The organism is Endozoicomonas sp. ALD040, from assembly GCF_049275945.1.
Lineage (GTDB): Bacteria > Pseudomonadota > Gammaproteobacteria > Pseudomonadales > Endozoicomonadaceae > Endozoicomonas_A.
On record NZ_CP184829.1, the window covers coordinates 3,432,501 to 3,893,873 of the forward strand.

Consider the following 461,373-nt stretch of genomic DNA (forward strand, 5'->3'; position numbering starts at 1 on the left):
ATGCAGTGTATCCGCGGCTAGACGGAAAGACCCCGTGAACCTTTACTACAGCTTCACAGTGGATCTTGATGTTGCTTGTGTAGGATAGGTGGGAGGCTTTGAAGTGTGGACGCCAGTCTGCATGGAGCCAACCTTGAAATACCACCCTGGCAATATTGAGGTTCTAACCCAGGTCCTTTAGCAGGATCGGGGACATTGTGTGGTGGGTAGTTTGACTGGGGCGGTCTCCTCCCAAAGAGTAACGGAGGAGCACGAAGGTTGGCTAAGCACGGTCGGACATCGTGCGGTTAGTGTAATGGTACAAGCCAGCTTGACTGCGAGAGGTACATCTCGAGCAGGTACGAAAGTAGGTCATAGTGATCCGGTGGTTCTGAATGGAAGGGCCATCGCTCAACGGATAAAAGGTACTCCGGGGATAACAGGCTGATACCGCCCAAGAGTTCACATCGACGGCGGTGTTTGGCACCTCGATGTCGGCTCATCACATCCTGGGGCTGAAGCCGGTCCCAAGGGTATGGCTGTTCGCCATTTAAAGTGGTACGCGAGCTGGGTTTAGAACGTCGTGAGACAGTTCGGTCCCTATCTGCCGTGGACGTTGGAAGTTTGAGGAGAGCTGCTCCTAGTACGAGAGGACCGGAGTGGACGAACCACTGGTGTTCGGGTTGTGTCGCCAGACGCATTGCCCGGTAGCTAAGTTCGGACGGGATAACCGCTGAAAGCATCTAAGCGGGAAGCCCCCTTCAAGATGAGACTTCCCTGGCCGCAAGGCCCATAAGAGACGTTAAAGACTATGACGTTGATAGGCGGGGTGTGTAAGCGTTGTGAGGCGTTGAGCTAACCCGTACTAATGACTCGAGAGGCTTGACCATATAACGCCAAAGCGATTTGCGCAGCGAAGCTCCCAGCAAAAGCTGGAAGCCTGAAGCTGGAAGCTTGAAGCCGTACACAGTGAACGAGAGTGTTGAGCAAGAATAGACGACACAGCTTAAAAGAGATTTGGATTCCAGAGCCTTAGTTTTCGAGAAACAGCTTCAAGCCTCCAGCTTAAAGCTTCCAGCTCGAGAGCCAACGGCTCGACCAGTTTTGCCTGGTGACCATAGAGTGTTGGAACCACCCGATCCCATCCCGAACTCGGAAGTGAAACGACACATCGCCGATGGTAGTGTGGGGCTTCCCCATGTGAGAGTAGGTCATCGCCAGGCATTGAATAAAGCAAAACCCCGGTTGAGAGATTGACCGGGGTTTTTGCTGTGTGTCGAGCATGTTGCACAGCTTGGGGGTGAAAGTCCCCTGCTCAGCCAGATGAGGGCGAAGGGTTAGCGAAATACAAGGTTTGTATCGCGAGGTGCAGGCTGAAGGCAGTGTGGAGCAAAACTGCGAGCTGACGAACAGAAATCGGATATGAGGCTGTCTGCGTCGGGACGAGTTAGCAATTGATAACGAAGTCCCATACTCATCCGGACATTCAGGCAGTAGATCCGGCAGTTGTCCAGTGAAGGCGGTGTGACTTACCTCGGGAGGTCTGTGTAGTGTCTGACATTTCAGACTGAGGTCATCGTAAGGTGTCCTGATCGCTACACAGAAGTCAGCAGACGGCATAGTAGCTGGCGTATGTCAGTAAAGGCCCGAACGGTAAAGAGTGGTGAGTAGTTTTTGTCATTCGATATACCGGACGCAGACAAGTCCAGCAAACACTGGAACTCATACCAAGTGGTCACGGCGGAAACGGAGGCTGCGAGGCTATGAGAGCTGAGGTCGTGTCGGTATCACAGGATTACGAAAGCCCGGCGGGTGGTACGAGCCTGATGGAACGTATCACCAACCCCAATAATTTAACAAGAGTCTTACAGCGAGTTAAACGCAATAAGGCCGGATCTTAATCAACCTAAGCTGTGTGCTGCGCTTGACTTTGCCAGTGAGTGTGACGTTGGTTGCCACACAACTGTAAAGGTTGAATATTTGCAATCGCCAAACGCAAAGGAGTTTCAAAAGATTCCTGATAATGACTCAATATATCTTCAGCAGTATGGAAAAAAATATTCCCGTCCCCCAGTTTACCTATGCAAACATTATCTCCAATGTGAATAAATGTATGAACGGGATCGTTGTTTTTTAAAATTGCAATAGGAGTGAATTGATTGTTTGTATCTAAAGTTTTTAAGTTTGTATACTCGTTGCGGAATTTATCTAGAAATGAAGTTGAATTAAACTCCATAAAGTTCACAAACTGATAGCAAGTTGCTGGGATTTTTTTACCTTTATAAATCTCAGCAACTGTCTTATTTCCTAAGAAAGGGACTAATCTATCTGGAGGGCAATCATCGAAATAAATCTGCAATCCTGAGTTTACACATTTTAAGAATTGCTTTTGCCATAGATGTGAAGGTGCATAGTCGTGATTGCCATTTTGTGTTTTGATATTAAAAGTGAAAGAGCTTTTTGGCCTGTCGTCACTAATGTCAATCATTTTTTTTGCCAGCTCATCATCTCTTTTATTGCCATCGATATAATTAAACACAGTGCCGTCTATTTCAAAAGGGATATGCTTTAATACCACTCTATTCTTCAAGCCTCTCTCATGAAACCCAACGAAAGCAGTCTCTCTTTTTTTGGATCTATCAATTTTTATAGATACTGATGGCTCTAAACACTCCACAGACCTGTTATAACACGTTGCTCCAGATGTTTGTGAATTGTACGGGTTTTGTGTTGAAGCCATATCTGTTGTTGAGAGCAATCTTTTATTTGAAATATTGCTGACCGGTGTCGTCATGATGCAACTCCTTTTCTTTTATTGATTGATGTTGTTCGGAGTCACAACCCTATATAAAGTTCATAACAAAATGGTCAGCCAATATAACAATGAGTGGCAGTATTACCCTATAGTCTGGCAGTCTGCCGATGCACCAGATGCTACTAGGTGTGCCAAGTGGTATCACGACCATGGTAATAATACTTGAGTAATTGTATTCCAACGAGACTATGCTCTGGTGTCAATGGGAGAAAAGTCCGAAGCGTTATGCGGAGCTGAGAAGGCGGGGAGTCAGTGATGAACTGACGAGACAGACGGTAGGATCTAGCAAAGGGCAGTTGCGAGTATGCCGGAGTCCTGCGCTGCACTTAACATTGCCGAATAGTTGGTTCGATGAATTAGGTTTGATTAGATTATTGGCTGCTTAACTGACCGAAACGCCCAGTACGGACCCGTAAACTGGGTGTTGTGGGAGGAGCGTAGCTGTGAGGCTTCGCCCTATCCCGGTTATCCAATGCTTTGTTCCTGAGAGAAATTGAGTCCTGGATAATAAACCCGGCATCTCAGCGGGTCATCACCCCAAAAACGCCTGATAAGCCTTGTTATCCGTTTCTTCACAGTAGTAATAGTCCAGCTCAGCCAGAAATTTTGCGATGTGTGGTCTCTCCATTTCTGGTACTTCCAGACCGACAGCAACACGGCCATAGGCAGCGCCGTGATTCCGGTAGTGGAACATACTGATGTTCCATTGGTCACCCAATTTGTTCAGGAAGTTGAGCAAGGCACCCGGACGTTCCGGGAATTCAAAACAATAAACCACCTCATCCTTCACAGCTTTACTATGGCCGCCTACCATGTGACGAACATGCAACTTAGCCATCTCGTTGTCGGTCAGGTTCTCTACCGGATAACCTTTCTCTTGCAACTCATGGATCAGATTATCAATGGGCATTTGATCAGGATGAACCTGGACACCTACAAAGATTCGGGCATTTTTGGGGTCGTGGAAGCGATAGTTGAATTCGGTGATATTCCTTTTACCAAGGGTTTCACAGAATTTTTTGAAACTGCCGGGTTGTTCAGGGATGGTGACAGCGATGATCGCTTCTCGCTTCTCACCTAATTCCGCACGTTCGGAAACATAACGCAGACGATCAAAGTTGATATTGGCGCCACTGGCTATAGCCATCAGTTTCTGATTGCAGGCACCTGTCTCGCTGACATATTTTTTCAGGCCAGCCACACTTGCCGCACCGGCAGGCTCACAAACCGAACGGGTATCATCAAAGATATCCTTGATGGATGCGCATATTTCATCAGAGCTGACCGTGATCACTTCATCAATGTATTTCCGGCAGAGCTTGAAGGTTTCTTCGCCGATCTGAGCCACAGCAATGCCGTCAGCAAAAAGACCCACATGGGGCAAGGTCACTCGCTCATCAGCTTCCAGAGCTGCTTTCAGACAGGCAGATTCTTCATACTCAACGCCGATGATCTTGATATCAGGGCGCAGGTACTTGATATAGGTCGCTATGCCTGCGGCCAAACCACCTCCGCCGACGGGTACAAAAACCGCATCGAGCTGACCGGAATGCTGACGCAGAATTTCCATGCCGATCGTGCCCTGACCGGCGATAGTGTAGGGATCATCATAAGGATGAATAAAGGTATAGCCCTGTTCTTCAACGAGTTTCATGGAGTAAGCCAGTGCCTGATCAAAGGTATCACCATGAAGGATGACCTTTGCCCCTCTGGCCTCGCAGGCTTTGTACTTTATTTCAGGGGTGGTGCCGGGCATCACGATAACGGCTTCGATTCCCATGGTCTTGGCTGCCATGGCCACGCCCTGGGCATGATTGCCGGCAGAAGCACAGGTCACTCCGCAGGCTTTTTCTTCAGCGGTTAACTGGGCCATCTTGTTATAAGCGCCCCGGATTTTAAATGAGAATACGGGTTGCAGGTCTTCACGCTTCAGAAAAACCTGATTATTCAAACGCTTGCTGAGAAAAGGAGCCTCATGAATAGGAGTCTCGATTGCCACATCATAAACTTTGGCTTCGAGAATCATTCTTATGTACTGATGAGGCATGGGACTTCACTTTCGTAATAATTTATCTTGGTTGGACTGATTCTAAACAGGCATGTGTACAAGAAACAATCTTTTATCGTTTTCAAGTAACAAAAGGTTATACGGAATTTGAAGTATTTAGTTCAGCGGGGGATCGTTTCCGGGGGTATAATCCCTGGCTTCATTGTACATGACCGCAAGGTAGAGACATGACCCAGGACGAGCTGAAGAAGGCGACTGCCGAGGCTGCATTGCAGCGGATCCTCCCTCATCTGGAAGAAGATATGATTATCGGTATTGGCACTGGTTCCACGGCCAATTTCTTTATTGATGCTCTGGCAGAACACAGAAACAGTTTTGATGGTTGCGTAGCCAGTTCAGAGGCTTCTGCTGATCGTCTGAAACAGCACGGGATTCCGGTTTATGACCTGAACAGTATCAGTGAACTGCGCTTTTATATTGACGGGGCTGACGAGTCTAACAATCGCCTGCACCTGATCAAAGGCGGTGGAGCAGCCCTGACAAGGGAAAAGATTGTGGCTGCAGTGGCGAAAGAGTTTATCTGTATTGCAGACGAGAGCAAGCTGGTAGACGTGCTGGGTGAATTCCCGCTTCCTGTCGAGGTTATTCCCATGGCTCGCAGTCATGTTGCCCGTGAATTGGTTAAATTGGGTGGTGACCCCGCTTACCGTGAAGGGGTTATGACTGATAATGGTAATATCATTCTGGATGTATGGAATCTGGAGATCACTGACGCCATGGGTCTTGAAGAAAAGATCAACCAGATTGTGGGAGTCGTAACCAATGGATTGTTTGCGGCGCGACCTGCTGATGTGTTGCTTCTGGGCACTGCGGAAGGGGTTAAAACCATCAGGGCTTAAATAACCCGGGCCGGGTGTAAACCCGGCCATTTCCCCTGACCTCTATTATGAAATATTATTTGTCACCAATATGGGACAACAAAGATTTCCTGAATCCATGGTTGTCAGAAAATGGTGTTCAAAAAGAAGTGAAGCGAAGCCAGAACGCTCCCTAAAGAAAGTGACAATATAATCAGTTCGCCGGTTTTCAGTTCATTATCCTGAGTATTATGTTGATTCGTATCCATACTGCTTCTCCTTACATCCTTGTTTAGAGTATTCCCTTAATGCTTTCACTCTAGGTCTGTGATAGCTCTGCCGCCTTAAGACGTTCGTATAGATTTAGACAAAAGTCGAAGAAAAAAGTTTGGAAAAAAAGCTGTTATGACTGAAAAAAATCTTTAATATAACTTTTCGAGAGAAAGAAGGATTTAGATAATGAGAAAATGGAATTAATTCCATTCCAAGAGAACTACAGCATGATAAGAAAAATGAACAAAACTCTGGCCGCTCTGGCGGTATCTGCAGCCGTAACAGGGGCTTCCGGTCTGGCTCAGGCCGCCGACACGATAAAAATTGCTCTGGCTGGCCCGGTAACAGGTCCTGTAGCCCAGTATGGTGATATGCAATTCACCGGTGCGAAGATGGCCGTAGAGCAAATTAACCAACAGGGGGGCGTCAATGGTAAGCAGCTGGAAGCGGTAGTCTATGACGATGCCTGTGATCCCAAACAGGCCGTAGCGGTTGCCAACAAAATCGTAAATGACGATATCCGTTTTGTAGTAGGGCATCTGTGTTCTGCTTCTACCCAGCCTACCACCGACATCTATGAAGATGAAGGTATCCTGATGATCACCCCCGCTTCCACCAGTCCGGAGATCACCAGTCGTGGATATGAGCTGATATTCCGCACAATCGGACTCGATAGCCTGCAAGGACCTACTGCGGGTAACTACATCGTAGAGAGCATAAAGCCTGAGCGTATGGCAGTTATCCATGACAAGCAACAGTATGGTGAAGGCATTGCTACAGCCGTTAAGAATACGGTTGAAAAAGCCGGTATTGATGTGGCTGTTTTTGAAGGTGTTACTTCAGGTGACAAAGACTTTTCAGCGCTCATTGCCAAATTGAAGAAGGAAGATGTCGATTTTGTTTACTACGGTGGCTACCACCCTGAGCTGGGCCTGATTCTGCGTCAAAGCGCAGAAAAGGGTTTGAAGGCTAAATTCATGGGGCCTGAAGGTGTGGGCAACAAGGATATTTCAGCCATTGCCGGTCAGGCTTCAGAAGGTTTGCTCGTGACACTGCCGAAGAGTTTTGATCAGGACCCTGCCAACGCCAAACTGGTAGCCGCCTTCGAGGCAAAAGGTGAAGATTCATCCGGTCCTTTCGTATTCCCTTCCTATTCTGCTGTTCAGGTTATGGCTGAAGGCATGGAACTGACCAAGAGTGAAAGCCCTGAAGAAGTAGCCGACGTTCTGCGTTCAAGCACCTTCAGTACGCCAACAGGCAACCTGGCCTTCGATGGCAAGGGAGACTTGAAAGACTTCAGTTTTGTCGTTTACGAATGGCACGCTGACGGTACCAAGTCTGAGGCTTCAAAATAAGAGTCCGATCGGGAAATACCGTCGACTGTAACTGTGATGGTATTTTCATTACAGGGAATAGCTTGCATAGGCCGACGCTGAAATGTTCAGTTGTCGGTCTGCTTCTGTCTCATCTTTTAGTTCCCAATCCCTGTTCAATGTCTTCCACGCTGGGTAGTTGCGATTGCAAGTTTTCCGGCAGTGATTGAGTGAGCTGGTATTCCGAGACGCCAATAGGCTTTTGCATATCACTGAGAGAGTACTCTGCCACGAGTTTGTCCTTGTTCTTGCACAGCAGAATGCCAATGGTGGGCGTATCGCCCTCTTTACGCAGTTGTTCGTCCACGGCCCTGATATAAAAATTCAGTTTGCCTGCATGTTCCGGTTCAAAATCTACCGTCTTCAGCTCAACCACCACATAACAATGTAACCGGACATGGTAAAACAGCAGGTCAATATAAAAATCCCGTTGTCCCACCTGTATATGAAATTGTTTGCCCATATAAGAAAATCCAGCCCCTAATTCCAGCAAAAACTGGGTGATATGCTCGGTCAAACCTTTCTCAAGCTCACGTTCGTTGTAGTTTTGGGTCAGGGCGAGAAAATCAAATACATAAGGGTCTTTCAGAGTTTCTTGCGCCATGTCAGATTGTACGGCTGGCAGGGTGGCACTAAAGTTACTGACGGCTTGTCCATCTCGCTGCCAGAGGTCGCTTTCTATCTGGTGAGTGAGTACGCTTCGGCTCCAACCGTGCTCAATGGTACTTCTCACGTAATACAGGGCTTCTGGAACACTTTTACACTTGCTGATAATTTGCAAATTATGTCCCCAGGGTACCTGTGTTAATTGGGCAACAAGCTGTTGCCCAATTGCCTGCTCCCCGGAGTAATAAAGAAACCATTGGCGAATATATTTAAGATTTCGCTCCGAAAACCCCTTAATTTCAGGGAAATCCGACATTAAGTCCTTACTGAGTTGTTTCAGGAAGCCTTCACCCCAGTTAGCCTGAGCCTGTCGACGAACAATGTCTTCCCCCAGTTCCCAGTAAAAAGCCAGTAAGGTCGAATTCACCTGAACAGCGGCTTTAAGCTGAGTTGACAGTACCTTCTGCTTCAAGGTTTTCAGCCAGTTTTTGTACTCGCCGTTCAGGCTTAGGTTGACGGTGTTTTTTTGTTTGCTCATGCACGAACCTCTTTTGGCATCGCTGAAACCTAGGAGGCTGACCGAGAATAGACTGCCCTACTGCGGCGGCAGCAAATTGGTCTGAAAATCCGCTTTTGTTCGTCAAATAGCTCGCTATTCTCCTCACAAAACCGAATTTTCATCCTCAATTTTCTGCCGTCCTCGCTACGGGCGCTATTCTCGGTCAGCCTCCTAGTCGAGATATTGCCCGAATTCAATGTCAGCATTCTGCTGCCTATTTTTGCTCCTTCCCTAACAAGAGCCGTTGTCGTATGAAAGAGTCAGCCTGGCATTAGGGGTTTTCACAAGAATAAAAACGAGGTCGTAGAATGGGGGATGCAGGTACAACTCGTTCTCACGCTCTGAGGGTGTCGCAAAACTCCAACAGCTCGTTCCCATGCTCTTAGGTCGTCATTCCCGCGAAGGCGGGAATCCAGCGCCAACGGTGGATCTCTGCCTTCTCGGGGATGACAAGGCCAGGAGGGCACCGGGCAGTATGGTTCTGGTGGTGAGTCAGTTTGGATTCCCGCCTTCGCGGGAATGACGGGAATGAAGCTGGGAATGACGGGAATGAAGCTGGGAATGATGGGAATGAAGCTGGGAATGATGGGAGTCAAATCGTTCCCACAGAGTTTTGCGACACAGAGTTTTGCGACACCCACGCTCTGCGTGGGAATGCATACCTCCCCTGAAAAGGGGACTCTGCAGCGCGAGATGGGTATGGGTTCCCACGCTGGAGCATGGGAACCAGAGTTTTGCGACAGCCTCTTCACTGCGGGGAGGATGTCAATTTCAGAAATCGAGAAAATCAGAAAGTGGGTTGGTGCGGCTAACAGTCCAGAAGAATCTATCAAAACACAGATCGCGCTAGCTGGTGGATTTATTCCTGGTGCTGAAGTCCTTTGAGTCAGAACAAATATAGAAATCTTACCCTGCACTTCAGCAATGAAGCCCAGTGCAGGGCACTCACTCACCCCTTCAACATATCAAACACAACCCGAGCAAAGCCCCGAGCCAATTCCGGGTTGGAAAGATACTGCAACATCATCTCCTGTTGAGCCTCGTTGCTGTCCATCACGGCATCATCAATGGCTTGTGGGAAGTCACCAAGCAGTGCTTGTTCAGCCGTATTGTTCTCAATCTGCTTCATCACCGTTTCGTTTTCGGCCAGTTTGTCCCGCACGGTAAAAGCGTAGTTGATCAAGTCAGCATCGGTGAGGTTGTCGGTAATAAACAGCTCATTCAGTCGTGCCACAATCTGGGATAAGAACTCTTCTTTCTTGTCCTTTGGTTTGGCTGAACCGACATCGCTGGAGGGTTCCAGTTCATAGCCCTCGGCGTCTTCCTTCAGTTCAATGTCTTGCTGGCGAATCCTGGACAACCGGTAATGGCTCATCACCACGTTATCCAGGTCAATATCATCTTCTTCAATGACCTTTTCACGGAGCAGTGGGCGCAGGTAGCGAGCATAAAGGCTGAGCTTTTCCAGATCTTTGTTGTCGTAGTCCACAATCTGGGACATAAACTCGTAGAAACGGGTAAAGGTGCCTAAGTCCTTCTTGAAGATTTCCAGCCGGTCTTTTTCCAGCTTGCACTCTTTGAAACTGTTTTCAGCATTAGCGATTAACACGGCATCTTTGGTCTTCCTGGTTCGTTCGAACATCTCCCTGGCACGCACATAAGCATCAATGGCAGAACTGTATCGCTTCTGCCAGCGATCCACAGCGGGCTTGCAGATGTTGCTCACCGCTGCATTGCTTTTGCTCTTGGAAAGAAAAGCCTCGCAGAACTGTTCTACTTCGTTCCAGGTAAAGATACCGCTGGCACGGAGTTTTTCGTAAAGGTCGAATACCTTATCCGGGTCTGTCACATCCGCCAGTTCAGCGATTTGGTAATACGGCTGGAATGCGGCCAGAATCTCTTCCGGCTCATTGACAAAATCCAATACAAAAGTGCCGCACTCGGCTTTGCCGGGATAGGTACGGTTCAGACGGGACAAGGTTTGCACACATTCCACACCACCTAAGGGCCTGTCTACATACATGGCGCAGAGTTTCGGCTGATCAAAGCCAGTCTGGAATTTGTTGGCAACCAGTATGATCTGGTAGTCGTCGCTATCGAATGCTTTGCGCATGTCCCGGCCTTTTAGAGCTGGGTTCATATTGGTTTCGGTGAACTTTTGGTCCAGCAGGGCAGAGCTGTCCGGATCGTCCTTATGAAATTCCACTTCGCCGGAGAAGGCAATCATGACCTCGATAGAACTTTTGTGCTCTGAAAGATATTTATCAAACGCCAGCTTGTAACGCACGGCTTCCTTGCGGGAACTGGTAACTACCATGGCCTTTGCCTGACCAGCGAGCAAGCCCATAACATGCTCTTTGTAGTGCTCGATGATGACTTTCACCTTCTGGGAAATATTGTATTCATGGAGCCGCACCCAGCGGTTCAGTTTTACCTTGGTTTTTTTGCTGTCTACCTCTTTGTCATCGGCCTCTATTTTTTGGGCCAGTTGATAGGCCACCTTGTAGTTGGTGTAGTTTTTCAGCACGTCGAGAATAAAGCCTTCCTCAATGGCCTGGCGCATGGAATACACATGGAAGGCTTCAGGCAGGTTCTTCTCGGAAGCAGGCTCATCAGGTTTGGGCAGGCGACCAAACAGCTCTAGTGTCTTCGCCTTGGGTGTTGCCGTGAACGCATAGTAGTTCAGATTGCTGCTGCCCCGGCGTGAGGCAATGGTGGCATCCAGCATATCTTCAGAAGACAGCTCTTTGTCCTCATCTCCGTCATTAGTACCATCCACCATCAACACTTCTTTCAGTTTGCGGGCGGTGGAGCCGGTTTGTGACGAATGAGCTTCGTCGGCAATCACGGCGTACCGGCGTTCCTTCAGTCTGGTACTGTTCTCAATGGCCGCCAATACATAAGGGAAGGTTTGAATGGTGACAATAATAATCGGTTGAGCACTCTCCAGGGCCGCTGCCAGTTTCTCCGACTTGGAGCCATCACCTTCTTTTTTGTTGATGCGCCCCACCACACCGTCGGCGTGTTCAAACTGGTAGATGGTGTCTTGTAGCTGATCGTCCAGCACGGTTCTGTCGGTAATCACAATCACCGAATGGAACTGCTTGTTGCCTTCGCCATCGTACAGGGTAGAAAGCTGATGGGCGGTCCAGGCAATGGAGTTGGATTTACCGGAACCGGCACTGTGCTGCACCAGGTACTTGTTGCCCGTGCCTTCCGCCTTGGCCGCCGCAATCAGTTTGGTCACCACATCCCATTGGTGATAACGGGGAAAGATCAGGGTTTCCTTTTTCGACTTGCGGCCTTCCCAGTCTTCCTTTTCTTCGATCTGCAAATGCACAAATCGACCAATAATGTTCAGCAGGTTATCGGGCAGCAGCACTTCGTTCCACAGGTATTCGGTGGCGTACTCATCCTTGTTTTCGGGAATATCATTGCCTGCACCGCCTTCCGCCGTGCCTTTGTTAAACGGCAGAAAGAAGGTATCGCTGCCCGCCAGTTTAGTCGCCATATACACTTCGTACTGACTCACGGCAAAATGCACCAGCGCCCCCCGTTTAAAGGTCAGCAGCGGTTCTGGCTTGCCGGTTTCCGGGTCTTTGGGCAGGCGGGTCTTTTGATATTGTCGTTTAGCGTTTTCAATAGCTTGTTTGAATTCCGATTTCAGCTCCAGCGTTGCCACGGGCAGACCGTTGATAAACAGCACCAGGTCAATGCGCCATGCCTTGGATTTTTTACCGGTTTCTGCCAGATGTGCGTCGACGCCTTCCCCCTCGGGGGAAGGTTGGGATGGGGGGACAAGATTGACATAAGGACTGTAAACCAGCTCTGGCACCACACGACAACGGTTTTCTTTATAGCGGGCAAGCGTATCCGGATTCAGGGTATGTTCCGGCATAAACTGGCAGAGGGAGAACCGGGCATTGCGAATCTTCAAGCCATGACGCAACACGCCCAGGGTGCCAAAGCTGCGAAGTTCCTTATCAATGGCATTGGGATCGGCTTTTTTTAACTGGTTGACCAGATGGCTGATAAAATGCTGCTCCGAATCCACCGGAAAGCTTTTGCAGAACTTTTGCCATTCCTTCGGCTGGGTGTTCTTGACAAAATCCAGTACATCGCTGGTATACAACGCCGTTTCCCGGTCGTACTGGTCACCACTGCCCAGCAGCCAGCCTTTGGCTTGCAGGCGGGCGATCATATCATTCTGGAAGGTGGATTCGCTGGTACTGTCCATATTTCAAGGTCTCAAAATGGTACCTGAAGGTCTCTATCTGGGACTTTTCAGGGATTATGCAGACAGTGTTTGCACAATGTATCAATCTGGCTGAATTGTCTCCACACTGCGGAGACAATTCGAGGATTCCACTATTCAGTTTTATCGAATTTTGCGTAAAACCCCTCGCTTCAGCGGGGGGATGTAAGCAACGAATCCGCCAAGATTCGCTATGCACAATGTTCGAAGTCGATCAGGGTTGTGCTTCTGGCGCTTAACCTTTTACAGCCCTTCTTAATTGTTGTGCTGGTTATTGTAGTTTTACCTTCTATATCCATCAATACAGCATATCCTGTAGACATTCTACCCTTGATAAATCCTTTACCCTTTTGGGTATTTACATAGTCGAACTTTTTAATGCCAAACAACTTGCCAACAGGAATTTTCTTTTCTGATCTCTGCCCTTTGTGTAACTGATAGTCACCTTTAGAGACATGAACCTTCTTATACACAATTGGACTCGGTTCAACCAACTCCCCATGTTCACTGCAAATAGCTACAGCATCATTGAAATGGGTTTTGGGTAATTTTAAAATCGTTTCACGCTTGAATTTTGTCTCATACCCAAAGGTTTCTTTGAATGACCAGTTTTTCTTTAACACTTCCTTGATGGTGCTGACTTGGGTGGCGTGTTTAGTCTTGCTTTTCTGGCTCTTAATCTCAAATTTCCCATCGTGTAAATCCTTGTGGCACCTTTCACATAGGGTTATTAGGTTACCAGGCTCATCTGTTCCACCATTTGATCGAAATACAATATGATGAACGTGTAATTTTTCACTATGCTTAACCTTCTGTTTTGAATGACATTTGTATCCATCACGATCAAGGACATAGGCTTTGACGTTGTAATAATCCTTCTGTTTTCCTTCCTGATAGCCCCTTCCCGACACTTCAGGGTTGGTTATCTTGTGAATGTCAAAACTGGCCGTTTCTACATTCCATCGGGTAACAGGTAAAATCATTTCAACCTGTTTCTTTTCCCTGAAATGGGACTGAACCTTAGACCTTACAGAAGGTGGAAGCCTTCCAAACATGGTTGAGTTTTTCCTGTTCAAAAATCTGGGCTTTCTATATCGGGTTTTTCTGTTACGTCTATTGCTCCGATACATTCTCCTTTGATCCATTTTTTTCTTAATATCGGTTCTAAGCTTGACTTGAGACTGATATACAACCTTGCCGTTAGATATAGCAGCACAGCCGATAACCTTAGAGCCGGTATCCATACCAGCCACTACAGTTTGCTTATAGCCTGTAGAGCCAAACTGTAGCTGTATAGTGAATGGTGTCCTTGAAACAACCCTAGCCTTACCCTCTTTCAAGAGCTTTCTGGCCCGTTGGGGCTTGCATGGCATTAATGGTTCACCATTCTTGTTGAGTACGTAAACTAGCATTCAGTCTACCTCCTTCGAGTTGTGCTTACGCTGGTTTGTAGGATCAAACCAGTTTCAGACTTCCTTTCGACCAGTTATAACGGCTTCGCAATGTGGTTGACTGTCTATAACCCAATAAGACTGTTTACAGAGCCACGATAGAGCAAGGAACTAAGGCGACATTCCAAGGTATCTACATCCGAAATAACGTCTACTATTTTTTGCCTCTCCTAAATAGTGGTCTAGTCAACAAGGGCTTTTACAAGCCCGTTCCTTTAGGGACGGGTAGTTGACCCAGTTCAAGTAATTCAATTTGCTTTTGCTTCTTACCTGCACAAAGAATGATGCCGATAGGGGGGTCTTCTCCATGCTGACGGTCATATCTATTCAGCCAGCGTAGATATAACTCCATCTGTCCTTTGTACTCAGCTTTAAACTTGCCTGTTTTCAGTTCAATAGCAACCAGTCGCTTCAGTTTTCGGTTATAGAACAAGAGATCAATATAAAAATCATCTTCATCAATTTGAACTCGGTGCTGGCGTGCGACAAAAGTGAAGCCCATACCCATTTCTAACAGAAAATGCTCCATTTCCCGCAAAATAGCATCCTCAAGATCTTTTTCCACGTAGGTATCATTAAGCTCAAGAAAATCCAGAATGTAAGGGTCTTTCAGAACGATATCCTGATCGGCTTTCCCTTGATCCCTCAGCATTTTCAGATCGTGAACAATGGTTTCTTCCGGCTTTCGGGATAAGGCAGTACGCTCAAACAGCATGGAATCCATACGCTCGCTGAAGGTGCGGACAGACCATCGCTCCTGAATCGCCATGGTCATATAGAACTCGCGTTTTAGTGGGTCATCAATGTAAATCAACAGTTTCAGGTGTGACCAGCTCAATTGTCTCCACACTGTAGAGACAATTTCATCAGCCTCACAGATTTCGGCAAACTTAATACAATGTCTCAATTGCTGAGGGCTCCAGCCCTTACCAAACTGCCCGGAGAGCTGGCGGGACAAGTCGGAAATAACCTGTTTGCCGTAGTCTGCCCGCTTACCCTTCAGGATTTCCTGCTGAATACGCTGACCGACCTTCCAATAGAGTGTGGTTATCTCGGCATTGAGTGCCACCGCTGCCCGTTGTTTGGCTCTTTGTATCAGGTCTTTGATTTCGCCGAACAGGTTGTCTGGCTCTTTTGATGAAGCGGGTGTTTTGCTCATGCGGTGGCCTCTGTGGGGTGTTCTTTTTGTTCTGTTGCTGGTTGCCAGTCACGGACGTCCTAACCCGGATATTTCATAAACGTGCTCCCGATCTCGCTTGTCCTTTGCCGCTCTAAGGGAGTTTTGCTCAGTCGACCGTACTCCCCGGTACGGCGCTCCCTCGCAAAATCCCTTAGAGCGACAAAGTCCTCGGCTTTGGCATCCTGCGTCGCCCTACCTCCCACATCCATGTGGTCGTGCGCGAGATTCGGGGCAGTTTATGAAATATCCGGGCTAAGAGATTTCAGGGAGTGATTTAACCAGATTTAACAGCTCATGGGTTAGCAGAATCAGTTCTTTCAACAGTTGCGGGTTAATATCCAGATGCCCTTCGTATTCCGCCAGGTTACGATGGTTGTGGCATTGATCAAGAACCCGCCATTTTGCACGACTCAAGTCTAATGTATGCTGCAAACACTGGAACACCAGATAACGGCTTTCAGAGCGGTAGCCGTGCCAGCGTAATGCAGCAAGTGACAAAGCATGGGCCGCACTATAGGCCAGAGAAAACTGGCTGTCGACGGATAAACCACTGATGGCAGCATCTTTGAGTTTGGTTTCAGCCGCCCGAACCATCCCTGTAAATTCCTGTGCATCGGGGGGTTCTTGTTTGAGCTTGTTGATTTTGACCAGATTATCCAGCTCTTTCACGATGGCTTGTCTCCGGTTAAGGGTTGATCGGTCAGCCAGAGTTTGGGCTGTTCCATAAGTCGTGTGACAAAACTTTGCTGACTGTCTACTCTTTGCTGGAATTCTTCAGGCGTCAGCAGTGTAGGATTAATGATTCGCCCCAGCTGATTTTCTGCTGGTTCCAGATGCTCCATAATCTCGCCATAACTTAAATCATGCCCCACCAGCAAAACGTCTATATCACTGCCCGCGTGTTCCTGTCCTTTTGCTACCGAGCCATAAATAAATGCCATGTCACATTGACTTAAAACGGGCGACAGTGCCCCTTTAATCACGCTCTGTACGCCAAAGGTTTTGCGGGTAATGGCTTTCAGCTCTTCAAACACGGGGTTATCGGGGTTGGCTTGATAATGCTGCTGGTTACCCTGCTGGTGAGTGGTGAGCAATCCGGCTGCGGTCATTTTCTTGAGTTCCCGAACCACAGCGCCCTTGCCGACCCCGGCCAGCCTTGCCACCTCGTTCAGATAAAAAGAGCAGTCCGGCTTGCCGTAGAGCACAGCCAGCAGACGTTGCTGAGTTTTGGTGAACAGTACGGAGGCAATGGATGACACAGTGACGAAGTTCCTATAGAGGTATCAATATGGGAACTATAGGTCTCATATTGGGACTTTTCAAGGTCCCAAAAAAAGACCTTTTAGTCTCAAATTGGGACTTTTTTCAAATTGTCTCCAAAGTGCGGAGACAATCGCAGGCTCAGATATTATGGCGGAGCGACCCAGTCACGGACGTCGATTTTGCCGGTGACGGCGGCGGAGATTAGGGCGGTGCGGCGTTCTTTCAAAAACTCAATCTGCTCAATCGCTAGCTGAAGAAGTAAATCAAATTTCTCTAATTTGTTTGAAATGTACTCGACAATTTCTAACTGCTCATCAATCGATGGAATGGGCAATGGATAGGACACAATGTCACCACAAGTAATTGCTCCTTTCGTACTACCTGCTCCGGAAGATTCATACCTGATCCTTTCGTACTGGCTAGTCAGATAGTAAAAAAGGAACTCATGATTAAGGTTCGGGTTAGTAATCGATATTGCAGCCAAATGCTGATTTATCGTCGCATTGGTTAGGCAAATTGCTACCCGCCCCCTTGTTTGCCCTTCTCCAGTAATTGCAATAACAAGGTCCTTTTCTACTACTTCCTGGACACTTGTCTGGCTGAGAGCTAATGGGGTGATGAATTGATCAGCTTTATCAATATATACATCATTAACTTTTGAGCTATTCAGCCAGCCAATGGTTCCATCTTTCCAATAGGCACTGTTCTCCCTAGATGGAGTGGCACCATTTGTGATTTTAGAGAAGTAACCAAGCTTGCCTGCTTTCCAGTGACCAGGAAGCTCTGTGAACCACTCCGCACCGGAATCCTTCATCGGTGCATCCGGGTTCAGCCCCTTGGTGACGGCATGACTGATCACCGCCTGTCGTTTTTCTTTCAACAGGCGGATCAGGGATTGCTGCTCTTCGATCAGGGTGTCGATTTTGGCGGTTTCGTGGTCGAGGAAAGTAACAATCTGATTGAGCTCCTCATTTGTTGTGCAACCAATTTTGATTCCACCTACAGTGTCAGTATTGAGGTTTAACTGTGTACCAAACTTGCCCAGTCCCTTGTAAGCCTGCTCACCAGCGAACACATAAAACAGAAACTTACTCGGGATTTTTAATTCTGGAAAGTAAACAAAGCCATCATGGATACAGGCTTTCATGCCAGTAATACATGGTTTCCCAACGGTTCCTGCAATGCTCAAAAAGAGCGACTCAGGCTCCAGTTTTACACTCAATGAACTGCCAAGGTCGGATAGTCGTTGTGGTGCTTTAGTCAAATAAACATCAGATGCAGTGACATCCGCAATGCGAGTCCAAGCATATTCTCCAACCTCATCGAAATACTTTGGATCATCTATTGGTCTTGGAGAAGCACCACGCTTAACCGGGCTTAAACGTTTAATTTGGATTACTTCCCAATGCTCTGGCACTTTCCCCAACCATTCTTCAGTAGAATCCTTATATTCCGGATAAGCCACATATTTTTTGCGCTCAAGGCTGTTTCCACCCATCACAATTCACCCCCCAGCCCCTGCTCAATTTCTTCAATACTGGGCAGTTGCGATTGCAGATTTTCTGGCAGTGATTGGGTCAGTTGGTATTCCGAAACACCAATAGGCTTTTGAATATCGCTGAGGGCGTATTCCGCCACGAGTTTGTCCTTGTTCTTACACAGCAGAATGCCGATAGTCGGCGCATCGCCCTCCCTGCGTACCAGTTCATCTACTGCTTTGATATAAAAATTCAGTTTGCCTGCGTGTTCCGGCCTGAAGTCACCCGCTTTCAGTTCAATGACTACGTAGCAATGCAGGTGTGCATGATAAAATAAGAGGTCAATATAAAAATCCTGCTGCCCTACCTGTATATGAAACTGCTTGCCCATGTAGGCAAAACCTGATCCCAATTCCAGTAGAAACTGAGTGATATGCTTAATCAATCCCTGCTCCAGCTCTCGCTCTGTGTAATGATCAGTGAAGGCAAGAAAGTCAAACATATAGGGGTCTTTCAGGGTTTGCTTTGCAAGGTCGGACTGGACGGCAGGCAGTGTTGCATTGAAGTTGTTGGGCGCTTGTCCCTTCCGCAGCCAAAGTCCACTTTCAATCTGGTGAGTGAGGACGTTTCGGCTCCAGCCATGTTCTATGGTTTTGCCCACGTAATACAGAGCTTCAGCCGTTGTTTGGCACTTGCTGATTATCTTCAGGTTATGTCCCCAGGGAATCGACGTTAATTGGCCAACAAGCTGTTGGCTTTTTTCAACCTCATCTCGGTAGAACAGGTGCCACTGACGGATGTATTTGATGTTGCTGAGGGAAAAGCCTTTAATATCAGGGAATTCGCTGCTTAAATCCTTATTCAGCTGCTTTAAAAAACCATCACCCCAATTTGCTTCAACCTGCCGCCGAACAATGTCTTCCCCCAGTTCCCAGTAAAAATTCAGCAGAGTGGAGTTCACCTGAACGGCTGCCTTGAGTTGGGTTGCCAGCACCTTCTGTTTAAGGTTTTTCAGCCAGCTTTTGTATTCCTTATTCAGGCTCAGGTTAATGTTGTTTTTTGGCTTGCTCATGAGTGAACCTCTTTTAACAGACTCATGATTCTAGCACTCACCGCATCCAGATCAGCATCAATGGCTTCCAGCGCACGGGGCGGCTGATACACATAGAAGTGTCGGTTAAAAGGAATCTCGTAACCCACAATTCCAATCTCACCATCCTGGGCATCGCATTTATCAGCATTGACCCAGGCATCGGGTACATGGGGAGCCACTTCCCGGTTGAAGTAGGTTTCGATCAGGATATGAGTGGGCATTGATGGGTCAAGAGGAATGTTCTCGTTATCCCGCAGGTCACCATCGGTCTGGAATTCGACGACTTTGCCTTGGTATTCAAATGCGCCGTAGAGCGATTGGACTTCTTCATTCAGCACCTTTTTGATAACAGGTTCGGCTTCGGGGTTCTTGCAGGTGACGGCATCGAGGAACTGCTTTTTCTCTCTGGTATCCAACTTCAAATTAGCGGCTTTAAGGGCGGCTTTCAGGTCTTTATCGAACTGGTTAAAGTCGTTGGACAGTATCGTTCCGACTGTATTTTGCAGAGTTTGGGCTTTCTCCATCAGCCCCCGCTGGAACAGCCAGAGTTTGTCGTTCAGTACCTCTTTGATCTGCTTCTCTTTCAGTTCTTTGAAGTCTTTTTTGATTTTGGTGCGGATGGCTTCTTCATTGTCTGCCAGGATTGTATGACATTCTGTGCCGAATTCCTCAACCATCCAGCGCATAACGGCGTTATACGGCCTGGGTGCATAGCGTAGACCCGTTACCGCGTCATCAGTAATCTGGGCGGACAGGCGAAGTGGGCGTTCCACGGTAATACGACGGTAGCCGAATTCATGACTGTCGAAAATTTTGGCGGCAAAGTTTTCTTCGGATGCTTCTGCAAAGGCTCCAAAGTTTTGGGTAATGATGCGACGGTCTGTCTCGCTCATTATGTTCCGCTTGGAGCCCAGGGACTTACGCATCTTGCCGCACAGGTTTACGCCGTTAATCAGCTGCACTTTACCTTTGCGTTCATCGGACTTTTTATTGGTCAGCACCCACACATAGGTAGCGATACCGGTGTTGTAGAACATGTCTGTGGGCAGGGCGACAATGGCTTCGAGCAGGTCGGCTTCGAGAATATAACGGCGAATCTCGCTTTCACCACTGCCTGCACTGCCGGTAAATAGCGGTGAACCGTTGAGGATAATGCCGATGCGGCTGGGGTTCTGGTTCTCTGGTGTGATGTCCCTGAACTTGCTGATCAGGTGCATCAGGAACAGCAGCGAACCATCGGACACTCTTGGCAGGCCGGGGCCAAAGCGACCGTCGTAGCCTTTGTGTTCATGCTCATCTTTAATGGTGCCTTCGATCTTCTTCCAGTCCACCCCGAATGGCGGATTAGACAGCATGTAGTCAAACTGGTCGCCACTGAGGTGATCGTTCGACAGAGTGTTGCCCAGTTTGATGCGACTGACATCCTGACCCTTGATCAGCATATCGGCTTTACAGATGGCGTAGGACTCCGGGTTCAGCTCTTGGCCAAAGGCCGTCATACGAGCTTTTGTATTATGCTTGTATACGTACTCCATTCCCGCAGAGAGAAAGCCGCCTGTACCCGCCGTTGGATCATAAATACTGCGAACGATCCCTTCTTTGGTTAAAGCATCATCATCTTCCATAAACACCAGTGAGGTGGTGAGCTCGACAATATCCCTTGGGGTAAAGTGTTCACCGGCGGTTTCGTTGGAAGATTCGGCAAAGCGACGGATCAGTTCTTCAAACACCAAGCCCATATCGTGGTTGCTGATCGCCTTGGGGCTGAGGTCGATGGTGGCAAACTTCCGCAGTACCTTGAACAGCAGGTTGGCTTCGTTCAGGCTGCCTACAAACTCATCAAACTTGAAATGCTCAAAGATTTCACGGGCATCTTTGGAGAAGGAGAGGACATAGTTTTCAAGGTTGTCCTTGATATCGCCCTGACCCATCTTCGACAGGTTCATGGGTGAAGTATTGAAAAACGACAATCCAGAAGCACGCAGCAGCATCTTCTCCATGCCTTCTTCAGGCAGGTTCATGGCCTTTACTTTTTCGTGCTGGGCAACCACTGCTTCCTTGGTGGGCTCCAGAACGCATTCCAGGCGTCGCAGCAGGGTAAACGGTAAGATGATGCGCCCGTACTGGGATTGCTTGAAATCGCCTCGCAGGAGGTCGGCTACGGACCAGATGAAGGCGGCAAGGTTGTTAGAGGTTTGGGTGTTGGGCATATCTTGACCAGATTGAACTTTTGGCTGGCAGGTGAGTCAGCAAAAGTGACCAATTGATTGACTTTGATGCTGCTAGAGTACATCAAAAGTTCAGTATTAACGAATAGCGAAATATGTTTACCCAAGCTCTGGCGTTCAGGGTTGCACATTCGAAAACTATAAAAATAGAAGTCTCTGAATCGTAAGGGCATATTGTTATTGTCGTCTAATAGGTAATGGCAATAGCAGAAGCTTTTGCAGGTATTCAGCGAGGGTTGGGTTACTGCCTTTTGGCTTGGGCGGGCGGCCCTCTGTGTCAGGATAGTGGGTGTAACTTCTACAGGCACTACTTTTGCTCTTTCCCTACCAAGAGCCGTTGTCGTATGAGAGAATCAGCCTGGCATTAGGGGTTTTCACAAGAATAAAAACGAGGTCGTGGAATGGGGGATTCAAGTTTTTACCTTATTCAGCAACTGCTTAACGGGCTGACGATAGGCAGTACGTACGCACTGATCGCTATCGGTTATACCATGGTTTACGGCATCATTGGCATGATCAATTTTGCTCATGGTGAGATCTACATGATTGGCAGTTACATCGCTTTTGCGGTACTGGCCGCGTTAGCAATGATGGGAATAGACAGTGTTTCTCTGATGCTGGTTTCCGCCTTTGTCATCAGCATCATTATCACCAGTACCTATGGCTTTGCTGTTGAAAGGGTTGCCTATCGGCCTTTGAGGAACAGCAACCGGCTGATTGCCCTGATTTCTGCCATTGGTATGTCCATTTTCCTTCAGAACTATGTCCGCCTGGCCCAGGGGTCAAGGGATATAGCCATGCCCAGCATGATCAGTGGTGGCTGGACCTTTGGTCCTGAAGACGGTTTTAATGTCACTGTGTCGTACATGCAGTTAATTATATTTGTGGTGACGTTTATTGCCATGACGGCCCTGACTCTGTTTATCTCCAGATCAAAAATGGGACGGGCCTGCAGAGCTTGCGCTGAAGATCTTGGCATGACCGGGCTGCTGGGTATCAACACGCATCAGATTATTTCGATCACTTTTGTGATCGGGGCCGCTCTTGCTGCGGTAGCCGGTGTATTGCTTGGCATGTATTACGGAGTAATCAATCCCCACATTGGCTTTATGGCAGGTCTTAAAGCGTTCACTGCTGCGGTGCTGGGAGGAATCGGAAGTATACCCGGAGCTGTGCTGGGTGGTTTGATTCTGGGGGTCACGGAAGCCTTCACCGCAGGTTACTTTAGTGCGGAATATAAAGACGTTGTCGCCTTCAGTCTCCTCGTTCTGATTCTTCTGTTCAGGCCGACCGGCCTTCTGGGCAAGCCGGAGGTTGAAAAAGTATGAAGTCATTACGCTTTACTCCGGCAATACTCTCGGCAGTTGTTTTGCTGATACTAACCAGCCTGATGATGGGGGTTCGTCTTGAGCCCTCGGGCGTTGGACTTGAGGTGACATTAGCCGATCCTTCTTCCCTCTCCTGGATAGCTGCCGGTGTGGTTGCTGTCTTCTTCTTCCAGCTGTTCAGAGCCCTCATCGATCAGAGGCTTTCCGGAATAAAACAACAGTTACCATCTATTAATGCAGAAAAGCTGACCAAAGCAACCAGGAACAAAGAGACCAGGACCTTTTTAATCTGCTTTGCAGTAGCAGGATTGATGATCTGGCCATTCTTTGTTTCCAGGGGGGCTGTGGATCTCGCCACTCTGGCCCTGATTTACGTCATGCTGGGGCTGGGTCTGAACATTGTGGTGGGCCTGGCCGGTCTTCTTGATTTGGGCTATGTCGGCTTTTATGCCGTGGGTGCCTACAGTTATGCCTTATTGAATCAATATTTGGGGCTCGACTTCTGGAGCAGTCTGGTGCTGGGTGGTATTCTGGCGGCTTTCTTTGGTTTTATTCTTGGTTTTCCGGTGCTCAGGCTTCGGGGCGATTATCTGGCCATCGTAACTCTGGGTTTTGGTGAAATCATTCGAATCTTGCTCAACAACTGGACGACATTTACCGGTGGTCCCAATGGTATTAGCCAGATTCCTAAACCGACTCTGTTTGGCCTTGAATTTGGACGCAGGGCGCAGGAAGAAGGGAATGTTCCTTTCCACGAATATTTTGGTATTGATTACAGCAGTGAGTACAAGGTGATTTTTCTGTACATACTGGCAGTGTTGCTGGTGATTGCCACGCTGTTTGTGATCAATCGACTGCTTCGAATGCCTATTGGCAGAGCCTGGGAAGCGTTGCGTGAAGACGATATTGCCTGTCGTTCACTGGGCCTGAACCCTACGGCCATCAAACTGTCTGCATTTACTATAGGGGCTGCATTTGCTGGCTTTGCTGGTACCTTCTTTGCCGCCCGTCAGGGTTTTATCAGTCCGGAGTCGTTCACCTTTATTGAGTCCGCCATCATTCTGGCCATTGTTGTGCTTGGTGGAATGGGGTCTCAGGTCGGTGTCATTCTTGCCGCTGTGATTATGACCGTTTTGCCTGAGTTTGCCCGTGAGTTCCAGGAATACCGAATGCTGATGTTCGGGTTGATGATGGTTTGCATGATGGTCTGGCGTCCTGAAGGTCTGATGCCCATGAAGCGTCCTCATATCAAGATTAAATCAGGCAAGTCTGAGTCGGCCAGCCCGGTCAAGACGGCATCATTGGCTGAAAGCGTGTAAATGGAGGAATCAGAATGAGTGAATGTTTACTGGACGTTTCTGATCTGAGTATGCGCTTTGGCGGACTGCTGGCTGTAGATCAGATGGCGCTGAAAATCTGTCCAGGTGAAATTGTTTCCATGATCGGGCCCAATGGTGCCGGAAAAACGACCGTTTTTAACTGTCTTACGGGCTTTTATAAGGCGACTGGTGGCTCTGTTCAATACAAAGGTCAGGCTATCGAAAAGATGCCGGGTTATAAAATAGCCCGGCTCGGTGTTGTGAGAACCTTTCAGAATGTGCGTCTGTTTAAGGGCATGAGCGTGCTGGAAAATCTTTTGGTTGCCCAGCACCGACATCTGAATACAGGGTTGTTGGCAGGGTTGTTTAAGACCTCGGATTATCGGCGTAGTGAAGAACAAGCGATGGCAAGGGCTGAGTTCTGGCTGGATAAAGTCGGTCTGACCGGGTTTGCCAATCGTGAAGCGGGTAATCTGGCTTATGGACAGCAACGCAGACTGGAAATTGCCCGTTGTATGGTGACTCAGCCTGAGTTATTGATGCTGGATGAACCAGCCGCTGGTCTCAACCCCAATGAGACAGCAGAGCTGGATGAGCTGATTTCTGATTTGCGACAGGATCATGGTGTTACTGTGCTACTGATTGAACATGATATGAAGCTGGTTATGGATATTTCTGACCGGATTTATGTCATTAACCAGGGGCGTCCTCTGGCTTCAGGTTCACCACAGGATATTCGCAACAACCCTGAGGTGATCAAGGCTTATCTGGGTGAAGGATAGTCACAAATTTTTGGGGACTTCCAGTAGTAATAGTCCCGGAGTCTTCGGGCTGTCTTGCGGACGTATTTCCGATCTTCGATGACTCATCAAGACAGTCAGAATAGATAACAATCAGAATAAATAAAGGGCAGTAGCAGTATGTCAGCACCTGAACCACTTCTCAGCATTCGAAATGTGTCAACCTTCTATGGAAAGATCCAGGCTCTGGATGCCGTCAGTGTAGATATCTCGGCAGGTGAGATTGTCACTCTGATAGGCGCCAATGGTGCTGGCAAGTCTTCATTGCTGATGACCATTTGTGGTGAGCCCAGGGCCGAATCTGGCTCCATACTCTACAAAGGGAAAGAGTTAGTGGGTCGTCCTACCTCCGAAATCATGCGCTCAGGCATTGCAGTTGTGCCAGAAGGGCGGAGAATTTTTTCCAGACTGACCGTCGAAGAAAATCTGACTATGGGCGGTTTTTTTGTGGATGGCGAGCCTTTTCGAAAAAACTATGAATTTGTACTGGAGCTTTTCCCTCGTCTGAAGGAGAGGCTGTACCAGAGAGGTGGCACCATGTCCGGAGGAGAGCAGCAGATGCTGGCGATCGCCAGAGCCTTGATGAGCAGCCCGGATTTGCTGTTACTGGATGAGCCCAGCCTGGGGCTGGCTCCGATTGTTATCCAGCAAATTTTTGAAATTATTGAACGCCTCCGGGAAAAAGGCGTTACGGTTTTTCTGGTGGAGCAGAATGCTAATCAGGCTCTGAGACTGGCAGACCGGGGTTATGTTCTGGAAAACGGTCGTATCGTGCTGCAGGGTGACAGTGATGAACTGTTGGCGGACGACGCTGTCCAGAAGGCTTATCTGGGAGCCTGACACTTTTCTGGCGAAAAACAGCCAGTCAGTTTGTCTGGACTATCAAAAGACCGTTCATCTATTCCTGCTTATGGAGACTAACAGGATCGAAACAGACTGGACACCTGTTAGCATCAGGCTTCTGAAGTTTTGCTGGCCATTTGGGCGCCGATTCTGATCGCTACACTGAGAAGTGTAATGTTGAATAGCGATTATGAAGTACGAGGTAAGCATTATGGAAGTTTCGAATGATCGGCTGTCCCTTCAGGAAGTTGCTTTGTTAACCTGCTCTTTTTACAGCCTGGCCAGCATCATGGTCTGGCTGGTCAAGACAATTTATTGATTGGACAAGAAGCTTCAGGGTGACTTGGGAGGGAAGTCCTGAAGCACACGCTCATCAGTTATTCCGAGATCGTGCCGGGCATCCTGAAGGCTGTAAATGGTGCTGTCAGGTTCAAAATCAAAGCCTTGTCGAATGGTTTTTTCTGCTTCAGCTGTTTTGCCCAGAAAAACCTGAATGGCTGCCAGAGTATTAAACAGGTCAGAGGCAATGACACCGTGTCGAGGTGATCGCTTGCTGACTAAATCCTCTCTATGATTTACCTGAATGAGCGGAAAGCCCCGTACTTTTAGAGGATGTCGTAAAAGCCAAAATTCAAATCCAGTAAAGCCCTTCCCTTAGCAAAGTATAATGCTTTACTGGGTTTCTTTCCCGACTGATCCATTTTCAATCCTGTTCATCAAGAAGACTAGCGACAGTGAATGGTGCTTTCTGGTCGGTTAACTCAAGATGCTCTTTTAAGCTTGTATTGCCAGGGTAATGGAGTTTACGTCTGGAGCAATAAAACGTCTTGTTTGAGCTTGGTCATCTGAGTTGCAAGACTCCTTGAAAGAGCTTTGATCAGAGTTGCGAGCTGCTGTTGAGAAAATATCCAGCTGAGGGTCGTTATTAATCTTAATTTGGCGTCTTGTTGTCATGAGGTAGCCGGTAAAACTGCTTTATCTAAGATTACCGGCTTTTGCGGGGTTTTGCGACACCCTCGATTGGGCGAGGGTTTATGACGATTTTGCTAAATATACACCTCCGGGCACCACTCCTTATTCATGGCTATCTGTAGAAGTGATTAACACTGTTGGCTGGCTTTTAACAGGCCCCCCCCAATCCACTGGCTCTTTCAGCAACCCCTTTTATATTGACTCTGGCGGCAGTGACGGTGGCCCTCAGCAACAACTGCATACTTTGGGTTTAAACTGTTTCGTTTATCCCTGTAATGGGATTTGCAGGTTCCGATCATCATTCAACAGCAGCGAGTCCGCTGAATGGCCTCTTAATTCAGCAGACAGGCCGACAACTCCATCATAATGTGCCAACAGCCGGGGATTTGCCAATCAGTGCTGATGATTTGGTTATAGTCAATGCTTTACTCAAGGAGGGCCACCCCAATGGGATCAGTACCTGCCTCATCTTTCCCTGGCAGATGCAATACAGACCACAGACGAAAGCGCGAAACCAACCTGTGACTTGACCATGGCCGGGAAGAATGGCCAGCCACAGCCGTGCGGAAGCGCCTGTATCAGTGCCAGAGCCCTGACGGATCACAAAAGGGTACATCGAAAACGCAAGCCTGTTGATGTGGAATCGGGACGATGATTGAATTTGAATGCAAGGGCAGAGTGATTAAACTCTTTATCTTTGCTGTACCGCTGTCGCTACTTCTGTCTTTGTCTTTCATCTGCAAGGCCGAACCGTCGACAAGACGTTTTGTTGTCGAGCTTGATAAGAATACAGGTTCTCCAAAGCAGAGCTTTTCAGTAAAACCTGACCGGCGCACTCTGCCCTGCAAACCATCTGATATGGCCAACACAGAATCCGATTCACTAACTTATGAGAAACCACACAGACTTAGCGGCTTCGCCGTAAGAACAACCCTTATTGGGTCGATTACGTGGCAATGGCTTTATGTTACTAACCTGCTGGTTGGTTATGAACTGATCCTGACCATCAAAGACGCTCCTCTAAGCTCTACCTATTCATGGATACCTGTAGAAGTGGTTAGCGCTGTCGGTTGGCTTTTAAAAAGCTGCTGGACACCTGGTTTAACGCCGTTTAACCCGAATGAAAAGCAAGAGCTGCTTCAGGATCAGTCCTTTACGGCCACCAATATGATGTTTGGCTCTGGACATAACCAACCGGAATGCCAGCCATCAAAATCATCCGGACAGAAATCCCCAAAGACAACTAACCAGTTCGCAGGCTCTTACACCAGCCCACTGAATACCGACTATGGCAGCGGCAGCAGAAGACCTCAACAACACTTACATACATTGGGTTTAAATTGTTTCGTCTATCCCTGTTATGGCGCGTGTAAATTACGACAGTCATCCGGCAACAGAGGACCCAAAGAATGTCCACACAATTTCGTAGAAAATTCGACAGGGCACACAGAAGCAAAATTAAAACCAGGCTCGTGCCCCCATTTGACTGATGGATACTGTTTTAGTTGTGTAGACTATTCTGATCCTGTAAACGCTGCAGGTTCCGACCATAATCTGCCTTTCGAAACAGATCCGCCTGACATTCAAGTCCAGTGCCATGCTGGCCCGTTACTTGAACGACAAACTGAACATAAAATTGATAGCAACTCAGTCAATATCCGTAATTCTGTTGACGGGGTCGCCTTAGACGGGGTCGCCTTAGACGAGGTCGCCTCAAACTGGATCGCCACAAACCCATTGAATGTAGTAGCAGCCTGTACAACTGGACCTGACGGGCAATTAAGCTGCGTCGAAACTGTGTTCGGGAAAGATGGCCAGCCGAAACCATGCGGGATGGTCTGCAAGAGTGCTCAGGCCTTGTCGAAACACAAAAGAGGCATCCATAGCGGACAAAAAACCTGTGACTTGACAGTGGCTGGCAAGGATGGCCAGACGCGACCTTGCGGAAAAGTCTGCAAGAACACTCAATCTCTGTCGTCTCATAAAAGCAGAGTCCACAGCGGGCAAAAAACCTGTAACGTAATAATGGTCGGTGAGAATGGCCAGCTTCGAGCATGCGAAACAGTCTGCAAGAATGCTCAATCCATATCATCACACAAAATCATATACCACTCCGGGCAGCAAGTCTGTGACATAACTGTGATCGGAGACGGTAGCTATAAGCGGCCATGCGGCTCGGTCTGGAAAAGTTCTCATGCCCTGAAAGAACACAAAAGAAGAGAACATACCAGGCAAATAATCTGCGAGATGCCCCTGGTCGGGGAGGATGGCCTGCCAAGACCATGCAGAACGATCTGCAACAACCAGAAAGCCCTCACGGATCATAAAAGATGCGCCCACAGCGGACAAAAGATTTGCGACTTCACCATGGTCGGGGATGATGGCCAGCCAAGGCCATGTGGAATGGTCTGCAAGAGTGCCAAAGCATTGTCTGATCACAAAAGAAGAAACCACAGCGGGCAACAAATATGTGACGTAACTCTGGTCGGAGAGGATGGCCTGCCGCAGCTATGCGGGAATGTCTGCACGAGCTCGAGAACTCTGGGAGATCACAAAAGAAGAGAGCACTCAGGGCGACAAATTTGTAACATAATCGCAGTCGGCAAGGATGGCCAAAAGCGACCATGCGGAAAGTTTTGCAAGAGTACTCAGCACCTGACTGAGCACAAAAGAAGAGAGCACTCAGGGCAACAAACTTGCAACATATCCGTGACCGGAGAAGATGGCCAGCTGCAACCATGCTGGATGATCTGCAAGAGTGCTGCATCTCTGTCAGATCACAAAAAAACACATCGAAAACGCAAGCCTGTTGATATGAACAAGAACGATAAACTTAGCTCTAAAAAAATGCAAATTGAATAAAAAACAGGCTTTTTCACTGCCCCTTTTTATTCTGACTCTGGCAAGACCTTGATCGGAGTGGATGGACGGCCACTTCGGCGCACAAAGGTCTCCTCAGTGCGAACTTTGACTATTAACAAAAGGCTTTTATCAGACAAACACACTTAATTTTTTGATCTATCCTTTCTCCCTGAAGACAACAACGCAGGGACAGATTTATTAAATACTCACTCCTTTTAGCAGCTCTGTTGCTGCTACCGTTTTTGTCTCTCATCTGTCAGGCCGAGACATGGACAAATTCTTTTGTTGTCGCGCTTGAGCAGGAAAAAGGTTCTCCAAACCTGAGCTTCTCTATAAAGCATGACCCGAGTGCATTGCCCGGCAATCTGCCAGAGACTGTCGACACAAATGACCATAGAGGGCCATTCCTTCTGACTAGCAATAAACGACATTTATCGCTCAGCTACAGGTTAGCAACGACCCTTGTTGAGTCGATCTCATGGCAGTTGCCTTACGTCACTAACCTGCTGGTTGCTTACGAACTGACCCTGACCACCAAAGTAGCCCCTATAAGCGCTACCTCCTATTCATGGCTTCCTGCAGAAATGGTGGTCGTTGTTGGTTGGCTTTTGAAAAGCTATTGGAACCCTGATTCGCTGCTGTTCAATCCGACTAAACAACAGGAGACGAGTCAGGATAGGCCGTTTTCGAGCATTATTATGATGGTTGTTCCTGTTCCTGAACAAGGCCAACAACAACGCTATTCATCGGGATCATCCGGTCACAGAGCTTCAGGGACAAGCCAATACAATATAGGCTCTTCCCTTGGCCCACCGCCTTCTGGCTCTGGTGATGACGATGGCAACGGAGGTTATCAGCAAAACCAACATACACTGGGATTAAATTGTTTGGTCTGTAACGGCATTTGCCGCTTGCGACCATCATCCGATATCAGGATGCCAGCTGAATGGACAATGGGTTCACCAGAACGATCGACAGGCAACACTGTATTGAGTGACCTGTCTGACGTTCAACTTCAAGATACTTCTGAGCAGCCGTTTCAGGAGCCTTACATTGATTCCCTCTCTTTTGGCGGGGTCGCCTTAGACGGGGTCGCCTTAGACGGGGTCGCCTCAGACGGGGTCGCCTCAGACGGGGTCGCCTCAGGCTCAGTGATTGCAGAGGCAGCCTATAACGGGAACCCCAATCCTGATGTACCGGCGCCCTGGAATTTGCCTTCCACCAATGATTTTACGGTCTTTGACAGGATAATTGACCATCAGAATCCTCACGAACAAGACGAGTTTTTCTTAACCCCTGCCCATTCAGAGACACAACAAACAACCACTGAATCACTCCACTCGAATCACAATCAACCCAATGTTACCCGGACAGGCGCAACACAACATATAAGCGTCAAAGGTCTTTCAATTTGTAACCTGATAGTGGTCGGGGAGGATTGTCAGACGCGGTCATGCGGTGAGGTCTGTCATAGTGCCAAGGCCCTGTCGCTTCACAAAAACAGATACCACACCGGGGAACAAACCTGTGACGTAAACGTGGTCGAAGAGGGTGGTCGGCCACGGCCATGCGGAAAAGTCTTCAAGAGTGCCGAATCATTGTTGTCTCACAAAAGCAGATCCCACATCGGACATAAAACCTGTAACGTGATCGTGGTTAGTAATGGCCGGTCTCAACCATGCGGGAAGATCTGCAAGAGTGACCAAACGCTGTTTGATCACCAAAGAGAGCACCGAAAACGTACGCATGACGATGCGGATAATAACAATGACTCTCCCTGAACTGACACCCGTTCTTGATGAGGTTTTGTCCGGTGCAACCTTTGGTTTTAACACTAGGAGCCTGACCGAGAATAGCGCCCGTAGCGAGGACGGCAGAAAATTGAGGATGAAAATTCGGTTTTGTGAGGAGAATAGCGAGCTATTTGACGAACAAAAGCGGATTTTCAGACCAATTTGCTGCCGCCGCAGTAGGGCAGTCTATTCTCGGTCAGGCTCCTAGCAGCCTTTCGGACTTAAGTGTCCGTAGCGAGGATTGCAAGAAATTGAGGATAAAAATCTCTGTTTCTGAGGAGAATAGCGAGCTATTTGACGAAGAAACAGGGATTTTTAGACCAATTTATTGCAACCGCACGACTGCATGGATGCAGGAGCTAGAGAAACGCAGGAGCAGTTGCCGAGTAGGACAGTCTTAAGTCCGACAGGCTGCTAGAATGCAAGGGTGGAATTATTAAACACTCTCTCTTTGCGATACTGCTGTTGCTGTCAGGCAACCCGTCAGATATCAGCGATACAGATGACTATAAAGAATCAGCTGTGCCGCTTGATTAAAAACGACACAAGCCTGTTGATTTGGAAAAGGTCGATGACCCCAGGCCTTAGATCTATAGAGCCACCCGGGTCTGTTCAGGTGTCGTTTAGTTGCCCTGTTCTGCCCGTTCCCTCTCTTCACTGTCCAGCTCAGACGCCAGCCGATAATCATCCCGCCCGCTTTTCTTGGCCACGTACATGGCCTGATCGGCAGCCTTAAGCAAAGCTTCGGCGTCGGAGCCGGTATCTTCAGACGTTGCAATTCCGATGCTGGTGCCTACGTGTCTGGCTTCGCCATCAAGATCATGGGGCTCCCGGATTGAGGTGAGAATTTTCTCTGCAATCAGTTTGGCATCCGAAGCCTCCGCCACATCATCCAGAATAATGGCAAATTCATCCCCACCTAATCTGGCCACCAGATCACCTTCACGGACGCACTCCTGCAACCTTTGTGAAACACTTTTCAGCAAAAGATCTCCAGCATCGTGTCCGAGGGTATCGTTGATTTCCTTGAAGTGATCCAGATCAAGATACATGACAGCGGTGCTCTTATTACGCCTCTGACTCCTGGCCAGTGAAGTACCCAAAAATTCTCTGAACAGTGTCCTGTTGGCCAGCCCTGTCAAACTGTCGTATTTCGCCATCAGCAACAACTGATTTTCCAGCTTTTTACGCTCGGTAATGTCCTGAAATAATAGAACGCAACCCTGCACTTTCTGTCTGTCATTAACAATAGCCGCCATATTGTATTCTGCGGCGAAGCTGTTTCCGGAAAGCGTCCAGAGTTGTCTCTCGGATGTTTGAAAGACGCCTCCACCGACCATGGTATTCTCACGAATCTCTGACTCTTGCCACTTTTCCAGAGCCTCTTCTCCTTGAGTGTCGTAGATAAACTGACTGATGTGTTTTCCCAGCAGATTTTCTTCTGTTCCCTCAAGCATGGCGCAGGCGGTTGGATTAATGAAGGAGATCCTGCCATCGGGATCAAGACCGGCAATTCCTTCACCGGCATTATCCAACAGCAGCTTGTTCTTGCGACTGATCCAGCGAAGTTTCCTGGAGACCTGCTCAAGTTCAATTCGCTGTTCTTCCAATTGCAGAAACACCTTAACCTTGCCCAACAGGATATCCGGATTGATTGGTTTTGGCAGATAATCAACCGCACCCGCCTGATAACCTTTATTGATATAGGCCTGATCCTTGTTAAGGGCGGTCACAAAAATGATAGGAATACTGGCTGTCTGCTTATTGCTGTGAAGCAAAGTTGCCGTCTCAAAACCATCCATGCCCGGCATCTGCACATCCAGAAGGATCACCGCAAAATGATGATGAAGAACTTCTGACAAAGCCGCTTCACCAGAGTCCACTTTATGGATCTCGGCCCCCAACGGCTTGAGAAGCTTGTTCATGGCCAGCAGATTCTCGGGACGATCATCCACGACCAGAATTTTAACTCTTGGCTTGTCATCCATGACAGCCCTCCTGACTCAGTCAAGTCCCAGGTTTAAAATTCTCGGCTTTTAAACAGATAGCAATATCACTCAAGTCCAGCACATGGTCTACACAACCGGTTGCAATAGCTGAATTGGGCATGACTGGCATATCGGCTGTTTCCGGATTCTGGGCAATGGTTATTCCACCGGCCTGTTTAACTGCCCTGATACCCTCTGCACCATCTCTATTGGCGCCGGTTAAGACGACACCCACCACCTGTGTGGCAAAAACATCGGCAGCGGATTGAAAGAGAACATCCACCGACGGTATCGAATGACAGACGGGTTCATCCATGCTCAAACTCAGGGTTTCCCTGTCCTCAATCTGCAAGTGGTAACCACCGGGAGCCAGATAAACATGGTTGTCGGTCATCTTCTGCTTGTCATAAGCAATACTGACCGCCAGTGGTGATGTTTTGTCCAGAACGTTTAATAAACCCTCTTCATCACCTGATGCCAGGTGTTTGGCAATAACAACGGGGCAAGCAAAATGACTTCCCAGCTTCTGGAGCAGGAATTCCAGTGCCGCAAGCCCTCCGGCAGAGACTCCGATCACCACAACCCCGTCGTTCATCAGAGACTCTTCCTGTAGATACGCTGGTCCCGATCCGTTACTTCCAGCTGATTACTGATGGTACTGAAGAGAATATTTTCCCGCTTGCCAACACAGAGCACGCCTCTGGAACACAGGCTGTCAAACAGCAGTTGCAGTACCCGATCCTGAAGCTCCTGATTGAAATAAATGAGTACATTTCGACAGAGAATCAGGTTCATTTCTCCGAATACACCATCTGTGACCAGATTATGATTAGCAAAGGTAATATGCTCGGTCAGTCGTCCATTGAACTTCACAGAGTCATACCCTCTGTGACAGTAATCTGATAACTCTTTCTTGCCCCCTGCTTTTTGGTAGTTCTCTTCGTAGAGGGCCATCTCTTTTTCGGGATAGATACCGGTTTTGGCATGACGCAATGCCTGATCGTTAAAGTCTGTGGCATAGATCTGACTGCGATCCAGCAGACCCTCTTCATCGAGGAGAATAGCCATGGAGTATGCTTCCTGCCCACTGGCGCAACCTGCATGCCAGACTTTGATAAACGGGTAGGTTTTCAGAATCGGGACTATGTTTTCCCTCAGAGACTTGAAGAAATCAGGGTTCCGGAACATCTCTGTCACGACCACTGACATATCTTTAACAAAAGCGGCGAAAGCAGATTCATCATGAAGAAACAATGGAATCAAGTCACTGATGTGCTGAACACCCGACATTTTCATGTGCCTTCTGACACGGCGCATTAAGGATGCCCTGGCATAGCTGCCAAACTGATAACCATACTTTTCCTGAACAGCCCTTAGCAGTAGTTTCAGTTCAAAATCCTGATCCGAATCCACGGGTTCTGTCATTTAAATAACCAGACTTTCATCATTTCAGTCAGTTTGTCGATATTCACTGGCTTGGTCATATAATCATTGGCTCCTGCTTCTATGCACTTCGCCTTGTCATCGGACATGGCTTTGGCTGTCAATGCAATGACTGGCATGCTCTTAAACCGTTCAATTTCACGCATTTTGGTCATGGCTTCATAGCCATCCATCACCGGCATCATGATGTCCATCAGCACCAGCTCAATACCGTCTTCTTCATCAAGCTTATCGAGGGCATTTTGTCCATTGTCAGCAATGACCACTTCCAGCCCCAGCCCCTGCAAGCCCTTCGACAATGCAAAGGTATTACGAAGATCATCATCCACCAGCAGGATTTTATGACCTTCCAGCGATTTGTTACTCAGGGTCTCTGCTGCTGGCTTGAATTCAGCGGGAGCCGACTTTTCAACCGAATGGATGAACAGACTGACCTCATCCATCACCCTCTCAGAAGCGTAATCTCCTTTCATAACCAGAGCACGGGTATATTTCTGCAGCTCTTTCTGGTCTTCAGTCGACAACTTCTTATCGGTATGAATGACGATTGATGGCATATTGTCGCCCATCTTTTCCTGCAGTTTCTGTAAAAACTCCAGACCACTGCTGTCGGGTAAATCAACATCCATCACCAGACACTGCCACTGATTCTCTGCCATCGACTTTTCGGCTTCTTCAGCGGATGAGACCCCGGCGATGTTCATCCCCTTTTCTGTCAGCATTTTCGCCAGGTGCGATCGACTCTCTGCATCACTGTCCAATAGCAGGGCATGTTGGATATCTTCTGACAGAACCGTTTCAAGCGTGCTGAAAACCATTTCCAGATCATCTATAGACACCGGCTTGACGAGGTACCCAACCGCGCCCTGTCGCTCTGACTCATCAGGATCACGACCCGACACGATATGCACCGGTATATTTTTTGTCGCTTCATTCTTCTGCAACTGCCTGAGCACCTCTTCACCATCCATATCTGGCAGGCCCAGATCAAGGATAATAGCCATAGGCTGTTCTTCGATCGCTGTCTGAATCCCTTCTTTACCACTGGCCTCCACCAGACATTGATAACCATGGCTGCCGGAAAGCTGTTTGACGATATCCGAAAAGTGCTGGTCATCTTCAATGATCAAAATATTCTTGCCAGCCTCTGACGTCTTCTTTTTGGTCGCAATTTTTTCAGCTTCAGGAGCGGGTTGAGCTTTGGCTTTTTTTTCAGCAGCAGAGGCTATTTTTTGATAACCGTCACTGGTAGCGGATGAATGACTGTCAGCCATCACTTCTCCGCCATCAAGTGAGCAGACGGCATTATCAGGCAGATACACAGTAAACGTTGTCCCTTCTCCTTCAACGCTCTCTATGCCGATATAACCACCCAACATAGAAGACAGCTCACGTGAGATAGCCAAGCCCAACCCGGTTCCGCCGTACTTTCTGCTGGTGGAGCCATCCGCTTGCTGGAATGCTTCAAACACGGCGTCCTGCTTTTCTTTCGGGATCCCTATCCCGGTATCCCTGACCGCAAAACCGACATAGGTTTCATTGCCATGGTCTGTCTTGCGGATTGAATTAAAGACCCGAATATAGACACCACCCTGCTCCGTAAACTTGAAGGCATTTGACAGGAAGTTTTTGAGAACCTGCATAACTCTCTGGCTATCGGAGAGAATCACCCTGGTCGTGCCCGGATCAATATCCACAGCAAAATCCAGCCCCTTGTTATCAGCCAGAGGTTTGAACAGAGTCCGCATACTGGAGCACAACTCTTCGATATCCATATCCTCAAGGTTGATACTCATCTTACCGGCTTCAACCTTGGATAAATCGAGAATGTCGTTGATCAGATCCAGAAGTTCCTTACCACCGCTGTAAATCACCTGCGCGGATTCAATCTGGTCTTCATTCAGGTTACCTTCGTCATTATCTGCGAGCATCTGCGCCAGAAGGAGCAGTGAGTTGAGAGGCGTGCGTAATTCATGGGACATATTGGCCAGGAACTCAGACTTGTATTTACTGGCCTGTTCCAGCTCTTTTGCCTTGTCTTCCAGGGTTTTTCTTGAAAGCTCAATATCCAGGTTTTTGCGTTCAATCTCGGCTTTCTGTTGTTGAAGCAGCTCGGTTTTCTCCTCCAGCTCAGCGTTAGACTTCTGCATTTCCTCACTTTGGGCTTTCAGTTCTTCCTGAGATTCTTCCAGCACTCTGGCACGGCTTTCCAGCTCATCATTCACAGAACGCAACTCTTCTTGTTGCTCTTTCATGGCTTCCGATTGCCGTGTGGTCTTTTCGAGCAGCTGATTGACACGAGTTCGATACTGGGCAGAATTGATGCCAATAGCGACACTCTCAAGGGCATCTTCCAGAAAGCCTCTCTGCTCATCCGTCAGCTCCCTTATAAGGGCAAACTCCAGAACACCCTTAACTTCTCCTTCATAGACAAGTGGTACGGTAATAATCACTTTTGGAGATGTACTGCCCAACCCCGATTCAATTTTGATGTAATTTTCGGGAATGCTGGTCAGTTCAATGGCCTGTTTCTCCATAGCTGCCTGACCCACCAGACCTTCCCCAATCTCAAAACTGTTTTTGCTTTGCTGGCGTTTTTTCCAGGCGTAGGATGCCATCAGCTGCAACCGCTTCTCATCATCCATGACATACATGGCACCCGTCTGCATATCAAGATAACGGGCAAGGTAGGAAACGATGTTTTTACAGACCTCTGATAACTCCTGCTCTCCCCTCATACAGTTATTCAAGCCTGCCTGACCTTCCTGTTGCCAGCTCTTGCGATCGTTATCACTGATGACATTTCTCAACTTCTCCGTCATCTCAGAGAAGCTGCGACTCAGGTCACTGATTTCATTGTGGCCACTGAGCACAGCTCCCTGGGCATAATCTCCCGACGCAACCCGGTTGACCCAGGCCGTGATGGCTCTGATAGGTCTGACCAACCTTCGGGTAATGACCAGTGCAATCAGAATAACAATCAGGGCTGTAATGGCTGTGATATAGATCAGGCGGTTTCTGAACTGAACAACTGAGTCGAAGGCATCCTTCTGGCTTACTTCAGAGATAAGTGCCATAGGTGTGCCGGCTACCTCAATGGCATAAAAGGTTCCCAGAACCCTCTCGCCGTAAACATTGGTGTAGCTCTTGATATGAAAATGCTGATCGACCTTATGACTGTCGGAGGCTTCCGAGTGAAGATCAAGCTCTCCGCCAAAAAGCTCATTCAACTCTGCATCGCTATCAAGACCGTGACTTTCATCCTCCGTGTCATGGTCATGGATTTCATGGAATACACCTTCGACATCAATATGAGCTATCCAGTCCTGCGTCAGGATGTTATCTGCTTTCAATATCATGGACTGGCTTGAATCCAGGTCTGTACCGTAGCGAATGTAGCCATCCTCACCAATAAGATAAGATTTCAGAGCATCACTAAACTGGTTTTCACTCTCAAAAATGTCCTGAACGTTGTGAGCCAGAATCTGAACCGCCAAAAAACCAATGGCTTTCTCTCTCTCGTCCACCAGCGGCAAAATAAAAAAACTGACTTTCTGGTCTCCAATGGGTGGATACGCAGTCACATCAGCGTACTTAGGTACCAAATCTTCAAGACTCTCGCGTGCAGCTTTTGCAAATGAGGTGTTGGCAAGAGTTCCATTGAAAATGTTCTTGCCCAGATCGTCGTAGGCATTCACGGTGAAGAGAATATTACCTTCCGTATCCCCCAAAATCAGGTCGGAGTAATCGTAGTAACGTAAAAAGTCCACAAACTCACTGGAGTACTGGTCCAGAATCTGGTTGTAACCGTCAGAATTAATGAACGTTTCCGTTGATTTCCTGAGATCGCTGTGACTTTTGATCAGGTGCGACAGAAAATCCCGGGCCACCCCGGCCTTGATAAACAGGTTGGTCACTACTGAGTCAAAATAATCATTAATTTGCTGACTCAATAACTGGTTGACGGTACTCAACTGCTCATAACGAGTCTGAACTATTGTTTGCTTACCCTGGCGGTATTCGTTGAAACCAATCACCGTAATAGGTCCCAGCGAGAGAATCATGAACCAGACAAAGAGTGTTACTGATAGACCATGCCTGAATTTTCTTTCAGTTGATTGTTGTGCATCCTGCATTTATCTGGCCATCCCTGCCACTTAAATCCCAACTATGTACGGTGTAATGCTTACAGCCTGAGTTGCCAGACTTCAGTAGTTTATCTCTTATTGCATCGCCTCTTTAAGGTAAAGTTTTAGAGCCGATAAGCTGGGAAATACTACCGGTTATCCAATAGAAAATGGGTCAGTCGGGAAAGAAACCCAGCAAAGCATCATACTTTGCTAAGGGAAGGGCTTTACTGGATTTGAATTTTGGCTTTTACGACATCCTCGACAAGGCGGGGAGTGTCACAAATAAAAGGCTGCAAAACGTAAAACCTGATGAAAGGCAGGAGACGGGTCGTTACTTACTCACTTTACCTTCTTTATGACCGAGGCCATCGTCCAGGCCCCGATCAGCAGGTTTGTGTTTACGATGTATTCTTTTGTGATCTGACAGTGCTTTAGCGTTCTTGCAGAGCTTTGCACATAGCCGCGGCTGACCATTCAACCCGACCACGGTTAAGTTACAGGTTTGTTGGCCTGTGTGTTCTTTTCTTTTGTGATGCGACAGAGCTGAAGCATCTTTGAAGACCTTCCCGCATGGTCGCCGCTGACCATTTGCCCCGACTACTGTTATGTTGCAGATTCGTTGCCTGCCGTGTTGTCTTCTTTTGTGATCCGTCAGGGCTTTAGCACTCTTGCTAACTGCCCCACAGGGCTGCGGCTGGCCATCCTGGCCGAAGACAGCTACGTCACAGGTTTGTTGCCTGCTGTGGTGCCTTCTTTTGTGATCGTTCAGGGCTTGGGCATTGTTGCAGACCGTCCCGCATGGCCTCTGCTGACCATCCTGCCGGATCACTGATACGTCGCAGGTTTGTTGTCCTGTGTGTTCTTTTCTCTTGTGATAATCTAAGGCTCGAGCATTTTTCCAGACCGTCCAACATGGCCGATGCTGACCATCCTCCGCGACCACTTTTAAATGACAGGTTTGTTGCCCTCTGTGGAGGCCACTTTTGTGAGACGAAAGGGTTTTAGCACTCTTGCAAACTGTCCCGCAGGGCTGAGGCTGACCATCCTGGCCGACGACAGTTACGTCACAGATTCGTTGCCCACTGCTGTTTTTGCTTTGTACTTTGTCTGTCCGGAAAAGATGAGGTGGGCTTTGACTCTTACCCAGATTGAGTAGCCCGCTGATTATAATCAAATCATCAGAGGTGGCAGACACATTCCCGGGCAATTGCATATCGCCTGGCTGATGAGTTCGGGGCTGAGAATCTCTAGCGGTTACAGAATCAAAATCACTGATGCAACCGGCTGATGCTTCTGTGTTGTCTGTCGAATTTTTTTCAGAATTCAGCGTCGATTCAGAGGGCCCGCTGCTATCCGATGCTGGTCGTAATTGACAAACGCCGTGACAAGAGTTGACGAAACAGTTTAAACCTAAAGTGTGTGAGTCTTGTTTGGGGTCTTCGTTACCATTGCCAGAGTCAGAACACAGAAGATGAGTGAAATAGCCCGTGGGGTTGTTAGTGGCTTGTGGGGCTTGTTGGCCTGTTGATTCTGGTGATGGGTATTGTGGTGAGTTATGTCCGAAGCCGAACATTGTGGTGATGATCGCAAATGGCTGATCCTCCTGTGTCAAAAGAGATGCCGATTGTAGTTCAATCGGTTTAAACACGGGTGAATCGGGGCTCCAGTAGTTTATTAAAACCCAGCTGACAATCACTTCTAAAGGTAACCATGAATAATCATTGGAATTTAAGGGCGTGTCTTTGATGGTCAGGATCAGTTCGTAAGCAATCAACAGATTCGTGGCGTAGAGTCTTTGCCATGAAATCGACTCAATGAGGGGTGTTTTTACCCCATAATTGCAGGGTTTATGATTATGCAGAAAGTCTTGTCCTGCATAGCCGTTTTTTTCGATAATTTCTGACGGGTTGCCCGAAAATGTACGACGGTCATTCTTTATAAAGAAGTTTTGCTTTTTAAACCCTGTACTCTGCTCAAGGTCCACAGTAAAACGACCTGTCCAAGGTTCGGCCTGAGATGGCACAGACAATGGCAGCAGCAGAAACAGCAGTACAGTAAAGAGTAAGTGTCTAATAATTCTATCCTTGCATTCTGGTTTACAGAGAGGAAGGATAGATCAAGACAACTAGCGTGTTTTTCTATCAAAAACCTTCTGTCAGAAACTAGAGGCTGAACTGGACAAATCTTCATGAAAGGGTTGGGGTCAGATGGTTACTTACTCACTTTACCTTCTTGGAGACTGAGGTCATCGTGCAGATCCTCATCAGCAGGTTTGCGTTTTCGATGTATTCTTTTGTGATTCGCCAGAGCTTTAGAATTCTTAAAGAGCTTTCCGCATGGCTGCTGCTGACCATGCTCGCCGACCACGGTTTTGTCGCAGGTTTGTTGCCCTGTGTGGTTTCTTCTTTTGTGTTTCGCCAGATCTTCAGCATTCTTACAGGGCTTTTCGCATGGCCGCTGCTGACCATGCTCGCCGACCACGGTTTTGTCGCAGGTTTGTTGCCTGCCGTGATATCTTCTTCTGTGTTCTGAAAGAGCTCTGGCAGTCTTGAAGAGCTTCCCGCATAGCTGCGGCTGTCCATCCTCGATCACTGTTAAGTGACAGGTCTTTTGTGTCCTGTGCATACTGCTTTTGTGAGACGACAGGGCTCTGGCATTCTTGCAGACTGATCCGCAAGGTCGAAGCTGGCCATCCTGCCCGACCAAGGTTACTTCACAGATTTTTTGCCCGCTGTGGTGTCTTCGTTTGTGATCGCAGAGTGCTTGAGCATTGTTGAGAACCGTACCGCATCGCCACTGCTGGCCATTATTCCCGACCACGGTCAGGTCACAGGTTTGTTGTCCAGTGTGAACTATTCTTTTGTGAGTTGAGAGAGCTTGAACGCTCTTGCAGATCTTCCCGCATGGCTGTTGCTGGCCACTTTCTGCGACCACGGTCATGCTACAGGTTTGTTGCCCTGTGTGTTCTTTTCTTCTGTGATACTTCAGAGCTCGAGCATTTTTACAGACTTTCCCGCATGGTCGCTGCTGACCATCCTCTCCGACCACTGTGAGTTGACAGGCTCGTTGCCCCATATGCATAGTGCTTTTGTGAGCCGACAGGGTTGCAGCATTCTTGCAGATTACTCCGCAGGGCTTCAGCTGGCCATCCTGCCCGACGACGTTTAAGTCACAGGTTTGTCGTCTGCTGTGGTATCTTTTTTTGTGATCCGCCAGGGCTTGAGCTTCGTTACAGATTGTCCCGCATGGCCGTTGTTGGCCATCCTGCCCGAAGACGATTTTGTTACAGGTTCTTAGTACGTTGTGGCTTTTTCTTTTGTGTGCTATCAGGGCTTGAGTGTTCATACAGATCTTCCCGCATGGTCGATCCTGATCGTCCTCCCCGATCACCATCATGTCACAGGCTTTTTGCCCGCTGTGGTATCTGCTTTTGTGAGACGACAGGGAATGAGCATTCATGCTAGCCTTCCCGCACGGACGCTGTTGGCCATTCTCCCCGACTATGGTCACGTCACAGGTTCGTTGCTTGCTGTGATCTCTGGCTTGTTTTGTGCCTGTTTGGGAAAGGCGAGTTCGGCTCAGTTGGGATGATCCTCTTGTTTGTTGTGTTTCTGAAGTCGCCATTGGAGAGGGCAAATGCTTAATCGTAAAAGAAGTGATGGTTTCTCCGGGGGGGCGGTGCCTGCGTAGATTGAGTAACCCGTTGATTATGATCAAGTCATCAGCAGTGGCAGATAGATTTCCGGGCATTCCTGCGTCATCAGGTTGATGAGTCTCAGGCTGAAAGGGTTGCCATGAAGCAAAACCACTTACGCAGCTCAAGCAGTGTCCATCCGTCAAATGAGGGTGTGAGCTTTGCCCGGGTGCTGTTTTTGTGGGGTCTGTCGAATTTTCTCTGGAATTCAGCGGCCATTCATTAGGTTCTGTGCTATCGGTTGATGTTCGCAATCGACAAAAGCCACGACAGGGATGAACGAAACAATTTAAACCTAAAGTGTGTGAATCTTGTTCAGGGTCTTCGTTACCATTGCCAGAATCAGAGTACACTGGATGGATGGAATAGCCTGAAGGATGGGTCGTGGCTTTTGGGGCTTGTTGGCCGGATGGTTCTGATGACGGGTACTGTGGAGGGTTATGTCCGGAGCCAAACATTGTAGTGATGGTCACAAACGGCTTATCCCCCTGCCTCAGCATAGATGCCGACTGTAGTTCAATCAGTTTAAACAATGGTGAATCAGGGGTCCAATAGCTTCCTAGAAGCCAGCCAACAATCACTTTTAAAGGTAACCATAAATAAGGATTGTAACTTAAGGGCTTGTCTTTGATGGTAGGGATCAGTTCGTAAGCAAGCGCCAGATTCGTGGCATAGAGCCATTGCCATGAAAACGACTCAATGGTAGTGATTTTTACCCCGTAAACGCAGGGATTATGTCGATTATCATCAGGTGGAAAATCTGATCCTGAGTAGGCCTTTGTTTCGCTGATGTCTGACGGGTTTTCCGAAAACCTACGGCGGCCACTTTTCATGACAAAGTTTTTCTGTTGAGATCCTGCACCCTGCTCATGGTCGATTTTTAGATGCCCTGTCGAGGGTTCTGCCTGACAGAGGACAGACAATGGCACTAGCAGGCAAAGCAGTGCAGAAAAGAGTGAGTGTTGAATAATTCTATCCTTGCGTTCTGGTTTACAGAGAGGAAGGATAGATCAAGAAAATCAGCGTGTTTTTCTATTAAAAAACTTCTGCCAGAAACCAGGAGGCTATAGCTGTACAGGGCAAGCCTCACGAAAGGGTTGCAGTCAGACGGTTACTTACTCACTTTGCCGCCTTGCTGAGGTCGTTGTCCGGGTCCCTGTTAGCAGGTCTGCGTTTTCGATGTATTCTTTTGTGATCCGACAGCGCTTTAGCAGTCTTACAGAGCTTTCCGCATGGTCGCTGTTGGCCATCCTTCCCGACCACGGTCAAGTGACAGGCATGTTGCCCCGTGTGTTCTTTTCTTTTGTGATACATCAGGGCTCGAGCATTTCTGCAGACCTTCCCGCATGGCTGCTGCTGACCATCCTCCCCGACTTCTGTGAAGTGACAGGTTTGTTGCACCCTGTGGATGCCACTTTTGTGACACGACAGGTTTTTAGCATTCTTGCAAACTACCCCGCACGGTCGCAGTTGGCCATCCGGCCCGACCAGGGTAACGTCACAGGTTTGTTGCCCGCTGTGGTCTTTCCTTTTGTGATCCGACAGGTTTTTAGCATGCTTGCAAACTTTTCCGCAAGGTTGCGGCTGGCCATCCTGCCCGTCCACGATGACGTCACAGGTTTTTTGTCCGCAGTGGATGTTGCTTTTGTGAGATGACAGGGCTTGAGCATTCTCGCAAACTTCTCCGCAAGGCTGCAGCTGGCCATCCTGCCCGACCATGGTTACGTCACAGAATTGTTCTCCGGTGTGGCTTTTTCTTTTGTGAGCTGACAGGGCTTGGGCGTTTGTGCAGATCTTCCCGCATGATCGCTGCTGACCATCCTCTCCGAGCACTGTTAAGTGACAGGTTTGTTGCACCCTGTGGATGCCACTTTTGTGAGACGACAGGGCTCTGGCATTCTTGCAGACTGAACCACAAAGCTGCGGTTGGCCATCCTGCCCAATGGTGGTTAAGCCACACGTTTGTTGCCCGCTGCGGTCTGAGGTCTGCTTCGTGGCTGTGCGGGAGAGAGGCAGGTTCTGACCTGGTTGGGATGATCCTGTTGTTTGTTGTATTTCTGAAGTCCCTATTGGAGTGGAAGAATTGTTGATGGTCAGTGAGTTTCTGGCATCTTCGAGAGGAGGCTGCTTACGTAGATTGAGTAACCCGTCGATTATAATCATGTCAGCAGAGGTGGCAGGTAAATTCTCAGGCATTCCCGCTTCATCAGGCTGAAAGGGTTGGCAGGAAGCCCGTTGGTACTGACTAGAAGAGAGATCATTCAATGTATCGACAGGCGGGATTTGTCTCGAATCTGTAGCCTTTAAAGAATCAAAATCACTTTTGCAACTCAAGCAGTGACTGTTTGAAAAATGAGGGCGTGAGCTTTGTCCGGGTGCTGCTTCTATGTGGTCTGTCGATTTTTTTTCGGAATTCAGGGGGCATTCAGCGGGCTCACTGCTATGGAACGCTGGTCGGAATCGACAAACGCCATGGCAGGGATGAGTGAAACAATTTAAACCTAAAGTGTGTGAGTTTTGTTCAGGATCTTCATTACCGTTGCCTGAGTCAGAATACAGACGATGAGTGAAATAGCCTGTAGGGTTGTTAGTAGCTTGTGGGGCTTGCTGGCCAGTTGCTTCTGATGACGGGTATTGTGGAGGGTTATGTGCGGAGCCATACATTGTAGTGATGGTCGCAAATGGTTGATTCCTCTGTTTCAACATGGATGTCGCCTGCTGTTCAATCGGGTTATACAGCTGTAAATCAGGTTTCCAAGAGCTTTTTAAAAGCCAGCCGACAATCACTTCTGCGGGTAGCCACGAGTAAGGATTGGAATTTAAGGGCGTGTCTTTGATGGTCAGGATCAGTTCGTAAGCAATTACCAGATTCGCGGCGTTGAACCATTGCCATGAAATCGGTTCAATAATGGTTGTTTTTACCCCGTAATTGCAGGCGTTATGTTGTTTATCGTCAGGCGGTGAGTCTGATCTTGTATAGACATTTGTTTTGGTGATTTCTGACGGGGTGCCCGACGATATATTGGGTTCAGGATGTATAAAAAAGTTTTGCTTTTGAGATCCTGTACCCTGTTCAAGATCGACAGTATAATATCTTGTCCACGGTTCTGCCTGACAGACGACAGAAAACGTAAGTGGCAGAAAAAGCAGCGAAGTAATGAGTAAGTGTTTAATAATTCTATCCTTGAGTTCTGGTTTACAGAGAGGAAGGATAGATCAAGACAATTCGCGTGTTTTTCTATTCAAAAACTTCTGTCAGAAACTAAAGGCTTTACAGGGCAAAACTTCACGAAAAGATTGGAGTCAGATGGTTACTTACTCACTTTACCTTCTTGATGACTGAGTTCATTGTCCAGGTTCCCGTCAGCAGGTTTGCGTTTTCGATGCATTCTTTTGTGATCCGACAGCGCTTGAGCATCCTTGAAAACCTTTCCGCATGGTCGCTGCTTACCATCCTCCCCAATCACTGTCAAGTGACAGGTCCGTTGCTGTCTGTGAAGCCTGGTTTTGTGAGCTGACAGGGTTCTGGCGTTCTTGCAGACTCGCCCGCAAGGCCGTAGCTGGCGATTCTTACCGACGACGGTTTCGTTACAGGTTTGCCGCCCGGTGTGGTGTCTTCTTTTGTGATCCACCAAGGCCTGAGCATTTTTGCAGACCTTCCCGCATGGCTGCGGCTGCTCATTCTCCCCGGCCACAGTTAAGTTACAGATAAGTTTTTCTGTGTGGCATGCTTTCTTGTGATTCAAGAGGGCTTGAAAATTGTTGCAGGTCTTCCCGCACGGCAGTTGCTGGCCAGCTTCCCCAACCACAGTCACGTCACAGGTTTGTGGTCCTGTATGTTCTTTTCTTTTGTGATACGACAGCGTTTTAGCATTGCCAAAGGCTTTTCTGCATGGCAGCTGCTGACCATCCTCTGTGAACACCATCATATCGCAGGTTTTTTTCCTGCCGTGTTCTTTTCCTTTGTGATACAACAGAGTTTGAGCATTTTTGTAAACCTTTTTACATGGCCGCTGCTGACCATCCTCCCCTAACACTATAAAGTCACAGGTTTTTTTCCCGCTGTGGTATCTGCGCTTGTGTCCTGCCAGAGCTTTAGCTGTCCTGCAGAGCTCCCCGCATGGCTCCGGCTGGCCATTCCTGATCACTGTTGTGCGACAGATTTGTTGCACCCTGTGGATGCCGCTTTTGTGAGACGACAGGGCTTTAGCATTCTTACAGACTGCCCCACAAGGGCGCTTCTGGCCATCCTGCCCGACTACGGTTACGCCACAGGTTTGTTGCCCGGTGTGGTATCTTCTTTTGTGATCGGTGAGGGCTTGAGCATTTTTGCAGACAATCCCGCATGGTCGCTGCTGGTTATTCTCCCCGACCACAGTTAAGTCACAGGTATGTTGTCCTGTATGGCTAAACCTTTTGTGAGCTGACAAGGCTTGAGTGCCCTTGAAGATTTTCCCGCTGGGTTGCTGTTGGCCATTCTTCTCGTCTATGGTCACGTCACAGCTTCGTTGCCGAGTGTGGTCTGTGCTCTGTGCTGTGCCTGTCTTGGAAAAGCGAGGTGGGCTCTGACTCAATTGAGATGATTCTGTTGTTTGTTGTGTTTCTGATGTCTCCAATGGAGAGGGCAAATGAGTGAGTGCAGAGGAAGTTGAGGTTTCTTCGAGAGAACTACTTTTACGTAGATTGAGTAACCCGGTGATTATAATCACATCATCGGTAGTGGCTGGTGCCACCTGGGACATTGGCTCATCATCAGGCTGATGAGCCTGAGACTGAAAGGTTTGGCTTTGACTTATGCAATTTAAGCAGTGTCCTTCCAGTAAATGAGGGTGTGAGCTTTGTCCGGGTGCTGCTTCTGTGTAGTTTGTCGAATTTTCTTCGGAATTAAGCATCCATTCAACGGGCCAGCTGTTATCGGATGCTGGTTGGAATTGACAAACGCCATGACAGGGATGGACGAAACAATTTAAACCTAAAGTGTGTGAGTTTTGTTCAGGGCCATCATTACCGTCGCCAGAGTCAGAATACAGAAGATGAGTTGAATAGCCTGTAGGTATGTTATTGGCTTGTGGGGCTTGTTGGACGGATGATTCTGATGACGGGTGTTGTGACGATTTATGTCCGGAGCCAAACATTGTAGTGATGGGCGCAAATGGCTGACCCCCGTGTCTCAATATAGATGCTGCTTGTTGGTCAATCGGGTTAAACAGCAGTAAATCGGGTTTCCAGTAGCTTTTTAACAGCCAGCCGACAATCACTTCTACAGGTAACCATGAATAAGGATTGGAATTTAAGGGCATGTCTTTGATAGTCAGGATCAGTTTATAAGCAATCAGCAGACTAGAAGCGTAGAGCCATTGCCATGAAATCGATTCAATGATAGTGGCTTTTACTTCGTAATCGATGTGTTTATGTCGTTTATAATCAGGCGAAAAATATGATCCTTCATGGACGTTTATTTCGGTGCTGCCTGACGGGATGCCCGACAAAGTACGGCGATCACTCTCTATAAAAAAGTTTTGCTTTTGAGAGCCTTTGCTCTGCTCAAATTTGACAGTAAAACGCACTGTCCATGGCTCGGCCTGACAGACCAAAGACAACGGTAGCAAAAGCAGTGCAGTAAAGAGTAAGTGTTGAATAATTCTATCCTTGCATTCTGGTTTACAGAGAGGAAGGATAGATCAAGAAATAAGTATGTATCTGTGCTTCCCTTATGAGTTTTGGGTGTCAGATCAAAGACTGAAGCTATCGACTTGTCTTAGATCATCAAGCTTGCGTTTACGATGCTTTCTTTTGTGCTTCCTCAGGGCTTTACTATTATTGCAGATCTTTTCGCATGGCCCTTCCAGGCCATCCTCCCTGATCACGGTATAGCCACAGATTTTTTGTCTGGAGTAGTCTTTTTTTATTTTCTGATCCGACAGGGTTTGGCCATCATTTCCGACTATGGCCATGTCACAGACTTTTTGCCTTCGGTATTTTCTTCTGTGATCCAACAGGGCTGACTGACAAGTCGAAGTTAATTCCCGGGGAGCGTAATCATTCCTGAGCATTGATGCGTCATCATTGAGTGTTCCGCCTGTGTCATCTTTAAAGCCAGCCTCGGCACTCATTGGGTCTATAAAGTTGAAGTTGGCTGGGTCGTTATCAATGTCATAGGCCTTTATATCAAACATATTTCCAGAGTCGTATGGATGTTCAATGTCAAAAAGATCACAGGATGTTTCTACAGGTGAGTTTTTTCGGGAATCTTTGTCGTTTACAGGATCAAGATAGCCGATACAGCCTAAGTAGGATTCATGGGGTACATCAGGGCATGAGCTCTGTCTGGTAGATGCTTCTGCCTGACCTGTCTCCAGGGAATTCTGCAAACTTTCATCAGACCCTCTGTTATCGGATAGTGATCGGAATTGACAAACGCCATGACAAGGATCGACGAAACAATTTAAACTCAGCGTATGACGGTGTTGTTGAGGGTCTCCGTTACCTTTGCCTGAGTTAGAATGTAAGGTATGAGAGAAATAGCTTACTGATTGGCTGGTGGCTTGAGGGGGCCGCTGGCTGGAAGATTGTGATGGCTGGTAGTTTGATGGTTTATATCCGGAGTTTAACATCATAACAGTAATCGCAGGCAGGTGGTTCTGACTCGCCTGTTGTGCGATCAGATCAGGTTGTTGTATTCGGTTAAAGAGCGGTGAATCAGCCCTCCAATAGCTATTTAAAAGCCAGCCGACTGTGACAATTATTTCGGCAGGTAACTTTGAATAAAGGGCTAAGCTTAGTGGGTCGTCTCTGGCAATCAGGGTCACTTCGTTAGCAACCAGCAGCTGAGTAGCGCAAAGCAAATGCCAGGAAATTGACTCAATGATGCTTCTGTTTAATTTATAAATAAACGATATATGTCGTGAACTATAGAGCGGCGAATCCGATCCTGAATAGTCGTTTATGTCGGTAGTGACATACGGCTTGCCCGACAATGTGTTCAGGTTATGCTTCATAGAAAAGCCCTGGTTTGGAAAACCTGAATTTTGTTCAGGTTCGACAGTAAAGCGTCCTGTCCAGTGTTTGTCCTGACAGGCGAAAGACATCGAAATTAGCAGCAACAGCGGTGCCGCAAAGAGTGAGCCTTTAATAATTCTGTCCTTGGATTCCTGAATACAGAGAGGAAGGATAGATCAAGAACATAAGCGTGTTTGTTGTGTCTTTAGTGGTCAGGATCAGTTCGTAAGCGATCAACGGGTATGTGGTGTAAAACCATTGCCACGACATCGAATCAATCAGAGGCGACAGGTAACGACAGCAGCAAAAGTGACGCCATAAAGCATGGGTGCTTAATCATTCTATCTTGCATTCTGATTTAGTCATCGTCCTGGTTCGCATCAACAGGCTTGCGTTTTCGATGTTTTCTTTTGTGGTCCGACAGGGTTTCAGCAGGGCGGCGGACCCTCCCGCGTGGCCGCTGCCGGTCATTATTCCGGACCACTATCTCACCCAAGGCTTTTGGCCTGGTGTGGTATTTGCTTTTGTGAGATGACAGGGCATGAGCATTCTTACAGGCCTTCCCGCATGGCTGCTGTTGGCCATCTTCCCCGACTATGGTCACGTCACAGATTTGTTGCCCAGTGTGGATTAAACTTTTGTGATAGGACAGGATCTGAGTATTCTTGCAGACCAACCCGCATGGCTGCGGCTGACCATCCTCCCCGACCAGTATTCCATCACAGGTTTGTTGTCCGCTGTGCACGTCTCTTCTGTGATTAGAAAGGGTTAAAAAATTTTTGCAGATCGTCCCGCATGGTCGCGGTTGACCATCTTCCCCGACTATTTTCAAGTCACAGGTTTTTCGACCACTGTGGAAGTTTCTTTTGTGATCCGAGAAGCTTTTGGTACTCTTGCATACTGTTCCACATGGCTGCAGCAGGCCATCCTCACCAACCACTGTTGCAGCACAGGTTTTTTGTCCGCTGTGGGCATTGCTTTTGTGATTGTACAGGGATGAAAGATTTTTGCAGATCTTACCGCACGGCCGCTGCTGACTATCCTTTCCGGCCACTGTTGCATTACAGGTTTCTTGCCCGCTGTGGTGCATTCTTCTGTGAAGCGACAAGGCCTGAGCATTCTTGCAGACCTTCCCGCATGGCCAGAGTTGGCCATCCTTTCCAATGACTGTTGCGTTGCAGGCTTTCTGTCCGCTGTGGGCTGTGGCTTGATTTGACCCCGTCCGGGAAAGACGAGGCAGATTCTGATCCAATTGGGATGATCTTGGTTGCGTTTCTGAATGTTTAAGCGTAATAAAAAAACCGTCTTCTTGAATAGGAGGCTGTAGATCGGATGCTTTTTGAATGGCCGCAAAACCATGGGTGGTAGTAGGAAAACTCGCGAGTACTGGTGCATCATCATTGAGTGAACCCGCAGCGCCGGTCGTATCGGCGACCCCGTCCAGGGCGACCCCGTCTAAGGCGACCCCGTCTAAGGCGACCCCGTCAATAAAGTTGTCATCAAATAGTCGGTCAGAATCAAAAGGAAGTTGAACATCAGAAAGATCATTCGAAGCTCCAAGGAACAATTTTTCTTGTGAATCTGCCGTGTATAAAAAATCAAAATGACTTACACAATTTAAGCAGTGTCCAATAACTAAGTGGGGACATGAGCTTGCTACGGAATTCGGCGACCATTCAGCGGGTTCTCTGCTATCTGATGATGGTTGCAATTGACAAACGCCATGACAGGGAGAGACGTAACAATTTAATTCCAAGGTATGTGAATGTTGTTGAGGGCCTCTGTTGCCGCCATAGTCATTATTCAGTTGGCTGATGAAAGAGGCTTTAGGGTGAGGGAGAGGCTTTGGGGCTTGCTGCCCGGATGACTTTGATGACTGATATTGTTGCTGGTTATGATCAGAGCCAAACATCACAGTGATGGTAGCAAACGGGTGTGCTCCCACAGATGCTGCTTTTTGTTCAACTGGGCTAAACAGCGGAAAACCGGGGTTCCAATAGCTTTTCAAAAGCCACTCGGCAATGATAGCCACTTCTACAGGTAGCCATGAATAAGGAGTAGAGTAAAGTGTAACATCTCTGGTGGTCAGGGTTAGTTCATAAGCAAACAGCAGGTGAGTGGCGCGAAGCAACTGCCACGAAATCGACTCAACAAGGGGCGTTTTTGTTTCGTAACTGTTTTGTTTATGACGTTTGTTATCAAGCGATGAGCCGGACCTCGCACAGCCGTCGTTGTCGGCAATGTCTGATGGGTTGTCCGGCAATGCAGGTATGACAGGTTTTATAGAAAAGTTCTTTTTTAGAGAGCCTGAATCCTGTCCAGGCTCGACAAAAAAACGTCGTGTCAACGGCTCTTCCTGACAGGTGACAGATAACGAAAGTATCAGCAACAACACTGCTGAAAAGAATATATGCTTAACCATTCTATCCTTGCATTGTCTTTTACAGAGAGGAAGAATAGATCAACTCTTGAAAATGCGAGTGTCAGATCAGGGACTGAACTTGTCATTCTGTTTGACATCAACAGGCTTGCGTTTTTGATGTATCCTTTTGTGATCCGAAAGGGCGAGGGCACTCTTGCAGATCGTCCAGCACGGCCGCTGTTGACCATTTTGCCCGACCACGATCGCATCACAGAATTTTATCTCGCCGTGGTTTCTTCTTGTGTGAATTGATAGGGCGGGAGCACTCTTGCAGACTCTTCCGCATGGCTGATGTTGACCATCCTCCCCGACCACGATCACGTCACAGACTTGCTGTCCGGAGTGGAAGTTTCTTTTGTGATGTGACAAGACTTTGGGATTCTTACAGACCGTTCCGCATGGTCGCTGTTGACCGTCCTTACCGATCACCGTCGCATCACAGGTTCGAATAACACCGTGGACTCTGTCTTTGTGAGATGACAGACATAGATGGTTTTTACAGATCTTTCCGCATGGCTGTAGCCGACCATCCTCTGTGACCACCGTCACCTCGCAGGTTTGTTCCCCTCTGTGGACTCTGCTTTTATGGGTTGCCAGAGACTGAGCACTCCTAAAGACTTTCCCGCATGGCCGTTGCTGACCATCTCCCCTGACCATGGAGAAGACACAAGTCTTTGGCTCGCTGTGATGGCTTTTTTTGTGAGAATACATAGATTGAGCATTCTTGAAGACTTTCCCGCATGGCTGCAGCTGGCCGTCCTCTCTGACTTCGGGCACGCCACAGGTTCGTTGCCCGCTGTGGAATGTGCTTTTATGAGTTGACAGGGCGCTGCTATTCTTGCAGGTCCTCCCGCACGACTGCGGCTGGCCATTTTGCCAAACTACGGTCACGTTGCAGGTTTTTGGTCCGTCGTGATATTTGCATTTGTGTTCAGGCAGATCCTGAGCCCTTTTGCAGACCTTTCCGCATGGCTTTTGCTGCCCATCTCTACCAACCACGGTCACGTCACAGGTTCGTTGCCTGGTGCGGTGTTTGCGTTTGTGACCCGAAAGGGCTCGTTGGAAATGTTTAATTTCATTCACTGGCTTTGACACATCATCATTGACTGGCCCTTTAGGGTCATTGGTGCAGGCGGTCCCTGCAACTGTTGACTCTCTGTAGTTGCAGATATTTGCAGGTGTTTCATTAATGTCATGAGCCTGAAGTAATTGGCCAGAAGTAGATTGGAGTTGAATGGCAGCGAGATTGTTCAATTTTCCTGACGGCGAGAGTTGCTGGGAGCTGGAAGGGTTTGTCGGGTCAAAATGAACTCTGCAACCAAGGCAGTGGCCATCAGCCAAATGAGAGCATGGGCTTTGTCCTGATATTGCTGTGAGGCTTGTCGAACTTTCTTCGAAGTTCGGCAAACATTTAGCGGGCTCTCTGACATCGGATGAGAGTCGGAATTGACAAATGCCATGACAGGGATAAATGTAGCAATTCAAGCCCAGAGTGTGCACGTTTTGTTGAGGGTCCCGGTCACCGCCTCCGGAGCCAGAATTCAAAGAGCCGATTAAAGAGCCTGTAAGTTGCGCAGTGTCATGTGGGACTTGCTGGGCGGAGGATTCTGATGGCTGATGGTGTGGTGACGCACGTCTGGAGCCAAACATCGCAGTGATGATTGCAAACGGGTGGTCCCCCGTTGTTGACATGGAGGCCACCCGTCGTTCAATGGCTTTAAACAGCAGTGAATCGGGACTGCAATAACTTTCTGAAAGCCAACTGATAACGACAACCAGGTCTAAAGGCAACCATGAATAGGGGAGTGAGTCCGGAGGGGCATCTTTGGTAGTCAGGATCAGTTCGTAAGCAACCAGAAGGTGAGTGGCGTAAAGCATAGGCAATAAAATCGATGTAACAAGGGGCGTTTTTATCCCGTAAACGTAAGGTCTGTGTCGTTTGCCATCAGGCGGTAAATCGGAACCTGTGCAGCCGTTGTTGTCGGCAGTGCCTGAAGCTTTGTCCGGTAATGTAGGACGTTCACATTTTATAGAAAAGTTCTGTTTTGGAGAATCAGCATCCTGCTCGAGCTCGACAATAAAACGTCGTGTCAATGGTTCGGCCTTAAAGGCGACTGACAAAGACAATAGCAGTATTAGTGGTGCCGCTAAGAGTGAGTGTTTAATAATCCTATCCTTGCATTCTGGTTTACAGAGATGAAGGATAGATCACCTTATGAGAAGGTGCGGGTGTCAGATTATGGACTGAAGCCGAAGTCTATGAAGCTATTTGCCAGGAGCCTGTCGGACTTGAGCATCCTCTCTACGGGCGCTGTCCTCTGTCAGCCTCCTGGTCAACATCAACAGGCTTGTGCTTTCGATGTACCCTTTTGTGATTGTTCAGGGCTTGAGCAGTGTTGCAGACCTTCCCGCATGGCTGCGGCTGACCATCCTCCCCGACTACGGTCACTTCACAGGTTTTTCGCCCGGTATGGTATTTGCTTTTGTGAGATGACATAGCCTTGGCATTCCTACAGGCCTTCCCGCATGGCTGCTGCAGGCCATTTTTTCCGACCACGGTCAGGTTACAGATTTGTTGTTCACAGTGATCTCTTCGATTGTGACTCATAAGGGTTCTGGTATTACTGAAGACTTTTCCGCATGGTTGCTGCTGGCCATCCTCCCCAACCATGGTCACGTCACAGGTTTGTTGCCCGCTGTGGTATTTTGTTTTGTGAGCCGACATGGCTTGAAGACTCTTGCAAACTCTTGCACATGGCTGCGACTGGCCACTCTTCACAACCACTGTTGCCCGACAGGCATATTCTTTGGCGTGGGCTCTTCTTTTGTGATCCCTCAGGGCAATGACATTATTGCAGACCTTCCCGCAGAGTCGCAGCTGGCCATCCTTCCCAAACACGCTTATGTCACAGCTTTGTTGTCCGGTGTGGTCTCTTTGTTTGTGTCTCGACAGGGTTTGAGCATTCTTGCAGACGGCCCCACATCGGCGCGACTGGCCATCCTCCGCGACCAGAATCTCGTTGCAGGTTTTTTGCCCGCTATGGTAACTGCTTTTGTGAGCCGACAGAGATTGAGCATTCTTGAGGACGAGCCCACATGGCCGTGACTGGCCATCTTTTCCGATCAGAATCTTGGTGCAGGTTTTTTGCCCGGTATGGTAACTGTATCTGTGAGCCGATAGAGATTGAGCATTCTTGAAGATGGCCCCACATGGCCGCAACTGGCCATCTTTTCCCACTGTTGTTACGTCACAGGTTGGTTGTCTTCTGTCGTTTTTGGCATTTATTGCGCCTACCGGGGAAAGATGAGGTTGGTCATCATCCGGTTGGGATGATTCAGTAGTTGATCCAGGTATTTCTGAATAATCAGGCGTTGAGGAAAAAACGGACTCTCTGAGAAGATCATATAGATCGCTTGAGCCATTAATGTCCATTAAATGGTCAGCGGTGTAAGGCCAATTCCCGGGCATTGGCAATTCATCATTAAATGGTTCGGCAGCATTTGTTGTAGAAGCGATTCCATTTAATGTGATCCCGTCTACAGAGTTGCCAGCAAATACTGGGTGTGAATTGAATAGGGGTTGTATATCAGAAAAATCATTCAGTATTTCAGGAAGCGGGTCTTCCCGGGAGTCTTCAGCAGTCTCCGGATGACAAAGATCTATGTAATCCAGGCAGTGTCCATTAGCCAGATGAGGTGAGCTTCCTCTGTAATCCAGTGGCTGTTCAGATAACTCGCAACTATCGAATGATGGTCGGAATATGCAAACGTTATTACAGGGATAGACGTAGCAATTTAAATTCAGCGTGTGTTGGTGTTGTTCAGGGCCCTCGTCACCATTGTCAGAGTCAGGATACAGGAGGTTGCTGAAATAGCCTTTAGTGAAGGTGAGTTTTTCCCTGGTGTTTTGGCCGGATGATTCTGATGACTGGTATTGTGCTGAGTTCTTTCCAGAGTCAAGTGCTGAAGTGATGACCGCAAACAGACGATCCTCCCATGTCAGAATAAATGAACAATGTCGTACAATAGGGCTAAACAATGGTGAATCGGGATTCCAGTCACTTTTCAAAAGCCAACCGATAGCGACAACCAATTTTACAGGCAGGCATAAATATGGTTTGGAGATCATTAGGGTGTCTCTGGCAGTCAGGATCAGTTCACAGGCAACCAGCAGCTGGGTGGCATAAAGCCATTGCCACGAAATCGACTCGGGAATGGTCGATTTTATTTCGAAACTGAGAAATATTTGTCGTTTATTCTCGGGTAGCGAAAAGGAGCCTGTACAGATGGTATTGCAGTCCGTGCCTGACAGGCTGCCCGGCAATGTATGACAGTCACACTTGGAAAAGCTCTGTATTGGAGAGCCTGAATTCTGTTCAAGCTTAACAGAAAAACGTTCTGTCGACGGTTCGGCCGGACAGAAGACAGACCGCAACAGAAGCAACAACACCTGTGCTGCGAAGAGTGTATGTTTAATAATTCTATCCTTGCCTTCTGGTTTAAAAAGCGAAGGATAGATCAAGAAAATAAGCGTGTTTTTCTGCTGAAGTTCTTCTGTTAAAAAAACTCTGTCAAAAGCCAAAGGTTTTAGGAGGCAAAACCTCATTAAAGAGTGTTTCAGATCAAGGATTGGGGCTATCCTCCAGACCATCAAACTTGAGTTTTCCATGTGAACATTTGTGAATTGCCAGGGAAAGAACACTTTTGTAGACTTTTCCACATGGCCGTTGCTGGCCATCCTTGGCGACCACTATAAAGTTACAGGTCTTTTTCTTGGCGTGGCATCCTCTTATGTGTTCAAGCAGGGTCAGGGCACTCTTGCAGACCTTCCCGCACGGCCTGGGCTGACCATCCTCTGCGATCACTATTGTTTCACAGGTTTTTTGCTCGCTGTGATTTCTTCTTTTATGATCCGACAGGGCCCTGGCATTGCTGAGGATCTTCCCGCATGACTGCAGCTGGCCATCCTCCCTGACCACTCTGAAGTCACAAGTTTTTTGCCCGGTGTGTTTTCTTCTTTTATGATCGGAAAGAGCTTTAGCGCTCTTGCAAACCTTTCCGCATGGCTGCGGCTGGCCATCCTCTCCGGTTACGGTCGTGTTACAGGTTTGTTGCCGACTATGCCCTCTTCTTTCGTGATCCAACAGGGATTTATAAGACCTGCAGACCTTACCGCATGGTCGTTTCTGACCATCCTCCCTGACCACGGTCATGCTACAGGTTTGTTCTCCGGTGTGTTGGCTTATTTTGTGATACGACAGGGCTTTAATATTCCTAAAGACCATCCCACATGCTCGCTGCTTGCCATTCTTACCGACCACGGTCAGATAACAGATTTTTTGCCCCCTGTGGATTCTGTTTTTATGAGATGACAGATATTTAGCATTCGTGAAAACTTTTCCGCATGGCTGTGGCATATTATCCTGACCGATTACTGTCAAGTCACATATTTCCTGCCTGGTGCGGATGTTGCCTCTGTAATTCAACAGGTTGTATTGGCAATGTTCAGCCAATGACGGGGTGAACCAGTTAGTAACCGAAGCAGTGGCTCCTTCGAGAAGATTATTTGGGTCGAGTGACCTGCTAATGATTGCAAAACCGTCAGCGCCGGAAGACAAATTCCCTGCCATATCATCATGGAGTGGTGCGGGAGTCTTGGTTGCACAGATTGCTCCAGCAACCATTGACTCTGAGGTGACTCCGATTAAGGCGACTTCGTTTGTATAGTTGCTGCTATTGTCGGGCTTGCCACTAATGTCGTGGAGCAGTGGCTCTGATAGTGGGGCAGAATCGAATGGGAGTTGGATGTCAGGGAGATAGTTTGACGTGTAGAAAAGCGAGTTTTGTTCGGGATGTATAGCGTCTTCAGAATATGAATAGTCTATGCAACCAAGACAGTTTCCATCAGCTAAATGAGGGCATGAGCTTTGTCCTGGTATTGCTCCTGTTTGGCCTGCTGCACTCTCTTTGGAATTCATCATCCATTCAGCGGGCCATCTGCTATCGGATGGTAGTCGCAATCGACAAACACCGAGGCAGGGATAAACGAAACAATTAAAATCCAAAGTATGCAGCTGTTGGTCAGGACCTCCGTTATCGCCGCCATACTTGTTATTCAGTGGGGGGGTCGAATAGCCCGCAGGGTGGCTAGTGGCTTGCGGGGCATGCTGCCTCGATGATTCTGATGGTTGGCATTTTTGTAGGTCATGTCTGGAGCCAAACGTCATCATGGCTGAAAACGGCTGTCCCCACTGTGTCAACATAGAAGTCGACTGTAGTTCAATCGGGTTAAGCAGTGGTGAATCGGGGTGCCAATAGTTTTTTATAATCCAGATCGCCGCTATAGTCGCCTCTGCGGGTATCCATGAATAAGGTGTGGTGCTCAGGGGGGTGTTTTTAGTAGTCAGCATCAGTTTGTAGGCAGCCAGCAGCTCGTTGGCAGAAAGCAACTGCCAGAAAACCGACTCAATAAGTGTTGTTTTCAGACTGTAACTGTAGTTATTGTATCGTTTAATTTCGGGTGGCAGATCTGGTTCTGCATAGTGGTTTCTGACGGCAACATTTGAAGGTTCATTTGGTAATATATGCCAGACCTGTCCGATAGAAAAGCTCTCATTTGGAGAACCTGAATCTTGTACAAACTCGACAACGAGAGGTCCTGACCACGGGCTAGTCTGGCTGATGACGGGCAACGACAATAGCAGCAACAGCGTTGCCGCAAGGAGTGAGAGATTAATAATCCTATCCTTGCATCATGGTTTTTCAGAAAGGAAGAATAGATCAAGAAAATAAACGTGTTCATCTGTCAAAATCTTTCCGTCAGAAAAACTCTGTCAAAAACCAAAGGTTGTAACGGGAAACACCACTCTTGCAGACTTTCCCCCATGGACTCTGCCCCCATCCTGCCCAACTTCAGTCAAGTCACGGATTTATTGTTGGGAGTGATATTTTTTTGTGATACGACAGGGCTCTGGAGTTCTTACAGACAGTCCCGAATGACTTCGGTTGTTCATCCCCTCTGACCAGGAGCACGTCACAGATTTTTTTCCTGATGTGGGGTCTTCTTCTGTGATCAAACAGGGCTCTGGCATTGTTGAAGACTCTGCCGCATGGCTGCTGTTGACCGTCCTCTCTCAACAAGATTAAGTCACAGATTTGTTGTCCGCTGTGGGTGCTTCTTTTGTGATCCGTCAGGACGCGAGCATTCTTGCAAAATGGGAGCATGAGTCTTGTCCGGGTGTTGCTCCTGACTGAGAGGACTGCATTGAAGCCATTACTAATCCAGATCAAAAGGCTTGTGTTTTAGATGTATTCTTTTGTGATCCGACAGGGCACCTTTGCTTTCGAAAGCCATTCCGCATGGTCGCTGCTCTCCATCCTCCCCAACTATGGTTATTTCACAGGTTTGTTGCCCTCTGTGGTATCTTCTTTTGTGAACCGTTAGAGATCTGAGATTGCTGCTTATTTTGCCGCATGGCTGCCGTTGACCATCCTTTCCCACCAAGCTTAGGTTACAGGTTTGTTGCCCGCTGTGGTCTTTTGCTTTGTGATAGTACAGGGTTCTCGCATTTTTGCAGACCATTCCGCACAGTCTTTGTTGGCCATCCTCCCCGACCATGTCCAGGTCACAGGTTTTTTGTCCGCTGTGATAACCGCTTTTGTGAGCCGACAGGGCATGAGCACTCCTGCAAACCAATCCGCATTGCCTTGGCTGGCCATCCTTCCCAGTCACTATTACCTCACAGGTTCGTTGCCCGCTGTGGGTGCTTCTTTTGTGAGTCGACAGGCTATTAGGGTTCTTGAAGACCTTCCTGCATTGCTGTGGCTGGCCATCTTCTCCGACTATTTTTACGTAGCAGATTTGCTGCCCGCTGTGCTCTCTTCTTTTGTGTTCTAAAAGGAACTGATAGTTCTTGCAGACTAGCCCACATGGCTGCCGCTGGTTATTTGCACCAAGCATTGTTGCCGAGCAGGTTTTTTTCCCTGAGTGGACTCTTTTTCTGTGATTCGACAAGGTTTTGGCATTCTTGAAGACCTTCGCGCATGGTTTCTGCTGGCCATCCTCCTTGACCACGTTCACATCACAGACTTTTTGTCCGGTGTGGCCTTTGCTTTTTGGATCTGAAGGGGCCTGTTCAGTGTCTGTCGAGGTAAGATGAGGTTGGCGTTGACTCAATGGGGAAGATTCAGCATTGGTTTGTTGTGTTTCTGAAGTTTCCACTGGAGGTGGCAGGTGCGGGAGCATAGAGGAAAACCCGGCTTCTTCGGGAAGACTCTGCAGATAAGATCCACTAACAACCGCAGAATGATGAGCGTTGGATGGCCAGTAGCCGGGTATTGGCACATCATCATTGAGTGGCCCGGTCACATTAGTTGTTGAGTCTGGCCCTGCATTCATTAAGTCTATAGAGTTGAAGCTATGGGTCGGGCTGCTATCAATGTCATAGGCCTGTAAGTCAAACTGTCGACCAGAATCGAATGGGCATTCAATGTCAGAAAGATCGTCTAATGTTACGAAAGTCGAGTTTTGTTGGGTATCTATAGCATTTACAGGAACAAAATAACAGGTGCAAGTCAGACAGTATCTATTAGCGAAATGAGGGCATGAACTCTGTTTGGATATTGCTTTTGAGTGACCTGTGGAACTTTCTCCGGAATTCAGCGGCCATTCAGCGGGACCGCTGTTATCGGAAGAGGGACGGAATTGACAAACGCCATTACAGGGATAAACGAGACAATTTACACCAAAAGTGTGTAAGTGTTGTTGAGGGTCTTCGTTACCGTCGCCAGAGTCAGAGGACAGTGGATCAGTAAAATAGCTCGCAGGTTGGGTGGTGGCTTTTGGGGTCTGCTGCCCCGGTGATTCTGATGGCTGGTACTGTGGTGGGTTACGTTCGGAGCCAAACATCGTAGTGATGGTTGCAAAGGGCTGATCCTGACTCGACTCATGTTGTTCAATCGGGTTAAACATTGGTGAATCAGGGTTCCGGGTGCTTTTTAGAAGCCAAGCGACAACAATAGTCGTTTCTAAAGGTGGCCATGAATAAGGCTCTGACTTAAGAAGAGCGTCCTGAACGGTCAAGATCAGTTCGAAAGCAACCAGCAGGTCAGCAGCGTAAAGCCATTGCCATGAAATTAATTCAATAATGCTCGAATCGCCATGCCTGTGTCGTTTGTCATCTGGTGGTGAAGCTGCTCCGGTATAGCCGTCTATGTCGACAGTGTCTGACGGGTTTCCCGCTAGTGTTAGTCGGTTACGCTTTATGGAAAAGCCCTGTTTTGCCGAACCTGAATTCTTTTCAAGTTCAACAGCAAAGCATCCTGTCCACAGTTTAGCCTGACAGGCGAGAGACAGCGACAGTAGAAGCAACAAAGGTGCCGCAAAGAGTGAGTGTTTAATAATTCTATTCTTGCATTCTGACTACAGATAGGAAGGATAGATCAATAAAATAAGTGCGCTTTCCTGTCAAAGTTTTTTTACAAAAAAAAACAAAGGTTGCACCGGTTAAAATCTCATGAAAGGGCGGGTGTCAGACTAAGGACAGCCATCGTCCCGATCGACATCAACATGTTTGCGTTTTAGATGCTCTCTTTTGATTTTCTCCAGAAATTTGGCGTTCTTGCAGAGTCTGTCTCAGGAACTCTGCAGGTTACCCTTGCGGACCAGGCTTGTGTTACAGGCTTTTTGCTTTCTATGTTTTCTTCTTTTGTGATCCGACAGGGCTTGAACACTTTTGCAGATTTTACCGCATGGCCGTCGCTGGCCATCAGCATCGATCAGGATCACGTCACAGATTTTTTGCTCGCTATGGCTTCTTCTTTTGTGATTCCAAAGAGCTCGAGCATTTTTGCAGACTCGATCGCATCGCCGATGCTTGCCATCCGCCCCTAACACGATCACGTCACAGGTTTGTCGCTCGCCATGTGTTTTTCTTTTGTGATCCGACAGGGCTCGAGCATGCTTGCAGATCTTCCCGCATGGCCTTGGCTGGCCATCTTCTCCGGTCACAGTCACGTTACAGGTTCTTTGCCCGCTGTGGACTCTGCTTTTGTGATCTGAAAAAGCTTGTGCAACACCTGTTTGGGAATGACGAGCTGTGCTTTGACTCAATTGTGACGATTCAGTGGTGTTTGGTTGTGTTTCTGAATTTCCCATTGGAGGAGGCAGTTGGGTGAATGTCAGGGAGCCCCCTGCTTCTTGAGAAAGACCGTGTGAATCGGGTGACCGATTAATGACCGGAAACTCAAGCGCGTTGGACGACAAACTTCTGTGGGATAGCACTTCATCATTGAGTAGCCTGTTAGTATTCTTTGTAAAGGCCACTCCTGCATTCATTAAGTCTGAAAAGCTGAAGCTATTGATCGGGTCGTTATCAAAGTTATACGCCTCCAGATCAAATAGAGGCCTGGAATCGAACGGAAATTCAATGTCAGAAAGATCGTCCAATGTTCCGACAGCCGAGTTTGGTTGGGAACCTTTAGCGCTCAAAAGATCAAAGTGACCTATGCAACTAAAGCAGCGCCCGTCAGCCAAATGGGGGCATGAGTTTTGTTCGGGTGTTGCTTTTATGTGAGCTCGCAAGTTTTCTATAGAATGCGACGGCCATTCATCAGGATCACTGCTATCGGATGATGGTCGGAATTCACAAGCGCCACGACAGGGATAGATGAAACAATTTAAACCTAGAGTGTGTGAATGTTGTTGTGGATCTTCGTTACCGTCGGCAGATTCAGAATACTGGAGATGAGTAAAATAGCCTGTAGGCTGGCTGGTGGCCTGTGGAGTACGCTGCCTTGATGATTCAGCTGGCTGATTTTGGGGTGGATTATGTCCGGAGCCAAGTGTCATAGTGATGGTCGCAAACAGTTGATCTCTCTGTGTCAAAATAGATGTCGACTGTAGTCTAATTGGTTTAAATAACTGTGAATCATGATTCCAAAAGCTTTTTAAAAGCCAGCAGGCAGTGACAACCGCTTCCAAAGGTAGCCAAGAATAAGGGGTGGAGCTATGGGAGTCGTCTTGGGTGGTCAGGATGAGTTCGTAAGCAACCAGCAGGTTCGAGACGTAAAGCCATTGCCGCGAAATCGACTCAATGATAGACGAACAGACACGACTTTGTCGCTTTCTATCCGATGGCGAATCTGATCCTGTATAACCGTTTGTGTCGGCAATGTCTGAGGAGGGCGGCAGTGTACCTCGGCTACGCTTTATAAAAAAGCTCTGTTTTTGAGAACCCGAATTCTGTTCAATCTCAATAGTAAAAGGTCCTGTCCAGGTTTTGGCCTGACAGACGACAGAAAACGACAGAAGCGGCAAAAGCAGTGCCAAAGAGAGAGTATGTTTAATAATTCTATCCCTGGAATCTAGTTCACTGGCAAGAAGAATAGATCACCTAACGAAAGAGCGGAGGTCAGATCATTACTTATTTACTCAATCTTTTTAAGGGCTGAGGTCATCTTCCTGCTCCTCAGCAGTGTGCTTGCGTTTTCGATCTATTCTTTTATGTTGCAACTGGGTTTCAGCATTACTGCAGCCCCTGGCGCCCGGTTGCGACTGGCTGTTCCCTCTGTCTATGGTTGAGTCACAGATTTGTTGCCCTGTATGCTCTTTTCTTCTGTGAGTCGACAGAGACTGAGGTCTCCTGTAGACCTTCCCGCATGGTTGCAGCTGGCCATTCTCCCCGACTATTGTCACATCACAGATCCATTGCCGGTTATGAAATTGGCTTTTGTGAGTCGATAGACTTAGAGCACTCTTAAAAATCTTTTTGCATGGCTGAAGCTGTCCATTCTCCCCGACTATTGTCACGCGACAGGTTCTTTGCCCGCTATGATATTGGCTTTTATGAGTCGATAGTGACTGAGCATTCTTACAGATCTTCCCACATGGATGCGATTGACCATCCTCGCCGATTGTTATCATATCACAGGTCTTTTGCCCAGAATGATATTGGCATTTATGACTTGCCAGAGATTGAGCACTCTTAAAAATCTTTGCGCATGGCTTAAGCTGTCCATTATTCCCGACTACTGTCACATGACAGGTCTTTTGCATGCTGTGAGCTTTGCTTTTGTGAGATGACAGGGCGACAACACTCGTTGAGACCTTTCCGCACGGTTGTGGCTGGCCATCCTTCCCGACCACCTTCACGTGACAGACTTGTTGCCTGGGGTGGATTCTGCTCTTGTGACATGACAGGACTCGAGCATTCTTGCAGACTTTTCCGCATGGCCGTTGCTCACCATCCTCTCCGATCACTGTTGAATCACAGGTTTTTTCACCGCTATGTTCTCTGCTTTTGTGTTCCGACAGACTTTGAATACGCTTGTAGCTCTTTCCACAAAGTTGTTGCTGGCCATCCTCCCCGATCACTATTAAGTTACAGGTAGTTTGCCCGGTGACGATTATGCGATCTGAAAGGGCTGATGCTGCGGCTGTAGGGGGACGATCAGCCTGGCTTTGACTCAATTGGAATGATTCATGGGTTGTTTGTTGTGTTTCTGAAATTCCCGTCGGAAGAGGGGATTGGTTAAGTGTCAAGGAAAATCTGGCATTTTCGGCAAAACTCTGAAGATCAAGTGACCCATTAGTGGCCGGAAATTCATAGTCGTTGAAAGAAAAATTCCTGAACGTCAGCTCTTCATCATTGGGTGCTCCTATAGCATCCGATCTATAGGCTGCTCCTGCATTCAGTAAGTCAATAGAGTTGAAGTTATTGGCCGGGTTGCTACCAAAGTCGTTCACCTCTCGATCAAATAGTGGGCCAGAATCGAATGGCAATTGAATTTCAAAAAGCTCATCCAATGTTTTCAAAGTTGAGTATGCCTGGGAGGCTGAGGCGCATGCAGGATCAAGATAGCGCATACAACTGAGGCAGTGTCCATGGGGCAGATGAGGACATGTTTGTTGAGGTGTTACTGCGTTGTCTATCGAACTGTTTGGAGAATTCAGCGGCCTTTCAACTGAATCGCTGCTATCGGATGGTGGTCGGAATTGACAAACGCCATTGCAGGGATAGACGAAACAATTTAAACCTAACGTGTGTTGGTGTTGTTGAGAGCCTCCGTTGCCATCGGCAGAGCCGGAGTAAAAGATGCTGGTGAAAAAGTCTGTAGCCTGATTACTGGTCGCAGGGGTGGGTTGACCGGATGATTCTGATGCCTGATAGGGAGGTGGGTTATGTCCAGAGCCAAACATCGTGGTGATGGTTGCAAATCGGTGATCCCCCTCTGTCAACATAAGTGCCGCCTGTTGTTCAATTGATTTAAACAGCGGTGAATCGGGATGCCAAAAACTTTTTAAAAGCCAGCTGACAGCTATAATCGCCTCCAAAGGTAGCGATGAATAAGGAGCGCAGCTCACAAGAGCGTCTTGAGTGGTCAGGATCAGCTCAAAAGCCATCAGCAGATTCGTGGCGTAAAACCATCGCCACGAGATCGACTCAATAATGGTCGAACCAGCATGTCTGTGTTGTTTGTCATCGGTTGACAAAGCTGATCCTGGGTAGCTTTTTGTGTCGGTAGTGTCTAGCGGGTTTCCCGACAGTGTTGGCCGGTCAGACTTTATGGAAAAGCTCTGTTTTGAACTTGCATTCAGTTCAAGCTCAACACTAAAGCGTCCTTTCCACGGATTGGCCTGACAGACGGCAGACAGCCACAGTAGCAGCAACAACGGTGCCGCAAAGAGAAAGTGTTTAATAATTCTGTCTCTGGATCCTGATATACAGAGAGGAAGGATAGATCAAGAAAATAAACATGTTTTTCTGTCAAAAACATTCTCTTTAAAGCCGATGGTTGCTGCCGGAAAAAAAGCATGGAAGGTTGGGTAAATCAAAGGCCGAGGTCAGAGTCCAGACTAACAGGCTTGTGTTTTCGATGTCTTCCTTTGTGGTCCCACAGGGTTTTAGCATTCTTGCAGATCATACCGCATGGTTGTTGTTGGCCATCTTCCCCAACTACCATCACATCACAGGTTTGTTGTCCGGTGTGCACTCTGTTTTTGTGATTCGACAGGGCATTAGCATTTTTGCAGACCCTCCCGCATGGCCACTGTTTGCCATCCTTCCTGACCACTGTTTTGTCACAGGTTTTTTGCCCGCTGTGGCATTTGCTTTTATGCTCCGCCAGAGAGCGGGCATTCTTGCAGACCATACCACATGGCCACTGCTGGCCATCTTTCCCGACCAGATTCACATCACAGGTTTGACGTCTGCTGTGGTATCTTCTTTTGTGATCCGACAGGGCTTGAGCATTTTTGCAGAATTTCCCGCACAGCCGTGGCTGGCCATCTGCTCCGATCAGGGTCACGTCACAGATTTTTTGCCCGGTATGGTATCTGCTTTTGTGAACCGAAAGGGCTTTAGTATTTTTGCAAACCCTTCCGCATAGCTGCGGCTGATCATACTCCCCGCCCCGCAGCTCGTTGCATACCAGGTTCCCAACGTAGCATTTGCTTTTGTGATTTGTCATGAGTTCTTGTGTCTCAGTCAATTGGTCAAAATCGAATGGGCGGTGAATTTCAGGGAGTTCATTCAATGTTTCAAGAGCTGAGTGTTGTTCGGAATATGCTTCGTTTGCCGGATCAAAACCTATGCAACTAAGGCAGTATCCATTAGTCAAATGAGGGCATGAGCTTTCAATGAAACTCAGCGGCCATTCGGCGGGTGCTCTGCTATCGTGTGATGATCGGAATTGACAAACCCCAATGCAGGGATAGACGAAACAATTTAAACCCAGAGTGTGCAGGTGTTGTTGAGGATCTCCTTTACCGTCGCCAGAGCCAGAATACACAGGGTTGGTTAATGAACCAGCCATGCGGGTGATGGGTTGTGGGGCTTTCTGGCTGGACGATACAGATGGCTGGTATTCTTGCTGGTTACTTCCAGAGCCAAACATCGCTGCGATGATCGCAAAAATCGCTTTTACAGATAGCCATGAAGAAAAGTTCGAATTTAGAGGGAAGGGGTCGGTTGTCAGGGTCAGCTCGTAAGCAAGCAGTAGCTTTGTGACATGAAGCCATTGCCACGAAGTTGACTCAAAGGTGGTCGTTTTCACTTCGTAACGGCAAAGTTTTTGGCGTTTGTCATCGTGGGGCGAAGCTGATCCTGAACAGCCGTTTGTGTCGGCAATATCTGACGGGTTGTCTGGTAATGTCTGACGGTCATGCTTTATGAAAAAGCACCGGTTTGAAGAACCAGCATCCTGTTCATACTCGATCATAAAACGTCCTGTCCACGGTTCGGCCCAGACGACAGATAGTGACTGAAGCAGCAAAAGCAGTCCCGCAAAGAGTAAGTATCTAATAATACTGTCCTTGCTTTCTGGCTACAGAGAGGAAAGATAGATCAAGAAAATAAGTGTGTTTTTGTGCCTCCTTCATAAATGATGGGTATCATATCCATACCACTTATTCATTTACCTTTTTGTGGAGTGGAGTCATCCTCCCGGCGTTCATCAACAGGCTTGTGCTTTCGATGTATTCTTCTGTGATTCGAGGGGTCCATAGAAAGCTGGCAGACCTCCCTGCATGGACGCAGCTGACCATCCTCTGCGAGTATTTTTACGTCACAGGTTTATTGCTTGCTGTGAGCTGTTTTCTTGTGATACGTCAGGGTACAAATATTCTTGCAGACTTTCCCGCATGGCCATTGCTGGCCATCTTCCCCAATCAGGGCTGTGTCACAGGTTTGTTGTCCGCTATGGTATCTTTTTTTGTGATCAGACAGAGCTTTGGAGCCCTTGCAGATCGCCTCGCATGGCTGCAGTCGGCCATCCTCCCTGATCATTATTTCGTCGCAGATTTGTTGCCTGCCGTGAGCTGCTCTTTTGTGATCTGACAGGGTCTTAAGACTCTTGCAGATCTTCCCACATAGCCGCTGCTGACCATCTTCCCCGACCATTCTCACGTCACAGGTTTGTTGCCCGCTGTGGTATCTTATTTTGTGATCCGACAGGGCTCCAGCATTCTTACAGACCCTCCCGCAGAGGTGCTTCTGGCCATTCACTCCGATGACTCTTGCGTCACAGGTCTTTTGCCCGGAGTGTACTTTGCTTTCGTGAACGGATAGCGATAGAGCATTCTTGCAGACTTGCCCGCATGGTTGCCGCTGGCCATCCTCTCCAACCAGGGTCATATAACAGGCTTTTGGCCCGGTGTGGGCTCTTCTTTTGTGATTCACCAGGGCTTGAATATTCTTGCAGACCATCCCGCATGGCCGCTGCTGACCATCCTCACGGACCACTGTAACTTTGCAGGTTGGTTGCTCGCTGTGATATTCGCTTTTGTAGTCCGGGGCCATTCCTTCTGAGGCAACCCCGTCTGAGGCAACCCCGTCTATAACGTTGTCGTACACGTTATGCGGCTTAAGCTCAACTGGTTGGCCAGAATTATATTGGAGATGAATGGCAGTGGGATCAATCCATGTTTCGATAGGTGGTTTTTGTTGGAAATATGTTGCGCCTGCAAGATCAAAATCACCTATACAATTAAAACGGCATTCATTCACCAAATGGGTGCATGAGCTTTGTCCTTTCGAACTTTCTTCGGTACTCAATGTCCATTCAGTGGGCTCACTGCTGAAAGATAATGGTCGAAATCTGCAAACGCCACGACAGGGATAGATGAAACAATTTAAACCCAGGGTGTGTGACTGTTCTTGAGGGCCTCCGTTACCGCCGCGATAGTCAATATTCACGAGACTGTTGAAAGAGCCTGTAAGGTGATTGGAGGCTTTCTGGAATTGCTGACCGGATGATGCTGATGGCTGGCATTGTTGTTGGTTATTTCCGTAGCCAAACATTGCATTGATGGTCGCAAACGGTTGATTCTGATTCGCCTCTTGCTGAGCCACTTTTGGTTCAATCGGGTTAAACATCGGTGAATTGGGGTTCCAGTAGCTTTTTAAAAGCCAACAGAAAACTATAATTGCTTCTGGAGGTAACCATGAATAAGGATTGGAGAACAGAGGAGCGTCTCTGGTGGTCAGGATAAGTTGGTTAACCGCCAGCAGATGAGTGGTATAAAGCCATTGCCACGAAATCACATTAATGATGGTTGTTTTAACTCCATAACTGCAAGATTTTTGAGGTATATCATCAGGGGGCGAATCAAATCCTGAATGGTCTGAAGTACAGATAATGTCTGACGGGTTTTCTGACAATGTGTGCTGGTCTTGTTTTATGTAAAAGCCCTGATCTGGAGAACCAGTATCCTGTTCAAACTCGACAATAAAACATCTTGTCCGGAGTTCAGCCTGACAGGGGAGAGACAACGTCAGAAGTAAAAACATCACTACCGCAAAAGGTGAGTGTTTGATAATTCTATCCTTGCTTTCTGGTTTACAGAGAGGAAGGATAGATCAAGAGAATCAGCATGCTTTTCTGCCAAAGATATTCTGTTCATAAACCCTTTACTAAAACCAAAGGCTACACCGGGCAAAAAGTCGCTGCGTATTGGTCAGACCTTTGCCGAACATATTAAGGATCGAGGTTATTGTCCAGATCCACATCAACAGGCTTGCGTTTTCCATGAATTCTTCTGTGAACACTGTCACCTTACAGGTTTTTTCTCCGCTGTGGAGTTTGTTTTTGTGAGTACACAGAGATTGAACATTCTTGCAGACTGCACCACTTAGCTGCTTCTGGCGATCCCTTCTGGTCACGGTGATATTGCATATTATTAGATTTTTGTCGTGTATTATTTCTTGCCCGGACAAGGTTTGTTGGCAGTGAGTAGCTCCTTTAGCTGGTGTTCCTTCGGGAACAAGGCAATCATTCCCGGGTATTGACGCATCATCGCTGAGTAACCCGATAAGAGCTTCTGTAAAGGCTGTCCCTGAACTCATTAAAAGCCAACTGAAAAATGCAACCGCTTCTGCTGCTAGCCATGAATATTGAGTGGTGCCTGAAGAGGCGTCTTTGTTGATCAGGATTAGCTGGTAAACAATCAGAAGATGAAAGTTGTAAAGTAATTGCCAAAAAGTAGAATCAATAAGGGGCGTCTTCAGTGTGTAAATGCAATGTTTTCGTCGTTTTTTATCAGGTAGAAAACCTGATTCATTGTGGTCGTTGGTGACGCTAATATCTGAAGGGTTGCCCGACAATGTGCCCCGGTCAAATTTTATAGAGAAAGTGTCGCTTGGAGAACCTGCACCCTGTTCAAGCTCGACATTAAAGCGTCCTGTCCACGGTTTGGCCTGACAGACGACAGTCAGCGACAGTAGCACTCGGAAAAAACCATGAAAGGGTGCCAGACAAGGGATTAATCGCCCTGTTTCACATTCACAGGCTTGCGTTTTCGGTGTACTCTTTTGTGATTCGAAAGTTCCAGAGCATTGTTGCAGATCTTCCCGCATGATTGCTGCTGGCCATTCTCACTGATCACGATCACTTCACAGGTTCTTTGCCCGGTGTGGTATTTTCTTCTGTGATCTGACAGGGCTTTGGAACTTTTGCAAACCGCCCCGCATGGCTGCTGGCCATTTTCTCCGATCACTGACAGGTTACAGATTTTTTGCTCGCTGTGGTCTCCTCTTTTGTGATCCGACAAGGCTTGAGCACTCTTGCAGACCTTCCCGCATGGGCGCGGCTGTCCATCCTTCCCGACTATGGTCTCTGCACAGGTTTGTTGCCCTGTATGGTATCTGCTTTTGTGAGATGACAGGACTCGAGCATTCTTGCAGATTCTTCCGCATGGTCGTTGCTGACCATCCTTGTCGATCACTTTTTTGTCACAGGTTTGTTTGCCGGTGTGGAATCTGCCTTTGTGATTCATCAGGACTTGAGCATTCTTGCAGACCTTTCCACATGGTTGCTGATGGCCGTCTTCAAGGACCAGGGTCGCGTCACAGGTCTTTTCGCCGGTGTGGTATTTGCTTTTGTGAGATGACAGGGCTTGAGCATTTTTACAGACATGCCCGCATGGCCGCTGCAGGCCATCTTCCATGACCAGGGTCACGTCACAGGTTGGTAGTCTGCTCTGGTCTCTGGCTCGTATTTTACGACGCATACTGAGTAACCCATCGATTATAACAATGTCATCAGCGGTGACAGGCAAATGCCCCGACATTGGTACATTAGAATTGACTGGTCCGGCAGGGTCATTATTTGCTGCCCCTGCATTCATTAAATGTCTGGCGATTATAGAATGAACATGACTTCTGCAGCTCAAGCTGGGACCATTAGCCAAACAGGCGTGTGAGTTTTGTCCTGTTTGACCTGTCGAATGGTCTAAGGGATTTGGCGGCCATTCAGCGTGTTCATTGCTATCGAATGATGGTCGAAATTGACAAACGCCATGGCAAGGATGGAGGAAACAATTCAAACCTAACGTGTGTGAGTGTTGCTGAGGATCTCCTTTACCCTCGCCAGAGTGTAGGAAACTCGTGAAAGAGCCTTTAGGGTGGGTGGTAACTTGTGGGGCTTGCTCACCAGAAGATTCTGATGACTGATGCTGATATTGTGCCGGGTTATGTTCAGGGCCAGACATAATAATGGTGATCGCAAACGGGCGATTTTGGCTCGCTTCCCTTTGTACAATCGGGTTAAACAGCGGTGAATCAGAGTTCCAAAGGCTTTTTAAGAGCCAACCGACAGCGATAGTTGCTTCCAGAGGTATCCAGGAATAAGAAGGTGTCGCAAAACTCCAGTAACCCTTTCTCAACCCGGAGCAGATGAGTATTTTTGTGACAGCCTGATAAAGGGTCGGGCCCAGGGGCTTGTCTTTGTTGGTCAAGATCAGTTCATAAGCAACCAACAGCTTTGTTGCGTATAGCCATTGCCACGAAATCAACTCAATAAGAGTCTTTTGTATCTCGTAACTATAAATCTTTTGTCGTTTGTTATCAGGTGGCATACCCGCTTCTGCGCAGCCGTCAGTGTTGCCAATATCTGAGGGGGTGAGCGACAATCTGCGCCGGTCAAGTTTTATAGAAAAATTATGGTTTGGAGAAGCTGCATCCTGTTCAGGCTTAACAATAAAACGTCCTGCCCAGGGTCTGGCCTGGCAGACGACAGACAACGACAGCAATAGCAGTGCAGCCGGGACTATGTGTTTGATAATTCTATCCTTGCATTCTGGTTTACAGAGAAAAAGGATAGAACATGAAAATAAGGGTGTTTTTCTGGCAAAAAGCCTCTCTTGAAAAGCAAAAGTCGCATCTGGAAAAATCTCATGAAAGCTTGCCAGACTAGTCGTTCAGGCCCGTATCCATACGCTTGCGTTTTCGATGAAGTCTTTTGTGCACCGACAAGGCGTGAGCATTCAGGCAGATCTTTCCGCATCGCCGCTGCTGATCATACATCACGGCCACGGTCTCATCACAGGCTTGTTGCCCTGTGTGGTCTCTTCTTTTGTGAGATGACAGGTCTTGGGCATTCTTGAAGAACTCTCCGCATGGCCGCAGCTTGGTGTCCTCCCCGACCACGATCGCGTCACAGGTTTTTTGCCCGCTGTGGACCTTGCTTTTATGAGACGACATAGATGGAGCATTCTTAAAGATGATTCCGCATGGTCGCAGCTGGCCATCTTCCCCAACTACGGTTACGTCACAGATTTTTTGCCCGGAGTGGAATCTACTTTTATGAGTCGACAGGGCCTGAGCATTTTTGCAGAGCTTCCCGCATGGCCGAGGCTGGCCATCATCCCCGATTACAGTCCGGTCACAGGTTTTTTGCCCGCTATGCCCTCTGCTTTTGTGACATGACAGGGCTTTGGCATTCTTGCAAATCATTCCGCATGGCTGCTGCTGGCCATCCTGCCCGGGCTCTATTACCTCACAGACTTGCTGCCCGCTGTGGTCTCTGCTTTTGTGATCACCCAGGGCACGGTTATTCTTGCAAACCTTCCCGCATGATTGCTGCTGGCCATTCTCATTGATCACGTTCACTTTGCAGGTTTGTTGTCCCTTGTGGTATCTGTTTTTGTGAGATGACAGAGCGTTGGCGTTTTTGCAGACAGTTCTACATGGTCGCTGCTGGCCAGATTTCCCGGGCACAGTCTCTTGACAGATTCGTTGTCTCGTGTCGTCTGTTCTTTTGTGATCCGTCTGGGCCTGATCACTTTTGCAGGACTTCCGGCATGATCGCATTCGGTCATTCTTTCCGATCATGGTCACATGACAGATGTTTTGCCCGCTGTTGTCTGTGGCTTGTATTGCTTCTGTCTGGAAAAGATCAGGTTGGCTCTGAGCCGATTGGGATGATTCAGTGGTTATGTGTTGTGTTTCTGAATGGGTAGACGTGAAGGAAATCCCGGTTTCTCCGAGAAGATTCTGGCCACGTAGCTTGAGTAAACCGTTAACTATAACCAAATCATCAGCAGTGATAGGTAAATGTCTGCGCATTGGGATATCATCATTGACTGGCTCCATAGGGGCAGTATTTGCCACTTCAGCACTCATTGAACATCCAGGGTTGCAGCCATTCAGGTTGCCATCAAGACCATGGAGCTGATGCTGATCAGCCTGTTGCTCAGAAGGTTGGCCAGAATCACACTGGAGATGAATGTCAGGGGGATTAATCCGTATTTCGAAAGGTCGGATTTCTTGGAAATCTTTAGCGTTTACAAAACCAGAATGATCCGAATAACCAGGGCTGTATCCATTGGCAGAATGGGGAGGTGTTTTTTGACCGGGCTTAACTCCTGCGTGATCTGACGAACCGTCCTCGGAATTCGGTGGCCATTCACTGGGCTCTGTGCTGTTGGGTGAGGGTCGGAATCCGCAAACACCATGACAGGGGTAGACAAAACAATTTAAATCCAAAGTATGAAAGTATTGCTGAGGGCTCCGGTTACCCCGGCCAGAGGCAGAGTACAGAGGGCGAATTATAGAACTTGCAAGAGAGGGGGTGGCTTGTGAGGCCTGTAGGCCGGATGGTTCTGATGGTGGGTGTTGTTGTTGGTTACGCTCGGAGCCAAACAGCGCAGTGATGATCGCAAACGGGTTATTTTGACTCGCTTCTTGCGGTGCCTCTTTTAGTTCAATCAGGTTAAACAGTGTTGAGTGGGGACGGCAATAGCTTTTTAAAAGCCAGCTGAAAGCGATAACCACTTCGACAGGTATCCATGAACACGGGGTGGAGCGCGCAGAGGCGCCTCTGATAGTCAGGATCAGTTCGTAACCAGACAGCAGATGATTGGCGTAAAATAGTTGCCAGGAACTCGACTCAACAGGGGTCGTATCTACCCCGTAACCAGGGGGTCTGTGTTGATTGTCAGCAGTGTCTGACGGATTGTCGGACAATGTATGCTGGGCACGCTTTATAGAACAGCTCCGGCTTTGAGGACCTGCATCCTGCTCAAACTCAACAATAAAAGGTCCTGTCAAAGGCTCGGCCTGACAGACGACAAACAACGACAGCACCAACAGTGGTAACGAAAAGAATGAGTGTCTAATAATTCTATCCTTGTGTTCTGGTTTACAGAGAGGAAGGATAGGTCAAGAAAGTAAGCGTGTTTTTCTGTTAAAAACCTTCTGTTAAAAAACCAAAGCTGCACCGGAAAAAAACTCATGAAGGGACAGGTGCCAGATCAGGGGACACCTTGGTCCAAACTAACAAGCTTGCGTTTTCGATGTACTCTTTTGTGCTCCGACAAGGCTTGAGCACTCTTGCAGACCTTCCCGCATGGGCGCGGCTGACCGTCCTTCCCGACTGTGGTCTCTGCACAGGTTTTTTGCCTGGCATGGTCCCTTTTTTTGTGATCCGACAGGGCACTGGCATTCTTGCAGGTCTTCCCGCATTGTTGCTGCTGACCATCCCCCCCGACCATGATTATGCTACAGGTTTTTTGTCCGGTATGGTTTCTGCTTTTGTGATCCGAAAGGGATCTGATATTTTTGCAGACTTGCCCGCATGGCAGCGTCTGACCATCTTCTCCGACCACGGTTGCGTCGCAGACTTGTTGCCCGGTATGGTGTCTTCTTCTATGATCCGACAGAGCACTGGGATTTTTGCAGATCTTCCCGCATGGTTGCTCCTGGCCATTCTCTCCAAACACTGTTTCGTCACAGGCTGGTTGCTTGAGATGGTGTTTGATTTTGTGAGATGACAGGGCTTTAGCACTTTTGCAAACCGCCCCACATGGTTGCTGTTGGCCATCCTCTTTGACCACCGAAACCTCGCAGGTTTTCTGCCCAGAGTGGTTTCTGCTTTTGTGATATGACAGGGCTTTGGCATTCTTGCAGACTATCCCGCATGGCTGCGGCTGGCCATCTTCCTCGACCACGGTCACGTCACAGGCTTGTTGCCCGCTGTGTTGTCTGATTTTGTGATCTGAAAGGGATTGAGAGCTCTTGCAGACCTTCCCGCATGGCCGCTGATGACCATACTCCTCGACTACTGTTATGTCACAAATCTGTTGCCCGCGGTGGTTTTTGCTTTTGTGAGATGACAGGGCTCGAGAATGTTTGCAGAGCTTCCCGCATGGCCGTTGCTGACCATCCTGTCCATACACGGTCACATCACAAGTTTGTTGCCCGCTGTGGTATTTGCTTTTGTGAGACGAAAAAACTTGAGAGTTTTTACAGACTCTGCCGCATAGCTGCTGCTGGCCATCCTCCCCGACCACGGTCAGGTCACAGACTTGTTCCCTGGAGTGGATTTTGCTCTTGTGAGACGACAGGGCTCGAGCATTGCTACAGACTGATCCGCATGGTCGCTGCTGGCCATCCTCCCCGACCACGGTCAGGTCACAGACTTGTTCACCGGAGTGGATTTTGCTCTTGTGACATGACAGGGCTCGAGCATTCCTGCAGACTGATCCGCATGGTCGCTGCTGACCATCCTCACCAATCACGGTCACTTGACAGGTCTTTTTTAGGGTGTGGTATCTGCTTTTGTGAGCCGAAAAAATTTGAGAGTTTTTACAGACTCTGCCGCATAGCTGCTGCTGGCCATCCACCCCGACCACGGTCAGGTCACAGACTTGTTCCCCGGAGTGGATTTTGCTCTTGTGACATGACAGGGCTCGAGCATTCCTGCAGACTGATCCGCATGGTCGCTGCTGACCATCCTCACCAATCACCGTCACTGGACAGGTTTTTTGTCCTGTATGGTATTTGCTTTTGTGAGACGAGAGGGCTCTGGCATTCTTGCAGATTGCTCCGCATGGCCGTTGTTGGTCTTCTTTCCCAGCTAGGCTCAGGTTACAGGTTCTTTGTTTGCTGTGATCTGTAGTTTGCGCCTGATCTGTCCGGGAATGGCGAGGTGGGCTTTGACCCAATTGGTATGATTCTGTTGTCGTTTGTTGTGTTTCTGAAGTCCCCATTGGGGGAGGGGTAAGTGTAAATGGAATTTCGTTTCTTTCGAGAAGAATGCGCTTGCCCAGATTCAGCAGAGCGTTGACTATCACCCAATCATCAGTGTTGATAGGCAAATGCTCATGCATTGACACATCATCATTGAGTGTATCGGTATGGTCAATATAGGTAGTCCCTGTACTCGAGTTTGCATGGTTGCAGCTGTCGGTCGGGTTGCTGCTCATGCCCTGGGAGTCTGGCTGGTGCGCCTGTGGCTGAAGGAGTTGGCCAGAAATGCATTGCAGTGGTATGCCAGGGGTGGGAGCCCATGTTTCGACAGGCGGATTTTGTTGGCAATTGGTAGCGTATACAGAATCAGAATTACCCACACAATCAAGGCAGTAAGCATTGGTACATTGAGGGCGTGAGTTTTGTTCGGGTGTCGCTCCTCCTTGATCTGTAAAGCTGTTTTTGTAATTCAGCGGCGATTCATCGGATACCCTGCTATCGAGTGATGGCCTGAGCCTGCAAACGCCATTGCAGGGATAGACGAAACAATTTAAATCGAAACTATGTGAGTCTTGATGAGGGCTCTGGTCACCACCGCCAGAGTCAGAATACAGGCAATTAGTGAAATAGTTTTTAGTGTCTGTGATGGGTTGTGGGGCTTGCTGCCCCGATGACTTTGATGGCTGGTATTGCGATTGGTCATGTCCAGAGCCAAGCAGCATAGTGATGGCCGCAAGAGGGTGATTCTGACTCGCTTCCTGTTGCTCAATCGAGCTGAACAGTGGCGAATCGTCGCTCCAATAGTTTTGTAAAAGCCAACCGGCGGCGACAACCGCTTGTATCGGTAGCCATGAATAAGGGGTAGAACCCGGAGGGGCTTCTCTGGTGGTCAGGTTGAGTTCGAAGGCTACCAGCAGATAAGTGGCGTAAAGCAACTGCAAGGAAATTGACTCTATGTTGGTCCTTTTTAACCCGTAACTGAATGAACTGTGTCGTTTGTTATAAGACGGTAATTCTGATTCTGCATAGCCTTTTGTTCCGGCAATGTCTGACAGCTTGCCCGGCAGTACATGCAGGTTATGCTTTATAGAAAAGCACTTGCCTGTATAAGCTGAATCCTGTTCAAGCCCGATAATAAAATGTTTTGTTATCAGTTCAGCCTGACAGGCGACGGATAACGACAGTAGTAGCAACAGTGGTGCCCAAAAGAGTGAGTGTTTAATAATTCTATCCCTGTATTCTGGTATACAGGGAGGAAGGATAGATCAATAAAGTAAGGGGGTTTTTCTGTTAATAAACTTCTGTTGAAAGCCAGAGGTTGCAACGGGCAAAAAGTTGCTGCGAAATGGCCTGCCTTGTAAGGGGTGTATTAAAGATCCTGATCGGGATTCTACTGTGCCATTCAATAGTTCAAGAAGCGATTTTTCTTGGGAAGCTGGAGCATCTTCAGATTCAAAATACCTCATGCAACCATAGCAGTATTGGTTAGCCGAAAGAGGGTATGAGCTTTGTCCCGGCGTGACTCCTGCGAGGCCTGTCGAATTTTCGCTAAAAAGAGTGAGTGTTTAATAATTCTATCCTCGCGTTCAGATACACAGAGAGGAAGGATAGATCAAGAAAATAAGTGTGTTTTTCTTTTGAAAATTTTCTGTTAAAAACCCAAGGCATCACCGGTCAAAAAATCGCTGCAAATAGCTCTGTCTTCTTGAGGAGTGAAGTCATCATCCCGGTTTATATCAACAGGCTTACGTTTTCGATGTATTCTTTTGTGGCTTGACAGGGCGTGAGCATTCTTGCAGATCTTTTCGCATGGCTGCGGCAGGCCATCTTTCCCGATCACTGTTTTGTCACAGATTTGCTGACCGCTGTGTTCTTTTCTTTTGTGTGTCGAAAGGGCTTGAGCATTCAGAAAGACTATTCCACATGGCTTCGGCAGGCCACCTTCCCCAAACAGACTCTCGCCACAGGTTTTTTGCCCGGTGTGGACCCTGCTTTTGTGAGACGACAGGACACGAGTATTCTTGCAGACTTTGCCGCATGGTTGCTTCTGGTTATTCTCCCCGATCACGGTTACGTTGCAGGTTGCTTGCTTGCAGTGATTTCTGTTTTTGTGATCCGAAAGGGCTTGTATACTCTTGCAGAGCTTGCCACATGGCTGCGGTTGACCATCCTCCCCGATCACGGTTGCGTCACAGGTTTGTTGTCCGCTGTGAGTGCTTCTTTTGTGAACCAACAGAGTTTTGGCATTCCTGCAGACTTTACCGCATGGCTGCGGTTTGCCATCTTTGCTGACCACAACTTCGTCACAGGTTTGTTGTCCACTATGAATGCATTTTTTGTGAATCTGCAAATATTGATTATTCTTGCAGATCTTCCCGCATGGCCGTAGCTGGCCATTCTTGCCGACCACAGTCAGGTCACAGATTTTTTTTTCGCAGTGTGAGTCTCTCTTGTGATACGACAGATTTCTGGCACTATTGCAGACTTTCCCGCAGGGTCTTGGCTGGTTATCCTCTCCGACCACTATCATGGCACAGGTCTTTTGCCCGGTATGGAGGTTGCCTTTGTGGTCCCACAGGGCTCGCTTATTTTTGCAGACTTTCCCACATGGTCGCAGCTGGCCATTCTTTCCGACTACGGTCACCTCACAAGTTCTTTGCCCGCTGTGGATGCTGCTTTTATGAGATGACAGTGATCGAGAGTTCTTGCAGATCGTCCCACATGGCTGCAGCTGTCCATCCTTCTTTACCACGGCCACATCACAGGTGAGTTGCCCGACAGCGTCAGTGGTATCGACAGGTTCTGAACTCATTGAGTTTGAGGCGACCCCACCTGCAGGGTTGCAGTTATTGGCCGGGTTGCCACCCATGCCATGGGCCTGGAGTAGAGGATCAAGTTGGCTCATGTAACTTAATCTGTATCTATTTGCCAAATGATGGAGTGCGTTTCGTTCGGCTGTTTCTCCTGTGTAATTCAGAGAACTTTCACCGTCATTCAGAGACCTTTCAGCGTAACCTCTGCTATCGGATGATTGTCGTAACAGACAAACGCCAAAACAGGGAAAGATGTAGCAATTTAAGCCCATAGAGTGTAAATGCCGTAGGGGGTCTTTGTTACCGTCGCCATAGTCAGTATTCAGGGTGCTGGTGAAAGAATGTATGCGGTGGCTGGTTGTCTGCGGGGCTGTCTGGGTGGATGATTTTGATGACTGGTCTTGTGGTTGGTCATGTCTGGAGCCAAACATCATGGTGATGGTTGCAAACAGGTAATCCACCTGTGTTAATATATATGCCGAATGTCGTACAACTGGTTTAAACAGCGTTGAGGCTGGGTTCCAGTAGCTTTTTATAAGCCAAACGGCAGTGATAGCTGCTTCTGTAATGGGTATCCATGAATAAGGACTGGAGTACAGAGGTGCACTTCTGGTTTTCAGTTTCAGTTCGCAATCAACGAGCAGGTGAGTGGCGTAAAGAAATTGCCACGAAATCGACCCGGTGAGGGTAGTTTTCACTCTGAAATAGAAAGGCTTGTGTCGTTTTATTTCGAATAGCCAATCCTGTTCTGTATAGCCGTTTATGTCGGCAATGTTTGAAAGATCGTCCGACAATGTAGGCTGTTCAAGCCTTATAGAAAAGTTCTGTTTTAGAAAACTTGCATCCTGTTCAAACTCAACTACGTGACGTCTCGTCAAAGTTTTGGCCTGACCGATGACAGAAAACGACTGTAGCAGCAACAGAAGTACCGTAAAGAATGAGTGTTTAATAACTCTATCCCTGCATTCTGGTTTACAGAGAGGAAGAATAGATCAAGAAAACAGGCGTGTTTTTCTGTTATGGTGTTGTGTCATAAAACGGTTATTAATGACCAAAGTCTGCATCGGGTAAACCTCATGAAATGGTGTTTGCCAGGTCAGGGTTTGAAAACATCGTCCTGTTCAGGATTAACAGGCTTGCGCTTTCGATGTATTCCCTTGTGATCCGACAGGACTTGAGCATTCTCACAGACCTTTCCGCATCGTCGTATCTTTCCATCCTCTTTGATCACTCTCGCTACACAGGTTTTTTGCCTGGAGTGTTCTTTTTTTTTGTGAGTCATCAGCGATCCATTGTTCTTGCAAACTGCCCCGCACAACTTTGGTCGACCATCTTCCCCGGTCATGGACACATCACAGGTTTTTTGCTCGCTGTGCACTCTGCTTTTGTGAGACGAAAAGGCTTGAGCGTTATTGTAGACTTTACCGCATGGCCGCTGCTGGTTATCCTTGCCGAGTACCGGCATGTTACAGGTTTTTTGCACGCTGTGTTCCCTGTTTTTGTGGACCCAAAGGGCCTGGTTATTCTTGTAGACCCTTCCGCATGGTTGCTGCTGACCATTCGCATTGACCATGGTTATGTCACAGGTTTTTTGCCCGGTATGATATTTGCTTCTATGAGATAACAGGGCCTTAGCATTTTTGAAGATCCTCCCGCATGTTTGCAGCTGGCCATCTTCAGCGACCAAGGTTTCTCCACAGGTTTGTTGCCCGGTGTGGGTTCTTAGTTTGTGATCCGCCAGGGCTTGAGCATTCCTGCAGACTGTCCCGCATGGCTGCTGGCCATCCTCAGAGAACAGAGTTACATCACAAACTTCTTGTCCGCCGTGGTTTCTTCTTCTGTGACCGGTCAGGGAGTGAAGACTCTTGAAGATCCTCCCGCATTGTCGCTGCTGGCCGTCGTCCTCTACTATGGTTGCGTCACAGATTTCCAGTCCACTGTAGTCTTCGGCTTGTGCTGCTCCTGTTTGGGAAAGGTGGGGTGGGTTTTGATCTGCCTGGGTTAGTCTTGTTGGTTGTTGTGTTTCTGAAGTCGCCACTGGAGATGTTAAATGGTTGAGCGTAAAGGAAATCCTTGTTGCTTCTGAAAGACTATGACCACGTAAATTGAGCAACCCGTTGATTATGATCAAGTCATCATCGGTGACGGACATATTCCGAGGCATTCGTAAATGAACATTAAGTGCCCCGCTGTGGCCAGTATATGCTGCCCCTGTGGTCATTGTGAGTGAATGGTTGCAGCACTTTGTCGGGTTGTCATCCGTGCCGTGATGCTGAGGTTGCTGTGCCCGCGGCTGAAAGGGTTGATCAGAAGCGCATTGGAGTTGGATGGCAGGGGAATCATTCAATGTTTCCAGCATCCATTCAGCGGGCTCCTTGCTATCGGATGATGATCGGAATCTACAAACGCCATTACAGGGACGGACGAAACAATGTAAACCCAGAGTGTGTAACTCTTTTTGAGGATTTCCGTTACCGCCGCCACCGTTAGTATTCTGGAGTCTGGTAAGAGAGTGCTTAAGGCGGGTAGTTGTCGTTGGGGCTTGCTGGCTGGATGATTTTGATGGCTGGTATCCTCGTTGGTTACGTCCGGAGCCAAACATCAGAGTGATAGCCATAAATGGGTAATCCTGACTCATCTGCTGTTGTTCAATCGTGTTAAACAGCTGGGAATCGGGGTTCCAATAACATTTTAAAAGCCAGCCGACAGCGACAGCCGCTTCTAAAGGTATCCATGAATAAAAGCCTGAGCCCAAAGGCACTACTTTGGTCGTCAGGATCAGTTCGTAAGCAACCAGCAGATGAGTGGCGTAAAATAATTGCCACGAAATCGGCTCTATAAGGAAAGTTTTTAGTCTTTGATTGCAAGGCTTTTGTCGTATTATATCAGGAGGCCAATCTGGCCCTGCGTAGCCGTCTGTGTCGGCAATGTTTGGCGGGTTTTTCAGCAATATATGCTGGTCATGCTTTACAGAAAAGCTCTGTTTTAGAAAGTCTGCATCCTGCTCAAACTCGACTGTAAAACGTCTTGTCAGAGGTTTGGCTGGACAGATGACATTCAACGACAGTAACAGCAAGAGAATTGCCATAAGGAGTGGGTGTTTAATAGTTCTATCCCTGCATTTTGGCTTACAGAGAGGAAGGATAGATCAAGAAAATAAGTGTGTTTTTCGATCAGAGACCTTGATTAAAAAAACTCTGCCATAGACCCGAGGCACACAGCGCAGAACTTGATGAAAGGAGTGTCAGATCAAGGACCGGGAGCATTGTCCCGCTCGACATCAACAAGCTTGCGTTTTTGATGTTTTCTTTTGTGATCCGACAGGGCGCTGAGACTCTTGTAGGTCTTTCCGCATTGCTGTGGTTGGCCATTCACCCCAACCACTGTCACGTCACAGATTTTTGGACTGCCATGCACATTCCTTTTGTGACCCGACAAAACTTGAGAATTCTTGCAGACTGCTCCGCATGGTCGCGGCTGGCCATCCCCCGCAGTCACGGTTACGTCACAGGTTTTTTGCCCTGTGTGGATTCTGTATTTGTGATCCCAAAAGGCTCGAATATTCTTGCAGACAGTCCCGCATGGCCGCAGTTGACCATTCTTTTCGAGGATTGTCGCGTCACAGATTTTTTGTTTGGAGTGGGCTTTACTTTTGTGATCCCAAAATGCCCGAGCATTCTTGCAGACAGCCCCGCATGGCCTCTGCTGCCCATCCTCCCCGATGATTGTTAAGTGACAGTTTTTTTGCCCGCTGCGGATTCTGCTTCTGTTATCCAACAGGGTGTGAACATTCCTGTAGACCTTTCCGCATGGTCGCTGCTGGAAATCCTCTTTGTCTATGCTAGCGACACTATCTGTATTTCCAACAGGATCTATTTCATAAGCTCTTCCTTCACCTATTGAGTCTGAGGCGATCCAGTCTGAGGCGACCCTATCTATAGGTTTGGCCGGGACACAGTCAATGCTATAAACCTCTGGCTTAAATAATGGCTCAGAATTGTATTGGAGCTGAATCAATGTTTCAAAAGGCGAGTTTTGTTGGATATCTGCAGTGTTTAAAGGATCAGTTTGAACCAGGCAACTAAAGCAATATCCACTGGCCAAATGAGGACACGAGCTTTGTCCGGGTATTAATTCTGTGTCGCCTGATAAATTTTTTTCAGAATTCAGCAGCGGTTCAGCAGTCCCTCTGCTACTGGATGATGGTCGGAATTGACAAACGCCACGACAGTGATGGACGAAACAATTGAAACCCAAAGTATGCAGATTGCCTTTGGGGTAGTCTCTACCGTCACGATAATCAGTATTCAGGAGAAGGGTGAAAGAGTTTGTAATGAGGGAAGTGGTTTGTGAGGCTTGCTGCCCCGATGATCCTGATGGCTGATATTGTTGTGCGTGATGTTCGGAGCCAAACATGGTAAAGATGGCAGCAAACAGGTGAACTATCCGTGTCAGGGGTGGTGACGTGTCTTGTGTCTCGATAATGGTCGTTTTAACTCTGTAACCGTAAGAAATATGTCGTGTATCATCAGGCTGAGAATCTGATCCTGGGTAGCCATTGGTGTCGACAATCTCTGACCGGCGATCCGGCAATATATGCCGGGCAGACGTTATAGAAAAGTTCTGTCCTGGAAAACCTGTATCCTGTTGAAGCTCAACAATAAAGCGTCTTGTCAACGTTTCGGGCTGACAGACGATAGGCACCGATAGTAGCAGTGCGACAAAGCATGAGTGTTTAATAAATCTGTCCTTGCATTCTGGGTTACAGAAGAGGAAGGATAGATCAAGAAAATAAGCACATTATTCTTTTAAAAAATTTCTGTTAAAAGTTGAGTTGCACTGGGATTTCGCTACTTTTGTGCAGCCCCGCTACCGGTTGGCCATTCTCTGCGACCAAGCTCCTGGTCGAAGGTTTTCTCCTTCCTGTGGTATCTGCTTTTGTGGATAATCAGAGCTTGAACATTCTTGCACACCGTTCCGCATGGCCGCAGCTGGTCGTCCTCCCTGGCCACAGTCACTTCACAGATTTGTTGTCCGGTGTGAGCTCTTCTTTTGTGATCGGTTAATTTTTTAGCACTCTTGCAGAGCTGCCCGCATGGTTGCAGCCGACCGTTCTTCCCGGCTACGGGCACGTCACAGTTTCTTTGTCGGGTGTGTGCGCTTCTTTTGTGTTCCGAGAGGGCTTGAACATTCTTACAGATTTTCCCGCATGGCCGTGGCTGGCCATATTCTCCATCCACTTTGATATCACATTTCTGTTGCGCAGTGTGGATGTTTCTTTTGTGATGCCAAAGGCTATCAGCATTCATATAAATCTTTCCGCATGGCTGCAGCTGGCCATTTTCCGCAATCACTGTTACGTCACAGGTTTGTTGCCCGGTGTGTTCCCTTCTTTTATGATACGACAGGGCTTGGATATGCGTGCAGACCTTCCCGCATGGACGACGCTGGCCATCTTCCCCGACCACTATCACGTCACAGGTTTTTTGCCCGCTGTGGCATCTCTTTTTGTGAGCCGACAGGGTCTGTGCATTCTTGCAAACCTTCCCGCATGGCCGATTCTGGCCATCCTCGCCGGTTTCGTTTATGTCACAGGTTTGTCGCCCTCTGTGGTATTTGCCTCTGTGATTCCAAAGAGCCGCGACGTTCTCGCAGATCATTCCGCATAGCTTCAGCTGGCCATCCTCTCCGACCACTTTGACGTCACAAATGTGTTGCTCAGTATGGGCCTTGTTTTTGTGAGTTGAGAGATGTTGGGTACTTTTGCAGACTATCCCGCAAGGATATGACTGGCCATCTCTTGCGATCACTCTGACATTACAGGTTTTTTGGTTATCTGACGGGGAGTGTTGGAAATGTGCAGTTCCAGAGGGAGGCATTCCTATGGGAGGAAAAAAACCATACCCGGGCAATGATTCAACATAGTTGAGTGGTCCGGTAGCTTCAGCTACGTGAGCTGCCATTGCATTCAGTGAGCCCGGGGCGGTCCCTTGTATGACGACTTCTTCTATGGCGACTCTTTCTAAAGGGTTGTCGCCATTAGCTGGATTACCATTAACCTCATGCGTCTGTAGGTCAAATAGTTGACCAGAATTAGAATGATCTATGCAACTGAAGCAGTATCCGCTAGCCAAATGGAGGCATGAGCTTTGCCCGGGTGTTGCTTCAGTCTGACCTGTTGAACTTTCCATAGTATTTAGCAGCCATTCAGCTTGCACTGTGCTACACGGTGTTGTTCGGAGTCTGCAAGCGCCATGACAGGGATAGACGAAACAATTTAAACCTAAAGTATGGGAGTTTTGTTGAGGGCCTCGGTTGCCGTCGCCAGAGCCAGGGTACAGCTGGTTGGTGAAATAGCCCGTAATATGGGGGCTCGCTGCCGGGACTTGCTGGCCGGATGATTCTGATGGCGGGTACTGTTGTGGATTGTCTCCAGAGCCAAACATCGCAGTGATGATCGCAAACGTAAAATTTTCTTGTTTCAATATCGATGCTGCCTGTTGTTCAATTGGGTTAAACAGGAAGAGGAAGGAAGCGGGGTTCCAATAGCTTTTTAAAAGCCAGCCGACAGCAACAACCGCCTCTACCGGAAGCCATGAATCAGGGCTGGAGTTTAGAGGATTGTCTTTGATAATCAGGGTCAGTTGGTAAGCAACCAGCAGGTTCGTGAAATAAAGCCATTGCCACGAAATCGACTCACTAATGGTCGTTTTAACTCTGTGACCATAAGGTCTGTGTCGTTTTTCATCTGATCCTGTATAGCTGTCTGTATCGGCAATATCTGAAGGGTTGTCCGGCAATGAATTCAGTTCGCATTTTATAGAAAAACCATGATTCGAGTAGCCTGCAATCTTTTCAAACTCAGCAGTAAAATGTTCTGTCCACAGTTCTGCCTGACAGTCGAGAGACAGCAAAAGTAGAAGTAACACTGATACCGAAGAGAGTGAGCGTCTAATGATTCTGTCCTTACAGTCAGGTTTAAAGAGAGCGGGATAGATCAATAAAATAAGCGTGTTATTCTTTTAACAGAGGACGGATATCAGAACATATCATTACTTATTCACTTTGTTTTTTTGAAGACCGGGGCCATCGTTCTGCTCTGAATCAATATGCTTGCTTTTTCGATGTCTTCTTTTATGAGCCGTGAGAGCCTGGGCATTCCGGCAGATCTTTCCGCATGGCTGTGGCTGACCATCCTTACCGACCACGATTACGTCACATTTTTTTTGACCCGTGTGAGCAATTCTTCTGTGAGTCGATAAAGCCCGTATATTATCGCAGATCTTTCCGCATGGTTGCTGCTGGCCATCCTCTGTGACCACTGTCTGTTTACAGGTTTGCTGCCCGGTGTGGTATCTGTTTTTGTGATCTGACAGGACTCGGGAATTCTTGCAGATCTTTCCGCATGGTTGTTGTTGGCCATCTTCTCCGGTCATTTTTAAGTAACAGATTTTTTGCTCGGAGTGGCATCTGCTTTTGTGGTAAGACAGGGCTTTAGAATTCATGCAGACCCTTAAGCATGGTCGTTGCTGGCCATCCTCCCCAATCATTGTTACTTCACAGATTTTTTGTTTAGTGTGGGCTCTGTTTTTGTGATCCGACAGGGCTTGAGCATTCTTGCAGATTTTCCCGCATGGTCCTGGCAGGCCATCTCCTCCGATCACGTTTACGTCACAGGTTTTTTGACCGGTGTGGAAGATTCTTCTGTGAGACGCCAGGCTCAGAGGACTCTTGCAGATTTTCCCGCATGGTCGCTGCAGTCCGTCTTTCCCGATTATTGACAGAGTGCAGGTTTGTTCCCCGATATGTTCTCTTCTTTTGTGTTGCGACAGGGCTTGAGCATTCTTGCAGACTGCGCCACATGAACGCTGCTGGCCATCCTCCCCGACCAGTGTCAATCCGCAGGTTTGTTGCCCGGAGTGGTATCTGCTTTTGTGAGAAGACAGGACCCGAACATTCTTGCAGACTTTTCCGCATAATCGTTGCTGACCATCCTCCCCGGTCATGGTTACATAACAGGTTTGTTGCCTGGAGTGGTATCTGCTTTTGTGATCCGACAAGGCTTCAGAATTCTTGCAGAGCTTTCCGCATGGCTGTGGCTGACCATCCTTCTCTGTCACGGGTAAGTTACAGATTTGTGGTCCTGTGTGGGCAGCTCTTTTGTGAGACATCAGAGCCTGAATATTTTTGCAGATTTTCCCGCATGTCCGCTGCAGGCCATCCATCCCGACTACTGGCAGACCACAGGATTGTTGCCCGCTATGGTCTCTTCTTTTGTGATCCGTCAGGGCTTGAGCATTCTTGCAGACTGTCCCGCATGGTCGCTGCAAGCCATCCTCTGAGACCAATTTGACGCCACAGATTCGTTGATGATCTGAGAGGGATTTTTGACGATGTATCGTTCTTGCGAAAGGAAGATAGCTATTCCTGGTTATTGATCCATCATGATTGGGTGGTCCGGTAGCGTCAGCTGTATGAGTTGCCCATGGACTCATTTGGCCTGAGGCGACCCCGTCTGCAGGGTTGCTGCTATTAGCTGGATGGCGATAACTGTCATGCACCTTTAGCTCAAATAGTTGACCAGAATCAAGATGATCTATGCAACTGAAACAGTGTCCATCAGCCAAATGAGGGCATGAGCTTTGCGTGGGTGTTGCCTGTTTGTGACCCATTGAACATTCCAAGGTATTCAGCAGCCATTCAGGTGGCTCTGTGTTATCGGGTGAGGGTCGGAATCTACAAATGCCACGACAAGGATGGACGAAACAATTTAAACTCAAAGTGTGTGAGTGGTGATGAGGGCCTTCGTTACCGTCGCCAGAGCGAGAATACAGTGGGTTGCAGAAAGAGCTTGTAAATTGGGTGATTGCTGCATGGGCTCGACGGCCGGATGATTTTGATGGCGGGTGCAGTTTTTGATTGTCGCCAGAGCCAAACATCGTAGTGATGGTCGCAAAAGGCAGATCCCCCTGTGTCAACATAGGTGTTACCTGTTGTTCAATCGGGTTTAACGCTGAGGAATCGGGGTTCCAATACTTTTTTAGAAGCCAGTCGATAGCGACCACTTCCACCGATAGCCATAAATCAGGATTCGAGATCAAAAGATTGCCTTTGGTGATAAGGATCAGTTCGTAAGCAGCCATTAAATTGGTCGCATAAAGCCATTGCCACGAAATCGACTCAATGGCAGTGGTTCTGACTCTGTAACCGTAATGTCTATGTCGTTTTTCATCTGATCCTGCGTAGCCGTCTGTGTCGACAATATCTGATGCGGTGCCCGGTAATGTATTCGGTTCGTGCTTTATAGAAAAGCTATGGCTTGGGTAGCCTGCATTCTTTTCAAACTCCACAGTAAAACCTTCTGTCCACGGTTCTGCCAGACAGACGACAGATATCAATAGTAGAAGTAACAGCGGTGCCTCAGAGAGTGATCGTTTAATAATTCTATCCTTGCATTCTGGTTTACAGAGAGGAAGGTTAAATCAATAAAGAAAGCGTGTTTCTGTGCTAAAAGCCAAAGGTTACACTGGCAAAAACCTCATGAAAGGACGGATATATGAAAGTATCATTACTTATTCACTTTATTTTTTGAAGGCTGAGATCATCACTCTCGTCCACATTGACGGGCTTGCGCTTTTGATGTCTTCCTTTGTGCCTGGAGAAGGCATAAGCGTTCTTACAGATCTTCCCGCATGGCCTTTGTTGGCCATCTTTCCCGACCACTGTCGCGTCACAGGTTTTTTTTCCGCTGTGATGCCCACTTTTGTGAGATGACAGAGCTCCGGCATTCTTGCATATCACCCCGCATGGTTGCAGTTGGCCATCCTCTCCGATCAGAGTCGCGTCACAGGTTCTTTGGCCGCTGTGGGCTTTGCTTTTGTGAATCGAGAGATATTGAGCATTTATGCAAATCTTCCCGCATAACCGCAGTTTGCCATTTTTTTCGATCACTTTGACGTCGCAGGTTCCTTGTCTGGTATGGGCTCTTCTTTTGTGATTTGACAGGGATCTGGCATTTTTGAAGATATTCCCGCATACCCGCTCTTGGCTACCTTCTTTGATTATTATTGCGTCACAGGCTGTTAAAAATCTTCTGCTAAAAACCAAAGCTTGCACCGGGCAAAACCTTATGAATGGAAGAATATCAGACCGGATCATTAGTTGTACGGTTTTCTTTTTTTGTGGGCTGAGTCATCGTCCTGTTCCACATTAACAGGCTTGCGTTTTCGATGTTTTTTTTTGTGAATCAACAGGGCTTGAGGGTTTTCGCAGATCATCCCGCATGATCGCGCCAGGCCATCTTCCCCGGTCACGTTCACATCGCAGGTTTGTTGCCTGGTGTGGTATCTTCTTTTGTGACTCCACAGGGCTCGAGAATTTGTGCAGATCATCCCGCATGGCTGCGGCTGGTCATCCTTCCCGATCAGGATCACGTCACAGATTTTTTTCGCGGTGTGGTAGTAACTTCTATGAGTCGTCAGGGCTTGTAGATTCATCGTGACCATCCCACATGGCCGCTCCTGGCCATCCTGCCCTAAAACGGTCATGTTACAGGTTTGTTGACTGCTGTGGACGGTTCTTTTGTGATCCGAGCGGGCTTTAGTGCTCTTGCAGACTGCTCCACATGGACGCAGCTGGCCATCCTCCCCAATTACGTTTACGGTACAGACTCGTTGCCCGCTGTGGACTCTGGTTTTGTGATTCGTCAGGGAATTAGCATTCTTCCAGACCGCTCCGCATGGTCGCTGCAGGCCATCCTCCCCAACCACGATCACTTTACAGGTTTTTTGTCCTGAGTGCTGGCCGCTTTTGTGTGTTGCCAGGGATTGAATATTCTGGAAGAGCCTTCCGCATGGCCGCAGTTGGCCATCCTCTCCAACCACGATCAGGTCACAGGTTTGTTGTCCGCTGTGTTTTTTTCTTTTGTGATTTCGCAGGGCTTGAGTATCCTTGCAGATAATTCCGCATGGCCGCTCTTTGTGATCCTTCCCGACCACAATCGCATCACAGGTTTTTTGCCTGTTGCAGTATTCAGGTTGTATTGCCGCTGTCTGTATGTGATGAGGTTGGTACTGATCCCATTTGAATGATTCAGTGGTTGTTGTTTGTGTTTCTGAATGGGCAAGTGTAAATATAATCTTATCTTCTCCGGGATGGCTCTGCATATCGAGTGAGCCGTGAAGCGCAGAATTATTATCGGCTGTAGTCCGTTCTTCCGGTATTGGTGCGTCATAGTTGACTTGCACGATGGCGTTAGATGTACAGGCGCCCCCGTCTATGGCGACCCCGTCAGAGTTGCTATCAATGCCAACGGGTTGTGGGTCGTAATTGTATGAGGGTTCAGTCTTTGAAAGATCATTCGGTGTTTTGAAAGGTGAGCTTTTCTGGAAGTCTGTAATGTGTAGAGGATCCAGATGACCTATACAGCTCAGGCAGTGCCCATTGGCCAAGTGGGGGCATGAGTTTTCTTCGCAATCCATTGTCCACAGAGGGGGCTCGGTGCTATCGGATGATGATCGGAATCGACAAACGCCATTACAGGGATAAACGTAACAATTTAAATCCAAACTGTGTGAGGGTTGCTGAGGATCTCCGTTGCCGTCGGCATAGTCTGTATTGAGCGAGGGCGCGAAAGAGGCTGTATGGCGAGTGGTTGTCGGCGGAGCTTGCTGGCAAGAGGATTTTGATGGCGAATATTGTTCCTGGTTTTGTCCAGAACCAGACATTATAGTGATGGACGCAAACGGGAGTCCCTGACTCGCCTGTTGTTCAATCGGGTTAAACAGCCATGAATCGGGATTCCAGTAGCTTTTCAAAAGCCAACTGACAACCACTTCTAACGGTAGCCATGCGTAAGGGTTGGAATTCAGAGGTGGGCCTTTGGTGGTCAGGATAAGTTCGTAAGCAACCAGCAGATTTGTGGCGTAAATCAGTTGCCATGAAATCATCTCAGTGATGTTTTTTTTTACTCGAATAGCGTCAGGCTTGCGGCATTTTTTTTCAGGTGGCAGATCTGATCCTGAATAGCCTTTTGTGTCGGCAATATTTGACGGGTTGCACGGTGATGCACGACGGTGGATATTTATAGTAAAGTTCTTTATTGGAGCGTCTGCATTCTGTTCAAGCTCAACAATAAAACGACTTGTCGATTCGGTCTGACCGATAACAGACAACGACACTAGCATTAATAGCAGTGCCGCGAAGAGTGAGAGTTTAATCATTCTATCCTTGTATTCGGTCTACAGAAAGACAAGGATAGATCAGGTCATGCAACGGTGTGGCCGACCGATTAGTGGATGAGGTCGCCGTCAAGGTCGACATCAACAGGTTTTCGCTTTTGATGTATTCTTGTGTGATTCGACAGATAGCAGTCTTGCAGAGCGTCTCGCACGAATAAGCGTGTTTTTCTGTCTAAAATCTTTTGAAAAAGAACCAATATTTAAAGCTAAAGATTGCTCCTGATTAATTTTGTGGAAGGCTGGGTGTCAGATCATGAGTGAAGTTATTGTCCTGATCCGCATCAACATGCTTTCGCCTTCGATGTCTCCTTTTGTGTTCCGTCAAGGCATGTGAACTATTGCAGACCTTTCCGCATGCCCTTAGTTGACCATTCTCCCCGACCACTTTCAGGTCACAGGCTTGTTGCCCGGAGTGGTATCTTCTTTTGTGATCCGACAGGATTTTAGTACTCTTGCAGATCCTACTGCACGGCTGCGACAGTCCATCCTCCCCGACTACTTGCACGTCACAGGTTCTTTGCCCGGAGTGGTGTCCGCTTTTGTGATCCGACAGGGCACCAGCATTTCTGCAGACCCTTCCGCATGGCTGTAGCCGACCATTCTTCCTGAACACTAACACATCACAGGCTTTTTGCTCGGTATGGTTTCTGCTTTTGTGAGCCGACAGGGCTTTGGCACTCCTGCAAACTTTCCCGCATGGTCGCAGCTGGCCATGACCCTCGACTACGCTTACCTCACAGGTTTGTGGCCCTGTGTGGTTTTTTCTTCTGTGATCCGACAGGGTTCTGGCACTGTTGCAAACCTTTCCGCATCGCCTTTCCAGGTCATCTTCCCCGACAAGGGTCATTTCACAGGTTGGTTGCACACTCTGGTCTGTCGCTTTTATTGAGGTTATCCGGGAAAGATGAGTTGTGCCTGAGGCCGGTCGGGATGGTTCTGTTTTTGTTTCTTGTGTTTCTGACGTTCCCATTGAGGGGTTGGAATGGAAAGGCGTAAAGGAAATACCGGCTTGTTCTGGAAGACTGTGACCACCCAGACTGAGTAACCCTTTGATTATAACCCAATCATCAGCGGTGACAGTCGAACCCTGGAGCGTTGGTGCATCATCACTGATTGGCCCAGAAGGATTAGTAATTGCTGCCTCTGCAATCATTGAATGTGTATTATCGGGTGATGGTCGTAATCTACAAACGCCATGACAGGGATGGATGAAACAATTTAAACCCAAAGTATGTGAGTGTTGTCGAGGATCACGGTAACCATCGGCAGAGCCAAAATACAGAGACTGAATGAAAGAGCTTGTAAAATAGGCGGTGGTTTTTGGGGCTTGCTGGTCGGATGTTTCTGTTGGTTGGCCTTGCTGTTGGTAATGTCCAGCGCCAGGCGTCATAGTGGTGATCGCAAATGGGTGATCGCCCTGTGTCAAAATAGATGCCGTAATCTGTCCGTTCGGGTTAAACAGAGGCGATTTGAGGTTCCAATAGCTTTTTAAAAACCAACCAGCAGCGATAGTCATTTCCACAGATAGCCATGAATAAAGGGGGAAGTACAGGGAAGGGTCTCTGGTATTCAGGATCAGTTCGTAAGCAATCATCAGGTTTGTGGCGTAAAGCCATTGCCACGAAATCGACTCAGTATCGGTCGTCTTTACTCCGTATGTAATAAGTCTGTGTCGTTTGTCATAGGGTGGCAGGTCAGGCTCTGTATAGCCGTCTGTGTCGGTAATGTTTGACGGGTCTTCCGAAAATGTATGCCACCCGGGCTTTATAGCAAAGTTCTGTTTTGGAGAACCAGCATCCTGTGCAAGCTCAACAACAAAATGACTGGTCAAAGGTTCAGCCCGACAGGTGACAGACAATGACGGTAGCAGCAAAAGCGATGTAGCATAGATTAAGTGTTTAATAATTCTATCCTTGCATACTGGTATTCAGAGAGGAAGGATAGAACAGGAAAATAAGTGTGTTTTTCTGTTAAAAATCAAAGGCTGCACTGGGCAAAACTTCTTGAAAGCTCAGATAAGCGTAGCTACTTATTTCAGTTTATCTGACTGAAGGCTGAGGTCATCTTTCTGGTTCACATCATCAGGTTTGCGTTTTCGATGTATTCTTTTGTGATTCGACAGGTCTGGAGAATTTTTGCAGACCTTCCCGCATGGCTTTGGCTGGCCATCCTCCGCTAGCACGGATACGTTGCAGGTTTTTTGCCCGCTGTGCTCTCTGTTTTTGTGAGATGACAGGGCTTTTGTATTCTTGCAAACCTTCCCGCATGGCTGCTGTTGACCGTCGTCACCGATCAGGTTTACGTCACAGGCTCGCTGTCTGCTATGGTATCTGCTTCTGTGATCCGACAGGGCCTGAGCGTTCTTGCAGAGAGCCCCGCATAACCGCTGCTGGCCATCCTTTTCTATGACTGTCTGGGCGCAGGTTCGTTGCCCGGTGTGGACTCTGCTTTTGTGAACCGACAGAGCTTGTGCATTTTTGCAGAACCTTCCGCATGGCCGCTGCAGGCCATTTACTCCGACCACTGTTATGTCACAGGTTTGTTGTCTGGTGTGGTACCTTCTTATGTGATTCGACAGGCTTTTCGCATTCTTGCAGACAGCCCCGCATGGCTGCAGCTGGCCATCTTTCCACATCACAGTTGCATCACAGATTTGTTGGCCGGTGTGATCTCGTTTTTTGTGCTCTGACAAGGCTTTTCCATGCTTACAGACTGTCCCGCATAGCTGCTCCTGACCATCCTCTTTGATCACTATCACGGTACAGGTTTTTTGCCCGGTGTGGTATCTGCTTTTGTGAACCGACAGGGCGTGAGCATTCTTGCAGGTCTTCCCACATGGTCGATGTTGGCCATCTTCCCCGATCAGGGTCACCTTACAGGATTGTTGCCCGCTGTGGACTGTTGCCCGGTTTGTGCCTGTCCTGGAAAGATAAGGTGGGCTTTGATCCAATTGGGTTGATGCCGTTGCTGTTGGTAGTATTTCTGAAGTCCTGATTGGGGGGGTGAAATGGCTAAGTGTAAAGGGAATTCCGGTTTCTCCGAGAGGACTACGATTACGCAGATTGAGTAACCCGCTGATTATAACCAAATCATCAGAAGTGACAGACGCATTCCCTGGCATTCGCACATGACCAGGTAACGATTGAGTCGGCTCTCTGTTATCGGATGATACACGGAATCGACAAACGCCCTGACAGGGATCGACGAAACAATTTAAACCTAAAGTGTGTGAGTGTTGTTCAGGCGCTTCGTCACCGTCACCAGAGTCAGAATGCAAGAGATAAGTGAAATAAACTACAGTCTGGGTGGTAGCTTGCGGAGCATGCTGGGCGGAAGAGTCTGGCGGTGGGTATTCTGGTGAGTTATGTCCAGAGTCAAGCATTGTCGTGATGGTCACAAACGGGTGGTTTCCATGTGTCAACATAGACTTTGCCTGTTGTTCAATCGGATTAAACAGCAGTGAATCCTGGTTCCAATAGCTTCTTAAAAGCGAGTCGGCAGCAAACAATACTTCTACAGGCAGCCATGAATCAGAATTTAAGTCTGGGTTAGCTTTTCTGTTGGTCAGGAGCAGTTCGTAAGCAAGCAGCAGGTTCGCGGCGTAAAGCAATTGCCATGAGACAGACTTGATGATGGTTGTTTTTGCCTCGTAATAACCGGACCTGTGTGGTTTGTTATCAGACTGTGAGCATGGTCCTGAGTTGCCGTTTGTGTCAGTAATGTCTGATGGATGGCCTGACGATGTATCTGACAATGTATCGCCTGAAAATGTATCCGGGTCACGATCTATTGAGAAGGAATGTTTTGGAGAACCTGCATTCTGTTCAAGCTCGACTATTAAACTTCTTGTCAACACTTCGGCCTGACAGAAGACGGATAACGAAATTATCGGCAGCAGCAGTGCCGCAAAGAGTGAGTGTTTAATAATTCTATCCTTGCTTTCTGGTATACAGAGAGCAAGGATAGATCAAGAAAATAAGCGTGTTTTTGTGTCTTTCTTATGAAAGGACAGGTGTCAGATCAAGGGGGGCAGTCATTGTCCCGGCCTGCATCAACAGGTTTGCGTTTTTGATGTACTCTTTTATGCTCCGCAAGGGTTTGAGTATTCTGACAGACCGTTCCGCATGATCGTTTCAGACCATCCTTACCAACTACTGGAACGTCGCAGGTTTGTCGACTGTTATGCTCTCTGAATTTGTGAGATGACAGGGCTTTAACATTCTTGCAAACCTTCCCGCATGGCCGCTGCTGGCCATTTTTACCAGTTATGTTTATGTCACAGGTTTTTGGCCCGGTGTGGTGTCTTCTTTTATGATCCGACAGGGCTTGAGCACTTTTGCAGAACGCCCCACATGGTCGCCGCTGACCATCCTTTGCGACTAAGGTCAGGTTACAGACTCTTTGCCCGGTATGATGTCTTTTTTTGTGATCGGTCAAGGCGCTAGCATTCTTACAGAGTATTCCGCATGGCTGCGGGAGACCATCCTCCCTGACCACGGTTACGTCACAGGTTTGCCGCTCGTTGTGGTGATTGTGTTTGTGATTAATCAGGGCTTTAGCATTCCTGCAGATTTTCCCGCATGGCCGCCACTGACCATTCTCCCTGATCATTCTGACTTCACAGATTTTTTGTGCGGTGTGGAAGCCGCTTTTGTGAGACCACAGTGAATCTCTGTTCTTGAAGACCTTCCCACATGGCCGCTGCTGGCCATCTTTCCCGACCAGGGCCAGGTTACAAACTCGTTGCCTGCTGTGGACTGTGGCTTGCTTTGGGCGTAAATGGACAAGAGGACTCAGGCTTTGACCTAATCGTGATGACCCTGTTGTTTGTTGTGTTTCTGAAGTCTCTATTGGCGGTGTTGAAAGGGCAGGCGTGAAAGAAGTTCCGGTTTCCTCGAGAGGCTCAGTGTTACTTAAATTGATTAACCCATTGATTATGCTGAAATCATCTGAGAAGGCAGACTCATTCCAGGGCGTCTGCGCATCATCAAGTGGCCATTCAGCTGCCGTTCCGCTAACTGCTCTGAATTGGCAAACACCATGACAGGGATCAACAAAACAATTTAAAGCTAAAGTGTGTGAGTGTTGTTCAGGGTCCTCGCCACCGTCGTCTGAATCAGAAAAAAGGAGGCGGGTGAAATAGCCGATAGTCTGAGTGGTGGCTTCTGGCGCTTGCTGGTCGGATGATTCTGGCGGCGGCTGTTGTGGTGGGTTGCACCCTGAGCCAAACATTGTTGTGACGGTCGTAAACGGGCGATTCTCATGCGTTAAAATAGAAGTCGACTGTTGATCAATCGGGTTAAACAGAAATGAATCCTGGTTCCAATAGCTTTTTAAAAGGCAGCCGACAGCCGCAGCCACTTCTGCAGGTAGCCATGAATAAGGGTTGGAGTTCAGGGGAATGTCTTTGGTGGTAAGGCTCAGTTCGTAGGCAATCAGTAGAGTCGTGATATAAAGCCATTGCCGTGAAATTGACTTAATGAGGTTCGTTTTAACGTAGTAACCGCAGGTTATGTCTAGTTTGTTATCAGGCTGCGTGTCTGATCTCTCATAGCCGTTTGTTTCAGCAATGTCTGAATGGCAACCCGGCAATGTATTCAGGTCAGGCTTTATAGTGAAGTTCTCTTTTGGAGAGTCGGCATTTTGTTCAAGCTCAATTATGAAATTTCTTGTCAATAATTCCGCCTGACAGACGACAGATGACAAAAGTAGCTGTAAGAGCAGTACAACAAAGAGTGAGTGTTTAATAATTCTATCCTTGCTTTCTGGTTTAAAGAGAGGAAGGATAGATCAAGAAAATAATCGTGTTTTGCTATCAAAACTTTCTGTCAGAAATTAAAGGCCGTGAAGGGCAAAATCATTATGAATGGACTGGAGTCAGATCTTTACTTATTCATTTTACCTTCTTGATGACTGAGGTCATTATTCTGGTCAATATCAGCAGGTTTGTGTTTTGGAGTTTTGTGCATCATCAGGTTGATAAGTCCGAGGCTGAAAGTGTTGGCAATAAGCACATTGGCGTTGAGTCGCTGCTGACCATCTCCCCCGACCACGCTTATGTCACAGGTCTGTTGTCCGGAGAAAAGTTTTGTTTTTGAAAACCATGACTCTGTTCAAACTCGACAGTAAAATGCCTCGTCCATCGTTCTGCATGATAGACGACAGAGAACAAAAGTAGTAACAACGGTGCTGCCACAAAGAGTGAGCGTTTAATGGTTCTATCCTTGTTTTCTGGCATACGAAGAATAGATCAAGTAAATAAGTCTCTTTTTATGTCTTTCTTATGAAAGGGCAGGCATCAGATCAAGGGCTGGGGTCATTGTTGAGGCCTGCATCAAAAGGCTTGCGTTTTCGATGTATTCTTTTATGTTTTGACAGGGTTTGAAAATTCTGACAAACCGTTCCACATAGCCGCTGCTGACCGTCTTCCCCGACCACTTTTTGGTTACAGGTTCTTTGCCCGCCGTGCTCTCTTCTTTTGTGATCCTGCAGGCTGCCAAGATTCTTGTATAATTTTCCGCATGGCTGCTGCTGGCCATTCTTCCCGACCGCAATCACGTCACAGGTTTGTTGTCCGGTATGGACTCTGTTTTTGTGATTCGACAGCACTTTGACACCTTTGCAGACACTCCCGCATGGTCGCAGTTGGCCATCATTACCGACTATGATCACGTCACAGATTTGTTGTCCACTATGGATTTTGCTTTTGTGATCCGACAGGGCTTTGACACTATTGCAAACACTTCCGCACGGTCGCTGCTGGCCATCATTACCGACTATGATCAGGTCACAGGTTCGTTGTCCACTATGGATTCTGTTTTTGTGATCCGACAGGGCTTTGGCACTTTTGCAAATAGTTCCGCATGGTCGCTGCTGGCCATCCTCCTCGACTATGATCATGCTACAGGTTTGCAGTCCGGTGTGGGCACTTCTTCTGTGTTCCATGAGGCATACAGCACTCTTGCAGACTCTCCCGCATGGTTGCTGATGACCATCCTCCCCGACTATGGTCACGTTGCAGGTTTTTCGCCCGCTGTGAACTCTGCTTTTGTGATCGGACAGGGCTTTGGCATTTTTGTAAACTCTTCCGCATGGTCGCTGCTGGTCGTCATTCCCGACTACGGTAATGCTACAGGTTTGTGGTCCGGTGTGGGCGCTTCTTCTGTGTTCAAAGAGGTGTCTGGCATTCTTGCAGACTGCCCCGCATGGCTGCTGCTGACCATCCTTCCCGACGATGAGCACTCTGCAGGTTTGTTTTTGTTGTCTGGCGTGGGCGCTTCTTTTGTGCTCCAGGAGACTTAGCGTATTCTTGCAGACTTTTCCGCACGGCCGCTTAAGACCATTCCCCAAAAACAGGGTCAAATCACAGACTTTTTGTCCTGTGTGGGTTCTGCTTTTGTGATCCGACAGCGCTTGAGCATTCCTGCAGATCTTTCCGCATGTCTGCTGCTGGCCATCCTCCCCGGGCACTGCCACGTCACAGGTTTTTTGCCCGGAGTGGTATTTGCTTTTGTGAACCGACAGGGCTTGAGCGTTCTTGAAGATCTTTGCGCATGGTTGCCGCTGGCCATTCTTCCCGACTATGGCCATGCTACAGGTTTGAAGTCCGGTGTGGTCCTTTCTTCTGTGCTTCTGGAGGTATAGAGCATTCTTGCAGGCTGTCCCGCATGGCCGCTGCTGGTCATCCCCCATGGTCACGTCACAGGTTTTTTCCCCCGCCTGCCGTTTACTTTTGTGATTCGTCAGGGCTCGTCGGCAGTGGGTATCTCCTTTAAAAGGAAAACAACCCGAAGGTGAAGTTCCAGCTAATTCAAGCGTTTCCGAAGCTTGTAATTTGCCTGTCTGGGAAAGATGAGGTGGACTTTGCCCCGATTGGAATGATTGTCTTGTTGGTTGTGCTACCGAAGTCTCTGTTGAAGGGATAGGTATACAGGAAATACCGGTTTCTTCAGGAAGACTATGACCACGTAGATTGAGTAACCCTCTAACCATAGCCCAGTCATCAGAGGAGATAGGCAAATGTCCTGACATTGGCGCATCATCATTGAGTGGCCACTTATTGGCCCCTCTGTTTTCGGGTGATGATCGGAATTGACAAATGCCATGACAGGGGTAGACGAAACAATTTAAACCTAAAGTATGCAGGATTTGTTCAGGATCCCCGTTACCGTCGCCAGTGCCAGAATATAGCGGATTAGTGAGAGAGCCTATAGGCAGAGGAGTGGTTTGTGGGGGTTGCTGGCCGGATGACTCTGGAGGCTGATATTGCGGTGGGGTATATCCAGAGCCGTAGACAGTGATGATGGACGCAAACGGATGGTCCTGCTGTTTCAACAAAGATGTCGTCTCTTGTTGTTCGCTCAGACTGAGTTGTTCCAACGGGTTAAACAGGGCTGAATCGAGGTTCCAGTAACTTTTCAAAAGCCAGCCGACAGCAACAACCACCTCTACAGGTACCCAAGAATAATTGCTGGAGCTCAGTGGGGAAGTTTTGGTTGTCAGGATCAGCTCGTAAGCAACCAGCAGATTCGTGGTGTAAAGCCAGTGCCACGAAATTGACGCAACGATGGTTGTTTTTACCCGGTAACCACTCGAATTGTGTTGTTTTTTATCGGGCCGTGTATACGATCCTCCATAGCCGCGTGTGTCAGTGACGTCTGACGGGTTGCCCGGCAATGCCGACAATGTGGGCCGGTCAGGTTTTATAGAAAATTTTTGTTTTTTAAACCCCGTATTCTGTTCAAACTCAACAGTAAAGCACCCTGTCCATGCTTTGGCCTGACTGGCGAAAGACAGCAACGGTAGCAACAGCAGTGCCGCAAAGAGTGAGAGTTTAATAATTCTATCCTTGCGTTCCGGGATATAGAGAGGAAGGATAGATCAAGAAAATAAGCGTGTTTTTTTGTCTTCCTCATGAAATGGCTGCTGTCAGATCAAGGGTTGAGGTCTTTGTCCCTGTCTGCATCAACAGGCTTGCGTTTTCGATGTATTCTTTTATGATCCGAAAGGGCTTTTGCATTATTCAAGAGCTTCCCGCATGAATACATCTGGCCATTCTCACCGACCAGGGTCGCGTCACAGATTTGTTGTCCGGTGTGGTATCTTTTTTTGTGGTTAGTCAGGGAATTGGCATTCTTCCAGGCCATTCCGCATTGCCGGGGGAGACTATCCTCTCCGACCACGTTCATATGACAGGTGTGGTACCCGCTGTGATATTTGTATTTGTGATCCGCCAGCGAGCTTGCATTCTTGCAGACCTTCCCGCATCGCCGCTGCCGACCATCCTTCCCGATCACTGTCACGTAACAGGTCTGTTCTGAGGTGTGTTGTCTTCTTTTGTGATTCATCAGGGAGTTAGGATTCTTCCAGACAGTCCCGCAATATCGTCGAAGGCCATCCTCTCCGACCACGGTCATATAACAGGTTTGCTGCCCGCTGTGGTGTTTGTATTTGTGACCCGCCAGCTTACTCTTATTGCTGCAGACTTTTCCGCATGGCTGCGGCTGGGCACCGTCTTCGGTTACTGGCAGCATACAGGTTTGTCGTCTGGTATCGCAGGCGCTTTTGTGAGTCGACAGATCTTTGGCATTCATGAAGACCTTCCCACACTTCTGTTGGCCGTTCTCGCCGATCACGTTCAGGTCACAGGTTTGTTGTCCGGTATGATATCTTCTTTTGTGATTCATCAGTGAATAAGTATTCATACAGACCGTCCCGCACGGCCGCGAGAGACCATCCTCTCCAACCATGGACATAGAACAGGTTTGTTGGCCGCGGTGATATTTGTATTTGTGATCCGCCAGCGTGCAGGCATTCTTGAAAACCTTTCCGCATGGCTGCTGCTGACCATCCCTCCCGACAACGGTCGCGTTACAGGTTTGTTGACCGGTTTTGTGTCTTCTTTTGTGAGTAGACAGGGTATCGGCATTCTTACACACCGTCCCGCATAGTCGTGTCCGGCCATCTTCCAGGACCACCGTTACGCCACAGATTTGTTTTCCGGTGTGTTCTCTTCTTTTGTGATTTGCCAGTGCACTGGCATTCTTGCAGATCTTTCCGCATTGCTGTTGCTGGCCACTTTCCCCGACCACCATCACGTAGCAGGCTCTTTGTCCGGTATGGTATTTGCTTTTATGAACCGACAAGGCATTAACATTCTTGCAGATTGTCCTGCACGGCTGCGGCTGGCCATTCTCGCCAACTATTGTTAAGCCACAGGCTGGTTGTTCGTTATTGTTTATGGCTTGTACTCTGTTTGTCCGGGAAATATGGGATGAGCTTTGATCCAATTGGGATGAGTGAGTGACTGTTTGTTCTGTTTTTGAAATCCCCGCACGGGATGTGAGATGGCTAAGCGTGAAGGAGATTTCGGATTCTTCGGGACAACTTTGATTACGTAGATTGAGCAATCCGCTGATTATAACCAAATCATCAGTGTTGACAGGTAAATGCTTGAGCGTTGTTGCATCATCAGGCTGATGCGCTTGTCGTTGGGAGGGGTTATGTCCATTGGCAAAATGAGGGTATAAGCCTTGTCCGGGGTGCGTTTCTGTGCAGTTTGACGAGATTTCCTGGTAATTCAGCGTCCATTCAGCGGGCCTTTTGCCATCGGTTGATGGTCTGAATCGACAAACGCCGTTACAGGGGTGAGCGAAACAATTTAAACTTAAAGTATGTGAGAGTTGTTCAGAGCCCCCGTTACCGCCGCCAGTGTCAGAATAAAGCGGGTTAGTGAGAGAGTCTTTTGGGAGATTAGTGGTTTGTGGGGTTTGTTTACCGGATGCTTCTGATGGCTGATGTTGTGTTGGATTTTGTCCATAGCCATACATGGTAATGAGGATCTGAGACAGATAATCCTCCTGTGTCAACATGGATGTCGTCTGTTGTTCGATTGGGTCAAATAAAGGTGAATCGGGATTCCAATAGTTTTTTAAAAGCCAACCGACAACGACAACCACTTCTGAAGGTACCCACGAATAAGGGCTGGAGTTTAGAGGGTTGTTTTTGGTGGTCAGGAGCAGTTCGTAAGCAACCAACAGATGAACCGCACAAAACCATTGCCACGAAACTGACTCAATGATGGTCGATTTAATCTCGTATCTGCCCGATCTTTGTCGTTTTTCACCAGACGGCGAAGCTGATCTTGTGCAGCCGTTTTTGTGAGCAATATCGGATGGATTGCCTGACGATGTATGTTGATTATGCTTTATAGAAAAGCTCTGGCCCGGAGAATCTGTATCCTGTTCAAGCTCGACAGTAAACCGTCCTGTCCAGGGTTCGGCCTGACAGACTGCAAACAACGAAAGCAGCAATAACAGCGGTGTCGCAAAGAGTAAGTGTTTAACAATTCTATCCTTGTCTTTTGGTTTACAAAGAGGAAGGATAGATCAAAAAATAAGTGAATTTTTCTGTCAGAGACCTGAGTTATCGTCAGGCACTGGTTTGCGTTTTCGATGTGTTCTTTTTTGACTGTAAAGGACCTGGGTCGTCTTGTCGGCCATCGCGCATGGCCGCCGCTGACTATCCTTCCACACCACTGTTACGTCGCGGGTTTTTTGCCCATTGTGGTTTTTTCTTTTGTGATCCGACAGGGCTCTGGTACTTCTGCAGACTCTCCCGCATAGTCGCTGCTGTCGATTCTTTCCGATCACTATCCAGTCACAGGTTTTTTGCCTGGTGTGGTGTCTACTTCTATGATCCGCCAGGGCGCGAGCATTCGCCACTGTCAACCCACATTGCCGTTGTTTGCCATCCTCTGTGACCACGGTCAGGTTACAAGTTTTGCGACCGGTGTGGTATCTGCTTTTATGGCATGAAAGCGCCTGAATATTCTTGCAAATCTTCCCGCATAGTCGCTTCTGGCCATCCTCTGTGACAACGATCTTGTCGCAGGCCTGTTGCCCGGAGTGGTCTTTTCTTTTGTGATCCGACAGGGCTTTAGGATTCTTGCAGACCATCCCACATCTCTGCTGCTGACCATCCTTTCCGACTCTGGTCAGGTAACAGATTTTTTGTTCGCCGTGCTCTCTTCTTTTGTGTTCCTGCAAGGCTTTCGCATTCACGCAGAGCACCCCACATAGTTGCTTCTGACCCTCCTTCCTGACCAGGACCACTTCACAGCTTCGCTGCCTGGAAGGGTCTACTCTACAGGTTAACCTGGGACCTATTGTGGCTGGGTCAACTTTTTCTACGTCGATTTCGTCTGAGTCAACCTTTTCTACGTCGATTTCGTCTGAGTCGATCTTTTCTACGTCGATTTCGTCTGAGTCGGCCTCCTCTATATTGACCTCACCTGAATCAACCTCTTCTTTATAGTTGCAGCTTCTGGTTGGGTTGCTAACAATGCTATGCGCCTGAAATAGTTGGACAGATGTACATTGGAGTTGAATGTCAGAAAAAAACTCCATGCTCTCGAAAGGCAAACCTTGTCGGAAGTCTGTAGCGTTTAGAAAATCAAAATGACCTATACAACTAAAGCAGTATCCATTAGCCAAATGAGGGCATGAACTTTGTTCAGGTAACGCCCCTGTGTGGTCTGTCGAGCTTCCAACTGAACCCAGAGGCCACCCGGCGGATGCTCTGCTATCGAATGATGATCGGAATCGACAAACGCCATAACAGGGATAGATGAAACAATTTAAGCCCAAAGTATGTGAGTGCTTTTGCGGGCCTCCTTTACCGCCGCCAGAACCAAAATACAGAGGGCTAATGAAAGAGCCTGCAGGTTGTTTGTTAGCTTGTGATGCTTGATGGCCAGATGATTTTGATTGTTGGTATTGTGCTGGGTTTTGCCCGGAGCTAAACATCGCAGTGATAGTCGCAAGCGAGTAATCTCCCTGTGTCAGCATAGAGGTCGCCTCCATTTGTTCAATAGGGTTAAGCAGGGCTGAGTCCGGATTCCAATAGCTTTTTAAAAGCTGGCCGACATCAACAAAGGCTGCTATTGGTACCCATGAATAGGGCCTGGAGCTCAAAGGGAACGTTTTCACGCCATAACTGGTGGCTCTGTATGGTTTCTTATCAGGTGGAAAGTCTGTATTCTGTTCAAGCTCGATAATAAAATGTATTGTTAACGACTCAGCCCGGGAGATGAAAGGGAAGGACAGGAGCAACAACAACGCTGCTGAAAAGAGTGAGTGTTTAATAATTCTATCCTTGCATTCTGGTCTACAGAGAGGAAGGATAGATCAAAAATAAGTGTGCTTTTCTGTCAAAAAACTTCTTGTAAAAAACCTCTGCCATAAATCAGAGGTTGCGCTGGGTAAAACCTCATTGAAGTCGTCTAATGGTCGTTACTTTTTCTTCTTACTTTCAGTTGCACTGAGGTCACCGGTCTGGTTCACATTCACAGGCTTGCGTTTTCGATGTATGCCTTTGTGATACATTAGAGCTGCATTATTCTTGCAGGCCTTACCGCATGGCCGCTGCTGGCCGTCCTCCCGGACGACGGGTTCGTCACAGGTTCTTTGCCCACTATGGATCCGGAGTTTGTGAGATTTCAGGGATTGAAGATTCTTGAAAACTCCCCCGCATTGCCCCGTTTGGCCATCCCTCCCGACGACTGTTAAGTTACAGGTCTGTTGTCCGGTGTGGGCAATTCTTTTGTGATTCTGCAGGGCTCCGGGATTCCTGCAGACCTTCCCACATGGCCTCCGCTGACCATCCATGCTGACCAGGATCACACCACAGGTTTGTTGCCTGGCATGTTTGCTTCTTTTGTGATTCAACAGAGCTATAGCATTTTTGCAGACCTTCCCGCATTGTCGCTCCTGACGATCCTCCCCGACGACGGTCAAGACACAGGTCTGTTGCCCGCTGTGGCATAGGCTTCTGTGAGTGTAGAGGGATTTTGCATTCTCGCAGATCTTCCCGCATGGACGCCGCTGGCCACCCTCCTCAACCACTGTCGCGGCACAGGTTTGTTGCCCACTATGGATTTTGCTTTTGTGAGAGATCAGGCTTTCTTTGTTCTTGCAGACCGTTCCGCATGGTCGTGGCTGGCCATCCTCTCCGACCACGATCACGATACAGGTTTGTTGTCCGGTGTGGGCAATTCTTTTGTGAGTCCGCAGGGCTTCAGGATTCCTGCAGACTGTCCCACATGACTTCTCCTGGCCACCCTCCCCGACCACTGTCATGTCACAGGTTTTTTGCCCACCGTGGCATTTGCTTTTATGACTTGACAATGACCGGACATTCTTAAAAAGCCTCCCACATGGTTGTTGCTGGCCATCCTTTCCAACTGTGGTTACAGCACAGGTTTGTTGTCCGCTGTGGGCTGCTTTTTTGTGTTCTGTCATGGCTTTAGAACTCTCACTGACCATTCCGTAGCGCCAATGTTGATCATTATTCATGGTCCCTATTTCGTTGCAGGCTTCTTGTTTGACCAGGGCTGTGGCTGTCCTTACACCCATTGAGACCGGGGCGAGCCCGTCTAAGGCAGCCCCGTCCAGGGCGACCCCGTCAAAGGCGACCCCGTCAAAGGCGACCTCGTCTAAGGCGACCCCGTCTAAGGCGACCCCGTCTAAGGCGACCCCGTCTAAGGCGACCCCGTCAAAAGAGCTGCGATTATAGGGTCGGTTGCCATCAGTGTCGTGTGTCCGAATGAGTTGTCCAGAAGTATATTGCAGTTGAATGGCGGGGGGATTATTCAATGCTTCCAAAAGTGAGTTTTGCTGGTGATGTCCAGTGCTTTCAGTCTGAGAATGACTGAGGCAACCATAGGAAGGTCTATTGGCCAATTGTAGGTATGAGCTTTGTCCGTATGTCAATTCTGTGTCGTCTGTCCAACTGTTCAGGAAATCCAGCATTCCGCTTTCGGATGATGGTCGAAATTTGCAAATGCCATTACAGGGGTAGACGAAACAGTCTAAATCCAACGTATGTTGGTATTGCTGAGGGTCTCCGTTCCCTTCCTCAGAAGAGGAAAACAGTATGCTGGTGAAATGGCCTGGAGGGCACATGTGAGTGGCGGGGGTTTGCTGAACAGATGATTCTGATGGTTGTCCTTTTTGTTGGTCATGTTCACAGCCTGCCATCACAGTGGTGATCGAAAATGGTTGATACCGCTTTTTCAATATAACTGCCGATTGTCTTTCAATTGTGTTTAACAGCAGTGAATTGGGGGTCCAATAGCTTTTTAAAAGCCAGCCGATAGCGACAACCACGTCCACAGGCAGCCGTGTAAAAGGGGGGTAGCTTAGAGGAACGTCTCTGGTCGACAGGGTCAGTTCGTAAGCAATCAGCAGATTAGTGGCATGAAGCCACTGCCAGGAAATCAACTCATTGAGGGACATTTGAACTCCATAGCCATCTTCTCTTTGTCGTTTGTCTTCGGCTAGAGAGTCAGATCCTGCATAGTTGTTTGTGTCAGCAATGTCGGACGGGTTTCCCGGTAATCCAGGTTGGTCGCGCTTGATGGAAAAACTCAGATTTGGACAACTTGCATTCAGTTCAAGCGCGACAATAAAATGACCTTTCCAAAATTCAGCCTGACCAACGACAGAAAACGACAGTGTCATCAATATAGGTATTGCAAAGAGTGAGTGTTTAATAATTCCATCCTTGCATTCTGGTCTACAGAAAGGAAGGATAGATCAAGAAAATTAGCTTGCTTTTCTGTCAAAGAACTTTTTTTTAAAAAACGCTGTTAAAAATCAAAGGTTGCACGTGGTAAAACCACATTGAAGCCATACTGGTCGTTACTTTCTCTTCTTACCTTTCGGAGGACAGAGGTCATCCTCCTGTTCAAAGTTAACAGGCTCGCGTTTTCGATGTTTTCTTTTGTGATTCGCCAGGACTCCGGCATTTTTGCAGACCTTCCTGCATAGTCGCCGCTCGCCATCCTTCCCGACCACGGTCACATCACAGATTTGTTGCCCTCTGTGGATTCTGGATTTGTGAGATGACAGAGATTGAAGATTTTTGAGTACTACCCCGCATAGCCTCTGTTGGCCATTTTTCCCGACCACTGTTACGTTACAGGTTTGTTGACCAGTGTGAGCACCTCTTTTGTGAACCCTCAGGCTGGCAGGATTCGCGAAGACCTTCCCGCATGGCCGCTGTTGGCCATTTGTTGAGACCAGGGTCATATCACAGGTTTGTTGCCCGGCGTGGTCTCTTGTTTTGTGATCCGAAAGGGTTTTAGCATTCCTGCGGATCATCCCGCATTGCTGCAGCGGGTCATCCTGCTTGATCACCATCATGTTGCAGAATGCATTCCCGGCAGAGGCGTTTGTATGGGTTGCCACTGCACCCATTGATTTTATGGCGACTCCGTCTGAGGTAGCCCCGTCTAAGGCGACCCCGTCTGAGGCGACCCCATCCATTAAATTGCAACGATAGCAGTTTTTATTGGCAAAATGAGGGCATGGCCCTTGTCTGAGTGCTGATTCTATTTGGCAAATCAAACTCTCCACGGAATTCAGCGCTCCGCTGTCCGATGGAGGTCGGAATCTGCATAGACCATAACACGGATGAACGAAACAATTTAAATCCAACGTATGTTGGTGTTGTCGAGGACTTTCGTCACCGTCGCCATAATCAGAAGACAGATGACTGGAGAAATAACCTGAAGGGCGGGCAGGTGTTTCGGGAGCTTGCTGGTCAGATGATTCAGATGGTTGACCTTGCTGTTCATGTTTATAGCCAGGCATCGTAATGGTGATTGCAAGCGGGAGCTCATCCTGTTTCAACATAGATACCGCTTGCAGTTTAATTGGATTAAACAGCGGTGAACAGGGGGGGCAGTAGCTTTTTAAAAGCCAGCCGACAGCGACAACCACTTCTACAGGTAGCCGTTTTGAGCCTGGAGGAGCGTCTCTGGTAGTCAGGATCAGTTCGTAGGCAATCAGCAGCTTGGCAGCGTGGAGCCATTGCCAGAAGATCGACTCAATGAGGGTCGTTTTTACCTGATAATCGTCAGGTATGTGTCGTTTGTCATCAGGCGGCGAATCGGATTTTGCATAGTCGTTTGTGTCGGTGATGTCTGGCGGGTTTCCAGATAATGTGAGTTGATCGCGCTTGATAGAAAAACTCGGGTTTGGAAAACCTGAATTCTGTTCAAGCTCGATAATAAAATGTCCTGTCCATGGTTCAGCCTGACAGACGAAAGAAACCGGTAATACCATCAATAGTGTCAGAGCAAAGAGCGAGCGTTTAATAATTCTATCCCTGCATTTTGGTTTACAGAGAGGAAGGATAGCCCAAGAAAATAAGCTTGCACCCGGTAAACCTAATTGAAGCCATGTACTGGTCGTTACTTTTTCTTTTTACTTTCTGGATGACTGAGGTCATCGCCCTGGTCCACATCAACAGGCTTGCGTTTTCGATGTCTTCTTTTGTGATCCGACAGGGATCCTGCATTCTTGCAGACCTTCCTGCATGGGCGCTGCAGGCCATTCTTCCCGACGACGGTCATGTCACAGGTTTTTTCCTGAGTGTGGTATCTGTTTTTGTGAGATAAAAGAGATTGAAGATTTTTGAAATTTACCCCGCAGGGTCTTGCTTGGCCATCCTTTCCGATTAGTGTAGTGTCGCAGGTTTGTAGACCGGTGTGGGCTCTTCTTTTGTGAGCCTGCAGGGCTCCAAAATTCCTGCAGACCTTTGCACATGGTCGCTGTTGGCCATCTTCTGAGACCAGGGTTTTATCACAGGTTTGTTGTCCTGTATGGTCTCTTCTTTTGTGATTCGAGAGGGCTTTAGCATTCCTGCAGACCTTGCTGCATTGTTGCTCCCGCCCATCCTCCCCGACCACGGTCAGGCAACAGGTTTGCTGCTCGCTGTGGTAATTGTTTTTGTGAGTGTAGAGGGTTTGTGCATTCTTGAAGGTCTTCCCGCATCGCTGCTGTTGGCCATTCTTTCCGACTACTGTTTCGTCACAGGCTCTTTGCCCGCTGTGGTATTTGCTCTTGTGAGAGTAGAGGGTTTCTATATTCTTGAAAGTCTTCCCGCATGGCCGCTGCTGGCCATCCTCCCCGACCATGATCGCGACACAGGTTTGTTGCATGCTGTGGTCTCTTCTTTTGTGTTCTTTCAGGGTTTTAGAATTAATGCAGGCCTTCCCGCATGGCTGCAACTGGCCATTCTCACCGACCAGATTCACATCACAGGTTTTTTGCCCGCAGTGGTATCTGTTTTTATGACATGACAGGGCGTGAGCATTCTTACAGAGCTTCCCGCATGGTCGCTGCCTGCCATCCTCTCCGATCAGGGGCATGTCACAGTTTTTTTTCCCGGTATGGTATCCGCTTTTGTGAGACATGAGGGCTTTGGCATTCTTAACGGCCGTCCCGCATTGCCTTAGCTGGCCATCCTGCCTGACCATAATCACATTGCAGACTACTTTCCCGGCAGAGGCGGTTGTATCGGCAAAATGCGGGCATGAGTCTTGTCTGGGTGTTGCCTCTGTGTGCCCAGTCGAACTCTTTAAGGAGTTCAGAGTTCCGTTGTTGGACGAATCGGACAATGGTCGGAATCTGCATAGGCCATGACAGGGATGGATGAAACAATTCGAATCCAACGTATGTTGGTGTTGTTGAGGGCCCTGGTTACCATCGCCAAAGTTGGAAAACAAAAGACTGGTCAGATGGACTAAAGGATGAGTATATGTTTGGGGGGCTTGCTGGTCAGATGATCCTGATGGTTGACCTTGTTGTTGGTTACGTCCATAGCCAGGCATCATGGTGATGATCGCCAAACATTGATCCTCCTGTGTCAATATAGATAACACTTGTCGTGCAAAAGGATAAAACGGCGATGAATCCGGTTTCCAATAGCTTTTTAAAAGCCAGCCGCCAGCGACAATCACTTCTACAGGTAGCCATGAGTAACAAATGAAGCTTGAAGGAGCATATCTGGTGCTCAGGGTCAGCCCATAAGCAACCATCAGGTGAGTGGCGTAAAGCCATTGCCACGAAATGAACTTGATGAAGGTCGTTTTTTCTCTGCAAATGTAAGTTTGCTGTCGTTTGATATCAGAAAGCGAATCGGATTCCGTATAGTCTTTTTTTTCGGCGATGTCTGATGGGTTGACCGGTAATCTGTGTTGGTCAGAAAAGCTGCGGTTTGGAAAACCTGAATTTAGTTCAAACTCGATAATAAATCGTCCTGTCCATGGATCAGCCTGACAGACAACAAAAAACGACAGTGATATCAAAAGAGTCATTGCAAACAGTGAGCATTTAATAATTCTATCCTTGCATTCTGGTCTTCAGAGAGGAAGGATAGATCAAGAAAATGAGCGTGCTTTTCTGTCAAAGAATTTCCTTTAAAGACCCACTGTTAAATAAACTTTGTTAAAAACCAAAGGTTGTAACGGGTGAAACTTCATTGAAACGCTTTACTGGTCGTTACTTTTTCTCTTTACCTGATGGATGATCGGGGTCATTGTCCTGGTCCATATCAACAGGCTTGCGTTTTCGATGTTTTATTTTGTGATTCGACAGGACGCCAGCATTCTTGCAGATCTTCCCGCATGGTCCCGGCCGACCATCCTTGCCGACGACGGTCACGTCACAGGTTTGATGCCCGCTGTGGATTCTCGATTTGTGAGATGACAAAGAATTGAAATTCTTGAAGATGATCCCACATAGCCTTGGTTGGCCATTTTTCCCGACTACTTTTGCATCACAGCTTTGTTGCCCGGTGTGGGCAATTCTTTTGTGAACCGCAAGGGCATGAGGATTCTTGCAGACTATCCCGCATGGCCGCTGTTGGCCATCTTCTGAGACCGCCGTCAAGCCACAGGCTTGCTGCCCGCCATGGTAATTGCTTTTGTGAATGTAGAAGGCCTTTACATTCTTGCAGGTCTTCCCGCATGATCGCTGTTGGCCGTCTTTCCCGGTCACTATTGCGTGACAGATTTGTTGCCCGGTGTGGTCTCTTTTTTTGTGATTCGCCAGAGCATTTGCATTTTTTAAGACCACCCCGCATGGCTGTGACTGGCCGTCTTCCCTGACCAGGGTCAGGCCGCAAGTTTGTTGCCCACTGTGGACTCTATTTTTGTGATCCAACAGGCTTCCAGTATTTTTGCAGATCTTCCCACATGGCTGTTTCTGCCCCTTCTTACTGATTACAGTCAAGTTACAAATTCTTTGCTCGGTGTGGTATCTGTGCTTGTGAGATGACAGCGATTTAGCATTCTTGAAGACTGATCCACAAGGCCTCTGCTTGCCATCCTCCCCGACCACGTTCACGTTGCAGGTTTTTTGCCCGGTGTTGATTTTGCTTTTGTTATCGGCCCCTTCTACGCCTGTCCAGGAAAGATGAGGTTGGCTCTGAACCGAATGAGATGATTCAGTGGTGTTTTGTTGTGTTTCTGAAGCTCCTTTCAGGGGGGAGAACTTGATAAATGTAGGGGGTAAAATGTTTTCTTCGAGAAAACGATCTGGTCCAAATGGACTGTCAATGACCGAAAATTCATTAGTGATGGAAGACCAATTTCCGGATATTGACATTTCATGGTTGAGTGACCCGGCGGGGAATGTGCTAAAAGCAGCCACAGTACCCATTGAGTCTATGGATACCTCGTCGAAGGAGGCTCCTTCCAGGGCGGCTTCGTCTGAGGTGAACTCGTCTAAGACGACCCCGTCTGAGGCGACCCCGTCTGAGGCGACCCCGTCTGAGGCGACCCCGTCTGAGGCGACCCCGTCTAAAGAGTTAATGCTATTGGCCAGATGACCATTAATATCATGCGGCTGTGGCTCAAATAATTGGTCACTATAAAATGGCGGGTAAATGTCAGAAAAATCATTCCATAGTTTGAACAGTGATTTTTGTTCGGAATGTGTAGCTTTTACAGAATCAGAATGGCCTATGCAACTGAGGTAGTGTCTATTCTCCAAATGAGTAAACAGTCTTTGTCCGGGTATTGCTTCTGGTTCAGCGGCTTGTTTTTCTGTCATTGCATCCGAAGTCTTTATCGGGGCAGAGGTCTCCCCAAAGTGTAATTCAGCTCGCTCCTTGCTATCGGTTGATTGTTGGAGTTTACATACGCCACGACAGGGATGAACAAAACAATTTAAACCCAAGCTATGCAGGTTTTGTTCCGGACTTTTGTTACCGTCGCCAGAGTTAGAGTACTGGAGACTGTTTAAATCGCCTGTAGACTGGTGGCTGGCTTGCGAAGCTGGCTGTTCCGATGATTCTGATAGCTGATATTGTTGTTGATTATCTCTGGAGCCAAACGTCATAGTGATGGCTGAAAACGGTTGGTACCTCTGTGTCAACATACATGTCGCCTCCTGTTGTTCAAACGGGTTAAGCAGCGGTGAGTCCCGGTTCCAATAGCTTTTTAGAAGCCAATCGATAGCGACAACCACTTCTGCAGGTAGCCATGAATAAGAGATGGAGTCTGAAGGTGTGTTTTTGTTAGTCAGGATCAGCTGATAACCGACCAGAAGATGACTGGCGTGAAGACATTGCCATGAAATCGACTCAATGATGGCCTTTTTTACTCCATAATCACCAGGTCTTTGTCGTTTTTCATCAGGCAGAGAATCTGATTCTGTAAAGCCATTTGTGTGGGCAATGTCTGAGGGACTTCCCGGCAATGTTTGACGGTCAAGCTTTATAGAAAAGTTCCGTAGTGGAGAACCTTTATTTTGTTCAAACCTGATAATAAACGGTTCTGTCCATGGATCAGCCTGACAGACAACAAAACACGAGAGTATCATCAACAGAGGTATTGCAAAAAGTGAGTGTTTAATAATTCCATCCCTGCATTCTGGTCTACAGAGTGGAAGGATAGATCAAGAAAATAGGTGTGCTTTTTTGTCAGGGAACTACCGTAAAAAAACCTGGACCAAAGATGGCACCGGGTAAAACCTTATGAAATGGCGGGTAGCAGATCAATCGTCCTGATCTACATCAACAGGTTTGCGTTTTCGATGTTCTCTTTTATGGTTCGATAGAGCGCTGGTACTCCAGCAGACTTTTCCGCATGGCTGCTTCACTCCATTCAACCCGACCACGGTAAAGTCACAGATTTTTTGTCCGGTGTGGTCTCTTCTCTTGTGATCCTTCAGTGCTTGAGCATTCTTGCAGACTTTTCCGCATTGTCGTTGCTGACCATTCTCTCCGAGCAGAGTCAGCTCACAGTTTTGTTGTCCGGTGTGATCTCTTCTCTTGTGATCCATCAGGACTTGAGTATTCTTGCAGATCTTCCCGCATTGTCGTTGCTGACCATCCTCTCCGACTAATAACACGACACAGGTTTTTTGCCCGCTGTGCACTCTGCTTTTGTGAACCGTCAGGGCTCGGGCATTCTTGCATACCGCCCTGCATGGCCGCTGCTGACCATCCTCCTCAACCAGGGGCACGTAACAGGTCTGTTGCCCGGTGTGGTGTCTTATTTTGTGATCCGACAGGGTTTTAACATTTTTACAGGCTATACCACATGGCTGTTGCTGACCATCCTCCCCGACCACGGTTACCTCACAGGTTTTTTGCCCGGTGTGAACCCTTCTTTTGTGGTCCGTCATAGCGCGAGCATTCTTGCAGGCTTTCCCGCATGGCCGCTGCTGACCATCCTCACCGACCACTGTCAAGATACAGGTTTGTTGCTCTGTGTGGCTTCTTTTTTTGTGATCATACAGGGCTTGAGCATTGTTGAAGGCCTTCCCGCATGGATGCGGCTGACCGTCATCTCCGACCAATGTCATGACACAGATTCGTTGCCCGCAGGGGTCTCTTCTTTTGTGATTCGACAGGGTTTGTTGGCAATGTCTAGTTTCTTCGGAGGGAAGACAATCCGAAGGTGAAATTCCTGTCAATCCAAGCGTTGTTTTTGAGGTTCTTTGGTTTGATGTCGTGAATATAGCTACTGCTGTTGGGGGTGACTGGGAAAGATGAGGTGTGCTCTGATCCCATTGGGATGATTCTGTTGTTGTCTGGTTTGTTTCTGAAGTCTCCATCGGAGGGAAAGAGCGGGTAAGCATACAGGAAATCCCGGTCGCTCCGGGAAGGCTCCGACTTTGCAGTTTGAGTAGCCCGTTGATTATAACCACGTCATCAACGTTGACAAACATTTGCCCGGGCCTAGTCACATCATCATTGAGTGATCCTGTTTGGTCTGTCGAACTGCCTTCAGAGTTCAGCGGCCATTCGGCGGGCTCGCTGCTAAAGGATGATGACAGGAATATGCAAACACCATGACATGGATAGGCGAAACAATTTAAACCCAAAGTATGTTGATGATGTTGAGAGCCTCCGTTACTGCCACCAGAGCCATAATACAGAGGGCTAATGAAAGAGCCTGTAGGGTGATTAATTGCTTGTTGGGCTGGCTGGCCAGATGATTTTGATGGCGGGTATCGTTGTTGGTTATGTCCAGGGCCAGGCATCATAAGGGTGATCACAAACGGGGGATTTTGACTCATCTTTTTTTGTTCAATGAGGTTAAACAGTCGTAAATCGGAGTTCCAATAGCTTTTTAAAAGCCAGCAGACAGCAACAACCATTTTTACAGGTAGCCATGAATAAGGGGTTGAGCGAAGAGAAGCGTCGTTGGTGGTCAGGATCAGACCATAAGCAATCGGCAGGTCACTGGCGTAAAGCCATTGCCAGGAAGCCGACTCAATGATCGTGGCTTTTGCCTGATAACCCGCTCCGTAGCGTTCGTAATCAGGCGGCTGATCCGGTTCTGTAAAACGTCCTGTCCATGGTCTTGCCTGACAAACGACAGACAGCGACAGTAGCAGAAAAAGCGATGCCGAAAAGAGTGAGTGTTTAATAATTCTATCCCTGCGTTCAGGTCTACAGATAGGAAGGATAGATCAAGAAAATAAGCACGTTTTTCCGTCAAAGGCCTCCTCTTGAAAAGCTTCTGACAGGACTGGAGTCAGATCGTTACTTGTTCACTTTAGTTTCTTGACGACTCAAGTCATTGTCCGGTTTAACATCAACAGGCTTGCGTTTTCTATGTGCTCTTTTGTGTTCATTCAGCGCACCAGCATTCTTGCAGGCTTTTCCGCATGGTTGCAGCTGTCCATCCTCTGCGACTATTTTCACTTCACAGGTTTTTTTCCCGCTGTGGGTTCTGAGTTTATGGATCGACAAGGCTTGAGCATTGTTGCAGATCTTCCCGCATGGCTGCGGCTGACCATCCTTCCCGACCACGGGTAAGTCACAGGTTTTCGGCCCGCTGTGGGCGAATCTTTTGTGATCATAATAGCTTTTGGCGTTTTTGCAGATGACCCCGCAGGGTTTTGGCGAACCATCTTCACGGATCACTGTCATGACACAGGTTTTTTGCTTGCTGTGGTCTTTTATTTTGTGATCTGTCAGCCCTCGAGCGCTCATTAAGACCCTTCCACATGGCCGCAACTGGCCATCCTCCCCGGTGACTGTCACGTAACAGGTTTTTTGCCCGGAGTGGTCTCTGCTTTTGTGAGATGACAGGGCTTTAGTATTCTTGCTGACTTTCCCGCATGGCCTTGGCTGGCCGTCTTCCCCGATGACTGTCACACCACAGGTTTGTTGTCCGCTGTGGTCTTTTCTTTTGTGTTTCGACAGGGCTTGATTATCTTTGCAGACCTTCCCGCATGGCCAATGTTGGCCATCCTCCCCGATCACGTTTACTTTGCAGGTTGATTGTCTGGTACGGTTGTTGCCTTTTTGATCCAACAGGCTTGTTAATGTTGCTGTCTGGTAAAGATGAGGTTGGCGCTGATCCAAAAGGGATGATTCAGTGGTTGTCTGCTGTGTTTCTGAATGGCCCATTGTAAGGAAAACCTCGTGCTGTTCGAGAAGGCACTGTGCAGAGGGTGAACCATTGATGACTAAAAAATCATTATCCGTGGAAGGCAAATTCCCGGATATTTGCACGTCATCGTTCAGTGACACACTGGCGTCAGTTGTATAGTTAACCCCGTCTGAGGCAGCCCACTCTGAGAGACTGAAGCTATTGAATAGTTTGTCATCCATGTTCTGAGTCTGTAGCTGAGATGATTGCCCGTAGCCCAGGATTTCAGTGTCAAAGAGATTATTCAATGTTTCGAAAATCGGCTCAACTTGAGAATCTGTAGCGCTCACAGAATTAAAATGACCTATGCAACTATGGCAGTGTCTATTCAACAAATCAGATAAAAAGCTTTGTTGGAGCATATCTCCTGTGTGGCCAATTGAAATCTCCGTAAAATTCAGCGGCGATTCAGCGAACTCTGTGCTGTCGAATGAGGGTCGGTGCTGACAAACGCCATGACAGAAATTGAAGTAACAATTTAAATCTAAAGTATGTTGATGTTGTTCGGGGTCTTCGTCACCGCCACCAGAGCCAGAGTAAAGAGTGCCACTGATAGAGCCTGCAGAGTGGGTAGATATCAGTGGGGCTTGCTGGCCATAGGATTCTGATGATTGATATTGTTGGTGCTGCTGTTGCTGCTGTTGGTTATCCCCGGAGCTGAACGTAATTGTGATGGCAGTATACGGGGGATTCCCCCGTGTCAACATAGACGTTGACTGCCGTGCGATCGGGTTAAACAGCGGTAAATCCGGGTTCCAATAGCTTTGTAAAAGCCAACCGACACTGACAACGGCTTCTACAGGTAACCATGAACAGGGGGGGGCGATTAGAGGGGCATCTCTGCTGCCCAGGGTCAGTTCGTAAGCGACCAGCAGATTCGTGGCGTAAAGAAACTGCCAGGAAATCGACACAAAGAGGGCCGTGTTTATCCTGTAAACGTCAGGTCTGTATCGTTTGTTATCCGGTGGTGAACCTGATTCGGCATAGTCGTGTGTTTGGTCACTGTCTGACAAGTTGACCGATAATGTGTGTCGATCTGGTGTCATGGAAAAGTCGTAACTTGGAGAGCCTGAGCTTTGTTGAAACTCCACAATATAAGGTTCTGACAATGGTCCGGTCTGGCCAGTGTCAGGCAATGAAAGTGGCAGCAACAGAAGTAACGTAAAGAGTGAGTGTTCAATAATTTTATCCCTGCTTTCTGGCTTACAGAGAGGAAGGATAGATCAAGAAAATAAGGGTGTTTTTCTGTTAAAGGCCTTTTGTTAAAAATCAAAGTTTGACCAGGTAAACGTCATAAAGCGGCTCTGTCGTTACTTATTCATTTTACTTTCTCGAAGTCTGAGGCGTTTCCCCTTGTCTGCATCAACAGGCTCCTAGGAGGCCGACCGAGAATAGACTGCCCTACTGCGGCGGCAGCAAATTGGTCTAAAAATCCGCTTTTGTTCGTCAAATAGCTCGCTATTCTCCTCACAAAACCGAATTTTCATCCTCAATTTTCTGCCGTCCTCGCTACGGGCGCTATTCTCGGTCGGCCTCCTAGTACTTTCGATGTATTCTTTTGTGATTCGTCAGGGCTTCAGCATTCTTGCAGGTCTTTCCGCATGGTTGCAGCTGGCCATCCTCTGTGATCACTGTTTCGTCACAGATTTGCTGTCCGGTATGATCCCTTCTTTTGTGTTCTGAGAGGGCTTGAGCACTCTTGCAGATTTTCCCGCATAGGTGCAGCTGGCCATTTTCCCTGATCACGGTTACCTGACAGATTTTCTGCCCGGTGTGGTCTCTTCTTTTGTGATCCGTCAGGCTTCTTTGACTCTTGCAGACTCTTCCGCATGGCTGCCGCTGGCCGTCCTTCCCGACCGTGGTCGCGTCACAGGTTTTTTGCCCGGAGTGATCTCTTCTTTTGTGATCCAAAAGGACTCTAATAGTCTTAAAGGCCTTGCCGCATGGCTGCTGCTGATCTTCCTTTCCGACCACTGTCACATCACAAATTTGTTGCCTTTCGCGCTCTCTGTTTTTGTGATCCCTCAGGATTCTGACATTCTTGAAGGTCTTCTTGCGTGGACGCAGCTGGCCATTCTCCCCGATCATGGTCATTTCAAAGTTTTTTTGCCTTCCATGGGTTTTGTATTTGTGAGTCGCCAGAATTGCAGCATTCTTGCAGACTTTCCTGCATGGACCCGGCTGGCCATTCTCACCGACCACGGTCGCATCACAGATTTTTTGCCCACTGTGGATTTTACTTTTGTGAGACCAGAGAGATGGGGCATTTTTGCAGAGTTTCCCGCACGGCTGTGGTCGGCCATCCTTTCCGACCACAGTCACCTCACAGGTTATTTCACCGGAGAGGGCTCTTTTTTTATGATACGTCAGGGATTGAACTTTGTTGTAAACTCTTCCGTTAGGTCTCAGTTGGTCAACCACCCCAGCCAGTGCCAGGTTGCAGGTTGGTCGCCCGGCAGGATCGTTTGCACAGGCTGCCTCAGCGCTTATTGAGTCTATGGTCAATCCTCCCAGAGGGCTGCCATCAATATCATATGGCTGAAATAGTTCATCAGAATCGCACAGGAGCTGAATATCATCAGGGAAATTATTCAATATTTCTGTAAGCTGGTTTTGTTCGCGAAGTATAGCTTCTGAAGAATCAGACTCAATCATGCAATGAAAACAGTATCCTTGAGTCAAATGTGGGCATAAGCCTTGTTCGGGTGATGCTTCTGTTTGAGAGATTTGCATTCCTGTTATTGTCTCTGGAATCTGTATTGGCATGAAGGGCCGCTCACAGTGTAACTCAGCGGTCCCGGTATTATCGGGTGACAGTCGGAATTGACAAATTCCATTACAGGGATAAACAAAACAATTTAAACCTAAAGTGTGCAAATGTTGTTGAGGGCCTTCACCACCGCCGCCAGAGCCAGGTTGCAGAGGGCTAATGACAGAGCCTTCAGAGTGCCTGGTGGCTTCCGGGGCGTGCTGCTCCGATGATTTTGATGGCTGGTAGGGTTGTTGGTGATGCTCGGAGCCAAAAAACATTTTCATGATCGCAAACGGTTGACTCCTCTGTGCCAACATAGATGTCACCTGTTGTTCAATCGGATTAAACAGCGGTGAATCGGGGTTCCAACTGCTTTTCAAAAGCCAATTGACAATCACAATGGCGTCCAGAGATAGCCACAAATGAGACATGGTGCATGCGGGAGAGTACTTGGAGATCAGGATCAGTTGGTATGCAATCAGCAGATTCGTGGCATAGCGCAATTGCCACGAAATCGACTCAATAATGGTTGTTTTCACCTCGTAATCATACGTTCTCTGTGACGGGTTCCCCGACGATGTATTCAGGTCTCGCCTCATAGAAAAGTTCTGGTTTGGATAACCTGTGCTTTGTTGAAGCTCAACTATAAAACGACTTGTCAACGGTTTGGCCTGACAGACGACAGACAATGAAAGCAATAGCAGGGTCAGATAGAGAGAGTGTTTAATGATTCTATCCTTACTTTCTCGTATACAGATAGGAAAGTAGGTCAAAAGAATGACAGGGTAGGGATAAGATGGAGATATTTACTTGTCCCCATCATCAGGCTTGCGTTTTCGATGTACTCTTTTGTGATAAGACAGGGCCATAGCATTCTTACAGACCTTTCCACATGGACTCGGCTGACCATCCTCCCCGTGTACTGCTATTTTGCAGGTTTGTTCTCCGGAATGTTCTTTCATTCGGTGATTCGACAGGCCTTTAGAATTTTTTAATGTCTTTCCGCATGGTCGCGGCTGGCCATCCTCTCCGACCACTGTCGAGTAACAGATTTTTTGCGTGCCGTGGAATCTGCTTTTGTGCACCGAAAGGTTTTGAATATTATTGAAGGTCCTTCCGCATAGCCGCTGCTGGCCATCCTTGCCAACTATATTTGCGTCACATATCGCCTGCCCACTGTGGGCTGTTCTTTTGTGATTTACAAGGTCTATAGCACTTTTGCAAACCCTCCCGCATGACTGGCGCTGACTCTGTTCGTCAACGACTTCATAGAAACAAACTTTTGGTTTGGTGTGGTCGCTTCTATGGTGATTTCGCAGGGCTTGAGCGTTCTTGCAGACCTTTCCACATGGCCGTTTCTGACCATCTTCTGCGAACACTATTGCACTGCAGGTTTGTTGCCCTGTGTGGTCTCTGTATTTGTGATACCGAAGGGCTTGAGTATTCTTACAGACAAATCCACATGACCGCTGCTGGCCATCCTTTGTGAACACGCCAACCTTACATATTTGTTGCCCGCTATGGTCTTTTTTATTGTGGTATTTCAGGGCTAGAAGATTCTTGCAAACCATTTCGCAGGGCCGCAGCTGGCCATCCTGCCCGATAACGGTTTCGTCACAGATTTGTTGATTGCTGTGAACGTTTCTCTTGTGACTCTTCAGGGCTTTACTATTTTTGAAGAATTTTTCGCATGGTCGCTGCTGGCCGTCTTCGTCGGACACTGTAAAGTCACAGTTGTGCTCAGTGCTATGGAATCTGGTTTTGTGATTTGCAAAAGCTTTGGCATTTTTGCAGGGAAACGCACATGGCTGCGGTTGGCCATCCTCACTGATCAGAGTCAGATTACAGATTTTTTCACCGCTGTGCTCTTTTCTTTTGTGATCTGACAGGGCTCTCAAACATTTGAAGACCAACCCGCATGGCCGCAGCTGGCTGTCGTCCCCGATCACCATGACCTGACAGGCTTTTTGCCCTGAGTGGTTTTTGCTTTTGTGATCTGACATAGACTTGGCATTCTTACAAATGGCCCCACATGTCCGCAGCAGACCATCCACACCGATCACGGTGACATAACAGGTTTGTTGCAGGGTGTGCTCTCTTCTTTTGTGATCCGAGAGGTCTTCAGCATGCTTGCAGAGCCTCCCGCATGGCCGCCGACGGCCATCCTCCCCAACCAGGGTCACGTCACAGGCTTTTTGCCCGGAGTGGTATTTGCTTTTGTGAACTGACAGTGCCTTTTTCCTCTTGGAGATGACTCCACATGTCACCGGCTGGCCATCCTTCCCGGTTATGGTTACGTCACAGATTAGTTGCCTGTCGGCGGGGGGGATATTGGTCGTCACGATAGTTACTGAGTCTGAGGTAAGTTCGTCTGTAAAGTTGTAGCTATTGGCAGGGCTGCTATCAGCGCCATGCATCTGTGACTGATTTGTATCTGGCTTAACCAGTTGACCATAGTCGTTTTGAGGTTCAATGGCAGGGGAATCATTCGCTGTTATGAATAGTGAACTTTGTAGGGGATTTATAGTATCTAAAGGAGCCAATTGACTGATGCAAATAAAGCAGTATCCATCAGCCAAATGGGGGCATGCACTTTGTCCGGGTGCTACTCTTGCGTATCTTGTCGGGCTTTCGTCGGGGTTGGGCCACCATTCAGCAGGCCCGAGGTTATCAGATGATGATCGAAATTCACAAACGCCATGACAGGGAGAGAGAAAACAATTCAAACTCAGAGTATGATGGAGTTGTTGAGGGTCTCCGTTGCCGTCAAAAGAGCCAGAATGCAGGAGTTCAGTTAAATTGCCTGTAGGTTGGGTGGAGGTTTGTGGGGCTCGCTGACCAGATGATTCTGACGGCTGGTATTGTGGAGGGTTATGTCCAGAGCCAAACATAATAGTGATGTTTGCCAACGGGTAGTCGCCCTGTGTCAAAATAACTGCCGCCTGTTGTTCGAACGGGTTAAACAGCTGTGAATAGGGGCTCCAATAGTTTTTTAAAAGCCAGCCGACAACGACAGCTAATTCTAGAGGTAGCCATGAATATAGTTTGGAGCTCAAAGGGGTGGTGGTCAGGATCAGTTTGTAAGCAACTGTTAGATGAGAAACGTAAAGGTACTGCCATGAAATTAACTCAATGATGGTCGTTTTTACCTCGTAACCACCTGCTACTTGTCGTTTGTCATCAGGCGGCGAATCGGGTCCTGTATAGCCGTTTGTATCAGAAATATATAACGGGTTGTCCGGCAATGTTTGCAGGTCACTTTTAATGGAAAAACTCCAGTTTGGCGAAATTGCATCCTGTTCAAACTCAGCAATATAGCTTCCTGACCATGGTTCGGCCTGACAGACAAAAGAGGACAATATTAGCAGTATTAGCAGTATTAGCAGTGCTGCAAAGAGTGAGAGTTTAATAATTCTATCCTTGCATTCCAATATACAGAGAGGAAAGATAGATCAAGAATATAAGTATGTTTTTCTGTCGAAGACACTTTGTTAAAAAACACAGTTAAAAACCAGAGGCCGCACCGGACGATATCTTATCGAATGAGCGTAAAACCCCGTACTTTGAGAGGGTGTCGCAAAAGGTCAATTAAAACGCTTCAAGCTTCAAACCGTCATCTCCGCGAAGGCGGAGATCCACTGTTCGTGGTGGGTTCCCGCCTGCGCGGGAACGACGATCTTGATATATCCTGCTGACCATACCCTTTTGCGACACCCTCTTGAGGACGGGGATGTAAGCTCGGCTTGCAAAGCAAGCCCCTTGTGCTACTTCGCTATCCGTCAGGTGTTTTTTGCGATTACGCTACCTGACAGGAGAAGTAAAATACCTTCCGCTTTCTGCCCGTGTTTGTTAACGGGGTCGCCTAGGAGCCTGACCGAGAATAGCGCCCGTAGCGAGGACGGCAGAAAATTGAGGATGAAAATTCGGTTTTGTGAGGATTGCGCCTTGCAAGCGCGTAAAATCTTGTGACCTGAAATGGTCATCGCGGTAAAGCTGTGGTCGGCAGCCGTGTACCGAGTCTTGCGTGGTAGAAGGTAACGACTACTGCGAAGCGTAGACAGGGTGATAACAGGCCGTAACGTCTGCTAAGGGATAATTAGCCCCGAAATTGAACGTGGTTGAAGTAGCTGACCTTCTTTCTCAATGGGGAAAGCGGAAGTCGGGAGCTCCGCTAATGACAAGGCATCCCGACTGCTTCCGGGGTTCGTACCCACGGCATGTTATCGAATGATTTTACGTGAACAAGGGAGATCCTGAACGTTCAGGCGGAGCCTGTAGGGTCCGACGAGCCTGTAAAGCAAGAACGACTTGATGACGTTCAGGAAGTCAGACCAGCTGATAGTACTCCGAGGCGGGGAGAGCCCGTCACATGGGGAAGCGGCTGGCGGTATTTGAGCCTTTCCAGGGAAACATGGGCTCCACATCTGAGGGAGTTACGGTCTTTTACGCAGTGAGAAGGTAAACCAGCCATGGCAACGGGACTGGAGAGGGTAGCAGCGAAAGCCCGGAGTTATCCGAAACTTCGCTTTACAAGTCTGGCACATCATATTACCCCGGCGAGCCTGTGTATGAATCTGAACAAGATTCCACACAACACATCGCCCGGAGTCGATGGGCTGACTGTCGAAGAGACAAAGAAAGACTTTAAGCGGTGGTTGGAACAGACACTGACGTCTATCCATCGGCAAGGCTACAAGGCACCGCCGGTCAAAAGGGCATGGATACCCAAGCCGGGAAAAAAGGAAAAGCGCCCTCTGGGTGTTCCCTGCATCAATGACCGGGCTTTGCAGCGAAGTGTTGCTGATGTGCTGAATGCTATTTATGAGCAGGACTTTTTGCCCTGTTCCATGGGTGGCAGGCCACGACTGGGAGCGCACCATGCCCTGTCCACTTTTAACGAGGTGGTTTCAGGCCGAAAGGTCAGCTGGGTGCTGGAAGCGGACTTGAAGAACTTCTTTGGGAGTCTTGACCATGGATGGCTGCTTCGTTTTGTGGAACACCGGGTCGGTGATCCCAGAATCCTGAACCTTATACGGCGCTGGTTGAAAGCCGGGGTGATGGAGGCCGGGGAGTTGCAAGAGTGTGAAGAAGGTACGCCTCAGGGTGGGCCGATCAGCGTAGTTCTGAGCAACCTGTACCTGCATTATGTACTTGACCTCTGGTTCGAGTGCATGGTCAAGCCTCGGCTAAAAGGCGAGGCATGGCTGATCAGGTACATTGATGACTTTGTGGTGTGTTTTCAGTATCGCAGTGATGCGGAGCGGTTCATGAATGTGCTGCCACAGCGACTGGAGAAGTTTGCGTTGAAACTGGAGCGGGATAAAACCCGGTTAGTCAGGTTCGGACGTTTTGCCAGTCGTGGGGGAAGACGACCGGAAACGGTTTACTTCCTTGGCTTTACGCACTACTGCACAAGGAATCTGAAAGGAAACTTCATGGTGGGAAGGAGAACGGAAAAATCCCGCCTAAGACGCAGCATAGCCAAACTGAAGGAACTGCTGAGACGAATACGCCATGAACCGCTGCACGAACAAGTGACAGCGATCAATCGACGGTTGAGAGGGCATTATGCGTATTACGGTCTGGGAGGAAACTTCCGAAGTATGGAGAAGCTTTACCGGTTTGTTGACCGCTACTGGTACAAGATGCTGTGTAGCCGATGCCGGAAAGGCAAGATTCCATGGGAAAAGTACCATAACCTCAAGCAGCTTCTGCCGCTACAGAAACCGAGGATAATGCTGCCTTTTATGGCAATGAAATCCATGGCTGTGCTGTGAGTCAAATATCGAAGAGCCCGGTGCGGGAAATCCGCACGCCGGGATCTGAGGGGGTTGGAGCTACAATTGGTAGCTCCTTCTACCCGGTGAATAGCGAGCTATTTGACGAACAAAAGCGGATTTTCAGACCAATTTGCTGCCGCCGCAGTAGGGCAGACTATTCTCGGTCAGGCTCCTAGACAATCCGAAAGGTAGAGCAGATTGTCGAATAAGGTGTATGCCGCTACTGGGTAAGGTATACACTGCGGTCGGGCATGACCGTCTGGTGGTAGGAATCCCCGTCCTTTAGAGGGTGTCGCAAAACTCTCTCCGGCGTGGGAACGCGTTGACTCCCGTCATTGTCGGCTTCATTCTCGTCATTGCCGGCTTCATTCTCGTCATTGCCGGCTTCATTCTCGTCATTCCCGGCTTCATTCTCGTCATTCCCGGCTTCATTCTCGTCATTCCCGCGAAGGCGGGAATCCACACTGACTCTCCACCAGAACCATACTGCCCGGTGTCCCCCTGGCCTTGTCATCCCCGAGAAGGCAGAGATCCACGGATTCCCGCCTTCGCGGGAATGACGACTTCAGAGCGTGAGAACGAGCTGTTGAAGTTTTGCGACACCCTCTTTAGGGCGGGGAGGATGTCAATACCTGTTGGTTTTAGTTCTTGGAGCACTGAGGTCATCATCCTGGTTCACATCATCATGCTTGCGTTTTCGATGTCTTTTTTTGTGACTCGAGAGAGCATCAGCGTTTTTGCAGACCCTCCCGCATAGCTTTGGCTGGCTATCCTCTGAGATCAGGGCCACGTTGCAGGTTTGCTGCCCGGTGTGGTCTCTTCTTTTGTGATATGACAGGGCCAGGGCATTATTACAGGTCGTCCCACATGGCTGCAGCTGGCCATCCTCCGTGACCAGAATCGCGTTGCAGGTCTGTTGCCCGGTGTGGTCTCTTCTTTTGTGATATGACAGGGCCAGGGCATTATTACAGGTCGTCCCACATGGCCGCTTCAGACCATCCTCCGTGACCAGATTCACGTTGCAGGTTTGTTGCCGGGTGTGGTTTTTGATTTTGTGATAATACAGGGCTTGGGCATTTTTACAGGTCGTCCCGCATGGCTGTGGCTGGCCATCCTCCCCGACAAGGGTCAGTTCACAGGTTTGTTGCCCGCTGTGCTCTTTTCTTTTGTGATATGACAGGCTATAGGCATTTTTACAGATTTTCCCGCATGGCCTCTGCTGGCCATCCTCTCCGACCATAATTAGCTTACAGGTTTGTTGACCGCGATGCTCTCTGACTTTGTGATAAGACAAGGCTTGAGTATTATTGCAGACCAATCCGCATAGCCGCAGCTGGCTATCTTCACCGGCAACAGTCAGGTCACAGGATTTTTGCCCGCTGTGGATGTTTCTTTTGTGTTCCGACAGAGCTATTACGTTCTTGCAGACCTTCCCGCAAGGTCGCTGCCGACCATCCTTCCTGACCACTGATGTGTCACAGATTTGTTGCCCGGAGTGATCTTTTCGTTTGTGCTTCGTCAGGGCGTTAGCATTGTTGCAGACTTTTCCGCATGATCGCTCTTTACCATCCTCCCCGACCACAGTCACGGCACAGGTTCTGTGCCCGCTGTGGTATCTGCTTTTGTGAAGCGACAGGGCATGAGAAGTCTTGCAGACCTTTCCGCATCGTCGCTGTTGAGCATTCTCACCGGACAGGGTCAGGTCACAGATTAGTTTCTCGCTTTGTTCAGTGGCCTGCCCGGTGACTGTCCGGGAAAGACCAGGTGGCCTTTGACCCCATTGAGGTGTTTCTGTAGCGGTTTGTTGTGTTTCTGAAGTCACCATTAAGGGGGTAAAGTGAGCAGGTGTAGAGGAAATTTCGTTTTCATTGTCAGTTCCGTGCTGACCCAGAATGAGAAGCCCCTGGATTATAATCCAGTCATTAGCGCTGGCAGGCAAATTCCCGGGTATTGTTGCTTTATTACCGGGTGGTCCGATAGGGTCAGCACAAGCAGTCCATGCACTCATTGAATAGGTATGATCCGATAATGATCGGAACTTGCAAACGCCATGACAGGGATGGACGAAACAATTTAAACCCAAAGTATGTGACTGTTGTTGAGAGTTTCCGTTACCGTCGGCAGAGCCAGAATACAGGGGACTGTTGAAAGCGCTTGCAGGTTGGCTGCTGGCTTGTGGGGCCTGTTTGCCAGTTGATTGTGATAGCTGGCCTTGTTGTTGCTGTTGTTCAGAGCCAGGCACCATGGTGGTGATCACAAACCTGTGATCTTCCAATGTCAATATAAACGACATATGTATACCAAATGGTTTAAACAGCAATGAATCGGGGTTCCAATAACTTTGTAAAAACCAGCCGACAGCGACAGCCATTTCTATCAGTAGCCATGAATAAGCAGTGGGGCTCAGTGCTGTACCTCTGGTGGCCCGGGTCAGTTCGTAGGTAACCAGCAGATCAGTGGCGTAAAGCCATTGCCAGAAAATGGACTCGATAAGGGGTGTTTTTACCCTGTTACTGTTAGGTCTTTGTCGTTTGTCATAAGGTGGAAAATCTGATCCTGAATAGCTTTTGGTGATGACTGACGGTTTGCCCGACAATATAAGCGGGTCTGAGTTTATAAAAAAACTCTGGTTTGGAGAGCCAGGATCCTGTTGAAGCTCGAGGACAAAACCCCTTGTTAACGGTTCGGCCTGACCGATGACAGATAACAACAGTAGCAGCAACATTGGTGCTGCAAAGAGTGAATGTTTAATAATTCTATCCCTGCGTTCTGGTATTCAGAGAGGAAGGATAGATCAAGAAAATCAAGGTGTTTCCTTACCAAATACCTCCTGTTAAGGATCTTTACCTGTTGGCTTTGCCTTTTGGAGCAATGATTTCAACATCCTGGTTTCCACCAACAGGTTTGCGTTTTCTATGTGTTCTTTTGTGATTTGAGAGAGCTTTAGCACTTATGCAGACCTTCCCGCATTGCTGCGGCTGGCCATCCTCTGGAACCAGGATCACGTTGCAGGTTAGTTTTCCGGTGTGGTCTCTTCTTTTGTGATCCGAAAGTGCTCCAATACCCTTGCAGAGCGTCGCGCATGGTCGTGACTGACCATCCTCCCCGACTATTTTTACCTGACAGGTCCTTTGCCTGGTATGGAATCTGCTTTTATGTATTAATAGGGCTTGAGTACTACTACAGACCTTTCCACATGGCTGCGGCTGGTGATGCTCGCCGATCACAGTCAGGTCACAGGTTTGTTGCCCGGTGTGGAGGCTTCTTTTGTGATACAAAAGTAATTGACCATTCTTGCAGACCTTTGCGCATGGCCGCTGCTGACCATCCTCCCCGATCACGGTCAGGTCACAGGTTTTTTGCTCGCTATGGTTGTTTATTTTGTGAGCCAACAGGGCTTGTACATTCTTGCAGACCTTCCCGCATGGCTGCTGTTGCCCGTTCTCCCTGACTACTTTTATGACACAGGTTCTTTGTCCGCTGTGGATGTGTCTTTTGTGTTTCGACAGAGCTATGGCGTTCTTGCAGACCTTCCCGCAAGGTCGCTGCCGACCATCCTTCCTGACCACTGTTGTGTCACAGATTTGTTGCCCGGAGTGCTCTTTTTGTTTGTGCCTCGTCAGGGCAGCAGCATTGTTGCAGAATGTTCCGCATGATCGTTCCTTACCATCTTCCCCGACCACAGTCACGTCACAGGTTCTATGCCCAGTGTGGTATCCGTTTTTGTGAAGTGACAGGGCATGAGCATTCCTGTAGAACTTTCCACATGATCGCTGCTGACCATTCTCAACGCACAGGGTCAGGTCACAGATTAGTTTCTCGCTTTGTTCAGTGGCCTGCCCGGTGACTGTCCGGGAAAGACCAGGTGGCCTTTGACCCCATTGAGGTGTTTCTGTAGCGGTTTGTTGTGTTTCTGAAGTCACCATTAAGGGGGTAAAGTGAGCAGGTGTAGAGGAAATTTCGTTTTCATTGTCAGTTCCGTGCTGACCCAGAATGAGAAGCCCCTGGATTATAATCCAGTCATTAGCGCTGGCAGGCAAATTCCCGGGTATTGTTGCTTTATTACCGGGTGGTCCGATAGGGTCAGCACAAGCAGTCCATGCACTCATTGAATAGGTATGATCCGATAATGATCGGAACTTGCAAACACCATGACAGGGATGGACGAAACAATTTAAACCCAAAGTATGTGACTGTTGTTGAGAGTCTCCGTTACCGTCGGCAGAGCCAGAATACAGGGGACTGTTGAAAGCGCTTGCAGGTTGGCTGCTGGCTTGTGGGGCCTGTTTGCCAGTTGATTGTGATAGCTGGCCTTGTTGTTGCTGTTGTTCAGAGCCAGGCACCATGGTGGTGATCACAAACCTGTGATCTTCCAATGTCAATATAAACGACATATGTATACCAAATGGTTTAAACAGCAATGAATCGGGGTTCCAATAACTTTGTAAAAACCAGCCGACAGCGACAGCCATTTCTATCAGTAGCCATGAATAAGGAGTGGGGCTCAGTGCTGTACCTCTGGTGGCCCGGGTCAGTTCGTAGGTAACCAGCAGATCAGTGGCGTAAAGCCATTGCCAGAAAATGGACTCGATAAGGGGTGTTTTTACCCTGTTACTGTCAGGTCTTTGTCGTTTGTCATAAGGTGGAAAATCTGATCCTGAATAGCTTTTGGTGATGACTGACGGTTTGCCCGACAATGTAAGCGGGTCTGAGTTTATAAAAAAACTCTGGTTTGGAGAGCCAGGATCCTGTTGAAGCTCGACGACAAAACCCCTTGTTAACGATTCGGCCTGAGCGATGACAGATAACAACAGTAGCAGCAACATTGATGCCGCAAAGAGTGAGTGTTTAATAATTCTATCCTTGTGTTCTGGTTTACAGAAAGCAAGGATAGATCAGGAAAATAAAGATATTTTTTTGTAAAAAAATTCTTGTAGTGATCATTACCTTTTGGTTTTACCTCCTGGAGCACTGAGGTCATCATCCTGGTTCACATCATCAGGCTTGCGTTTTCGATGTATTCTTTCAGGATTCGAGAGAGCTTTAGCACTTATGCAGACCTTCCCGCATGGCTGTGACTGGCCATCTTCCCCAACCACGGTCGAGTCGCAGCTCTTTCGCCCGCTGTGGAATCTGCTTTTGTGAGTTGACAGGGCCTGGGAACTCTTAAAGATTTTTCCGCATTGCTGCGGCGGGCCATCCTGTCCTACCACTGTTAAGTCGCAGGTTTTTGGCCCGCTGTGGGTGTTTCTTTTGTGATCCAGAAGGGTGCGAGCATTCTGGCAGACCTTCCCGCATAGTCGCTGCTGGCCATCCATTTTGACCACTCTTGAGTCACAGCTTTGTCGCCCGGTATGGTCTCTTTTTTTGTGATCCGTGAGGGCTTGAAGATTGTTGCAGACCTTTCCGCATGACCGCTGCTGGCCATCCTCCCTGACTATTGTCAACTGACAGGTTCTTTGCCCGGTATGGTATCTGCTTTTGTGTATCGACAGGGTAGGAACATTCTTGTAGATCTTCCCGCATGGTCCCTGCTTGCCATCCTTTTTGACCACTGTTACGTCACAGATTTGTCGCTCGCTGTGGTCTCTTTTTTTGTGCTCCCACAGTGCTTGAGCATTGATGCAGATCTTTCCGCATTGTCGCTTTCCACCATCCTCTCCAACCACGGCCGTGTAACAGCTTCTTTTCCCGCTATGGTATCTGCTTTTGTGAACCTTCAGGGCCGAAGTACTTTTGCAGATTTTACCACATGGTCGCTGCTGACCATTATCCCCCGACAGGGTCTCGTAACAGGTTCGATTCCCGCTGTGGTCAGTGACTTGTCTGGTGCCTGTCCGGGAAAGACGAGGCGGGCTTTGGCCCCATTGGGGTGATCCTGTTGTTTGTCGGGTTGCTGAAATCGCCATTGGGAATGTGATATGGACAGGTGTAAAGGAAATTTCGGTTTCTTCGTGAGGTTTGTATTTACTCAGACTGAGTAACCCCTCGACTATAATCAGATCTTCAGTGCTGGCAGGCAAATTCCCGGGCGTTGGAACTTCATCTCTCAGTGACACTACAGGGTCAGCACATGCAGTCCCTGTAGTCATTGAATGTGTAGGATCGGACGAAGTTCGTAGCCTGCAAACGCCATGACAGGGATGGACGAAACAATCTAAACCCAGAGTATGTGAGTGTTGTTTAGAGTCTCCATTACCATCGCCGGGGCAGGAATAGAGGGCGTGGCTCATAGCGCTTGCAGTTTGGCGGGTTGGCTGTTTGGTCTGTTGGTCAGCTAATTGTGATAGCTGGCCTTGTTGTTGCCCTTGTCCAGAGCCTGGCTCCACAGTGGTGATCGCAAATATGTGCCCCCCCTGTGTCAATATAGATGACGGCTGTAGTTCAATTGGTTTAAACAGAGGTGAATCGGGGTTCCAAACAGTTTTTAACATCCAGTCGACAGCGAGAACCGTTTCTATCAGTAACCATGAATAAGCGGTGGGGGCCAGCGGTGTGCATCTGGTGGTCAGGGTCAGTTCGTAAGCAACCAGCAGGTTAGTGGCATAAAGCCGTTGCCAGGAAATCGACTCAATGATTGTTGTTTTTACTCTGTAACTGTTATTTTTGTGTCGTATACTATCCGTTGATAAATCTGGTCTTGCATAGCTGCTTGTTTCAGCAAAGTCTGACGGGTTATCCGACCATGTACTTTTGTCTGGTTCTATAAAAAAGCTCTGGCTTGGAAGGCCTTTAATCTGTTGAAATTCGACAGTAAAACATTTTTTCAACGATTCGGCCTGGCCGATGACAGGCAGCAACGCTAACAGCAACATCGATGCCGCAAATGAGTGTTTAATAATACTATCACTGCGTTCTGGTTTACAGAGAAGAAGAATAGATCAAGAAAATAAGGACGTATTCTGTCAAAGTCTCTCTGTTAAAGATCATTACTGATTCGTTTTAGCTTCTGGATGAGTGAGGTTATTGTCCTACTTATCAACAGGCTTGCGTTTTCGATGTACTCTTTTGTGACTTGAGAGATCTTGAGCATTTTTGCAGGCCATCCCGCATAGCTCTGACTGGCCATCCTCTGTGATCAGGATTTCGTTGCAGGTTTGTTGTCCGCTGTGCTCTTTTCTTTTGTGATACGACAGAGCTCCAGAGTTCCTGCATATCATCCCGCATGGCTGCGGCTGGCCATCCTTCGCAATCACGGTCGAGTCACAGGCTCTTTGCCCGCTGTGGAATTTGCTTTTGTGAGTTGACAGGGCTTGAGCACTCTTGCAGACCTTAGCGCACAAACGCGGTTGGTGATCCTCGCCAACCATGGTCACGTCACAGGTTTTTTGCCTGGTGTGTTGGCATCTTTTGTGATCCCACAGTGCTCTGCGGTTGTTGCAGACCTTCCCGCATGGTCGCGGCTGGCCGCCTTTCCCAACGACGGTAAAGTCACAGGTTTTTTGCCCACTGTGCGATTTGCTTTTGTGAATTGACAGGGCTTGAGCATTCTTGCAGACCTCTCCACATGGCCGCGATTGATGATCCTCATCAACCAGGGGAAAGTCACAGGTTTGTTGTCCGCTGTGGTATCTGCTTATGTGAACGGAGAAGTCAAAGGCACTCTTGAGGACTCTACCGCACGGCTGCTGCCGACCATCCTTTTCGACCACAGTTAGTTCACATACCTTTTGCCCGGTGTGGAGTCTTCTTTTGTGATTCGAAAAATCTTTAGCATTCTTGCAGACTGTCCTGCATGGTAGTAGCTGGCCATCTTCACCAATCACTGTCGTATAACAGGTTCTTTGCCCACTGTGGAGTCTGCTTTTGTGACTTGACAGGGCTTGAGGACTTTTGAAGACCTTTCCGCACAGCCGCAGTTGTTGATCTTCGTCTACCACGGTCAATTGACAGATTTGTTGCTCGGCGTGGAAGTTTCTTTTGTGATCCGACAGAGTTTCGTAATTCTTGCAGACCATCCCGCATGGCCTCGGCTGGCCATCCTTACCTACCACAGCTGAGTCACAGGTTTTTTTCCCGCTGTGCGATCTCTTTTTGTGACTTGCCAGGGCTTGAGCATTCTTGCAGACCTTTCCGCATGGCTGCGGTCTTTGATCCTCGCCAAAGAAGGTAAAGTCACAGGTTTTTTGTCCGGTGTGGTATCCGCTTTTGTGAACGGAGAGGGCACAGGCACTTTTGCAGACTTTCCCGCATGGCTTCTGCTGACCATCCTTCCCGACCAAGGTCACGTCACAGGTTTGTTGCCCGCTATGCAATCTTCTTTTGTGATCCGAAAAAGCTTTAGCGTTTTTACAGATTGCCCTGCATGGCAGCAACTGGCCATTTTTTCCGATCACTGTAACGTCACAGATTTGTTGTTTGCCGTGGACTCTGTTTTTGTGAAGCGACACTGCATAAGCATTCTTGAAGACCTTCCCACATGGCCGTGGCCTGCCATCTTCCCCGACAATTTTCTCTATACAGGTTGTTTGCCCGTTGTGGAATTTGCTTTTGTGAATTGACAGGGCTTGAGCACTCTTGCAGATCTTTCCGCATGACAGCTGCTGGCCATTCCCCCTGGTCACGGTAACATCACAGGTTTGTTGCCCGGTGTGGAAGCTTCTTTTGTGAGACGACAGAGAATTAGCATTTTGGTAAGCCTTTCCACAGGGGCGCAGCTGGCCATCCTTCCTGAATACGATCACTTCACAGATGTTTTGCCTGGTATGGACTCTTCTTTGGTGATTCGACAGGGCTTTGGCACTCTTTAAGACTCTCTTGCATTGTCGAAGCAGACCATCTTTCCCGACCAGCATCACGTTGCAGGTTGATTGCCCGGCAGGGGCTGGTGTATCGGTTGCCCCTGCAGCTATTGAGTTCTGGGCGACCCCGTCTGAGGCGACCCCGTCTTCACAATTCAGAGACCGTTCAACTGGTTCCATGCTTTTGGGAGATGGTCGGAATTTACAGACGCCACAACAGGTTTGGACAAAACAATTTAAACCCAAAGTATGCTGCTGTTGTTGAGGGTCTTCGTTACCGTCAACCGAGCGAAAATACAGGACGCTGGTGGAGTAGCCTGTGGCCAGCGTGGCATGCTGGCCGGAAGATTCTGTTGTCTGGTCTCGTTGCTGACAAGGTTGTTGGTTATGGTCGGAGCCAAACATTATAACGATGTTGGTAAATGGTTGATCCCCTTGTCTCAGGATGGATGTCGCCTCTTGATGCTTCATCAGGTCAGACAGCAGTATGCCGGGGCTCCAATAGTCTTTTAAAATCCAACCGAAAGCTATAGCCGCTTCCACCGGTAGCCATGAACAAGATGTTGAACTCAGAGGAGAGACTCTGGTGATAAAGATGAGTTCGAAGGCAGCCAGAAGATTCGTGGCGTAAAGCCATCGCCAGGAAATCGACTCAATAATGGTTGTTTTTACTTCGTAATTGTTAGTTATCTGTCGTCTATTGTCGGGTGGTAAATCTGATCTTGCATAACCGTTTGTGTCGGCAAGGCCTGAAGGGTTATCTGACCATTTACTCTGGTATGGCTTTATTGAAAAGCTCTGGTTTGGAAGACCTGCACTCTTTTGAAACTCGACAATAAAATGCTTTGTCAACAGTTCGGCCTGACTGAAGACAGATAACAACGGTAGCAGCAACAGTGCTGCAGAGAGTGAGAGTTTAATAATTTTATCCTTGGCGATCGGGTTTACAGAAAGGAAGGATAGATCAAGAAAATAAGGGTGTTACTCCATCAAAAACCTTCAATTAAAGATCATTACCTGTTGGCTTTACCTTCTGAAGCACTGAGGTCAGCGTTCTGGCTCACATCAACAGGCTTGCGTTTTCGATGTGTTCCTTTGTGATTCGAGAGATCTTGAGCACTTTTGCAGACCTTCCCGCATCGCCGCTGCTGGCCGTTTACCCCAAGCATGGTCGTGTTACAGGTTTGTTGCCCGCTGTGGTATCTGCTTTTGTGAACGGAGAGAGCACTGGCATTCTTGCAAATTTTCCCACATGGCTGCTGCTGACCCTCCTTTCCGACCAGGATCTCGTCACAGGTTTTTGGCCCGGTGTGGTCCCTTCTTTTGTGATTCGACAGAGTTCCATAACTCCTGCAGACCATCCCGCATGGCCGCAGCTGGCCATCCTCCCCAATCACGCTAGAATTACAGGTTCTTTCTCCACTGTGGAATGAGCTTTTGTGAGTTGAAAGGGCTTTAGCATTCTTGTAGATATTTCCGCATGGCCGCAGTTGGCCATCCTCCCCAATCACTTTAGAGTTACAGGTTTTTTGCCCGGTGTGGTGTCTTCTTTTGTGATCCGAAAGAGCCCGAGAATCCCTGCAGACTAACCCACATGGTCGTGGCAGGTTATTCTCCCCAATCACGATCGAGTTGCAGGTTTTCTGGCCGCTGTGGAATTTGTATTTGTGATTTGACAGGGTTTGGGCACTCCGGAAGACCCTTCCGCATGGCCATGATTGCTGATCCTCGCTAACCACGGTCACGCTACAGATTTTTTGCCCTCCGTGGAATTTGTCTTTGTGATACGTCAGGCTAGCGCTCCTGCAGACAGTTCCGCATGGCTGCTGCTGGCCATTCACCCCGATCACAGTGACGTCACAGATTTGTCTCCCGGGGTGGAAGTTTCTTTTATGAGACCATAGAGAATGAGCATTTTTGCAGACTGTTCCGCATGGCCGCAGTTGGTTGTCCTCGCCAACCAGGGGAAAGTCACAGATTTTTTGCCCGCTATGGTATCCGCTTTTGTGAACGGACAGGGCAAGGGCATTCTTGCAGACTTTCCCGCATGGCCGCTGCTGACCATACTCCCCGACTGTGGTTAAATCACAGGTTTGTTGCCCGGTATGGTATCCGCTTTTGTGAACGGAGAGGGCAAGGGCATTTTTGTAGACTTTCCCACATGGTTGCGACTTACCATTTTCCCCGATAATGGCCAAGTCACAGGTTTTTTGCCCGCTGTGTAATTTACTTTTGTGAATCAACAGGGCTTTAGCATTCTTGAAGACTCTCCCGCATTGCTGAAGCTGGCCACCCTCCCCAACTACTACTTCTACATTGCAGGTTATCTGCCCGGCAGAGGCTCTTGTCTCGGTTGTTCCTGCACACATTGAGTTCGGGGCGACCCCGTCTAAGGCGACCCCGTCTAAGGCGACCCCGTCAAAGACGAACTCGTCTAGGGCGAACTCGTCTAGGGCGAACTCGTCCAGGGCGAACTCGTCTAGGGCGAACTCGTCCAGGGCGAACTCGTCTAGGGCGAACTCGTCCAGGGCGAACTCGTCTAGGGCGAACTCGTCTAGGGCGACCCCGTCTAAGGCGACCCCGTCTAAGGCGACCCCGTCTTCACAATTCAACAACCATTCAGCTGGCCCCGTGCTTTCGGAAGATGGTCGGAATATACAAACGCCATAACAGGGCTGGACGAGGCAATTTAAACCCAATGTGTGCTGCTGCTGTTGAGGATCTTCATTACCGTCCCCCGAGCGAGAATACAGGACGCTGGTAAAATAGCTTACGGCCATCGGGGTCTGCTGCCCGGTTGATTCTGATCGCTGGTCCTGTTGCTGACAAGGTTGTTGGTTATTTCCAGAGCCAAACATTATAGCGATGTTGCTAAATGGCTGATTCTCCTGTTTCAGGATGGATGTCGCCTCTTGTTGTTCCTCTTGATGTTCTATCGGGTTAAACATCAGTGAATTGAGATTCCAATAACTTTTTAAAAACCAACCGACAGTTACAGCCGCTTCTACCGGTAGCCATGAACAGGGTGTGGAGCCCAGAGGTGTGAGGTCTCTGGTAATTAGGGGCGGGTCGAAGGCAGCCAGCAGATTCGTGGCGTAAAGCCATTGCCAGGAAATCGACTCAATGATAGTTTTTTTTACTCCATAATTGGGGGTTATTTGTCGTGTGTTATCGGTGGCTAAATCTGGCCTTGCATAGCCGTTTTGGCAGGCAGGGCCAGACGGGATATACGACCATGTACGCTGTTCTGGGTTTATTGAAAAGCTCTGTTTTGGAAGGCCTGCACTCTGTTGAAGCTCGACAATAAAATGGCTTGTCAACGGTTCGGCCTGGCCGATGACGGGCAATAAAGCTGACAGCAACTGCAGTGCCGCATGGAGTGAGAGTTCAATAATTCTACCCTTGCGTTCTGGTTTACAGAAAGGAAGGATAGACCAGAAAAATAAGGGTGTTACTCTGTCAATAACCTTCAGTTGAAGAGCGTTATCTGTCGGCTCTACCTTTTGGACCACTGACATCATCATCCTGTTTCACATCAACAGGCTTGCGTTTTCGATGTGTTCTTTTGTGATTTGAGAGATCTTTATTATTTTTGCAGACCTTCCCGCATGGCTGCGGCTGGCCTTCCACCCCAATCACGGTCGTGTTACAGGTTTTTTGTCCGCTGTGGCAATTGCTTTTGTGATTTGACAGGGCTCGAGCACACTTGAAGACTTTTGCGCATGGTCGCGGTTGCTGATTCTCACCAATCACGGTCACGTCACATTTTTTTTGCCCTGTGTGGTATCCGCTTTTGTGAATGGAGAGGGCACTGGCATTCTTGCAGACTTTCCCGCATGGACGTGGCTGGCCATCCTCCCAGACCAGTGTCACGTCACAGATTTTTAGCTTGGTGTGGTTTCTTCTTTTGTGATCCGACAGAGCTCCATAATTCCTGCAGACCATCCCGCATGGCCGCGGCTGGCCATTATCCCCAACCACGGTTGAGTTACAGGTTCTTGGTCCACTGTGGAATGTGCTTTTGTGAGTAGACAGGGCTTTAGCATTCTTGCAGATATTTCCGCATGGCCTCATTTGGCCATCCTCCCCAATCACGTTAGAGCTACAGATTTTTTGCCCGGTGTGGTCTCTTCTTTTGTGATCCGAAAGAGTTTGAGAATCCTTGCAGACTACCCCGCATCGCTGCGGCAGGTCATTCTCGCCAATCAGGGTCGAGTTACAGGCTTTTTGGCCGCTGTGGAATTTGCGTTTGTGATTTGACAGGCTTTGAGCACTCTCGCAGACCCTTCCGCACGGCCATGATTGGTAATCCTCGCCAACCACGGTCACGTCACAGGTTTGTTGCCCTCTGTGGTATCTGCTTTTGTGAGCCGACAGGGCAGGAGGATTTTTGCAGACCTTCCTGCATTGTCGAAACTTGCCACCTTCCCCAACGACTATCATGTCACAGATTTGTTGCTTGCCGTGGAATCTGTATTTGTGGGACAACAGGGTGTGGGCATTCTTGCAGACCGTCCCGCATGGTTGCGGCTTGCCGTCTTCCGCGATCATTGTCACGTCGCAGGTTTTTTGCTCGCTATGGAATATTTTTTTGTGATACGACAGTTCTTGATTATTCCTGCAGGCTCTTCCACATGGCTGCTGCTGGCCATTCTCCCCGATCACTTTGACGTCACAGATTTGTTTCCCGGTGTGGAAGTTTCTTTTGTGAGACAACAGAGAGTTAACATTTTTGCAGACCTTTCCACATAGCTGCAGCTGGCCATCCTCCCTGAACACGGTCACGTCACAGGTTTTTTGCCTGGAATGGACTGTTCTTTTGTGATTCGACAAGGTTTGAGCACTCTTGAAGACTTTCTCGCATTGCCGAAGCTGGCCATCCTTTCCGACCACTATCATGTTGCATGCCTGCCAGGCAGGGGCCGATGTATTGGTTGCCCCTGAACCCATTGACTCCGTGTTGGCTCGATCCAAGGCGACCCCGTCTAAGGCGACCCCGTCTAAGGCGACCCCGTCTTCACAATTCAACGACCATTCAGCTGGCCCCGTGCTTTCGGAAGAGGGTTGGAATTTACAGACACCGTAACAGGGTTGGACGAAGCAATTTAAACCCAGAGTATGTTGCTGTTGTTGAGGGTCTTCGTTACCGTCACCCGAGCGAGAAGACAGGACGCTGGTAAAATAACTTATGGCCACCGAGGTCTGCTGGCCGGTTGATTCTGAGGGTTGGTCCTGTTGCACACAGGGTTGTTGATTATTTCCAGAGCCAAAGGTTATAGCGAGGTTGCTAAATGGCTGATCCCCCCGTCTCAGGATGGATGTCGCCTCTTGATGTTTCTCTTGACGTCCCAGAGGGTTAAACAGCAGTAAATCGATACTCCAATAACTTTTTAAAAACCAACCGACAGCTATAGCCGCTTCTACCGGTAGCCATGAACAAGGTATGGAGCTCAGAGGCTTGGTGTCCCTGGTAGTAAAGGTCAGTTCGAAGGCAACCAGCAGACTCGTGGCATAGAGGCATTGCCAGGAAATCAACTCTATGATGGTTTTTTTTACTCCGTGATTGTTGGATATTTGTCGTTTTTTATCGGGCGGTAAATCTTGTCTTGCATGGCCATGTTTGTTGGCAGGGCCTGCACTCTCTTGAAGTTCGACAATAAAATGCTTTGTCAACGGTTCGCCGTGGCCGATGACGGGCAACAACGGTAGCAGCAACAGCAGTGCCGCAGAGAGTGAGAACTTAATAATTCTATCCTTGCGTTCTGTTTTACAGAAAGGAAGGATAGACCAGGAGAATAAGGATGTTACTTTATCGTTACTTTATCGAATGAGCGTAAAACCCCGTACTTTTAGAGGGTGTCGCAAAACTTCAACAGCTCGTTCTCGCGCTCTGAAGTCGTCATTCCCGCGAAGGCGGGAATCCAGCGCCAACGGTGGATCTCTGCCTTCTCGGGGATGACAAGGCCAGGGGGACACCGGGCAGTATGGTTCTGGTGGAGAGTCAGTGTGGATTCCCGCCTTCGCGGGAATGACGAGAATGAAGCCGGGAATGACGAGAATGAAGTCGGGAATGACGAGAATGAAGCCGGGAATGACGAGAATGAAGTCGGCAATGACGGGAGTCAACGCGTTCCCACGCCGGAGAGAGTTTTGCGATACCCTCTTTAGGGTGGGGAGGATGTCAAGAAAACCTACAGTCGAAGACCATTACCTGTCGGCTTCGCCTTTTGGATTACTGAGATCATCATCCTGTTTCACATCAACAGGCTTGCGTTTTCGATGTGTTCCTTTGTGACTCAAGAGATCTTTAGCACTTTTGCAGACCTTCCCGCATGGCTGCGGCTGGCCGTCCAACCCAACTACGATCGTGTTACAGGTTTGTTGCCCGTTGTGGTATCTGCTTCTGTGAACGGAGAGAGCACTGGCATTCTTGCAGACTTTCCCGCATGGCTGCGGCAGGCCATCTTCCCCGACCACGGACACGTCACAGTTTTGTTGCCCTCTGTGGTATTTGCTTTTGTGAACCGACAGTGCCAGAGCATTTTTGCAGACCTTCTTGCATTGTCGCTGCTTGCCATCTTCCCCTACTGTTATCGCGTCACAGATTTTTTGCTCGCCGTGGACTCTGTATCTGTGGTACAACAGGGTATAAGTATTTTTGCAGATCCTCCCGCAGGGTTGCGGCTGGCCATCTTCCCCGATAATGGCCTCGTCACAGGTTTTTTGCTCGCCGTGGAATTTGTTTTTGTGTTCCGACAGGTTTTGAGCACTCCTGCAGACTGTTCCGCATGGCTGCTGCTGACCATTCCCCCCGATCACATTGACGGCACAGATTTGTTTCCCGGTGTGGAAGTTTCTTTTGTGAGACGACAGAGAATGAGTATTTTTGCAGACCTTTCCACATGGCTGCAGCTGGCCATTCTCCCCAACCACGGTTGAGTCACAGGTTTTTTGCCTGCTGTGGAATATGCTTTTGTGTCGTGACAGGGCTGCAGCATTCTTGCAGACTTTCCCACATGGTCGCGACTGGCCATTATCCCCAACCACGGTTGAGTCACAGGTTTTTTGCCCGCTGTGGAGTGTGCTTTTGTGTTGTGACAGGGTTGCAGCATTCTTGCAGACTTTCCCACATGGTCGCGGCTGGCCATTATCCCCAACCACGGTTGAGTCACAGGTTTTTTGCTCGCTGTGGAATGTGCTTTTGTGATGTTTCAGGGCTGCAGCATTCTTGCAGACTTTCCCGCACGGCTGATGACCATCCTCCCCGACCACGGTCACGTCACAGGTTTGTTGCCTGGTGTGGTAGAGTCTTTTGTGAGACGACAGAGAATCAGCATTTTTGTAGACTCTTCCGCATGGCTGCGGCTGGCCATCTTCCCTGAACACGGGCGCGTCACAGATTTTTTGCCTGGAATGGACTCTTTTTTTGTGATTACGCAGGGCTTGAGCAGTTTTGAAGATTCTCTTGCATTGCAGCAGCTGCCCGACCTCCCCAACCACTACCACGTTGCAGGTTGCCTGCCCGGTAGAGGCTCCCCTATCGGTTGTCTTTGTAGCCATTGAGTTCGGGGCGACCCCGTCTGAGGCGACCCCGTCTTCACAGTTCAGCGACCATTCAGCTGGCTCCGTGCTTTCGGAAGATGGTTGGAATTTACAGACACCATAACAGGGTTGGACGAAGCAATTTAAATCCAGAGTATGTTGCTGTTGTTGAGGGTCTTCGTTACCGTCACTCGAGCGAGAAGACAGGACGCTGGTGAAATAACTTATGGCCAGCGAGGTCTGCTGGCCGGTTGATTCTGAGGGTTGGTCCTGTTGCACACAGGGTTGTTGATTATTTCCAGAGCCAAAGGTTATAGCGAGGTTGCTAAATGGCTGATCCCCCCGTCTCAGGATGGATGTCGCCTCTTGATGTTTCTCTTGACGTCCCAGAGGGTTAAACAGCAGTAAATCGATACTCCAATAACTTTTTAAAAACCAACCGACAGCTATAGCCGCTTCTACCGGTAGCCATGAACAAGGTATGGAGCTCAGAGGCTTGGCGTCCCTGGTAGTAAAGGTCAGTTCGAAGGCAACCAGCAGACTCGTGGCATAGAGGCATTGCCAGGAAATCAACTCTATGATGGTTTTTTTTACTCCGTGATTGTTGGATATTTGTCGTTTTTTATCGGGCGGTAAATCTTGTCTTGCATGGCCATGTTTGTTGGCAGGGCCTGCACTCTCTTGAAGTTCGACAATAAAATGCTTTGTCAACGGTTCGCCGTGGCCGATGACGGGCAACAACGGTAGCAGCAACAGCAGTGCCGCAGAGAGTGAGAACTTAATAATTCTATCCTTGCGTTCTGTTTTACAGAAAGGAAGGATAGACCAGGAGAATAAGGATGTTACTTTATCGTTACTTTATCGAATGAGCGTAAAACCCCGTACTTTTAGAGGGTGTCGCAAAACTTCAACCGCTCGTTCTCACGCTCTGAAGTCGTCATTCCCGCGAAGGCGGGAATCCAGCGCCAACGGTGGATCTCTGCCTTCTCGGGGATGACAAGGCCAGGGGGACACCGGGCAGTAGGGTTCTGGTGGAGAGTCAGTGTGGATTCCCGCCTTCGCGGGAATGACGAGAATGAAGCCGGGAATGACGAGAATGAAGCCGGCAATGACGGGAGTCAACGCGTTCCCACGCCGGAGAGAGTTTTGCGATACCCTCTTTAGGGTGGGGAGGATGTCAAGAAAACCTACAGTCGAAGACCATTACCTGTCGGCTTCGCCTTTTGGATTACTGAGATCATCATCCTGTTTCACATCAACAGGCTTGCGTTTTCGATGTGTTCCTTTGTGACTCAGGAGATCTTCAGCACTTTTGCAGACCTTCCCGCATGGTCGCGGCTGGCCGTCCACCCCAATCACGGTCGTGCTACAGGTTTGTTGTCCGCTGTGGTATCTGCTTTTATGATTTGACAGGGCTCGAGCACACTTGAAGACCTTTGCGCATGGTCGTGGTTGCTGATTCTCACCAAACACGGTCACGTCACAGTTTTTTTGCCCTGTGTGGTATCCGCTTTTGTGAACGGAGAGGGCACAGGCATTCTTGCTGACTTTCCCGCATGGCCTCGACTGGCCATCCTCCAAGACCACGATTACGTCACAGATTTTTAGCTTGGTGTGGTGTCTTCTTTTGTGATCCGACAGGGCACGAGCATTCTTGTAGACCTTCCCGCATGGCTGCTGCTGACCATCCTCCCCAACCAGGGTCAAATGACAGGTTTGTTGTCCGGTATGATAGTTGCTTTTGTGAGCCGACAGGGCAGCAGCATTTTTGCAGACCTTCTTGCATTGTTGCTGCTTGCCACCTTCCCCGACGACTGTCGCGTCACAGATTTGTTGCTTGCCGTGGACTCTGTATTTGTGGAACAACAGGTTATAAGTATTCTTGCAGATCCTCCCGCAGGGTTGCGACTGGCCATCTTCCCCGATAATGGCCACGTTACAGGTTTTTTGCCCACCGTGGACTTTGATTTTGTGTTCCGACAGGTTTTGAGCACTCTTGCAGACTGTTCCGCATGGCTGCTGCTGGCCATTCCCCCCGATCACATTGACCTCACAGATTTGTTTCCCGGTGTGGGAGTTTCTTTTGTGAGACGACAGAGAATGAGCATTTTTGTAGACCTTTCCACATGGCCGCAGCTGGCCATTCTCCCCAACCACGGTTGAGTCACAGGTTTTTTGCTGACTGTGGAAGCGTCTTTTGTGAGATGACAGAGAATCAGCATTTTTGTAGAGCTTTCCACATGGCCGTAGCTGGCCATTCGCCCCAACCACAGTTGAATCACAGGTTTTTTGCCCGCTGTGGAATTTGCTTCTGTGATTTGACAGGGCTAGAGCATTCTTGCAGACTTTCCCGCATGGCCGCAGCGGGCCATTCTCCCCAATCACGGTCGAGTCACAGGTTTTTTGCCCGCTGTGGAATTTGCTTTTGTGATGTGACAGGGCTACAGCATTCTTGCAGACTTGCCCGCATTGCTGCTGACCATCTTCCCCGATCACGGAGACGTCACAGGTTTTTTGCCCGGTGTGGAAGCGTCTTTTGTGAGACGACAGAGAATCAGCATTTTTGTAGACTTTTCCGCATTGCAGCAGCTGCCCAACCTCCCCAACCACTACCAGGTTACAGGTTGCCTGCCCGGCAGAGGCCCCTCTATCGGTTGCCCTTATAGCCATTGAGTCCGGGGCGACCCCGTCTTCACAATTCAGCGACCATTCAGCTGGTCCCGTGCTTTCGGAAGATGGTTGGAATTTACAGACACCATAACAGGGCTGGACGAAGCAATTTAAACCCAGAGTATGCTGCTGCTGTTGTTGAGGACCTTCTTCACCGTCCCCCGTGCGAGAATACTGGACGCTGGTGGAATAGCCTTTGGCTGCCGGAGCTTGCCGATCGGGTGATGCTGATGGCTGGTCCTGTTGCTGACAGGGTTGTTGATTATTTCCAGAGCCAAACGTTATAGCGATGTTGCTAAATAGCTGATCTCCCTGTCTCAGGATGGGTGTCGCCTCTTGCTGTTCCACCAAGTTAAACAACAATGAATTGATACTCCAATAACTTTTTAAAAACCAACCGACAGTCAGAGCCGCTTCTACCGGTAGCCATGAACAAGGTGTGGAGCTCAGAGTCGTGGCGTCTCTGGTGGTGAGGGTCAGTTCGAAGGCAACCAGCAGATTCGTGGCATAAAGCCATTGCCGGGAAATCGACTCAATGATAGCTTTTTTTACTCTATAATTGGTGAATATTTGTCGTTTGTTATCGAGCGGTAAGTCTTGTCTTGCATGGCCATTTTTGTTGGCATGACCTGCACTCTCTTGAAGCTCGACAATAAAATGCTTTGTCAACGGTTCGCCGAGGCCGATGACGGGCAACAACGTTAGCAGCAACAGCAGTGTCGCAGAGAGTGAGAACTTAATAATTCTATCCTTGCGTTCTGGTTTACAGAAAGAAAGGATAGACCAGGAGAATAAGGATGTTATTCTGTGAAAACCTTCAGTCGAAGACCGTTACCTGTCGGCTTTGCCTTTTGGATTACTGAGATCATCATCCTGTTTTACATCAACAGGCTTGCGTTTTCGATGGTCACATTTTTGTTGCCCTCTGTGGTATTTGCTTTTGTGAACCGACAGTGAAAGAGCATTTTTGCAGACCTTCTTGCATTGTCGCTGCCTGCCACCTCCCCCGAAGACTATCGCGTCACAGATTTGTTGCTTGCCGTGGACTCTGTACTTGTGGAACAACAGGTTATAAGTATTCTTGCAGATCCTCCCGCATGGCTGCGGCTGGCCATCTTCCCCGATAATGACCTCCTCACAGGTTTTTTGCTCGCCGTGGAATTTGTTTTTGTGTTCTGACAGGTTTTGAGCACTCCTGCAGACTGTTCCGCATGGCTGCTGCTGGCCATTCCCCCCGATCACATTGACGTCACAGATTTGTTTCCCGGTGTGGAAGTTTCTTTTGTGAGACGACAGAGAATGAGCACTTTTGCAGAGCTTTCCACATGGCCGCAGCTGGCCATTCTCCCCAGCCACGGTTGAGTCACAGGTTTGTTGCCCGGTGTGGAAGTTTCTTTTGTGAGACGACAGAGAATCAGCATTTTTGCAGAGCTTTCCACATGGCCGCAGCTGGCCATTCTCGTCAACCACGGATGAATTACAGGTTTTTTGTCCGCTGTGGAAGTTTCTTTTGTGAGACGACAGAGAATCAACATTTTTGTAGACTTTTCCGCATGGCCGCAGCTGGCCATCTTCCCTGAACACGGCCACATCACAGATTTTTTGCCCGGTATGGACTCTTTTTTTGTGATTACGCAGGGCTTGAGCAGTTTTGAAGATTCTCTGGCATTGCTTCAGCTGCCCGACGTCCCCAAACACTACCACGTTGCAGGTTGCCTGCCCGGCAGAGGCCACCCTATCGGTTGCCCTTTTACCCATTGATTTCGAGGCGACCCCGTCTAAGGCGACCCCGTCTTCATAATTCAGCGACGATTCAGCTGGCCCCGTGCTTTCGGAAGAGGGTCGGAATTTACAAACACCATAACAGGGCTGGACGAAGCATTTTAAACCTAAGGTATGTTGCTGTTGTTGAGGGTCTTCGTTACCGTCACACGAGCGAGAATACAGGACACTGGTAGAATAGCCCGTGGCTACCGGAGCGTGCTGGCCGGATGATTCTGATGACTGGTCTTGTTGTTGACAGGGTTGTTGGTTATTTCCAGAGCCAAGCATTATAGCGATGTTGGTAAATGGTAGATCTCCATGTCTCAAAATGGATGTCGCCTCTTGTTGCTCCTCTTGATGCTCCATCGGATTAAACTGCAGTGAACTGGGGCTCCAATAGCTTTTTAAAAACCAACTGACAGCAATAGCGGCTTCTACAGGTAGCCATAAACAGGGCGTAGAGTTCAGATTGGAGACTCTGGCGGTAAAGATCAGTTCGACGGCAGTCAGCAAATTCGAGGCGTAAAGCCATCGCCAGGAAATTGACTCAATGATAGTTGTTTTTACTTCGTAATTGTTAGATATCTGACGTACATTACAGGATGGTAAATCTAGTCTTGAGTAAATGTCGATGTCGGCAACGCCTGACGGTTTATCCGACCATTTACTCCGGTATGACTCGATTGAAAAGCTCTGTTTTGGAAGACCTGAATTCTGTTGAAGCTCGACAATAAAACGACCTGTCAACGGTTCGGCCTTGCCGATGGCAGATAAGAACAGTAGCAGAAAAAGTGGTGTCGAAAAAAGTGAGTTTTTAATAATCCTGTCCTTGCGTTCCGATATACAGAAAGGAAGGATAGATCAAGAAAGTAAGCGTGTTTCCCTGTCAAAAACCTGCTATTGAAGATCGTTACTTATTTGCGTTATCTTTTGGGGGCTGAAGTCACCGTCCCGGTCAACATTTTCAGGCTTGCGTTTTCGATGTGTTCTTTTGTGATTCGACAGGGCGATAGCATTCTGGCAGACCTCTCCACACGATCGCCACTGGCCATCCTTCCCGACCACTCTAGCGTCACAGATTTGTTGCCCGGTATGGTCTTTTTTTTTGTGATCCGAGAGGGCTTGAATATTGTTGCAGACCTTTTCGCATGGTCGTTTTTTACCATCATTGCCGACCACTATCACATCACAGGTTCTTTGCCCGGTATGGTATTTGCACTTGTGATCAGAGAGGGCTCTGGCACTATTGTAGACCTTACCGCATGGCCGCTGCTGGTTATCCTCTCCGACCACGGTTGCTTCACAGGTTTTTTGTTCACTGTGGTTTCTGATTTTATGAGTCAACAGGGCCGCAAAATTTTTGCAGATCTTCCCGCATGTTCGCTGCTGGCTATCTTCTCCGACCAGTTTTATGTCACAGATTTGTTGTCCGGTGTGGTACCTTCTATTGTGATCCCGCAGGGTTTGAAGATTCCTGCAGACCTTTCTGCATGGCTGCTCCTTGCCGTCATTCCCGAGCAATGTCGCGTCACAGATTTGTTGTCCGGTGTGGTACCTTCTATTGTGATCCCGCAGGGCTTGAATATTCCTGCAGACCTTTCCACATGGCTGCTCCTTGCCGTCATCCCCGAGCAATGTCGCGTCACAGGTTTTTTGCCCGGTATGGTATTTGCCTTTGTGATCAGACAGGGCTCTGGCGCTACTGTAGCTCTTCCCGCATGTTCGCTGCAGGCCATCTTTTCCGATCACCATCAGATCACAGGTTTGTTGTCCGCCGTGGATTTTTCTTTTGTGATTCGTCAGGGCGCGAGCATTCAGGCAGACCTTTCTGCATGGTCGCCGCAGGCCATTTTCTCCGGTCACCATCAGAGTACAGGTTCTTTGTCCGCTGTGGGCTTTTCTTTTGTGATCCGTCAGGACGCGAGCGTTCTTGCAGACCTTTCCGCAAGGTCGCCGCAGGCCATCCTTCCTGACCACTCTTGCGTCGCAAGTTCTTTGCCCGGTGTGGTATCTGCTTTTGTGATTCGTCAGGACGGTAGCATTCTTGCAGACCTTTCCGCAAGGTCGCTGCAGGCCATCCTTCCCGACCACTTCTGCGTCGCAAGTTTTTTGCCCGCTGTGGTATCTGCTTTTGTGGGCCGACAGGGAGTGAATATTGTTGAAGACCTTCCCGCATGGTCGCCGTTGGCCATTCTCCTCGGCCAGCATCCAGTCACAAGTTCGTTTCCCGCTGTGGCTTCTGGCTTCACTTGTGCCTTTCTGAGAGAGATGGGGTGGGCTTTTCCCCCATTGGGATGGTTCTGTCGTTTGTTCTGTTACTAAAGTTTCCATTGACGGGGTGAAATGCACAGGCGCACAGGAAATTACGGTTTCTTTAAGAGGGCCTTGATTACGAAGACTGAGTAATCCGTTGATTATAATCAAATCATCAGAAGTGACAGACACACCCCCGGGCATTCGCAGATTATCAGGTTGATGTGTCTGAGGCTGAAAGGTTTGGCCAGAAGCCCATTGGCGCTGAAGACTATTCATTGATCGAAATCTGCAAACGCCATGACAAGGATAGATGAAACAGTTTAAATCTAATGTGTGTTGGTGTTGTTGAGGGGCTTCGTCACCATTACCAGAGCTCGAATACTGAACGCTGATGAAATAGCCTTTAGAGCGTTTAGGTGTTTCGGGTGCTTGCTGGTCAGATGATTCTGATGGTTGGCCTTGTTGTTCATCTCCGGAATCTGGCTCCATAGCAGTGACCACAAACGGGAGTCCCTCCTGTGTCAATATAGATTCAGACTGTCGTTCAATCGGTTTAAACAGCAGTGAATTGGGGTTCCAATAGCTTTTTAAAAGCCAGCCGACGGTGACAACCGTTTCTATCTGTAGCCATGGATAAGGGGTGGGACTCAGAGGGATGTCTTTGGTGGTCAGGATCAGCTCGTAAGCAAGCAGCAGGTTAGTGGCGTAGAGCCATTGCCAGGAAATTGACTCAATGAAGGTCATTTTTATGTCATAATTATACGTCATTTGACGTTCTAAATTTGTGTCAGCAACGTCTGACGGGTTACTCGCCAATTTAAGCCCGTCCGGCTTCATAGTAAAATTCTGGTTTAGAGTACTTGTATCCTGTTGCAGCTCAACTATAAAACGCTTTGTCAAGGGTTCGGCCTGACTGATGACAGACAACCATAGCAGTAACAGCGCTGCCGCAAATAGTGAGTGTTTAATAATTCTATCCTTGCCTTCTGGTATACAGAGAGGAAGGATAGATCAAGAAAATAAGCGTGCTTTTCTGTCAAATAACATTTCCTAATCCTGATCCACAACAACAGGCTTTCGTTTTCGATGTATTCTTTTGTGATTCGACAACGCAATGGCATTCTTGCAGACCATTCTACATGGCCGTAGCTCTCCATCATCCCCGATCAGGATCTCTTCACAGGTTTTTTGTCCTGTGTGGTATTTGCTTTTATGATCTGACATTGCTCTGGCATTCTTGCAGAGAATTCCGCATGCTTGCGGCTGGCCATCCTCTCTAACCACTGTCGCGTCACAGGTTTTTTGTTCGGTGTGGTCTCTGATTTTATGATTCGATAGAGCCCCGGCATTCTTGTACAGGGCACCGCATAGCCGCTGACGACCATCCTCCCCGACCAGTTTTTTGTTACAGGTTCGCTGTCCGGTGTGAACTCTACTTTTATGAGACGACAGAGATTTAGTATTCTTAGAGGCCTTCCCGCATGGCCGCTGTAGGCCATCTTCTCCAATCACTGACGCATCACAGGTTAGTTTCCTGCTGTGATCACTGGCATGCCTGATACCTGTTGAAAGATGACGTGGTTTTTTAACCCATTGGTATGATCCTGTTGTCGTTTTTTGTGTTACTTTAAAAGAGCTTTGATTTCGAAGATTGAGTAACCCGTTGATGATAATCAAATCTTCAGTGGTGGCAGATTCATTCCCGGGCATTTGCGCATTATGGTGTTGAATGTCAGGTAGACTGTTCAATGTTTCAAAAAGTGGGTTTTGTCGGAAATCCGGAGCGCTTAAAGCATCAAAATCATTGATGGATCTCGAGCAGTGTCCTTCAATCAAGTTGCAGTGTGGGTCCGGTCCGGCTGCTGATCGAAATCTACAAACGCCATTGCAGGAATAGACAAAACAGTTTAAATCCAACGTGTGTTGTTGGTGGGGGGCTTTGTCACCACCACCAGAGCCGGAATACTGAAGTCTGGTGAAATAGCTTATAGGATGTGTGGTTGTAACGGGGGTTTGTTGGTCAGAGCATCCTGATGGTTGGCCCTTTTGTTGTTCATTTTCAGAGCCAGGCATCATAATAGTGACCGAAAAAGGATGCATCCCCAGTGCCGAAATAAAAGCCGACTGTAGTTTAATTGGTTTGAACAGTGGTGAACAGAGGTTCCAGTAGCTTTTTAAAAGCCAGCCGACAGCGACAACTGTTTCTAAAGGAAGCCATGAATAAAAGCTGGGGCTCAGAGGAGTACCTTTTGTGGTCAGTATCAGTTCGTAAGTAACCAGCAGGTTGGTGGCGTATAGCAATTGCCAGGAAATCGACTCGATGATGAACGTTTTTATGCGATAACCATACGATCTTTGTCGTTTGAAATAATGTAGAGAAGGCTCTGAATATCTTTTTAAGCCATTAATGTCTGGCGGCTTACCCGCCAATTTACGTCGGTCAGGCTTTACAGAAAAACCCTGGTTTGGAGAACCTGGATCCTGTTGGAACTCGACAACAAAACGTTTTGTCAACGGTTCGGCCTGACTAACGACAGACAACGATAGCAGCAGTGGTGTCACAAAGAGAGAGTGTTTAATAATTCTATACCTGCTTTCTGGTATACAGATAGGAAGGATAGATCAAGAAAATAAGCTTGTTTTTCTGACAAAAACCTTTTGCTAATTCTGGTCCACATCAACAGGCTTGCGTTGTTGATGTGTTTTTTTGTGACTTGAAAGAGTTTGTGCACTCTTGCAGAGCGTCCCGCACGGCCGCTGCCGACCATCCTTACCATCCACTGCTATGTCACAGGATTGTTGCCTGTTGTGAGTGTATCTTTTGTGATCTCGCAGAGCGCCGACACTCTTGCAGACCTTCCCGCATGACCGCTGCTGACCATCATCATCGGCCACGATTGCAACACAGGTTCTTTGCCCGTTGTGGTTTCTTTTTTTGTGAAGTGACAGGATGTAGGCATTATTGCAGACCTTCCCGCATGGTTGCGGTTTACCGTCCTTGCCGACCACGATTACTTCACAGGTTTTATTTTCATTGTGGTATCTAAGCTTGTGATACGACAAAGCTCTGACGCTCTTGCAGACCTTTCCGCAAGGCCGCTGCTGGCCATCCTCTCGGACCAGTCGCACCTTACAGATTCTTAGTCCGATGTGGGCGTTTCTTTTGTGATTCGACAGAGCTTTGATATTTCTGAAGACCTTCCCGCATAGCCGCTGCAGACCATCCTCTCCGTCCATGGTCAGGCCACAGGTTCTCTGTTCGATGTGAGTGTTTTTTTTGTGATCCGACAGGGCGATGGCATTCTTGCAGACCTTCCCGCATGGCCGTCGCAGACCATCCTCCCCGAGCAAGGCAAGATTACAGGTTCTTTGGCCGGTGTGGGCGTTTCTTTTGTGATCCGACAGGGCCATGGCATGCCTGCAGACCTTCCCGCATGGCCTTTCCATGCCATCCTCTGTGACCAATGTTACGTCACAGGTTTTTTTCCCGGAGTGCGACCTTCTTTTGTGATCCGACAGGGTCTTGGCATTCTTGCAGAGCTTACCGCATGGTCGCTGTTGGCCATCCTTCCCGACCACGGGCACGACACAGGCTTTTTCACCGGAATGGACTTTTCTTTGGTGATCCAAAAGGGATTTAGCGTTCTTGTAGACTCCCTTGCAATTCCATAGCTGGCCATACTGATCGACCGTTGTCAGGTTACAGTAGACTGGCGCTGCAGGAGCGGTTGTATTGACCGGGTTGTCATTAATGCCATGTGCCTGAAGTTGAATGGCAAAGGGATCATTTGACCTTTCGTTTGCCGAATCAGAATGTAATCGGAATTTACAAACGCCATGACAGGGGTGGACGAAACAATCTAAATCCAAAGTGTGTGAGTGTTGTTGAGGGTCTTCGTAGCCGTCACCGGAGCCGGAAGACAGAGAGCTGGTGAAAACGCTTGTTGGCTGGCGGCTGGCTTGCAGGGCCTGTTGGCCAGATGACTCTGGTAGCTGGCTTTGTTGTTGTGGTTGTTGTTGGTCATATCCGGAGCCTTGAATCATAGTAGCGATTACAAAGGGCTGACTCCCCTGTGTCAAGCTCATTTCTGATTGTTCATCCGGTTTAAACAGTGGTGAGTCGGGGTTCCAATAGCTTTTCAAAAGCCAGCCGACCGTGGCAATCCCTTCTATCGGTAGCCATGAATAAGAGGTAGCACCCAGAGGAGAGGCTTTGCTGGTCAAGGTTTCAGCCTGACAGGCGACAGTCAGCGAAAGTAGTAGCAGATGTGCCGCAAAGAGTGAGTATTTAATGATTTTATCCTTGTCTTCGGATATACAGAGAGGAAGGATAGATCAAGAAAGTAAGCGTGGTTTTCTGTCGAAAACTTTTTGCCAAAGGTGGTTACTTATTCACATTACCTTATGGAGGACTGAGACTGTCTTTATGGTCCGCATCAACAGGCTTGCGTTTTCGATGTGTTCTCTTGTGCTCAGACAGGGTTTTGGCATTCTTGTAAACTTTTCTACATGGCCGCTGTTGACCATCCTCCCCGACTATCATAACGTCACAGGTTTGTTGCCCGGTGTGGCCGTTTTTTTTGTGATCCGCAAGGATCGACTTATTTTTATAGATCTTCCCGCATGGTCGTCGCTGGCCATCTTCCCCGACTATCATTACGTCACAGGTTTGTTGCCCTGCGTGGGTATTTCTTTTGTGATTACAAAGGGCTCGGCGATTCTTGCAAACTCTTCCGCATGGCCGTCGCATGCCATCCTTACCGACCATCATAACGTCACAGGTTTGTTGCCCGGAGTGAGTGTCTCTTTTGTGCTCCTGTAGAACGCAGGCACTCTTGCAGGCTTTCCCGCATGGCCGCTCCTGGCCATCCTCATCGGTCACGATCACATCACAGGTTTTTTGCTCGCTGTGATTTCTTTTTTTGTGATCTGACAGGGCACAGGCATTCTTGCAAACCTTTCCGCATGGCCGTCGCTGGCCATCCTCCCGGACCATCATAACGTCGCAGGTTTGTTGTCCGGTGTGGGTGCTTCTTTTGTGATACTGCAGAGCGCCGACATTCTTGCAGACCGTTCCGCAAGGTCGCAGCTGGCCATCTTCTGCGACCATGGTTACGTCACAGGTTTTTTTCCCGGTGTGTTGTTTGAATTTATGACATGAGAGGGAGTCAGCACTATTGCAGAGTTTCCCGCATGGCTGCGGCTGACCATCCTCCCCGACCACGATTACATCACAGATTCTTTGCCCGGTGTGGGCGCTTTTTTTGTGAGTCAACAGGGCGCTGGCATTCATGCAGACCTTTCCGCATGGCCGCTCCTGACCATCCTCTGTGACCATTATGACTGCACAGATTTGTTGCCCGGTATGGGCCTTTTTTTTGTGACCCGACAGGGCATCGGCATTTTTCCAGACCTCCCCGCATGGTCGCAGTCGGCCATCCTCCGCGATCACGGGTGCGAGACAGGTTTTTTTGCCGGTGTGGAATTTTTTTTGGTGATTCAAAAGGGATTGAGCACTCTTGTAGACTTTCTCGCAATTCCGTAGCTGACCATCCTCATCAAGTATTGTCAGGTTACAGGGGACTGGCACCGGAGCGGTTGTATTGACCGAATTGCGGTCAATGTCATGTACTTGAAAAATTTGGCCAGAAGCGCATTGGAGTTGAATGACAAAGAGATTATTTGATGTTTCATTTGCAGAATCAGAATGCCAGTTGCAACGATAGCAGAGACAATTATGGGGGCAGGGGTTTTGTCCGGGTGTTGCTCCTGTTGGGTTTGCCAGACTTTCTTCAGAATTCAGCGACCTTTCAGCTGGCCCCATGTTTTCGGAAGATGGTCGGAATTTACAAACGCCATGACAGGGGTGAACGAAACAATCTAAACCTAAAGTATGTGCGTGTTGTTGAGGGTCTTCGTAGCCGTCACCGGAGCCAGCAGACAGAGGGCTGGTGAAAGCACTTGTTGGTCGGCCTTTGGCTTGTTGGCCTGATGACTCTGGTGACTGGCTTTGCTGTTGTGGCTGTTGCTGTGGTTGTTGTTGGTCATAGCCGGAGCCGTGCATCATAGTAGTGATCGCAAAGGGCTGATTCCCCTGTGTCAACCTGATTTCTGATTGCTCAATCGGTTTAAACAGAAGTGAGTCGGGGCTCCAATAGCTTTTCAAAAGCCAGCCGACAGTGACAATCCCTTCTACCGGTAGCCATAAATAAGAGGTAGCACTCAGAGGAGGGGCTTTGCTGGTCATGATCAGTTCGAAGACAACAAGCAAATTCGTGGCGTAAAGCAACTGCCAGGAAATCGACTCAGTGAGGGTTGTTTTTTCTTCGTAACTAAAAAAGTACTGTCGTTTATAGTCGGAGGATAAATCTGGTCTTTTAAAACCGTTTTTGTCGGTAATATCTGACGTGCTATACGGCAGTGAACGTTGGTCTTTTTTTATAGAAAAACTCTGGTTTGAAAAAACTGAATCTTGTTTAAGTTCCACAATAAAACGCCTGGTCAAGGTTTCTGGCTGACAGGCGACAGTCAGCGAAAGTAGCAGCAGAGGTGCCGCTAAGAGTGAGTATTTAATGACTTTATCCTTGCCTCCGGGTATACAGACAGGAAGGATAGATCAAGAAAGTGAGTTTTTTTTCTTTCAAAAACCTTCTGCTAAAGGTCGTTATTTATTTACTTTATCTTATGGAGGGTTGAGACTGTCTTTCTGGTTCACATCAACAGGCTTGCGTTTTCGATGTGTTCTTTTGTGCGCAGTCAGGGTTTTGGCATTCTTGTAAACCTTTCCACATGGCCGCTGTTGACCTTCCTCACCGACTATCATAGCGTCACAGGTTTGTTGCCCGGTGTGAACGTTTTTTTTGTGATCCGCAAGGACCGACTTATTCTTATAGACCTTCCCGCATGGTCGTCGCTGGCCATCCTCCCCGACTATCATAAGGTCACAGGTCTGTTGCTCGCCGTGGGCATTTCTTTTGTGATTACGAAGGACTCGGCTATTCTTGCAAACTGTTCCGCATGGCCGTCGCTCACCACCCTCCCCAACCATATTAACGACACAGGTTTGTTGCCCGGTGTGAGCGTTTTTTTTATGATACTCCAGAGCGTTAACATTCTGGAAGACTATGCCGCATGTCCGAGGTTGGCCATTTTCCCCAGTCACGGTTACTTCACAGGTTTGTTGCCCGGAGTGGTATCTTCTTTGGTGATTCATCATGGCAGGACTCTTGCAGATCGTCATGCATGGCCGTTGCTGGCCATCCTCCCCGGCCATCATAAGGTTACAGGTTTGTTGCTCGGTGTGAGCGCTTTTTTTGTGATACCGCAGAGCGTTGACATTCGTGCAGATCTTCCCGCATGGCTGCTGCTGGCCATCCTTATCGGCAATGAGCATACTGCAGGTTTTTTGCCCGCTGTGGTATCCAAGCTTGTGAGACGACAAGGACCTGGCGCTCTTGCAGACTCTTCCGCAGGGTCGCTGCAGGCCATCCTCCCCGACAACGGTTAAGACACAGGTTTTTTGTCCGCTGTGGTGATCGAATTTATGACACGAGAGAATTTGAGCAGTCTTGCAGAGTGTCCCACATGGCTGCGGTTGACCATCGTTCCCGACTATCATAACTTCACAGATTTGTTGCCCGCTGTGGGCGTTTTTTTTGTGAGCCGACAGGGCGTAGGCATTTATGCAGACCGTCCCGCATGGTTGTGGTTTATCATCCTTGCCGACCACAATGACTTCACAGGTTTTTTGCCCGCTATGATATCCAAGCTTATGAGACGACAAGGCTTTGGCGCTCTTGCAGATCGTTCCGCAAGGTCGCTGCTGGCCATCCTCTCCGACCAGGGTTGAGTCACAGGTTTTTTGCCCGCTGTGTTGATTGAACTTATGAGAAGAGAGAGAGTGATTGCTGTTGCAGAGTTTCCCGCATGGCCGCAGCTGACCATCCTTACCGACCACGGTTACATCACAGGTTCTTTGCCCGGTGTGGGCGCTGTTTTTGTGACTCGACAGAGCGCTGGCATTCTTGCAGAACTTCCCGCATGGTTGCGGTTTACCATCTTTGCCGACCACAATGACTGCACAGGTTTTTTGCCCGCTGTGGTATCCAAGCTTGTGGTCTGACAAGGCTTTGGCGCTCTTGCAGACCGTTCCGCAAGGCCTCTGTTGGCCACTCTCTCCGACTACGGTCACATCACAGGTTCTTTGCATGTCGTGAGCTCTCTTTTTGTGATTCGTCAGGGAGTTGGCGCTCATGCAGACCCTTCCGCATGGCCGTTCCTGACCATCCTTTGTGACCATTATGACTTCACAGGTTTTCTGCCCGGTGTGCGTTCTTCTTTTGTGGCTCGACAGGGCACCGGCATTTTTCCAGACCTTCCCGCATGGTCGCAGCCGACCATCCTGCCCGACCACGGGCGCGAGACAGGTTTTTTTACCGCTGTGAACTTGTTTTTTGTGATTCAAAAGGGATTGAGCACTCTTGTAGACTTTCTCGCAATTTCGTAAGTGGTCATCCTCATCGACCATTGTCAGGTTACAGGCGAATTGCTCTGCAGGGGCGGTTGTATTATCCGGGTTATCATCAATGTCATGTACCTGGAATAGTTGGCCAGAAGCGCATTGGAGTTGAATAGCAAAGGGATCCTTTGATGTTTCATTTGCAGGATCAGAATGCCTGGTGCAACGATAGCAGAGACAATTATGGGGGCACGGGTTTTGTCCGGGTGTTGCTACTGTGAGGCTTGTCAGACTTTCTTCAGAATTCAGCGACCTTTCAGTTGGCTCCATTTTTTCGGAAGATGGTCGGAGTTTACAAACACCATGACAGGGGTGGACGAAACAATCTAAACCCAAAGTATGTGCGTTTTGTTGAGGGTCTCCGAAGCCGTCACCGAAGCCAGAAGAAAGAGGGCTGGTAAAAGCACTTGTTGGCTGGCAGTTGGCTTGTGGGGCTTGTTGGCCAGATGACTCTGGTAGGTGGCTTTGTGGTTGCTGTTGGTCATAGCCGGAGCCGTGCATCATAGTAGTGATCGCAAAGGGCTGATTCCCCTGTGTCAACCTGATTTCTGATTGTTCAATCGGTTTAAACAGTGCTGAGTCGGGGTTCCAATAGCTTTTCAAAAGCCAGCCGACAGTAACAATCCCTTCTATCGGTAGCCATGAATAAGAGGTAGCACTCAGAGGAGGGGCTTTGCTGGTCATGATCAGTTCGAAGGCAACCTGCAAATTCGTGGCGTAAAGCAAATGCCAGGAAATCGACTCAATGAGGGTTGTTTTTACTTCGTAACTAAAAAAATTCTGTCGTTTATAATCAGGGTCTAAATCTGGTGTTTTAAAGCCGTTTTTGTTCGCAATATCTGACGAATTATCCGACAGTGAACGTTGGTCTGGCTTGATAGAATAACTCTGGTTTGAAAAAGCTGCATCCTGCTGAAGCTCGACAATATAATGTCTGGTCAAGGTTTCAGCCTGACAGGCGACAGTCAGCGAAAGTAGCAGCAGAGGTGCCGCAAAGAGTGAGTATTTAATGATTTTATCCTTGCCTCCACATATACAGAAAGGAAGGATAGATCAAGAAAGTAAGCGTGTTTTTCTGTTAAAAACCTTCTGCTAAAGTTGTTTACTTAATCACATTACCTTATGGAGTGCTGAGAGTGTCTTTCTGGTTTGTATCAACAGGCTTGCGTTTTCGATGGGTTCTTTTGTGCTTAGAAAAGGTGTTTACATTCTTGTAAACCTTTCCACAAGGCTGCGGCTGACCATCCTCTCCGACCATGGTCACATCACAGGTTTGTTGCCCGGTGTGGGCGCTCCTTCTGTGACCCGACAGAGTTCGTTTATTCTTGCAGACGGTTCCGCAAGGTCGTTGCTGGCCATCCTCGCTGACCAATATAGCGTTGCAGGTTTGTTGTCCGCAGTGGTATCTGCTTTTGTGACATGACAGGTCTTGAACACTCTTGCAGACTTTTCCGCATGGCCGCTGCTGGCGATCCTCATCGGCCACGATCACATCGCAGGTTTTTTGCTCGCTGTGGTGTCTTTGTTTGTGACTCGACAGGATATAGGCATTTTTGCAGACCCTCCCGCATGGTTGCTGTTTACCATCCTCGCCGATCACGATTACTTCACAGATTTTTTGCCCACTGTGGTATCCACGCTTGTGATCTGACAAGGCTTTGTTGCTCTTGCAGACCGTTCCGCATGGCCACTGCCGACCATCCTCTCTGACCAGGGGCATGTCGCAGGTTTTTTGCCCGGTGTGTCGACTGTACTTATGAGTGGAGAGAGATTGAGTACTTCTGAAGAGTTTCCCGCATGGCCGCAGCTGACCATCCTCCCCGACCACGGTCTCACCACAGGTTCTTTGCCTGCTGTGGACGTTTTTTTTGTGACTCGACATGGCGCCACCACTCTTGCAGACCTTTCCGCATAGCTGTTCCCTACCATCCTCTGTGACCATTATCACGTTACAGGTTTGCTGCCCGGTGTGGGCACTTCTTCTGTGATTCGACAGGGCAACTAAATTTTTGCAGACCTTCCCGCATGGTCGCAGAAGGCCATCCTCCCCGACCACGGGAGTGAGACAGGTTTTTTTGCCGGTGTGGACTTGTCTTTTGTGATTCAAAAGGGATTGAACACTCTTGTAGACTTTCTCGCAATTCCGTAGCTGACCATCCTCTTCAAGTATTGTCAGGTTACAGGGGACTGGCACTGGAGAGGGGGTTGTATTGGCCGGGTTGTCATCAATGTCATGTACCTGAAATGGTTGGCCAAAAGCCCATTGCAGTTGTATGGCAATGGGATTATTCGATGTTTCATTTGCGGGATCAGAATGTCGAACGCAACGATAGCAGAGACAATTGTGAGGGCAAGAGTTTTGTTCTGGTGTTGTTCCTGAATGGCTTGCCAGACTTTCTTCAGATTTCAGCGACCTTTCAGCTGGCCCCATGTTTTCGGAAGATGATCGGAATTTACAAACGCCATGACAGGGGTGAACGAAACAATCTAACCCTAAAGTATGTGCGTGTTGCTTAGGGTCTCTGAAGCCGTCACCTGAGCCAGATGACAGAGGGTTGGTGAAGGCGCTTGTTGGCTGGCGTGTGGTTTGTGGGGCTTGTTGGTCAGATGACTCTGGTAGCTGGCTTTGTGGTTGTTGTTGCTCATAGCCGGAGCCGTGCATCATAGTAGTGATTGCAAAGGGCTGATTCCCCTGTGTCAACCTGATTTCTGATTGTTCAATCAGTTTAAACAGTGCTGAGTAGGGGTTCCAATAGTTTTTCAAAAGCCAGCCGACAGTGGCAATCTCTTCTATCGGTAGCCATGAATAAGAGGTAGCACCCAGAGGAGGGGCTTTGCTGGTCATGATCAGTTCGAAGGCAACCAGCAAATTCGTGGCGTAAAGCAACTGCCAGGAAATCGACTCAATGAGAGTTGTTTTTACTTTGTAACTGAAAAAACTCTGTCGTTTATAATCAGAGGCTAAATCTGGTGTTATAAAATTGTTTTTGTCGGCAATATCTGACGGATTATCCGACAGTAAACGTTGGTCTGGCTTTATAGAAAAACACTGGTTTGAAAAAGCTGCATCCTGTTGAAGCTCGACAATATAACGTCTGGTCAAGGTTTCGGCCTGACAGGCGACAGTTAGAAAAAGTAGCAGCAGAGGAGCCGCTAAGAGTGAGTATTTAATGATTTTATCCTTGCCTCCAGATATACAGAGAGGAAGGATAGATGAAGAAAGCAAGCGTGATTTTCTGTCAAAAACCTTCTGCTAAAGGTTCTTTCTTATTCACTCTACCTTATGGAGGGCTGAGACCGTCTTTCTGGTCCGCATCAACAGGCTGGCGTTTTCGATGGGTTCTTTTGTGATTAGACAGGGTCAATGCATTCTTGTAAAGCTTTCCGCATGGCCGTCGCTGACCATTCTCCCCGACCACTGTTACATCACAGGTTTGTTGCCCGGTGTGGGCGTATTTTTTGTGACGCCACAAGACATTTTTATTCTTGTAGACCTTCCCGCATGGCCGTTTCTGGCCATCCTCTGTGACCATTATGGCGTCACAGGTTTGTTGCCCGGAGTGGGTACTTCTTTTGTGATAACAAAGGGCAAGGTTATTCTTGCAAATTGTTCCGCATGGCCGTTGCTCACCATGCTCCCCGACCATCATAAAGTCACAGGTTTGTTGCCCGGAGTGAGTGTTTCTTTTGTGCTCCTGTAGAACGCAGGCACTCTTGCAGGTCTTCCCGCATGGCCTCTCCTGGCCATCCTCATAGGTCACGATCACATCACAGGTTTTTTGCTCGCTGTGATTTCTTTTTTTGTGTTCAGACAGGGTAAAGACATTCTTGCAAACCTTTCCGCATGGTCGTCGCTGGCTATCCTCCCCGACAATCATAACGTCACAGGTTTGTTGCCCGGTGTGGGTGCTTTTTTTGTGATACCGTAGAGCGCTGACATTCTTCCAGACCGTTCCGCAAGGTCGTTCCCGGCCATCCTCATCGGTCACGATCAGAGCACAGGCTTTTTGCTCACTGTGCTGTCTTTGTTTGTGATCTGACAGTTTATAGACATTCTTGCAAACCTTTCCGCATGGTCGTTGCTGGCCATTCTCCTCAACCATCATAACGTTACAGGTTTTTTGCCCGGCGTGAGTGCTATCTTTGTGATACCGTAAAGTGTCGACATTCTTGCAGAGCGTTCCGCAAGGTCGCTGCTGGCCATCCTCTCCGACCAGGATTACGTCACAGGTTTTTTGCCCGGTGTGGCGTCTGAATTTATGACTCGCGAGAGACCTGGAACTCTTGCAGAGTGTCCCGCATGGCTGCGGCTGACCATCCTCCCCGATCACGGTCACATCACAGGTTCTTCGCATGTCGTGGGCTCTTTTTTTATGACTCGACAGGCTGCTGGCGTTCATGCAGACCTTTCCGCATTGACGTTCCTGACCATCCTCTGTGACCCTTATGAGTTCACAGGTTTGCTGCCCGGTGTGCGTCCTTCTTTTGTGGTCCGACAGGGCACCGCTACTCTTGCAGGTCTTTCCGCATGGCCGTTCCTGACCATCCTTTGTGACCATTATAACATCACAGGTTTTCTGCCCGGTGTGCATCCTTCTTTTGTGGCTCGACAGGGCATTGGTATTTTTCCAGACCTCCCCGCATGGTCGCAGCCGACCATCCTTCCCGACCACGGGCGCGAGACAGATTTTTTTACCGCTGTGGACTTGTTTTGTGTGATTCAAAAGGGATTGAACACTCTTGAAAACTTTTTCACAATTTCGTAGCTGACCATCCTCATCAAGTATTCTCAGGTTACAGGGGACTGGCACAGGAGCGCTTGTATTGAACGGGTTGTCATCAATGCCATGTCCCTGAAACAGTTGGCCAGAAGTGCATTGGAGTTGAATGGCAAAGCGATCATTTGATGTTTCATTTGCAGAATCAGAATGCCTGCTGCAACGATGGCAGAGACAATTATGGGGGCATGGGTTTTGTCCGGGTGTTACTCCTGTAGAGCTCGCCAGACTTTCTTCAGAATTCAGCGCCCTTTCAGTTGGCCCCATGTTTTCGGAAGATGCCCGGAACTTACAAACGCCATGACAGGGGTGAACGAAACAATCTAAACCCAAAGTATGTGCGTGTTGTTGAGGGTCTCCGAAGCCGTCACCGGAGCCAGAAGACAGAGGGCTGGTGAAAGCGCTTGTTGGTTGGCGTGTGGCTTGTTGGCCAGATGACTCTGGTAGCTGGCTTTGTTGTTGTTGTGGTTGTTGCTGCTCATAGCCGGAGCCTTGCATCATAGTAGTGATTGCAAAGAGCTGATTCCCCTGTGTCAACCTCATTTCTGTTTGTTCAATCGGCTTAAACACTGCTGAGTCGGTGTTCCAATAGCTTTTTAAAAGCCAGCCGACAGTGATAATCCCTTCTACCGGTAGCCATGAATAAGAGGTAGCACCCGGAGGGGGGGCTTTGCTGGTCATGATCAGTTCGAAGGCAACCAGCAAATTCGTGGCGTAAAGCAACTGCCAGGAAATCGACTCAATGAGGGTGGTTTTTATTTCGCAATTGAAAAAGCATCGTCGTTTATAATCAGAGAGTAAATCTGGTGTTACAAAACCGTTTTTGTCGGCAATATCTGACGGATCATCCGACAGTGCACCTTGGTTTGGCTTTATAGAAAAACTTTGGTTTGAAAAATCTGCATCCTGTTGTGGCTCAACAATATAACGTCTTGTCAACGTTTCGGCCTGACAGGCGACAGTCAGCAAAAGTAGCAGCAAAGGTGCCGCAAAGAGTGAGTATTTAATGATTTTATCCTTGCCTCCAGATATACAGAGAGGAAGGATAGATCAAGAAAGTAAGCCTGTTTTTCTGTCAAAAACCTTCTGCTAAAGGTTCTTACTTATTCACTTTACCTTATGGAGGGCTGAGGCCGTCTTTCTGGTTCGCAGCAACAGGCTTGCGCTTTCGGTGTATTCTTTTGTGCACAGACAGGGTTTTGGCATTCTTGTAAACCTTTCTGCATGGTCGCTGTTGGCCATCCTCACCGACTATCATAACGTCACAGGTTTTTTGTTCGGTGTGGGCATTTCTTTTGTGGTTACAAAGGGCTTGGCGATTCTTGCAAACTGTTCCGCATGGCCGTCGCTCACCATCCTTCACAACCATCATAACGTCACAGGTTTTTTTCCCGGTGTGTTGTTTGAATTTATGACACGCGAGAGAATCAGCACTACTATAGAGTTTCCCGCATGGCCGCGACTGTCCGTCCTCCCCGACCACGGTCAAATCACAGGTTCTTTGCCCGGTGTGAGCGCTTTTTTTGTGTCTCGACAGGGCGCTGCTATTCATGCAGACCCTCCCGCATGGTTGCGGTTTATCATCCTTGCCGACTACGATTACTTGACAGGTTTTTTGCCCACTGTGACATCCAAACTTATGAGACGACAAGGCTCTGGCGCTTTTGCAGACCTTTCCGCAAGGCCACTGGCGTCCATTTTCTCCGACCAGGGTCACGTCACAGGCTTTTTGCCCGGTGTGGGCGTCTCTTTTGTGATCCGACAGGGGACCGGCATTCTTGAAGACCATCCCACAAGGCTGCGGCTGACCATCCTCATCGACCACGGTCACATCACAGGTTCTTTGCCCGGAGTGGGTGCTTGTTTTGTGACTCGACAGGGCGCTGGCATTGCTGCAGACCTTTCCGCATTGACGTTCCTGACCATCCTCTGTGACCATTATGATTTCACAGGTTTGCTGCCCGGTGTGCATCCTTCTTTTGTGGCCCGACAGGGCACCGGCATTCTTGCAGACCTCTCCGCATGGCCGTTCCCGACCATCCTCTGTGACCATTATGACGTTACAGGTTTGTTGCCCGGTGTGGGCCTTTATTCTGTGATTCGACAGGGCACCGGCATTTTTCCAGACCTCTCCGCATGGTCGCAGCCGGCCATCCTTCCCGACAACGGGCACGAGACAGGTTTTTTTACCGGTGTGGTATCCTTTTCTGTGTTTCAAAAGGGATTGAGTAGTCTTGTAGACTTTCTTGCAATTCCGTAGCTGGCCATCCTTATCGACCATTGTCAGGTTGCAGGTGAATTCGGAAGATGGTCGGAATTTACAAACGCCATGACAGGGGTGAACGAAACAATCTAAACCCAAAGTATGTGCGTGTTGTTGAGGGTCTTCGTAGCCGTCACCGGAGCCAGAAGACAGAGGGTTGGTGAAAGCGCTTGTTGGCTGGGGGGTTGTTTGTGGGGCTTGTTGGCCAGATGACTCTGGTAGCTGGCTTTGTTGTTGTGGTTGTTGGTCATATCCGGAGCCGTGCATCATAGTCGTGATTGCAAAAGGCTGATTCCCCTGTGTCAACCTCATTTCTGATTGTTCAATCGGTTTAAACATCGGTGAGTCGGGGTTCCAAAAGCTTTTCAAAAGCCAGCCGACAGTGACAATCCCTTCTACCGGTGGCCATGAATAAGAGGTAGCACCCAGAGGAGGGGCTTTGCTGGTCATGATCAGTTCGAAGGCAACCAGCAAATTCGTGGCGTAAAGCAACTGCCAGGAAATCGACTCAATGAGGGTGGTTTTTATTTCGCAATTGAAAAAGCATCGTCGTTTATAATCAGAGAGTAAATCTGGTGTTACAAAACCGTTTTTGTCGGCAATATCTGACGGATCATCCGACAGTGCACCTTGGTTTGGCTTTATAGAAAAACTTTGGTTTGAAAAATCTGCATCCTGTTGTAGCTCAACAATATAACGTCTTGTCAACGTTTCGGCCTGACAGGCGACAGTCAGCAAAAGTAGCAGCAAAGGTGCCGCAAAGAGTGAGTATTTAATGATCTTATCCTTGCCTCCAAGTATACAGAGAGGAAGGATAGATCAAGAAAGTAAGCCTGTTTTTCTGTCAGAATCTTTCTGTTAAAGGTTGTTGCTTACTTCAGATTACCTTATGGAGGGCTGAGACCGTCTTTCTGGTTCGCATCAACAGGCTTGCGTTTTCGATGCATTCTTTTGTGCACAGACAGGGTTTTGGCATTCTTGTAAACCTTTCCACATGGCTGCGGCTGACCATCCTTTCCGACCACGGTCACAGCACAGGTTTTTTGCCCACTGTGCTTTCTTTTTTTGTGATCTGACAGGATATAGGCGTTCTTGAAGACCCTCCCACACAGTTGTGGCTTACCATCCTTGCTGACCACGAGTACCGCACAGGTTTTTTGCCCGCTGTGGCATCCAACCTTGTGAGATGAAAGGGTTTTGGCGCTCTTGCAGACCGTTCCGCATGGTTGCTGCTGACCACCCTCTCCGACCACGATCACGTCACAGATTTGTTGCCCGGTGTGGGCGTCTCTTTTGTGACCCGACAAGGAACCGGCATTCTTGAAGACCTTCCCGCAAGGCCGTGGCTGACCATCCTCATCGACCACGGTCACATCACAGGTTCTTTGCCCGGTGTGGGCGCTTGTTTTGTGACACGACAGGGCGCTGGCATTCTTGCAGACCTTTCCGCATTGACGTTCCTGACCATCCTCTGTGACCATTATGATTTCACAGGTTTGCTGCCCGGTGTGCTTCCTTCTTTTATGGCCCGACAGGGCACTGGCATTCTTGCAGACCTCTCCGCATGGCCGTTCCCGACCATCCTCTGTGACCATTATGACGTTACAGGTTTGTTGCCCGGTGTGGGCCTTTAGTCTGTGATTCGACAGGGCAGTGGCATTTTTCCAGACCTCTCCGCATGGTCGCAGCCGACCATCCTTCCCGACTACGGGCACGAGACAGGTTCTTTTACCGGTGTGGTATCCTTTTCTGTGGTTCAAAAGGGATTGAGTAGTCTTGTAGACTTTCTTGCAATTCCGTAGCTGGCCATCCTTATCGATCATTGTCAGGTTGCAGGTGGATTCGGAAGATGGTCGGAATTTACAAACGCCATGACAGGGGTGAACGAAACAATCTAAATCCAAAGTATGTGCCTGTTGTTGAGGGTCTCCGCAGCCGTCACCGGAGCCAGAAGACAGAGGGTTGGTGAAAGCGCTTGTTGGCTGGGGGGGTGTTTGTGGGGCTTGTTGGCCAGATGACTCTGGTAGCTGGCTTTGTTGTTGTTGTGGTTGTTGTTGGTCATATCCGGAGCCGTGCATCATAGTAGTGATCGCAAAGGGCTGATTCCCCTGTGTCAACCTCATTTCTGATTGTTCAATCGGTTTAAACAGCGGTGAGTCGCGGTTCCAATAGCTTTTCAAAAGCCAGCCGACAGTGATAATCCCTTCTACCGGTAGCCATGAATAAGAGGTAGCACCCGGAGGGGGGGCTTTGCTGGTCATGATCAGTTCGAAGGCAACCAGCAAATTCGTGGCGTAAAGCAACTGCCAGGAAATCGACTCAATGAGGGTGGTTTTTATTTCGCAATTGAAAAAGCATCGTCGTTTATAATCAGAGAGTAAATCTGGTGTTACAAAACCGTTTTTGTCGGTAATATCTGACGGATCATCCGACAGTGCACCTTGGTTTGGCTTTATAGAAAAACTTTGGTTTGAAAAATCTGCATCCTGTTGTAGCTCAACAATATAACGTCTTGTCAACGTTTCGGCCTGACAGGCGACAGTCAGCAAAAGTAGCAGCAAAGGTGCCGCAAAGAGTGAGTATTTAATGATTTTATCCTTGCCTCCTGATATACAAAGAGGAAGGATAGATCAAGAAAGTGAGCGTGTTTTTCTGTCAAAAAACTTCTGCTAAAGGTCGTTACTTATTCACATTACCTTGCGGAGGGCTGAGACCGTCTTTCCGGTTCGCATCAACAGGCTTGCGTTTTCGATGGGTCCTTTTATGCGCAGACAGGGCCATTGCATTCTGGTAAACCTTTCCGCATGGTCGCAGCTGACCATTCTCCCCGAGCACGGTCACATCACAGGTTTGTTGCCCGGTGTGGGTGCTTATTTTGTGATACCTTAGAGCGCTGACATTCTTGCAGACCGTTCCGCAGGGTCGCGGCTGACCATCCTCTGCGACCATGGTTACCTGACAGGTTTTTTTCCCGGTGTGTTGTTTGAATTTATGAGACGAGAGAGAATCTGCACTATTGCAGAGTTTCCCGCATGGCCGCAGCTGACCATCCTCCCCAACCACGGTCACATCACAGGTTCTTTGCCCGGTGTGAGCGCTTTTTTTGTGGCTCGACAGGGCGCCGGAATTCATGCAGACCTTCCCGCATGGTTGCGGTTTATCATCCTTGCCGAGCACGATTACTTCACAGGTTTTTTGCCCACTGTGACATCCAAACTTGTGAGACGACAAGGCTCTGGCGCTTTTGAAGACCTTTCCGCAAGGCCGCTGCTGGCCATTCTCTGCGATCAGGGTCACGTCACAGGTTTGTTGCCCGGTGTGGGCGTATCTTTTGTGATCGGAAAAGGCGCTGGCATTCTTGCAGACCTTCCCGCAAGGCCGCAGCTGACCAGCCTCACCGACCACGGTTACATTACAGGTTCTTGGCCCGGAGTGGACACTTGTTCTGTGACTCCACAGGGCGAAGACATTCATGCAGACCTTTCCGCATAGACGTTCCTGACCATCCTCTGTGACCATTGTGATTTGACAGGTTTGCTGCCCGGTGTGTGTCCTTCCTCTGTGGCTCGACAGGGCACTGGCATTCTTGCAGACCCTTCCGCATGGTCGTTCCCGACCATCCTCTGTGACTATTATGACGTTACAGGTTTGTTGCCCGGTGTGGGCACTTCTTCTGTGATTCGACAGGGCAACGGCATTTTTCCAGACTTCCCCGCATGGTCGCAAACGGCCATCCTCCCCGACCACGGGTGCGAGACAGGTTTTTTTACCGGAGTGGATTTTTCTCTGGTGATCAAAAAGGGATTGAACGCTTTTGTAGACTTTCTCGCAATTTCGTAGCTGACCATCCTCATCAAGCGTTGTCAGGTTACAGGGGACTGGCTCTGGAGGGGGGGTTGTATTGGCCGGGTTGTCATCCATGTCATATCCCTGAAAAAGTTGGCCAGAAGCGCATTGGAGTTGAATGGTAAAGAGATTATTTGATGTTTCATACGCAGAAGCAGAATGCCTGATGCAACAATAGCAGAGGCAATCATGGGGGCATGGGTTTTGTTCGGGTGTTGCTGCTGTAAGGCTCGCCAGACTTTCTTCAGATTTCAGCACCCTTTCAGTTGACCCTATGCTTTCGGAAGATGGTCGGAAGTTACAAACGCCACGACAGGGGTGAACGAAACAATCTATACCCAAAGTATGTACGTGTTGTTGAGGGTCTTCGAAGCCGTCACCGGAGCCAGAAGACAGAGGGTTGGTGAAAGCGTTTGTTGGCTGGCGGGTTGTTTGTGGGGCTTGTTGGCCAGATGACTCTGGTAGCTGGCTTTGTGGTTGTTGGACATATCCAGAGCCGTGTATCATAGTCGTGATTGCAAAAGGCTGGTTCCCCTGGGTCAACCTCATTTCTGATTGTTCAATCGGTTTAAACATCGGTGAGTCGGGGTTCCAATAGCTTTTCAAAAGCCAGCCGACAGTGACAATCCTTTCTACCGGTGGCCATGAATAAGAGGTAGCGCCCGGAGGGTGGGCTTTGCTGGTCATGATCAGTTCGAAGGCAACCAGCAAATTAGTGGCGTAAAGCAATTGCCAGGAAATCGACTCAATCAGGTTTTTTTTTACTTCGTAACCGAAAAAGCATCGTCGTTTATAATCATAGAGTAAATTTGGTGTTATAAAACCGTTTTTGTCGGCAATATCTGACGTATCATACGACAGTACATGCTGGTTTGGTTTTACAGAAAAACTCTGTTTTGAAAAAGTTGCATCCTGCTGTATTTCGACAATATAACGTCTTGTCAACGTTTCGGTCTGACAGGCTACAGTCAGGGAAAGTAGCAGCAAAGGTGCCGCAAAGAGTGAGTATTTAATGATTTTATCCTTGCCTCCAGATATACAGAGAGGAAGGATAGATCAAGAAAGTAAGCCTGTTTTTTTGTCAGAAACCTTCTGTTAAAGGTCGTTACTTCCCATTATCTTATGGAGGGCTGAGACTGTCTTTCTGGTTTGTATCAACAGGCTTGCGTTTTCGATGCATTCTTTTGTGCACAGACAGGGTTTTGGCATTCTTGAAAACCTTTCCACATGGCCGGGGCTGACCATCCTTTCCGACCAGGGTCACATCACAGGTTTTTTGCCCACTGTGCTTTCTTTGTTTGTGATCTGACAGGATATAGGCATTCTTGAAGACCCTCCCACACAATTGTGGTTTACCATCCTTGCTGATCACGAGTACTGCACAGGTTTTTTGCCCGCTGTGGCATCCAGTCTTGTGAGATGAAAGGGCTTTGGCGTTCTTGCAGACCCTTCCGCATGGTCGTTGCTGGTGACCCTCTCCGACCACGATCACGTCACAAGTTTCTTGCTCGGTGTGGGCGTCTCTTTTGTGACTCGACAGGAGACCGGCATTCTTTAAGACCTTCCCGCAAGGCCGCAGCTGACCATTCTCATCGACCACGGTTACATCACAGGTTCTTTGCCCGGAGTGGGCGTTTTTTTTGTGATTCGACAGGGCGTCGGCATTCTTGCAGACCTTTCTGCATGGCCGTTCCTGACCATCCTCTTCGACCACTATGACGTCACAGGTTTGTTGCCCGGTGTGCGTCTTTCTTTTGTGATACCCAAGGGTGCTGGCATTCTTGCAGACCTTCCCGCATGGTCGCAGCTGACCATCCTTCCCGACCACGAGCGCGAGACAGGTTTTTTTACCGGAGTGGTATGCTCTTTTGTGATTCAAAAGGGAAAAAGCGCTCTTGTAGACTTTCTCGCAATTTCGTAGCTGACCATCCTCATCAAGTATTGTCAGGTTACAGGGGACTGGCACTGGAGCGGTTGTATTGACCGGGTTGTCATCAATGCCATGTCCCTGAAACAGTTGGCCAGAAGTGAATTGGAGTTGAATGGCAAAGAGATTATTTGATGTTTCATTTGCAGAATCAGAATGCCTGATGCAACGATGACAGAGACTATTATGGGGGCATAGGTTTTGTCCGGCTGTTGCTCCTGCAGGGCTTGTCAGACTTTCTTCAGATTTCAGCACCCTTTCAGTTGACCCTATGCTTTCGGAAGATGGTCGGAAGTTACAAACGCCATGACAAGGGTGAACGAAACAATCTATACCCAAAGTATGTGCGTGTTGTTGAGGGTCTTCGAAGCCGTCACCGGAGCCAGAAGACAGAGGGTTGGTGAAAGCACTTGTTGGTCGGCTGTTGGCTTGTGGGGCTTGTTGGCCAGATGATTCTGGTAGCTGGCTTTGTTGATGTGGTTGTTGTTGGTTATAGCCGGAGCCGTGCATCATAATAGTGATCGCAAAGGGCTGATTCCCCTGTGTCAACCTCATTTCTGATTGTTCAAACGGTTGAAACAGCGGTGAGTCGGGGTTCCAATAGCTTTTCAAAAGCCAGCCGACAGTGACAACCCCTTCTATCGGTAGCCACGAATAAGAGGTAGCACTCAGAGGAGGGGCTTTGCTGGTCATGATCAGCTCGAAGGCAACCAGCAAATTCGTGGCGTAAAGTAACTGCCGGGAAATCGACTCAATGAGGGTTGTTTTTATTTCGTAACTGAAAAATTTTTGTCGTTTATCATCACAGGGTAAATCTGGTGTTTTAAAACAGTTTCTTTCGGAGATATTCGATATAATATACGACATTAAGCGTTTATTTGACTTTATAGAAAAGCTCTGTTTTGAAAAAATTGCATCCTGTTGAATCTCGACAATAAAGCGTCTGGTCAAGGTTTCGGCCTGGCAGGCGACAGTCAGCAAAAGTGGCAGCAGAGGAGCCGCTAAGAGTGAGTATTTAATGATTTTATCCTTGCCTCGGGGTGTACAGAGAGGAAGGATAGATCAAGAAAGCAAGCGTGTTTTTCTTTCAAAAACCTTCTGCTAAAGGTTTTTGCTTATTCACTTTACCTTATGGAGGGCTGACAGCGTCTTTCTGGTTCGCAGCAACAGGCTTGCGCTTTCGGTGTATTCTTTTGTGCACAGACAGGGCTTTGGCATTCTTGTAAACCCTTCCACATGGCCATTGCTTGCCATCCTCCCCGACCGTCATAACGTCACAGGCTTGTAGCCCGGTGTGAGGCCTTCTTTTGTGATCACATAGAGCGCTGACATTCTTGTAGACCTTCCCGCATGGCCGCTGCAGGCCATACTCATCGACCACGATCACATCACAGGTTTTTTGCTCGCTGTGGTATCCAAGTTTGTGAATCCATAAAGCTTTGGCGTTCTTGCAGACCGTTCCGCAAGGTCGCTGCTGGTCATTCTCTTCGACCACGGTCAGGTTACAGGTTTTTTTCCCGGTGTGCTGGTTAAATTTATGACACGAGAAAGATTGAGCACTCTTGCAGAGTTTTCCGCATGGCCGCGGCTGACCATCTTTCCCGACCACGATCAGGTCACAGGTTCTTTGAGCGGTGTGGGCGTTTCTTTTGTGATGCGACAGGGTGATGGAATTCTTGCATACCCTCCCGCATGGTTGTGGTTTATCATCTTTGCCGACCACGATCACTTCACAGGTTTTTTGCCCGCTGTGGTATCCACGCTTGTGAAACGACAAGGCTCTGGTGCTCTTGCAGACCGTTCCGCAAGGTCGCTGCTGGCCATCCTTTTCGACCACTGTCACGTCACAGGTTTGTTGCCCGGTGTGGGTCCTTATCTTGTGATTCGACAGGGCACCGGCATTTTTCCAGACCGTTCCGCAAGGTCGCTGCTGGCCGTCCTCTTCGACCACTGTAAAGTTGCAGGTTTGTTGCCCGCTGTGGACCCTTCTTCTGTGATTCGACAGGTTACTGGCATTTTTGCAGACTTCCCCGCATGGTCGCTGCCGACCATCCTTCTCGACTACGGTCGCGAGACAGGTTTTTTTGCCGGTGTGGATTTTTCTTTGGTGATTCAAAAGGGATGCAACACTCTTGTAGACTTTCTCGCAATTGCGAAGCTCGCCATCCTCATCGACCATTGTCAGGTGACAGCTGACTTGTTCCAAAGCGGCGGTTGTATTGACCGGTTTGTCATCAATGCCATGTACCTGAAATTGGTCGCCAGAAGCCCATTGGAGTTCAATGATAGAGGGATCACTTGATGTTTCATTTGCAGGATCAAAATTCCAGATGCAACCATAGCAGAGACAATTATGGGGGCATGAGTTTTGTCCGGGTTTTGCTTCTGTAAGTCTTGCCAGACTTTCTTCAGAATTCAGTGACCTTTCATCTGGCCCCATGTTTTCGAAAGATGATCGGAATATACAAATGCCATAACAGGGGTGGACGAAACAATCTAAACCTAAAGTATGTGCTTGTTGTTGAGGGTCTCCGAAGCCGTCACCAAAGCCAGAATACAGAGGGCTGGTGAAAGAGCCTGTTTGTTGGCTGATGGCTTGTGGTGCTTGTTGGCCAGATGACTCTGATAGCTGGCTTTGTTGTTGTGGTTGTTGTTGGTTATATCCGGAGCCGTGCATCATAGTAGTGATTGCAATGGGCTCATTCCCCCGTGCCAACCTCACTCCTGATTGTTTAATCGGTTTAAAAAACGATGAGTCGGGGTTCCAATAGTTTTTCAAAAGCCAGCCGACAGTGACAATCCCTTCTACTGGTGAGCATGAATAAGAGGTAGAACCCGGAGGGTGGGTTTTGCTGGTCATGATCAGTTCGAAGGTAACCAGTAAATTCGTGGCATAAAGCAACTGCCATGAGATCGATTCAATGAAGGTTGTTTTTACTTCGTAACTGAAAAATCTTTGTCGTTTATCATCAGAGGGTAAATCTGGTCTTTTAAAGCCGTTTTTTTCGGTAATATCTGACGGGTTATCCGACAATGCACGTTGGTCTTGCTTTAAAGAAAAACTCTGGTTTGAAAAAGCTGCATCCTGTTGAAGCTCGACAATATAGCGTCCGGTCAAGGTTTCGGCCCGACAGGCGACAGTCAGCAAAAGTAGCAACAGAGGTGCCGCGAAGAGTGAGTATTTAATGATCTTATCCTTGCCTCCGGATATAGAGCGGGTCGCAAAACTCTGGTTTCCATGCTCTCAGGCCCTGTGGGTCGCAGCGTGGGAACGATTTGTTGGAGTTTCGTGACACCTTCTATACAGAGAGGAAGGATAGATCAAGAAAAAACCTTCTGCTTAAGGTCGTTGCTTATTCACATTACCTTATGGAGGGCTGAGGCCGTCTTTCTGGTTCGTATCAACAGGCTTGCGTTTGCGATGTGTTCTTTTGTGCACAGACAGTGTTTTGGCATTCTTGTAAACCTTTCCACACAGGCGCTGTTGGCCTTCCTCATCGGCCACGGTCACATCACAGGTTTTTTGCCCGGTGTGGGCGTTTTTTTTGTGATCCCAGAGGACATGTCTATTCTTGTAGACCTTCCCGCACGGTCGTTGCTGGCCATCCTCATCGGCTACTATCACATCACAGGTTTTTTGCCCGGTGTGCTCGCTTCTTTTATGATCACCAAGAGCTTGGATATTTTTGCAAACCTTTCCGCATGGCCTTCGCTCGCCATCCTTCCCAACCATCATAACGTCACAGGTTTGTTGCCCGGTGTGGGTACCTCTTTTGTGATCATAAAGGGCTATGGTATTCTTGCAAACCTTCGCGCATGGCCGTCGCTCACCATCCTCCCCAACCATCATAAAGTCACAGGTTTGTTGCCCGGTGTGGGCGCTTTTTTTGTGATACCCCAGGGCGCTGACATTTTTGAAGACCTTGCCGCATGCTCGAGGTTGGCCATCTTCTCCTGTCTCGGTTACTTTACAGGTTTGTTGCCCGGAGTGGTATCTGTTTCTGTGATTCGTCAGGGCTCCAACATTCTTGCAGATCAGCGTGCATGGCCTTTGCTGGCCATCCTCTCCGAGCATCATAACGTTACAGGTTTGTTGCCCGGTGTGAGCGCTTCTTTCGTGATACCGTAGAGCGTGGACATTCATGCACACCTTCCCGCATAGCCGCTGCTGGCTATCCTCATCGGCAAGGATCATAGTGCAGATTCTTTGCCCCATGTGCTTTCTTTTTTTATGATCTGAGAGGATAATGGCATTCTTGCAGACTCTCCCGCATGGTTGCGTTATACCATCCTCTCCGACCACGATTACTTCACAGATTTGCTGCCCAGTGTGCATTTTTCTTTTGTGGCCCGACAGGGCACTGGCATTTTTCCAGACCTCCCCGCATGGTCGCAGTCGGCCATCCTCTCCGAACACGGGTGCGAGACAGGTTTTTTTGCCAGTGTGGATTTTTCTTTGGTGATTCAAAAGGGATTGAACACTCTTGTAGACTCTCTCGCAACACCGTAACTGGCGATCCTCATCGACCATTGTCCGGTTACAGCTGACTTGCTCTGCAGGGGCGGTTGTATTGACCGGGTTGTCATCAATACCATATACCTGAAATAGTTGGTCAGAAGCCCATTGGAGTTGAATAGCAAAGGGGTCATTTGATGTTTCATTTGCAGGATCAGAATGCCAGATGCAACGATAGCAGAGACAATTATGGGGGCATGAGTTTTGCCCAGGTACTGCTCCTGATAGGCTTGCCAGACTTTCTTCAAAATTCAGCGACCTTTCATCTGGCCCCATGTTTTCGAAAGATGGTCGGAATTTACAAATGCCATGACAGGGGTGGACGAAACAATCTAAACCCAAAGTATGTGCGTGTTGTTGAGGGTCTGCGTAGCCGTCACCGGAGCCAGAAGACAGAGGGTCGGTGAAAGAGCCTGTTTGTTGGCTGGTGGCTTGCGGGGCTTGTTGGCCAGATGACTCTGATAGCTGGCTTTGTTGTTGTGATTGTTGTTGGTCATATCCGGAGCCGTGCATCATAGTGGTGATTGCAAAAGGCTGATTCCCCTGTGTCAACCTCATTTCTGATTGTTCAATCGGTTTAAACAGTGCCGGGTCGGGGTTCCAATAGCTTTCCAAAAGCCAGCCGACAGTGACAATCCCTTCTATTGGTGGCCATGAATAAGCACGGGCACCCACAGAAGAGGCTTTGCTGGTCATGATCAGTTCGAAGACAAGCAACAAATTCGTGGCGTAAAGCAACTGCCGGGAAATCGACTCAATGAGGGTTGCTTTTACTTCGTAACTGAAAAAACTTTGTCGTTTATAATCAGAGGGTAAATCTGATCTTTTAAAGCCATTTTTATCGGTAATATCTGACGGGTTATCCGACAATGCACGTTGGTCTTGATTTATGGAAAAACTCTGCTTTGAAAAAGCTGCATCCTGTTGAAGCTCGACGACATAGCGTCTGGTCAAGGTTTCGGCCTGACAGGCGACAGTCAGCAGAAGTAGCAGCAGAGCTGTCGCAAAGAGTAAGTATTTAATGATTTTATCCTTGCTTCCGGATATACAGAGAGGAAGGATAGATCAAGAAAGCAGGCGTGTTTTTCTGTTAAAAAACCCTCTGCTAAGGGGCGTTACTTACCTTATGGAGGGCTGTGACCGTCTTTCTGGTTGGTATCAACAGGCTTGCGTTTGCGATGTGTTCTTTTGTGAATAGCCAGTGTTTTGGCATTCTTGTAAACTTTTCCACATGGCTGCTGTTGGCCATCCTCGTCGGCCACGATCACATCACAGGTTTTTTGCCCGGTGTGAGTGTTTTTTTTGTGATACCTTAGAGCACTGACATTCTTGTATACCTTTCCGCAAGGTCGCTGCTGGCCATCCTTTCCGATCAGGATTACGTCACAGGTTTTTTGCCCGGTGTGGTGACTGAATTTATGACACGAGAGGGATTGAGCACTCTTGCAGAGTTTCCCACATGTCTGCGGCTGACCATCCTCCCCGACCACGGTCATATCACAGGTTCTTTGTCCGGTGTGGGCGCATTTTTTGTGATTCGACAGGGCGCTGGCATTCATGCAGACCTTTCCGCATGGCCGTTCCTGACCATCCTCTGTGACCATTATGACTTCACAGGTTTGCTGCCCACTGTGGGCCCTTCTTTTGTGATTCGACAGGGCACCGGCATTTTTCGAGACCTCCCCGCATGGTCGCAGTCGGCCATCCTTCCCGACTACCGGCACGAGACAGGTTTTTTTACCGGAGTGGACTTTTCCTTTGTGATTCAAAAGGGTTTTGATACTCCTGTAGACTTTCTCGCAATTCCGTAGCTGGCCATCCTTACCGACTATTGTCAGGTCACAGGTGACTTGCTCTGCAGGGGCGGTTGTATTGACCGGGTTGTCATCAATGCCATCTAACTGAAATAGTTGGCCAGAAGTGCATTTGAGTTCAATGGCAAAGGGATCATTTGATCTTTCATTTTCAGGATCAAAATGCCATATGCAACGAAAGCAGAGACAGTCATGGGGGCATGGGTTTTGTCCGGGTGTTACTTCTGTATAGCTTGCCAGACTTTCTTCAAAATTCAGCCAGCTTTCATCTGGCTCTGTGTTTTCGAAAGATGGTCGGAATTCACAAACGCCATAACAGGGGTATACGAAACAATCTAAACCTAAAGTATGTGTGTCTTGTTGAGGGTCTCCGTAGCCGTCACCGGTGCCAGAAAACAGAGGGCTGGTGAAAGCGCCTGTTTGTTGGCTGGTGGCTTGCGGGGCCTGTTGGCCAGATGATTCTGATAGCTGGCTTTGTTGTTGTGGTTGTTGTTGTTGGTCATAGCCGGAGCCGTGCATCATAGTAGTGATTGCAAAAGGCTGATTCCCTTGTGACAACCTCATTTCTGATTGTTCAATCGGTTTAAACAGCAGTGAGTCGGGGTTCCAATAGCTTTTCAAAAGCCAGCCGACAGTGACAATGCCTTCTGCGGGGAGCCATGAATAAGTAGCACCCAGAGGGGGGGCTTTGCTGGTCATGATCAGTTCGAAAGCAAGCAGCAAATTCGAGGCGTAAAGCAACTGCCAGGAAATCGATTCAATGAGGGTTGTTTTTACTTCGTAATTGAGAAATCTTTGTCGTTTATTATCAGAGGGTAAATCTGGTCTTTTAAAGCCGTTTTTGCCGTCAATATCTGACGGTTTATCCGACAGTGAACGCTGGTCTGGCTTTATAGAAAAACTCTGGTTTGAAAAAGCTGTATTCTGTTGAAGCTCAACAACATAACGTCTGGTCAAGGTTTCGGCCTGACAGGCGACAGCCAGAAAAAGTAGCAGCAGAGTTGTCGCAAAGAGTGAGTATTTAATGATTTTATCCTTGCCTCCGGTTGTACAGAGAGGAAGGATAGATCAAGAAAGCAAGCGTGATTATCTTTCAAAAACCTTCTGCCAAGGGTCGTTACTTATTCACATTACCTTATGGAGGGCTGAGACCGTCTTTCTGGTTTGTATCAACGGGCTTGCGTTTTTGATGTGTTTTTTTGTGCCTGGACAGGGTAATTGCATTCTTGCAAACCTTTCCACATTGCTGCGGCTGTCCATCCTCCCGGACCAGGGTCACATCACAAGTTTGTTGCCCGGTGTGGTATTTGCTTTTGTGGCATAACAGGGCTCGAACATTCTTGCAGACTATTCCGCATGGTCGTGGTTGGCTGTCCTTCCCGAGTATTATAACCTTGCAGGTTTGGTGCCCGGAGTGGCTACTTCCCATGCTAATGAACGGCCAGGTCACCGTTAAATAACCCAAGAAAGCCAGGAAACCCGGCATGACAACACCCTATAAAATCATCGATATCAGGGAGGAGATGGACTCGCCGGAGGATCTCGGCACCAAGGAGAAATCCTGGTATACCTGGCAGAAACAGAAATGGCTGTTTAAAAAGTCACGCCCGTTAACCGGGGAGCACTGGTCGGAAAAGGTGGCAGAGCAACTTTGCGTGCAGTTGGGTATTCCCCACGCCACCTATGAGATGGCCCGCTTTCAGGGCAATATTGGTGTCACCAGCCCAAGCATTATTACTGATCGTACCCGTTGGCGGATGACTTTGGGTAACCAGCTGTTAATGTCCACTGATAACACCTATCCCGGCGATGAACAACAACGGTTTGTCCGGGTCAGAGAACATACGGTGGCACGGGTAATGGGTATTCTTGAAACCGCAAAAAGTGGTATTCTTCCGCCCTTTAAGGAGAAATTCCCCGAGTTTATGGATGCTGCTGGCGTGTTTACCGGCTACCTTATGCTGGATGCACTGATCAGCAATCAGGATCGGCACCATGAAAACTGGGCGGTTTTACTGGACGATGCCAGCGGTAAAAAGTACCTTTGCCCAACTTATGATCACGCTTCCAGCCTTGGCTGCACAGAGCGGGATGATACCCGGCAGAAACGCCTGTCCACAAAGGACCGGGGGTTTTCCGTTGCGGCATACGTCAGGAAAGCCAGTTGTGCGCTCTATAGGTCCAAAGCCGACAACAAACCATTGAAAACCATGGATGCTTTTATTATTGCCAAAGAAATGCAGCCCCGGGCTGCAGGCTTCTGGCTGAAAAAACTCAGCTTGCTGTCCGAGGCTGAAATAGGTCAGCTACTACAGCGGATACCAGAGGAGGTAACAACCCCCATAGCCATTCAATTTGCTGAACAAATGATTTTAGAAAATAGAAGGAGTCTACTATGCACACATCGTTAAACAGCGTATTTTTAGCCTGGCAGGACCCGTTAAAAAGAGAGTGGCACCCGGTGGGCAAGTTGACTCGGAATGGCGATCATTACCAGTTTCAATACACTCGGGGAGCTGGCTATAGTGAACGGTTTACACCGTTTACCGGCATGGAGGATTTAACCAAGGTTTATCGGTCTGAACGGTTGTTCCCCCTGTTTGCCAATCGCCTGTTATCAGAACGTCGGCCTGAATATAAGCTTTTATTATCCTGGCTGGGCCTGGAGGGACAAAATTGCCCACTGCTTATCCTGGCCAAAACCGGTGGTACTAAAAGTACTGATAATTTGCAGGTCTTTCCTGAAGTGCAGCAGGATACATCGGGCTCCTTTGAATTCGACTTTTTTGTTCACGGCGTACGCTACGTTACGGACTCCGCCCGAGCCCGTATCAAAACCCTGCAATCCGGCGATCCGCTTCTACTGATGCAGGATATTCAGAACCCGGCAGATCACCAGGCGATCGCTATTCGCACCAGCGAGACACCCGAGATTGTTGGTTACTGCCCACGATATCTGGCGAAGGCCATTCATCAATTGATCGGTCAGAGAGCTGATCTCACACTTGCAGTCAACCGGGTTAATGACGATGCGCCTTTGTACTATCAGCTGATGTGCACACTGACAGTGAAGACAGAAGATACAAAACAACAGTGTAAACTTTTTGATGACGAAGAGTTTAAACCCTACTCACCCGCTTTAAGATGATACCGTGAATCATCATGCCAAATATGTGAACTCGACTACTTGTGAAAAAAATGACTTTGGGGCTGCAAGTACAACCATTTACTGACCACATGTCAGGATATGACCGGTCAGCATGATAAGCTTGTTGATAGTTATAAAGCCATTTTTGTCGGCAATGTCTGACTGATTATACGACAACGAACGCTGGTCTGTTTTTATAGAAAAACTCTGGTTTGAAAAAAACTGCATCCTGTTGAAGCTCGACAATAAAACGTCTGGTCAACGCTTCGGCCTGTCAGGCGACAGTCAGCGAAAGTAGCAGCAGGGGTGTTGCAAAGAGTGAGTATTTAATGATTTTATCCTTGCCTCTAAATATACAGAGAGGAAGGATAGATCAAGAAAGCAAGCGTGTTTTTCTGTCAAAAAACCTTCTGCTAAAGGTCGTTACTTATTCACATTACCTTACGGAGGGCTGAGACCGTCTTTGTGGTCCGCATCAACAGGTTTGCGTTTTCGATGTATTCTTTTGTGCTCAGACAGAGCTCTGACATTCTTGTAAACCTTTCCACATGGCTGCTGTTGGCCATCCTCGCCGACCAATATAGCGTTGCAGGTTTGTTGTCCGCTATGGTATCTGCTTTTGTGACATGACAGGGCTTGAATACTCTTGCAGACCTTTCCGCATGGCCGGGGTTGGCCATTCATTCCGACCACGGTTACGTCACAGTTTTGTTTCACGTTGTGGACGTTTCTTTTGTGGCACAACAAAGCTTTTTTATTCTCGAAGAGAGTCGCGCATGGCCGCTGTTGGCCGTCCTGCCCGACCACCATAAGGTCACAGATTTTTTGCCTGTGGGCGTTTCTTTTGTGGTCGTGCAGGATTTTAGCATTCCAGCAGACTTTTCCGCATGGGTGTGTTTGACCATCCTCCCCGACCACCATGAAGTCACAGATTTGTTGCCCGGTGTGGGAGTATTTTTTGTGATGCCAGAGGATCCGTTTATTCTTGTAGACCTTCCCGCATGGCCGCCGCTGGCCATCCTCTGTTACCATTACGACGTCACAGGTTTGTTGCACGGTGTGCTCATTTCTTTTGTGTTCCGACAGGCTTTCGGCACTCCTGCAGATCGTTCCACATAGTCGTGGTTGGCTGTCCTCTCTGAGTATTATAAAGTCGCAGGTTTGTTGCCCGGTGTGGGTGCTTCTTTTGTGATCGCAAAGGGCTCGGCTATTCTTGCAAATCTGTCTACATGGCCGTTGTTGCCCATCCTCCCCGACCATCATAACGTTACAGGTTTGTTGCCCGGAGTGGTCCTGTCTTTTGTGATTGGACAGGGCTTTAGTATTCTTACAGACTTTCCCGCATGTCCGTGGCTGGTTATCCTCCCCGGTTACTGTCTTGTTACAGGTCATTTGCTTGCTGTGAATGCCTCTTTTGTGCTCCGACAGAGTTTTGGCATTCTTGAAGACCTTCCCGCACGGTTGCTTTTGGCCATCCTCCCCGATTAGGGTTAAGTCACAGATTTTTTTCCCGGAATGGACTCTGCCTGCGTGTCCCAACAAGGCTTGTGTACTTCTGAAGACTTTTCCGCAAAGTCGCGACTGGCCACCACGCCCGACCACTATCAGATTACAGCTATATGCAAAATTGCTATCAATGCCATTTGGTTGAAATAGTTGGCCAAAAGCCCATTGGAGTTGAATGTCAGGAGGATCATTCGATGTTTCTTTTGCATTATCAGAATGTCTGATGCAACGATAGCAGTGACTATTGGCCAAATGGGGGCATGAGTTTTCCCAGTGTGTTGCTCCTGCATGGTTTACCAGACTTTCTTCAACATTCAGCGACCTTTGAACGGGGTCCACGTTTTCATAAGATGGCCGAAATTCGCAAACGCCATGACAGGGATGGACGAAACAATCTAAACCCAGAGTGTGTAAGTATTGTTGAGGGTCTCCGGAGCCGTTGCCATAGCCAGAATATTGAGGGTCGAAAAAAGAGCTTGCAGGTTGACTGGTGGCTTGAGAGGCTTGTTGGCCAGATGACTCTGATAGCTGGCCCTGCGGTTGGTTGTTTCCAGAGCCTTGCATCATAGTGGTGATCACAATCGGCTGATCCCACCGTGCCAACATAGATGTCATCTCTTGTTGTTCAATCTGATTAAACATCGGTGAATCGGGGTTCCAATAACTTTTTAAAAGCCAACCGACAACGACAACCGCTTCTACCGGCAGCCATGAATGGGAGGTGGCGTCCACAGGCATGCCTTTGGTGGTCAGGGTCAGTTCACGGGCAGCCAGCAGGTTCGCAGCGTAGAGCAACTGCCAGGATATCGACTCAATAATTGCTGCTCTAATACCGTAACTGTAAGGTTTGTGTCGTTTGACTTCAGGTGGCAGTTTCTTTTCTGAATGGTTGGTTTTATCTGCAATGTCTGGCAGATCACCCGGCAATGTGCGCCGGTGTGTTGTTATCGAAAAGCTCTGGTTTGAAAAACTTGTATCCTGTTGAAGCTCGACAATAAAACCCAATGTCAACGGTTCGGCCTGGCAGACGTCAGAGAGCAGCAACAGCAGCCCCGCAAAGATTGAGTGTTTAATAATTCTATCCCTGCATTCTGGTTTACAGAAAAGAAGGATAGATCAAAATAATAAGTGTGTTTTTCTTTCAAAAATCTTCTCTTTAAGATCGCTAATTAATTCTAGCTTCTGGAAGGCTGAGGTTACCGTCCTGTTAAAGATCGTTACTTACTCACTTTACCATTTGGAGGACTGAGGTCATCATCCTGGTCCACATCGACAGATTTGCGTTTTAGATGATATTTTCTTTTGTGATCAGAAAGGGTCAGATTATTCTTAAAGACCTTTCCGCACGGCCTCTGCTGGGCGTCTTTTTCAGCCATGATCACGTCGCAGGTTTGCTTCCCACCGTGGACTCTGTTTTTGTGAGCCCAGATGGTATAAGAATTCTTGCAGACCATCCCGCATGGCTGAGGCTGGCCATGTTCTCCAACAATCTTCACGTCACAGGTTCTTTGTAGGCTGTGGTTTCTTTTTTTGTGATCCGACAGGGTTCCAGCACTATTGCAGATCTTCCCACATGGCCGTTGCTGACCATTCTCTCCGACCACTGTTAGGTTACAGGTTTTTTGCCCGCTATGATTCCTTATTTTGTGACTCGAAAGGGCTAAAGCATTTTTGCAGACTCTCCCGCATGGCTGTTGTCGGCCATCTTTCCCAATCACTGTTGCGCCACAGGTTTTTTCCCCGGTGTGGTATCTGGATTTATGAGTCGAAAGGGCTCTAAAATTCTGGCAAACTGCCCCGCATGGCCGCTGCTGACCATCTTCCGTGACCTCTATTTCATCACAGGTTTTTCGTCCGGTGTGGCATCTGCCTTTGTGATCCGACAGGAAAACAGGGTTCCTGCAGACTTTCCCGCATGGCCGCTGCTGACCATCATTTCCAACCACAGCGACGTTACAGGTTTTTGGCCCACAATGGTATTTGCTTTTATGAGACGTCGGAGATTTGTCGTTTTTGCAAACCACCCCGCATGGTTGTTGTTCGCCACTCTCCCCGACCGCAGTCACCTCACAGTTTTTTTGCCTTGTATGGATTCTTCTTTTCTGATTCGACAGTGCTTGAGTACTTTGAAAGGCTTTCCCGAATTGCCGCAGATGGTCATCTTCCGCGACCACTACCGCGTTGCAGGTTGCTTGCTCGGCTGGAGCCCTTATATCGGTTGTGCCTGCACCCGTTGAGTCCGGGGCGACTCCTTCAAGGTTGCAGCTATTGGCCGGGTTGCCATCAATGTGAAGTGCCTGAGATAGTTCGCCAGAAAAACATTGGAGTCGAATGTCAGGGGAATCATTCGATGTTTCTTTTACAGGATCAGAATGACTGATGCAAAGATAGTAGTGTCTATTGGCCAAATAGGTAGATGAATTTTGTTTGGGTGTTGCTTTTGTAAGGTTTGTCAAGCCTTCAACAGGCGATCGAAATTTACAAACGCCATAACAGGGATGGACGAAACAATCTAAACCAAGAGTATGTTGCTGTTGTTGAGGGTTCTCGTTATCTTCGCCAGAGTTGGAATACAGAAGGCTGGTGAAATAGCCTATCGGATGGCTGGGGGCTGCTGCGGGGGCCTGCAGACCCGATGATCCTGAAGGCTGACCTTGTTGTTGGTTATTTCCAGAGCCAGGCATCATAGTGGTAATCACAAACGGGTGATCCTGACTTATCTCTTGTTGTCGAATCAGATTAAGCAGCAATGAATCCGGGTTCCAATAGTTTTTTAAAATCCAGCCGAAAGCGACAACCGTTTCTACTGGTAGCCACGAATAAGGGGCAGAGCTCAGAAGGGCATCTCTGGAGGTCAGGATCACTTCGAGGGCAACCAGTAGATTCGTGGCGTAAAGCAACTGCCGGGAAATCGACCCAATCAAGGTTGCTTTTACCTCATAATATTTTTGTCGTTTATAATAAGATGGTAAAACTTGTCCTGTATGGCGGCTTGTTTCGGCATTGACTGACGGGTTACCCGATAATCTCTGGTCTTTGTTTAATGGAAAGCTTTGGTTTGGAAAACCTGAATCCTGTTGAAACTCGACCATAAAACGTCTTGTCAACGGATCGGCTTGAGCGGTGGCAGACAGGGAATGTAGTAGTAACAGCGATGCCACAAAAAGTGAGTGTTTAATCATTCTATCCTTGAGTTCCGGTCTACAGAGAGGAAGGATAGATCAAAAAAATAAGCGTGTTTTTCTGTCAAAAGTCTCCTGTTAAATATCGTTACTTACTTTACCTTTTGAAGGGCTGTGGTCATCGTGCTGCTCCAGATCAACAGGCTTGCGTTTTCGATGATATCTACTTTTGTGCTCAGACAGGGATTTAAGATTCCGGTAGACCTTCCCGCATCGTCGCCGCTGGCCATCCTTCGTGACCACCATCGAGTTACAGGTTTGTTCCCCGGTGTGGTCTTTTTTTTTGTGAAACCACAATGCTTGAGCGTTAAGGAAGATTTATAGTTTCTGTTAGAGATCATTGCTTTCTTGCTTTACTTTTTCGAGGGCTGAGGATCATCATCCTGATCCACATAAACAGACTTGCGCTTACGATGCGTTCTTTTGTGGTTAGCCAGGGCTCTGGCATTAATGCAAACCAATCCGCATGGCCGCTGTTGGCCATTCTCCCCGACCCATGTTAAGTGACAGGTTCGTTGTCCAGTGTGGAAGCTGCTTTTGTGGCTTGTTAGGGCTACCGCATTCTTGCAGACTGCCCCGCAAGGCTGTGGCTGGCCATTCTGCCCGATCACAGTGGCGTCACAGTTTTGTTGTTCGGTGTGGTATCTTCTTTTGTGATCCGAAAAGGCTCTGGCATTTTGGCAGACCGTTCCGCACGATCGCGGTTGGCCATCCTGACCGACCAGGGTCGCGTCACAGGTTTGTTGCCCGGTGTGGCATCTTCTTTTGTGATCCGACAAGGATTTAGCATTCTTGCAGATTATCCCGCATGGCCGCTGCTGGCCATCCTCCCCAATCACGGTTAGGTCACAGGTTTTTTGTCCGGTATGGTAATTGCTTTTGTGCTCTGAGAAGGTTTGAGCGTTTTTGCAGACCTTTCCGCATGTCCGCTGCTGGCCATCCTTCCCGATCACAGTCATTTGACAGGTTTGTTGCCCGTTGAGGTCTCTGCCCCTGCGATGCACCCGGGCCTGAGCATTTTTGCAGATGGTTCCACATGGCCGCTGTTGGCCATCCTCCCGGAACATCATTGAGTCACAGGTTTTTTGCCTGCTGTGGTATCTTCTCTTGTGAGTCGAAAGGGCTATAGCATTCTTGCAGACTTTCCTGCATGGCTGGGGCTGACCATCCTGCCCAATCACGGTTACTTCACAGGTTTGTTGTCCGGTGTGGTATCTTCTTTTGTGATCCGAGAAGGCTTTATTACTCTTGCAGACCATTCCGCATGTCCGCTGCTGACCATCCTTCCTGACCAACGTCAGGTTACAGGTTTTTTGCCCGGAGTGGTGTCTTATTCTGTGATCCGTCAGGGCTTTAGCAGTCTTGCAGACTTTCTCGCATGGCAGCTGCTGGCCATCAGTGCCGACCGATGTTAATTGACAGGTTTTTTGTCCAGTGTGGAAGCTGCTTTTGTGAGACGCCAGGGCTCCAGCATTCTTGCAGACCACCCGGCAAGGCTGCGGTTGCTCATTCTGCCCGGTCACAGTCGCGTCACAGCTTTGTTGTTCGGTGTGGTATCTTTTTTTGTGAGTCCAGAGGGCCTTGGCATTCTTGTAGAACTTCCCACATTGGCGCAGCTGGCCATCTTCATCGACTTCTATCAGGTTACAGATTACTTGCCCGGTGGGCCGGGTTTTATCTGATCTTAATCTACAGGCGCCATGACAGGGATAGACGAAACAATTTAAGCCCAAAGTATGTGTGTGTTGTTGTGGGTCTCCGTTACCGTCAGCAGATTCAGAATTCAGGAGACTGGAGACGAAGCCTGTAGCACGGGTGGTGGTTTTTGGGACTTGATGGCGGGATGATTCTGTTGGCTGACGTTGTTGCTGCTCATGTCCCGAGCCGTGCATTATAGTGGTGGCCCCGGCAGTCAGGATCAGTTCATAAACAATCAGAAGGTTCGTGGCATAAAGCCCTGGCCACGAAATCAACTCTGACGGGCCCAGTAACCTCAGCTGGTCAGGCTTTACAGAAAAGATCTGCTTTTGAGAACCTGTATTCTCCTCAAACGCGACAATAAAACGTCCTGTCAAAGGTTCGGCCATACACACTGCAGCAAACAACAATAGTAAGAACAGCGGTGCTGCAAAGGGTGAATATTTAATCATTCTATCCTTGCTTTGCGGGTTACAGATGGGAAAGGATAGATCATGAAATGAGCATTTTTTGCAATTGAAGATCTTCTGCAATAAACCAGAGATTTACTGGCAAAACTGAATAAAAGTGCTGATCTCAGATTGTTATTTATTCACTTTACCTTTTGAGGGCTGGGGCATCGTCCTGTTCTCCTGCAGCTGGTTTGCGTTTTCTGTGTATTCTTTTGTGATTATCCATAGCCTTGGCATTCTTGCAGACCTTCCTGCATGTCCGATGCTGGCCATCCTCCCCAACCAATGTTATGTCGCAGGTTTGTTGCCCGCTATGATGTCTTCTTTTGTGATCCGACAGGGCTGGAGCGCTCTTGCAGACCCTCTTGCATGGCTGCTGCTGACCACCCTCCCCGACCACTGTCGCGTCACACGTTTTTTGACTTGTGTGGAATCTGCTTTTGTGCGACGAGAGGGCTCGAGCGCTCTTGAAGACCTTTCCGCATGGCTGCTGCTGGCCATCCTCCCCTTCAATGTATACGTCACAGGTTTTCTGCCCGGTGTGGTAATTGCTTTTGTGCTCTGACAAGGTTTTAGCATTCTTGCAGACCTTTTCGCATGGCTGCTGCTGGCCATCCTCTGTGACCACAGTTGCATCGCAGACTTGTTGACCGGTGTGAGTACATCTTTTGTGCATCGAGAGGTCATGAGCACTCTTGCAGACCGTCCCACATGACCGCTGTTGGCCATCCCCTGTGACCACTCTTACATCGCAGACTTTTTGTCCGGAGTGGTATCTTCTTTTGTGAAACGTCAGGATGTGAGCATTGCGGCAGACCACTCCGCATGGGAGCTGCTGGCCATCCTCTCCAACCAATGTTATGTCGCAGGTTTGTTGCCCGCTATGATGTCTTCTTTTGTGAGTCGACAGGGCTCCGCTATTCTTGCAGAGCTTTCCGCATTGGCGCAGCTTGCCATCCTCCCCGACCAATGTTAAGTAACAGGTTTGTTGTCCAGTGTGGACGCTGCTTTTGTGAACCATCAGGGCTCCAGCATTCTTGCAGACTGCCCCGCATGGCTGCGGCTGGCCATTCTGCCCGACCACAGTCGTTTCACAGGCCTGTTGTCCGGTGTGGTATCTTCTTCTGTGAGTCGACAGTGTTCGGACATCCTTGTAGAGCTTCCCACACTGGCGCAGCTGGCCATTTTCATCGATCTCTATAACGTTACAGTTTGTCACGTTGAGCTGAGTTTTATTGGCTGTACCAGCACCCACTGACTCTGAAGGGGCCCCGATCACTAACCGGCAACGATAGCAGTGTCTATTGACCAAATGGGGGCATGAGCTTTGTTCGGCCATTTCTCTCGTGTGGACTGCCTCACGATCCGACGTTTTGCTATCGGATGAATCGGATGATGATCGTAATCTACAGGCGCCATGACAGGGATAGACGAAACAATTTAAGCCCAAAGTGTGTGAGTGTTGTTCTGGGTCTCCGTTACCGTCGCCAGATTCAGAATCCTGTAGTCTGGTGACATAGCCTGAAGGACGGTTGGTGGCTTTTGGGGCTTGATGGCGGGATGATTCTGTTGGCTGACGTTGTTGCTGGTCATGTCCCGAGCCGTGCATCATAGTGGTGATGACAAACGGGTAATCCTGATTTATCTCTTGTAGCTTAATCGGGTTAAACAGCCATGAGTCCGGGTTCCAATAGTTTTTTAAATGCCAACCGACAGCGATAGCTCCTTCGGCAGGTAGCGATGAATAAGGGGTTTCACCCGCAGTGGTGGCCCTGGTGGTCAGGATCAGTTCATAAGCAATCAGAAGGTTCGTGGCATAAAGCCCTGGCCACGAAATCAACTCTGACGGGCCCGGTAACCTGAGCTGGTCAGGCTTTACAGAAAAGATCTGATTTTGAGAACCTGTATTCTCCTCAAGCGCGACAATAAAACGTCCTGTCAAAGGTTCGGCTTTACAGACGACAGAAAACAACAATAGTAAGAACAGCGGTGCTGCAAAGGGTGAATGTTTAATAATTCTATCCTTGCTTTGCGGGTTACAGATGGGAAAGGATAGATCATGAAATAAGCATGTTTTTCAATCGCAGATCTTCTGCAATAAACCAACGGCTTAATGGCAAAACTGAATAAAAGTGCTGATCTCAGATTGATATATTTACCTTTTGAGGGCCGGGGCATCGTCCTGTACTCCTTCAGTTGGTTTGCGTTTTCTGTGTGTTCTTTTATGAACCGACACGGCTTTAGCAGTCTTGCAGACCTTCCCGCAGGACTGCGGCTGGCCATTCTCTGTGACCAATGTCAAGCGACAGGTCTTTTGAGCGGAGTGGACGCTGTTTTTGTGAGACGCCAGGGATCCGGCATTTTTGAAGATTGCCCCGCATGGCCGCAGCCGACCATTCTGTCCGGGAACGGTCACGTCACAGGTTTGTTGCCCGGTGTGCTTTCTTCTTTTGTGATTCGTCAGGGCCACGTCATTCATGCAGATCTTTCCGCATGGTCGCGGCTGACCATCCTCCCCGACCAAGGTTTCGCTACAGGTTTTTTGTATGCTGTGGTATTGCCTTTTGTGATTCTCTATGGCTCTGGTATTGGGGCAGACCACTCCGCATGGCTGCTGCTGACCATTCTCCGTAAACACTGTTTCGTTACAGGTTTTTTGCCCGCTGTGGACTTTGTTTTTGTGATTAAGCAGAGCCAGAGCATTCTTGCAGATTTTCCCACATTGCTGCGGCTGGCCATCTTCCCCGAACACAGTCTTTTGACAGGTTTGTTGCCCTGTGTGATGTCTTTTCTTGTGATGAAACAGGGCTTGAGAATCCTTGCAGATGGTTCCACATGACCGCTGTTGGTCATTCTCCCCGACTATGATCAAGTTACAGGTTTTTTGCCCGGTGTGATACTTGCATTTGTGAATCTGCAGGGCTTTGGCATTCTTGCAGATACTTCCACATGGACGTTGCAGACCATCCTTCCCGATTACAAGCAGGTGACAGGTTTTTTGCCCGCTGTGGTAGCAGCTTTTATGAACCGCCAGGGCTTGAGCATTCTTGCAGACTTTTCCACATGTCTGCCGCTGGCCATTCTTTCCGATGACATCCAGGTTACAGGTTTGTTGACCGGTGTGAGCAGTTCTTTTGTGATCCCTGAGGGCACGATTATTACTGCAGACCTTTCCGCACGGTTGCGGCTTGCCATTCTTCCCGACCACGGTCACCTTACAGGTTTGTTGTCTGTTGTGGACCCTGCTTTTGTGAGACCACAGAGATTGAGTATTTTTGAAGGCTCTCCCGCATGGTTGTTGCTGACCATCCTTCCCAACCACCGTCAGGTAACAGTTTCTTCGCCCGGTGTGGGTGTTTTTTTTGTGATTAATCAGGGCTTTAGCATTCCGGTAAACCTTCCCGCATGACAGCTGTTGACCATTTTTTCCGATCACTGTCAGGTTACAGATTGCTTGTCTGGCAGGTTCAGTTGCATCGGCTGCCTCTGAACTTATTGTGCATGCGACCCCGTCTGAGGCGACCCCGTCTGAGGCGACCCCGTCTGAGGCGACCCCGTCTGAGTCGACCCAATCTGCATAGTTGCAGCTGTTGATTGGGTTGCCATCAATGTCACGAGTCTGTGGCTGGTATGACAGTGAATGAAGCGGTTGGCCAAAATTGCATAAGAGTTGAGTATCAAGGATACCATTCAAATCTTCGAAAGATGAGTTTTGTTGAAAATCTTCAGTGTCTTCAGGATTAAATCGACCTAAGCAACTGAAACAGTGTCCATTGGCCAAATGATGGCACGCGCCCAGAAAGGGGGCTGCCCTTCTGTGGTTTATCCAACTTTCTATGGAATTGAGCGGCCATTCATTTGACTCTCTGCTATCGAATGATGATCTGAATCGACAAATGCCGCGACAGGTAGAGACGAAACAATTTAAACCCAAAGTATGCAGGTTTGGCTGAAGACCTTCGTCACCGTCTTCATTATCATTGTTCAGGTGGCCAGCAGCGGAAGAGCCTCTATAGTGGGTAGTTGTCTTTTGAGCTTTCTGGCAGGAAGATTCTGATGGCTGGTATTGTTGTTGGTCATCTCCAGAGCCAAACACCACAGTGATGGCGGCGCACGAATGTCTCTGACTCGCCTGTTGTTCAATGAGGTTAAACATCGATGAATCGAGGCGCCAATAGTTTTTTAGAAGCCAGGCAACAGCAACAACCACTTCTATGAGCAGCCATGAAGAAGTCATGGCACCGAGGGCGGGACCCTTGGTGGTGAAGATCAGTTCGTAGGCAACAAGCAGCTTGGCAGTGTGGAGCCATTGCCACGAGATCGATTCAGGAAAAGTTGTTTTGACTCCGTAATTGCCAGGTTTCTGTCGTTTGCCATTAGGCGGCAAATCTGATCCTGCATTGTCGCTTGTGTCGACAACGTTTGATGGTTTTTCTGACACTGCCTGTCTTGCACACTTTATAGAAAAGCTTCGGTTTGGAAAAGTTGCATTCTGCCCAAGCTCGACAACAAAGCACCTTGTTGACTCTTCAGCCTGACAGACGACAGGAAATGAAACGAGCAGCAATAGTGATGCTGCAAAAAGTGAGTGTTTAATAACTCTATCCTTGTACTCTGCTATACAGAGAGGAAGGATAGGTTATGAAGATAAGTTTGCTTCTTCAGGTATCTGTGAATAAGTGTCTGCACTCAGAGAGGGTGTTCTGGTGATCAGGATCACTTCATAAGCAACCAGCAGATTCGTCGCATAAAGCCATTGCCAGGAAATCGACTTAATGTTGATCGTTTTTACCCTATGTCTTTGATGTCTATGTCGTTTCTTATCCGATGGCAAATCGGGTTCTGAATAGTCTTTGGTATCGGTAATGACTGTGGAGATATCTGACAATACGCTCAGGTTTCGCTTTATAGAAAATTAATTCTGATCCGCATCAACAGGTTTGCGTTTTCGATGTTTTCTTTTATGATCCGAGAAGGCTTTAGCATTCTGGCAGATCGTCCAGCATTTCTGTCGCTTGCCATCCCTCCCGATTATGGTTTCCTCACAGATTTTTTTGCTACTGTGGTTCTTTCTTCTGTGATCCAACAGGGCTTGAAAACTGTTAAAAACGGATCCGCACGGCTGCTGTTGGTTATCCTTCCCGCGCACAGTCACGTCACAGGTCTTTTGCCCGGTGTGGTATTTGCATTTATGAGATGACAGAGATTCAGCGTTCTTGAAGATTTTCCCGCATGGTCGCGGCTGGCCATCTTCTCCAGTCACTGGCACGGGACAGGTCTTTTGCCCGCTGTGGAGAGTTCTTTTGTGATGCGTCAGGGCATAAGTATTTTTGAAGACCTTCCCGCATAACTGCGGTTGGCCATCTTCTCCAGCCACTACCACACCGCAGGTTCTTTGCTTAGTGTGCTCTCTTCTTTTGTGATCTGAAAGAGCATTAGCATGCTTGCAGACTCTTCCGCATGGCTGCAGTTGACCATCCACTCCGATTACGGTCTCGATACAGGTTTTTTGCCCGGTGTGGTATTTGCTTTTGTGAATCGAAAGGGCAGTAGTATTCATGCAAACCTTACAGCATGGTTGCTGCAGGCCATTCTTTGTGACCACTGTTGCGTTACAAATTTTCTGCCCGCTGAGGTTTGTGGCTTGTTCTCTGCCTGTCCGGGAAAGATGAAGTGGGTTATGACCCAATTGGGGTGATCCTGTTATTTGTTGTGTTTTTGACGCCCCCGCTGGAAGTCTGAAAGGTTTGCGGACATAGGAATTCCTGATTTTTTTGAGAAGACTATGATCACGCAGATTGAGTAAACCATTGACTATAACCAAATCATCATCAGTGACAGACAAATACTTATGCCTTGGCGCATTATCATGGAGTGGCTGGCCAGAGTTAGACTGTGCTTTCCCTGCATTCATCGAGAGGGTATGGTTGCAGCTGTTTGTCAGGTTGTCATTAACGTCATGGGGCTGAGCTTGATGCGTCTGAGGCAGAAAGGTTTCACCAGGAGTGCATTGGAATTGAAAGGAAAAGCGATCATTGAATACTTTTACAGGCGGTTTTTTTTGTGAGTCTGTAGTGTTTACAGAATCATAGTAGCCTGTGCAACTGAGACCGTGTTTAATTATCAAAGGAGGACATGAGCTTTGTCCGGGTATTGCTCCTGTAGGACCTGTTGAGCTTTTTTCGACATTCAGTGGTGATTCAGCAGGCCTTCTGCTGCTCGCTGATGGTCGGAATTGACAAATGCCACGACAGGAATTTACGAAGCAATTCAGACCTAAAGTGTGAGAGTCTTGCTGAGGGTTTCTTTTACCTTCGCCAGAGTCAGAATACAGGTGATTAATGAAATAGCGCTCAGGCTGAGTGGCGGCCTGTGAGGCTTGCTGGCTGGATGATTCTAAAGGCTGGCCTTGTTGTTGGTTATGTCCAGAGCCAAACATTGTAATCATACTCGCAAACGGCTGATCCCACTGTCTCAACATAGATGCCGTCTGTTGCTCAATCGGGTTAAATAACGGTGAGTTGGGGTTCCAGTAGTTTTTTAAAAGCAAACCGACAGCGAAAGCGGCTTCTACAGGTAGCCATGAATAGGGGTTAGCTCTCAGAGGAGTGCCTCTAGTGGTGAGGATCAATTCGTAAGCAATCAGCAGGTTAGTGGTGTAAACCCATTGCCACGAAATAGACTCAATGGGGTTTGGCTTTACCCCGTAAAAGCCTGATCTGTGTCGTTTTCCATCAGGCAGCGAAGCTGATCCTGTGTAGCTGTTTGTGTCAGGAATATCTGAAGGGGTGTAAGGCGTTATAGAAAAGCTCTGGTCTGGAAAACCTCCATTCTGTTCAAACTCGACAATAAAACGGCTTGTCAACGGCTCGGCCTGACAGGCGACGGAAATAGATAGTAGAAACAACGGTGTCGAGAAGAGTGAGTATTTAATAATTCTATCCTTGGATTCTGGTTTACAAAGAGGAAGGATAGATCAAGAAAATAAGTTTGTTTTTCTGCTAAAGAGCTCTTGTTAATCCAGATTCGTATCAACAGGCTTGCGTTTTCGATGTTTTCTTTTGTGCAGTCGCAAGGCTTCAACATTCTTGCAGGCTTTTCCGCATGGTCGCTGCTGACCATCCTCTCCGATCAAGGGTTCGTCGCAGGTTTGTCGTCCGGTGTGGACCCTTTTTTTGTGATTCTTCAGGTATCGAGCATTAGTGAGGACCATTCCGCATGGCCGAAGCAGGCCATCCTCACCGATCACGGTTACGTCACAGGTTTTTTTTCTGCTGTGAAAGTGTTCTTTATGATGCATCAGGGCAATAGTATTCTTGAGGATCTTCCCGCATAGCTTAGGCTGGCCATCCTCCCCAACCATGGTAGCGTTGCAGGTTCTTTGTCCGGAGTGGTACCCGCTTTTGTGATCCGTCAGGGCTTGAGCATTTTTGCAGACTTTTCCACATGGCTGCTGCTGGCCATCTTCCCCAATCACGGTGACTTCACAGGTTTTTTGACCGGTGTGGTCTCTTCTCCTGTGATCTGATAAGGCATTATTATGCTTGCAGACCTTGCCGCATTGTCGTAGCTGACCATCCTCTCCGATCACGGTCTTAAGGCAGATTTTTTCCCCACTGTGGTAAGTGCTTTTGTGAACCGATAAAGCTGCGGCACTCCAGCAGACCTTTCCGCACAATCGCTGCTGGCCATTCTTCCCGACCACCGTTGCTTTACAGATTTTTTGCCTTATGTTGTTTTTGGCTTGCACTGTGTCTTTCTGGGAAAAATGAAGTGGCTTATGACTGAAATGGGTTGATCCCTCTGTTGTTTGTTGTGTTTCTGAAGTCTCCATTGGGGGGTTGAAATGGTCACGCATAAAGGAAATTCCTGTTTTTACGCGAAAACTGTGACAACCAAGATTGAGTAATCCATTGACTATCACCCAATCTTCAGCTGTGAGAGGTAAATGCCTGTGCATTGGCACATCATGATTGACTGAGTCGGCAGGGTCCGCATGTGCTGCTTCTGCATGCCCTGATTGTTTCGGGTTACAGTTATTTGTCGTTTTGTCATTAATGCCATAAGGGCGCGGGCTTTGCCCGAATGTCATTTTTGTGCAGCCTTTCGAACTTTCTTTTAAATTCAGCAGCCATTCAGCAGCTTCTCTGCTTTCGGATGATGGTTGGAATCGACAAACACCGTGACAGGGATGGACGAAACAATTTAAACCCATAGTGTGTGAATACTGTGGTGGGTTTCCGTCACCGTCGTCAGAGTCAGAGTAGGGGCGATGAGTGAAATAGCCTGTATTCTGGATGGTAGCTTTTGGGGCTTGCTGAACGGATGATTCTGAAGGCTGGACCTGTTGTTGGTCATGTCCAGAGCCGAACAGGGTAATGATAATCGCAAACGGCTGATCCTCCTGTGGCAAGATAGATGGCGCTTGTAGTTCAATTGGGTTAAACAACGCTGAGACCGGTTTCCAATAGCTTTTTAGAAGCCAACCGACAGTGAAAACCACTTCGACGGGTGGCCATGAATGAGGGCTGCTGTCTGGAGACACTTCTTTGGTGGTGAGGATCAGTTCGTACGCAGTCATCAGATTAGTGGTGTAAATCCACTGCCACGAGATCGACTGAATTATAGAAAAGCGCTTTTTTGGAAAACTTTCATTCTGTTCAAGCTCGACAATAAATCCACTTTTCAACGGTTCAGTCTGACAGAAGACAGAAAACGAAAGCATCAACAGCGTTGTTGCAAAGAATAAGTGTTTAATAATTCTATCCTTGGATTCTGATATACAGTGAGGAAGGATAGATCAAGAAAATAAGTGTGCCTTTCTATCAAAGAGCTTCTGTTAATCCTGGTCGGCTTCAAGAGGCTTGTGTTTTCGATGCAATCTTTTGTGCTTAGACAGGGCTTTAGCATTTTTGAAGATTTTTGCGCATTGTTGCTGATGACCATCATGCCCGACCACGGTCATGCTACAGGTTTTTTTCCCACTGTGGGCAATGCTTTTGTGACTCGAAAGAGCGCCGGCATTCTTGTAGGTTCTCCCGCATCGACGCTGCTGACCATCCTCTCCGACCATGGTCAGGTTACAGATTTTTTGTCCGCCGTGGATAGTGCTTTTGTGATTCCAGAGAGACGCAGAATTCCTGCAGGTTGTCCCGCATAGCCGCTCCTGACCATCCTCCCCGAACACGGTCAGGCCACAGATTCTTTGCCCGCTGTGAATACTGCTTTTATGAGTCGAGAGAACTGCAGCGTTCTTGCAGATTACCCCGCATGGCCGCAGCTGGCGATCTTTTCCAAGCACTTTAAATTCACAGGTTTGTTGCCGACTGTGGTTCCTTTTTTTATGGTCAGTCAGGTTTCGAGAGTGCCTGCAGACCTTCCCGCATAGTCGTTGCTGGCCATCTTCCCCGACCAGGATGAAGTCACAGATCTGCTGCCCGCTGTGGTATTGACTTTTGTGGGTGCATAAAGATTGAGCATTTTTGCAGATCTTTCCGCATGGCCGCTGACGACCATCCTCCCCGACCACGGTCACGACACAGGTTTGTTGCCCGGTGTGGTCTCTTTTTTTGTGATCCGACAGTGCTTTGGTACTCTTGCAGGGTGTCCCGCATGGCCGCTTGAGGCCACCTTCTCCGATCTCGATTACGTCACAGATTTGTTGCCCGGTGTGGTTTCTCCTTTTGTGACCCAACAGAGTTTGAGCATTCTTGCAGACAGTCCCGCATGGCAGTGACTGGCCATCCTTCCCGTCCACGATCAAATCACAGATTTGTTCTCCAGTGTGGTTTCTTCTTTTGTGACTCGCCAGAGCCTGAGAATTTTTGCAGACCATCCCGCATGGCCGTTGCTGACCATCCACCCCGAGTACTCTCACGAGACAGGTTCGTTTCACGGTATGGTTTCTTTTTTCCTTAGTCGACCTGACTTGTCGGTAATGGGTCGCCCCCCCGAAAGGAAGGCAGCCCGAAGGTGAAGCCCCTGTCCATTCAGTTGTGCCCGTTTGAAAGGTGTTATGGTTTGATGCTGTGAAGTGGGAAAGGGCAGAGGCAATCCCGGTTTTTTCCACAAGGCTATGACTACCCAGATTGAGTAACCCATTGATTATGACCAAATCGTCACTGTCTTCGGTTAAATGCCCATGCATTGACACATAATGATTGAGTGGCTGGGCAGGATCAGTATAACTGGCCTCTGCACTCGGTGGATAGGCATTTTCAGACGATGGTCGGAGTCGACAAATGCCATGACAGGGATAGACGAAACAATTTAAACCCAAAGTATGTCGGTTTGGCTTAGGGTCTTCGTTACCGTCAGCAGAGCCAGAATGCAGCGGGCTGGTGAAAGAGCCTGTTCGTTGGGTGATAGCATTTGCTGCCTGCTGGCCAGATAATTCTGATGACTGATAGTGTGTTGTATGTTGTCCAGGGCCAGGCATCATAGTGGTGATCATAAACGGGTCACTTTGACTCGTCTCTTGTCGTTCAATCGGCTCAAACATGGGTGATTCGGGGTTCCAATAGCTTTTTAAAAGCCAACCGGCAGCGATAACAGCTTCTACAGGTACCCATAAACAGGATAGAGGGGGCTCTCTGGTAGTCAGAATCAGTTCGAAAGCAACCAGCAGATTTTTGGCGTAAAGCCATTGCCACGAAATCGACCCAATGAGGGATGTTTTAAACCCGTAACTGAAAGGTCTGTGTCGTTTTTTATCCGATGGGAAATGAGGTTTCGCATAGCCGTTTTTGTCGGCAATGTCTGATGGGTTTCCCGACAATGTAAGCTGGTCAGGTTTTACAAAAAAGTTCTGGTTTGGAAAGTCTGTATTCTGCTCAAACTCGACAATAAAAAGTCGTGTCAACGTTTTTGCATGACAGATGACAGACAATGACAGTAACAGCAATGCTACAAAGAGGTAATGTTTAATAATCAATACTTGCTTTCTGGTTTACGCAGAGGAAGGATAGATCACCACATCTGAGAGCGGGTATTATTTCAGTTCAAGGGCTGAGATCATCGTTCTGGTCCAGATTAACAGGCTTGCGTTTTCGATGTACTCTTTTGTGTTCATAAAGGCCTCCGGCATTACTAAAGACTTTCCCACATTGCCGCTGCTGGCCACCTTTCCCGATCAGAGTCTCGTAACAGGTTTTTTGCCCGCTGTGGATACTGCTTTTGTGAGTCGACATAGCGGCAGCATTTTTGCAGATTTTCCCGCATTGACGTTGTTGACCATCCTTCCCGACCACGGTTATATAACAGGTTTTTTTTCCACTGTGTTCTCTTCTTTTGTGTTCCGCCAGGGCTTTAGTATTCTTGCAGAGCTTCCCGCATGGCCGCTGCTCGCCATCCTGCGAGACCACTGTTTCGGCACAGACTTTTTGTCTCGTGTGATATCCGTTTTTGTGAGCTGACAGAAGTGGAGCATTCTTCAAAACCATCCCGCATGGCCGCAACTGTCCATCCTCCGCGATCACGGTCATATCACAAGTTTTTTGTCCGGTGTGGTCTCTCCTTTTGTGATATGCGAGGCCTTGAACACTCTTGCAGATCAATCCGCATTTCCGCTGCTTGTTATCCTTGTCGACCACAGACACGTCACAGGTTTTTTGACCAGTATGGTTTCTGCTTTTGTGATCCGCCAGAGTCCGAGCATTCTTGCAGAGCTTCCAACATAATCGTTGCTGGCCATCTTCCAGGATCACTGTCTCGTCACAGGTTATTTGCCCGGTGCAGTCTTCTCTTTCTTGATTCGAGCTGGCTTTTTCATAATGGCAAGCCCCACCAAAAGGAAGGTAGCCCGAAGGTGAAGCCCCTGACCATTTAACTTCGTCCGTTTTAGAGGTTTCAGGATTTGATCTCGTTAATACAACCTTACCGGGTGCTTCGACAAGGCCATGATTACCCAGATTGATCAGCCAATTAATTATGACCCAATCGTCAGACTTGACAGGCGAATGCCCGGGCATTGTCAGATCATCATTCAGTTTCCGGGCAGACTCAGTACAGTTGGCCTCTGCACTTATTGAATGTGCATTATCGGATGATGACCGGAATCTACAAATGCCGTGACACGGATAGACGAAACAATTTAAATCCAAAGTATGTCGATGTGGTTGAGGATCTTCTTTACCGTCTCCAGAGTCAGAATGCACGGGGTTGATGAAAGAGCCTGAAAGTTGGCTGTTGGCTCCTGGAGCTTGCCGGACGGGTGATTCTGTTGGCTGATATTGTGGTGGGTTATGTTCAGAGGCAGTCATCATGGTGGTGATCGCAAAGGGATGATTTTGACTCACATCTTGTTGTTCTGTCGGGTTGAACAGCAGTGAATCCGGATTCCAATAGTTTTTTAAAAGCCAACCAACAGCGATAACCACTTCAAATGGCAGCCATGAATAATGGCTTGAACTTTGTTGTATGTCTCTGGTGGTGAGGATCACTTCGTGAGTAACCAGTAGATTTGTCGTATAAAGCCATTGCCACGAAATTGACTCAATGAGGGTCGTTTTTACCTCGTAACTGTCTGGTCTATGTCGTTTGTCATCCAATGGCAAATCGTGTTCAGGGTAGCTGTTTGTGTCGGCAATGTCTGATGGTTTGCTCGACGATGCAGGCCAGTCTGGGCTTATAGAAAAGTTCAGGTTTGGAAAATCTGCATTTTGTTCAAGCTCGACAATAAGGTGTCTTGTCAACGTTTTGGCCTGGGAAATGACAGACAACGACAGCAACAGCAGTGTTGCCAAGAGAGAATGTTTAATAATTCTATCTCTGCCTTTTGGTTTAAAGAGAGGAAGGATAGATCAAGAAAATAAGTGTGTTTTTATGTTTTGCTCATTGAAGGGCGGTTGTCCGTTCAAGGAGTGATACCATCGTCTGGTTCAACATCGACGGCCTTGCGTTTTCGATGTGTTCTTCTGTGATTGTAAAGGACTCTGGCATTCTTGAAGATTTTTCCGCATTGTCGCTGCTGACCATCTTCCCTGATCACGGTTACGTCACAGGTTTTTGGCCCGCTGTGGAGATTGCTTTTGTGATAGGAAAGAATTGCAGCATTGTTGCAGGTTGTCCCGCATCGCCGCTGCTGACCATCCACCCCGATAACAGTTAGGTTACAGGTTTGTTTTCCGCTGTGGTTTATTCTTCTGTGACCGATCAGGGCTACCGCATTCTTGCAGACCTTTCCGCATCGCCATTGCCGACCATCTTCCCCGACAACGGTCAGGTCACAGGTTTTTTGCCCTGTGTGGTCTCTTCTTCTGTGATCCGAAAGGTCTTGGACACTCCTGCAGGTTTTCCCGCATGGTCGTTGCTGGCCATCTTCTCCGATTACGGTCACGCGACAGGTTTTTTGTCCGCTGTGGATTTTTCTTTTGTGATTCGTCAGGGCTTGAGCATTATTGAAGGTCTTGCCGCATGTCCGGTGCAGGCCATTGTCTCTGATTATGGCCATGCCACAGGTTTTTTGTTCGCTGTGGACTTTTCTTCTGTGTTGCGCCAGATTTCGAGAACTATTGAAGGTCTTACCGCATTGCCGCAGCTGATCATCTCCATCGAACGCGATCACACTACAGGTGTGTTGCCCATTGTGGTAACTGCTTTTGTGATATGACAGGGCTTGATAGCTATTGTAGACTGTTCCGCACGACCGCAGCATACCATCCTCCCCGACCAGGGTCAGGCTACAGGTTTTTTGCCCGCTGTGAACTTTTTTTTTGTGGTCCGACAAGGTTCTGACACTGCTAAAGACCAATCCGCATGGTCGCAGTTGATTATCTTCGCTGACCAGAGTTGCGGTACAGGTTTGTTGGCCGCTGTGGTATCTGCTTCTGTGAGATGTCAGGGCTTGAAGATTCTTGCAGCCTTTCCCGCAAGGCTGCGACTGACCATCCTCTCCGATAATGGTCTCTTCACAGGTTTTTGGACCGGAGTGGAGGCCTCTTTTGTGATTGCTCAGAACCGCAAGATTCTTGAAGATCCTCCCGCACGGCCGCTGTTGACCATCTTCTCCGACTACGGTCACGGTACAGGTTTGTTGCCCAGTGTGCTTTCTTCTTTTGTGGTCCGACAGCATAACGGCACTCTTGCAGACCTTTCCGCATAGCTGAGGCTGACCATCCTCCATATAGACTGGCTGGTCGCAGGTTTTTTTTTCGGTGTGGGCATTTCTTTTGTGATCCGATAGCGCTCTGGTACTGCTGCAGACCTTCCCGCATGGCTGTTGCCGACCATTTTCCCCGACCACAGTTATCTGGCAGCTTTGTTGCCCGGTGTGACTTTTTCTTTTGTGGTCCGTCAGGGCTTGGGCATTCTTGCAGACTGTCCCGCATGGCTGTTGCTGACCATCTTCGCCGATCACTGTGACGTGACAGACTTTTTGACCGCTGTGGATTCTTCTACGGTGGTTCGACAGGACATAACTATTCTTGCAGACTGCCCCGCAGGGCTGCGGCTGACCATCTTCTCTGATTACTATTGTTTCACAGACTTTTTGCTCGCTGTTGGTTGTGACTTGTGCTGTGGCTGTCTCGATAAAAGGAGTCTCGCAAAGAGTATGTTGGTTCAGATCAAGTGGGTATGATTCAATGGTTGTTGGTTGTGCTTCTGAATGATTAAGTTTAACGAAAATCCCTTCTTCTTCGAGAAGATATTGTGGGTCGAACAGTGCATTAATGTCGCCAAAATCACTGGTGTTCCAGGGCATGCTCCCCGGGTATGTCAAATCATTTCTGAATGACCCGGCAAAGTCATTTATATAAGCTACCTCGTCTATAGGTAGGCTTTCTTCCGGCTTTGGCGGCCATTCAGCGGACTCTCTGCTATCGGATGAGTGTCGGAGTCGACAAGTGCCATGACAGGAATTGACGAAACAATTTAACCCCAAAGTATGTCGATGTGGTTGAGAGTCTTCGTTACCGTCGCCAGAGTCAGAATGCAGGGGATTATTATAAGCTCCTGTGAGCTGGCTGGCGGCTTCTGTGGTTTGTTGGCCGGATGATTGTGAGCGCTGATATTGTGATGGGTTGTGTTCAGAACCGGACATCATAGTGATGATCGCAAGTCTGTGATTTTGACTCGCCTGTTTTTGTTTAATTGGCTTAAACAGCAGTGAATCAGAGTTCCAATAGCTTTTTAAAAGCCAGGCAGCAGCGACAACTGCTCCTGCAGGTAGCCATGAATAAGGAGTGGAGTACTGAGGAGCGTCTTTGCTAGTCAGAATCATTTCGTAAGCAGCCAGCAACTTCGTGGCGTAGAGCCATTGCCACGAAGTCGACTCAATGAGTGGCATTCTCATCCCGTAACTGTCAGGTCTGTGTCGTTTGTCATCTGATGGCAAAACAGGGTCTGCATAGCCGTATGTGTCGGCAATGTCTGACGGGTTGCCCGACGATGTTTGCCGGACAGGCTTTATAGAGAAGTTCTGGTTTGGAAAATCTGTGTTCTGTTCAAGCTCGATAATAAAATGTCTTGTCAACGATCTGGCCTGACAGATGACAAACAATGACAGTAACAGCAATAGCAGCGCTGCAAAGATTGAGTGTTTAATAATTCTGTGCCTGCCTTCTGGTATACAGAGAGGAAGAATAGATCAAGTAAACAGGCGTGTTCTTTTGTCTTTCTCATGAAAGGGCAGGTCTCTGTTCAAGGACTGAAGTCATCGTCCCGGCTGTCATTAACAGGGTTGCGTTTTCGATGTGTTCTTTTGTGATCCCGCAGAGCTTGAGCATTCTTGCAGATCTTCCTGCACAATCGCTGTCGACCATCCTTCCCGACCATGTTCAAGTCACAGGTTTTTTGTCCGCTGTGGACACTGCTTTTGTGAGTCGACAGAGCAGCGGGATTCTTGCAGATTGTCTTGCATGGCCTCTGCATTCCATCCTCCCCAACCAGGGTCAAGTTACAGGTTTGTTGCCCACCGTGTTTTCTTCTTTTGTGGTCCGACATGACTTTGGCACTCTTGCAGGGCTTCCCGCATGGCTGCTGCATGCCATCTTCCCCGACCACGAGCATGTCACAGGTTTGTTGCCTTGTGTGGTTTCTTCTTTTGTGATCCGCCAGGCTCTGAGCATTCTTGCAGAGCATCCGGCATGGTCGTTTCTGGCCACTTTTTGTGACCACGGTTACGGAACAGGTTCTTTGCCCGCTGTGGATAAAGCTTCTATGAGCCGAAAGGGCATGAGCATTCTTGAAGACCCGCCTGCACGGCTGCAGTTGGCCATCTTTCCCGATTAGGGTTGCGTCACAGGTTTTTTGCCCGCTGTGACTTATTCTTTTGTGTTCCGCCAGGATTTGACTACTTTTGCAGACCTTTCCGCATTGACAAGGTTGGCCATCCTCCCCGAGCACTGTCTCGCCACAGATTTTTTGCCCGGAGTGGTGTCTTCTTTTGTGATCTGAGAGGGCTTTAATATTGTTGCAGACCTTTCCACAGAGTTGCGGTTGGCCATCCTTCCCGAGCACTGTCTGGGCACAGGTTTGTTGTCCGGTGTGATGTCTTCTTTTGTGATCTGACAGGTTTTTGATGCTTTTACAGACTTTTCCACAGAGTTGCGGTTGGCCATCCTCGCCGAGCACCGTCTCGCAACAGGTTCGAGGCCCCGAGTGGTGTCTTCTTTTGTGATCTGACAGGGCTTTGATACTGCTGCAGACTCTTCCACATAGTCGTTGCTGACCATCTTCCCCAAGCAGTTTGTCGACACAGATATGTTGCCCGGAGTGGTCTCTTTTTTTTTGATCCAAAAGGCCTTGTTGGCAATGGTTAGCGCCTGTGTAAGGGAGACAACCCGAAGATGAAGTCTCTGCCGATTCAATGTCGTCCGTCTGAGAGTCTTTATTGTCTGATGTCGTGAATATAATCTTATCAGCTGCTGCCTGGGCTGTCCGGGAAGGATGAATCAGGTTTTGATTCCATTGGGTTGATGCTGTTGTTTGTTGTGCTTCCAAAGTTTCTGCCGGGGGAGTGCAATGGATTAGCGAAATGGAAAACGGGTTTTTTTCGGCAAGACCATGACTACCCAGATTGAGTAACCCATTGATTATGAGCAAATCATCGGTGGTGACGGGTAAATGCCAAAACATCGTCAGTGGTCGGGTTTTTACAGTACAGGCGGCCACTGCACTCAATGAATGTGCATTATCGAATGATGGTCGGAATCGACAAACACCGTTACAGGGATAGACGAAACAATTTAAACCCAAAGTATGTCGATGTGATTGAGGGTCCTCGTTATCGTCACCGAAGCCAGAATGCCAGGGGCTGGTAAAAGACCCTTCGGGATAGGGGGTGGTTCTCGGAGCCTGTTGGCCAGATGCTTGTGAAGGTTGATATTGTGATGTCTGATATTGTGATGGGTTGCGTTCAGAACCAGGCGTCATAGTGATGATCGAAAGCGGGTCATTTATACTCGCCTCCTGTTGTTCATAAGGGTTGAATAAGGATGACACAGGGTTCCGATAGTTGTTTAAAAGCCATCCGACAGCTACGACCGCTTCCAGGGGTAATGATGAATAAAGGTTGAACCCCGTCGGGGCGTCTTTGGTGGTCAGGATCAGTTCAAAAACAACCAGCAGATTTGCGGCATAAAGCCATTGCCATGAAATCGATTCAATAAGGGGCGTTTTCAGCCCGTAACTGCAAGTTTTCTGTCGTTTTTTATCTGATGACAAACTGGGTTCAATACTACCGTTTTTGTCGGCAATGTCTGACAGGGGGCCTGGCAATATATGCAAGTCGTTTTTTATCGAAAAGTGCTGTTTAGGAAAATCAGCATTCTGTTCAAGCTCGACAATAAAACGTCTTACCAATGGCTTGGCCTGGCAAATGACCGACAACGACAGCAACAGCAGTGTTGCAAAGAGAGAGTGTTTAATAATTCTATCTCTGCCTTCTGGTCTACAGAGAGGAAGGATAGATCAAGAAAATAAGTGTGTTTTTGTATCTTCCTCGAGGAAGGGGGAGTTTCTGCTATTCTCAATTTTCAAACAAAAAACCACATGGGACTGGCAGTATGAGCCTTGAGTCAAGAGTCACGGTACTGGAAGAACAACAAGACAAATGGGAGAAAGTGACCGCAAGCTTAAGCGATAGCTTATCGTTTATGCTTCGGTCATATCAGCAATTAGAGATTCACCTGAAAATACATGATCGGAAATTTGACAAGATTGACCAACGTTTTAAGGAGGTTGACCAGCGTTTTAAGGAGGTTAATCAACGTTTTAAGAAGGTTGACCAGCGTTTTGACAAGATTGAAAACTATTTAGAGGATCATGACCGTCGTTTTGACAAGATTGAAGACATGCTAATCCAGATCTTCAATAAGCTCGCGTAGCACAAACCTCACAGGACAGTCAGCACGAGTCTTGAGGCAAGAATCAGGTTACTGGGAGCATCGGGAACACTTCCGTCGTTCCCGGCTTCACTCCCGTCATTGCCTCACTTCACATCAACAGGCTTGCGTTTTCGATGTGTTTTTTTGTGATTCGACAGCTCAAAGGCATGTTTGTATACCTTCCCACAAAGTCGCTGCTGGCCATCTTCCCCGATCACGGGCAGGTTACAGGTTTTTTGCTCGGTGTGGTCTCTTCTTTTATGGTCCGACAGGGCCTGAGTATTTTTGCAGACCATTCCGCATGGCCGTTGCTGGCCATTATTCCCGGCAATGGCCAGGCTACAGGTTTTTTGCCCGCTGTGGTATCTGGTTTTGTGAGATGACAGAGAGTTACTATTACCGAAGACCTTGCCGCATGCCTGCTGCTGGCCATCTTCTCCCACCACGATACTGTCACAGGTTTGTTGTCCGCTGTGGACTCTGCTTTTGTGATCCAGAAGGGCTTGAGCACTTCTGCAGACCGAACCGCATAGTTGCTCAATGCCATCCTCTGTGAGCACTTTTACGGCACAGGTTTTTTGACCGCTGTGGGCGCTGCTTTTGTGAGACGACAGTGATTGTAAATTCTTGAAGACCTTCCCACATAGCTCTCGCTGGTTGCCCTTCCCAAGCCAGGTTAGGTCACAGATTTGTTGCCCGCTGTGAGCTACTCTTTTGTGATACAACAGGGCCTTGGCATTTTTGCGGACTTTCCCGCATGGCCGCAGCTGGCCATTTTTTCCGGCCACGGTCTGGTTGCAGGTTTGTTGTTCGCAGTGGAGTATTTTTTTGTGATTCATCAGGGCATAAGCATTCTCGCAGACTGTTCCGCATGGCTGCTTTTCGCCATCCTCCCTGACTACTGTTACGACACAGGTTTTTTGTCCGGTATGGTATTGGCTTTTGTGAGTTGAAAGTACTTTTTTATTCTTGCAGACCTTTCCGCATTGCCATCGCTGACCATCTTTCCCGGCTACGGTCATCTCGCAGGTTTTTTGCCCGGTATGGGTTCTTTTGTGGGATGACAGAGCTTTAGCGCTCCTGAAGAGCTTCCCGCATGGCCCTTGCTGGCCATCTTTCCTGATCATGATCTCGTTACAGGTTTCTTGTCCGGCGTGGTCCCTGTTTTTGTGATTAAACAAGTCTAAAGCATTTTTGAAGACCTTTTCGCATGGCCGTTGCCGGTCATCCTTCCCGGTCACAATCTCGTCACAGGTTTTTTGTCCGCAGTGGTATCTTCTTTTGTGTGACATCAGGGCCTGTAGATTCTTGCTGCGCACTCCGCATGGCCGCCGCTGGCCATCCTCCCCGATCACGGTAAGGTTACAGGTTCGTTGCCCGGTGTGAGCTTTTCTTTTGTGATCCGACAAGGCGTATTTACCCTTGTAAACCTTTCCACATAGCTGCAGTTGGCCATCCTTCCCGACCAGGGGCAGGTTACAGGTTTGTTGCCCGCAGTGGAGTGATCTTTTGTGGACCGCCAGGGCGCGAGCATTCTTGCAGACCTTCCCGCATGACGACTGTTGCTCATTCTTCCCGAACACTATCATGTTGCAGATTAATTGCCCGGCATTGCCAGTTGTATGGGCTACCCCTGTATTCTCTGAGTCTGAGGCGACGCCATTTTTAAAGTTGCAACGATAACAGTGTGCATTGGCCAAATGAGAGCATGAGCTCTGTCCGGGTGTTGATCCTGTGTGGTCTGTTGAACTTTTGGATGAATCCAAAGATTGTCGGAATTGGCAAATGTCAATACAGGGATGGACGAAACAATTCAGACCCAAAGTATGTGAGTGCTGTTGAGGGTTTTCGTTACCGTCGGCAGAATCATAATAAAGAAGTTGAGTGAAATAGCTTTTAGGGAAGGTGATGGTCTGTCGGACTGGCTGGCCGGATGATTCTGATGGTGTGGTTTGTTGTGAGACATGTTCAGAGCCAGCCATCACAGTGGTGATCGCAAACGGATGATCCTGAATCGCCTTTTTTTGTTCAATCGGGCTAAACAGCGTTGAATTGGGGTTCCAATAGCTTTTTAAGAGCCAACTGACAGTGATAGCCGCTTCTGATGGCAGCCATGAATAAGCGTTTCGCCATAGAGAGCTGTCTTTGCTGGTCAGGATCAGTTCATAAGCAATCAGTAGGTTAGTGGTGCAGAGCCATTGCCACGAAATCGAGTCAATGAAGGTGGTTTTCACTCCGTAACTGTCAGGTTTATGTCGTTTGTTATGGGATGGCAACCCGGGCTCTGCATAGCCGTGTTCGTCGACAATGCCTGACGGAGGGCCCGACAATATACGCAAGTCGTGTTTTATAGCAAAGTGCTGTTTGGGAAAATCAGCATTCTGTTCAAGCTCGACAATAAAACGTCTTACCAATGGCTTGGCCTGGCAAATGACGGACAACGACAGCAAGAGCAGCGCTGCAAAGAGAGAGTGTTTAATAATTCTATCTCTGCCTTCTGGTGTACAGAGAGGAAGGATAGATCAAGAAAATAAGTGTGTTTTTGTATATTGCTCATGGAAAGGCGAGTGTCTGTTCAAGGATTAAGGCCACTGCCCCAATTCACATCAACAGGCTTGCGTTTTCGATGTGTTCTTTTGTGATTCCTCAGCTCCATGGCATTTTTGCAGACCTTTCCACAGGGTTGTTGCTGGCCATCTTCCCCGATCACGAGCAGGCTACAGGTTTGTTGCCCGGAGTGGTTTCTTCTTTTATGATTCCAAAGGACTGAAGCATTCTTGCAGATCAGCCCGCATGGACGTTGTTGGCCATCCTTCCCGTTTATGACCACGCTACAGGTTTTTTGCCCGCTGTGGTTTCTTCTTTTGTGATCCAACAGGCTCTGAGTACTCTTGCAAACCATCCCGCATAGTCGCTGAATGCCATCCTCTCCGACCATTTTTACTTCACAGGTTCTCTGTCCGCTGTGGTATTTGCTTTTGTGATCCGACATGGCTTTAGCGCTTTTGCGGATCGCCCCGCATTGGTGAGACAGGCCATCCTCTCTAAGCAGGGTTACGTCACAGATTTGTTGCCCGGTGTGGTGGTTGCTTTTGTGAGAGGACAGTGATTTTTTACTCTTGTAGATCTTCCCACATTGCATTAGCTGGCCATCTTCCCTGAACACTATCACGTTGCAGATTGCCAGCCCGGCTGGGGGAGCTGTATTGGCTGATCCTGCAGCCATCGGATTTGAGGCGACCCCACTTACAGAGTTACAACTACAGTCGTCTATTGCCTAAATGGGGGCATGATCCCGGTTTGGGTGTGGCTCCTGTGCAGTCTTTCGAGATTTCTACTGATTTGATTGCTCTGCTATCGGATGAATCGGGAGGTTGTAGAAATTGACAAAGGCCGTTGCAGGGATGGACGAAACAATTCAAACCCAGGGTATGTGAGTGTTGTTGAGGGCTTTGGTTCCCTTCACCAGAGTCAGAATAAAGGAAATGATTGAAAGAGCCTGCACAATGGTTAGTTACTTGTGGGGCTTGCTGGCCGGATGATTCTGATGACTGGCCTTATTGTTGGTCATCTATAGAATCATGCATCATAGTGGTGATTGCAAACGTGTGGTTTTCACTCGCCTCTCTTGGTTCAATCGGATTAAACAGCAGTGAATACGAGTTCCAATAGTTTGTTAAAAGCTGACCGACAGCGATAGCCGCTTCTACAGGTACCCATGAACAATGGTGGGAGCTTTCACGGGTGTTTCTTGTGATCGGGATGAGTTCGTATGCAACCAGGAGATTTGTTGCGTAAAGCCATTGCCGTGAAATCGATCCAATAAGGAGCGTTTTACCCCGTATTCTTCAGGTCTTTGTCGTTTGTCATCTGATGACAGAACGGTCTCTGCATAGTCGTTTTTTCCGGCAATGTCTGGCAGGTTGTCTGACAAAATATGCCCGTCAGGCTTTACAGAAAAGTTCTGGTTTGGAGAATCTGTATTGTGTTCAAGCTCGACAATAAATCGTCTCGTCAATGGATTGGCCTGGCAGATGACAGACAACGACAGCAACATCAGTGCTACAAAGAGTGAGTATTTAATCATTCTGTCCTTGCCTCCTGTTACACAGAGAGGAAGGATAGATCAAGAAAATAAGTGTGTTTTTGTAACTTTCTCATGAAAAGGAAGTTGTCCATTCAAGGATTAAGGTCATTGTCTAAATTCACATCAAAAGGCTTGCGTTTTCGATGAATTCTTTTGTGATTCGACAGGGCTTGGAGATTTTCACAGACCTTCCCGCACGGCCGCTGCTGACCATCCTCCCCGATCACTGTCACTTCACAGGCTTTTGGCCCGCTGTGGTCTCTTCTATAGTGATTCGTCAGGGTTCTGGCATTCTTGCAAACCTTTCCGCATGGTCGTTGCTGTCCATCCTCAACGACCACCGTTGCGTCACAGGTTTTTTGCCCGCTGTGGATTTTGCTTTTGTGATCCCACAGGGCATGGGCACTCTTACAAACCCTCCCACATGGTCGCTGCTGACCATCTTTCTCGACCACTGCCACATCACAGGTTTTTTGCCCGCTGTGAACTTTGCTTTTGTGAACCGAGAGGATTGAAGCATTCTTACAGACCGTCCCGCATGGCCTCTGCTGGCCATCCTTCCCGACTAATGCCTCGTCACAGGTTTGTTGCCCGGAATGGAAGATGCTCCTGTGAATCCCAATGGCTACGAGATTCTTGCAGGTCATACCGCATGGCCGCGACTGGCCATCCTCACCAACCACGGTTGTGTTACAGGTTTGTATCCCGGTGTGCTCTTTTCTTCTGTGATAAAACAGAGCCTGAAAATTCTTGTAGATCTTCCCGCATGGTTGCTGCAGGCCATCCTCTGTGACCAGGGTCGCTCTACAGGTTTGTTCCCCGCCGTGGTTTTTGCTTTTGTGATTCCAAAGAGATTGAGCATTCTTGCAAACCATGGCACATACCCGCTTTCGGCCATCCTCCCTGACCACAGTAAAGTCACAGGTTTTTTGCCCGCTGTGGACGATTTTTTTGTGAGCGTAGAGGGCTTGAGCATTCTGGCAGGTCATCTTGCATGGCCGCCGTTGTCCGTTCTCCCCGGCCACGGTTAGCTCACAGGTTTTTTGCCCGGTATGGTAACTGCTTTTGTGAGATGAAAGTGCTCTTTCATTCTTGGCGACCTTCCCGCATTGCTGCAGTTGGCCATCCTTTCCGACTAATAACTCTCTGCAGATTGTTTGCTGCGGGGGATTAGTTGTATCGGCCAGAAGAGTAACCTTTGAGTTCAGGGCGATCCCGTCTAAGGCGATCCCGTCTAAGGCGACCCCGTCTAAGGCGACCCCGTCTAAGGCGACTCCGTCTGTAGAGTCGAAGCTATCAAATTGTGTATTAGTTTGATGGGGGGTTGAGCTTTGTTCGAGTGTTGCGCCTGTGTGGTCTGCCGAACTTTCTCGACATTCCAGCGCTCCGCTATCGGATGAATCTGAAGATTTTCGGAATTGACAAACATCATTACAGGGATGGACGAAACAATTTAAACCCAAAGTATGTGAGTGTTGTTGAGGGGCTTCGTTACCGTCATCAAAGTCAGAATACAGTAGACTGGTGAAATAGCCTATAGGGTAGGTTGTGATTTGTGGGGCTTGTTGGATGGATGATTCTGAGGGCTGGGCCTGTGCTTGATTAGGTTCTGAGCCAGGCATCATAGTGTTGATCGCAAACGAGAGATCCACCTCTGTCAACATAAATCTCGCTTGTTGTTCAAGAGGCATAAACAACGCTGAATCAGGGGACCGATTGCTTTTTAAAAGCCAACCAACAACGATAATCGTTTCTACAGATAGCCATGGATAAAGATTGGAGCTTAAAGAGGCGTCTTTGCTAGACAGGATCAGTTGAAGAGTAACCAGAAGGTTCGCGGCGTAAAGCCATTGCCATGAAATCGAGTCAATGAAGTTTATTTTTATTCTGTAATTGTCATTTCTGTGTCGTTTGTCATCCAATGGCAAATCAGACACTGTATGGTCGTTTGATCCGACAATAAAAGGCTCTGTCAACGGCTCGGCCTGACAGAAGACAGATAATGACAGTATCAGCAACAGCAGTGCTGCAAAGCATGAGAGTTTAATAATTCTATCCTTGCCTTCTGATTTACCAAGGGGAAGGATAGACCAGGGAAGTAAGTGTGTTTTTGTGCCTTACTCATAAAAGAGCGGGTGTCAGTTCAAGGACTGAGGTCATCTTGCTGGCCCACATCAAGAGGCTTGCGTTTTCGATGTCTTCTTTTGTGCTCCGAGAGAGCATGAGCATTCTTGCAGATCTTACCGCATTGCTGCAGCTGACCATCCTCTTTGAGTACTATTAAGTCACAGTTTTTTTTCCCGGTGTGGATTCTTCCTTTGTGATCCATTATGGCTTTGGCATTTTTGAAGGCCTTCCCACACGGTCGCGACCGACCATCCTTTCCCATTACTGGCATGTCGCAGATTTGTCGCCCGGTGTGGAATATTCTTTTGTGTTCCCGGAGGGCTCTGGCGTTGTTGCAGACCTTCTCGCATGCCCACTGCTGACCATCCCCTCCAGCCACGGTCACGTTACAGGTTTTCCGCTCGCAGTGGTTGCTGCTTTTGTGCTCCGAGAGGGCATGAGAATTCTTGCAGATTTTTCCGCATGCTCGCTGCTGGCCATTCTCAGCAACCACTATCACGTCACAGTTTTTTTGCCCGGTGTGGAAGTAGTTTTTGTGAGATGACAGTGATCGATAACTCTTGCATACTTTTCCGCACGGCTGCGGCTGGCCATCATCCCCGATCACGGTTATGCCGCAGGTTTGTTGTGTGCAGTGATCTTTTGATTTGTGGTGCATCAGGGCAGCATTATTGATGCATACCTTTGCGCATGGCCGCTCTTGGCCATCCTCACAGATAACGTTTACGTAACAGGTTTTTTGCCCGGTGTGGTATCTGCTTCTATGAACCGTCAGAGATCGAATACTCTCACAGATTTTTCCACATGGTCGCTGTTGGCCATCTTCCCCGATTATGTTTACGACACAGGTCTGTTGCCCACTGTGGACAACGCTTTTGTGATACCACAGAGTTTTGGCATTCTGGTAGGACGCTCCGCATAGCTGCGGCTCGTTATCCTCCCCAGTCACTATTGCGTCACAGGCTTTTTGCCCGGTGTGGTATCCGCTTATGTGAGACAAAAGAATTTTTTTATTCTTGTAAACCTTCCCGCATTGTCGGAGCTGGCCATCCTTCCCGAACATTATCACATTACAAGTTGCCTGCTGGGCAGGGCCGGTGGCATTACTGGCCAGTTGGGGGCATGAGCTTTGTCCGGATGTTACTTCTGCGTAGCCTGTTGAACTTTCTTCACAAACCAACCCTGCGCTACTGGATGGATCTAAACATTGTCGGAATCGACAAACACCATTACAGGGAGAGATATAACAATTTAAACCCAAAGTATGCAGTTGTCCTTCAGGGTCTTCGTTACCTTCGTCAGAATCTGAATACAGGAGGCTGGTGTGATAGCCTCTAATGTGAGTGGTGGCTTGCAGGGCACGCTGGCCAGATGGTTCTGATTGCTGATATTGAGGTTGATCCTGCTCAGAACCAGGCATCATAGTGTTGATTACAAACGGGCGATTTTGACTCGCCTCTTGTTGTTCAATCGGGTTAAACAGAGGTAAATAGCGATTCCAATAATTTTTTAGAAGCCAACCGGCAGTGGTAACCGCTTCCAAAGGTATCCATGAATAGCGGTTTGAGCGAAGAGGGGCGTCTCTGGTGGCTAGAGCCAGTTCGTTAGCAATCAGCAGATTCGCAGTGAAAAGGCATTCCCACGAAATCAACTCAGTGAGAGGCATTTTTTCTCCGTAAATATAAAAACTCTGTCGTTTTTTATCCGTTGGCAATTCGTGTTCTGCGTGGCCATTTGTGTCGGCAATCTCTGAGGATTTTTTTGGCAATGTGTAGCGGTCACCATTTATAGAAAAATTCCCGTTTGAAGAGCCTGTATTTTGTTCAGGCTCGACAATAAAATGACTTGTACATGCTTCGGCCTGATAAACGACAGGTAATAAAAGCGTCAGAAGAAGTGCCGCAAAGACTGAGTGTTTAATAATTCTATCCTTGCCTTCTGGATTACAGAGAGAAAGGATAGATCAAGAAAATAAGTGTGTTTTTGTGTCTTACTCATAAAGGCCGGGTGTCAGTTCAGGGAGTGAGGTCATCGCCCTGGTCCGAATCAACAGACTTTCGTTTTCGATGTCTTCTCTTGTGATTCGACAGGTCTTGATTACTCTTGCAGACCCTCCTGCATGGTCTCTGCTGACTATCCTCTGCGACCACTGTCATATCACAGATTTGTTGTCCTGAGTGGACTTTTTTTTTGTGATACCTCAGGGCTAGAGCATTCATACAGACCGTCCCGCATGGCCGCTGCTGACCATTCTTGCCGACTATTACCACGTCACAGGTTTGTTGCCCAGTGTGGACACTGCTTTTGTGATGCGAAAGGGCTTGAGCATTTTTGTAGACCTTCCTGCATGGCCGCTGTTGGCCATCCCCACCAACCACGGTCACATCACAGGTTTGTTGCCCGGTGTGGTATGTATATTTATGAACTGAAAGAGACTGAGCATTATTTAAGACTTTCCCGCACTCTCGCGCGTGGCCGCCTTTCCCGACCACGGTTACATGACAGGTTTGTTGCACGGTGTGGAAGGATCTCTTGTGATACGACAAGGCTTGAGCATTCCTGCAAACCTTTCCGCATGGACGTAGTTTGCCATTTTCCCCGACCACGTTCACGTTACAGGATTGTCGCCCTGAGTGGAAGTTGCTTTTGTGACATGACAGGGATAGGGCATTCTTGTAAACCTTCCCGCATGACTGCGGTTGGCCATCTTCGCCGATCACGGTTACGTTACAGGTTTCTTGAGCAGCGTGCTTTCGTGATTTGTGCTGTTTCAGGGCAAAATAACCTATGCAGATCGTCCCACATGGTCGCCGCTGGCCATCCTCATCAACCACGACTACGTCACAAGGCTTTTGCCTGGAGTGGTATTTGTATTTATGATATGTAAGGCTTCTAGTGTTTTTGTAGACCCTCCCGCATAGCCGCTCCTGATAGTCCTCCCCGACTACCGTTGCGTCACAGGTTTTTTGTCCAGTGTGATATGTGCTTTTATGAACCGACAGGACTTTTGCATTCTTGAAGGCCCTTCCGCATTGTTGCAGCAGGCCATCCTTCCCTAACACTATCACGTTGCAAGTAATTTGCCCGGCGGGGCTGGTGCTATCGGCTGCCACTTCTGCTATTGAGTTGAGGATGACCCCGTCTGAGGCAACCCCGTTTACGCTATTAGACGGATCGGAAGATTGTCGAAATCGACAAACACCGTTACAGGGATAGATAAAACAATTTAAACCCAAAGTATGCAGGTACTGTTCAGGGTCTTCATTACCGCCGCCAGAGTCAGAATACAGGTGGCTGGTGTAATAGCCTTTAAAGTGAGTATTGACTTGCGGGGGATGCTGCACTGATGATTGTGATGACTGATATTGTGGTCGGTCCTGTTCAGAGCCAGCCATCATAGTGGTGATGGCAAACGGGTGATGTTGACTCGCCTCTTGTTGTTCAATTGGGTTGAACAGCAGTGAGTCGGGGTTCCAGTAGTTTTTTAAAAGCCAGCCAAGAGTGATAATCACTTCCAGAGGCAGCAATGAATAAGGGGTTGGGGATTGAGAGGTGTCTTTGGTGGTCAGGATCAAATTATAAGTAACCAGCAGATTCGTAGCGTATAGCCAATGCCAGGAAATCGACTTAATGAGGGGCTTTTTTACCCCGTAGTTGTAAGTCTTACGTCGTATCTTGTCAGGTGATGAATAGGGTTCCGTGTAGCCGTTTGTGTCGGCAATGTCAGGCGGTTTATCTGACAAGGTTTGTTGGTCGAGCTTTATAAAAAAATTATGGTTTGAACAGTCTGCATTCTGTTCAGGCTCGATAACAAAGCATATTGTCAAGGGTTCAGCCTGACAGGCGACAGACAAAGACAGTAACAGCAGTGCTGGAAAGAGTGAGTGTTTAATAATTATATCTCTGCCTTCTGGTTTAAAGAGGAAATGATAGATCAAGAAAATTTTTCTGGAGAGTTATGTATTCCCACGCAGAGCGAAGGTGCGGGTTTTTGGAGTTTTGCGACACTCCCTTAAAGTGCGGGTATCAGCTCAAGGAGTGAGGTTATTGAGCTGGTTCACATAAACAGGCTTGCGTTTTCGATGTCTTTTTTTGTGCTCCGAGAGGGCATGAGCATTCTCGCAGACCTTCCTGCATTGCCACAGCAGACCGTCGTCCCCGACCAGGGTTATGCCACAGGTTTGTTGCCTAGTGTGGACGCTGCTTTTATGAGCCGACAGATATTGATCGTTTCTGAAGGCCTTTCCACACGGCTGCTGCAGGCCATTCTTTCCAACCACTGTCATAGTGCAGGTTTGTGGCTCACTGTGGTCTCTTCTTTTGTGATTCGACAAGGCTTTAGCATTCTGGCAGACCTTTCCGCATGGCTGTGGTTGGCTATCCGCACCAATTATTGATAGGTCGCAGGTTAGTCGCCCTCTGTGGATGCTGCTTTTATGACACGATAGAGATTGAGCACTCCTAAAAACCTTCCCGCATGGCCGCTGCTGGCCATCCTCCCTGATCACGGTTACTTCACAGGTTTGTTGCCCGGTGTGGTGATTGTTTTTGTGATTCGACAAGGCTTTAGCATTCTTGCAGATCGTTCCGCACGGCCGCAGCTGGCCATCCTCCTCGATAACGGTCATATCACAGGTTTGTTGACCGGTGTGGAAATTACTTTTGTGATTCAACAAGGCTTTAGCATTCCGGCAGACCGTTCCGCATGGCCGTGGTTGGCTATCCGCACCGATTACTGATAGGTCACAGGTTTGTTGCCTGGTGTGGATGCTGCTTTTATGAGCGGACAGAGATTGAGCACTCCCTAAAACCTTCCCGCACGGCCGCAGCTGGCCATCCTTGCCGACCACGGTTATTTCACAGGTTTTTTGCCCGGTGTGGTAATTGTTTTTGTGATTCGACAAAGCTTTAGCACTCTGACATACCGTTCCGCATGGCCGCAGCTGGCCATCCTCCCCGACAACGATCGCATCACAGGTTTGTTGCTTGCTGTGGAAATTTCTTTTGTGATTAGACAAGGCTTTAGGATTCTGGCAGACCCTTCCGCATGGCTGTGTCTGGCCATTCTCCCTGACAACGGGCTCATAACAGGTTTTTTGCCCGTAGTGAGTGCTGATTTTATGAATTGACAGATCGACAGCATTCTTGAAGACCTTCCCGCACGGCCGTTTCTGGCCATCTTCCCCGATTACGATCAAGTTGCAGGTTTTTTGCCCGCTATGGTATCTGTGTTTGTGACTCGACAGGGCTTGAGTATTTTTGCAGACCTTCCCACAGGGTCTTGGCCGGCCATCCTCTCCGACTGATGTCAGGACACAGGCTTTTTGCCCGGTATGGTATCTGCTTCTGTGAAACAACAGATATTTTTTATTCTTGAATACTTTCTTGCATTGCCGCACCTGACCATCATCTCCGACCTGGATCACGCTACAAGTTGCCTGTCCGGCAGGGAGCCATGAGTCGGCTGCCCCTGCAACCATAGAGTTTGACGCGACACCGTCTACAGACGTACAACCAAAGCAGTGTGTATCAGCGAAATGGGGGTATGAGTCTGATACAGGGGGTGATCCAGTGTTGTCTGTCGAACTTTTTTCACAAACCAGCGCTCCGCTATTGGATGGGTCGTAAGATTGTCGAAATCGACAAACACCGTTGCATGGATAGATAAAACAATTTAAACCCAAAGTATGCAGGTATTGTCCAGGGTCTTCATTACCGCTGCCAGAGTCTGAATACAGAAGGCTGGTGTAATAGCCTGTAATATAACTAGCCGCATGTGGGGTATGCTGACCCGATGATTGTGATGGCTGAAATTGTGGTTGGTCCTGTTCAGAGCCAGGCATCAGAGTGGTGATGGCAAACGGGTGATTAGGACTCGCCTCTTGTTGTTTGATGGGATAAAACAACTGTGAGCCCGGGTTCCAATAATTTTTTAAAAGCCAGCCGACAGTGATAACTGCTTCCAGAGGTAGCCAGGAAATCGACTCAATCAGGGTCGTTTTCATCTCGTTATTGTAAAGTTTGTGTCGTTTTTCATCAGGCGGTGAATCGGGTTCTGTATAACCGTTTGTGTTGGCAATATCAGACGGGCTGTCTGACAAAGTTCTTCGGTCAAGCTTTATAAAAAAATACTGGTTTGAAGAATCTGCACTTTGTTCAGGCTCGATAACAAAGCATTTTGTCAAGGGGTTAGCCTGACAGGTGACAGACAACGACAGTAACAGCAGTACAGCAAAGAGTGAGTGTTTAATAATTCTATCCCTGTCTTCTGGCTTACAGAGAGGAAGGATAGATCAAGAAAATAAGAGTGTTTTTGTGTCTTTCGTATGAAAGGGCGGGAGTCAGATCAAGGGAGGCCGTTCAGATTCATATTAACAGATTTGCGTTTCCGATGTGTTTTTTTGTGGTCCGAGAAGGCTTGAGCATTTTTGCAGACCTTTCCGCATGGTTGCGGCTGGCCATCCTTATCAATCAGGGGCAGTTCACAGGTTTTTTGGCCTGAGTGGTAATTGCTTTTGTGAGACGACAGTGATGCTAAATTTTTGAAGACCTTTCCGCATGCCCGCTGCTGACCATCCTTATCAACCAGAGTCAGTTCACAGGCTTTTTGCCGTGAGTGGCAGTTGCTTTTGTGAGATGAGAGGGCTTTGGCACTATTGCAGACTTTTCCACATGGTTGCGGCTGGCCATCCTGATCAATCAGGTTCAGTTCACAGGTTTTTTGCCCGGTGTGGGTGCCTCTTTTGTGAGACGACAGTAATGCTAAATTTTTGAAGACCCTCCCGCATGCCCGCTGCTGGCCATCCTCCCCGAGGACAGTCATGCCACAGGTTTTTTTCCCGCTGTGGTAACTGTTTTTGTGACTCCAGTGGGCTTCAGCATTCTTGCACACAGTTCCGCATGGTCGCGGCTGGCCATTATCTCCAATCACTGTAAATTCGCAGATTTTTTTCTCGCTGTGAGCGCTGTTTTTGTGAAACGACAGTGATCGTGAAGTCTTGAAAACCTGACCGCATAGTCGCAGCTGGCCATCTTTCCAGAGCACGGTCAAATTACAGATTTTTTGCCCGGTATGGTATGCGCTTTTGTGAGATGACAGGGCTTGAGCATTCTTGCTGACTTTCCCGCATGGTCGCTGCTGGCCATCCTCCCCGACCACAGTCACACCACAGGTTTTTTGTCCGATATGATCGGTGTTTTTGTGATTGTACAGGGCTCTGTTATTCTGGCAGAGCAATCCGCATGGCTGAGGTCGGCCATCCTCGCCGGTTACCGTATAGTCACAGGCTTTTTTTCCGCTATGGTACTTGCTTCTGTGAGATGACAGAGCTCTGGCATTTTTGCAGACTTTCCCGCATTGTCGCTGCTGGCCATCCTCCCCTGATACTATTTCATTGCACTTTGTTTGCCCTGCAAGGTGAGTTGGATCAGCTGATCCTGCTCCCATTAGGTTAAGGAAAACCCCGTCTGAGGCGACCCCGTCTGAGGCGACCCCGTCTTCAAATTTATAAAGATAGTAGTGTGTATTTGCCGAATAGGGACATGAGTCTGGTTCTGGGTTTGTCTCTGTGTGGTCTGTCGAACTTTCTTCAAAAGCCAACGCACCGCTATTGTATGGATTGGAAGATTGTCGGAATTGACAAATGCCATGACAGGGATAGATATAACAGTTTAAACCTAAAGTATGCGAGTGTTGTTCAGGGTCTTCGTTACCGTCGTTAGAGTCAGAATAAAGGAGGCTGTAGAAATAGCCTTTAATATGAGCGGGGGGCTGTTGGCCGGGTGATTCTGATGGTTGGCCTTGTTGCGGAGCATGTTCAGAGCCAGCCATCATAGCGGAAATTGCAAACGGGGGGGGCTGACTCGCTTCTTGTGGTTCAATCGGGTTATACAGGGATGAATAGGGATTCCAATCGACTTTTAAAAGCCAACCCAAAGCGATAACTGTTTCTTCAGGTATCCATGAATAAGGGCTTGAGCTTAAAGGGATGTCATTGGTGGTCAGAAACAGTCCATAAGCAACCAGCAGATTCGTAGCATAAAACCACTGCCACGAAATTGACTGAATGAAGAACGTTTTCAACCTGTAGCTGTCAGGTCTGTGTCGTTTGTCATCAAGCTGTGAATAGGGTTCTGCATAGCCGTTTGTGTCGACAATGTCCGTTGTGTTGCCTGGCAATACCCTTCGGTCAAGCTTTATAAAAAAGTTCTGGTTTGGAAAATTTGCATTCTGTTCAAGCCCGACAATATAACGTCTTGTCAAAGGTTTAGCCTGGCAGGTGACAGACAGCGACAGTATCAGCAGTGCTGCAAAGAGTGAGTATTTAATGATTCTATTCTTGTATTCAAGTCTACAGAGAGCAAGGATAGATCAAGCAAGCAAGTAAGTATGTTTTTGTGTTTTCCCAATGAAAGGGCCGGTTTCAGTTCAAAGTGTCAGGTAATCGTTCCGGTCCGCATCAAGAGACTTGCGTTTTCGATGTGTTCTTTTGTGCTTCGACAGGGCTTGAGTATTCTTGCAGCCCTTCTCGCATGGTCGCAACAGACCATTTTTGTCGAGCACGTTTAAGTCACAGGTTTCTTGTCTGGTGTGATATTTGCTTTTGTGAGCCGACAGAGACGCAATACTGCGGAAGATCCTACCGCACGGCCGCTGCTGGTTATCCTCCCCGACTGTGATGAATTCACAGGTTTGTTGCCCGGTGTGATGATTGCTTTTGTGATTCGACAGGGCTTTGGCATTCTTGCAGACTGTCCCGCATGGCAGAGGCTGGCCATTCTTCCCAATCACAGTAGCTTCGCAAGTTTGCTGCTCGGTGTGGACGCTGCTTTTGTGAGACGACAGTGATGATACATTTTTGAAGACCTTCCCGCATCTTCGCAGCTGACCACCCTCTCCGAGCACAGTGATGCCACAGGTTTTTTTCCCGGTATGGTAATTGCCTTTGTGATTCGACAGAGCTTTGGCATTATTGCAGACTACTCCGCATGGCCGCGACTGGCCATTATCTCCAATCACTGTAAATTCACAGGCTTTTTGTTCGGTGTGGGCGCTTCTTTTATGATTCGAGAGGGCCATAGCATGCTTGAAGAGCTTCCCGCATGGTTGCGGCTTACCATCCTTTCCGACCACATTTTCTTCACAGTTTTTTTGCCCGGAGTGCACTCTGCTTTTGTGATCCCATAGGGCTTTAGCATTCTTGCATATCATTCCGCAGGTTCGTGGCTGTCCATTCTCCCCGACTTCTGTCACGGGACAGTTTTGTTGCCCGCTGTGATATCTGCTTTTGTGATCCAAGAGGGCTTTTGCACTCTTGAAGGTCATCCCGCACGGCCGCGGCTGGCCATCCTCACAGAGTATGGTCAAGTCACAGCTTTGTTGTCTGGTGTGGTATTTGCCTTTGTGATACGACAGGGCTGGAATATTCTTGCAGACTGTCCCGCATGGCCGTGACTGGCCATCCTCCCCGACGACTCTTACGTCACAGGCTTTTTGCCCGGTATGATATTGGCTTTTGTGATTCGACAGGGAATGAGTATTCTTGCAGACCTTCCCGCATGGATGCAGCTGGCCATCCTCCCCAAGCACGTTTATATCACAGGCTTGTTGCCCGGTATGGGTGCCGCTTCTGTGAGATGACAGTGATCGTGCATTCTTGAAGACCTTCCCGCAAGGCTGCAGCTGGCTATTCCCCCCGAGCACAGTCAAGTCACAGGTTTTTTGTCTCGTGTGAGCTATTCTTTTGTGATCTCGCGGGGCCTGAGCACTCTTGCAGTGAATCCCCCATGGTTGTGGCTGTTCATCCTCCCAGAGTACGACCATTTTACAGGTTTTTCGCTCATTGTGGGTGCTGCTTTTATGAACCGAGAGAGATTCAGCATTCCTGAAGATCTTCCCACATTGTCGCAGCTGGCCATCATCTGCGATCAGGATCACGTTACAGGTTGCTTGTCCGACCGGGGGAGTTGTATCGGCTGCCCATGCAACCATTGAGTCTAAGGCGACTCCGTCTGAGGCGACCCCGTCTACCCTATTGGAAGGGTCGGAAGATTGTCGAAATCGACAAACACCTTTACAGGGATAGATAAAACAATTTAAACCCAAAGTATGCAGGTGTTCTTGAGGGTCTTCATTACCGCTGCCAGAGTCAGAATACAGAGGGCTGGTGTAATAGCTTGTAATATGAGTAGCGGCCTGTGGGGTATGCTGACCCGATGATTGTGATGGCTGATATTGAGGCTGGTTCTGTTCAGAACCGTTCATTATAGTGGTAATGGAAAACGGGTGATTTTTTAAAAACCAGCCGACAGTGATAACCGTTTCCAGAGGTAACCATGAATAAAGGGTTGGGCATAGAGAGATGTTTTTGGTGCTCAGGATCAGTTCATAAGCAACGAGCAGATTCGTAGCGTATAGGCAGTGCCAGAAAATCGACTCAATAAGGGTGGTTTTCATCCCGTAATTGGATGGTTTGTGTCGTTTTTTATCAGGTGGTGAATCAGGTTCCGTATGACCGTTTGTATCGGCAATGTCAGACGGGGTGCCTGACAATGTTCGTCGGTCAAGCTGTATAAAAAAATTCTGGTTTGAAAAATCTGCATTCTGTTCAAGCTCGATAAGAAAGCATCTTGTCAAGGGTTTAGCCAGGCAGACGACAGACAGCGACAGCAAAAAGAGTGCCACAAAAAGTGAGTGTTTAATAAATCTATCCTTGCTTTCTGGTTTACAGAGAGGAAGGATAGATCAAGAAAATAAGTGTGTTTTTTTGTCTCTGACACCAGAGGTGGTTATCAGCTCAAGGAGTGGGGTCATTGTCCTGATTCGCATTAGCAGGTTTGCGTTTTCGATGCATTCTTTTGTGATCCGTCAGGGCTTTGAGACTCTTGCAGATCTTCCCGCACGACCGCAGTTGGCCATCCATCCCGACCAAGGCCTCCTTACAGGTTTTTTTCCCGGAGTGGCATTGGGCTTTGTGATCAGACAGGGCTCTAGCATTCTTGCAGGCCTTCCCGCACTGGCATGGCTGTCCATCCACCCCGATCACGATTTCCATACAGATTTTTTGCCCGCTGTGATACTTGTGTTTGTGATCCAGGAGGCTTTTTGCACTCTTGTAGCTCTTCCCGCACGGCCTCGGCTGGCCATCCTCACAGAGCATGGGCAAGTCACAGCTTTGTTGTCCGGTGTGAGCTCTTCTTTTGTGATCCGACAGGGCCTGGGCATTCTTGCAGATCGTCCCGCATGGTTGTGGTTTCTCGTCCTCCCCGGGTACGGTCAAGTGACAGGTTTTTTGCCCGCTGTGGATGCTGCTTTTATGGGCCGACAGAGATTGAACATTCCTGAAGACCTTCCCACATGGTCGCAGCTGGCCGTCCTGCCCAGGCACGTTCACATCACAGCTACTACGTTGCCCCTTGTGGAAGTTGCTTTTGTGAGTCGACAGGACTCCGGCATTCTGGCAAATCATCCCGCATGGCCGTGGCTGGCCATACTCCCCGACGACTCTCAGGTTACAGATTTTTTGCCCGCTGTGGTATTTGTATTTGTGACTCGACAGGGCTTGAGCATTCTTGCAGACCTTCCCGCATGGATGCAGCAGGCCATACTCCCCAATCAGGTTGGCATCACAGGTTTTTTGCCTGGTGTGAGCGCACCTTTTGTGACTTGACAGGGCTCTGGAATTTTTGAAGACCAATCCGCATGGCCCAGGCTGGCAATCCTCACCGATTTTTGTTACATCACAGGTTTTTTTTCCACTGTGGACTTTGCTTTTATGTCCAGACAAGGCTTGACCGCTTTTGAAGACCTTACCACAGGGTCGTAGCTGGCCATCTTTTCCGAATAATGTTTCGACACAGGTTTTTTGCCCGGTATGGTATTTGCCTTTGTGAAGCGACAGCTTGTGTTTATTCTGAAATACCTTGCTGCATTGCCGCACCTGACCATCATCTCCGACCTGGATCACGCTGCAGGTTGCCTCTCCGGTAGGGGCCGTTGTATCGGCCCAATGAGGGTATGAGTCTGATACGGGGGGTGATCCAGTGTTGTCTGTTGAACTTTTTTCACAAACAGGCGTTCCGCTATTGGATGAATCTGAAGATTGTCGAAATCGACAGACACCGTTACAGGGATGGATAAAACAATTTAAATTCAAAGTATGCAGTTGTTGTTCAGGGTCTTCATTACCGCTGCCAGAGTCAGAATACAGGAGGCTGGTGAAATAGCCTGTAATATGAGTAGTAGCCTGCGGGGGAAGCTGACCCGATGATTGTGTTGGCTGATATTGTGTTGGCTGATATTGCGTTTGGTCCTGTTCAGAGCCGGGCCTCAGAGAGGTGATGGCAAACGGGTGGTCAGGATTCGCCTCTTGTTGTTTACCGGGATTAAATAACTGTGAGTAGGTGTTGCGATAGTTTTTTAAAAGCCAGCTGACAGTGAGAACTGCTTCCAGAGGTAGCCATGAATAAGGGGTTGGGTATTGAAAGGTGGTTTTCATCCCGTAATTGTCAGGTATATGTCGTATTTTATCCGGAGGTAAATCGGGTTCCTTATAGCCGTTTGTACCGGAAATGTCAGACGGGTTGCCTGACAATGTTCCTTGGTCAAGCTTTATAAAAAAGTTCTGGTTTGAAAAATCTGCATTCTGTTCAAGCTCGATAACAAAGCATCTTGTCAAGGGTTTAGCTTGGCAGATGACAGACAACGATAGTAACAGAAGTGCCGCAAAGAGTGAGTGTTTAATAATTCTATCCCTGTCTTCTGATTTACAGAGAGGAAGGATAGATCAAGAAAATAAGTGTGCTTTTGTGGCTTCCTCATGAAAGGGGGGCAGTTCAAGGAGTGAGGTCACCGTTCCGGTCCCAATCAACAGGCTTGCGTTTTCGATGTATTCTTTTGTGATTCGAAAGGGCCCTGGCATTCTGGCAGACCACTCCGCATGGCCGTGGCTGTCGATCCTCCCCGACTAGTGTCAGGTTACAGATTTTCTGTCCGGTGTGAACTGTGCTTTTGTGCACGTACAGGTCTTGAGTGCTTTTGCAGACCTTCCTGCATGAACGCAGCTCGCCATCTTCTCCTACCATGGTCGTATAACAGATTTGTTGCCCGCTGTGGACTCTGCTTTTATGAGAGGACAATTTTTTGGCGTTATTGCAGACCACTCCACATGGCCGCAGCTGTCCATCCTCCCCGACGATTGTCACGTTACAAGTTTTTTGCCCGCTGTGGTATTGGTTTCTGTGAGTCGACAGGGCTTGAGTATTCTTGCAGAGCTTCCCGCATGGGTACAGCTGGCCATCTTCCCCAACCACGTTGGCATAACAGGTTTGTGGTCTGGTGTGAACGAGCCTTTTGTGATCCCGAAGGGCCTGAGCATTCTTGCAGAGCGTCCCGCATGGTTGTGGTTGCTCATCCTCCCCAAATACGGTCAAGTCACAGGTTTTTTGCCCGCTGTGGATACACCTTCTGTGAGATGACAGTGATTGTGGATTCTTGAAGACCTTCCCGCAAGGCTTTAGCTGACCATCCTCGCCGATCACCGCCGCATCACAGGTTTTATGCTCAGCATGAACGCTGTTTTTGTGATTGAGCAGGGCTCCGGAATTCTTGCAGATCAATCCGCATGGCCTTGGCTGACCATCTTCCCCGAAGACTCTTACGCGACAGGTTTTTTGCCCGCTGTGGTATCTGTATTTGTGACACGACAGGGCTTGTGCACTCTTGCAGACCTTCCCACATGGGTAAAGCTGGTCATCCTCACCAACCAGGTTGGCATCGCAGGTTTTTAAGCTGCAGTGGACGCTCCTTTTATGACTCGACAGGGCTGCGGCATTCATGAAGACCATTCCGCATGGCCTTGACTGACCATCCTCCCCGAACACAATCACGACACAGGTTTTTTGCCCGGAGTGGCAAGAGATTTTGTGATTCGACAGGGCTTGAGCGTTCTCGCAGACCTTCCCACAGAGGCGCGGCTGGCCATTCTTGATGACTAATGTTATGTCGCAGGTTTTTTGCCCGGTATGGTATTTGCTTTTGTGAGACCAAAGTACTTTTTTATTCTTGAAGACCTTTCCACATTGTCGCAGCTGGCCATCATCTGCGATCAGGATCACGTTACAGGTTGCTTGTCCGACCGGGGGAGTTGTATTGGCTGCCCCTGCAGCCATTGGTTCTGAGGCGACCTCATTTACCTCATTGGATGGATCGGAAGATTGTCGAAATCGACAGACACCGTTACAGGGATGGACAAAACAATTTAAATTCAAAGTATGCAGGTCTTGTTCAGGGTCTTGATTACCGCTGCCAGAGTCGGGATGCAGAGGGCTAGTGTAATAGCCTGTAACACAGGTAGTGGCCTGTGGGGCATGCTGACCCGATGATTGTGTTGGCTGATATTGAGGTTGGTTCTGTTCAGAGCCGGGCATCAGAGTGGTGATTGCAAACGGGTGATTTTGATTCGCCTCCTGGTGTTCAATTGGATTAAACAACGGTGAGAAGGGGTTCCAATAGTTTTTTAAAAGCCAGCCGACAGTGATAACCGCTTCCAGAGGTAGCCATGAATAAAGGGTTGGGCATTGAAAGGTGTCTTTGGTGGTCAGGATCAGCTCATAAGCAACCAGCAGATTGGTAATGTCTAGCCATTGCCGGGAAATAGACTCAATCAGGGTTGTTTTGATCCCGTATATGTCAGTTTTGTGGCGTTTGTTATGAGGCGGTGAACCGGATTTTGTATAGCCGTTTGTATTGTCAAAGTCAGAGGGGTTGTCTGACAATATTTGTCGGTCAGGCTTTATAAAAAAGTTCTGGTTTGAAAAATCTGCATTCTGTTCAAACTCGATAACAAAGCGTCTCGTTAACGGTTTAGCCTGGCAGACGACAGACAACGACAGTAACAGCAGTGCCGCAAAGAGTGAGTGTTTAATGATTCTATCCCTGTCTTCTGATTTACAGAGAGGAAGGATAGATCAAGAAATAACTGTATTTTTTGCTTTTCTCACTGAGAGGGCGGTTATCAGTTCAAGGAGTGAGGTCATTGTCCCGGTTCACATTAACAGGCTTGCGTTTACGGTGTTTTCTTTTGTGGTCCGACAGGGCTTTGACATCTTTGCAGACCTCCCCGCAGTGCTGCGGCTGGCCGTCCTCGGCGACTGCGGTTTCATTACAGACTTGTTGCTTGCTGTGCACGCTTCTTCTGTGATACGACAGGGCTTGAATATTCTTGCAGACTTTCCCGCATAGCCTTGACTGACCATCCTCACTGATCATGGTTATTTCACAGGTTTTTCGCCCGGAATGGATGGTGATTCTGTGAGATGACAGTGATTGTGCATTCTTGAAGACCTTCCCACAAGACTGCAGCTGGCCATTCTTCCCCGGCATAGCCAGGTCACAGGTTTGTTGGCTAGTGTGAGCCATTTTTTTGTGCTTCAACAGGACCTGAGCAGTCTTACAGATAGCCCCGCATGGTTGTGGCAGTCCATCTTCCCCGAGCACGGTTAAGTGGCAGGTTTTTTGCCCGGTGTGGTTGTTGCTTTTATGAACCGACAGAGATTGAGCACTTCTGAAGACCTTCCCGCATCGCCGCTGCTTGCCGTCCTCTCCAAACACGCTCGCTTCACAAATTCGTTGACTGGTGTGGAAGTTGCCTTTGTGATTCGACAGGACTTTAGCATTCTGACAAACCATTCCACATGGCCGTGGCTGGCCGTCTTCCCCGATGACTTTTACGTTACAGGTTTTTTGCCCGGTGTGGTATGCGTTTTTGTGATTCGACAGGCTCTGCACACTCTTGCAGACCCTTCCGCATCGGTGCAGCTGGCCATCCTCCCCAACTACGTTGGCATCACAGGTTTGCTCTCTGGTGTGGATGTACCTTCTGTGAGTCCAAAGGGCTTGAGCATTCTTGCAGACCAATCCACATGGCCATAACTGGCCATCCTCCCCGACGACTTTAAAGACACAGGTTTTTTGCCCTGTGTGGTATTTGCCTTTGTGATTTAACAGGCTCTGCGCACTCTTGTAGATTTTCCCACACGGTCGCTGCTCGCCATCTTCCCCGGTAATGGTCGCAGCACAGGTTCGTTGCCCACCGTGGGTTCTTTTTTTGTGTCTCAAGAGGGTTATAGCATTCGGGCAGACCATTCCGCAGGGTCGTGACTGGCCATCTTCTCCTGTCTCTGTCACGTTACAGGTTCTTTGTCCACTGTGGAACTTGCTTTTGTGCTCTGACAGGGCTTTAGGACTCTTGCAGATTTTCCCACATGTTCGCGGCTGGCCATCCTCACTGATCACGGTCGTATTGCAGGTTTGTTCCCCGCTGTGGACTCTTTTTTTGTGAGATGCCAATTTTTTTGCATTACTGCAGACCTTCCCGCACGGCTGCGGCTGGCCATCTTTCCCGACCACGGTTACTTCACAGGTTTTTTGCCCGGTGTGGTATTTGGTTTGGTGAATTGAGAGGGCTTGTGCACCGTTGTAGGTCTTCCCGCATGTTCGCGGCTGGCCATCCTCCCCTACTTCTGTTAAGTCACAGGTTTTTTTTCTGGCGTGGACTTTGCTTTTATGTTCAGACAAAGCCTGAGCACTTTTGTAGACCTTCCCACAGGGGCGTCGCTGGTCATCTTCTCCTGATAATGTCACGTCACAGGTTTTTTGCCCAGTGTGGTATTTGCTTTTGTGAGACCTAAGTATTTTTTTATTCTTTAAAGCTTTCCCACATTGTCGCAGCTGGCCATCATCTCCGATCAGGATCACGTTACAGATTACCTGTCCGACAGGGGGAGTTGTATAGGCTGCCCCTGTGACCATTGACTCTGAGGCGACCCCGTCTGAGGCGACCCCGTTCACGTTATCGGATGGATCGGAAAATTGTCGAAATCGACAAACACCGTTACAGGGATAGATAAAACAATTTAAACCCAAAGTATGCAGGTCTGGTTCAGGGTCTTCATCTCTTCTGCCAGAGTTAGAATGCAGAAGCCTGGTGTAATAGCCTGTAATAGGATGAGTGGCCTGTGAGGTATGCTGCCCCGATGATTGTGATGGCTGATATTGAGGTTGGCTCTGTTCAGAGCCAGGCATCATAGTGGTAATGGCAAACGGGTAATCTTGATTCGCCTCTTGTTGTTCAATTGGGTCAAATAGCGGTGATTCGAGGCTCCAGTAGCTTTTTAAAAGCCAGCCGACAGTGATGGCCGCTTCCAGAGGTAGCCATGAATAAAGGGTTGGGTATTGAAAGGTGGTTTTCATCCCGTCATTGTCAGGTTTGTGTCGTTTTTTATCAGGCGCTGAATCAGGTTCCGCATAGCTGTTTGTATCGGCAATATCAGACGGGTTGCCTGACAATGTTATTCGGTCAAGCTGTATAAAAAAGTTCTGGTTTGAAAAATCTGCATTCTGTTCAAGTTCAATAACAAAGCGTCTTGTTAACGGTTTAGCCAGGCAAATGACAGACAACGATAGTAACAGAAGTGCTGCAAAGAGTGAGTGTTTAATAATTCTGTCCCTGTCTTCTGGTTTACAGAGAGGAAGGATAGATCAAGAAAATAAGTGTGTTTTTGTGGCTTCCTCATGAAAGGCGGCACAGTTCAGGGAGTGAGGACATTGTCTCGGTTCACATTAACAGCCTTGCGTTTTCGGTGTTTTCTTTTGTGGTCCGACAGGGCTCTGCCACTCTTGCAGATCTGCCCGCACGACCGCAGTTGACCATCTAACCCGACCACGGTCTCCTTGCAGGTTTTTTCCTCGCTGTGGTATCTGGCTTTGTGATTCGACAGAGTTTTAGCATTCTGACAGAACACTCCACATGGCCGTGGCTGGCCATCCTCCCCGACGACTCTTACATCACAGGTTTTTTGCCCGGTATGATATTGGTTTTTGTGATTCGACAGGGCTTGAGCATTCTTGCAGATCTTCCCGCAGGGCCACGGCTGGCTGCCCTCGTCGACCACGGTCTCATTACAGGCTTGATGCTCGCTGTGCACGCTTCTTCTGTGATACGACAGGGCTGGAATATTCTTGCAGACTTTCCCGCATGGCCGTGGCTGGCCATCCTCTCTGATCATGGTTATTTCACAGGTTCTTTGCCCGTTATGGATCGCGCTTCTGTGAGATGACAGTGAATTTGCATTCTTGAAGACCTTCCCGCATGGCCGCAGTTGGCCGCCCTCGCCGACCACGGTTTCATTACAGACTTGTTGTTCGCTGTGCACGCTTCTTTTGTGATACGACAGGGCTGGAATATTCTTGCAGACTTTCCCGCATGGCCTTGGCTGGCCATCCTCTCCGGTCATGGTTATTTCACAGGTTCGTTGCCCGGAATGGTAGGCGCTTTTGTGAGATGGCAGTGAATCTGCGTTCTTGAAGATCTTTCCGCAAGGCTGCAGCTGGCCATCCTTCCCAACCACCATGACATCACAGGTTTTCTGTGTGTTATGGACATACCTTTTGTGAGTCCAGAGGGTTTGAATATTCTTGCAAACCAATCCGCATAGCCTTAGCTGGCCATCCTCACTGATTATTGTCAGGTCACAGGTTTTTTGCCCGGTGTGGTATTTGCCTCTGTGATACGACAGGCTCCGCGCATTCTTGCAGATCTCCCCACACGGTCGCTGCTGGCCATCTTCCCCGATAACGGTCGCAGTACAGGTTCGTTGCCCACTGTGGAATTTGCTTTTGTGCTCCAACATGGCTTTAGGATTTTTGCAGATTCTCCCACATGGTCGCGGCTGGCCATCCTTTCTGATCACTGTCGCATTACAAATCTGTTGCACGATATGGACTCTCTTTTTGTGAGAGGCCAATTTTTTGGCATTACTGCAGACCATCCCGCATGGCCGCAGCTGGTCATCCTCGCCGACTACTGCCACGTCACAGGCTTTTTGCCTGGTGTGGTATTTGGTTTTGTGAGTCGAGAGGAGTTGTGCACTTTTGTAGATCTTGCCGCATGGTCGCAGCTGGCCATCCTCCGCTACTTCTATTAAGTCACAGGTTTTTTTCCCACTGTGGACTTTGCTTTTATGTTCAGACAAGGCTTGAGCACTTTTGCAGACTTTCCCACAGCGGCGCGGCTGGTCATCTTCTCCTAATAATGTTAAACCACAGGTTTTTCGCCCGGTATGGTATTTGTATTTGTGAGACCAAAATACTTTTTTATTCTTTACCACCTTCCCACATTGGCGCGGCTGACCATCATCTCCGATCAGGATCACGTTGCAGGTTACTTGTTCGACAGGGGGAGTTGTATCGGCTGCCCATGCAACCATTGGGTCTGAGGCGACCCCGTGTGAGGCGACCCCGTTTACGCTATTGGATGGATCAGAAGATTGTCGAAATCGACAAACACCGTTACAAGGATAGATAAAACAATATAAACCCAAAGTGTGCAGGTGTTGTTCAGGGTCTTCATTACCGCTGCCAGAGTCAGAATACAGGAGGCTGGTGAAATAGCCTGTAATATGAGCAGTCGCCTGTGGGGTATGCTGATCCAATGATTGTGATGGCCGATATTGGGGTTGGTTCTGTTCAGAGCCAGGCATCATAGTGGCAATGGCAAACGGGTGATTTTGATTCTCCTCTTGTTGTTCAATTGAGTTAAACAGCGGTGAGTCGGGGTTCCAATAGTTTTTTAAAAGCCAGCCAACAGCGATAACCGCTTCCGGAGGTAGCCATGAACAAAGGGTTGGGCATTGAAAGGTGTCTTTGGTGGTCAGGGTCAGTTCATGAGCAATCAGCATAATCGTAGCCTGTAGCCATTGCCACGAAATCGACTCAATCAGGGTCGTTTTCATACCGTAAATGTAAAGTTTGTGTCGTTTTTTATCAGGTGGTGAACCGGGTTCTTTAAAGCCGTTTGTATTGGTAATGTCAGACGGGTTGCCTGACAATGTCCCTCGGTCAATCTTTATAAAAAAGTTCTGGTTTGAAACATCTGCATTCTGTTCAAGCTCGATAACAAAGCACCTTGTTAACGGTTTAGCCTGGCAGATGACAGACAACGACAGTAACAGAAGTGCCGCAAAGAGTGAGTGTTTAATAATTCTGTCTCTGTCTTCTGGTTTACAGAGAGGAAGGATAGATCAAGAAAATAAGTGTGTTTGTTTGTCTTTCCCATTAAGGGGGCGGTTATCAGTTCAAGGACTGAGGTCATTGTCCCGGTTCACTCTAACAGGCTTGCGTTTACGGTGTTGTCTTTTGTGGTCCGACAGGGCTTTGACATTCTTGCAGGCTTTCCCGCACGGCCGCGGTTGACTATCTAACCCGAACACGGTCTCCTTGCAGGTTTTTTCCTTGCTGTGATATCTGGCTTTGTGATTCGACAGGGCTTTAAGATTCTTGCAGACCAATCCGCACGGCCCTGGCTGGCCATCCTCACCAATTACTGTTACGGCACAGGTTTTTTGTCCGGTGTGGCTGTTGCTTTTATGAACCGACAGAGATCGAACACTCCCGTAGACCCTCCCGCAGAGCCGTTGCTGGCCGTCGTCCCCAACCACGCTCGCATCACAACTTTGTTGACTGGTGTGGAAGCTGTTTTTGTGATCCGACAGAACTTTAGCATTCTGACAGACCATTCCACATGGCTGAGGCTGACCATCGTCTCCGACGACTTTTACGTCACAGGTTTTTTGCCCGGTGTGATATTGGTTTCTGTGATTCGACAGGGTTTTAGCATTCTTGCAGAGCTTCCCGCATGGGTATAGCTGGCCATCCTCCCCAACCAGGTTGGCATCACAGGTTTGTTGTCCCGAGTGAGCTATTCTTTTGTGATTCGACAGGGCTGTGGAATTTTTGCAGACCTTACCGCATGGTCGATGCTGACCATCCTTCGACACTTCTGTCACATCACAGGTTTTTTTTCCACTGTGGATTCTGCTTTTATGTTCAGAAAAGGCTTGAGCACTTTTGTAGACCTTCCCGCAGCGGCGCGGCTGGCCATCTTCGCCGAATAATGTTAGGTCACAGGTTTTTTGCCCAGTATGGTATTTGCTTCTGTGAGACCAAAGTACTTTTTTATTCTTTAATAACTTTCCACATTGTCGCAGCTGGCCATCATCTCCGATCAGGATTATGTTGCAGGTTGTTTGTCCGACCAGGGGAGTCGTATCGACTGCCCCTGCAGCCATCGAGTCTGAGGCGACCCCGTCTGAGGCGACCCCGTCTGAGGCGACCTCGTCTGAGGCGACCTCGTCTGAGGCGACCTCGTTTACGCTATTGGACGGATCGGAAGATTGTCGCAATCGACAAACACCGTTACAGGGATAGATAAAACAATTTAAACCCAGAGTATGCTGGTATTGTCGAGGGTCTTCATTACCGCCGCCAGAGTCAGAATACAGAAGGCTGGTGAAATAGCCTGTAATATGAGTACTGGCCTGTGGGGTATGCTGACTGGATGATTGTGATGGCTGAAATTGAGGTTGATTATGTTCAGCGCCAGCCATCATAGTGGTGATCGCAACCGGGTGATTTTGATTCGCCTCTTGTTGTTCAATTGGGTTAAACAGCGATGAGCCGAGGTTCCTATAGCTTGTTAAAAGCCAGCCGACGGTGACGGCCGCTTCCAGAGGTAGCAATGAATAAAGGGTTGGGCATTGAAAGGTGTCTTTGGTGATCAAGATCAGTTCATAAGCAACCAGCAGATTCATAGCGTATAGCCATTGCCAGGAAATCGGCTCAATCAGGACCGTTTTTATACCGTAAATGTCAGGTTTTTGTCGTTTTTTATCAGGCGGTGAACCGGGTTCTATACAGCCACTAGTAACGGCATTGTCAGACGGGTTGTCTGACAATGCTCGTCGGTCAAGTTTTATACAAAAGTTCTGGTTTGAAAAATCTGAATTCTGCTCAAGCTCGATAACAAAGCACCTTGTTAACGTCTTAGCTTGGCAGATGACAGACAACAACAGCAACAGCAACAGCAATACCGAAAAGAGTGAACGTTTAATAATTCTATCCCTGTCTTCTGATTTACAGAGAGGAAGGATAGATCAAGAAAATAAGTGTGTTGATTTCCTCATCAAAGAGGGGGCAGTTCAATGAGTGGGGTCATTGTTCCGGTAATTAGCAACGGGCTTGCGTTTTCGATGTATTCTTTTGTGATCCGACAGTGCTCTGACGCTCTTGCAGATTTTCCCGCACGACCATGTTTGGCCATCCACCCCGATCACGGCCTCATTACAGGTTTTTTGCCCGGTGTGGTATCTGGCTTTGTGATCCGACAGAGCTTGAGCACTCTTGCAGGTCTTCCCGCACGGCCATGGCTGGCGATCCTCCCCGACAACGCTTTTATTACAGATGAGTTGCCCGCTGTGCATGCTTCTTTTGTGATACGACAGGGCTTGAATATTCTTGTAGACTTTCCCGCAAGGCCGTGGCTTGCCATCATCCCCGACCATGGTTATTCCACAAGTTTGTCGCCCGGAATGGTGGCATCTTCTGTGAGATGACAGTGATTGTGTATTCTTGAAGACCTTCCCGCAAGGCTGCAGCTGGTCATTCTCCCCGAGCACGGTCAAGTCACAGGTTTGTTGTCCGGTGTGAGCTTTTCTTTTGTGATCCCGAAGGGCCTGAGCATTCTTGCAGGGCGTCCCGCATGGTTGTGGTCGGTCATTTTCCCCGGGCACGGTCAAGTCACAGGTTTTTTGCCCGCTGTGGATGCACCTTCTGTGACATGACAGTGATCGTCCATTCTTGAAGACCTTCCCGCAAGGCTGTAGCTGGCCATTCACCCCGACCACGGCCACGTTACAGGTTTTTTGCCCGGTGTGGGATCTGGCTTTGTGATTCGACAGGGCTTGAGCACTCTTGCAGATCTCCCCGCACGGCCATGGCTGGCCATCCTTCCCGACAACCTTTTCATTACAGATGTGTTGCCCGCTGTGTATGCTTCTTTTATGATACGACAGGGCTTGAATATTCTTGTAGACTTTCCCGCAAGGCTGTGGCTGGCCATCCTCCCCGACCATGGTTATTTCACAAGTTTGTCGCCCGGAATGGATGTTCCTTCTGTGAGATAAGAGTGTTTGTGTATTCTTGAAGACCCTCCCGCAAGGCTGCAGCTGGTCATTCTCCCCGAGCACGGTCAAGTTACAGGTTTGTTGCCCACTATGGAATCTCTTTTTGTGAGATGCCAATTTTTTGGCATTACTGCAGACCATTCCACAGGGGCGCGGCTGGTCATCTTCTCCTGATAATGTTACGTCACAGGTTTCTTGCCCGGTATGGCATTTTTTTTTGTGAGTCCAAAGTGATTTTTTATTCTTTAAAAACTTCCCACATTGTCGCAACTGGCCATCGTTTCCGATCAGGATCACATTGCAGGTTGTCTTTCTGACGGGGGGAGTTGTATCGGCTGCGCCTGCAACCATTGATTCTGAGGCGACCCCGTTTACGCTATTGGACGGATCGGAAGATTGTCGGAATCGACAAACACCGTTACAGGGATAGATAAAACAATTTAAACCCAGAGTGTGCAGGTATTGTTGAGGGTCTTCATTACCACTGCCAGAGTCAGAATACAGAAGGCTGGTGAAATAGCCTGTAATATGAGTACTGGCCTTTGGGGTATGCTGACCGGATAATTGTGATGGCTGATATTGAGGTTGATTCTGTTTAGAGCCAGCCATCATAGTGGTAATGGCAAACGGGTGATTTTGATTCGCCTCTTGTTGTTCAATTGGGTTAAACCGCAGTGAGTCGAGGTTCCAATAGTTTTTTAAAAGCCAGCCGACAGTGATGGCCGCTTCCAGAGGTAGCGATGAATACAGGGTTGGGCATTGAAAGGTGTCTTTGGTGTTCAGGATCAGTTCATAAACAACCAGCAGATTCGTAGCGTATAGCCATTGCCAGGAAATCGACTCAATCAGGGGCGTCTTTATACCGTAAATGTCAGGTTTGTGTCGTTTTTTATCAGGCGGTGAACCGGGTTCTATACAGCCATTAGTCTCGGCAATGTCAGACGGGTTGTCTGACAATGTTCGTCGGTCAAGCTTTATAAAAAAGTTCTGGTTTGAAAAATCTGCATTCTGTTCAAGTTCGATAACAAAGCACCTTGTTAACGGCTTAGCCTGGCAGATGACAGACAACGACAGCAATAGCAGTACCAAAAAAAGTGAGTGTTTAATAATTCTATCCCTGTCTTCTGATTTACAGAGAGGAAGGATAGATCAAGAAATAAGTTTATTGTTTTGTCTTTCCCTCTAAGAGGGGGGTTATCAGTTCAAGGAATGAGGTCATTGTCCAGGTTCACATTAACAGGCATGCGTTTACGGTGTATTCTTTTGTGATTCGAAAGGGTTCGAGCATTCTTGAATACCTTCCCGCATGGTCGCTGCCGACCATCCTCTCCGACCACGGTCGCGTAACAGGTTTGTTGCCCTGTGTGCTTGTCTCTTTTGTGATCTGACAGGGCTCTGGAACTCTTGCAGACCTCTCCGCACGGGCGTGGACGAGCATCTTCACCGATCACGGTCCGGTCACAGGTTCGTTGCCCGCTGTGGGCTCTGGTTTTGTGAGCTGACAGGGCCTGAGAACTCTTGCAGATCTTCCCGCATGCCCGAGGTCGGCTGTGCTCTGGGAAAATGGTTACGCCACAGATTTTTTGCCTGCTGTGTTGTTTGCTTTTGTGATCCGACAGGGCTTTAGCATTCTTGCATAGCTTCCCGCATGAACGCGGCTGGCCATCCTCCCCGACCCATGTCAAGTCGCAGGTTTTTTGTCCAGTGTGCTCTTTTCTTTTGTGATCAAGCAGGACTCTGGTATTCTTGCAGATCTTCCCGCATGGCTGTGGCTGGCCATCCTCTGCGAACACAGTGAAGTCACAGCTTTTTTGCTCTGAGTGGTATCTGTTTTTGTGATCCAACAGGACTCTGGAATTTCTGAAGGTCATCAGGCACAGTTTCTGCTGACCATCCTCCCCGATCAATTTAGAGTTACAGGTTTTTTGCCCGGAGTGGTATTTTCCTTTGTGATCCCAGAGGGCCTTAGCATTCTTGCAGAGTTTTCCACAGGGTCGCGGCTGCTTGTTCGCCTCAAACACGGTGAACCTACAGATTTTTTGGCCGCTGTGGTATCTGCTTTTGTGTACAGACAGTGATTGAGCATTTTTTAGGACAACCCCGCATGGCCGCTTCTGACTGTCCTTCCCGACAATGATCGCTTTACAGATTTTCTGTCCGGAGTGATATCTGCTTTTGTGTGATGATAAAGATTTAGCATTCTTGAAGACTGACCCGCATGGCTGCTTCTGACCATCCTTCCCGGTCACTGTAAAGTTACAGATTTTATTCCCGGAGTGGTATATGCTTTTGTGAGACGACAGGGATCGAGTATTCTCACAGACTTTCCTGCATAGCTTCTGTCGGCCGTCCTCCCCAACCACTATCAGGTTGCAGATGACCTGCCCGGCAGGGCCAATTTTATCGTTCTTCTCTGCATCTACTGACTGTGATGCGACCCCGTCCATATAGTTGCAATTATATTCTGCGTGCCCTGTCGAACTTTCTTCGGAATTCAGCTCTTCGCTATCGGATAAGTCAGATGAATCGGATGAGTCAGATGAGTCAGATGAGTCAGATGAGTCAGATGAGTCAGATGAGTCAGATGAGTCAGATGAATCGGATGAGTCAGATGAGTCAGATGAGTCAGATGAGTCAGATGAATCGGATAAACCAAAAAAACCGTATAAAGAATATAAGTGGTGAAAGGGTAATGATCGCAAGTGACAAACGCCACGACATGGATGGACGAAACAATTTAGATCAAAGGTGTGTGAGTATAGTCCAGAGCCCCCCCTGCCTCCGCTTGAGTCAAAATACATGAGACCTGTGAAATAGTCTGTAGGCAGGGTGGAGAAATGTGAAGCTTGCTGGACAGATGATTCTGATGACTGGCCTTGTTGTTGATGTCCAGAGCCAGACATCATGGTGGTGATCGCAAACGACTGATCCCCCTGTGTCAGCACAGATGTCGCCTCCTGTTGTTCAATTGGTTTAAATAGCGGTGAACCGTGGTTCCAATAGCTTTTTAAAAGCCAACCAACCGTGAAAAACGCTTCTACAGGTACCCATGAATAACTGTGAGAGCTTAGAGGGATGTTTCTGTTGGTCTGGATCAGTTCGAAAGCAACCAGCAGATGAGTGACGTAATACCATTGCCACGAAGTCGACTCAATGATTATCGTTTTTACTCTATAACCGCCAGGTTCGTGTCGTTTTTGATCTTGCGGCGAATCAGATCCTGCGTAGCTGGGTGTGTCGTCAATGTCTGATGGGCTGCCTGACAAAGTACGCCGGTTATTTTTCATAGAAAAGTTCTGATTTGGAAAACCTGTATCCTGTTCAGGCAAGGCAATAAAACGTCTTGTCAATGTTTCAGCCTGACAGAAGACAGATAAGAAAAATACCAGCAAGTGCAGGGTTACAAGGGATGCGTGTTTAATAATTTTATCCTAGTGTTACGGGTTACAGAGAGGAAGGATAGATCAAGAAAATAAGAGTGTTTATCTGTCAAAGACCTTATGTTAAAAAACTCTATTAAAAAACTAAGGCTGTAAGGGGCACAACTTTATGGAATGGGGAGTGTCAGATCAGGGGCTGAGTTACTTGTCGTCACTGATATTAAAAGTGCTGCGTTTTCGATGTGTTTTTTTGTGATATGACAGGGCCAGAGCACTGCTGCAGACCAACCCGCATCTCTGCGACAGGCCATCCTGCCCGAATACTTTCACGTAACAGGTTTTTTGCCTGGGGTGATATTTTCTTTTGTGAGCCGACAGAGCATAAGGATTGTTGTAGATTTTGCCGCATATATTCCACTGGCCATTGTCCCCAACCATTATTATGCCACAGGCTTTTTGCCTGCTATGGTCTCTTCTTTTGTGATCCGACAGGGTTTGAGCATTCTTGCAGATCATCGCGCATGGCCACTGTTGGCCATCCCCCCCGACCACGGCTGCATCACAAATTTGTTGCCCGGTATGGTATCTGCTTTTGTGAACCGCCAGAGACGGCGCATTTTTGCAGACTCTCCCGCATGGCCGTGTCAGACCATCCTCCCCAATCACGCCCATTTCACAGGTTTGTTTTTGCTGGTTGTGGGCTCTCCTTTTATGAGACGACAAGGATTGAGCATTCTTGCAGACCGTCCCGCAATGCCGCTTCAGGCCATCCTGCCCAACCTCTGTTATGTCACAGGTTTTTTGCCCGGTGTGGTACTTGCTTTTGTGACATCTCAGAGCTTTGACATTCTTGCAGACTACACCGCATGGTCGCGGCTGGTTACCCTCCTCAACCACGGTCACGTTACAAGCTATCTGCCTGGTGTGGTCGTTAATTGCTGGCTGCAACTGGATTGCGTCTGTCTGAGAAAGATGAGGATGGTTCTGATCCGATTGGGATGATTCGGTGGTTTTTTGTTGTGTTTCTGAATGGTTAACCCTAACGGGAATACTTATACCTTTGAGAAAACTATTTACACAGAATGGCCGATTATTGTTTGCGAAATTATCGATGCCGGAGAGCAGACTCCCGGGCATTGGTAATTCGTGGTCGGGTGGTTCGGTCGGGTTGACATCAATGTCATGCAGATTTGGCTCGGATAGTTGGTCAAAATCGAATAGGGGCTGAATGTAAGAATGATCATTCCATAGTTCGAAAAGCGATTCTTGTTCGATATTTGTAGCGTTAACAGGTTTAACATGACTTACGCAACTATAGCAGTATTCACTGGTCAGATGAGGGCATGAGCTTTGTTCGAGTGTCGTTGCGTAAGATGGATTGTATTTACAAACACCATGACAAGGATAGACGTAGCAACTGAAAGCCATAGTATGCAGTTGTTGTTTTGGGTCTCCGTTACCGTCGGCAGAGCCAAAATATAGCAGTCTATTGAAATAGCCTTTGGCGTGGGTAGCTGCCTTTGAGGGCTTCCGGCAGGACGATTCTGATTGTTGAGTTTGTGATGGATTGTGTCCTGGGCTAAACATCGCAGTGATGGCTGCAGACGTCGCTGGGTGTTTAATCGGCTTAAACTGCAATAAGTCGCGATTCCAATAGTTCTTTAGAAGCCAGTTGACAGTGATGACCACTTCTACAAGTAGCCATGAATAAGGGGTGGCGCATGGAGGGGCGTCTTTGGTGGTAAGGATCGGTTCGAACGCAACCAGAAGGTGAGTAGCGTAAAGCAACTGCCAGGAACTCAAGTTAATGATGGCCGTTTTTATTTCGTAACCGAACGATTCTTGTCGATTATTATCAGGCGGCGAATCTGGTCTTTCATAGCTGTTATTGTCAGCAATGACTGAAGGGCTACCCGGCAACGTGTTCAGCTTAAGCTTTATAGAAAAGCTCTGGTTTGGAAAGTCTGCATCTTGTCCAAGCTCGACAACAGTACGTCTTGTCAACGGTTTTGCCTGACAGACGATAGATAGCGAAAGTAACAACAGCAGTGTTTTAAAGAGTGAGTGTTTAATAATTCTATCATTGTATTATGGTTCACAGAGATGAAGGATAGATCAAGAAAATAAATGTGTTTGAGAGGATGAGTATCAGATCGTTATTTAATTCATTTTGCTTTGTTTACTTTGCCTTCTTGAGAATCGGAGTCATTGTCCTGATTCGCATCAACAGACTGGCGCTTTCGATGTGTTTTTTTGTGATCCCGGAGGACACCAGCATTCTTGCAGAATTTCCCGTATGGTCGCAGCTGGCCATTTTTCCCGACCACGATTTCGTTACAGGTTTGTTGTCTGCGATGATATTTGCTTTTGTGTACTGATAGAGATGGAGCATTTTTGCAGACTAACCCGCATTGTCGTTGCAGTCCATTTTCCCCGACCAGGGTCGCGTCACAAATTTTTTTTTGCTTACTGTGGGCTCTGCCTTTATGAGACGACAGAGATTGAGCATTCTTGAAGATCATCCCACACGGTTGCTGTAGGCCATTCTTTCCAATCATGGTCACGTCACAGGTTTTTTGCCCGGTGTGGTATCTACTTTTGTGAACTGACAGGGATAGAGTATTTTTGCAGACTATCCCGCATGGCCGCTGCAGGCCACCCTCTCCGACCACGATCACGTCACAGGCTTGTTGCCCGGTATGGTATCTATTTTTGTGAACCGACAGAGATTGAACATTCTTGAAGAGCATCCCGCACGGCCGCTGCAGGCCATCTTCTGAAACCAGGGCCACATTACAGGTATTTCTTTTCCTTTCGACTCTTCTTTTGTGAATCGAAATGGCGTGGGCAGTTGGGTAGAGCTTGCCGCATAGCTGGTGCTGGCCATCCTCCCCGATCACAGTAACAATACTGGTTTGCTTCGTGTTGTGGTATCTGTTTTTGTGACATGCCAGGGCGCCGGCATTCTTAAAGACCTTCCCACATGGTTGTGTTTGGCCATCTTTATTGACCACGGCCATGTAACAGTTTTTTTGCCCGGTGTGGATTCTGCTTTTGTGAGATGCCAGAGACTTGTAATTCTTGTAGGCCCTCCCGCATAGTCGCTGCTGGCCATCCTCCTCGAACACGATCTCGTCACAAGTTGTCTGCCCAGTGCAGTCGTTCTCTGCTACCTGGACTCGTAATGCATCTGTCTGAGAAAGGTGAGGTTGGTTCTGACTCAATTGGGGTGATCCGGTGTTTTTTTGTTCTGTTGCCGAATGGTTAAGCGTAATGGACATTCCGGCTTCTTCAAGAAAACTATCTGTCTCGGGAAGTCTGTCAATGGCCGCATAATTATCAACGCTGGAGAGCAAATTCCTGTGCATTGGTACTTCATTATTCAGTGACCCGTCTGGGTTGAAACCAATGCCATGCGAATTAGACTCAAATGGTTGGCCAGAATAGAGGGTGGGTTGAACGTCAGAAAAATCATTCCATAGTTCGATAAGCGATCTTTGTGCGGAATCTTTAGCGTTAACAGGGTTAAAATGGCTTACACAGTGATGGCAGTAGCCACTGGGCAAATGAGGACATGAGCTCTGTCGGGGAGTTGCCCACATGTGGCCTGTCGCACTTACATCAGAATTCGGCAGCCATTCAATTGACTCTCTGCTATCAGCAGAGAGTCGGTAGCTACAAACACCATGACAAGGATAAACGTAACAATTTAAACCCATGGTATGCAGGTGTTGTTGAGGGCCGTCGTTACCGCTGCCAGAGCCAGAATATAAGAGACTTGTGGAATAATCTGTGTCCTGGCGAGCAGCCTTTGAGGCTCTCTGGCCAGATGATCCTGATGGCTGGTATTGCGGTGTGTTATGTCCAGAGCCAAACATTGCAGTGATGATTGTCAAAGACGCCATGTGCTCAATCGGTTTAAACAGTGATGAGTCGGAGTTCCAATAGCTTTTTAAAAGCCAATCGACAGCGACAATCACTTCTACAGAAAACCGTGAATAAGAGGGTGAGTATTGTGGAGCTTCTTTGATGGTCAGGATCAGTTTGCATGCAGCCAGCAGGTTTGTGGTGTATATGTGTCGTTTTTCATCAGGTGGCGAACTTGAGGTTGAATAGCCGTTGAAATCGACTAAGTCTGACATATAATACGACAGTGTACTGGTAACAGAGTTTATAGAAAAGCCCTGATTTGGAGAACTTGCATGCTGTTGAAGTTCAACACTATAACGGTCTGTCAACATTTCGGTCTGGGAAGTGACAGACAACATTAGCAGCAAAATCGGCGCCGCAGAGAGTGAGTGTCTGATAACTCCGTCCTTGTCTTCTGGTTTAAAGAGAGGAAGGATAGGTCAGGAAAATAAGTATTTTTTTGTGTCTTCCTCATGAAGGTGCGGTGGTCAGACCAGGGATTAAAGCTACCACCCCGGACCACGAGGGTTCTTACCGATCGTCCCCCATGGCCGCAGCCTGCCATCCTCTCCAATTACTGTCACCTATCGAAACCTTTAATGCTTCAGCCCAAGAAAGATGAGGTTGGCTCTGACCCAAATGTGACGATTCGGTTGTGCTTCTGAATGGTTAAGCGTAATGGAAATCCAGATTTCTTCAAGAAGACTATTTAAATCGTGCAGCTGATTAACGTCTGCAAAATCATCTATGCTGGAGAGCAAACTCCCGGACATTAGCAATAAACCCATTGCATGCAGGAGTTCCTGAGGACCTCCATTACTGCCACCAGAGCCAGAGTACAGAGGGTTTAAAACAACTGCCGAGAAATCGACTCATTAGACAGAGAGGATAAATCATTTTACGAAAATATGGGTATCAGTTCGGGGATCGAGTTTATCCTCCTGATCGACATCAGCACGTTTGCGTTTACGGTGTCTTCTTTTGTGATCCGTCAGAGCTTTGGCATTTTTGCAGACTTTTCCGCATGGCTGCGGCTCACCGTTCTCCCCAACTACCTTTACTTCACAGGTTTGTTGGCTGGTGTGGGCGCTTAATTTGTGATATCTGAGGACACGAGCATTCTTGCAGATCTTCCCACATGGATGAGCTTGACCATCTTTCCCGATCACTTTTGTGGCACAGGTTTGTTGCCCGCTGTGGCCTCTGCTTTTGTGATCCGTCAGGGCTTTGGCATTCTTACAGACTTTTCCGCATGGCTGCGGCTGGCCATTCTTCCCTTGCACTGTCAAGTCACAGGTTTGTTGCTTGGAGTGATCTTTTTTTTTGTGATTACACAGGTCTCGATTATTCTTGAAGATCTTACCGCATGACTGCGTCTGACCGTCCTCCCCAACCATGAATACCCTACATGTTTTTTGCTCGGAGTGATGATTGCTTTTGTGCATCTGCAGGGCCTGAGCATTCAAGCAGATCGTCCCGCATTGTTGCAGCTGCTTATTCATCCCCTCCACCAACACGCTACAGGTTTGTTGTCCGGTGTGATGTTGTTTTTTGTGAATCGTCAGGACTTGAGCGTTCTTGCAGTTCGTCCCGCATGGCCGCTTCTGGCCATCCTCGCCGATCACGTATACGTCACAGGTCTTCTGCCCTGAGTGGTATCTGTTTTTGTGGGATGAAAGAGATTGAGTATTTTTGAGGACCTTCCCGCATGGCTGCGGCTGGCCATCTTTCCCGAACACTGTTACCTCGCAGGTTCTTTGCCCATTGTGCGCCCTGGCTTTGTGAGATGACAGAATTCGAGCATTCTTGCAGACCTTCTGGCATGGCTGCTGCCGACCATCTTTCCCAGTCACGATCGCGTCGCAGATTTTTTGCCTGTCAGGGGCCGTTGTATGATTGTCCCCTGCAATTGCTGATTGTTCAGGGTTGCAGCTATTGGCAAAGTTGCTGCCAGTGTCATGAGTAGGTAGCTCAAATAGCAGATCAAAGTCGTAATGACGCTGAATGTCAAAAAGATCATCCAGTGTTCCGAAATGCGAACTTTCCCGGGAGTCTTTGGTGTTTTGAGAATGAAAATGATCTATGCAACTAAAGCAATTTCCACCAGCCAAATGGGGGCATGATTTTGCTATGGAATTCACTAGCCATTCATCGGGTTCTCCATTATCGGATGATGGTCGGAATAGACAAATACCATGACAGGGATTGGTGAAACAATTGAAACCGAAAGTATGTGAGTGTTGTTGAGGATTTTCTTCACCATCACCAGAGCCAGAATTCATGGGAGGAGTGAAAGAGCCTTTATAAGGAATGGTCGTACCCGAAGACTGTTGGCGGGTTGAATCTGATGGCTGACTTTGTTGTTGCTGATGTTCGGGGCCAATCATCACAGTGGTGATCATAAACGGCTGGTTTTGACTCGCTTCTTGTTGTTCGATCAGTGGTTCAATCGGGTTAAACAATGATGAATCAGGGGGCCAACAGCCTTTTAAAAGCCAGCTGACAGCGATAACTATTTCTACAGGTAGACATAGATGAGAATAAGGGCTTTGAAGGACGTCTTTGGTGGTCTGGATCGGCTCGAAAGAAGCCAGCAGATTCGTGACGTAAAGCAGTTGCCAGGAAATTGATTCGATATGGGGCGTTTTTACTCCGTGAGTACCCAATCTGTCTCCTTTGTCATCAAGCAGCGAATCTGATCCTGCGAAGCTGATTGTGTCGGCAATGTCTGACGGTGTGCCCGACAATGCGCGACGGTCAGGCTTTATAGAAAAGTTTTGTTTTTGATAACCTGCTGTCCGTTCAATCCTGACAATAAAACGTCCTGTTCCAGGCTCGGTCTGACTGAAGACAGATAATGACAGTAGCAGTAGAAGCGTTACCGCAAAGAGTGAATGTTTAATAATTCTATCCTTGCCTGATGGTTTAAAGAATGAATGATAGATCACTTCATGAAAGGGTGGTTGTCAGTTCAGGGACGGAGTTCATTGTTCTGGTCCACATCAACATGTTTGCGTTTTCGATGCCTTCTCATGTGTTCATACATGGATGAAGCATTCTTGCAGACCACACCGCATGGCCTTTTCTGGCCATCTTCCCCGACCAATGTCAGGTAACAGGTTTGTTTCTCTCCGTGGTCTCTTCTTTTGTGATTCTTCAGAGCTTGATTATTGATGCAGACCCTCCCACACGGCTGCGCCTGGCCATCCTTTGAGACGACTGGCACGTCACAGGTTTTTTCCCCTTTGTGGTATCTGCTTTTGTGAGATGACAGACATTTAGCATTCTTACAGACCTTCCCGCATGGCCGCTGCTGGCCATCTTTCCCGATCACGGTCAGGTTACAGCTTTTTTGTTTGCCGTGATTTTGTTTGTGATACCGCAGGGCTATAGGATGGGGGCAGACCTTCCCACAGCGCTGCGTCTGACCAGCCTCTGAGACGACTACCACATCACAGGTTTGTTCCCTGCCGTGATATCTGATTTTGTGAGATGACAGGCATTTAACATTGCTAAAGACCTTCCCGCATGGCCGCTGCTGTCTATCTTCCCCGATTACGATTTCTTCACAGGTTGACTGCCCGGAGTGGTATGCGGTTTTGTGATACGCAAATACAAGATTATTCACACAGAACTTTCCGCATGGCCTTTGTTGGCCATCTTCCCCGATCACGGGCATGTCACAGGTTCTTGTCCTGGTGTGGCATTTGTTTTTGTGGCGTGTCAGGGCCACAGCACTATTGCAGACCTTCCCGCATGGCTGTCGCTGGCCATCTTCACCGAACACGGATACATCGCAGGTTTGCTGGCCGGTATGGTATCCGCTTTTGTGCGTAAACAGGGCAGGAATATTCTTGCAGGTCTTCCCGCATTGCCGCTGCTGGCCATCCTCCCCGACGACAGTCACCTCACAGATTTGTGGTCCGGTGTGGTATCTGTTCCTGTGACTCGACAGGGCTTTAGCATTCTTGCAGGCTTTCCTGCATGGCCTCTGCTGGCCATCCTCCCCGACCACGATAATGTCACAGATTTGTTGCTGGCCGTTGTGGTATTCGTTTTTGTGACTCGACAGGGCATGAATATTCTTACTGGCCTTCCCGCATGGCCGCAGCTGGCCATCCTCGCCGACGACAGTCACGTCACAGATTTGTGGTCCGGTGTGCTCTCTGTTCTTGTGATTCGACAGAGCTTGAGCATTCATAAAGGCTTTCCAGCATGGTCTTTGCTGGCCATCTTCCCCGACCACGATCATGTCACAGAATTTTTTCCCGCTGTGGTATTTGCTTCTGTGACACGTCAGGGCCTTGGTATTCTTGTAGACTCTTCCGCAGAGTCGCGGCTGGCCATCCTCTCCAGCTATTTTGTAGTCACAGACTAGCCCGTTGTGGTATTTGCTTTTTTGAACCGACTGAGTTTCTTGAGAATATGCCGTTTCTATCTGGACATTGTCAGATACTGAAGAAGTTTGTACTGTGCCCGTCTGGGTTTGTGTAAAGGAAATCCCGATTTCTTCGAGACGACTTTCAAAACTGACTGACTCATTCATGACCGCAAAATTATCAGTGGTGAAAGACAAATTACTGAGCATTGATACTTCGTCACCGAGTGGCTCGTTAGCGACATTTTTAAAGTCGGCTACTGCACTGATCAAAGTAAAGTCGGCCTCGCCTATAGCGACATCGTTTGAACAGTTGTTATCAATGTCATGGGTCACTGGCTCTGATAGCTGGCTGCAAGTGTATTGGCTTTGAATGCCAGGGAAATAATCCCTTGTTTCTGGAAATGTGTTTTGTTGTGAACATGAAATGTTTAGAGAATTAGTGTGATCCAGACAACTAAAACAGTATCCATTGGCTAAATGAGAGCATGAGCTTTGTCTGGGTGTTTCTCCTTTGTAGTCTGTCGATCTTTCTTCGGGATTCAAAGCCTTTTCAGCGGGCTCTCTGCTATCAAATGATGGTCTCAATCTACAAACGCCATGGCAGGGGTAGATGAAACAATTTAAACCCAATGTATGTTGGTCTTGTTCAGGGCCTTCGTCACCGTCACTATACCCATGATTCAAGAGGCTAGTGAAAGTGCCTGTAGTGTGGGTATGGGTTTTCAGGGTTTGCTGTCTGGATGATCCTGATGACGGGTTTTTTGCTGGGTCATATCCAGAGCCATACATCACAGTGATGATCTGGAACAGGTTTTCCCCCCGTTTCAATATAGATAAAAAATGTTGTCTGATAGGATTAAAAAGTAGTGAATCGGGGTTCCAATAGCTTTTGAAAAGCCAGCCGAGAGCGACACCCACTTCGACAGGTAGTCCGGAATAATGTTTGGGTCTGAGAGTTGTGGTGTTAATTGTCAGGATCAGTTCGTAAGCAACCAGAAGATGCCTGAGGTCAGGCAATTGCCACGAAATCAACTCAATAAGGGGCGTTTTTACTCTGTAACCATCAGCTCTGTGTCGTTTGTCATCAGGTGGAGAATCTGAGGCTGCATAGCCGTTTTCAAGATCGATCTCTGTCGGGTTGTCGGACAATGTCTGTCGGTCAGGATTTATAGAAAAGCTCTTATTTGGCAAGCCTGCAACCTGTCCGGGTTTGACAACAAAACGTCTTGCCAACGCATCTGCCTGACAGGTAACAGACAACAACAGCGCCAACATCAGTGTCGTAAAGAGTAGTCCCTGTCGTTTTTTATTCGATGGTGAATCTGACCCTGCGTAGTCATTTGTGTCGACAATGTCTAACGTTTTGACCGGTAATACAGGCAGGTCACGCTGTATAGAAAAAATCGCGTTTGAAGAGCTTGCATCCTGTGCAAGCTCAAAAATGAAACGTCTTGTTAACGCTTCGGCCTGGCAGACGACAGGCAACATCAGCATAAGTAGCAGAGGTGTCGCAAAGAGTGAGTGTGTAATAATTCTATCCTTGCTTTCTGGTGTACAGAGAGGAAGAGTAGACCACCCTCCTGAGCATGGGAACCAGAGTTTTGTGACAGCCCGGTAACGGCGGGAGACAGATTAGATTTTTACTTATTCAATGTGACTTTTTGAGGGCTCAGGTTTGTTCCGGACCACACTGGCAGGCTGGCGTTTTCGATGTTTTCTTTTATGATGCTCCAGGGTTATGGTACTCCTGCAAATTTTTCCGCATGGCGACGAACGTTCATCTTCTCCGACTTCTATCACGTCACAGGTTTTTTGCCCGCTATGGACACTTCTTTTGTGATCTGACAGAGATTTTTTACTCCTGCAGATCTTTCCGCATGGCCGCTGAAGGCCATCTTCCCTGAACACAATGACACTACATGTTCTGTGGCTGGTGTGGTGCATGCTTCTGTGATCCGACAGGGCTCTGGAACTCTTGCAGACCCTTCCGCATGGCTGCTGCAGGCCATCCTCCCTGACCACGATTAAGTTACAGATTTGTTGTCCGGTATGTACTTTTCTTTTGTGATCTGCCAGGGCTTGAGCATTCTTGAAAGCTATCCCGCATGGCTTTTGATGGCCATCATTCCCGACGACAGTTCTATTACAGTTTTTTTGTCCGGTATGGTATCTCTGTTTGTGAGTTGACAGAGCTTGAACATTCTTCAATAGCCTCCCGCATGGCTGCTGCAGGCCATCTTTACTGACGACAATTGTATTACAGCGTTTTTGTCCGGTGTGGTATCTCTTTTTGTGAATTGAAAGGGTTCGAACATTCTTGAAAATCTTCCCGCACGACTGCATCCCATCTTCCCCGACCACTTTGACGTCACAGGAGAGGGCTTGATGGCAATGTGTTATTCCGGATAGAGTGTTCTCAGGTGCTACTGTATTCATTGATTCTATAGGATTGCAGCTATTGTCTGGGTTGCTATCAGAGCCAGACGTTTGAAACAGTTGACCAGAGTTGCATTGGAATTGGATGTCAGCGAGATTATTAAATGTTTTTAAAGGCATGGTTTGTCCCGGTTCTACAGGATCAAAATAATCCATGCAACTAAAGCAGTATCCATCGGCTAAATGAGTGCATGAGCTTTGTTTGGGTGTTTTTTCAGTGTAGTTTGTCAAATTTTCTTCGATGTCCAGCAGCCATTCAGCAGCCTCTGCGTTTTCGGATGCTTGTCGGAGTTTACAAACGCCATAACAGGGATGAACGAAACAATTCAGGCTTAAAGTATGCTGGTTTTGTCCAGGGCTCTGGCTACCGTCACCAAAGTCAGAATGCAGTGGCTTGGCGAGAGAGCCAGTAGGCCGGTTGTTGGCTTCAGGGGCTTGTTGGCAGGATGATTCTGATGGTTGGCCTTCTTGTTGGTTATGTCCAGAGTTAAACATCACAGTAATGACTGAAAAAGCGTGATCTACCTGTGACAACATAGATGCCCCCTGTTGTTCCATCGTGTTTAACAGGGGTGAACCGGGGCTCCAATAACTTTTTAAAAGCCAGCCGACAGCGACAACCACTTCTAAAGGTAGCCATGAATAGGGGCTGGCACTCAGAGCGGCGTCCTCAGAGGCCAGGGTCAGTTCGTAAGCAACCAGCAGGTTAGTAGAATAAAATCTTTGCGACGAAATCGAATCGATAAGGATCATTGTTGCTTCGTTACCGTCATGTCTGTGCCGCTTGTCATTAGACGGTGAAGCTGATCCCGAACAGGTGTCTGCACTGGCAATGCCTGATCGCTTTCCAGGCACTGCAGGCTGATCACACTTTATAGAAAAGCTGTGGTTTGGAAAGTTTTCATTCTGTTCAGGCTCAACGGTAAAACATCCTGTCCACAGTTCGGGCTGACAGATTACAGACAACAGTAGCAGCAATAGCTGTGCTGTAACGAGTGACTGGTTAATGATTCTGTACTTGCATTCCTGTCTATAGAGAAGAAGGTTAGACCACCTTATGAAAAAAGAGGGTATCCTAAAACTCCAGCATCTCGTTCACTTATTCCGAGTAGGAATGCATACCCCTAAGAAAATCTCGCTCTACAACTTCAGATAGACTATAGGTTCCCAGGCTGAAGAAAGTCGCAAAAGATAAGCGAGCAAGCCTGGGCTACCTTTTTAACCGGCATCAGCGCAGTACTTTTGCGACATTCTCGACAGAGTGGGGTCAGATTAGGACCGAGGCTATCCTACGCGTCCATATCAAAAGGCTAACGTCTTCGGTGAGTACTTTTGTGTTCCGACAGGGATTCAAAAGGCATGCAGACCTTCCCGCATATCTCCAACTGGCCGTCCCTGCGCACCAATATCCCACAGGTTGGTGGATCAAAGTAGTAATCGCTCTCGTCTTCCGACAGGGATTCATCATCCAACAGGGATTCATCATCCGACAGAGGTTCTTCATCTGAAAGTGGACCGTCATCCGAAAGGTGATCGTCATTGGACAGAGGATCGTCATCCGAAATGGGGTTGTCATCGGACAGAGGATCGTCATCCGCTAGACCTTCGTCTTCTGACAGGGTTTGTATTGTGCCTGTTTTGGAAAAATGAGGTTGGCTCTGACCCAATGGGGATGATTTTGTAGTATCTGTTGTTATTTGTTGTGTTTCTGAAGTTCCTGGCGGGAAGGGGGGCGTTAACTCATTGCAAGGGGTGGACTGTCGATCGAAGTCCTCATTGAGCCTTGACCTTTTTCCCGGTCTTGCTTCTGCTTGTCGGAATTGACAAACGCCATTACAGTCATTTGCGAAACAATTTAAACCAAAAGTGTGTTGGTCCAGTTCAGGGTCTCTTTTGCGGCCGCTAGAGACATAATGCTCGTGACTGGAGAAAGTGCCCATAAGCCGGGTGCTTGTTCCTGAAGCTGGCTGGCTGGATGATTTTGACCGCTGGTCATGCTGTTGGTTATCTGCCGGGCTGAGCATCATAGTGTTGATCACGAACGGGTAATCCTGACTCGCCTGCTGTTGTCCAATCGTGTTAAACATCGGTGAGTCGAAGTTCGAATAACTGTTTAAAAGCCAGCCGACAGCGATAAACGCTTCCACAGGTAGTCGCGAATAAGTTTTGGGGCTTTGAGGGGCGTCACGGGTGGTCAGGAACAGTTCGTAAGCAACCAGCAGAGGAGTGGTGTAAAGCAAATGCCACGAAATCGACTCAATAATAACCGTTTTCAGCCCGTAAACGCTGAGCCCGAATGCTGTGTCATTTGCCTGAGAGTCCCGGACTGGATGAACGTTGATGTTAGTAGTGGTTGAAGGGGGGAGCGGTAATTTGTGCAGGTCATGCTGTTTGATAGAAAAACTTCCGTCTGGAGAGCCAGTATTTTGTTTAATCTCGACAATATAACGTTCTGTTAATACCTGAGCCCGGCAGGTGACAGACAGCAACAGCAGTGCCGCAAATAGAGGGTTCTTAATCACTTTATTCTTACATCCTGGTTTGAAGGGAAGAAGTATAGACCAAGAAAATAAGCGTGTTTTCTGACAAAAAAAATTGCTAAAAACTCATTAAAATGCAGCTGTATCGATTGCTGGGCCCTGAGAGTGTGATCATGAGCCATTCGATGGTTAGATGGATGACTTCGGTCACTTAGTTAAAAGTCTTGTGTCCTTTGGTGTTTCCGGACTGCCAAGCAAAACATATTACCCTCATGAAAGAGGGTGTTGCAAAACTTATCCTCTTGCTCTTTTTGGGGTTGGATGATTTTGATTTACATCAGGAGGCCTAAGTCCCCGGTTTGCACCAACAGGTATTCGAAGATGCACTATTCTTGTTTGCTTGCTCAGCTGACGAGCATTCTTGCAAAGACGTCTGCATGGCCTCGGGCGTTGATCTACGGGCAAGTCACAGGTTTCCGGTTCGGTCCTGTATCTTTTCTGGTTACCCGACGCAGCTTTTACGGTGCCCGTTTGGGAAAAGTCAGGTTGGTTCCGACCCAAAGCAGCGCAGAATCTTTTCCACAGCCTCGATACGGGAGGGGGCGTTATACTGGCTCGGGCTTCCTGCGGGCTTTCCCTGCGGCTGTGATCCAGTTGGGATAATTCCGTCGTTTGTGTTGTTATTGGTTGTGTTTCTGAAGACGCTCCCGGGGATGGTGAAAGTGTCTGGGTTAGCGAAAAGGAGAACCCGACTTTTTCAGAAGGTAAGCTCTGTGGCTCTGAGTTCCTGTAGAGCCTTGACCTTGTTTTCGGTCTTGCTCCAGATTGTCGGAATTTACAAACGCCATTACAGTTATTCGCGAAACAATTTAAACCCAGAGTATGCTGGTTTTGTTGAGGTTCTCCGTCACCGCCACCAGAGTCAGAATGCTGGCGGCTGCTGATAATGCCTCTAAGCCGTGTCGTTGTCCCTGAGGCTTGCTGGGTGGATGATTCTGACAGTTGGCCTTGTTGTTGGTTATCTCCGGGGCTAAGCATCATTGTATTGATCACAAACGGATAATCCTGACTCAATTCTTGTTGTCCAACCGGATTAAACATGGGGGAATCGGGATTCCAATAGCTGCTTAACAGCAAGCCGACAACGATAAACGGTAGCCATGAATAGGTGTTGGAATTTATATAGACGTCTTTGGTCGTCAGGGTCAGATCGTAGGCAACCAGTGCATGGGTAGCGTAGAGCACATGCCACGAAATCGACTCAATGATGGCCGTATGTAGTCCGTATCCGCAGGGTCCGGGTGGTATGTTATTTGCCGGGGAATCTGATCCTTCATAGTTGTTTATTTTGGTAATGATTGAAGGGTTTTTCGGCAATGTACGCGGGTAGTGCTGTTGGTTAGAAAAGCTTTTGTCTGGAGAATCTGTATTTTGTTGAAGCTCGACAATATAACGTTCTGTTAATGCTTGAGCCCGGCAGGTGACGGATAATAACAAGAGTAACAGCAGGGCCGTAAAAATTGGGTTTACAATCACTTTTTTCTTACATTTTGATTTAAAGCGAAGAAGTGTAGACCAGAAAAACAGGTGTGTTTTCTATCAAAGATCATTTGTTAAAAAAACTCTATCGCTGGCTGCTGAGCCCCCGGGCTGTGGTCACGTCACAGGTTCATTGTCGTCTGTGGCTTCTCATTTTGTGAAAACTCAGGGATTGGCAGTCTTGAAGACCTTTCCACATCGACGCTATTGGCAATATTCGCTGATTTAGACCTCACAGACTCATCGCCCTCTGTGGCAGCGGCGTTTGTGCTCTGCCAAGGCTCGTCTATTTAAGCAGGTTCTCTGGCATGACCGCAGCAGGCCATCCTCGTCGACAAAGGGTATGAGACATGTCAGATTGTCTGTTCTCCTTGTGAAAACGAAAGGCAACGAACGGAAATCCCGGGGCTCGTTATGAGTACCTGGTAAGTTCTGTTGTGCCTCTTCGGTTACTGCAAAATCAGGTGATTGTGCTAATAAATTCATATCTGCTCTGCAAAGTGGGCAGGTTTTCATTGACCGTCGCGGAGCGTTCAGAAACACCCTTCGTAAACAGTGTGTGTCAATTTTCTGTGAACAACAGGGAGTAACCATTGCATTGTTAAATTTATCAAAACATATAGGGCAGTTCTCACCTGCTTCAGCCAGCTCTTGGCTTTCGGATGGTGGTCGGAATCGACAGACGCCATTACAGGAATCGACGTAACAATCCAAACCGTAAGTGTGCTGGTGTTGTTCAGGGTTTCCGTTACCTTCGCCAGAGCCTGAGTCCAGTGAGCTGGTGAAAGAACCTGTAAGTTGGGTGGTTGTTCCTGAGACCTGCTGACCGGATGATTCTGATGGCTGGCTTTGTTGTGGGTTATCTTCGGGGCTAAGCATCATTGTATTGATCACAAACGGATAATACTGGCTCAATTCTTGTTGTCCGATCGTACCAAACATGGGTGAATCCGGGCTCCAATAGGTGTTTAACAACGAGTCGGCAACAATAAACGGTAGCCATGAATAAATGTTGGAGTTTAGATGGGCGTCTTTGGTAGTCAGGGTCAGTTTGCAGGCAACCAGCAAATGGGTAGCGTAGAGCAGATGCCACGAAATCGACTCACTAATGCCTGTTTTTAGCCCGTCACTGCCGGGTCCGGGTGACTGGGAATCTGACCCCATAAAGTTGTTTGTTTTGGCAATGCTTGAAGGGTTGTTCGGCAATGTGCGCAGGTCATGCTGCGTGATAGAGAAGCTCTGGGTTTCAGGGAAATCTGTATTCTGTTCAAGTTCGACAACAAAATGTTGTGTCGATCGTTGAGCATGGCAGGTGGCAGACAAAGACAGCAGTAACAGCAGTGGTACATAGATTGACTGTTTGGTCATTTATTCTTACATCCTGGTTTAAATGTTCTGCAAGTAATTTTGCGAGACCAAGTGTAGACCAGGAAAATTGATTGCGTTGCAGCAGTACCCGTTGGCGAGCCATGAGAGGGTAGTTACGAGCCATTTGGCTCGTGCATCTCCTCAAGCAAGTAGTCTCTTTTAGAAGGAGCCGATGAATTCCCAAGATGGGAGCCCGGAGTGCCTGAGAGTGTGGGAACGAGTCAACGTGGACGCTGCTGGTCCTCCTCAGTCCCACGGTTATGTCACAGCTTCATTGCCGTCAGTGTCTTTTTCTTTCGTGGTCCGCCAGGGCACTGGCATTTCTGTGGACCATCCGGCATGGTATTTGTCGGCCATTCTTGCCGATCACGGTCATTACGCAGGTTTTTTGCACTGTGTGGTATTTTCTTTCGTGGTCCGCCAGGGCACTGGCATTTCTGCAGATCTTTCCGCATGGCCTTTGTTGGCCATTCTTGCCGATCACGGTCATTACGCAGGTTTTTTGCACTGTGTGGTATTTACTTTTGTGATGCGCCAGAGCTTGAACATTTTTGAATTTTTTTCCACATGGACCTGACTGGCCATCTTTGGAGGTGACGGTCACATAACAGGTTGGTTGCTCGTTGTGATAGCGGCGTTTGTGGTATGACAGGGATATGGGATTCCTGCAGATTTTCCTGCACTGCCGAACCCGGCCATCCTCGCCGACTACTGGCCTGTCACATATTAGATCGTCTGTTCTCCTGATGAAAACGAGAGGGTCCGAACGGACACCCCGGGGCTCGTTATAAGAATCTGGCAAGTCCTGCTGTGTTTCTTCAGTTACTGCTAAATCCGGCGATCGTGCTAAAAAATCCATGTCTGCTCTGCAAAATGGGCAGGTTTTCGTGGTCCATCGAGGAGCGGTCAGAAACACCCTTCGCAAACAGTATGTGTCAATTTTCTGCGAACAACAGGGAGTGACCATTGCATTGCTAAATTTATCAAAGCATATAGGGCAATTCTCACCTGCTTCAGCCAGCTCTTGGCTATCGGATGGTGATCGGAATCGACAAACGCCATTACAGGAATCGACGTAACAATCCAAACCGTAAGTATGTTGATGTTGTTCAGGGTCTCCGTTACCGTCGCCATAACCTGAATCCAGAGGGCTGGTGAAAGAACTTGTTAATTGGGTGGTTGTTCCTGATGCCTGCTGACCGGATGATGCGGATAGCTGGCTTTGTTGTGGGTTATCTCCGGGGCTGGGCGCCATGGTGGTGATTACAAACGGATAATCCTGACTCAATTCATGTTGTCCAATCCGATTAAACATGGGGGAATCGGGATTCCAATAGCTGCTTAACAGCAAGCCGACAACGATAAACGGTAGCCATGAATAGGTGTTGGAATTTATATAGACGTCTTTGGTCGTCAGGGTCAGATCGTAGGCAACCAGTGCATGGGTAGCGTAGAGCACATGCCACGAAATCGACTCAATGATGGCCGTATGTAGTCCGTATCTGCGGGGTCCGGGTGGTATGTTATTTGCCGGGGAATCTGATCCTTCATAGTTGTTTATTTTGGTAATGATTGAAGGGTTTTTCGGCAATGTATGCGGGTAGTGCTGTTGGATAGAAAAGCTTTTGTCTGGAGAGTCTGTATTTTGTTGAAGCTCGACAATATAACGTTCTGTTAATGCTTGAGCCCGGCAGGTGACAGATAATAACAAGAGTAACAGCAGGGCCGTAAAAATTGGTTTTACAATCACTTTTTTCTTACATTTTGATTTAAAGCGAAGAAGTGTAGACCAGAAAAACAGGTGTGTTTTCTAATAAAGACCATTTGTTAAAAAAACTCTATCGCTGGCTGCTGAGCCCCCGGGGCGTGGTCATGTCACAGGTTCATTGCCGTCGGTGGTGCATCATCTTGTGAAAACTCAGGGTTCTGGCATTCCGGAAGATCCTGCTGCATGGCCTTTGCTGGCCATTCTCGCCGATCACGGTCAGTTCACAGGTTTGTTGCCCAGAGTGGTACTGTGTTACGTGTGCTGCCAAGGCTCTTCTATTCCTGCAGTGCCTCCCGCATGGCCGTGGCTGGCGATCCTGGCCGATTATGACATTGTCACATGTCAGACTGTCTGCTCTCCCGGTGAAAACGAAAGGGGCCAAACGAAAACCCCAGGGTTCGTTATAAGGATTTGGTCGGTCCTGCTGTCCCTCTTCGCTTACTGCAAAATCCGGTGATTGTGCTAACAAATTCATGTCTGCTCTGCAAAGTGGGCAGGTTTTCATTGACCGTCGTGGAGCATTCTGAAACGTCCTTTTTAAACAGTGGTTATCAATTTTCTGCGAACAACAGGGAGTAATCATTGTGTTGCTAAACTTTTCATAGCATATAGGACACTCCTCATCTGCTTCAGCTCGCTCACTGCTATCGGATGGTGGTCGAAATCGACAAACACCATTACAGGAATCGACGAAACAATTTAAACCGTAAGTATGCTGGTGTTGTTCAGGGTCTCCGTTACCATCGCCAGCGCCGGAATCCAGAGAGCTGGTGGGAGAGCCTGTCAGTTGGGTGGTTGTTACTGCTGTGGCCTGCTGTCCGGATGATGCTGGTGGCTGGCCTTGTTGTGGGTTATCTCCGGGGTTGGGCGTCATGGTGTTGATCGCAAACGGATAATCCTGACTCAATTCTTGTTGTCCAATGGTGCCAAACATGGGTGAATCGGGATTCCAATAGCTGTTTAAAAGTGATTCGACAACGATAAACGCTAGCCATGAATAGGTGTTGGAATTTATATAGGCGTCTTTGGTCGTCAGGGTAAGTTCAAAGGCAACCAGCAGACGGGTAGCATAAAGCACATGCCACGAAATCGACTCAATAATGGTTGTTTTTAGCCCGTAACCGTCGGGTCCAAATGGTATGTTATTTGCCGGGTAATTTGACTCTGCATAGTCGTTTGTTTTGGCAATGATTGTAGGGTCGTCAGGCAATGTATGTGGATAATGCTGTTGGATAGGAAAGCTTTTGTCTGGAGAACCTGTATTCTGTCGCAGCTCGACAATATAACGTTTTGTCAGCATTTGAGCCTGGCAGGTGACCGGTAATGATAGCAGCAACAGCAGCACTGCGGGGAGTGGGTGTTTGATCATTTATTCTTGCATCCTGATTTAAATATTCTGCAATCAATCTTGCGAGGCCAAGTGTAGCCCAGGAAAATTCTTTGAAGCGCTGCGGTATCCTTTGGCGAGGCCGAAGAGGGTAATCACGAGCCATTCGGTGGTGGATGGGTGGCTTTGTGTACCTATCAAAACGATTATTGTCTTTTACTGAAGGGGCTTATGCATTCCCACGCTTTGACCCACAGGGCCTGAAAGCGTGAGAACGAGGGCAAAGCGGGAACGAGTTGAGAGCAAAAGGCGAGCGTCAGATTTAATCGCTACTGACTTCTTTTTGCTTTTCTGAGGCTGGGTTATGCTGGTTCACACTGGCAGGCCTACGACCATGATACATCATTCTGTGCTGCATCAGACGCTGAGGATTCATGCAAATCCGCGTGCACCACGGCCACCCCGGGCCCTCAACCTCAATGCCACAGACTAGCAGGTCGTGTCTGTTTTGGTTACCCGATGGGGCTTCAGGGGTGGGTTGGCTCCGACTCAACGCAGCACAGAACCTTTGCCAAAACTTCGATAGATTGTCCTTCAGACCCGTTCCGGCTCCCTGCTGTTTTTCCCAGCCGTTGTGAAACTTGTCAAAGTGATCCACCAGGGCTTGACGACTCCCGCAGATCGTCCCGCATGGTTGCAGCGTGCCATTCGGGCTTTTCACGCGTTCGCCACAAACTGCCTCTTCACAGAGTAGGTAAATGTACCCGTTTCGGAAAACCTCCGGGTCTCTTGCAGTGGCTATTTGGGCAAGAGTCGCGTGTTGGGTCTGACGCAAATATGATAACTCCCTCGATTCTGTTTTTATTGGCTGTGTTTCTGGAGTCTCAGCTATGGAGGTTGACGGCGACTGGGCAAGCGAAAGTGAGAACCCAACGGCTTCTGAAGGAGAGCTTTGTGGATCGAATTCCCCATCGAGCCCTGAGCCTTGTTCCGTTGTTGCTTCTGATTTTCTGAATTTACAAACGCCATTACAGTTATCTGCGTGACAGTTTAGATCGAAAGTGTGTTGCTGTTGTTTAGGGTCTCCGTTACCTTCGCCAGAGTCAGAATGCGGGTGGCTGGTGATAGTGCCTCTCAGTCGTATGGTTGTTCCTGAGGCTTGCTGGGTGGATGCTGTTGATAGCTGGCCTTGTTGAGAATTATCTTCGGGGCTGAGCATCATAGTGTTGATTGCAAACGGGTGGTCCTTACTCGCCTCTGGTTGTCCTATCGGGTTAAACATCGGTAAGTCGCTGATCCAATAGCTGCTTAAAAGAGAGCCGACAGCGATAAATGCAAGGGGTAGTTGAGAATAGGTTTTGGCGTCTGGAGAAGTGTCATGAGTGGTCAGGATCAGTTCGAAGGCAACCAGCAGATGAGTAGCGAAAAGCAAATTCCAGGAAATCGACTCAATAATGGTCTTTTTTAGCCAGTAACCGTCGGGTCCGAATGCCAGGTTATTTGTCGGGGAGTCTAATAATGCATAGCTGTTTGTTTTGCCAGTGATTGAAGGGTTATCCGGCAATGTATGCCGGTCATGCCGCTTGATAGAAAAGATTTTTTCAGAAGAATCCACATTTTGTTGCAGCTCGACAATATAACGCTCTGTCAACCATTGAGCCTGGCAGGTGACAGATGACGACAGCAACAACAGCAGTGCCGCAAGGAGTGAGTGTTTGAACATTTATTCTTACATCCTGATTTAAAGTTTCTGCAAGTAATCTTGCGAGACTGAGTTTAGATCAGGAAAGTAAGAGTGTTTTTTTAATAAAGCACGCCCGGAAGAGGTCACTACATAGCATGATTTCCTGTCCGGGCGTGTTCGATTCAGCTATCAAAAGTGTTGTTGAGTTTTTTCTCAACCATCACTTTTCTCAGCTTGGCGAATCTTGGCAGACCATTGAGATAAGGCGGGTATTCTTCACCTTCAATCAGCGGCTCAAGGTATTCCCGGCAGACCGGAGTAATGCCAAAGCCTTCCTCATCAATGAACTCCATGGGCATTTTCTTTTCGAAGTTGGCCACTTCTTCCAACTGCACTTCACCGATAGACCAGCGATAGGGCGCATTGGACTCACGGGTGATACAGGGCATTACGGCATTTTTGCCAGTGACCGCCAGTTCAACTGCTGCTTTACCCACGGCATAAGCCTGTTCAACATCCACTCTGGAGGCAATATGTCTGGCTGAACGCTGCAGGTAGTCTGCCACCGCATAGTGGTATTTGAAGCCGTGCTCCCGCTTGATCATGGTGCACAGTGCCGGTGCCACACCACCGAGCTGCTGATGACCAAAAGAGTCGATGACCGTGGTTGAAGCAGATACAAAACTGCCATCGGCGTATTTGGCGCCTTCAGAGGCGACAATGACACAGTAACCTTCTTCATCCACGGTTTTCTTGACCTTGGCCAGAAACTTTTCTTTATTCAGCGGCGTTTCCGGGAACACAATAATATGAGGAGGGTCTCCATTCTGACGGGCTGCCAGTCCGGCGGCGGCTGCCAGCCAGCCGGCATGGCGGCCCATCACTTCCATGACAAACACCTTCGTAGAGGTATCGCACATAGAGGCAATATCGTGGCTGGCCTCTTTGGTGGAAACGGCAAGGTATTTGGCGGCTGAACCAAACCCGGGGCAGTTGTCGGTTACCGCCAGATCATTATCGATGGTTTTGGGAATGCCAATGCAGGTGATAGGGTAGCCCATTTTTTCACTGAGCTGAGACACCTTCAGCGCCGTATCCATGGAATCGTTACCGCCGTTGTAGAAGAAGTAGCCGATATTGTGTGTCTGAAACACTTCGATCAGTCGGCGGTATTCTGCTTCACTCTCTTCGAAGGATTTGAGCTTGTAACGGCATGATCCAAATGCGCCTCCGGGGGTTCGGTGAAGTGCTCCGATGGTTTCATGGGATTCCTGACTGGTGTCAATCAGTTCTTCTCTGAGCGCTCCCAGAATACCGTTATAACCCGCATAGACCTTACCAATTTGGTCCGGATAGCGACGTGCGGTCTCGATAACGGCGCAGGCACTGGCATTGATAACTGCTGTTACGCCCCCTGACTGTGCATAAAATGCATGTTTGATTGACATCCTGAGTGGCTCTCGCTGAATAGTAATCTTGGCTTTGAATGTTTCTGTTGTTCTATGGTTTAGCGGGTTTCGATCCGCATAATACTTAAAACAAGCCTGTTTGTCCGTTTATTTAGCGGAATTTTTTCTGTAAAAAGGTAAGGAAAGAGTCTTAAATCCACGGCCAGAACGACTTCGCATTGGCCATATGTTTTCAGAACCGTTTGCGGCCCTTGAAGAGCCGCCAGCGACTGACGATGAGTAAGGATGGTATGCGCATACATATTCTGGGAATCTGCGGCACATTTATGGGAAGCCTCGCCCTTCTGGCCAGGGATATTGGCATCAGGGTCAGTGGTTCCGATGAACATGTCTATCCGCCCATGAGCACACAGCTGGAAGCTGAAGGTATTCAGCTGATGCAGGGCTATCATATCGAACATCTTGACCATGAGCCTGATCTGGTCGTGATAGGGAATGCCATGAGCCGGGGGAACCCGATTGTAGAGCACGTCCTGAACAAGGGACTTGCTTATACCTCGGGTCCCCAGTTTTTTGCCGAGCACATTCTGAAAGACAAATGGGTGATGGCCGCCGCTGGTACTCATGGCAAAACCACAACCGGCAGCATGTTGGCGTGGATTCTGGAATATGCAGGCATGTCGCCGGGTTTTCTGATTGGTGGCATCCCGGCTAACTTTGGTATTTCGGCTAGAATGGGGAAGACTCCGTTTTTTGTGGTCGAAGCGGATGAGTACGATACCGCCTTCTTCGATAAACGTTCTAAGTTTGTTCACTACCATCCCCGTACAGCCATACTGAATAATCTTGAATTTGATCACGCGGATATCTTCGAAAATCTTGCCGCTATCCAGAAGCAGTTTCACCATCTGGTCAGAACAATACCGGGTGATGGCCGAATTATATCTCCGGCGAACTGCGAAGCCCTGAACCAGGTTCTGGCGATGGGGTGCTGGTCGGAACAGGAGCAGTTGGGAGTTGAGTGGACGACCCACCTGACTGCAACGGATGGCAGTGGTTTTGATGTCATCTATCAGGGCAAGGTGGTTGGCCAGGTCAACTGGTCGCATACGGGTGATCACAACGTTGCCAACGGCCTGGCGGCTATAGCCGCTGCCCGGCACGTCGGGGTGTTGCCTGCTCTGGCTTGTGAAGCACTCAGCCTCTTCAAGGGGGTCAAACGCAGAATGGAATTGCTGGCTGATATAGGTGGCATCAAAGTGTATGATGACTTCGCCCATCATCCGACGGCGATTGAAACCACTTTGAATGGCTTACGTGCCCGACATCAGAATGACCGTATTCGGGCTGTTATCGAGCCGCGCTCCAATACCATGAAAATGGGCGTTCATGGTGATGCTTTGTCGGGTTGTGTCAGGAATGCGTCTGAAGTCATCTGGTTTCAGCCCACAAATATTGAGTGGTTACAGGGTGAGTTTATTGACAAAAGCCCCGTTCCTACCCGTGTAATGTCGTCTACTGAAGAGATCATCGATTACCTGATTGAAACTTCTGAGAAGGGTGATCATCTGGTCATTATGAGTAATGGTGGCTTTGAGGGAATTCATCAGCGTCTGCTGGTGAAACTTAATAACGCGGCAGCGTCAGAAAAAGGTTAATACATTGGCTGAGAGAATTACTCTTGCTATTACCGGGGCTTCCGGGGCCCAGTATGGACTCAGGTTGATGCAGTGTCTTGTCGCTTCGGGGGCAGAGATTTTTTGCATGATTTCAAGAGCCGCAAAAGTGGTGATTGAAACGGAAACGTCTCTTCATCTGCCTGACGGCGACCGGGAAGCAGAGGCTGTCTTGATTGATTACTGCAAAGCCAGAGCCGGGCAGATCAAACTATTGGGCCATGAAGAATGGATGTCGCCCGTTGCCTCTGGCAGTGGTGCTGCCAGTAAGATGGTCGTCTGTCCCTGCAGTTCGGGCACATTGTCGTCTATAACCTATGGAGCCAGTAATAATCTGATTGAGAGAGCTGCGGATGTGGCTTTAAAAGAGCGCAGAAAGCTGGTTCTGGTGCCCAGAGAAGCACCATATTCGGAGATTCACCTTGAGAATATGCTCAAGTTGACCCGAATGGGGGCAGTGATTTTGCCTGCCTCACCCGGATTTTATAACAAACCTGAAACCATGGAAGATCTGGTGGATTTTGTGGTGGCCAGGATATTAAGCCAGCTGGACATCGAGCAGACACTGATGCCCGGGTGGGGGCAGTCGTACGTTAATTAGTTAATTTGCGACTGCAGGTTGTGAAGCCAGAGAGCCAGTGCGTCCAGATAAAGTATTATCCGGGTCCCTTCATCCGCAGTCTGAGCGGTTACTTCAGGCTGGAAAGCGTCAGGAAGCTCCTGTTTCACCACTTCCAGTTGATAGTGGGCATGGGGTTGGTCAGAAATTACCAGTGTTCTGCCGGGAGTCGGTGCTGCTTTCATCCACTGAATCAGGGTGTCCCGCGTGTTGGCTCTCTGCCAGTGATTCTGTTTCCAGACTCTGGGAGAGTCAACAAACTCTGTCGGCAGCTTTTTCATCTCCCCGGGAAGTTTCATGGTGGCAAACAGTTGCATGGCACCTTCTGTCTCTGTGATGGGGCGGGCAGTTCTGGCGCCCTTTCCCCGGGCCTGTTCACCAATACTGTTGGCAACAAGACTGTCAATATTATCGATACCCTCTTTCAGTGGACGTTGTCCTACCAGAAAAACAATTTTGTTAAACCGGACACCCTCCTGCCAGAGTTTGGCGAGGTGGTTAAGTCTTCGCTCCATTCCGGGAACCGTAGCCCCCAGGACTAAGGAGTACTCATAGTTTGTAGAGGATGGGAGTAACTCCTGAACGAAGTTGAGCGCCTTAAGGTGACCCATAACCGCCAGATGCTGGTCCGGTGTCAGGGGCAGATCCTTCATCTCCCAGCGCTCCTGACCGGGTTGTCTGCGCCACTGTTGAGAAGCAATGATCAGAGAGTCGAGGGAGTTTGTGTGAGAGATACCGACTTCGTCCATTAAAGTGGCTAAGCCCGACAGTTTCAGAGGGTTAATGACTGTGCTGTGGTCCAGAATCGAGCTGTCAGAGGCGGGGGCATGTCGGTGCATAGAGTCCTTCCATGGAATCAGTCAGAATGGGAAAAGGCAGGTGTTAAAACATTAAGTACCTAACCAGTTGGTTTCGCATATTCTGGACGGCGGCTTTTTCCATCCTTCTGCGTTCCAACTCTGGTTGCGTAGCTATGGCTACGCGCCCGTCATTGCGCCTTGAAGGATGAAAAAATCCACTCGCCAGAATATGCAAAACCAACTGGCCAGGTACTTACTAAAGCCGTAATAGAATTTTTCGGCCGGGCAGAAGAGTGATTTAGACTATTGCCTGTCAGCCTCCTGGCCTGCTTTCTGAGCGATTCTGATCTGCAGGTTGTGAAGCCAGAGGGCCAAAGCATCGAGGATCATGATGATTTGACTGTCAGGATCTGCTTGCTGGGCCGTTCCCTCGGTGATGAAGCCTTGGGGTAATTCCTGCCGGATGACCTCTTGCTGATAAAGAAGATGCGGCTGGTTTGATACGATCAGGGCAGAGCCGGGTTTGGGGTTGCTCTTTACCCAGCTTTTGAAACTGTCTCTTGTGTTGCCCCGTTGCCATCGATCGACAAGCCAGGTTCGGCTCGATGAGAAGAGTTCAACAGGAATATTTTGCATGTCATCAGGCATTTCAGTGGACATATAGACCATCCTGGCGGCTTCTTTTTCTGTTGCAGGGCGTGCCTTTTGTTTTTTATCCCTGGAAGCCTCTTTACCAATCACGTCAGAAACCAGTAATTCTGTCATGTCGATGTCGTCGTGAATGGGGCGCTCTCCGGATAAAAAAATGATCCGGTCGAAGCGAACGCCTTCCTTCCAGAGTGTGACCAGATGCTGAAAACGACTTTTCATCCGTGGTGCTGTTGCACCTAGCACCAGAGCGTAATCAAACTGTTTCTTATTGGGTTTCTGTTGATTGATTAAGCCCAGGGCTGCCAGATACTTCCTCACCTTTTTTTTCTGTTTGGCAGAAAAATTCAGGTCTGCCACTTCCCAGCGCTCCTGGCCGGGTTTTCTCCGCCACTGCTGAGTTGCTTCGACCATGGAGTTAAAATCTTTCTTGTGAGGAGTGCCCGTTTCAGAGAGCAGTGCTGACAGTGTATCAAGTTGCTGCTGGCTTAATGCAGGATCAGCAGCCAGAGTCTTGGCTGTCAGGAAGAGCGTCAGTAAAAGCCCTGATAGCTGGAGCTTATAGCGTTGATAGGAGCTGAAGTTCATGACCATTGATGGACCCGGTTAAAACACCTCAGCATAGATCAGTTTTTGATTCAATGTGGTAAAGATGGCAAAGAAGATTTCGCTACCGCATTAATCAGGCTCTGATCCAGATCGGGGAGCGCCCAGGCTTCAGGGTAGTTTTTTGAGAGTTCTGCAATCATGATCGAGTATTCTTCTGCCGGTTTATTAAGAAGGTAGGTCAGAAAGGTATAGATGCGGTTGGACATCTGATGATTAAACTGTGTCATCTGTTCTTCTGAGATAGCCCTGGTTTTTTCAGCCTCCTCCAGAACAGAGTTGCGGGTACAGTTAGCAGCAATCATCAGGGCCAGTTTTTTGACGGTATCATCATTCATGGGACTTCCTCAGCTTGTGTGTTTTCCTATCTTCAGTGTAGATCGGTTGAATTCGGTCAAAGTAAAGCGGGTTCTTATAGATCGGGTAATTGAATTTATGGTTTTGAAAGTCAATGGGGAAAAACCTCATGATTGCCTTTTGAGACCTCACTCTTGAAGCACAAAGCGTGGCATTGGCAAAATGCCACGCTATACCAAAAGCAGTTTATTGATACTTAATTATGAAAATTTTCTGCTGTCAGCTTATAAGGCTCATCAGGTTTAATATCTCCATACAGATCTTGATACCTTTGCAGTTTGGCGGCATCCTGGTTGGTCTGTTCCTGTTGTCTGGCAACGTTTGACCAGGTGCTGGTGGCGTAATAAAGCCCGACCGCACCACCCAGGCCCATGCTGAAAGCAGCACCTACCGTTGATCCAAAGAGGAAGCCTCCCGCCAATGCACCACCCATTCCCCATCGGGCGAAGGTTCCCCAGGCTTCATTGATGCGTACACAATACTGCTTGATGCTTTTCCAGGCTCTGGACGTTCCAATGGATTTGATCTTGTCCTTTATAAAGGTCGGTACTTTGATACTGTCCACAGACAGCCCCATAAAGGTTCTTTTGGCTCTGGCGCCCAATTGCTCAAGAGCTCTACCTCCAGCTCTAACCAGAGTATTAGCAGTGTCTATCGCCAGCTGATCATGCGTCCCATTAATGATCTTATGATCCTGAAACACTGGCGTTGAATGCGTTGCTTCTGTTCCGTAAGCCATGGCATACCTCCTTGATAATCCATGAGCGGGTTGGTTTTTTCACGACAGGCAGTATGACATGGGGTGAAAAGAGAGGTCACTGACGGTTCGGTCAGTGTGGCTAACATCAGGCTCTCAGAGGCTCCCTAAAAAGTATCAATGGGACACCTTTGCAGTGAGTACCATTCACTGATGGCGTCTATCTCTTCCCCGGTCAGCATCCTGGCGATATTGACCATGGGGATATGGTTGCCTCGCAGTCCATTCCGATAATCATTCAGCTGCTTCACCATATAGACTTTCTTCTGACAGGCCAGATTAGGATTAATGTCAGCAGTGCCTATGCCGTCGGGGCCATGGCATCCGGAACACAGAACCAGGGCCTTATTTTTCGCAGCTTCCAGTCTCGGAGTCATTTCAACCGGACGAAATTCAGAGCTTTTGTGCCCGGACAGGTCGCATCCGGCCAGCAGGACCGCAGAGAAGAGGCTGATGGGCAGCCAGGGCTTAATGTTCATAATGTTCCCCAAGATACCTCTCTAATGGGTCAGGCTCCTAGCTGAGGCGGTGTGTGTTGAAGGTTAGAGACCTCCGGCTACCCGGTTTAGCCGTGCCTTGCGATGACGTTAGTATTAATGACAAGAATGTGAATCTGTATGACAAAACATTAAACAATGAACTTACATTTTTGTCTAATTCACAAAACTTTAAAAAGGAGGAGTATTAAATGTCGATTTTTTGCATTACACAAAGGAATGAGAATCTACACCAAAATTTCTGAGTGGTTTTGATCTTGTTTTGTACGGCTATCGCCTGCTTCAGCTGCGCATCGCAGGGCGACGCCTCGGAACGAACCTGATCAATTGTTATGTTTGTTGTTAAGGTGGATAAATTACTTTTCAGATGAAATAGACTGTAACAAGACTATGGTTTCATAGAAATTGGTGTCGATTCCAATAAACTTGTAAAAGTCATGAAAACCTTGGTTATTGAGAAAAGTACTTAATATTTGTTCCAGTAAAAATTTGGTTCTTGCTTTCAAATCTCCTACCCCCATTGATTCATACGGACGCAGGAAATCACTCAAGCTTACACCATGCAGAGTGGTTGTACCGAACTCTGCCGCCTTTGTAGCAAACTCCTGAGGTATATGCTTATGGAAGACTTGGCTCATTGATTTTTGAAGATTCTGCACAAACACGTCTTTGGCAGATGTTGCAGAAACTTCCAGTTTAGAGTGAAGCACTGAAAAACATGCCCTGAGTTCATCAAGAGTAATGCTAAGCCCTGAAGAACTTTTTAAGTCTTCATGTTTTCCAAACTCCTCTGAGTTTGATGGAAGAGTTTTCTCCATGCCCCGATCAAAAAAATCCAATACTTTTTTCGTTTCAGATAGTAGGTCAGCATGAAGCTCTACGGAACATGTAGCTATTAAAACCAACAAACACCTTATGATCTTCATCATTGTCGTCCAACCGAGTGGTGGTTCTGCAGTATGTATAGTTGAAATTTCTGGGAAAGCATAATGCTGATTTCAGTTGCTGCACCGCAGGCTGAGCGACCTCCAAAAATCGTCAACAGGTTGGCAATCATGGGTTCCAGCTTTTTTTGCTTATTCGCCACTTCTCCATGGGTGCCACTCCTTTTACGAATGAAATGTAAATAATTTTTAAATAAGGAGATGTGTCATACCTAATCTGCTATACCTGTGGCCTCAAAATGGAAATTTTTGAAAACTTTTGAAGAGTTAGGTGCTGAATAAAATAGCTGCTTTGATACTACCGGGAATGCACAGATTATTTACTTGAACCATTACCAGTGGAATGAGGATCAATGTAAGGCCTCATATAGATATTATTGAGAATATGACATGTGATAGTCTGGGCAGTCTTAAAATTAAGATATTTGTATAAGTGTCATGCTATGAACTTAATTGAAAAATTATTGGTTGCGGTAATAGCTACTTTTCTTTTAAACGTGCAAGGTGCTGTAGCAATTAACTTAAAAGATGTTTTCAAATATGACGTGCCGCTTTTAATTATTTTAAACTATTTAAGCTGTCCAGAAGAAGTAAACCTTATTGAGGCAATTCAAGATGTAGAGGGTATGGAAAGAGCTATAGTGCTGGTAACTAATGATGTGGCCGATAAAGTTAGCCATATTGATTTTTCTTTTGTTTCAGAAACAATCTGGGTCAATGGGTTAAAAAATTGTTTGCAGGAAGATATAATTCGCCTCGATGACCAAAGTTTTACTATAAAGGGGGTACCATTGCCTGGTTTGCTTTCATATTCTCCAATTGATAAATTTGAAGTAAAACTTGTTCAGTCTGTAGTACTTTATGATTGTGAAATTAAATCATGGGTAGGAGAACAGTGGTCTATTGCAGGTCAAAGGAAAGATGGAGTTGTGTTTTTTATTGAGGGAGGGGTTGTTGACTCAACAACTTACGACACAGAAGGTACAATTCTATTAGCTCCGTCGTGGCTGGAGCTTATTAAAAATTTGGATCTTTACGATGCAATATGTCTTTTCAATGGATGTAAAATTTCCCAGGATATGCGACTTTTAATTGTTTCTTGTATAAGCTCGACATCTGATATTTCAAGAATTGTGATGAGTATCTTATGTGAAATAATTAGTGGTAAGCAAAAAGAAATTCAAGAGATTATTCGCCAGTGTAAGCTTCAAAAAACACTTGTTTCAGAGTTTCTCACACTATCCTATATAAACTAGTCATTCATTTCTTTGAATGATGAAATATAGAGTACATTACGAGTTTTTAGAAAAAACACCTCAAAGACTGCTATTGCCAAGAGACTCACTTTAATATTCATTTAATCCTGTTTCAGCCATTCAGTTAAATCAGAGTGGCTGAAACGGATTAAGCGTTTGTATCACTCTCTGTCAAAAGACAGCAAGCCCTGGTCAGGTGACTCTAATCAATGGCTTTTCCATCTTCCGTAAGGCGAAGCCATTGGTGAGAAAACCAGTAATAATGACGTCCATCCATCGAAGGGGCCGTGCAGTTATAGCGACTGCGACCAACTGGCAGTGGCGATTTTGCCTGAGTTGTGAATCGGGTTTTCTCTTTATCGAACCATTTCACTTCAACTTTGCCCTGTCCGGAGACATAACAATTGAGTTGCTGTTTCTGATAGCTGCCATCGGCCAGAGTAAGGGTTAAAGAGGGTGTCAGGTTTTTTGGATCGATGATGGCGGTATCGGGTTCCTGCTGCATCACTGGCAGGGGTCTGCTGTTAACTTTGGTTCTGAAACCACTCATATCGGAATAACTTCCGGACATAGGGAAGCGGGGCAGACGGGTAAAGTCTGATAATGGGCCAACGGCACCAGACTGCTGTCCAAATCCAATATAGCCCATCTCTTTGATCATCTTTCTCAGTTCCGGGGCTGTCTCACCGAAAGGCCAGGCCAGCATTTTCACATTCTGACCGGTTTCTTTCCTGATGCGTTGTTCGGTTTCGGTGATCTCTTTTCTGGAACGCTCGAGCCAGGCCTGATTGGATTCTCCGGGTTGCTTTTCCGGCATATGAGGGTGGTTGAGGGTGTGGTTGGCGATGGTCGCGCCTGAGCGGGTCATCTCCTGAATCTGCTGCCAGGTCAGGAAGTTGCCAAAGCCACTGTCTACTGGCTGAGTGCTGACAAAAATGGTAAAGGGCCAGCCCTTTTCTTTCAGCATTGGGAAAGCATTCTCGTAGATGTTCTTATAAGCATCATCGAAAGTGATCACTACCGTTTTATCAGGCACCGAGTCGCCATTTTGTATGGCTTTGGTGATGGCCTCTATGGGCGCTACGTTAAAGTCATTCTTATCCAGGTAATCCAGATGTTGCCTGAACATCTCTGGCGTAATACTGGTGATAGCCGGGGTCTTGTCACTGACATGATGATATTGCAGGAAAACCGCGCTATCTGCTGCCATAGCCAGTGAAGGTATGAATGCAGCTGCAGCCAGTAATCCTCTCAAGGGCAAAGAGGCAGTGCGGTTGAGTTGCCTGATGCGGGATACTATACGGGGGATCATGTAGCCTCTGTTTTTAAAGTAAGAGTGAGTAATGAGTACAAGGACTGCTTATGAAGAGTTTCAATGTTTGAAACTAAGACATTTACGGTATGTTTGGCAAGCAATGTCAGCTCATGACAAGGGACTGGCTTCAATGAGCAGAAATTGCCATAGGACTCAGGTATCAGTCCGGACCTGGGCATACCAGGAAGATGGGTCTATAAGCTGCCCGTTGTCATCCATTTGCGGGTATTTCAGCCCCCGCTGGTCACAATACCGAGCCAGTTCGGGGTATCCCCAGCGAAACAGGGTTGGGGGGTAGATCTCGGGAGGCAGGCTTGGTTTATCATACATTCCCTTTAACAGACGCTGTCTTTGAGCTTCAACCAGGATGACCGCTGCTGCTACCGAGACGTTGAAAGAAGCCACAATACCTTGCATGGGAATAATAATGTGCTGGTCAGCAAGCTCTGCTGCCTCGGTGCTGATCCCTTTTTTCTCAGCGCCCATCATTACGGCTACAGGTGAAGTGTAATCAACTTCTGAATAGGGGATTGCAGTGTTGGAAAAATGCGCAGCATAAACTTTAAAGCCGCTGGCTTTCAGTTGTGATATACCTTCCTCTACACTGCTGTGATGATGAACATTGACATATTTGTGGCTGCCAACAGTCCTGCCGCGGAAATTTCGATAGCCCATCTTTGGCTGGCTGAGATGAATATCGGGAATGCCTACTGCATCGCAGGTTCGGATAATAGCTGAAAGGTTATGGGGTTTATGAACCTGATCGGTGATTACCGTCAGGTCGGGCTGGCGTCGATCCAGAAGGTGTTTAAATTTCTTGTAACGTTCCGGTGTCATGGCTCTGCTCTCAATATTGTATTGCGTGGCATTTCTCGTAGGTATGATAGGAGTATTTTACATCAATGAATTCACCCAGGGTTATAAGCCTTCTTGCTTTGCAGGAGAACACTGGCTTCTGGCCAAAAATGATGACTCTGAAAGAGGCTTTTTGTGGAATCGGATAGCTTTGTTGCAGTGCATGAATGGCTTCAACATCACGGGTACTGGCTGGGCCCGATTATAGCATTGGCTGCTTTTGTGGAGTCGCTGGTGGCCATCGGTTTTCTCATTCCTGGTGTTGCACTGCTGTTTGCTCTTGGGGCTCTGGCTGGCAGTGGGTTGATGGAACCCTTACCCATGTTGGCCTGGGCTTTTGTGGGCGCGGCCCTGGGAGATGGTGTCAGCTTTCAGGTGGGTTATCATTTACATGGTCGAATTCGCAACTGCTGGCCATTTTCAAGGCATCCCGGTTGGCTGGAAAAAGGCGAACGCTTTTTTGAACGGTACGGTGGCTTCAGTGTTGCCCTGGGGCGTTTTATAGGCCCTATCCGTCCGGTGATTCCAGCCGTTGCCGGGATGATGGATATGCCTCCCCTGCGTTTTTATATTATCAACCTGCTCTCCACGGCGCCCTGGGCGATAGCCTACACCATGCCGGGCTATCTGACCGGTGCTGCCCTGAAGCTGGATGTGCCGCAATCCTTTTACTATCTTTTAACCGGTTTGACCGTTGTTTCGTTGTTGATTGCTTATCTGGGGCTGATTCTGGATCGCAGGTTCTACAGGAAAAAGTTGATGCTGCTGTTACCGATCAGCTTCATTGTGATAGCGCATATCAGCCTGTTACTTCTGACAGTGATGGACGTCAGTGGTCAGTTTGATGACCACAATCCCAGAATGCACTCGTTTATTGCCAGTATTTCTGTACCGATAGTTGAGTACCTGTCCGGTCTGGTGACCTGGCTGGGAAGTGCCCTTATTCTCTGGTTACCCCTGGTGTTGTTTGCTGTCTACTTTCTCTGGTGCAGGCGCTATAAAAAATTGTTGATTATGTCGACTTGCCTGGCGGGTATGGAGGCAACTCTCTGGTTGATGAAATGGGGGATTGATAAACCCAGACCAGCTGACTTTGATGGTCTGGATCAGTTTTCTTTCCCTTCCGGGCATACCACTCAGGCTACCTTTGTCTGGCTGCTGGTGACCTTATACCTGGTGGCCGCCAAGAGAGGCGTTGTTAAGTTCAGTGCCTACAGTTGTGCCATGATGATTGCCCTGATGGTGGCACTCTCGAGACTTGTGCTTGAAGCCCACTGGTTTGGAGATGTTCTGGCAGGTTTGCTGTTAGGAAGTATCTGGTTCAGTGTGGCGGTGACTGCAGAGAGAGTTTACTTTAACGAGAAAATCCCCAAGCCCCGAATATCCTGATAGAAACCGCCCGGAATGGTTCCGGGCGGTGATGTTCAGAAGAAGAAACTGTGTAGGCTCAGTTTGCCTGAAGGGTTGGAATCGTGAATGTTGATTGCTTCTGGCGACTGAACTCGAAATCAATAAAGTAATTGTCGCTTGTAGGTCTCTTATACTGAGGGTCCTTAGTATCTATAGCCAACACAACCCGGTGCCCTTCCGGTACATCGTAAGCTGTGGTGACCAGCTCGAAGGACATTTCAATTTTTTGTCCGGGTTCGGCCTGAGGCAAGGTTGATACACCGTGGGTGATCAATCTTGCATTACCCAAACTGTCCATGTCATAGAGATAGCCCACCAGTTGTGCCTTGTCATAGTGTGGTTGTACGACAAGGTTAACGGTCGGATTACCCCTTATTTTCATGACGTTCTGCAGCTTATCGGTGTTGAAATAAATGCCTCTGAAATCGGATGCGGCGTAAATGTTAGTGACGACCGGGACTTCAAGCTGTTCCAGAAGTTGTGAAAGAACAGGAATCTGGGTACTGAATAAACTACCCGTCCAGGAGTTGATAGTGTTGTCTTTTGACATCCAGAACGGTGGTTCATAGGGAAAGGTTTCCAAATCGCCGTTATCAAATGCAGACCTTGGATGAAGATAGTACTTCTGCTCTGCAGCTTCTTTTATTGGAAAACCGTCGAACCCTTCATACCGGTCCTGGAACTTTACTTTCATCTGAAACGGACTGGCCTGACTCAGTTCGTTACTTTCACCCTTCAGGTGAATGTCGAACCATTGGTAGACATTGTTCCAGATTCTGTCTTCACCAATGCCCAACAGCGGAGGCAACAGCTCTGCCGTTGCATGGGTTCCGGTCAGCAGATCTATATATTTGGGGGTACTCAGCTGACTGTACATCTCAAGCAGAGAGTTTGCCTGGAAAAGGTTATCGCCATAAGCTTTGGCAAAATAGACGGCAGTATTATTCTGATTCAGTTGCTCGACGTAGCTGATCGGAGACCTTTCATCTGCCCACTCGATAACGGCAGGTAACTGATCCAGCTTCTGGTTTTTAATGATGTTCCAGTTTTCAGCAATGATCGGATCGGGACTGCCTTGGAGGTCAGATAACAAAATCAGTAATTCTCCCCAGGCCAGTCTGGGGGTTTGATTGCCGTAGAGTGCGTCCAGCAAGCTTCCCCAGCTGCTCATGGCGGCAACGGCTTTGACCCGTTCATCCTGAGCAGCTCCGATCAGGCTGATACCTGAGCCATAAGAGATACCCGCAGTACCAACCGCATTGGGGTTTACAGGGTAGTTATTCAGTAGAAAGTCAATGACCTGACTGTAGTCGGCAATGTCTTTAGGACCAGCCGTGTCAATTTGTCCGGTAGACTCGCCAAAGCCCCGGGTAGAATAGCTAAGAACAACATATCCTCGTTCAGCCAGAGCTGCAGCCTGTTGCAGGTACTGGTACTCATTCATCCCCCAACTGTTAATAAAAACGACAGCGGGTGCAGACCCGGTGAGTTGGGTGGGCACAAAGATATTAGCGGTCAGTTCTACGCCATCATTGGTCAGAATGACAATATCATCATCGGTTGTATAGCGATCAGACTCTGGAAACTGTCCATTGTTCAGCAATCCGGCAGCGAACTGAAACAGTGGCTGTATGGATGCGAAGGAATGGAGAGGGAAGAGAGACAATGCCAGGTGAAGAACCAGCAGCTTGAGTAGCCGTTTCGACATGGAGTTACCTTTTTTATTATTTTTATATTGTTTTTTGTTGTTTTTATATTTTTTTCACCCGCAATTGAATCTCGACGATTACCGTTTCGTTTCAACGGGGTGTAACTCATCATACACAGGTTTTAAGTGGGTGTGTATTAACTTATTGGTGCTATCTAAAAACTGCAATGGGCGCCTATGGTTTCAGTCGCAAGAAGGATTAACTGGAAAAGACATACTTTTCCCGCTTGACCTGCCTTGGTCCAAAGCCCAGCTCTTTCAGTTCTGCGGAAGCATCGTCAATCATGGCAGGGTTGCCACACAGGTAAACCAGGTCTTTTTCGGGTGAAAGATTCAGTTGTGGAAACTGATTCTGAAGGTAACCAGGGTATTCGTTGGCGGAGGAGTTCAGTGACTTTTCCCTGCTATAACAGGCCCTGTATTCTATGGATTCGGATAAAGCAGCAAGGTCACGAAAATCCTGCTCGTAAATCATATCGGCCCTGTCTCTTACACCCATCAAAACAAGAATCCGAGTACCTTCACTGGCCAGTTTTTTCAGTTCAGGTACCATGGCCCGGTAAGGTGCAAGACCTGTTCCGGTACCTGCCAGTATGATGCGTCCGTCGTGTTGTTTCGGTACGGTGAGCACACCGAAAGGCCCGCCGATGGACAGTTCCAGACCCGCTTCTGCTTCACTGAACAGAGAAGAGGCAACCCCCCCTTTAACAAAGCTAATGGCTATCTCAAGCTGTTGAGAGTTTTGGAAAGACTCGGGTGAATTGGCAATGCTGTAACTTCTTTTGTAGTCCTGTCCCTGGAAGGAGAAGTGCAACTGCACAAATTGTCCGGGCTGATAGTCAAAACCGGCCTCTAACCTGAAGTCCAGTTGTACGGAGTTCTGACTGAGCTGGTGTTTGGCTGTCAGGGTTGCTGGATAGAGTGGGCGTGGCATTTCGAACTCCTTGAGCGTATTAAATAGGAACTCATTAATCTGTCTCGGGGATTTCCATTAATGTTTTAATATCAAATGAAAGTTTTTGTTTCTTGAAGAAACAGCTTCATAAGGTTCAAACTCTTTCCCGGCGCAAAAGGGAGTACCCTCGTCAAGGTTAATGCCCTGAGAGTGACTTTTCAACAGGATTCACCTCTCCACGAGGCAAATACAGATTAGCCTCATCACACATCAGAGCTTCAGAAATAAATAAAAAATTTTCAAATTTAAGGTCTACTTTTATGCCTTATCAATCACAAATCTTCAGGAAAATCCGATCATGAAAAATGCAGGGCCTCTGACTATGGTTCGCCTGTTTTTTTTGTTCATCTTGTCTGTCATTTTGCCGCTTTCTGGTCACTGTGCTTTTTATACCAGCCTGTTGAGCTGGTCGGATTGGGGAAGCTTCTCCAAAGTCACTGACACATCGGGGGAGATTAATAAACTATCGTTTAGAGATAACAAACCGCCCCTCCTTCTTACTTATGATCGCAAGGCGGTTGACGAGAACGCTAAAACAGTTTCTCAATTGGCGAACAATCAGCTTTATGTCATCCTTGATAGTCAACCGGGCGATCAATTTAATTTTTGTTTCAGGACGCCCCCCGTATTGTCGACAGGAAATTATCCCACCCCGCCGGTCATTAAAAAGCCTGTAACGGGTCAGGGTATGCCAGATATACAAAATGGGAGCGTGATACGGGTTGCATCGACACCTGACAGTGTTCGCTGGCAGCATGAGTACTCGGTCAGATGGCGTTTACCGGCTGGTCATCAATCGTTGGTTTTGACCATTGAAGATAACGAGAATGGATGGGTTATAGAACCGCAATGCAGCGGTCTTTTTTCAGAAAGCGCTGCTTTACCTTCGTCATCAGGCATTGATACGTCAGCTAACAAAAAAACATCATTTGTCGATATTTTTTACCGCAATAAACAAGCTGTAAAAAATGGGCCTGGTCATTCTGACGTCAGCAGCCGTTTCAGTGGTATACCCGGAGCCGCTGATACTGCCGATAACAGCAAACCCTATACAAGCTCTGGTGGTGGCGGTGTTGGCAGCAACGATGATTTAGACGATTTATTCAAAAAAAGGCCGGGCAGTGGGATGGGCCCTCTTTACTCCTTTGAATGGACCAGTGAGCATGTCAGCAGAATGACCCTGATACCCGGCACTGACGGCCAGACCGTAAAAAAACAGATTTGGGATACCCGGATTGTGCTCAAAATAAAGCAGGGTTGGAATGAGCAGGCAATCATTATTTCGCAGGAACTTTGGGATAAAATAAGAGGTGCAAATCTTGAAAGGAGTTCAGGGCTTTTTCTGGCATTGTCCAGAAATCCCGATAATCCGGAGGCCGTATTTGATCATTACCAGAACAGTAACCTGTCACAACCGTTACAAACAGCAGACTACCGTCGTTATGCGCAGCAAGAGTTCATTTTCAGTCCCAAACAATTACTCAGCGTGTCCGTTTTTCCGGGCTACGTCCCTACAGGGATCGGCCATTCTGGAGGAACCACTCAGGCTGGAAAGCAAACGGCCAACGTTGGACCACCCTCTTACGCCCAGTATCAACGAGAGTATGGTCGTCAAAATCGAGGCAGCCGCAGTGGCAGTGAGAGTGATGGAGATGATGGGTCAGGTGGGTCATCAGACAATGGTTTATGCCTGATTTGTAATAAACCTGTACTTGCCTTCGATAAATGCAAAGAATGTCTGGATCGTGAATCCAGTGAACTTGAGCAGGAACCGACTAAAGAACAGCTCCCTGCAACAGGGCAGGATAAGGAAGTACCTGGGTCAGGAAACATTTTCGCTGAGCAGGAATCGACGGAAGAGCTGTCTGCTGCAACAGGACAAGACAGTGAAGAACCTGTGTCAGGCACAGAAGAGGCTGATCCTTCAGCAATCTACGTATTTGAATGGTTCAAAACGTTGGATTCAGATGGAAGGCAGAGAGATGATTGTTTTCGCATTAATGATAACTATAAGCTCCCGGAACTTTATAGACTTTTAACGCAAAGTTTTGTATCAGATAAAAATGCGCTAAGTAAATTTCATTCGAAATGGGTTAAATTTTTAAATGGCAGTATGTGTCTTTACCACCTTGTTTCAGAAGTCGGTGAATTGGCAAAATCCCAGGGAATTGAAGATTATGTAGAGGTGACAAGAATTGTCAAAGCACTTGCTATTCACAGGGATGTGTTTGAGAACGAAACCAGTTGGAAACAATTCAGAAACGAATTGCTGGACTACTTGACGACTAATAATCTTTTGGCTTCTGATGACCCGGGCAAAGTTTTTTATTCCGGATTAGATCAGAGAGAGAAATCAGAATTAATTAATTTTATCTTTGAAATATTTTCTGAAGCGAGTTTGTGGCTAAACGATGAAAAAGTCCCATCAAGGTTTGTAACAATAGCAATGCTAAATAAATTAGCTAGAGATGTTTATGCCAAGTATGGTTTTGGTCTTCCGGATACGGATATGGATTATGAGAACTTATCAGGAATTATTATGTGGGGCTGTGCGAGTTTTGGACGATATTCTTTTATTACTCGATATAACAGGAAATATTTAGGTAGACATGCCAGTGAAACACTTCATTTTACGGGGTTAAGAGTTACTAGCGATGAAAATGATGATTTTATAGATGTTGAAGCTATGTATACTGCAATGGTTCTTATAAGATCAATGCACGGACAGCGTTTAAGAGATATGTTTCCTGAGCATGTCAGTTTTGCTGAAGGTGTACCCAGTGAGCAACTTGAGCTTTTAGAAAACTTTAGCATTAAAGCCAACGAACAGCTTGTTAAGCTTCTGGAAGCTGCTGAGCCAGAAAAAAAAGACAAATTTATACATAGTATGTTTTTGATCTTTGGTATGGTTCCCAGAGAACTATCTAATGAGCTATCAGATCCCGAAACTGTTCCGTCAACCCAAGCCGTTGCATACGCCACCGCACATCTAACTTTGGATTCTACCGTTGCAGAGGATGAACTCCTGAGTATTGGTTCTAAGCCAGGCATTGATTGACAAAAATTTGCCAAAAATACCGGTGTTCTTAGTGAAAAACAGCTAAGAGATATTGATGCTGAAAACGTCGGGTTTGATGATAAGGTAAAGGCGATGATGAAAAAATGGAAAAGAATGAAAGGCCCGATTACCTTTAACGACCTAACAACTTTGAAACCAGCAAGCCCGGCTTGCAGGGCAAGCCTCTTGTGCTATTTTTCAATCCCCCGTCGTTTACGGTGGATAAGATGTCAGCTCACATACTTCACGGACAATACGGGCCACAGCACTTCTCCATGGGCGGGCATGTACGCCAAAAGTGTTCAGCACCTTATTGGAAGATAGGGTGCCATTGGCGGGAGGTTTGATGCCTTCCCTGGATTCGATGTTGGCCATGATCAGCTTTCGGACGCTCAGGTCGCGATGCTGGGAAGCCTCAGCAATAAGAATTTCGGCGAAGTTGCTTTCAGAAACCGACTCTGTGGTGGAGTAGTGGTAAGTGCCCCAGGTCTGGGCGCCACAATCGAGTTGTTGAACCATGGCGATAATAATCCGGGCAGCATCGTCAGCCGGTGTCGGGCAACCCAGCTGGTCCGGAGTTACATAGACTTCCTTGTTAACCAGCATCTGTTCCGCCAGTCTTCTAAGCATGTTGGGACGACGCGCACTGATGATCCACGACAGACGCAGAATGATATGCCGCTCACAGCGTTCACGGATTTGTTGCTCCGCCTGAAGCCTGCTGTTACCGAGAACACCGATGGGGTTGGTAGGATCTTTTTCGTTATAAGGTTCCTGCTTGGTACCGTCAAATACCCTGTAACTTGACAGCTGAAACAGAATAATGCCTTGACGCTGGCAGCAGTCTGCCAATTCTGCAACGGCGTCTCTGTTGATACTGAAACAGCGGGAAGGCTCATTCTCGGCCTTGACCGGATTGTTATAGGCCGCAGCATTGATGACCAGATCTGGCTGGTGGTGGTTGAGACAGCTCTGAATCTGATCGGGCCTGGATAAGTCCAGTTCCGTTCTGTCCGGCGCGTGCCAGGGAATACCTTTCTCTGTCAGTCTTTTGCAGACTTCATGGCCGACCTGACCGGTTTGACCGATGACCAGTACTTTCATACTTGGATTCCAATATCACAGGCTTAATGATTAAAAGGCTATTGAAGCACGAATAGCTGTCCAGGGGCACAGGCGTTTGAGTGTTTTGTCAGAAAACATGTTTGTTTTCCTGATCTATCCTTCCTCTCTGTAAACCGGAATGCAGGGATAGAATTATTAAACACTCACCCTTTGCGACACTGCTGTCACTGCTACTGTCGTTGTCTGTTATCTGTCAGGCCGGATCGTTGACAAGACGTTTTGTTGTTGAGCTTGAACGGGATGCAGGCTCCCCAGAACAAAACTTTTCTATAAAACGTGACTGGCATACGTTGCCAGGTAACCCATCAGATATTGCCGACATGAACGACTATGAAGAACCATATTTGCTACCTGATAAAAAACGACATAGTTCATCTGGTTATGGAATAGAAAAGACCGTCATTGAGTCGATTTCGTGGCAATGGCTTTACGCTTCGAATCTGCTGATTGCTTATGAACTGTTTGTTATCACAAAAGTGACCCTCATGAGTGACGAGCCTTATTTATGGCTGCCTTTGGAAGTGCCTTTCGCTGTTGCCTGGCTTTTAAAAATCTATTGGAAGCCCAATACACAGCTGTTTAGCCAAATTGAGCAACAGGCGACATCTATGTTGATACGAGAGGATCACCTGTTTGCAACCATCACCGCAGTGTTTGGCTCTACAGGGAACTCACCTCAATACCAGTCGTCAGAATCATCCAGCCAGCCAGCCCCAAAAGCCACCCTGTCGCCTATAAGCTCTTTTAATGGACCCCTGAATAATGACTATAGCGGCGGAAACGGAGGCAATCAGCAACACCAGCACACCCTGGGTTTAAATTGTTTTATTCATCCCTGTCATGGCTTTTGTCAATTGCAGCCCTTGTCCGGTAGCAGCAGGCCCGCTGAATGGCCCCTGAATACCATGGAAAGCTCATGCGTTCACCAGACTACTGGACACTGCTCAAGTTGTATGAGGCATTTTGATCCTGAATATGCTGCGGAGTTCCGTCAAAACCCTCTTATCAATACATTGCATGAACTTTCTGACATTCAGCTCCTATTGGATTCTGATCCACTATTTGGTGGCAGTGATGGTAACCTCACAGACTTAATCCATGATGCCATTGACGCTCCCGGGTCACTCAATGATGATGTGCCAATGCTCGGGCATCTGTCTTCCATTGCCGATGATATTGCGGTCATTAATGGGTCACTCGATCTAGAGCATCTTTTCAAAGAAGATGAGCAGGCCTTTACGCTTAGCCCTTCAGAAATACAACAAACCACCGCTGAGTCATCCCAATTGGCGCAAAGCCAACCTCATCTTTCCCGGACAGGCGCAGTAAAGGCTAAAGCCGAAAGAGCTCAAAAAGCCTGTGAGTTGACCGTGGTCGGGGAGGACGGCCAGCAGCGGCCATGCGGGAAGTTCTTTAAGAGTGATGGAGCCCTGGCGAATCACAAGAGCAAATACCATACCGGGCAAAAAGTCTGTGGTCAGAGCGTGGTCGGGGAGGATGGCCAGCAGCGACCATGCGGTAAGGTCCTTAAGAACATTAAAGCCCTCTGGGGCCACAAAAGTAAATGCCACAGCGGGCAACAAACCTGTAAAGTGATCGTGTTCGTGGAGGGTGGTCAGCAGCGGCCATGCGGGTGGCTCTGCAAGAATGCCAGTGCACTGACTTATCACAAAACTAAATACCACAGCGTGCAACAAACCTGTGAAGTGACTGTAGTCGGGGAGGATGGTCAGCAGCGACCATGCGGGAAGGTCTGTAAGAATGCTGGAGTCCTGTCGAGCCATAAAAGTGAATACCACAGAGGGCAACAAATCTGTAAAGTGACCGTGGTCGGGGAGGATGGTCAACAGCGGCCATGCGGGAAGCTCTGCAAGAATGTTAAGACCCTGTCGAATCACAAAAACACATGGCACACCGGGCAAAAAACCTGTGTCTTGATTATGGTCGGGGAGGATGGTCAGCAGCGACCATGCGGGAAGGTCTGTAAGAATACCGTAGCCCTGTTAGACCACAAAAGTAATTACCACAGCGGGCAAGAAGCCTGTAAAGTGAACCTGCTCGGGGATGATGGTCAGCAGCGGCCATGCGGGCGGCTCTGCAAGAATGCCAGAGCACTGAGATATCACAAAATTAAACACCACAGCAGGCAAGAATCCTGTACGGTGAACGTGTTCAGGGAGGATGGTCAGCAGCGACCATGCGGGCAGCTCTGCATCAATGCTCATGCCCTGTCGATACACAAAAGCATATGCCACACCGGGGAACAAACCTGTGACTCAACCGTGATAGGGAAGGATGGCCAGCAGCGACCATGCAGGAAAGTCTGCAAGAATGCTAAAGCCCTGTCGAATCACAAAACAAAAGTCCACAGCAAGCAACAACACTGCCAGCTAACCGTAATCGAGGATGGTCGACAGACGGTCTGCAAAAAACCTCAAGTTCTATCAAATCACAAAAGAAGAGATCGAAAACGCAAGCATCCTGTGGGCGAGGACGATGAACTCAGTCCTCCTGCAGATAAAGTGAATAATTGTGGTTACCAGGGGAAGCTGACGGACTGATATCTATCAACGCTCCGGGAGCTTATCGGACTTAAGTGTCCTCTGCACGGGGTCGCCTGGACGGGGTCGCCTAGACGGGGTCGCCTGGACGGGGTCGCCTGGACGGGGTCGCCTAGACGGGGTCGCCTAGACGGGGTCGCCTAGACGGGGTCGCCTAGACGGGGTCGCCTAGACGGGGTCGCCTAGACGGGGTCGCCTGGATGCGCTATTTTTTGTCAGACTGCCAGTAAGCATAGGAGCAGGATTTTTGAGGCTTTTGACAGAAAACATATTTATTTTCTTGATCTATCCTTCCTCTCTGTAAACCGGAATGCAGAGATAGAATTATTAAACACTCACCCTTTGCGGCACTGTTGGCACTGCTACTGTCGTTGTCTGTCATCTGTCAGGCCGGATCGTTGACAAGACGCTTAATTGTCGAGCTGGAACGGGATGCAGACTCGCCGAAACAAAACTTTTCTATAAAACGTGACTGGCGTATGTTGTCGGGCAACCCACCAGATGTTGCCCTCATAAACGACTATTCAGAACCAGATTTGCCACCTGTTAAAAAACGACACAGTTTATATGGTTATGTCATAGAAAAGACCATCATTGAGTCGATTTCGTGGCAATGGCTTTACGCTTCGAATCTGTTGATTGCTTACGAACTGTTCGTTACCACAAAGGTGGCTCCCATGAGCGCCGCCCTTTATTTATGGCTGTCTTTGGAAGTGTCTGTCGCTGTTGCCTGGCTTTTAAAAAACTATTGGAGGCGCGATATACGGCTGTTTAGCCCGATTGAACAACAGACGGCAACTATTATGCTGACACGTTGGGAGTACCGGTTTGCAACCATCACCGCAGTGTTTGGCTCTGGAGAGAACTCACTACAATACCAGTCGTCAGAATCATCCAGTCAGCAAGCCCCAAAAGCCACCCTAACGCTTATAAGCTCTTTTATTAACCCTCTGAATGATGACTATAGCGGCGGAAACGGAGGCGATCAGCAACACCTGCACACTTTGGGTTTAAATTGTTTCATTCATCCCTGTTATGGCTTTTGTCAATTGCAACCCTTATCCTTCGGTAAGCCCGCTGAATGGCCCCTGAATACCCTGAAAAGCTCATGCGTCCACCTGGCTACTGGACACTGCCCAGGTTGCATGAAGCATTTTGATCCTGCATATGTTGAGGAGTCCTGTCAAAATCCTTTTTTCAATACATTGCATGATCTTTCTGATATTCACCTCCCGTTCGAGTTTGAGCCAACATTTGAAGGCATTGATGATCACCTTACAGGCTTAGTCCAGAATACCATTGACGCTAACGGGTTACTCAATGATGATGTGCCAGCGCCCGGGCATCTGTCTTCCAGTGCTGATGATTTTGCGATCATTAATAGGTCACTCGATCTACAGCGTCTTCCTAAAGAAGATGAGCCTGCCTTTAAGCTTAAACATTCAGAAACACAACAAACCACCTCTAAGTCATCCCGATTGGATCAGAGCCTACCTCATCTTTCCCGGACAGACGCAGCGCAAGCTAAAGCTGACAGCGCCCAGAAAACCTGTGAAGTGATCGTGTCAGGGAAGGACGGCCAGCAGCGGCCATGCGGGAAGGTCTTTAAGAGTGTTCGAGCTCTGGGGAATCACAAAAGCAAGTGCCACACAGGGCAAAAAGTCTGCGGTCTGAGCGTGGTCGGGAAAGACGGTGAGCAGCGGCCATGCGGGATGGTCTTCAAGAATGTTGGATCACTGGAGAATCACAAAAGCAGATACCACACGGGGCAAAAAACCTGTGACCTGACCGTGTTCGGGGAGGACGGCCAGCAGCGGCCATGCGAGAAGGTCTATAAGAATGCTCGAGCCCTGTGGAGTCACAAAAGCAAATGCCACACCGGGCAAAAAGTCTGTGATCTGATCGAAGTCCGCAAGGACGGCCAGCAGAGGCCATGCGGGATGGTCTTCAAGAATGCTGGATCACTGGAGAATCACAAAAGCAGATACCACACGGGGCAAAAAACCTGTGACCTGACCGTTGTCGGGGAGGACGGCCAGCAGCGGCCGTGCGGGATGGTTAACAAGAATGCTGGCGCCCTGGCGAATCACAAAATCAAATGCCACACCGGGCAAAAAGTCTGTGATCTGACCAAAGTCGCGAAGGACGGCCAGCAGCGGCCATGTGGAAAGCTTTGCCAGAATGCTAAAGCCCTGGCGGATCACAAAGGTAAATACCACAGAGGGCAAAAAGCTTGTGCAATGATCGTGGTCGGGGAGGATGGTCAGCGGCGACAATGCGGGAAACCCTTCATGAATGCTAACAGCCTGTTATATCACAAAAGAAGAGAACACTCCGGGCAACGAACCTGTGAAGTGATCGTGTTCGGGGAGGATGGCCAGCAGCTGTCGTCTGGGACGGCCTGCAAAAAACCTCAAACCCTTTCCTACAACAAAAGAAGAGATCGAAAACGCAAGCCTGCTTTGGGCGAGGACGATGAACTCAGTCCTCCGGGAGGTAAAGTGAATAAGCGTGATTATCAGGGGAAGATGACGGACTGATACCTGAACGCCTCTGGAGCTTATCGGGCTTAAGCGTCCTCTGTGGTCGCCTGGATGGGGTCGCCTAGATGCGCTATTCCCAGTCATACTCCCAGGGGGCACAGGAGTATGATTTTTGAGCGTTTTGGCAGAAAACATGTTTATTTTCTTGATCTATCCTTCCTTTCTGTAAACCGGAATGCAGAGATAGAATTATTAAGCACTCACCCTTTGCGGCACTGCTCTTACTGCTATTGTCAATATCTGTCATCTGTCAGGCCGGATCATTGACAAGACTTTTTATTGTCGAGCTTGAATGGGGTGCTGACTCCCCAAAACAAAACTTTTCTATAACACGTGACTGGCGTACGTTTTCGGCCACCCCATCAGATATTGCCAACATAACCGACAATGCAGAACCAGATTTGCCACCTGATAAAAAACGACATAGTTCATCTGGTTATGGAATAGAAAAGACCATCTTTGAGTCGATTTCGTGGCAATGGCTTTACGCTTCGAATCTGCTGATTGCTTACGAACTGTTTGTTACCACAAAAGTGACCCCCATGAGTGGCGAGCCTTATTTATGGCTGCCTTCGGAAGTGCCCTTCGCTGTTGGCTGGCTTTTAAAAAACTATTGGAAGCCCGATACACAGCTGTTTAGCCCCATTGAACAACAGGCGACATCTATGTTGACACGGGGGGATCACCGGTTTGCAACCATCACCGCAGTGTTTGGCTCCACAGAGAACTCACCAGGATACCAGTCGTCAGAATCATCCAGTCAGCCAGCCCCAAAAGCCACACTGTCGCTTATGAGCTCTTTTATTAGCCCCCTGAATAATGACTATAACGGGGGAAACGGAGGCCATCAGCAACAGCTGCACACTTTGGGTTTAAATTGTTTCGTCCATCCCTGTCATGGCTTTTGTCGATTGTACACCGTATCCGGTAGCAGTGAGCCTGCTGAATGGCCCCGGAATACCCTGGAAAGCGCATGCGTTCACGTGGCTATTGGATACTGTTCAAGTTGCATGAGGCATTTTGATCCAGCATATGCTGGGGAGTCCCGTCAAAACCCTCTTTTCAAAACATTGAATGATCTTTCTGACATTCAGCTCCCATTCGATTCTGATCCACTATTTGATGGTCACCTTACAGGCTTAATCCAGAATACCATTGACGCTACCGGGTCACTCAATGATGATGTGCCAATGGTCGGGCACTTGTCTTCTATTGCTGATGATTTTGCGGTCATTAATAAGTCGCTCGATCAACAGCGTCTTCTGAAAGAAGACGAGGTTGCCTTTACGCTTAACCCTTTAGAGACACAACAAACCACCTCCAAGTCGTCCCAATTGGATCGCCAACCTCATCTTTCCCGAACAGGTGCAGTACAAGCCAAAGCCGACACTAGTCAAAAAACCTGTGAGTTGACCGTGGTCGGACAGGACGGCCTGCAACGGCCGTGTGGCATGGTCTACAAGAATGCCAGATACCTGGCGAATCACAAAAGCAAATGCCACACCGGGCAAAAAGTCTGTGAGCTGACCCTGGTTGGGGAGGACGGCCAGCAGCGGCCATGCAGGAAGGTCTTTAAGAGTGCCGGAGCCCTGTCGAATCACAAAAGCAAATACCACCGCGGTCAAAAAAACTGTTACCTGGAAGTGGTCGGGGAGGACGGCCAGCAGCGGCCATGCGGGAAGATCTTCAAGAACGCAGGAGCCTTATCGAATCACAAAAAAAGTGGAGAACACTCAGGGCAACGAATCTGTGAAGTGATCCTGGTCGGGGAGGATGGCCAGCAGCGGCCATGCGGGAAGCCCGCCAAGAGTTTTAGAGCTCTGTCGGATCACAAAAATAAATACCACAGAGGGCAACGAACCTGCGAAGTGATCGTGTTCGGAGAGGATGGCCAGCAGCGGCCGTGCGGTGAGCTCTTCGAGAATGCCAGAACCCTGATAGATCACAAAAGAGAAGAACACTCCGTGCTACAAACCTGTGAGGTGATGGTGGCCGGGGAGGATGGTCAGCTGCAGCCATGCGGGAAACTCTGCAAGAATTCTATAGTCCTGGCAAACCACAGAAGAGGAAAACACTCCGGGCAACAAACTTGTAAAGTGATCGTGTTCGGGGAGGATGGTCAACAGCGGCCATGCGGGAAGCTCTACAAGAATGCTAAAGCCCTGTCGGATCACAAAAGTAAATACCACAGAGGGCAACAAACCTGTGAAGTGATCATGTTTGCTGAGGATGGTCAGCAGCGACCATGCGGGAAGGTCTTCAAGAGCGCTGGAGCCCTGTCGGATCACAAAAGAAAATACCACAGCGGGCAACAAAGCTGCAAAGTGATGGTATTCGGGGAGGATGGCCAGCAGCGATCATGCGGGAAGGTCTATAAGAGTGCTCTAGCCTTGTCAGAGCACAAAAGCAAATACCACAGCGGGCAACGAAGCTGTAAAGTGATCGTGGTCGGTGCGGATGGTCAGCAGCAGCCATGCGGGAAACTCTGCAAGAATGCCAGAGTCATGTGGCATCACAAAAGAAAGGCCCACAAAGAGAAACAAAACCGTAACCTGACCTTAATCGAGGATGGCCAGCAACGGTCGTCCGGGTCCGCCTGCAAAAAACCTCAAACCCTGTCGTATCACAAAAGAAGAGATCGAAAACGCCAGCCTGCTTTGGGCGAGGACGCTGAACTCAGTCCTCCGGGAGGTAAAGTGAGTAAGCGTGATTATCAGGGGAAGCTGACGGATTGATACCTGAACGCCCCTGGAGCTTATCGGGCTTAAGCGTCCTCTGTGGTCGCCTGGATGGGGTTGCCTGGATGCACTATTCCCAGTCAGACTCCCGGGGGGCACAGGAGTATGATTTTTTGAGCGTTTCAGCAGAAAACAGGTTTATTTTCTTGATCTATGCTTGCTCTCTGTAAACAGGAATACAGAGATAGAATTATTAAGCCCTCACTCTTTGCAGCACTGCTGTCACTGCTACTGTCGTTGTCTGTTATCTGTCAGGCCGGTTCGTTGACAAGACGCTTTATTGTCGAGTTTGAACGAGATGCAGGCTCTCCAAAACAAAACTTTTCTATAAAACCCGACTGGCATACGTTGTCGGCCAACCCATCAGATATTACCCACACAAACGACTATGCAGAAGCAGATTTGCCACCTGATAAAAAACGACATAGTTCATCTGGTTATGGAACAGAAAAGACCATCATTGAGTCGATTTCCTGGCAATGGCTTTATGCTTCGAATCTGCTGATTGCTTACGAACTGTTCGTTATCACAAAAGTGGCTCCCATGAACACCGACCCTTATTTATGGCTGCCTTTGGAAGCGCTTGTCGCGGTTGCCTGGCTTTTAAAAAACTATTGGAGGCCTGATATGCGGCTGTCTGGCCCGATCGAACAACAGGCAACATCTATGATGACACGGGTGGATCACCGGTTTGCAACCATCACCGCAGTGTTTGGCTCCACAGAGAACTCACCAGGATACCAGTCGTCAGAATCATCCAGTCAGCCAGCCTCAAAAGCCACCCTGTCGCTTATGAGCTCTTTTATTAGCCCCCTGAATAATGACTATAACGGGGGAAACGGAGGCCATCAGCAACAGCTGCACACTTTGGGTTTAAATTGTTTCGTCCATCCCTGTCATGGCTTTTGTCGATTGTACACCGTATCCGGTAGCAGTGAGCCTGCTGAATGGCCCCGGAATACCCTGGAAAGCGCATGCGTTCACGTGGCTATTGGATACTGTTCAAGTTGCATGAGGCATTTTGATCCAGCATATGCTGGGGAGTCCCGTCAAAACCCTCTTTTCAAAACATTGAATGATCTTTCTGACATTCAGCTCCCATTCGATTCTGATCCACTATTTGATGGTCACCTTACAGGCTTAATCCAGAATACCATTGACGCTACCGGGTCACTCAATGATGATGTGCCAATGGTCGGGCACTTGTCTTCTATTGCTGATGATTTTGCGGTCATTAATAAGTCACTCGATCTACAGCGTTTTCTCAAAGAAGACGAGGTTGCCTTTACGCTTAGCCCTTCAGAAACACAACAAACCACCTCTAAGTCGTCCCTATTGAATCAGAAACCATTTCATCTTTTCCGGACAGGTACAGCAGAAGCTAAAGCCGACAGCGGTCAAGAAACCTGTGAGGTGGTCGTGGTCGGTAAGGACGGCCAACAGCGGCCATGCCGGAGGGGCTTTAAGAGTGCCAGAGCTCTGTCGGATCACAAACGCAAATACCACACCAGTCAAAGAATCTGTAGCCTGACCGTGGTCGGGGAGGACGGCCAGCAGCGGCCATGCGGGAAGGTCTTGAAGAGTACTGGAGCCCTGGCAAATCACAAAAGCTCATACCACACCGGGCAAAAAGTCTGTGACCTGACCGAAGTCGGGGAGGGCGGCCAGCAGCGGCCATGCGGAAAGCTTTGCAAGAATGCTAAAGCCCTGACGGATCACAAAAGTAAATACCACACTGGGCAACGAACCTGTGAAGAGATCGTTTTCGGGGAGGGCAGTCAGCAGCGGCCATGCGGAAAGCTTTGCAAGAATGCTAAAGCCCTGATAGATCACAAAAGTAAATACCACAGAGGGCAACAAACCTGTGAAGTGATTGTGTTCGGGAAGGATGGTCGGCAGGGGCCATGCGGGAAAATCTGCAAGAATGCTATAATCCTGGCAAATCACAAAAGAAGAGAACACTCCGGGCAACGAACCTGTACAGTGATCGTGGGTGGGGAGGGTGGTCAGCAGCGGCCATGCGGAAGGGTCTTCAAGAGCGCTGCTGCCCTGTCGGATCACAAAAGCAAATACCACAGCGGGCAACAAGCCTGCAAAGTGATGGTGGTCGGGGAGGATGGTCAGCAACGGCCATGCGGGAAGCTCTGCAAGAATGCTAAAGCCCTGGTGACTCATAGAAGAGGCCAACACACCGGGCAACAAACCTGTGAAGTGATCTTGTTTGCGAAGGGTGGCAAGCAGCGACCATGCGGTAAGGTCCTTAAGAGTATTAACGCCCTCTCGGACCACAAAAGTAAATACCACAGCGGGCAACAAACCTGTAAAGTGATCGTGTTCGGGGTGGATGGTCAGAGGCGGCCATGCGGGAAGCTCTGCAAGAATGCTAAAGCCCTGATATATCACAAAAAAACATACCACAGCCGACAACGAACCAGCAATGTGATCGTAGTCGGGGCGGATGGTCAGCAGCAGCCATGGGGGAGAGACTGCAAGAATGCTAAAGCTCTGTTGAATCACAAAAGAAACGACCAGAGCGAGCAACAAAACCCTAAAGTAACTGTTGGCCAGCAACGACCATACGCGACGGTCTGCTACTATCCACGATGTCTGTCGGATTACAAAAGGAGAGGTCGAAAACGCAAGTCTGCTGATCTGGACTAGGACGATGATCTCAGTCCTTCTGCAGATAAAGTGAATAAGTGTGATTACCAGAGGAAGCTGACGGACTGATACCTGTCAGCGCCCCGGGAGCTTATCAGCTTTAAGCGTCACCTAGACGGGGTCGCCTAGACGGGGTCGCCCTAGACGCGCTATTCCGAGTAAGATTCCCAATGGGCACAGGAGTATGATGTCTGAGCGTTTATGCAGAAACCAGGTTTATTTTCCTGATCTATTCTTCCTCTCTGTAAACCGGAATGCAGAGATAGAATTATTAAACACTCACTCTTTGCGGCATTGCTGTCACTGCTACTGTCGTTGTCTGTCATCTGTCCGGCAGGATCGTTGACAAGACGTTTTATTGTCGAGCTTGAACAGGATGGAGGTTCACCAAAACAAAACTTTTCTATAAAACCTGGCGGGCATACGTTGTTGGGCAACCCATCAGATATTGCCCACATAAACGACTATGAACAACCAGATTTACTACCTGATAAAAAACGACATAGATCACCTGATTATGGAATAGAAAAGACCATCATCGAGTCAATTTCGTGGCAGTGGCTTTACGCTTCGAATCTGCTGATTGCTTACGAACTGTTCGTGACCACAAAAGTGGGACCCAAGATCGCAACTCCTTATTTATGGCTTCCTTTAGAAGTACTTGTCGCTGTTGCCTGGTTTTTAAAAAACTATTGCAAGCCCGATACACGGCTGTTTAGCAAGATTGAACAACAGGTGACATCTATAATGACAGTGGGGGATCATCCGTTTGTAACCATCACTGCAGTGTTTGGCTCCGGAGAGAGCTCACCGCAATATCAGTCGTCAGAACCATCCGGCCAGCCAGCCTCAAAAGCCACCCTGCCGTCTATAAGCTCTTTTATTAGACCCCTGAATAATGACTACAGCGGTGGCAACGGAGGCGATCAGCAACACCTGCACACTTTGGGTTTAAATTGTTTCATTCATCCTTGTCATGGATTTTGTCAATTGCTCCCCTTGTCCGAGAGCAGTGAGCCCGCTGAATGGCCCCTGAATACTCTGGCAAGCTCATGCGTTCACCTGGCTACCGGACACTGCTCAAGTTGCATGAGGCATTTTGATCCTGCATATGCTTTGGAGTCCCATCAAAACCCTTTTTTCAATACATTGCATGATCTTTCTGACATTCAGTTCCCGTTCGAGTCTGAGCTACCCTTTGATGGCATTGATGGTCACCTTATAGACTTGATCCAGAATGCCATTGACGCTAACCGGTCACTCAATGATGATGTGCCAATGCCCGGGCATCTGTTTTCTATTGCTGATGATTTTTCGGTCGTTAATGGGTCACTTGATCTACAGCGTCTTCTCAAAGAAGACGAGCTTACCTTTACGCTTAACCCTTCAGAGACAGAGCAAAGCATCTCCAGATCATCCCAATTGGATCGCCAACCTCATCTTTCCCGAACGGGCGCAGTACAAGCTCAAACCGACACTAGTCAAAAAACCTGTGAGTTGACCGTGGTCGGGCAGAACGGCCAGCAACGACCGTGTGGGACAGTCTACAAGAACGCCAGATCCCTGGCGAATCACAAAAGCAAATGCCACACCGGGCAAAAAGTCTGTCAGTTGACCGTGGTCGGGGAGGAAGGCCAGCAGCGGCCATGCGAGAAGGTCTTTAAGAGTGCCAGAGCCCTGTCGAATCACAAAAGCAAATACCACCGCGGTCAAAAAACCTGTTACCTGAGAGTGGTCGGGGAGGACGGCCAGCAGCGGCCATGCGAGAAGGTCTTCAAGACCCCTGGAGCCTTATCGAATCACAAAAGTAGAGAACACTCCGGGCAACGAACCTGTGGAGTGATCCTGATCGGCGAGGATGGCCAGCAGCGGTCATGCGGGAAGCTCGTCAAGAGTGCTAAAGCCCTGTCGGATCACAAAAGTAAATACCACAGAGGGCAACAAACCTGTGAAGTGATCATGTTTGCTGAGGATGGCCAGCAGCGACCATGCGGGAAGGTCTGCAAGAATGCTAAAGCCCTGTCGAATCACAAAAGTAAAAACCACAAAGGGCAACAAACCTGTGAAGTGACTGTGTTAGGGGCGGATAGTCAGCAGCGGCCATGCAGGAAAGTCTGCAAGAACGCTAAAGCCCTGTCGGATCACAAAAGAAGAGATCGAAAACGCAAGCCTGCTGATCTGGACGAGGAACTCAGTCCTCCGGGAAATAAAGTGAATAAGTGTGATTACCAGGAGAAGCTGGCGGACTAATACCTTTCAACGTCCTGGCAGCCGCCTTTTTGGTCAGGTTATCAGCGACCTGACAAGTTGATCAGGTAAGAAAGAGACTTTGAACGTCTCTTCAAGAGGTCATTTGCCTTCCAGATTGGTCGAACGCTGGCTTCACCGCCATCGCTGACAGCAGTCATAGAACGAGTACTCCAACGAGTGGCATTATCAGTTTTACCTTCTGCCGCCAGGAGTATGATTTTTGAGCGTTTTGACAGAAAACAGGCTTGTTTTCTTGATCTATCCTTCCTCTCTGTAAACCGGAATGCAAGGATAGAATTATTAAACACTCACTCTTTGTGGCACTGCTGTTACTGCTGCTGTCGTTGTCTGTCATCTGTCAGGCCGGATCGTTGACAAGACGTTTTATTGTCGAGCTTGAACAGAATGCAGGTTCCCCAAAACAAAACTTTTCTATAAAATCTGACTGGCATACGTTGTCGGGCAACCCATCAGATATTGCCCATATAAACGACTACGGACAATCATATTTGCCGCCTTGTAAAAAGCGAAATAGGTCACCTGGTTGTGGAATAGAAAAAACCATCATTGAGTCGATTTCGTGGCAATGGCTTTACGCTACAAATCTGCTTATTGCTTACGAAATGAGCGTGACCACAAAAGTGGCAACCAGAATCACCACTCCTTATTTATCGCTTCCTTCAGAAGTGCTTGTCGCTGTTGCCTGGTTTTTAAAAAACTATTGGAATCCCGATACACGACTGTTTGGCATGATTGAACAACAGGTGACATCTATAATGACAGAGGGTGATCACCGGTTTGCAACCATCACTGCAGCGTTTGGCTCCGGAGAGAACTCACCGCAATATCAGTCGTCAGAATCATCCAGCCAGCCAGCCCCAAAAGCCACTCTGCCACTTATGAGCTCTTTTATCAGCCCTCTGAATAATGACTATAACGGCGGAAACGGAGGCGACCAGCAACACCTGCACACCTTGGGTTTAAATTGTTTCGTCCATCCCTGTTATGGCTTTTGTCAATTGCACCCCTTATCTGGTAGCAGTGAGCCTGCTGAATGGCCCCTGAATACCCTGAAAAGCTCATGCCCTCACTTGGCTACCGGACACTGCTCAGGTTGCATGGGGCATTTTGATCCTGCAAAAGCTATGGAGTCCCGTCAAAACCCTCTTTTCAGAACATTCAATGATTTTTCTGACATTCAGCTTCCATTCGATTCTGATCCACAATTTGATGACATTGATGGTCATTTTGCAGACTTAATCCAGAATGCCATTGACGCTACTGAGTCACTCGATGATGATGTGCAAATGCTCGGGTATTTGTCTTCCATTGCCGATGATTTAACGGCCACTAATGGGTCACTTGATCTGCAGCGTCTTCTTGGAGAACACGAACTTGCCTTTACGCTTAATTCTTCAGAAACACAGCAAACCACCTTTAAGTCATCCCAGTTGGATCAAAGTCAAGCTCATCTTTCCCTGACAGGCGCACTACAAGCTAAAGCCGACAGTGGTCAAAAAATCTGTGAGTTGACCGTGGTCCTGAAGGGCGGCGAGCAGCAGCCATGTGGTAAGGTCTTTAAGAATGCCATAAGCCTGTCGAGTCACAAAAGACGATGCCACACCGGGCCAAAAGTCTGTGACTTGACCGTAATGAGGGAGGACGGCCAGCAGGGGCCATGCGGGATGGTCTACAAGAATGCTGGATCCCTGGTGAATCACAAACGCACATTCCACACCGGGCAAAAAACCTGTGATCAGATCGAAGTCGGGGAGGACGGCCAGCAGCGGCGATGCGGAAAGATTTGCAAGAATGCTGGCGCCCTGTCGGATCACAAAAGTAAATACCACAAAGGGCAAAAAAACTGTGAAGTGATCGTATTCGGGGAGGACGGTCAGCAGCGGCCATGCGGGAAGCTCTTCATGAATACTAACTGCCTGGAATATCACAAAAGAGAAGAACACTCCGGGGAACGAACCTGTGATGTGGTTGTGGTTGCGGAGGACGGCCAGCAGCGGTCATGTGGGAGGCTCTTCACAAATACAAAAAAACTGAAGTATCACAAAAGACAAGAACACTCCAGAAAACGAGCCTGTAAAGTGGTCGTGGTCGGGGAGGAGGGTCAGTTGCGGCCATGCAGCAATCACTGCAAGAATGCTGTAGCCGTGTCAAAGCACAAAAGAAGTTACCACAGCGGGCAACAAACCTGTGAAGTGCTCGTGGTCGGGGAGGATGGTCGGCAGCGGCCATGCGGGAAGCTCTGCAACAATGCCAGAGCCTTGGTGAACCATAAAAGAGGAAAACACTCCGGGCAAAAAACTTGTGAGATAATCATGTTTGAGGAGGATGACGGGCAGCGACGATGCGGGAAGGTCTGTAAGAGTGCCGGAGCTCTGTCAGACCATAAAAGAAACTACCACAGCGGGCAAGTCTGTGAGGTGATTGTGTTCGGGGAGGATGGTCAGCTGCGGCCATGCGGGACGTTCTGCAAGAATCACAGGGCCCTTATATATCACAAAAGCAAATGCCACAGCGAGCAGCGAATCTGTGCATTGATCCTGGTCGGAGAGGATGGTCAGCAGCGGCTATGCGGGCAGCTCAGCAAGAATGCTAAAGCTCTGTCGATACACAAAAGCACATGCCACAGCGGCGAAAAAATCTGTGACTCAACCGTGACCGGGGAGGATGGCCAGCAGCAGTCATGCAGGAAGGTCTTTAAGAGTGCGATAGCCCTGACGAGTCACAAAAATAAATGCCACACCGGACAGAAAAGCTGTGACGTGACTGTGGTCTGCGCTGATGGTCAGCAGCAGCCATGCGGGAAAGTCTATAAGAATGCTCAAAGCCTGTGGTCTCACAAAAGAAGTGCCCACAAGAAGCAACAAGACCCTAACCCAGGCGTAATCGAGGATGGCCAGCAACGAGCGTCCGTGATGGTCTGCAAAAAACCTCAAGACTTGTCGGATCACAACAGAAGAGATCGAAAACGCAAGCCTGCTGATCTCGACGAGGATGGTGAACTCATTCCTGCAGCAGATAAAGTGAATAAATGTGATTATCAGGAGAAGCTGACGGACTGATACCTATCAAGGCCCCGGGGGCTTATCGAACTAGGCTCCTAGGGGGTCGCCCGGACGCGCTATTCTCTGTCGGTCTCCTGGTTGAGCGCCGTAAAAACGCAAAAAAACACATCGTTAAGTATGTAAAGATCCCATGCCCTGCAGGGCAAATTCTGTCAGAATGGCGCACTTCTTCGACTATGCTTTTTCCAGCTGTGACTAACGAATTGGCGAAAACTATGTACGTGGCAGACACTCCTCCGGAAACGGTTGATGATGTAGAACGCATTCTCCTGGTGGATGACAACCCTACCAACTTGCAGGTGCTGCTGCAGACCCTCAGTGGACGAGGCTACAAGCTTCTTATTGCGAAAAACGGTGAAAGTGCTGTGAGGATTGCTCACAAGGCCAAGCCAGCGCTGGTTTTGCTGGATATCATGATGCCAGGCATGGACGGCTATGAAGTGTGCCGTCAGCTGAAAGAAGATCCGGCTACCAGCAATATTACCGTGATTTTTCTATCAGCCCTTGATGACACCAAGGACAAGGTTCGAGGTTTGGAAACGGGTGCCGTTGACTTTATCTCCAAACCTTTTCAGGCCGAAGAAGTGATTGCCCGGGTAGAAACCCAGCTCAAGATACATCGACTGGAGCAGGCGCTTTCTGCCCGCAATCGACAGCTTGAAGCTGACAAGGCCCGTATTCTGGAAAGCATGAACGAAGGTATCTTTGGGCTGGACAGCAGGGGGCGAATCACCTTTGCCAATGCAGCCGCTTCCATTATGACGGGCTGGCCCATGGACACCCTCATCGGTCGTAGCCTGATTGAACTGATGCTGGATGAAGCCGGAGAGGAAGCACGCAGTCTGCATCTGGCTCCTATTCAGGAGGCATTGAGTAAAGGGGTCAGCATAAGGGTGGACGATGCACTCTTCTGGCATAAAGAGGGCTCATCATTCCCGGTCAGTTATTCATGCACTCCCATTATGGAAGAGGGACAGCCCAGCGGTGCAGTGGTGGTCTTTACTGACATCAGCAGCAAAAAGCGTGGACAGGCAGCGTTGCAGAAGGCTCTGGACGAACTGGAGACCCAGAAGGAAAAACTGACCCATGTTTCCCGTTTGAGTATCATGGGAGAGATGGCCGCAGGTTTTGCCCATGAAGTGAACCAGCCTCTGACCGCAATTTCCAACTACGCTCAGGTAGCCAAGCGCATGATGGTCAGGCTGGAACATAAAGACGACGATGTTTACGATTCGCTTTATGAGGCTATGGACAAAATTAATATTCAGGCCCGTCGTGCCGGTGAGATCATTGCCCGCATTCGCTCATTTGTTAAAAAGCCTGATCACGTTCTGGGTTGTGTCGATCCGATCAAGCTGATTAGCGATACCGTCAAGCTGGCTGAGGTGGATGCTCGAAATAACAGTATGGAAATTCATACTGAGGTGGCTCAGAACCTGCCAGAGGTGAAAGTGGACCCGGTGCAGATTCAGCAGGTGGCTTTGAACCTGATTCGCAATGGTATGGAAGCCATGAGAGATCAGGACACCCGGGACATAGGTGTCTGGGTTAAGGCAGAGCAGATCGATGATCGGTTCGTCAAGGTATCCGTCATTGACCGGGGTTATGGACTGGCTGCTGATGCAGAAGAAAAACTGTTCACGCCTTTCTACACCACCAAGTCAGATGGTATGGGGATCGGTCTGACCGTTTGCCACTCGATTATTCAATCACATGGTGGACGACTGACGTTCAATCGTCACCCTGAGGGCGGCACTATTTTTGAGTTTACAATGCCGATTGCCTGACTCCCCTCGCTCCATCTCTTAAATGGCAACCAAATGATGGGTGAGCAGGAGGAGAATATGAGCCTTCGGTCGGGCAATTATGCGAGAGGACTTCATAATAAATGCAGTTATCATCGAAACATACAAAAATATAACCTCCGATCAAGGGGGAAACATACGATGGTATGCAATAGTGTCGGCCATCGGGATATGACCGGGTCCATAGATATTTACCCGTTTCTTTCTGAATATGTCGAAGGATATAGTGTTTTTCCCTCACTTGATGAAAGACCCTCAGTTCACATAAGACTGTATCTGGTAAAGCAGGCTGTATAAATAGTGCAAATAATATGAGAATAGTTTTGATACTTCATACTCCCTCTGTCTGAAGCCATCAAGATAGCAGACATTTGCACTGCGACAACTCGTTGGGAGAGCTTCACAACTCTGCTTTTCCCACACCTCAGGCTATGGGATCACGTAGCATCCTGATTCCAATCAATTTGCATTCAGGATTAAAGCTGCTTCGATCGCACTTAGCAGCAAAGGCTATGCTATCGGGCGACGCTGGGTAAAATTCAGAAAGTTTGCTGTCCAGGGGTACTTTGCTGTCCAGAGGTACTTTGCTGTCCAGAGGAACTATGCAGGCATAGCAGCATTCCTGTATAACCGTCGGCAGGTTATAATGCCCGGCTGAACAAGGAGCACGCAGTGACTGAACAGGTAACAGAGTACATGCATGAACTGGGCAAAAAGGCCCGGGAAGCCAGTGCACAAGTAGCCAAAGCGGATACTGGCCTGAAAAACAGAGCTCTGCTGGCGATCGCCACTGAGCTGGAAGCAACTCGACCGCTACTGCGTGAAGCTAACGCTGTGGACCTGGAAAACGGGCGGGGGCGAGGGCTGGATGCAGCATTGCTGGATCGCCTGGAACTGACAGATGCCCGCATTGATACCATGATCGAGAACCTGAATCAGGTGGCTTCGTTGCCTGATCCAGTGGGTACGATTGATGACCTCAAATATGTACCCAGTGGTATTCAGGTGGGTAAAATGCGAGTCCCTTTGGGGGTTATAGGCATTATCTATGAGTCTCGACCCAACGTAACCATTGAGGCTGCCAGTCTCTGTCTGAAATCCGGTAATGCTGTGATTCTGCGTGGAGGCAGTGAGTCAATTGCTTCTAACAAGGCGATTGCCCAATGCATTCAGAAGGGCCTGGTATCGGCTGGCTTGCCAGAAGCAGCGGTTCAGGTGGTAGAGACCACTGACCGTGAAGCAGTGGGAACTCTGATCAGTATGCCCGAATATGTAGATGTCATCGTTCCAAGGGGTGGCAAAGGTCTGATCGAACGTATCAGTCGTGATGCCAGGGTGCCTGTTATCAAGCACCTGGATGGCATTTGCCATGTTTATATTGATGATCTGGCAGATCGGGAGAAAGCACTGGCCATTGCTGTGAATGCCAAAACCCACCGCTATGGTGTATGCAATGCCATGGAGACCCTGCTGATAAACAGGGCTGTTGCAGCCGATATACTGTCGGAACTGGCTCAGCGCTTGCGGAAATTGGGGGTTGAGCTCAGAGGCTGTGCAGAGGTTTGTGACGAGGTTCCGGATGCTTTGGCCGCCACCGAAGAAGACTGGCAGACAGAGTATCTGGCACCGGTGCTATCCATTAAGTTGGTCGCTGATATGAATGAAGCTATCGAGCATATTAATCGCTATGGCTCTCATCATACCGATGCGATCATCACCGAGAGTTATACCCGGGGCCGGGACTTCCTGAGAGAAGTAGACTCCAGCTCTGTTATGATCAATGCCTCTACCCGGTTTGCGGACGGCTTTGAGTATGGGCTGGGTGCTGAGATTGGTATTTCAACGGACAAAATTCATGCCCGTGGTCCTGTGGGGCTGGAGGGGCTGACATCCCGGAAATATGTAGTATTAGGCGATGGTCATATCCGGAAATAACGAATTGCCATCACTCAAGGTGGCGGTTAATTATGGTACATAATAATCACTGGTTAGGTACTTAGGTACTTAATCAGCAAACAATTATGACAAAAGCCTGTACAATTCATGGTCAGGCTTTTGGTTTTTTATCGAGTTCTAAAGAGATATATGCAATCTGAACAACTGAAGCAACTGGTCGTTGATGCTATTGAAGAAATGAAAGGTAACGACATTACCTCTCTTGATGTTTCCGGGCTGACCAGCGTGACCGATTACATGATTATCGCCAGCGGTACTTCCAACCGTCATGTGAAGTCTGTAGCAGACAATGTAATCGATAAGTGCAAGCAAAATGGTGTTCGTCCACTGGGTACAGAAGGTCAGGAGAAATCCGAATGGGTTTTGGTCGACATGGGTGACGTTGTAGTGCATGTTATGATGCCAGCTACCCGTGCATTCTATGATCTTGAACGCCTCTGGGAGGCCAGCGAGGAGCAGCGGGCTACAGAGCAGTCCTGATGCGTGTTCGACTGATCTCCGTTGGCTCGAAAATGCCACCCTGGGTTGATGAGGGCTACAGGGAATACAGTCGTCGCCTGGGTTCTGACCTCAAACTGGATCTGATTGAGATTCCGTTGAACCGGCGCGGCAAGGGGGCTGACATCAGTCGCCTGCAGGAAAAAGAAGCTGGACAAATGCTGAGTACAGTCGGCCAGGGTGACCTGATAGTGACCATGGAAATCACAGGGAAGCCCTGGTCGACGGATAAACTGGCAGACAATATGGGAGGGTGGATGCATTCTGGCCGTAATGTCAGCCTCATGGTCGGAGGGCCAGAAGGGCTTCATCCCAGTGTGATGGCCCGGGCCGATCTCAGATGGTCGTTATCGCCATTGACGCTACCTCACCCCCTGGTCAGGGTCGTTGTTGCTGAACAGGTCTATCGTGCCTGGAGTATCCTCAAGAATCACCCCTATCATAAATAGACAGTTATACAGATGCCGGTGAATACCTTAAAGGACCACAAAGCAGAGCAACGGATTGTCAGCATTCGAGTCTGGTTAGCACTGGTCTTCACGATCCTTTTAGTCATGGTGCTGATTTCCAGACTTTTCTATCTGCAGGTGGTTCAATACGATGAACTGGCCACCCAGTCGGAAGAAAACCGTGTTCTTTTGCAGACAGTGCCTCCGGTTCGGGGACTGATCTATGACCGAAATAACCGATTGCTGGCAACCAACCGCTCCAGTCAGACACTGGCTATTGTTCGGGAGCGCGTAGAAGATCTTGATCAGCTGCTCGACGAGATTGCCCGGTTAATTACTGTTACCGAGACTGAGCGCAGTCGTTTCCTGCAGCAGATAAAACGACGCAGGCCTTTTGAATCGGTCCCCCTCAAATTTCGGCTGAACGACGAGCAGGTTGCGCTGATTGCTGTAAACCAGTTTCGCCTGCCGGGTGTCGAGATTAATGCCGAACTGGTTCGTGAATACCCTGAAAGCGACGCTTTCGCCCATAGTGTCGGTTATGTGGGGCGAATCAACGAGCGTGAGTTAAAAAACCTCGATCCGGCTCTTTATAACGGCACATACACTGTCGGTAAGATCGGTCTGGAACGTTTTTATGAGCCTGTACTCTTAGGTAAGCCGGGCTACCAGGAAGTTGAAGTCAATGCCCGTGGTCGGGTGACCAGGGTTCTGAACCGGGTTAATCCCATCCCTGGCAAAGATTTGCAGCTGTTTATTGATACCGATCTGCAAAATGCAGCTATTCAGGCAATGCAGGGAAGAAGGGGGTCCGTGGTGGCTCTGGATCCCAAAACTGGTGGTGTCATGGCTATGGTCAGTAATCCGGCGTTCGATCCCAATCTGTTTGTGACCGGAATCGATTACGCTACTTTCAATGATCTGAATACGGACATCGAAAAGCCGCTCTATAATCGTGCGACATTGGGTGAGTACCCGCCGGCTTCCACGATCAAGCCTCTGGTAGCTCTGGGTCTGCTGGACAATAACGTGGTGGATAAGAATGACAAAATCTATGACAAAGGTTGGTTCCAACTTCCGGGCAGTGAGCACCGTTTCCGTAACTGGAACCGTAAGGGTGACGGCTGGATTGATCTGAATCGGGCAATCCTGCGTTCCAACGATACTTTTTTCTACAAGGTGGCTGAAAAAATGGGGATTGACCGTCTTCATGATTTTCTCAGCCAGTTCGGGATGGGGCGCAGTAGCGGTATTGACATTCATGAAGAAAGAGCAGGTTTGCTGCCTTCAACAGAGTGGAAACAAGGCGCTTATGGTCAGCCCTGGTATCCCGGGGAAACGGTGATTGCCATCATTGGCCAGGGCTACATGCTGACGACTCCCATGCAATTAGCAGAACTGGTTACCCTGATTGCCAACCGGGGGAAACATGTTGAGCCTCGTCTGGTGAAAGAAGACATTCCGGAATTGCAAAGCCCCGAATGGGGGGACGACATTGAGCTGGATGACCAGCATTGGGGGTTGGTCATCAATGCTATGGAAAAAGTGGTCAGTTACAATCGGGGCACGGCTTACTGGCGAATTGGTCGTGGCCTGAAGTATCGAATGGCAGGAAAAACAGGTACTGCCCAAGTGGTCAGTATTCCTCAGGGTGAAGAATATGATGCTGAGAAACTCAAGGAATTCGAGCGGGACCATAGTCTTTTTGTGGCCTTTGCGCCTGTTGAAGATCCCCAGATAGCGATGGCTGTGGTATTGGAGAACAATAATGGTGCTGCCAACATAGCCCGGGAGGTGATGGACTTTTATCTCCTTCCCAAACTCGCCAGGGCCGAACAGGAGAAAACCAGTGCTGAAAACAAGGGGACCGCACAATGACCGGCCAGGATTTTGTTCGTCAGCTGAATGAAGGACAGGGCTTTCACAGGGCACCGGACTGGTCAGAGCGTCTGCATATCGACTTTATGCTGACAGGGTTTGTGGTCATTGTTTGTGGAGCCGGTCTGTTCGTTCTATACAGTGCCAGTGGACAGGATATGAGCATTGTTATTCGACAGGCCGTCTATATGCTCATTGGTTTTGTTGGAATGATCATCATTGCCCAGGTTTCACCCCGACTGCTGATGCGGTTGTCACCATGGATATATGTTGGCGGTGTCATTCTCTTGGTCGCTGTGCTGTTTCTGGGCATTCATTCCAAGGGCGCACAGCGTTGGATTCAATTGCCTTTCATACGGTTTCAGCCCTCAGAAATCATCAAGCTGATTATGCCGATTGTGGTGGCGAGTTATCTTTCGAAACGACAGTTGCCACCTTCTCTAAAAGATATTGCGCTGGTACTGATTCTGATTGGTATTCCGGTCGTGTTGATTGCCAGGCAGCCCGACCTGGGGACCTCCCTGCTGATTGGTGCTTCAGGTCTGTTTATATTATTGCTGGCCGGGTTGAGGAAACGGCTGATTTTTTCTGCCATTATGCTGGCTGTTCCTTCTGTTTGGGGCTTCTGGCACTTTGTCATGCTCAATTATCAGAAGCAGCGGGTATTAACCTTTCTCAATCCCCAGAGTGATCCCTGGGGTGCGGGCTGGAATATTATCCAGTCAAAAATTGCCATAGGATCGGGTGGGCTATACGGCAAGGGCTGGCTTTTGGGAACTCAGTCGCATCTGGATTTTCTGCCGGAAAGTCATACTGATTTTATTATTGCAGTGCTGGCAGAAGAGTTCGGCCTGATGGGGTGTCTGGTTCTTCTGGCATTATACGCACTGATTATTGGTCGAGGCCTGTTTATAACGCTCAAGGCTCAGACTCTGTTTGGCAGACTGCTCGCAGGTAGTATTACACTGACGTTTTTTGTCTACATCTTCGTTAATATTGGTATGGTGAGCGGCCTGCTCCCCGTGGTCGGGGTACCTCTGCCTCTGGTCAGCCGGGGAGGGACCTCGCTGGCTACTCTGATGGCTGGCTTTGGTCTGTTGATGTCGATACACACTCATAAAACGTTTCTGGGGCAAAGTCGATAATCACAGAGAAAGCTTTTTTCCATAAGTTATGCCAGTTGTGCTTTCTAACTCCCGTGATGAGCATGGAGATTATTATGCAGGCTTGCTGGCTCTGTTTTACGTTAGATGCTGTTTGCATGAGCTATAATGAGAATCGACCCGTTTTTTGTAGGGTCTGGAATGTTCGTCATGCGACCACTTCAGTCTAAGGGCATCCTGCGGGCAACGACTATTGCCGGTCAGGTCAATGTCCTTCACAAAACTCTTTCTCCCTTATCAGACTCTGACAGGCAGGAAGACTCTCCGGTGAGTCCCTGCCGCAGGGAGCGATATCTTAAGATCCTTTCAATCTCACGGGAGAGTTCCTTAGATCGGTTTTTCTGCACTGAGAAAACGACATTTAACTTAAACTGCGCCGGTATGCTAGTTGTCTCTTCATGACTGCTGTAGAGTAGACATTATCCCGTATGAAGTTATATCAGCTAACGACATTCACTTGAGTAGTAGCAGGGAGGGTTTATGGCCTTAAGAATGGTAAAAGAATTTTTAGGACTGCCGACATTTCGACTCATGACGGCGGGCATATTATTCAGCGGCTGTCTTCTTTCAGGATCGGTAACGGCCGGTGCTGAAAAGGTGGTCGATAATCAGCCTGACTATGCACTTCAACCGGAGGTGAAGGCGTTCATTGATGATCTGGTGAAGAACGAACAGTTTTCCCGTAAGGAACTGCAAGACATTCTGGGTAAGGCAAACAAGTCTGAAAGAGTGCTTGAGTTGATCAGCAGACCTGCCGAGAAACGTCTGGAGTGGAAAGACTACCGGAAAATTTTCATGACCCCGGAGCGAGTAGACCTTGGCGTGGACTTCTGGGAGGCTCACGAGAAAACACTCTCAAGAGTTGAAAAAGAGTATGGTGTGCCTGCAGATGTTATAGTCGCCATTATCGGAGTAGAGACATACTATGGTCGACAGACCGGTGGGTTTAAGGTTCTCGATGCGTTGTCTACCCTGAGTTTTGATTACCCTCCGCGCAGCAAATTCTTCACTCAGCAGCTGAAGGAGTTTCTGATTCTGACCCGTGAGCAGGAGCTGGATGCTTCAGACCTGACCGGCTCTTATGCCGGAGCCATGGGTATACCCCAGTTTATGCCCTCCAGTTACAGGGCTTATGCAGTAGATTATACCGGTGATGGTCAGTCCAACATCTGGAAGCATGAAGAAGATGCAATTGCCAGCGTTGCTAACTATCTCCGGGAAAACGGCTGGAAAGTTGGCAAGCCTATTGTCAGTAAAGCTAAGGTTACCGGAACCAAATATGAGAAAGCTGTGTCTGATTCGGTCAGACCGCAAAAAACTCTAAAGCAGCTTGAAGGTTCTGGCTGGCATCCTGAAGCTCTTTTACCAGAGACCGCCAAGGCTGCTGCTATCAAGCTTGAAGGTGACAAGGGGCCGGAGTACTGGCTGGGGATGCATAATTTTTATGTCATCACGACTTATAACCGCAGCAAGCTTTATGCAATGGCGGTTTATCAGCTAGCAAGTGATGTAAAAACAGGCTATATAACATCAGCGTCAAAGTCTGCGAAGACATTAGCAGGAAAGCAGTCTGAATAGTCTGATCCTCCCGGTTCATCAGTGAAGGTACCGTTTTTATGCCTGAGTCATAAAAGCGGTTTTCTTCTTTGTCTCGCGGGTATTCCTTCAGGCTCCCGATCTCAGGCAGAATAACGTTAAAGCACCATATCCTATGAAATCGATAATCAGAGCAAGATCTATAGCAGGAAGCCTTGTGGGACTGACCTTTTTCCTCTTGAACGGTTGTGTCACCGTTGAGGACGGGCCTCCCACTGAGAAAAGGGATGTCAGTCAGATTCCTGATGCGATTCCTGTCACCCATGATGGTCAGTTCAAGGATTCTCCCTATGAACTCAATGATGTGACCTATACCCCTATGAAGAGTGCCAAAGGCTATCAGGAAAAGGGCAAGGCCTCATGGTATGGCACCAAGTTTCATGGCAAGCAGACGGCTAACGGTGAAGTTTACGATCTCTACGGTATGACTGCGGCACACAAGACTTTGCCCCTGCCTTCCTATGTCAAGGTCACTAACAGTCACAATGGCAAGTCGGTTGTACTTCGGGTCAATGATCGCGGACCATTCCACGGCGATCGGATTATAGACCTCTCTTATGCTGCTGCCGTTAAGCTGGGGTTCGCTAAGAAAGGAGTGACTGATGTGTTGGTAGAGGGGATAGATGTCAGGTCTCTTGCTGCCGCCAAAGGCAATGAAGCGGTTAGCGGGAGCGGTAATAATCAACTGCTCTTTGTACAACTGGCTGCGCTGAAGAATTATCACTATGCCCAGATATTGCGTCGACAGGTGGCTGAGACCATAGGCAGTGATATCAGAGTGGTGAAAGGGGAAGAGGAGCCTGATCCTTTTTACCGTGTCAGGATTGGGCCGGTGCAAACGATTGAGCATCTTGAAGAACTGCTTGAGAAGCTGGATGAAGGCGATTTTGACGTGCCTTACCTGATTTATGAAGAGGTTACTGAGGCTTCCGGGAAGTAGTTTGAGTCAGTCTTTTTGGTCGGCCAGACCGATATGCCAGCGTGGCCTGACAGACGTTCACTGATCAGGCAATGAGCACATTACATTCTATTTTCAATGCTTCTCTTAAACTCCTTAGTCGGTAACATTATAATGGCCGACAACAGTGAATTTCAGAGCTAATTTCTATAATGATCAAACGATTAAATCCTGTCCGGGCCAACCATGAGCGATTGAAAAGGTTAGCCGGATGGGTGTCCATGCTATTTATTCTGGCGACCGGCGCTGCTCATGCTGAAGTCGCTGCCCTGATTCCTGCGGCACCCAAGATTGCTGCCAACAGTTTTATATTGATGGATGCCGACAGCGGTGAGATTCTGGCCTCCGAGAATGCGGATGACCCTGTTCACCCTGCCAGCCTAACCAAAATGATGACTGCTTACATTGCCGAGGTTGAGCTGGCGTCAGGCAATATTCATCGTGATGATGAAGTGCTGATCAGCGAAAAAGCCTGGAAAATGGGCGGCTCAACCATGTTCATTGAGGTGGGTGAGCGGGTTCCGGTACAGGAGCTGTTGAAAGGTATTATTATCGTCTCCGGTAACGACGCCAGTGTCGCCATCGCTGAACATGTTGCCGGCAGTGAAGACGCCTTTGCCGAGCTGATGAACAGTACCGCCGAGCGACTGGGGATGATTAACTCCAATTTTGTCAATGCATCGGGCTGGCCTGCGCCTGATCACTATTCCTCTGCAAGGGATCTTGCGATACTGTCTCGCCATATCGTCAAGGATTACCCTGAGTATTACGAGCTTTATGCTCAGAAGTATTATCAATACGGTACCAACAAAAAAACCGGTAAGCCACTGCGTCGTCAGCCCAACCGAAACCGTCTGTTATGGACTAACCCTAATGTTGATGGTCTGAAAACAGGGCACATTGAGGCCAGCGGTTTTGGTCTGGCAGCTACCGCAAAGCGCGATGGGCGTCGTCTGATTACTGTTATTCTGGGTGCCAGAGGTGAGAAGCAGCGTGCTGCGGAGGCACAGAAACTGCTGACCTATGGTTTCCGTTTCTTCGAAAATGTTGATGTTAAAAAAGGTGGCGTAACGCTTGAAACTGTGAAGGTCTGGAAAGGCACACAAGATCAGGTAGACGTCGCCATTGACAAGGATCTGATTGTCACAGTGCCCAGGCATACGGGTAAGAAGCTGAAAGCGACTCTGAATATTGATCCAATTGTTGAAGCCCCTGTTGAAGCTGGCCAGCAGCTGGGTACACTGAAAGTGACTATCGATGATGAAATTATCAAAGAAGTCCCTCTCAGAGCAGAGACTGCGATAGAGCGTGGTGGCTTCTTCAAACGTCTGTGGGATAGTATCGTGCTGTTCTTTAAAGGACTGTCCTGAACATTCAGTGGCAGCAGTGAGTGAAATGCCCATACCTTCAGGCTCGCAGAATCTGAAGGTATTTCATTTATCATCAGTGTAAAAAATGACCGATCAAGAAGCGCCAAAAATTGAATTTCCCTGCGATTACGAGATCCGTATTGTGGGTAATGCCGCTGTCGATTTTCAGAAGGTTGTCTGCGCTATCGTCAAGCAGCATGCACCGGATTACGATGGCAACTTCCGGCTGAAAGAGAGTCGAACTGGCAAATACACCTCGGTTATGGTGACTATTCGGGCCACCGGAGAATCTCAGCTGAAAGCGATCTTCGAAGATTTGAAAGCGACCGGCCGGGTGCAAATGGTACTTTGATGAAACTGAACATCCGCTACTTGGGCAGGCAGCCTTATGAGCCTGTTTTTGAGGCCATGAAAGCATTCACCGAACGCAGAGATGAGCAGACGGATGATGAGTTCTGGTTTGTCGAGCACGACCCTGTCTTTACTCAGGGTCAGGCCGGCAAGCCTGAACATGTCCTGGCACCCGGAGATATTCCTGTGGTCCAGGTGGACCGTGGAGGTCAGGTCACTTATCACGGTCCGGGTCAGCTGGTGGTCTACCTGCTGATGGATGTTCGCCGCTCAGGCAGTGGTCCCAGGCAGGTGGTGTCAGCTATTGAGAGTGCCATCATCAAAGTACTGTCAAGCTATGGTATTGAATCCTGTGCCAGACCTGACGCTCCCGGCGTTTACATTGATGGAGCAAAAATTGCCGCCCTGGGGCTGCGATTCAGACAGATGAAAAGTTATCATGGACTGAGTTTCAATCTGGATATGGATCTGGAACCCTTTACCCGTATCAACCCCTGCGGTTACAAGGATCTGCAGGTCGCCCAGCTCAGGGAATTTCAAAATCCTGTGCAATGGAATGAAGTGAGCAATCGCTTACTTGAGTGCCTTATGGAGGAACTTGGGTATAATGAGGCTCAGACAGTAAAGGAAGCAACAGAGTTTGATCTGGTTCAGGAGGCCTGAGCAATCTCTCTTCAAATTCGAGTGAGTGAACGAACGGCTTCACAAACCGGTACAACCGACCAACATGACTGGGACTCTATGACCGATAGCAACCTGATTCCAACCGTCCAGATTCCGGCTGTTACTATTCAGAGTGGCGAGAAATTCGTCAATGAAAAAGGCATTACCGCCATCAAGAATGGCATCAAGGCCAGCAATCGCTCCGATGAAGCGGTTCAGCCTTTTATGCGCAAGCCGGAGTGGTTGAGAATCAAGCCCAGGTACGGCAGTAAGTTCAAAGAAGTCAAAGGGACGGTTCATGAGCACAAGCTGAGTACCGTTTGTGAAGAAGCCATGTGCCCCAACATTAATGAATGCTGGAGTTCGGGTACCGCCACTATCATGCTGATGGGTGATGTTTGTACCCGTGCCTGTCGCTTCTGTGCGGTGAATACTGGTAACCCCAAAGGCTGGCTGGATAAAGATGAGCCAGACCATACGGCCAACAGCGTAAAACTGATGAACCTGAAATACCTGGTTCTGACCTCTGTTAACCGTGATGATCTGGAAGATGGCGGTGCCGGTCACTATGCCGCCGTCGTAAAACGTGTAAAGGAAGTTAATCCTGAAACCGACGTTGAAGCACTGACACCGGATTTTCTCGGTGTTCTGGTCGATGTTGAAACGGTGGTCGACAGTGGTATTGCCGTTTTTGCCCAAAATGTTGAAACCGTTAAACGACTGACACATCCTGTTCGTGACCCGCGTGCCAGCTACGAGCAGACGCTCAATGTTCTGGCCCACTCCAAAAAATATCGTCCAGACGTACTCACTAAAACTAGTCTGATGCTGGGTCTGGGTGAAACCGAGGAAGAGATAATTGAGACCATGGATGATCTCAGGGCCATTGATTGCGATATCCTGACCCTGGGGCAGTATCTTCAGCCTACCAAAAACCATTTACCTATTGAGCGTTACGTGACCCCTCAAGAGTTTGAGAAGTATCGTCAGTGGGGCCTGGAAAGAGGTTTTGTTGAAGTCGTAGCCGGTGCCCTGGTGCGTTCGAGCTATCGTGCTGAGCAGGTGTTGCAGAAGAATAATGTGGGTCTGGGCTCATGAGTGACAGCAAATAATCACTTATTCATTTCCTGGTTCAGTGATTTTCAACGTGCTATCGCCACGGATGGTCAACACGTTATCGAATGAGCGTAAAACCCCAAGATGGGTATTCTTCCGTTTCATTGGATAATGTGGTTCGTGTGAACCGTCGATTTCGATTAATCTCAAAACACAATGATGCACTACACTAGGTTCCCTATAGACGTCTTATAAGGAACCATGGAAATGATTGATTTTCAGCGCTGTTTTGCTTTTTTAATCCCTCCTCTATTTCTCTTAAAGACTCTTAGCCTGCAAGCTCAGATCACCACTCAATCTACAACCGCTGTTCCTATAACCGCTGTTCCTACAACCGATGTTCCTACAACCGATGCTCCTACAACCGATGCTCCTACAACCGATGCTCCTACAACCGATGCTCCTACAACCGATGCTCCTACAACCGATGTTCCTACAACCGCTGTTCCTACAACCGCTGTTCCTATAACCGCTGTTGCTACAACCGCTGCTCCTACAACCGATGTTCCTACAACCGATGTTCCTACAACCGATGTTCCTACAACCGATGTTCCTACAACCGATGTTCCTTCAACCGATGTTCCTACAACCGATGTTCCTATAACCGCTGTTCCTACAACCGATGTTCCTTCAACCGCTGTTCCCACAACCGATGTTCCTACAACCGATGTTCCTACAACCGATGTTCCTACAACCGCTGTTCCTTCAACCGCTGTTCCCGCAACCGATGTTCCTACAACCGATGTTCCTACAACCGCTGTTCCTAAAACCGATGTTCCTTCAACCGCTGTTCCCACAACCGATGTTCCTTCAACCGATGTTCCTTCAACCGCTGTTCCCACAACCGATGTTCCTACAACCGATGTTCCTATAACCGCTGTTCCTACAACCGCTGCTCCTACAACCGGTGCTCCTACAACCGATGTTCCTACAACCGATGTTCCTACAACCTATTCTCCTGCAAGCCCTCCTCTAAGGGTACCATGCGATTCTCTTAAAGGTCAGACGACAGGGGTTTATCAACGGCTAAACCAATATTCAAACCTTGTTAGGGGACGACAGTGCATTGTTCTCAGTACCAACTCTTCAGAGAATTTAAGTAAGTTGCTAAATGAGGTTCCAAAGAACACCGTTATATTGCTCTCTTCCGAAACTGCTTCTGGCGCAACGCTTTCTCCATCCGTTATTACCCCCTCATCAGGTAAAATCCCGGTTGTGTATCTAATTGACAGTGAAATAGTTTTGAAGGATGGTCAGGACATTATCGGGGCTCCAAATGAAGGTTACGAAATCGTCATCTCGCCTGATGCAACTTATACAGATTTATATATGATCAAGTTTGGGTCCTTTAACTACTTTAGTTTCAATGAAACAAAAGACAGCCATATAAGACACATTACTTTCCAGCCAACTGCACCTAATGGCCGCAAACCAATTGGTCCTATTATTACAGCACGTTGTATTAACCGGAGACTGATTGTAGAAAACAACGTATTCAATCTTAATTGCCAGACCGGAGTTAGAATTGATTGCAGACTTCCTCTGAATGCATCTGTTAATGATTTGCACCAGGGTCCGGCCCTGATGTTCACCAATAACAGGGTTACTGCTGATACCATCGAATCATGGGGCGGCGACTATATTCCCGATGGAGGGCTATTTATTAAACTTCCCGCCATCAAAAACCAGTCAAAAAGGATTGCTGTTAACGGGAACACATTCCAGGGCAATATGGGGTGGGTGGCTGAGTTACATATTGGACCGGGAAGCAGTATCGATATCTTTAGAAACATGGTTGACATTGACAATGCTGGTGAGATTTTGTGGGAAATTGTGTCGCCGGTATTTAAAAAAGAAAAATTTGGTTTCTCTCTTGTCGGTCATTCGGATACCAATGAAGAACCTCCTGTTTATAATCTTGTGGGCAATCAGATCAGGGTAAAAAATACAGCTTTAGATATCAAAGGAATCGTTCAGCTGGCCCTCGCTTGCAACCACTTTCAAGCGGTCAAACTCTGGCGACAAGAGCAGCATGAATACAGCATTAAAACCACAGATCCATTATCATTGGTGGGTAATTGCGAAAGATTCACGAATTCAAGCATGGCAACTGTCGGCCCAACCACACTTTCCGAGATTGTGAATATCTGGACACCCATCGAGAATTCCACAGCCAGTGCTTTAAGTGGACTCACCAACCTCGAGGGTCAATTCTACTTTAACTCATCAGTCTGCCTGACAGTCAATTTGTCCCCTGTTACTCCTTCCGGGCAGGCCTCCACTTCATCAGCAGATACAAAAGTCATGACGACTCTGTTGGGTGCCATGACCAGTCTGACAGTCGATTTGTCCTCTGTTACTCCTTCTGGGCAGGCCTCCACTTCATCTGCAGGTGTCATGACGACTTTGTTGGATGCTATGACCAGTCTGACAGTCAATTCGTCCTCTGTTTCTCCTTTTAACAATGCCTCCACTTCATCAGCAGGTACAAAAGTCATGACAACTATGTTGGGTGTTATGACCAACCTGACCGTCAATTCGTCCTCTGTTACTCCTTTTTACCAGTCCTCGACTTCATCAGAGGGTACCAAAGTCACGAGCACTGTGTTGGATGTCATGACCAGTCTGCCTACAACCGGTGCTCCTACAACCGATGTTCCTATAACCGCTGTTCCTACAACCGATGTTCCTACAACCGGTGTTCCTATAACCGCTGTTCCTAAAACCGGTGCTCCTACAACCGCTGTTCCTTCAACCGATGTTGCTACAACCGCTGTTCCTACAACCGATGTTCCTACTCCTACAACCGCTGCTCCTACAACCGATGTTCCTACAACCGCTGCTCCTATAACCGCTGTTCCTACAACCGCTGCTCCTGCAACCGCTGTTCCTACAACCGCTGTTCCTACAACCGCTGTTCCTACAACCGCTGTTCCTACAACCGCTGTTCCTTCAACCGCTGTTCCTACAACCGGTGCTCCTACAACCGATGTTCCTTCAACCGATGTTCCTTCAACCGATGTTCCTATAACCGCTGTTCCTACAACCGATGTTCCTACAACCGCTGCTCCTACAACCGATGTTCCTATAACCGCTGTTCCTACAACCGCTGTTCCTACAACCGGTGCTCCTACAACCGATGTTCCTTCAACCGCTGTTGCCTCAACCGATGTTCCTACAACCGCTGTTCCTACAACCGCTGTTCCTACAACCGCTGCTCCTACAACCGCTGCTCCTACAACCGCTGTTCCTATAACCGATGTTCCTACAACCGCTGTTTCTATAACCGCTGCTCCTACAACCGCTGTTCCTACAACCGATGTTCCTATAACCGCTGTTCCTACAACCGCTGTTCCTGCAACCGATGTTCCTACAACTGCTGTTCCTACAACTGCTGCTCCTACAACCGATGTTCCTACAACCTATTCTCCTGCAAGCCCTCCTCTAAGGGTACCATGCGATTCTCTTAAAGGTCAGACGACAGGGGTTCATCAGCGGCTAAACGATTATAAAGACCTTGTTAGCGGACGACAGTGTATCGTTCTCAGTACCAACTCTTCAGAGAATTTAGGTAAGTTTATAAATGAGGTTCCAAAGAACACCGTTATATTGCTTTCTTCCGAAACTGCTTCTGGCGCAACGCTTTCTCCATCCGTTATTACCCCCTCATCAGGTAAAATTCCGGTTGTGTATCTAATTGACAGTGAAATAGTTTTGAAGGATGGTCAGGACATCATCGGGGCTCCAAATGAAGGTTACGAAATCGTCATCTCGCCTGATGAAAGTTATACAGATTCATATATGATCACGTTCGGGTCCCTTAAGTACTTTAGTTTCGATGAAACAATGGACAGCCGTATAAGACACATTACTTTCCAGCCAACTGCACCTAATGGCCGCAATCCAATTGGCATTATTACAGTACGTTGTATTAACCGGAGACTGTTTGTAGAAGACAACGTATTCAATCTCAATTGCCAGAACGGAGTTAGAATTGATTGCAGACTTCCTCTGGATGCATCTGTCGATTTTAGGCACCAGGGTCCGAGCCTGATTTTTGCCAATAACATGGTGACTGGTGATACCATCGAATCATGGCGCCGCGACTGTATTCCCAATGGAGGGCTATTTGTTAAACTTCCCGCCATCAATAAACGGTTCATGGCGATCGGTGTTTATGGGAACAAATTCCAGGGCAAGATGGGGTGGGTGGCTGAGTTACATATTGGACCGGGAAGCAGTATCGATATCTCTGGAAACGAGATCGACATTGACAATGCAGGTGAAATTTTGTTCGAAACTGTGTCGCCGGGATATAAAAAAGAACAGTTTGGTTTCTCTCTTGTCGGTCATTCGGATACCAATGAAGAACCTCCTTTTTATGTACTCGTGGGCAATCAGATCCGGGTAAAAAATACAGCTTTAGATATCAAAGGAATCGTTGACCTAGCCCTCACTTGCAACCACTTTCAGGCAGTCAAACTCTGGCGACAAGAGCAGCATGAATACAGCATTAAAAGCACAGATCCACTGGTTTGGGCATATAATTGCGAAAGCTTCGTGAATCCAGGCAATGCAACTACCGGCCCACTTACATTTTCCCAGCATGTGAATATCGCATTGAATACCTGGACACCCATCGAGAATTCCACAACCAGTGCTTTAAGTGGACTGACCAACTACGAGGGTCAATTCTTCTTTAACTCATCAGACTGCCTGTATTTCCCGACACCCATCGAGAATTCCACAGCCACTGCTTTAATTGGAATGGCCAACTTCGAGGGTCAATTCTACTTTAACTCATCAGCCTGCCCGACAGTCTATTCGTCCTCTGTTACTCCTTCTGGGCAGGCCTCCACTTCATCAGCAGGTGTCATGACGACTTTGTTGGATGCCATGACCAGTCTGACAGTCAATTCGTCCTCTGTTTCTCCTTTTGACAATACATCCACTTCATCAGCAGGTACAAAAGTCATGACAACTATGTTGGGTACTATGACCGACCTGACAGTCGATTCGTCCGCTGTTGCTCCTTTTAACCAGTCCTCGATTTCATCAGAGGGTACCAAAGTCACGAGTACTGTGTTGGATGTCATGACCAGTCTGACCCTGATTTTGAGCCTGTACCTGAACATACCTCCGACGTAAAAAGGCTGTCGAAAAAGTGCTGTGCTTTTCTCGCTACTTTTGCAACAAGCTCAGCCTGGTGAGGGGTTTGCGTGAATTGAAAATCAATATTCCAGGAGCCTTATGGATCCAGATGAGAACTAATACTGGACCAAACTCCGCAAACGTATGCACCAGTAGCAAAACCAGCAAAATGAGAAGCAGAAAGGTAGCCATAAATTGCAAAAGCTATAGGACAACCGGCAACGCCAATAACCGCACCCGTAAACGCGAAAAGTTTTAAGTCAGCCAGGCTATTTGCCGCTCCAAAAACAGATCCAGTTGCAATGGCTGTACTTACACCAGCAGCCAGGGCAGACTCAACATCACCAGTCTCAAGGTCAATAATGCCGGAGGCACCAATAAAGATTGCCGAAGTGATAGCAGAGCTAGCAGCACAAATAAAAACATCAGTAGCAATTTGAGAAACTTTTCTGATTACCCGTTCACGCAATGAACGAGTAAGAGGCATACTCTCAAGGATAAATGACGGCACTTCAGACCTACAAATAGGACATTTCTTAGATCGGTCAAACCATTGAGCAATGCATTTTCTTCCAAAGACATGAGTCTCATGACACGGGAGAACTACTTTATCATCACATCGAAGATCTTCATTATCATTTTCATTAAAAGACTCGAAACAGATTTGACATACATCCGCAACATTCATCGAAAATAAACTCCATCTCTGTTCAAATATCTGGACACCCATCGAGAATTCCACATCCAGTGCTTTAAGTGGACTGACCAACTTCGAGGGTCAATTCTACTTTAACTAATCAATCTGCCTGACAGTCAATTCGTCCTTCCAGGAGCCTGACCTCCACTTCATCAGCGGTTATAAAAGTCATGACGACTTTGTTGGGTGTGACCAGTCTTCGCGTTTCTTTATGGGTGTAGATTAGTTAAGGGCCAAGTTCCGCCAACGAGTGCACCAACAGTAAAACCAGCAAAATGAGAAGCAGCAAGGTAGCTATAACTTCCAAAAGCTACAGGACAACAGGCAAAGCCAATAGCCGCACCTGCCAACCCGAAAGGTCGTAAGTCAGCCAAGCTATTTCCCGCTCCAAAAGCAGATCCAGTTACAATAGCTGTACTTACACCAGCAGCCAAAGCAGAGTCAACAGCAACAGTCCCAGCCAAACCAGTGCCGAGGCTAATAGCGCCGAAAGCACCAATAAAGGTTGCTGCAGTAAGAGCAGAGCTAGCAGCACTAATAAAAGTATAATTAGCAATTTGAGAAATTTTTCTGATTACCCGTTCATGCAATGGACGAGCAGGAGGCATATTCTCAAGAATAAATGACGGCTCTTCAAATCTACAAATAGGACATTTCTTAGATTGGTCAAACCATTGAGCAATGCATTTTCTTCCAAAGACATGAGTCTCATGACACGAGAGAAATACTTTATCATGACATCGAAGATTTTCATGATCATTTTCATTAAAAGTCCCGAAACAGATTTGACATACATCCGTAACATTCATCTTCATAAAATAAACTCCATTTTTGTTGATTGGTTAATGATTAGATAAAAAACCGGGAGAAAAGTTCACCAAATTTTATGACTTATCCTGTGACAAGCTGTTATTTACCTGCGGTTGACAGGGATATTCAAACGTTAATTCAGTAAGTTAGAGTCAGCTCTAGCACGAAAGTTTTTGAGATTGATGCAAGCGTAACGTTGAACCTTACATGAGATTCCCCAAGCGTTTGGGAAGTAGCATCAGCTGGGTCTGGAAAGAGGTGTTGCAGAAGTATAATGAGGGTTTGGGTTAATGAGTAACAGTAAACGATCGGTCAATCATGCATAGTTTTGTGATTTTCGCCCTGTTACCTCCATGTATAGTCAACACATGACCATCCAAGCTGAAGATGGCCGATTTGATCTCAGTATTATCGCAAATGACTGCTTTTTCTTTCCATAATCCATCGCTCCCCAGGCCGTAAATTATCGCCTTACCCTCGGTACTGCAGGTGACCACATGGTTGCCACCGATGCTGAAGGTTGCCGGTCCGACACTAATATCATGGGAAATGGTAGCTTTCTTCTCCCAGGATCCATTGTCCTTCCGGCTATAGACTTTCACCGTGTGATCCTCACTGCAGGTGATCACATGGCGGCTATCGGCGCTGAATTTGGCTGAGCGGATCTTAAGGTTATGGGAAATGATCATTTTTTCTTCCCATGATCCATCGTCCTTCTGGCCATAGATTTTCGCCACTTTATCTATACCGTGGGTGACCACACAGCGGCTATCGGAGCTGAAGGTGGCTGAGAAGACCCAATCATCGTGGGTAATGATAGCTTTTTTTTCCCATGAGCCATCGTAGTTCTTGCCGAAGATGATCGCCCTGCCGTCCATACTGGCGGTCACCACACAGCGGCTATTGAGGCTGAAGGTGGCTGACCAGACTCCATCATCATGAGAAATGATGGCTTTTTCTTCCCATGAACCATCGGCCTCCAGGCCATAGATTTTCACTTTGTTATCTGCACTGCGGATTATCACATGGCGACCATCGGCGCTGAAGGTGCCTGAGTTGAGCCCGTTATCATGGGAAATAATGGCTTTTTCTGCCCATGACCCATCGTTCTTCCTGCCATAGATTTTCGCTTTGCCATCAAAACTGGCGGTCACCACATATCGGCCATCGGCGCTGAAGGTGACTGAGCGTAAAAAATTATTGTGGCGAATGATGGCTTTCTCTACCCATGACCCATCGGCCACCTTAGCATAAATTTTTGCCTTGCCATCTCTACTGGCGGTCACTGCATAGTGACTATCGGCACTGAAGGTGGCTGAGTGGACAGAGTCGTCATGGGGAATCGTTGCTTCTTCCCAGGATCGGTCGTCCTTCTTGCCATAAATTTTCGCCCTGCCACCTATACTGGTAGCCACTAAATAGCGGCCATCGACACTGAAGGTGACCGATTTGACACAGTAGTTATTGGGGATAGTGCCTTTTGCTTCCCAGGATCCATCGCTCTCCTGGCCATAGATTTTCCATGTTTTAGAGTCACAGGCGATCACCAAGTTGCTGCCATCGCCGCTGAAGGCAGCTAAGTGCTCTGAACTATCGCAGAGGATGCTGGCTTTAGTCTCTAATTTAAATGTTTTACATTGAGACATCAGTTTAGTCAGAGTGGAAAAGAACAGAGCAGGAAAATAAATACTCGCCTGGCGATCCATAATTGACTTAACTAATGCCTCATCCTTTGTAAAACGCTGCAACCATTTCTGGAGTTCATCTTTATCTTTTGTAGCGACAATTGTCTTTAGTAAAGTCTGGTGTGATGAAGCCAACCGGCGATACCACGCCCTTGCCAATGCAGCATCATTTTTGAGCCTCTTATTAATGTCTGAATTTGCCCGTGTTAATTGAATAATGTCATGAGCCCGCAAATAGGTGAAAATTTTGGATTGAACTCCCGGGGGCAAATCGAGCAATAATGAAAACTCATTCTTGTCACGTACAATGACGTTCCTGCCCATAGTGGTACAACCTGGTGTATCTGATGGTGGTTGACCTGGTTTTGATGAGGGTGGAATACTTCTACCGGAATTGTTATTCAGGCAATCCATAGTTCGTTTTCCATCGTTGTTATTTATCCCTGATTGGCAAGGATATTCAAAATTCATTCTGCAGCTTAGAGTCGGTTTTAGTAGGAAAGTTCACAATATGGATCTAATCGTAACGAACAAGAAAACAGGGCTTTGATCCGGGAAAATGATCAATAACCAGAAAGCGGGTTTCTATCTTTCAGAACATGCAGAATGGCACTCTGGGTCAGCACCTGTAACCCACCAAAAAACATTTACCTGCTGAACCTTGCATGAGACTCCCCAAGCGTTTGGGAAGCAGCATCAGCGGGGTCTGGAAAAAGCGTTGTTGAAGAATAATGTAGGTCTGGGCTAATGAGTGACAGTAAACGATCAGTCCTTCATTGATAGTTCAGTGATTTTCGCCGTGTCATCGTCATGGATGGTCAACACATGGCCATCGGCGCTGAAGATGGCTGTCCTGATCCCTTCGCGATGAGAAATGGCGGCTTTTATTTTCCATGATCCATCGCTTACCAGGCCACAAATTTTCACCGTTTTATGGTTACCGGCAGCGACCAGATGGCGGTCATCGAGGCTAAAGGTTGCTAATATGACATCACCATAGGCATGTGAAATAATGGCTTTTTCTTCCCAGGATCCATTGTCCTTATGGCCAAATATTTTTACCTTGCTATCTTCACCTCTGGTGATCACATGGCGGCCATCGACGCTAAAGGTTGCTGATATAATTTTCAAATAGTGGGAGATGATCATTTTTTCTTCCCACGATCCATCGTCCTTCTGGCCATAGATTTTTGCCACTCTGTCTACACTGCGGGTGACCACAGAGCGGCTATCGGAGTTGAAGGTGGCTGAGAAGACCCAATCATCGTGGTAAATAGTGGCTTTTTCTTCCCATGATCCATCGTCCTTCTTGCCGTAGATTATCGCTCTGCGATCGTCACTGGAGGTCACCAAGTGGCGGTTATCGGCGCTGAATGTCGCTGAGTTGATGTCTTTATTATGGGAAATGATGGCTTTTTCTTCCCACGAACCATCGGCCTTGAGGCCATAGATTTTCACCTTGTGATCGATACTGCGGGTCACCACATGGCGATCATCGGCGCTGAAGGCGGCGGATTGGACCCATTTATCATGGGAAATAATGGCTTTTTCTATCCATGAACCGTCGTTCTTCTTGCTATAGATTTTCGCCTTGCCATCAAAACTGGCGGTCACAATATGGCTGCCATCGGTGCTGAAGGTGGCTGATTGGAGCGATTTATCATGGGAAATAGTGACTTCTTTTACCCATGAGCCATCGTCCTTCTTGCCACAAATTTTCGCCTTGTTATTTTTAGTGGTGATCACTACAAAGCGGCCATCGGTGCTGAAGCTGGCTGAGCAGAGCGAGTCGTCGTGGGAAATAGTCACTTCTTCCCATGATCGTTCGTCCTTCTGGCCATAAATTATCGCCTTGTCATCTCTATAGACAGCCACCACATAGCGGCCATCGGCACTGAAGGTGACCGATTTGAAACAGTATTCATGGAAGATAGTGCCTTTTTCTTCCCATGATCCATCGCTCTCCTGGCCATAAATTTTCCATGTTCCGAAGTCACAGGCGATCACCAGGTGGCGTCCATCGTCGCTGAAGGTAGCTGAGTTCTCTCGACTGCTACAGGGGATGCTCGCTTTAGTCTCTAATTTAAATGCCTTACATTGACACATCAGTTTAGTGAGAGTGGAAAAAAACAGAGCAGGAAAATAAATACTCGCCTGGCGATCCATGATTGACTTAACTAATGCCTCATCCTTTGTAAAACGCTGCAACCATTTCTGGAGTTCATCTTTATCTTTTGTAGTGACAATTTTCTTTAGTCGAGCCTGGTGTGATGAAGCCAACCGGCGATAACATGCCCTTGCCATTGCATCATCATTTTTGAGCCTGTTGTTAATGGATGAATTTACCCGTGTTAACAGGGCAATATCACGAGCCTGCAAATAAGTAAAAATTTTGGATTGTATATCCTCGGGTAAATCGAGCAATAATGAAAACTCATTCTTGTCACGTGCAATGACGTTCCTGCCCATAGTGGTACAACCTGGTCTATCTGATGGTGGTTGACCTGGTTTTGATGAGGGTGGAGTAATTCTAACGTAATTGTTATTCAGGCAATCCATAGTTTGTTTTCCATCGTTGTTATTTATCCCTGATTGGCGAGGATATTCACAATTGATTCTGCAGCTTAGAGTCGGTTTTAGTAGGAAAGTTCACAGGATTGATCTAATCGTTACCAATAAGAAAACAGGACTTTGTTTTGGGAAAATGATCAGTCATTCATCCATCCATAGCTCACTGATTTTCGCCATGTTATTGCCATGGATGGTCAACACATGACCTTCGGCGCTAAAGATGGCTCGTCTGATCCCTCTGCGATGATAAATGGTGGCTTTTTTTTGCCATGGTCCATCGCTTACCTGGCCATAAATGTTCGCCATTTTATCGCTACCGGCAGTGACCAAATGGCGGCCATCGACGCTCAAGTTTGCTGATATGACATCATCGTGGGTAATGATAGCTTTTTCTGCCCAGGAGCCATTGTCCTGATGGCCATAGATTTTCACTTTGCTATCTCCACCGCGGGTGATCACATGGCGGCTATCGAAGGTAAAGGTTGCTGAACAAATATACAAATAATGGGGGATTGTCGTTTTTTCTTCCCATAAGCCATCGTCTTTCAGACCATAGATTTTCGCCTTTTCATCTTTACTGTGGGTGACCACAGAGCGGCTATCAGGGCTGAAGGTGGCTGACCAGACACAATCATCATGGTTAATAGTGGCTTTTTCTTCCCATGATCCATCGTCCTTCTTGCCAAAGATGATCGCCCTGCCATCCGTACTGGCGGTGACCACACAGCGGCTATTCGGGCTGAAGCTGGCTGAACAGACTCCATCATCATGATAAATGATGGCTTTTTCTTCCCATGAACCATCGGCCTCCAGGCCATGGATTCTCACTTTGTTATCGGCACTGCGGGTCACCACATGGCGGCCATCGGCGCTGAAGGTGGCTGAGTCGACCCGGTTATCATGGAAAATAATGGCTTTTTCTGCCCATGACCCATCATTCTTCTTGCTATAGATTTTCGCCCTGCCATCAAGACTGGCTGTCACCACATGGCTGCCATCGGCGCTGAAGGTGATCGAGCTTAAAAAATTATTGTGGCGAATGATGGCTTTTTCTACCCATGACCCATCGGTTAACCGGCCATAAATTGTTGCCTTTCCATCTTTACTGGCGGTCACTGCATAGTGACCATCGGCGCTGAAGGTGGCTAAGCGTAACGAATCGTCGTTGGAAATAGTTTCTTCTTCCCATGATTGTTCGTTCTTCTTGCCATAAATTTTCGCCTTGCCAAATATAGTGGTGGTCACTACATAGCGGCCATCGGCACTGAAGGTGGCAGATCTTACATCGTCATCATGGGAGATAGTGCCTTTTGCTTCCCATGATCCATTGCTCTCCTGACCATAGATTTTCCATGTTTTAAAGTCACAGGTGATCACTAAGTGGCGGCCATCGTCACTGAAGATAGCTGAGTTCTGTTGACTACTACAGCGGATGTTGGCTTTAGTCTCTAATTTAAATGTCTTACATTGACACATCAGTTTAGTGAGAGTGGAAAAAAACAGAGCAGGAAAATAAATACTCGCCTGGCGATCCATGATTGACTTAACTAATGCCTCATCTTTTGTAAAACGCTTTAACCATTTCTGGAGTTCATCTTTATCTTTTGCAGCGACAATTGTCTTTAATAGAGTCTGGTGTGATGAAGCCAACCGGCGATACCATGCTCTTGCCATTGCAGCATCATTTTTGAGTCTGTTGTTAATGTCTGAATTTGCCCGTGTTAATTGGGTAATGTCATGAGCCCGCAAACAGGTGAAAATTCTGGATTGTATTCCCGGGGGCAAATCGAGCAATAATGAAAACTCATTCTTGTCACGTACAAAGACGTTCCTGCCCATAGTGTTACCACTTGGTGTATCTGATGGTGGTTGACCTGGTCTTGATGAGGGTGGAGTACTTCTACCGGAATTGTTATTCAGGCAATCCATAGTTTGTTTTCCATTATTTATCCCTGATTGGCAAGGACATTCAAAATTGATTCTGCAGCTTAGAGTCGGTTTTAGCAGGAAAGTTCACACTAAGTACTCAACCATACGAAATCATATTTTCTGACTTATTGTTCAGGCACTCGCGGCAACTGCTCCTGCGTTGCTCTAGCTCCTGCATCCATGCAGTCGTGATGCGTTGCAACTCTGGTCACATAGCTTGCTATGTTCCCGTCGTTGCGCCTTGCAGAGCACCTGCCCAATAAGCCAGAAATATTCGATTCCGTATGGCTGAGCGCTTATTGATCTAATCCTCAGCGGGGTCTGGAAAGAGGGTTTGTAGAATTCGTTGCGGGTACCCTTTTGCGCTCAAGTTATCGTGCTGAGCTGGTGTTGCAGAAGAATAATGCGGATCTTGGCTAATGAGTGACAGCAAACAATTAGTCGTTCATCTGTAGTTCAGTGATTTTCAACGTTCCATCACCATGGATGGTCAACACATGGCCGTCCGTGCTGAAGGTGGCTGATTCGATGGAACTATGATGGGAAATGATGGCTTTTTGTTCCCAAGTCCCATCACTCTGTCGGCCATAAATTATCGCAGTGCCATCTCTACTGGCGGTGATCACATGTTGGCTATCGGGGCTGAAGGTGGCTGAGAAGACCCAATCATCATGGCAAATAGCATCTTTTTCTTCCCATGTTCCATCGTCCTTCTTGCCGTAAATTATCGCTATGCCATCGTCACTGGAGGTCACCAAATAGCGGCTATCGGGGCTGAAGGTGGCTGAGTTGACCTCTTCATCATGGGAAAAGATGGCTTTTTCTTCCCATGAACCATCGTCCTCCAGGCCATAGATTGTCACAATGTGATCGTCACTGATCGTCCTCACATAGCGACCATCGGGGCTGAAGGTGGCTGACCTGACACAATCGTCATGGGGAATAATAGCTTTCTCTATCCACGACCCATCGTTATTCCTGCCATAGATTTTCGCATTGCCATCAAAACTGGCGGTCACCACATGGCGGCCATCGGTGCTGAAGGTGGCCGATGCTACTAACATATCGTGGGTAATGACGGCTTTTTCTGTCCACAAGCCATCTTCCCCCTGGCCATAAATTTTCGCCGTGCCATCTCCACTGGCGGTCACCACATAGCGGCCATCGGTGCTGAAGGTGGCTGATTTGACCCATTTATTATGGGAAATAATGGCTTTTTCTTCCCATGATCCTTCGTCTGTCTTGCCATAGATTTTCGCCTTGCCGTCTCCGTCGGCGGTCACTACATAGCAACTATCGACGCTGAAGGTGGCTGAGCAGACCCATTCATCATGGTAAATAGTGGCTTTTTTTTCCCATGATCCTTCGTCATTCTTGCCATAGATTTTCGCCTTGCCGTCTTTACTCCAGCTCACCAGATGGCGGCTATCGGCGCTGAAGGTGGCTGAATTGATCCAGTTATCATGGGAAATAGTGGCTTTTTCTTCCCATGATTGTTCGTCCTTCTGGCCATAAATTTTCGTCTTGAAATCGTCAGCAGCGGTCACTACATAGCGGCCATTGGCACTGAAGGTGACCGTACAGACACGGTTATCATGGCAGATAGTGCCTTTTGCTTCCCATGATCCATCGCTCTTCTGGCCATAGATTTCCACTGTTTTACAATTGACGCTCACTAGATGGCGACCATCGGCACTGAAGGTAGCTGAGCCGGTCTCGCCATCACAGGGGAGTGTGGCTTTTGTCTCTAATGCAAATGTTTTACATTGAGTCATCAGTTTTGTGAGAGTGAAATAGAGCAGGACAGGAAAGTGAATACTCGCCTGGTGATCCATGATTGACTTCACTAATGCCTCATCCTTTGTAAAACGCTTTAACCATTTCTGGAGTTCATCTTTATCTTTTGCAGCGACAATTGTCTTTAGTAGAGTCTGGTGTGATGAAGCAAAATGGCGATACCATGCCTTTGCCATTGCAGCATCATTTTTGAGCCCGTTGTTAGTTTGTGAATTTGCCCGTGTTAATTGGGTAATATCATGAGCGCGCAAATAGGTGAAAATTCTGGATTGTATTCCCGGGGGCAAATCGAGCAATAATGAAAACTCACTATTGTCACGTACAATGACGTTCTTGCCCATAATGGTACCACTTGATGTATCTGACGGAGGTTGACCTGATGCTGATGAGGGTAGAGTAACATCACAGGAATTTTTATTTATGCAATCCATTGTTCGTTTCTCTTTCTCCGTAGATAGTGTTTAACCTTGAATAGCAAGGATATTTAATATTGATTCTGTGATTTTGACTCGGTTTTAGTATTAAAGTTCACTATCTATCTCTGAACATGCAATGTGAAGTTTGATTTAAAAGTCGGGACTACTGAAATGTGAGTTTTTCTAGCAGCCTGTTGGACTTAAGCGTCCGTAGCGAGGATTGCAAGAAATTGAGGATGAAAATCTCTGTTTCTGAGGAGAATAGCGAGCTATTTGACGAAGAAACAGAGATTTTTAGACCAATTTATTGCAACCGCAGTAGGACAGTCTTAAGTCCGACAGGCTCCTAGCCATCTGATATCAGCAGGCATTAGCCGCACAAAGCAAGATCGAAGCTAATCAGAAATTTTGGTATGGCCAACGAAATCTTCCAGCTGATGCACCTTCGGTACACGGCTGAATGGAACAGCGAACCATCATTCATTCATACTTAGTTCAGTGATATTCGCCGCACGATCGTAGATCACCATCAGGGCATTATTGACGCTGGGGGTGGATTTTCGGTCGATGGTCAATACCAGACCATCGTTGCTAAAAGTGGATATTAGGACAGTACCTTGATGGGAAAGGGTGGCTTTTTCTACCCATGATCCATCGCTGTTCTGACCATAAATTTTCGCCTTGCCATCGAAACAGGCAGTAACCACATGGCGGCCATCGACGCTAAAAGTGGCTGATCTAATACTATTGCCATGGGAGATGATGGCTTTTTGTTGCCATGTTCCATCGTACTTCAGACCGTAGATTTTCAACTTGTGATCTTCACTGCGGGTGATCACATGGCGGCTATCAGCGCTGAAGTTAGCTGATACGATCCGGTTTTCATGAGAAATGATGGCTTCTTCTTCCCATGAATCATTGTCTTTCTGGCTATAGATTTTCGCTTTGCCATCGAAACTGCCAGTCAACACATGGCGGCTATCCGGGCTGAAGGTGGCTGAGTTGACCCATTTATCATGGGAAATAGTGGCTTTTACTTCCCATGATCCATTGTCAGTCAGGCCATGGATTCTCACCTTGTGATCGCTACTGGCAGTCAATATGAAGCCGTCATTGGCGCTGAAGGCTGCTGAGTAGAACCAGCTATTATGGAAAATAGTGGCTTTTTCTTTCCATGACCCATCATCCAGGCCATAGATTTTCACCTTTTTATCTCCGGAGCGGGTGAACACGTAGCGGCCACTTGCGCTGAAGTTAGCAGAGTGGACCTGGTCATCGTGAGAAATAATGACTTCTTCTGCCCATGACCCATCGTCCCTCAGACCATAGATTTTCGCCTTGCCATCTTCACTGGCCGTCACTAGATAGCGGCTATCAGCGCTAAAGGTTGCCGAATTGACCCAATAATCGTGGTGAATAATAGCTTTTTCTTCCCATGATCCATCGTCCTTCTGGCCATAAATTTTCGCCTTCTTATCGTAACTGGCGGTCACTACATAGCGATCGTCGGCGCTGAAGACGGCTGAGTTGATAAAGCGATGATGGTTAATAGTCGTTTTTTCTTCCCATAATCCATCGTCATTCTTGCCACAGATTATCGCCTTGTAATCGTCATTGACGGTCAACAGGTAGCGGCTATTGGCGCTGAAGGTGGACGATATGACGTAGTCATCATAGGAGATAGTGCCTTTTGGTTGCCATGACCCATCGTCCTTTCGGCTGAAGATTTTCATCCATGTGTCTTCAGTATGAGCCAATACATGGCGGCCATCGGCGCTGATGACAGCTGATTTTAACCCACCATTACAGATGAGGCTGGCTTTTGTCTCTAATTTAAATGTTTTACATTGAGACATCAGATTAGTGAGGCTGAAAAAGAACAGAGCAGGAAAATGAATACTCGCCTGGCGATCCATGATTGACTTCACTAATGCCTCATCCTTTGTAAAGCGCTGCAACCATTTCTGGAGTTCATCTTTATCTTTTGCAGTGACGATTGTCTTTAGTAGAGCCTGGTGTGATGAAGCAAACCGGCGATACCACGCCCTTGCCATTGTGGCATCATTTTTGAGCCTGTTGTTAATGGATGAATTTGTCTGTGTTAAATGGGCAATATCACGAGCCTGTAAATAAGTAAAAATTTTGGATTGCATATGCTCGGGTAAATCGAGCAATAATGAAAACTCATTGTCATCACGTACAATGACGTCCTTGCCCATAATGGTACCCATTGGGGTCACTGATGGCGGTTGTTCAGGTGTTGATGAGGATGGCGCACTTCTAAAGGATTTGTTATCTATGCGATCCATTGTGTGTTTTCCATAGTTGTTATTTATCCCTGATTGGCAAGGGTATTCAAGATTGATTCTGCAGCTTAGAGTCGGTTTTAGCAGGAAAGTTCACACAATTGATCTAATCGTAAGTACCTGGCCAGGTACTTATAGCAAACCATCAATCATTCATACTCAGTTCAGTGATGTTAGTCGTGAAATCGATGCTTAACACAAGTCCATCGGCGCTGAAGGTGGCTGATTGGACAGTACTTTGATGGGAAATGGTGGCTTTTTCTTGCCATGATCCATCGCAGTTCTGACCATAAACTTTCGCCTTTTGATCGAAACTGGCAGTGACCACATGGCGGGCATCGATGCTAAAGGTTGCTGATCTGATATCCCTGCCATGGGAGATGATGGCTTTTTCTTGCCATGATCCATCGTTCTTCAGGCCGTAGATTTTCACCTTGTTATCTTCACTGAGGGTGATCACATGGCGGCTATCAGCGCTGAAGTTAGCTGATACGATCCAGTGTTCATGAGAAATGATGGTTTTTTCTTCCCATGATCCATTGTCTTTCTGGCCATAGATTTTCGCCTTGCCATCGTGACTGCCAGTCAACACATGACGGCTATCCGGGCTGAAGGTGGCTGAGTTGACCCGGTAATCATGGGAAATAGTTGCTTTTACTTCCCATGATCCATTGTCAGTCAGGTCATGGATTCTGACCTTGTGATCGCAACTGGCAGTCAATATATAGCGGTCATTGGCGCTGATGGCTGCTGAGCGGAAGTGGCAATCATGGAAAATAGTGGCTTTTTCTTCCCATAACCCATCGGCCTTCAGGCCATAGATTTTCAGCTTTTTATCTCTGCCGTTGGTGAACACATAGCGGCCACTTGCGCTGAAGGTAACCGAGAGGACTCGGTCGTCATGGGAAATAATGGTTTTTTCTGTCCATGACCCATCGTCCTCCCGGCCATAAATTTTCGCCTTGCCATCTTTACTGGCAGTCACTACATAGCGGCTATCGGCGCTGAAGGTTGCCGAATCGACGTGACAATCGTGATGAATGATGGCTTTTTCTACCCATGATCCATCGTCAATCAGGCCATAAATTTTCGCCTTATGATCGAAACTGGCGGTCACTACGTAGCGATTGTCGGCACTGAAGGTGGCTGAGTTGACCCAGTTATCATGGGTAATAGTCGCTTTTTCTTCCCATGATCCATCGTCCTTCTTGCCATAGATTTTCGCCTCGCCATCTTTACCGGCGGTCACCATGAAGCGGCTATCAGCGCTGAAGGTGAAGGATCGGATATGGTCATCATGGGAGATAGTGCTTTTTCGTTGCCATGAACCATCGTCCTTTTGGCCGAAGATTCTCAAAGTGCTCTTCTCAACTTCTCTTATCACCAGATGGTCGCCATCGGGGCTGAAGGCAGCTGAGTTCATCCCATGACTAAGGAGGCTGGCTTTTGTCTCTAATTTAAATGTTTTACATTGAGACATCAGATTAGTGAGACTGAAAAAGAACAGAGCGGGAAAGTGAATACTGGCTTGGCGATCCATGACTGACTCTACCAATGCTTCATCCTTTGTAAAACGCTTTAACCATTTCTGGAGTTCATCTTTATCTTTTGTGGTGACGATTGTTTTTAGTAGAGTCTGGTGTGATGAGGCAAACCGGCGATACCACGCCCTTGCCATTGCAGCATCATTTTTGAGCCTGTTGTTAATGCATGAATTTGCCCGTGTTAAATGGGCAATATCACGAGCCTGCAAATAAGTAAAAATTTTGGATTGCATATCCTCAGGTAGATCGAGCAATAATGAAAACTCATTCTTGTCACGTTCAATGACGTTCTTGCCCATAATGGTACCCATTGGTGCAACTGATGGAGGTTGTTCAAGTGTCGATGAGGTTGGCGTGCTTCCAAGGGATTTTTTATCTATGTGATCCATTGTTCGTTTTCCATAGTTGTTATTTATCCCTGGTTGGCAAGGGTATTCAAAATTGATTCTGCAGGTTAGAGTTGGTTTTAGTAGGAAAGTTCACATAAGTACTCAACCATACGAAATCATATTTTCTGACTTCTTGTTCAGGCACTCGCGGCAACTGCTCCTGCGTTGCTCTAGCTCCTGCATCCATGCAGTCGTGATGCGTTGCAACTCTGGTCACATAGCTTGCTATGTTCCCGTCTTGTTCACAGGTTTGTTAATCGCACTGACTTCAATGTTATGAACTTACTTTCCAAAACCGACTCAAAACTATTGAATCAATTTTAAATATTCTTGCTAGCAGCCTGTCGGACTTAAGACTGTCCTACTGCGGTTGCAATAAATTGGTCTAAAAATCTCTGTTTCTTCGTCAAATAGCTCGCTATTCTCCTCAGAAACAGAGATTTTTATCCTCAATTTCTTGCAATCCTCGCTACGGACGCTTAAGTCCGACAGGCTGCTAGGAGCCTGACCGAGAATAGACTGCCCTACTGCGGCGGCAGCAAATTGGTCTGAAAATCCGCTTTTGTTCGTCAAATAGCTCGCTATTCTCCTCACAAAACCGAATTTTCATCCTCAATTTTCTGCCGTCCTCGCTACGGGCGCTATTCTCGGTCAGGCTCCTGGGTGAGAACGAAGCTAACTAAAGAGATATTAAAAATGGATAATGTAGATAACAATTCCGGCATTGTTGCTTTATTTTCACCAAAGCCTGAGAAGGAATCATCAGAGGCTGTCTGCTTCGGAAGAACTACAACGGCATCTGGAAAAATTGATTCTTCATCGAGGCGTGCCGTCAACGGAGGTGATCCTGATCACTCAAGTCAGAGGTTGGGAGCGGTTGCCAGCACCAGCAAATCACTTGAACAGAGAATAGTGTCTAGCCAGGAGAGCACCGAAATAGACGCAGCAAACAAAAAAGCCCGGGAAACTGTGAAAAGAATCATAAATTACTTAGATAATTTGAAACAAGAATATCTAATTAATAAAGATAGGTGTAGGAGAAATACAGCTACTGCTCAGGATATCCAAGTACTTGAGAATGTCATCCAATTACTTGGATATCTTGAACCTCGCAATATTTCAAAAAGTCAAAAAATTAATGATGGGACGTGCCGTTCTCAACTATTTAATTCTTATTATCATGTTAGTTATGAGGGTGAGGTGCTATTTTCTGTTACCAATACTCTTAAAGATAATCGAGATGATGGCTTTTCTGGTGCAAGTTGGTCTCTGGCTACTGGAACCACACCCTTATTTGATGAACTCTATTATGCTCCTGGTGCCCCCGGTTATCAATCTGCAAAAACTGAATTTAAGGCATTACAGACCAAATCGTTACTTAATGACCCAATGCTCTCAGTTATTGAGAATCATGAATCAAAAGAGGCGACATTTAGTGTGAAACAGAGAGTATTCATTGACTCTTGAGTTGCCCGCGCTATGGATGAACAACAAACGGTCATCGGCGTTGAGGGTGGCTGATAGGATAATACCAGGATCGGAAATGCCGGCTTTTTCTTCCCATGATCCATCGCTGTTATGACCATAAATGTTCACTGTTCCATCGTAACCGACAGTGACCATATAGCGGCCATCGGCACTAAAGGCTGCTAATTTGATACCCCTATCATGGGAGATGATGGCTTTTTCTCTCCATGATCCATCGATCTCCAGGCCATGGATTTTCACCGTTAAATCTTCGCTGCAGGTGATGACATGACGGCAATCGGGGCTGAATGCGGCATAGTAGACACTTTCGCTATGGGAAATGATGGCCTTTTCTTCCCATGATCCATCGTCCTTCTTGCCATAGATTTTCGCTTTGTTATCCAAACTGGCGATCACCAGATGGCGGTTATCGGCGCTGAATTTGGGTAAGAAGCCGCTTTTTATATGGGAAATGGTGGCTTTTTCTTGCCATGGTCCGTCTTTATTCTGGCCAGAGATTATCGCCTTGCTATCTTTACTGGAGGTTATTAAACAGCGACTATCGGGGCTGAATGTGACTGTCTTGACCTTTGCATTGTGGGAAATGATGGCTGTTTCTTCCCATGATCCATCGGCATCCAGTCTATGGATTTTTGTACTGCCATTTTTTCTGGTGATCACCACATGGCGGCTATCGGAGCTGAAGGTGGCTGAGGCAAAATGGGGAATAATGGCTATTTCCAGCCATGACCCATCGTTCTTCCTGCCATAGATTTTCGCTTTGCTATCCAGGCTGGCGCTTACCACGTAGCGGCTATCGGGGCTGAATCTGGCTGTGTAGAGAATGTCATTATGGGGAATGATGGCTTTTTCTGCCCAAGACCCATCGTCACTCTGGCCGTAGATTTTTGCCCTGTGATCCCAACTGATGGTTACTACATAGCGACTATCTTTGCTGAAAGTGGCAAAATTGACTCTACCATCATGGGAAATAGTGGCTTTTTCTTCCCATGATCGTTCGTCCTTCTTGCCATAGATTTTCGCTTTGCCGTCGTTACTGTAGGTCAACACATGGCAGCTATCGGGGCTGAAGGTGGCTGAGCGGACCCAGTATCTGTGGGAAATAGTGGCTTTTTCTTCCCATGATTGTTCGTCCTTCTTGCCATAAATTTTCGCCTTGCCATCCATGCTAGCGGTCACTACATAGCGGCTATTGGCACTGAAGGTGACTGATCTGACTTCCCTGTCATGGGAGATAGTGCCTTTTGCTACCCATGATTCATCGCTCTCCTTGCCATAGATTTTACAGGTTTTGGAGTCACAGGCGGTCACCAGGTGGCGTCCATCGGCGCTGAAGGAAGCTAAGTCCTCTGAAGTGTAGGGGATGGTGGTTTTAGACTCTAATTTAAATGTTTTACATTGACACGTTAGTTTATTAAGAGTGGAAAAGAACAAAGCAGGAAAGTGAATACTTGCCTGGCGATCCATGATTGACTCGATTAATGCCTCATCCTTTGTAAAACGCTGCAACCATTTCTGGAGTTCATCTTTATCTTTTGTAGCGACGATTGTCTTTAGACAAGTCTGGTATGATGAAGCCAACTGGCGATACCACGCTATTGCCATTCCATCATCATTTTTGAGCCTGTTGTTAATGGATGAATTTACCCGTCTTAAATGGGCAATATCACGAGCCTGCAAATAAGTAAAAATTTTGGATTGTATATCATCGGGTAAATCGAGCAATAATGAAAACTCTTTCTTGTCGCGTTCAATGACGTTCTTGCCCATAGCGGTACCACTTGGGGTATCTGATGGTGATTGACCTGGTGCAGATGGGCGTGGAGTAATATTGCAGGAGCTGCTAATTGAGCAATCCATAGTTCGTTTTCCATGGTTGTTATTTATCCCTGGTTGGCAAGGATATTCAAAATTGAGTCTGCAGCTTAGAGTCGGTTTTAGTGGGAAAGTTCAAAATAATCTTTAGCGCGATAGAGAGTTAGAAAGTTCGATTAGTTAGGTACTTATCTTAGGGTAGACATTAAGCCCCACCCACAGCACAAAGACCTAATCTTGTACGCCCTGAACAACCATCTCGTGCAGGGTGTTCACGTTTTGCATTATCTGCCCAGAAGTTGAGCAGCTTCCTTGTAAGTAGTCAGCCATACTGAGGAGTTCAGACCGGTCGAAACACGTCAGCAGTTTTTTTCAACTAGTCTACTATTTGCAGTACTCATCTTGTTCAGCCTTGATAATTTTTTCGAAGCTTTGTTGTGGCTGTTCAAGGTGAGTTCTGCCGCTAGAAATGAATCTTTTTTGAGCTTAATGTCTACCCTAAGAATCCCACCTATCGCTATACGAATCCACATTCTTTGAGTCTTTGGAGCAGTATTGAATACAACCTGGTTCCATGCCCTTTGCATGACATTTTATGCGATACTTAAACAGTTGTCTCAACAGAGAGAAGCGGTAAGCACTTCTATCACCCTGCTGGTATTTTTATTTTGTACTGGTCTCGAATAGTTAGCATTCCTAACACAGTCGTTTCTATTCATAGAACTTTTTGGCAACAGCATAGTCAAATAATAAAAGATCAAATCGATTCTTAAGGAGAACAAAATGCAAACACAAGGCATTCAGAGAAACACCTGGTATCAATGAACTCACTTTTAAAGACAGTAGCGTTATACAAAACCCTGAATGCAATGATATGGAAAAGGGTTACTTTTAAACACGGATAATTTTAAGATAGTTGAACACATTAATCGAACTTCATAAAGCCTGCTTCAGCCAATTACTGACGGCGAGAATTATCGATAGACGAAGTCTCGGAACAGACTGAAATCGTTTAGCAGCTACCATGCTTGTTTTTTTAGGGGGGAAGTACAGTGAAAAAATATACTTTAATAATCGTAATATGTTTTTCATTAGTAACTCAACATGCAAAGTCTGCTCCTCTCATAAAAACAGAGGATCAATTTAACTCTTTGCAAACAGTAATAAACATGACCCTCACAGATTCAGATTCAGTGAATATTGAAGATGAAGAACCTAACAAGAAGATCATTCTTATAAATTCAGATACACCTCTACCAAAAACAGAGGATGAGTTTAACTCTTTGCATACAATCATAAATATGACGCTCACAAATTCAGAATCAGAATTAGAATCAGTGAATATTAAAGATAAAGAATCCTACAGAATTGTCGCTCTTTTAAAGAAGTTTGATGTTAATAATCAACTTTATTATGGTTTATTATCAGGTGTAATACATTTTACACAAGTTCAAATTGTGGCTATTTTCGTTTTACGTCCTCTATCATTAATTCATGACCCATACAATGGAAAAATAACATTCGAAGAGGCTATTACAGGAGCTGCCATTGAAGAGGTGATATTTAATGGCCTCTTGCTCCGTCTAATCAATTACTCTATAGAATTCGCAACTAATAGTAGCAACAGTCATGATGAAAAAATATTTATTTTAAGTAACATTATCAAATCCACATCATTTGGACTTTTACATCTTACCAACCCGAACCCATTAATGGCACAAGCTGTGATATCAACGATAAACTCATACAGAAGAGGACAACTTACTAAAGATTATGGTTTACTAAGCGCTACAGCATCCCATGTTACTTTAAACTTTATTATGTACTTAGTCGTCATTTATAATAGACGACACTCCTCTTAGCAGATAACAGCTATTAAGTACTCAACCATACGAAATCATATTTTCTCACGTTCAATCTGCCTTTCACCACCCCGATTGATATTTGCCTAAAATCTGTTGTCAAAGAAATAAACAGACATTCAGGTGCACCAACATGCCTCAAGCTCAATACCAGTCTAAGAACCTCAACCACCTTGGCTTGGTTGCCGCTATGTGTCGGGAGTTAAAGATAGCCGAATACATTGATGCCCGTATCACAAATGACTCCGATGTTCGTAATGTCACTATTGGACAAGCTGTAGTTGCAATGATCATCAATGGCTTGGGCTTTACGGGGCAAACTCTGTACATGCTCCCTGAGTTTTTTGAGGATAAGCCGATTGACCGCCTTATCGGGGAAGGTATACAGGCTGAACACTTGAACGACAAGGTACTTGGTCGGGCTCTCGACAGTTTGTACGACGCTGGTGTTAGCGACTTGTATCTCAATCTGGCCGTCAAGGTCGTCAATCATCTGAAACTTCCTTGCAAGGCATTAAATCTGGATGGCACCAGCTTTCATGTGGATGGAGTCTGTAACAGTCATGACAATCCAGACGACTTAAATTGTATTCATATCTGCCAAGGTTACAGCCGTGACCACCGGCCTGACCTGAATCAGGTAGTCTTGCAGTTAATGACTGAAAATCAGGCGGGCATCCCTGTGTTTATGGCCCCTGCCAGCGGTAATGTAAACGACAAAACCTGTTTTCAGGAAATTATCAAAAATCATCTGTCATGTTTTAAGGCCGCTTTGAATAGCCGCTATCTGGTTGCTGATGCTGCCATGTATGTTGCAGAAACCCTTCAGTTGCTTGATGAGCAAAAGCAGCTGTTTATCTCCCGGGTGCCCCTGAACATCAAGGAGGCAAAGGAGCTGGTCTGCAAAGCGCCAACCGTGTCGCTGGTGCCTGTTGAAGGCTATGAAGATTACTATTCAGCTGAAGTGCCTTCCTGCTACGGAGGGGTTCAGCAACGATGGTTCCTGTTTCTCAACAAAAAGCGCGGGCTTAGTGAACGGAAAACATTGACCCGAAAGATGCAAAAGCAGTCACTGAAAGAGGCCCGTGATCTGGAGAAGCTGAGCAAAAAGGCCTTTTTGTGCCGGGACGATGCATTGAAGGCTTTTGCCTTGTGGCAGAAACAATCGAAACTTTGCCAAAGCGAAACAGAGCCAGAGGTTATCCGTAAACCCTGCTATTCGGGCAAAGGAAGACCATCGCCGGATAGCAAGCCTGATCACTTCGAGTACTTTGTGCAGGCTGAGTGCTTTGTTTCCTGCGAGAAAAGGGAGCATGGAGAAGCCTCATTGGGTTGTTTTATCCTAAGCACCAATGAACTGGATAAAAATAGTTTGAATGCCTCTGAGCTGCTGTCTACTTATAAGTCGCAACAAAAAGTTGAAGGCGGCTTTCGGTTCCTGAAGAGCCCGGACTTTCTGGTCTCTTCGCTCTATCTGAAGAAAGCGGAACGTATTGAAGCCCTGTTAATGGTGATGACTCTATGCCTGATGGTCTATGCTGCTATCCAGCAAAGAATCAGGCAGGAACTGAAAAAGCAAAGTCGTGTATTTCCAGACCAGAAAAAAAAGCCCTGCCAGAACCCAACAGCAAGGTGGGTATTTTTCTGTTTCCAGGGGCTTAGTGTATTAACGGTCAATAATCAGGAGGAACATGTGATTGGCTTGAAGGAAAGGCAGTGGACGATCATTCAAATTTTGGGCATTTTTTACGAGTCCATGTATTCCTGATAGGGGTGGTGAAAGGCGGATTCATACTTAGTTCAGTGATGCTCGCCGTGTTCTTGCTATGGATGGTCAACAAATGGTCATCGGCACTGAGGGTGGCTGATCGGATAACATCAGGAAGGGAAATGCTGGCTTTTTCTTCCCATGATCCATGGCTGTTCTGACCAACAATTTTCACTGTCCCAGCGAAACTGACAGTGACTACATGGCGGCCATCGACACTAAAGGTTGCTAATCTAATAAGCTCATCATGGGAGATGATGGCTTTTTCTCCCCATGATCCATCGATCTTCAGGCCATAGATTTTCATCATGAGATCATTACTGCAGGTGATGACATGACGGCTATCGGGGCTGAATTTGGCAAAGTAGACATTTTTGTTATGGGAAATGATGGCTTTTTCTTCCCATGATCCATCGTCCTTCTTACCATAGATTTTCGCTTTGTCATCTAAAGTGGCGGTCACCAGATGGCGGCTATCGGCGCTGAATTTGGCTGAGCACTCCCTTAGGTAACCGGAAATTGATTCAAGAAACTCCCAGGCTGTTGTACCAGTTGAGCAGTGACTCAGGTAATCGGAAATGATGGCTTTTTCTTGCCATGATCCGTTTTTATCCTGGCCAGAGATTATCGCCTTGTTATCGTCACTGGAGGTCATTAAACAGCCACTATCGGGACTGAATTTGACTGACTTGACCTTTCCATTATGGGAAATGATGGCTTCTTCTTCCCATGATCCATCGGTATCCAGTCTATAGATCCTTGCACTGCCATTATCTCTGGTGATCACCATATGGCGACTATCGGAGCTGAAGGTAACTGAGACAAAATGGGAAACAATGGCCTTTTCCAGCCATGACCCATCGTCTATCTGGCCATAGATTTTCGCTTTCCTGTCCAGGCTGGCGGTCACCACATAGCGGCTATCGGGGCTGAATCTGGCTGTGTAGAGAATGTCATCATGGGGAATGATGGCTTTTTCTGCCCAAGACCCATCGTCACTCTGGCCGTAGATTTTTGCCCTGTGATCCCAACTGATGGTTACTACATAGCGACTATCTTTGCTGAAAGTGGCAAAATTGACTCTATCATCATGGGAAATAGTGGCTTTTTCTTCCCATGATCGTTCGTCCTTCTTGCCATAGATTTTCGCTTTGCCGTCGTTACTGTAGGTCAACACATGGCGGCTATCAGGGCTGAAGGTGGCTGATTTGACCCAATGATCATGGGAAATAGTGGCTTTTTCTTCCCATGATTGTTCGTTTTTCTTGCCATAAATTTTCGCCTTGCCATCCATGCCAGCGGTCACTACATAGTGGCTATTGGCACTGAAGGTGACTGATATGACTTCCCTGTCATGGGAGATAGTGCCTTTTGCTACCCATGATTCATCGCTCTCCTTGCCATAGATTTTACAGGTTTTGGAGCCACAGGCGGTCACCAGGTGGCGTCCATCGGCGCTGAAGGAAGCTAAGTCCTTTGAAGTGTAGGGGATGGTGGTTTTAGACTCTAATTTAAATGTTTTACATTGACACGTTAGTTTATTAAGAGTGGAAAAGAACAAAGCAGGAAAGTGAATACTTGCCTGGCGATCCATGATTGACTCGATTAATGCCTCATCCTTTGTAAAACGCTGCAACCATTTCTGGAGTTCATCTTTATCTTTTGTAGCGACGATTGTCTTTAGACAAGTCTGGTATGATGAAGCCAACTGGCGATACCACGCTATTGCCATTCCATCATCATTTTTGAGCCTGTTGTTAATGGATGAATTTACCCGTCTTAAATGGGCAATATCACGAGCTTGCAAATAAGTAAAAATTTTGGATTGTATATCATCGGGTAAATCGAGCAATAATGAAAACTCTTTCTTGTCGCGTTCAATGACGTTCTTGCCCATAGCGGTACCACTTGGAGTATCTGATGGTGATTGACCTGGTGCAGATGGGCGTGGAGTAATATTGCAGGAGCTGCTAATTGAGCAATCCATAGTTCGTTTTCCATGGTTGTTATTTATCCCTGGTTGGCAAGGATATTCAAAATTGAGTCTGCAGCTTAGAGTCGGTTTTAGTGGGAAAGTTCAAAATAATCTTTAGCGCGATAGAGAGTTAGAAAGTTCGATTAGTTAGGTACTTATCTTAGGGTAGACATTAAGCCCCACCCACAGCACAAAGACCTAATCTTGTACGCCCTGAACAACCATCTCGTGCAGGGTGTTCACGTTTTGCATTATCTGCCCAGAAGTTGAGCAGCTTCCTTGTAAGTAGTCAGCCATACTGAGGAGTTCAGACCGGTCGAAACACGTCAGCAGTTTTTTTCAACTAGTCTACTATTTGCAGTACTCATCTTGTTCAGCCTTGATAATTTTTTCGAAGCTTTGTTGTGGCTGTTCAAGGTGAGTTCTGCCGCTAGAAATGAATCTTTTTTGAGCTTAATGTCTACCCTAAGAATCCCACCTATCGCTATACGAATCCACATTCTTTGAGTCTTTGGAGCAGTATTGAATACAACCTGGTTCCATGCCCTTTGCATGACATTTTATGCGATACTTAAACAGTTGTCTCAACAGAGAGAAGCGGTAAGCACTTCTATCACCCTGCTGGTATTTTTATTTTGTACTGGTCTCGAATAGTTAGCATTCCTAACACAGTCGTTTCTATTCATAGAACTTTTTGGCAACAGCATAGTCAAATAATAAAAGATCAAATCGATTCTTAAGGAGAACAAAATGCAAACACAAGGCACTCAGAGAAACACCTGGTATCAATGAACTCACTTTTAAAGACAGTAGCGTTATACAAAACCCTGAATGCAATGATATGGAAAAGGGTTACTTTTAAACACGGATAATTTTAAGACAGTTGAACACATTAATCGAACTTCATAAAGCCTGCTTCAGCCAACTACTGACGGCGAGAATTATCGATAGACGAAGTCTCGGAACAGACTGAAATCGTTTAGCAGCTACCATGCTTGTTTTTTTAGGGGGGAAGTACAGTGAAAAAATATACTTTAATAATCGTAATATGTTTTTCATTAGTAACTCAACATGCAAAGTCTGCTCCTCTCATAAAAACAGAGGATCAATTTAACTCTTTGCAAACAGTAATAAACATGACCCTCACAGATTCAGATTCAGTGAATATTGAAGATGAAGAACCTAACAAGAAGATCATTCTTATAAATTCAGATACACCTCTACCAAAAACAGAGGATGAGTTTAACTCTTTGCATACAATCATAAATATGACGCTCACAAATTCAGAATCAGAATTAGAATCAGTGAATATTAAAGATAAAGAATCCTACAGGATAGTCGCTCTTTTAAAGAAGTTTGATGTTAATAATCAACTTTATTATGGTTTATTATCAGGTGTAATACATTTTACACAAGTTCAAATTGTGGCTATTTTCGTTTTACGTCCTCTATCATTAATTCATGACCCATACAATGGAAAAATAACATTCGAAGAGGCTATTACAGGAGCTGCCATTGAAGAGGTGATATTTAATGGCCTCTTGCTCCGTCTAATCAATTACTCTATAGAATTCGCAACTAATAGTAGCAACAGTCATGATGAAAAAATATTTATTTTAAGTAACATTATCAAATCCACATCATTTGGACTTTTACATCTTACCAACCCGAACCCATTAATGGCACAAGCTGTGATATCAACGATAAACTCATACAGAAGAGGACAACTTACTAAAGATTATGGTTTACTAAGCGCTACAGCATCCCATGTTACTTTAAACTTTATTATGTACTTAGTCGTCATTTATAATAGACGACACTCCTCTTAGCAGATAACAGCTATTAAGTACTCAACCATACGAAATCATATTTTCTCACGTTCAATCTGCCTTTCACCACCCCGATTGATATTTGCCTAAAATCTGTTGTCAAAGAAATAAACAGACATTCAGGTGCACCAACATGCCTCAAGCTCAATACCAGTCTAAGAACCTCAACCACCTTGGCTTGGTTGCCGCTATGTGTCGGGAGTTAAAGATAGCCGAATACATTGATGCCCGTATCACAAATGACTCCGATGTTCGTAATGTCACTATTGGACAAGCTGTAGTTGCAATGATCATCAATGGCTTGGGCTTTACGGGGCAAACTCTGTACATGCTCCCTGAGTTTTTTGAGGATAAGCCGATTGACCGCCTTATCGGGGAAGGTATTCAGGCTGAACACTTGAACGACAAGGTACTTGGTCGGGCTCTCGACAGTTTGTACGACGCTGGTGTTAGCGACTTGTATCTCAATCTGGCCGTCAAGGTCGTCAATCATCTGAAACTTCCTTGCAAGGCATTAAATCTGGATGGCACCAGCTTTCATGTGGATGGAGTCTGTAACAGTCATGACAATCCAGACGACTTAAATTGTATTCATATCTGCCAAGGTTACAGCCGTGACCACCGGCCTGACCTGAATCAGGTAGTCTTGCAGTTAATGACTGAAAATCAGGCGGGCATCCCTGTGTTTATGGCCCCTGCCAGCGGTAATGTAAACGACAAAACCTGTTTTCAGGAAATTATCAAAAATCATCTGTCATGTTTTAAGGCCGCTTTGAATAGCCGCTATCTGGTTGCTGATGCTGCCATGTATGTTGCAGAAACCCTTCAGTTGCTTGATGAGCAAAAGCAGCTGTTTATCTCCCGGGTGCCCCTGAACATCAAGGAGGCAAAGGAGCTGGTCTGCAAAGCGCCAACCGTGTCGCTGGTGCCTGTTGAAGGCTATGAAGATTACTATTCAGCTGAAGTGCCTTCCTGCTACGGAGGGGTTCAGCAACGATGGTTCCTGTTTCTCAACAAAAAGCGCGGGCTTAGTGAACGGAAAACATTGACCCGAAAGATGCAAAAGCAGTCACTGAAAGAGGCCCGTGATCTGGAGAAGCTGAGCAAAAAGGCCTTTTTGTGCCGGGACGATGCATTGAAGGCTTTTGCCTTGTGGCAGAAACAATCGAAACTTTGCCAAAGCGAAACAGAGCCAGAGGTTATCCGTAAACCCTGCTATTCGGGCAAAGGAAGACCATCGCCGGATAGCAAGCCTGATCACTTCGAGTACTTTGTGCAGGCTGAGTGCTTTGTTTCCTGCGAGAAAAGGGAGCATGGAGAAGCCTCATTGGGTTGTTTTATCCTAAGCACCAATGAACTGGATAAAAATAGTTTGAATGCCTCTGAGCTGCTGTCTACTTATAAGTCGCAACAAAAAGTTGAAGGCGGCTTTCGGTTCCTGAAGAGCCCGGACTTTCTGGTCTCTTCGCTCTATCTGAAGAAAGCGGAACGTATTGAAGCCCTGTTAATGGTGATGACTCTATGCCTGATGGTCTATGCTGCTATCCAGCAAAGAATCAGGCAGGAACTGAAAAAGCAAAGTCGTGTATTTCCAGACCAGAAAAAAAAGCCCTGCCAGAACCCAACAGCAAGGTGGGTATTTTTCTGTTTCCAGGGGCTTAGTGTATTAACGGTCAATAATCAGGAGGAACATGTGATTGGCTTGAAGGAAAGGCAGTGGACGATCATTCAAATTTTGGGCATTTTTTACGAGTCCATGTATTCCTGATAGGGGTGGTGAAAGGCGGGAGTAATATTGCAGGAGCTGCTAATTGAGCAATCCATAGTTCGTTTTCCATGGTTGTTATTTATCCCTGGTTGGCAAGGATATTCAAAATTGAGTCTGCAGCTTAGAGTCGGTTTTAGTGGGAAAGTTCACAATAATCTTTAGCGCAACAGGGAGTTAGAAAGTTTGATTGGTATAATGTGGGTCTGGGCCAGTAACAGCAATCATTCATTCATTCATACTTAGTTCAGTGATTCTCGCCTTGCCCGTGTCATGGGTGGTCAACAAACGGTCATCGGCGCTGAGGATGGCTGATTCGATACGACCAGAATGTGAACTGGTGGCTTTTTCTTCCCATGATCCATCGCTGTTCTGACCATAAATGTTCACTGTTCCATCGCGATCGACAGTGACCACATAGCGGCCATCAACACTAAAGGTTGCTAAGCTAATACCTCTATCATGGGAGATGATGGCTTTTTCTTTCCATGATCCATTGATCGTCAGGCCACGGATTTTCACCGTGTTATCTATACCGCAGGTGATGACATGACGGCTATCGGGGCTGAATGTGGCAAAGTAGACACCTATGTTATGGGAAATGATGGCTTTTTCTTCCCATGATCCATCGTCTTTCTTGCCATAGATTTTCGCTTTGCTATCTAAACTGGCGGTCACCAGATGGCGGCTATCGGCGCTGAATTTGGCTGAGAAGACACCCAGGTAATGGGAAAGAGTGGCTTTTTCTTTCCATGATCCGTCTTTATCCTGACCACAGATTATCGCCTTGCCATCGTTACTGGAGGTCATTAAACAGCGACTATCGGGGCTGAATTCGGCTGAGATGATCTCTCCATTGTGGGAAATGATGGTTTTTTCTTGCCATGATCCATCGGCATTCAGTTTATAGATTTTTGCACTGCCATTTTTTCTGGCGATCACCACATGGCGACTATCGGAGCTGAATTTGACTGAGACAAAATGGGAAATAATCGCCTTTTCCAGCCATGAACCATCGTTCTTCCTGCTATAGATTTTCGCTTTGCAATTCATAGTGGCGGTCACTACACAGCGGCTATCGGGGCTGAAGGTGGCTGGGTAGAGAGCTTCATTATGTGGAATGATGGCTTTTTCTGCCCATGACCCATCGTCACTCTGGCCATAGATTTTTACCCTGCAATCGAGACCGGTGGTTACTACATAGCGACCATCTTTGCTGAAAGTGGCAAACTTGACCGAATTATCATGGGAAATAGTGGCTTTTTCTTCCCATGATCGTTCGTCCTTCTTGCCATAGATTTTCGCTTTGCCGTCGTCACTGTAGGTCAACACATGGCGGCTATCTGCACTGAAGGTGGCTGATCTGACAAACCTATCATGGGAGATAGTGCTTTTTGCTACCCATGATTCATCGCTCTGCTTGTCATAGATTTTATAGGTTCTGGAGTCACAGGCGATCACCAGGTGGCGTCCATCCGCGCTGAAGGAAGCTAAGTCCCGTGAACTATTACAGGGGATGGTGGCTTTAGTCTCTAATTTAAATGCTTTACATTGACACATCAGTTTAGTGAGAGTGGAAAAGAACAAAGCAGGGAAGTGAATACTTGCCTGGCGATCCATGATGGACTTGATTAATGCCTCATCTTTTGTAAAACGCTGCAACCATTTCCGGAGTTCATCTTTATCTTTTGTAGTGACGATTCTCTGTAGACGAGTCTGTTGTGATGAAGCCAGCCGACGATACCACGCCCTTGCCATTGCATCATCATTTTCGAGCCTGTTGTTAATGCATGAATTTACCCGTCTTAAATGGGCAATATCACGAGCCTGCAAATAAGTAAAAATTTTGGATTGTATATCCTCGGGTAAATCGAGCAATAATGAAAACTCTTTCTTGTCGCGTTCAATGACTTCTCTACCTGCATAGGTACCACTTGGCGGCCCTGTTTGAGATTGATCTGGTTTTGATGAAAGTCGATCATCAATACAGGAATTGTTATTTATGCAATCCATTGTTCGTTTTCCATAGTTATTGTTTATCCCTGGTTGGCAAGGATATTCAAAATTGATTCTGCAGCTTAGAGTCGGTTTTAGTAGAAAAGTTCACAATAATCTTTAGCGCAATAGGGAGTTAGAAAGTTCGATTGGTATGGCTGGGCCAGTAACAGCAATCATTCATTCATACTTAGTTCAGTGATTCTCGCCTTGCCCATGCCATGGATGGTCAACAAATGGTCATCGGCGCTGAGGGTGGCTGATCGGATAATATCAGGATCGGAAATGCTGGCTTTTTCTTCCCATGATCCATCGCTGTTCTGACCAAAAATTTTCACTGTTCCAGCGAAACTGACAGTGACCAAATGGCGGCCATCGACACTAAAGGTTGCTAATGTAATAAAACTATCATGGGAGATGATGGCTTTTACTCTCCATGATCCATCGATCTTCAGGCCATAGATTTTCATCATGAGATCATTACTGCAGGTGATGACATGACGGCTATCGGGGCTGAATTTGGCAAAGTAGACATTTCTGTTATGGGAAATGATGGCTTTTTCTTCCCATGATCCATCGTCCTTCTCGCCATAGATTTTCGCTTTGTGATCTAAATTGGCGGTCACCAGATGGCGGCTATCGGCGCTGAATTTGGCTGAGCACTCTCTTAGGTAACCGGAAATTGATTTAAGAAACTCCCAGGCTGATGTACCCGCTGAGCAGTTACTCAGGTAATCGGAAATGGTGGCTTTTTCTTTCCATGATCCGTTTTTATCCTGGCCAGAGATTATCGCCTTGTCATCGTCACTGGAGGTCATTAAACAGCGACTATCGGGACTGAATTTGACTGACTTGACCTTTCCATTATGGGAAATGATGGCTTCTTCTTCCCATGATCCATCGGCATCCAGTCTATAGATCTTTGCACTGCCATTATCTCTGGTGATCACCACATGGCCACTATCGGAGCTGAAGGTGACTGAGGCAAAATGGGAAACAATGGCCTTTTCCAGCCATGACCCATCGTCTGTCTGGCCATAGATTTTCGCTTTCCTATCCAGACTGGCGGTCACCACATAACGGCTATCGGGGCTGAAGGTGGCTGTGTAGACATTGTCATCATGGGGAATGATGGCTTTTTCTGCCCATGACCCATCGTCACTCTGGCCATAGATTTTTGCCCTTTGATCCAGACTGGTAGTTACTACATGGCGACCATCTTTGCTGAAGGTGGCAAAATTGACCTCATCATCATGAGAAATAGTAGCTTTTTCTTCCCATGATCGTTCGTCCTTCTTGCCATAGATTTTCGCTTTGCCGTCGTTACTGTAGGTCAACACATGGCGGCTATCGGGGCTGAAGGTGGCTGACTTGACCCTCAGATCATGGGAAATAGTGGCTTTTTCTTCCCATGATTGTTCGTCCTTCTTGCCATAAATTTTCGCCTTGCCATCCATACCAGCGGTCACTACATAGCGGCTATTGGCACTGAAGGTGACTGATCTGACCTGCTCATCATGGGAGATAGTGCCTTTTGCTACCCATGATTCATCGCTCTCCTGACCATAGATTTTACAGGTTCTGGAGTCAAAGGCGATCACCAGGTGGCGTCCATCGGCGCTGAAGGAAGCTAAGTCCTTTAAAGTATTACAGGGGATGGTGGCTTTAGTCTCTAATTTAAATGCTTTACATTGACACATCAGTTTAGTGAGAGTGGAAAAGAACAAAGCAGGGAAGTGAATACTTGCCTGGCGATCCATGATGGACTTGATTAATGCTTCATCCTTTGTGAAACGCTGCAACCATTTCTGGAGTTCATCTTTATCTTTTGTCGCGACAATTGTCTCTAGACGAGTCTGGTGTGATGAAGCCAACTGGCGATACCACGCCCTTGCCATGGCATCATCATTTTTGAGCCTGTTGTTAATGGATGAATTTGCCCGTGTTAACTGGGCAATATCACGAGCCCGCAAATAAGTAAAAATTTTGGATTGTATATCCTCGTGTAAATCGAGCAATAATGAAAACTCATGCTTGTCACGTTCAATGACGTTCTTGCCCATAGTGGTTCCACTTGGTGTATCTGATGGTGATTGACCCGGTGCAGATGAGCGTGGAGTAATATTGCAGGAGCTGCTATTTGAGCAATCCATAGTTCCTTTTCCATGGTTGTTATTTATCCCTGGTTGGCAAGGATATTCATAATTGATTCTGCAGCTTAGAGTCGGTTTTAGTAAGAAAGTTCACAATAATCTTTAGCGCAACAGGGAGTTAGAAAGTTCGATTGGTACGGCTGGACCAGTAACAGCAATCAATCAATCAATCATTCATTCATTCATATTTAGTTCAGTGATTCTCGCCTTGTCCGTGTCATGGGTGGTCAACAAACGGTCATCGGCGCTGAGGATGGCTGATTCGATATGACCAGAATGTGAACTGGTGGCTTTTTCTTCCCATGATCCATCGCTGTTCTGACCATAAATGTTCACTGTTCCATCGCGACCGACAGTGACCACATAGCGGCCATCAACACTAAAGGTTGCTAAGCTAATACCCTTATCATGGGAGATGATGGCTTTTTCTTGCCATGATCCATCGATCTTCAGGCCATGGATTTTCACCGTTAAATCTTCACTGCAGGTGATGGCATGACGGCAATCGGGGCTGAATGTGGCATAGTAGACAATTTTGCTATGGGAAATGATGGCTTCTTCTTCCCATGATCCATCGTCCTTCTTGCCATAGATTTTCGCTTTGTAATTTAAACTGGCGATCACCAGATGGCGGCTATCGGCGCTGAATTTGGCTGAGCAGTCACTCAGGTAATCGGAAATGATGGCTTTTTCTTGCCATGATCCGTCTTTATCCTGGCCAGAGATTATCGCCTCGCCATCGTCACTGGAGGTTATTAAACAGCAACTATCGGGGCTGAATGTGGCTGAGTTGACCTCTGCGGTGTGGGGAATGATGGCTGTTTCCTCCCATGATCCATCGGCATCCAGGCTATAGATTTTTGCACTGCCATTTCTTCTGGTGCTTCTGGTCATCACCATATGGCGACTATCGGAGCTGAAGGTGACTAAGTCAAAATGGGAAATAATGGCTCTTTCCAGCCATGACCCGTCGTTCTTCTTACCATAGATTTTCGCTTTTCCACGCATGCTGGTGGTCACCACATGGCGGCTATCGGGGCTGAATTTGGCTGTACAGAGAATGCCATCATGTTGAATGATGGCTTTTTCTGCCCATGACCCATCGTCCATTTGGCCATAGATTTTCGCCCTGTGATCTTCACTGGCGGTCAGAACATAGCGACCATCTTTGCTGAAGGTGGCAAAATGGACCTCATCATCATGAGAAATAGTGGCTTTTTCTTCCCATGATCGTTCGTCCTTCTTGCCATAGATTTTCGCTTTGCCGTCGCTATTACCGTAGGTCAACACATGGCAGCTATCGGGGCTGAAGGTGGCTGAGCAGACCCAGTATCTGTGGCAAATAGTGGCTTTTTCTTCCCATGATCGTTCGTCCTTCTTGCCATAAATTTTCGCCTTGCCATCCATGCCAGCGGTCACTACATAGCGGCTATTGGCACTGAAGGTGACAAATCTGACTTGTCTGTCATGGGAGATAGTGCCTTTTGCTACCCACGATTCATCGCTCTCCTTGCCATAGATTTTACAGGTTCTGGAGTCACAGGCGATCACCAGGTGGCGTCCATCGGCGCTGAAGGCAGCTAAGTCCTCTAAAGTGTTACAGGGGATGCTGGCTTTAGTCTCTAATTTAAATGTTTTACATTGACACGTCAGTTTAGTGAGAGTGGAAAAGAACAAAGCGGGAAAGTGAATACTTTCCTGGCGGTCCATGATTGACTTGATTAATGCTTCATCCTTTGTAAAACGCTTTAACCATTTCTGGAGTTCATCTTTATCTTTTGTAGCGACGATTCTCTTTAGACGAGTCTGGTGTGATGAAGGCAGCCGACGATACCATGCCCTTGCCATGGCATCATCATTTTCGAGCCTGTTGTTAATGGATGAATTTACCCGTCTTAAATGGGCAATATCACGAGCCTGCAAATAAGTAAAAATTTTGGATTGAATATCCTCGGGTAAATAGAGCAATAATGAAAACTCATGCTTGTCACGTTCAATGACGTTCTTGCCCATAGTGTTACCACTTGGTGTATCTGATGATGATTGAACAGGTGTTGATGGGCGTGGAGTAATATTGCAGGAGCTGCTATTTGAGCAATCCATAGTTCCTTTTCCATGGTTGTTATTTATCCCTGGTTGGCACGGATATTCAAAATTGATTCTGCAGCTTAGAGTCGGTTTTAGTAGGAAAGTTCACAATAAGTACCTAACCAGTTGGTTTCGCATATTCTGGACGGCGGCTTTTTCCACCCTTCTGCGTTCCAACTCTGGTTGCGTAGCTATGGCTACGCGCCCGTCGTTGCGCCTTGAAGGATGAAAAAATCCACTCGCCAGAATATGCGAAACCAACTGGCCAGGTACTTAACAACACGCTTCGTTTAGGAACGAGTTGTAATTATGCGACAACTTCTAACCACAGGATTGACAGCAAACAATCAGTCATCAATCCGTAGTTCAGTGATTTTCGCTGTGTTATCGCCATGGATGGTCAACACATGGCCATTGATGCTGAAGGTGGCTGATACGAGTCCACCAGGATGGGAGCTGGTGGCTTTTTCTCCCCATGATCCATCGCTGTTCTGACCATAAATTTTCACTGTTCTATCGAAACTGGCAGTGACCACATGGCGGCCATCGAGACTAAAGGTGGCTAATCTAATATCGTCATCATTGGAGATGATGGCTTTTTCTTTCCATGATCCATTGATCGTCAGGCCATGGATTTTCACCGTGTTATCTATACCGCAGGTGATGACATGACGGCTATCGGGGCTGAATGTGGCATAGTAAACACCCATGTTATGGGAAATGATGGCTTTTTCTTCCCATGATCCATCGTCCTTCTCGCCATAGATTTTCGCTTTGCCATCTAAACTGGCGGTCACCACATGGCGGCTATCGGCGCTGAATTTGGCTGACCAGATGCTATTGTCATGGGTAATGACGGCTTTTTCTTTCCATGATCCGTCTTTATCCTGGCCAGAGATTATCACCTTGACATTGTCAGTGAAGATCATTAAATAGCGACTATCGGGGCTGAATTTGTCTAAGTTAACCTTTCCATTGTGGGGAATGATGGCTTTTTCTTCCCATGATCCATCGGCATCCAGTCTATAGATTTTTGCACTGCCATTTTTTCTGGTGATCAACACATGGCTACTATCGGAGCTGAATTGGACTGAGACAAAATGGGGAATAATGGCTTTTTCCAACCATGACCCGTCGTTCTTCTTGCCATAGATTTTCGCTTTGCTATCCAGGCTGGTGGTTATCACATAGTGGCTATCGGGGCTGAAGGTGGCTGTGTAGACAGTGTCATCATGTGGAATGATGGCTTTCTCTGCCCATGACCCATCGTCACTCTGGCCATAGATTTTTGCCCTGTGATCGCGACCGGTGGTTACTACACAGCGACCATCTTTGCTGAAGGTGGCAAAATGGACCTCATCATCATGGGAAATAGTGGCTTTTTCTTCCCATGAACGTTCGTCCTTCTTGCCATAGATTTTCGCTTTGCCGTCGTCACTGTAGGTCAACACATGGCGGCTATCGGGGCTGAAGGTGGCTGATTTGACCCGCTGATCATGGGAAATAGTGGCTTTTTCTTCCCATGATTGTTCGTCCTTCTTGCCATAAATTTTCGCCTTGCCATCCATGCCAGCGGTCACTATATAGCGGCTATTGGCGCTGAAGGTGACTGATCTGACTTTCTCATCATGGGAGATAGTGCCTTTTGGCAGCCATGATTCATTGCTCTCCTGATCATAGATTTTACAGGTTTTAGAGTCACAGGCGATCACCAGGTGGCGTCCATCGGCGCTGAAGGAAGCTAAGTCCTTTAAAGTATTACAGGGGATGGTGGCTTTAGTCTCTAATTGAAATGCTTTACATTGACACATCAGTTTAGTGAGAGTGGAAAAGAATAAAGCAGGAAAGTGAATACTTTCCTGGCGGTCCATGATTGAATTGATTAATGCTTCATCCTTTGTAAAACGCTTTAACCATTTCTGGAGTTCATCTTTATCTTTTGTAGCGACAATTGTCTCTAGACGAGTCCGGTGTGATGGAGCCAACTGGCGATACCACGCCCTTGCCATTGCATCATCATTTTCGAGCCTGTTGTTAATGGATGAATTTACCCGTCTTAAATGGGCAATATCACGAGCCTGCAAATAAGTAAAAATTTTGGATTGTATATCCTCGGGTAAATCGAGCAATAATGAAAACTCTTTCTTGTCATGCGCAATGACTTCCCTGCCTGCGTTGGTTCCACTTGGTGTATCTGATGGAGGTTGGTCTGTTGTTGATGAGCGTGGAGTAATATTGCAGGAGCTGCTATTTGAGCAATGCATAGTTCGTTTTCCATGGTTGATATTTATCCCTGGTTAGCAAGGATATTCAAAATTGAGTCTGCAGCTTAGAGTCTGTTTTAGTAGGAAAGTTCACAATAAGTTATTGAGAGTCATGAATCAAAAGAGGCGACACATAATAGCCTGAAACAGGGAGTATTCATTCATTCCTAGTTCAGTGATTATCGCCGTGCACGCGCTATGGGTGGTCAACAAACGGTCATCGGTGCAGAGGATGGCTGATCCGACAAAACCAGGATGGGAACTGGTGGCTTTTTCTTCCCATGATCCATCGCTATTTTGACCATAAATGTTCACTGTTCCATCGTAACCGACAGTGACCACATAGCGGCCATCGGCACTAAAGGTTGCTAAGCTAATACCCTTATCATGGGAGATGATGGCTTTTTCTCTCCATGATCCATCAATCTTCAGGCCATGGATTTTCACCGTTAAATCTTCACTGCAGGTGATGGCATGACGGCAATCCGGGCTGAATTCGGCAAAGTAGACACTTTTGCTATGGGAAATGATGGCTTTTTCTTCCCATGATCCATCGTCCTTCTTGCCATAGATTTTCGCTTTGTAATTTAAACTGGCGATCACCAGATGGCGGCTATCGGCGCTGAATTTGGCTGAGCAGTCACTCAGGTAATCGGAGATGCTGGCTTTTTCTTGCCATGATCCGTCTTTATCCTGGCCAGAGATTATCACCTTGCCATCGTCACTGGAGGTTATTAAACAGCGATTATCGAGGCTGAATTTGACTGAGTTGACCTCTGCATTGTGGGAAATGATGGCTTTTTCTTGCCATGATCCATCAGCATCAAGTCTATAGATTTTTGCACTGCCATTTCTTCTGGTGATCACCACATGGCGACTATCGGAGCTGAATTGGACTGAGACAAAATGGGGAATAATGGCTTTTTCCAGCCATGCCCCGTTGTTCTTCTTGCCATAGATTTTCGCTTTGCTATCCAGGCTGGTGGTTATCACATAGTGGCTATCGGGGCTGAAGGTGGCTGTGTAGACAGTGTCATCATGTGGAATGATGGCTTTCTCTGCCCATGACCCATCGTCACTCTGGCCATAGATTTTTGCCCTGTGATCGCAACTGGTGGTTACTACACAGCGACCATCTTTGCTGAAGGTGGCAAAATGGACCTCATCATTATGGGAAATAGTGGCTTTTTCTTCCCATGAACGTTCGTCCTTCTTGCCATAGATTCTCGCTTTGCCGTCGTCACTGTAGGTCAACACATGGCGGCTATCGGGGCTGAAGGTGGCTGAGCGGACCCAGTGACTGTGGCAAATAGTGGCTTTTTCTTCCCATGATCGTTCGTCCTTCTTGCCATAAATTTTCGCCTTGCCATCCATGCCAGCGGTCACTACATAGCGGCTATTGGCACTGAAGGTGACAAATCTGACTTGTCTGTCATGGGAGATAGTGCCTTTTGCTACCCACGATTCATCGCTCTCCTTGCCATAGATTTTACAGGTTCTGGAGTCACAGGCGATCACCAGGTGGCGTCCATCGGCGCTGAAGGCAGCTAAGTCCTCTAAAGTGTTACAGGGGATGCTGGCTTTAGTCTCTAATTTAAATGTTTTACATTGACACGTCAGTTTAGTGAGAGTGGAAAAGAACAAAGCAGGAAAGTGAATACTTTCCTGGCGGTCCATGATTGACTTGATTAATGCTTCATCCTTTGTAAAACGCTTTAACCATTTCTGGAGTTCATCTTTATCTTTTGTAGCGACAATTGTCTCTAGACGAGTCCGGTGTGATGGAGCCAACTGGCGATACCACGCCCTTGCCATGGCATCATCATTTTCGAGCCTGTTGTTAATGGATGAATTTACCCGTCTTAAATGGGCAATATCACGAGCCTGCAAATAAGTAAAAATTTTGGATTGTATATCCTCGGGTAAATCGAGCAATAATGAAAACTCATTCTTGTCACGTACAATAACGTTCTTGCCCGTAATGGTACCTCTTGGTGTATCTGATGGAGATTGACCTGGTGTTGATGGGCGTGGAGTAATATTGCAGAAGCTGCTATTTGAGCAATCCATAGTTCCTTTTCCATGGTTGTTATTTATCCCTGGTTGGCAAGGATATTCAAAATTGATTCTGCAGCTTAGAGTTGGTTTTAGTCTGAAAGTTCACACTATTGATGTATGCGTAACCAATAAGAAAACAGGGCTTTGATCCGCGAAATATTCATTCATTCATCCACCCATCCATCCATCTTTAGTTCCGTGATTTTCGCCGTGTTATCGGTATGGATGGTCAACACATGGCCATCGGCGCTGAAGATGGCTGACCTGATCCTGCAACCATGGGAAATGGTGGCTTTTTTTTGCCATGATCCATCACTTACCTGACCATAAATTTCCGATGTTTTTTCGTCACTGGCAGTGACCACATGGCGGCCATCAAAGCTAAAGACTGCTGATCTGATTCCCAAACCGTGGGAAATGGCCGTTTTTTCTTGCCATGATCCATCGTCCTTCAGGCCGTTGATTTTCACCTTTCTATCATAACTGCAGGTCATCACATGGCGGCTATCGACACTAAAGGCTGTTGATCTAATTTCCAAATAGTGGGAAATGGTCTTTTTTTGTTTCCATGATACATCGTCCTTCTGGCTATAGATTTTCGCTTTGCCAGGGAAACAGGAGGTGATTAGATGGCGGCTATCGGGGCTGAAGGTAGCTGAATTGAACTGATCATCATTAGAAGTGGTGGCTTGTCTTTTCCACGATCCATCGTCCTTCTGGCCATAGATTTTCACCCTGCCATCACAGGTGCAGGTCATCATACGTCGGCTATCGGGGCTGAAGGTGGCTGATCTGATGCTATACCCATGGTATTTGCTGGCTTTTTCTTTCCATGATCCATCGGCCTCCAGACCATAGATTTTCGTCTTACAATCTTCACTGCAGGTCACCACATGGCAGCTATCGGGGCTGAAGGTGGCTGACCGGACCCAATCATTATGACAGAGAGTGGCTTTTTCTTCCCATGAACCACCGGCCTCCAGGCCATAGATTTTCACCTTGTTATTGGTACTTCGGTTCAATACATGGCAGCCATCGGCGCTGATCTTGGCTGAGTATAAGGAGTTGTCTCGGGAAATAGTCGCTTCTTCCCATGATCGTTCGTCCTTCTTACCATAAATTTTCGTCTTGCACTTTCTACTGGTTGTCACTACGTAACGGTCATCGGCACTAAAGGTGATCGATTCGACAGCGGAATCATGGCAGATAGTGCCTTTTGCTTGCCATGTTCCATCGCTCTCCCGACCATAGATTTTAAAGATTTTGGAGTCACAGGCGATCACCAGGTGGCGGCCATCGGCGCTGAAGGCAGCTAAGTCCTTTGAACTGCTACAGGGGATGCTGGCTTTAGTCTCTAATTTAAATGTTTTACATTGACACATCAGTTTAGTGAGAGTGGAAAAGAACAAAGCAGGGAAGTGAATACTTGCCTGGCGATCCATGATGGACTTGATTAATGCCTCATCTTTTGTAAAACGCTGCAACCATTTCCGGAGTTCATCTTTATCTTTTGTAGCGACGATTGTCTTTAGACAAGTCTGGTTTGATGAAGCCAACTGGCGATACCATGCCCTTGCCATGGCATCATCATTTTTGAGCCTGTTGTTAATGCATGAATTTGCCCGTGCTAAATGGGCAATATCACGAGCCTGCAAATAAGTAAAAATTTTGGATTGTATATCCTCGGGTAAATCGAGCAATAATGAAAACTCATTCTTGTCACGTTCAATGACTTCCCTGCCTGCATAGGTACCACTTGGCGGCCCTGTTTGAGATTGCTCTGCTGTTGATGAGCGTAGAGTAATATTGCAGGAGCTGCTATTTGAGCAATGCATAGTTCCTTTTCCATGGTTGTTATTTATCCCTGTTTGGCAAGGATATTGAAAATTGATTCTGCAGCTTAGAGTCGGTTTTAGTAGGAAAGTTCACAATATTGATGTAAGCGTAACCAATAATAAGTAACTGGTTAGGTGCTTAAAACAGGACTTTGATCCAGGAAATTGTTGAAGTCGTGGCCGGTTTTCCGGTGCGTTCGAACTATCATGCCTGGCAGGTGTTGCAGAATAATAATGTGAGGCTGGGCTGGTAACAGCAATCATTCATTCAAACTTAGTTCAGTGATGCTCGCCGTTGCGTTGTGGATGGTCAACAAATGGTCATCAGTGCTGAGGGTGGCTGATTGGATAACACCAAGATGGGAAATGGTAGCTTTTTCTTTCCATGATCCATCGCTGTTCTGGCCAAAAATTTTCACTGTTCCAACGTAACTGACAGTGACCACATGGCGGCCATCGACAGTGAAGGTTGCTAATGTAATAACCCTTCGATGGGAGATGATGGCTTTTTCTCTCCATGATCCATCAATCTCCAAGCCATGGATTTTCACCGTGTAATCAGGACTGCAGGTGATGAGATGACGGCTATCGGGGCTGAATGTGGCAGAGTAGACACTTTCTTTATGGGAAATGCTGGCTTTCTCTTCCCATGGTCCATCGTCCTTTTTGCCATAGATTTTCGCTATGCCATCTAAACTGGCGGTCATCACATGTCGGCTATCGGCGCTGAATTTGGCTGAACAGACACTTAGGTAATGGGAAATAGTAGCCTTTTCTTTCCATGATCCGTCTTTATCCTGGCCATAGATTATCGCCTTGCCATCGTCACTGGTGGTCATTAAATAGCGACTATCGGGGCTGAATGTGGCTGAGTTGACCTCTCCATTGTGGGAAATGATGGCTTTTTCTTTCCATGATCCATCGGCATCAAGTCTATGGATTTTTGCACTGCCATTTCTTCTGGTGGTCACCAAATGGCGATTATCGGAGCTGAAGATGGCTGAGACAAAATGGGAAATAATGGCTTTTTCTTCCCATGATCCATCGTCCTTCTTGCCATAAATTTTCGCAGTGTCATTTCCACAGACGGATACCACATAGCGGCCATCGGTGCTGAAGTTGGCTGATTTGGCCCAGTCATCGTGGGAAATAGTGGCTTCTTCTTGCCATGATCGTTCGTCTTTCCTGCCATAGATCTTCGACTTGCCGTCTGCACTGGCGGTTACTACATAGTGACTATCGATGCTGAAGGTGGCTAAGTAGATCTCTTCGTTATGGGAAATGATGGCTTCTACTTCCCATGAACCATCGTCCGTCAGGCCATAGATTTTCGCCTTGGCGTCGTTACTGCAGGTCAACACATGGCGGCTATCGGGGCTGAAGGTGGCTGAGCGGACCCAGCGATTATGGGAAATAGTGGCTTTTTCTTCCCATGATCGATTGTCTTTCTTGCCATAAATTTTCGCCTCGCCATCCATACCAGCGGTCACTACATAGTGGCTATTGGCACTGAAGGTGACTGATCTGACATAGTTATTATGGGAGATAGTGCCTTTTGCTACCCATGATCCATCGCTCTCCTGGCCATAGATTGTGCAGGTTTTGGGAACACAGGAGATCACCAGGTGGCGTCCATCGGCGCTGAAGGCAGCATAGTGCTTTGAACTTTCACAGGGGATGGTGGCTTTAGTCTCTAATTTAAATGCTTTACATTGATACATCCGTTTAATGAGAGTGGAAAAGAACAAAGCAGGAAAGTGAATACTTGCCTGGCGGTTCATGATTGACTTGATTAATGCCTCATCCTTTGTAAAACGCTGCAACCATTTCTGGAGTTCATCTTTATCTTTTGTCGCGACAATAGTCTCTAGACGAGTCTGGTGTGATGAAGCCAACCGGCGATACCACGCCCTTGCCATGGCATCATCATTTTTGAGCCTGTTGTTAATGGATGAATTTACCTGTGTTAACTGGGCAATATCACGAACCTGCAAATAAGTAAAAATTCTGGATTGTATATCCTCGGGTAAATCGAGCAATAATGAAAACTCATTCTTGTCACGTTCAATGACTTCCCTACCTGCATAGGTAGCACTTGGCGGCTCTGTTTGAGATTGCTCTGGTTTTGATGAAAGTCGATCATCAATACAGGAATTGTTATTTATGCAATCCATTGTTTGTTATTCCATTGTTGTTATTTATCCCTGGTTGGCGAGGATATTCAAAATTGATTCTGCAGCTTAGAGTCGGTTTTAGTAGGAAAGTTCACAATAATCTTTAGCGCAACAGGGAGTTAGAAAGTTCGATTGGTATGGCTGGGCTAGTAACGGCAATCATTCATACTTAGTTCAGTGATGTTCGCCGTGTCCGTGCCATGGATGGTCAACAAATGGTCATCGGCGCTAAGGGTGGCTGATCGGATAGTACCAGGATGGGAAATACTGGCTTTTTCTTCCCATGATCCATCGCTGTTCTGACCATAAATGTTCACTGTCCCTTCGAGACTGACAGTGACCACATGGCGGCCATCGGCACTAAAGGTTGCTATTGTAATGCCCCTATCATAGGAAATGTTGGCTTTTTCTCTCCATGATCCATCGATCTCCAGGCCATGGATTTTTACCGTTAAATCTTCACTGCAGCTGATGGCATGGCGGCAATCGGGGCTGAATGAGACATAGTAGACACTTTCGTTATGGGAAATGATAGCTTTTTCTTCCCATGATCCATCGTCCTTCTTACCATAGATTTTCGCTTTGAAATCTAGACTGGCGGTCACCAGATGGTGGCTATCGGCGCTGAATTTGGCTGAGCAGTCACTCAGGTAATCGGAAATGATGGCTTTTTCTTGCCATGATCCGTCTTCATCCTGGCCAGAGATTATCGCCTTGCCATCGTCACTGGAGGTTATTAAACAGCGACTATCGGGGCTGAATGTGACTGAATTGACCTCTGCATTGTGGGAAATGATGGCTTTTTCTTGCCATGATCCATCGGCATCCAGTCTACAGATTTTTGCACTGCCATTTCTTCTGGTGATCACCACATGGCAACTATCGGAGCTGAAAGTGACTGAGACACAATGGGAAATAATGGCTTTTTCCAGCCATGACCCATCGTTCTTCTTATCATAGATTTTCGCTTTGCTGCCCAGGCCTTCAGTCACCACATAGCGGCTATCGGGGCTAAAGGTGGCTGAGTAAATGTCATCATGTGGAATGACGGCTTTTTCTGCCCATGACCCATCGTCACTCTGGCCATAGATTTTTGCACTGTGATCCCAACTGGTGGTTACTACATAGCGACCATCTTTGCTGAAGGTGGCAAAATCGACCCAATTATCATGGGAAATAGTGGCTTTTTCTTCCCATGATCGTTCGTCCTTCTTGCCGTAGATTTTTGCTTTGCCGTCGTTACTGTAGGTCAACACATGGCGGCTATCGGGGCTGAAGGTGGCTGAGCGGACCCAGTAACTGTGGGAAATAGTGGCTTTTTCTTCCCATGATTGTTCGTCCTTCTTGCCATAAATTTTCGCCTTGCCATCCATGCCAGCGGTCACTACATAGTGGCTATTGGCACTGAAGGTGACAAATTTGACTTGCCTATCATGGGAGATAGTGCCTTTTGCTACCCATGATTCATCGCTCTGCTGGCCATAGATTTTACAGGTTTCAGAGTCAAAGGCGATCACCAGGTGGCGTCCATCGGCGCTGAAGGAAGCTAAGTCCTCTGAACTATGGCAGGGGATGGTGGCTTTAGTCTCTAATTTAAATGCTTTACATTGACACATCAGTTTAGTGAGATTGGAAAAGAACAAAGCAGGAAAATAAAAACACGCCTGACGATCCATGATTGACTTGATTAATGCCTTATCCTTTGTAAATCGGCTCAACCAATTCTCGAGTTGATCTTTATTTTTTGCAGTGAGGATTATTCCCGTAATGGCCTGGCGTGATGAAGCAATCTGGCGATACCACGCCCTTATCATTGATGCATCTTTTTTAAGCGTGTTGTAAATGCATGAATTCACCTGTGTTAAACGGGCAATATCACGAGTCTGCAAATAGCTATAAATTTTGGATTGTATTTCAATGGGTAAATCAAGCAATAATGAGAGCTCATTCTTGTCACGAACAAATACCTCCCTGCGCGTGCTGATTCCAATTTGTGTCCCTGATTGAGATTGAACGGGTGTTGTTGCAAGTGCATCACTAATACCAGAATTACTCTTTATGCAATCCATAACTCGTTTTCCATTGTTATTGTTTATCCCGCAAGGATATTTAAAATTGATTCCGCAGCCTAGGAGCCTGTCGGACTTAAGACTGTCCTACACGGCAACTGCTCCTGCGTTGCTCTAGCTCCTGCATCCATGCAGTCGTGCGGTTGCAATAAATTGGTCTAAAAATCTCTGTTTCTTCGTCAAATAGCTCGCTATTCTCCTCAGAAACAGAGATTTTTATCCTCAATTTCTTGCAATCCTCGCTACGGACGCTTAAGTCCGACAGGCTGCTAGAGTCGGTTTTAGTATGAAAGTTCACAATAACAACTCGCTTCGTGTAGGAACGAGTTGTAATTATGTGACAACTTCTAACCACAAGATTGACAGCAAATAATCAGTCATACATCCATCCGTAGTTCAGTGATTTTTGCTGTGTTAATGCCATGGATGGTCAACACAAGGCCATCGGCGCTGAAGATAGCTGATCTGATACTACTAGGATGGGAAATGGTGGCTTTTTCTTGCCAGGATCCATCGCTTACCTGGCCATAAATTTTCGCCGTTTTATCAATACTGGCGGTGACCACATGGTGGCTATCGACGCTAAAGGTTGCTGATCTTATATCCTTGTCATGAGAGATGATGGCTTTTTCTTGCCATGATCCATCGCCCTTCCGGCCATAGATTTTCGCCTTGTTATCTTCACCGCAGGTGATTAGATAGCAACTATCGGCGCTGAATGTGGCTAACCAGACTCTGTCATCATGGGAAATGATGGCTTTTACTTCCCATGATCCATTGTCTTTCTGGCCATAGATTTTCGCCTTGCCATCGTAACTGTGGCTCACCACATGGCGGCTATCGGGGCTGAAGCAGGCTGAATTGACACGATTCTCATGGGAAAAGATGGCTTTTTCTTCCGATGATCCATCGTCCTCCAGGCTATGGATTTTCACAGAGTGATCGCGACGGGTGGTCACCACATAGCGGCCATTGGCGCTGATAGCGGCTGAGAGGACCCAGCAATCATGGGAAATAGTGGCTTTTTCTTGCCATGACCCGTCGGCCTCGATGCTAAAGATTTTTACCTTGTTATTTTCGCTGCGGGTGATCACATGGCGACTATCAGCGCAGAAGCCAGCTGAGAAGGCCCAGTCGTCGTGGGAAATAATGGCTTTTTCTTCCCATGATCCATCGACCCTCTGGCTATAGATTTTCGCTTCGCCATCACTGCTGCGGGTCAACACATGGCGGCTATCGGGGCTGAAGGTGGCTGATTTGACATCTTGATCATGGAAAATAATGGCTTTTTCTACCCATGACCCATCGTCCCTCTGGCCGTAAATTTTCGCCTTGCCATCGCCACTGGCGGTTACTACATAGCGACTATCGTTGCTGAAGGTTGCTGAGTTGACCCAGTTATTATGGGAAATAGTGGCTTTTTCTTCCCATGATCCATCGTCCTTCTTGCCATAGATTTTCGCCTCGCCATCCTTACTGGCGGTCACTACATAGCGGCCATTGGCGCTGAAGGTGGACGAAATGATACTGCCATAATGGAGGACAGTGCCTTTTTCTGTCCAGGATCCATCGCTCTCCCGGCCATAGATTTCCAGCGTATCATTATCACTGGCGATCGCCATACAGCGGCCATCGGCGCTGAAGCTGGCTGAGTTCAGCTTACCATTACCTGGGAGGTTGGCTTTTGTCTCTAATTCGAATGTTTTACATTGAGACATCAGTTTAGTGAGAGTGGAATAGAACAGAGCAGGAAAATAAATACTCGTTTGGCGATCCATGATCGACTTGACTAATGCCTTATCCTCTGTGAAACGGCTTAACCAACCTTCGAGTTGATTTTTATCTTTTGCCATAACGATTGTCTTTATCAGAGCCTGGTGTGATGGAGCAATCTGGCGATACCACGCCTTTATCATTGATGCATCTTTTTTGAGCGTGTTGTAAATGCATGAATTCACCTGTGTTAAACGGGCAATATCACGAGTCTGCAAATAAGTATAAATTTTGGATTGTATTTCAAAGGGTAAATCGAGCAATAAAGAAAGCTCATTCTTGTCACGAACAAATACGTCCCTGCGCGTGCTGATTCCACTTGGTGTCCCTGATTGAGATTGAACGGGTGTTGATGAAAGTGCGTCACCAATACTGGAATGACTCTTTAGGCAATCCATAACTCGTTTTCCATAGTTATTATTTATCCCTCACTGGCAGGGATATTCAAAATTGATTCTGTAGCTTTGAGTCGGATTTCTTGAGAAAGTTCACAATAACAACTCGCTTCGAGGGTGTCGCAAAACTCTAACAACTCGTTCCTACGCTTTGAGGGTGTTGCAAAACCATTATGGGCGGCGAATTTTGGACTGATGGGTACTTTGCAAGCACTGTCGGAAAGCATGGTGATGAGCAGATGATAGCGAATTATGTGAAGAATCAGGGAAATGAGTACGACAAACTTCACTCAGATCATCAGCTTGCAATGTTTTGAGTTTGCACCAAGGATACCCCGCCCCCTGGCGGGGTTGTTCATTGCCCAGCTCTAGCTCCCCCAACAATTTCTCTGTGTCAAGCCCGTCAAAATGTCATTTGGCAAGCAGATCCTGCTGTTGGCTCAGCCATTGGTGGTAATCAGTGTCGTACAAGTTTTCCATAAATCACCTCCATTGCCCTACCACTCAAACACCGTTGAGTGGATACCAGTCTTCAGTCATTATTTGCTCATAGCTCCAGGGGCATTCGTCAGGAAAGCTATTGTTGTCGAGTTTTTTATGGACATAAATATTCATTTCTTTGATGGCTCCTTTTTTACCATCAACATACGCTTGTTTAAGGGAGTCTTTGATCCTTGACGTTAAACTAGGATTCTCTTTCACCAGTTTATTAATCTTAATTCTTGATCTAACTATGGTTTCCATCCAACCTTTAAGGACTCTATCTGTCGCTGTAGACTCCCTTAGTGCACTGGTCTGGTAATTACATTTAAGAAGATGAGTTATCAAAGTTGACAGGCGGTTCTCCAACTCGCGAAGGTCTTGCTTAAGGCTCAACTCTAAATCCTCAATCAGGTTTTCTAAATCCAACTGATTAAAGTTTTGAGTTTTCAACAGGGTTACTTGCTGACTCAGCCATTGATGATAATCAGTGTTATATAAGCTATTCATAAAAATACCTCCATTGACCTACCACTGTAGGCAAATAACAGAAGGGAAGCAAAATGAATTACCAGAGCACAGATGCCTTTGCCGGGGGGGGGCCGTGGTTTTGGGCTGGTTAATTCGGCCATTGATGCCAACAGCACTTTTGCGACAGCCTCGCTCTGCGTGGGAATGCATACCTCCTCTGAAAAGCAGACTCTGCAGCGCGAGATGGGTATGGGTTCCTACGTTGTGACCCAGAGGGGCTAAAAGTATGGGAACCAGAGTTTTGCGACACCCACGCTTTGCGTAGGATGAGATTCGTACCAATGATGCAGTGCTTCTTGCAAACAAGGTTGACAGCCTTGTAACTGCAATGGCTGGTTTCAGTGCCCCACCTGCGGGTAACGCTCAGCTGTCACAGGATACTCGAAATCAAATCGATCCTGTAATCACGGCCAGTTGGCAAGGCGCATAACTTAAGTTGAGTTAAGCAATCTGCAATGATGGTAAGTTCTCTGAGCGGTACTTATCAGAAAACTGACTTCTACTTATTGATCATTTTCCCGAATCAAAGTCCTGTTTTCCTGTTAGTTTCACTGACATCAATGTTATGAACTTTCATGTTACAAACGACTCTAATCTGCAGAATCAATTTTGGATATCACTGCAACCAGCGGAAATAACAACTTTTAAGAAACGAACTATGGACCGCATAAGTAACCATTCTTGCCTTGGTGGGCCACTCTCACCAACCCCCGATCACTCTCAATCAGAGATTCAATCAGAGACACCCATTGCTACCACTATGGGTAGGGACGTCATTGTACGTGACAAGAATAAGCTTTCATTATTGCTCAATTTGCCCTTTGAAATACAATCCAAAATTTATAGTCATTTGCAGACCCGTGATATTGCCAATTTAATACGGGCAAATTCATACATGAACAAGACGCTCAAAAATGATAATTCAATGGCAAGGGCATGGTATCGCCGGTTTGCTTCATCACGCCAGGCTCTGATAAAAACAATCGTCACTGAAAAAGATAAGGATCAATTCGGGAATTGGTTGAGCCGGTTTACAATGGATAAGGCATTAGTCAAGTCAGTCATGGATCGTCACGGGAGTATTGACTTTCCTGCTCTGTTCTCTTTCACTCTCACTAAACTGATGATTGAATGCAAAACATTTATATTTGAGACAAAAGCCTCCCTCCTCAATAACGGCAGGATGAACTCTGCTACATTAAGTGCCGATGGCCACTATCTGGTGAGCGTCAGTGATAGTAAAACGGTGATAATCTTTGGTCGGGAGACCGATGGTTCATGGCAAGCAAAAGGTACTATCACCCATGATGGTCGTGTCACATCATTCATGCTCAGTAACGATGGCCACTATGTAGTGACCACCAGTGAAGATTGCAAGGCGAGAATCTATGGCAAGAAGGACGAACGATCATGGGAAGAAAAAGCCATCATTTCTCATGATAAACCTGTCATGTCAGCCACCTTCAGCGCCAACGATCGCTATTTAGTGACCGCCAGTCACGATGGCAAGGCGAAAGTCTATGGCCTGGAAGACGATGAGTCATGGGCAGAAAAAGCCATCATTAGCCACGATTTTTTAACATCAGCCACCTTCAGCGACGATAGTCGCTATGTGGTGACCACCAGTCTGGATCACACAGCGAAAATCTATGGCAAAATGAACGATGGGTCATGGATAGTAAAAGCCATCATTTCCCATGACAATTCAGTCTGGTCAGCCAAATTCAGCACCGATAGCCGACATATAATCACCTGCTGTGAAGGTAACAGGATGAAAATCTGTGGCCTGGAGGACGATGGGACATGGGAAGAAAAAACCATCTTTTCCAATGAGGATCGTTTCTACTCTGCCACATTCAGCGCCGATAGCCGCCATATGGTAACCTCCGGTCAAGATGGCAGGGCGATAATCTATGGTCAGGAAGACGGATCATGGAACGAAAAAGCCACCATTTCTCATGATGATCGGGTCTACTCAACCACCTTCAGCCCCGATAACCGCTGTGTGATCACCCGCAGTGCAGATAATAAGGCGAAAATCTACGGCCTGAACGATAATGGATCATGGGAAGAGAGAGCTACCATTTCCCATCGTATGCCAATCATATCAGCAACCTTTAGCGCCGACAGCCGTCATGTGATGACCCACGGTGAAGACAGGAAGGTAAAAATCTATGGCCGCAAGGGTAATGGATCCTGGGAAGAAAAAACCACCATTTCCAGTGGTTATTATATTAGATCAGCATCCTTCAGCGTCGATGGCAGCCATTTGGTCACTGCCAATAACGATAATGCGTCGGAATCTATTTATCACCAGTTTAGAAATACATTTTTTAGTTTATTGGCGCCGTTAGATTTTCATCTTGCTATTGTTTACGGTCAGGTAAGCGATGGGTCATGGAAAAAAAAAGCCACCATTTCCTATCCTAGAGGGATCGTGTCAGCCACCTTCAGCGTCGATGGCTATGTGTTAACCATCCATGAAGATCAGTCGGCGAAAATCACTGAACTAAGGATGGATGAATGACTGATACTTCTCAAACTCTTCCGGCTTCAATTAACGCTTAATCGGCAAATGGTTTTGGTGGAAGCAAGGGGACGAAACATTGTCCCGAATCAAAGACCTGTTGAACTGTTAGTTTCACTGACATCAATGTTATGAACTTTCATGCCAGAGTTTTGCGACACCCACGCTTCGCGTAGGAACGAGTTGTAGGCATTATGCGACAACTTCTCACCACAGGGTTGACAGCAAACAATCAGTCATTCATCTGCAGTTCAGTGATTTTCACTGTTTTATCGCCATGAGTGGTCAATAGGTAGCCATCAGTGCTAAATCTGGCTGACACGATCGCACTATGATGGGAAATGATGGCTTTTTCTTCCCAGGATCCATCACTCTGCCGGCCATAAATTTTCGCCGTTCCATCGGAACTGGCGGTGATCACATGGTGGCCATCGATGCTAAAGGTTGCTGATTTAATTTTCATAAGGTGGGATATGATAGCTTTTTCTCCCCAGCACCCATTGATCTTCCGACCATAGATTTTCACCGTGTTATCTTTACTGAGGGTGATCACATGGCGGCTATCGGGGCTGAATGTGGCTGAGTAGACCCGATCATCATGGGAAATGATGGCTTTTTCTTCCCATGATCCATCGTCCTTCTGGCCATAGATTTTCGCTTTGCGATCTAAACTGGCGGTCACCACATAGCGGTTATCGGCGCTGAATGTGGCTGAGCATACACCCAGGTGATGGAAAATGGTGACTTTTTCTTCCCATGATCTTTCTTCGTTCTGGCCATAGATTATCGCTCTGCCATCATTACTGGCGGTCACCAAATGGCGGCTATCAGAGCTGAAGGTAACTGATTTGACCTCTTTATCATGGGAAATGATGGCTTTTTCTTCCCATGATCCATCAGCCTCCAGACCATGGATTTTCACCTTGCTATCGTAACCGGTCGTCACCAGACAGCGGCTATCGGTGCTGAAGGTGACTGAGTACACAAACTTGTCGTGGGAAATAATGGCTTTTTCTACCCACGATCCATCGTTATTCTTGCCGCAAATTATCGCTTTGCCTTTCAGGGTGGTGGTCACCAGATAGTAACCATTGGCGCTGAAGGTGGCCGAATCGACTATAAAATCGTGGGGAATGATGGCTTTTTCTGCCCATGACCCATCGTCCCTCTGGCCATAGATTTTCGCCCTGTAATCTCCACTGGTGGTCGCTAGATAGCGACCATCGACGCTGAAGGTGACTGAGCTGACCCATTTATCATGGGAAATAATGGCTTTTTCTTCCCATGATCCATCGTCTTTCTTGCCATAGATTTTCGCCTTGCCGTCTTTACTACAGGTCGCCACATGGAGGCTATCGGTGCTGAAGGTGGCTGATTTGACCCACTGATCATGGGAAACAGTGGCTTTTTCTTCCCATGATTGTTCGTCCTTAATGCCATAAATTTTCGCCTTGCCATCCACTCCAGCGGTCACTGCGAAGCGGCTATCGTCACTGAAGGTGACCAATCTGATACGCTCATAATGGGAGATAGTGCCTTTTGCTTCCCATGATCCATCGCTCTTGTGGCCATATATATCCATCGTTTTATCATTCCTGAAGCTCAGCAGGTGGCGGCCATCGGCACTGAAGGCAGCGGAGTCGGACCTGCCATCACAGGGGAGGCTGGCTTTTGTCTCTAATTTAAATGTTTTACATTGAAACATCAGTTTGTTGAGAGTGAAAAAGAACAGAGCAGGAAAATAAACACTTGGTTGGCGATCCGTGATTGACTTGACTAATGCCTCATCCTTTGTAAAACGCAGCAACCATTTCTGGAATTCCTCTTTATCTTTTGTCGCGACAATTGTCTCCAGCAGAGCCTGGTGTGATGAAGCAAACTGGCGATACCATGCCCTTGCCATGGCATCATCATTTTTGAGCCTGTTGTTAATGTTTGAATTTGCCCGTGTTAACAGGGCAATATCACGAACCTGCAAATAAGTGAAAATTTTGGATTGTAGATTCTCGGGTAAATCGAGCAATAATGAAAACTCATTCTTGTGACGTACAATGACGTTCTTGCCCATAGTGGTACCACTTGGTGTATCAGATGGTGACTGACGTGGTGTTGTTGAGCGTGGGGTAATATTGCAGGAGCTGCTATTTGAGCAATCCATAGTTCGTTTTCCATGGTTGTTATTTATCCCTGGTTGGCAAGGATATTTAAAATTGATTCTGCAGCTTAGAGTGGGTTTCAGTGTGAAAGTTCACGATATTTGTTCAATTTCGGTTAGTTGGCTGGCAGGCATTGTCCGGTCTGCCTATTGACGCTGATCTTCCCGTTTCTGGATAATGGACTCTTTCATTTCTTTGGAATAGTGAGCCATAACAGCCTCTTACTAAATGCTCTCAGTTATTGAGAGTCATGAATCAAAGGAGGCAACATCTATCTTGAAGCAGGGGGCTATCCTGTCGGGCAGGTGTTGCAGAAGAATAATGCAGATCTCGGTTAATGAGTGACAGCAAAGACTCATTCATTCATCTTTAGTTCAGTGATTTTCACCATTCCATCGGGATGGATGGTCAACACCAGATTATCGGCGCTGAAGGCGGCTGACAGGATCCCGGCATTATGGGAAATGATGGCTTTTTCTTGCCATGACCCATCGCTTGTCTGTCCATAAATTCTCGCCGTGCCATCTGCACTGGCGGTGATCAAGTGGCGGCCATCGATGCTAAAAGTTGTTGACATAATATTCCCATCATGGGAAATGGTGGTTTTTTCTTCCCAGGATCCATTGAGCTTCTGGCCATAGATTTTCACCGTGTAATCTTCATCGTGGGCGACCACATAGCGGCTATCGGGGCTGAATGTGGCTGAGTAGACTGTATTCTCATGGGGAAGGATGGCTTTTTCTTCCCATGATCCATCGTCCTTCAAGTCATAGATTTTCGCCGTGAAATCTTCACTGCAGGTCACCACCTGGCGGTTATCGGGGCTGAACAGGGCTGAGTAGACCCAACCATCATGAGAAATGGTGGTTTTTTCTGTCCATGATCCGTCTTTATTCAGGCCATAGATTACTGCCCTGCCATCATCACCAGCGGTCACCAAATAGCGGCTATCGGAGCTGAATGTGGCTGAGTTGACTTCTTTGTTGTGGGTAATGACAGCTTTTTCTTCCCACGATCCATCGGCCTCCAGGCCGTAGATTTTTACCTTGCGATCGTCACTGGTCGTCACCACATAGAGACCATCGGCACTGAAGCTGGCTGATTCAACAGAGTCTTCGTGGGTAATAATGGCCTTTTCTTCCCACGAACCATCATTCTTGATGCCATAGATTTTCACTTTGTTGTCCACGCCGGCGGTCACTACATTGCGACTATCAGCGCTGAAGGTGGCTGATGTGACGCACTCATCATGGGAAATAGTGGCTTTTTCTTCCCATGATTGTTCATCCTTCCTGCCGTAGATTTTCGCCTTGCCATCGAAGCTGGCGGTCACCACAAAGCGGTCGTCAACACTGAAGGTGACCGATGTGACACGATCATAGTGGCAGATGGTGCCTTTTGCCTCCCAGGATCCATTGCTCTCCCGGCCATAGATTTCCACCGTTTTATAATTCCTGTTGTTCGCCAGGTAGCAGCCATCGGCACTGAAGGTAGAGGAATCGATCCCACCATTACAGGGGAGGCTGGCTTTTGTCTCTAATTTAAATGTTTTACATTCAGACATCAGTTTGGTGAGCGTGGAAAAGAACAAAGCAGGAAAGTGAATACTTGCCTGGCGATCCATGATTGACTTGATTAATGCCTCATCTTCTGTGAAACGCTTTAACCATTTCTGGAGTTCATCTTTATCTTTTGTAGTAACGATTGTCTTTAGCAGAGCCTGGTGCGATGAAGCAAACTGGCGATACCACGCCCTTGCTATTGCAGCATCATTTTTGAGCCTGTTGTTAATGTGTAAATTTACCCGTGTTAACTGGGTAATATCATGAGCCCGCAAATAGGTAAAAATTCTGGATTCTATTCCCGGGGGCAAATGGAGCAATAATGAAAACTCATTCTTGTCACATTCAATGACGTCTCTGCCCGCAGAGATACCACTTGGCGTTCCTGGTCGAGATTCATCTGTTGTTGATGAAAGTGGACCACCAGTAAGGGCATCGCTATTTATGCAATCCATAGTTTGTTTTTCCGCTGCTATTATTTATCCCCGGCAGGCAAGGATATTCAAAATTGATTGTGCAGCTTAGAGTCGGTTTTATCGTGAAAGTTCAAAAGATTGATCTAATCGTAACCAACCTGGAAAACGGGGCTTTGATCCGGGGAAATGATCAATCAGTAGAAAATGGGTGTGTGTCTTTCATCTTTAGTTGAGTGATTTGCACAGTATTGTTGCCATGGATGGTCAGCACATGGCCATCGGCGTTGATGGTGGCTGATACGATCCCACTTTGATCAGAAATGGTGGCTTTTTCTTTCCATGATCCGTCGCTTAACTGGCCATAAATTTTCGCCTTGCCATAAGAACCGGAGGTAAGCACATGGCGGCCATCGTCACTAAAGCCGAATGAATTAACATACTGATTATGGGAAATGATGGCTTTTTCTTCCCAGGATCCATTGACCTTCTGGCCATAGATTCTCATCCTGTCATTATTTCTACTGCAGATGATTAGATGGCGGCTATCGGGGCTGAATATAACTGGGAAGGCCTTATCGATATTGGCAATGATGGCTTCTCTTTTCCATGATCCATTGATGGCCTTCTGGCTATAGATTTTCGCTTCGCCATCGCGACTGCAGGTTACAAGATGGCGGCTATCGGGGCTGAAAGTGGCTGAGCTGACACTATCACCATGGGAAATGATGGTTCTTACTCTCCATGATCCATTGTCCTTCTTGCCGTAGATTGTCGCCGTACCATCGTCACTGGAGATCACCAAGTGGCGGTTATCGTCGCTGAATAGGGCTGAATTGACATTATTCATATGAATAATCGTTATTTGTTCCCATGATCCATCGGCCTTCAGGCGATGGATTTTCAGCTCCTGATCAGTGCTGACTGTCAGCACATAGTGGCCATCGGTGCTGAAGTCGGCTGACTTGAGACGATTATCATGGGAAATGATGGCTTTTTCTACCCATGACCCATCGTCCTGCTTGCCATAGATTTTTGCCTTGCCATCTACGCTGGCGGTCACCACATGGCGGTTATCGGCGCTGAAGGTGGCTGAGTCGACACAGCCGTCATGTGAAATAGTGGCTTTTTCTACCCATGAACCATCGTCCTGTTTGCTGTAAATTTTCGCCTTGCCATCTTTACTGGCAGTCACGACACAGCGGCCATCGGCGCTGAAGGTGGCTGAGTTGACACAGTCGTCATGGGAAATAGTGGCTTTTTCTACCCATGATCCATCGGCCTGCTGGCCATAAATTTTCGCCGCGCCATCTTTACTGGCGGTTATTGCATAGCGACCATCGGGGCTGAAGGTGGCGGATTTGACCCCGTCATCATGGGAAACAGTGGCTTTTTCTGTCCATGATCCATTGTCCTCCTGGCGATAGATTTTCAACGTTTCATTGTCAATGGCGATCATCATATGGTGGTCATCGGGGCTGAAGGCGGCATCGCTACCAGAGAAGGTGGCTTTGGTTTCCAGGTTAAATTTTTTACATTGAGACATCAGTTTAGTGAGAGTGCACAAGAACAGAGCAGGAAAATAAATACTCGGTTGGCGATCCATGACTGACTTGATTAATGCCTTATCCTTGGTAAAGCACGTCAACCAACCCTCGAGTTGATTTTTATTTTTTTCAGTGACGATTGTCTTTAATAGCGTCTGGTGTGATGAAGGAAACCGGCGAAACCACGCCCTTGCTATTGCAGTATCATTTTTGAGAGTGTCGTTAATGTATGAATTTACTTGTGCCAATTTGGCAATATCGTGGGCCTTCAAATAAGTAAAAATTTCGGATTGCATTTCCTCGGGCAAACTGAGCAATGGTGAAGGCTTTTTCTTGTTACGTACGATGATCTTCCTACCCTTAGCGGTACCACTTGCTCTTTCTGATCGGGATGGGTTCGCTGTTGATGAAAGTGAACCACAAAAACAGGAAAGGCTTTTTATGAAATTCATGGCTCGTTTCTCCATGGTTATTATTTAAATTTGGTTTGTGGGGGTATTTAAAATCGATTGTGCTACTTAGAGTCGGATTTAGTATGAAAGTTCAAGGCATTGATGTAAGCCTGACTAACAAGAAAACAAGACTTCGATTCGGGAAAATGATCAACAATTAGAAAGGGGGGTTCTGCCTTTAACAACTCGTTCCCACGCTCTGAGGGTGTCGCAAAACTCTCTCCGGCGTGGGAACGCGTTGACTCCCGTCATTGCCGGCTTCATTCTCGTCATTCCCGGCTTCATTCTCGTCATTCCCGGCTTCATTCTCGTCATTCCCGCGAAGGCGGGAATCCACACTGACTCTCCACCAGAACCATACTGCCCGGTGTCCCCCTGGCCTTGTCATCCCCGAGAAGGCAGAGATCCACCGTTGGCGCTGGATTCCCGCCTTCGCGGGAATGACGACTTCAGTTCCCACGCAGGGACCCACAGGGCCTGAAAGCATAGGAACCAGAGTTTTGCGGCAGCCTCGCTTCGCGTGGGAACGAGTTGTTGGCATTATACGACAACTTCTCACCAAAGGGTTGACAGCAATCAGTCATTTATTCATCTGCAGTTCAGTGATTTTCAGCGTGTTATCGCCATGAATGGTCAACACATGGCCACCGGTGCTGAAGCTGGCTGACACGATCGCACTATGATGGGAAATGATGGCTTTTTGTTCCCAGGAACCATCACTCTGCCGACCATAAATTCTCGCGGTTCCATCGGCACTGGCGGTGATCACATGGTGGCCATCGATGCTAAAGGTTGCTGAATTAACTTTCCTAAGGTGGGATATGGTCGCTTTTTCTCCCCAGCATCCATCGATCTTCCGACCATAGATTTTCACCGTGTTATCCTGACCGAGGGTGATCACATGGCGGCTATCGGGGCTGAATATGGCTGAGTCGACAAAACCGTCATGGGAAATGATGGCTTTTTCTTCCCATGATCCATCGTCCTTCTGGCCATAGATTTTCGCTTTGCGATCTAAACTGGCGGTCACCACATGGCGGCCATTGGCGCTGAATGTCGCTGAGCAGACACTCAGGTTATGGGAAATGGTGACTTTTTCTTCCCATGATCCTTCTTGGTTCTGGCCATAGATTATTGCTCTGCCATCATCACTGGCGATTACCATATGGCGGCTATCGGAGCTGAAGGTGGCTGAGTTGATCCACTTATCATGGGAAATAGTGACTTTTTCTTCCCATGATCCATCGGCCTCCAGGCTATAAATACTTGCCTTGCTACCTGCGATGGTCACCAGATGGCGACTATCGGAGCTGAAGGTGGAGCTGAAGGGGGCTGAGTCAACAAAGTCGTCATAGGAAATAATGGTTTTTTCCAGCCATGACCCATCGTCCTCCTGATCGCAAATTTTCACTTTGCCATCAAAACTGGTGGTCACCAGATAACGACCATCGGGGCTGAAGGTGGCTGAGCAGACTCGGTTGTCATGGAAAATAGTGGCTTTTTCTACCCATGACCCATCGTCCCTCTGGCCATAGATTTTCGCCCTGTGATCTCCACTGGTGGTCACTACACAGCGACCATCGACGCTGAAGGTGGCTGAGTTGACGAATTTATCATGGCAAATAGTGGCCTTCTCTACCCATGATCGTTCGTCCTTTCTGCCGTAGATTTTCGCCCTGCCGTCGTTACTGCAGGTCACCACATGCTGGCTATCAGTGCTGAAGTTGGCTGATATGACCCACTGATCATGGGAAACAGTGGCTTTTTCTTCCCATGATCGTTCGTCCTTCTTGCCATAAATTTTCGCCTTGCCATCCATTCCAGTGGTGACTGCATAGTGGCTATTGGCACTGAAGGTGATCGATACGACACTCATATAATGGGAGATAGTGCCTTTTGTTTCCCATGATCCATCGTTCTTGTGGCCATAAATATCCACCGTTTTTTTATCATTCCTGACGCTCAGCAGATGACGGCCATCGGCACTGAAGGTAGCGGAGTTTGTCTTGCCATGACAGGGAAGGCTGGCTTTTGTCTCTAATTTAAATGTTTTACATTCAGACATCAGTTTGTTGAGAGTGAAAAAGAACAGAGCAGGAAAATAAACACTCGTTTGGCGATCCATGATTGACTTGACTAAAGCCCCATCCTTTGTAAAACGCAGCAACCATTTCTGGAGTTCCTGTTTATCTTTTGTCGCGACAATTGTCTCCAGCAGAGCCTGGTGTGATGAAGCAAACTGGCGATACCATGCCCTTGCCATGGCATCATCATTTTTGAGCCTGTTGTTAATGTTTGAATTAGCCCGTGTTAACTGGGTAATATCACGAACCTGCAAATAAGTGAAAATTTTGGATTGTATATTCTCGGGCAAATCGAGCAATAATGAAAACTCATTCTTGTGACGTACAATGACGTTCTTGCCCATAGTGGTACCACTTGGTGTATCAGATGGTGACTGACGTGGTGGTGTTGAGCGTGGGGTAATATTGCAGGAGCTGCTATTTGAGCAATCCATAGTTCGTTTTCCATGGTTGTTATTTATCCCTGGTTGGCAAGGATATTTAAAATTGATTCTGCAGCTTAGAGTGGGTTTCAGTGTGAAAGTTCACGATATTTGTTCAATTTCGGTTAGTTGGCTGGCAGGCATTGTCCGGTCTGCCTATTGACGCTGATCTTCCCGTTTCTGGATAACGGGCTCTTTCATTTCTTTGGAATAGTGAGCCATAACAGCCTCTTGCTAAATGCTCTCAGTTATTGAGCGTCATGAATCAAAAGAGGCAACATCCAACTTGAAGCAGGGGTCTATCCTGCTGGGCAGGAGTTGCAGAAGAATAATGTGGATCTGGGATAATGAGTGACAGCTGTTGATTATTCATCTGCAGTTCAGTGATTTTCATCATTCCATCGGGATGGATGGTCAACACCAGATTATCGGCGCTGAAGGTGGCTGACAGGATCCCGGCATTATGGGAAATGATGGCTTTTTCTTGCCATGCCCCATCGCTTGTCTGGCCATAAATTCTCGCCGTGCCATCTCCACTGGCGGTGATCACGTGGCGGCCATCGACGCTAAAAGTTGTTGACATAATACTCCCATCATGGGAAATGGTGGTTTTTTCTTCCCAGGATCCATTGAGCTTCTGGCCATAGATTTTCGCCGTGTAATCTTCATCGTGGGTGACCACATAGCGGCTATCGGGGCTGAATGTGGCTGAGTAGACCTTATCCTCATGGGGAAGGATGGCTTTTTCTTCCCATGATCCATCGTCCTTCAAGTCATAGATTTTCGCCGTGGAATCTTCACTGCAGGTCACCACCTGGCGGCTATCGGGGCTGAAGAGGGCTGAGTAGACCCAACCATCATGAGAAATGGTGGTTTTTTCTGTCCATGATCCGTCTTTATTCAGGCCATAGATTACTGCCCTGCCATCATCTCCGGCGGTCACCAAATAGCGGCTATCGGAGCTGAATGTGGCTGAGTTGACCTCTCCATTGTGGGTAATGATAGCTTTTTCTTCCCATGATCCATCGGCCTCCAGACCATAGATTTTTACCTTGTGATCTTCACTGGTCGTCACCACATAGCGACCATCGGCACTGAAGATGGCTGATTCAACAGAGTCTTCGTGGGTAATAATGGCCTTTTCTTCCCACGAACCATCATTCTTGATGCCATAGATTTTCGCTTTGTTGTCCATGCTGGCGGTCACCACATAGCGACCATCAGCGCTGAAGGTGGCCGTAGTGACTAAATAATCGTGGCGAATGATGGCTTTTTCTGCCCATGTCTCATCATCCCTCTGACCATAAATTTTCGCCCTGCCATCTGCGCTGGCGGTCACCACACAGCGGCCATCGGTACTGAAGGTAGCTGATGTGACCCAATCATCATGGGAAATAGTGGCTTTTTCTTCCCATGATCGTTCGTCCTTCCTGCCATAGATTTTCGCCTCGCCCTCATCGGTGGCAGTCAGCACATAACGACTATCGGTACTGAAGGTGACTGACATGACTTGGCCACAGTGGCTAATAGTACCTTTTGCTTCCCAGGATCCATCGCTCTCCCGGCCATAGATTTCCACCGTTTTATACATGGTGTTCACCAGGTAGCAGCCATCGGCACTGAGGGTAGAGGAATCGGTCCCACCATTACAGGGGAGGCTGGCTTTTGTCTCTAATTTAAATGTTTTACATTCAGACATCAGTTTGGTGAGCGTGGAAAAGAACAAAGCAGGAAAGTGAATACTTGCCTGGCGATCCATGATTGACTTGATTAATGCCTCATCCTCTGTGAAACGCTTTAACCATTTCTGGAGTTCATCTTTATCTTTTGTAGTAACGATTGTCTTTAGCAGAGCCTGGTGCGATGAGGCAAACTGGCGATACCATGCCCTTGCTATTGCAGCATCATTTTTGAGCCCGTTGTTAATGTGTACATTTACCCGTGTTAACTGGGTAATATCATGAGCCCGCAAATAGGTAAAAATTCTGGATTCTATTCCCGGGGGCAAATGGAGCAATAATGAAAACTCATTCTTGTCACATTCAATGACGTCTCTGCCCGCAGAGATACCACTTGGCGTTCCTGGTCGAGATTCATCTGTTGTTGATGAAAGTGGACCACCAGTAAGGGCATCGCTATTTATGCAATCCATAGTTTGTTTTTCCGCTGCTATTATTTATCCCCGGCAGGCAAGGATATTCAAAATTGATTGTGCAGCTTAGAGTCGGTTTTATTGTGAAAGTTCAAAAGATTGATCTAATCGTAACCAACCTGGAAAACGGGGCTTTGATCCGGGGAAATGATCAATCAGTAGAAAATGGGTGTGTGTCTTTCATCTTTAGTTGAGTGATTTGCACAGTATTGTTGCCATGGATGGTCAGCACATGGCCATCGGCGCTGAAGGTGGCTGAGTTGACACAGTCGTCATGGGAAATAGTGGCTTTTTCTACCCATGACCCATCAGCCTGCTGGCCATAAATTTTCGTCGCGCCATCTTTACTGGCGGTTATTGCATAGCGACCATCGGGGCTGAAGGTGGCGGATTTGACCCCGTCATTATGGGAAACAGTGGCTTTTTCTGTCCATGATCCATTGTCCTCCTGGCGATAGATTTTCAACGTTTCATTGTCAATGGCGATCATCATATGGTGGTCATCGGGGCTGAAGGCGGCACCGCTACCAGAGAAGGTGGCTTTGGTTTCCAGGTTAAATTTTTTACATTGAGACATCAGTTTAGTGAGAGTGCACAAGAACAGAGCAGGAAAATAAATACTCGGTTGGCGATCCATGACTGACTTGATTAATGCCTTATCCTTGGTAAAGCGCGTCAACCAACCCTCGAGTTGATTTTTATTTTTTTCAGTGACGATTGTCTTTAATAGCGCCTGGTGCGATGAAGGAAACCGGCGAAACCACGCCCTTGCTATTGCAGTATCATTTTTGAGAGTGTCGTTAATGTATGAATTTACCTGTGCCAATTTGGCAATATCGTGGGCCTTCAAATAAGTAAAAATTTCGGATTGCATTTCCTCGGGCAAACTGAGCAATGGTGAAGGCTTTTTCTTGTTTCGTACGATGATCTTCCTATCCTTAGCGGTACCACTTGCTCTTTCTGATCGGGATGGGTTCGCTGTTGATGAAAGTGAACCACAAAAACAGGAAAGGCTTTTTATGAAATTCATGGCTCGTTTCTCCACGGTTATTATTTAAATTTGGTTTGTGGGGGTATTTAAAATCGATTGTGCTACTTAGAGTCGGATTTAGTATGAGAGTTCAAGACATTGATGTAAGCCTGACTAACAAGAAAACAAGACTTCGATTCGGGAAAATGATCAACAATTAGAAAGGGGGGTTCTGTCTTTAACAACTCGTTCCCACGCTCTGAGGGTGTCGCAAAACTCTCTCCGGCGTGGGAACGCGTTGACTCCCGTCATTGTCGGCTTCATTCTCGTCATTGCCGGCTTCATTCTCGTCATTGCCGGCTTCATTCTCGTCATTCCCGCGAAGGCGGGAATCCACACTGACTCTCCACCAGAACCATACTGCCCGGTGTCCCCCTGGCCTTGTCATCCCCGAGAAGGCAGAGATCCACCGTTGGCGCTGGATTCCCGCCTTCGCGGGAATGACGACTTCAGTTCCCACGCAGGGACCCACAGGGCCTGAAAGCATAGGAACCAGAGTTTTGCGGCAGCCTCGCTTCGCGTGGGAACGAGTTGTTGGCATTATACGACAACTTCTCACCAAAGGGTTGACAGCAATCAGTCATTTATTCATCTGCAGTTCAGTGATTTTCAGCGTGTTATCGCCATGAATGGTCAACACATGGCCACCGGTGCTGAAGCTGGCTGACACGATCGCACTATGATGGGAAATGATGGCTTTTTGTTCCCAGGAACCATCACTCTGCCGACCATAAATTCTCGCGGTTCCATCGGCACTGGCGGTGATCACATGGTGGCCATCGATGCTAAAGGTTGCTGAATTAACTTTCCTAAGGTGGGATATGGTCGCTTTTTCTCCCCAGCATCCATCGATCTTCCGACCATAGATTTTCACCGTGTTATCCTGACCGAGGGTGATCACATGGCGGCTATCGGGGCTGAATATGGCTGAGTCGACAAAACCGTCATGGGAAATGATGGCTTTTTCTTCCCATGATCCATCGTCCTTCTGGCCATAGATTTTCGCTTTGCGATCTAAACTGGCGGTCACCACATGGCGGCCATTGGCGCTGAATGTCGCTGAGCAGACACTCAGGTTATGGGAAATGGTGACTTTTTCTTCCCATGATCCTTCTTGGTTCTGGCCATAGATTATTGCTCTGCCATCATCACTGGCGATTACCATATGGCGGCTATCGGAGCTGAAGGTGGCTGAGTTGATCCACTTATCATGGGAAATAGTGACTTTTTCTTCCCATGATCCATCGGCCTCCAGGCTATAAATACTTGCCTTGCTACCTGCGATGGTCACCAGATGGCGACTATCGGAGCTGAAGGTGGAGCTGAAGGGGGCTGAGTCAACAAAGTCGTCATAGGAAATAATGGTTTTTTCCAGCCATGACCCATCGTCCTCCTGATCGCAAATTTTCACTTTGCCATCAAAACTGGTGGTCACCAGATAACGACCATCGGGGCTGAAGGTGGCTGAGCAGACTCGGTTGTCATGGAAAATAGTGGCTTTTTCTACCCATGACCCATCGTCCCTCTGGCCATAGATTTTCGCCCTGTGATCTCCACTGGTGGTCACTACACAGCGACCATCGACGCTGAAGGTGGCTGAGTTGACGAATTTATCATGGCAAATAGTGGCCTTCTCTACCCATGATCGTTCGTCCTTTCTGCCGTAGATTTTCGCCCTGCCGTCGTTACTGCAGGTCACCACATGCTGGCTATCAGTGCTGAAGTTGGCTGATATGACCCACTGATCATGGGAAACAGTGGCTTTTTCTTCCCATGATCGTTCGTCCTTCTTGCCATAAATTTTCGCCTTGCCATCCATTCCAGTGGTGACTGCATAGTGGCTATTGGCACTGAAGGTGATCGATACGACACTCATATAATGGGAGATAGTGCCTTTTGTTTCCCATGATCCATCGTTCTTGTGGCCATAAATATCCACCGTTTTTTTATCATTCCTGACGCTCAGCAGATGACGGCCATCGGCACTGAAGGTAGCGGAGTTTGTCCTGCCATGACAGGGAAGGCTGGCTTTTGTCTCTAATTTAAATGTTTTACATTCAGACATCAGTTTGTTGAGAGTGAAAAAGAACAGAGCAGGAAAATAAACACTCGTTTGGCGATCCATGATTGACTTGACTAAAGCCCCATCCTTTGTAAAACGCAGCAACCATTTCTGGAGTTCCTGTTTATCTTTTGTCGCGACAATTGTCTCCAGCAGAGCCTGGTGTGATGAAGCAAACTGGCGATACCATGCCCTTGCCATGGCATCATCATTTTTGAGCCTGTTGTTAATGTTTGAATTTGCCCGTGTTAACAGGGCAATATCACGAACCTGCAAATAAGTGAAAATTTTGGATTGTATATTCTCGGGCAAATCGAGCAATAATGAAAACTCATTCTTGTCACATTCAATGACGTCTCTACTCGCAGAGGTGCCAGTTGGCGTTCCTGGTCGAGATTCATCTGTTGTTGATGAAAGTGGACCACCAGTGCGAGCATTGCTATTTATGCAATCCATAGTTTGTTTTTCCGCTGCTATTATTTATCCCCGGCAGGCAAGGATATTCAAAATTGATTCTGCAGCTTGGACTCGGTCTTAGTGTGAAAGTTCACAAGATTATCTAATCGTAACCAACAAGAAAACGGGGCTTTGATCTGTGAAAGTGATCAATCAGTAGCAATCGGGTTTTTGTCTTTCATCTTTAGTTGAGTGATTTGCACAGTAGCAACTCGTTCCCACGCTGGGACCCACAGGGCCTGAAAGCATGGGAACCAGGGTGTATTTATCATGGCAAATAGTGGCTTTTTCTTACCATAATCCACCGTCCTTCTTGCCATAGAATTTCACGGCCCAGACCCCCCGACTACATTACCCATACGCCAGTTATACCACGCGTCAGCCCCCAAGGCTGAATATACCAATGCTGCGAGGGCTCCCGGTATTGCAGCGCCTTTCAACGCTCTGACATGAAGTGAACCAGAGCAAAAACAACATCCCGCAAGAGCACTTACGCATATGACTGGGGTTATCGCAATAACTACAAGTCCAGTTCCGTACAATGCAATTATATTTGCCACAAAACCATCAGCGTTATATGAACCCCAAATATAGCTATAGTACTCCTGATCGGAGTGGTCATTGGAATGAACAATGTCCGAGAAAACACATGCATATCCGAGCATTATTACAAAGAGATAATTCTTCATTAGACGACCTCAGAGTTCATTGATTCATGTTTCGAAAAAAATAGCGTTTAACTGGAAACTCGTAAATCTGGCTTGTACGAACCAGATATTGTCATCAGGGACCATCACATGGTGGTCATCGGGGCTGAATTTACAGAAGTCTAACCCAGCATCAAGCAGGAGGGTGACTTTTGCCTCTAATTCAAACGTTTTACATTCAAACATCAGTTTGGTGATGGCGGAAAGGAACAAAATTCCCTTATGAGGGAGGACGCTGGAATGCGACCAACAAAGATGTTGCAGAGCGTGATTCAGAGGGAATCGGGTCGGGGTTCTTTATTGAACAGTTCCGGCTACAGAAAGGCTAAAAGCAATGGAATTCACCATGACGAATCTCAGTTAATTAACTAGTCTGCCTGAACGGTCTGGTTCAGGAGGGTTTATGCTCAGAGCGGGTTTGAGTGTGCTGTTGTTTGTATTTTTGTTGTCTGGAGTCTTCTATAGTCATGGATGTAACGGCCACGGGAAAGATAAAATAGTAACGGATGAATCGGGTCGTCAAAGGTGTAAGCAGTGTGACCGTAATCTTGATGACTGCGATTGTCGATGTTATCGATGTCACAGGCAGTTCAGGGAAAAAAGGGAAATCGCCCAGGCAAGAATAAGAAAAAGAGGGCAGACGGCTAATACCCCAAGTTCCAGAGGTAAGGACCCCAAGCCCAAAGTGGTGTATTTATCCACTGAGAATACTTGCCAGTGTGAAGAGCTACCACCCGCTTCCAGTCTGAAGCTGGGTCCCAGGATAAAGTCTGTTGCTTTTGATGGACCTTCAACAAGCAAAATGGCTTTGTTAGAGTCGTCCGCGAGTGGCTTTTTCAATGAAGTGCTTATTGCGCCTGCTCCAGATGGGAGAAATCAGTTTGATTATGAATGGGTTAATCAGCAGTATGATTTTAGCCTTGTCCAGCAGCAGACTTCATTGGTTGATGAACCTGCCAACGAGCAACCAGACACAACAACTTCATCCTTCAATGACTGTTATTTGGAAAGCAGCATGGAAGCGTTCGTCTTCGACGATCCAGATAGCAAGGTACATCAATTTCGGCAGCTATTAACTCAGGTACAGTCTGCCATTCGACAGAATGTCGTGTTAGGGTTGATCCTTTTTGGCTGGATGAGAGAGTACACTTGGCCCCGGCGCAATATCCGGACTTTGGAAGAGAATGAATACGTTCTGACGCTTCCTAATCCTCAGGGAGGCTTTTTCCTTGCTGTTCTTATCAAAGAAGACAGTATGATCTTTGTTTTTCTTCTGAATCAAGATGACGAAGTGATGGGCTATGCCAGTAATGAAGAAAGTCACGTTATTTTTGCGATCAACTGCTATCTGAATAAGGAGAGAGGTAAGCTTTATCCAGTTGATTTGCCTGACAATGATTTGTTCAAACATATGGTGAGGGCCACCTTTAAAGCTTTTCGTTACATTGATGAAAAAGCAGGAGAAGTCTCAGAGGGAGTCAAAGGCGACTCAGAGCCTGGAGTTGTTTTGGCTTCTGATAACTCAACGGGGCTAATACCCATCGAACTTTCTAACTCCCTGGTGCGCTGAAAATTTGAGCCTTAAGTACCTGGCCAGTTGGTTTCGCATATTCTGGTGAGTGGATTTTTTCATCCTTCAAGGCGCAACGACGGGCGCGTAGCCATAGCTACGCAAGCAGAGTTGGAACGCAGAAGGATGGAAAAAGCCGCCGTCCAGAATATGCGAAACCAACTGGTTAGGTACTTAATCCTGCGTTGGCGATTGTCGCCCTGTCTTAAGGCTCAGAAGTCTAACCCAGCATTAAGGAGGCTGTCGCAAAACTCTGGTTCCCATGCTTTTAGGCCCTGTGGGTCCCAGCGTGGGAATCCATACTTATCTCGAGCTGCAGAGTCCGCTTTTCAGGAGAAGTATGCATTCCCACGCAGAGCGTGGGAACGAGTTGTTGGGCTTTTGCGACAGCCTCTAAGGGGGAGGGTGACTTTTGCCTCTGATTCAAACGTTTTACATTCAGACATCAGTTTGGTGATGGTGGAAAGGAACAAAATTCCCTTATGAGGGAGGACGCTGGAAAGCGACCAACAGAGATATTACAGAGCGTGATTCAGAGGGGAATCGGGTCAGGGTTCTTTATTGAACAGTTCCGGCTACAGAAAGGCTAAAAGCAATGGCATTCAAGATGACGAATCTGAATTAATTAACTAGTCTGCCTGAACGGTTTGGTTCAGGAGGGTTTATGCTTAGATCGGGTTTGAGTGTGCTGTTGTTTGTATTTTTGTTGCCTGGAGTCTTCTACAGTCATGGATGTAACGGCGACGGGAAAGATAAAATAGTAACGGATGAATCGGGTCGTCAAAGGTGTAAGCAGTGTAACCGTCATCTCGATGACTGTGATTGTCGATGTTATCGATGTCACAGGCAGTTCAGGGAAAAAAGGGAGATCGCCCAGGCAAGAATAAGAAAAAGAGGGCTGGCGGCTAATACCCCAAGTTCCAGAGGTAAGGACCCCAAGCCCAAAATGGTGTATTTATCCACTGAGAATACTTGCCAGTGTGAAGAGCTACCACCGGCTTCCAGTCTGAAGCTGGGTCCCAGGATAAAGGCTGTTGCTTTTGATGGACCTTCAACAAGCAAAATGGCTTTGTTAGAGTCTTCCACGAGTGGCTTTTTTAATGAAGTGGTTATTGCACCTGCTCCAGATGGGGGAAATCAGTCTGATTGTGAACGGGTTAATCAGCAGGACGATTCTAGCCTTGTCCAGCAGCAGACTTCAGTGGTTGATGAACCTGCCGGCGAGCAACCAGTCACAACAACTACATCCTTCAATGACTGTTATTTTGAAAGCAACATGGACACGTTCGTCCCCGACGATCCAGATGATAGCAGGATAGATAAATTTCGGCAGCTATTAACTCAGGCACAGTCTGCCATTCGACAGGATGTCGTGTTAGGGTTGATCTTTTTTGGCTGGATGAGAGCGTACACTTGGCCACGGTACAGTATCCGGACTTTGGAAAAGAATGAATACGTTCTGACGCTTCCTAATCCTAAGGGAGGCTGTTTCCTTGCTGTTCTTATCAAAGAAGACAATATGATCTTTGTTTTTCTTCTGAATCAAGATGGCGAAGTGATGGCTTATGCCAGTGATCAGGAAAGTCACGTTATTTCTGTGATCAACTGCTACCTGAATAATGAGGGAGGTAGGCTTTATCCAGTTAATTTGCCTGACAATGATTTGTTCAAACATATGGTGAGGGCCACCTATAAAGCTTTTCTTTGCCCGGTTGAAGAAGCAGGAGAAGTCTCAGAGGGAGTCAAAGGCGACTCAGAGCCCGGAGCTGTCTCGGCTTCTGATAACTCAAAGGGGCTTAATACTAATCGAACTTTCTAACTCCCTGGTGCGCTGAAGATCTGAGCCTTAATCCTGTGTTAGGTGTCTTTGTGCCAGTCTCTGCTATGCTGATCTTCTTCGACATTTTATCAAGGAGTAACCCATGAGTGTGAAACCCAAACCCAAACCTCAGACGACAGAGATTAATAATATCCGTAACACCCTGGCTGACGTAATTGACGGCCTTGGTCAAACCCGTGGTGAGATGCACCAGAGATTTGACCAGCAAGATAAGCGTTTTGACCAGCAAGAGAAGCGTTTTGACCAGCAAGAGAAGCGTTTTGACCAGCAAGATAAGCGTTTTGACCAGCAAGATAAGCGTTTTGACCAGCAAGGTTCTGATATTGCCGCTATCAAAGAAATGCTCCAAGTCTTACTCTCGCGCCAATAGCCACGCCACCTAACAACACGCTCAACAGGGACGCACATACTGTGCGCCCGTCAGCTTTGGGTTGGCGATTGTCGCCTTGTCATAAGGCTCAAATCTCCACGCTCAACACGGGAAAGCACGATTGGTATAAGCTGCCGGGCAGGAATTGCAGAAGAAAAATGTGGACCCGGGCTAATGAGTGACAGCAAACAATCAGTCATTCATTCATACGAAGTTCAGTTATTTTTGCCGTGTTATCTTCATGGACGGTCAAGATGATTTCTATCCGCCATGATCCATCGTCCTTCTTGCCACAGATTGCTACGGTGCCATCGTTACTGCAGGTCACCAGATGGCGGCTATCGGCGCTGAATTTGGCTGACCTGACAGGTTTGTAATGGGAAATAATAGCTTTTTTTACCCATGACCCATCGTCCTGCTTGCCATAGATTATTGCTCTGCGATGTTCAATGGCCACCACATAGAGGCCATCGGCGCTGAATTCGGCTGAGTTTTCAAAGTCGTCATGGGAAATGATGGCTTTTTCTACCCATGAACCATCGTCCTGCTTGCCATAAATTTTCGCCTTGCCATCTTTACTGGCGGTCACGATATAGCGGTCAGCGGGGCTGAAGGTGGCTTCAAAGATAGATTTAACATGGGAAATAGTGGCTTTTTCTACCCATGATCCATCGGTACTCAGGTCATAAATTTTTGCGGTTTTATCGTCACTTGTGGTCACCACATGGCGGCTATTGGCGCTGAAAGTGACCGACCTGACCCAGTCATCATGAGAGATAGTGATTTTTTCTTCCCATGATCCACCGTCCTTCTTGCCGTAGATTTTCACTTTCCCTTTGTCAATAGGGATTATGACATGGTGGCCATCGGGGCTGAACTTAAACAAGTCCGATTTACCAAAAGCGGGGAATGTGGCTTTTGTCTCTAATTTAAATGTTTCACATTCAGACATCAGTTTAGTGACAGTGGAAACGAACAAAACAGGAAAATACTTGCTCTCTTGGCGATCCATGATTGATTTGATTAATGCCTCATCCTTTGTAAAGCGCCTCAACCAACCCTCGAGTTGATTTTTGTCTTTTGAAGTGAGGGGTGTCTTTAGTAGCGTCTGGTGTGATAAAGCAAACTGGCGATACCATGCCTTTGCTATTAAATCAGCATTTTTGATAGTGATGTTAATGTGTGAATTTACCTGCGCTAATTTGGCAATATCATGAGCCTGCAAATAAGTACAGATTTTGGATTGAAGTTCCTCGGGCAATCTGAGCAATGGTGAAGGCTTTTTCCTTTTATGTATAAAGACGTTCCTATTCATGGCGGTACCACTTCTTCTTTCTGATCGAGACTGATCCGCTGTTGATGAAAGTGAGCCACCAAAACAGGAAAGGCTTTTTATGAAGTTCATGGCTCGTTTCCCCATAGTTATTATTTAAATTGGGTTGGTATTTAAAATTGACTGTGCAATTTAGAGTCGGTTTTATTGTGAGAGTTCAAGACATTGTTGTAAGCCTGACTAACAAAAAAGCAGGGTTTTGATCCGGGAAAAATGATCAATAAGTACTCAGCCATATGGAATCGAATATATCTGGCTTATTGGTCAGATGTTGCAGAAGAATATGAGGGTTTGGGCTAATGAGTGACAGTCAAATAAAATTGCAACAATCGCAAAATCAATTACGCTAGCAGCCTGTCGGACTTAAGCGTCCGTAGCGAGGATTGCAAGAAACAGAGATTTTTAGACCAATTTATTGCAACCGCAGTAGGACAGTCTTAAGTCCGACAGGCTGCTAGACACAAGATAAATCGTCAAAAGGTGAATTTATCTTGTGGGGTTCAACTACAAAGCTAGCCAAGATTGAAGGCGTAACCAGCCAAACTATAAGGCGCAAGATCGAAAGCGGTCACTACGAAAAAGTGAAGAAGTGGTGGTCACTTCCGCATATTCATTAACCAGCAGAGGAAGATATGCTATACAAGAGTGAGTTCTGGAAAGCAAAAATCCAGCATTGACACGCAAAAGCGTATCTTACTCAAAGAGCACCCTGATGCAGAATTTATCATTGACAAGGTAGCTTGAACCTTGTCCATAACAGCGAGTGTTGCGCTCGTTGCCGATTTAATCAAGAGTCATTCATCTGTAGCTCAGTGATTTTCACTGTGTTAAAGCCATGGACGGTCAACACATGGCCATCGATGCTGTAGGTGGCTGATCCGATGGGAATATTGAGGGAAATGGTGGCTTTTTCTTCCCAGGTTCCATCACTCTGCTGGCCAAAAATTTTTGTCGTGCCATCGTCACTGCCGGTGATCACAAGGCGGCTATCGATGCTAAAGGTGGCTGATGTGACTCTCCCGAGATGGGAAATGGTAGCTTTTTCTTCCCAGGAACCATTGATACTCTGGTCATAGATTTTCACCGTGTTATCTTGACTGCGGGTAATCACATGGCGACTATCGGGGCTGAAGGTGGCTGAGTAGACAAAATTGTTATGGGAAATGATGGCTTTTTCTTCCCATGATTCATTGCCCTTCAGGCCGTAGATTTTCGCTGTGCAATCCCAACTGGCGGTCACCATATGGCGGCTATCGGGGCTGAAGGTGGCTGAATCGACACGATGATCATGGTAAATAATGGCTTTTTTTCTCCATAATCCATCGTCTTTCTTGCTGTAGATTATCGCCCTGCCATCGTAACTGGAGGTCACCAAATGGCGACTATCGTCGCTGAGTATGGCTGAGTTGACCCTATGCATATCGGAAAAGATGGCTTTTTGTTTCCATGCTCCATTGGCCTCCAGGCCATGGATTTTTGCACCGTGATGGATAGTGGTCGTCACCAAATAGCAGCCATCGGCGCTGAAGGTGGTTGATCTGACTGAATCATCGTGGTTAACGGCTTTTTCTGTCCATGATCCATCGTTCTGCTGGCTATAGATTTTCCACTGGCCGAATAAACTGGTGGTCACCACATGGCAGTTATCATTGCTGAAGGTGGCTGATATGACTGGCTCATCGTAGCGAATAATGGCTTTTTCTGACCATGATCCATCGTCCTTGTGGCTATAAATTTTTGCCTTGTTATCACTACTGGCGGTCACCAGATGGCGACCATCGGTGCTGAAGATAGCTGAGAAAACAAATTTGTCATGGGAAACAGTGGCTTTTTCTACCCATGAGCCATCGTTATTCTGACCATAAATTTTCACCTCACCACCAACACTGGCGGTCACCACATGGCAACTATTGGGGCTGAAAGAGACTGTGAATACATTGTTATTATGGGAGACAGTGCTTTTTTCTTTCCATGATCCATCGTCCTTCTGGCCATAGATTTTTAGCGTTTTATTGTCAATGGCGGTCACCACGTGGCGGCCATCGGGGCTGATAGTAGACGTGCACAACTTGTTATTACCGGGGAGGATGGCTGTCTCTGATTTAAATGTTTTGCATTGAGACATCAGTTTAGTGAGAGTGAAAAAGAACAGCGCAGGAAAATAAATACTTTCTTGGCGATCCGTGACTGACTTGACTAATGCCTCATCCTTTGTAAAGCGCTGCAACCATTTCTGGAGTTCATCTTTATCTTTTTTAGCGACGATTGTCTTTAAAAGAGTCTGGTGTGATGAAGCAAACCGGCGATACCATGCCCTCGCCATTGCTGCATCATTTTTGAGCCTGTTGTTAATGCGTGAATTTGCCCGTGTTAATTGGGTAATATCATGAACTCGCAAATAGGTGAAAATTTTGGACTGTATTCCCGGGGGCAAATACAGCAATAATGAAAACTCATTCTTGTCGTGTACAGTGACTTTCCTACCCGCAGTGCTACCACTTGGCGTCTCTGGTGGAGATTGATCTGGTCTTGATGGAAGTTTATCACCAATACCGGAATGGTTATTTATGCAATCCATAATTCGTTTTTCGTGGTTATTTTTTTATCCCTGGTTGTCAAGGAGATTCAAAATTGATTCTGCAGCTTAGAGTCGGTTTTAGTGTGAAAGTTCACATTGTTCTCATGCTCTCTGGACAACTTCTAATCACAGGATTGATGGCAAACAATCAGTCATTAAGTACCTAACCAGTTGGTTTCGCATATTCTGGGCGGCGGCTTTTTCCACCCTTCTGCGTTCCAACTCTGGTTGCGTAGCTATGGCTACGCGCCCGTCGTTGCGCCTTGAAGGATGAAAAAATCCACTTGCCAGAATATGCGAAACCAACTGGCCAGGTACTTAATCTCTAGCCTGTAAAATGTCGTTCTTCCCTCTCAAAATTTTTCGCGAAACCCTTCAGCAATTTTTTCCAACTTAGCCATTACAACCCTACTTTTTATTGGTAGTTAGTACTTTTTTTTGTTTTTTCACTCAATCGATCGAATTGAGCCTCGGAGGGATTAAAACGTCCTTTCCCATCCCTTCTTTCTGTCTTTCCTCGATGATTCTGATCATCTTCCAGGATTTCAAATCAGTTGGTTATCGCTGGCTTTTATGTTTTGTTTTCGCATTCAACAAATTCCCCCAAGTCATCATCTGACCTGGTTCTCAGCTTTTCAGTCATCTGCTCAACCATCTCATCGGTTGTAGTAAAACGACCAGGAACACTCCTCAACTCAGAAGTGCCATGTTGAGCATACTCGCAAAATGCGGTCATTTCCTCAAACAGCTCAGCCGGTACAGCATAGAACTGAACCTCATTATTCGAGGTCACTGCGATTGCCTCTCCCTGGGCTTCCGCTATGGCATTGCCCGGATTGGTTTTGAACTTACTAATAGAAGTCGTGAACCCACAAAGCACTCTCTGCAACATAAAATCACCTTATTTAGATTCAAGTTAAATCATTATTTAGACTAAATATAACACTATATTTAGATAACAGGCACAGGCAAGGGCGCAAATACCGAGGAAGACAGTCACTCCGGGGATATCCTCACACTGAAATTAACTCAGGAAGGGGACGTGATTGGCACGCTGAACAAAGATTTTGCTGGTTATAGTGAAAAACACAGCCTCAATAAAAACGCCTTCCTGGAAAAGGATATGTATATCGGAAAAGATGGCTTTTTGTTCCCATGCTCCATCGGCTTCCAGGCCATGGATTTTTATACCGAGATCGATAATGGTCGTCACCTGTAGAGCAATTTACCAGTGACAGCAAACAATCATTTATTCATCTGAAGTTCAGTGATTTTTGCCGTGTCATTTAACATGTGTTGCAGCAAAATAATGTGGCTCTGAGCTAATGAGTGTTCGCAAACATTTAGCTATTCATCTGTAATTCAGTGATTTGTACGCTGTCACTTGCGGTCAACACATGGCCATCGATGCTGAAGGTGGCTGCCCCGATCGGATCACGACGGTGAATGATGCCTTTTTCTTGCCATGATCCATAGTTCCCCTGGCCATAAATCTTCGCCGTTCCATTGATACTGACAGTGACCAGGTGGCGGCCATTGACGCTAAAGCTTGCTGATGTGACAAGACCAACATGGGAAATGGTGGTTTTTTCTTTCCACGATCCATTGACCTTTCGGCCATAGAGTTTCACCGTGTTATCTTCACTGCAGGTGATTACATGGCGGCTATCGGCGCTGAATTTGGCTGAGAAGAAAGTATCTTTATCGCGAATGACGGCTTTTTTTTCCCAGGATCCATTGTCCTTCTGGCCATAAATTTTCGCCTTACCATTTTTACAGTAGGTCAGCAAATGTCGGCTATCGGGGCTGAAGGTGACTGAATTGACATGTTTATGGGCAATGAAGCCTTTTCGTTCCCATGATCCATCCTCCTTATGGCCATAGATTATCGCCCTGCCATCGTGACAGTTGATCACCAAATGGCGATTGTCTGCGCTCAGTGTTGCTGATTTGATGCCTTTATTACGGATGGCGATTTTTTTTTCCCAGGAACCATCGGCCACCAGGCCATGGATTTTCACCCTGTCATCGATACCAGCAGTCACCAAATAGCGGCCATCGGCACTGAAGTTGGCTGAGAAGATATAGTTGTCGTGGGAAACAGTGAATTTTTCTACCCATGACCCATCATCCTTCTGGTAATAGATTTTCGCCTCCTCATCGTCACTGCGGGTCACCAGGTGGCGGCTATCGGGGCTGAAGCTGGCTGACAAGACTTTATCATCGTGTTGAATAATGACTTTTTCTTCCCATGAGCCATCGTCTTTGGGGCCATAAATGATCGCCTTGCAATCATCACTGGCAGTCACCATCTGTCGGCTATCAGGGCTGAAGCTGGCTGACCTGACCCTTTCTTCATGGGAAATAGTGATTTTTTCTTCCCATGATCCATCGTCCTTCTGACCACAGATTTTCACAGTTTTATCGTCACTTATGGTCAACACATGGCGACTATCGGGGCTGAAGGTGGCTGAGTTGACGGTGTCTTCGTGAGTGATAGTAACTTTTTTTTCCAATGAGCCATCGTCCTTACGGCCATAAACTTTCACCCTGTTATCTCTACTGCAGGTGATCACATGGCGACCATCGGGGCTGAAACTGGCCGATTTCACACCAGCACTATCGGGGAGGGTGGCTCTTCTCTCTAATTTAAATGTTTTACATTCAGACATCAGTTTAGTGAGAGTGGAAAAAAACACAGCAGGAAAACAAATACTCTTCTGGCGATCCATGACTGACTTGATTAATGCCTCGTCTTTTGTAAAGCGCCCCAACCAAGCCTCAAGTTGATTTTTATCTTTTGCAGCGACGATTCTCTTCAGCAGAGCCTGATGGGATGAAGGAAACTGGCGATACCATGCCTTTGCCATTGCTGTATCATTTTTGAGTGTGTTGTTAATGTAGGAATGTGTCCGTGTTAATTTGGCAACGTCATAATCCTTCAAATAAGTAGAAATTTCGGATTGTATGTCCGGGGGCAGATCGAGCAACATTAAAGGCTTGTTCTTGTTACCTTGAATAACGTTCCTACCCAGAGTGGTACCAGATGATGTACCTGATCGAGTTTGATCCGGAGTTGATGTCAGTGAGCCACCAAAACAGGAAAGGCTTCTTATGAAATTCATGGCTCGTTTCTCCATAATTTTAACTTTAGTTGGCAGGGATACCCAAAATTGTTTCTGAGAGTTAGATTCGGTTTTAGCATGAAAGTTCAAGACATTGATGATAGCCCGACCAACAAGAATCCGTTGAACGATAAGTGAATCCCCAGACGTTTATGGAGATATTTTTTTGTTCTTGTCATTGAACCTTTCTCATTGTCAAGAGTCTAAGTGCAAAAAGATTACTAACAAATCAACCGAAAAATTATAATTTCATGCTGCACAGCGATACTGAGGGAGACTTAAGTTTACGATCTCCAGATTAAAGTATGTGTAACAATCAGGAGGTAAATTTTTAATGAATATTCGCCCGAACCCAAGCCCACTACCCGTTAATTCAGACACTGAACCCAAAGGGAGCAGTTTATCTAAAAGCTTTAAAAGGCAACTGGATGTTTTGGACCCAGATGATCCGCACTCCTCCAAGCTGCCATCTTTAACCCTGGTTGCAGCATTCCCCCCTGAAAGTAACATTAATGCTCGATCGGTCACTACACTTGAACCCTTTATCAACTCAGATGCCGATAAACCCTGCAAAATGATTCCATGGGGCGCTGAATTCGAGCGTATTTATCAATCCCTGGAGCAAGAAAAAGATCAGGAGATCGAAGCCCAGGTAAATGCTCTCAGTGATGCTCAGATTCAAAGTCTATTCACTGTTACCCGACCCTCTCAAAACTGGGTAAGATCTGAACCTACGAATTCACTTATTGAATTGGCCGTCGTTACCGAAAAGGCAGGCCATATTTTTTTCCAGGTTTTATTTGACCGACTGTCTTCGGAAGAACTACAGCATGCACTGTTAGAACCATACGATGACAACAAAACGTTTTTACATCTGATATGCTGTGTTATGGATAAACCATTACTCAAGAAGCTGGAAGAGAAAATAGATAGACAAACCCTTTTGGAGATGCTCACCCAACCCATAAATGACCTTGCTTCTCCCCTTGCATTTGCCTGTCTCTATAATAAAAGTACCCATCTGTTTGACACCGTCTTTGATGAAAACAGGGAATTGATTGTAAAACTCCTGAAGGGGAGTCCCGACCTTGATCAAAGCATACTACAGTTCATGTGCAATGACAGAGCAAGGCCCGGTGGAGCCCTCCAGCTAAGGACTGAAAAATACTTTCACCGTATTCAACAACTGTTATGTAAGCTGAACCCGCAGGAACGCTTTGACGCTATCCAATTTACCGGAAAATCCAATGAGTCTGCTTTACTATGGGCCTGCACAGGCACACGACTCCATTCTGATGAATTGGTATTGATACTGACTGAAGAATTGGATGATGTTCAAAAAGCCAGGCTTTGTACCGTGCAATCGGAAACGGGCCATTCACTGATACAAAAGTGCCTTGAGCTTAACAAGCTTGATAAAGTTGCCTCTCTCTGCATGACTATCCACGATCAATCACTGAGGTTTAAGGTGCTGTCGATCTGCACATTGGAAGGCCATTCCTTCTTTAAACAGTGGCTTCTCAACTCTACTGATTCTCATAGAGAAATTGAAGAAGGTATAGAGTACATGCTGCAGGATATGATCGCTTACCACCGGATTCTGATCATTGCTGGTGATCGACGTATTTGGGATCAGACAATCGACGGTACTGATCATCAGGACATCACACGGCAGCAAGAGCAAACTCCGATTGTAGAGGCCATGAACAGGAGTAAAATGGGCTTGGCTGAATTTCTCTGGAAGCAGATTGCGGATCCAGAATTAAGAATTAAACTGCTGCTTTACAAAACCAGACATCAGACAACCCTGTTGCAGCATATGCTTGATGTCAGGGGGCAGTGGGATTACTTCAAATACAGGATCATGAACACCAGTAACGAGGCCTTGCAAAATTCATTTGCTGCTGAATTGTACCGCCATGCCTTAGCTGCCAAACGTTTTGTTGATGCAGAATATTATTTCAGCCAAATAAGTGATACAAAATTAAAACAAGATCTATCGAACGATCCCAAATATTTTTTAATGAGTATCTCCAGGAAAACAGAGGCGGATATTGAACGTTTTTTCAGTCAGAAAACTCCATCCCAATTAACAGAATCTGTAATCTATATACTTGAACAAACTTTCTACAATAAAAAATCCTTGCCGGAAAACCTTCTTCACGTGATTACATTGCAGAAGAATGCAGTCAATAAAGATACTTTTTCCAAATGGGCTACAAGTCCACAGCAAGGTGAACAATGCCCAATAACCACAGCCCTGAGTCGATACGTCATAGCTTACCGCAAATGGAAATGTCCTAAGGAATTCAAGTTCTATCCTGATAGCAGTGAACAGCGGGAAATGCTAGCCTGTTTGAATATGCAGATATTCCAGGGAATAGTAAGCATGATGAGTGAGGAGAAAGTAAAGGAGTTCTTCTTCTCTTTACAGGATGGTCATTATAAAGTTTTACATCTGTTTATCTATAAAGAAATCCTGAAAAACATAGTTTATTCCCTGGGTGATTCGGGCAAAGCCTTTCTTGAACAAATAAATCCTGCGACCGGTGGAAATCTATTGCATATTCTGTTTGAGCCCAGGCTTATTGATTCTGTAGATACAGAACTGAATGATATCATTAATACCGTCAATTGGCTGGATGAAAACTATGGATTAAGTCTGTTTTTGCAAGGTCGTATGAAAAACGATGGCTCAACTCCTTTACATTTACTATTCTTGGCAACCATCAATTCAACATTACTATCTGGTTGTATTGATTCAAAAACATTACAAGAGCATATGATGAATCGGCTATGTCAACCAAATGCAGATGCTCTCCTGCTGGTTGAGTTATTAAAGCTTAAAGACAATAACGGCTGCACACCGCTGCACAATTTCTTTTCCTGTAAATATATCAATAACAAAATCGGTGATCTTTTAATTAAAAAACTTGGTCTTGAAACATTTTTTAAGCTAATGCACATCAAAGACAACCAAGGCAATACTGTTATGGATCATTTTTCAAAACGCAATAATCATTTGCGTGAGAAATACCAAAATTTGTTTGAGACACTGCTTCCCAAAGATCATGATTGCTCTGTTTTATGAAAGTATTTTTTAGTCATTTTTGCCTCGAGATAAAAAAAGCTTTCTTTATGGCTCTTAGCCTTTTTAAGGCTACAGGCCCGAGTCTTTGATGGATTCTTTTGTGGGTCATCAGGTCTTGGGCGCTTCTAAAGTGACGCCCGCATGGCCTCCGTTGATTATCGGGCCAGGCCACTATTACTTCGCAGGTATGTCGGTGGCATCTGCTTTTGTGAACCGACAGACTCTGGCTATTGGGGAAGAGCTTTGCGCATGGCCTCTGCTGACCATCCTGCCTGACCACTGTTATGTCACAGAATCTTTGCCCGGAGTGACATCTTGCTTTGTGATACATCATGGTTCTGGCATCTTGGAAGACCGCTCCGCATGGCCGCAGCTGACCGTTCGGCCCGATCATTGTTTCGTAACAGGTATTTTGGTGAAATCTTCTTTTGTGATCCATCAGAATTTGAGCATTTTGGCAGATTGTCCCGCACAGCATCAGACGGCCATTGGGCCCGACCACTATTCTGTGACAGGTTTGTTGCCCGGTGTTGTCTCTGTTTTGGTAAACCGGCAGCGCCTGTGCTGTCGTTGCCGGGAGGGAGGTGGGTGGCAACCGGGTAAGCGAAGAGGAGAGCCTGACTTTTCTGGAAGGGACGCTCTGTCGATCGGAATCTTCATTGAGCCTTGACCATTGTTTCGGTCTTGCTCCTGATTGTCGGAATTTACAAACGCCATTACAGCTATCTGCCAAACAATTTAAACCGAAAGTGTGCTGCTGGTGTTCAGGGTCTCCATTACCGTCGCCAGAGTCAGAAGGCGGGTGACTGGTAATAGTGCCTCTAAGCCGGGTGGTTGTCCCTGAAGCTTGTTGGTTGGATGATGCTGCTGGCTGGCCATGTTTTTGGTCATGTTGTTGGTCAGCTCCTGAGCCAGAGGTCACGCTGTTGATCACAAATGGATACTCCTCCTGTGTCAACATCAATGCAGCCTCTTGTTGTCCCATCGGGTTAAACGAGGGTGAATCGGGGTTCCAATAGCTTTTCAGAAGCAGGCCGACAGTGATAAATGCTTCTACAGGTGGCCATGAATAAGGGTTGGAGTATAGAGGGCTGTCCTGGGTGTGCAGGATCATTTCATGAGCAATCAGCAGCTTCGTGGCGTAAAGCCATTGCCACGAAATTGATTCAATGATGGTTGTTTTTATCCCGTAATCATACGGAGTGTGTCGCTTTTCTTCAGTGGGCGAATCTGATCCTGCACAGAGGCTTGCGTCAGCAATATCGGATGTGTTGCCCGACAAGGCAGGGTGGTTTGGCTTAATAGAAAAGCTTTGGTAAGGAGAACCTGAATCAGGTTGAAGCTCGACAACAAAACGTCTTGTCAACGCCTCGGCCTGGCCGATGACAGACAACGAAAGCAACAGTAGTGTTGCAAAGCGTGAATGTTTAATCATCCTATCCTTGCCTTCTGGTTTACAGGGAGGAAGGATAGACCAGGAAAGCCACAAGAAATGGCGATTTTTGGTTCAGAGACCTAAGCAGCCTGTCGGACTTAAGACTGTCCTACTCGGCAACTGCTCCTGCGTTGCTCTAGCTCCTGCATCCATGCAGTCGTGCGGTTGCAATAAATTGGTCTAAAAATCCCTGTTTCTTCGTCAAATAGCTCGCTATTCTCCTCAGAAACAGAGATTTTTATCCTCAATTTCTTGCAATCCTCGCTACGGACGCTTAAGTCCGACAGGCTGCTAAGGCATTGTTTCGGTTTACATCAATAAGCTTGCCCTGCCTCCCACTTAAACCGGCTTTTGATATCGTGCCCAACGCCAATCAGACAGGGAATGATGGCCAGAGTGATAAATGTGGCAAAGAGAATACCAAAGCCCAGGGAGATCGCCATGGGGATGAGCATTTGAGCTTCACGGGATGTTTCGAAAATCATCGGAGCTAAGCCGCCAAAAGTGGTCAGTGTCGTCAGGATAATGGGGCGGAATCGTCGGGTTGCGGCCTTATTAATCGCTTCTCGCCAATCTTTACCATCTTTTCTGTGCTTGTTGTAAGTAGTGAGTAGAATAAGGCTGTCGTTCACTACAACACCACAGAGTGCTATAACGCCCATAAAACTGATCATACTCAGGGTGTAACCCAGTATCATATGACCCAGGAAAGCACCTACCAGTCCAAAGGGAATAGCTGCCATGACCAGCAGCGGCTGGGTAAAGCTCTGAAAAGGTATAGCCAGCAGAGCGTAGATCAGAAGCATGGCCAGCAGGCTCGACTTCAGCAGTGCGCTCATGCTTTTTGCCGCACGTTTCTGGTCTCCTCCCAGGTCGATTTGCAGTCCCGGATACTTTGCCAAAAGCTCGTCAAACACATTTTTTTGCAAAGAGCTGATGATCTGAGGTGTAGAGCCTCTGGGGTTCACTTCTGCGGTAATATCAACGGTTCTGTTACCATCCCTGCGGATGACAGTTGATGGTGCAATGCTATGGTCTACGGTTGCGACACGAGTCAGAGGAATATAGTTGCCGTCGTCAGTACGAATCATCATGTTGAGAAGGTCGGCTTCACTCTGTCTCAGTGCTTCGTTCAACATGACTTTTACCGAAACTTCGTTTCTTCCTTCCTGTTGTTTTATAGCAGTGACTCCAAAGAGAGCATTGCGCAACTGCTTTGAAATATCATCAGCAGTGAGTCCCATTGCCATGCCTTCCTGACTGATACGGATATCCAGCTGAGGATTACCACTGGCAAAACTACTGGAGATATCTGTGACTCCGCTAAACTGTTGCAGTTGCCGTGAGAGGAATTCACTGGCCTGACTAAGAACTTCAGTGTCGCTGTGGCTCAGTTCAACGGTCAGGGCAGGATCACCTCCCGGTCCATGACCCGTCGTTGTGTAAGTGATACTCAGCAGGCCGTTCATTTCACCATTGGCTCTCCTCCAGAGTCTGGCAACTTCAGCCGTATTGATTGGACGTACATCAGGAGCCGTCAGGTTCAGAGAAACTCTGATCACCTCGTTCTCAATGATGGTTGTAAGGCCGCTAACCAGTTTATCGCCGCCATTTTCCCGGGCCAGCTTCTGAGCGCCAGCTTCAATGATTGCCAGAGTTTCCCTGATTTTACTGTCTGGACTACCGTATGGGAGGGTCGCGATGACCCTGACAAAGCTGGCATCGGTTCTGGGCATCAGATAAAAGCCCAGCCTGCCGCTGGCTTGCCATGCTCCAACCAGCACTACAATAGCCAGGGCAACGGAAAGTGACAGGTATTTATGATTAAGAATGCTGTTTAGTGCTGGCTTGTATCTTGTGTTTATAAACGACATTAGACGATTGTTGGCACTTTGTTGAACGCTGTCCAGCCATTGACCTGCTTTACCTTTTGGCCTGTCTTTCGTTTGCCCCAGATGGGCAGGGAGAATAAAAAGGGCCTCGATCCATGAAATAGCGAATACGCTGATGACCACCAGCGGAGTGGCCTGCTGTAGCTTACCCAGCATTCCGGGCAGGGTCAGAATCGGGAGAAAGGCTACCATATTGGTCAGGATACTGAACGTCAGTGGTACGGCGACGTCTCTGGCGCCAAGAATAGCTGCTCTGGAAAAACTCATTCCTTCCTGACGACGATGATAGATGTTTTCACCGGCAATAATGGCATCATCCACCACAATTCCAAGGGCGATGATAAAGGCAAACATGGAAATAATGTTGATGGAAACATCCATTCCGGGCAGTAATAGCATTGCTCCAAGAAAGGGTGTCGGAATCCCCATGGTGACCCAGAAGGCCAGGCGGTACTCCAGAAACAGGCTTAGAAGAACCAGCACCAGTAGCAGCCCCAGGAATGCATTTTTCAAAAGCAGGTTCATCTGGTTTTTGAAGTTTACCGAGTCATCATCGGTGATATCGATGCTCACTCCGGGAGGCAGTTCCGCCCTTATCTCAAGCAGAATATTTCTTACGGTATCCGATACACCGATGGGCGTTTGTTCTCCTACACGGTAAACAGTCAGTCCGGCTGCCAGCTGACCGTTATAACGTGCTTCCATTCCGTCATCGTCGAATTCATGGCTGAGTGTGGCAATGTCTCCCAGTTTCAGGGTGCTGCCACTGGTCATTGATTTGATCGGAACATCACGAAAAGTGTCAACCTGTTCACGACGTTCCTGAACCCTTACACTGATGTCGCCCCCGATAGCGTTAATTTCTCCGGAAGTTTGATCGAATGCCTGTTGACTGATAGCTTCGGAGACCTCTCCCAGAGTCAATTCATAACGTTGAAGCTGATCTTGATCGATACTGATCTGAATCTCATGCCCTGGTTCCATATCCAGCTCAATCTGGGTGAGTCCGGGGTCTTGCAGTAAACGGTCGCGAACGTTTTCTGCCAGAGTACGCAAAATCCGCTTGTCGACATCACCGTAGATCATGATTTCCATGACTTCTCTTTTACGACTCTTGACGGATATCCTTGGTTTTTCAGATTCTTCCGGCAGCGTGGTGAGCCGGTTTACTGCCTGATCAATTTCCTGAAGCATCTGGTTGGCATCATACCCTTCCATTACTTTGACGGTGATTGAGGCTGAGCCTGAAACCGAAGTTGAGTTGATCTCATCAATGCCTTCAATGCCCCGGATGGCATTTTCAACAGGCAGTACAATACCCAGATCGATCTCTTCGGGTGTTGCTCCCGAATAACTGACAGCGACCTCGATCCGATCAACATTGAATTCCGGCATAATTTCTTTCTTGATGCCCCAGGTGACAAACAGGCCGCCGATAATCAGAAAGAGCATCAGGAGATTCGGAGTGATTTTGTCACGGGCCATCCACGCGATAGCGCCTTTATTTTCGTTCATGGCTGCTTACCTGCATCAAAAGGCTTTTCAGTTCTTCGCAAGGGCAGGCCATCGACAGGGGCAATCAGCGAGGAGCTGACCAGTTGGTCACCATCTTCAAGACCAGAAAGCAGGATCGCTTTTTCGGAATCACGGTATACAGGTGAGAGGGTACGAATCTCAAGACTGTTATCCCGGGTTAACAGCCAGACCTGATGGCTGTTTCTTATCAGTGCTTCAGGCACGACAAAGGCATTGTCCACTTTTTTGCCCAGGATCTCTGCTCGGAGCAGGTCATTAATCATGACGGGAGGTTTATCGTTATTCTCTTCTCGTTGAGCCAGCGGGTCCTCAATCTCAATAATGACTTTTGCCATCAGAGAACCGTCGTTCAGTTCCGGAGATACGGAGATCAGTGTTCCCTGACGGGACTCCGTACCCCAATCCGGGCTGGTGATTTTCACCGCACTACCGGCAGGGTCTTCGTTGGCAAAATTCAGCCATTGCAATTGACCGGCAGGCACTTCCATTTCGATCCAGAAGCGGTCAGTAGAGATCAGCACCATCAAAGCGGTGCTGTTGTTAACCTGACTGCCGGGGTGAATAGTGTTGCTGATGATCTGGCTATCAAACGGAGCTGTTATGTGTGTTCTTCCAAGGTTCAGTTTTGCCTGATCCAGATTCGCCTGAGCCTGACTTAAGGCTGCTTTGGCGGCTTCCAGTTGAGGTTGCCGAAGGACCAGGGCTTCTTCTTCCGGAGAGAGCGTATTGCCTGTCAGTTCGTACTCCTGCCGGGCGATATTCTGCTGTCCCTGCTCCAGCTTCAATTCCGACCATGCCTGAGCGACAGCGGCTTCCTGTTCCCGAACAAGAATCTGATATTCATCCTGATCCAGAGCCACAAGCAGCTCACCTTTCCTGACACGGGAGCCGGGCACCAGACCATCAAGGATACCGTCGACCCTGCCACTGATCTCAGGATAAAGAGTGACCCGCTGACTGGGGATAACGGTACCCAGACCCCTGACACGAATGTTGACGGTTTGTTGTTCAACGGTAACCGTTTCCACCATTTGGGCTTTTTTCCCGGGTTCGGCACGACCGGCTTTGGGGGAGGTCGTCATCAGCAACCATGCTGCAATAACCGAGATAACAAGGATCAATAGAGGAGCAGCAGGTTTTTTCAGGTGTTGGATGGGGGGATTCATTTTCATATCAGTGTGTGAGCAGAGCCTTGTCTTGTTCAGTGCTTGCCATGCTTCCATGCCGGACGAGCTTTTCTATGTTCAGATCACCTGCCAGAGCTCGGTAAAGTTGAATTCGCGCGGCCAGAAGATTGCCCTTGCTAATCAGTTTCTGTTGTTCCAGATCCAGTCTGCTGTTTTGTGCGGTTAACACTTCAAGAAAAGTGCTGTCACCATTCTGATATCGGGTGAGTTTGAACTGTTCTGCCTTCAAAGCTAACGACAATTGTTTGTCAATACTCTCTAGGTGCTGGTGCACGGACTGTTCGCGAGTCAGTGTGGTTTCTACTTCCGTAAAGGCTTCGAGAACTGCTTGAGAGTATGTGTTCAGAGATTCGCTTAAAGCAGCTTGTCGACGATCGACTTCAGCTTTACGCATCCCGCCGTCAAAGAGTGGGCCTATCAGTCCGGCCGCCAGATTGGCTGCCCAATCATTCATCAGAGAAGAGAAGTTTGAGCTGGTGGATAACACTGAGGCCGTGAGATTGATCTGAGGTAGCCGGTTGGCTTCGGCCATTATTAATTGCTGGTTTTGACGCTCGACATTAAACCAGGCCTGTTTCAGATCCGGGCGACGACTCAGTAGGTCAGCTGGCAAGCCGGTAGCAGGAAGAGGTTTCAGCTCCGGGGTTTCCGGAATATCGATTGAGGGCAGAGTGCTTGTCCCAATCAGAAGCGCCAACTGTCGGGAAGTCAGTTGCTTCTGATGCCCGGCGGCGAGTTTTTTAGCCTTAAGATTTTCCAGAAGCTGTTGCTGTTGCAGCAGGTCTTCTGCCTGTGTCTGACCGTATCGGAATCGCAGTTCAATCACTGACAGCTGACGGGTCAGATTTTCAATCTGCTGGTGATAGAGTTTGATCAGAGTTTGCTGGGTGACCAATTCATACCAGTGACGGGCTACTTCAGACGACAATGTTATTGTTGCAATGGCCAGTGCTTCTCGGCTGGCGAGAAAATCGAATTCTGCAGAGGCTTCATTGGCTGTCAGGCGTGACCAGAGATCAATTTCATAACTGGCCATCAATCCGATCTGAAATTGCTCCATATTATTGGAAGACTGACGGGTTCGGCTGCCTGCGAAGGTCGCATCAACATTGGGAAGTGATGCTGCTCCAGATTGTCTGGCAGCGGCTTCAGCCTGACGAAGCCTGTCCGTTGCCGCTTTCAGACTGAAATTATCGGTCAGTGCTTTTTCAATAAGAGTATTGAGCTGGGGGTCATTGAAGCTTTGCCACCAGAGGCTGTACCTGGCTTCATTGCCGGATTGAGAAAAGGCCGCTGGCAGAGAAACTTCTGGTGACGATAAGTTGTTCTGCGTGGTACAACCCGACATCAGGAGGAGCAAGGTTCCTATTGTCAGGTATCGTAGGTATTTCATGGCTGAGAAACGAGTCATTCTAAACAGCCATTATCCTGAAACCGTGATTTTGGATCAAAGGTAATTACCAAATGCTTAGATAAGCTATTGATTTATCCACAGCCTTGCCAGCATTCCTGCCTTGCTGGTGTAGCCTGTTGTAATGGTTTTGATTTCACCGTTTCTGATGATGAAAATAGACGGCGTCACGCTGACATTCCAGGCTCTGCTGACAGAGCCCTGCGGATCATTAATGACGGAAAAGTGCAAATCTTTAGCATTAAGGTATCGCGCTACTCTCTCATTGTTGCCCGAGGCCAGGGCCACGCTAACGACCTGATACTCTTCTGACAAATCACTCACCGCAGGGCTGACCCAGTGACAGACCCGGCACCAGCTGGCCCAGAAATAAAGCAGGACGGGCTTTTCCTCAGACAGTGTGTAAAGGTCGACTGCTTCTCCGTTTATGGGGATTGCACGCAGCTCTGGAGCCTTGCCTGAAGGCATATCTTTTTGTAGATAGACGTTGTATGCCGTCATGACTGCAACACCGATTAGCAGCGTGAAGAAGGCTTCCCGAATAAACTTGCCAAGACGTATGCTCATTGAAATCCTTTCTAAGTCAGAGCTTTCAGAATCAGGCTCACTGCTTCAGCAGGCAGATCCAGTGCAAGGGCTTCCCGGTGAGCCTGTTCTGACATTTTGGCCCAGGTCTTCTGGACAATTCGAATAACTTTATCTTCCGGGTGCTTCCCGGCAAAGTTCAGAAAGTCGGTTTCAATAAATACCAGACAGGCGCAGTCTTCAAGGGTCTGTGCTTCGGCATTGCGTTTGATACCAAGTTTGCGAATGATACTTTCGGTCTGCTTGCAACTCTCTTGACTGTAACCATTCTCCTGCATGACCGCTATTGCTTTTCGGGCGTGCAGCTTGCCCAGTTCGGTTCGCCATTTAAGGTATCCGGGGCGATCCATCGGGAATTCTGAGCGCGGAATTTCCCAACGGCAGAGATGCTGGCTGCGAACAGCAATCTGCAATTCTTCAGAAGCATCCGGGCTTAACTTATGGAGCCATGCAGACATATTCTCTGCATAGATCAGTTCTTTGGCTTTACCTTCGAAGGTTTCAGGGTCTTGTTCATGCAGCTTGTCGATCGCTGCGAGAGTATGTTGAATACGGCTCATGGACTTTTATGTTTTTGTGGGTGGATTTCTATCAGGATAGATGGCGTTGCTATCGTGAGAATTCTCATATTCAGGCAGCTCTTTCTGCTTCAGACAGATCGGTCAGAGTGCCGTATTGTTGCCGGGCATAAACCAGTGGCAATGAGCCCCGGTTCAGGCGAACTTCGCGAACATGGCCAATACAAATATGATGGGTACCGGACTTATTGATTTCCTGCAGTTCACAGACGACGCTGGCCAAAGCTTCATCCAGCATGGGTGCTCCGTATTGAGACGTTGTCCAGTCTCCTGCTTCCAGGAATCGCTGCTCGCCTCTGGCACCTGAACTGCCGGCAAATACATCAGATACATTTTGCTGGTCTGCGCTCAGAACATTGATACAGAAATAACCGCTGGCTCTGATTTCTGCCAGTGTCTGTACGTCTTCATGGATACAAGCCAGCATGGAAGCCGGTTCCATGGATAAAGAGCATACGGCTGTGGCCGTAAGACCGTTTCTTGATCCGTCATGTTGTGAAGTAATGACGTTGACGGAGGCTGCTAGTTCCTGCATGGCCTGTTTAAAGTCCGAAACCAGAGACTGATCACTCATAAACTGCACTCACGATTGGAAAGGAATTGAAAATAGCTACTTATGCGAAATTGGGTACTATGATACCAATCAAACAGAAGTGCCGATAGAGAGGGAGAGACCTGCTGATTTCCAACAGGTCGAGAGGCCATTAACTCCGGAGAAGGTCATTCGTTGCGAAAAAAGTCGTTGAGCCTGGTAGCCAGCATCATATTGCCTTCAGTGCGAACCTTGCCAGCCATGAAGGCCTGCATGCCATCCAGTTTACCGGTCATGATACCGACAAAAGATTCAGTGTCTGTGATTAAGGTGACACTGGGGTCATTACTGGTGCCCCTGACCACACGACAAGTGCCGTCATCGATGGTAATGTGATAGCTATCCCCGTCCGTAATATCAAACTGAAAAATCAGTTTTTGCCCTACTGCGGCAATGGCATCAAAACGGTTGGGCATTTCATCAAAGATTTCTTGCACCGTGGCCATTGTTATAACTCCATGAGTATTTTTTCTGTTATATCCTGAGGCTCTTAAGTGGGTCAGGCTTTTATGTATTGTGAAATATTCGCAGATCATATCCGATTTTTATGAAAAACTCTCCTGGATATTGCCTTATTGACAGACACCAACCCATGGTAAAGGTTTTTCATAACTTTTAGACAGGGCTATGCTTCAGTCAATCCGCAAGGCTTCTGAATCACGGCTTTTTTATGGATTATTTAATGGCACTGCCTGGCTGTTATACGACAATTGTTCGCTAAAATCTTTTGTCGCTACGGTCTGTGTGTCTCGGGAGGTCCTATGGTTTCTGAAATTTTTAATCCGGAACATTGGCAGGAAGTGGATGGCTTTGAATTTGAAGACATTACTTATCACAGAGCCAGACATCAGGGAACCGTGAGAATTGCTTTTAACCGGCCCGAGTGTCGAAATGCTTTTCGACCCCAGACAGTGGATGAACTGTTCCGGGCGCTCGAACATGCGAGAACCTCCAGCAATATAGGCGTTGTGATTCTGACGGGCAACGGTCCATCCCCGAAAGATGGAGGTTGGGCTTTCTGCTCCGGAGGCGACCAGCGTATGCGTGGCAAAGACGGCTACAAGTATGAGGGAATACCTCAGGATGCGCAGGATCATGCCCGTCTGGGGCGTTTGCACATTCTTGAAGTGCAGCGACTGATCCGGTTTATGCCCAAGGTGGTGATGGCGGTAGTGCCCGGGTGGGCCGCAGGAGGTGGGCACAGCCTGCATGTTGTCTGCGACCTGACACTGGCTTCGGAAGAACACGCCATTTTCAAACAGACTGATCTGGATGTAGCCAGCTTTGATTCGGGGTATGGCTCAGCCTATCTGGCCAAAATGGTCGGACAAAAACGGGCCCGCGAAATCTTTTTCCTAGGATTGGATTACTCCGCTCAGGAGGCCTTTGAAATGGGCATGGTTAATAAAGTAGTGCCTCACGCAACGCTGGAAGAAGTGGCTCTGCAATGGGCAGGCATGATCGGCGAGAAATCACCAACAGCTGTTCGCATGATGAAATTTGGCTTAAACATGACTGATGATGGTATGGTTGGCCAGCAGCTGTTTGCCGGCGAAGCAACCCGGCTGGCCTATGGCACGGAAGAAGCCAGGGAAGGACGTGATGCTTTTCTGGAAAAGAGATCCAGGGACTTTTCTCGTTTTCCTTACCATTATTAAGGATGGGTCGAGGCGTTGGTCTATAGTTTCTCTGGCTCCCATGCTTTTAACTCTCTGGACCCAAGCGTGGGAACCCATACCTTACCACAGATTTTAGAGCCCGGATTTTCAGGGGGTATACATTCCCTTGCGGAGCTTGGGAAAGAATAATTGGGTCGAGATACGGGTCTCAATTTACCGAGACTGGCTGCGGTTAGTGTTCAAATTAGTGAACTCAGGAAAATAAGAAAACAACTCTCAAAGGTGATGAATTTGTCTGAAAATAATGTAGTGCTTGAGCAAAATGGTTCGGTCTTGATTGTGACCATGAACAGGCCGGAAAAAAAGAATGCCCTGACCAGTGCTATGTATGCCGATATGGCCAAAGCACTGGCCGATGCAGATAAGAATGATGCTGTTCGTGTTGTTCTGATTCAGGGATACACCGATGCCTTTACGGCAGGCAATGATCTGGGTGACTTTCTGAAACAGGGTCTGGGTCTCGACTCCCCTGTAATGACGTTCCTTCGTCAACTGGTTGCTTTGGAAAAGCCCTTGGTGGCAGCGGTCAGTGGTGTCGCTGTCGGTGTTGGTGTTACGATGCTGTTGCACAGCGACTTGGTTTATATTGCTAAAAACGCCAAGCTGAGATTACCGTTTGTCAACCTGGCCCTGGTCCCGGAGGCGGCTTCCAGCCTTCTGCTGCCTCAGGTGATGGGTCATCAGCGTGCCGCAGAACTGCTTATGCTGGGGGACTTTTTTGATGCAGAAACGGCCCGGGATTACGGTATAGCCAACGAAGCGGTTGATACTGATCATATCTTTGAACATGCCCTGGCCAGGGCTGAAGAGTTGGCCGCCAAGCCAAAAGAAGCACTGAGATACACCAAAAAACTGCTTAAACAGTCCTACCGCAGTGATGTCGAGAAAAGACTGACCGATGAAGGCGCTCTTTTTGCTGAACGACTTCAGTCGGACGAGGCTCGCGAGATTATGAGTGCCTTTATGGGGAAAGCCTGATAGTCAGGAGTTATCTGTCATCCGGTGCGAATAATGTAATCAAACCAATCCGAAGGGTCTGGCACGTCTTCTTCGGATGCGACAGGTTTTCCTTTTACTGAAAAACCAGCCTTGTGAACTGAGTCCGGATCACCCGTAATCAAAGGGTGCCATTCAGGTAGATCATAGCCCTCATGCAATAACCGATATGCACAGCTGTCGGGCAGCCATGGGAGATGTTCCTGCATGGTTCCGGGGGTGAGCATAATACAGTCGGGCACAAACTTGCGGCGATGTTTGTAGTTTTGACATCGACCCGTTGTGAGATCCAGTAATTTACAGGAAACCGCGACGGCATGAATCTCGCCGGTGTTGTCATCAATGAGTTTGTTCAGACAACAGCGCCCGCAGCCGTCACAAAGAGACTCCCATTCATTACGGGTCATGGCTTTCAGGCTTTTGGTGCGCCAGAAAGGTTCTTGGGCTGGTGAAGACATAGGCTGGAAATCGGCTGGTATGAGAGTGTGAAACTTACCGCAAATCTTCGACTTAAGATATAGGTGGCTTCACACTCTATCCTGTTTTGGCTAATGGGTCGGAGACAAGAGTCCGGTCCACTGCCACCAGGTCATTGAGAAGAGTACAAAGGTCAACAGACTGGCCAGAGTCAGCAGCAAACCGATCCGGGCAAATGTTTTTGCCTGGAAGGTGCCTGTTGAATAGGCCACCATGTTCTGGGGTGAGTTCACCGGCAGAATCATACCAAAGCTCACGGCAAACAGTTGTATGAGCACCAGCCCCATGGCGTTATGTATCATGCTGTCTGGCAGGGTGTCGGCAAAAGCCAGGAATACTGGCAGTAATGCTACGGTCAGGCTCATTGCCGAGGCAAAGCCCAAATGCATGACCACAGTAAACAATGTCATGACGAACACCAGCAGGGCCAACGACATGGTGTGAATTTCCATGGATGAAAAACAGCGTTCTGCCAGCCAGGCAGCAGCGCCTGTACTCACCAGTTGCTGACCGAGACTGATGCTGACGCCAAACATGACGATGACGCCCCAGGGAATGCGCTTCTCAATATCTTTCCAGCTTTCAAAGACCCCAATTCCGGGCAGCAGCAGACAAACGGACATCAATAACATGGTGGCTGGAACAGTAATGTGGTGAAACGTGCCCTCGGTCACCCAGAGGCTGATCAGGAGAACGGTAAAAAGTGCCAGCTTTTTCTGTTGGGAGGTCCAGGGGTCGGAAGAGGTGTCCAGGCATTGGCCGATGTCGTCTTTCAAAGCGTGTCCCTTGACCTCCATTTTCAAAATAAAATACAGGATTACCGTCATCAGGGCCGACCAGGGACCGGCATGGATCAACCATTGAATCCAGGTCATGGTGAAGCCCGTGTGTTCATGCATCAACTCAAGGCCCGCCACATTGTGGCCGGTGGCTGTCATGACACCAACGTTCCATATTGTGCTGACCTGGGCGGCCCCCATAATCAATACCGCTGCCAGACGGCTTTTGGGGTCCAGGCCCAGTGTTGCGATCACCCCTGCCAGAATAGGAACCTGAACGGCCGTACGTCCAGTGGGTGAAGGAATCATAAACGAAAACACCACGCCGACCAGAAGGCAGCCGGCAATAATAGCGCCGGGGCTGGGGCGAATGCGTGACAGAATGGTCAGGGCGATACGTTTGTCCAGCTCTGTGGACTGCATAGCGGCAGCCATGATCAGTGCACCGGCTATAACAATAATGCTGGGCGATGAAAAGCCTTTCATCGCCAGTCCCAGTGCTTTACTGGTACCCAGGACTGCACCGGTTTCACTGCTGGGGACAATGCCTGTCAGGAGGGTAACCAGTGCAGCAATAAGCAGGGCACTGATAGGGTAAGCCAAAGCTTCTGTTACCCAGAGAATGACCGCCAAAACCAGAATGCCCAGCATAATCTGGCCATAAGCGGTCAAACCTTCAAGAGGCAAAGAGATCACCAGAAGGAGTGCACAGAACGACAGGGGAACAGCCAGTCTTGCAGTCCATTGTTTCAATGCTGTAGTGTTTTCCAGATGGCTGGACATGATACAACCTCATTCAATTATTAGTGTTCGTAGGAGAGGAACCTTAAAGTCTAATAAAGGATGAAGTTCTTGCAGGATTAATCGTCTTCAAAAACGAATTTTTGCAGTAATAAGTACTTTTGTGCCATATCTTCTGCGTCTTCCAGCAGGTTTTCAGCGTCCTTAAGATGACCCTCCGGGCTGTAGTGCTCCGACAGCTTTTCAGTCAACGCCTGACACTGGAAGATATGTTCTCTGGCCGAGGTCTGGTTAGCTTCGGGAGACATTGGGTTTTTGACGGCTGCAGGGCCAATGGCCGTTATGGTGAGCATGCTGTTATCAGCCTCAAGGGTCTCAACGGCGGGATCAAGAGCTGTCTTTTTCGGTGCAAAAGTAGACAGGGAATCCAGTCTCAGGTGTTCCGGTTGGATGCCCCGTTCAGGCAATTCTGTATGCACCACCACCGTTTCAAACCATGCCGCCATAATCTGCTGACGAATGGCTGCTGCCTCTTGGGTAGTTGCGTCATGGTGTTGCAGGTAAGCATCGGCAATTTCAAGAAACTGGCACAGTTGGGCAGGTAGCTCCATGTCAATCTGGATGACGTGCCGGTTTTCAGTGTGAAAGATTTTCAACGGTACCGGTTCATTCTTAAGTGAGAGGCAGAGCTTTTCCAATTCGCCAGTGATTGTATATTGGCTGTTGTTGTCAAAATCTTCCTTCCTTTCGATCAGGTTGAGCTGGATTCTGTTGAGCATGTTCTCTCTGATACCAGGAAGGACAGGCGCCATATGACCCAGTCTCTCCTGCATGTTTTTGGCCAAAGACTGGCTGAATGACGAGTCGGTAACCGTCGTGTAGAAAGGGCTCCTTAGCGCAGGTTCATTGAGAGCGGAAGCCGGGGGCAATGAAAATGCACACCGACAGGCTAAACGCTTTGGCGGCCTGGCTTGCCCGTCAGTCTCGGCCTTATGGGCTTTATCATCGACGGTTTTTGTTGCCAGATATTCGGCGCTGGGCGCGTCAGGCTCTGCCCGGGCATTGATCAGGAGGTCCACAGGGACTTTGTTCCTGTGGCTGCCCTGTTCGCTCTGATGTTCCAGATGAACAAGATGTTTTGTATTTTGCTGATCAGGCGCTTCAATATCGACGACCCGGGCATTGGCGACCATTTTAAGGGGCGACGCATCAGGCCCGGCCATCTCAAGGACCTGGTTCCAGAGAGCCTGATGCAGGGTGCCCGCTGAAATTTCTCCAAAACCGTCCGGGTGCAGCAGACCTGAGCTGCTGTCAGTGTTTTGTGGAGAATGGTGTTCAGGGTCTGGCAGGCTTGTAAACAGCAGGTCAAACTGTGCACCGAGATGAAAGCGTAATGCTTCCATCCATTGCGGGTCGAGCCGGACTGTCTCGTTGGCAGCAAAGACGGGTTCCGGGTTCAATAACAGGGTAACATTGGCGCCAGCTTCAACCTGTGTCAACGCCGCCAGCAGTCCATGGATGCCGGAACCATCAATGATAACTTGTGGGTGGTATTCCGCCTGCTGATGTTTATCCAGAATCCAGCCAGTAAGAGTGGCATTAATGGCCGGGCTGTCCAGACTGGCAAGATCATAAAGTTTCGACAACGTTTGCCTGGAATAGCTGTCTGGCCAGTTACGTCCGTCCAGCAGCAGGGAGTCTCCCCACTTTTTTCCCAGCCGCTGCGCTATTTCCAGTTTCTGCTTTTTGGCTGCGATAATGGCCTGTAATTCTTCCCCGGTGAGTGTTATTCCATCTTCGATTTTCTTTCTGATTTCAGCAGGATCAACCTCTTCCAGCTGGTCAACCAACTGTGCAAAGGACTCATGCTCGGTGCTGTAGGTTAATAATTCGTTCTCTAACTGTGCCCTGACATCCACCAGCTTTGCCCTGGCTTCCAGGGGGTGGTCACTTTCATCGGGATCTTCGATTTCAAAGCCCAGCTCTTCCATTAATTCGTCGGTATCTTTAACCTGCTCGAGAAACTCCAGCTGAAATGCATCGATTTTTTTAGCCGGATCGCCGTTGGGGTAGGGCAGTTTTCGAAAACCGAGTTGATTGATATCCCTGACCAGGTGTTGGGTAAGGCTGAAACGCATGGGGCTGCTGATTTGACTGATCTCATCCGTGCATTCAGTGAACGCTTCGGGCGACAAGTCGGCTTTCAGCATGCGAACCGCCTGCCACATTTGTTCGGTTTGCCGTTTTCTGTATTGATTAGACAGACCGGCAGCGGCAAAGCTTTGCTCCAGCTGCGCTTTTAATTCATCCGAGTCGTCGGATGTGTGTTCTTCGAGAAACACACAGGTGTAGTACAACCAGAGAAACTGATCTGCGTCGGCAAGATTGATTGCAGGCAGCTTTGTCTCCAGCTCTTTTCGAGCCTCTTCGAGCATAAGCCGGGGCACTTTCGGAAAAATCACCGGGCGTTCAAGCGAATCCATTGGGACCAGAGTGATAGGTCTTGATATTGGAGAAACCGGGGCCTCAGGCGGGTCTTCCGGCACTTCCACCGGTGTCGGTATGTAGGGGATGCCGCCGTTGATGGGCGGAGAGTCTGTGGTTTCTGACGGCTGCTGAAGCACAGGCGTTGCTTCGAAGTCTATCGGTGTTGATTCACCCGGCTGTTGGGCCTCTTCAGCGGGTGGAGTAACAGTAATGGTCGGTGGCGTAAAGGGAATAGCAGGGATTTCCGGAGGTGTCCTTTTTTTAACCTCTCTGGCAGGGCCACTGCTTTTCATGGCATCGGGAAACTGGTGCCTCTTCGGGTTGCCGGACACCTCTCTGATCCGTCCTTTGAAGTTCATGGCATCCTGCAGTTTGACTTTTCTTTTTGGCAGAGGTTTGCTGGTAACGGGTTCTTTTTTTTGGTCAGGGCGTAACATCAGTGCTTCGTTTTCTTCTATTACTTTGGCTTCCCTTTCCGAAAAAAAGACGTATCGACCGGCTTTGGCGCCTTCAAAGACCTGTTTTCGCAGAGATAAGCTAGTCTCAGGCTTGCGAATAACGTCGATGATCATTTCCCTGAGCGTTCTTTCAGCCTCTGCGTTTCTCCGGTGTAACAGTTTCCAGGAGCCTTGCTTCAGAAACTCTTTTGGGGAGGTCTCTACAACTGGCCGACCATCCCTGCCCATAGCGACACGGCAGGCCCGCCCTTCCTGAGTAGCCTGGTCGATGAGCCCCAGATGATGGCTTATGTGTTCTTCTATGCTGGGCATGTCAGTCTCTGATGCTTCCCTGATTGACCGGGAAAGTCTTTTTTCGCTCCCGGGAGTCTGCAGGATGGAATCCATCAATTTAATTAGCGGCACGGAATCGGTTCGGTAAAGAGCAGATTTAAACGACCAGTCATTTTTGGTTACCGGTTTGGGCTATGCAACTTTTTAGCCTTAACCTCTACAGGACAGACTGGTAGAATCCTCAACCCGTTCATCTGGCAAAACGTTTTATGGTCAGGGTGCCTGAATATGACCCAAACTATCGGACTGGTGCTGGCGGGTGGCCAGTCTTCCCGGATGGGGCAGGACAAGGCTCGTCTGCTCTGGCAGAACATTCCCCTGTTTCAACATATGCAAAATCTGCTGCATGAGTCGGGTATCGATAAAGTACTGCTCAGTGGTGACCAGTTTGGCAGCAGGGCGCTGGTGGATAAAATACCTGGCCGGGGACCTCTTGGCGGTGTTCATGCGGCCATTGACACTCTACCCGATGGTGTGAACCTTTTGGTGGTACCAGTGGATATGCCTCTATTGCCACCGGAAGCCTGCAGGAAGCTGGTATTATCTGCAGCTGAGCTGGGCAGGGCGGTTATCTTTGAAACCTTTTCCCTGCCACTTATTCTGCCTGTCGACAGCCAGCTACGAAGTGCCGTCAATAGTGCGCTGAGCAGTCAGGATCACCAAGACTATTCACTTGGACGGCTGTTTGATCGTCTGCAGGGTGTGGCTGTCCCGCTTCCTGCCCCAATGGCAGCGTATTTCCAGAACACCAACACCCCCGATGAGTGGCATCGTGCCCTGAAAGCCAAGAGCGGGGAAAAGCTTGAGAAATGATTAACGGTATTAACGGAGACATGATGGCTCATAAGCAAGCAACTGAATTAGTACCCCTGAATATTGCGGTTCTGACTGTTTCTGATACCCGCACAGAGGAAACAGATACCTCCGGCCAACTGTTGGTGGATAATCTGACCGCCACCGGTCATAAACTGGCTGACAAAGCCATTGTCAAAGACGACATCTACAAGATTCGTGAAGTCGTATCCCGCTGGATCGCCTCGGATCATGTTCAGGTCGTTCTGGTGACCGGCGGCACAGGTTTTTCGGGCCGTGACAGTACACCGGAAGCCTTACTCCCCATTTTTGACAAGGAGGTAGACGGTTATGGCGAGCTGTTCCGGCAACTCTCCTATGAGCAGGTGGGTACCTCTACTATTCAGTCGAGAACCGTTGCCGGCTTGGCCAATGGCACCATCATTTTTGCGATGCCGGGTTCTAACAACGCTTGCAAGACTGCCTGGGAAGGTATTATCAGAGAGCAGTTGGACCGTCGTCATCGCCCCTGCAACTTTGTCGAGCAACTCAAAAAGGTTGAAGGCTGATGTCGCTCACCCATACCAACGAAGAGGGCAAGGCCAGCATGGTGGACGTGGGTGACAAAAATGTCACCCGGCGTGAAGCCAGGGCAGAAGGTTTCGTGGTGATGAAGCCGGAAACGCTGGCACTGGTAGCCGACAATGGTCTCAAGAAAGGCGATGTTCTGGCGGTAGCACGCATTGCCGGTATTCAGGCTGCTAAACAGTGTGGCAACCTGATCCCTCTGTGTCATCCGTTAATGCTTAACTTCATTGGCGTAGAATTTGAACTTGAGCCAGAGCAAAACCGCATACGTATTGAGACCTGCTGTCGCCTGAGCGGTAAAACCGGTGTTGAAATGGAAGCACTGGCAGCAGCTTCAGTGGCGGCTTTGACGATCTACGACATGTGCAAGGCGGTGGATAAGGATATGTGCATTGAAGGTGTGCGGGTGCTTGAGAAAAGCGGTGGCAAGGGCGGCCACTACAAAGCAGGGTAGATGGCTGTGGCAACATAGGAAGCTGCCACTGGTTTGCGGGTTTTAGTTAATGGGTTGTCGTTGCCGGATTAATAATTCCAGTTGTTCAAAGCGTTCAGTGAACTTGGCATCCATCTGCTCCATGCGTTCGGCGAACTTTGAATCCATCTGGTCCATGCGTTCGGTGAATTTTGAGTCCATCTGGTCCATGCGTTTTGTGAATTTTGAGTCCATCTGGTCCATGCGCTTGGTGAATTTTGAGTCCATATGATCCATACGTTCATTGAGCTCAGTGTTCATTTGATTAATTGTTTTATCCGTTTGATCCGTACGCTCGGTGAATCTGGCGTCCATCTCATCAAAGCGTTTGTCGGTTCTCATAAAGCCGGCATGAGTTGCAGCGGTTAAGGCATTGACATGTTCCTTAACCGACCCAACATCATTTTTAACATCAGCAATGTCGTTGATAACGTCTGCGACATCAAGCTTTAATCCGGTGATATCACTCTGATTGGTCAGGGCGATATTTTTGATTTCTGCACAGACCTTTGCGAGGCTATGCACGTCGGCGTCCAGGTTTTTATGTTGTATTTCCAGTATGTCGAGTCTGGCTTCGATGGGTGACATAGATACAGCCTTGTTTTAGTAGAACGTTATTGAGTAGAACTCTCAAAGTAGCAGACTTTTTCCAGAGGAGAGTAAATCCGGTGATTAAGGTTCTTTTTTTTGCCAGCTACCGGGAAAAGCTGGGTACAGACAGACTGGAGCTGGCAGAGATTCCAGAGAATCTTTCTGCACTCCGAAGTCTGCTCTCTGCAAAGGGGCAAGACTGGCAGGAAGTCGTCAATGACTCACGCACCCTGGTGGCTTTGAACCAGACCATGACCCGCAAGGATTTTGAAATAAAAGAAGGCGACGAAATTGCTTTCTTTCCCCCCGTCACCGGAGGGTGATCATGATCTCGATACAGAAAGACGACTTTGATCCGGGCTATGAACAGGATCAGCTCAGTGGCAACACCGGTACCGGGGCGCTGGTGACTTTCACCGGACTGGTGCGGGATGAAAACCTCGGGGATGATGTGGGAGGGCTGTACCTGGAACATTATCCGGGTATGACCGAGAAGGCGCTCCAGGAAATTATTGATGAAGCCGCAGAACGTTGGCCACTGCAAGCCATTAAAGTAATTCACCGGGTTGGACAGCTTCAGCCGGGCGACAGAATTGTTTTTGTCGGTGTGGCCAGTGCCCATCGCAAAGCAGCCTTTGAGATCTGTGAGTTTGTTATGGACTACCTGAAAACCCGTGCTCCTTTCTGGAAAAAGGAAACCACGCCAGAAGGTGATCGCTGGGTCGATGCCAGAGAGTCCGATGAACAGGCAGCCAAACGCTGGGGACAGGAATCCTTGTGAAGTATTGGCTGGGTATGCTGACACTGTTGTTGAGCATAGGCGCAACCGCCGCCAATCTTCGAGTGGCGGTATCGGCCAATTTTAAACCTGTGCTGGAACATCTGGCTGAACAGTTTATGCGTCAGACCGGCCACAGGGTCAGTATCTCTTCAGCGTCGACCGGCGTGCTCTATCACCAGATTATGCACGGTGCTCCTTTTGATCTTTTCTTCTCAGCCGATCAAGCCCGACCCCTGAAGCTGGAAAGCAATGGCAGGGTGCTGCCAGACAGTCGCAGAACATACGCCTATGGTCGTCTGGTTCTGTGGCATCGAACAGAACATAAAAACCCCTCTTCCATTGAGCAGCTCAAAGACTGGCAGGGAAGACTGGCTATTGCCAACCCCGCAACCGCTCCCTACGGACTGGCGGCAAAACAATCTCTTGAAAAATTGGGGTTATGGCAGAGTTATCAGGGGCGGCTGGTTCTGGGCGCTAACATTCAGCAGACCTGGCAGTTTGTTGCCAGCGGTAATGTTGATATGGGGCTGGTTGCCTTATCTCAGCTGACGGGTGAAGAGCTGAAGCAAATCACCTATGTGCCGGACAGGCTTTATGATCCCGTTCGTCAGGATATGGTGATACTGAAAAGGACAGAACATAAAAAGATAGCTCAGGCGTTTTCGGCGTTTGTGTTGTCTGTCTCGTCCCAGAAATATATTGCTGAGCATGGCTATTTTCCAGCCATCAAGGATAGGGCGAAATAATGCTGACCACAGCCATCTGGCTGACCATTAAACTGGCTCTGACGACGACGCTGCTATTAATGCTGGTGGGTGTCCCTCTGGCCTGGAAACTGGCCAATATGAAAAGTCGTTTTCGGCCATTGATAGAAGCTTTTGTGGGTTTGCCACTGGTGCTTCCGCCGACGGTACTCGGTTTTTATCTGTTAATCGCCTTCTCGCCAGACAATATTCTGGGCCAGTGGTGGGTTGATCTAACCGGTTCTACCCTCGCATTCAGTTTTTCAGGGCTGGTGGTTGCTTCTGTACTGTATTCGTTGCCATTTGTCGTACAACCTCTGCAAAGAGCGTTTGAGCAGCTGGATTATGGTCTGCTTGAAGCCGCCTCAATGCTGGGTGCCAGTCGGCTTGACCGGTTTATGAATGTGGTTCTGCCTAATTCCCTCAGAGCATTATTACTGGCTGCCTGTATGGGGTTTGCTCATACTGTGGGCGAGTTTGGAGTGGTGCTCATGATCGGCGGCAATATTCCCGGCGAAACCCAGGTATTGTCCATTGCCTTATACGATGCGGTGGAAACCCAACAGCTGGATCAGGCGCATGCTATGGCAGCGGGTTTGTTAACCTTTGCTCTTGTGATGCTGGTAGCCCTCTATAGCATTGACAAGCGACAGGTGTCTGGAGTGAGTAATCATTGATGTTGAAACTGGATATTCAACTGCCCCGGGATCGATTTGATCTTTCCATCAATAGCTCCCTGAAGCTCAATGCTGTCTGGGGCATCATGGGTGCTTCGGGCTGTGGCAAAACCTCGCTGCTCAGAGCCATTGCCGGTCTGGAAAAACAGGTGCTGGGTCGGATTCAGTTTAATGAACAGGTCTGGATGGACAGCGAACAGGGTATTTTTGTACCCCCGGAACAACGTGGGATAGGTTACATCTTTCAGGAAGCCCGTTTATTTCCACATTTGAGCGTTCTGGGTAACCTGCAGTTTTCCATGAAGCGCTCAAACACTGATCGACAGGGATTAACCTTTGCAGAAGTCGTCGAGCAATCAGGCATTGGTCACTTGTTAAGTCGCGGCGTTGAAACCTTGTCCGGCGGAGAAAAACAACGTGTAGCCATTGCCCGTACTTTGTTGAATGCGCCACAGGTGCTGTTAATGGACGAGCCTCTGGCCTCTCTGGATTGGGATTCCAAGGCAACGATATTGCCCTGCTTAAGAAGTATTCACCGGGATTTTAATATCCCCATCATCATGGTTAGTCATTCAAGAGAAGAGGTGGCTCGCCTGACAGACAAGGTGTTATTACTGCACCGGGGCACTGTGACCGGCAAAGATCAGAGTCAGACTCTGTTAAACAGCGCATTAGCCGTAGATGATCAGCATGAGCCGCTGTTATCCATGCTGGAAGCAGAAGTGGTTGATCATGATAAAGACTATGGGCTTACTGTTCTGAATGCGGAAGGCCATACGCTGCATGTTCACGAGTCAGGTTTGGCGTTAGGGGCCAGAGTGCGAATGATTGTCCCTGCCCATGAAGTAAGTATTGTCCTGGAAGATTTTCGCGACACCAGTGTTTTGAATCGTTTGCCGGTGGTGATTGATTCAATACAAACAAGAGACGACTGGCACCAGTTAATTACATTGTGTCTTGGGGAGCAGAGATTAATGGCCCTGGTGACACGAAAGTCGGTGGATCGGTTGGTGCTGAAAATTGGCATGAAGGTGTTTGCTCATTTTAAGGCTTCGGGGTTGGAGGTGGTTTGAGGTTAAGACGCACTGAATTCAGAATGAATGACTATAATAGCTACTTTGGCAGGAGGGATATCTGATGGGCGAGCCACTTTACGACTCTGACTTTTACGGATGGGTCAATCAACAGCTTGATTTGCTCAGGTCCGGGAATTTGGATGAAGCCGATATCAAGAATATTGCACTGGAAATAGAAGCTATGGGGAAAAACCTGCATCGAGAGCTAGTCAGTCGTTTGAAGATTCTCTTGATGCATTTGCTGAAGTGGCAATATCAGCCGGGTCTGCAATCGAATAGCTGGCGGTATACGATTATAGGCCAAAGGGCAGAACTCTCGGATCACATTAACGATAACCCCAGCCTTAAACCCAGAATCCCGGCAGCCATGGAAAGAGCCTACCGGTATGCACTGATTGAGGCGACCAAAGAGACAGGGTTGACTATTGAGACGTTTCCTTCGACTTGTCCCTGGACTTACGACCAAGCTATGAGTGCTGATTTCTGGCCAGCAGACTTTCTACAATAGTCTCCCTCTTAACAGGCTTTTTGGGGGGGATGTTCGGCAACCAGCATTTAAGTGACTTCGATCAGTCCCATGATGAATCTGGTAATGAGTCGTTAGAATGAGCCATTCTGACATCTTCGGCAAAACTCTCTGCCTCATCCCCCAGTCTTGGCATGTTGGAGAGGAGTTCTACCAGTTCGTCAACATTAAGACCCTGTTTAGGGGGGGAGATCCAAGGCTATATCTTCGTCCATACCCATTCTTTTGAGTTCTTTAAACAGGGCATTTTGCACAGGTGGGCTCCTTGTTGGCCTTAAACTGATAGTGGGAGGAACTATAGTTGAAACCCTTCTTTTTGCCAGAATCCTGTGTGGCTCAGGGGCTGTCTTTTGTCAGGCAACTAAACGTCAGAAACCGTGTTTTTTGTCAAGCTGAAAAAGTTGACCAAAACAGCACAAATACACCAGAAAAAGGTTGCTTTTTTCTTTCTGGAATATATCGTAATGCTCTAAGGATGTTCCCTTATCTGTGTGCGGTCTCTGCAGTTGGATAAGGTTGATGTACCACTTTCGCACAGGGTCTCAGGACAGAAAGTTTTGCATCAAAAAGCTCTCAGCGAGCAGTCAGGAAGACATTACAGCCATGAGTGGTTATTTTTTCATCGTATTCTGCCCATCAGACAATGGACTGGATGAAAGAGTATTTATGGAAGCGTCACTGTCGGGTGCAGTGGGTAGACTGAGCAAGCCAGGGTGGCCGTGTGTCGTTTTTGGCGGGTGCTTGCGGCCTGTGGTGGCTTAATAATGAATAATAAAAATGTATGTCCTCAGGGGGCTAAGAATAATGAAAAAACAACAAAGTGGTTTTACGCTGATTGAATTGATGATCGTTGTGGCGATTATTGGGATTTTGGCGGCTGTGGCTATTCCGCAGTATCAGAATTATGTCGCTCGTGCACAACTTGCAGAACCCATATCTTTTATAGGTGGTTATAAAACTGCTTTAGAAGATTTTATTGCTCAGAATGGAGAGTTTCCTCAAGATAATACAGCTATTGGTAATATTATTAATGTTGCTAATGCAGCATCCATTGCAAGTGTAGCGGTTTCGGGTGTCAACGCGAACAGTACAGCAGGTGCCATTGAAGTTACACTTGAGACGTCGGCGAATGGAATGAATGGGCAGATTGCAGGAAAGAAAATTGTTTGGTCTCGCACTGCCACTGGCGCATGGTCATGTGGAACGAGTGCTGCCGCAGATTATGCTCCGAATTCGTGTAAGTACAACTCGTCAATCTGAGTTCGAGTAAGTTATAAAAGAAGCTCCGTTTTATGGGGCTTCCTTTTTTATAGGTGTTTTGTGATTAAATTCCTTTCTGATAAAAGTGTTTTAATTGCATTGTTAATGACTTCAGTTATTGTTTGTTTTTCTTTTCTTGATTTTGTTTTTTTTGATTTTATCTCTCCAGATTACAACAGAAAACGTTTGTATCAGTTTGTTTTTTTTCTTTTTATAATTTTTTTTGTGTTCAAATTGTTTTTTGAGAAAGGGTTTTGTTTTTTTCTAGATCAGTTTTCAAGTCTTTCTTTGTTGTTGGTAGGTATTCTGCTTGTACTTTGCACCATATCTTCATTTAATTCCTTGTATTTTTTAAAAAGTATTCAAGAAATTGGGCTCTATTGTTTGATTTTTTTATCGTGCTTATATCTAAGAAGTGAAGAGATTAGGGAAAATGAGTTGATTTTTTCGATCTCCCTAATCGGTGGGAGTGTGGTCGTTTACTTTTTTACCTATCTTTTTGACTATGTCATTTATCTCAAATTTCCACCAGAAGCATGGTCTAATACAATTCACAACTTTTCTAATCCGAGAGAGATGAATCACGCCCAAAACTGGTTAATTCCTTTTTTGGCTCTACTACCGCTTATTTCCAATAGGAAATATAAGCTTCTAGGCAGATTAAGTTGGTTGCCAATCATATTTATGTACTTCTTTTTAATAATGTCGGAAGGACGTGGAGTATCAATTGCAATAATTTTATCCATTGCGTTCACTTGTTATTTATTTCCTAAATTCTCAAAAGTTTTAGCATTTACTCATCTTAAATCTTTTGGTTTCGGATTGTTTCTTTATATTTTACTTGTCCAGATAGTTCCATCTGTATTTGGAATTACTTCAAATTTTGATTTTGAACGATTTGTTGTGGCTAATTCTACTTCTTCGGGGCGAGTTGAATTATGGAAAATAGCCCTTGACTCTATTCAAGATAACCCATTTTTCGGTATAGGTCCGCAACACTTTATCACCTTGGTAGGTAGTCCAGGTTCGCCGCATAATATTATTCTTCAGTGGGCCTCTGAGTGGGGTGTTCCTGCTGCTATTTGTTTAATTATTCTGATTATTTGGGGTGGTATGAGTTATTTACGAGGTTTGATTTATAGGGTTGATACAGGTTTGTTGTCGAGTCATCAACAACTGCTACAGATCTCTGCCTTTACAGCTCTGTTGAGTGCAGGTATTCATTCTCAGGTTAGTGGTGTATTTATTTCACCAATGAGTCAGATGCTTATGATTCTGGTATTGGGATTTTGTATGGGTGTGCACTCCAAAGATCTAATATCTAGAGAGACTGTTTCTAAATGGTTTGTCATTATATTGTTGCTATTATTTTCCTCGGCCTATTTTGCCATCCTTTATTGGGAGTATTTTGCTGGAAACTATCCAACAACGCTTGAGTTTCAACCAAATGCACCAAGATTCTGGAGGAATGGTGCATTTCATAACGAGTAATCTAGGACACCCACATTTATAGAATAATCTGGGATACCCACATTTATTTGTGGGTTTCTTAAAAGAAGGAGTAATCTAGGACACCCATCGAGTAATCTAGGACACCCACATTTATTTGTGGGTTTCTCACAATAAAAAAAATAATCTAGGACACCCATATTTATACAAATAAACTGGGAAATAATCTGGGACACCCACATTTATTTGGAGTAATCTAGGACACCCACATTTATTTGAAGCAATAAGGAGTAATCTAGGACACCCATAAATTTCTCCCATGAATCCGGGGGCATCCACATTTATATACAGCGAGTAATTTAAGACACCCACATTTATATATGGGTGTCCTTGAATCCGCGAGTAATTTAAGACACCCATATTTATATATGGGTGTCCTTGAATCCCCTTGAATCCCCCATCCTTGAATCCAATAATCTGGGACACCCACATTTATTTGTGGGTTTCTCTGGATAGGAAAAAATAATATAAGGAGTAATCTAGGACACCCATAAATTTCTCCCATGAATCCGGGGGCATCCACATTTATATACAGCGAGTAATTTAAGACACCCACATTTATATATGGGTGTCCTTGAATCCCCTTGAATCCCCTTGAATCCCCTTGAATCCCCTTGAATCCCCTTGAATCCCCCATCCTTGAATCCCCCAGAAAGTCGAACTATTGAATCACTATTGCCTGCTTTATTTGATGACAAAAGGCACACATTCGCTATACTTCTCTGATGAAACGCTTTAACTGGAACCCTCAGAAGAATCAGCAGCTGATCCGCGAACGGGATCAGTCTTTCGAGGAAGTCATTTTCCACATAGAGAATGGTGGCCTGCTGGATGACATCGTCCATCCTAATCCGCAAGCCTATCCGCATCAGCGGGTCTTTGTGGTGAATGTACAGGGCTACGTCTGGCTGGTGCCCTACGTGGAAAGTGAGCAGGAGATCTTTTTGAAAACACTGATTCCCAGCCGCAAATTTACCCGTGACTATTTGGGAGATCGAACATGAAAAAAACAAGATTAGATAACGAGGAGCAAACGTTGCTCAATGCCCTTGAACAGGGTGAGTATGAGTCTGTGATGACCCCTGAGCGCAAGACGACGCTGGAAGCCATGGCCAGTGAGACGTTTAAAAAGGATAAGCGTATTAATATCCGCATTTCCCAACATGACCTGATGGCGATTAAGTCACGGGCCCAGCGGGAAGGGATTCCATACCAGACACTGGTGTCCAGTATTATTCATAAGTATTTGTCAGGGGCTTTGCGGGATGTCTGACAAGAAACCAATAAAACTATGGGCACCCACACCAGGACCCAAAGGGCGTATTCATGTCTATGGAGTGTTTAACAGTTTGAAGGTAGTATCAATAATGCTACTATTCTTGTATGACTAATATCACTGAAATTCTCAGTCAGATGAGAAGTAATCCCAAAGGCGTGAGGTTCAGAGACCTTTGCAAAGTCTGTGAATCATACTTTGGTGCACCAAGACAGTCAGGATCAAGTCATAAGGTGTATAAAACACCTTGGGTTGGTGACCCAAGAGTGAATATTCAAAATAACAAGGGCAAAGCTAAACCTTACCAGGTAAAGCAGGTGTTACAGGCGATCGAACGCATAGAGGGTGATAAAAATGGATAGGAAAATTGATCGGTATACATACCGGGTAACCTGGTCTGAAGAGGATCAGGAATATGTTGGCTTATGTGCTGAATTTCCTGCCTTGAGCTGGCTTGAAGAAACGCAAGTAGGTGCTTTATCAGGAATCCAGAATTTAGTTCTGGAAACCGTAGATGAAATGAAAAGTGCAAATGAAGAGATACCGCAACCATTTTCAACCAGAGACTATAGCGGGAAAGTATTGTTAAGAATTACTCCGGAAACGCATCGTTTGTTAGTTATCCAGGCAGCCGAATCAGGTGTAAGCCTGAATCGTTATATAGCCAGTAGATTGCACTGAGCAAAAAATAAACTGGAGTAATTTAGGACACTCACATTTATATATGGGTGTCCTTGAATTCACATTGAATCCCCCAGAAAGTCGAACTATTGAATCACTGTTGCCTGCTTTATTTGATGACAAAAGGCACACATTCGAAGTAATCTAAGACGAAGTAATCTAAGACACCCACATTTACATATGTGGGTGTCTTAGTGGTAATAAATAGGAAAGAAATGCGACACCCACGAAATTTCCTCAAGAGAGAAATAGGTAACCCACAATATTTCTGGCAATGACTGCTATGCCTCATCGACATAATCTCTTTGTTCAATCCAGAAATGGATTGAGCAAATTAACCCCTGTATCCACAAAATCCGGGGTGTTTCTTGTGACTACTGTCAGGCCATAAACAAGGGCTGTTGCTGCAATTTGTTTGTCAATTGCGTTTTCATGGCGGGGTACTCTGAGTTTTCCCCAAATCTGTGCTTCGGTGCTACCAAAGTCAAGAATATGATCTCGATAATCATCTACCAGATGATTTAGCCATAGCTCTAACTGCTTTGCCTGAATAGAGTCATTTCGATGACGGATTTTTTCAACGCCTCTACGGAGCTCACCTATGGAGACAACACTAAGGTAGAGCTTTAATGATTTTTTTTGTGCTGTGTTGAAAAAAAGCTGAACGCCCTGATTTGCACTGTTTCTTTTTCTTAATTCACTGATGACATTGGTATCAATTAAATACATCACGATCACCGTTATCATTGATACGTTCGAAGTCCGTATCTGAGCCGACATCTGGAATGTTTTTCAGTGCTTCAGTGAAGCTTTTTTTCTTGGGACGAAGGAGAGCTGCTTCCAGAATTCTTCGATGCTCAGCTTCTGCACTTCTCCCGTGTTTTCCTGCCCGAGCTTTGAGGGCATCAACTATTTCCTCATCAATATTGCGCACTATCAGGTTAGCCATGAGAGTCATCCAGATGTATTCAATTCGTAAATGATAGCATTGATATCAGAGATGGACGATAATAAAAGTAATCCAAGACACCCACATTTATAGGGGCACCCACGTTTATAGGGGCACCCACGTTTATAGGGGCACCATAGGGGCATCCGCGTTTATAGGGGCATCCGCGTTTATAGGGGCATCCGCGTTTAAATATGGGTGTCCTCGATTACGATTATCCTTCTCGATTATCCTTGAATCCGACATCAAGAAAAGCGACAGAGGGGAAGGGTTGGAAGGAATTCGGGAACATCCACATTTATATGGGTGTCTTTGATTCTTCTTCAATATTGCGCACTATCAGGTTAGCCATGAGAGTCATCCAGATGTATTCAATTCGTAAATGATAGCATTGATATCAGAGATGGACGATAATAAAAGTAATCCAAGACACCCACATTTATCTCTAAGCATTTATAGAGACACCCACATTTATAGGGGCACCCACGTTTATAGGGGCATCCGCGTTTAAATATGGGTGTCCTCGATTACGATTCTCGATTACGATTATCCTTCTCGATTATCCTTGAATCCGACATCAAGAAAAGCGACAGAGGGGAAGGGTTGGAAGGAATTCGGGAACATCCACATTTATATGGGTGTCCTTGAATCCGCTTTTATATGGGTGTCTTTGATTCCTCTTTGATGGGCTTGTAGCTGTCACTGGCTTAGTCCATGACTGTACTGTAGTTACTCGAAATACAAACGATATGCGTATGAGCCAGGCAAAGCTATATAACCCATGGGTAGATAAGTAAATTGGGATATGAATCCGGGGGCAAGAAACAAGACACCCACAAAATTTCTGACTTAAAGGTTTTGCCACAGCCTCAGAGCCTGGGAACGAGTTGAAGAAATAAGCGTGTTTCTGAGTTTTCCTTATGCAAGGGCGGGTGCCAGTTCATGGAATAGGATAAGTGTCCCGATCCACATCAAAAGGCTTGCGTTTTCGATGTATTCTTTTGTGATTCAAGAGTTTTTTTGAATTTTTGAAGACCTTCCTGCACGGCTGCGGTTGGCCGTCATGTCCGATCACGGCTACGTCACAGATTTGTTGCCCGGCGTGGTATTTGGTTTTGTGATCCGACAGGGCTTTAGCATTATTGCAGACCTTCGCGCATGGTCGCGGCTGGCCATTATCTTCGATTATGGTTTTATCACAGATTTTTTGCCCGCTGTGATCTCTTCTTTTGTGATTCGACAAGGCATCAGGGTTCTTGCAGACTTTCCCGCAATGCCGTTTCTGACCATCTTCCCCAACCATGTTTACTTTACAGGTTTGTAGCCCGCAGTGCTCTCTTCTTATGTGATACGACAGAGTTGGAACATTTCTGCAGATTGTCCCGCACTGCCGCAGCTGGCCATCATCCCCGATCACGTTTTTCATACAGGTTTGTTGCCTGCTGTGGTAGCTGCCTTTGTGATTCGACAGGGCTATAGCATTCTGGCAGACCATCCCGCACGGCACTGGCTGGCCGTTCTCTCCAGCCACCGATACGTTACAGGTTTTTTGCCCGCTGTGGCATTTGCTTTTGTGTTCCGTCAGGGCTATAGCATTCTTGCAGACCTTCCCGCATGGCCGCTGATTTCCGTCCTCCCCGATATAGGTTATGGAACAGGTTTTCTGACCAGTGTGGTATCGACTTTTATGCACCGTCAAAGATCGAGCATTGCTGCAGATTTTTCCACATGGCTGCGGCTGGCCACCTTTCCCGATTATGGTTACAGCACAGGTTTTTTGCCCGCTGTGGACAATGCTTTTGTGATTTTCCAGGCCTCTGGCATTCTGGAAGACCTTTCCGCATGGCTGCGACTGTTTATCCTCTGTAATCACCATCAAATCACAGGTCTTTTGGCCGCTATGAAATCTGCTTTTATGAGAATTTAGTGCTCGTTTATTCTTGTAGACCTTTCCGCATTGTCGCAGCTGGCCATCCTTCCCGAACACTATCACGTTGCAGGTTGCTTGTCTGGAAGGGCCGGTTGTATCAGCCCGATGGGGGCATGATATTTGTCCGGGTCTTGCTTCTTTGTGGTCTGTTGAACTTTCTCTAGAATCTGGGGCTGCGTTGTAGGACGCATCGGAAGATTGTCGGAATTGACAAACGTCACTGCAGGGAAAAATGAAACAATTTAGACCCAAAGTGTGCGAGTGTTGTTGAGGGAATCCGTTATTCTCGCCAGAGTCAGAATACAGTAGATTGATGAAATAGTCTTTAGGGTAGCTGTCGGTACGTAGGCCCTGCTGGCCGGATGATTCTGATGGTCGGCCTTGTTGTTCGTGTTCAGAGCCAGGCATCGTAGCGGTTATCGCAAGCAGGTGACTTTGACTCGTTTCATGTTGTTCAATCGGGTTAAACAGCAATGAATCCGGGTTCCAATTGCTTTTTAAAAGCAAGCCGACGGTTATAAATGCTTCTACAGGTATCCATAAATAAGGCTTTAAACGTAGAGAGATATCTCTGCTGGTCAGGAACAGTTCGTAGATAACCAGCAGGTTTGTGGTGTAAAGCCATTGCCAGGAAATCGACTCAACGAGGGTCGTTTTTACCCTGTAACTGTCAGGTTTGTGTCGTTTGTTATCAGGCGGTAAATCCGCTTCTGCGCAGCCATTTATGTCGGCAATGTCTGGCAGGCTGCCCGACAATGTGCCTTGGTCAATCTTTATAGAAAAGTTCTGGTTTGGAAAATCTACATTCTGTTCAAGTTCGATAATAAAACGCCTTGTTAGCGGTTTCGCTAGACAGATGACAGACAACGACAGTAACAGCAGTGTTGCAAAGAGTGAGTGTTTAATAATTCTACCCTTGCCTTCTGGTTTACAGATAAGAAGGATAGATTAGTGTGAGAGAGACCCATAAAATTTTTTACTTGTTCCCAAAGAAATCAGGGCATCCAAAAAATTTCCGACTTGTACTTGCAACCTGTTTAGAAACACATCACCCCCCTCGAAAGCCGAGCTTTGTAACTTGAGATAACGTATGGACTCCCACGTTGGGACCCAGAGGGTTTAAAAGCAAGGGGGCCAGAGTTCTACGTCAGTCTGTGGACTCTGGAAACAAGGTGTCAATGTGTAAAACCGTCCTGCCCTTACTGAAAGACAGAAACTTTGTTAGTTGCACTTAACAGCTTGCTATGAACTTTTATGCTAAAAACGCCTCTAAGTTATTAGGAGTAATTTTGTAAGCTCTTGCTAATCGAGGAAAAATACTTATCAGGGAGATAACCGACATGGATGGCATAAATAAAAATTCCGACACAGTTTTTTCAGACTCACCACCACCCAAGCGCGCCCGAAGAGGGAAATTACCCACTGGTTTCATTATGGGTAAAGAAGTTACTGTATATAATGAAAGTTCTCCGCATTGTCTCAATTTGCCCTCAGCACCCTATGCAGGGCAATCAATCGAACTACAGGAAAAGTCGCCGTTTTTTCAAAGTACTTCAGATGAGACTGCCTGTGCTTTTTCAAGGCCTGTTTCACTTTATAGTGAGGGAGATAGTAGACTGTTATCCGATGTTTTAAGAGAACTGGGTGTCGACAAAAAATATATGCCTGACAGGGTTCTTGCAAAAAAAAGCGACACATTTTCATTAGCATTAGAATTGAGTTTAGGTGAACTGGAAGAAGAAACGATAAGCAGCGTAACGTCTTTAGTTCTTCAAAAAAACTTCGATCTGAAAAGCTATTCAGGATCTACTATTTTTTTACCTGATGATCAGGATGGATATAAGAACTACCTCAATAATGACCCAAAGCATGATTACGTGTTTTTTCATAAGCTTAAAGTTTCGGATGATAGCGAAGAGGAAAGTATTCATGATTTTGTTATTGTTAGGGGAGCTGAAAAATTTCACTTACTACAGTCAGTTTCTGGAGCATTCACTCTTGAACAATGGATTACTGGTGACTCTTCAATGATAAACAATCAAGCAAAAGAATTTAAAGAAGATTGTGATTTGAGTTTATTTCAGTGCGAAAAAAAATCTTCCCCTTCATCCGCTAAAAAAATGAAAAGAATCTACAAGGAATTTGAAAAAATAAAATCGTCATTCGGTAGAGTTATAAAAACATCAAATAATAAAGCCTGTTCTAAATCTATATTTGGCCAGAAGTTTGTACCTACATTGTTTTCAGCTTTAAAAAATTCGGATGACCGACCATATTTTAGAATGTTCTCATCTTCAAGGAGATATTTGGGAGTTAAAAAAGAAGATAAGATTACTCTTGAAGTCTATAGGGGGAAAATATAAAGAGAAACTGAGGGAATTTGGATGCTCACAAAATGTCTTGATGATTTTGCTGCGCTGTGTTAAAGATTAACTAGAAAACAGCCTTTGCAGCCCGGTGCTCCTCACTTATTTCAATAAAGAGTTTGCGTCGTCTGTTTTAACGCGCCTGATGGCGTGCCCTCTTTTATCCGAGGTAAACTGTTTTCTAAGTTGGAATAATTAAATAGCAGGAAAATATCTTTATTGACCTTCTTGTCAATTGGTGAAATATTTCTGTAACAAGATTGCATAACAATAACGAACAACAACAAACCTCTTAGGGGCGCTCCATGTCGAAACCGATAAAAGGTCTGCTGGTGCTGACCATATCCACTGCTGTCATGTTCTCTGTCGATGCACAGGCGGAAGAACTAAGGCTTTTGACCTGGGGAGGCTACGCACCCCAGGAAGTCATTGATCAGTTTGAACAGGAAACCGGTATTGCCGTTAAGGTTACCAAATCCAATAACGAAGATATGATTTCCAAGCTCCGCGCTACTCGCGGCGCAGGCTATGATCTGGTTCAGCCAAGTCAGGATCGTATTACCGGTGCTCAAAAAGAATATCGAATTTATAAGCCTATTGATCTCAGTAAACTCGATGCCGGTCAGTTTATTCCTTCCATGTTGTCTGCTACCAAAGCCAACACCACGATTAACGGTGATGTGTATGGTGTTCCTCATATCTGGGGTACCAGCGGTCTGATTGTCGATACTGCAGGTAGCAAAAGCAGCTACAGCTTTAATGACCTCTGCTCTGATGATTATAAGGGCAAAGTCTCCTATCGACTGAAGCGTCCAACCCTTATTGGTTTCGCTTTTGCTATGGGTGAAGACCCATTCGCAGCCTACGACGATCAGAAGAAGTACACTGAAATTCTCAGCAAAGTTGAGCAGAAGCTCATCAACTGTAAAGCCAATGTTAAAGCTTACTGGGAAGGCGGTGATGCTTTGCTTAACCTGCTGCGCAGTGGCGAAGTCACATTGGCTATGGGTTGGGATGCCGGCGGTTGGAAGCTGCATAAGGAAACGACTAGCATCAACTTCGTACCACCAGAGTCTGGAGCACTCGGCTGGATTGATACTTTCGCCCTTCCCGCTAAAGGCAAGAATGACGAAGCTGCTTATAAATGGATCAACTTTGTAATGCAGCCCGAAATTGCTGCCAAAATTACCGAAGCTGCGGGTAATTTTACTGCATCCGCCGGTGCTGAAGAGTTTGTTAACGATCAGCTCAGCAACAGCTACAAGATCAGCTATAACCAGAGCAGTCTCGATAATATCAAGTGGTATCCGCCAGTGCCTGCAGGTCTTGAAATCATCGAAGGGAAAACTCTGGATCGTATCAAAGCCGCACAATAGTCACTTATAGCTGTATCCGTCAGCCCTGTTTTTTTTAATGTGAGATTTATATGACAGAGGCTGGTTGTTTTCCAGGATGTACAACCCGATGACTTTAGATCTCGAATGCCGCAATGTTTTCAAACACTTTGGCAGTTTTCAGGCAGTAGAAGACATTTCTCTTGAAATTACTGCTGGCTCCTTTTTCTCCATACTTGGCCCCTCTGGCTGTGGCAAAACCACGCTGCTGAGAATGCTTGCCGGTTTTTCTGAACCAGATCAGGGAGAAATTCTGATAAAAGGGAAGAAAATGGCTGGTATCCCACCTAATAAGCGCCCGGTAAATATGGTATTTCAGCACCTGGCTCTTTTTCCCATGATGAATATTGGGGAAAACATTGCTTACGGGCTTAAGCGCGATAAGGTACCAAAGCTGCAGAGGGATAAAAAAGTTGCCGATGTTCTGGAACGTATTGGCTTGCCGGGTATTGAAAAAAAATCAGTCAATCAACTTTCTGGTGGTCAGAAACAGCGGGTGGCTATTGCACGATGCCTTGTGCTAGAACCGGATGTTCTCTTACTGGACGAGCCTCTTGGCGCTCTTGACCTGAAGCTTCGGGAACAAATGAAGGTTGAATTAAAAAAACTACAAAAGGCGTTTGGTACAACCTTTATTTATATAACCCATGATCAATCTGAAGCGATGGTTATGTCAGACCAGGTAGCCGTCATGAATCATGGCCGTTTAGAACAGGTGGGCTCTCCTCAGTCGCTTTACTATGAGCCAGAAACGTCATTTGTCGCTGGTTTTGTTGGTAATAATAATCGGGTGGATGGAATCGTTGAGTCTATTGCTGGTGAAACAGCAATAATTCGATCTAACGCGGGCCAGCAATTTAAAACTGCGTTTCCAAAAGTAGAACTGAACTCCGGAGACTCTGTTGATTTGTTTATACGTCCGGAAGCTATCCGTATCCGAAGAGATCAGAATGTAACTTCTGAAAACCATATTAATGGTCGGGTAGAAAATATTCTTTTTGATGGCGGTAATAGCCAGATATTGGTGAAAGATATTGATTCATCCCAGCAGTTGAGTGTTTCGTTGCCGCAGACTCGAGAGTTTCATGATCTGGTGGCTGGAGACGCTGTTTCACTGTCCTGGGATATACGACAGAACAATATTTTTTTGTCAAATAAGAAACTATCAAACAAAAAGAGGGGGCCGTGACCATGACCGGCAGAAAACTCTCTTTTTATCTACTGTTAATGCCTCTCTTGCTGACGCTGGTATTGTTGATTCTGTTACCACAGCTGGATATGCTGGTCATTTCTTTGAGGGAGCGAGTCAGTTACGGTGTTTATGAGTTCAGCCTGCTTCATTATCAGGAGTTTTTTACAGAGCCGCTCTATTGGAATACATTTTTGCGAACTGCTGTGATGTCCATTCTTGCTACTGGCCTGACATTACTGATCTCTTTCCCGGTTTCTTGGTATATCGCTAAAATTGCTCAGGGTAAAAACAAGAACCTGATCTTTCTTGCCTGTCTGATTCCATTCTGGGTCAGTGAGCTAGTGCGAACCTACGGCTGGATGATTTTGCTGCGGGAGAGCGGTGTTGTCAGTGGCTTACTGCAATGGGTTGGGCTGGCGGATGCGCCGGTAGAGATGCTGTACAACGACATCACTGTTATGACCGGCCTCGTATATGCTTCCACGCTCTTTATGGTGGTGCCTTTGGTCAGCACTCTGGAAGGAATGGATGATAGCCTTGTAGAAGCAGCTTATGATCTGGGCGGTAGCCACTTCACTGTGCTTCGCACAGTCATTATCCCATATGCTGTACCAGGTATCGTATCCGGGTGCATCGTCGTCTTTATGCTGACCCTTGGCAATTATCTGACACCGACACTTTTGGGTGGTAAAGACAGTCTCTGGTTTACCGAGCAGATTTTTACCCAGTTTATTACTCGCTTTAACTGGGAACAGGGAGCAGCCTTTGGGGTTTTATTGCTTTGCCTGTCGTCGCTGATTGTCTGGCTTGGCCTGAAGCTCAGCAAACAATCGTTCAAACAGGCATTAGCCAGTGAAACCTGAGAAATAGATCATGATACAAAGTATTCCCCAAAGCAGAGCATTTCAGAAAACTTACACGGTTTATGTATGTTTGTTCTTTTTGTTTCTTTTGGCTCCGCTTGTCACGGTTGCCGTATTCTCAATGAACGACAGTGTATTTCCTTCCCTGCCCTGGGAAGGGTTTTCTCTGGACTGGTATTTTGCTAGTAACAAAGAGCGACTTGGTTTATTTCATGACGGTGTGATAAAGGAGAGTATTATCACCAGCTTAATGATCGCACTGTTTGTTGCTATTCTGTCAGTTACTTTAGCTATTACCAATGCACTGTTGTTTGAGCGTTATGATTTCCGGGGAAAACAGTTTCTCTACAGCTTGATGTTGCTACCACTGGTGGTTCCAGGTGTCATTCTCGGGATTTCCATTCTTTCTTTCAGCAGCGGCATCGCCAATACGATAGAAGACAGTTATGGGCTTGATCTGGAGTTTTTAAGGCCTGGTCTGCCACTTGTTGTGCTTGGGCAATTCGCCTTTATCAGTACTATGGCAACACTAGTCATTTCGGCACGACTAAGAAAGCTGGATAGTGAAATGGAAGAAGCTGCTTTAAACCTTGGTGCAAGCCGTCTTGAGGTATTTATAACTATTACACTGCCCTGGTTAAAGCCAGCAGTGATGGGCTCAGCGGTTGTGGCCTTTCTGATGTCTTTCGAGAATTTTAATACCACTTTAATTCTTGCAGGCAGTGATTCCCCTTTAACGATTACATTGTTTGATCGTATGAGGGAAGGTTCAACACCTGTGCTCAATGCGGTTTCGACGCTGTTGATGGTGGGGTCTGGTGTACTTGCTCTCGTTAGTATTTTTGTTCAAAGAACGGAAACTAGAGAGAAATAGAAGGAAGGAAAATAGGACACCCATAGTAGAGGAAAATAGAGAGGAAAATAGAGAGGAAAATAGAGAGGAAAATAGAGAGGAAAATAGAGAGGAAAATAGAGAGGAAAATAGGAAGGAAAATAGGACACCCATAGAAAAAGAAGGAAAATAAGACATCCATTAGAGAAGAAGGAAAATAGAAAACCCATTAGGACGAGAAATTAGGACACCCACATAAGGAAGGAAAATAGAAGGAAAGAAAATAGGACACCCATAGAAAAAGAAGGAAAATAAGACATCCATTAGGGAAGGAAAATAGGACACCCATAGAAAAAGAAGGAAAATAGAAAAATAAGACACCCATAAAATTTCTTGACCAGAAGCCAGTACATAGCCCGTCACGCATAAAAAATACCTGATCGGATCAAACTTGGGATGACCCTAAACTCGATAAAACAAGGAAATACAACTTATTAGGTTTATAAAATATGCAGAATCCCATCTCACCAAATCTATTCGGTAAGAATGTGGCGTATAAGGCAAAAGATGAATCAACCAGGCTGAAATAACTGGCCACAACAATATAACCCCTGAAGCCAACGTTGACCTGTACTGATCGCATATGCCTTCATGGCCTTCAGTCGTCCGACTGCACGATAAAATCGATTGTTTCTGCTCATGGTTTTTAGCCATTCGTCACCATCTATTTCTAGTCTTGCCAAGATAGGAGGTGAGCTTTCCGCTATAGAACCTTTCTTATCTTTTCTGACCGCTCTTCCACTCCAGTCTACCAGCTCCAGATAATCATGAAGAATGTATGGCAATGTTTTATTCGGGTCTTGCTCCTGGTTCTGAAAAGGCTTCAACATGAACGGCTGCCTGCTATCTGTTGCTTCGGTAGTTTTTTCAATGCGTTTTTGGATAGAGGTATAGTCGGATTGCTCTGGTGTTGAGGCAAGTTTTGCCCTGATAGGGTTAAGGTCAACATAAGCCATACAGGTCAGTAAAGCGGCTTCATCCAGTAACGCCTGACTTTTAAAACGTCCTTCCCAGAATCGGCCCTTACAACCATCTTCCCTGTTGGCTTCACGGGCAAGATGTTCGTTCAAGCAACGCATAAACCAGCTGATACTTTTCAAACGGCTACGATACTCAGCCACATATTCATCGATGCGGCTGAGCTCCGAGCAGCTGAGCTTTGCATTGCTCAAATGGCGTTGGATCAATAATGGACCTGTGAAAAGGGTAGTCCATCGCCGCAGTATTTCATCTCGATTCCACTTATCAGACTCATTGATGTTGATGTGTAGTACCAGGTGAAAGTGATTAGACATCACAGCATAAGCACAGACTTCGATAGCAAAGACAGAGGTCAATGTACGCAGACGGTCGACCACCCACTGCCTGCGATGCTCAAAACTATTCCCGGTCAGATGATCCTCACCACACAAGTAAGCCCTGCGGACGCACCGAGACACACAGTGGTAATAGGGTGTCGAACCTGAATCAATCAGGTTGCTGCGGGCTTGAGTCATGAGATCTCCTATTGCTATGGTGGGTAAAAATCGTAAACATGAGAAAAATAGCTTAACCAGTCGATTGGTCAAATATATGGATATCCTTTTTGTTCTTTCTGTCAAATATATGGGTGTCCTTTTTGTTCTCTTTTTTCCTTTCCTCTCTTTTGCTATTGGTCAAATATATGGGTGTCCTTTTTGTTCTTTTTGTTTCCTTTCCTCTCTTTTGCTATTGGTCAAATATATGGGTGTCCTTTTTGTTCTTTTTGTTTCCTTTCCTCTCTTTTGCTATTGGTCAAATATATGGGTGTCCTTTTTGTTCTTTTTGGGTGTCCTTTTTGTTCTTTTCTTGTCCGGCTCATAGCCGATATACGATGATTATGTCCACATAAATTCAGTGCTCATGCTCACGTTCATTCATCAGTCTCACCATAAAAGCGCAGTGTTTCTTTTAATGACGCTGACACTACTGGCAATGTGGTCGGCTCTTCTAATCTGGGATTTCGGACTGTCCAGCTACAACTTCAGGCGAGTTGTTCAAGTTGTTTTTCTTTCTGTTGCCTCTGGGTTGTTTATGGTTTGCTATCAGTCCCTGAATGGCTTTGCTTATTTGCCCGTTCTGGCCAGAGTCTTGATCTTCCTTGGCTTAGGGTTTGGATCATGCTCGGCATTAATGAGTGAGTATCCGTTAAAAGGCATTCAGGAGGTTGGGCTCTATGGTTTACTGATGATGAGCACTTTACTCCTGGCCAAAAGTATTGATGAGAGAAAGCTGGCAGGCATTATCAGTGTTATTGGCATGGCTTTAGGGCTTTACGGTTTTGGCTACCTGTTTCACTATGCCGTTTATTTACAATATCCGCCTGAGTCCTGGATGCACACGATTTATGGATTTACTAACCCCAGGATTTTGAATCATGCGCAGAACTGGCTGATTCCACTTTTGGCTTTACTGCCCCTTTTGTCGAAAAGCAAGGGGTCACTGGTTCAGAGGCTAAGCTGGATTCCCTTGATGATTATGTATTTTTTCATTTTTTTATCACAGAGCCGAGGCATCCTTCTGTCTTTGGTTATGAGTGGAATAGCTATTTACTTTTGTTTCCAGAAAGTAATAACACCCATTATTCGAGTTCATACAAAAGCATTGATGCTTGGGTTGATCGCTTATACGGTTTTTATTTGGTTCATTCCTTATTTATTGGGGCATGGAGTCAAGGGATTCAGACCACTCTCAGCGGCATTGAAAACCTATGATCGTGTTGAGCTTTGGATCACTGCCTGGCAACTGGCATTAGATAATCCCCTGTTTGGGGTGGGGCCTCAGCATTTTATTCTTTCATCAGACAATGGACTGGGATCGCCCCATAATATTGTTTTGCAATGGCTTTCTGAGTGGGGGACGCTGGCTACATTGTGCTTTGTTATCGTCATGCTTTGGGGTGGCGTTTCTTACCTGATGCGGCTGAAAAAAAGGTTAGAGAGAGGATCATTGTCGGGGCAGCAAACCTATATCCAGATATCGGCCTTTTGGGCTATTCTGAGTGCGGTGCTTCATGCCCAGATCAGTGGTGTATTTATCACGCCTGTGAGTCAGATGATGATGTTGCTGGTAGTGGGCTATTGTCTGTATGCTCACGATAAGGACAGAGTGAAGGTCATTGCTGAAGTTAAGGATTACGAACTGAGTGTTTCAAAGCTGTTGGCTTCAATGCTTATCTTGTTGTCTATTACCTTCTTTAGCATTTTCTACGTTGAGTTTATTCAGGGAACCTACCCAGTTTCAATTCCCTTTGAATCCATGGCCCCACGTTTCTGGCAGAATGGAGCCTTTCACCTTGTTAATTAATATGGATTTCTCTGGCTACCAGTTGAGGATTCAGTAGGCCCTGGTAGGAAAAATACTCCTGAGTCCGCCCTTTCTGATAACTGACTTCGTAGAGCATGAAGAAAGGAAATCCACCTTCCCGGGTCATTTGTCTGAAATCTGCGTGCCAGCCAACAAAGGTGTGATTCTGATATTCTCCCAGTTCACTGCCTAATAAGGGTCTGAAATTGTCTTTTCCCACGCCTGTGGTTTTGAGTGTGTGGTACCCCGATTGAATGATCAGCATCAGCTCTGAGTCTTGCCCCTGCTCAAAATAACGATCCACTTCACCTTGGTAGACATGTTGAAGACTAACAGCGCCGGTGATCGCAGTGGTTGTCAGTATCAGCACAACAGTAATGACCCGGGCAACAAGAGAGAGTCTTTTATTGGCGAAAAGGGTGAGATTTTTCATGGCAGCTGCCCCTGAAGAAAAGCCTGTATAAGGCTTATCGGGCCACATCTGAAAATCACGAGAAATCAGCGGTTTTAAAAACGAAAGGTAAGTCCTAAAGCTCTGGTCATGAGCGCCGACATCTTGCTAGAGACTGACCTGTGGGGCCCAGTGTATTGGCGGAGGGCAGCTATTCAATGACCGAGGATAACGAGATGAAAACATGGATGTCCAGGATGCTGGGTTTCACGCTGATAGAGCTGATGATCGTAGTGGCGATCATTGGTATTCTGGCGGCTGTGGCGATTCCCCAGTACCAGAATTACACCCGTAATGCGACGGTAAACGCTGCATTGAGTGAAGCCAGCCAGTATAAGACGGCTGTAGGTATTTGTGCTCAAACCAACCCTATCACTGATTGTGATGATGGATCAAATGGTATTCCCGCTGCAAGAAACACAATAGACGATGTCGTGGATGGGGTTATCACAATTACTCCAGGTGGGGCTTTTGCTTCACAGACTTTAACGTACACTCCTGATGCAACAGGCACTGTATGGACTCTTACATGTAATGGTGGTGGTACATTGTGCAGCAATGATTCTTTAACTACTACACCAGATTACTCGCCCTAGAACTTTACTGACGTAGTTTCTTCGAAGGCTGGATTTAATTCCGGCCTTTTTTCTGTTTGGTAAATCTATGAGGGTGACCTGAGATTGAAGGCCAGAAGAAGAATCAGGGCTGTCTGAACCATTCAATAGAGTCCCTGATGCTTGGAGTATTCAAATAGCTTTTAGCCCTCTGAGCCTGCTTAACGGACATCAAAACCACAGCCGCCATTTCCTCTGGCGTGGCATCAAGAATTTTGTCCCAGCTTTTAAAATGGCTTGCCAGCTTTCTGGAGCGAGTTTCTCCCAGCTGTGGAATGCTCAGGGCTCTTATCTGGGACTTTAGAGAAACCCTATGAAGTGTGTTGAGTACTGATAGCAGTTGTTTCGATGAATGCTCATTCAAGCCAGCCTGTTTCAGGTCAGACTCAGACACTTTGAAACTATCTGGAAAGCGGTCAATGGCCTTATTTGCCATCAGCTTTTTTATCAGTGGCTCGTGCAAAAAGGGAATATCCAGACTTATCCCCAGCCATTTCAACCTTTCAGTAAACTGTTCTTCACAGCCCGGCTTTAACTCAAGGCAGGAGAAGGCATTGTATCTTTTCGGGTCTGGAAACATTGGTCGGGTGCGATGCTCCGGCCTCAGAACAACCTGACCAAAAACCGGTGTAGCAGCGCCTTTCAGTTGCACAGAAATCTGGTCACCAATAGCGATATCCTTCTCAGACAGGTTTTTGATGCTGCCCAGTGATACCTGCCGAACAGTTTCCCCTCCGATCGCTATCGGCTCCAGCTGAAGTACCGGGGTGATCTGGCCGGTACGTCCCACTCTGAAATCAACGCCTTTAACTGTGGTTATGGCACTGTCGGAAGGGAATTTCCAGGCAATGGCCCAGGCTGGATTCTGGCTCTCCCAGCCCAGTTTTTTACGAAGCTCGAGGTTGTCCAGTTTCAGAACAATACCGTCCATAAGGAAGGGCTCCATACCGCTGCGTTTATTATAGGTATCACGGATTTTTTCTATCTCTTTCAGAGTATTACCCCGTTGGGTATGCTCGGCAGGTAGCTCAAAACCATAGCCATACAGGGTATTGATCACCGTCTTGTCGCTATCAAAAGGGCTGTTGACCCAGCGCCATGGGAAGAATTCGATACTGCCCAGTGACGAAACATCCAGTTCTTTGCGACTGATATGGCCGGAGACATAATGACGGGCACTGCTATAAACGGAATTTTTGACGGTCTCATTCAGGCGGGCAAAGAGTTCTCCGTGCAGGACAATATCGTTATATTCCGTAATCAGCGCTTTCGGGATTATGGGCATGTGTTTGACGGCATCAAGAATATTCTGCCCTCTGTCGCCTGTGCCCCGGGTAGAAGCGGCGACCAGTTTGCCGTTCTGATAAACCAGCTCAACCGCAACACCGTCAATCTTGGGTTGAACCAGAATGATTTCCTTACCGGCTTGTTTGAGAAATTTTTTGATATCATCAATGTCCCGGGCTTTTTTCAAGCTACCCATAAAGGCGCGATGGTCAACGTCTCCCTCGATATTCTCCTCAGCAACAGGAGGAAGTGTCAGTTCCGGAAAACACTTTATCAGAGATTGCAGTTGCGCTTTCAGCGCATCGTATTCATGGTCGGTGAGCACGGGAGAGTGTTTGTTGTAGTAAAGGTCATCGTTATGTCTGATCTCTTTTTGCAGAGCAACGATCTGCTTTTCAGCCTGCTCTGAGGTCCAGCTTGGACAGGCGCTCCATACAGTGATTGGAATGAGTAGGAGAAAAAGCGAAAAAAGGTGTTTCATGATCAGTTTTCCGGGGAGGGGGACGTCTTTAATTGATCGGCCAGATAAGACGAAACTGATCGAAATGGGGCATTAGAGCCCCATTAAAGTTAAGGGTTGTATCCATCCGGATTGTCGGACTGCCAGCGCCAGGCGTCGGTCACCATTTCTTCAAGCCCCCGCTCTGCTTTCCAACCCAGCTCATTCAGAGCTTTGTCGGTATTGGCATAGCAGGCGGCAATGTCACCGGAACGGCGAGCCGTGATCTCGTAAGGTACATTTTGGCCAGACGCTTTTTCAAACGCCGCAACTATTTCCAGAACACTGTAGCCTTTACCTAAGCCGAGGTTCCAGGTATGTACGCCTTTGGTCGTACGAAGTTTTTCTATGGCTTTGACATGACCCAGTGACAGGTCCACGACGTGAATATAATCACGAACTCCGGTGCCGTCGATGGTGGGGTAGTCGTTACCGAAAACTCTCAACTTTTCCAGCTTGCCAATGGCCACCTGAGTCACGTAGGGCATCAGGTTGTTCGGGGTGTCATTAGGATCTTCGCCAATGCGACCAGAAGCGTGAGCACCTGCCGGATTAAAGTAACGAAGCAGGGCAATGCTCCAGTCAGTATCCGATTTGAAAAGATCTTCCAGAACTTCTTCCACCATCAGTTTCGAGCGACCGTAAGGATTAGTGGCACTTAGCGGAAAATCTTCTGTGATCGGCAGACTGGCAGGATCACCATAAACGGTCGCTGACGAGCTGAAGACAATGCGTTTTACATTGGCTGCCTGCATGGCCTGGCAGAGTACAAGGGTGCCGTAGACATTGTTTTCATAGTAATCGAGAGGGATTTCGCAAGACTCCCCTACGGCTTTCAACCCCGCAAAGTGAATAACGGCTTCAAAATCGTGCTGCTGAAAGAGGCCGTCCAGCAAAGCTCGATCGCGGATGTCGCCGTTAACAAACGCCAGTGTTTTGCCGGTAATCTCCTGAACCCGGCCCAGAGATTCTTCGCTGCTGTTGCTGAGGTTATCCAGAACCACTATTTCGTAGTTGTCGTTTAATAATTCCAGACAGGTATGGCTACCGATATAGCCTGCACCTCCTGTGACCAGAATTTTACTCATGGTTTTGGCTTCCTGTTCAGATCTCTGTGGTATCAATCAGTCTCATGGACAGATCAATGGATTGAATATCTTTGGTGAGTGTTCCGATGGAAATAAAGTCGACACCGGTCGCTGCAATTACCGGCAGGCGCTCATCGGTAATACCCCCGGAAGCTTCCAGCCCGGGTTGAGGTGCTGGCAGGGAGTTGTTCAGTTCGACGGTTTCACGCAGTGCGTCCAGAGGGAAGTTGTCCAACATAATGATGTCGGCACCAGCGCTTCTTGCCCGCTGGAACTCTTCCATGTTCTCGACCTCAACTTCCACAGGCTTGCCCGGAGCCATGGCCCGGGCGGTGCTGACTGCCTGCTCAATCCCGCCACAGGCGGCAATATGATTCTCCTTGATCAGGAAGGCATCATAAAGCCCGATCCGGTGATTGTGACATCCGCCTGCCATGACGGCGTACTTTTGGGCGAGGCGAAGACCGGGCAGGGTTTTACGAGTGTCCAGCAGTTTAACGCCCGTCTCTTTGACCAGATTGGCGTAGTAAGAACAGCGGGTAGCAGTGCCGGAAAGGGTCTGAAGGAAGTTCATGGCTGCACGTTCACCGGTCAACAGGCTTCTGGCAGGACCTTCCATAAAAACCAGAACCTGGTCCGCTTCCACCTGTTCACCTTCCTGAACCTGCCAGTCCAGAGTCACCGATGGGTCAATCTGCCTGAATACTTCATCAAACCAGGGGCGCCCTGCAATAACCGCAGTTTCACGACAGAGGATACGTGCTTTGGCCATTTGCCCGGCAGGAATGAGGGAGGCCGTAATATCACCTGAGCCGATGTCTTCTTCCAGGGCATTGCGAACATTGTGCTGGATGGTGTCGGTCAGGTCGGAAGCGAGATTGTCTCGGGGCTGCATGTTGACTCTACTAATATATGGCCGGAAATCATGAAGAATTGGCGGGGATTATAAACAAATCGTTGTCTCATGTCTTTGCTCTTGCCGACAGTAATAGCCTGTCATGATCTATACTCGGGGGTCATGTTCAAAACACAGCAGAAGACAAAAGAGTATGTACATTATCAAGCCGTTTAAGTGTGCTTTTCTTGCCCTGGCCATGTCCTGCTCTCAGGTATGGGCCGAGACCAGACAAATTAATTCCTACATAGCCCTCAAGGATGCTCTTGAACACGGAGAAGTGCCTGTTATCGGTGTGATTGATTTTGGACAGTGTACTCATAAGTACCAGAACCTTAAGCCTCATTCTCAGGCAGTAGAGAGTTTTCGTGGAAAAGAGGTCACTATTTTTAAACGAAACACCATCAATGAAGGTGGCACGATAATGATGTTAACGAGCTATAAACTGAATACCTATCTAATGGCTGAAGTCAGGGATGCCACACCTCTGCCAGACTGGATAGAATGGCCAGCCTGGATAGAGTGGCAAAGTGCTTACACCCTCTCCAGAGAAGATGATAAAGAATTTAATATCTGGTTTATTGCCTCGGATGCAAAAACCGGAGAGACCCTCAAAACCGATCACTTCATTTGTTCACTTGGATCAGCCATTAAGTTGTGGCGTACACCTCACTCTTGAATGGACCTGTCGCTTATGCCTTGACGTTATTTTTGGCTAACTGATATTGAGTTCTGCCAGCTCTCTTATCAGTGTCCGGTTAGCAGGCGTTTCTACTCCCAGCTTTTCAGCCTGGTCAATCAGATAGCCGTTAATAAACGCCAGCTCGGTTTTTCGACCCTGTCGGGCATCCATGCAGGTAGACGAGTGGTTCATTGCGGTATTCCGGCAGACTTGCCTGACCAGCTCAAGAAGGTTTCCTGATCCGGGAATACCGGCGACTTGCCTCACCTGTGTCACTTCTTCAGCCAATGCTGCTAAACGTTGTTGACGCTCTTCAGTGTCCAGCAGTTCTCCATTCCTGCAATCATATAAAGCCGTAAGACCATTGATGGCACAATTGACTGCCAGTTTATCCCAGAGCTTTTCTTCAATCTGATGGGTAAACTGAATGTCAACTGGCAGCTTTTTCAGCGTGCCCTTTAATCCTTGCCAGACAGCATTGTCAGGCTTCTGAGCAACAGGACCCACCCAGGTTGATCCACGACCGGCATGGCAGACATGCAGAACGTCTTTCATCCATGCCCCTTCTGTTGTCGATGCGGCCCATACGGTTTGTGAACTGAAATGTTGTGCTATTGCTTGTTGGCTGCCCATACCGTTCTGGATTAATAGTATCTGGCACTGGTCTGATAAGCGATCAGTGAGTGAAAGAACAGCCGCTTCAGCATCCTGCGCTTTTGTGCAGACTAATAAATGGGTTATCGAGTCAGTGAGAGATTCGCAAGAATCCAGTTTGATAGGGAAGTGTTGACTGACTCCATCCAGTTCATCAATGGCCAGAACAGGTTGGGTAACGTTGAGTGAGCGCAGTCTCTGTTCCCGAACAAGCAGGGTAGCTTCCATGCCTGCCTTGAGGAACTGAGCTGTCCACAGGCAGCCCATACTGCCAGCACCGATGATATGCCAGGTCACTTCTTGGCTCACTCTGGTTGAGATAATCCGGGCGAGTTTAAACAGTCAATGATGATATGTGAATATTGAGTGCTGCCAGCGGTGTAAGATTGGTCTCTATTTGTTCTCGACCATTCAATTTTTCTCCACCTATCTACAGTTTTTTCAATTCAAAATTTAAAATAATAAGCATTAAAAATGAACTTCCTTGATTCATTCAAGTCAAAGATTGTATGTAAACAATATTTATGAACCAGGGGGAATGATATGGACGTTTCGAATAATACCGCAGGAGTGACCAGCACCGGTGCATACAATAGGGTGTCTGAGGCTAACGCTGCTTCCACCAGTACATCATCAAAAAGCACTGTCACCGCCGTTAATCCCCATAAGCAATTGCAACCCGCCCATGAACACCCTGCAGCAGGCCATTCCAGAGCGGGTTGCTCCCTGGTTTTCAGGACGATATCTCAGGCGGCTAGCTCAATTACACAAGGAGTCACCAGCACCCTGAAAAGGACATCGCGTGTTATTGGGTTGGCTTGCAGTGGTGGCGCTACTCTGGCGAAGGTTGCCTGTTATCGTTCTCCTGAACCAATTGCTCAGTTTTTCCATAAAAATGGCGGACTGTGGGGAAAAATAGGCCAATACGTAGCTGCAAAACAAGCACCGGCTGAGTATTTCAAATCACATCAAGATCTTTATAACTACACGACTAACATGGTAAAAGTCGCGAGCCAGTGCTCGGCAGGCAAGGTTGATCCTGAGGTAATCAGGAAAGTTATCGAGCGCAATGTGGCTAATGCCGGACTGCTTTCTGAAGATGCCATGCCGGAACGATCAGGCATAAATGACGGCGTTAGCCAGTTCATGGCTAACAGTGCCGTTTCAGCAGCACCTGTCCGGCATGTTAAAACACTTGGGCGTGGGAGTATTTGCCAGGTCGATCAGTTTAATATTGGTGGACGAGATTTTGCTGTTAAATATTTATCACCAGAGTTGGCAGAAAAAATTAATATTGATGTTTCGTTGGTGAACAGCCTGGTTTCTTTCTTTTATGACTGGGGTTTTATCTCAGAGATGTACTTTGACGACATTTGCAGTGCATTCAAGAGTTTTAGTAATGAGTGTGACTTATCACGGGAACTTAAGTTTACCGAAAAAGCGTCTGAGGCCTTAAAAAATTTGACAGAAACCAAGCGCTACCATGTAACTACCGACTCAGGCCATCAGGTGCCGGTTCAGTTCAGGGTACCTGAGGTGTCTGTACCCTTATCCAGCCCTGATGCCCTTGTGATGGAGTATATTGATGGCTGTTCTCTTGATCGTACAGATGCGTTAAGGGAGAGGCTCGCTTCATGGCAGCCGGACTGGAAAGAGGGTGGAAGGCTAAGTGAAACGGAAATAAATACTATTATCGTCGGCATTCATAAACTTGTGCTAAAAGTTTATCTGGATTTATTCAGTGAATCCTTTTTTTTAAATACTGACCCCCAAACGGGTAATTTCATGGTGAAACTGGAGAGCGATCGTATCAGTATTTATTGTATTGATCACGCTAACAGTACAGCCAATAACGATATTTTGCGCATGATGAAAGACCCTGTTTATTATTCACTTCTTGCAGGACTGTTCTTGTTGTTTCATAACCGTGCTAACGGGAATGGCCTGATTGAAGAGGAAAATATCCCAAGCTCGATGGATACAACCGACGAAGTTGACATCCGGGCTCTGGTTTGTACGGCAATATCCCCGGAAGCGCAGGAATCTATAGAAAAATTTATTGAAATTTATCGTAGGGGCTTTGGACCGGATATCATACCCCCCATTGATGAATTACAACAATTTCAGAGAGAAGCTAGCGTTGGAGAAATTTGCAGTCAGATTTATCATTGGTTAAAAGACATCTCGGACGATTCTAATACGGAGGGGCCTGTCCAATCAGAGGCTGCGTTTGTGGAGCTATTGACGCGATTTTTGATCCGGCTTGCCATGGAACATGTGGAGCAAGATATGCAGAAGGCTGACATTACAGCCTTGCACAGAGTTGTCGCTGTTCCTTTTGACAAATTTGCTCAAAGTCTGGGTTTTCAGATCAGTCCGAACAATCCCATATTACTGCGGGTTGGGTGGCAATTGTCTGCATATCGCCAGTATATAGGGCAACTGGAGTCGCTAATGGATAACTGGGAGTATTATCGAGAATAGCGAGCTTTTTGACGAACAAAAGCGGGTTTTCAGGCCAATTCACTGCCACCTACGACTGCATGGATGCAGGAGCTAGAGCAACGCAGGAGCAGTTGCCGACGACTGCATGGATGCAGGAGCTAGAGCAACGCAGGAGCAGTTGCCGACGACTGCATGGATGCAGGAGCTAGAGCAACGCAGGAGCAGTTGCCGACGACTGCATGGATGCAGGAGCTAGAGCAACGCAGGAGCAGTTGCCGACGACTGCAGTCTTATTGGTCACTACCTCGGAAAAAGTCAGTAACAATATCTAAGCAATTGTCACAGCAAGGCTAACGCCTTGCAAGGCCTTGACCCGCCTCTAAAGAAGCGGGATTGCGCCCTTAATTTCTTTCAAAATAAATAATAAGCATTAAAAATGAACTTCTTTGATTCATTCAAGTCAAAGATTGTATGTAAACAATATGGATGAACCAAGGAGTTGATATGGACGTTTCGAATAATACCGCAGGACTGACCAGCACCGGTGCATACAATAGGCTGTCTGAGGCTAACGCTTCCACCAGTGCATCATCAAAAAGCACTGTCACCGCCATTAATCCCGATAAGCAATTGCAACCCGCCCATGAGCACCCTGCAGCAGGTCACTCCAGAGCGGGTAACTCCCTGGTTTTCAGGACGATATCTCAGGCGGCTGGCTCAATAACACAGGGAGTCACCCGCACCCTCAAGAGGACATCACGTGTTCTTGGGGTGGCTGCCAGTTGCGGCGCTGCAGTGGCGAAGAAAGTCTGTTTACGTTCTCCTGAAGCAATTGCTCAGTTTTACCATGAAAATGGTGGACTATGCGGCAAAATAGGCCAATACCTGGCAGCAACTCAGGTACCGGCTGAGTATTTTAAATCAGATCAAAAGCTTTATAACTATGTGACTGACATAGTGAAATCCGCAAGTCAGTATTCGGCAGGCAAGGTTGATCCTGAGGTAATCAGGAAAGTTGTCGAGCGCAATGTGGCTAATGCCGGATTGCGTTCTGACGGACTGCTTTCTGAAGGTGCCATGCTGGAACGATCAGGCGCAGCTGATAATGACAGCGGTAGCCAGTTAATGGCTAACACTGCCGTTTCAGCAGCAACTGTCCGGCATGTTGAAACACTTGGGCGTGGGACTATTTGCCAGGTCGATCAGTTTAATATTGATGGACAAGATTTTGCTGTTAAATATTTATCACCAGAATTGGCAGAAAAAATTAACATTGATGTTTCGATAATGACCGACGTGTTTTCTGACTTTTATGACCGGGGTTTTATGTCAGAGAAGGACTTTGACGACTTTTCCAAGGCATTCAAGAGTTTTAGTAATGAGTGTGATTTATCACAGGAACTTAAGTTTACTGAAAAAGCGTCTGAGGCATTAAAAAATTTGACGGAAACCAACGAGTACCGCGTAAGTACCGGTTCAGGCCATCAGGTGCCAGTTCAGTTCAGGGTACCTGAGGTGGCTGTATCGTTATCCAGCCCTGATGCCCTTGTGATGGAGTATATTGATGGCTGTTCTCTCGATCGTACAGACGCATTAAGGGAGAGGCTCGCTTCATGGCAGCCGGACTGGAAAGAGGGTGGAAGGTTAAGTGAAACGGAAATAAAGACTATTATCGTTGGCATTCATAAACTTGTGCTAACGGTTTATTTGGATTCAATCAGTGAATCCCACTTTTTTAACACCGATTTCCAACCGGGTAATTTCATGATGAAACTGGAGAGCGATCGTATCAGTATTTATTGTATTGATCACGCTAACAGTACTGCCAATAACGATATTTTGCGCATAGTAAAAGATACTGTTTATTATTCACTTGTTATTGGACTGTTCTTGCTTTTTCATAGCCGTGCTACCGGGAATGGTCTGGTTGAGGAGCAAAATACCCCCAGCCCAACGGATACAACCGGCGAAGTTGATGTCCGGGATCTGGTTTACACGCCAATATCTCCGGAAATGCTGGAATCTTTAGAAGAATTTATTGAACCTTTTCGTAGCGGCTTTGGACGGGGCATCATACCCCCCATTGATGAATTACAACAATTTCAGAGAGAAGCTACCGTTGGAGCAGTTTGCAGTCAGACTTATCATTGGTTAAAAGGCATCTCGGACGATTCTAATACGAAGGGGCCTGTTCAATCAGAGGCTGCGTTTGTAGAGCTATTGTCGCGATTTTTGATCAGGCTTGCCATGGAGCATGAGGAGCAAGATATGCAGAAGGCTGGCAAAGCGACCTTGAACAAAGTCGTCGGTGTTCCTTTTGACAAATTGGCTAAAAGTTTCGGTTTTCAGATCAGACCGATCGATCCCAGGCTAATGCGGGTTGGGTGGCAATTATCTGCATATCGTCAGTATATAGGGTATCTTGAGGCGCTATTGGACAAATTGGAGCCTGACAGAGAATAGCGCCCGTCCGGGCGACCCTATAATCAGTAGTTGTAATAATAAAGACCTGATCTGAATGGGTAAGTATTTTTGTGACACCCTCGACAAAGAGGGTGTCGCAAAACTCCAACAGCTCGTACCCATGCTCTGAGGTCGTCATTCCCGCGAAGGCGGGAATCCAGCGCCAACGGTGGATCTCTGCCTTCTCGCGGATGACAAGGCCAGGGGGTCACCGGGCAGTATGGTTCTGGTGGTGAGTCACTGTGGATTCCCGCCTTCGCGGGAATGACGAGAATGAAGCCGGGAATGACGGGAGTCAACTCGTTCTCACGGCGGAGAGAGTTTTGTGACACCCTCTCTAAGGCTCCGGGTGTTGGTCTCTATTTGTTCTCGATCATTCAATTTTTCTTGACCTGTCTACAGCTTTATAGCTTAAAGTTCCTTCCTGTTGATGGTTTGAGGATGCATCAGTGTGTACCGGATTTCTGAGTTAGCCGCCGCTGTAGGGCTTTCACGTACAGCGCTTCTCTACTACGAGAAGCAGCAGCTTATTTCAGGTAAAAGACTTGAAAATGGCTACCGTCTTTACAGTGATAAAGACCTTCAAAGAGTCCGCTTGATTCAGCAACTGCAGGCGGGAGGGCTGACTTTGAAAGAGTGCAAAGTTTGCCTTGAAAAAAAGATAGACAGGGACCTGTTGAAAAAACGCCTCAGGCAGCTTGATGAAGACATTGCACTGAAGCAGCAGTCACGAGCGCTGTTGGCAGCCATGCTGGGTGAGGGTGACCTCAGAGCCTGGCATGAAGACCTCGATAAGGTTGCTCCTGATGCTCATCTGAACTGGTTAGTAAAACAGGGTTTTAGTGAAAAAGAAGCCCTCAGATTGAAGTGGTTATCGAAAGATATGAATGATCACGAGACTTATATGATCGACTTTATGAAAGTTTATGAGACCCTCGAACGCTGGGGTCCAGGCAGTGAAAAAGACACGCTGAAAGCATTATCACTGGTGCCCGAAGCTCCTGCTGATATTCTGGAGATTGGTTGTGGCAAAGGCCTGTCAACCAGAGTGTTGATAGACAATACCGAAGCACACATCACTGCCATAGATAATGAAGCGTCAGCACTGGCTCGATTAAAAGAGCGTTTTGAGAAGCAGGATATTTCCGGACGGCTTTCCAGCGTTTGCGTGAGCATGACTGAATTGCCCTTTGAGAGTGAAAGCTTTGATCTTATCTGGTCGGAAGGCAGTGCTTATATCATGGGGGTCCAAAAAGCCCTGACGCAATGGCAGTCATTACTGCGGCCCGGTGGCTTCATGGTGGTAAGCGACCTGGTATGGCTAACAGATAATCCGGATCAGGAAGCGATGGCCCATTGGCAGCAAGACTACCCTGATATGCAGACGATCAGCAATCGTCTCAAGCAAATGGACGCTGTCGGATATGATATAGTCGACCATTTTTCTCTAAGCCGGGAGTCCTGGGATAACTACTCCGAACCACTGAAAAAACGAATCCATGATTTGTCACCTGCCATGCCTGACTCATTAGCGCTGAAGAATATTGAGACTGAGCTGGAAATCTATAGAAAATTCCTGGGACAGTTCGGTTATCAAATGTTTGTTCTTGGCAAACGTGATTAAATGGACGTCTATACTTCTCCTGACGTTCCAATGTCGTGGAGAGTATTTATGGCACACATCTATAAAATCCTGGAAGTGGTAGGCAGCTCGACTGTCAGCAGCGATGACGCTATTCGCAATGCTATTGCCACTGCCAGTGTCACTCTTAATCACCTGGGCTGGTACGAAGTGGTGGAGCATCGGGGCCATGTTGAGGATGGTGAGATTGCACACTTTCAGGTAACCGTCAGAATTGGTTTCAGGTTGGAAGACCGTGGTCAATCATCCTGATTGCCATACCCTGTTCAACCTAAGCTTGCCATTCAACAGGGATTCTCGGATACAATAGTCGTCAACGTTTAAAATTTGTTGATTGGGGAATCCCTCATGCCTTCATTTGATATTGTTTCAGAAGTGGATATGCACGAGTTGACCAATGCGGTCGATCAGGCGAACCGTGAGCTGACCACCCGTTATGATTTCAGAGGGGTTGAAGCCAGCTTTGAAAAAAGCGGTGAAAACCAGATTGTGATGACGGCCGATGCTGACTTCCAGCTGCTGCAAATGGTTGAAATGCTGAAAACCAAAATGGTCAAGCGGGGCATTGATGTTAAATGTCTGGAAGTGAAAGATCATTATGGTTCTGGCAAACAGGTCAAACAGGATGTCATAGTTCGTCAGGGGCTGGATAAAGAGCAAGCCAAAAAAATCGTCAAGATGATCAAGGATGCCAAGCTCAAGGTACAGCCAGCCATTCAGGGTGAGCAGGTTCGCGTTACGGGTAAGAAGCGTGATGATCTTCAGACCGCTATTGCATTGTTGAGAGAAGCGGATACCGAGATGCCTCTGCAGTACAACAACTTCAGAGACTGATTCTGGCAGGAGGGGCTTGCCTCTCCTGTTAACCGGCATCCGGTAAATCAACATCGAGACAAAAAAATATTCCCCGGCATGTTCAGGTGTGCTTTTATTAAACTTTCCCGATAGTTCTATAAAATAAATTTGCCAGATTCGACCACTGGAAGACGTTAACGGTATGTTATTATCAGGGCACCTTTCTATGAGTTCAACGAAGAACTCGCTGACATCTGTGAAGAGCAAACCCGGAGGAGCAGAATGCAACTAATGGACTCTTCTTCCCGTTCCTGGGGAGAGGCATGGAAAAGCTTCAGGCATCCAAGGGTCATCAGTGTTCTGTTTCTTGGTTTTTCAGCCGGCCTTCCCATATTACTCATATTCAGCAGCCTTTCTATCTGGCTCAGGGAGGCGGGTGTTGAGCGCAGCATGGTGACCTTCTTTAGCTGGGCTGCCCTGGGTTACTCCTTCAAGTTTGTCTGGGCCCCTCTGGTAGACAGGGTCCCTCTGCCATGGTTGACAAAAAGTCTCGGGCGTCGCAGAGCCTGGCTATTACTCGCCCAGTTCGCGGTGATGGCTGCTCTTTTATTTATGGCGAGTCATGATCCTGTCTATGGATTGACCTGGGTTGCAGTGGGGGCTGTGATGCTGGGATTCTCATCTGCTACACAGGATATAGTGATTGATGCCTACCGGATAGAAGCTGCAGAGAGCGATCTTCAGGCCATGATGTCTTCCGCCTACATTGCGGGCTACAGAGTCGGCATGCTGGTGGCCGGGGCTGGCAGTCTGGCACTGGCCAGCTGGTTTTCAGGGGGTGATGAATCCGTTTATCACTACCAGGCCTGGGCTTCTGTCTATCGCTGTATGGCTGCGTTCATGCTGGTAGGGGTTGTCACCACCTTGTTGATTCCAGAGCCTGAAAACAATCAGTCTGCCTTCTCTCAGGATTATGGCACCAGTGACTATGTTCGTTTTCTGGGGTTGTTTGTAGTAGCGGCAGGGGCTTTTGTTGCAGGTTTTACATTAACTCCCGAGATCTCTTCCCAGTTGAAAACAATGTTGGTTGATGGCGGTGTTTCAGTTCATGTTGCAGGGTTCTTTTCTGAATCTTTCCGATTGCTGTTCAGTGTGGCTCTGGGTGGTGGGGCTGCCTGGTTGATGATCAGTCTGAACGTAGCGCCCAAGGGGATGGTCAGAGAAACCTATGTGGCTCCTTTTGCTGATTTCTTTGCGCGTTACGGAAAACTGGCGATCTATATTTTGCTGCTGGTAGGCACCTATCGGATTGCAGATATTGTTATGGGGGCAGTGGCTAATGTGTTCTACAAGGATATGGGTTACAGCAAGGAACAGATAGCAGCTGTTACCAAAACCTTTGGTCTGTTAATGACCATTGCCGGTGGTTTTCTGGGGGGATTGTTAGCCCTTCGCTACGGGGTGATGAAAATTCTCTGGATCGGTGGGCTATTGGCTGCTATCAGTAACCTGCTGTTTTCCCTGCTGGCTCAAATGGAACCTGAAACCTGGATTCTGGCTGTGGTCATCGCAACTGACAATCTCAGTGCAGGTATTGCCTCTGCTGCCTTTGTTGCTTTCCTCTCCGGTTTGACGAATCGTGCATTCACAGCGATGCAGTACGCAGTCTTCAGTTCGCTGATGTCGCTTGTACCGAAACTATTGGCGGGGTACTCCGGTAGCGTGGTGGATGCAGTGAACTATCCTGTCTTTTTTGCAGGCTCCGCTATTCTTGGTTTGCCGGTGCTGCTGTTAATCAGTTACGTGCAGAGGCTTATGGAGCAATCTGAGGAAGCTGCACGCGATTGACACCAGGCGGGCTTAAAGCCCGCCTGGAAGGCTTATATGGTCCGCCCCGTTTTGCAAGAGCCTGTTTTGTTAATTAATCATTAGGTAAACCCCCGGCTATGCCGGGGAGACTCGCATAGGTTATACCGAGGCTTCGGTAGCTAACCTCAAAGGTTCCGCCAAGAACCAAGAGGTTTGACTTATGCCAGACTACAAAAGTCTGACTCATACTCGATGGGATTGTAAGTATCACATTGTCTTTATTCCCAAAAAGAGGCAAAAGGTTATTTATGGGAGCTTGAGAAAATTTCTGGGAGCCATTTTCCACGATCTTGCCAGTCGCAAAGGGTGTGAAATTGTGGAAGGGCATTTGATGCGAGATCACGTTCATATTTGCATTAGCATTCCGCCGAAACATTCTGTTTCAAATGTTGTTGGCTATTTGGAGGGTAAATGCGCAATAGCTATTGCGAGACACTTCAAAGGTAAGCAGAGGAATTTTTCTGGTGAGCATTTCTGGGCAAGAGGGTATTTTGTCAGCACAGTAGGTCTTGATGAAGATGTGGTTAGGGAATATATCCGAAATCAGGAGAAAAATGATGAAACACGAGATCAGCTGAAACTTGGTTTTGACACGCGCCCTTGGGCGCAATAAAAGCCCTTTGAGGGCGTCACCTAATAAGCCTCCGGCTCTCGGAGGTCATTTAACTTGCAAACAAAGATAACTGCAATTACATTCGGCCTATTCATGAGGTCTAACCTTCTGGCCCTGATGGGTATCCGCGCAACCTGGCCTTATCAGTCCGACGGCCTCAAGGGCCAAGTCTCCTATCAGGTTTCAGGTTGCCGGTTTTTACCTGATTGCCATCAACTGTACATGCTCATCGCAATCTGCGGGGGGTGGGAGTACTGAAGTGGCGTTTCGGCTGGCTGGGGATCCGGTGAAACCAGAGCAGGGGGAGGCCGCATGAGCTGTCACCCTGAATGCCTGACCACATGTTCACGCAAAGCTTCATTGATACGGGTCTGCCAGCCTTTGCCAGTGGCGCGGAAAAATTCTACCACCTCGGGTGACAGCCGGATAGTAATCCGCTCCTTGGTCTCTTCGGCCTTGGGTCGCCCCACTGGGCGTAATTGTTTGAACTCCTCGTCAGTAAGTTCATATGTGTCAGGACCAGCGGCAATGCCTGCATTGATGGCCGCCTCTTCTTCATCAGTGGGCCATATAGTGCCCGGTATAAGCTTCGGCATAACGTTTAATCTCCCTTTTATCAAGGGCACAAAGGTTTAACCAACTCAGGCCGCCACCTGCAACCGGACACCCAGCGCCTTAAGAATGCGGTGAACCGTATCCCAGCGGGGCTGAGTCTTGCCGTTGAAGGCTTTGTAAAGGCTTTCGGGATTCAGTCCGGTCTGCTCGGCCAGCTCGGCCACGCCTTTGTGCTTTACCACATCCCCAAGGGCAATGATGAACACAGCGGGGTCCTCATCAAGGTAAGCCTCCGTCAGAAACCATGGAATGTCTTCATCGGTCAGGGCATGGTCAAAAGGATCAAAGGGTGTCAATTTCAAACTCATCGTTTATTCCTCCAGGTCTTTCAGGATCTGTCTGGCTTTTTCTATGTCTCTGGACTGGCTGGACTTGTCGCCAGCGCAAAGCAACACAATCAGCTGACCCTCACGGATCGTGAAATAAAGGCGGTAACCCTTGCCTGCAAAAATTCTCATTTCACTGACACCACCACCCAACGGTTTGGTGTCGCCCAGGTGGCCAGCACGGGCACGGACCAAGCGCATGGTAACCGCCCTGCGGGCTTGATGGTCCTTCAGTCGGGTTTGCCAGCGGACAAACTCCCGCGTTCGAGTCACTTCATACTTCATAGAATTATTGTATGTACGTTAATTAAGGTTTGCCAGCTCTTAAAAGTAGCACACGTTAACGCTTTATCCATTCGGGTAGAGCTCGACAGTCGGCTTCTGGCCCTGCTCCACGCCTAGCGGGATATAGTCATGGGTGGTTCGCTCCGATTAATCCTGTTTAAATGGTTAACTCCATTTTGGCTTACTTGAAGCCGTTTAGGAGGGGCGGACAATATAAGCTTCCTAGCAGCCTGACCGAGAATAGACTGCCCTACTGCGGCGGCAGCAAATTGGTCTGAAAATCCGCTTTTGTTCGTCAAATAGCTCGCTATTCTCCTCACAAAACCGAATTTTCATCCTCAATTTTCTGCCGTCCTCGCTACGGGCGCTATTCTCGGTCAGGCTCCTAGCGTTTGATCTCGGCAATGAGTTTTGCCTGCCATTGTTCTTTTTCCTGTTCGGGGAGCTTGCCGAGAGAATCCCTGCAAATATGCATCATTGCCTGGAGAATGGTCTCGGGTTGATAGTTAAGGTTTTCCAACTGGCGAATAATTTCAATCGCCAGAGCAATGTCTTCCGGGTGCTGATCCTGATCGTTCAAACTTTAATCTCCACTCCATTGATATAGCTTCAGATTGACCTTGCCATTAAGAAAAGTAATACCTTCTGACTCAAGCAAGGATTGCTGTTGCTGATACTTGGCGCTGGTTTCCGGAAACGAAATCTGTCCCTTGCTATTGATGACCCTGTGCCAGGGAAGTCCGGAACCTGAAGGCAGTTGCTTCATAATATTACCCACTACCCGGGCATAGCCCGGAGCACCGACCATGTTGGCCAGTTGTCCATAAGTGACCACCTTACCCTCGGGTATTTTGGTCAGGATGAGCCAGATATCGGATGGACTGAACGGTGCTTGCAAGCCTGGTCTCCAGAGTGATTGGAAAAGTAGTCGAGGGATAGATATTACCAGCTAACTTGCCAAGCAGCCTGTCGGACTATAAGACTGTCCTACTGCGGTTGCAATAAATTGGTCTAAGAATCTCTGTTTCTTCGTCAAATAGCTCGCTATTCTCCTCAGAAACAGAGATTTTTATCCTCAATTTCTTGCAATCCTCGCTACGGACGCTTAAGTCCGACAGGCTGCAAGCATATCTTAATCTGTTGGCCATTTGTCGTGAAAAGTTTTTCAGTGTTCCCCGACGAAGCACCTAAAGATGGCAAGACAAACGATGATTCTGCCTTTTTGTTGGTTCCAGGCACCCGTTTGTAGAGGCAAAACTGATGCCTATAGCGGCTTTCCCTCTTGTTAAGCTTTCATTAATTTGGAACTCTTGTCCCCCTTATAAAGCATTAAGACATCGATTCATCGAGGGGTATTCATGGGGGTCCAGTGTTTCAGGGGCATTGGCCGTTTTCCTGGGTTACGCAAAGTCTGGGTACTACTTCTTTCCTGCATGGCAGCGATGGTCCATGGGGATAAGATATGGATGGAAAATGGAGATGTAATCAGTGGCAAAATCATGGGGCTGGAAGCGGGTAAACTGACTGTTTCTACCCGGTATGCTGGAGATATTTCCATCAATTGGCGTCATGTTCGTTCTCTTGAAACCGACCAGCCCGTCTGGATTGGTTTGATTGGTGAGAAAGAGGCTCAGCAGCGTCAGTTAAAGAGCAATGGCGATCAACTGGTGGTTGTGGATCCCGATGGTTTTGAGCGGCGCTTCTCGGCCGCCTGGCCAGTAGCAGAAATTCGCCGTGAACAACCCGTACTGGCTTCTAACTGGGACATTGCAGGCAAAGTCAACTTTGGGTTGGACAGTGATCAGGGTGAGGACAATGAAACCACCTTCACGCTCAGTGGCAATCTAGATATCAATGACGAGTGGAACAAGAACAGTTTTAAGTGGGACATTGAAATAGAGAAAGAAGAAGACTCAGACTCTTCCACCAAAGAGTGGGAGCTGGGGTATGCGTACAGTCGCTATTTCACTGAACACTGGTTTGTCCAGGGCTCTCTGGAGCAGGAGTACGACTCCACGGAAGATCTGAGATCAAGGCTGACCCTGGGAGGGTCGGTAGGTTACCGCTTCAGGGAAACGGTCAAAGAAACCTTGATTACCACTGTCGGCCTGACCCATCTCTGGGAAGATTATCAGCTGGAAGATAACCAAAAAAACCTGGCCGTGACAACAGGGCTGGTGTACCGGAAGAAGCTCATTGATAACCTTGAGTATTCCTTTAACAGTAAGCTGTTTTACCGTCTGAACTCAGGTCGGCAGTGGTTGTTTGATGGAGAGCATGGTTTGAGGGTGGGGTTATCTGAAAGTCTTTCTTTAAACCTGATGCATTATCTGGATTACGACAGTATTCCAACAGAGGGTGCTGACAAAACCTCCAGTCAGATCAAGGTGGGCATTGGTTATTCCTGGTAGCGAGGATTGGCCGCAGAGGCCAATAGCTTCTGCGGCGACCAATCACAGGCGTAAACCTCCATCCAGTTCCAATACACGACCATTGAAGTAGTCGTTTTCAAAAATGAAGGCGACAGTTGCCGCAATCTCTTCAGGCTTGCCCATACGTCCAGCCGGAATACCTGCAGTCATTTTGGCGCGGGCTTCAGGCTTCATGCCCAGCGTCATTTCAGTCTCAATCATGCCCGGTGCAATTGCAGCGCTCCTGATGCCAAAACGAGCCAGTTCCCTGGCCCAGGATACTGTCATGGCGACGACACCGGCTTTAGCGGCGGAGTAGTTGGTTTGTCCAAAGTTGCCTGAGCGGGAAATGCTGGCAATGTTCAGAATCAATCCTTTGCTGCCTGAATCAATCATGCTGGCCGCCACCTCACGACCACAAAGAAAAACACCCGTGAGATTGACGTCAATGACTGACTGCCATTTTGCCAATGAAAGCTTGTCAGTGACCTTGCCGTCTTTTGTCCTGATCAGTAAGCCGTCACGCAGGATGCCTGCATTATTGATAAGACCATTGAGCGGGCCCAGTTTCTCGCTGGCAAGCCTGACACTGTTTTCTACTTCCTGCTCATTGGCGACATTGGTGGGCAGGGCAATGGTTTTTGCTCCCAGCTCAGAGCATTCTTTTAACGCCTGATCCAGGGCTTCGCCTTCAAGATCTATCAGTCCAAGGCCAGCGCCTTTTTTTGCCAGATGCAGCGCCATGGCCCTGCCCAGACCACGGGCAGCGCCGGTGATCAGGATGTTGCTTCGTTCAAGATTCATTCTACTGTTCTTCTGCGTCTGAAAACCACTTAGTGATTGTAACGGAACACAACGAATTCTCTATAAACGGCTCTGTTATGCGGAGCAGCCATTAGAACGAGCTGCTTTGTCAGAGTTCTTCCTGATCAGCCAGGGATGTAGCGATATCTTTCACTGTCAGAAGCGCTTTTGTGGATAAGGAGCCTCTCTGAGCCCGCAAACCGGCCTTAGTTCAATGACGACACCATCAATCAAATTACTCTGGCATATAGCCCCCAAACTCCTTAGCCGGAGGTTTGGGGATATTGCCAGCAGCGTCAGGATTTAAAATCGGGTATTGGGCCAGCACTTTTCTGATTTTGGATTGCAATCCGCCAACCTCTCTTTGGTCTGATGCGTTTTGTTCCTGAATTTCTGCGTACTCTCTGGCTATTGGCCCGCGATGGACGAAAAGGGAGGGTTTGATAGGAAAGTTTCGGAGTATGATTTTAACTCTCTTTAATTCATCCTCACTTAAGACAGGTCTGAGTGCATCAAGCAGTTGTCGTTGGGAAAGGAATGAATAGTCCTGATTCTCCCTGCTGACAAACCTTTCTAACTCCACACCAGCCCTGTAAAGATGAGCCGGGTTATCTCCACGCAGGACATTTCTCCGATAACTGCGGCCAGACGACAGCAAGCCATCGACATAACCTTTCAAATGCCCCGCCATACTATTAGCTTCTTGCCAGAACTCGGCCAGGCGATTCTCATAGGCTTCCTGTGAATGTTTTTTGTATCTTGCTTCCTCCTCCGATAGAAGAGGCTTAAGTTCCAACATCTTTTTCTGATGTTGAGCAATCAGCTCTTTGAGAACCGTGATTTCTTGAAAGTCCCTGTGAAGCTCATGCCTCACCCCGTCCCGGGCAGCTTCTATACACTCTTTGGCCAATGGCTTCAGACTACTGGCAAGCATGTTCAACCCTACGAAAGCTGTTGCTGCTCCGACGGCGGCACCGCAGACCCATGGATGTCTCTGAACGGTATCTTCCAGCACGGCAACAGCGCGATCGGCCAGACCTGTGCCGGTTGGCACAGTGACAGGGGGCCAGTTCTTTACCAAAGCATCCAGGGAAACCGCTCCTGCAGAAGCAGTCCCCGCCACGAGTGCTAAGCTGGGTAATAATTTTGTCCTGGTTCCCTCCATCGGATCATACCAGGAAAAAACTTTCCTGATATTTCTAAACACCCCCTCCTCAGAGGCATTGGCTGATGTGGAAGCAGGCTGTCCCATTGACAGGCTTTGAGCCATTGGATTACCGATCTGCATAACGAAATTCCTGTAAGTTAAATTGAGGTAAATGGGCTGATTTAAGTGCGTTACCAGCCATCCTGAGCATTCAGACCTCAATGCTCGAACAAAGTTCCAACGTTAACAGTCTGCGGTATTGTTCAATGATTGCATGTCTGCCTGGTGATTAGCGGCTAACAGCGCATGAAAATCTTATTGATAATCACTCTCATTAATATATAATCGCCGAAAAATACCTGAAACAGGTGTCTTAATATTCAGCCATAGTTGATTCCAGCTATAGATAGTTGATTCCGGCTATAGGTTGATCAGCAGTATTCTACATATCGAAATATACCCGCTGGATTTGGGAAATCTTCAAAGGCAGTGGTTATAAGTGGTATGTTTTATGATATGAAAATTCAGGGGGAAACAGATGGAACCTAAGGTTCAGGCGGCGCACGACGCACGCAACTTACTTTTGAATGAGTACCACGGTATTTTGTCGACTCACTCTGATGATGTGCCCGGGTATCCGTTTGGTTCTGTTATGCCTTACTGCCTCGACGGGCAGGGCAGCCCGATCATCCTGATCAGTGACCTCGCCCAGCACACCAAAAACATTGAAGCCAACCCCAAGGTTTCCTTGATTATTACCCAGAGTGGTGTAGACGATATCCATAAGGCTGGCCGTCTGACCTGGATGGGTGATGCAGAAAAGATTGCAACGGACAGCGAAGAACTTAAGGAGTTGGAGCAACGTTACTACTCTTTCTTCCCACCTTCTGCTCAGTATCACAAAACCCATGGTTTTGACTTCTACCGAATTCATCTGAAGCGTGCTCGTTTCATCGGTGGTTTTGGTCAGATTTTCTGGGTGAAAAATGAGCTGATGACTCGTGAAAACCCATTTTACGGCAGCGTAGAAAAGGGCATGGTCAAGCATATGAACGAAGATCATGTCGAGGCGATGGTGAAGTACTGCAAAGCTGCTGATATTGATCTTCCGGAAGGTGTTGAGCCAAAGATGGCAGGTATTGATGCCACTGGCATGCACCTGCTACTGAAAGACAGGCTGGTTCGTATTCCTTTCCCGACAGAAGTGGATGAGCCAATGGCAGTACGCAAGACTCTGGTTGAGATGGCTAAAGTGGCCTGATAACAGGCTTTGCTTTTAGCAAAAAGCCCCGACGTGTTCGGGGCTTTTTGCGTCTAAACTCTTGAAGTTTGCACAATTAACATTATATAAGAAGCACCATTGTCTCTGGAGGCTTCTATGCGCTTCCCCGTTTGGATTTTTTTACTGCTCCCTGCTCTTGAACTGGTCGTGCTGATCAAGGTAGGTAGTTATATTGGCGCACTTAATACACTGGCTCTGGTTATCCTGGGTATGGTGGCAGGTATGGCGGTCATCCGTCGTCAGGGTTTTCGTACCATGCTCAAGGCCCGAGAGAAAATGAATCGTGGCGAGAAGCCTGCACTGGAATTGCTGAAAGGTTTTGTAACCGCCCTGGGCGGAGTGTTGCTGATGGTTCCCGGCTTTATCACCGATTTTATCGGGCTGGTTCTGCTCATTCCCCCGGTGCGCAGTATGCTGGTAAGACGAATGATCAAAAATGGTCGCTGGCAGGCGTCATCCAACACCTTTGAGGGTGAATACTACCGTGAAGACGTCGACACTAACCGGGGGATTCACCAGACCCTTGAGGGTGAGTTCAAGCGCGAAGATGAAAAAAAATCTTAGTACCCCCTTGAAAAGACAAAAGCCACCCCTACCTACTTAGTACCGATAATTGGGTTCGGTTCTGGCGATGCAAGTCAGACCGTTTTACAAGAGTTGATTGCTGATTTTTCGGCATAAACAGTTGGAGAGATACATCGATGAAAATCCGTCCGTTGCGTGATCGCGTGGTCGTTCGTCGTGAAGAAGAAACCACTACCTCTGCTGGCGGTATCGTGTTGCCAGGTTCTGCTACTGAAAAGCCAAACCAGGGTGTGGTAGTGGCTGTCGGTGACGGCGTATTTCTGGACAACGGTGAAAAGCGTCCTGTGGGTGTGAGCGTCGGCGACAAAGTCATTTTTGGTAAGTACGCTGGTTCTGACACCGTGAAGATTGACGGTGAAGAGCTGATCATCGTATCCGAGAGCGAAATCTACGCTGTTCTGGAAGACTGATCCCGGAACCCCGATTTCATAGCAACTGTTTTAAATTTCCAAAGGATTACCCATCATGGCAGCAAAACAGGTTAAGTTCGGCGACGAAGCTCGCAAACAAATGCTGGAAGGCGTCAACATTCTGGCCGACGCTGTAAAAGCGACTTTGGGTCCAAAAGGCCGTAACGTTCTGCTGGAAAAGTCTTTCGGCGCTCCAACCATCACTAAAGATGGTGTATCTGTAGCCAAGGAAATCGAGCTGGCTGACAAATTCCAGAACATGGGTGCTCAGCTGGTTAAGGAAGTCGCATCCCAGGCCAACGACCAGGCGGGTGATGGTACGACCACTGCAACTGTACTGGCGCAGTCTATTCTGAACGAAGGTCTGAAGTACGTAGCTGCCGGCATGAATCCAATGGATCTCAAGCGTGGCATCGACAAGGCGGTAGCGGCTGTTGTTGAACAACTGAAAGCTATGGCCACACCTTGCGAAGACAGCAAGTCCATCGCTCAGGTAGGCACTATCTCCGCTAACTCCGATGAGCTGGTGGGTCAGATCATCGCTGAAGCCATGGAGAAAGTAGGCAAGGAAGGTGTTATCACCGTTGAAGAAGGTTCCGGTCTGGAAAATGAACTGGACGTAGTAGAAGGTATGCAGTTCGATCGTGGCTACCTCTCTCCTTACTTCATCAACAACCAGGAAAGCATGTCTGCTGAACTGGAAAATCCTTTCATCCTGCTGGTTGACAAAAAGATCTCCAACATTCGTGATCTGCTGCCAGTACTGGAAAACGTAGCCAAAGCTGGCAAGCCTCTGCTGATCATCGCTGAAGATGTTGAAGGCGAAGCTCTGGCCACTCTGGTTGTAAATAACATGCGTGGCATTGTTAAGGTAGCTGCTGTTAAAGCGCCTGGCTTCGGTGACCGTCGCAAAGCCATGCTGCAGGACATAGCGATCCTGACCGGTGGTACTGTTATTTCTGAAGAGGTGGGTCTGTCTCTGGAAGCCGCTTCTCTGGAAGACCTGGGTTCTGCCAAGCGTATAGCCATCACCAAGGAAGACACCACCCTTGTTGATGGTGCTGGCAACCAGGCTGATATCATTTCCCGTGTTGAGCAGATCCGTGCCGAGATCGAAAACTCCTCCTCCGACTACGACAAGGAAAAACTGCAAGAGCGTGTTGCCAAGCTGGCTGGCGGTGTTGCTGTGGTCAAGGTTGGCGCTGCGACCGAAGTGGAAATGAAAGAGAAAAAGGCTCGTGTAGAAGACGCTCTGCACGCTACCCGCGCAGCCGTGGAAGAAGGCGTTGTAGCTGGTGGTGGTGTTGCTCTGGTTCGCGCGCTCTCCAAGATCTCTGTTGAAACGGCGAATGCTGAGCAGAAAGCCGGTGTTGAGCTGATTCTGCGCGCTCTTGAAGGTCCAATCCGTCAGATTGCTTCCAACTCCGGTGATGAAGCTTCTGTTGTTGTTGATAAGGTTAAATCCGGCGAAGGCAACTTCGGTTACAATGCTGCTACCGGCGAGTACGGCGACATGATCGAAATGGGTATTCTGGACCCTGCTAAAGTAACCCGTTCTGCCCTGCAGGCGGCTGCTTCTGTTGCAGGTCTGATGATCACTACTGAAGCCATGGTTGCTGATGAGCCCGCTGACGCTGCTGCTCCTGCTATGCCTGACATGGGCGGCATGGGTGGTATGGGCGGTATGGGTGGCATGATGTAGTCATCTTCCCGAAGCTCTGCTTCTCCTAAAAGGCTGCTTCTGTTTCAGGAGTGGCCTTTTTTGATGATCATATTCCCCATCGTTTGCGGTGATCTGCTTGCAGAGATCACTTCATACCGACTCAATTGTTGCTGACAAACCGCTTCTTAAGCTCGAATCTGAGAGTGAAAAAAAGTGGAATGTGAAGGAACCTTTTAGATCTTTCAGAATCAAACCTTATATGGACAGAGGAAGTTGACCCTCTGAGGAGAGTTTCCAACTCAATCAGGAATGCACTTTGCCGATGACTCTGGTCATGGCGATTAACAGGAAAGGAGCAGCATATGAGCAGTGGCATGGAAATCAGAGGGAATGGTAGTCATCTTCAAACACCGTCTGGAAGTACAGGTGGCAACGACCCTTTATCAAATGACGGGAATTCAAAAACTCATAAAATCAGTGGTCCTGTGAACCCTGATCATCAGTTAAGCCAGCTTCAGCAAAAAAAGACGCCTGATACGCCTTTAAGCGAAAGAAGAATAGATTCTTCAAACCCCGAAAATACACCGGGGCTGAGACCCGGCGAAGAACCACCGGCACCACCGGTACCACCGGTACCACCGGTACCACCGGCACCACCGGCACCACCGGCACCACCGGTACCACCGGCACCACCGGCACCACCGGTACCACCGGTACCACCGGCACCACCGGTACCACCGGCACCACCGGCACCACCGGCACCACCGGCACCACCGGCACCTCCGGCACCCGAGACTCCCGAAGAAAAAGCCTTCAGGGAGTTCAGAGAGCTTGAAACCATGACTAAGGATCAACTCATTGCCAGGCAGAAGGAGAAGCTGAATGAAGCAGCTCCGATCTCCAATCGCTATGAGGAGTTTTCCTTATTAAATCGAGCCAAGGGGGCTCTGGATAATCCAAAGAATGCTCCAAAAGATCTCAAAGTGACCATTGCCTTTCCAGGTGAGGAGCCCGTTACCCTCATTCCATGGGACGACCAGCTTATGGAGCGAGCTGATTTTCATAAACTTTGGGATACCGCTAGAAAGGTGCTGGCAGAACATGAGATTGCAAACTTTGCCAATTACAATTCTGAACATGAAAATGAAAAATTGGAAATCATTAAAAACAGTATCAAAGTGATCGCTGATAAACTGGGCGACAACACTTACCAGGAAGGTGAGAACGATTTCGATAACGATTGGGAAAAGCATTGGAAGGAAGTACGCCATAAGCCTGTGAGACTGGAGGCTTTTGAAGGTTTGAACCGCTCCAATAGCCCCGTAGTTATTACCGAAGGTCCGCCTGAGTCAGCCCAGTAAAGGCCGGAAAGAGTGTCAGAACAGCAGGAAAGATTAAAGGGAAGCATGGCTTCCCTTCTTTTCTAGTCCTTTAAAATGTTCTTAGTACAGGCTGTGCAAAAAACAGAGCGTATGAAGTTTTCTGATATTGTTTTATCTTCCAGTGATCCTGAACAAATCAAACATTCCTGACGTCCTTCTGTGGCTCCCTCAATTGCTCCTGCTTCCAGCGTTGTTCCATTGTTGGAACCTTGATTTTCTGAACGCCAGCCAGAGTCAAAATTACGGGAAGAACCGGTATCCTGGAGAGAATGGTCCGACAGATTGCCGGGAATGCCTGAATGTGAATAGATTTCTTTAGCTAATAAACGCGAGGGTGTGAAGTTAATGTCAAGACCCAGAATATTGTATGCAAACTCTCGCATGCCTTGATAGCTATGCGAAAACTCGGGTACAGAAGCAAAGGGTCCTTGGCGTAGGAGCGAAATAGCATTGAAGCAGTTGCCCAAAATTCCAGTGGACATGAATTTTTTCAACAGTGCTTCCAGCGTCTCTGGCCAGCTCCAATGTAAATTCGTACACATTGAAGAAGCTCTTGCCATGGTGCATAGCCCGATTAAAAGGGCTGTTTCAGTGTCCAGGTTCGCTGCTTTGAGCTGATTGGCAAAGCCTTGCGCAGAATAATATTCGCTGATATTGCCAGACAGCAGTGAATTGGATAATGCCGGATGGTAGCTGTTTCGGGTGAGACGTCTAATCAGAACATCAGAATGATGTAAGAAGGTATTCATGGTAAGAACATAAGGACCAAGAAAAGTAAAATACATCAGGGCTAAACTGTTATCAATATTGATATGATGAGACAGGAATTCTGGTGAATCTGGATTGAAAATAGTGTAATAGGGGTTAATCCCGTCAGCGTTGCTTTGATTATAAAACAATGGATCAAAAAGGCTTTTTGCCATTGCCTGTATTAGCTCCTGATCTTCCGGGCTGTTTTCCGTGGTCGTATTTACAGTGAATATACGAAATATAAGCCTTAGTATTTTCTGAATGCGCCCATGCCGATGTTGAGAATCCCCAATGTTGACATAGTTAAAGTAAAAGCTTGACAGATTTCTAAAGTCTTGCTCATCAAGCAAAAAATCATTATGTATTTCCAGTCGATCATCTCCAGATACATCGTCAGCCGTTAAATTCAGTCTGAAAAAGCCAATACGAATATTTTCAAAGGGACTCACGATCGAATTATCTGCGCCCTCTTGTTGTTCTTTCGAAGGTCGATTCCGGTTTTTTTTAAAATACTGGCGAAACTCTTCAAGGTCATAGGTATCCTTTGCCAGCCCCTGCTGAAAGAAAAAAAACACTGAAAACAAAAGCACCATAAAGGAGCGCTCCAGGATCATAACCTTGCCTTCAATTAGTTAAAACAACCTCATTAGAATAGTAACTAACAAGCCTGCCGTTGGGCTTTTTTTCAGTAAAGCCTGAAGGCCAAAAAATGACTGGTTAATCTGTCAAAGACTCAGAAATCCAGTACTTGACAGGACATATCTACCTAAGAAATCAGCTTCAACTTTTCTTGATTTGAGACGTGGAAAATGAAAATTCCAAGTCTTACAGCTCCATGGAGCTCTGACTGATTGAAGTCAGTCATTCTGAGTATGTTGGAAGACAGAAACTTTGTTCAGTTGCGCTTAAAAACATATTATGAACTTTTACTTTAAAAACGCGTCGAACATACAGCGTCAATTCCGAACGTCTTTTCTAATTGACTCTTTCTAATTGAAGATAAATACGAGGTGTGGAGCAACCACCCATGGATCGAATCAATAACAACCCTGATATTTCTCGCTCAACAACGCCTGGACAATCTATATCTGGGCGATTACCAACGGGTATGGGTGTCAGTGCAGGCAGGAAAATTACTGTAGCGGACAAGGATGAACGTTCACTACTCAATTTGCCCAGCCTGACACAATTGAAAATTATTGGCTGTTTGAGACTTAAAGATATTGCCCGTTTAAAGCAGGTGTGCAGCTACTTTTGTGAGCTTATTAAAGGAGAAGATATTCTGGCAAAGGCGTGGTATCGCCGCTTTTCTTCAACACACCAGTCGTTACTAAAGACAGTTATCTCCGCAAAAAATGATGAACAACTCAGCCGTTGGGTGGGGCATTTTACGAATAATCAAGTGTTAACCCGATCACTTATAAAACGCCGAAAGAATGCTTGTTTTCCTGCTCTGGTCTTTTTCAACAACACTGATTTAATGTCGCAATGCAAAACGTTCAGTTTAGAGACGAAAGCCACTATTTCCCATAGACGCCCTATCAGATCGGCCACTTTCAGTACCGATGGCCTCCACCTGGTGACTGCCAGTAATGATTGCACGGCGAAAATCTATGACCAGGAGGACAATGGATCATGGCAAGAAAAAGCCATCATTTCCCATGATGACTGGGTCAGATCAGCCACCTTCAGCGACGATGGGCACCACGTCGTGACCACCAGTGACGATAAAACCGCAAAAATCTTCAGTTGGAAGGCCAATGGAACATGGGAAGAACAAGCCACCGTTCACCATAATGGTTATATCAGCTCGGCTAACTTCAGCCCTGATAGCCGCCGTCTGGTGACTACCGATGACAACAACATGGCGAAAATCTATGGTCATGAGGACGATGGATTATGGAAAGAAAAAGCCATCATTGTCCATGGTAAAAGTGTCAATTCAGCTTCTTTCAGCGCCATTGGCCACCATGTGGTCACCGCCAGCGACGATAAAACAGCGAAAATCTGCAGTCTGGAGTCCGATGGATCATTGCTGGAAAAAGCCAGAATTTCTCATGGTGACTGGGTTATCTCGGCTACTTTTAGCGCCGATGGTCGCCATGTGGTGACCGCCAGTTACGATGGCACGGCGAAAATCTACGCCCAGAAGGCGGGCGGAAAATGGGAGGAACAAGCCACCATTTACCATGATGAAGTCGTCAGATCAGCCACCTTCAGCGCCGATGGACACCATGTGGTTTCCGCCAGTGATGATTACAGTGTGAAAATCCATGGCTATGAGGACGATGGAACATGGAAAGAAAAAGCCACTATTGTTCATGGGAATTTGGTCATAACAGCCTCTTTCAGCCCCGATGGCTGCCGTGTGGTCACCACTTGTATAGATGGCAGGGTGATAATTTATGGCCAGAAGGCGGATGCGAGTCGATTATGGGAAGAAAAAGTCAACATCCACCATGGCTACGACAACGTCAATTCAGCCACCTTCAGCGCCGATGGCCGTCATGTGGTTATCGCCTGTGAAGATTGCAGAGTGATAATTTATGGCCGTGAGGACGGTGGATTGTGGAAAGAAAAATCCATCATTTACCATACGCTTCCGGTCAGGTCGGTCACCTTCAGTGCCGATGGCCGTCATGTGGTGACTGCCAGTAAAGATAACACGGCGAAAATTATTGGCCAGGCAACTGATGGATCATGGGTAGAAAAAGCCACTATTTCCCATTGGGATTCGGTTACATCAGCTACCTTCAGCAACGACTTAAGCCATCTGGTTACCGTCGACTGCGATCGCAGGGGGAAGATCATTAAACTAGTGATGAGCGTTTGATTGTTTGTTTTCACTCTTGTTCATCAGTCTTTGGCATTTTTCCCCAAGAACGGTTAGTGCCTGAGTAAATGAAGTCAA

At 47.6% G+C, this 461,373-nt stretch carries 291 protein-coding genes, 2 rRNA genes and 1 pseudogene (1 of these 294 cut by a window edge); 96 read left to right on the forward strand and 198 right to left on the reverse strand.

Annotated features, from left to right (window positions below; genetic code table 11):
- From ACOJUN_RS12750 to ACOJUN_RS12760, 3 genes are all read left to right on the forward strand, one after another.
- A 23S ribosomal RNA gene (locus tag ACOJUN_RS12750) occupies window positions 1-869 on the forward strand; it begins 2,613 nt to the left of the window's first position.
- A gap of 217 nt (window positions 870-1,086) precedes the next feature.
- Window positions 1,087-1,202, forward strand: a 5S ribosomal RNA gene (rrf, locus tag ACOJUN_RS12755).
- 540 nt (window positions 1,203-1,742) lie between these two features.
- Window positions 1,743-1,880, forward strand: a complete 138-nt coding sequence (locus tag ACOJUN_RS12760; RefSeq protein WP_422136971.1) for a hypothetical protein — start codon at window positions 1,743-1,745, stop codon at window positions 1,878-1,880.
- Between the two features lie 5 nt (window positions 1,881-1,885).
- Here the strand turns inward: ACOJUN_RS12760 and ACOJUN_RS12765 are convergent, their stop codons facing one another.
- Together ACOJUN_RS12765 and ilvA are read right to left on the reverse strand one after the other, a co-directional pair.
- Entirely contained in the window at window positions 1,886-2,773 is an 888-nt protein-coding gene (locus tag ACOJUN_RS12765; RefSeq protein ID WP_422136972.1) for a hypothetical protein, read from the reverse strand.
- Between the two features lie 553 nt (window positions 2,774-3,326).
- On the reverse strand, window positions 3,327-4,841 hold the full coding sequence (gene ilvA / locus ACOJUN_RS12770) for a threonine ammonia-lyase, biosynthetic (protein WP_422136973.1): 1,515 nt from the start codon (window positions 4,839-4,841) through the stop codon (window positions 3,327-3,329).
- Window positions 4,842-5,029: 188 nt separating this feature from the next.
- On the opposite strand from ilvA, the gene rpiA reads away from it, so the two are divergent.
- Window positions 5,030-5,701, forward strand: coding sequence for a ribose-5-phosphate isomerase RpiA (gene rpiA, locus ACOJUN_RS12775; protein ID WP_422136974.1), 672 nt, complete (start codon window positions 5,030-5,032; stop codon window positions 5,699-5,701).
- 104 nt (window positions 5,702-5,805) lie between these two features.
- On the opposite strand, the gene ACOJUN_RS12780 is transcribed toward rpiA, so the two are convergent.
- Complete coding sequence (locus ACOJUN_RS12780; protein WP_422136975.1) at window positions 5,806-5,928, reverse strand: hypothetical protein; 123 nt, start codon at window positions 5,926-5,928, stop codon at window positions 5,806-5,808.
- 231 nt (window positions 5,929-6,159) lie between these two features.
- Here ACOJUN_RS12780 and ACOJUN_RS12785 point away from each other — a divergent pair, with 231 nt between their 5' ends.
- Window positions 6,160-7,287, forward strand: a complete 1,128-nt coding sequence (locus ACOJUN_RS12785; RefSeq protein WP_422136976.1) for a branched-chain amino acid ABC transporter substrate-binding protein — start codon at window positions 6,160-6,162, stop codon at window positions 7,285-7,287.
- 109 nt (window positions 7,288-7,396) lie between these two features.
- On the opposite strand, the gene ACOJUN_RS12790 is transcribed toward ACOJUN_RS12785, so the two are convergent.
- Window positions 7,397-8,449: a PDDEXK nuclease domain-containing protein gene (locus ACOJUN_RS12790; protein WP_422136977.1), complete on the reverse strand. Its 1,053-nt coding sequence runs from the start codon at window positions 8,447-8,449 to the stop codon at window positions 7,397-7,399.
- Window positions 8,450-8,751: 302 nt separating this feature from the next.
- A complete protein-coding gene (locus ACOJUN_RS12795; protein ID WP_422136978.1) occupies window positions 8,752-9,066 on the reverse strand; it encodes a hypothetical protein in 315 nt (104 codons plus the stop codon).
- Between ACOJUN_RS12795 and ACOJUN_RS12800 the strand changes: the two genes are divergently transcribed.
- The gene (locus ACOJUN_RS12800; RefSeq protein ID WP_422136979.1) at window positions 9,053-9,355 is read left to right on the forward strand and encodes a hypothetical protein; all 303 of its coding nucleotides are present in this window, start codon (window positions 9,053-9,055) and stop codon (window positions 9,353-9,355) included. The two genes, ACOJUN_RS12795 and ACOJUN_RS12800, sit on opposite strands and share 14 nt — an antisense overlap.
- Window positions 9,356-9,419: 64 nt before the next feature.
- Here ACOJUN_RS12800 and ACOJUN_RS12805 read toward each other — a convergent pair whose 3' ends face one another.
- From ACOJUN_RS12805 to ACOJUN_RS12840, 8 genes are all read right to left on the reverse strand, one after another.
- Window positions 9,420-12,707, reverse strand: a complete 3,288-nt coding sequence (locus tag ACOJUN_RS12805) for a type I restriction endonuclease subunit R (protein ID WP_422136980.1) — start codon at window positions 12,705-12,707, stop codon at window positions 9,420-9,422.
- A gap of 209 nt (window positions 12,708-12,916) precedes the next feature.
- Window positions 12,917-14,137 carry an RNA-guided endonuclease IscB gene (gene iscB, locus ACOJUN_RS12810; RefSeq protein WP_422136981.1) on the reverse strand — a complete coding sequence of 407 codons (1,221 nt, stop codon included), beginning with the start codon at window positions 14,135-14,137 and terminating at the stop codon, window positions 12,917-12,919.
- A gap of 238 nt (window positions 14,138-14,375) precedes the next feature.
- Window positions 14,376-15,335, reverse strand: coding sequence for a PDDEXK nuclease domain-containing protein (locus ACOJUN_RS12815; RefSeq protein WP_422136982.1), 960 nt, complete (start codon window positions 15,333-15,335; stop codon window positions 14,376-14,378).
- Between the two features lie 273 nt (window positions 15,336-15,608).
- Window positions 15,609-16,025 (reverse strand): hypothetical protein, encoded by a 417-nt coding sequence (locus ACOJUN_RS12820; RefSeq protein WP_422136983.1) that lies wholly within the window; start codon window positions 16,023-16,025, stop codon window positions 15,609-15,611.
- Window positions 16,022-16,615: a nucleotidyltransferase domain-containing protein gene (locus ACOJUN_RS12825; protein ID WP_257274976.1), complete on the reverse strand. Its 594-nt coding sequence runs from the start codon at window positions 16,613-16,615 to the stop codon at window positions 16,022-16,024. Before ACOJUN_RS12825 ends, ACOJUN_RS12820 begins: the two co-directional genes overlap by 4 nt.
- A gap of 149 nt (window positions 16,616-16,764) precedes the next feature.
- Entirely contained in the window at window positions 16,765-18,117 is a 1,353-nt protein-coding gene (locus ACOJUN_RS12830) for a restriction endonuclease subunit S (RefSeq protein ID WP_422136984.1), read from the reverse strand.
- A complete protein-coding gene (locus ACOJUN_RS12835; RefSeq protein WP_422136985.1) occupies window positions 18,117-19,169 on the reverse strand; it encodes a PDDEXK nuclease domain-containing protein in 1,053 nt (350 codons plus the stop codon). The genes ACOJUN_RS12830 and ACOJUN_RS12835 overlap by 1 nt, the downstream gene beginning before the upstream one ends.
- Complete coding sequence (locus ACOJUN_RS12840) at window positions 19,166-21,400, reverse strand: type I restriction-modification system subunit M (protein WP_422136986.1); 2,235 nt, start codon at window positions 21,398-21,400, stop codon at window positions 19,166-19,168. Before ACOJUN_RS12840 ends, ACOJUN_RS12835 begins: the two co-directional genes overlap by 4 nt.
- A 419-nt stretch (window positions 21,401-21,819) precedes the next feature.
- On the opposite strand from ACOJUN_RS12840, the gene livH reads away from it, so the two are divergent.
- The 7 genes from livH (at window position 21,820) to ACOJUN_RS12875 (ending at window position 31,323) form a co-directional block, all read left to right on the forward strand.
- The gene (livH, locus tag ACOJUN_RS12845) at window positions 21,820-22,746 is read left to right on the forward strand and encodes a high-affinity branched-chain amino acid ABC transporter permease LivH (protein ID WP_422136987.1); all 927 of its coding nucleotides are present in this window, start codon (window positions 21,820-21,822) and stop codon (window positions 22,744-22,746) included.
- Window positions 22,743-24,065: a high-affinity branched-chain amino acid ABC transporter permease LivM gene (locus tag ACOJUN_RS12850; RefSeq protein ID WP_422136988.1), complete on the forward strand. Its 1,323-nt coding sequence runs from the start codon at window positions 22,743-22,745 to the stop codon at window positions 24,063-24,065. Before livH ends, ACOJUN_RS12850 begins: the two co-directional genes overlap by 4 nt.
- A 14-nt stretch (window positions 24,066-24,079) precedes the next feature.
- Window positions 24,080-24,847: a high-affinity branched-chain amino acid ABC transporter ATP-binding protein LivG gene (gene livG, locus ACOJUN_RS12855; RefSeq protein WP_422136989.1), complete on the forward strand. Its 768-nt coding sequence runs from the start codon at window positions 24,080-24,082 to the stop codon at window positions 24,845-24,847.
- 138 nt (window positions 24,848-24,985) lie between these two features.
- Entirely contained in the window at window positions 24,986-25,705 is a 720-nt protein-coding gene (locus tag ACOJUN_RS12860; RefSeq protein ID WP_422136990.1) for an ABC transporter ATP-binding protein, read from the forward strand.
- 1,507 nt (window positions 25,706-27,212) lie between these two features.
- Window positions 27,213-27,335 (forward strand): hypothetical protein, encoded by a 123-nt coding sequence (locus ACOJUN_RS12865; protein WP_422136991.1) that lies wholly within the window; start codon window positions 27,213-27,215, stop codon window positions 27,333-27,335.
- Complete coding sequence (locus ACOJUN_RS12870) at window positions 27,332-29,542, forward strand: hypothetical protein (protein ID WP_422136992.1); 2,211 nt, start codon at window positions 27,332-27,334, stop codon at window positions 29,540-29,542. The genes ACOJUN_RS12865 and ACOJUN_RS12870 overlap by 4 nt, the downstream gene beginning before the upstream one ends.
- A 227-nt stretch (window positions 29,543-29,769) precedes the next feature.
- Window positions 29,770-31,323 carry a hypothetical protein gene (locus tag ACOJUN_RS12875; RefSeq protein WP_422136993.1) on the forward strand — a complete coding sequence of 518 codons (1,554 nt, stop codon included), beginning with the start codon at window positions 29,770-29,772 and terminating at the stop codon, window positions 31,321-31,323.
- 635 nt (window positions 31,324-31,958) lie between these two features.
- Here the strand turns inward: ACOJUN_RS12875 and ACOJUN_RS12880 are convergent.
- The 33 genes from ACOJUN_RS12880 to ACOJUN_RS13040 all read right to left on the reverse strand — a co-directional run bounded on the left by ACOJUN_RS12880 (window position 31,959) and on the right by ACOJUN_RS13040 (window position 96,984).
- On the reverse strand, window positions 31,959-33,323 hold the full coding sequence (locus tag ACOJUN_RS12880; RefSeq protein WP_422136994.1) for a diguanylate cyclase domain-containing protein: 1,365 nt from the start codon (window positions 33,321-33,323) through the stop codon (window positions 31,959-31,961).
- 19 nt (window positions 33,324-33,342) lie between these two features.
- Entirely contained in the window at window positions 33,343-33,918 is a 576-nt protein-coding gene (locus tag ACOJUN_RS12885) for a chemotaxis protein CheB (protein WP_422136995.1), read from the reverse strand.
- The gene (locus tag ACOJUN_RS12890) at window positions 33,918-34,748 is read right to left on the reverse strand and encodes a CheR family methyltransferase (protein WP_422136996.1); all 831 of its coding nucleotides are present in this window, start codon (window positions 34,746-34,748) and stop codon (window positions 33,918-33,920) included. Before ACOJUN_RS12890 ends, ACOJUN_RS12885 begins: the two co-directional genes overlap by 1 nt.
- Complete coding sequence (locus ACOJUN_RS12895; protein ID WP_422136997.1) at window positions 34,745-38,902, reverse strand: response regulator; 4,158 nt, start codon at window positions 38,900-38,902, stop codon at window positions 34,745-34,747. The genes ACOJUN_RS12890 and ACOJUN_RS12895 overlap by 4 nt, the downstream gene beginning before the upstream one ends.
- A 325-nt stretch (window positions 38,903-39,227) precedes the next feature.
- A complete protein-coding gene (locus ACOJUN_RS12900; protein WP_422136998.1) occupies window positions 39,228-40,880 on the reverse strand; it encodes a hypothetical protein in 1,653 nt (550 codons plus the stop codon).
- 227 nt (window positions 40,881-41,107) lie between these two features.
- On the reverse strand, window positions 41,108-43,423 hold the full coding sequence (locus ACOJUN_RS12905; RefSeq protein WP_422136999.1) for a hypothetical protein: 2,316 nt from the start codon (window positions 43,421-43,423) through the stop codon (window positions 41,108-41,110).
- A gap of 286 nt (window positions 43,424-43,709) precedes the next feature.
- The gene (locus ACOJUN_RS12910) at window positions 43,710-45,296 is read right to left on the reverse strand and encodes a hypothetical protein (RefSeq protein WP_422137000.1); all 1,587 of its coding nucleotides are present in this window, start codon (window positions 45,294-45,296) and stop codon (window positions 43,710-43,712) included.
- A gap of 605 nt (window positions 45,297-45,901) precedes the next feature.
- The gene (locus tag ACOJUN_RS12915) at window positions 45,902-48,190 is read right to left on the reverse strand and encodes a hypothetical protein (RefSeq protein WP_422137001.1); all 2,289 of its coding nucleotides are present in this window, start codon (window positions 48,188-48,190) and stop codon (window positions 45,902-45,904) included.
- Window positions 48,191-48,322: 132 nt separating this feature from the next.
- Window positions 48,323-49,678, reverse strand: a complete 1,356-nt coding sequence (locus ACOJUN_RS12920) for a hypothetical protein (protein WP_422137002.1) — start codon at window positions 49,676-49,678, stop codon at window positions 48,323-48,325.
- 269 nt (window positions 49,679-49,947) lie between these two features.
- Window positions 49,948-51,936, reverse strand: coding sequence for a hypothetical protein (locus ACOJUN_RS12925; RefSeq protein WP_422137003.1), 1,989 nt, complete (start codon window positions 51,934-51,936; stop codon window positions 49,948-49,950).
- 141 nt (window positions 51,937-52,077) lie between these two features.
- Window positions 52,078-54,132 carry a hypothetical protein gene (locus ACOJUN_RS12930; RefSeq protein WP_422137004.1) on the reverse strand — a complete coding sequence of 685 codons (2,055 nt, stop codon included), beginning with the start codon at window positions 54,130-54,132 and terminating at the stop codon, window positions 52,078-52,080.
- Window positions 54,133-54,313: 181 nt separating this feature from the next.
- Window positions 54,314-56,446, reverse strand: coding sequence for a hypothetical protein (locus ACOJUN_RS12935; RefSeq protein WP_422137005.1), 2,133 nt, complete (start codon window positions 56,444-56,446; stop codon window positions 54,314-54,316).
- Between the two features lie 187 nt (window positions 56,447-56,633).
- The gene (locus ACOJUN_RS12940; protein WP_422137006.1) at window positions 56,634-58,718 is read right to left on the reverse strand and encodes a hypothetical protein; all 2,085 of its coding nucleotides are present in this window, start codon (window positions 58,716-58,718) and stop codon (window positions 56,634-56,636) included.
- 214 nt (window positions 58,719-58,932) lie between these two features.
- Window positions 58,933-59,235 carry a hypothetical protein gene (locus tag ACOJUN_RS12945; RefSeq protein ID WP_422137007.1) on the reverse strand — a complete coding sequence of 101 codons (303 nt, stop codon included), beginning with the start codon at window positions 59,233-59,235 and terminating at the stop codon, window positions 58,933-58,935.
- A gap of 52 nt (window positions 59,236-59,287) precedes the next feature.
- Complete coding sequence (locus ACOJUN_RS12950; protein ID WP_422137008.1) at window positions 59,288-61,384, reverse strand: hypothetical protein; 2,097 nt, start codon at window positions 61,382-61,384, stop codon at window positions 59,288-59,290.
- Window positions 61,385-61,645: 261 nt separating this feature from the next.
- The gene (locus tag ACOJUN_RS12955; protein ID WP_422137009.1) at window positions 61,646-63,340 is read right to left on the reverse strand and encodes a hypothetical protein; all 1,695 of its coding nucleotides are present in this window, start codon (window positions 63,338-63,340) and stop codon (window positions 61,646-61,648) included.
- 111 nt (window positions 63,341-63,451) lie between these two features.
- On the reverse strand, window positions 63,452-65,683 hold the full coding sequence (locus ACOJUN_RS12960) for a C2H2-type zinc finger protein (RefSeq protein ID WP_422137010.1): 2,232 nt from the start codon (window positions 65,681-65,683) through the stop codon (window positions 63,452-63,454).
- Window positions 65,684-65,841: 158 nt separating this feature from the next.
- The gene (locus tag ACOJUN_RS12965) at window positions 65,842-67,230 is read right to left on the reverse strand and encodes a hypothetical protein (RefSeq protein ID WP_422137011.1); all 1,389 of its coding nucleotides are present in this window, start codon (window positions 67,228-67,230) and stop codon (window positions 65,842-65,844) included.
- A 353-nt stretch (window positions 67,231-67,583) separates the two neighbouring features.
- Window positions 67,584-69,299 (reverse strand): hypothetical protein, encoded by a 1,716-nt coding sequence (locus ACOJUN_RS12970; protein ID WP_422137012.1) that lies wholly within the window; start codon window positions 69,297-69,299, stop codon window positions 67,584-67,586.
- 123 nt (window positions 69,300-69,422) lie between these two features.
- Entirely contained in the window at window positions 69,423-70,235 is an 813-nt protein-coding gene (locus tag ACOJUN_RS12975) for a hypothetical protein (RefSeq protein WP_422137013.1), read from the reverse strand.
- 35 nt (window positions 70,236-70,270) lie between these two features.
- A complete protein-coding gene (locus ACOJUN_RS12980) occupies window positions 70,271-72,028 on the reverse strand; it encodes a hypothetical protein (protein ID WP_422137014.1) in 1,758 nt (585 codons plus the stop codon).
- 169 nt (window positions 72,029-72,197) lie between these two features.
- Window positions 72,198-74,363 (reverse strand): hypothetical protein, encoded by a 2,166-nt coding sequence (locus ACOJUN_RS12985; RefSeq protein ID WP_422137015.1) that lies wholly within the window; start codon window positions 74,361-74,363, stop codon window positions 72,198-72,200.
- 176 nt (window positions 74,364-74,539) lie between these two features.
- Window positions 74,540-77,449, reverse strand: coding sequence for a hypothetical protein (locus tag ACOJUN_RS12990; RefSeq protein ID WP_422137016.1), 2,910 nt, complete (start codon window positions 77,447-77,449; stop codon window positions 74,540-74,542).
- Between the two features lie 458 nt (window positions 77,450-77,907).
- Entirely contained in the window at window positions 77,908-79,947 is a 2,040-nt protein-coding gene (locus ACOJUN_RS12995; RefSeq protein WP_422137017.1) for a hypothetical protein, read from the reverse strand.
- 218 nt (window positions 79,948-80,165) lie between these two features.
- Window positions 80,166-82,130: a hypothetical protein gene (locus ACOJUN_RS13000; RefSeq protein ID WP_422137018.1), complete on the reverse strand. Its 1,965-nt coding sequence runs from the start codon at window positions 82,128-82,130 to the stop codon at window positions 80,166-80,168.
- A 188-nt stretch (window positions 82,131-82,318) separates the two neighbouring features.
- Window positions 82,319-83,773: a hypothetical protein gene (locus tag ACOJUN_RS13005; protein WP_422137019.1), complete on the reverse strand. Its 1,455-nt coding sequence runs from the start codon at window positions 83,771-83,773 to the stop codon at window positions 82,319-82,321.
- A gap of 146 nt (window positions 83,774-83,919) precedes the next feature.
- Window positions 83,920-85,998: a hypothetical protein gene (locus ACOJUN_RS13010; RefSeq protein WP_422137020.1), complete on the reverse strand. Its 2,079-nt coding sequence runs from the start codon at window positions 85,996-85,998 to the stop codon at window positions 83,920-83,922.
- Between the two features lie 123 nt (window positions 85,999-86,121).
- The gene (locus ACOJUN_RS13015; RefSeq protein WP_422137021.1) at window positions 86,122-88,419 is read right to left on the reverse strand and encodes a hypothetical protein; all 2,298 of its coding nucleotides are present in this window, start codon (window positions 88,417-88,419) and stop codon (window positions 86,122-86,124) included.
- Between the two features lie 226 nt (window positions 88,420-88,645).
- Window positions 88,646-89,185 carry a hypothetical protein gene (locus ACOJUN_RS13020; protein ID WP_422137022.1) on the reverse strand — a complete coding sequence of 180 codons (540 nt, stop codon included), beginning with the start codon at window positions 89,183-89,185 and terminating at the stop codon, window positions 88,646-88,648.
- A 41-nt stretch (window positions 89,186-89,226) separates the two neighbouring features.
- Entirely contained in the window at window positions 89,227-91,290 is a 2,064-nt protein-coding gene (locus ACOJUN_RS13025) for a hypothetical protein (protein WP_422137023.1), read from the reverse strand.
- Window positions 91,291-91,531: 241 nt separating this feature from the next.
- Entirely contained in the window at window positions 91,532-93,139 is a 1,608-nt protein-coding gene (locus ACOJUN_RS13030; protein WP_422137024.1) for a hypothetical protein, read from the reverse strand.
- A gap of 198 nt (window positions 93,140-93,337) precedes the next feature.
- Window positions 93,338-95,161 carry a hypothetical protein gene (locus ACOJUN_RS13035; protein ID WP_422137025.1) on the reverse strand — a complete coding sequence of 608 codons (1,824 nt, stop codon included), beginning with the start codon at window positions 95,159-95,161 and terminating at the stop codon, window positions 93,338-93,340.
- 167 nt (window positions 95,162-95,328) lie between these two features.
- Window positions 95,329-96,984 carry a hypothetical protein gene (locus ACOJUN_RS13040; protein WP_422137026.1) on the reverse strand — a complete coding sequence of 552 codons (1,656 nt, stop codon included), beginning with the start codon at window positions 96,982-96,984 and terminating at the stop codon, window positions 95,329-95,331.
- A gap of 128 nt (window positions 96,985-97,112) precedes the next feature.
- On the opposite strand from ACOJUN_RS13040, the gene ACOJUN_RS13045 reads away from it, so the two are divergent.
- Entirely contained in the window at window positions 97,113-97,406 is a 294-nt protein-coding gene (locus ACOJUN_RS13045) for a hypothetical protein (protein ID WP_422137027.1), read from the forward strand.
- Window positions 97,407-97,611: 205 nt separating this feature from the next.
- Here ACOJUN_RS13045 and ACOJUN_RS13050 read toward each other — a convergent pair whose 3' ends face one another.
- From ACOJUN_RS13050 to ACOJUN_RS13100, 11 genes are all read right to left on the reverse strand, one after another.
- Entirely contained in the window at window positions 97,612-100,116 is a 2,505-nt protein-coding gene (locus ACOJUN_RS13050; RefSeq protein ID WP_422137028.1) for a hypothetical protein, read from the reverse strand.
- Between the two features lie 125 nt (window positions 100,117-100,241).
- The gene (locus ACOJUN_RS13055) at window positions 100,242-102,608 is read right to left on the reverse strand and encodes a hypothetical protein (RefSeq protein WP_422137029.1); all 2,367 of its coding nucleotides are present in this window, start codon (window positions 102,606-102,608) and stop codon (window positions 100,242-100,244) included.
- Window positions 102,609-102,719: 111 nt separating this feature from the next.
- Window positions 102,720-104,423 (reverse strand): hypothetical protein, encoded by a 1,704-nt coding sequence (locus ACOJUN_RS13060; protein WP_422137030.1) that lies wholly within the window; start codon window positions 104,421-104,423, stop codon window positions 102,720-102,722.
- A 177-nt stretch (window positions 104,424-104,600) separates the two neighbouring features.
- On the reverse strand, window positions 104,601-106,829 hold the full coding sequence (locus tag ACOJUN_RS13065) for a hypothetical protein (RefSeq protein WP_422137031.1): 2,229 nt from the start codon (window positions 106,827-106,829) through the stop codon (window positions 104,601-104,603).
- A 180-nt stretch (window positions 106,830-107,009) separates the two neighbouring features.
- On the reverse strand, window positions 107,010-108,437 hold the full coding sequence (locus ACOJUN_RS13070; protein ID WP_422137032.1) for a hypothetical protein: 1,428 nt from the start codon (window positions 108,435-108,437) through the stop codon (window positions 107,010-107,012).
- A gap of 128 nt (window positions 108,438-108,565) precedes the next feature.
- Window positions 108,566-110,473, reverse strand: a complete 1,908-nt coding sequence (locus ACOJUN_RS13075; RefSeq protein ID WP_422137033.1) for a hypothetical protein — start codon at window positions 110,471-110,473, stop codon at window positions 108,566-108,568.
- Window positions 110,474-110,657: 184 nt separating this feature from the next.
- Window positions 110,658-112,982: a hypothetical protein gene (locus ACOJUN_RS13080; protein ID WP_422132379.1), complete on the reverse strand. Its 2,325-nt coding sequence runs from the start codon at window positions 112,980-112,982 to the stop codon at window positions 110,658-110,660.
- Window positions 112,983-113,156: 174 nt separating this feature from the next.
- Window positions 113,157-114,653, reverse strand: a complete 1,497-nt coding sequence (locus ACOJUN_RS13085; RefSeq protein ID WP_422132380.1) for a hypothetical protein — start codon at window positions 114,651-114,653, stop codon at window positions 113,157-113,159.
- 502 nt (window positions 114,654-115,155) lie between these two features.
- Window positions 115,156-117,201 carry a hypothetical protein gene (locus tag ACOJUN_RS13090; protein WP_422132381.1) on the reverse strand — a complete coding sequence of 682 codons (2,046 nt, stop codon included), beginning with the start codon at window positions 117,199-117,201 and terminating at the stop codon, window positions 115,156-115,158.
- 385 nt (window positions 117,202-117,586) lie between these two features.
- On the reverse strand, window positions 117,587-119,341 hold the full coding sequence (locus tag ACOJUN_RS13095) for a hypothetical protein (RefSeq protein ID WP_422132382.1): 1,755 nt from the start codon (window positions 119,339-119,341) through the stop codon (window positions 117,587-117,589).
- Window positions 119,342-119,608: 267 nt separating this feature from the next.
- Window positions 119,609-122,161, reverse strand: a complete 2,553-nt coding sequence (locus ACOJUN_RS13100; protein WP_422132383.1) for a hypothetical protein — start codon at window positions 122,159-122,161, stop codon at window positions 119,609-119,611.
- A gap of 1,110 nt (window positions 122,162-123,271) precedes the next feature.
- Here ACOJUN_RS13100 and ltrA point away from each other — a divergent pair.
- Window positions 123,272-124,579 (forward strand): group II intron reverse transcriptase/maturase, encoded by a 1,308-nt coding sequence (gene ltrA / locus ACOJUN_RS13105; RefSeq protein WP_422132384.1) that lies wholly within the window; start codon window positions 123,272-123,274, stop codon window positions 124,577-124,579.
- A 223-nt stretch (window positions 124,580-124,802) separates the two neighbouring features.
- Here the strand turns inward: ltrA and ACOJUN_RS13110 are convergent, their stop codons facing one another.
- From ACOJUN_RS13110 to ACOJUN_RS13240, 27 genes are all read right to left on the reverse strand, one after another.
- The gene (locus ACOJUN_RS13110) at window positions 124,803-125,045 is read right to left on the reverse strand and encodes a hypothetical protein (RefSeq protein ID WP_422132385.1); all 243 of its coding nucleotides are present in this window, start codon (window positions 125,043-125,045) and stop codon (window positions 124,803-124,805) included.
- Between the two features lie 162 nt (window positions 125,046-125,207).
- Entirely contained in the window at window positions 125,208-127,307 is a 2,100-nt protein-coding gene (locus ACOJUN_RS13115; protein ID WP_422132386.1) for a hypothetical protein, read from the reverse strand.
- 118 nt (window positions 127,308-127,425) lie between these two features.
- The gene (locus tag ACOJUN_RS13120) at window positions 127,426-129,408 is read right to left on the reverse strand and encodes a hypothetical protein (protein WP_422132387.1); all 1,983 of its coding nucleotides are present in this window, start codon (window positions 129,406-129,408) and stop codon (window positions 127,426-127,428) included.
- 117 nt (window positions 129,409-129,525) lie between these two features.
- Entirely contained in the window at window positions 129,526-131,397 is a 1,872-nt protein-coding gene (locus ACOJUN_RS13125) for a hypothetical protein (RefSeq protein WP_422132388.1), read from the reverse strand.
- 156 nt (window positions 131,398-131,553) lie between these two features.
- Window positions 131,554-134,217, reverse strand: coding sequence for a hypothetical protein (locus ACOJUN_RS13130; protein WP_422132389.1), 2,664 nt, complete (start codon window positions 134,215-134,217; stop codon window positions 131,554-131,556).
- Between the two features lie 119 nt (window positions 134,218-134,336).
- Window positions 134,337-136,847: a hypothetical protein gene (locus tag ACOJUN_RS13135; protein WP_422132390.1), complete on the reverse strand. Its 2,511-nt coding sequence runs from the start codon at window positions 136,845-136,847 to the stop codon at window positions 134,337-134,339.
- Window positions 136,807-139,026 (reverse strand): hypothetical protein, encoded by a 2,220-nt coding sequence (locus ACOJUN_RS13140; RefSeq protein WP_422132391.1) that lies wholly within the window; start codon window positions 139,024-139,026, stop codon window positions 136,807-136,809. The genes ACOJUN_RS13135 and ACOJUN_RS13140 overlap by 41 nt, the downstream gene beginning before the upstream one ends.
- 117 nt (window positions 139,027-139,143) lie before the next feature.
- The gene (locus ACOJUN_RS13145; protein WP_422132392.1) at window positions 139,144-139,449 is read right to left on the reverse strand and encodes a hypothetical protein; all 306 of its coding nucleotides are present in this window, start codon (window positions 139,447-139,449) and stop codon (window positions 139,144-139,146) included.
- 81 nt (window positions 139,450-139,530) lie between these two features.
- Window positions 139,531-141,606, reverse strand: a complete 2,076-nt coding sequence (locus tag ACOJUN_RS13150) for a hypothetical protein (RefSeq protein WP_422132393.1) — start codon at window positions 141,604-141,606, stop codon at window positions 139,531-139,533.
- Between the two features lie 180 nt (window positions 141,607-141,786).
- Window positions 141,787-141,987 carry a hypothetical protein gene (locus tag ACOJUN_RS13155; RefSeq protein ID WP_422132394.1) on the reverse strand — a complete coding sequence of 67 codons (201 nt, stop codon included), beginning with the start codon at window positions 141,985-141,987 and terminating at the stop codon, window positions 141,787-141,789.
- A gap of 81 nt (window positions 141,988-142,068) precedes the next feature.
- Window positions 142,069-144,234 (reverse strand): hypothetical protein, encoded by a 2,166-nt coding sequence (locus ACOJUN_RS13160; protein ID WP_422132395.1) that lies wholly within the window; start codon window positions 144,232-144,234, stop codon window positions 142,069-142,071.
- 132 nt (window positions 144,235-144,366) lie between these two features.
- Window positions 144,367-146,046: a hypothetical protein gene (locus tag ACOJUN_RS13165; RefSeq protein WP_422132396.1), complete on the reverse strand. Its 1,680-nt coding sequence runs from the start codon at window positions 146,044-146,046 to the stop codon at window positions 144,367-144,369.
- Window positions 146,047-146,196: 150 nt separating this feature from the next.
- Complete coding sequence (locus ACOJUN_RS13170; protein WP_422132397.1) at window positions 146,197-148,323, reverse strand: hypothetical protein; 2,127 nt, start codon at window positions 148,321-148,323, stop codon at window positions 146,197-146,199.
- A 282-nt stretch (window positions 148,324-148,605) separates the two neighbouring features.
- Complete coding sequence (locus tag ACOJUN_RS13175; protein WP_422132398.1) at window positions 148,606-150,096, reverse strand: hypothetical protein; 1,491 nt, start codon at window positions 150,094-150,096, stop codon at window positions 148,606-148,608.
- 120 nt (window positions 150,097-150,216) lie between these two features.
- On the reverse strand, window positions 150,217-151,779 hold the full coding sequence (locus ACOJUN_RS13180) for a hypothetical protein (protein ID WP_422132399.1): 1,563 nt from the start codon (window positions 151,777-151,779) through the stop codon (window positions 150,217-150,219).
- Between the two features lie 178 nt (window positions 151,780-151,957).
- Entirely contained in the window at window positions 151,958-154,042 is a 2,085-nt protein-coding gene (locus ACOJUN_RS13185; RefSeq protein ID WP_422132400.1) for a hypothetical protein, read from the reverse strand.
- 195 nt (window positions 154,043-154,237) lie between these two features.
- Complete coding sequence (locus ACOJUN_RS13190; RefSeq protein ID WP_422132401.1) at window positions 154,238-157,015, reverse strand: hypothetical protein; 2,778 nt, start codon at window positions 157,013-157,015, stop codon at window positions 154,238-154,240.
- A gap of 178 nt (window positions 157,016-157,193) precedes the next feature.
- Window positions 157,194-159,176 carry a hypothetical protein gene (locus ACOJUN_RS13195; protein ID WP_422132402.1) on the reverse strand — a complete coding sequence of 661 codons (1,983 nt, stop codon included), beginning with the start codon at window positions 159,174-159,176 and terminating at the stop codon, window positions 157,194-157,196.
- 178 nt (window positions 159,177-159,354) lie between these two features.
- Complete coding sequence (locus ACOJUN_RS13200) at window positions 159,355-161,832, reverse strand: hypothetical protein (RefSeq protein ID WP_422132403.1); 2,478 nt, start codon at window positions 161,830-161,832, stop codon at window positions 159,355-159,357.
- Window positions 161,833-161,968: 136 nt separating this feature from the next.
- Complete coding sequence (locus tag ACOJUN_RS13205; RefSeq protein WP_422132404.1) at window positions 161,969-163,864, reverse strand: hypothetical protein; 1,896 nt, start codon at window positions 163,862-163,864, stop codon at window positions 161,969-161,971.
- 137 nt (window positions 163,865-164,001) lie between these two features.
- The gene (locus tag ACOJUN_RS13210; protein WP_422132405.1) at window positions 164,002-165,675 is read right to left on the reverse strand and encodes a hypothetical protein; all 1,674 of its coding nucleotides are present in this window, start codon (window positions 165,673-165,675) and stop codon (window positions 164,002-164,004) included.
- A 118-nt stretch (window positions 165,676-165,793) separates the two neighbouring features.
- Window positions 165,794-167,905: a hypothetical protein gene (locus tag ACOJUN_RS13215; RefSeq protein WP_422132406.1), complete on the reverse strand. Its 2,112-nt coding sequence runs from the start codon at window positions 167,903-167,905 to the stop codon at window positions 165,794-165,796.
- A gap of 175 nt (window positions 167,906-168,080) precedes the next feature.
- A complete protein-coding gene (locus ACOJUN_RS13220; protein WP_422132407.1) occupies window positions 168,081-169,754 on the reverse strand; it encodes a hypothetical protein in 1,674 nt (557 codons plus the stop codon).
- A 262-nt stretch (window positions 169,755-170,016) separates the two neighbouring features.
- A complete protein-coding gene (locus tag ACOJUN_RS13225) occupies window positions 170,017-172,044 on the reverse strand; it encodes a hypothetical protein (protein WP_422132408.1) in 2,028 nt (675 codons plus the stop codon).
- Window positions 172,045-172,254: 210 nt separating this feature from the next.
- On the reverse strand, window positions 172,255-174,357 hold the full coding sequence (locus ACOJUN_RS13230; protein ID WP_422132409.1) for a hypothetical protein: 2,103 nt from the start codon (window positions 174,355-174,357) through the stop codon (window positions 172,255-172,257).
- A gap of 170 nt (window positions 174,358-174,527) precedes the next feature.
- Window positions 174,528-176,174, reverse strand: a complete 1,647-nt coding sequence (locus ACOJUN_RS13235; protein WP_422132410.1) for a hypothetical protein — start codon at window positions 176,172-176,174, stop codon at window positions 174,528-174,530.
- 178 nt (window positions 176,175-176,352) lie between these two features.
- Window positions 176,353-176,703, reverse strand: a complete 351-nt coding sequence (locus ACOJUN_RS13240; protein ID WP_422132411.1) for a hypothetical protein — start codon at window positions 176,701-176,703, stop codon at window positions 176,353-176,355.
- Here ACOJUN_RS13240 and ACOJUN_RS13245 point away from each other — a divergent pair.
- Entirely contained in the window at window positions 176,702-177,628 is a 927-nt protein-coding gene (locus ACOJUN_RS13245; RefSeq protein WP_422132412.1) for a hypothetical protein, read from the forward strand. The genes ACOJUN_RS13240 and ACOJUN_RS13245 overlap by 2 nt on opposite strands.
- On the forward strand, window positions 177,613-178,365 hold the full coding sequence (locus ACOJUN_RS13250; RefSeq protein ID WP_422132413.1) for an HIRAN domain-containing protein: 753 nt from the start codon (window positions 177,613-177,615) through the stop codon (window positions 178,363-178,365). The genes ACOJUN_RS13245 and ACOJUN_RS13250 overlap by 16 nt, the downstream gene beginning before the upstream one ends.
- Window positions 178,366-178,806: 441 nt before the next feature.
- Here ACOJUN_RS13250 and ACOJUN_RS13255 read toward each other — a convergent pair whose 3' ends face one another.
- From ACOJUN_RS13255 to ACOJUN_RS13315, 13 genes are all read right to left on the reverse strand, one after another.
- Window positions 178,807-180,915, reverse strand: a complete 2,109-nt coding sequence (locus tag ACOJUN_RS13255) for a hypothetical protein (protein WP_422132414.1) — start codon at window positions 180,913-180,915, stop codon at window positions 178,807-178,809.
- A 173-nt stretch (window positions 180,916-181,088) separates the two neighbouring features.
- Entirely contained in the window at window positions 181,089-183,053 is a 1,965-nt protein-coding gene (locus ACOJUN_RS13260) for a hypothetical protein (RefSeq protein WP_422132415.1), read from the reverse strand.
- Between the two features lie 78 nt (window positions 183,054-183,131).
- The gene (locus tag ACOJUN_RS13265) at window positions 183,132-183,350 is read right to left on the reverse strand and encodes a hypothetical protein (RefSeq protein ID WP_422132416.1); all 219 of its coding nucleotides are present in this window, start codon (window positions 183,348-183,350) and stop codon (window positions 183,132-183,134) included.
- A 56-nt stretch (window positions 183,351-183,406) separates the two neighbouring features.
- Window positions 183,407-185,203, reverse strand: coding sequence for a hypothetical protein (locus ACOJUN_RS13270; protein WP_422132417.1), 1,797 nt, complete (start codon window positions 185,201-185,203; stop codon window positions 183,407-183,409).
- A 145-nt stretch (window positions 185,204-185,348) separates the two neighbouring features.
- On the reverse strand, window positions 185,349-187,145 hold the full coding sequence (locus ACOJUN_RS13275; protein WP_422132418.1) for a hypothetical protein: 1,797 nt from the start codon (window positions 187,143-187,145) through the stop codon (window positions 185,349-185,351).
- Window positions 187,146-187,358: 213 nt separating this feature from the next.
- Window positions 187,359-189,770, reverse strand: a complete 2,412-nt coding sequence (locus ACOJUN_RS13280) for a hypothetical protein (protein WP_422132419.1) — start codon at window positions 189,768-189,770, stop codon at window positions 187,359-187,361.
- Window positions 189,771-189,842: 72 nt separating this feature from the next.
- Window positions 189,843-190,091: a hypothetical protein gene (locus ACOJUN_RS13285; protein ID WP_422132420.1), complete on the reverse strand. Its 249-nt coding sequence runs from the start codon at window positions 190,089-190,091 to the stop codon at window positions 189,843-189,845.
- A 27-nt stretch (window positions 190,092-190,118) separates the two neighbouring features.
- A complete protein-coding gene (locus tag ACOJUN_RS13290) occupies window positions 190,119-192,068 on the reverse strand; it encodes a hypothetical protein (RefSeq protein ID WP_422132421.1) in 1,950 nt (649 codons plus the stop codon).
- Between the two features lie 150 nt (window positions 192,069-192,218).
- Window positions 192,219-193,892 carry a hypothetical protein gene (locus ACOJUN_RS13295; protein ID WP_422132422.1) on the reverse strand — a complete coding sequence of 558 codons (1,674 nt, stop codon included), beginning with the start codon at window positions 193,890-193,892 and terminating at the stop codon, window positions 192,219-192,221.
- Window positions 193,893-194,042: 150 nt separating this feature from the next.
- On the reverse strand, window positions 194,043-196,136 hold the full coding sequence (locus tag ACOJUN_RS13300) for a hypothetical protein (protein WP_422132423.1): 2,094 nt from the start codon (window positions 196,134-196,136) through the stop codon (window positions 194,043-194,045).
- Window positions 196,137-196,203: 67 nt separating this feature from the next.
- Entirely contained in the window at window positions 196,204-197,946 is a 1,743-nt protein-coding gene (locus ACOJUN_RS13305) for a hypothetical protein (RefSeq protein WP_422132424.1), read from the reverse strand.
- Between the two features lie 110 nt (window positions 197,947-198,056).
- On the reverse strand, window positions 198,057-200,717 hold the full coding sequence (locus ACOJUN_RS13310) for a C2H2-type zinc finger protein (RefSeq protein ID WP_422132426.1): 2,661 nt from the start codon (window positions 200,715-200,717) through the stop codon (window positions 198,057-198,059).
- A gap of 125 nt (window positions 200,718-200,842) precedes the next feature.
- The gene (locus ACOJUN_RS13315; protein ID WP_422132427.1) at window positions 200,843-203,032 is read right to left on the reverse strand and encodes a hypothetical protein; all 2,190 of its coding nucleotides are present in this window, start codon (window positions 203,030-203,032) and stop codon (window positions 200,843-200,845) included.
- Window positions 203,033-203,208: 176 nt separating this feature from the next.
- Between ACOJUN_RS13315 and ACOJUN_RS13320 the strand changes: the two genes are divergently transcribed.
- On the forward strand, window positions 203,209-203,529 hold the full coding sequence (locus ACOJUN_RS13320; RefSeq protein WP_422132428.1) for a hypothetical protein: 321 nt from the start codon (window positions 203,209-203,211) through the stop codon (window positions 203,527-203,529).
- Between the two features lie 104 nt (window positions 203,530-203,633).
- Here ACOJUN_RS13320 and ACOJUN_RS13325 read toward each other — a convergent pair whose 3' ends face one another.
- The 28 genes from ACOJUN_RS13325 to ACOJUN_RS13460 form a co-directional block, all read right to left on the reverse strand.
- On the reverse strand, window positions 203,634-205,979 hold the full coding sequence (locus tag ACOJUN_RS13325) for a hypothetical protein (protein ID WP_422132429.1): 2,346 nt from the start codon (window positions 205,977-205,979) through the stop codon (window positions 203,634-203,636).
- Between the two features lie 125 nt (window positions 205,980-206,104).
- Complete coding sequence (locus tag ACOJUN_RS13330) at window positions 206,105-206,755, reverse strand: hypothetical protein (protein WP_422132430.1); 651 nt, start codon at window positions 206,753-206,755, stop codon at window positions 206,105-206,107.
- Window positions 206,756-207,235: 480 nt separating this feature from the next.
- Entirely contained in the window at window positions 207,236-207,616 is a 381-nt protein-coding gene (locus tag ACOJUN_RS13335; RefSeq protein ID WP_422132431.1) for a hypothetical protein, read from the reverse strand.
- A 92-nt stretch (window positions 207,617-207,708) separates the two neighbouring features.
- Window positions 207,709-209,634 carry a hypothetical protein gene (locus ACOJUN_RS13340; RefSeq protein WP_422132432.1) on the reverse strand — a complete coding sequence of 642 codons (1,926 nt, stop codon included), beginning with the start codon at window positions 209,632-209,634 and terminating at the stop codon, window positions 207,709-207,711.
- Between the two features lie 125 nt (window positions 209,635-209,759).
- The gene (locus tag ACOJUN_RS13345) at window positions 209,760-211,511 is read right to left on the reverse strand and encodes a hypothetical protein (RefSeq protein ID WP_422132433.1); all 1,752 of its coding nucleotides are present in this window, start codon (window positions 211,509-211,511) and stop codon (window positions 209,760-209,762) included.
- Between the two features lie 247 nt (window positions 211,512-211,758).
- Window positions 211,759-213,681, reverse strand: coding sequence for a hypothetical protein (locus ACOJUN_RS13350; protein WP_422132434.1), 1,923 nt, complete (start codon window positions 213,679-213,681; stop codon window positions 211,759-211,761).
- Window positions 213,682-213,774: 93 nt separating this feature from the next.
- A complete protein-coding gene (locus tag ACOJUN_RS13355) occupies window positions 213,775-215,955 on the reverse strand; it encodes a hypothetical protein (protein ID WP_422132435.1) in 2,181 nt (726 codons plus the stop codon).
- A 134-nt stretch (window positions 215,956-216,089) separates the two neighbouring features.
- A complete protein-coding gene (locus ACOJUN_RS13360) occupies window positions 216,090-218,006 on the reverse strand; it encodes a hypothetical protein (protein ID WP_422132436.1) in 1,917 nt (638 codons plus the stop codon).
- Window positions 218,007-218,171: 165 nt separating this feature from the next.
- Window positions 218,172-220,427: a hypothetical protein gene (locus tag ACOJUN_RS13365; protein ID WP_422132437.1), complete on the reverse strand. Its 2,256-nt coding sequence runs from the start codon at window positions 220,425-220,427 to the stop codon at window positions 218,172-218,174.
- Window positions 220,428-220,539: 112 nt separating this feature from the next.
- Complete coding sequence (locus ACOJUN_RS13370) at window positions 220,540-222,420, reverse strand: hypothetical protein (RefSeq protein WP_422132438.1); 1,881 nt, start codon at window positions 222,418-222,420, stop codon at window positions 220,540-220,542.
- Between the two features lie 157 nt (window positions 222,421-222,577).
- Window positions 222,578-224,629 (reverse strand): hypothetical protein, encoded by a 2,052-nt coding sequence (locus tag ACOJUN_RS13375; RefSeq protein WP_422132439.1) that lies wholly within the window; start codon window positions 224,627-224,629, stop codon window positions 222,578-222,580.
- 133 nt (window positions 224,630-224,762) lie between these two features.
- Window positions 224,763-227,201, reverse strand: coding sequence for a hypothetical protein (locus ACOJUN_RS13380; RefSeq protein ID WP_422132440.1), 2,439 nt, complete (start codon window positions 227,199-227,201; stop codon window positions 224,763-224,765).
- A 131-nt stretch (window positions 227,202-227,332) separates the two neighbouring features.
- A complete protein-coding gene (locus ACOJUN_RS13385; RefSeq protein WP_422132441.1) occupies window positions 227,333-229,741 on the reverse strand; it encodes a hypothetical protein in 2,409 nt (802 codons plus the stop codon).
- 135 nt (window positions 229,742-229,876) lie between these two features.
- On the reverse strand, window positions 229,877-231,646 hold the full coding sequence (locus ACOJUN_RS13390) for a hypothetical protein (RefSeq protein WP_422132442.1): 1,770 nt from the start codon (window positions 231,644-231,646) through the stop codon (window positions 229,877-229,879).
- A gap of 132 nt (window positions 231,647-231,778) precedes the next feature.
- Entirely contained in the window at window positions 231,779-233,830 is a 2,052-nt protein-coding gene (locus ACOJUN_RS13395) for a hypothetical protein (RefSeq protein ID WP_422132443.1), read from the reverse strand.
- Between the two features lie 134 nt (window positions 233,831-233,964).
- Window positions 233,965-236,112, reverse strand: coding sequence for a hypothetical protein (locus ACOJUN_RS13400; RefSeq protein WP_422132444.1), 2,148 nt, complete (start codon window positions 236,110-236,112; stop codon window positions 233,965-233,967).
- A 231-nt stretch (window positions 236,113-236,343) separates the two neighbouring features.
- Window positions 236,344-238,146, reverse strand: a complete 1,803-nt coding sequence (locus ACOJUN_RS13405; RefSeq protein WP_422132445.1) for a hypothetical protein — start codon at window positions 238,144-238,146, stop codon at window positions 236,344-236,346.
- 161 nt (window positions 238,147-238,307) lie between these two features.
- The gene (locus ACOJUN_RS13410) at window positions 238,308-240,284 is read right to left on the reverse strand and encodes a hypothetical protein (protein ID WP_422132446.1); all 1,977 of its coding nucleotides are present in this window, start codon (window positions 240,282-240,284) and stop codon (window positions 238,308-238,310) included.
- Between the two features lie 660 nt (window positions 240,285-240,944).
- Window positions 240,945-242,999, reverse strand: a complete 2,055-nt coding sequence (locus tag ACOJUN_RS13415) for a hypothetical protein (RefSeq protein WP_422132447.1) — start codon at window positions 242,997-242,999, stop codon at window positions 240,945-240,947.
- A 23-nt stretch (window positions 243,000-243,022) separates the two neighbouring features.
- Complete coding sequence (locus tag ACOJUN_RS13420) at window positions 243,023-245,920, reverse strand: hypothetical protein (RefSeq protein ID WP_422132448.1); 2,898 nt, start codon at window positions 245,918-245,920, stop codon at window positions 243,023-243,025.
- A 156-nt stretch (window positions 245,921-246,076) separates the two neighbouring features.
- The gene (locus ACOJUN_RS13425) at window positions 246,077-247,834 is read right to left on the reverse strand and encodes a hypothetical protein (protein WP_422132449.1); all 1,758 of its coding nucleotides are present in this window, start codon (window positions 247,832-247,834) and stop codon (window positions 246,077-246,079) included.
- A gap of 344 nt (window positions 247,835-248,178) precedes the next feature.
- Window positions 248,179-249,390: a hypothetical protein gene (locus tag ACOJUN_RS13430; protein ID WP_422132450.1), complete on the reverse strand. Its 1,212-nt coding sequence runs from the start codon at window positions 249,388-249,390 to the stop codon at window positions 248,179-248,181.
- 252 nt (window positions 249,391-249,642) lie between these two features.
- Window positions 249,643-250,884, reverse strand: a complete 1,242-nt coding sequence (locus ACOJUN_RS13435) for a hypothetical protein (protein WP_422132451.1) — start codon at window positions 250,882-250,884, stop codon at window positions 249,643-249,645.
- Window positions 250,885-251,127: 243 nt separating this feature from the next.
- Window positions 251,128-252,255, reverse strand: coding sequence for a hypothetical protein (locus ACOJUN_RS13440; RefSeq protein WP_422132452.1), 1,128 nt, complete (start codon window positions 252,253-252,255; stop codon window positions 251,128-251,130).
- A 280-nt stretch (window positions 252,256-252,535) separates the two neighbouring features.
- Complete coding sequence (locus tag ACOJUN_RS13445) at window positions 252,536-254,005, reverse strand: hypothetical protein (RefSeq protein WP_422132453.1); 1,470 nt, start codon at window positions 254,003-254,005, stop codon at window positions 252,536-252,538.
- A 133-nt stretch (window positions 254,006-254,138) separates the two neighbouring features.
- Window positions 254,139-255,392 carry a hypothetical protein gene (locus ACOJUN_RS13450; RefSeq protein WP_422132454.1) on the reverse strand — a complete coding sequence of 418 codons (1,254 nt, stop codon included), beginning with the start codon at window positions 255,390-255,392 and terminating at the stop codon, window positions 254,139-254,141.
- Between the two features lie 280 nt (window positions 255,393-255,672).
- Window positions 255,673-257,073 (reverse strand): hypothetical protein, encoded by a 1,401-nt coding sequence (locus tag ACOJUN_RS13455; RefSeq protein WP_422132455.1) that lies wholly within the window; start codon window positions 257,071-257,073, stop codon window positions 255,673-255,675.
- 143 nt (window positions 257,074-257,216) lie between these two features.
- Window positions 257,217-258,482, reverse strand: coding sequence for a 6-phosphofructokinase (locus ACOJUN_RS13460; RefSeq protein WP_422132456.1), 1,266 nt, complete (start codon window positions 258,480-258,482; stop codon window positions 257,217-257,219).
- A 251-nt stretch (window positions 258,483-258,733) separates the two neighbouring features.
- On the opposite strand from ACOJUN_RS13460, the gene mpl reads away from it, so the two are divergent.
- Window positions 258,734-260,101 carry a UDP-N-acetylmuramate:L-alanyl-gamma-D-glutamyl-meso-diaminopimelate ligase gene (mpl, locus tag ACOJUN_RS13465; RefSeq protein WP_422132457.1) on the forward strand — a complete coding sequence of 456 codons (1,368 nt, stop codon included), beginning with the start codon at window positions 258,734-258,736 and terminating at the stop codon, window positions 260,099-260,101.
- Between the two features lie 67 nt (window positions 260,102-260,168).
- A complete protein-coding gene (locus ACOJUN_RS13470; protein WP_422137072.1) occupies window positions 260,169-260,720 on the forward strand; it encodes a flavin prenyltransferase UbiX in 552 nt (183 codons plus the stop codon).
- Here ACOJUN_RS13470 and ACOJUN_RS13475 read toward each other — a convergent pair.
- The 6 genes from ACOJUN_RS13475 to ACOJUN_RS13500 form a co-directional block, all read right to left on the reverse strand.
- Window positions 260,717-261,577, reverse strand: coding sequence for a hypothetical protein (locus ACOJUN_RS13475; RefSeq protein ID WP_422132458.1), 861 nt, complete (start codon window positions 261,575-261,577; stop codon window positions 260,717-260,719). The two genes, ACOJUN_RS13470 and ACOJUN_RS13475, sit on opposite strands and share 4 nt — an antisense overlap.
- Before the next feature lie 264 nt (window positions 261,578-261,841).
- The gene (locus tag ACOJUN_RS13480) at window positions 261,842-262,774 is read right to left on the reverse strand and encodes a hypothetical protein (RefSeq protein WP_422132459.1); all 933 of its coding nucleotides are present in this window, start codon (window positions 262,772-262,774) and stop codon (window positions 261,842-261,844) included.
- A 50-nt stretch (window positions 262,775-262,824) separates the two neighbouring features.
- Window positions 262,825-263,130, reverse strand: coding sequence for a hypothetical protein (locus ACOJUN_RS13485; protein WP_422132460.1), 306 nt, complete (start codon window positions 263,128-263,130; stop codon window positions 262,825-262,827).
- 215 nt (window positions 263,131-263,345) lie between these two features.
- Window positions 263,346-263,888, reverse strand: a complete 543-nt coding sequence (locus tag ACOJUN_RS13490) for a hypothetical protein (protein ID WP_422132461.1) — start codon at window positions 263,886-263,888, stop codon at window positions 263,346-263,348.
- Window positions 263,889-264,013: 125 nt separating this feature from the next.
- On the reverse strand, window positions 264,014-264,385 hold the full coding sequence (locus ACOJUN_RS13495; RefSeq protein ID WP_422132462.1) for a c-type cytochrome: 372 nt from the start codon (window positions 264,383-264,385) through the stop codon (window positions 264,014-264,016).
- A 374-nt stretch (window positions 264,386-264,759) separates the two neighbouring features.
- Window positions 264,760-265,332 (reverse strand): hypothetical protein, encoded by a 573-nt coding sequence (locus ACOJUN_RS13500; RefSeq protein ID WP_422132463.1) that lies wholly within the window; start codon window positions 265,330-265,332, stop codon window positions 264,760-264,762.
- A 458-nt stretch (window positions 265,333-265,790) separates the two neighbouring features.
- Here ACOJUN_RS13500 and ACOJUN_RS13505 point away from each other — a divergent pair, with 458 nt between their 5' ends.
- A complete protein-coding gene (locus ACOJUN_RS13505; RefSeq protein ID WP_422132464.1) occupies window positions 265,791-266,603 on the forward strand; it encodes a hypothetical protein in 813 nt (270 codons plus the stop codon).
- A gap of 202 nt (window positions 266,604-266,805) precedes the next feature.
- Here the strand turns inward: ACOJUN_RS13505 and ACOJUN_RS13510 are convergent, their stop codons facing one another.
- Both ACOJUN_RS13510 and trmH read right to left on the reverse strand, forming a co-directional pair.
- Entirely contained in the window at window positions 266,806-267,915 is a 1,110-nt protein-coding gene (locus ACOJUN_RS13510) for a polysaccharide deacetylase family protein (protein WP_422132465.1), read from the reverse strand.
- A gap of 156 nt (window positions 267,916-268,071) precedes the next feature.
- Entirely contained in the window at window positions 268,072-268,755 is a 684-nt protein-coding gene (gene trmH / locus ACOJUN_RS13515) for a tRNA (guanosine(18)-2'-O)-methyltransferase TrmH (RefSeq protein WP_422132466.1), read from the reverse strand.
- 153 nt (window positions 268,756-268,908) lie between these two features.
- Here trmH and ACOJUN_RS13520 point away from each other — a divergent pair, with 153 nt between their 5' ends.
- Window positions 268,909-270,162: a bifunctional DedA family/phosphatase PAP2 family protein gene (locus ACOJUN_RS13520; protein WP_422132467.1), complete on the forward strand. Its 1,254-nt coding sequence runs from the start codon at window positions 268,909-268,911 to the stop codon at window positions 270,160-270,162.
- A 58-nt stretch (window positions 270,163-270,220) separates the two neighbouring features.
- On the opposite strand, the gene ACOJUN_RS13525 is transcribed toward ACOJUN_RS13520, so the two are convergent.
- Together ACOJUN_RS13525 and ACOJUN_RS13530 are read right to left on the reverse strand one after the other, a co-directional pair.
- Window positions 270,221-271,891 carry an alpha/beta fold hydrolase gene (locus ACOJUN_RS13525; protein WP_422132468.1) on the reverse strand — a complete coding sequence of 557 codons (1,671 nt, stop codon included), beginning with the start codon at window positions 271,889-271,891 and terminating at the stop codon, window positions 270,221-270,223.
- Window positions 271,892-272,090: 199 nt separating this feature from the next.
- Complete coding sequence (locus ACOJUN_RS13530) at window positions 272,091-272,825, reverse strand: FAD-binding oxidoreductase (protein ID WP_422132469.1); 735 nt, start codon at window positions 272,823-272,825, stop codon at window positions 272,091-272,093.
- A gap of 319 nt (window positions 272,826-273,144) precedes the next feature.
- Here ACOJUN_RS13530 and ACOJUN_RS13535 point away from each other — a divergent pair, with 319 nt between their 5' ends.
- Window positions 273,145-275,904: a hypothetical protein gene (locus ACOJUN_RS13535; protein ID WP_422132470.1), complete on the forward strand. Its 2,760-nt coding sequence runs from the start codon at window positions 273,145-273,147 to the stop codon at window positions 275,902-275,904.
- Between the two features lie 213 nt (window positions 275,905-276,117).
- Here the strand turns inward: ACOJUN_RS13535 and ACOJUN_RS13540 are convergent, their stop codons facing one another.
- Window positions 276,118-277,008 carry an SDR family oxidoreductase gene (locus ACOJUN_RS13540; protein ID WP_422132471.1) on the reverse strand — a complete coding sequence of 297 codons (891 nt, stop codon included), beginning with the start codon at window positions 277,006-277,008 and terminating at the stop codon, window positions 276,118-276,120.
- Between the two features lie 200 nt (window positions 277,009-277,208).
- Here ACOJUN_RS13540 and ACOJUN_RS13545 point away from each other — a divergent pair, with 200 nt between their 5' ends.
- The 19 genes from ACOJUN_RS13545 to ACOJUN_RS13635 all read left to right on the forward strand — a co-directional run bounded on the left by ACOJUN_RS13545 (window position 277,209) and on the right by ACOJUN_RS13635 (window position 311,816).
- Window positions 277,209-279,590 carry a hypothetical protein gene (locus tag ACOJUN_RS13545; protein ID WP_422132472.1) on the forward strand — a complete coding sequence of 794 codons (2,382 nt, stop codon included), beginning with the start codon at window positions 277,209-277,211 and terminating at the stop codon, window positions 279,588-279,590.
- 353 nt (window positions 279,591-279,943) lie between these two features.
- Complete coding sequence (locus tag ACOJUN_RS13550) at window positions 279,944-282,130, forward strand: hypothetical protein (RefSeq protein WP_422132473.1); 2,187 nt, start codon at window positions 279,944-279,946, stop codon at window positions 282,128-282,130.
- Window positions 282,131-282,396: 266 nt separating this feature from the next.
- Complete coding sequence (locus ACOJUN_RS13555) at window positions 282,397-284,868, forward strand: hypothetical protein (protein ID WP_422132474.1); 2,472 nt, start codon at window positions 282,397-282,399, stop codon at window positions 284,866-284,868.
- Between the two features lie 156 nt (window positions 284,869-285,024).
- Window positions 285,025-287,532: a hypothetical protein gene (locus ACOJUN_RS13560; protein WP_422132475.1), complete on the forward strand. Its 2,508-nt coding sequence runs from the start codon at window positions 285,025-285,027 to the stop codon at window positions 287,530-287,532.
- Window positions 287,533-287,874: 342 nt separating this feature from the next.
- The gene (locus ACOJUN_RS13565) at window positions 287,875-289,782 is read left to right on the forward strand and encodes a hypothetical protein (protein WP_422132476.1); all 1,908 of its coding nucleotides are present in this window, start codon (window positions 287,875-287,877) and stop codon (window positions 289,780-289,782) included.
- 317 nt (window positions 289,783-290,099) lie between these two features.
- The gene (locus ACOJUN_RS13570; protein ID WP_422132477.1) at window positions 290,100-292,862 is read left to right on the forward strand and encodes a hypothetical protein; all 2,763 of its coding nucleotides are present in this window, start codon (window positions 290,100-290,102) and stop codon (window positions 292,860-292,862) included.
- A gap of 179 nt (window positions 292,863-293,041) precedes the next feature.
- Window positions 293,042-294,652: a response regulator gene (locus ACOJUN_RS13575; RefSeq protein ID WP_422132478.1), complete on the forward strand. Its 1,611-nt coding sequence runs from the start codon at window positions 293,042-293,044 to the stop codon at window positions 294,650-294,652.
- Between the two features lie 690 nt (window positions 294,653-295,342).
- Window positions 295,343-296,605 (forward strand): glutamate-5-semialdehyde dehydrogenase, encoded by a 1,263-nt coding sequence (locus ACOJUN_RS13580; RefSeq protein WP_422132479.1) that lies wholly within the window; start codon window positions 295,343-295,345, stop codon window positions 296,603-296,605.
- A gap of 150 nt (window positions 296,606-296,755) precedes the next feature.
- Window positions 296,756-297,106, forward strand: a complete 351-nt coding sequence (gene rsfS / locus ACOJUN_RS13585) for a ribosome silencing factor (protein WP_422132480.1) — start codon at window positions 296,756-296,758, stop codon at window positions 297,104-297,106.
- Window positions 297,106-297,573: a 23S rRNA (pseudouridine(1915)-N(3))-methyltransferase RlmH gene (rlmH, locus tag ACOJUN_RS13590; protein WP_422132481.1), complete on the forward strand. Its 468-nt coding sequence runs from the start codon at window positions 297,106-297,108 to the stop codon at window positions 297,571-297,573. Before rsfS ends, rlmH begins: the two co-directional genes overlap by 1 nt.
- Window positions 297,574-297,585: 12 nt before the next feature.
- Window positions 297,586-299,451: a penicillin-binding protein 2 gene (gene mrdA / locus ACOJUN_RS13595; protein ID WP_422132482.1), complete on the forward strand. Its 1,866-nt coding sequence runs from the start codon at window positions 297,586-297,588 to the stop codon at window positions 299,449-299,451.
- Window positions 299,448-300,596 carry a rod shape-determining protein RodA gene (gene rodA, locus ACOJUN_RS13600; protein ID WP_422132483.1) on the forward strand — a complete coding sequence of 383 codons (1,149 nt, stop codon included), beginning with the start codon at window positions 299,448-299,450 and terminating at the stop codon, window positions 300,594-300,596. Before mrdA ends, rodA begins: the two co-directional genes overlap by 4 nt.
- Window positions 300,597-301,094: 498 nt before the next feature.
- On the forward strand, window positions 301,095-302,192 hold the full coding sequence (gene mltB, locus ACOJUN_RS13605; protein WP_422132484.1) for a lytic murein transglycosylase B: 1,098 nt from the start codon (window positions 301,095-301,097) through the stop codon (window positions 302,190-302,192).
- A gap of 175 nt (window positions 302,193-302,367) precedes the next feature.
- Window positions 302,368-303,150: a septal ring lytic transglycosylase RlpA family protein gene (locus ACOJUN_RS13610; protein WP_422132485.1), complete on the forward strand. Its 783-nt coding sequence runs from the start codon at window positions 302,368-302,370 to the stop codon at window positions 303,148-303,150.
- A gap of 170 nt (window positions 303,151-303,320) precedes the next feature.
- A complete protein-coding gene (locus ACOJUN_RS13615) occupies window positions 303,321-304,538 on the forward strand; it encodes a D-alanyl-D-alanine carboxypeptidase family protein (RefSeq protein WP_422132486.1) in 1,218 nt (405 codons plus the stop codon).
- An 85-nt stretch (window positions 304,539-304,623) separates the two neighbouring features.
- On the forward strand, window positions 304,624-304,890 hold the full coding sequence (locus ACOJUN_RS13620; protein ID WP_422132487.1) for a YbeD family protein: 267 nt from the start codon (window positions 304,624-304,626) through the stop codon (window positions 304,888-304,890).
- Complete coding sequence (gene lipB, locus ACOJUN_RS13625) at window positions 304,890-305,552, forward strand: lipoyl(octanoyl) transferase LipB (protein WP_422132488.1); 663 nt, start codon at window positions 304,890-304,892, stop codon at window positions 305,550-305,552. Before ACOJUN_RS13620 ends, lipB begins: the two co-directional genes overlap by 1 nt.
- A 78-nt stretch (window positions 305,553-305,630) precedes the next feature.
- The gene (gene lipA / locus ACOJUN_RS13630) at window positions 305,631-306,650 is read left to right on the forward strand and encodes a lipoyl synthase (RefSeq protein WP_422137073.1); all 1,020 of its coding nucleotides are present in this window, start codon (window positions 305,631-305,633) and stop codon (window positions 306,648-306,650) included.
- Window positions 306,651-306,875: 225 nt separating this feature from the next.
- Window positions 306,876-311,816 (forward strand): hypothetical protein, encoded by a 4,941-nt coding sequence (locus ACOJUN_RS13635; RefSeq protein WP_422132489.1) that lies wholly within the window; start codon window positions 306,876-306,878, stop codon window positions 311,814-311,816.
- 100 nt (window positions 311,817-311,916) lie between these two features.
- On the opposite strand, the gene ACOJUN_RS13640 is transcribed toward ACOJUN_RS13635, so the two are convergent.
- The 8 genes from ACOJUN_RS13640 to ACOJUN_RS13675 form a co-directional block, all read right to left on the reverse strand.
- Window positions 311,917-312,507: an RING finger domain-containing protein gene (locus ACOJUN_RS13640; RefSeq protein WP_422132490.1), complete on the reverse strand. Its 591-nt coding sequence runs from the start codon at window positions 312,505-312,507 to the stop codon at window positions 311,917-311,919.
- A gap of 218 nt (window positions 312,508-312,725) precedes the next feature.
- Complete coding sequence (locus ACOJUN_RS13645; protein WP_422132491.1) at window positions 312,726-313,331, reverse strand: RING finger domain-containing protein; 606 nt, start codon at window positions 313,329-313,331, stop codon at window positions 312,726-312,728.
- A 282-nt stretch (window positions 313,332-313,613) separates the two neighbouring features.
- Complete coding sequence (locus ACOJUN_RS13650) at window positions 313,614-315,425, reverse strand: WD40 repeat domain-containing protein (RefSeq protein ID WP_422132492.1); 1,812 nt, start codon at window positions 315,423-315,425, stop codon at window positions 313,614-313,616.
- Between the two features lie 351 nt (window positions 315,426-315,776).
- Window positions 315,777-317,570 (reverse strand): F-box/WD repeat-containing protein, encoded by a 1,794-nt coding sequence (locus ACOJUN_RS13655; protein WP_422132493.1) that lies wholly within the window; start codon window positions 317,568-317,570, stop codon window positions 315,777-315,779.
- A 153-nt stretch (window positions 317,571-317,723) separates the two neighbouring features.
- Window positions 317,724-319,511 carry a WD40 repeat domain-containing protein gene (locus ACOJUN_RS13660; RefSeq protein WP_422132494.1) on the reverse strand — a complete coding sequence of 596 codons (1,788 nt, stop codon included), beginning with the start codon at window positions 319,509-319,511 and terminating at the stop codon, window positions 317,724-317,726.
- A 437-nt stretch (window positions 319,512-319,948) separates the two neighbouring features.
- On the reverse strand, window positions 319,949-321,739 hold the full coding sequence (locus ACOJUN_RS13665) for a WD40 repeat domain-containing protein (RefSeq protein WP_422132495.1): 1,791 nt from the start codon (window positions 321,737-321,739) through the stop codon (window positions 319,949-319,951).
- A 461-nt stretch (window positions 321,740-322,200) separates the two neighbouring features.
- Window positions 322,201-324,033, reverse strand: coding sequence for an F-box/WD repeat-containing protein (locus tag ACOJUN_RS13670; protein WP_422132496.1), 1,833 nt, complete (start codon window positions 324,031-324,033; stop codon window positions 322,201-322,203).
- A 142-nt stretch (window positions 324,034-324,175) separates the two neighbouring features.
- Complete coding sequence (locus ACOJUN_RS13675; protein WP_422132497.1) at window positions 324,176-325,963, reverse strand: WD40 repeat domain-containing protein; 1,788 nt, start codon at window positions 325,961-325,963, stop codon at window positions 324,176-324,178.
- A gap of 696 nt (window positions 325,964-326,659) precedes the next feature.
- Here ACOJUN_RS13675 and ACOJUN_RS13680 point away from each other — a divergent pair.
- Window positions 326,660-327,430 (forward strand): hypothetical protein, encoded by a 771-nt coding sequence (locus ACOJUN_RS13680; protein ID WP_422132498.1) that lies wholly within the window; start codon window positions 326,660-326,662, stop codon window positions 327,428-327,430.
- Here the strand turns inward: ACOJUN_RS13680 and ACOJUN_RS13685 are convergent.
- Entirely contained in the window at window positions 327,380-329,311 is a 1,932-nt protein-coding gene (locus ACOJUN_RS13685) for an F-box/WD repeat-containing protein (protein WP_422132499.1), read from the reverse strand. The genes ACOJUN_RS13680 and ACOJUN_RS13685 overlap by 51 nt on opposite strands.
- A gap of 1,007 nt (window positions 329,312-330,318) precedes the next feature.
- On the opposite strand from ACOJUN_RS13685, the gene ACOJUN_RS13690 reads away from it, so the two are divergent.
- Window positions 330,319-331,128 carry a type II CAAX prenyl endopeptidase Rce1 family protein gene (locus ACOJUN_RS13690; RefSeq protein ID WP_422132500.1) on the forward strand — a complete coding sequence of 270 codons (810 nt, stop codon included), beginning with the start codon at window positions 330,319-330,321 and terminating at the stop codon, window positions 331,126-331,128.
- A 133-nt stretch (window positions 331,129-331,261) separates the two neighbouring features.
- Window positions 331,262-332,896, forward strand: a complete 1,635-nt coding sequence (locus tag ACOJUN_RS13695; RefSeq protein ID WP_422132501.1) for an IS1634 family transposase — start codon at window positions 331,262-331,264, stop codon at window positions 332,894-332,896.
- On the opposite strand, the gene ACOJUN_RS13700 is transcribed toward ACOJUN_RS13695, so the two are convergent.
- Entirely contained in the window at window positions 332,853-334,883 is a 2,031-nt protein-coding gene (locus ACOJUN_RS13700; RefSeq protein ID WP_422132502.1) for an F-box/WD repeat-containing protein, read from the reverse strand. The two genes, ACOJUN_RS13695 and ACOJUN_RS13700, sit on opposite strands and share 44 nt — an antisense overlap.
- Before the next feature lie 1,007 nt (window positions 334,884-335,890).
- Between ACOJUN_RS13700 and ACOJUN_RS13705 the strand changes: the two genes are divergently transcribed.
- Both ACOJUN_RS13705 and ACOJUN_RS13710 read left to right on the forward strand, forming a co-directional pair.
- A complete protein-coding gene (locus tag ACOJUN_RS13705) occupies window positions 335,891-336,700 on the forward strand; it encodes a type II CAAX prenyl endopeptidase Rce1 family protein (RefSeq protein ID WP_422132500.1) in 810 nt (269 codons plus the stop codon).
- Between the two features lie 133 nt (window positions 336,701-336,833).
- Window positions 336,834-338,468, forward strand: a complete 1,635-nt coding sequence (locus ACOJUN_RS13710) for an IS1634 family transposase (protein WP_422132501.1) — start codon at window positions 336,834-336,836, stop codon at window positions 338,466-338,468.
- 225 nt (window positions 338,469-338,693) lie between these two features.
- Here the strand turns inward: ACOJUN_RS13710 and ACOJUN_RS13715 are convergent, their stop codons facing one another.
- The 9 genes from ACOJUN_RS13715 to ACOJUN_RS13755 form a co-directional block, all read right to left on the reverse strand.
- On the reverse strand, window positions 338,694-340,478 hold the full coding sequence (locus ACOJUN_RS13715) for an F-box/WD repeat-containing protein (RefSeq protein ID WP_422132503.1): 1,785 nt from the start codon (window positions 340,476-340,478) through the stop codon (window positions 338,694-338,696).
- Between the two features lie 158 nt (window positions 340,479-340,636).
- Complete coding sequence (locus ACOJUN_RS13720; RefSeq protein WP_422132504.1) at window positions 340,637-342,613, reverse strand: WD40 repeat domain-containing protein; 1,977 nt, start codon at window positions 342,611-342,613, stop codon at window positions 340,637-340,639.
- A 174-nt stretch (window positions 342,614-342,787) separates the two neighbouring features.
- Entirely contained in the window at window positions 342,788-344,716 is a 1,929-nt protein-coding gene (locus ACOJUN_RS13725; protein ID WP_422132505.1) for an F-box/WD repeat-containing protein, read from the reverse strand.
- 332 nt (window positions 344,717-345,048) lie between these two features.
- Window positions 345,049-346,965: an F-box/WD repeat-containing protein gene (locus ACOJUN_RS13730; protein ID WP_422132506.1), complete on the reverse strand. Its 1,917-nt coding sequence runs from the start codon at window positions 346,963-346,965 to the stop codon at window positions 345,049-345,051.
- A gap of 117 nt (window positions 346,966-347,082) precedes the next feature.
- Window positions 347,083-349,035, reverse strand: coding sequence for an F-box/WD repeat-containing protein (locus ACOJUN_RS13735; RefSeq protein ID WP_422132507.1), 1,953 nt, complete (start codon window positions 349,033-349,035; stop codon window positions 347,083-347,085).
- 152 nt (window positions 349,036-349,187) lie between these two features.
- Window positions 349,188-350,858: an F-box/WD repeat-containing protein gene (locus tag ACOJUN_RS13740; protein WP_422132508.1), complete on the reverse strand. Its 1,671-nt coding sequence runs from the start codon at window positions 350,856-350,858 to the stop codon at window positions 349,188-349,190.
- Window positions 350,859-351,118: 260 nt separating this feature from the next.
- Window positions 351,119-353,032: an F-box/WD repeat-containing protein gene (locus tag ACOJUN_RS13745; RefSeq protein WP_422132509.1), complete on the reverse strand. Its 1,914-nt coding sequence runs from the start codon at window positions 353,030-353,032 to the stop codon at window positions 351,119-351,121.
- A 146-nt stretch (window positions 353,033-353,178) separates the two neighbouring features.
- On the reverse strand, window positions 353,179-355,101 hold the full coding sequence (locus ACOJUN_RS13750) for a hypothetical protein (RefSeq protein ID WP_422132510.1): 1,923 nt from the start codon (window positions 355,099-355,101) through the stop codon (window positions 353,179-353,181).
- Between the two features lie 377 nt (window positions 355,102-355,478).
- Window positions 355,479-357,272 (reverse strand): F-box/WD repeat-containing protein, encoded by a 1,794-nt coding sequence (locus ACOJUN_RS13755; protein ID WP_422132511.1) that lies wholly within the window; start codon window positions 357,270-357,272, stop codon window positions 355,479-355,481.
- 161 nt (window positions 357,273-357,433) lie between these two features.
- Here ACOJUN_RS13755 and ACOJUN_RS13760 point away from each other — a divergent pair.
- Window positions 357,434-357,586, forward strand: a pseudogene (locus tag ACOJUN_RS13760) (transposase); the annotation flags it as partial.
- 187 nt (window positions 357,587-357,773) lie between these two features.
- On the opposite strand, the gene ACOJUN_RS13765 reads toward ACOJUN_RS13760, so the two are convergent.
- Window positions 357,774-358,259, reverse strand: a complete 486-nt coding sequence (locus tag ACOJUN_RS13765) for a DUF29 domain-containing protein (protein ID WP_422132512.1) — start codon at window positions 358,257-358,259, stop codon at window positions 357,774-357,776.
- Window positions 358,260-358,938: 679 nt separating this feature from the next.
- Here ACOJUN_RS13765 and ACOJUN_RS13770 point away from each other — a divergent pair.
- Window positions 358,939-360,807 (forward strand): WD40 repeat domain-containing protein, encoded by a 1,869-nt coding sequence (locus ACOJUN_RS13770; protein ID WP_422132513.1) that lies wholly within the window; start codon window positions 358,939-358,941, stop codon window positions 360,805-360,807.
- A gap of 232 nt (window positions 360,808-361,039) precedes the next feature.
- On the opposite strand, the gene ACOJUN_RS13775 is transcribed toward ACOJUN_RS13770, so the two are convergent.
- The 3 genes from ACOJUN_RS13775 to ACOJUN_RS13785 form a co-directional block, all read right to left on the reverse strand.
- Window positions 361,040-362,965, reverse strand: a complete 1,926-nt coding sequence (locus ACOJUN_RS13775; RefSeq protein ID WP_422132514.1) for a WD40 repeat domain-containing protein — start codon at window positions 362,963-362,965, stop codon at window positions 361,040-361,042.
- A gap of 353 nt (window positions 362,966-363,318) precedes the next feature.
- Window positions 363,319-364,980 carry a WD40 repeat domain-containing protein gene (locus ACOJUN_RS13780; protein ID WP_422132515.1) on the reverse strand — a complete coding sequence of 554 codons (1,662 nt, stop codon included), beginning with the start codon at window positions 364,978-364,980 and terminating at the stop codon, window positions 363,319-363,321.
- Window positions 364,981-365,131: 151 nt separating this feature from the next.
- Complete coding sequence (locus ACOJUN_RS13785; RefSeq protein ID WP_422132516.1) at window positions 365,132-366,937, reverse strand: F-box/WD repeat-containing protein; 1,806 nt, start codon at window positions 366,935-366,937, stop codon at window positions 365,132-365,134.
- Between the two features lie 238 nt (window positions 366,938-367,175).
- Between ACOJUN_RS13785 and ACOJUN_RS13790 the strand changes: the two genes are divergently transcribed.
- Entirely contained in the window at window positions 367,176-367,418 is a 243-nt protein-coding gene (locus ACOJUN_RS13790) for a hypothetical protein (RefSeq protein WP_422132517.1), read from the forward strand.
- A gap of 99 nt (window positions 367,419-367,517) precedes the next feature.
- On the opposite strand, the gene ACOJUN_RS13795 is transcribed toward ACOJUN_RS13790, so the two are convergent.
- The 3 genes from ACOJUN_RS13795 to ACOJUN_RS13805 form a co-directional block, all read right to left on the reverse strand.
- Window positions 367,518-369,455 (reverse strand): WD40 repeat domain-containing protein, encoded by a 1,938-nt coding sequence (locus tag ACOJUN_RS13795; protein WP_422132518.1) that lies wholly within the window; start codon window positions 369,453-369,455, stop codon window positions 367,518-367,520.
- 253 nt (window positions 369,456-369,708) lie between these two features.
- Window positions 369,709-371,595: a WD40 repeat domain-containing protein gene (locus ACOJUN_RS13800; protein ID WP_422132519.1), complete on the reverse strand. Its 1,887-nt coding sequence runs from the start codon at window positions 371,593-371,595 to the stop codon at window positions 369,709-369,711.
- 151 nt (window positions 371,596-371,746) lie between these two features.
- The gene (locus tag ACOJUN_RS13805) at window positions 371,747-372,625 is read right to left on the reverse strand and encodes an F-box/WD repeat-containing protein (RefSeq protein ID WP_422132520.1); all 879 of its coding nucleotides are present in this window, start codon (window positions 372,623-372,625) and stop codon (window positions 371,747-371,749) included.
- Between the two features lie 238 nt (window positions 372,626-372,863).
- Here ACOJUN_RS13805 and ACOJUN_RS13810 point away from each other — a divergent pair, with 238 nt between their 5' ends.
- Window positions 372,864-373,106: a hypothetical protein gene (locus ACOJUN_RS13810; RefSeq protein WP_422132521.1), complete on the forward strand. Its 243-nt coding sequence runs from the start codon at window positions 372,864-372,866 to the stop codon at window positions 373,104-373,106.
- Window positions 373,107-373,205: 99 nt separating this feature from the next.
- Here the strand turns inward: ACOJUN_RS13810 and ACOJUN_RS13815 are convergent, their stop codons facing one another.
- On the reverse strand, window positions 373,206-375,143 hold the full coding sequence (locus ACOJUN_RS13815) for a WD40 repeat domain-containing protein (RefSeq protein WP_422132522.1): 1,938 nt from the start codon (window positions 375,141-375,143) through the stop codon (window positions 373,206-373,208).
- 1,110 nt (window positions 375,144-376,253) lie between these two features.
- Between ACOJUN_RS13815 and ACOJUN_RS13820 the strand changes: the two genes are divergently transcribed.
- The 3 genes from ACOJUN_RS13820 to ACOJUN_RS13830 all read left to right on the forward strand — a co-directional run bounded on the left by ACOJUN_RS13820 (window position 376,254) and on the right by ACOJUN_RS13830 (window position 379,630).
- Window positions 376,254-377,420, forward strand: a complete 1,167-nt coding sequence (locus ACOJUN_RS13820) for a hypothetical protein (protein WP_422132523.1) — start codon at window positions 376,254-376,256, stop codon at window positions 377,418-377,420.
- 664 nt (window positions 377,421-378,084) lie between these two features.
- Window positions 378,085-379,239 (forward strand): hypothetical protein, encoded by a 1,155-nt coding sequence (locus tag ACOJUN_RS13825; protein WP_422132524.1) that lies wholly within the window; start codon window positions 378,085-378,087, stop codon window positions 379,237-379,239.
- Window positions 379,240-379,342: 103 nt separating this feature from the next.
- On the forward strand, window positions 379,343-379,630 hold the full coding sequence (locus tag ACOJUN_RS13830; protein ID WP_422132525.1) for a hypothetical protein: 288 nt from the start codon (window positions 379,343-379,345) through the stop codon (window positions 379,628-379,630).
- A gap of 196 nt (window positions 379,631-379,826) precedes the next feature.
- On the opposite strand, the gene ACOJUN_RS13835 is transcribed toward ACOJUN_RS13830, so the two are convergent.
- The 3 genes from ACOJUN_RS13835 to ACOJUN_RS13845 form a co-directional block, all read right to left on the reverse strand.
- Window positions 379,827-381,035 (reverse strand): F-box/WD repeat-containing protein, encoded by a 1,209-nt coding sequence (locus ACOJUN_RS13835; protein WP_422132526.1) that lies wholly within the window; start codon window positions 381,033-381,035, stop codon window positions 379,827-379,829.
- 715 nt (window positions 381,036-381,750) lie between these two features.
- Window positions 381,751-383,541: a WD40 repeat domain-containing protein gene (locus ACOJUN_RS13840; protein ID WP_422132527.1), complete on the reverse strand. Its 1,791-nt coding sequence runs from the start codon at window positions 383,539-383,541 to the stop codon at window positions 381,751-381,753.
- 571 nt (window positions 383,542-384,112) lie between these two features.
- Complete coding sequence (locus tag ACOJUN_RS13845) at window positions 384,113-384,433, reverse strand: hypothetical protein (protein ID WP_422132528.1); 321 nt, start codon at window positions 384,431-384,433, stop codon at window positions 384,113-384,115.
- 150 nt (window positions 384,434-384,583) lie between these two features.
- Between ACOJUN_RS13845 and ACOJUN_RS13850 the strand changes: the two genes are divergently transcribed.
- Window positions 384,584-384,760, forward strand: a complete 177-nt coding sequence (locus ACOJUN_RS13850) for a hypothetical protein (RefSeq protein WP_422132529.1) — start codon at window positions 384,584-384,586, stop codon at window positions 384,758-384,760.
- Between the two features lie 124 nt (window positions 384,761-384,884).
- Here the strand turns inward: ACOJUN_RS13850 and ACOJUN_RS13855 are convergent, their stop codons facing one another.
- The gene (locus ACOJUN_RS13855; RefSeq protein WP_422132530.1) at window positions 384,885-386,666 is read right to left on the reverse strand and encodes a WD40 repeat domain-containing protein; all 1,782 of its coding nucleotides are present in this window, start codon (window positions 386,664-386,666) and stop codon (window positions 384,885-384,887) included.
- Window positions 386,667-387,000: 334 nt separating this feature from the next.
- On the opposite strand from ACOJUN_RS13855, the gene ACOJUN_RS13860 reads away from it, so the two are divergent.
- Complete coding sequence (locus ACOJUN_RS13860; protein ID WP_422132531.1) at window positions 387,001-389,757, forward strand: hypothetical protein; 2,757 nt, start codon at window positions 387,001-387,003, stop codon at window positions 389,755-389,757.
- Between the two features lie 13 nt (window positions 389,758-389,770).
- On the opposite strand, the gene ACOJUN_RS13865 is transcribed toward ACOJUN_RS13860, so the two are convergent.
- From ACOJUN_RS13865 to ACOJUN_RS13900, 8 genes are all read right to left on the reverse strand, one after another.
- Window positions 389,771-391,192: a hypothetical protein gene (locus ACOJUN_RS13865; RefSeq protein ID WP_422132532.1), complete on the reverse strand. Its 1,422-nt coding sequence runs from the start codon at window positions 391,190-391,192 to the stop codon at window positions 389,771-389,773.
- 314 nt (window positions 391,193-391,506) lie between these two features.
- Window positions 391,507-394,599, reverse strand: a complete 3,093-nt coding sequence (locus tag ACOJUN_RS13870; RefSeq protein WP_422132533.1) for an efflux RND transporter permease subunit — start codon at window positions 394,597-394,599, stop codon at window positions 391,507-391,509.
- Window positions 394,596-395,786 (reverse strand): efflux RND transporter periplasmic adaptor subunit, encoded by a 1,191-nt coding sequence (locus ACOJUN_RS13875; RefSeq protein WP_422132534.1) that lies wholly within the window; start codon window positions 395,784-395,786, stop codon window positions 394,596-394,598. The genes ACOJUN_RS13870 and ACOJUN_RS13875 overlap by 4 nt, the downstream gene beginning before the upstream one ends.
- Window positions 395,787-395,793: 7 nt before the next feature.
- Window positions 395,794-397,218: an efflux transporter outer membrane subunit gene (locus ACOJUN_RS13880; RefSeq protein ID WP_422132535.1), complete on the reverse strand. Its 1,425-nt coding sequence runs from the start codon at window positions 397,216-397,218 to the stop codon at window positions 395,794-395,796.
- Window positions 397,219-397,284: 66 nt separating this feature from the next.
- Window positions 397,285-397,785 (reverse strand): protein disulfide oxidoreductase, encoded by a 501-nt coding sequence (locus tag ACOJUN_RS13885; protein ID WP_422132536.1) that lies wholly within the window; start codon window positions 397,783-397,785, stop codon window positions 397,285-397,287.
- A gap of 11 nt (window positions 397,786-397,796) precedes the next feature.
- Window positions 397,797-398,363, reverse strand: a complete 567-nt coding sequence (locus ACOJUN_RS13890; RefSeq protein ID WP_422132537.1) for a DUF4202 domain-containing protein — start codon at window positions 398,361-398,363, stop codon at window positions 397,797-397,799.
- Window positions 398,364-398,433: 70 nt separating this feature from the next.
- Window positions 398,434-398,955 carry a flavin reductase family protein gene (locus ACOJUN_RS13895; RefSeq protein WP_422132538.1) on the reverse strand — a complete coding sequence of 174 codons (522 nt, stop codon included), beginning with the start codon at window positions 398,953-398,955 and terminating at the stop codon, window positions 398,434-398,436.
- 146 nt (window positions 398,956-399,101) lie between these two features.
- Window positions 399,102-399,509 carry an SCP2 sterol-binding domain-containing protein gene (locus ACOJUN_RS13900; RefSeq protein WP_422132539.1) on the reverse strand — a complete coding sequence of 136 codons (408 nt, stop codon included), beginning with the start codon at window positions 399,507-399,509 and terminating at the stop codon, window positions 399,102-399,104.
- 225 nt (window positions 399,510-399,734) lie between these two features.
- On the opposite strand from ACOJUN_RS13900, the gene ACOJUN_RS13905 reads away from it, so the two are divergent.
- Window positions 399,735-400,631, forward strand: a complete 897-nt coding sequence (locus tag ACOJUN_RS13905; protein ID WP_422132540.1) for a 1,4-dihydroxy-2-naphthoyl-CoA synthase — start codon at window positions 399,735-399,737, stop codon at window positions 400,629-400,631.
- Window positions 400,632-400,883: 252 nt separating this feature from the next.
- Window positions 400,884-401,630, forward strand: a complete 747-nt coding sequence (locus ACOJUN_RS13910; protein WP_422132541.1) for an enoyl-CoA hydratase-related protein — start codon at window positions 400,884-400,886, stop codon at window positions 401,628-401,630.
- 17 nt (window positions 401,631-401,647) lie between these two features.
- On the opposite strand, the gene ACOJUN_RS13915 is transcribed toward ACOJUN_RS13910, so the two are convergent.
- The 3 genes from ACOJUN_RS13915 to ACOJUN_RS13925 form a co-directional block, all read right to left on the reverse strand.
- Window positions 401,648-402,106 (reverse strand): YcgN family cysteine cluster protein, encoded by a 459-nt coding sequence (locus ACOJUN_RS13915; protein WP_422132542.1) that lies wholly within the window; start codon window positions 402,104-402,106, stop codon window positions 401,648-401,650.
- A gap of 90 nt (window positions 402,107-402,196) precedes the next feature.
- Window positions 402,197-403,687, reverse strand: coding sequence for an SLC13 family permease (locus tag ACOJUN_RS13920; RefSeq protein WP_422132543.1), 1,491 nt, complete (start codon window positions 403,685-403,687; stop codon window positions 402,197-402,199).
- 77 nt (window positions 403,688-403,764) lie between these two features.
- Window positions 403,765-406,977: a hypothetical protein gene (locus ACOJUN_RS13925; RefSeq protein WP_422132544.1), complete on the reverse strand. Its 3,213-nt coding sequence runs from the start codon at window positions 406,975-406,977 to the stop codon at window positions 403,765-403,767.
- A 174-nt stretch (window positions 406,978-407,151) separates the two neighbouring features.
- Here ACOJUN_RS13925 and mobA point away from each other — a divergent pair, with 174 nt between their 5' ends.
- From mobA to moaC, 3 genes are read left to right on the forward strand one after another with little or no spacing between them, the layout of a single operon-like run.
- A complete protein-coding gene (gene mobA, locus ACOJUN_RS13930) occupies window positions 407,152-407,736 on the forward strand; it encodes a molybdenum cofactor guanylyltransferase (protein WP_422132545.1) in 585 nt (194 codons plus the stop codon).
- A gap of 23 nt (window positions 407,737-407,759) precedes the next feature.
- Window positions 407,760-408,284 carry a molybdenum cofactor biosynthesis protein B gene (gene moaB / locus ACOJUN_RS13935; RefSeq protein WP_422137074.1) on the forward strand — a complete coding sequence of 175 codons (525 nt, stop codon included), beginning with the start codon at window positions 407,760-407,762 and terminating at the stop codon, window positions 408,282-408,284.
- Window positions 408,281-408,757, forward strand: coding sequence for a cyclic pyranopterin monophosphate synthase MoaC (gene moaC / locus ACOJUN_RS13940; RefSeq protein ID WP_422137075.1), 477 nt, complete (start codon window positions 408,281-408,283; stop codon window positions 408,755-408,757). Before moaB ends, moaC begins: the two co-directional genes overlap by 4 nt.
- A gap of 42 nt (window positions 408,758-408,799) precedes the next feature.
- Here moaC and ACOJUN_RS13945 read toward each other — a convergent pair whose 3' ends face one another.
- The gene (locus ACOJUN_RS13945; protein ID WP_422132546.1) at window positions 408,800-409,363 is read right to left on the reverse strand and encodes an MYG1 family protein; all 564 of its coding nucleotides are present in this window, start codon (window positions 409,361-409,363) and stop codon (window positions 408,800-408,802) included.
- Window positions 409,364-409,443: 80 nt separating this feature from the next.
- Here ACOJUN_RS13945 and moaD point away from each other — a divergent pair, with 80 nt between their 5' ends.
- The 12 genes from moaD (at window position 409,444) to ACOJUN_RS14005 (ending at window position 417,895) form a co-directional block, all read left to right on the forward strand.
- Window positions 409,444-409,689 (forward strand): molybdopterin converting factor subunit 1, encoded by a 246-nt coding sequence (gene moaD / locus ACOJUN_RS13950; protein ID WP_422132547.1) that lies wholly within the window; start codon window positions 409,444-409,446, stop codon window positions 409,687-409,689.
- 2 nt (window positions 409,690-409,691) lie between these two features.
- Window positions 409,692-410,147: a molybdopterin synthase catalytic subunit MoaE gene (gene moaE / locus ACOJUN_RS13955; protein WP_422132548.1), complete on the forward strand. Its 456-nt coding sequence runs from the start codon at window positions 409,692-409,694 to the stop codon at window positions 410,145-410,147.
- A complete protein-coding gene (gene modA, locus ACOJUN_RS13960) occupies window positions 410,144-410,893 on the forward strand; it encodes a molybdate ABC transporter substrate-binding protein (protein ID WP_422132549.1) in 750 nt (249 codons plus the stop codon). The genes moaE and modA overlap by 4 nt, the downstream gene beginning before the upstream one ends.
- Window positions 410,893-411,567, forward strand: coding sequence for a molybdate ABC transporter permease subunit (modB, locus tag ACOJUN_RS13965; RefSeq protein ID WP_422132550.1), 675 nt, complete (start codon window positions 410,893-410,895; stop codon window positions 411,565-411,567). Before modA ends, modB begins: the two co-directional genes overlap by 1 nt.
- The gene (gene modC, locus ACOJUN_RS13970; RefSeq protein ID WP_422132551.1) at window positions 411,567-412,640 is read left to right on the forward strand and encodes a molybdenum ABC transporter ATP-binding protein; all 1,074 of its coding nucleotides are present in this window, start codon (window positions 411,567-411,569) and stop codon (window positions 412,638-412,640) included. Before modB ends, modC begins: the two co-directional genes overlap by 1 nt.
- 64 nt (window positions 412,641-412,704) lie before the next feature.
- A complete protein-coding gene (locus ACOJUN_RS13975; RefSeq protein WP_422132552.1) occupies window positions 412,705-413,151 on the forward strand; it encodes a DUF29 domain-containing protein in 447 nt (148 codons plus the stop codon).
- Window positions 413,152-413,688: 537 nt separating this feature from the next.
- Window positions 413,689-413,931 carry a hypothetical protein gene (locus ACOJUN_RS13980; protein ID WP_422132553.1) on the forward strand — a complete coding sequence of 81 codons (243 nt, stop codon included), beginning with the start codon at window positions 413,689-413,691 and terminating at the stop codon, window positions 413,929-413,931.
- Between the two features lie 42 nt (window positions 413,932-413,973).
- Window positions 413,974-414,429 (forward strand): pilin, encoded by a 456-nt coding sequence (locus ACOJUN_RS13985; protein ID WP_422132554.1) that lies wholly within the window; start codon window positions 413,974-413,976, stop codon window positions 414,427-414,429.
- Window positions 414,430-414,534: 105 nt separating this feature from the next.
- Window positions 414,535-415,920, forward strand: a complete 1,386-nt coding sequence (locus tag ACOJUN_RS13990) for an O-antigen ligase family protein (protein WP_422132555.1) — start codon at window positions 414,535-414,537, stop codon at window positions 415,918-415,920.
- Between the two features lie 743 nt (window positions 415,921-416,663).
- A complete protein-coding gene (locus ACOJUN_RS13995) occupies window positions 416,664-416,942 on the forward strand; it encodes a hypothetical protein (protein ID WP_422132556.1) in 279 nt (92 codons plus the stop codon).
- On the forward strand, window positions 416,939-417,211 hold the full coding sequence (locus ACOJUN_RS14000; protein ID WP_422132557.1) for a CopG family antitoxin: 273 nt from the start codon (window positions 416,939-416,941) through the stop codon (window positions 417,209-417,211). The genes ACOJUN_RS13995 and ACOJUN_RS14000 overlap by 4 nt, the downstream gene beginning before the upstream one ends.
- 357 nt (window positions 417,212-417,568) lie before the next feature.
- A complete protein-coding gene (locus ACOJUN_RS14005) occupies window positions 417,569-417,895 on the forward strand; it encodes a type II toxin-antitoxin system HicB family antitoxin (RefSeq protein WP_422132558.1) in 327 nt (108 codons plus the stop codon).
- A 309-nt stretch (window positions 417,896-418,204) separates the two neighbouring features.
- Here ACOJUN_RS14005 and ACOJUN_RS14010 read toward each other — a convergent pair whose 3' ends face one another.
- The 3 genes from ACOJUN_RS14010 to ACOJUN_RS14020 form a co-directional block, all read right to left on the reverse strand.
- Window positions 418,205-418,624 (reverse strand): type II toxin-antitoxin system VapC family toxin, encoded by a 420-nt coding sequence (locus ACOJUN_RS14010; protein ID WP_422132559.1) that lies wholly within the window; start codon window positions 418,622-418,624, stop codon window positions 418,205-418,207.
- On the reverse strand, window positions 418,611-418,844 hold the full coding sequence (locus ACOJUN_RS14015) for a FitA-like ribbon-helix-helix domain-containing protein (RefSeq protein ID WP_422132560.1): 234 nt from the start codon (window positions 418,842-418,844) through the stop codon (window positions 418,611-418,613). The genes ACOJUN_RS14010 and ACOJUN_RS14015 overlap by 14 nt, the downstream gene beginning before the upstream one ends.
- Before the next feature lie 940 nt (window positions 418,845-419,784).
- The gene (locus ACOJUN_RS14020; RefSeq protein ID WP_422132561.1) at window positions 419,785-421,641 is read right to left on the reverse strand and encodes a hypothetical protein; all 1,857 of its coding nucleotides are present in this window, start codon (window positions 421,639-421,641) and stop codon (window positions 419,785-419,787) included.
- 473 nt (window positions 421,642-422,114) lie between these two features.
- Between ACOJUN_RS14020 and ACOJUN_RS14025 the strand changes: the two genes are divergently transcribed.
- The 6 genes from ACOJUN_RS14025 (at window position 422,115) to ACOJUN_RS14050 (ending at window position 427,614) form a co-directional block, all read left to right on the forward strand.
- Entirely contained in the window at window positions 422,115-423,137 is a 1,023-nt protein-coding gene (locus ACOJUN_RS14025) for a hypothetical protein (protein WP_422132562.1), read from the forward strand.
- Between the two features lie 308 nt (window positions 423,138-423,445).
- Window positions 423,446-424,516, forward strand: coding sequence for an extracellular solute-binding protein (locus ACOJUN_RS14030; protein WP_422132563.1), 1,071 nt, complete (start codon window positions 423,446-423,448; stop codon window positions 424,514-424,516).
- A gap of 88 nt (window positions 424,517-424,604) precedes the next feature.
- Window positions 424,605-425,723, forward strand: a complete 1,119-nt coding sequence (locus ACOJUN_RS14035; protein ID WP_422132564.1) for an ABC transporter ATP-binding protein — start codon at window positions 424,605-424,607, stop codon at window positions 425,721-425,723.
- Between the two features lie 2 nt (window positions 425,724-425,725).
- Complete coding sequence (locus ACOJUN_RS14040) at window positions 425,726-426,589, forward strand: ABC transporter permease (RefSeq protein WP_422132565.1); 864 nt, start codon at window positions 425,726-425,728, stop codon at window positions 426,587-426,589.
- Window positions 426,590-426,599: 10 nt separating this feature from the next.
- Window positions 426,600-427,463 (forward strand): ABC transporter permease, encoded by an 864-nt coding sequence (locus ACOJUN_RS14045; protein ID WP_422132566.1) that lies wholly within the window; start codon window positions 426,600-426,602, stop codon window positions 427,461-427,463.
- Window positions 427,432-427,614, forward strand: coding sequence for a hypothetical protein (locus ACOJUN_RS14050; protein ID WP_422132567.1), 183 nt, complete (start codon window positions 427,432-427,434; stop codon window positions 427,612-427,614). The genes ACOJUN_RS14045 and ACOJUN_RS14050 overlap by 32 nt, the downstream gene beginning before the upstream one ends.
- 379 nt (window positions 427,615-427,993) lie before the next feature.
- Here the strand turns inward: ACOJUN_RS14050 and ACOJUN_RS14055 are convergent, their stop codons facing one another.
- A complete protein-coding gene (locus tag ACOJUN_RS14055) occupies window positions 427,994-428,977 on the reverse strand; it encodes a transposase (RefSeq protein ID WP_422132568.1) in 984 nt (327 codons plus the stop codon).
- A 556-nt stretch (window positions 428,978-429,533) separates the two neighbouring features.
- Here ACOJUN_RS14055 and ACOJUN_RS14060 point away from each other — a divergent pair.
- Entirely contained in the window at window positions 429,534-430,805 is a 1,272-nt protein-coding gene (locus ACOJUN_RS14060; protein WP_422132569.1) for an O-antigen ligase family protein, read from the forward strand.
- Here ACOJUN_RS14060 and ACOJUN_RS14065 read toward each other — a convergent pair.
- Complete coding sequence (locus ACOJUN_RS14065; RefSeq protein ID WP_422132570.1) at window positions 430,798-431,238, reverse strand: hypothetical protein; 441 nt, start codon at window positions 431,236-431,238, stop codon at window positions 430,798-430,800. The two genes, ACOJUN_RS14060 and ACOJUN_RS14065, sit on opposite strands and share 8 nt — an antisense overlap.
- Window positions 431,239-431,378: 140 nt before the next feature.
- Here ACOJUN_RS14065 and ACOJUN_RS14070 point away from each other — a divergent pair, with 140 nt between their 5' ends.
- Entirely contained in the window at window positions 431,379-431,852 is a 474-nt protein-coding gene (locus ACOJUN_RS14070) for a pilin (protein ID WP_422132571.1), read from the forward strand.
- A 103-nt stretch (window positions 431,853-431,955) separates the two neighbouring features.
- Here ACOJUN_RS14070 and ACOJUN_RS14075 read toward each other — a convergent pair whose 3' ends face one another.
- The 3 genes from ACOJUN_RS14075 to nadC all read right to left on the reverse strand — a co-directional run bounded on the left by ACOJUN_RS14075 (window position 431,956) and on the right by nadC (window position 435,639).
- Window positions 431,956-433,638: a helix-hairpin-helix domain-containing protein gene (locus ACOJUN_RS14075; RefSeq protein WP_422132572.1), complete on the reverse strand. Its 1,683-nt coding sequence runs from the start codon at window positions 433,636-433,638 to the stop codon at window positions 431,956-431,958.
- A gap of 89 nt (window positions 433,639-433,727) precedes the next feature.
- A complete protein-coding gene (galE, locus tag ACOJUN_RS14080; protein ID WP_422132573.1) occupies window positions 433,728-434,744 on the reverse strand; it encodes a UDP-glucose 4-epimerase GalE in 1,017 nt (338 codons plus the stop codon).
- Window positions 434,745-434,760: 16 nt separating this feature from the next.
- Entirely contained in the window at window positions 434,761-435,639 is an 879-nt protein-coding gene (gene nadC, locus ACOJUN_RS14085) for a carboxylating nicotinate-nucleotide diphosphorylase (protein ID WP_422132574.1), read from the reverse strand.
- 154 nt (window positions 435,640-435,793) lie between these two features.
- Here nadC and ACOJUN_RS14090 point away from each other — a divergent pair, with 154 nt between their 5' ends.
- Complete coding sequence (locus tag ACOJUN_RS14090) at window positions 435,794-436,318, forward strand: hypothetical protein (protein WP_422132575.1); 525 nt, start codon at window positions 435,794-435,796, stop codon at window positions 436,316-436,318.
- 36 nt (window positions 436,319-436,354) lie between these two features.
- On the opposite strand, the gene ACOJUN_RS14095 is transcribed toward ACOJUN_RS14090, so the two are convergent.
- On the reverse strand, window positions 436,355-437,284 hold the full coding sequence (locus ACOJUN_RS14095) for a ketopantoate reductase family protein (RefSeq protein WP_422132576.1): 930 nt from the start codon (window positions 437,282-437,284) through the stop codon (window positions 436,355-436,357).
- Between the two features lie 837 nt (window positions 437,285-438,121).
- Between ACOJUN_RS14095 and ACOJUN_RS14100 the strand changes: the two genes are divergently transcribed.
- Together ACOJUN_RS14100 and ACOJUN_RS14105 are read left to right on the forward strand one after the other, a co-directional pair.
- A complete protein-coding gene (locus ACOJUN_RS14100) occupies window positions 438,122-439,459 on the forward strand; it encodes an AarF/UbiB family protein (protein ID WP_422132577.1) in 1,338 nt (445 codons plus the stop codon).
- Window positions 439,460-439,924: 465 nt separating this feature from the next.
- The gene (locus ACOJUN_RS14105) at window positions 439,925-441,883 is read left to right on the forward strand and encodes an AarF/UbiB family protein (protein ID WP_422132578.1); all 1,959 of its coding nucleotides are present in this window, start codon (window positions 439,925-439,927) and stop codon (window positions 441,881-441,883) included.
- 23 nt (window positions 441,884-441,906) lie between these two features.
- On the opposite strand, the gene ACOJUN_RS14110 is transcribed toward ACOJUN_RS14105, so the two are convergent.
- Complete coding sequence (locus ACOJUN_RS14110) at window positions 441,907-442,182, reverse strand: hypothetical protein (protein ID WP_422132579.1); 276 nt, start codon at window positions 442,180-442,182, stop codon at window positions 441,907-441,909.
- Window positions 442,183-442,334: 152 nt separating this feature from the next.
- Between ACOJUN_RS14110 and ACOJUN_RS14115 the strand changes: the two genes are divergently transcribed.
- The 5 genes from ACOJUN_RS14115 to tnpA all read left to right on the forward strand — a co-directional run bounded on the left by ACOJUN_RS14115 (window position 442,335) and on the right by tnpA (window position 446,802).
- Window positions 442,335-443,507 (forward strand): MerR family transcriptional regulator, encoded by a 1,173-nt coding sequence (locus tag ACOJUN_RS14115; protein ID WP_422132580.1) that lies wholly within the window; start codon window positions 442,335-442,337, stop codon window positions 443,505-443,507.
- 48 nt (window positions 443,508-443,555) lie between these two features.
- Entirely contained in the window at window positions 443,556-443,777 is a 222-nt protein-coding gene (locus ACOJUN_RS14120; RefSeq protein WP_317142992.1) for a dodecin, read from the forward strand.
- Window positions 443,778-443,873: 96 nt separating this feature from the next.
- Window positions 443,874-444,359 (forward strand): YajQ family cyclic di-GMP-binding protein, encoded by a 486-nt coding sequence (locus ACOJUN_RS14125; protein ID WP_422132581.1) that lies wholly within the window; start codon window positions 443,874-443,876, stop codon window positions 444,357-444,359.
- 243 nt (window positions 444,360-444,602) lie between these two features.
- Window positions 444,603-446,168, forward strand: coding sequence for an AmpG family muropeptide MFS transporter (locus ACOJUN_RS14130; protein WP_422132582.1), 1,566 nt, complete (start codon window positions 444,603-444,605; stop codon window positions 446,166-446,168).
- A gap of 181 nt (window positions 446,169-446,349) precedes the next feature.
- Entirely contained in the window at window positions 446,350-446,802 is a 453-nt protein-coding gene (tnpA, locus tag ACOJUN_RS14135; protein ID WP_422132583.1) for an IS200/IS605 family transposase, read from the forward strand.
- A 320-nt stretch (window positions 446,803-447,122) separates the two neighbouring features.
- Here tnpA and ACOJUN_RS14140 read toward each other — a convergent pair whose 3' ends face one another.
- The 5 genes from ACOJUN_RS14140 to ACOJUN_RS14160 all read right to left on the reverse strand — a co-directional run bounded on the left by ACOJUN_RS14140 (window position 447,123) and on the right by ACOJUN_RS14160 (window position 448,926).
- A complete protein-coding gene (locus ACOJUN_RS14140; RefSeq protein WP_422132584.1) occupies window positions 447,123-447,398 on the reverse strand; it encodes a BrnA antitoxin family protein in 276 nt (91 codons plus the stop codon).
- A gap of 45 nt (window positions 447,399-447,443) precedes the next feature.
- On the reverse strand, window positions 447,444-447,725 hold the full coding sequence (locus ACOJUN_RS14145; protein ID WP_422132585.1) for an addiction module antidote protein: 282 nt from the start codon (window positions 447,723-447,725) through the stop codon (window positions 447,444-447,446).
- A 3-nt stretch (window positions 447,726-447,728) separates the two neighbouring features.
- The gene (locus ACOJUN_RS14150; RefSeq protein ID WP_422132586.1) at window positions 447,729-448,016 is read right to left on the reverse strand and encodes a type II toxin-antitoxin system RelE/ParE family toxin; all 288 of its coding nucleotides are present in this window, start codon (window positions 448,014-448,016) and stop codon (window positions 447,729-447,731) included.
- Window positions 448,017-448,413: 397 nt separating this feature from the next.
- Window positions 448,414-448,608, reverse strand: a complete 195-nt coding sequence (locus ACOJUN_RS14155; protein WP_422132587.1) for a hypothetical protein — start codon at window positions 448,606-448,608, stop codon at window positions 448,414-448,416.
- 3 nt (window positions 448,609-448,611) lie between these two features.
- Window positions 448,612-448,926, reverse strand: a complete 315-nt coding sequence (locus ACOJUN_RS14160; RefSeq protein WP_422132588.1) for an MGMT family protein — start codon at window positions 448,924-448,926, stop codon at window positions 448,612-448,614.
- Between the two features lie 568 nt (window positions 448,927-449,494).
- On the opposite strand from ACOJUN_RS14160, the gene ACOJUN_RS14165 reads away from it, so the two are divergent.
- Complete coding sequence (locus tag ACOJUN_RS14165) at window positions 449,495-450,439, forward strand: DUF481 domain-containing protein (protein WP_422132589.1); 945 nt, start codon at window positions 449,495-449,497, stop codon at window positions 450,437-450,439.
- A 42-nt stretch (window positions 450,440-450,481) separates the two neighbouring features.
- On the opposite strand, the gene ACOJUN_RS14170 is transcribed toward ACOJUN_RS14165, so the two are convergent.
- Window positions 450,482-451,243: an SDR family oxidoreductase gene (locus tag ACOJUN_RS14170; RefSeq protein ID WP_422132590.1), complete on the reverse strand. Its 762-nt coding sequence runs from the start codon at window positions 451,241-451,243 to the stop codon at window positions 450,482-450,484.
- 235 nt (window positions 451,244-451,478) lie between these two features.
- Complete coding sequence (locus tag ACOJUN_RS14175; protein WP_422132591.1) at window positions 451,479-452,531, reverse strand: hypothetical protein; 1,053 nt, start codon at window positions 452,529-452,531, stop codon at window positions 451,479-451,481.
- Between the two features lie 397 nt (window positions 452,532-452,928).
- Between ACOJUN_RS14175 and ACOJUN_RS14180 the strand changes: the two genes are divergently transcribed.
- From ACOJUN_RS14180 to groL, 4 genes are all read left to right on the forward strand, one after another.
- On the forward strand, window positions 452,929-453,651 hold the full coding sequence (locus tag ACOJUN_RS14180) for a HugZ family protein (RefSeq protein WP_422132592.1): 723 nt from the start codon (window positions 452,929-452,931) through the stop codon (window positions 453,649-453,651).
- 117 nt (window positions 453,652-453,768) lie between these two features.
- Window positions 453,769-454,236, forward strand: coding sequence for an FxsA family protein (locus ACOJUN_RS14185; RefSeq protein WP_422132593.1), 468 nt, complete (start codon window positions 453,769-453,771; stop codon window positions 454,234-454,236).
- Between the two features lie 137 nt (window positions 454,237-454,373).
- Window positions 454,374-454,667: a co-chaperone GroES gene (locus ACOJUN_RS14190; RefSeq protein ID WP_257252343.1), complete on the forward strand. Its 294-nt coding sequence runs from the start codon at window positions 454,374-454,376 to the stop codon at window positions 454,665-454,667.
- A gap of 55 nt (window positions 454,668-454,722) precedes the next feature.
- The gene (gene groL / locus ACOJUN_RS14195; protein WP_422132594.1) at window positions 454,723-456,369 is read left to right on the forward strand and encodes a chaperonin GroEL; all 1,647 of its coding nucleotides are present in this window, start codon (window positions 454,723-454,725) and stop codon (window positions 456,367-456,369) included.
- 475 nt (window positions 456,370-456,844) lie between these two features.
- Here groL and ACOJUN_RS14200 read toward each other — a convergent pair whose 3' ends face one another.
- A complete protein-coding gene (locus ACOJUN_RS14200) occupies window positions 456,845-457,171 on the reverse strand; it encodes a hypothetical protein (RefSeq protein ID WP_422132595.1) in 327 nt (108 codons plus the stop codon).
- Between ACOJUN_RS14200 and ACOJUN_RS14205 the strand changes: the two genes are divergently transcribed.
- Window positions 457,170-457,691 (forward strand): hypothetical protein, encoded by a 522-nt coding sequence (locus tag ACOJUN_RS14205; protein ID WP_422132596.1) that lies wholly within the window; start codon window positions 457,170-457,172, stop codon window positions 457,689-457,691. The genes ACOJUN_RS14200 and ACOJUN_RS14205 overlap by 2 nt on opposite strands.
- Window positions 457,692-457,753: 62 nt before the next feature.
- Here the strand turns inward: ACOJUN_RS14205 and ACOJUN_RS14210 are convergent, their stop codons facing one another.
- Entirely contained in the window at window positions 457,754-458,635 is an 882-nt protein-coding gene (locus ACOJUN_RS14210; RefSeq protein ID WP_422132597.1) for a hypothetical protein, read from the reverse strand.
- Window positions 458,636-459,489: 854 nt separating this feature from the next.
- Here ACOJUN_RS14210 and ACOJUN_RS14215 point away from each other — a divergent pair.
- Window positions 459,490-461,295 carry an F-box/WD repeat-containing protein gene (locus ACOJUN_RS14215; RefSeq protein WP_422132598.1) on the forward strand — a complete coding sequence of 602 codons (1,806 nt, stop codon included), beginning with the start codon at window positions 459,490-459,492 and terminating at the stop codon, window positions 461,293-461,295.
- Window positions 461,296-461,373: the final 78 nt, after the last annotated feature.

What these genes read in the sequence shown, in the direction of transcription:
- ACOJUN_RS12910 (WP_422137000.1), bottom strand. Translation starts at nt 45,296, where the DNA reads ATGTTGAAACAGAGGAATCAACCATTTGCGACCATCACTACAATGTAT.
- ACOJUN_RS13025 (WP_422137023.1), bottom strand. Translation starts at nt 91,290, where the DNA reads ATGATTAAACTCTCACTCTTCGCGGCACTGCTATTAATGCTAGTGTCG.
- ACOJUN_RS13120 (WP_422132387.1), bottom strand. Translation starts at nt 129,408, where the DNA reads ATGTTGCTGCTACTGTTGTTATCTGTCATCGCTCAGGCCGAATCGTTA.
- ACOJUN_RS14140 (WP_422132584.1), bottom strand. Translation starts at nt 447,398, where the DNA reads ATGCCGAAGCTTATACCGGGCACTATATGGCCCACTGATGAAGAAGAG.
- mobA (WP_422132545.1), top strand. Translation starts at nt 407,152, where the DNA reads ATGACCCAAACTATCGGACTGGTGCTGGCGGGTGGCCAGTCTTCCCGG.
- ACOJUN_RS13220 (WP_422132407.1), bottom strand. Translation starts at nt 169,754, where the DNA reads ATGTCGTATATTATATCGAATATCTCCGAAAGAAACTGTTTTAAAACA.
- ACOJUN_RS14105 (WP_422132578.1), top strand. Translation starts at nt 439,925, where the DNA reads ATGGACGTTTCGAATAATACCGCAGGACTGACCAGCACCGGTGCATAC.
- ACOJUN_RS14210 (WP_422132597.1), bottom strand. Translation starts at nt 458,635, where the DNA reads ATGGCAAAAAGCCTTTTTGATCCATTGTTTTATAATCAAAGCAACGCT.
- ACOJUN_RS13485 (WP_422132460.1), bottom strand. Translation starts at nt 263,130, where the DNA reads ATGAATGATGATACCGTCAAAAAACTGGCCCTGATGATTGCTGCTAAC.
- ACOJUN_RS13900 (WP_422132539.1), bottom strand. Translation starts at nt 399,509, where the DNA reads ATGATCTGCGAATATTTCACAATACATAAAAGCCTGACCCACTTAAGA.
- livG (WP_422136989.1), top strand. Translation starts at nt 24,080, where the DNA reads ATGAGTGAATGTTTACTGGACGTTTCTGATCTGAGTATGCGCTTTGGC.
- lipB (WP_422132488.1), top strand. Translation starts at nt 304,890, where the DNA reads ATGAAACTGAACATCCGCTACTTGGGCAGGCAGCCTTATGAGCCTGTT.
- ACOJUN_RS13720 (WP_422132504.1), bottom strand. Translation starts at nt 342,613, where the DNA reads ATGGATTGCTCAAATAGCAGCTCCTGCAATATTACTCCACGCTCATCT.
- ACOJUN_RS13710 (WP_422132501.1), top strand. Translation starts at nt 336,834, where the DNA reads ATGCCTCAAGCTCAATACCAGTCTAAGAACCTCAACCACCTTGGCTTG.
- ACOJUN_RS12790 (WP_422136977.1), bottom strand. Translation starts at nt 8,449, where the DNA reads ATGAGCAAACAAAAAAACACCGTCAACCTAAGCCTGAACGGCGAGTAC.
- ACOJUN_RS14045 (WP_422132566.1), top strand. Translation starts at nt 426,600, where the DNA reads ATGATACAAAGTATTCCCCAAAGCAGAGCATTTCAGAAAACTTACACG.
- ACOJUN_RS13125 (WP_422132388.1), bottom strand. Translation starts at nt 131,397, where the DNA reads ATGTTGCTGTTAGCGTTGCTGCCTGTCATCGGCCAGGCCGAATCGTTG.
- ACOJUN_RS14180 (WP_422132592.1), top strand. Translation starts at nt 452,929, where the DNA reads ATGGAACCTAAGGTTCAGGCGGCGCACGACGCACGCAACTTACTTTTG.
- ACOJUN_RS14165 (WP_422132589.1), top strand. Translation starts at nt 449,495, where the DNA reads ATGGAAAATGGAGATGTAATCAGTGGCAAAATCATGGGGCTGGAAGCG.
- ACOJUN_RS13480 (WP_422132459.1), bottom strand. Translation starts at nt 262,774, where the DNA reads ATGAACTTCAGCTCCTATCAACGCTATAAGCTCCAGCTATCAGGGCTT.
- ACOJUN_RS13260 (WP_422132415.1), bottom strand. Translation starts at nt 183,053, where the DNA reads ATGATTAAACACTCACTTTTTGTGGCATCGCTGTTACTACTACATTCC.
- ACOJUN_RS13785 (WP_422132516.1), bottom strand. Translation starts at nt 366,937, where the DNA reads ATGAATTTCATAAAAAGCCTTTCCTGTTTTTGTGGTTCACTTTCATCA.
- rsfS (WP_422132480.1), top strand. Translation starts at nt 296,756, where the DNA reads ATGCAATCTGAACAACTGAAGCAACTGGTCGTTGATGCTATTGAAGAA.
- ACOJUN_RS14010 (WP_422132559.1), bottom strand. Translation starts at nt 418,624, where the DNA reads ATGTATTTAATTGATACCAATGTCATCAGTGAATTAAGAAAAAGAAAC.
- ACOJUN_RS12835 (WP_422136985.1), bottom strand. Translation starts at nt 19,169, where the DNA reads ATGAGCAAGCCAAAAAACAACATTAACCTGAGCCTGAATAAGGAATAC.
- ACOJUN_RS12895 (WP_422136997.1), bottom strand. Translation starts at nt 38,902, where the DNA reads ATGCAGGATGCACAACAATCAACTGAAAGAAAATTCAGGCATGGTCTA.
- mpl (WP_422132457.1), top strand. Translation starts at nt 258,734, where the DNA reads ATGCGCATACATATTCTGGGAATCTGCGGCACATTTATGGGAAGCCTC.
- ACOJUN_RS14075 (WP_422132572.1), bottom strand. Translation starts at nt 433,638, where the DNA reads ATGAAACACCTTTTTTCGCTTTTTCTCCTACTCATTCCAATCACTGTA.
- modB (WP_422132550.1), top strand. Translation starts at nt 410,893, where the DNA reads ATGCTGACCACAGCCATCTGGCTGACCATTAAACTGGCTCTGACGACG.
- ACOJUN_RS13830 (WP_422132525.1), top strand. Translation starts at nt 379,343, where the DNA reads ATGAGTGTGAAACCCAAACCCAAACCTCAGACGACAGAGATTAATAAT.
- modC (WP_422132551.1), top strand. Translation starts at nt 411,567, where the DNA reads ATGTTGAAACTGGATATTCAACTGCCCCGGGATCGATTTGATCTTTCC.
- ACOJUN_RS12885 (WP_422136995.1), bottom strand. Translation starts at nt 33,918, where the DNA reads ATGAACGACGGGGTTGTGGTGATCGGAGTCTCTGCCGGAGGGCTTGCG.
- ACOJUN_RS13730 (WP_422132506.1), bottom strand. Translation starts at nt 346,965, where the DNA reads ATGCATTGCTCAAATAGCAGCTCCTGCAATATTACTCCACGCTCATCA.
- ACOJUN_RS13990 (WP_422132555.1), top strand. Translation starts at nt 414,535, where the DNA reads ATGACTTCAGTTATTGTTTGTTTTTCTTTTCTTGATTTTGTTTTTTTT.
- ACOJUN_RS13975 (WP_422132552.1), top strand. Translation starts at nt 412,705, where the DNA reads ATGGGCGAGCCACTTTACGACTCTGACTTTTACGGATGGGTCAATCAA.
- ACOJUN_RS12865 (WP_422136991.1), top strand. Translation starts at nt 27,213, where the DNA reads ATGGCCGGGAAGAATGGCCAGCCACAGCCGTGCGGAAGCGCCTGTATC.
- ACOJUN_RS13615 (WP_422132486.1), top strand. Translation starts at nt 303,321, where the DNA reads ATGATCAAACGATTAAATCCTGTCCGGGCCAACCATGAGCGATTGAAA.
- ACOJUN_RS13675 (WP_422132497.1), bottom strand. Translation starts at nt 325,963, where the DNA reads ATGGATCACATAGATAAAAAATCCCTTGGAAGCACGCCAACCTCATCG.
- ACOJUN_RS13880 (WP_422132535.1), bottom strand. Translation starts at nt 397,218, where the DNA reads ATGACTCGTTTCTCAGCCATGAAATACCTACGATACCTGACAATAGGA.
- ACOJUN_RS14030 (WP_422132563.1), top strand. Translation starts at nt 423,446, where the DNA reads ATGTCGAAACCGATAAAAGGTCTGCTGGTGCTGACCATATCCACTGCT.
- ACOJUN_RS13505 (WP_422132464.1), top strand. Translation starts at nt 265,791, where the DNA reads ATGAACTTAATTGAAAAATTATTGGTTGCGGTAATAGCTACTTTTCTT.
- ACOJUN_RS13270 (WP_422132417.1), bottom strand. Translation starts at nt 185,203, where the DNA reads ATGATTAAATATTCACCCTTTGCAGCACCGCTGTTCTTACTATTGTTG.
- ACOJUN_RS13870 (WP_422132533.1), bottom strand. Translation starts at nt 394,599, where the DNA reads ATGAACGAAAATAAAGGCGCTATCGCGTGGATGGCCCGTGACAAAATC.
- ACOJUN_RS13905 (WP_422132540.1), top strand. Translation starts at nt 399,735, where the DNA reads ATGGTTTCTGAAATTTTTAATCCGGAACATTGGCAGGAAGTGGATGGC.
- ACOJUN_RS13745 (WP_422132509.1), bottom strand. Translation starts at nt 353,032, where the DNA reads ATGGATTGCATAAATAACAATTCCTGTATTGATGATCGACTTTCATCA.
- ACOJUN_RS14190 (WP_257252343.1), top strand. Translation starts at nt 454,374, where the DNA reads ATGAAAATCCGTCCGTTGCGTGATCGCGTGGTCGTTCGTCGTGAAGAA.
- tnpA (WP_422132583.1), top strand. Translation starts at nt 446,350, where the DNA reads ATGCCAGACTACAAAAGTCTGACTCATACTCGATGGGATTGTAAGTAT.
- ACOJUN_RS13335 (WP_422132431.1), bottom strand. Translation starts at nt 207,616, where the DNA reads ATGATTAAATACTCACTCTTTGTAGCACTGATGTTGCTGTCGTTGTCT.
- ACOJUN_RS13775 (WP_422132514.1), bottom strand. Translation starts at nt 362,965, where the DNA reads ATGGATTGCTCAAATAGCAGCTCCTGCAATATTACCCCACGCTCAACA.
- ACOJUN_RS14145 (WP_422132585.1), bottom strand. Translation starts at nt 447,725, where the DNA reads ATGAGTTTGAAATTGACACCCTTTGATCCTTTTGACCATGCCCTGACC.
- ACOJUN_RS13450 (WP_422132454.1), bottom strand. Translation starts at nt 255,392, where the DNA reads ATGATCAAACACCCACTCCCCGCAGTGCTGCTGTTGCTGCTATCATTA.
- ACOJUN_RS14215 (WP_422132598.1), top strand. Translation starts at nt 459,490, where the DNA reads ATGGATCGAATCAATAACAACCCTGATATTTCTCGCTCAACAACGCCT.
- ACOJUN_RS13875 (WP_422132534.1), bottom strand. Translation starts at nt 395,786, where the DNA reads ATGAATCCCCCCATCCAACACCTGAAAAAACCTGCTGCTCCTCTATTG.
- nadC (WP_422132574.1), bottom strand. Translation starts at nt 435,639, where the DNA reads ATGCAGCCCCGAGACAATCTCGCTTCCGACCTGACCGACACCATCCAG.
- ACOJUN_RS13795 (WP_422132518.1), bottom strand. Translation starts at nt 369,455, where the DNA reads ATGGATTGCTCAAATAGCAGCTCCTGCAATATTACCCCACGCTCAACA.
- trmH (WP_422132466.1), bottom strand. Translation starts at nt 268,755, where the DNA reads ATGACACCGGAACGTTACAAGAAATTTAAACACCTTCTGGATCGACGC.
- ACOJUN_RS13135 (WP_422132390.1), bottom strand. Translation starts at nt 136,847, where the DNA reads ATGATGATGTCAGTGGTCCAAAAGGTAGAGCCGACAGATAACGCTCTT.
- ACOJUN_RS12890 (WP_422136996.1), bottom strand. Translation starts at nt 34,748, where the DNA reads ATGACAGAACCCGTGGATTCGGATCAGGATTTTGAACTGAAACTACTG.
- ACOJUN_RS12970 (WP_422137012.1), bottom strand. Translation starts at nt 69,299, where the DNA reads ATGTTTTTACTTCTGACGTTGTCTCTCCCCTGTCAGGCTGAACTCCGG.
- ACOJUN_RS13800 (WP_422132519.1), bottom strand. Translation starts at nt 371,595, where the DNA reads ATGGATTGCATAAATAGCGATGCCCTTACTGGTGGTCCACTTTCATCA.
- rlmH (WP_422132481.1), top strand. Translation starts at nt 297,106, where the DNA reads ATGCGTGTTCGACTGATCTCCGTTGGCTCGAAAATGCCACCCTGGGTT.
- ACOJUN_RS14025 (WP_422132562.1), top strand. Translation starts at nt 422,115, where the DNA reads ATGGATGGCATAAATAAAAATTCCGACACAGTTTTTTCAGACTCACCA.
- ACOJUN_RS13075 (WP_422137033.1), bottom strand. Translation starts at nt 110,473, where the DNA reads ATGACTCTTTTGATATCACTGTCGTTTTTTGTTGTCTGTCAGGCTGAT.
- ACOJUN_RS13755 (WP_422132511.1), bottom strand. Translation starts at nt 357,272, where the DNA reads ATGGATTGCCTAAAGAGTCATTCCAGTATTGGTGACGCACTTTCATCA.
- ACOJUN_RS13865 (WP_422132532.1), bottom strand. Translation starts at nt 391,192, where the DNA reads ATGATTAAACATTCACGCTTTGCAACACTACTGTTGCTTTCGTTGTCT.
- groL (WP_422132594.1), top strand. Translation starts at nt 454,723, where the DNA reads ATGGCAGCAAAACAGGTTAAGTTCGGCGACGAAGCTCGCAAACAAATG.
- moaE (WP_422132548.1), top strand. Translation starts at nt 409,692, where the DNA reads ATGATCTCGATACAGAAAGACGACTTTGATCCGGGCTATGAACAGGAT.
- ACOJUN_RS13540 (WP_422132471.1), bottom strand. Translation starts at nt 277,008, where the DNA reads ATGAAAGTACTGGTCATCGGTCAAACCGGTCAGGTCGGCCATGAAGTC.
- ACOJUN_RS13815 (WP_422132522.1), bottom strand. Translation starts at nt 375,143, where the DNA reads ATGGATTGCATAAATAGCAATGCTCGCACTGGTGGTCCACTTTCATCA.
- ACOJUN_RS13525 (WP_422132468.1), bottom strand. Translation starts at nt 271,891, where the DNA reads ATGTCGAAACGGCTACTCAAGCTGCTGGTTCTTCACCTGGCATTGTCT.
- ACOJUN_RS13510 (WP_422132465.1), bottom strand. Translation starts at nt 267,915, where the DNA reads ATGATCCCCCGTATAGTATCCCGCATCAGGCAACTCAACCGCACTGCC.
- ACOJUN_RS13660 (WP_422132494.1), bottom strand. Translation starts at nt 319,511, where the DNA reads ATGGATTGCCTGAATAACAATTCCGGTAGAAGTACTCCACCCTCATCA.
- ACOJUN_RS13320 (WP_422132428.1), top strand. Translation starts at nt 203,209, where the DNA reads ATGAGCCTTGAGTCAAGAGTCACGGTACTGGAAGAACAACAAGACAAA.
- ACOJUN_RS12880 (WP_422136994.1), bottom strand. Translation starts at nt 33,323, where the DNA reads ATGGATGACAAGCCAAGAGTTAAAATTCTGGTCGTGGATGATCGTCCC.
- galE (WP_422132573.1), bottom strand. Translation starts at nt 434,744, where the DNA reads ATGAGTAAAATTCTGGTCACAGGAGGTGCAGGCTATATCGGTAGCCAT.
- lipA (WP_422137073.1), top strand. Translation starts at nt 305,631, where the DNA reads ATGACCGATAGCAACCTGATTCCAACCGTCCAGATTCCGGCTGTTACT.
- ACOJUN_RS13245 (WP_422132412.1), top strand. Translation starts at nt 176,702, where the DNA reads ATGACAACACCCTATAAAATCATCGATATCAGGGAGGAGATGGACTCG.
- ACOJUN_RS13455 (WP_422132455.1), bottom strand. Translation starts at nt 257,073, where the DNA reads ATGTTCAAACACTCACTCCTTGCGGCACTGCTGTTGTTGCTGTCGTCA.
- ACOJUN_RS14090 (WP_422132575.1), top strand. Translation starts at nt 435,794, where the DNA reads ATGTACATTATCAAGCCGTTTAAGTGTGCTTTTCTTGCCCTGGCCATG.
- ACOJUN_RS13650 (WP_422132492.1), bottom strand. Translation starts at nt 315,425, where the DNA reads ATGGATTGCCTGAATAACAATTCCGGTAGAAGTATTCCACCCTCATCA.
- ACOJUN_RS13700 (WP_422132502.1), bottom strand. Translation starts at nt 334,883, where the DNA reads ATGGATTGCTCAATTAGCAGCTCCTGCAATATTACTCCACGCCCATCT.
- ACOJUN_RS13655 (WP_422132493.1), bottom strand. Translation starts at nt 317,570, where the DNA reads ATGGATTGCCTGAATAACAATTACGTTAGAATTACTCCACCCTCATCA.
- ACOJUN_RS13680 (WP_422132498.1), top strand. Translation starts at nt 326,660, where the DNA reads ATGGATAATGTAGATAACAATTCCGGCATTGTTGCTTTATTTTCACCA.
- ACOJUN_RS14200 (WP_422132595.1), bottom strand. Translation starts at nt 457,171, where the DNA reads ATGGTTTCAAGCTCTCTGAACTCCCTGAAGGCTTTTTCTTCGGGAGTC.
- ACOJUN_RS13495 (WP_422132462.1), bottom strand. Translation starts at nt 264,385, where the DNA reads ATGAACATTAAGCCCTGGCTGCCCATCAGCCTCTTCTCTGCGGTCCTG.
- ACOJUN_RS14060 (WP_422132569.1), top strand. Translation starts at nt 429,534, where the DNA reads ATGGTTTGCTATCAGTCCCTGAATGGCTTTGCTTATTTGCCCGTTCTG.
- ACOJUN_RS13895 (WP_422132538.1), bottom strand. Translation starts at nt 398,955, where the DNA reads ATGAGTGATCAGTCTCTGGTTTCGGACTTTAAACAGGCCATGCAGGAA.
- rpiA (WP_422136974.1), top strand. Translation starts at nt 5,030, where the DNA reads ATGACCCAGGACGAGCTGAAGAAGGCGACTGCCGAGGCTGCATTGCAG.
- ACOJUN_RS13985 (WP_422132554.1), top strand. Translation starts at nt 413,974, where the DNA reads ATGAAAAAACAACAAAGTGGTTTTACGCTGATTGAATTGATGATCGTT.
- ACOJUN_RS13925 (WP_422132544.1), bottom strand. Translation starts at nt 406,977, where the DNA reads ATGGATTCCATCCTGCAGACTCCCGGGAGCGAAAAAAGACTTTCCCGG.
- ACOJUN_RS13995 (WP_422132556.1), top strand. Translation starts at nt 416,664, where the DNA reads ATGAAACGCTTTAACTGGAACCCTCAGAAGAATCAGCAGCTGATCCGC.
- ACOJUN_RS13645 (WP_422132491.1), bottom strand. Translation starts at nt 313,331, where the DNA reads ATGAAGATGAATGTTACGGATGTATGTCAAATCTGTTTCGGGACTTTT.
- ACOJUN_RS13410 (WP_422132446.1), bottom strand. Translation starts at nt 240,284, where the DNA reads ATGTCAGACTTAGTCGATTTCAACGGCTATTCAACCTCAAGTTCGCCA.
- ACOJUN_RS13770 (WP_422132513.1), top strand. Translation starts at nt 358,939, where the DNA reads ATGGACCGCATAAGTAACCATTCTTGCCTTGGTGGGCCACTCTCACCA.
- ACOJUN_RS13855 (WP_422132530.1), bottom strand. Translation starts at nt 386,666, where the DNA reads ATGAATTTCATAAGAAGCCTTTCCTGTTTTGGTGGCTCACTGACATCA.
- ACOJUN_RS12800 (WP_422136979.1), top strand. Translation starts at nt 9,053, where the DNA reads ATGATGGGAGTCAAATCGTTCCCACAGAGTTTTGCGACACAGAGTTTT.
- ACOJUN_RS13500 (WP_422132463.1), bottom strand. Translation starts at nt 265,332, where the DNA reads ATGATGAAGATCATAAGGTGTTTGTTGGTTTTAATAGCTACATGTTCC.
- ACOJUN_RS13640 (WP_422132490.1), bottom strand. Translation starts at nt 312,507, where the DNA reads ATGAATGTTGCGGATGTATGTCAAATCTGTTTCGAGTCTTTTAATGAA.
- ACOJUN_RS13885 (WP_422132536.1), bottom strand. Translation starts at nt 397,785, where the DNA reads ATGAGCATACGTCTTGGCAAGTTTATTCGGGAAGCCTTCTTCACGCTG.
- ACOJUN_RS12920 (WP_422137002.1), bottom strand. Translation starts at nt 49,678, where the DNA reads ATGTCTTTCGCCTGTCAGGACAAACACTGGACAGGACGCTTTACTGTC.
- ACOJUN_RS14040 (WP_422132565.1), top strand. Translation starts at nt 425,726, where the DNA reads ATGACCGGCAGAAAACTCTCTTTTTATCTACTGTTAATGCCTCTCTTG.
- ACOJUN_RS12760 (WP_422136971.1), top strand. Translation starts at nt 1,743, where the DNA reads ATGAGAGCTGAGGTCGTGTCGGTATCACAGGATTACGAAAGCCCGGCG.
- ACOJUN_RS13825 (WP_422132524.1), top strand. Translation starts at nt 378,085, where the DNA reads ATGCTTAGATCGGGTTTGAGTGTGCTGTTGTTTGTATTTTTGTTGCCT.
- ACOJUN_RS12905 (WP_422136999.1), bottom strand. Translation starts at nt 43,423, where the DNA reads ATGAAAAGTGGCCGCCGTAGGTTTTCGGAAAACCCGTCAGACATCAGC.
- ACOJUN_RS14170 (WP_422132590.1), bottom strand. Translation starts at nt 451,243, where the DNA reads ATGAATCTTGAACGAAGCAACATCCTGATCACCGGCGCTGCCCGTGGT.
- ACOJUN_RS12860 (WP_422136990.1), top strand. Translation starts at nt 24,986, where the DNA reads ATGTCAGCACCTGAACCACTTCTCAGCATTCGAAATGTGTCAACCTTC.
- ACOJUN_RS13440 (WP_422132452.1), bottom strand. Translation starts at nt 252,255, where the DNA reads ATGACCAAACAGTCAATCTATGTACCACTGCTGTTACTGCTGTCTTTG.
- ACOJUN_RS13575 (WP_422132478.1), top strand. Translation starts at nt 293,042, where the DNA reads ATGCTTTTTCCAGCTGTGACTAACGAATTGGCGAAAACTATGTACGTG.
- ACOJUN_RS13780 (WP_422132515.1), bottom strand. Translation starts at nt 364,980, where the DNA reads ATGGATTGCATAAATAGCGATGCCCTTACTGGTGGTCCACTTTCATCA.
- ACOJUN_RS13560 (WP_422132475.1), top strand. Translation starts at nt 285,025, where the DNA reads ATGCTTGCTCTCTGTAAACAGGAATACAGAGATAGAATTATTAAGCCC.
- ACOJUN_RS13980 (WP_422132553.1), top strand. Translation starts at nt 413,689, where the DNA reads ATGTACCACTTTCGCACAGGGTCTCAGGACAGAAAGTTTTGCATCAAA.
- ACOJUN_RS13945 (WP_422132546.1), bottom strand. Translation starts at nt 409,363, where the DNA reads ATGTCACCCATCGAAGCCAGACTCGACATACTGGAAATACAACATAAA.
- ACOJUN_RS12815 (WP_422136982.1), bottom strand. Translation starts at nt 15,335, where the DNA reads ATGAGCAAAACACCCGCTTCATCAAAAGAGCCAGACAACCTGTTCGGC.
- ACOJUN_RS13685 (WP_422132499.1), bottom strand. Translation starts at nt 329,311, where the DNA reads ATGGATTGCTCAATTAGCAGCTCCTGCAATATTACTCCACGCCCATCT.
- ACOJUN_RS12805 (WP_422136980.1), bottom strand. Translation starts at nt 12,707, where the DNA reads ATGGACAGTACCAGCGAATCCACCTTCCAGAATGATATGATCGCCCGC.
- ACOJUN_RS13240 (WP_422132411.1), bottom strand. Translation starts at nt 176,703, where the DNA reads ATGCCGGGTTTCCTGGCTTTCTTGGGTTATTTAACGGTGACCTGGCCG.
- ACOJUN_RS13085 (WP_422132380.1), bottom strand. Translation starts at nt 114,653, where the DNA reads ATGATGCCTGGCCCTGGACATAACCAACAACGATACCCGCCATCAAAA.
- ACOJUN_RS13840 (WP_422132527.1), bottom strand. Translation starts at nt 383,541, where the DNA reads ATGGATTGCATAAATAACCATTCCGGTATTGGTGATAAACTTCCATCA.
- ACOJUN_RS14065 (WP_422132570.1), bottom strand. Translation starts at nt 431,238, where the DNA reads ATGAAAAATCTCACCCTTTTCGCCAATAAAAGACTCTCTCTTGTTGCC.
- ACOJUN_RS13725 (WP_422132505.1), bottom strand. Translation starts at nt 344,716, where the DNA reads ATGGATTGCTCAAATAGCAGCTCCTGCAATATTACTCCACGCCCATCA.
- ACOJUN_RS13765 (WP_422132512.1), bottom strand. Translation starts at nt 358,259, where the DNA reads ATGAATAGCTTATATAACACTGATTATCATCAATGGCTGAGTCAGCAA.
- ACOJUN_RS13740 (WP_422132508.1), bottom strand. Translation starts at nt 350,858, where the DNA reads ATGCATTGCTCAAATAGCAGCTCCTGCAATATTACTCTACGCTCATCA.
- ACOJUN_RS12870 (WP_422136992.1), top strand. Translation starts at nt 27,332, where the DNA reads ATGATTGAATTTGAATGCAAGGGCAGAGTGATTAAACTCTTTATCTTT.
- ACOJUN_RS12780 (WP_422136975.1), bottom strand. Translation starts at nt 5,928, where the DNA reads ATGGATACGAATCAACATAATACTCAGGATAATGAACTGAAAACCGGC.
- ACOJUN_RS13860 (WP_422132531.1), top strand. Translation starts at nt 387,001, where the DNA reads ATGAATATTCGCCCGAACCCAAGCCCACTACCCGTTAATTCAGACACT.
- ACOJUN_RS13080 (WP_422132379.1), bottom strand. Translation starts at nt 112,982, where the DNA reads ATGATACTCTCGTGTTTTGTTGTCTGTCAGGCTGATCCATGGACAGAA.
- ACOJUN_RS13115 (WP_422132386.1), bottom strand. Translation starts at nt 127,307, where the DNA reads ATGTTGCTGCTACTGTTGTTATCTGTCATCGGTCAGGCCGAACCGTTA.
- ACOJUN_RS13695 (WP_422132501.1), top strand. Translation starts at nt 331,262, where the DNA reads ATGCCTCAAGCTCAATACCAGTCTAAGAACCTCAACCACCTTGGCTTG.
- rodA (WP_422132483.1), top strand. Translation starts at nt 299,448, where the DNA reads ATGACCGGCCAGGATTTTGTTCGTCAGCTGAATGAAGGACAGGGCTTT.
- ACOJUN_RS13330 (WP_422132430.1), bottom strand. Translation starts at nt 206,755, where the DNA reads ATGGCTGCAGGATCAGCCAATACAGCTCCCCCAGCCGGGCTGGCAATC.
- ACOJUN_RS13420 (WP_422132448.1), bottom strand. Translation starts at nt 245,920, where the DNA reads ATGTTGCCTGTCGTCTGCCAGGCCGAAGCGTTAACAAGACGTTTCATT.
- ACOJUN_RS12840 (WP_422136986.1), bottom strand. Translation starts at nt 21,400, where the DNA reads ATGCCCAACACCCAAACCTCTAACAACCTTGCCGCCTTCATCTGGTCC.
- ltrA (WP_422132384.1), top strand. Translation starts at nt 123,272, where the DNA reads ATGGCAACGGGACTGGAGAGGGTAGCAGCGAAAGCCCGGAGTTATCCG.
- ACOJUN_RS14120 (WP_317142992.1), top strand. Translation starts at nt 443,556, where the DNA reads ATGGCACACATCTATAAAATCCTGGAAGTGGTAGGCAGCTCGACTGTC.
- ACOJUN_RS12830 (WP_422136984.1), bottom strand. Translation starts at nt 18,117, where the DNA reads ATGGGTGGAAACAGCCTTGAGCGCAAAAAATATGTGGCTTATCCGGAA.
- ACOJUN_RS14185 (WP_422132593.1), top strand. Translation starts at nt 453,769, where the DNA reads ATGCGCTTCCCCGTTTGGATTTTTTTACTGCTCCCTGCTCTTGAACTG.
- ACOJUN_RS13635 (WP_422132489.1), top strand. Translation starts at nt 306,876, where the DNA reads ATGATTGATTTTCAGCGCTGTTTTGCTTTTTTAATCCCTCCTCTATTT.
- mltB (WP_422132484.1), top strand. Translation starts at nt 301,095, where the DNA reads ATGGCCTTAAGAATGGTAAAAGAATTTTTAGGACTGCCGACATTTCGA.
- ACOJUN_RS12850 (WP_422136988.1), top strand. Translation starts at nt 22,743, where the DNA reads ATGAAGTCATTACGCTTTACTCCGGCAATACTCTCGGCAGTTGTTTTG.
- ACOJUN_RS13670 (WP_422132496.1), bottom strand. Translation starts at nt 324,033, where the DNA reads ATGGATCGCATAGATAACAAATCCTTTAGAAGTGCGCCATCCTCATCA.
- ACOJUN_RS13820 (WP_422132523.1), top strand. Translation starts at nt 376,254, where the DNA reads ATGCTCAGAGCGGGTTTGAGTGTGCTGTTGTTTGTATTTTTGTTGTCT.
- ACOJUN_RS13065 (WP_422137031.1), bottom strand. Translation starts at nt 106,829, where the DNA reads ATGACACTGTCGTTTTCTGTCGTTGGTCAGGCTGAATTTTGGAAAGGT.
- ACOJUN_RS14205 (WP_422132596.1), top strand. Translation starts at nt 457,170, where the DNA reads ATGACTAAGGATCAACTCATTGCCAGGCAGAAGGAGAAGCTGAATGAA.
- ACOJUN_RS13920 (WP_422132543.1), bottom strand. Translation starts at nt 403,687, where the DNA reads ATGTCCAGCCATCTGGAAAACACTACAGCATTGAAACAATGGACTGCA.
- ilvA (WP_422136973.1), bottom strand. Translation starts at nt 4,841, where the DNA reads ATGCCTCATCAGTACATAAGAATGATTCTCGAAGCCAAAGTTTATGAT.
- ACOJUN_RS13805 (WP_422132520.1), bottom strand. Translation starts at nt 372,625, where the DNA reads ATGAATTTCATAAAAAGCCTTTCCTGTTTTTGTGGTTCACTTTCATCA.
- ACOJUN_RS13460 (WP_422132456.1), bottom strand. Translation starts at nt 258,482, where the DNA reads ATGTCAATCAAACATGCATTTTATGCACAGTCAGGGGGCGTAACAGCA.
- ACOJUN_RS13890 (WP_422132537.1), bottom strand. Translation starts at nt 398,363, where the DNA reads ATGAGCCGTATTCAACATACTCTCGCAGCGATCGACAAGCTGCATGAA.
- ACOJUN_RS13470 (WP_422137072.1), top strand. Translation starts at nt 260,169, where the DNA reads ATGCAGTGTCTTGTCGCTTCGGGGGCAGAGATTTTTTGCATGATTTCA.
- ACOJUN_RS13170 (WP_422132397.1), bottom strand. Translation starts at nt 148,323, where the DNA reads ATGACGTATAATTATGACATAAAAATGACCTTCATTGAGTCAATTTCC.
- ACOJUN_RS13750 (WP_422132510.1), bottom strand. Translation starts at nt 355,101, where the DNA reads ATGGATTGCATAAAGAGTAATTCTGGTATTAGTGATGCACTTGCAACA.
- ACOJUN_RS12765 (WP_422136972.1), bottom strand. Translation starts at nt 2,773, where the DNA reads ATGACGACACCGGTCAGCAATATTTCAAATAAAAGATTGCTCTCAACA.
- ACOJUN_RS13845 (WP_422132528.1), bottom strand. Translation starts at nt 384,433, where the DNA reads ATGTTGCAGAGAGTGCTTTGTGGGTTCACGACTTCTATTAGTAAGTTC.
- iscB (WP_422136981.1), bottom strand. Translation starts at nt 14,137, where the DNA reads ATGCTAGTTTACGTACTCAACAAGAATGGTGAACCATTAATGCCATGC.
- ACOJUN_RS13915 (WP_422132542.1), bottom strand. Translation starts at nt 402,106, where the DNA reads ATGTCTTCACCAGCCCAAGAACCTTTCTGGCGCACCAAAAGCCTGAAA.
- ACOJUN_RS12965 (WP_422137011.1), bottom strand. Translation starts at nt 67,230, where the DNA reads ATGATCGAGTATGAACAGGATGCTGGTTCTTCAAACCGGTGCTTTTTC.
- ACOJUN_RS13665 (WP_422132495.1), bottom strand. Translation starts at nt 321,739, where the DNA reads ATGGATTGCATAAATAAAAATTCCTGTGATGTTACTCTACCCTCATCA.
- ACOJUN_RS12785 (WP_422136976.1), top strand. Translation starts at nt 6,160, where the DNA reads ATGATAAGAAAAATGAACAAAACTCTGGCCGCTCTGGCGGTATCTGCA.
- livH (WP_422136987.1), top strand. Translation starts at nt 21,820, where the DNA reads ATGGGGGATTCAAGTTTTTACCTTATTCAGCAACTGCTTAACGGGCTG.
- ACOJUN_RS14125 (WP_422132581.1), top strand. Translation starts at nt 443,874, where the DNA reads ATGCCTTCATTTGATATTGTTTCAGAAGTGGATATGCACGAGTTGACC.
- ACOJUN_RS13475 (WP_422132458.1), bottom strand. Translation starts at nt 261,577, where the DNA reads ATGCACCGACATGCCCCCGCCTCTGACAGCTCGATTCTGGACCACAGC.
- moaB (WP_422137074.1), top strand. Translation starts at nt 407,760, where the DNA reads ATGGCTCATAAGCAAGCAACTGAATTAGTACCCCTGAATATTGCGGTT.
- ACOJUN_RS13535 (WP_422132470.1), top strand. Translation starts at nt 273,145, where the DNA reads ATGAAAAATGCAGGGCCTCTGACTATGGTTCGCCTGTTTTTTTTGTTC.
- mrdA (WP_422132482.1), top strand. Translation starts at nt 297,586, where the DNA reads ATGCCGGTGAATACCTTAAAGGACCACAAAGCAGAGCAACGGATTGTC.
- ACOJUN_RS12945 (WP_422137007.1), bottom strand. Translation starts at nt 59,235, where the DNA reads ATGCTCCCATTTTGCAAGAATGCTCGCGTCCTGACGGATCACAAAAGA.
- ACOJUN_RS14100 (WP_422132577.1), top strand. Translation starts at nt 438,122, where the DNA reads ATGGCTAACAGTGCCGTTTCAGCAGCACCTGTCCGGCATGTTAAAACA.
- ACOJUN_RS14005 (WP_422132558.1), top strand. Translation starts at nt 417,569, where the DNA reads ATGGATAGGAAAATTGATCGGTATACATACCGGGTAACCTGGTCTGAA.
- ACOJUN_RS14035 (WP_422132564.1), top strand. Translation starts at nt 424,605, where the DNA reads ATGACTTTAGATCTCGAATGCCGCAATGTTTTCAAACACTTTGGCAGT.
- ACOJUN_RS14000 (WP_422132557.1), top strand. Translation starts at nt 416,939, where the DNA reads ATGAAAAAAACAAGATTAGATAACGAGGAGCAAACGTTGCTCAATGCC.
- ACOJUN_RS14055 (WP_422132568.1), bottom strand. Translation starts at nt 428,977, where the DNA reads ATGACTCAAGCCCGCAGCAACCTGATTGATTCAGGTTCGACACCCTAT.
- ACOJUN_RS14130 (WP_422132582.1), top strand. Translation starts at nt 444,603, where the DNA reads ATGCAACTAATGGACTCTTCTTCCCGTTCCTGGGGAGAGGCATGGAAA.
- ACOJUN_RS13735 (WP_422132507.1), bottom strand. Translation starts at nt 349,035, where the DNA reads ATGGATTGCTCAAATAGCAGCTTCTGCAATATTACTCCACGCCCATCA.
- ACOJUN_RS13835 (WP_422132526.1), bottom strand. Translation starts at nt 381,035, where the DNA reads ATGAACTTCATAAAAAGCCTTTCCTGTTTTGGTGGCTCACTTTCATCA.
- ACOJUN_RS13070 (WP_422137032.1), bottom strand. Translation starts at nt 108,437, where the DNA reads ATGGTATTACCGGTTTCTTTCGTCTGTCAGGCTGAACCATGGACAGGA.
- ACOJUN_RS13715 (WP_422132503.1), bottom strand. Translation starts at nt 340,478, where the DNA reads ATGGATTGCATAAATAACAATTCCTGTATTGATGATCGACTTTCATCA.
- ACOJUN_RS13620 (WP_422132487.1), top strand. Translation starts at nt 304,624, where the DNA reads ATGACCGATCAAGAAGCGCCAAAAATTGAATTTCCCTGCGATTACGAG.
- ACOJUN_RS13490 (WP_422132461.1), bottom strand. Translation starts at nt 263,888, where the DNA reads ATGGCTTACGGAACAGAAGCAACGCATTCAACGCCAGTGTTTCAGGAT.
- ACOJUN_RS14175 (WP_422132591.1), bottom strand. Translation starts at nt 452,531, where the DNA reads ATGCAGATCGGTAATCCAATGGCTCAAAGCCTGTCAATGGGACAGCCT.
- ACOJUN_RS13250 (WP_422132413.1), top strand. Translation starts at nt 177,613, where the DNA reads ATGCACACATCGTTAAACAGCGTATTTTTAGCCTGGCAGGACCCGTTA.
- ACOJUN_RS13530 (WP_422132469.1), bottom strand. Translation starts at nt 272,825, where the DNA reads ATGCCACGCCCACTCTATCCAGCAACCCTGACAGCCAAACACCAGCTC.
- ACOJUN_RS14015 (WP_422132560.1), bottom strand. Translation starts at nt 418,844, where the DNA reads ATGGCTAACCTGATAGTGCGCAATATTGATGAGGAAATAGTTGATGCC.